433 protein-coding genes, 7 tRNA genes and 6 pseudogenes are annotated in these 438833 nt (G+C 62.9%); 233 read left to right on the top strand and 213 right to left on the bottom strand.

Features of this window, described 5'->3' with window-relative positions; translation table 11 throughout:
* Positions 1–99 precede the first annotated feature (99 nt).
* The 3 genes from FJ986_RS15355 to FJ986_RS15345 form a co-directional block, all read right to left on the bottom strand.
* Complete coding sequence (locus tag FJ986_RS15355) at positions 100–708, bottom strand: transglutaminase-like cysteine peptidase (protein ID WP_140517647.1); 609 nt, start codon at positions 706–708, stop codon at positions 100–102.
* A 193-nt stretch (positions 709–901) separates the two neighbouring features.
* Positions 902–1519 carry a PilZ domain-containing protein gene (locus tag FJ986_RS15350; protein WP_140674826.1) on the bottom strand — a complete coding sequence of 206 codons (618 nt, stop codon included), beginning with the start codon at positions 1517–1519 and terminating at the stop codon, positions 902–904.
* 119 nt (positions 1520–1638) lie between these two features.
* Positions 1639–2271 carry a PAS domain-containing protein gene (locus FJ986_RS15345; protein ID WP_140493687.1) on the bottom strand — a complete coding sequence of 211 codons (633 nt, stop codon included), beginning with the start codon at positions 2269–2271 and terminating at the stop codon, positions 1639–1641.
* A gap of 401 nt (positions 2272–2672) precedes the next feature.
* Here FJ986_RS15345 and FJ986_RS15340 point away from each other — a divergent pair, with 401 nt between their 5' ends.
* Positions 2673–3431 carry a rhomboid family intramembrane serine protease gene (locus FJ986_RS15340; RefSeq protein ID WP_140561017.1) on the top strand — a complete coding sequence of 253 codons (759 nt, stop codon included), beginning with the start codon at positions 2673–2675 and terminating at the stop codon, positions 3429–3431.
* 87 nt (positions 3432–3518) lie between these two features.
* A complete protein-coding gene (locus FJ986_RS15335) occupies positions 3519–3950 on the top strand; it encodes a CBS domain-containing protein (protein ID WP_140493682.1) in 432 nt (143 codons plus the stop codon).
* Between the two features lie 45 nt (positions 3951–3995).
* Here the strand turns inward: FJ986_RS15335 and FJ986_RS15330 are convergent, their stop codons facing one another.
* Positions 3996–4253: a YjhX family toxin gene (locus FJ986_RS15330; RefSeq protein WP_140517645.1), complete on the bottom strand. Its 258-nt coding sequence runs from the start codon at positions 4251–4253 to the stop codon at positions 3996–3998.
* A gap of 290 nt (positions 4254–4543) precedes the next feature.
* Between FJ986_RS15330 and gatB the strand changes: the two genes are divergently transcribed.
* Both gatB and FJ986_RS15315 read left to right on the top strand, forming a co-directional pair.
* Positions 4544–6043 (top strand): Asp-tRNA(Asn)/Glu-tRNA(Gln) amidotransferase subunit GatB, encoded by a 1500-nt coding sequence (gatB, locus tag FJ986_RS15320; protein ID WP_140674823.1) that lies wholly within the window; start codon positions 4544–4546, stop codon positions 6041–6043.
* A gap of 3 nt (positions 6044–6046) precedes the next feature.
* Entirely contained in the window at positions 6047–6541 is a 495-nt protein-coding gene (locus FJ986_RS15315) for a GNAT family N-acetyltransferase (RefSeq protein ID WP_140561020.1), read from the top strand.
* Positions 6542–6597: 56 nt separating this feature from the next.
* On the opposite strand, the gene panC is transcribed toward FJ986_RS15315, so the two are convergent.
* Together panC and panB are read right to left on the bottom strand one after the other, a co-directional pair.
* Positions 6598–7449 (bottom strand): pantoate--beta-alanine ligase, encoded by an 852-nt coding sequence (gene panC, locus FJ986_RS15310; RefSeq protein ID WP_140517642.1) that lies wholly within the window; start codon positions 7447–7449, stop codon positions 6598–6600.
* Complete coding sequence (panB, locus tag FJ986_RS15305) at positions 7446–8288, bottom strand: 3-methyl-2-oxobutanoate hydroxymethyltransferase (RefSeq protein WP_140517641.1); 843 nt, start codon at positions 8286–8288, stop codon at positions 7446–7448. The genes panC and panB overlap by 4 nt, the downstream gene beginning before the upstream one ends.
* A gap of 231 nt (positions 8289–8519) precedes the next feature.
* Between panB and FJ986_RS15300 the strand changes: the two genes are divergently transcribed.
* The 3 genes from FJ986_RS15300 to FJ986_RS15290 all read left to right on the top strand — a co-directional run bounded on the left by FJ986_RS15300 (position 8520) and on the right by FJ986_RS15290 (position 10049).
* The gene (locus FJ986_RS15300) at positions 8520–8918 is read left to right on the top strand and encodes an NADH:ubiquinone oxidoreductase subunit NDUFA12 (protein WP_140493670.1); all 399 of its coding nucleotides are present in this window, start codon (positions 8520–8522) and stop codon (positions 8916–8918) included.
* Between the two features lie 116 nt (positions 8919–9034).
* Positions 9035–9592, top strand: coding sequence for a DUF2155 domain-containing protein (locus tag FJ986_RS15295; protein WP_140558687.1), 558 nt, complete (start codon positions 9035–9037; stop codon positions 9590–9592).
* A gap of 73 nt (positions 9593–9665) precedes the next feature.
* Positions 9666–10049 carry a hypothetical protein gene (locus tag FJ986_RS15290; RefSeq protein WP_140558688.1) on the top strand — a complete coding sequence of 128 codons (384 nt, stop codon included), beginning with the start codon at positions 9666–9668 and terminating at the stop codon, positions 10047–10049.
* Positions 10050–10061: 12 nt separating this feature from the next.
* Here FJ986_RS15290 and aat read toward each other — a convergent pair whose 3' ends face one another.
* The 6 genes from aat to FJ986_RS15260 form a co-directional block, all read right to left on the bottom strand.
* Positions 10062–10679 carry a leucyl/phenylalanyl-tRNA--protein transferase gene (gene aat / locus FJ986_RS15285; protein ID WP_140517639.1) on the bottom strand — a complete coding sequence of 206 codons (618 nt, stop codon included), beginning with the start codon at positions 10677–10679 and terminating at the stop codon, positions 10062–10064.
* A 27-nt stretch (positions 10680–10706) separates the two neighbouring features.
* Positions 10707–12050 (bottom strand): acetyl-CoA carboxylase biotin carboxylase subunit, encoded by a 1344-nt coding sequence (gene accC / locus FJ986_RS15280; RefSeq protein WP_140493663.1) that lies wholly within the window; start codon positions 12048–12050, stop codon positions 10707–10709.
* A gap of 10 nt (positions 12051–12060) precedes the next feature.
* Positions 12061–12522: an acetyl-CoA carboxylase biotin carboxyl carrier protein gene (accB, locus tag FJ986_RS15275; RefSeq protein WP_140561025.1), complete on the bottom strand. Its 462-nt coding sequence runs from the start codon at positions 12520–12522 to the stop codon at positions 12061–12063.
* A 26-nt stretch (positions 12523–12548) separates the two neighbouring features.
* Positions 12549–12983: a type II 3-dehydroquinate dehydratase gene (gene aroQ, locus FJ986_RS15270; RefSeq protein WP_140493659.1), complete on the bottom strand. Its 435-nt coding sequence runs from the start codon at positions 12981–12983 to the stop codon at positions 12549–12551.
* Positions 12984–13128: 145 nt separating this feature from the next.
* The gene (locus FJ986_RS15265; protein WP_140522128.1) at positions 13129–13932 is read right to left on the bottom strand and encodes a DsbA family protein; all 804 of its coding nucleotides are present in this window, start codon (positions 13930–13932) and stop codon (positions 13129–13131) included.
* Positions 13933–13994: 62 nt separating this feature from the next.
* On the bottom strand, positions 13995–15386 hold the full coding sequence (locus FJ986_RS15260) for a M48 family metalloprotease (protein ID WP_140674820.1): 1392 nt from the start codon (positions 15384–15386) through the stop codon (positions 13995–13997).
* 146 nt (positions 15387–15532) lie between these two features.
* Between FJ986_RS15260 and FJ986_RS15255 the strand changes: the two genes are divergently transcribed.
* Both FJ986_RS15255 and FJ986_RS15250 read left to right on the top strand, forming a co-directional pair.
* Positions 15533–16681 (top strand): aminotransferase class I/II-fold pyridoxal phosphate-dependent enzyme, encoded by a 1149-nt coding sequence (locus tag FJ986_RS15255; RefSeq protein ID WP_140517636.1) that lies wholly within the window; start codon positions 15533–15535, stop codon positions 16679–16681.
* A gap of 4 nt (positions 16682–16685) precedes the next feature.
* Positions 16686–17615, top strand: a complete 930-nt coding sequence (locus FJ986_RS15250) for a glutaminase (RefSeq protein ID WP_140517635.1) — start codon at positions 16686–16688, stop codon at positions 17613–17615.
* Positions 17616–17708: 93 nt separating this feature from the next.
* Here the strand turns inward: FJ986_RS15250 and FJ986_RS15245 are convergent, their stop codons facing one another.
* Positions 17709–20657 carry a ribonuclease E/G gene (locus FJ986_RS15245; RefSeq protein ID WP_140584172.1) on the bottom strand — a complete coding sequence of 983 codons (2949 nt, stop codon included), beginning with the start codon at positions 20655–20657 and terminating at the stop codon, positions 17709–17711.
* A gap of 650 nt (positions 20658–21307) precedes the next feature.
* Here FJ986_RS15245 and FJ986_RS15240 point away from each other — a divergent pair.
* The 7 genes from FJ986_RS15240 to FJ986_RS15210 all read left to right on the top strand — a co-directional run bounded on the left by FJ986_RS15240 (position 21308) and on the right by FJ986_RS15210 (position 28919).
* A complete protein-coding gene (locus tag FJ986_RS15240; RefSeq protein ID WP_140493640.1) occupies positions 21308–22558 on the top strand; it encodes an N-acetylmuramoyl-L-alanine amidase in 1251 nt (416 codons plus the stop codon).
* A 213-nt stretch (positions 22559–22771) separates the two neighbouring features.
* Entirely contained in the window at positions 22772–25228 is a 2457-nt protein-coding gene (locus FJ986_RS15235) for a penicillin-binding protein 1A (RefSeq protein ID WP_140493638.1), read from the top strand.
* 124 nt (positions 25229–25352) lie between these two features.
* Positions 25353–26484, top strand: a protein-coding gene (gene prfB / locus FJ986_RS15230; RefSeq protein WP_140493636.1) for a peptide chain release factor 2 whose coding sequence is annotated in 2 segments (ribosomal slippage) — positions 25353–25418 and positions 25420–26484 — 1131 coding nt in all. Because the reading frame shifts where the segments join, the coding sequence is not laid out codon by codon here.
* Positions 26485–26521: 37 nt separating this feature from the next.
* Entirely contained in the window at positions 26522–26941 is a 420-nt protein-coding gene (locus tag FJ986_RS15225) for a GFA family protein (protein WP_140674818.1), read from the top strand.
* Between the two features lie 308 nt (positions 26942–27249).
* Positions 27250–27621 carry a hypothetical protein gene (locus FJ986_RS15220; RefSeq protein WP_140493631.1) on the top strand — a complete coding sequence of 124 codons (372 nt, stop codon included), beginning with the start codon at positions 27250–27252 and terminating at the stop codon, positions 27619–27621.
* 126 nt (positions 27622–27747) lie between these two features.
* On the top strand, positions 27748–28116 hold the full coding sequence (locus FJ986_RS15215; RefSeq protein WP_140584175.1) for a GFA family protein: 369 nt from the start codon (positions 27748–27750) through the stop codon (positions 28114–28116).
* A 152-nt stretch (positions 28117–28268) separates the two neighbouring features.
* Positions 28269–28919 (top strand): OmpA family protein, encoded by a 651-nt coding sequence (locus FJ986_RS15210; RefSeq protein ID WP_140493627.1) that lies wholly within the window; start codon positions 28269–28271, stop codon positions 28917–28919.
* Between the two features lie 103 nt (positions 28920–29022).
* Here the strand turns inward: FJ986_RS15210 and FJ986_RS15205 are convergent, their stop codons facing one another.
* The gene (locus tag FJ986_RS15205; protein ID WP_210241337.1) at positions 29023–29607 is read right to left on the bottom strand and encodes an HXXEE domain-containing protein; all 585 of its coding nucleotides are present in this window, start codon (positions 29605–29607) and stop codon (positions 29023–29025) included.
* A gap of 335 nt (positions 29608–29942) precedes the next feature.
* On the opposite strand from FJ986_RS15205, the gene FJ986_RS15200 reads away from it, so the two are divergent.
* Complete coding sequence (locus FJ986_RS15200; RefSeq protein ID WP_140674860.1) at positions 29943–30548, top strand: hypothetical protein; 606 nt, start codon at positions 29943–29945, stop codon at positions 30546–30548.
* 71 nt (positions 30549–30619) lie between these two features.
* Here FJ986_RS15200 and FJ986_RS15195 read toward each other — a convergent pair whose 3' ends face one another.
* Positions 30620–32203 carry a DEAD/DEAH box helicase gene (locus FJ986_RS15195; RefSeq protein WP_181181889.1) on the bottom strand — a complete coding sequence of 528 codons (1584 nt, stop codon included), beginning with the start codon at positions 32201–32203 and terminating at the stop codon, positions 30620–30622.
* 203 nt (positions 32204–32406) lie between these two features.
* Positions 32407–33180, bottom strand: coding sequence for an NAD kinase (locus FJ986_RS15190; RefSeq protein ID WP_140493621.1), 774 nt, complete (start codon positions 33178–33180; stop codon positions 32407–32409).
* A gap of 318 nt (positions 33181–33498) precedes the next feature.
* On the opposite strand from FJ986_RS15190, the gene FJ986_RS30480 reads away from it, so the two are divergent.
* A complete protein-coding gene (locus FJ986_RS30480) occupies positions 33499–33663 on the top strand; it encodes a hypothetical protein (RefSeq protein ID WP_181167386.1) in 165 nt (54 codons plus the stop codon).
* 18 nt (positions 33664–33681) lie between these two features.
* On the opposite strand, the gene FJ986_RS15185 is transcribed toward FJ986_RS30480, so the two are convergent.
* From FJ986_RS15185 to FJ986_RS15165, 5 genes are read right to left on the bottom strand one after another with little or no spacing between them, the layout of a single operon-like run.
* On the bottom strand, positions 33682–34443 hold the full coding sequence (locus FJ986_RS15185) for an MBL fold metallo-hydrolase (protein ID WP_140674812.1): 762 nt from the start codon (positions 34441–34443) through the stop codon (positions 33682–33684).
* Between the two features lie 2 nt (positions 34444–34445).
* Positions 34446–35510 (bottom strand): ABC transporter ATP-binding protein, encoded by a 1065-nt coding sequence (locus tag FJ986_RS15180; RefSeq protein ID WP_140674809.1) that lies wholly within the window; start codon positions 35508–35510, stop codon positions 34446–34448.
* The gene (locus FJ986_RS15175; protein WP_140674806.1) at positions 35507–36289 is read right to left on the bottom strand and encodes an ABC transporter permease; all 783 of its coding nucleotides are present in this window, start codon (positions 36287–36289) and stop codon (positions 35507–35509) included. The genes FJ986_RS15180 and FJ986_RS15175 overlap by 4 nt, the downstream gene beginning before the upstream one ends.
* A gap of 1 nt (position 36290) precedes the next feature.
* On the bottom strand, positions 36291–37130 hold the full coding sequence (locus tag FJ986_RS15170; RefSeq protein WP_140674804.1) for an ABC transporter permease: 840 nt from the start codon (positions 37128–37130) through the stop codon (positions 36291–36293).
* Between the two features lie 9 nt (positions 37131–37139).
* The gene (locus tag FJ986_RS15165) at positions 37140–38231 is read right to left on the bottom strand and encodes a spermidine/putrescine ABC transporter substrate-binding protein (RefSeq protein WP_140674801.1); all 1092 of its coding nucleotides are present in this window, start codon (positions 38229–38231) and stop codon (positions 37140–37142) included.
* A gap of 91 nt (positions 38232–38322) precedes the next feature.
* Here FJ986_RS15165 and FJ986_RS15160 point away from each other — a divergent pair, with 91 nt between their 5' ends.
* Positions 38323–38937 (top strand): TetR/AcrR family transcriptional regulator, encoded by a 615-nt coding sequence (locus tag FJ986_RS15160; RefSeq protein ID WP_140671697.1) that lies wholly within the window; start codon positions 38323–38325, stop codon positions 38935–38937.
* Between the two features lie 223 nt (positions 38938–39160).
* Here FJ986_RS15160 and FJ986_RS15155 read toward each other — a convergent pair whose 3' ends face one another.
* Positions 39161–39367, bottom strand: a complete 207-nt coding sequence (locus tag FJ986_RS15155; protein WP_140674799.1) for a hypothetical protein — start codon at positions 39365–39367, stop codon at positions 39161–39163.
* 200 nt (positions 39368–39567) lie between these two features.
* On the opposite strand from FJ986_RS15155, the gene FJ986_RS15150 reads away from it, so the two are divergent.
* Complete coding sequence (locus FJ986_RS15150; protein ID WP_140674796.1) at positions 39568–40137, top strand: DUF2569 family protein; 570 nt, start codon at positions 39568–39570, stop codon at positions 40135–40137.
* A 105-nt stretch (positions 40138–40242) separates the two neighbouring features.
* Here the strand turns inward: FJ986_RS15150 and FJ986_RS15145 are convergent.
* A tRNA-Thr gene (locus FJ986_RS15145) sits at positions 40243–40318 on the bottom strand.
* A 158-nt stretch (positions 40319–40476) separates the two neighbouring features.
* Between FJ986_RS15145 and FJ986_RS15140 the strand changes: the two genes are divergently transcribed.
* The 4 genes from FJ986_RS15140 (at position 40477) to FJ986_RS15125 (ending at position 42181) form a co-directional block, all read left to right on the top strand.
* Complete coding sequence (locus FJ986_RS15140) at positions 40477–40647, top strand: hypothetical protein (protein WP_140517626.1); 171 nt, start codon at positions 40477–40479, stop codon at positions 40645–40647.
* A gap of 225 nt (positions 40648–40872) precedes the next feature.
* A complete protein-coding gene (locus FJ986_RS15135; RefSeq protein ID WP_140525533.1) occupies positions 40873–41082 on the top strand; it encodes a hypothetical protein in 210 nt (69 codons plus the stop codon).
* A 218-nt stretch (positions 41083–41300) separates the two neighbouring features.
* Positions 41301–41606 carry a BA14K family protein gene (locus tag FJ986_RS15130; RefSeq protein ID WP_140525532.1) on the top strand — a complete coding sequence of 102 codons (306 nt, stop codon included), beginning with the start codon at positions 41301–41303 and terminating at the stop codon, positions 41604–41606.
* 215 nt (positions 41607–41821) lie between these two features.
* On the top strand, positions 41822–42181 hold the full coding sequence (locus tag FJ986_RS15125) for a hypothetical protein (protein WP_140674793.1): 360 nt from the start codon (positions 41822–41824) through the stop codon (positions 42179–42181).
* Here the strand turns inward: FJ986_RS15125 and bhcR are convergent, their stop codons facing one another.
* Positions 42182–43003, bottom strand: coding sequence for an HTH-type transcriptional regulator BhcR (bhcR, locus tag FJ986_RS15120; RefSeq protein ID WP_140517623.1), 822 nt, complete (start codon positions 43001–43003; stop codon positions 42182–42184).
* Positions 43004–43216: 213 nt separating this feature from the next.
* On the opposite strand from bhcR, the gene gcl reads away from it, so the two are divergent.
* The 3 genes from gcl to FJ986_RS15100 all read left to right on the top strand — a co-directional run bounded on the left by gcl (position 43217) and on the right by FJ986_RS15100 (position 46928).
* The gene (gene gcl, locus FJ986_RS15115; RefSeq protein WP_140655961.1) at positions 43217–44998 is read left to right on the top strand and encodes a glyoxylate carboligase; all 1782 of its coding nucleotides are present in this window, start codon (positions 43217–43219) and stop codon (positions 44996–44998) included.
* A 21-nt stretch (positions 44999–45019) separates the two neighbouring features.
* Complete coding sequence (gene hyi, locus FJ986_RS15110; RefSeq protein ID WP_140558703.1) at positions 45020–45817, top strand: hydroxypyruvate isomerase; 798 nt, start codon at positions 45020–45022, stop codon at positions 45815–45817.
* A gap of 223 nt (positions 45818–46040) precedes the next feature.
* Positions 46041–46928 carry a 2-hydroxy-3-oxopropionate reductase gene (locus FJ986_RS15100; RefSeq protein WP_140558704.1) on the top strand — a complete coding sequence of 296 codons (888 nt, stop codon included), beginning with the start codon at positions 46041–46043 and terminating at the stop codon, positions 46926–46928.
* Between the two features lie 46 nt (positions 46929–46974).
* Here the strand turns inward: FJ986_RS15100 and FJ986_RS15095 are convergent, their stop codons facing one another.
* Positions 46975–47820 carry an RNA methyltransferase gene (locus FJ986_RS15095; RefSeq protein ID WP_140558705.1) on the bottom strand — a complete coding sequence of 282 codons (846 nt, stop codon included), beginning with the start codon at positions 47818–47820 and terminating at the stop codon, positions 46975–46977.
* A gap of 197 nt (positions 47821–48017) precedes the next feature.
* Between FJ986_RS15095 and FJ986_RS15090 the strand changes: the two genes are divergently transcribed.
* Positions 48018–48102: transfer RNA gene (locus FJ986_RS15090), tRNA-Tyr, on the top strand.
* A gap of 90 nt (positions 48103–48192) precedes the next feature.
* A tRNA-Gly gene (locus FJ986_RS15085) sits at positions 48193–48266 on the top strand.
* Between the two features lie 83 nt (positions 48267–48349).
* Here the strand turns inward: FJ986_RS15085 and FJ986_RS15080 are convergent.
* Positions 48350–48808: a YidB family protein gene (locus FJ986_RS15080; protein ID WP_140525527.1), complete on the bottom strand. Its 459-nt coding sequence runs from the start codon at positions 48806–48808 to the stop codon at positions 48350–48352.
* 129 nt (positions 48809–48937) lie between these two features.
* Here FJ986_RS15080 and FJ986_RS15075 point away from each other — a divergent pair, with 129 nt between their 5' ends.
* Positions 48938–49195: a GlsB/YeaQ/YmgE family stress response membrane protein gene (locus tag FJ986_RS15075; protein WP_140525526.1), complete on the top strand. Its 258-nt coding sequence runs from the start codon at positions 48938–48940 to the stop codon at positions 49193–49195.
* 237 nt (positions 49196–49432) lie between these two features.
* Here the strand turns inward: FJ986_RS15075 and FJ986_RS15070 are convergent, their stop codons facing one another.
* On the bottom strand, positions 49433–50320 hold the full coding sequence (locus tag FJ986_RS15070; protein WP_140493546.1) for a DMT family transporter: 888 nt from the start codon (positions 50318–50320) through the stop codon (positions 49433–49435).
* Between the two features lie 290 nt (positions 50321–50610).
* On the opposite strand from FJ986_RS15070, the gene tuf (FJ986_RS15065) reads away from it, so the two are divergent.
* The 12 genes from tuf (FJ986_RS15065) (at position 50611) to FJ986_RS15010 (ending at position 66071) form a co-directional block, all read left to right on the top strand.
* Positions 50611–51786, top strand: a complete 1176-nt coding sequence (tuf, locus tag FJ986_RS15065; RefSeq protein WP_140515452.1) for an elongation factor Tu — start codon at positions 50611–50613, stop codon at positions 51784–51786.
* Between the two features lie 206 nt (positions 51787–51992).
* Positions 51993–52475 carry a group II truncated hemoglobin gene (locus FJ986_RS15060; RefSeq protein WP_140564602.1) on the top strand — a complete coding sequence of 161 codons (483 nt, stop codon included), beginning with the start codon at positions 51993–51995 and terminating at the stop codon, positions 52473–52475.
* A gap of 211 nt (positions 52476–52686) precedes the next feature.
* Positions 52687–52762: transfer RNA gene (locus FJ986_RS15055), tRNA-Trp, on the top strand.
* 399 nt (positions 52763–53161) lie between these two features.
* Complete coding sequence (secE, locus tag FJ986_RS15050; protein ID WP_013531408.1) at positions 53162–53365, top strand: preprotein translocase subunit SecE; 204 nt, start codon at positions 53162–53164, stop codon at positions 53363–53365.
* A gap of 27 nt (positions 53366–53392) precedes the next feature.
* Positions 53393–53920 carry a transcription termination/antitermination protein NusG gene (nusG, locus tag FJ986_RS15045; protein WP_140501620.1) on the top strand — a complete coding sequence of 176 codons (528 nt, stop codon included), beginning with the start codon at positions 53393–53395 and terminating at the stop codon, positions 53918–53920.
* Between the two features lie 175 nt (positions 53921–54095).
* A complete protein-coding gene (gene rplK / locus FJ986_RS15040; RefSeq protein ID WP_140501622.1) occupies positions 54096–54524 on the top strand; it encodes a 50S ribosomal protein L11 in 429 nt (142 codons plus the stop codon).
* Between the two features lie 4 nt (positions 54525–54528).
* On the top strand, positions 54529–55227 hold the full coding sequence (gene rplA, locus FJ986_RS15035) for a 50S ribosomal protein L1 (protein ID WP_140501624.1): 699 nt from the start codon (positions 54529–54531) through the stop codon (positions 55225–55227).
* A gap of 407 nt (positions 55228–55634) precedes the next feature.
* Complete coding sequence (rplJ, locus tag FJ986_RS15030; RefSeq protein ID WP_140515456.1) at positions 55635–56153, top strand: 50S ribosomal protein L10; 519 nt, start codon at positions 55635–55637, stop codon at positions 56151–56153.
* 54 nt (positions 56154–56207) lie between these two features.
* A complete protein-coding gene (gene rplL, locus FJ986_RS15025; protein ID WP_027146630.1) occupies positions 56208–56585 on the top strand; it encodes a 50S ribosomal protein L7/L12 in 378 nt (125 codons plus the stop codon).
* Between the two features lie 266 nt (positions 56586–56851).
* Complete coding sequence (rpoB, locus tag FJ986_RS15020) at positions 56852–60988, top strand: DNA-directed RNA polymerase subunit beta (RefSeq protein WP_140501628.1); 4137 nt, start codon at positions 56852–56854, stop codon at positions 60986–60988.
* A gap of 135 nt (positions 60989–61123) precedes the next feature.
* On the top strand, positions 61124–65320 hold the full coding sequence (gene rpoC, locus FJ986_RS15015) for a DNA-directed RNA polymerase subunit beta' (RefSeq protein WP_140501630.1): 4197 nt from the start codon (positions 61124–61126) through the stop codon (positions 65318–65320).
* Positions 65321–65405: 85 nt separating this feature from the next.
* Complete coding sequence (locus FJ986_RS15010; RefSeq protein ID WP_140561041.1) at positions 65406–66071, top strand: O-methyltransferase; 666 nt, start codon at positions 65406–65408, stop codon at positions 66069–66071.
* Positions 66072–66120: 49 nt separating this feature from the next.
* Here the strand turns inward: FJ986_RS15010 and FJ986_RS15005 are convergent, their stop codons facing one another.
* Both FJ986_RS15005 and FJ986_RS15000 read right to left on the bottom strand, forming a co-directional pair.
* Entirely contained in the window at positions 66121–67047 is a 927-nt protein-coding gene (locus FJ986_RS15005) for a Gfo/Idh/MocA family oxidoreductase (protein WP_140561042.1), read from the bottom strand.
* 164 nt (positions 67048–67211) lie between these two features.
* Positions 67212–67493: a transcriptional regulator gene (locus tag FJ986_RS15000; protein ID WP_140501636.1), complete on the bottom strand. Its 282-nt coding sequence runs from the start codon at positions 67491–67493 to the stop codon at positions 67212–67214.
* Between the two features lie 464 nt (positions 67494–67957).
* Between FJ986_RS15000 and rpsL the strand changes: the two genes are divergently transcribed.
* The 39 genes from rpsL (at position 67958) to FJ986_RS14805 (ending at position 96465) form a co-directional block, all read left to right on the top strand.
* Positions 67958–68329 carry a 30S ribosomal protein S12 gene (gene rpsL / locus FJ986_RS14995; RefSeq protein ID WP_006333356.1) on the top strand — a complete coding sequence of 124 codons (372 nt, stop codon included), beginning with the start codon at positions 67958–67960 and terminating at the stop codon, positions 68327–68329.
* 63 nt (positions 68330–68392) lie between these two features.
* On the top strand, positions 68393–68863 hold the full coding sequence (rpsG, locus tag FJ986_RS14990; RefSeq protein ID WP_008875664.1) for a 30S ribosomal protein S7: 471 nt from the start codon (positions 68393–68395) through the stop codon (positions 68861–68863).
* Positions 68864–68892: 29 nt separating this feature from the next.
* Complete coding sequence (gene fusA / locus FJ986_RS14985) at positions 68893–70983, top strand: elongation factor G (RefSeq protein WP_140525521.1); 2091 nt, start codon at positions 68893–68895, stop codon at positions 70981–70983.
* A gap of 65 nt (positions 70984–71048) precedes the next feature.
* Positions 71049–72224, top strand: a complete 1176-nt coding sequence (gene tuf, locus FJ986_RS14980) for an elongation factor Tu (protein ID WP_140515452.1) — start codon at positions 71049–71051, stop codon at positions 72222–72224.
* A gap of 66 nt (positions 72225–72290) precedes the next feature.
* Entirely contained in the window at positions 72291–72599 is a 309-nt protein-coding gene (gene rpsJ, locus FJ986_RS14975; protein ID WP_006205468.1) for a 30S ribosomal protein S10, read from the top strand.
* Between the two features lie 61 nt (positions 72600–72660).
* Positions 72661–73389: a 50S ribosomal protein L3 gene (rplC, locus tag FJ986_RS14970; RefSeq protein WP_140501257.1), complete on the top strand. Its 729-nt coding sequence runs from the start codon at positions 72661–72663 to the stop codon at positions 73387–73389.
* Positions 73389–74009, top strand: coding sequence for a 50S ribosomal protein L4 (gene rplD / locus FJ986_RS14965; protein WP_140501259.1), 621 nt, complete (start codon positions 73389–73391; stop codon positions 74007–74009). Before rplC ends, rplD begins: the two co-directional genes overlap by 1 nt.
* Positions 74006–74299: a 50S ribosomal protein L23 gene (locus FJ986_RS14960; RefSeq protein WP_006205465.1), complete on the top strand. Its 294-nt coding sequence runs from the start codon at positions 74006–74008 to the stop codon at positions 74297–74299. The genes rplD and FJ986_RS14960 overlap by 4 nt, the downstream gene beginning before the upstream one ends.
* Before the next feature lie 22 nt (positions 74300–74321).
* Complete coding sequence (rplB, locus tag FJ986_RS14955) at positions 74322–75155, top strand: 50S ribosomal protein L2 (RefSeq protein ID WP_140501261.1); 834 nt, start codon at positions 74322–74324, stop codon at positions 75153–75155.
* A 16-nt stretch (positions 75156–75171) separates the two neighbouring features.
* Entirely contained in the window at positions 75172–75450 is a 279-nt protein-coding gene (gene rpsS, locus FJ986_RS14950) for a 30S ribosomal protein S19 (protein ID WP_006205463.1), read from the top strand.
* A 2-nt stretch (positions 75451–75452) separates the two neighbouring features.
* On the top strand, positions 75453–75842 hold the full coding sequence (gene rplV / locus FJ986_RS14945; RefSeq protein ID WP_006205462.1) for a 50S ribosomal protein L22: 390 nt from the start codon (positions 75453–75455) through the stop codon (positions 75840–75842).
* On the top strand, positions 75842–76570 hold the full coding sequence (gene rpsC, locus FJ986_RS14940; protein WP_140501263.1) for a 30S ribosomal protein S3: 729 nt from the start codon (positions 75842–75844) through the stop codon (positions 76568–76570). The genes rplV and rpsC overlap by 1 nt, the downstream gene beginning before the upstream one ends.
* A 27-nt stretch (positions 76571–76597) precedes the next feature.
* Entirely contained in the window at positions 76598–77011 is a 414-nt protein-coding gene (rplP, locus tag FJ986_RS14935) for a 50S ribosomal protein L16 (protein ID WP_027026963.1), read from the top strand.
* A 13-nt stretch (positions 77012–77024) separates the two neighbouring features.
* Complete coding sequence (gene rpmC, locus FJ986_RS14930; protein ID WP_006205459.1) at positions 77025–77225, top strand: 50S ribosomal protein L29; 201 nt, start codon at positions 77025–77027, stop codon at positions 77223–77225.
* Between the two features lie 11 nt (positions 77226–77236).
* A complete protein-coding gene (gene rpsQ / locus FJ986_RS14925; RefSeq protein WP_010909280.1) occupies positions 77237–77476 on the top strand; it encodes a 30S ribosomal protein S17 in 240 nt (79 codons plus the stop codon).
* A gap of 85 nt (positions 77477–77561) precedes the next feature.
* On the top strand, positions 77562–77930 hold the full coding sequence (gene rplN, locus FJ986_RS14920; protein WP_006205457.1) for a 50S ribosomal protein L14: 369 nt from the start codon (positions 77562–77564) through the stop codon (positions 77928–77930).
* A 12-nt stretch (positions 77931–77942) separates the two neighbouring features.
* Positions 77943–78257 (top strand): 50S ribosomal protein L24, encoded by a 315-nt coding sequence (gene rplX / locus FJ986_RS14915; protein ID WP_006205456.1) that lies wholly within the window; start codon positions 77943–77945, stop codon positions 78255–78257.
* Complete coding sequence (rplE, locus tag FJ986_RS14910) at positions 78250–78828, top strand: 50S ribosomal protein L5 (protein WP_140501265.1); 579 nt, start codon at positions 78250–78252, stop codon at positions 78826–78828. Before rplX ends, rplE begins: the two co-directional genes overlap by 8 nt.
* A gap of 27 nt (positions 78829–78855) precedes the next feature.
* Positions 78856–79161, top strand: coding sequence for a 30S ribosomal protein S14 (rpsN, locus tag FJ986_RS14905; protein WP_013895695.1), 306 nt, complete (start codon positions 78856–78858; stop codon positions 79159–79161).
* A 12-nt stretch (positions 79162–79173) separates the two neighbouring features.
* Positions 79174–79572 (top strand): 30S ribosomal protein S8, encoded by a 399-nt coding sequence (rpsH, locus tag FJ986_RS14900; protein WP_006205453.1) that lies wholly within the window; start codon positions 79174–79176, stop codon positions 79570–79572.
* 92 nt (positions 79573–79664) lie between these two features.
* Positions 79665–80198 (top strand): 50S ribosomal protein L6, encoded by a 534-nt coding sequence (gene rplF / locus FJ986_RS14895; protein ID WP_140501269.1) that lies wholly within the window; start codon positions 79665–79667, stop codon positions 80196–80198.
* A gap of 139 nt (positions 80199–80337) precedes the next feature.
* Positions 80338–80697 carry a 50S ribosomal protein L18 gene (rplR, locus tag FJ986_RS14890; RefSeq protein WP_140501271.1) on the top strand — a complete coding sequence of 120 codons (360 nt, stop codon included), beginning with the start codon at positions 80338–80340 and terminating at the stop codon, positions 80695–80697.
* Between the two features lie 147 nt (positions 80698–80844).
* A complete protein-coding gene (rpsE, locus tag FJ986_RS14885; RefSeq protein ID WP_006333394.1) occupies positions 80845–81408 on the top strand; it encodes a 30S ribosomal protein S5 in 564 nt (187 codons plus the stop codon).
* 24 nt (positions 81409–81432) lie between these two features.
* Positions 81433–81630, top strand: coding sequence for a 50S ribosomal protein L30 (rpmD, locus tag FJ986_RS14880; protein WP_006205449.1), 198 nt, complete (start codon positions 81433–81435; stop codon positions 81628–81630).
* 22 nt (positions 81631–81652) lie between these two features.
* Positions 81653–82126: a 50S ribosomal protein L15 gene (rplO, locus tag FJ986_RS14875; RefSeq protein WP_140501273.1), complete on the top strand. Its 474-nt coding sequence runs from the start codon at positions 81653–81655 to the stop codon at positions 82124–82126.
* A 190-nt stretch (positions 82127–82316) separates the two neighbouring features.
* Entirely contained in the window at positions 82317–83657 is a 1341-nt protein-coding gene (secY, locus tag FJ986_RS14870) for a preprotein translocase subunit SecY (protein WP_140501275.1), read from the top strand.
* On the top strand, positions 83654–84262 hold the full coding sequence (locus tag FJ986_RS14865) for an adenylate kinase (protein ID WP_140501277.1): 609 nt from the start codon (positions 83654–83656) through the stop codon (positions 84260–84262). Before secY ends, FJ986_RS14865 begins: the two co-directional genes overlap by 4 nt.
* Positions 84263–84453: 191 nt before the next feature.
* Positions 84454–84822 carry a 30S ribosomal protein S13 gene (rpsM, locus tag FJ986_RS14860; RefSeq protein ID WP_006205445.1) on the top strand — a complete coding sequence of 123 codons (369 nt, stop codon included), beginning with the start codon at positions 84454–84456 and terminating at the stop codon, positions 84820–84822.
* A 156-nt stretch (positions 84823–84978) separates the two neighbouring features.
* Entirely contained in the window at positions 84979–85368 is a 390-nt protein-coding gene (gene rpsK, locus FJ986_RS14855; protein WP_006205444.1) for a 30S ribosomal protein S11, read from the top strand.
* Between the two features lie 101 nt (positions 85369–85469).
* A complete protein-coding gene (locus FJ986_RS14850; protein WP_023682599.1) occupies positions 85470–86480 on the top strand; it encodes a DNA-directed RNA polymerase subunit alpha in 1011 nt (336 codons plus the stop codon).
* A 104-nt stretch (positions 86481–86584) separates the two neighbouring features.
* Positions 86585–87016, top strand: coding sequence for a 50S ribosomal protein L17 (gene rplQ / locus FJ986_RS14845; protein WP_140548653.1), 432 nt, complete (start codon positions 86585–86587; stop codon positions 87014–87016).
* A gap of 177 nt (positions 87017–87193) precedes the next feature.
* A complete protein-coding gene (locus FJ986_RS14840; protein WP_140674790.1) occupies positions 87194–88684 on the top strand; it encodes a DegQ family serine endoprotease in 1491 nt (496 codons plus the stop codon).
* 45 nt (positions 88685–88729) lie between these two features.
* Positions 88730–90037 (top strand): replication-associated recombination protein A, encoded by a 1308-nt coding sequence (locus FJ986_RS14835; protein WP_140674788.1) that lies wholly within the window; start codon positions 88730–88732, stop codon positions 90035–90037.
* Between the two features lie 333 nt (positions 90038–90370).
* The gene (locus tag FJ986_RS14830; protein ID WP_140674786.1) at positions 90371–91201 is read left to right on the top strand and encodes an aspartyl/asparaginyl beta-hydroxylase domain-containing protein; all 831 of its coding nucleotides are present in this window, start codon (positions 90371–90373) and stop codon (positions 91199–91201) included.
* A 67-nt stretch (positions 91202–91268) separates the two neighbouring features.
* Entirely contained in the window at positions 91269–91643 is a 375-nt protein-coding gene (gene crcB, locus FJ986_RS14825; protein WP_140501288.1) for a fluoride efflux transporter CrcB, read from the top strand.
* A 60-nt stretch (positions 91644–91703) separates the two neighbouring features.
* On the top strand, positions 91704–92684 hold the full coding sequence (locus FJ986_RS14820) for an RluA family pseudouridine synthase (RefSeq protein WP_140501290.1): 981 nt from the start codon (positions 91704–91706) through the stop codon (positions 92682–92684).
* 2 nt (positions 92685–92686) lie between these two features.
* Entirely contained in the window at positions 92687–93610 is a 924-nt protein-coding gene (locus FJ986_RS14815; protein WP_140650858.1) for a DMT family transporter, read from the top strand.
* A gap of 1 nt (position 93611) precedes the next feature.
* A complete protein-coding gene (locus FJ986_RS14810; protein WP_140674783.1) occupies positions 93612–94403 on the top strand; it encodes an ATP12 family chaperone protein in 792 nt (263 codons plus the stop codon).
* Positions 94404–94575: 172 nt separating this feature from the next.
* Positions 94576–96465: an MFS transporter gene (locus FJ986_RS14805; protein WP_140525514.1), complete on the top strand. Its 1890-nt coding sequence runs from the start codon at positions 94576–94578 to the stop codon at positions 96463–96465.
* 77 nt (positions 96466–96542) lie between these two features.
* On the opposite strand, the gene FJ986_RS14800 is transcribed toward FJ986_RS14805, so the two are convergent.
* On the bottom strand, positions 96543–96737 hold the full coding sequence (locus FJ986_RS14800) for a DUF2735 domain-containing protein (RefSeq protein WP_140650866.1): 195 nt from the start codon (positions 96735–96737) through the stop codon (positions 96543–96545).
* A gap of 311 nt (positions 96738–97048) precedes the next feature.
* Between FJ986_RS14800 and FJ986_RS14795 the strand changes: the two genes are divergently transcribed.
* Complete coding sequence (locus FJ986_RS14795) at positions 97049–98089, top strand: glutamine synthetase beta-grasp domain-containing protein (protein ID WP_140674780.1); 1041 nt, start codon at positions 97049–97051, stop codon at positions 98087–98089.
* Between the two features lie 850 nt (positions 98090–98939).
* Here FJ986_RS14795 and glnA read toward each other — a convergent pair.
* Together glnA and FJ986_RS14785 are read right to left on the bottom strand one after the other, a co-directional pair.
* On the bottom strand, positions 98940–100349 hold the full coding sequence (gene glnA / locus FJ986_RS14790) for a type I glutamate--ammonia ligase (RefSeq protein WP_140674777.1): 1410 nt from the start codon (positions 100347–100349) through the stop codon (positions 98940–98942).
* 58 nt (positions 100350–100407) lie between these two features.
* Positions 100408–100746 carry a P-II family nitrogen regulator gene (locus tag FJ986_RS14785; protein ID WP_006205430.1) on the bottom strand — a complete coding sequence of 113 codons (339 nt, stop codon included), beginning with the start codon at positions 100744–100746 and terminating at the stop codon, positions 100408–100410.
* Positions 100747–101080: 334 nt separating this feature from the next.
* On the opposite strand from FJ986_RS14785, the gene FJ986_RS14780 reads away from it, so the two are divergent.
* On the top strand, positions 101081–102610 hold the full coding sequence (locus FJ986_RS14780) for an NAD(P)H-hydrate dehydratase (RefSeq protein ID WP_140674774.1): 1530 nt from the start codon (positions 101081–101083) through the stop codon (positions 102608–102610).
* A gap of 17 nt (positions 102611–102627) precedes the next feature.
* Here the strand turns inward: FJ986_RS14780 and FJ986_RS14775 are convergent, their stop codons facing one another.
* Positions 102628–104160, bottom strand: coding sequence for an acyl-CoA carboxylase subunit beta (locus tag FJ986_RS14775; protein ID WP_140674771.1), 1533 nt, complete (start codon positions 104158–104160; stop codon positions 102628–102630).
* A gap of 397 nt (positions 104161–104557) precedes the next feature.
* Between FJ986_RS14775 and FJ986_RS14770 the strand changes: the two genes are divergently transcribed.
* Positions 104558–105973 (top strand): DEAD/DEAH box helicase, encoded by a 1416-nt coding sequence (locus tag FJ986_RS14770; protein WP_140674768.1) that lies wholly within the window; start codon positions 104558–104560, stop codon positions 105971–105973.
* Between the two features lie 106 nt (positions 105974–106079).
* Here the strand turns inward: FJ986_RS14770 and FJ986_RS14765 are convergent, their stop codons facing one another.
* Positions 106080–107054 (bottom strand): alpha/beta fold hydrolase, encoded by a 975-nt coding sequence (locus tag FJ986_RS14765; RefSeq protein ID WP_140674765.1) that lies wholly within the window; start codon positions 107052–107054, stop codon positions 106080–106082.
* A 93-nt stretch (positions 107055–107147) separates the two neighbouring features.
* Positions 107148–107969 carry an SDR family oxidoreductase gene (locus FJ986_RS14760; RefSeq protein WP_140501312.1) on the bottom strand — a complete coding sequence of 274 codons (822 nt, stop codon included), beginning with the start codon at positions 107967–107969 and terminating at the stop codon, positions 107148–107150.
* Between the two features lie 230 nt (positions 107970–108199).
* Here FJ986_RS14760 and FJ986_RS14755 point away from each other — a divergent pair, with 230 nt between their 5' ends.
* The 6 genes from FJ986_RS14755 to FJ986_RS14730 all read left to right on the top strand — a co-directional run bounded on the left by FJ986_RS14755 (position 108200) and on the right by FJ986_RS14730 (position 112741).
* Positions 108200–109234 (top strand): cysteine synthase A, encoded by a 1035-nt coding sequence (locus FJ986_RS14755; RefSeq protein ID WP_140501314.1) that lies wholly within the window; start codon positions 108200–108202, stop codon positions 109232–109234.
* Positions 109234–109977 carry an alanyl-tRNA editing protein gene (locus tag FJ986_RS14750; protein WP_140501316.1) on the top strand — a complete coding sequence of 248 codons (744 nt, stop codon included), beginning with the start codon at positions 109234–109236 and terminating at the stop codon, positions 109975–109977. The genes FJ986_RS14755 and FJ986_RS14750 overlap by 1 nt, the downstream gene beginning before the upstream one ends.
* 81 nt (positions 109978–110058) lie before the next feature.
* A complete protein-coding gene (gene sseA, locus FJ986_RS14745; protein ID WP_140515435.1) occupies positions 110059–110910 on the top strand; it encodes a 3-mercaptopyruvate sulfurtransferase in 852 nt (283 codons plus the stop codon).
* A 2-nt stretch (positions 110911–110912) separates the two neighbouring features.
* A complete protein-coding gene (locus FJ986_RS14740; RefSeq protein ID WP_140501320.1) occupies positions 110913–111476 on the top strand; it encodes a GNAT family N-acetyltransferase in 564 nt (187 codons plus the stop codon).
* A gap of 96 nt (positions 111477–111572) precedes the next feature.
* The gene (locus tag FJ986_RS14735; protein WP_140674762.1) at positions 111573–112130 is read left to right on the top strand and encodes an OmpA family protein; all 558 of its coding nucleotides are present in this window, start codon (positions 111573–111575) and stop codon (positions 112128–112130) included.
* Between the two features lie 143 nt (positions 112131–112273).
* Positions 112274–112741 carry a DUF1203 domain-containing protein gene (locus FJ986_RS14730; RefSeq protein ID WP_140674759.1) on the top strand — a complete coding sequence of 156 codons (468 nt, stop codon included), beginning with the start codon at positions 112274–112276 and terminating at the stop codon, positions 112739–112741.
* Positions 112742–113117: 376 nt separating this feature from the next.
* On the opposite strand, the gene ald is transcribed toward FJ986_RS14730, so the two are convergent.
* Positions 113118–114233, bottom strand: a complete 1116-nt coding sequence (ald, locus tag FJ986_RS14725) for an alanine dehydrogenase (protein WP_140501325.1) — start codon at positions 114231–114233, stop codon at positions 113118–113120.
* Between the two features lie 158 nt (positions 114234–114391).
* On the opposite strand from ald, the gene FJ986_RS14720 reads away from it, so the two are divergent.
* Complete coding sequence (locus FJ986_RS14720; protein WP_140501327.1) at positions 114392–114865, top strand: Lrp/AsnC family transcriptional regulator; 474 nt, start codon at positions 114392–114394, stop codon at positions 114863–114865.
* A 30-nt stretch (positions 114866–114895) separates the two neighbouring features.
* Here the strand turns inward: FJ986_RS14720 and FJ986_RS14715 are convergent, their stop codons facing one another.
* The gene (locus FJ986_RS14715) at positions 114896–115555 is read right to left on the bottom strand and encodes a 5-formyltetrahydrofolate cyclo-ligase (RefSeq protein WP_140515432.1); all 660 of its coding nucleotides are present in this window, start codon (positions 115553–115555) and stop codon (positions 114896–114898) included.
* Positions 115556–115720: 165 nt separating this feature from the next.
* Here FJ986_RS14715 and FJ986_RS14710 point away from each other — a divergent pair, with 165 nt between their 5' ends.
* The 7 genes from FJ986_RS14710 (at position 115721) to FJ986_RS14685 (ending at position 122181) form a co-directional block, all read left to right on the top strand.
* Entirely contained in the window at positions 115721–116986 is a 1266-nt protein-coding gene (locus FJ986_RS14710; protein ID WP_140525508.1) for an NAD(P)/FAD-dependent oxidoreductase, read from the top strand.
* 151 nt (positions 116987–117137) lie between these two features.
* The gene (locus FJ986_RS14705; RefSeq protein ID WP_140564583.1) at positions 117138–119117 is read left to right on the top strand and encodes a bifunctional 2',3'-cyclic-nucleotide 2'-phosphodiesterase/3'-nucleotidase; all 1980 of its coding nucleotides are present in this window, start codon (positions 117138–117140) and stop codon (positions 119115–119117) included.
* A gap of 200 nt (positions 119118–119317) precedes the next feature.
* Positions 119318–119452, top strand: coding sequence for a hypothetical protein (locus tag FJ986_RS31080; RefSeq protein ID WP_263483007.1), 135 nt, complete (start codon positions 119318–119320; stop codon positions 119450–119452).
* Positions 119453–119569: 117 nt separating this feature from the next.
* Entirely contained in the window at positions 119570–119860 is a 291-nt protein-coding gene (locus FJ986_RS14700) for a Dabb family protein (RefSeq protein ID WP_140501335.1), read from the top strand.
* A 48-nt stretch (positions 119861–119908) separates the two neighbouring features.
* Positions 119909–120799, top strand: coding sequence for a VOC family protein (locus FJ986_RS14695; RefSeq protein WP_140557263.1), 891 nt, complete (start codon positions 119909–119911; stop codon positions 120797–120799).
* Positions 120796–121641 (top strand): 3-deoxy-8-phosphooctulonate synthase, encoded by an 846-nt coding sequence (gene kdsA / locus FJ986_RS14690; protein ID WP_140557261.1) that lies wholly within the window; start codon positions 120796–120798, stop codon positions 121639–121641. The genes FJ986_RS14695 and kdsA overlap by 4 nt, the downstream gene beginning before the upstream one ends.
* A gap of 174 nt (positions 121642–121815) precedes the next feature.
* Entirely contained in the window at positions 121816–122181 is a 366-nt protein-coding gene (locus FJ986_RS14685; protein WP_140501340.1) for a PRC-barrel domain-containing protein, read from the top strand.
* A gap of 68 nt (positions 122182–122249) precedes the next feature.
* On the opposite strand, the gene FJ986_RS31075 is transcribed toward FJ986_RS14685, so the two are convergent.
* The gene (locus FJ986_RS31075; protein WP_263483006.1) at positions 122250–122372 is read right to left on the bottom strand and encodes a hypothetical protein; all 123 of its coding nucleotides are present in this window, start codon (positions 122370–122372) and stop codon (positions 122250–122252) included.
* Positions 122373–122571: 199 nt separating this feature from the next.
* Here FJ986_RS31075 and eno point away from each other — a divergent pair, with 199 nt between their 5' ends.
* The 10 genes from eno to FJ986_RS14635 all read left to right on the top strand — a co-directional run bounded on the left by eno (position 122572) and on the right by FJ986_RS14635 (position 132647).
* Positions 122572–123846, top strand: coding sequence for a phosphopyruvate hydratase (gene eno / locus FJ986_RS14680; protein WP_140674756.1), 1275 nt, complete (start codon positions 122572–122574; stop codon positions 123844–123846).
* Positions 123847–124003: 157 nt separating this feature from the next.
* Positions 124004–124327 (top strand): septum formation initiator family protein, encoded by a 324-nt coding sequence (locus FJ986_RS14675; protein WP_140501344.1) that lies wholly within the window; start codon positions 124004–124006, stop codon positions 124325–124327.
* A gap of 214 nt (positions 124328–124541) precedes the next feature.
* Positions 124542–125579: a pyruvate dehydrogenase (acetyl-transferring) E1 component subunit alpha gene (gene pdhA, locus FJ986_RS14670; RefSeq protein WP_140674753.1), complete on the top strand. Its 1038-nt coding sequence runs from the start codon at positions 124542–124544 to the stop codon at positions 125577–125579.
* A gap of 15 nt (positions 125580–125594) precedes the next feature.
* Positions 125595–126986: a pyruvate dehydrogenase complex E1 component subunit beta gene (locus FJ986_RS14665; RefSeq protein WP_140674750.1), complete on the top strand. Its 1392-nt coding sequence runs from the start codon at positions 125595–125597 to the stop codon at positions 126984–126986.
* An 18-nt stretch (positions 126987–127004) separates the two neighbouring features.
* Entirely contained in the window at positions 127005–128399 is a 1395-nt protein-coding gene (locus tag FJ986_RS14660) for a pyruvate dehydrogenase complex dihydrolipoamide acetyltransferase (protein WP_140674747.1), read from the top strand.
* 123 nt (positions 128400–128522) lie between these two features.
* Positions 128523–129158, top strand: a complete 636-nt coding sequence (locus FJ986_RS14655; RefSeq protein ID WP_140515426.1) for an SGNH/GDSL hydrolase family protein — start codon at positions 128523–128525, stop codon at positions 129156–129158.
* Positions 129159–129173: 15 nt separating this feature from the next.
* Positions 129174–130619 carry a dihydrolipoyl dehydrogenase gene (gene lpdA / locus FJ986_RS14650; RefSeq protein ID WP_140674744.1) on the top strand — a complete coding sequence of 482 codons (1446 nt, stop codon included), beginning with the start codon at positions 129174–129176 and terminating at the stop codon, positions 130617–130619.
* A gap of 99 nt (positions 130620–130718) precedes the next feature.
* Positions 130719–130976 (top strand): GlsB/YeaQ/YmgE family stress response membrane protein, encoded by a 258-nt coding sequence (locus tag FJ986_RS14645; protein WP_140498561.1) that lies wholly within the window; start codon positions 130719–130721, stop codon positions 130974–130976.
* 135 nt (positions 130977–131111) lie between these two features.
* Positions 131112–132077, top strand: a complete 966-nt coding sequence (gene lipA, locus FJ986_RS14640) for a lipoyl synthase (protein ID WP_140674741.1) — start codon at positions 131112–131114, stop codon at positions 132075–132077.
* A 114-nt stretch (positions 132078–132191) separates the two neighbouring features.
* Positions 132192–132647 carry a type II toxin-antitoxin system RatA family toxin gene (locus FJ986_RS14635; protein WP_140498563.1) on the top strand — a complete coding sequence of 152 codons (456 nt, stop codon included), beginning with the start codon at positions 132192–132194 and terminating at the stop codon, positions 132645–132647.
* Here FJ986_RS14635 and FJ986_RS14630 read toward each other — a convergent pair.
* The gene (locus FJ986_RS14630; protein WP_140674738.1) at positions 132626–133132 is read right to left on the bottom strand and encodes a CinA family protein; all 507 of its coding nucleotides are present in this window, start codon (positions 133130–133132) and stop codon (positions 132626–132628) included. The genes FJ986_RS14635 and FJ986_RS14630 overlap by 22 nt on opposite strands.
* Positions 133129–134358, bottom strand: a complete 1230-nt coding sequence (locus FJ986_RS14625; RefSeq protein WP_140561169.1) for a bifunctional 2-C-methyl-D-erythritol 4-phosphate cytidylyltransferase/2-C-methyl-D-erythritol 2,4-cyclodiphosphate synthase — start codon at positions 134356–134358, stop codon at positions 133129–133131. Before FJ986_RS14625 ends, FJ986_RS14630 begins: the two co-directional genes overlap by 4 nt.
* Before the next feature lie 239 nt (positions 134359–134597).
* Here FJ986_RS14625 and dusB point away from each other — a divergent pair, with 239 nt between their 5' ends.
* The 8 genes from dusB to hflX all read left to right on the top strand — a co-directional run bounded on the left by dusB (position 134598) and on the right by hflX (position 144810).
* Positions 134598–135620, top strand: coding sequence for a tRNA dihydrouridine synthase DusB (gene dusB, locus FJ986_RS14620; RefSeq protein WP_140674735.1), 1023 nt, complete (start codon positions 134598–134600; stop codon positions 135618–135620).
* A complete protein-coding gene (locus FJ986_RS14615) occupies positions 135617–136759 on the top strand; it encodes a nitrogen regulation protein NR(II) (protein ID WP_140564575.1) in 1143 nt (380 codons plus the stop codon). The genes dusB and FJ986_RS14615 overlap by 4 nt, the downstream gene beginning before the upstream one ends.
* Positions 136756–138216, top strand: a complete 1461-nt coding sequence (gene ntrC, locus FJ986_RS14610; RefSeq protein WP_140498568.1) for a nitrogen regulation protein NR(I) — start codon at positions 136756–136758, stop codon at positions 138214–138216. Before FJ986_RS14615 ends, ntrC begins: the two co-directional genes overlap by 4 nt.
* Positions 138217–138345: 129 nt before the next feature.
* Entirely contained in the window at positions 138346–140631 is a 2286-nt protein-coding gene (locus FJ986_RS14605; RefSeq protein ID WP_181181888.1) for a PAS domain-containing sensor histidine kinase, read from the top strand.
* Positions 140621–141982: a sigma-54 dependent transcriptional regulator gene (locus FJ986_RS14600; RefSeq protein WP_140498569.1), complete on the top strand. Its 1362-nt coding sequence runs from the start codon at positions 140621–140623 to the stop codon at positions 141980–141982. Before FJ986_RS14605 ends, FJ986_RS14600 begins: the two co-directional genes overlap by 11 nt.
* Positions 141983–142166: 184 nt before the next feature.
* On the top strand, positions 142167–143030 hold the full coding sequence (locus tag FJ986_RS14595; RefSeq protein ID WP_140525174.1) for a D-amino-acid transaminase: 864 nt from the start codon (positions 142167–142169) through the stop codon (positions 143028–143030).
* A gap of 145 nt (positions 143031–143175) precedes the next feature.
* Positions 143176–143421, top strand: a complete 246-nt coding sequence (gene hfq, locus FJ986_RS14590; RefSeq protein WP_006202172.1) for an RNA chaperone Hfq — start codon at positions 143176–143178, stop codon at positions 143419–143421.
* Positions 143422–144810 carry a GTPase HflX gene (hflX, locus tag FJ986_RS14585; RefSeq protein ID WP_140674732.1) on the top strand — a complete coding sequence of 463 codons (1389 nt, stop codon included), beginning with the start codon at positions 143422–143424 and terminating at the stop codon, positions 144808–144810.
* Between the two features lie 61 nt (positions 144811–144871).
* Here the strand turns inward: hflX and mazG are convergent, their stop codons facing one another.
* Positions 144872–145696 (bottom strand): nucleoside triphosphate pyrophosphohydrolase, encoded by an 825-nt coding sequence (mazG, locus tag FJ986_RS14580; protein WP_140674729.1) that lies wholly within the window; start codon positions 145694–145696, stop codon positions 144872–144874.
* A gap of 89 nt (positions 145697–145785) precedes the next feature.
* Positions 145786–146970 carry an amino acid aminotransferase gene (locus tag FJ986_RS14575; RefSeq protein ID WP_140674726.1) on the bottom strand — a complete coding sequence of 395 codons (1185 nt, stop codon included), beginning with the start codon at positions 146968–146970 and terminating at the stop codon, positions 145786–145788.
* 205 nt (positions 146971–147175) lie between these two features.
* On the opposite strand from FJ986_RS14575, the gene FJ986_RS14570 reads away from it, so the two are divergent.
* The 5 genes and pseudogenes from FJ986_RS14570 (at position 147176) to FJ986_RS14550 (ending at position 150769) form a co-directional block, all read left to right on the top strand.
* Complete coding sequence (locus FJ986_RS14570; protein ID WP_246681801.1) at positions 147176–147697, top strand: sigma-70 family RNA polymerase sigma factor; 522 nt, start codon at positions 147176–147178, stop codon at positions 147695–147697.
* Positions 147694–148467 (top strand): anti-sigma factor, encoded by a 774-nt coding sequence (locus FJ986_RS14565; protein ID WP_140674720.1) that lies wholly within the window; start codon positions 147694–147696, stop codon positions 148465–148467. The genes FJ986_RS14570 and FJ986_RS14565 overlap by 4 nt, the downstream gene beginning before the upstream one ends.
* Before the next feature lie 23 nt (positions 148468–148490).
* Positions 148491–149207 carry a Bax inhibitor-1/YccA family protein gene (locus FJ986_RS14560; protein WP_140525179.1) on the top strand — a complete coding sequence of 239 codons (717 nt, stop codon included), beginning with the start codon at positions 148491–148493 and terminating at the stop codon, positions 149205–149207.
* Positions 149208–149412: 205 nt separating this feature from the next.
* Positions 149413–150298: pseudogene (locus FJ986_RS14555) on the top strand (aldose 1-epimerase family protein).
* A gap of 78 nt (positions 150299–150376) precedes the next feature.
* Complete coding sequence (locus FJ986_RS14550) at positions 150377–150769, top strand: GFA family protein (protein WP_140674717.1); 393 nt, start codon at positions 150377–150379, stop codon at positions 150767–150769.
* 48 nt (positions 150770–150817) lie between these two features.
* Here the strand turns inward: FJ986_RS14550 and FJ986_RS14545 are convergent, their stop codons facing one another.
* Positions 150818–152335: a winged helix-turn-helix domain-containing tetratricopeptide repeat protein gene (locus FJ986_RS14545; RefSeq protein ID WP_181181887.1), complete on the bottom strand. Its 1518-nt coding sequence runs from the start codon at positions 152333–152335 to the stop codon at positions 150818–150820.
* Between the two features lie 135 nt (positions 152336–152470).
* Here FJ986_RS14545 and FJ986_RS30825 point away from each other — a divergent pair, with 135 nt between their 5' ends.
* Together FJ986_RS30825 and FJ986_RS14535 are read left to right on the top strand one after the other, a co-directional pair.
* Positions 152471–152731 (top strand): DUF1127 domain-containing protein, encoded by a 261-nt coding sequence (locus FJ986_RS30825; protein WP_246675006.1) that lies wholly within the window; start codon positions 152471–152473, stop codon positions 152729–152731.
* Positions 152732–153089: 358 nt separating this feature from the next.
* On the top strand, positions 153090–153857 hold the full coding sequence (locus tag FJ986_RS14535) for a putative nucleotide-diphospho-sugar transferase (protein WP_210241336.1): 768 nt from the start codon (positions 153090–153092) through the stop codon (positions 153855–153857).
* 385 nt (positions 153858–154242) lie between these two features.
* Here the strand turns inward: FJ986_RS14535 and FJ986_RS14530 are convergent, their stop codons facing one another.
* From FJ986_RS14530 to FJ986_RS14495, 8 genes are all read right to left on the bottom strand, one after another.
* A complete protein-coding gene (locus tag FJ986_RS14530; protein WP_140674714.1) occupies positions 154243–154728 on the bottom strand; it encodes a heme-binding protein in 486 nt (161 codons plus the stop codon).
* 280 nt (positions 154729–155008) lie between these two features.
* Entirely contained in the window at positions 155009–155830 is an 822-nt protein-coding gene (locus FJ986_RS14525; RefSeq protein WP_140674711.1) for an MBL fold metallo-hydrolase, read from the bottom strand.
* A gap of 3 nt (positions 155831–155833) precedes the next feature.
* Entirely contained in the window at positions 155834–156628 is a 795-nt protein-coding gene (locus tag FJ986_RS14520) for a TatD family hydrolase (protein WP_140674708.1), read from the bottom strand.
* Complete coding sequence (gene metG / locus FJ986_RS14515) at positions 156628–158181, bottom strand: methionine--tRNA ligase (RefSeq protein WP_140674705.1); 1554 nt, start codon at positions 158179–158181, stop codon at positions 156628–156630. The genes FJ986_RS14520 and metG overlap by 1 nt, the downstream gene beginning before the upstream one ends.
* An 83-nt stretch (positions 158182–158264) precedes the next feature.
* Complete coding sequence (locus FJ986_RS14510; RefSeq protein ID WP_140674702.1) at positions 158265–159320, bottom strand: DNA polymerase III subunit delta'; 1056 nt, start codon at positions 159318–159320, stop codon at positions 158265–158267.
* Positions 159317–159991, bottom strand: a complete 675-nt coding sequence (tmk, locus tag FJ986_RS14505; RefSeq protein ID WP_140561191.1) for a dTMP kinase — start codon at positions 159989–159991, stop codon at positions 159317–159319. The genes FJ986_RS14510 and tmk overlap by 4 nt, the downstream gene beginning before the upstream one ends.
* A 183-nt stretch (positions 159992–160174) precedes the next feature.
* Positions 160175–161341: a D-alanyl-D-alanine carboxypeptidase family protein gene (locus FJ986_RS14500; protein ID WP_140674699.1), complete on the bottom strand. Its 1167-nt coding sequence runs from the start codon at positions 161339–161341 to the stop codon at positions 160175–160177.
* An 83-nt stretch (positions 161342–161424) separates the two neighbouring features.
* A complete protein-coding gene (locus FJ986_RS14495) occupies positions 161425–162642 on the bottom strand; it encodes a septal ring lytic transglycosylase RlpA family protein (protein WP_140625143.1) in 1218 nt (405 codons plus the stop codon).
* 331 nt (positions 162643–162973) lie between these two features.
* Here FJ986_RS14495 and FJ986_RS14490 point away from each other — a divergent pair.
* The 5 genes and pseudogenes from FJ986_RS14490 to FJ986_RS14465 all read left to right on the top strand — a co-directional run bounded on the left by FJ986_RS14490 (position 162974) and on the right by FJ986_RS14465 (position 165650).
* Positions 162974–163063 (top strand) — tRNA-Ser (locus FJ986_RS14490).
* A 246-nt stretch (positions 163064–163309) separates the two neighbouring features.
* Positions 163310–163603: pseudogene (locus FJ986_RS30820) on the top strand (hypothetical protein); the annotation flags it as partial.
* A gap of 11 nt (positions 163604–163614) precedes the next feature.
* Complete coding sequence (locus tag FJ986_RS14475; RefSeq protein ID WP_140674693.1) at positions 163615–164313, top strand: DUF2161 family putative PD-(D/E)XK-type phosphodiesterase; 699 nt, start codon at positions 163615–163617, stop codon at positions 164311–164313.
* A 45-nt stretch (positions 164314–164358) separates the two neighbouring features.
* Positions 164359–164766: a DUF930 domain-containing protein gene (locus FJ986_RS14470; protein ID WP_140498595.1), complete on the top strand. Its 408-nt coding sequence runs from the start codon at positions 164359–164361 to the stop codon at positions 164764–164766.
* Between the two features lie 197 nt (positions 164767–164963).
* The gene (locus tag FJ986_RS14465) at positions 164964–165650 is read left to right on the top strand and encodes a TerC family protein (RefSeq protein WP_140498596.1); all 687 of its coding nucleotides are present in this window, start codon (positions 164964–164966) and stop codon (positions 165648–165650) included.
* A 29-nt stretch (positions 165651–165679) separates the two neighbouring features.
* On the opposite strand, the gene FJ986_RS14460 is transcribed toward FJ986_RS14465, so the two are convergent.
* Positions 165680–166105 (bottom strand): hypothetical protein, encoded by a 426-nt coding sequence (locus FJ986_RS14460; RefSeq protein ID WP_140674690.1) that lies wholly within the window; start codon positions 166103–166105, stop codon positions 165680–165682.
* A gap of 314 nt (positions 166106–166419) precedes the next feature.
* On the opposite strand from FJ986_RS14460, the gene rimO reads away from it, so the two are divergent.
* Positions 166420–167733 carry a 30S ribosomal protein S12 methylthiotransferase RimO gene (gene rimO, locus FJ986_RS14455; protein ID WP_140498598.1) on the top strand — a complete coding sequence of 438 codons (1314 nt, stop codon included), beginning with the start codon at positions 166420–166422 and terminating at the stop codon, positions 167731–167733.
* Between the two features lie 99 nt (positions 167734–167832).
* Positions 167833–168939 carry an acyltransferase gene (locus FJ986_RS14450; RefSeq protein WP_140674687.1) on the top strand — a complete coding sequence of 369 codons (1107 nt, stop codon included), beginning with the start codon at positions 167833–167835 and terminating at the stop codon, positions 168937–168939.
* Between the two features lie 46 nt (positions 168940–168985).
* On the opposite strand, the gene FJ986_RS14445 is transcribed toward FJ986_RS14450, so the two are convergent.
* The 8 genes from FJ986_RS14445 to FJ986_RS14410 all read right to left on the bottom strand — a co-directional run bounded on the left by FJ986_RS14445 (position 168986) and on the right by FJ986_RS14410 (position 177290).
* The gene (locus tag FJ986_RS14445; RefSeq protein ID WP_140498600.1) at positions 168986–170053 is read right to left on the bottom strand and encodes a BMP family ABC transporter substrate-binding protein; all 1068 of its coding nucleotides are present in this window, start codon (positions 170051–170053) and stop codon (positions 168986–168988) included.
* 51 nt (positions 170054–170104) lie between these two features.
* Positions 170105–171025 carry an ABC transporter permease gene (locus FJ986_RS14440; protein ID WP_140498601.1) on the bottom strand — a complete coding sequence of 307 codons (921 nt, stop codon included), beginning with the start codon at positions 171023–171025 and terminating at the stop codon, positions 170105–170107.
* Complete coding sequence (locus tag FJ986_RS14435; protein WP_140674685.1) at positions 171025–172155, bottom strand: ABC transporter permease; 1131 nt, start codon at positions 172153–172155, stop codon at positions 171025–171027. The genes FJ986_RS14440 and FJ986_RS14435 overlap by 1 nt, the downstream gene beginning before the upstream one ends.
* Positions 172152–173729, bottom strand: a complete 1578-nt coding sequence (locus FJ986_RS14430) for an ABC transporter ATP-binding protein (protein ID WP_181165345.1) — start codon at positions 173727–173729, stop codon at positions 172152–172154. The genes FJ986_RS14435 and FJ986_RS14430 overlap by 4 nt, the downstream gene beginning before the upstream one ends.
* Positions 173730–173944: 215 nt before the next feature.
* Positions 173945–174922, bottom strand: a complete 978-nt coding sequence (locus tag FJ986_RS14425; RefSeq protein WP_140498604.1) for a quinone oxidoreductase — start codon at positions 174920–174922, stop codon at positions 173945–173947.
* A gap of 27 nt (positions 174923–174949) precedes the next feature.
* The gene (pcsA, locus tag FJ986_RS14420; protein WP_140498605.1) at positions 174950–175768 is read right to left on the bottom strand and encodes a phosphatidylcholine synthase; all 819 of its coding nucleotides are present in this window, start codon (positions 175766–175768) and stop codon (positions 174950–174952) included.
* Entirely contained in the window at positions 175765–176379 is a 615-nt protein-coding gene (locus FJ986_RS14415; RefSeq protein WP_140498606.1) for a DUF1326 domain-containing protein, read from the bottom strand. Before FJ986_RS14415 ends, pcsA begins: the two co-directional genes overlap by 4 nt.
* A gap of 14 nt (positions 176380–176393) precedes the next feature.
* Complete coding sequence (locus FJ986_RS14410) at positions 176394–177290, bottom strand: DUF2182 domain-containing protein (protein ID WP_181165344.1); 897 nt, start codon at positions 177288–177290, stop codon at positions 176394–176396.
* A 112-nt stretch (positions 177291–177402) separates the two neighbouring features.
* On the opposite strand from FJ986_RS14410, the gene FJ986_RS14405 reads away from it, so the two are divergent.
* Together FJ986_RS14405 and hspQ are read left to right on the top strand one after the other, a co-directional pair.
* The gene (locus FJ986_RS14405) at positions 177403–178617 is read left to right on the top strand and encodes a UbiH/UbiF family hydroxylase (protein ID WP_140498607.1); all 1215 of its coding nucleotides are present in this window, start codon (positions 177403–177405) and stop codon (positions 178615–178617) included.
* A 159-nt stretch (positions 178618–178776) separates the two neighbouring features.
* Entirely contained in the window at positions 178777–179100 is a 324-nt protein-coding gene (hspQ, locus tag FJ986_RS14400) for a heat shock protein HspQ (protein WP_181165343.1), read from the top strand.
* A gap of 92 nt (positions 179101–179192) precedes the next feature.
* Here the strand turns inward: hspQ and FJ986_RS14395 are convergent, their stop codons facing one another.
* The gene (locus tag FJ986_RS14395) at positions 179193–179822 is read right to left on the bottom strand and encodes an invasion associated locus B family protein (protein ID WP_140498608.1); all 630 of its coding nucleotides are present in this window, start codon (positions 179820–179822) and stop codon (positions 179193–179195) included.
* A 225-nt stretch (positions 179823–180047) separates the two neighbouring features.
* On the opposite strand from FJ986_RS14395, the gene FJ986_RS14390 reads away from it, so the two are divergent.
* The 5 genes from FJ986_RS14390 (at position 180048) to mgtE (ending at position 186786) form a co-directional block, all read left to right on the top strand.
* A complete protein-coding gene (locus FJ986_RS14390) occupies positions 180048–181868 on the top strand; it encodes an extracellular solute-binding protein (protein ID WP_140515397.1) in 1821 nt (606 codons plus the stop codon).
* A gap of 61 nt (positions 181869–181929) precedes the next feature.
* Positions 181930–182610, top strand: a complete 681-nt coding sequence (locus tag FJ986_RS14385) for a DsbA family protein (protein WP_140498610.1) — start codon at positions 181930–181932, stop codon at positions 182608–182610.
* Positions 182585–182854, top strand: a complete 270-nt coding sequence (locus FJ986_RS14380) for a hypothetical protein (RefSeq protein WP_140498611.1) — start codon at positions 182585–182587, stop codon at positions 182852–182854. Before FJ986_RS14385 ends, FJ986_RS14380 begins: the two co-directional genes overlap by 26 nt.
* Positions 182855–183226: 372 nt before the next feature.
* Entirely contained in the window at positions 183227–185131 is a 1905-nt protein-coding gene (locus FJ986_RS14375; RefSeq protein ID WP_181170926.1) for an ABC transporter ATP-binding protein/permease, read from the top strand.
* Positions 185132–185421: 290 nt separating this feature from the next.
* Complete coding sequence (gene mgtE / locus FJ986_RS14370; protein WP_140557203.1) at positions 185422–186786, top strand: magnesium transporter; 1365 nt, start codon at positions 185422–185424, stop codon at positions 186784–186786.
* Between the two features lie 52 nt (positions 186787–186838).
* Here the strand turns inward: mgtE and gor are convergent, their stop codons facing one another.
* The 3 genes from gor to rpiA all read right to left on the bottom strand — a co-directional run bounded on the left by gor (position 186839) and on the right by rpiA (position 189663).
* Positions 186839–188230, bottom strand: a complete 1392-nt coding sequence (gene gor, locus FJ986_RS14365) for a glutathione-disulfide reductase (protein WP_140674682.1) — start codon at positions 188228–188230, stop codon at positions 186839–186841.
* 118 nt (positions 188231–188348) lie between these two features.
* Positions 188349–188945: a DUF2059 domain-containing protein gene (locus FJ986_RS14360; RefSeq protein ID WP_140515392.1), complete on the bottom strand. Its 597-nt coding sequence runs from the start codon at positions 188943–188945 to the stop codon at positions 188349–188351.
* A 22-nt stretch (positions 188946–188967) separates the two neighbouring features.
* Entirely contained in the window at positions 188968–189663 is a 696-nt protein-coding gene (gene rpiA / locus FJ986_RS14355; RefSeq protein WP_140515391.1) for a ribose-5-phosphate isomerase RpiA, read from the bottom strand.
* Positions 189664–190049: 386 nt separating this feature from the next.
* Here rpiA and FJ986_RS14350 point away from each other — a divergent pair, with 386 nt between their 5' ends.
* Positions 190050–190733 (top strand): phosphoglycolate phosphatase, encoded by a 684-nt coding sequence (locus FJ986_RS14350; protein WP_140557200.1) that lies wholly within the window; start codon positions 190050–190052, stop codon positions 190731–190733.
* Positions 190734–190984: 251 nt separating this feature from the next.
* Positions 190985–191059 (top strand) — tRNA-Val (locus FJ986_RS14345).
* Positions 191060–191296: 237 nt separating this feature from the next.
* Here the strand turns inward: FJ986_RS14345 and FJ986_RS14340 are convergent.
* Together FJ986_RS14340 and FJ986_RS14335 are read right to left on the bottom strand one after the other, a co-directional pair.
* Entirely contained in the window at positions 191297–191773 is a 477-nt protein-coding gene (locus tag FJ986_RS14340) for a TIGR02391 family protein (protein ID WP_140674679.1), read from the bottom strand.
* Positions 191770–192450 (bottom strand): DUF5343 domain-containing protein, encoded by a 681-nt coding sequence (locus FJ986_RS14335; protein WP_140674676.1) that lies wholly within the window; start codon positions 192448–192450, stop codon positions 191770–191772. Before FJ986_RS14335 ends, FJ986_RS14340 begins: the two co-directional genes overlap by 4 nt.
* Positions 192451–193006: 556 nt before the next feature.
* Here FJ986_RS14335 and FJ986_RS14330 point away from each other — a divergent pair.
* Positions 193007–193264, top strand: a complete 258-nt coding sequence (locus FJ986_RS14330; protein ID WP_140557198.1) for a PepSY domain-containing protein — start codon at positions 193007–193009, stop codon at positions 193262–193264.
* 166 nt (positions 193265–193430) lie between these two features.
* Positions 193431–193907, top strand: coding sequence for a hypothetical protein (locus FJ986_RS14325; protein WP_140674673.1), 477 nt, complete (start codon positions 193431–193433; stop codon positions 193905–193907).
* Between the two features lie 4 nt (positions 193908–193911).
* On the opposite strand, the gene FJ986_RS14320 is transcribed toward FJ986_RS14325, so the two are convergent.
* Entirely contained in the window at positions 193912–195807 is a 1896-nt protein-coding gene (locus tag FJ986_RS14320; protein WP_140674670.1) for a murein L,D-transpeptidase, read from the bottom strand.
* 210 nt (positions 195808–196017) lie between these two features.
* On the bottom strand, positions 196018–196764 hold the full coding sequence (locus FJ986_RS14315) for an SDR family oxidoreductase (RefSeq protein WP_140674667.1): 747 nt from the start codon (positions 196762–196764) through the stop codon (positions 196018–196020).
* A gap of 97 nt (positions 196765–196861) precedes the next feature.
* On the opposite strand from FJ986_RS14315, the gene FJ986_RS14310 reads away from it, so the two are divergent.
* Positions 196862–197476: a TetR/AcrR family transcriptional regulator gene (locus FJ986_RS14310; RefSeq protein ID WP_140669921.1), complete on the top strand. Its 615-nt coding sequence runs from the start codon at positions 196862–196864 to the stop codon at positions 197474–197476.
* 72 nt (positions 197477–197548) lie between these two features.
* Complete coding sequence (locus FJ986_RS14305; protein ID WP_140548470.1) at positions 197549–197950, top strand: rhodanese-like domain-containing protein; 402 nt, start codon at positions 197549–197551, stop codon at positions 197948–197950.
* Positions 197951–197957: 7 nt separating this feature from the next.
* On the opposite strand, the gene FJ986_RS14300 is transcribed toward FJ986_RS14305, so the two are convergent.
* On the bottom strand, positions 197958–198869 hold the full coding sequence (locus tag FJ986_RS14300) for an alpha/beta fold hydrolase (protein ID WP_140669922.1): 912 nt from the start codon (positions 198867–198869) through the stop codon (positions 197958–197960).
* A gap of 47 nt (positions 198870–198916) precedes the next feature.
* On the opposite strand from FJ986_RS14300, the gene FJ986_RS14295 reads away from it, so the two are divergent.
* Positions 198917–199369: a MarR family transcriptional regulator gene (locus FJ986_RS14295; protein WP_140548466.1), complete on the top strand. Its 453-nt coding sequence runs from the start codon at positions 198917–198919 to the stop codon at positions 199367–199369.
* A gap of 21 nt (positions 199370–199390) precedes the next feature.
* Here FJ986_RS14295 and FJ986_RS14290 read toward each other — a convergent pair whose 3' ends face one another.
* A complete protein-coding gene (locus FJ986_RS14290) occupies positions 199391–200002 on the bottom strand; it encodes a pyridoxamine 5'-phosphate oxidase family protein (RefSeq protein ID WP_140498624.1) in 612 nt (203 codons plus the stop codon).
* A gap of 63 nt (positions 200003–200065) precedes the next feature.
* The gene (locus FJ986_RS14285) at positions 200066–200419 is read right to left on the bottom strand and encodes a DUF971 domain-containing protein (protein WP_140498625.1); all 354 of its coding nucleotides are present in this window, start codon (positions 200417–200419) and stop codon (positions 200066–200068) included.
* A 197-nt stretch (positions 200420–200616) separates the two neighbouring features.
* Between FJ986_RS14285 and moaA the strand changes: the two genes are divergently transcribed.
* From moaA to FJ986_RS14220, 13 genes and pseudogenes are all read left to right on the top strand, one after another.
* Positions 200617–201612, top strand: coding sequence for a GTP 3',8-cyclase MoaA (gene moaA, locus FJ986_RS14280; protein WP_140515385.1), 996 nt, complete (start codon positions 200617–200619; stop codon positions 201610–201612).
* 54 nt (positions 201613–201666) lie between these two features.
* Positions 201667–202140: a hypothetical protein gene (locus FJ986_RS14275; protein ID WP_140669926.1), complete on the top strand. Its 474-nt coding sequence runs from the start codon at positions 201667–201669 to the stop codon at positions 202138–202140.
* 119 nt (positions 202141–202259) lie between these two features.
* Positions 202260–202619, top strand: a complete 360-nt coding sequence (locus tag FJ986_RS14270) for a hypothetical protein (protein ID WP_140498628.1) — start codon at positions 202260–202262, stop codon at positions 202617–202619.
* A 119-nt stretch (positions 202620–202738) separates the two neighbouring features.
* The gene (locus FJ986_RS14265; RefSeq protein ID WP_140557186.1) at positions 202739–203659 is read left to right on the top strand and encodes a DMT family transporter; all 921 of its coding nucleotides are present in this window, start codon (positions 202739–202741) and stop codon (positions 203657–203659) included.
* Between the two features lie 42 nt (positions 203660–203701).
* A pseudogene (locus FJ986_RS31165) lies at positions 203702–203794 on the top strand (molybdenum cofactor guanylyltransferase MobA); the annotation flags it as partial.
* Positions 203795–203870: 76 nt separating this feature from the next.
* The gene (gene mobB / locus FJ986_RS14255; RefSeq protein ID WP_140557185.1) at positions 203871–204380 is read left to right on the top strand and encodes a molybdopterin-guanine dinucleotide biosynthesis protein B; all 510 of its coding nucleotides are present in this window, start codon (positions 203871–203873) and stop codon (positions 204378–204380) included.
* Between the two features lie 159 nt (positions 204381–204539).
* Entirely contained in the window at positions 204540–205325 is a 786-nt protein-coding gene (locus FJ986_RS14250) for an ABC transporter substrate-binding protein (protein ID WP_140498631.1), read from the top strand.
* A 74-nt stretch (positions 205326–205399) separates the two neighbouring features.
* The gene (locus tag FJ986_RS14245; protein ID WP_140498632.1) at positions 205400–206116 is read left to right on the top strand and encodes an ABC transporter permease; all 717 of its coding nucleotides are present in this window, start codon (positions 205400–205402) and stop codon (positions 206114–206116) included.
* On the top strand, positions 206113–206937 hold the full coding sequence (locus FJ986_RS14240) for an ABC transporter permease (protein ID WP_140498633.1): 825 nt from the start codon (positions 206113–206115) through the stop codon (positions 206935–206937). The genes FJ986_RS14245 and FJ986_RS14240 overlap by 4 nt, the downstream gene beginning before the upstream one ends.
* Before the next feature lie 110 nt (positions 206938–207047).
* On the top strand, positions 207048–207917 hold the full coding sequence (locus FJ986_RS14235; RefSeq protein WP_140648944.1) for an NAD(P)-dependent oxidoreductase: 870 nt from the start codon (positions 207048–207050) through the stop codon (positions 207915–207917).
* Between the two features lie 7 nt (positions 207918–207924).
* Positions 207925–208629, top strand: coding sequence for a DNA alkylation repair protein (locus tag FJ986_RS14230; RefSeq protein WP_140674664.1), 705 nt, complete (start codon positions 207925–207927; stop codon positions 208627–208629).
* Positions 208589–209167 (top strand): GNAT family N-acetyltransferase, encoded by a 579-nt coding sequence (locus FJ986_RS14225; protein WP_140669928.1) that lies wholly within the window; start codon positions 208589–208591, stop codon positions 209165–209167. Before FJ986_RS14230 ends, FJ986_RS14225 begins: the two co-directional genes overlap by 41 nt.
* A 68-nt stretch (positions 209168–209235) precedes the next feature.
* Complete coding sequence (locus FJ986_RS14220) at positions 209236–209784, top strand: DUF3299 domain-containing protein (RefSeq protein ID WP_318012477.1); 549 nt, start codon at positions 209236–209238, stop codon at positions 209782–209784.
* Positions 209785–209830: 46 nt separating this feature from the next.
* On the opposite strand, the gene FJ986_RS14215 is transcribed toward FJ986_RS14220, so the two are convergent.
* From FJ986_RS14215 to FJ986_RS14200, 4 genes are all read right to left on the bottom strand, one after another.
* Positions 209831–210322, bottom strand: a complete 492-nt coding sequence (locus tag FJ986_RS14215; RefSeq protein ID WP_006205209.1) for an Lrp/AsnC family transcriptional regulator — start codon at positions 210320–210322, stop codon at positions 209831–209833.
* Positions 210323–210430: 108 nt separating this feature from the next.
* The gene (locus tag FJ986_RS14210; RefSeq protein ID WP_140561231.1) at positions 210431–211111 is read right to left on the bottom strand and encodes a uracil-DNA glycosylase family protein; all 681 of its coding nucleotides are present in this window, start codon (positions 211109–211111) and stop codon (positions 210431–210433) included.
* Positions 211051–211662, bottom strand: a complete 612-nt coding sequence (locus FJ986_RS14205; protein WP_140669930.1) for a glutathione S-transferase — start codon at positions 211660–211662, stop codon at positions 211051–211053. Before FJ986_RS14205 ends, FJ986_RS14210 begins: the two co-directional genes overlap by 61 nt.
* A gap of 49 nt (positions 211663–211711) precedes the next feature.
* Positions 211712–212335 (bottom strand): thermonuclease family protein, encoded by a 624-nt coding sequence (locus FJ986_RS14200; RefSeq protein WP_140525217.1) that lies wholly within the window; start codon positions 212333–212335, stop codon positions 211712–211714.
* 74 nt (positions 212336–212409) lie between these two features.
* On the opposite strand from FJ986_RS14200, the gene FJ986_RS14195 reads away from it, so the two are divergent.
* Positions 212410–213930: a HAMP domain-containing sensor histidine kinase gene (locus FJ986_RS14195; RefSeq protein ID WP_140648938.1), complete on the top strand. Its 1521-nt coding sequence runs from the start codon at positions 212410–212412 to the stop codon at positions 213928–213930.
* Positions 213931–213967: 37 nt separating this feature from the next.
* On the opposite strand, the gene FJ986_RS14190 is transcribed toward FJ986_RS14195, so the two are convergent.
* Positions 213968–214966 carry a nicotinate-nucleotide--dimethylbenzimidazole phosphoribosyltransferase gene (locus tag FJ986_RS14190; RefSeq protein ID WP_140515466.1) on the bottom strand — a complete coding sequence of 333 codons (999 nt, stop codon included), beginning with the start codon at positions 214964–214966 and terminating at the stop codon, positions 213968–213970.
* A 161-nt stretch (positions 214967–215127) separates the two neighbouring features.
* Between FJ986_RS14190 and FJ986_RS14185 the strand changes: the two genes are divergently transcribed.
* Together FJ986_RS14185 and FJ986_RS14180 are read left to right on the top strand one after the other, a co-directional pair.
* Positions 215128–215361, top strand: a complete 234-nt coding sequence (locus FJ986_RS14185; RefSeq protein ID WP_140515375.1) for a DUF1289 domain-containing protein — start codon at positions 215128–215130, stop codon at positions 215359–215361.
* Positions 215362–215374: 13 nt separating this feature from the next.
* On the top strand, positions 215375–216079 hold the full coding sequence (locus tag FJ986_RS14180) for a TIGR02281 family clan AA aspartic protease (RefSeq protein ID WP_140674661.1): 705 nt from the start codon (positions 215375–215377) through the stop codon (positions 216077–216079).
* 17 nt (positions 216080–216096) lie between these two features.
* On the opposite strand, the gene dusA is transcribed toward FJ986_RS14180, so the two are convergent.
* Complete coding sequence (gene dusA, locus FJ986_RS14175) at positions 216097–217095, bottom strand: tRNA dihydrouridine(20/20a) synthase DusA (RefSeq protein ID WP_140674658.1); 999 nt, start codon at positions 217093–217095, stop codon at positions 216097–216099.
* A 455-nt stretch (positions 217096–217550) separates the two neighbouring features.
* Complete coding sequence (locus FJ986_RS14170) at positions 217551–217853, bottom strand: DUF982 domain-containing protein (protein WP_140498645.1); 303 nt, start codon at positions 217851–217853, stop codon at positions 217551–217553.
* 328 nt (positions 217854–218181) lie between these two features.
* On the opposite strand from FJ986_RS14170, the gene FJ986_RS14165 reads away from it, so the two are divergent.
* Entirely contained in the window at positions 218182–219639 is a 1458-nt protein-coding gene (locus FJ986_RS14165) for an NCS1 family nucleobase:cation symporter-1 (RefSeq protein WP_140674655.1), read from the top strand.
* 46 nt (positions 219640–219685) lie between these two features.
* Here FJ986_RS14165 and FJ986_RS14160 read toward each other — a convergent pair whose 3' ends face one another.
* From FJ986_RS14160 to tpiA, 5 genes are all read right to left on the bottom strand, one after another.
* Positions 219686–220237: a DUF1697 domain-containing protein gene (locus FJ986_RS14160; protein ID WP_140674652.1), complete on the bottom strand. Its 552-nt coding sequence runs from the start codon at positions 220235–220237 to the stop codon at positions 219686–219688.
* 35 nt (positions 220238–220272) lie between these two features.
* Positions 220273–221910, bottom strand: coding sequence for a CTP synthase (locus tag FJ986_RS14155; RefSeq protein ID WP_140498648.1), 1638 nt, complete (start codon positions 221908–221910; stop codon positions 220273–220275).
* A gap of 212 nt (positions 221911–222122) precedes the next feature.
* On the bottom strand, positions 222123–223247 hold the full coding sequence (locus tag FJ986_RS14150) for a L,D-transpeptidase (RefSeq protein WP_140674649.1): 1125 nt from the start codon (positions 223245–223247) through the stop codon (positions 222123–222125).
* 330 nt (positions 223248–223577) lie between these two features.
* Positions 223578–224054, bottom strand: a complete 477-nt coding sequence (gene secG / locus FJ986_RS14145) for a preprotein translocase subunit SecG (protein ID WP_140525224.1) — start codon at positions 224052–224054, stop codon at positions 223578–223580.
* 171 nt (positions 224055–224225) lie between these two features.
* The gene (gene tpiA, locus FJ986_RS14140) at positions 224226–224993 is read right to left on the bottom strand and encodes a triose-phosphate isomerase (protein WP_140560956.1); all 768 of its coding nucleotides are present in this window, start codon (positions 224991–224993) and stop codon (positions 224226–224228) included.
* A 143-nt stretch (positions 224994–225136) separates the two neighbouring features.
* On the opposite strand from tpiA, the gene FJ986_RS14135 reads away from it, so the two are divergent.
* Genes FJ986_RS14135 through glp form a run of 5 tightly spaced genes read left to right on the top strand, consistent with a single transcriptional unit; the run spans position 225137 to position 230561 of the window.
* A complete protein-coding gene (locus FJ986_RS14135; protein ID WP_140498654.1) occupies positions 225137–227029 on the top strand; it encodes a SurA N-terminal domain-containing protein in 1893 nt (630 codons plus the stop codon).
* Positions 227026–228036 (top strand): anthranilate phosphoribosyltransferase, encoded by a 1011-nt coding sequence (trpD, locus tag FJ986_RS14130; protein ID WP_140498656.1) that lies wholly within the window; start codon positions 227026–227028, stop codon positions 228034–228036. Before FJ986_RS14135 ends, trpD begins: the two co-directional genes overlap by 4 nt.
* A gap of 4 nt (positions 228037–228040) precedes the next feature.
* Positions 228041–228853 carry an indole-3-glycerol phosphate synthase TrpC gene (gene trpC, locus FJ986_RS14125; RefSeq protein WP_140498658.1) on the top strand — a complete coding sequence of 271 codons (813 nt, stop codon included), beginning with the start codon at positions 228041–228043 and terminating at the stop codon, positions 228851–228853.
* 2 nt (positions 228854–228855) lie between these two features.
* Positions 228856–229356: a cyclic pyranopterin monophosphate synthase MoaC gene (gene moaC / locus FJ986_RS14120; protein ID WP_140674646.1), complete on the top strand. Its 501-nt coding sequence runs from the start codon at positions 228856–228858 to the stop codon at positions 229354–229356.
* Positions 229356–230561, top strand: a complete 1206-nt coding sequence (glp, locus tag FJ986_RS14115) for a gephyrin-like molybdotransferase Glp (RefSeq protein WP_140674643.1) — start codon at positions 229356–229358, stop codon at positions 230559–230561. The genes moaC and glp overlap by 1 nt, the downstream gene beginning before the upstream one ends.
* A 36-nt stretch (positions 230562–230597) precedes the next feature.
* On the opposite strand, the gene FJ986_RS14110 is transcribed toward glp, so the two are convergent.
* Positions 230598–231437 carry an alpha/beta hydrolase gene (locus FJ986_RS14110; protein WP_140560953.1) on the bottom strand — a complete coding sequence of 280 codons (840 nt, stop codon included), beginning with the start codon at positions 231435–231437 and terminating at the stop codon, positions 230598–230600.
* A 167-nt stretch (positions 231438–231604) separates the two neighbouring features.
* Between FJ986_RS14110 and FJ986_RS14105 the strand changes: the two genes are divergently transcribed.
* Entirely contained in the window at positions 231605–233230 is a 1626-nt protein-coding gene (locus FJ986_RS14105; protein ID WP_140515363.1) for an AMP-binding protein, read from the top strand.
* Positions 233227–234063 (top strand): tryptophan 2,3-dioxygenase, encoded by an 837-nt coding sequence (gene kynA / locus FJ986_RS14100; RefSeq protein ID WP_140498668.1) that lies wholly within the window; start codon positions 233227–233229, stop codon positions 234061–234063. Before FJ986_RS14105 ends, kynA begins: the two co-directional genes overlap by 4 nt.
* Before the next feature lie 63 nt (positions 234064–234126).
* Here kynA and kynU read toward each other — a convergent pair whose 3' ends face one another.
* Complete coding sequence (gene kynU, locus FJ986_RS14095) at positions 234127–235374, bottom strand: kynureninase (protein WP_140525230.1); 1248 nt, start codon at positions 235372–235374, stop codon at positions 234127–234129.
* Complete coding sequence (locus FJ986_RS14090; protein WP_181181886.1) at positions 235371–236048, bottom strand: TetR/AcrR family transcriptional regulator C-terminal domain-containing protein; 678 nt, start codon at positions 236046–236048, stop codon at positions 235371–235373. The genes kynU and FJ986_RS14090 overlap by 4 nt, the downstream gene beginning before the upstream one ends.
* A 468-nt stretch (positions 236049–236516) precedes the next feature.
* On the opposite strand from FJ986_RS14090, the gene lexA reads away from it, so the two are divergent.
* Positions 236517–237260 carry a transcriptional repressor LexA gene (gene lexA, locus FJ986_RS14085; RefSeq protein ID WP_140515360.1) on the top strand — a complete coding sequence of 248 codons (744 nt, stop codon included), beginning with the start codon at positions 236517–236519 and terminating at the stop codon, positions 237258–237260.
* On the opposite strand, the gene FJ986_RS14080 is transcribed toward lexA, so the two are convergent.
* Complete coding sequence (locus tag FJ986_RS14080) at positions 237254–239704, bottom strand: ComEC/Rec2 family competence protein (protein WP_140674637.1); 2451 nt, start codon at positions 239702–239704, stop codon at positions 237254–237256. The genes lexA and FJ986_RS14080 overlap by 7 nt on opposite strands.
* A 103-nt stretch (positions 239705–239807) precedes the next feature.
* Here FJ986_RS14080 and gltX (FJ986_RS14075) point away from each other — a divergent pair, with 103 nt between their 5' ends.
* Positions 239808–241232, top strand: a complete 1425-nt coding sequence (gene gltX / locus FJ986_RS14075; protein WP_140557159.1) for a glutamate--tRNA ligase — start codon at positions 239808–239810, stop codon at positions 241230–241232.
* Between the two features lie 182 nt (positions 241233–241414).
* Positions 241415–242743 (top strand): citrate synthase, encoded by a 1329-nt coding sequence (gltA, locus tag FJ986_RS14070; protein ID WP_140498678.1) that lies wholly within the window; start codon positions 241415–241417, stop codon positions 242741–242743.
* A gap of 70 nt (positions 242744–242813) precedes the next feature.
* Here the strand turns inward: gltA and lpxB are convergent, their stop codons facing one another.
* From lpxB to FJ986_RS14005, 13 genes are all read right to left on the bottom strand, one after another.
* Positions 242814–243992: a lipid-A-disaccharide synthase gene (gene lpxB / locus FJ986_RS14065; protein WP_140557157.1), complete on the bottom strand. Its 1179-nt coding sequence runs from the start codon at positions 243990–243992 to the stop codon at positions 242814–242816.
* Positions 243985–244899, bottom strand: coding sequence for an LpxI family protein (locus FJ986_RS14060; RefSeq protein ID WP_140557156.1), 915 nt, complete (start codon positions 244897–244899; stop codon positions 243985–243987). Before FJ986_RS14060 ends, lpxB begins: the two co-directional genes overlap by 8 nt.
* Positions 244871–245704, bottom strand: a complete 834-nt coding sequence (gene lpxA / locus FJ986_RS14055) for an acyl-ACP--UDP-N-acetylglucosamine O-acyltransferase (RefSeq protein ID WP_140498684.1) — start codon at positions 245702–245704, stop codon at positions 244871–244873. Before lpxA ends, FJ986_RS14060 begins: the two co-directional genes overlap by 29 nt.
* Before the next feature lie 13 nt (positions 245705–245717).
* Positions 245718–246182, bottom strand: coding sequence for a 3-hydroxyacyl-ACP dehydratase FabZ (gene fabZ / locus FJ986_RS14050; RefSeq protein WP_140498686.1), 465 nt, complete (start codon positions 246180–246182; stop codon positions 245718–245720).
* Positions 246175–247233, bottom strand: coding sequence for a UDP-3-O-(3-hydroxymyristoyl)glucosamine N-acyltransferase (gene lpxD, locus FJ986_RS14045; RefSeq protein ID WP_140525234.1), 1059 nt, complete (start codon positions 247231–247233; stop codon positions 246175–246177). Before lpxD ends, fabZ begins: the two co-directional genes overlap by 8 nt.
* Before the next feature lie 76 nt (positions 247234–247309).
* Entirely contained in the window at positions 247310–249688 is a 2379-nt protein-coding gene (bamA, locus tag FJ986_RS14040) for an outer membrane protein assembly factor BamA (protein WP_140557154.1), read from the bottom strand.
* 217 nt (positions 249689–249905) lie between these two features.
* The gene (gene rseP, locus FJ986_RS14035; RefSeq protein ID WP_140525236.1) at positions 249906–251048 is read right to left on the bottom strand and encodes an RIP metalloprotease RseP; all 1143 of its coding nucleotides are present in this window, start codon (positions 251046–251048) and stop codon (positions 249906–249908) included.
* A 100-nt stretch (positions 251049–251148) separates the two neighbouring features.
* The gene (locus FJ986_RS14030; RefSeq protein ID WP_140674634.1) at positions 251149–251964 is read right to left on the bottom strand and encodes a phosphatidate cytidylyltransferase; all 816 of its coding nucleotides are present in this window, start codon (positions 251962–251964) and stop codon (positions 251149–251151) included.
* Positions 251961–252695 (bottom strand): isoprenyl transferase, encoded by a 735-nt coding sequence (locus FJ986_RS14025; RefSeq protein ID WP_140674631.1) that lies wholly within the window; start codon positions 252693–252695, stop codon positions 251961–251963. The genes FJ986_RS14030 and FJ986_RS14025 overlap by 4 nt, the downstream gene beginning before the upstream one ends.
* Positions 252696–252728: 33 nt before the next feature.
* Entirely contained in the window at positions 252729–253283 is a 555-nt protein-coding gene (frr, locus tag FJ986_RS14020) for a ribosome recycling factor (RefSeq protein ID WP_140498698.1), read from the bottom strand.
* Between the two features lie 111 nt (positions 253284–253394).
* Positions 253395–254117 carry a UMP kinase gene (pyrH, locus tag FJ986_RS14015; RefSeq protein ID WP_140498986.1) on the bottom strand — a complete coding sequence of 241 codons (723 nt, stop codon included), beginning with the start codon at positions 254115–254117 and terminating at the stop codon, positions 253395–253397.
* A 147-nt stretch (positions 254118–254264) separates the two neighbouring features.
* Positions 254265–255374, bottom strand: a complete 1110-nt coding sequence (locus tag FJ986_RS14010) for an aldo/keto reductase (protein ID WP_140664398.1) — start codon at positions 255372–255374, stop codon at positions 254265–254267.
* 29 nt (positions 255375–255403) lie between these two features.
* Entirely contained in the window at positions 255404–255931 is a 528-nt protein-coding gene (locus tag FJ986_RS14005) for a nuclear transport factor 2 family protein (RefSeq protein WP_140674628.1), read from the bottom strand.
* Between the two features lie 111 nt (positions 255932–256042).
* Here FJ986_RS14005 and FJ986_RS14000 point away from each other — a divergent pair, with 111 nt between their 5' ends.
* Positions 256043–256969: a LysR family transcriptional regulator gene (locus tag FJ986_RS14000; protein ID WP_140674625.1), complete on the top strand. Its 927-nt coding sequence runs from the start codon at positions 256043–256045 to the stop codon at positions 256967–256969.
* A gap of 27 nt (positions 256970–256996) precedes the next feature.
* Here the strand turns inward: FJ986_RS14000 and tsf are convergent, their stop codons facing one another.
* The 4 genes from tsf to FJ986_RS13980 all read right to left on the bottom strand — a co-directional run bounded on the left by tsf (position 256997) and on the right by FJ986_RS13980 (position 260282).
* Positions 256997–257917, bottom strand: a complete 921-nt coding sequence (gene tsf, locus FJ986_RS13995) for a translation elongation factor Ts (protein WP_140498706.1) — start codon at positions 257915–257917, stop codon at positions 256997–256999.
* Between the two features lie 107 nt (positions 257918–258024).
* Positions 258025–258807, bottom strand: a complete 783-nt coding sequence (gene rpsB, locus FJ986_RS13990; RefSeq protein WP_140498708.1) for a 30S ribosomal protein S2 — start codon at positions 258805–258807, stop codon at positions 258025–258027.
* A gap of 202 nt (positions 258808–259009) precedes the next feature.
* Positions 259010–259288 carry a DUF4031 domain-containing protein gene (locus tag FJ986_RS13985; protein ID WP_140525241.1) on the bottom strand — a complete coding sequence of 93 codons (279 nt, stop codon included), beginning with the start codon at positions 259286–259288 and terminating at the stop codon, positions 259010–259012.
* A 166-nt stretch (positions 259289–259454) separates the two neighbouring features.
* Positions 259455–260282 carry a cell envelope integrity EipB family protein gene (locus tag FJ986_RS13980; protein WP_140525242.1) on the bottom strand — a complete coding sequence of 276 codons (828 nt, stop codon included), beginning with the start codon at positions 260280–260282 and terminating at the stop codon, positions 259455–259457.
* A gap of 138 nt (positions 260283–260420) precedes the next feature.
* Between FJ986_RS13980 and FJ986_RS13975 the strand changes: the two genes are divergently transcribed.
* The 4 genes from FJ986_RS13975 (at position 260421) to FJ986_RS13960 (ending at position 263488) form a co-directional block, all read left to right on the top strand.
* Complete coding sequence (locus tag FJ986_RS13975) at positions 260421–260885, top strand: RidA family protein (RefSeq protein ID WP_140525243.1); 465 nt, start codon at positions 260421–260423, stop codon at positions 260883–260885.
* Between the two features lie 11 nt (positions 260886–260896).
* Positions 260897–261625, top strand: a complete 729-nt coding sequence (locus tag FJ986_RS13970; RefSeq protein WP_140674623.1) for a glycerophosphodiester phosphodiesterase — start codon at positions 260897–260899, stop codon at positions 261623–261625.
* Between the two features lie 55 nt (positions 261626–261680).
* On the top strand, positions 261681–262895 hold the full coding sequence (locus tag FJ986_RS13965) for a GNAT family N-acetyltransferase (RefSeq protein ID WP_140498717.1): 1215 nt from the start codon (positions 261681–261683) through the stop codon (positions 262893–262895).
* Between the two features lie 158 nt (positions 262896–263053).
* On the top strand, positions 263054–263488 hold the full coding sequence (locus tag FJ986_RS13960; RefSeq protein ID WP_140560942.1) for an HIT family protein: 435 nt from the start codon (positions 263054–263056) through the stop codon (positions 263486–263488).
* Between the two features lie 186 nt (positions 263489–263674).
* Here FJ986_RS13960 and FJ986_RS13955 read toward each other — a convergent pair whose 3' ends face one another.
* The gene (locus FJ986_RS13955) at positions 263675–264316 is read right to left on the bottom strand and encodes a chloramphenicol phosphotransferase (protein WP_140674845.1); all 642 of its coding nucleotides are present in this window, start codon (positions 264314–264316) and stop codon (positions 263675–263677) included.
* Positions 264317–264334: 18 nt separating this feature from the next.
* Here FJ986_RS13955 and FJ986_RS13950 point away from each other — a divergent pair.
* Positions 264335–264715, top strand: a pseudogene (locus FJ986_RS13950) (DUF3313 domain-containing protein); the annotation flags it as partial.
* 59 nt (positions 264716–264774) lie between these two features.
* Here the strand turns inward: FJ986_RS13950 and clpA are convergent.
* The 3 genes from clpA to FJ986_RS13935 all read right to left on the bottom strand — a co-directional run bounded on the left by clpA (position 264775) and on the right by FJ986_RS13935 (position 268179).
* Positions 264775–267243: an ATP-dependent Clp protease ATP-binding subunit ClpA gene (gene clpA / locus FJ986_RS13945; RefSeq protein WP_140515345.1), complete on the bottom strand. Its 2469-nt coding sequence runs from the start codon at positions 267241–267243 to the stop codon at positions 264775–264777.
* Positions 267244–267249: 6 nt separating this feature from the next.
* Positions 267250–267579: an ATP-dependent Clp protease adapter ClpS gene (gene clpS / locus FJ986_RS13940; RefSeq protein ID WP_027051901.1), complete on the bottom strand. Its 330-nt coding sequence runs from the start codon at positions 267577–267579 to the stop codon at positions 267250–267252.
* A gap of 270 nt (positions 267580–267849) precedes the next feature.
* On the bottom strand, positions 267850–268179 hold the full coding sequence (locus FJ986_RS13935; protein WP_140498728.1) for a phasin family protein: 330 nt from the start codon (positions 268177–268179) through the stop codon (positions 267850–267852).
* A gap of 283 nt (positions 268180–268462) precedes the next feature.
* On the opposite strand from FJ986_RS13935, the gene FJ986_RS13930 reads away from it, so the two are divergent.
* The gene (locus FJ986_RS13930; protein WP_140674617.1) at positions 268463–269896 is read left to right on the top strand and encodes a D-alanyl-D-alanine carboxypeptidase family protein; all 1434 of its coding nucleotides are present in this window, start codon (positions 268463–268465) and stop codon (positions 269894–269896) included.
* A 47-nt stretch (positions 269897–269943) separates the two neighbouring features.
* Here FJ986_RS13930 and FJ986_RS13925 read toward each other — a convergent pair whose 3' ends face one another.
* The 3 genes from FJ986_RS13925 to FJ986_RS13915 form a co-directional block, all read right to left on the bottom strand.
* A complete protein-coding gene (locus FJ986_RS13925; protein WP_181167300.1) occupies positions 269944–270642 on the bottom strand; it encodes a DnaJ domain-containing protein in 699 nt (232 codons plus the stop codon).
* Positions 270643–271017: 375 nt separating this feature from the next.
* Positions 271018–271455, bottom strand: a complete 438-nt coding sequence (locus tag FJ986_RS13920; protein ID WP_140498734.1) for a DUF1489 family protein — start codon at positions 271453–271455, stop codon at positions 271018–271020.
* A 69-nt stretch (positions 271456–271524) separates the two neighbouring features.
* Positions 271525–272928, bottom strand: coding sequence for an L-serine ammonia-lyase (locus tag FJ986_RS13915; RefSeq protein WP_140674614.1), 1404 nt, complete (start codon positions 272926–272928; stop codon positions 271525–271527).
* Between the two features lie 175 nt (positions 272929–273103).
* Here FJ986_RS13915 and FJ986_RS13910 point away from each other — a divergent pair, with 175 nt between their 5' ends.
* Positions 273104–273823 (top strand): DUF599 domain-containing protein, encoded by a 720-nt coding sequence (locus FJ986_RS13910; protein WP_140674610.1) that lies wholly within the window; start codon positions 273104–273106, stop codon positions 273821–273823.
* On the opposite strand, the gene FJ986_RS13905 is transcribed toward FJ986_RS13910, so the two are convergent.
* The 6 genes from FJ986_RS13905 to FJ986_RS13880 form a co-directional block, all read right to left on the bottom strand.
* Positions 273796–274593 (bottom strand): YdcF family protein, encoded by a 798-nt coding sequence (locus FJ986_RS13905; protein WP_140674607.1) that lies wholly within the window; start codon positions 274591–274593, stop codon positions 273796–273798. The two genes, FJ986_RS13910 and FJ986_RS13905, sit on opposite strands and share 28 nt — an antisense overlap.
* 27 nt (positions 274594–274620) lie before the next feature.
* On the bottom strand, positions 274621–276186 hold the full coding sequence (locus FJ986_RS13900) for an amidase family protein (protein ID WP_140674604.1): 1566 nt from the start codon (positions 276184–276186) through the stop codon (positions 274621–274623).
* Positions 276186–276644 carry a GNAT family N-acetyltransferase gene (locus FJ986_RS13895; RefSeq protein ID WP_140674601.1) on the bottom strand — a complete coding sequence of 153 codons (459 nt, stop codon included), beginning with the start codon at positions 276642–276644 and terminating at the stop codon, positions 276186–276188. Before FJ986_RS13895 ends, FJ986_RS13900 begins: the two co-directional genes overlap by 1 nt.
* Positions 276645–276651: 7 nt before the next feature.
* The gene (gene gatC, locus FJ986_RS13890) at positions 276652–276939 is read right to left on the bottom strand and encodes an Asp-tRNA(Asn)/Glu-tRNA(Gln) amidotransferase subunit GatC (RefSeq protein WP_140498745.1); all 288 of its coding nucleotides are present in this window, start codon (positions 276937–276939) and stop codon (positions 276652–276654) included.
* An 88-nt stretch (positions 276940–277027) separates the two neighbouring features.
* Entirely contained in the window at positions 277028–277444 is a 417-nt protein-coding gene (locus FJ986_RS13885; RefSeq protein WP_140515339.1) for a hypothetical protein, read from the bottom strand.
* 20 nt (positions 277445–277464) lie between these two features.
* Entirely contained in the window at positions 277465–278160 is a 696-nt protein-coding gene (locus FJ986_RS13880; RefSeq protein ID WP_140515338.1) for a metal-dependent hydrolase, read from the bottom strand.
* A gap of 120 nt (positions 278161–278280) precedes the next feature.
* Here FJ986_RS13880 and ruvX point away from each other — a divergent pair, with 120 nt between their 5' ends.
* Positions 278281–278787, top strand: a complete 507-nt coding sequence (ruvX, locus tag FJ986_RS13875) for a Holliday junction resolvase RuvX (RefSeq protein ID WP_140560937.1) — start codon at positions 278281–278283, stop codon at positions 278785–278787.
* Here the strand turns inward: ruvX and FJ986_RS13870 are convergent.
* The 3 genes from FJ986_RS13870 to FJ986_RS13860 all read right to left on the bottom strand — a co-directional run bounded on the left by FJ986_RS13870 (position 278705) and on the right by FJ986_RS13860 (position 281341).
* Positions 278705–279046, bottom strand: a complete 342-nt coding sequence (locus FJ986_RS13870; protein WP_140656324.1) for a DUF6105 family protein — start codon at positions 279044–279046, stop codon at positions 278705–278707. The genes ruvX and FJ986_RS13870 overlap by 83 nt on opposite strands.
* Positions 279046–279594 (bottom strand): hypothetical protein, encoded by a 549-nt coding sequence (locus tag FJ986_RS13865; RefSeq protein ID WP_140674598.1) that lies wholly within the window; start codon positions 279592–279594, stop codon positions 279046–279048. The genes FJ986_RS13870 and FJ986_RS13865 overlap by 1 nt, the downstream gene beginning before the upstream one ends.
* 118 nt (positions 279595–279712) lie before the next feature.
* Positions 279713–281341, bottom strand: a complete 1629-nt coding sequence (locus FJ986_RS13860) for a DNA alkylation response protein (protein WP_140674595.1) — start codon at positions 281339–281341, stop codon at positions 279713–279715.
* 149 nt (positions 281342–281490) lie between these two features.
* Here FJ986_RS13860 and FJ986_RS13855 point away from each other — a divergent pair, with 149 nt between their 5' ends.
* Genes FJ986_RS13855 through dprA form a run of 4 tightly spaced genes read left to right on the top strand, consistent with a single transcriptional unit; the run spans position 281491 to position 285518 of the window.
* The gene (locus FJ986_RS13855; RefSeq protein WP_140525335.1) at positions 281491–282456 is read left to right on the top strand and encodes an aspartate carbamoyltransferase catalytic subunit; all 966 of its coding nucleotides are present in this window, start codon (positions 281491–281493) and stop codon (positions 282454–282456) included.
* Positions 282453–283739 (top strand): dihydroorotase, encoded by a 1287-nt coding sequence (locus tag FJ986_RS13850; protein ID WP_140525336.1) that lies wholly within the window; start codon positions 282453–282455, stop codon positions 283737–283739. The genes FJ986_RS13855 and FJ986_RS13850 overlap by 4 nt, the downstream gene beginning before the upstream one ends.
* 58 nt (positions 283740–283797) lie before the next feature.
* Positions 283798–284385, top strand: coding sequence for a glycerol-3-phosphate 1-O-acyltransferase PlsY (gene plsY / locus FJ986_RS13845; protein WP_140515331.1), 588 nt, complete (start codon positions 283798–283800; stop codon positions 284383–284385).
* On the top strand, positions 284382–285518 hold the full coding sequence (gene dprA, locus FJ986_RS13840) for a DNA-processing protein DprA (protein ID WP_140525337.1): 1137 nt from the start codon (positions 284382–284384) through the stop codon (positions 285516–285518). The genes plsY and dprA overlap by 4 nt, the downstream gene beginning before the upstream one ends.
* Before the next feature lie 9 nt (positions 285519–285527).
* Here the strand turns inward: dprA and FJ986_RS13835 are convergent, their stop codons facing one another.
* From FJ986_RS13835 to FJ986_RS13815, 5 genes are all read right to left on the bottom strand, one after another.
* Complete coding sequence (locus tag FJ986_RS13835; protein WP_140638218.1) at positions 285528–285740, bottom strand: hypothetical protein; 213 nt, start codon at positions 285738–285740, stop codon at positions 285528–285530.
* 52 nt (positions 285741–285792) lie between these two features.
* Positions 285793–286596, bottom strand: coding sequence for a trehalose-phosphatase (gene otsB / locus FJ986_RS13830; RefSeq protein WP_140674592.1), 804 nt, complete (start codon positions 286594–286596; stop codon positions 285793–285795).
* Positions 286596–288365: a trehalose-6-phosphate synthase gene (locus FJ986_RS13825; protein ID WP_140674589.1), complete on the bottom strand. Its 1770-nt coding sequence runs from the start codon at positions 288363–288365 to the stop codon at positions 286596–286598. Before FJ986_RS13825 ends, otsB begins: the two co-directional genes overlap by 1 nt.
* An 81-nt stretch (positions 288366–288446) precedes the next feature.
* A complete protein-coding gene (locus FJ986_RS13820) occupies positions 288447–290609 on the bottom strand; it encodes an amylo-alpha-1,6-glucosidase (protein ID WP_140525405.1) in 2163 nt (720 codons plus the stop codon).
* Positions 290610–290654: 45 nt separating this feature from the next.
* A complete protein-coding gene (locus tag FJ986_RS13815; RefSeq protein WP_140564501.1) occupies positions 290655–291713 on the bottom strand; it encodes a glycosyltransferase family 4 protein in 1059 nt (352 codons plus the stop codon).
* Positions 291714–291879: 166 nt separating this feature from the next.
* On the opposite strand from FJ986_RS13815, the gene FJ986_RS13810 reads away from it, so the two are divergent.
* Positions 291880–292365, top strand: coding sequence for a hypothetical protein (locus FJ986_RS13810; RefSeq protein WP_140525342.1), 486 nt, complete (start codon positions 291880–291882; stop codon positions 292363–292365).
* 1 nt (position 292366) lies between these two features.
* On the opposite strand, the gene FJ986_RS13805 is transcribed toward FJ986_RS13810, so the two are convergent.
* Positions 292367–292442: transfer RNA gene (locus FJ986_RS13805), tRNA-Lys, on the bottom strand.
* Between the two features lie 300 nt (positions 292443–292742).
* On the opposite strand from FJ986_RS13805, the gene FJ986_RS13800 reads away from it, so the two are divergent.
* Positions 292743–293213: a BA14K family protein gene (locus FJ986_RS13800; protein WP_140669967.1), complete on the top strand. Its 471-nt coding sequence runs from the start codon at positions 292743–292745 to the stop codon at positions 293211–293213.
* A 99-nt stretch (positions 293214–293312) separates the two neighbouring features.
* Here the strand turns inward: FJ986_RS13800 and FJ986_RS13795 are convergent, their stop codons facing one another.
* The 16 genes from FJ986_RS13795 to FJ986_RS13720 form a co-directional block, all read right to left on the bottom strand.
* Positions 293313–293780: a DUF6882 domain-containing protein gene (locus FJ986_RS13795; protein WP_140674583.1), complete on the bottom strand. Its 468-nt coding sequence runs from the start codon at positions 293778–293780 to the stop codon at positions 293313–293315.
* A gap of 27 nt (positions 293781–293807) precedes the next feature.
* Positions 293808–295301 carry a glycerol kinase GlpK gene (gene glpK, locus FJ986_RS13790; protein ID WP_140560931.1) on the bottom strand — a complete coding sequence of 498 codons (1494 nt, stop codon included), beginning with the start codon at positions 295299–295301 and terminating at the stop codon, positions 293808–293810.
* A 93-nt stretch (positions 295302–295394) separates the two neighbouring features.
* Entirely contained in the window at positions 295395–297119 is a 1725-nt protein-coding gene (locus FJ986_RS13785; protein WP_140498786.1) for an ABC transporter substrate-binding protein, read from the bottom strand.
* Between the two features lie 82 nt (positions 297120–297201).
* On the bottom strand, positions 297202–297489 hold the full coding sequence (locus FJ986_RS13780) for a DUF2160 domain-containing protein (RefSeq protein ID WP_140498788.1): 288 nt from the start codon (positions 297487–297489) through the stop codon (positions 297202–297204).
* 2 nt (positions 297490–297491) lie between these two features.
* Entirely contained in the window at positions 297492–298412 is a 921-nt protein-coding gene (locus FJ986_RS13775; protein WP_140498790.1) for a carbohydrate ABC transporter permease, read from the bottom strand.
* A gap of 1 nt (position 298413) precedes the next feature.
* On the bottom strand, positions 298414–299280 hold the full coding sequence (locus tag FJ986_RS13770; RefSeq protein WP_140498792.1) for a sugar ABC transporter permease: 867 nt from the start codon (positions 299278–299280) through the stop codon (positions 298414–298416).
* Positions 299281–300348 (bottom strand): ABC transporter ATP-binding protein, encoded by a 1068-nt coding sequence (locus FJ986_RS13765; RefSeq protein ID WP_140584363.1) that lies wholly within the window; start codon positions 300346–300348, stop codon positions 299281–299283.
* Between the two features lie 10 nt (positions 300349–300358).
* Positions 300359–301438 (bottom strand): ABC transporter ATP-binding protein, encoded by a 1080-nt coding sequence (locus FJ986_RS13760; RefSeq protein ID WP_140674580.1) that lies wholly within the window; start codon positions 301436–301438, stop codon positions 300359–300361.
* A 36-nt stretch (positions 301439–301474) separates the two neighbouring features.
* A complete protein-coding gene (gene glpD / locus FJ986_RS13755; protein WP_140498798.1) occupies positions 301475–303001 on the bottom strand; it encodes a glycerol-3-phosphate dehydrogenase in 1527 nt (508 codons plus the stop codon).
* A gap of 124 nt (positions 303002–303125) precedes the next feature.
* Positions 303126–303893, bottom strand: a complete 768-nt coding sequence (locus FJ986_RS13750) for a DeoR/GlpR family DNA-binding transcription regulator (RefSeq protein WP_140515319.1) — start codon at positions 303891–303893, stop codon at positions 303126–303128.
* Between the two features lie 128 nt (positions 303894–304021).
* Complete coding sequence (locus tag FJ986_RS13745; protein ID WP_140674577.1) at positions 304022–305431, bottom strand: aspartate aminotransferase family protein; 1410 nt, start codon at positions 305429–305431, stop codon at positions 304022–304024.
* Positions 305432–305530: 99 nt separating this feature from the next.
* Entirely contained in the window at positions 305531–306262 is a 732-nt protein-coding gene (locus tag FJ986_RS13740; RefSeq protein ID WP_140498804.1) for a peptidase, read from the bottom strand.
* Positions 306263–306395: 133 nt separating this feature from the next.
* On the bottom strand, positions 306396–307190 hold the full coding sequence (locus tag FJ986_RS13735; protein WP_140674574.1) for a transglutaminase family protein: 795 nt from the start codon (positions 307188–307190) through the stop codon (positions 306396–306398).
* Positions 307191–307197: 7 nt separating this feature from the next.
* Positions 307198–308139: an alpha-E domain-containing protein gene (locus FJ986_RS13730; RefSeq protein WP_140525347.1), complete on the bottom strand. Its 942-nt coding sequence runs from the start codon at positions 308137–308139 to the stop codon at positions 307198–307200.
* A 132-nt stretch (positions 308140–308271) separates the two neighbouring features.
* Entirely contained in the window at positions 308272–309684 is a 1413-nt protein-coding gene (locus tag FJ986_RS13725; RefSeq protein ID WP_181165357.1) for a circularly permuted type 2 ATP-grasp protein, read from the bottom strand.
* 170 nt (positions 309685–309854) lie between these two features.
* Complete coding sequence (locus FJ986_RS13720) at positions 309855–310091, bottom strand: Lrp/AsnC family transcriptional regulator (RefSeq protein WP_010909609.1); 237 nt, start codon at positions 310089–310091, stop codon at positions 309855–309857.
* Between the two features lie 264 nt (positions 310092–310355).
* Between FJ986_RS13720 and FJ986_RS13715 the strand changes: the two genes are divergently transcribed.
* Positions 310356–310775: a DUF4864 domain-containing protein gene (locus FJ986_RS13715; RefSeq protein WP_140498811.1), complete on the top strand. Its 420-nt coding sequence runs from the start codon at positions 310356–310358 to the stop codon at positions 310773–310775.
* A gap of 4 nt (positions 310776–310779) precedes the next feature.
* Here FJ986_RS13715 and tgt read toward each other — a convergent pair whose 3' ends face one another.
* The 7 genes from tgt to coaD form a co-directional block, all read right to left on the bottom strand.
* Positions 310780–311910, bottom strand: a complete 1131-nt coding sequence (gene tgt, locus FJ986_RS13710; RefSeq protein WP_140525348.1) for a tRNA guanosine(34) transglycosylase Tgt — start codon at positions 311908–311910, stop codon at positions 310780–310782.
* Positions 311903–312172, bottom strand: coding sequence for a hypothetical protein (locus tag FJ986_RS13705; RefSeq protein WP_140525349.1), 270 nt, complete (start codon positions 312170–312172; stop codon positions 311903–311905). Before FJ986_RS13705 ends, tgt begins: the two co-directional genes overlap by 8 nt.
* On the bottom strand, positions 312162–313250 hold the full coding sequence (gene queA / locus FJ986_RS13700) for a tRNA preQ1(34) S-adenosylmethionine ribosyltransferase-isomerase QueA (RefSeq protein ID WP_140557756.1): 1089 nt from the start codon (positions 313248–313250) through the stop codon (positions 312162–312164). The genes FJ986_RS13705 and queA overlap by 11 nt, the downstream gene beginning before the upstream one ends.
* The gene (locus tag FJ986_RS13695) at positions 313250–313699 is read right to left on the bottom strand and encodes a DMT family transporter (RefSeq protein ID WP_140515312.1); all 450 of its coding nucleotides are present in this window, start codon (positions 313697–313699) and stop codon (positions 313250–313252) included. Before FJ986_RS13695 ends, queA begins: the two co-directional genes overlap by 1 nt.
* A gap of 12 nt (positions 313700–313711) precedes the next feature.
* Positions 313712–314224 (bottom strand): peptidylprolyl isomerase, encoded by a 513-nt coding sequence (locus tag FJ986_RS13690; protein ID WP_140525351.1) that lies wholly within the window; start codon positions 314222–314224, stop codon positions 313712–313714.
* A gap of 27 nt (positions 314225–314251) precedes the next feature.
* Complete coding sequence (locus tag FJ986_RS13685; protein ID WP_224518951.1) at positions 314252–314746, bottom strand: peptidylprolyl isomerase; 495 nt, start codon at positions 314744–314746, stop codon at positions 314252–314254.
* Between the two features lie 110 nt (positions 314747–314856).
* On the bottom strand, positions 314857–315357 hold the full coding sequence (gene coaD / locus FJ986_RS13680) for a pantetheine-phosphate adenylyltransferase (RefSeq protein WP_140498825.1): 501 nt from the start codon (positions 315355–315357) through the stop codon (positions 314857–314859).
* A gap of 194 nt (positions 315358–315551) precedes the next feature.
* Here coaD and FJ986_RS13675 point away from each other — a divergent pair, with 194 nt between their 5' ends.
* Positions 315552–315704, top strand: coding sequence for a hypothetical protein (locus FJ986_RS13675; protein ID WP_140498827.1), 153 nt, complete (start codon positions 315552–315554; stop codon positions 315702–315704).
* 67 nt (positions 315705–315771) lie between these two features.
* Here FJ986_RS13675 and gyrA read toward each other — a convergent pair whose 3' ends face one another.
* The gene (gyrA, locus tag FJ986_RS13670) at positions 315772–318570 is read right to left on the bottom strand and encodes a DNA gyrase subunit A (protein WP_140557758.1); all 2799 of its coding nucleotides are present in this window, start codon (positions 318568–318570) and stop codon (positions 315772–315774) included.
* A gap of 183 nt (positions 318571–318753) precedes the next feature.
* Positions 318754–319584, bottom strand: a complete 831-nt coding sequence (locus FJ986_RS13665; RefSeq protein WP_140674839.1) for an AraC family transcriptional regulator — start codon at positions 319582–319584, stop codon at positions 318754–318756.
* An 87-nt stretch (positions 319585–319671) separates the two neighbouring features.
* On the opposite strand from FJ986_RS13665, the gene FJ986_RS13660 reads away from it, so the two are divergent.
* Complete coding sequence (locus tag FJ986_RS13660; RefSeq protein ID WP_140498831.1) at positions 319672–320208, top strand: hypothetical protein; 537 nt, start codon at positions 319672–319674, stop codon at positions 320206–320208.
* 169 nt (positions 320209–320377) lie between these two features.
* Positions 320378–321007, top strand: a complete 630-nt coding sequence (locus FJ986_RS13655; RefSeq protein ID WP_140498833.1) for a MarC family protein — start codon at positions 320378–320380, stop codon at positions 321005–321007.
* 5 nt (positions 321008–321012) lie between these two features.
* On the opposite strand, the gene FJ986_RS13650 is transcribed toward FJ986_RS13655, so the two are convergent.
* Genes FJ986_RS13650 through FJ986_RS13640 form a run of 3 tightly spaced genes read right to left on the bottom strand, consistent with a single transcriptional unit; the run spans position 321013 to position 322427 of the window.
* The gene (locus FJ986_RS13650) at positions 321013–321438 is read right to left on the bottom strand and encodes an OsmC family protein (RefSeq protein ID WP_140498836.1); all 426 of its coding nucleotides are present in this window, start codon (positions 321436–321438) and stop codon (positions 321013–321015) included.
* A gap of 22 nt (positions 321439–321460) precedes the next feature.
* The gene (locus FJ986_RS13645; RefSeq protein WP_140525355.1) at positions 321461–321874 is read right to left on the bottom strand and encodes a DUF2306 domain-containing protein; all 414 of its coding nucleotides are present in this window, start codon (positions 321872–321874) and stop codon (positions 321461–321463) included.
* A 40-nt stretch (positions 321875–321914) separates the two neighbouring features.
* The gene (locus tag FJ986_RS13640) at positions 321915–322427 is read right to left on the bottom strand and encodes a single-stranded DNA-binding protein (RefSeq protein WP_140498840.1); all 513 of its coding nucleotides are present in this window, start codon (positions 322425–322427) and stop codon (positions 321915–321917) included.
* Between the two features lie 236 nt (positions 322428–322663).
* On the opposite strand from FJ986_RS13640, the gene FJ986_RS13635 reads away from it, so the two are divergent.
* The 9 genes from FJ986_RS13635 (at position 322664) to FJ986_RS13595 (ending at position 331139) form a co-directional block, all read left to right on the top strand.
* Positions 322664–322978 (top strand): metalloregulator ArsR/SmtB family transcription factor, encoded by a 315-nt coding sequence (locus FJ986_RS13635; RefSeq protein WP_140656346.1) that lies wholly within the window; start codon positions 322664–322666, stop codon positions 322976–322978.
* On the top strand, positions 322975–323478 hold the full coding sequence (locus FJ986_RS13630) for an SRPBCC domain-containing protein (protein ID WP_140515306.1): 504 nt from the start codon (positions 322975–322977) through the stop codon (positions 323476–323478). The genes FJ986_RS13635 and FJ986_RS13630 overlap by 4 nt, the downstream gene beginning before the upstream one ends.
* A gap of 31 nt (positions 323479–323509) precedes the next feature.
* Entirely contained in the window at positions 323510–324115 is a 606-nt protein-coding gene (locus FJ986_RS13625; protein WP_140498846.1) for an ATP-dependent Clp protease proteolytic subunit, read from the top strand.
* Positions 324116–324212: 97 nt separating this feature from the next.
* Positions 324213–324494: a hypothetical protein gene (locus FJ986_RS13620; protein ID WP_140564719.1), complete on the top strand. Its 282-nt coding sequence runs from the start codon at positions 324213–324215 to the stop codon at positions 324492–324494.
* 709 nt (positions 324495–325203) lie between these two features.
* Entirely contained in the window at positions 325204–328125 is a 2922-nt protein-coding gene (gene uvrA / locus FJ986_RS13615; protein ID WP_140498850.1) for an excinuclease ABC subunit UvrA, read from the top strand.
* Positions 328126–328153: 28 nt separating this feature from the next.
* Positions 328154–328624 (top strand): GNAT family N-acetyltransferase, encoded by a 471-nt coding sequence (locus tag FJ986_RS13610; protein WP_140674571.1) that lies wholly within the window; start codon positions 328154–328156, stop codon positions 328622–328624.
* Positions 328625–328666: 42 nt separating this feature from the next.
* Positions 328667–329479 (top strand): DUF72 domain-containing protein, encoded by an 813-nt coding sequence (locus tag FJ986_RS13605; protein ID WP_140525358.1) that lies wholly within the window; start codon positions 328667–328669, stop codon positions 329477–329479.
* Between the two features lie 138 nt (positions 329480–329617).
* Positions 329618–329875, top strand: coding sequence for a hypothetical protein (locus tag FJ986_RS30810; RefSeq protein ID WP_140674568.1), 258 nt, complete (start codon positions 329618–329620; stop codon positions 329873–329875).
* A 112-nt stretch (positions 329876–329987) separates the two neighbouring features.
* Positions 329988–331139 (top strand): GGDEF domain-containing protein, encoded by a 1152-nt coding sequence (locus tag FJ986_RS13595; RefSeq protein WP_140674565.1) that lies wholly within the window; start codon positions 329988–329990, stop codon positions 331137–331139.
* Between the two features lie 51 nt (positions 331140–331190).
* On the opposite strand, the gene FJ986_RS13590 is transcribed toward FJ986_RS13595, so the two are convergent.
* The 6 genes and pseudogenes from FJ986_RS13590 to urtA form a co-directional block, all read right to left on the bottom strand.
* On the bottom strand, positions 331191–331367 hold the full coding sequence (locus tag FJ986_RS13590) for a hypothetical protein (RefSeq protein ID WP_140498860.1): 177 nt from the start codon (positions 331365–331367) through the stop codon (positions 331191–331193).
* Between the two features lie 230 nt (positions 331368–331597).
* Positions 331598–332293 carry an urea ABC transporter ATP-binding subunit UrtE gene (gene urtE, locus FJ986_RS13585; RefSeq protein WP_140557767.1) on the bottom strand — a complete coding sequence of 232 codons (696 nt, stop codon included), beginning with the start codon at positions 332291–332293 and terminating at the stop codon, positions 331598–331600.
* Positions 332294–332362: 69 nt separating this feature from the next.
* The gene (urtD, locus tag FJ986_RS13580) at positions 332363–333109 is read right to left on the bottom strand and encodes an urea ABC transporter ATP-binding protein UrtD (protein ID WP_140674562.1); all 747 of its coding nucleotides are present in this window, start codon (positions 333107–333109) and stop codon (positions 332363–332365) included.
* A 171-nt stretch (positions 333110–333280) separates the two neighbouring features.
* Positions 333281–334345, bottom strand: a pseudogene (gene urtC, locus FJ986_RS13575) (urea ABC transporter permease subunit UrtC); the annotation flags it as partial.
* Positions 334342–335958, bottom strand: a complete 1617-nt coding sequence (gene urtB / locus FJ986_RS13570) for an urea ABC transporter permease subunit UrtB (protein WP_140674557.1) — start codon at positions 335956–335958, stop codon at positions 334342–334344. The gene urtB and the pseudogene urtC, both read right to left, overlap by 4 nt.
* A gap of 106 nt (positions 335959–336064) precedes the next feature.
* Complete coding sequence (gene urtA / locus FJ986_RS13565) at positions 336065–337375, bottom strand: urea ABC transporter substrate-binding protein (protein WP_140498870.1); 1311 nt, start codon at positions 337373–337375, stop codon at positions 336065–336067.
* Between the two features lie 313 nt (positions 337376–337688).
* Here urtA and FJ986_RS13560 point away from each other — a divergent pair, with 313 nt between their 5' ends.
* Positions 337689–338087, top strand: coding sequence for a hypothetical protein (locus FJ986_RS13560; protein ID WP_140498872.1), 399 nt, complete (start codon positions 337689–337691; stop codon positions 338085–338087).
* 66 nt (positions 338088–338153) lie between these two features.
* Here FJ986_RS13560 and FJ986_RS13555 read toward each other — a convergent pair whose 3' ends face one another.
* From FJ986_RS13555 to FJ986_RS13545, 3 genes are all read right to left on the bottom strand, one after another.
* A complete protein-coding gene (locus FJ986_RS13555) occupies positions 338154–339725 on the bottom strand; it encodes a GMC family oxidoreductase (RefSeq protein ID WP_140656363.1) in 1572 nt (523 codons plus the stop codon).
* Positions 339726–339772: 47 nt separating this feature from the next.
* On the bottom strand, positions 339773–340303 hold the full coding sequence (locus FJ986_RS13550) for a gluconate 2-dehydrogenase subunit 3 family protein (protein WP_140515296.1): 531 nt from the start codon (positions 340301–340303) through the stop codon (positions 339773–339775).
* Between the two features lie 72 nt (positions 340304–340375).
* A complete protein-coding gene (locus FJ986_RS13545) occupies positions 340376–340771 on the bottom strand; it encodes a VOC family protein (protein WP_140674555.1) in 396 nt (131 codons plus the stop codon).
* Positions 340772–341017: 246 nt separating this feature from the next.
* Here FJ986_RS13545 and FJ986_RS13540 point away from each other — a divergent pair, with 246 nt between their 5' ends.
* On the top strand, positions 341018–341323 hold the full coding sequence (locus FJ986_RS13540; protein WP_140498878.1) for a ribbon-helix-helix domain-containing protein: 306 nt from the start codon (positions 341018–341020) through the stop codon (positions 341321–341323).
* A gap of 70 nt (positions 341324–341393) precedes the next feature.
* On the opposite strand, the gene FJ986_RS13535 is transcribed toward FJ986_RS13540, so the two are convergent.
* The 3 genes and pseudogenes from FJ986_RS13535 to FJ986_RS13525 all read right to left on the bottom strand — a co-directional run bounded on the left by FJ986_RS13535 (position 341394) and on the right by FJ986_RS13525 (position 343317).
* Complete coding sequence (locus FJ986_RS13535) at positions 341394–342116, bottom strand: DeoD-type purine-nucleoside phosphorylase (RefSeq protein WP_140515295.1); 723 nt, start codon at positions 342114–342116, stop codon at positions 341394–341396.
* Between the two features lie 156 nt (positions 342117–342272).
* Positions 342273–342392 (bottom strand): annotated as a pseudogene (locus FJ986_RS13530) (IS5/IS1182 family transposase); the annotation flags it as partial.
* Positions 342393–342474: 82 nt separating this feature from the next.
* Positions 342475–343317, bottom strand: a complete 843-nt coding sequence (locus tag FJ986_RS13525; protein ID WP_140674553.1) for an oxidoreductase — start codon at positions 343315–343317, stop codon at positions 342475–342477.
* Between the two features lie 50 nt (positions 343318–343367).
* On the opposite strand from FJ986_RS13525, the gene FJ986_RS13520 reads away from it, so the two are divergent.
* Positions 343368–343994 carry a TetR/AcrR family transcriptional regulator gene (locus tag FJ986_RS13520; protein WP_140674552.1) on the top strand — a complete coding sequence of 209 codons (627 nt, stop codon included), beginning with the start codon at positions 343368–343370 and terminating at the stop codon, positions 343992–343994.
* Positions 343995–344049: 55 nt separating this feature from the next.
* Here FJ986_RS13520 and FJ986_RS13515 read toward each other — a convergent pair whose 3' ends face one another.
* Positions 344050–346626, bottom strand: a complete 2577-nt coding sequence (locus tag FJ986_RS13515; RefSeq protein WP_140515292.1) for a response regulator — start codon at positions 346624–346626, stop codon at positions 344050–344052.
* Positions 346627–346870: 244 nt separating this feature from the next.
* Between FJ986_RS13515 and FJ986_RS13510 the strand changes: the two genes are divergently transcribed.
* Positions 346871–347608, top strand: coding sequence for a flagellar biosynthetic protein FliO (locus FJ986_RS13510; protein WP_181181884.1), 738 nt, complete (start codon positions 346871–346873; stop codon positions 347606–347608).
* A 134-nt stretch (positions 347609–347742) separates the two neighbouring features.
* Here FJ986_RS13510 and dksA read toward each other — a convergent pair whose 3' ends face one another.
* Entirely contained in the window at positions 347743–348159 is a 417-nt protein-coding gene (gene dksA, locus FJ986_RS13505) for an RNA polymerase-binding protein DksA (protein WP_140498888.1), read from the bottom strand.
* Positions 348160–348430: 271 nt separating this feature from the next.
* On the opposite strand from dksA, the gene FJ986_RS13500 reads away from it, so the two are divergent.
* The 4 genes from FJ986_RS13500 to FJ986_RS13485 all read left to right on the top strand — a co-directional run bounded on the left by FJ986_RS13500 (position 348431) and on the right by FJ986_RS13485 (position 352235).
* Positions 348431–348934, top strand: a complete 504-nt coding sequence (locus FJ986_RS13500; RefSeq protein WP_140498890.1) for a histidine phosphatase family protein — start codon at positions 348431–348433, stop codon at positions 348932–348934.
* 62 nt (positions 348935–348996) lie between these two features.
* Positions 348997–350475: a YcjX family protein gene (locus FJ986_RS13495; protein ID WP_140525369.1), complete on the top strand. Its 1479-nt coding sequence runs from the start codon at positions 348997–348999 to the stop codon at positions 350473–350475.
* Positions 350472–351593 carry a YcjF family protein gene (locus FJ986_RS13490; RefSeq protein WP_140498894.1) on the top strand — a complete coding sequence of 374 codons (1122 nt, stop codon included), beginning with the start codon at positions 350472–350474 and terminating at the stop codon, positions 351591–351593. The genes FJ986_RS13495 and FJ986_RS13490 overlap by 4 nt, the downstream gene beginning before the upstream one ends.
* 90 nt (positions 351594–351683) lie before the next feature.
* The gene (locus FJ986_RS13485) at positions 351684–352235 is read left to right on the top strand and encodes a hypothetical protein (RefSeq protein WP_140498896.1); all 552 of its coding nucleotides are present in this window, start codon (positions 351684–351686) and stop codon (positions 352233–352235) included.
* A gap of 86 nt (positions 352236–352321) precedes the next feature.
* Here FJ986_RS13485 and FJ986_RS13480 read toward each other — a convergent pair whose 3' ends face one another.
* Positions 352322–352588: a hypothetical protein gene (locus FJ986_RS13480; protein WP_140547541.1), complete on the bottom strand. Its 267-nt coding sequence runs from the start codon at positions 352586–352588 to the stop codon at positions 352322–352324.
* Between the two features lie 263 nt (positions 352589–352851).
* Between FJ986_RS13480 and FJ986_RS13475 the strand changes: the two genes are divergently transcribed.
* Entirely contained in the window at positions 352852–354687 is a 1836-nt protein-coding gene (locus FJ986_RS13475) for a monovalent cation:proton antiporter-2 (CPA2) family protein (protein ID WP_140515288.1), read from the top strand.
* A gap of 12 nt (positions 354688–354699) precedes the next feature.
* Positions 354700–355245, top strand: coding sequence for a DUF924 family protein (locus FJ986_RS13470; RefSeq protein ID WP_140674550.1), 546 nt, complete (start codon positions 354700–354702; stop codon positions 355243–355245).
* Here FJ986_RS13470 and folK read toward each other — a convergent pair.
* From folK to folP, 3 genes are read right to left on the bottom strand one after another with little or no spacing between them, the layout of a single operon-like run.
* Positions 355237–355764 (bottom strand): 2-amino-4-hydroxy-6-hydroxymethyldihydropteridine diphosphokinase, encoded by a 528-nt coding sequence (folK, locus tag FJ986_RS13465; RefSeq protein ID WP_140656374.1) that lies wholly within the window; start codon positions 355762–355764, stop codon positions 355237–355239. The two genes, FJ986_RS13470 and folK, sit on opposite strands and share 9 nt — an antisense overlap.
* Positions 355748–356107 (bottom strand): dihydroneopterin aldolase, encoded by a 360-nt coding sequence (folB, locus tag FJ986_RS13460; RefSeq protein WP_140498905.1) that lies wholly within the window; start codon positions 356105–356107, stop codon positions 355748–355750. The genes folK and folB overlap by 17 nt, the downstream gene beginning before the upstream one ends.
* Before the next feature lie 3 nt (positions 356108–356110).
* The gene (gene folP, locus FJ986_RS13455) at positions 356111–356962 is read right to left on the bottom strand and encodes a dihydropteroate synthase (protein WP_140674548.1); all 852 of its coding nucleotides are present in this window, start codon (positions 356960–356962) and stop codon (positions 356111–356113) included.
* Positions 356963–357065: 103 nt separating this feature from the next.
* On the opposite strand from folP, the gene FJ986_RS13450 reads away from it, so the two are divergent.
* Together FJ986_RS13450 and FJ986_RS13445 are read left to right on the top strand one after the other, a co-directional pair.
* Positions 357066–357683, top strand: a complete 618-nt coding sequence (locus FJ986_RS13450) for a DUF922 domain-containing protein (protein WP_181181883.1) — start codon at positions 357066–357068, stop codon at positions 357681–357683.
* 240 nt (positions 357684–357923) lie between these two features.
* Complete coding sequence (locus tag FJ986_RS13445) at positions 357924–359399, top strand: MDR family MFS transporter (RefSeq protein WP_140674546.1); 1476 nt, start codon at positions 357924–357926, stop codon at positions 359397–359399.
* 11 nt (positions 359400–359410) lie between these two features.
* Here FJ986_RS13445 and FJ986_RS13440 read toward each other — a convergent pair whose 3' ends face one another.
* From FJ986_RS13440 to FJ986_RS13430, 3 genes are all read right to left on the bottom strand, one after another.
* Complete coding sequence (locus FJ986_RS13440) at positions 359411–360445, bottom strand: NAD(P)/FAD-dependent oxidoreductase (protein ID WP_140674544.1); 1035 nt, start codon at positions 360443–360445, stop codon at positions 359411–359413.
* A 331-nt stretch (positions 360446–360776) separates the two neighbouring features.
* A complete protein-coding gene (locus FJ986_RS13435; protein ID WP_137931040.1) occupies positions 360777–361097 on the bottom strand; it encodes a 2Fe-2S iron-sulfur cluster-binding protein in 321 nt (106 codons plus the stop codon).
* 98 nt (positions 361098–361195) lie between these two features.
* Positions 361196–361564, bottom strand: a complete 369-nt coding sequence (locus FJ986_RS13430) for an Hpt domain-containing protein (protein WP_140525377.1) — start codon at positions 361562–361564, stop codon at positions 361196–361198.
* 272 nt (positions 361565–361836) lie between these two features.
* Here FJ986_RS13430 and FJ986_RS13425 point away from each other — a divergent pair, with 272 nt between their 5' ends.
* Together FJ986_RS13425 and FJ986_RS13420 are read left to right on the top strand one after the other, a co-directional pair.
* The gene (locus tag FJ986_RS13425) at positions 361837–367989 is read left to right on the top strand and encodes a kinesin (RefSeq protein ID WP_140674542.1); all 6153 of its coding nucleotides are present in this window, start codon (positions 361837–361839) and stop codon (positions 367987–367989) included.
* A 97-nt stretch (positions 367990–368086) separates the two neighbouring features.
* Entirely contained in the window at positions 368087–368701 is a 615-nt protein-coding gene (locus FJ986_RS13420; protein WP_140674540.1) for a 3'-5' exonuclease, read from the top strand.
* 32 nt (positions 368702–368733) lie between these two features.
* Here FJ986_RS13420 and FJ986_RS13415 read toward each other — a convergent pair whose 3' ends face one another.
* The 4 genes from FJ986_RS13415 to FJ986_RS13400 form a co-directional block, all read right to left on the bottom strand.
* Positions 368734–369333: an ABC-type transport auxiliary lipoprotein family protein gene (locus tag FJ986_RS13415; protein ID WP_224618578.1), complete on the bottom strand. Its 600-nt coding sequence runs from the start codon at positions 369331–369333 to the stop codon at positions 368734–368736.
* 94 nt (positions 369334–369427) lie between these two features.
* Entirely contained in the window at positions 369428–370801 is a 1374-nt protein-coding gene (locus tag FJ986_RS13410; RefSeq protein ID WP_140564477.1) for an MlaD family protein, read from the bottom strand.
* 14 nt (positions 370802–370815) lie between these two features.
* Positions 370816–371634: an ABC transporter ATP-binding protein gene (locus FJ986_RS13405; RefSeq protein WP_140674538.1), complete on the bottom strand. Its 819-nt coding sequence runs from the start codon at positions 371632–371634 to the stop codon at positions 370816–370818.
* A gap of 1 nt (position 371635) precedes the next feature.
* Positions 371636–372823, bottom strand: a complete 1188-nt coding sequence (locus FJ986_RS13400) for an ABC transporter permease (RefSeq protein WP_140674536.1) — start codon at positions 372821–372823, stop codon at positions 371636–371638.
* Between the two features lie 77 nt (positions 372824–372900).
* On the opposite strand from FJ986_RS13400, the gene dgcA reads away from it, so the two are divergent.
* A complete protein-coding gene (gene dgcA / locus FJ986_RS13395; RefSeq protein ID WP_140674534.1) occupies positions 372901–373884 on the top strand; it encodes an N-acetyl-D-Glu racemase DgcA in 984 nt (327 codons plus the stop codon).
* Here dgcA and FJ986_RS13390 read toward each other — a convergent pair.
* Both FJ986_RS13390 and FJ986_RS13385 read right to left on the bottom strand, forming a co-directional pair.
* The gene (locus tag FJ986_RS13390) at positions 373855–375069 is read right to left on the bottom strand and encodes an MFS transporter (RefSeq protein WP_140674532.1); all 1215 of its coding nucleotides are present in this window, start codon (positions 375067–375069) and stop codon (positions 373855–373857) included. The genes dgcA and FJ986_RS13390 overlap by 30 nt on opposite strands.
* 129 nt (positions 375070–375198) lie before the next feature.
* Positions 375199–376014: a UDP-2,3-diacylglucosamine diphosphatase gene (locus tag FJ986_RS13385; RefSeq protein WP_140674530.1), complete on the bottom strand. Its 816-nt coding sequence runs from the start codon at positions 376012–376014 to the stop codon at positions 375199–375201.
* 117 nt (positions 376015–376131) lie between these two features.
* On the opposite strand from FJ986_RS13385, the gene FJ986_RS13380 reads away from it, so the two are divergent.
* From FJ986_RS13380 to FJ986_RS13370, 3 genes are all read left to right on the top strand, one after another.
* Positions 376132–376911, top strand: coding sequence for an SDR family oxidoreductase (locus tag FJ986_RS13380; RefSeq protein ID WP_140674528.1), 780 nt, complete (start codon positions 376132–376134; stop codon positions 376909–376911).
* Positions 376912–377073: 162 nt separating this feature from the next.
* Positions 377074–379398 carry an NADP-dependent malic enzyme gene (locus FJ986_RS13375; RefSeq protein ID WP_140674526.1) on the top strand — a complete coding sequence of 775 codons (2325 nt, stop codon included), beginning with the start codon at positions 377074–377076 and terminating at the stop codon, positions 379396–379398.
* 78 nt (positions 379399–379476) lie between these two features.
* Positions 379477–380673: a DUF2865 domain-containing protein gene (locus FJ986_RS13370; protein WP_140674831.1), complete on the top strand. Its 1197-nt coding sequence runs from the start codon at positions 379477–379479 to the stop codon at positions 380671–380673.
* On the opposite strand, the gene gltX (FJ986_RS13365) is transcribed toward FJ986_RS13370, so the two are convergent.
* Positions 380591–381964 carry a glutamate--tRNA ligase gene (gene gltX, locus FJ986_RS13365; protein WP_140557804.1) on the bottom strand — a complete coding sequence of 458 codons (1374 nt, stop codon included), beginning with the start codon at positions 381962–381964 and terminating at the stop codon, positions 380591–380593. The two genes, FJ986_RS13370 and gltX (FJ986_RS13365), sit on opposite strands and share 83 nt — an antisense overlap.
* Positions 381965–382163: 199 nt before the next feature.
* Positions 382164–383867 carry an ABC transporter ATP-binding protein gene (locus FJ986_RS13360; protein WP_246681800.1) on the bottom strand — a complete coding sequence of 568 codons (1704 nt, stop codon included), beginning with the start codon at positions 383865–383867 and terminating at the stop codon, positions 382164–382166.
* Between FJ986_RS13360 and FJ986_RS30805 the strand changes: the two genes are divergently transcribed.
* Positions 383866–384018 (top strand): hypothetical protein, encoded by a 153-nt coding sequence (locus FJ986_RS30805; RefSeq protein ID WP_224518946.1) that lies wholly within the window; start codon positions 383866–383868, stop codon positions 384016–384018. The two genes, FJ986_RS13360 and FJ986_RS30805, sit on opposite strands and share 2 nt — an antisense overlap.
* Before the next feature lie 328 nt (positions 384019–384346).
* On the opposite strand, the gene FJ986_RS13355 is transcribed toward FJ986_RS30805, so the two are convergent.
* The 3 genes from FJ986_RS13355 to FJ986_RS13345 all read right to left on the bottom strand — a co-directional run bounded on the left by FJ986_RS13355 (position 384347) and on the right by FJ986_RS13345 (position 387265).
* The gene (locus tag FJ986_RS13355; RefSeq protein WP_140525389.1) at positions 384347–384760 is read right to left on the bottom strand and encodes a GNAT family N-acetyltransferase; all 414 of its coding nucleotides are present in this window, start codon (positions 384758–384760) and stop codon (positions 384347–384349) included.
* A gap of 49 nt (positions 384761–384809) precedes the next feature.
* Positions 384810–386486, bottom strand: coding sequence for an NAD+ synthase (locus FJ986_RS13350; protein ID WP_140674522.1), 1677 nt, complete (start codon positions 386484–386486; stop codon positions 384810–384812).
* A gap of 62 nt (positions 386487–386548) precedes the next feature.
* The gene (locus FJ986_RS13345; protein WP_140560905.1) at positions 386549–387265 is read right to left on the bottom strand and encodes a DNA-3-methyladenine glycosylase I; all 717 of its coding nucleotides are present in this window, start codon (positions 387263–387265) and stop codon (positions 386549–386551) included.
* 89 nt (positions 387266–387354) lie between these two features.
* Between FJ986_RS13345 and FJ986_RS13340 the strand changes: the two genes are divergently transcribed.
* Positions 387355–387915: a DUF1003 domain-containing protein gene (locus FJ986_RS13340; protein ID WP_140674520.1), complete on the top strand. Its 561-nt coding sequence runs from the start codon at positions 387355–387357 to the stop codon at positions 387913–387915.
* Positions 387912–388499 carry a DedA family protein gene (locus FJ986_RS13335; protein WP_140498949.1) on the top strand — a complete coding sequence of 196 codons (588 nt, stop codon included), beginning with the start codon at positions 387912–387914 and terminating at the stop codon, positions 388497–388499. The genes FJ986_RS13340 and FJ986_RS13335 overlap by 4 nt, the downstream gene beginning before the upstream one ends.
* A gap of 22 nt (positions 388500–388521) precedes the next feature.
* On the opposite strand, the gene FJ986_RS13330 is transcribed toward FJ986_RS13335, so the two are convergent.
* Positions 388522–388881 (bottom strand): diacylglycerol kinase, encoded by a 360-nt coding sequence (locus tag FJ986_RS13330; RefSeq protein ID WP_140557810.1) that lies wholly within the window; start codon positions 388879–388881, stop codon positions 388522–388524.
* Positions 388882–388958: 77 nt separating this feature from the next.
* Positions 388959–389378 (bottom strand): GFA family protein, encoded by a 420-nt coding sequence (locus FJ986_RS13325; RefSeq protein ID WP_140548150.1) that lies wholly within the window; start codon positions 389376–389378, stop codon positions 388959–388961.
* A gap of 326 nt (positions 389379–389704) precedes the next feature.
* Here FJ986_RS13325 and FJ986_RS13320 point away from each other — a divergent pair, with 326 nt between their 5' ends.
* The gene (locus tag FJ986_RS13320; protein ID WP_140625064.1) at positions 389705–390775 is read left to right on the top strand and encodes a diguanylate cyclase; all 1071 of its coding nucleotides are present in this window, start codon (positions 389705–389707) and stop codon (positions 390773–390775) included.
* A 46-nt stretch (positions 390776–390821) separates the two neighbouring features.
* Here the strand turns inward: FJ986_RS13320 and FJ986_RS13315 are convergent, their stop codons facing one another.
* The 3 genes from FJ986_RS13315 to FJ986_RS13305 form a co-directional block, all read right to left on the bottom strand.
* Positions 390822–392195 carry a 3-deoxy-7-phosphoheptulonate synthase class II gene (locus FJ986_RS13315; protein WP_140515265.1) on the bottom strand — a complete coding sequence of 458 codons (1374 nt, stop codon included), beginning with the start codon at positions 392193–392195 and terminating at the stop codon, positions 390822–390824.
* Positions 392196–392330: 135 nt separating this feature from the next.
* Positions 392331–395828 (bottom strand): transcription-repair coupling factor, encoded by a 3498-nt coding sequence (mfd, locus tag FJ986_RS13310; RefSeq protein ID WP_140674518.1) that lies wholly within the window; start codon positions 395826–395828, stop codon positions 392331–392333.
* An 11-nt stretch (positions 395829–395839) separates the two neighbouring features.
* A complete protein-coding gene (locus FJ986_RS13305; RefSeq protein ID WP_140498959.1) occupies positions 395840–396127 on the bottom strand; it encodes a succinate dehydrogenase assembly factor 2 in 288 nt (95 codons plus the stop codon).
* A 92-nt stretch (positions 396128–396219) separates the two neighbouring features.
* On the opposite strand from FJ986_RS13305, the gene recG reads away from it, so the two are divergent.
* Entirely contained in the window at positions 396220–398328 is a 2109-nt protein-coding gene (recG, locus tag FJ986_RS13300; protein ID WP_140674516.1) for an ATP-dependent DNA helicase RecG, read from the top strand.
* Here the strand turns inward: recG and FJ986_RS13295 are convergent.
* The 4 genes from FJ986_RS13295 to FJ986_RS13280 all read right to left on the bottom strand — a co-directional run bounded on the left by FJ986_RS13295 (position 398280) and on the right by FJ986_RS13280 (position 403386).
* Positions 398280–399032 carry a DUF502 domain-containing protein gene (locus tag FJ986_RS13295; protein ID WP_140557815.1) on the bottom strand — a complete coding sequence of 251 codons (753 nt, stop codon included), beginning with the start codon at positions 399030–399032 and terminating at the stop codon, positions 398280–398282. The genes recG and FJ986_RS13295 overlap by 49 nt on opposite strands.
* A gap of 93 nt (positions 399033–399125) precedes the next feature.
* On the bottom strand, positions 399126–400949 hold the full coding sequence (gene glmS / locus FJ986_RS13290; RefSeq protein ID WP_140560900.1) for a glutamine--fructose-6-phosphate transaminase (isomerizing): 1824 nt from the start codon (positions 400947–400949) through the stop codon (positions 399126–399128).
* 174 nt (positions 400950–401123) lie between these two features.
* Complete coding sequence (gene glmU / locus FJ986_RS13285) at positions 401124–402482, bottom strand: bifunctional UDP-N-acetylglucosamine diphosphorylase/glucosamine-1-phosphate N-acetyltransferase GlmU (protein ID WP_140674514.1); 1359 nt, start codon at positions 402480–402482, stop codon at positions 401124–401126.
* Positions 402483–402639: 157 nt separating this feature from the next.
* Positions 402640–403386 carry a cytochrome c biogenesis CcdA family protein gene (locus tag FJ986_RS13280; RefSeq protein WP_140625060.1) on the bottom strand — a complete coding sequence of 249 codons (747 nt, stop codon included), beginning with the start codon at positions 403384–403386 and terminating at the stop codon, positions 402640–402642.
* 157 nt (positions 403387–403543) lie between these two features.
* Here FJ986_RS13280 and FJ986_RS13275 point away from each other — a divergent pair, with 157 nt between their 5' ends.
* The 7 genes from FJ986_RS13275 (at position 403544) to FJ986_RS13245 (ending at position 412277) form a co-directional block, all read left to right on the top strand.
* Entirely contained in the window at positions 403544–403921 is a 378-nt protein-coding gene (locus FJ986_RS13275; RefSeq protein WP_140674511.1) for a hypothetical protein, read from the top strand.
* 346 nt (positions 403922–404267) lie between these two features.
* Positions 404268–406889 (top strand): type I DNA topoisomerase, encoded by a 2622-nt coding sequence (topA, locus tag FJ986_RS13270; RefSeq protein WP_140557820.1) that lies wholly within the window; start codon positions 404268–404270, stop codon positions 406887–406889.
* 6 nt (positions 406890–406895) lie between these two features.
* Complete coding sequence (gene rnr / locus FJ986_RS13265) at positions 406896–409214, top strand: ribonuclease R (RefSeq protein WP_140674509.1); 2319 nt, start codon at positions 406896–406898, stop codon at positions 409212–409214.
* Positions 409214–409660 carry a DUF983 domain-containing protein gene (locus FJ986_RS13260; protein WP_140525403.1) on the top strand — a complete coding sequence of 149 codons (447 nt, stop codon included), beginning with the start codon at positions 409214–409216 and terminating at the stop codon, positions 409658–409660. The genes rnr and FJ986_RS13260 overlap by 1 nt, the downstream gene beginning before the upstream one ends.
* A 73-nt stretch (positions 409661–409733) precedes the next feature.
* Complete coding sequence (locus FJ986_RS13255; protein WP_140525404.1) at positions 409734–410474, top strand: NUDIX domain-containing protein; 741 nt, start codon at positions 409734–409736, stop codon at positions 410472–410474.
* A 23-nt stretch (positions 410475–410497) separates the two neighbouring features.
* A complete protein-coding gene (locus FJ986_RS13250) occupies positions 410498–411673 on the top strand; it encodes an MFS transporter (protein ID WP_140501562.1) in 1176 nt (391 codons plus the stop codon).
* Positions 411674–411818: 145 nt separating this feature from the next.
* Positions 411819–412277: a hypothetical protein gene (locus FJ986_RS13245; RefSeq protein ID WP_140501560.1), complete on the top strand. Its 459-nt coding sequence runs from the start codon at positions 411819–411821 to the stop codon at positions 412275–412277.
* A gap of 276 nt (positions 412278–412553) precedes the next feature.
* On the opposite strand, the gene FJ986_RS13240 is transcribed toward FJ986_RS13245, so the two are convergent.
* A complete protein-coding gene (locus FJ986_RS13240; protein WP_210241335.1) occupies positions 412554–413552 on the bottom strand; it encodes an ISNCY family transposase in 999 nt (332 codons plus the stop codon).
* A gap of 233 nt (positions 413553–413785) precedes the next feature.
* On the opposite strand from FJ986_RS13240, the gene rpmG reads away from it, so the two are divergent.
* The gene (rpmG, locus tag FJ986_RS13235; RefSeq protein WP_006201775.1) at positions 413786–413953 is read left to right on the top strand and encodes a 50S ribosomal protein L33; all 168 of its coding nucleotides are present in this window, start codon (positions 413786–413788) and stop codon (positions 413951–413953) included.
* A gap of 288 nt (positions 413954–414241) precedes the next feature.
* On the opposite strand, the gene FJ986_RS13230 is transcribed toward rpmG, so the two are convergent.
* The 10 genes from FJ986_RS13230 to FJ986_RS13175 form a co-directional block, all read right to left on the bottom strand.
* On the bottom strand, positions 414242–415381 hold the full coding sequence (locus FJ986_RS13230) for a hypothetical protein (RefSeq protein WP_140520975.1): 1140 nt from the start codon (positions 415379–415381) through the stop codon (positions 414242–414244).
* 577 nt (positions 415382–415958) lie between these two features.
* Complete coding sequence (gene ugpC / locus FJ986_RS13220; RefSeq protein WP_140674507.1) at positions 415959–417026, bottom strand: sn-glycerol-3-phosphate ABC transporter ATP-binding protein UgpC; 1068 nt, start codon at positions 417024–417026, stop codon at positions 415959–415961.
* 3 nt (positions 417027–417029) lie between these two features.
* Complete coding sequence (locus FJ986_RS13215; RefSeq protein WP_140501552.1) at positions 417030–417878, bottom strand: carbohydrate ABC transporter permease; 849 nt, start codon at positions 417876–417878, stop codon at positions 417030–417032.
* Positions 417878–418801, bottom strand: coding sequence for a sugar ABC transporter permease (locus FJ986_RS13210; RefSeq protein ID WP_140674505.1), 924 nt, complete (start codon positions 418799–418801; stop codon positions 417878–417880). The genes FJ986_RS13215 and FJ986_RS13210 overlap by 1 nt, the downstream gene beginning before the upstream one ends.
* A 179-nt stretch (positions 418802–418980) precedes the next feature.
* Entirely contained in the window at positions 418981–420258 is a 1278-nt protein-coding gene (locus tag FJ986_RS13205; RefSeq protein WP_140518290.1) for a sugar ABC transporter substrate-binding protein, read from the bottom strand.
* A 29-nt stretch (positions 420259–420287) separates the two neighbouring features.
* A complete protein-coding gene (locus FJ986_RS13200; protein ID WP_140633488.1) occupies positions 420288–421475 on the bottom strand; it encodes a PLP-dependent transferase in 1188 nt (395 codons plus the stop codon).
* Positions 421472–422206: a FadR/GntR family transcriptional regulator gene (locus FJ986_RS13195; RefSeq protein ID WP_140501544.1), complete on the bottom strand. Its 735-nt coding sequence runs from the start codon at positions 422204–422206 to the stop codon at positions 421472–421474. Before FJ986_RS13195 ends, FJ986_RS13200 begins: the two co-directional genes overlap by 4 nt.
* A 150-nt stretch (positions 422207–422356) precedes the next feature.
* A complete protein-coding gene (locus FJ986_RS13190) occupies positions 422357–423850 on the bottom strand; it encodes an FAD-dependent monooxygenase (protein WP_140623448.1) in 1494 nt (497 codons plus the stop codon).
* Between the two features lie 528 nt (positions 423851–424378).
* Positions 424379–425752, bottom strand: a complete 1374-nt coding sequence (locus FJ986_RS13180; RefSeq protein WP_140674503.1) for a PleD family two-component system response regulator — start codon at positions 425750–425752, stop codon at positions 424379–424381.
* Between the two features lie 33 nt (positions 425753–425785).
* On the bottom strand, positions 425786–426157 hold the full coding sequence (locus tag FJ986_RS13175) for a response regulator (protein ID WP_140501538.1): 372 nt from the start codon (positions 426155–426157) through the stop codon (positions 425786–425788).
* Positions 426158–426392: 235 nt separating this feature from the next.
* On the opposite strand from FJ986_RS13175, the gene FJ986_RS13170 reads away from it, so the two are divergent.
* A complete protein-coding gene (locus FJ986_RS13170) occupies positions 426393–426692 on the top strand; it encodes a DUF3572 domain-containing protein (protein ID WP_140501536.1) in 300 nt (99 codons plus the stop codon).
* Positions 426693–426842: 150 nt separating this feature from the next.
* On the opposite strand, the gene FJ986_RS13165 is transcribed toward FJ986_RS13170, so the two are convergent.
* Positions 426843–428345 (bottom strand): hypothetical protein, encoded by a 1503-nt coding sequence (locus FJ986_RS13165; protein ID WP_140674828.1) that lies wholly within the window; start codon positions 428343–428345, stop codon positions 426843–426845.
* Between the two features lie 94 nt (positions 428346–428439).
* A complete protein-coding gene (locus tag FJ986_RS13160; protein ID WP_140518294.1) occupies positions 428440–429027 on the bottom strand; it encodes a GNAT family N-acetyltransferase in 588 nt (195 codons plus the stop codon).
* A gap of 65 nt (positions 429028–429092) precedes the next feature.
* On the opposite strand from FJ986_RS13160, the gene FJ986_RS13155 reads away from it, so the two are divergent.
* Positions 429093–430421, top strand: a complete 1329-nt coding sequence (locus tag FJ986_RS13155; protein ID WP_140674501.1) for a DNA polymerase IV — start codon at positions 429093–429095, stop codon at positions 430419–430421.
* A gap of 23 nt (positions 430422–430444) precedes the next feature.
* Here the strand turns inward: FJ986_RS13155 and FJ986_RS13150 are convergent, their stop codons facing one another.
* Entirely contained in the window at positions 430445–430951 is a 507-nt protein-coding gene (locus FJ986_RS13150) for a hypothetical protein (RefSeq protein ID WP_140501529.1), read from the bottom strand.
* A gap of 179 nt (positions 430952–431130) precedes the next feature.
* Here FJ986_RS13150 and FJ986_RS13145 point away from each other — a divergent pair, with 179 nt between their 5' ends.
* Positions 431131–432012: a DMT family transporter gene (locus tag FJ986_RS13145; RefSeq protein WP_140501527.1), complete on the top strand. Its 882-nt coding sequence runs from the start codon at positions 431131–431133 to the stop codon at positions 432010–432012.
* Between the two features lie 17 nt (positions 432013–432029).
* On the opposite strand, the gene FJ986_RS13140 is transcribed toward FJ986_RS13145, so the two are convergent.
* From FJ986_RS13140 to FJ986_RS30475, 4 genes are all read right to left on the bottom strand, one after another.
* Positions 432030–432833 carry a potassium channel family protein gene (locus FJ986_RS13140; protein ID WP_140674499.1) on the bottom strand — a complete coding sequence of 268 codons (804 nt, stop codon included), beginning with the start codon at positions 432831–432833 and terminating at the stop codon, positions 432030–432032.
* 67 nt (positions 432834–432900) lie between these two features.
* On the bottom strand, positions 432901–436428 hold the full coding sequence (dnaE, locus tag FJ986_RS13135; protein ID WP_140674497.1) for a DNA polymerase III subunit alpha: 3528 nt from the start codon (positions 436426–436428) through the stop codon (positions 432901–432903).
* Between the two features lie 113 nt (positions 436429–436541).
* Entirely contained in the window at positions 436542–438554 is a 2013-nt protein-coding gene (locus FJ986_RS13130; RefSeq protein ID WP_140674495.1) for an acetyl/propionyl/methylcrotonyl-CoA carboxylase subunit alpha, read from the bottom strand.
* A gap of 34 nt (positions 438555–438588) precedes the next feature.
* A partial coding sequence (locus FJ986_RS30475; protein WP_181181891.1) for a hypothetical protein occupies positions 438589–438833 on the bottom strand: 245 nt, incomplete at its 5' end.

Genomic DNA, 438833 nt, shown 5'->3' with positions numbered 1-438833 from the left:
GGCCCGGGGCGGGTGGGGACTCGACCGGGTTTCTCCTTAGGCGCATCGCGTTGATGCGTAGCGCCTGGTCTCTGGTTCACGCGTGCCGGATCGACGCCTTCAGCGGACGCTGGCGACCGCGTCGGCGCGGCCGTCGTTGATCGTCACCCAGACGCCGGAATTGGTATCCGACTGTCGCTTGAGGTAGGTGTAGTCGGTGTCCGTCCAGGACAGGACCTTGGTTTCCAGATTGTCGAGGATGAATTCGCCGAGGCTGGTGCGCACGGTCAGCACCGCGTGGCCGTCACCGTTCGGCTGGCGCGCGACCGTCATCAACAGGTTGCCGGCCGGAACGCCGGCGTCCATCAGCTCGCGGCGCTTTTCCAGCGCGTAGTCCTCGCAATCGCCATAGCCATTGTCGGGATAGGCCCAATATTCCTCGACGCCGTTGTTTTCCATGTCGGTGCGCGGCTTGACGCGGGTATTGACCGAATTGTTGATGCTGAGGATCGTCGCCCACAGCTTGCGGGTCAGTTCGACCGGCGCCCCCTTGGGTGTCCGCTCGCTGCATTCGCCCGGTATGCGCTGGCAGAATTCATAGTGTCCGACAGGCTGTGTGGTGCGGCCGCCGGTGTGCATATAGGCCGGTCCCGCGGCATATGCTGATCCCCAAGCGGAAAGCTGCATCGCCATTGCCATCAGCAACAGCTTGCCTCTCGTTTTCTTCATTGTTTTTGTCTCCCCGTTCGAGGGAGACATTGCCACAGGTGGATTTATTCGACGCAAAAGCGCGCAGTAGATATTGAGTAAAACGTCCCTCGAATAGGTATCAAATTTGAAACTTTTGAGTGGTCAATCGTTGTCGTGAAATACAAAAAACCGGCCGCGAGGCCGGTTTTGATCTGGACGCTGTTGGGCCTTGTCAGGCGCGCGGCGTGTTGAATTCCGAATCGAGCGTCTCAGGCCGCTGGATGACGGCGAATTCGATGGCGACGCCATCCTCGAAATGACGCACGATCTGTCCGCGCATGGTGCCGAGCATGACCTGGACGCCGATCGCCGGCTTGACATCGATCTCGATCGCGGCGCCGGAGAGCGACAGGTCGATGATGCGGCACTGGTACTGACGCCCGTCGGTGAGCTGCAGGATGCTGGTCGGGTTGCGGGGGGCGACGCGCTCGTGGCGGCGGTCTTCCGGCAGATCGAGCTCGTGCTTGTTGGCGAGCCACGTCAATTGCGCGGCGAGCTTGTCCTTCTTGCGGTCCGACGCAATCACCGTCATTGCGAAACCGTCCTGCAAGGTGCGGGTGACGACGCCTTCTATGCGGCCGATATGGTCGATATAGGCGATGACCTTTTCACCGGGCATGCCGATGCGGTCAGTGCGAAACGCGACGTTACCCGGCGACATATCGACGACCTGGCAAGGATGTTCGGTGCGGTCTTCCAGCATGAAGCGCCCGTATATCTTGACCCGGACGCGCTGAAAGTTACGTCTCTCAGCTTGGGACGGCGCGTAGTCGACCGCCGCTAACCTCATGACTGCCTACACCCCATTTGGCATCCCCGCGCGCCGATGTCAGGGACTTCATCCCAGAACTACAGCAAAGCGGGTTAACAAAGGGGAAAAACGGGCAGGCGGGGCTGTAGGATCGTCAACTATTCCTCGCGCCCGCCATCGAAGACGACGAGGTGGCGGATGCGGCGCGCTCGGCCGAGCGCGGAGATGGTTTCGGGCGCCTCCAGTTCGGCGGGAACAAGCGAGGGAACGTCGATCGCCGGCCGGCTCGCCAGCAACTCTTTTTCGGGATCGATGACACGGATCGAATCGATCAACGCGTCCGTGAGCGGGTCGGCGCCCAGCCAGAACGGCTTCTCCACAGCGCTGATCACGCCAAGGCAACGCGGGTTTTCGACGCCGCCATCCAGCGGCAAGGCAAGCAGTTCGAACTTGTTGGAACGGCCGTTGCGGCTGAAGCCCTCGAACATGATCAGCACGACGGATTTCTGGTCGAACACGCCATGGATCAGCTTCGAGACCAGCCGCTGGTCCTTCTCGCGCCACAGCGAGGGAAAGGAGAACCCCTTGAGTTCGCGGCCATAGGAGGCGCAGAGCCTTGTGCCGGCCAGCCGGAACACCGCTTGCCCGCGCGTGTCCCTTTCCAGGATGAAGGTGTCGGCCAGCAGCGACTTGATATCGGCCGGCTCCACTTCCGAGCGCTTCGGGGCAGGGCGTCCATCACGCAAGCGGTTCCAATACTGGAACAGCGTGATCGATCCGTTCTGGTTCATGCTAAGCAGCTCCGCGCATTCTGTCGTCTGATGTCCCATCGGTGAACAGAAGGGCGCCCTCCGATGACCTACATGCGTTGCGGAGCAGGAAGCGTGCCAGCGTCGTTAACACTTGTTCACGGGTCGGGGCCGTTAAGGTTAACAAGTGGTTTACGTTGCGCCCGGTCGAGCCGCGTGGCACACAAAAACCACTCCAGAAGCGGTCGTTTCGCGACGATCGGCAGCACTTCAGTCAAGAGTTCGGGGGAACAGGGGACTCGACAGCCGTTCAAGGGAAACCTTGGACGGCTTTCTTTTGATTCGGCACTTTTGATTCGCGCTCGGCGATTCGCCCTTTGTGGTCCGGCGGGCAGTGGTCTAGATGCTCGCAACAACGAATCCTGGACCGAGTGCTAGTGCACATGAGTGAACCTGTAAGCCCACCGGAAATAGAACAGGCGGATCGCGAGCCCGAGCCGCGTCGCGAGCCGATCTTCAACCTGCCGCCGATCGTGCTGGCGGTGATCGCCATTTGCGTGGCCATCTACCTGTTGCAGCAATACGTGCTGAGTGATGCTCAGCAAATGACACTGCTTTACGACGGAGCCTTCATCCCTGTCCTCTACACTGGCCAATACGGCTTCGACTGGTTCCTGTTCACGCGGCCCTTCACCTATGCCTTCATGCATGGTGGATTTGCCCATATCGCCATCAACATGGTCTGGCTCGCTGCCTTTGGCTCGCCGCTGGCCAATCGGCTCGGAGCCTTCTGGTTCGCGTTGTTCTTCGCCGCGACGGGACTGGCTTCAGTGGCGCTTTTCTGGGCCATGCATCCATATGGCGAAGCGCCGCTGGTCGGCGCTTCCGGTGCGATATCGGGCATGATGGGAGCGGCGGCACGCTTTGGCTTCCGTACGGATCGTTCGGCGGGCAAAGCCGCTTTCGCCGGCCCCGTGCTGCCGATCGCAATGGTGCTGCGCTCGCGTGGCGTGATGATCTTCCTTGCCGTTTGGATGGTGATCAACCTTGTGACCGGCCTTGTCGGCTTCGCCCCCGGGGTCGACAGCCAGATCGCCTGGGAGGCTCACATTGGCGGCTTTGTCGCCGGCTTCTTCAGCTTGCGCTGGTTCGACAGGCGCTGGCAGCCGCTCGACTGGGAGACGACCGACCACCGCACTTGAAATGCAACCGATCGCGGCGCACGATGTTCACTCTTACGTGAAAGCCGGTCACGGCAGGAACCGGTTGGCAGAGTAGAGGAGGACGCCATGACGGTTAAGGCCATTCTCGAGCAAAAAGGCCACGACGTGTTGACGCTCGGGCCGAACGAAAAACTGAGCGAAGCCATCCGTATCCTTGCCGAACACAGGATCGGGGCGTTGGTCATCACCAATGGAGACCGCAAGATCGTCGGCATCCTGTCCGAGCGCGACATCGTGCGCGTCGTCGCCAGGGAAGGCGCTGCCGCGCTCGACATAGCCGTTCGTTCCGCGATGACGCCGAAAGTGAAGATCTGCAACGAGAACCACACCGTCAACGAGGTGATGGAGATCATGACCCGGGGCCGCTTCCGCCATCTTCCGGTGGAAAAGGACGGCATGCTCGACGGCATCGTGTCGATCGGTGACGTGGTCAAGCGTCGTATCGAGGATGTCGAGCGCGAGGCTGAGGAAATCCGCGCCTATATCGCTACCGCCTGAGCGGCAAGCAACCGCCGGCCGCGCAAACGGTCGGCGGGGCGATAGTTACCTGTTGTCGAGTTCGGAGCGGACGAGTTGGAGCCCGCGCCGCGTGATGCGGTAGGGGCCGCCGCCCGACGACGAAACCGCCTTCTTGCGCTTCAGCTCCCGAAACAGGTCGAGATCGACGTCGGGGTAGTGCCAGCCGTCGCGGGTCAGGCATTTGACGGAGGCGATCCGTTTCTTCTCACTTTTTTCGATCTCAATGCGTCCGCCCTGCGCGAGCAGGTGCAGAACGCGTTGTTCAATACGCGAAATATCCATGGGAGAGTTTCCGGGAAAACAACAAAAGCCGCCGCCGCGAAGCTTCGCGGCGCGGGGTTTCAGGTTTTCTGCCCTGCCTCGCTACAAGGTCAGGGCCTTACCGGGACTGAGCGTAAGTGGACATCCACTCTCCATTGGGATGGATGGCCTATAGGCGAAAGCGGCGGAAAAGGCCAGCGGGCGGCTTTACGCTTGTCTCGCGATGCGGTTTGCACTAGCGAATGACTTTAATTTTTAACGTGAAACTCACGTCCGAACGTGAGTTCGATCCCCGTAATTCGCAGGCTACCATGAGCATCATCGACACCCGCACGCCCGACGCGAAACGCCTTATCCCCGGCGCCACCGGCGACTGGGAAATCATCATCGGGCTCGAGGTCCATGCGCAGGTGACATCGGAAGCAAAACTCTTTTCCGGCGCTTCGACGTCGTTCGGCGCTGCCCCCAACGCCAATGTCAGCCTGGTCGATGCGGCAATGCCCGGCATGCTCCCCGTCATCAATGAGGAATGCGTCAAGCAGGCGATCCGTACCGGCCTCGGCTTGAAGGCGCAGATCAACCACAAGTCCGTCTTCGACCGGAAGAACTATTTCTACCCGGACCTGCCGCAGGGCTACCAGATCTCGCAGTTCAAGCAGCCGATCGTCGGCGAGGGCACGGTGATCGTCTCCGTCGGGCCGGACCGCCAGGGCGAGTTCGAGGACATCGAGGTCGGCATCGAGCGCCTGCATCTGGAGCAGGACGCCGGCAAGTCGATGCACGACCAGCATCCGACCATGTCCTATGTCGATCTCAACCGCTCCGGCGTGGCGCTGATGGAAATCGTGTCGAAACCGGACATGCGTTCGGCCGACGAAGCCAAGGCCTATGTCACCAAGCTGCGCACCATCGTGCGCTATCTCGGCACCTGCGACGGCAACATGGACGAAGGCTCCATGCGCGCGGACGTCAACGTTTCGGTGCGCCGGCCGGGCGGCGAATTCGGCACGCGCTGCGAGATCAAGAACGTCAATTCGATCCGCTTCATAGGCCAGGCGATCGATTTCGAGGCGCGCCGGCAGATCGCCATCATCGAGGATGGCGGCACGATCGACCAGGAAACGCGGCTGTTCGACGCCGTCAAGGGCGAAACCCGTTCGATGCGCACCAAGGAAGAGGCGCACGACTACCGCTATTTTCCCGATCCCGATCTGTTGCCGCTGGAGTTCGACCAGGCCTATGTCGAAGCGCTGGCCAAGGAACTGCCGGAACTGCCCGACGACAAGAAGGCGCGATTGATCTCCTCGCTCGGCCTCTCGACTTACGATGCCGCGATCCTGGTGTCGGAAAAGCCGATCGCCGACTATTTCGAGAAGGTGGCCGCCGGCCGCGACGGCAAGCTCGCCGCCAACTGGGTTATCAACGACCTGCTTGGGCAATTGAACAAAGCTGGAAAGGATATTGAAAATGCTCCGGTTTCGCCGGATCAGATCGGTGCCATCATCGATCTGATCAAGGACGGCACCATCTCCGGCAAGATCGCCAAGGACCTGTTCGAGATCGTCTGGAACGAGGGCGGCGACCCGCGCCAACTGGTCGAGAGCCGCGGCATGAAACAGGTTACCGACACCGGCGCTATCGAAAAAGCGGTGGACGAGGTGATCGCGGCCAACCCGGACAAGGTCGAGCAGGCGCGCGCCAAGCCGACCATGGCCGGCTGGTTCGTCGGCCAGGTGATGAAGGCGACCGGCGGCAAGGCCAACCCACAGGCCGTCAATGACCTGGTCAAGGCCAAGCTGGGCATCGAGTAGGCTATGTTCGTGCGCACCGCCGGGGATCGCGACCTCGCCGCCATCCGGGCGCTGCTGGTCGAGACCTGGCATGCGACTTACGACGCCATCTATGGCGCCGAACGCGTGACAGAGATCACCGATGCGTGGCATTCGATCGCCTCGCTCAAGGCGCGGCTGGCGAAGCCAAACAGCGAGTTCCTCGTCGCCGACGATGGCCAGCGCATTGGCGGCATGGCATTTGCCGAAGCGCTCGATGGCGGCGGCGTGGTCATGCTGAAGCAGCTTTACGTGCAGCCCGGCCTGCAGGGCCGGGGCATCGGCGGCATGCTTCTCGACGAGATCATCGAAAGCTTCCCTGAGGCCCGCGCCATCCGGCTGGAAGTGGAAGAGAAGAACACGCGCGCAATTGCCTTCTACCAGGCGAACGGCTTCGTCCAGACCGGCCGCACCGACAATTGCGGTTCGGCCCAATCCGCTATCCCGGCGCTCGTCTATGAAAGGCCGCTTGCCGCATAGCGGCGGACCTTTCGGGTGCGCAATCCGGCGGTCGAATTCAGCGATCGAGCCGCAGCCTAACTGGTGGAGACGTCCACATTGTCGATCAGCCTGGTCTTGCCCAGCCAGGCGGCGGCGAGCAGGCGGCCCTCGTGCCCGCGGCGCCACGGCGTCAGCGTCCGGCTCTCGCGAGCTTCGACATAATCGATCTTGTGGAAGCCGGCCGCGAGTAGGGCGCGGCTGGCTTCGCCTGTCGCGCCGTTCTGGTCGGCGCCGGCCGCCAGCGCCGCGGCTGCCTTGCGCAGGATCACGTTGAGCCGGCGGGCGATCTGGAGTTCGGCCTCACCGAGATAGGCGTTACGCGATGACATGGCGAGGCCATGCGCGTCGCGGATCGTCGGCGCGCCGATGATTTCGACGGGCAGGTCGAGGTCGCGGCAGAGCTGCCTGACGACGCACAATTGCTGATAATCCTTTTCGCCAAAGACCGCGACGTCGGGCGACGCCTGCAGGAGCAGCTTCGCCACGACGGTGGCGACGCCTTCGAAAAAAGTCGGTCGAAAATCCGATTCGAGCCCGGCGGAGGGACCGCCGACCGAGATTTTGGTGGCAAAGCCGGCAGGATACATCTCACCAACCCCAGGCGTGTAGGCAAGATCGGCTCCGGCCAAAGCCAGCTGGTCGAGATCGCGGGCGAGCTGACGTGGATATTTGTCGAGATCCTCGCTCGGCGCGAACTGCGTCGGGTTGACAAAGATCGAGACGATGCAGCGCTCGGCTCTTTCAAGCGCGATCCTGACCAGCGATAGGTGCCCTTCGTGCAAGGCGCCCATTGTCGGCACCATGGCGACGCGAAGGCCGTCGCGCCGCCAGTCGCGGATCCGCGCGCGAAGGCCGGCGACCGTGTCGACGACGAGGGGCCGGCTCATCGGTTGTCCTTGCCCAAGGTGGCCGAAAACACATTTTCGGAACCGGGGAATGTCCGGTCTCGTACCTCGCTGGCGTAACGTGCGGCCGCCTGCGAGACCACGCTGCGCAAATCGGCGTACTCCTTGACGAATTTCGGCACGCGGTCGACGGTGAGCCCGACCATGTCGTCTATGACCAGGATCTGGCCGTCGCAAACGCCACTCGCGCCGATGCCGATAGTCGGAATGGCGATGCGGCGGGTGATTTCGGCCGCGACCGCTTCGACCGTGCCCTCGATGACCATCGAAAAGGCGCCGGCTTCTTCGACGGCGCGCGCATCGGCAAACAGCGCTGCCGCATTCTCGTCGGTCCGGCCCTTGATCCTGTAGCCGCCATCCTTCTCGACGGATTGCGGCAGCAGGCCGATATGGCCCATGACCGCGATGCCGGCATCGACGACCGCGGCGATCTGCCGGGCCATACCGACGCCGCCCTCGAGTTTCACAGCCTGGCAGCCGGTTTCGCCAACGATACGCCGCGCCGAGGCAACCGCTTGGGCAGCCGAATCCTCATAGCTGCCGGCTGGCATGTCGACGACGACGCAAGCCCTGGCCGAGCCGCGCATCACCGCTTGCCCATGCGCGATCATCATCTCCAGCGAGGCGCCCAGCGTCGTTTTGTGGCCATGCAGGACCATTGCGACGCTGTCGCCGACGAGGAGCAGATCGACATGCTCGTCGAGCAGGCGGGCGATGGGGTAGGTATAAGCGGTGAGACAGACGATCGGCACGTCACGCTTTCGGCGGCGAATGGCGTCGGCACCGATGCGAATGTCGGCGGTCGGCGATTTCCTGGCCAATCGTCACCTCCCTCGGCCAACGGTCGGCCGGATACCCGCACGGGCGCGCGCGCAGAGCTTTAGAAAGGCTGAGGGTGGTTGGCAAGCACCATACGGCGCCGGCAATGCATCACCGGCTTGTGTCGCCTTACCGGCGCGCCATTTGCGCCCTCTTGGCGGCAAGCCCCTTGCCTTCACGAAGGGCTGACGCCATAAGCAGGAAACGGACGCCATCGGCGCGAGGGTTTGAAGATGAAGACTTTCCTTACGCAGTTTTTCACCTGGTGGAACGGCCAGACGCTTGGCACGCGCCTGCACACTTGGCGGCACGGCAGGAAGGTCGGGCAGGACGAGGTGGGCAACGTCTACTACGAAGGCGGTGTCGATTCCGAAGGACGCACGCGCCGCTGGGTCATCTATCGCGATTATTCCGAGGCTTCTTCTATCCCGCCCGGCTGGCACGGCTGGATTCATCACCGCGTCGACGTCGCGCCGCCGAGCGACGATTACAAGCCGCGCGACTGGCAGAAGCCACATCAACCGAACCTGACCGGCTCGCCCTCAGCCTATCGTCCGAAGGGCTCGGTGCTGACCAACCAGCACCGCCCGCAGGTCACCGGCGACTACGACGCCTGGACGCCCGGATCATAAGCGGGCGTCGGTCCTTTATCGCCACAATTGGTGTCTAGCAGCTTGCTCATCAGAAAACGGCGACTAGCCTTTGTGATAGAGAGAATCACCCGGGCGCTAACCACCGGTATCCCTGCATGAGCATTTTCAGCCTGACATCGATGGGCGCACTGATAGTAGCCGCCGGGCTCACCTTTGGCACCGCGGCACTTGCCGCTTCGCCAACGCCGGCCGCACCCGCGCCGGCGCCGGGATCGGACCGAATCACCAACCCGGTCGCCGAATTCGCCGGCATCGACAAGATCACCGGCCGCATCATCACCTTCGACGTCTATATCGACGAGACGGTGCAGTTCGGTGCTTTGCAGGTGACGCCGCGCGTCTGCTACTCCCGGCCGCAGAACGAGGAGCCGAAGACCGATTCTTTTGTCGAAGTCGACGAGATCACGCTCGACCGCAAGATCCGCCGCATCTTCACTGGCTGGATGTTTGCCGAAAGCCCTGGTCTCAATGCCGTCGAGCATGCCGTCTATGACGTCTGGCTGAAGGCCTGCAAGCAGAAGTCGGATGTGCCAGCGCCCGATTCGGCCAAGACCGATGCGGCCAAGCCCGATACGGCCCAGCCGAATGCCACGGCCGCTCCGGCTGCGGCCGAACCGGAAGCCACGGAACCGCCTACGACCAGCACCAACTGATCCTTCGGAACCGCCCTGAGGGCAACGCGTTGGGCCCTGACGGCCACACGATGCGCGCCGGGAGGATTTTCCGATGTCTGCCAGAAAGCGGATCACCGCCAGCATCAAGGAACTGCTTGAGCTCGAAAAGGGCTTCTGGACAGGCGATTCGGCATTTTTCGCGGCCAATGCCGACACCGAGTGCCTCGTGGCATTTCCGCGGATGGCCCAGACCATGAGCAATGCCGATCTCGCCGAAACCGCCGCCGATCCCAAGCGATGGCGTGATCTCGAGATCGATCTCAAGGGCGTGGTCGAACCAGGCAGCGACATCGTCATCCTGGCCTATGAGGCGCATGCCGTGAAGGGCAATGGCGAAGCCTACGCGGCGCTGGTCAGCACCGGCTATGTCCATCGCGTCAACGGCTGGAAGATGATGTTCCATTCGCAGGCTCCGCTGGAAACGAAGGTCCGCTGACGGGCTGGATCATCAGGGGAAAAACACCGCTTCACCCTTCAGCGCGTCGGCCAGCATCTTCTCGTATTTGCCGCGCGGCACGTCGATTGCGCCGAAGCGCTTGAGGTGTTCGGTGGTGAACTGCGTGTCGAGCAGCGCGAAACCGCGCGCCTGCAGGCGTTCGACGAGATGCACAAGGCAGATCTTCGAAGCATCCGTTTCCCGGGAAAACATGCTTTCGCCGAAGAACACCCTCCCCAGGGAGACACCGTAGAGGCCGCCGACCAGCCGCTCCTCGCGCCAGGCCTCGACAGAATGGCAATGGCCGATGCGATGCAACTGCACATAGGCCTCCCGGATCGGCGCGTTGATCCAGGTGGAACGGCGCTCCTCGCGCCTTTCGGCGCAGCCATCGATCGTCGCCTCGAAATCGAAGTCGAAACGGATGTCGAAGAGGTTTCGCCGAAGCGCCTTCTTCAGACTTTTCGGCGTGTGGAAGCGGTCGAGCGGAATGATGCCGCGCGTCTCCGGCCGCACCCAGAACACTTCCGGGTCGGCGGCGCTTTCGGCCATCGGGAAGACGCCCGAGGCGTAGGCCTTGAGCAGAAGGTCGGTCGGGATACGATAGCCTGGCGCGTAGGGGCGAGTCATCGCTTCATTATAGCGGCAAGTCCGGGGCTATTCGCCTTTGGCCAGATATTTTTCCAGCCAGTGGATGTCATAGTCGCCATTGGCGATGTCGGCGTTGCCGACGAGGTCGCGAAACAGCGGCAACGTCGTCTTGATTCCGTCGACGACGAATTCGTCCAGTGCCCGGCGCAGCCGCATCATGCATTCGACGCGGTTGCGCCCGTGCACGATCAGCTTGCCGATCAGGCTGTCGTAGTAAGGCGGGATCTTGTACCCTGAATACACGCCGGAATCGACACGGATGCCAAGGCCGCCTGGCGTGTGGAAATGGGTGATCGTGCCGGGCGAGGGCGTGAAGGTGCGCGGATCCTCTGCATTGATGCGGCACTCGATGGCATGGCCCTGGAAGCGGATGTCTTCCTGCTTGACCGAAAGACCGCCGCCCGAGGCGACACGGATCTGCTCATGCACCAGATCGATGCCAGTGATAGCCTCCGTCACCGGATGCTCTACCTGCAGGCGCGTGTTCATCTCGATGAAATAGAACTCGCCATTCTCGTAGAGGAACTCGATCGTGCCGGCGCCGGAATAGCCGAGGTCGGCGATGGCGTTGGCGCAGATATCGCCGATGCGCGAGCGTTCCTCGGCGTTTAGCGCGGGTGAGTTGGCCTCTTCCCAGACTTTCTGGTGGCGACGCTGCAAGGAGCAGTCGCGCTCGCCGAAATGCACGCCCCGGCCAAAGCCGTCGCCGAACACCTGAACCTCGATATGGCGCGGCTTTTGCAGGTACTTTTCAATATAGACGGCGTCATCGCCGAAGGCCGCGCCTGCTTCCGAGCGGGCCGTCTGCAAGGCGACTTCGAGGTCGGCCTCGGTATGCGCCACTTTCATGCCGCGTCCGCCGCCGCCGGCCGACGCCTTGATGATCACGGGATAGCCGATCTCTGCGGCGATGCGCTTGGCCTCCTTTTCCTCGGTCACCGCACCATCGGAGCCGGGAACCACCGGGATGCCGAGGCGCTTGGCGGTGCGCTTGGCTTCGATCTTGTCGCCCATGATGCGGATATGGTCGCCGGTCGGACCGATAAAGGTAATGTTATGCGCGGCCAATATGTCGGAAAACTTGGCGTTCTCCGACAGGAAACCGTAGCCGGGATGCACGGCGTCGGCGCCGGTGATCTCGCAGGCGGCGACGATCTGGTGGATATTGAGGTAGCTGTCGCGCGATGGCGGTGGCCCGATGCATACGCTCTCGTCGGCGAGCCGAACATGCATGGCGTCGGCGTCGGCGGTCGAGTGCACCACCACCGTCTGGATGCCAAGCTCCTTGCAGGCACGCAGCACCCGAAGCGCGATTTCGCCGCGATTGGCGATGAGAATCTTCTGGAACATTAGGGCCGCTCTACTCGATCACGACGAGCGGCATGCCGTATTCGACCGGCTGTGCGTCCTCGAACAGGATCGCCGTCACCGTGCCGGCGCGTGGCGAGGGGATCTGGTTCATCGTCTTCATCGCTTCGATGATCAGCAGCGTCTGCCCTTCCTTGACGTTCTGGCCGATCTCGATGAACGGCTTGGCATCCGGCGAGGGCGCTAGATAGGCAGTGCCGACCATGGGGGAGGCCACGGCGTTTTTCGACACGTCGGCCGCGGCCGGAACGGCTGCGGTGGCAGATTGGGCCGCCGGCGCCGGCGCAAAGGCCGGCTGCGGCGCGGCTATCGCGTGAACCGCCGGCGCCTGCCGCGATACGCGCACCTTCAGGTCACCCAGCTCGACTTCGATCTCGGTGAGATTGGTGTCGTTCAGTATGCCCGCCAGGTCGCGGATCAGCTGCTGGTCAACACCGGTCTTCTTTATCGACATTTTCGAGCCTTCTGTTTGTTGGCCGGTCATAGGCGTGCGGCCAGCGCCTGCAGCGCCAGCGTGTAGCCGAGCGGCCCAAAGCCACAGATCATGCCGACAGCGACCGGCGCGACCATGGAGACGTGGCGGAATGATTCCCGCGCATGGATATTGGAAAGATGGACCTCGGCGACCGGCAGCGGCGCCACGGAACGAATGGCGTCGTGAATCGCGATCGAGGTGTGGCTATAGGCGCCGGGATTGATGACGATGCCGGCGGCCTTGTCGCCGGCTTCCTGGATCCAGTCGACGAGGTCGCCCTCGTGGTTCGACTGGCGGAAATCGATTTCGAGCCCGAGCGCCGCGCCGGCCTCTCTGCAGTCGTCCGCGATGGTGGCAAGCGTCTTGCCGCCATAGATGCCAGGCTCGCGCTTGCCGAGCGCGTTGAGATTGGGACCGTTCAGGACGAAAACCGTTTTCAAAAAATGCCGACCTTTTCCGGCACCGGCGTCAAACCGGCGCTGGGCCCTCTATAATGGGCATAGACGCCCGCGGAAAGAGCGCAAGTGCGTTCTTTCACTGTCCACAACAGGCAGAAATGCGCCCGTGAAGAAAACCCGCGGCCGATCAAAGCGCGGCTTTCGCCGCCTCGATCTTCTCCGCCAGGACTTCCTGTCCGAGCGCCCCGAACACGACCTCGTTGCCGACGACATAGGACGGCGTTCCGGTGATCGCCAGCTTGTTGGCGAGATCGTAGGTCTTGGAGAAGGCTTCGGTGATGGACGGGTCCTTCATCTTTTCACGCAGCGTCGCTTCATCGGCGCCGAGCGAAAGCGCGACCTTGATCGCCGCCGCCTCGGTGGCGCGTCCCTGGCCGCCGAGCAGCGCATTGTGGAACTCACCGTACTTCTGCGGCATCATCAGGTGGAAGGCCATCGAGACGACGCTGGCCTTCTGCGAATCCGGGCCGAGGATCGGGAACTCCTTGAGCACGAAACGCAGGTCCGGATCGGCCTTGGTCAGCGCCTGCATGTCTTCGATGGCGCGTTTGCAGAAGCCGCAATTGTAGTCGTAGAACTCGACGATCGTGACCTTGCCGTTCGGGTTCCCGACCACGCCGTCGAAGGAGGAGTTGAAGATCTGCTCCTTGGCGCCCTTGATGACGCCGAGATGGGCAATGCGCTGCTCTTCCTTCTGCTTGGCCTCGAGCGCATCCTGGACTTCCAGCAGCACTTCCGGATTCTTCAGGAGATAATCGCGGATGATGCCTTCGACCTCGGTGCGGTCGATCTTGGTATCGTCCGCTGCCGTCTGAAGCGGTTGCGCCGCACCGGCTTCCGCGATTTGCGGGCTGCCGGCCACGAAACCGAACGCCAGCATGGCAAGGGCTATCGCAACTCCCGTGGTGCCCAGCAGCAGTGCCTTTTTCATCGTTCCGTTCCTTTGCCTGTTTTCCGGTCTGGCTGCGTCGCAGCGCACGGCCGGAAGGTTCACTATACCTTGCCCGACGGCTTGTAGTTTATGATGTCCTGGGCGCGTATCCATCGCGGCTCGCCGCGTTTGAGTTGCTGCTGCGCTCGCATGGCGAAGATCTTCGCATCCTTGTAGTTACCGGAATAGAAATGACCCTCGGCCGTGGCGAGCTCGGCGCCCGGTATGTCTCCCAATTCGCCATAGGCCTGCGCCAGATAGCGGTATCCCACGGAATTTTCCTTGTCGCGTCGCAAGCCGTTGTTGATCTGCACCACGGCCTTTTTCAGAGCGTCTGGGGTGCCCGTCGCCATCAACGCCTGGCCGAGCGAAACCGGCAGCAATCCAGATCGCGCCTTGTCGAGGCTGACTGCCTTGGCGTAGGCATCGGCAGCTTCCTTGGGCTTGTTCGCCTTCATCAATATATCGCCGCGCAATTCCTGGAAATAGGCGTTGCCGGGCTGGGCTTTGATCAAGGCGTTGGTCTTGGCGAGTGCGGTGGCGATGTTGCCGAAAAGATAGGCCGATTGGGCCTCGCCATACTGCGCGGCAAGGCTGCCCTGCATCTTTCGCATCAGCCGCGACGCGGCGGCCTGGCCTTCCATGTAGACAGCGATCTTCACCCGCATCATGTCGTGGCGCAATTGCAGTGCCGGCGCATCGACCTTGTCGAGATAGGGGCTCTGCTTGACCAGCACTTCGAGGTTGGAGATTCGATCGCGCGGCATTGGATGGCTGATCCGGTAGGGATCGACCTGCGCGCCCGACAGCGACAAGGCCGTCTGGAAACGCTGAAACGTCTTCAGCATGCCCATGCCGGACTGGCCGGTGGCGTTGAGATAGGTGATCGCCGAGCGGTCGGCCGTCATTTCCTCGGTGCGCTGATAGGCGAGAATGCTGCGCTGCGCCATCTCGCCGCCGCCAGCCGCCACGCCCACGCCGGCGCCGGCAAGTCCGCGGCTGTTGGTGGTCGCCCCGGCGACCATGGCGCCGGCGCCCAGCAAGGTTGCGATGATGGCCATCGTCTTGGCGCGCTCGAGCTGGTCACGCAGTTTCTGCTGGTGGCCGCCAGCGATATGGCCGGCCTCGTGGGCGATGACGCCGATGATCTCGTTGGGCGTTTCGGCTTCCATCAAGGCGCCCGTGTTGATGAACAGCCTGCGTCCGGTGACGAAGGCATTGAAGCTCTGGTCGTTGACCAGGACGATGTCGATGCCGTCATTCGCCAGACCGGCGGCCTTGAAGATCGGGCGGGCGTAGTCGCGCACCAGCGCCTCGATCTCGGCATCGCGCACCACCGGCACGTTCTGGGCCAAGGCGCTGATGGAACCAGACACCGCGACGGCGACGCCAAGCGAAAGCGTCGCAACGACGCGCGCTACCCAGGCAACCATCGATTTGGGTCGGCTCAACATGACGTGTCCACTGGTAGACGAGCGGGCGAAAGATGAAAAGTCGGCACCGGAAAAACTTCCTCAACTTGTGATCCTCACACCAATTGGGCATTTGTGCGGCGCATGCGCCAGGACGTGGTGCGCTCAATCGTCGGATCGAGGTCAAAATGGTCGTTTCGCTCTCACGCCGTGGCAATGTCGAACCCTTCCACGCCATGGATGTGCTGGCCGAGGCGAACCGGCTGAGAGCGACGGGCGCGCCGGTCATTTCCATGGCCGTCGGCCAGCCGTCCGATCCGGCTCCGGCCCGCGTTCGTGCCGCGGCGGCCAGGGCTTTGCAGGACGGGCGTATTGGCTATACCGATGCGCTGGGCCTGGCTGGATTGCGCAAGGCGATCGCGGAACACTATGGGGATCACTACGGGCTTGATGTCGCGCCCGACCGGATCGCGGTCACCACGGGATCCTCGGCCGCCTTCAATCTCGCCTTCCTGGCAATGTTCGATCCTGGTGACCGGGTCGCCATCGCAGCGCCGGGCTACCCCGCCTATCGCAACATCATGGCGGCGCTCGGCATCGAAGTGATCGAGATAGAGCTCGGCGACGCGGCCTATCTTCATGCCGCTCACCTGGAGACCGCGCATCGCGAAAAACCGCTGAAGGGCGTGCTGTTCGCAAGTCCCGCCAACCCGACCGGCGCGGTCATTCCGGCCGATGATCTCGCGGACCTGGTCCGGACGGCGGAGGCGCTCGGCATTGCCGTCATCTCCGACGAGATCTACCACCGGCTGGCCTATGCGGCGCCCGACACCACGGCACTCGCCTTTGGCACCGGTGTCACGGCGATCAACTCCTTCTCGAAATACTATTGCATGACCGGCTGGCGCATCGGCTGGATGGTGCTGCCGGAAGCGCTGGTGCGGCCCATCGAGCGCATTGCGCAGAGCCTCTACATCTCGCCGCCGGAACTGTCGCAGGTCGCCGCAATCGAGGCCTTTGCCGCTACCGAGGAGCTGGAAGCGGTCAAGGGTCGCTATGCCTGGAACCGCGAGCTCCTGATGACGCGTCTGCCGGAGCTCGGCTTTCCGCTGGCCGCACCGATGGATGGCGCCTTCTATGCCTTTTGCGACGTCACCCGGCACAGCAATGACAGCATGGCTTTCGCCCGCAAGATGCTGGCCGAGGCGCATGTCGCGGCCACGCCCGGCCGTGATTTCGACACCCAGGCCGGGCACCGCACTATGCGTTTCTCCTATGCCGGCAGCCATGACGACATGGTCGAGGCATTGGCGCGCATCGAACGCTGGCTGAGGTAGATCCATGCCGGAACTCGAGCAGGCCCTGGCCGAAGTCGCGGTCGAAATGGCCGAACGCACCGATCGCGGCGAGGTCGCCACCTATATCCCGCAACTCGGCAAGGTTGATCCCAAGAAATTCGGCATCGCAGCCGTCACCAATGACGGCCGTGTGCTGATGGCGGGCGACGCCGACCAGCCCTTTTCGATCCAGAGCATCTCGAAAGTGTTCACCTTGACGCTGGCGCTGGGCAATGTCGGCGACGCGCTGTGGAAGCGGGTAGGGCGCGAGCCTTCGGGCAATCCGTTCAACTCGATCGTGCAGCTCGAGCATGAGAACGGCATTCCGCGCAATCCCTTCATCAATGCCGGCGCCATTGTCATCTCCGACATCCTGCTTGCCGGCCACCAGCCGCGCGAGGCGATCGGCGAGATCCTGCGCTTCATCCAGTTCCTCGCCGACGACGAGACCATCATCATCGACCGCGAGGTGGCAGCGTCGGAGCGCGCCACCGGCTATCGCAACTTCGCGCTCGCCAACTACATGAAATCCTTCGGGAATCTTCATCATGCGCCGGAGCTGGCGCTCGGCGTCTATTTCCACCATTGCGCCATCGCCATGAGCTGCCGGCAGCTGGCGATGGCCGGCCGGTTCCTCGCCAATGGCGGCAAAAATCCGGCGACCGGACATTCCGTGGTGTCGGTCGAGCGGGCACGCCGCATCGGCGCCATGATGCTGACCTGCGGCCACTATGACGGCTCCGGTGATTTTGCCTTCCGCGTCGGCATTCCGGGCAAGAGCGGCGTCGGCGGCGGCATATTGGGCATCGTGCCCGGCGTCGCCTCGCTCGCCGTCTGGTCGCCCGGCCTCAACGCCAACGGCAATTCCAAGCTGGGCTCGATCGCCCTGGAGAAGCTCGCCAGGATGATGAACTGGTCGATCTTCGCGCCGTAACGTTCCGGCAAACCGGATATGAAAATCCCGCGCCGTCTTTCGACCGGCGCGGGATTTTTTTTATTCAGGAAGTCAGTTCAAAGGGCTGAAATCTCAGAAGAAACCTTTCCGCTGCCACCAGCCGGCGCGCTTCGGCTTCTCTTCGGTCTTGGTTTCCGGCTCTTCGGCGACGGTCGAGGAAACCACCGGCACGATCGGCGCATCGATGGCCGCCGGCTTGCGTCGTGACGGACGGGCCTTCGGTGTTTCCTCGGCGGTCGCTGCCGCCGCCTCGTCCGATGCCGTGGCTGGCGTCTCGGCGGGTGCCGGAACGGCCAGTTCAGCGATCGGCTCCTCGGCGACAGCCTCGGCGGCTGCCTTCTTCGGCTTGGCTGCGCGCCGCGGCTTCTTGGGCTTCTCGGCGGTCGTCGCCTCGTCGCTCACTGGAGCCACCGGCTCTTCCGCAGCCACGACGGTTACCGGCTCGATCGCAGGCTCGCTTTCGGAAGCATCGACCCCGGAAGGTTCGGTCGCTTCATCGGCGCTTGCCTCGGCCTCGCCTTCGCCGTCCTCGCGCCGGTTGCGTTTGCCGCCGCGCTTGCCGCGGCGACGCTTCTTGCCCTGGCCCTCGTCGGATGCTTCCGCCGTTTCGGCAGTTCCGGCCGCGGGGACCGGAGCCTCGTCGCCGGCTTCCGCCTCGTCACGGCTCACCGGGCTTTCCGATGTGGACAACTCGTCGGCCTGCGCCGACACGGAAGCACCGTCGGTGTGGCCATGTTCTCGATCGCGATCCTTGCCGCCGCGGCGTCTGCGACGCTTGCGGCGCTTGCGGTCGCGGCCTTCGCCCTCTTCGCCGGGCCTCTGCTGGTGCTGACCTTGCTGCGGCTGACGCGGCTGTTCGGCCTGGGCCGGTGCTTCGTCTTCCTCCTCGACGATGGTCTCATCCTCGGGCTCTTCCGGTTCGACATAGGCCGGCAGGGTGCGTGCCTCGACGAAGCCTTCAGGCTTTTCGGCCAGCGCGCCGCGGAAGATCGCATAATGCTGCGAACCGACCGTGTCGTCGGCCTCGAGCGTGATGGTCAGGCCGAAGCGGCTTTCCAGTTCCACCAGCGTGCCGCGCTTGTGGTTGAGCACATAGAGCGCGGTCGCCGCGGGCGTGCGAACCGTGATGTGGCTGCGCGAATCCTTGAGCAGGAACTCCTCGATCGCCCTGACCACCATCAGCGCGACAGACGAATCGGAGCGCACATGGCCGGTGCCGCCGCAATGCGGGCAAGGCTTCATGGTCGATTCCAGCACGCTGGCGCGGATGCGCTGGCGCGACATCTCCATCAGGCCGAAATGCGAGATGCGGCCGACCTGGATGCGCGCGCGGTCGTTCTTGAGATGATCCTTCAACCGCTTCTCGACGGCACGGTTGTTGCGGTTCTCCTCCATGTCGATGAAGTCGATGACGATCAGGCCGGCAAGGTCGCGCAGCCTGAGCTGGCGGGCGACTTCCTCCGCCGCTTCCAGATTGGTGTGGAGCGCGGTGTCCTCGATCGAGTGCTCCTTGGTCGAGCGGCCCGAATTGACGTCGATGGCGACCAGCGCCTCGGTCTGGTTGATGATGATGTAGCCGCCGCTCTTCAGCGTCACTTGCGGCTGCAGCATGCGGTCAAGCTGCGCCTCGATGCCATTGCGCACGAAGATCGGCGTCGTATCGCGGAACGGCTGAACCACCTTCGCGTGGCTCGGCATCAGCATGCGCATGAAGTCCTTGGCCTCGCGGTAGCCCTCTTCGCCGGAGACGAGGATCTCGTCGATGTCCTTGTTATAGAGGTCGCGCACCGAACGCTTGATCAGGCTGCCTTCCTCGTAGACGAGGGCAGGGGCCGTGGACTGGAGCGTGAGATTGCGCACGTTCTCCCAAAGCCGCATCAGATATTCGTAATCGCGCTTGATCTCGGCCTTGGTGCGGCTCTCGCCTGCGGTGCGCAGGATGACGCCCATGCCTTGCGGCACTTCGAGATCGGCGACCACTTCCTTGAGGCGCTTGCGGTCCACAGCACTGGTGATCTTGCGCGAAATTCCGCCGCCGCGCGCCGTGTTCGGCATCAGCACGGAATAGCGGCCGGCAAGCGACAGATAGGTGGTGAGCGCTGCGCCCTTGTTGCCGCGCTCTTCCTTGACAACCTGCACCAGCAGGATCTGGCGGCGCTTGATCACTTCCTGGATCTTGTACTGGCGGCGCATCGGCTTGCGGCGGTTGCGCGCTTCCTCCAGGGCATCCTCGGCGCCGACCGATTCGACCTCGTGATCGTCCGGATGCGAAGACTGAACCTCTTCCAGCATGCCGCGATCATCGTCGCTGGATTCACTGCCCTGTTCCGTCAGCGGGACGGGTTCGGAAATCACGTCGGCGTCGACGGAGGCGGCGATCGACGTCGGGCCGCCCTCGCGGGTCTCGCCTTCGTCCTGTCCGGACGATTCGTCGCTCTGCTCGGGGGAGGCTTCGCCATGATTGGATGCATCCGCGGCCTGTTCCGGGATATCGGCCGCATGTTCGATGGTTTCCGAACCGTGGGAAGTGTTCTCCGAGACGGCGTCATTGCCATTGTCGGCGTCGCCTGCCTCGCCGGCCGTTTCGGTTGCCTCGTCGGCATCGGCCCCGCTCGCATCGCGCTTGTGTTCTGCGCGGTCGCGGCCCTTGCCGCCGCGCCGGCGCCCGCGCCGGCCGCGATCGCGGCTCTGGCGGTCGTCGCCTTCGCCGTCCTCATCGTCCTCGTCCTCGGCTTCCTGCGCTTCGGCGCGCAGCAGCGCCTGACGGTCGGCGACGGGGATCTGGTAGTAGTCGGGGTGTATTTCACTGAAGGCGAGGAAACCGTGACGGTTGCCGCCATATTCGACAAAGGCTGCCTGAAGGGAGGGTTCGACGCGCGTTACGCGGGCGAGATAGATGTTTCCTTTGAGCTGCTTCTTGTCCTGTGATTCAAAGTCGAATTCTTCGATACGATTACCGCGTACGACGACAACGCGTGTTTCCTCCGGGTGGGAGGCGTCTATCAGCATTTTGTTGGGCATTATTTCGTTTCCCCCCGGCAGCCGTCAGCCGCAGCTTGCGGCGCAAGGGCCGCTGCTGTGTGTCTGGATGAATGTGGGTGCCGGATGTCTGAATGTCCGCCGGACGGTGCCTGCGCGCCATGGCGGTGCCGCCCGCAGCCATATTGGCGCGGTTTGATGCGGACCTTTCCATGATTGCGCTTGAAGCCATCGTCACCAGCAGAACCTTTTGAACCAAAGCCCGGAAACCGGACCAGCTTGTTTGCTCATACAGAGCCGGCGCGGGACAAACCCGGCCGTTTTCCTCACGCAGGCGATTCCCCCGCCACGGGCGCACACCTGCGAAATTCGTCGCGATCACCTGAACCCTTCTCGCATGGAGCGAAAGGAGCCGCCTTTCGTCTCACCTGTAGCGGGAAGCTGCGGAGGAGGGCGGTTCCAGGATTGCAGTGATCCACTATCGCTTTTATGATTTGGCGGGTTGGAAGGCAACCCCGTTTTCCGACGCCGGCAAAAGCGGTTCCGCCACGTAAGCACGGGTCCGGGCCTCGCGTGAAAAGGCTTGGTTAACCTTCTCTGGATACCAATCGTTAATCGAGTTCGCGGCCTAACCGGCACTTCGACTACATGACCGGGCGCCTTGGCGCCAAACCGGGAGCGACTGCAAAGAGATGGGACTGGCAGGCTTCACAGACAAGGGCAGTCGTGCCGGCGGCCGTTTGCTCGCGATCTTCTGCCTCCTGCTGTCGATGACCATCTCGTTGGTCGCCAACGCCGCCGATGCCCCGCTCACGGCAACCGGTTACAAGATGGCGGGCGATGCCACCAAGATGCGCATCGTCATGGATTTCGACCGTGAGCCCGACGTCAAATGGTTCCTTTTGCGCGGGCCCAATCGTCTGGTCATCGATCTGGCGAATACGAAGTTAGCCATCGATGCCAAGGATTTGAAGCCTCGCGGGCTGGTCAAGGGCGTGCGCCTGGGTGAGTTGGAGGCAGGCGTGTCGCGGCTGGTTCTCACCGGCAAGGGGCCGTTCGCGGTCGACAAGCTCGATGTTCTCAAGAACGAGGACGGCGCGGGCTACCGCATCGCCATCGACATGTCGGCGGCCTCCGAACGCGAGTTCGACACTGCCCTTGCCAATCAGGCGCTGACCACCGGTTCCACGGTTTCGACCGACAAGGGCGGGCGGGTCGGCACCGGGCCGGTCTCCAATCCGGGCCATCGCTTCACCGTCGTCATCGATCCGGGCCATGGCGGCGTCGATGGCGGTGCCGAGGGCCTGAACGGCACCGTCGAAAAGAACGTCACGCTGGCTTTCGCCACGGAACTGCGCGACAAGCTCGCCGCCGTCGGCAGATACGATGTCTTCATGACGCGCGACACCGACGAATATTTGCGGCTGGACGACCGCGTGCGCATCGCTCGCCAGCATGAGGCCGACCTGCTCATCTCCATTCATGCCGACACTATCAGCCTCAAGGGCATCCGTGGCGCGACCGTCTATACCGTTTCCGACAAGGCTTCGGATCCGGAAGCGCAGGCGCTTGCCGACCGTGAAAATCTCTCGGACCAGTTCGCCGGCATGGTGATCAAGGACGACAACAAGGAAGTCACCGATATCCTGATCGACCTGATCCGCCGCGAGACCCACACCTTTTCGATGAGTTTCGCCCACACGCTGGTCGGCCAGTTGTCGACCAGCGTCGGCCTCATCAACAATCCGCAGCGTTCCGCTGGGTTCAAGGTGCTGAAAGCGCCTGACGTCCCCTCCGTGCTGGTCGAACTAGGCTATCTCTCGAATGCCAAGGACGAGGCGCAACTGCTCGACGCCGACTGGCGCGGCAAGGCGGCGCAAAGCATCACCAACGCCGTCGCGCTGTTCGCTTCCGCGCGTGCCGGAACGGGAACCGGGGGCTGAAATGCCTGACGACGCCTGCAACCACAGGCAGCGTTGCGCGGCGACAACACCCGACGCTTTTATTTCCGACTCACGGCCGCGAAATCCGGCCTTGCCGTATTTTGCCCACATGGTAGCGACATGGGTTTTCCATTACGGGTTGGGACCGGCTCGAATGCTTGCGCGGAAGGCGGCTTCGTTTAGGAAATTCCCGAACCAAGGACTGGAGCGGGCATGATTCGTCTCATTGGCTATTTCTTCGGTATCGGCACGACGCTGGCCCTGCTGGTCGCGGCGGGGGTTGCCATCTATATCGGGCATTTGTCCAAGGATCTGCCCGACTATGAGGTGCTGGCCAAGTACGAGCCGCCGGTGACCACCCGAATCCATGCCTCGGACGGCGCGCTGATGGCCGAGTACGCGCGCGAACGGCGCCTGTATTTGCCGATCCAGGCCATCCCCGACCGCGTCAAGGCGGCCTTCCTGTCGGCCGAGGACAAGAATTTCTACAACCACCCCGGCATTGACGTGACCGGCCTGGGCCGCGCTATCATCGTCAACCTGCAGAATTTCGGCTCGGGCAGGCGTCAGGTTGGCGCCTCGACGATCACCCAGCAGGTGGCGAAGAATTTTCTGCTGACCTCGGACCAGACCTACGAGCGCAAGATCAAGGAAATGATCCTCGCCTTCCGCATCGAGCAGGCCTATTCCAAGGACCGCATTCTCGAACTCTACCTCAACGAAATCTTCTTCGGTTTCGGCGCCTATGGCGTGGCGGGTGCCGCGCTCACTTATTTCGACAAGTCGGTGAACGAACTGACCGTGGCCGAGGCCGCCTATCTGGCCTCGCTGCCCAAGGGGCCGAACAATTATCACCCCTTCAAGCATGCCGACCGCGCGCTTGAGCGCCGCAACTGGGTCATCGACCAGATGGTCGAGAACGGCTACGTTACGCGCGAGGAAGGCGACAAGGCCAAGGCGGAGCCCCTCGGCGTCACACCGCGCCGCAACGGCACCTATCTGTTCGCCGGCGAATACTTCACCGAGGAGGTGCGCCGCCAGATCATCGCCCGCTACGGCGAGAACGCGCTCTATGAAGGCGGCCTGTCCGTCCGCACCACGCTCGACCCGAAGATCCAGCTCATCGCCCGCAAGGCGATGCAGAACGGCTTGATCAAATACGACACGCTGCGCGGCTACCGCGGGCCGCTGAAGACGATCGACGTGTCCGGCGACTGGGGTGTGCCGCTGGGCAATGTGAAGGGACTGGAAGACGTTCCCGAATGGAAGCTCGCAGTCGTGCTCGACAGTTCGGCATCCGGCCTGTCGATTGGCTTGCAGCCGGCACGCCAGGCGTCGGGCGACATCGTCAAGGAGCGCGTCGAAGGCACCGTCAGCAAGGAAGACATGGGCTTTGCCATGCGCCATGTGGTCGGCGGCAAGACGGTCAGGGCCAAGTCGCCGGCCGATGTGCTGAAGCCGGGCGACGTCGTCTTCGTCCAGAAGAACGAAGGCTCCGACGACGCCTACAGCCTGCGCCAGGTCCCCGAAGTGGAAGGCGGCCTAATCGCCATGGATCCACACACCGGCCGCGTGCTGGCCATGGTCGGCGGCTTCTCCTACGCGCAGTCGGAGTTCAACCGCGCCACCCAGGCCATGCGCCAGCCCGGCTCTTCGTTCAAGCCGATCGTCTATTCCGCGGCGCTCGACAATGGCTATACGCCGGCGTCGGTGATCATGGACGGGCCGATTACCATCCAGAGCGGCAACACGACCTGGACGCCGAAGAACTACGACGGCACGGTCGCTGGTCCGGCAACCCTGCGCTCCGGCATCGAAAAGTCGCGCAACCTGATGACTGTGCGCCTCGCCAACGACATGGGCATGAAGCTGGTCGTCGAATATGCCGAGCGTTTCGGCGTCTATGACCATCTGGCGCCGTATTTGCCGATGGCGCTGGGCTCCGGCGAGACGACGGTGATGCGCATGGTTTCGGCCTATTCGATCATGGCCAATGGCGGCAAGTCGATCAAGCCGACATTGATCGACCGTATCCAGGACCGCTACGGCAAGACCGTCTTCAAGCAGGACGAACGCGGCTGCGAAGGCTGCAACGCGGCCGAATGGCAGAACCAGCCCGAACCTGAGCTTGTCGATAATTCCGAACAGGTTCTCGATCCGATGACCGCCTACCAGATCACCTCGATGATGGAAGGCGTCGTCCAGCGCGGCACCGGCGCCACCATCGCCGAGCTCGGACGCCACATCGCCGGCAAGACCGGCACCACCAACGACGAAAAGGACGCCTGGTTCATCGGTTACACGCCGAACCTCGTCGTCGGCCTCTATATGGGCTACGACACGCCGCGCGGCCTTGGCCATGGCGCCACCGGCGGCGGCCTCGCCGCTCCTATCTTCAAGGATTTCATGCGCGTGGCGCTGGATGGCACGCCCAATGTCGACTTCAAGGTTCCCGAAGGCATGAATCTGGTCGCCATCAACCGCAAGACCGGCATGCGGGCCAATTCGGGCGATCCCGGCACCATCATCGAGGCCTTCAAGCCGGGCACCGGGCCAGCCGACAGCTATTGGGTGATCGGCATGGGCGCTGACGGGTCCAATGCCTCCGGCGGCGCGCTGTCGCCTCAGGCCAACCAGGCCATCCAGTCGGGCGGCGGCGGCCTCTACTGACGGGTATGCATGCAGGATTGGGCCGGCCCTGGGCCGGTCCAATTTGCTTTACAGGCGGCGGCGCCGTCCCTATGTATCGCGCCGACCAGGCGTCACTTTCAGCAACAGGATAAAACATCAGGCCATGCGCGCGGAAACGCAGAATATTGTCGACGAGATCAGGCAGGCAATTACCCTGCTGAGGAGGCATCTTTGACTGGGATCAGGCCATAAAGCGGCTTGAATATCTCAACGTCCGCGCCGAGGACGCCAGCCTCTGGAACGAACCGCTGGAAGCGCAGAAGCTGATGCGCGAGCGCCAGGGCCTCGAGGAAGGCATCGCGGCGGTCAGGGGCCTGACCCAGGCGCTGGAAGACAATATCGGCCTGATCGAACTCGGCGAGGAAGAGGGCGACGAGAGCGTCGTTGCCGAGGCTGAGGCAGCGATCCGCTCGATGCAAGGCGAGGCGAAGGCCCGCCAGGTCGAGACGCTGCTGTCGGGCGAAGCCGACGCCAACGACACCTATCTCGAAATCCACGCAGGCGCCGGCGGCACCGAAAGCCAGGACTGGGCCTCGATGTTGCTGCGCATGTACACGCGCTGGGCCGAGCGCCGCCGCTTCAAGGTAGAGGTGCTGGAAGTGCATGACGGCGAAGAAGCCGGCATCAAGTCCGCGACGCTGCTGATCAAGGGCCACAATGCCTATGGCTGGCTGAAGACGGAGTCCGGCGTCCATCGCCTGGTGCGCATTTCACCCTATGACAGCAACGCGCGCCGGCACACGTCCTTCGCCAGCGTCTGGGTCTATCCCGTCATCGACGATACGATCGAGATCGACGTTTCCGAATCCGACGTGCGCATCGACACCTATCGTTCGTCCGGTTCAGGCGGCCAGCACGTCAACACCACCGATTCGGCGGTGCGCATTACCCATCTCGCCACCGGCATAGCGGTCGCCTGCCAGGCCGAACGTTCGCAGCACAAAAATCGGGCAAAGGCCTGGGAGATGCTGCGCTCGCGGCTTTACGAGGAAGAGCTGAAGAAGCGCGAAGCCGTCGCCAACGCCACCGAAGCATCGAAGAGCGACATTGGCTGGGGTCACCAAATCCGCTCCTACGTGCTGCAGCCCTATCAGTTGGTGAAGGATCTGCGCACAGGTGTCGAAAGCACCAGCCCGTCGAGCGTGCTCGATGGCGACCTCGATGACTTCATGGAAGCCTCGCTGTCGCAACGCATCGAGGGTGGTGCTGGGGAAGCGGTGGCGGACCTGGATTAGGGCCGGCGCCTACAGTGCCACACATTTGGATTGGATGATGGCTCGCAAGCTTGTTGGAAAGTGCTTCTGCGGCGCGGTGCGCTATGCGGTCGCTGACGAGTTCCTGTACGCGGCGAATTGCCATTGCTCGAACTGCCGGCGCACGACAGGTTCGGCTTTCAAGCCCTTCGCGGGCATCGAACGCGCCAAGTTTGTCTTGACCAAGGGCCACGACATGTTGCTGGTCTTCGGCGACGACAACGGCCATGACGCGCACTGCAAGCGGTGCGGTTCGCTGCTCTATTCGGTCGTGCGCCAGGGCGCCTTCGTCCATGTCGCGATGGGAACGCTCGTCGACAACCCGAGCATCCGCCCGACCGAGCATATCTTCGTCGGTTCCAAGGCGCCGTGGTACACGATCAGCGACGGCCTGCCGCAGTATGACGAACACGTGATCACAGGACCTGCTGGCGAATAGGCCGGAACTTCTCTCGCTGAATCTCGTTATCTGCGATCCCGTCTGCTGGGCATGGTTGTGCCTGCCTATCCAATCGAGAGACGGCGCCTGTTTTCTGTTGCCGATGCGCGGCATTCAGCCTGCGACATCGGCATGCAGTGGTTTCTTGCGCCGACTCACAAATCGGCCCACCATCCATGGTCGAGGGGAGACAAAAGCATCTATGGCCGGGCGCGGCAGAAATGCCTGCTGACGATCCGGCCGCTGGGAAGACACGTTTCAGGAACGGGCAAGCGAAACGCTTGATGCTCGTCGAAAGGAGCGCTTCCATGTCTGCTGCCCCATCAAAATCGGCTCGGGCCGCGGTGGGCCGACTCATGCTCTGCCTGCTTGCAATCGCAGCGATTGCGTTGCCGATGGCGCCTGCCTTCGCCCACGACGCCAAGCCTACAGCGGCGAAGCCGCTGGGTTGGAGCTATCCATTCGCATGCTGCGCTAACTACGATTGCCGCACGGCCCATACTGGCGAGGTTTTGGAAAAACCCGAGGGTTATGTGATCGCCGGCACGGGGGAAGTTGTCCCGATGACCGACAAGCGTGTGAAGGACAGCCCGGACGGCGAATTCCACTGGTGCGCGCATCAAGCGGGTCTAGACGCCGGTAAGACGATCTGCCTGTTCGTGCCGCCGCGCTCCTACTAGGCCCGGGAAGCGCAGCGGCGACCGGCCCGGACCGCGATGGGCGGGGGCCTGCTGACGGACGGTTGCCAGGACCGCTCCTTTGTGTTGCGTTGCCTGCGGGCGGCGGACAAGGGAGAGGTGACGTCCATGACCATCAAGGGAAGCTGCCACTGCAAGGCGACGATATTCGAGGTTTCGCAAGCGCCGCAGACGCTGACGCAGTGCACTTGTTCGTTCTGCTCGAAACGCGGCTCGCTTTGGGCCTACTACACTCCTGCGCAGTTCAAGCTCCTCACGCCGCAGAAGAATGTTTCCTTCTATCAGTGGGGATCGAAGACCGTTAAGCACGGTTTTTGCGACACCTGCGGCTGCGGGACCTTCACCGAAACACCGGACTGGTCGAGCGGAGAGCCGGATTTCGACAATCCCAAGATCAGCGTCAACTCGCGGTTGTTCGACGATTTCGACCTGGACAAGGTCGAAGTGGTGGCCATCGACGGCCGGAATCTCTGGTAGATTCCTGGACGCCCAATCGGGAAATCGTGCCCCGGGGAAAAGCCGTTGCCGGTGTTTTTCCCGTTCCGCTTTTCGCCGCATTTCATGGTACAAGTCGCGCGAAGGGCTGATTTGGCGCCACCGCAAGGCGTGACTTGGAGAGGGACAATCCTATGAAGAAGACCGTGCTCGTCGTCGTGGCGACGGCTGTGCTGGTGAGCGCCTGCACCACCACCGATCCGTATACCGGCGACCAGAAAATTTCCAACACGGCGGCCGGTGCCGGCCTCGGCGCCTTGGCCGGCGCCAGCCTTGGCCTGCTTGCGGGCGGCAATGATCGTCGCAACGCGCTGATCGGCGCCGGCATCGGGGCGCTGGCCGGCGGCGCCATCGGCGCCACCATGGACCAGAACGAAGCCGAACTGCGCCGGCAGTTGGAGGGCACAGGCGTCAGCGTCACCCGCTCCGGCGACCAGATCATCCTCAATATGCCGTCCGATATCACCTTCAACGTCGATCAGGATGCGGTGAAGCCCGGCTTCTACCAGGTGCTGAATTCGGTCGCGCTGGTGCTGAAGAAGTTCAAGCAGACCACGGTCGACGTGTTCGGCCATACCGATTCGACCGGCGGCGACCAGCATAATTTCGATCTGTCGCAGCGCCGCGCGCTGGCGGTCGCCAACTACCTGGCTGGCCAGGGCGTCGATTCGCGCCGCTTCGCCGTCACGGGATTCGGCAAGACCCGTCCGGTAGCGTCCAATGCCACCGCCGAGGGTCGCGCTCAAAACCGTCGCGTCGAGATCCAGCTTTCGCCGCTCACCTGAGCAGCATCGATCAGAATGCAAAAACGGCCTCGCAAGGGGCCGTTTTTGTTTGCAAAATGCGACCGACGGCCAGGCCTGCGGCCCCCAGGGTTCTTCCATGATGTTACGGTGAGGTCGGCTTATCGACCGTCGCTCGTTGGGTCAGGCGCTGCCGCCGGACGACATGGGCAACGATCAGCCCATGAATGAGCAGCCCGACCGTAAGTCCAAGGATATGGAAGCCCGTTCCCGAACCGGAAAGCGTCAGGATCGACCAGCTGGATGCGGGTACGAACAAGACAATTGCGGTGATGAGCCCGGGGTTATAGCTGCGCATCCTGATGGCCTGCGCGATGTGAACCAAAGCGTTGATCAGGGTGGTGTAGGCGGCGATCAGCCCTATCCCGGCATTGACCGTGACAGCGAGGGTGAAAACCAGGGAATAGATGCCCCATACACCCGGTACGTTGATCACAAAGACATCGAAGCGGGTAAGCAGCGGCGCCCCACCGCCGAGCATCTTGTTGCCGAAAAGCCGGAACCGGTCCTCGGCATGCTCCTCGTATTGGTGGAGCATGTAAATCGGAATCAGCAGGAAGACGGTGAGCTCGGCTGTCTCCAATTGAGCGGCCAGCCCGATCGCCACCACGCACAGAGTGAGGCCGGCGAGCACGCCACCATAGACCCAATCTTCCACCAGACGCTTCATCACGCCACCTTCGGCGAGGCCGTGCGTCCTTGCAACACACGACGATATCAGACGTTGGCAACGATGCGCATGAAGGCCGGTGTGTCGTCGCCGAAGCCAACGGTGGCGTCGCTCGGCGATGACGGCAACAGCTTCACCGGCCGCGACCCGCCGCTCTCAGATTGAGATTGGCGCGCCAGAGAATTAGCCAGCCCTAAATAACCGCTTTCCCGCAGCCATGGAAAGGAATAGCATCGTCGCTGTTCCGGAGGGGATGAGGCGGTACACTTGGCCGCGCAATAAGCATTTCAGCCTCGGTCTTGCACGGCCAGATCAAAAAAATCTGGGAGGAATGCATGACAAGAACAGCCAGCCTCGGGCGCTGCGGCGTCCTCGTTTTAACAGGTCTTGTAAGCGCATGGTTGGGCGTCGCGGCGGCTCGGGCCGAGGATGCCAACAAAGCTGACATCGAGGCCTTGAAAAAGTCGCTCGCCAAATATGAGGACTACACCGCGGCCGTCCGCGACCTTTATCTGTCGACGGTCGGCTGCGTCTACTATAGCGGAGAAAAGATATCCGGAGCGATGTACTACCCGAAAGGCGCCATGGGCATCCATTTCGTCAACGTCCCAAGTGTCGGCCAAAAACTCGACCCGATGCGCCCCAATGTGCTGATCTACGAGCCGACGAAAAACGGTCTGCGCCTGGTCGGGGCGGAATGGCTGGTGCCGCTGACGCCGGACCTCAAAGAGCCGCCGAAGCTGTTTGGCCAAACCTTCATGGGTCCGATGGAGGGACACTATCCGCTCATCCCGAGGGAGTTCGTCCACTACGATCTTCACGCCTGGCTGGGTGATAATCCGAACGGCATGTTCAGTCCGACGAACCCGAACGTGAAATGCAACAAGGCCGAGTTTCCGATGTTGGAGAAACCGACCAAGATGATGCCTGGGCCGATGTAACGGCCAGCCCAGCCAGGAGCTTGCCGGGAGGGCAAGCCGGATGGCCGTCTTGTCTTGGAACCACTCGTCGGTCAGCCCTTGGCGACGATGCGCATGAAGGCCGGCATGTCGTCGCCGAAGCCAACGGTGGCGTCGTTTTCGTCTTCTCGGTTGCGGGCAGGGCGACGGTCATCGCGCTGGGGCCTGGTGTCGCCGCGCTCCGGTGCACGTCGCTCGCTGCGCGCCGCGGAGCTCTTGCGCTCGGAATTTTCCGAGCGGATAGCGTCCTTGCGCGTGCGCCGCTCACCAGTGCCGGCGACCGTTTCCTCGGCCGCGACCGGCTGTTCCTCGCGCACGGTTTCCGGTGCCGCGTCTTCGCCGTGCTTGGCCTGGCGTCCGCCTCTCTTGCGCTCGCCCCTGTCCTTGCGGTCGTCGTCCTTGCGGCCGGCGCGCCGCGGCGCACCGCGGCCACGGCGCGGTGCTTCGTCCTCGCCTTCGCTGGCCACCACCGTCGACAGGTCACCGTCATGCCACTCGATCTTGGTGCCGATCAGCCGTTCGATGGCGTCGATGTACTTGGTGTCGGACTTGGTCGCGATGGTGAAGGATTTTCCGGAGCGCCCGGCGCGGCCGGTACGGCCGATTCGGTGGACGTAATCCTCGGCATGGATCGGGACGTCATAGTTGAAGACGTGGCTGACATCGGGAATGTCGAGGCCGCGCGCGGCCACGTCGGAGGCGACCAGATACCGCAGCTTGCCGTCGCGGAAATTGGCCAGCATCTGCATGCGCGCGCGCTGGTCCATGTCGCCATGCAGCGCGCCGGCGTCGAAGTCATGTTTCAGCAGCGAGCGGAACAGCTCCGACACCTCGATCTTGCGGTTGCAGAAGATGATGGCGTTCTTCAGCTCCGCATCCTCGGCCTTGATCAGGTTGCGCAGCGTCTCGCGCTTGTCCCAGGGTTTGGAACCGGACTTCACCAGCCGCTGGATGATGTTGGTCGCGGCGGAGGCGGCCTTTGAAACCTCGACGCGCACCGGCGCGTGCAGGAACTTTTCGGTCAGCTTGGTGATCTCGGGCGGCATCGTCGCCGAGAAGAACAGCGTCTGCCGGGTGAAGGGGATCATCTCGCAGATACGCTCGATATCGGGAATGAAGCCCATGTCGAGCATGCGATCGGCTTCGTCGATGACGAGGATCTCGACGCCGTTGAGCAAGAGCTTGCCGCGCTCGCGGTGGTCGAGCATGCGGCCGGGCGTCGCGATGAGCACGTCGGCGCCACGCTCCAGTTTCTTGTCCTGTTCGTCGAACGACACGCCGCCGATCAGCAGTGCGATGTTGAGCTTGTGGTTCTTGCCGTATTTTATGAAGTTTTCCTCGACCTGCGCCGCAAGCTCGCGGGTCGGCTCCAGGATCAGCGTGCGGGGCATGCGGGCGCGGGCGCGGCCCTTTTCCAGTCGTGTCAGCATCGGCAGCACGAAGGAGGCCGTCTTGCCGGTACCGGTCTGTGCTATGCCAAGCACATCCTTGCCCAGAAGCGCGTGCGGAATGGCGCCGGCCTGGATCGGCGTCGGCTTGAGGTAGCCGGCGTCGGTGACTGCGGAAAGGACCTTCGGCGATAGGCCGAGGTCCGCGAAAGTCAACGCTTCTTGAGCGGTCTGGGTGTCTGAGGACAAGTTCTGGCTGTCTTTGGCTGTTCGGGGAAGCGCAACGGCATCCGTCGCGGCAGGCGCCGCGCGCCCGCAAGATCATCACTGCAACTAGGCGCAAGCCCGCGATTTGTCAACACAAACGGCCGGCAATGGCTCGATTGTGAAGTCGTAACCTTAATTACTATGTCTGATCCGGCCGCTTATCCGCGCGCCGGCTCAATATCGGCTCAATAACGGAACTGTTCCGCCAGTATGCGTTCGTTCCAGGAGTGATTGGGATCGAACAGCAAAGTTGCGGTCGCCGTCGCTGATTCCCGCACCGTCACGGAAGCTACGGCCTTGACCTCCGTATGGTCGGCGGCGGCGTTCACCGGCCGCTTTTCCGCCTCTAGTATGTCGAAGCGCACGGTTGCTTTGTTGGAAAGCAAAGCGCCGCGCCAGCGGCGGGGGCGAAACGGGCTGACGGGGGTAAGCGCCAGCAGCGGCGCGTCGAGCGGCAGGATGGGCCCATGCGCCGAAAGATTGTAGGCGGTGGAGCCAGCCGGCGTGGCAATCATCACGCCGTCGCAATTCAGTTCCTCGAGCCGTACCTGGTCATCTATGGTGATGCGGATCTTGGCCGTCTGATAGGACTGGCGCCATAACGCCACTTCGTTGATGGCCAGCGCCGAGACGGTTTCGCCATCCGAGGTAACGGCCTGCATCTCCAGCGGACGGATCGTTTCGGCGACCGCGGCCGCGATGCGCTCGGCGAGACCTCCGGAACGATATTCGTTCATCAGGAAGCCGATGGTGCCACGGTTCATGCCGTAGACCTTTTTGCCGGTTCCCATTGTATCGCGCAAAGTTTGCAGCAGGAAACCGTCGCCGCCCAGGGCCACGACGACATCGGCTTCCGCGACCGAATGCTGGCCATAGCGCGCCGACAGGCTTTCCAGCGCCGCTTTGGCGTCAGGCGTGCCGGACGAGACGAAGGCGATGCTGTTGGCGGCTTTGCTCATGGCTCCCCGACGGTGACCGGTTGGCGGCTGGGCCGGGGTAGCATGGGCGGGCCTGTGTGCAAAGAGAGCCCGCAGACGTGCGGTTCGAACCGGCAGTCGCGAATCATATCAGGGAACGAGCCAATGTGATGGTTAAGGCCGGGCTTAAACTCTCGTAAAGCCGCATCGATCATGTTAGCCGGCATGGTGGCGTGGGGGCGCCCACAGCGATTTTATGCCTTTCAGGATACGAAAGACGCTGTGGCACTTTTGATCGTGCGTGAATCCTTCGAGAGTCGAGCCCGATTCCGGGGACACGCGCCAGCCGGGACCAACATATTGCTGGTAACACGCCTGATCATCATCTCCGTCGTGCTGGGAAGCTTCGCGCTTGTCTTCGCCGAACTGGTGCGCCGCTCGGAAGAAACAAGCCTCAGGCCCTTGCCCACGGCCTCGCGCTGCGGCGATGCTGCCGGAATGCCTTGTCCGCAAAGGGCGCTGTAGGTCAAAACAAGCTGACTGCTAGGAGCGTGGTTGCAGATGGCAGCCGGCCTGGCGTTTCTGTGCCAGATACTCGTCGATCAGCTGGCGATAGCGCACCTTGCCGAAACTCGGGAAATGGCCGCCATGCACGACCGAGACGTCGAGGCCGCGCATGGCAAACATCGTCCCCAAATAATCACCGATATCGGAATGGTAGACGTCGTCGATCAGCGGGCCGTCATAGATGATGTCGCCGGAAAGCAGGATGCCGGTCTTCTTCTCGTACAGCGCGATGCCGCCTGGCGAATGGCCGGGCGTGTGGATCACCTCGAAGGCGCGGTCGCCGAGGTCGACGATATCGCCATGTTCGAGCAGGCGGTCCGCCGGGGCGGGCATGATGCGATAGCGCGCCGTATCCCAACCTTGTGGCTGGCGATCGAACATCTCTTCATTGGCGTAGCGGTCAGCCACCGTCCATTCGTTGCGCGGATCGGTCAGAATCTCCGCCTCGGCGCGGTGCACGCAGCGGTCGGGAAATTCATGGTGGCAGCCTATATGATCGAAATGCGTGTGGCTGGCGACGCAGGTGAGCTTGCGCTCGCTGACCAGCGGCACATGGCGCCTGAGGCTGAAATGGCCAAGCCCGGTATCGAACAGCAGGTCGCGGTCGCGGCCGCGCACATGCCACATATTACAGCGGAAGAACGGTTTGATCCATGGCTCGTGGATCAGCGTGACACCGTCGCCCATGCCGATGGTTTCGTACCAGTCAGGTGCGTCGACGACCGCAAGCATGCCCATGTTCAATCCGTCAGCAGGATGATCTTGTCTGTATCGCAGGAAACCGAGACCGTGTCGCCCGGCTGCACGACGGACGTCGCGGGCAGTTTGGCGATGAATTGCAGCGTGGCGTCTTCAGTGGAGACCGCGAGCACGCGCTTGAAGCTGCCCTGGAAAACGACATCGCTGACCTGCGCCTTGCCCAGCTTTGTGGCGCCTGAGGTCGCGCCCAGGGCAAGGTGCTCCGGCCGGATGGCCAAGGCAACCGCCGATCCCACCGGCAACGCTCCGGACGCCGAGACCGGCCCGACCTGTGTTGCGACAGTGCTTGTCCTGTCCATCATCTCCGCCACCGTTCCGCGAAGAATGGTGCTCTCGCCCATGAAAGTCGCCGAAAAGCGTGTCTTTGGCCGCGCATAGACGCGTTCGGGCGGCCCTTCGTCCTCGATGCGGCCATCATTCATCACCACGCAGTGGTCGGCCAGCGCCATCGCTTCTTCCTGGTCGTGGGTGACGTGGATGAAGGCGGTGCCGACGCGCTTCTGAATTGCTTTCAGCTCATCCTGCATCTGCCGGCGCAGTTTGAGGTCGAGCGCGCCGAGCGGCTCGTCGAGCAGCAGCACCGCCGGCTCGATCACCAGTGCGCGCGCCAGCGCTACGCGCTGCCGCTGGCCGCCGGAGAGCTGGTGCGGCTTCTTGTCGAAGGCGGCATCCAGCCCGACCAGCGCCAGCGTCTCACGCGCCCGCGCGGCGCGTGTCGCGCCATCGACGCCTTGCATGCGCAGGCCAAAACCGACATTGCCGCCGACGCTCATATGCGGAAACAGCGCATAATCCTGGAACACCGTCGTTGTCGGGCGCTTTGCCGGCGGAACGGCGGTGCAGTCCTCGCCTCGGATGAACACCTTGCCTTCGCTCGGTGTGACGAAGCCGCCCAAAATCGACAAAAGCGTCGTCTTGCCGGAGCCCGACGGTCCGAGCAGGATGGTGTAGCTACCGGGCTCGATCCGCAGCGATACGTCTTTCAGCACCGCCAGCTGGCCGAAACGGTGCGAGACCCCGCGGATGTCGACCAGGGGCGCGCTCATGCCGGCTTCCTCCGCAGCAATGTCAGTTCGAACAGCACCACCAGCACGATGGAAACGGCGAACACCAGCGAGCCGACTGCGTTGGTCTTGGGGTTGAGGCCAGAGCGCAGCAGATTCCAGATTTCGACCGGCAGCGTGGTTTCGAAGCGTGTCAGCAGGAAGGAGATCACGAATTCGTCCCAGGAAAAGGTCATCGACAGGAAGAAGCCGGCGAAGATGGCCGGCGCCATGACAGGCACAGTAATCAAGAGCAGCACTTTCCATTCCGGCGCGCCGAGATCGCGCGCGGCGCGCTCGATGTTGATCTGGTGGTCGCCCATCTGGCTGTAGACGATGGCGAAGCAGAGCGGCAGGTTGATCACGACATGGCCGATGCCGGCGGCCATCAGCGATTTCGGCACGCCGGCCCAGTTGAACAGCACCAGCAGCCCCATGCCGATGATGAGATAGCTGACGGTAAGCGGTAGCGTGATCAACCCTCGCAGCAGGGCCGAACCCGGCAGCACGAAGCGCGCGAACGCCCAGGCGCTGAGGAAGCCGAGCGTGACGGCCGCGAGCGACGAAAGGACGGCCACCAGCAGCGAGTTCACCAGCGCCGAGGTCAGCCGCGCATCGGACAGGACGGCCTGGTACCAGCGCAGCGACGGGCCGGTGAAGGGCGGGATGGGGAAGGAGGTTGCCTGCAGCGAGAACAGCACGAGCACGACCACCGGCAGGAAAATGAAGGAATAGATGGCGATCGCGTAGAGACCGGAAGCGGTTCGGACGATCAGGCGCATCTCAGGCCCGCTCGATCTTCAGCCAGCGGGTGCAGGCGAGATAGGCGATGGTCACGACCGCCATCAGGATAATCGACAGGGCGGAGGCCAGCGGAAAATCGCCGCGCCGGCCGATCTGCATCATCACAAGCTGCGGCATGACCAGCTCGTTGTTGCCGCCGAGGATCTGCGGCGTGATGTAGTCGCCGATGCACAGCACGAAGGTCAGGAAGGCGCCGACCATGATGCCGGGCAAGGTCAGCGGCAGGATGACATGCAGGAAGGTGCGCACCGGCCCGGCGCCGAGATCAGCGGCGGCCTTGCGGTAGCTCGGACTGAGCTGCTTCAAATTGGCGAAGATCGTCAGCGTCAAAAGCATGACGAAGAAATGCACGAAGCCGGTCACGGTGGCGAAGCGCGTATTGGCGAGCTGCAGCGGTTCGCTGGTCAAGCCGATGCCGGTCAGCGTCCGGTTGATGACGCCGTTCTGCGCCAGCACCAGAAGCCAGGAATAGGAGCGCACGACATAGGACGTCCAGAACGGCAGCACGGCCAGCATCAGCGCCAGCCGCTGCCAGCGTTCCGGCACCTGTTCGGCCAGGATCCAGGCGAAAGGATAGGCGAGCAGCACCGAGACCACGGTGACGATCGCCGTCACCTCCAGCGAATTCACCATCGCTTGCCAATAGGCAGGATTGGTGAAGAACTGGCTGTAATTGGCTGATGTGAAGCCGCCGCCCTCATGCGACGTCAGGCTGGAAAGCCCCATGGCAATGAAAGGCAACACGAAGAACAGCAAGGTCCAGCCGAGCGCCGGCGTAACCAGCGCCCAGGGCAGGGCCTTGTTTGCGGTGCTGCTCACGACGCCCGTCTACTGCGCCTGCAGCATCTCGGTCCACATGTCCTGCATCTTCTTGTCGAGGTCGGCGTTCGGCGCCGGATAGGCCTGGGCGCGGGCAAGGAATTCGGGCTGCTCGTCGAAGCGCAGGATCTTCTTCTGGTCGTCGGTGAGTGCCGCCTTGCTGTTCGCCGGCATGCCCCAATAGCAGGACGAGGTGGCAAGCCGCGCCTGGCCTTCCGGGCTCATGATGTACTGGATGAATTTCAGCGCCACGTCCTTGTTCTTGGAGTCCTTGAACATGGCCAGCGACTGCGACCACAGCACCGCTCCCTCCTTGGGGATCGAGAAGTCCAGCGCCGGGTTCTCCTTGGCCAGGCCCGCCGTCACCCATTCGCCGCCGCCGACCAGAATATCGACTTCACCGGTGGCGAGCGCTGTCTGGCTGGCGGTCACCTCGCCGACCAGCTTGGCGTTGGCCTTCATCTTGAGCAGTTCGGCCTTGAGGGCGGGAAGATCGGCCTCGGTGAGTTCAGCCGTTTTCTTGCCGATGGCGAGTGCCGCCATGCCGATGACCGGCAGGTAATAATCGTAGATGGCGACCTTGCGCTTGTACTTGTCGCTTGTCAGCGACGCCAAGGATTGCATGTCGGCCGGGTCGACCTTGGTCTTGTTGAAGCCGATCGTGTTGTAGCCGAACTTTTCGGTGATGCCGTAGCGCTTGCCGCCGACCACGGTGGAGTTGTCCATCTTCACCTGCGGAAAGAGGTCGCCCAACGGCAGCTTGTCCTCCGGCAGCGGCTCGAACAGGCCTTTTTCCACGCCGCGCGGCACGTCGATGCTGTCGATCACCATCACGTCCCAGTCGCCGGGTTGCGACTGCTCGACGATGGCGAGCCCTGCGCCGGTGCCCTCGAATTCCTTGACGTTGACCTTGATGTTGTTGGCCTCTTCGAAGGGCTGCAGCAGCGCCGGATCGGCGTGATCGCACCAGATCAGGGCGTTGAGATCGGCGGCCTGGCTGGCGCCGGCTGCTGAGAGCACCAGCGCCGTGGCGCCGCAAGCGGCGCCCAGATGTCTCTTCAGGATTGAAAGCGGATTGTTGGCTGTGGATCGTGCGGACATCGAGTGTTCTCCCTTGCCTTTGTGGCTTCTTGCAAAAAATTGAACCAATTCTAAAATTGAGTCAATTCTGTTTCTGTGGCAGACAGCCGGCATGAGTGGATTGAGGGCAAGGCAAAAGGCCGACCGGCACCGCCGCATCATCGAGGCGGCCGCCGAGCTTTTCCGCGAGGCAGGCTATGAAGGCGCCAAGATCGAGGTGATCGCGGCCCAGGCCGAAGTGTCGATCGGGACGATTTACAATTACTACCAGAATAAGGGCGACATCCTCGGCGCCATCGTCTCCATGGAGGTCAACGAGGTGCTGAATGCCGGGCGAGGCGTGGTCGACAGCCCACCGGCCAATGTCGGCGATGCGCTGGACACGCTGATCGGCATCTATATCGAGCACTCCTTGCACTATCTCAGCAAGGAAATGTGGCGCCAGGCGATGGCGATCTCGACGCAACTGCCCGACAGCCCGTTCGGCCAAGCCTACACGGCGCTCGACCGCGCTCTGACGCAACAGATCCGCGCCCTGATCGCAAGGCTGCAGGAGATCGGCCTGGTGCGGCGCGACATCGACGGGCAGGCGGTGGGTGAGCTGGTCTTCAACAACATGAACATGATGTTCATCGAGTTCGTGAAGCGCGACGAGGCAAGGATAGCGGAACTGCGCGCGGCGATCCGACGGCAGAACCGGATCCTGGTGGCGGCGATCGGGGTGTGAGGATGGAAGCGACCGCGGCATGAAACCAGCTTCCGCTGCCAGTGTGACTGACGATGAGTGCCAACGGCGGCGCCCGTCTACACCGCAAGGCTCCCGTGCACGGTATGGCCTAGCGGCTTGATGTTGCGGGGATGACAGCGTAGCCGCCGGCCTAACCAGCGATCCCTTCGAAGCATCGACCGAAGGGAAAGCAGACGCGCGTCCGCAGTGGCGCAGGTAAAAATCAGTGATCGGTCGGATCGATCTTCGTCAGGCGCTCTCGCGCTTCGGTCACACGCCGCTGCGCGGACCTTATCCTGCTGCAAAGCGCGAGATTGATGCCGACGCCACAGTCTCCGTCCAGCATTTCTTCCGCTCGTTTGAGGGCGAGTTCCGCTCGGCCAATTCGCTGCCTGGCTCTGGCCAGTTCCATGTCCAAGAGTTCGATCATTGTTCCGCTACAGAGTTTGCGGTCCCTTCGATCGTTAACCGTCTCCGGCCGGGTTTGGTTCCGGGTTGGGGCTCGAGACTCAGGACAGCAGGAGAAAGTCGCCGCTTCGGCACCGACCTCATTGCACGCGAAGTCGCCTCTTGAGTTGAATTTGAAATCTGTTACAACTTATAGAGGCAGGCGAAGGGGAGAGATGGTAAATGGGGACGTTTTCAATCTGGCATTGGGCGATCGTACTGCTGATCATCGGCGTGCCTGTTTTCTTTGCGGTTCGCTCAGCCGTGAAGCCGTCACAGGGCCCGGCGGCTCTTGTAGGATTCGGTGGCTGGCTTATGCTACTGGCGATCGGCCAGGTGTTGTCGCCGCTGCGCACGCTCGCCGACTTGGCCGATTCGGCCGAGGGTTACCGCCAACTCATGCCCCTGCCAAATGGACTGGTTGCGGTGTATAGCGAGGTTGCCCTCAATCTGGCATTTCTGGCGCTTCAACTGGTTGTGCTCATTTCGATGCTGCGGCGAAGCCGACGCTTTCCACAATTGTTTCTGGTTCAGTGGATTGCGATACCGGTTGTGTTCGTCCTGGACACGATCTTGATCTCATCAACTCTAGGCGTCCCGGTGAGCCAGATCCTTGCTGGAGATGCGCTGGCGACACCCGTCCTGTCGTTCATCCTCACCGGGGCTTGGGTCGCCTACGTCTGCAAGTCCGTCAGGGTGAAGAACACGTTCGGCGGCGAAGTGGCAGCCGGCCAGGTTGCGACAGCCTCCTAGCGAAAGTCCGCTGGGTTTCGGAGGACACTTCTTCGTTTCGCGAGATCTGGTGTTCTTATAACGGGCTCTGGGTGGCCTGCCACCCGAAGCTCGAAGAGCGAAGGGTGGTGCCCCCGGCAGGAATCGAACCCGCGACCTTCGGTTTACAAAACCGCTGCTCTACCAGCTGAGCTACAAGGGCATGCGGCACCGGTTAGCCATATTTGCGGCGCCAGTAAAGACAAATGTCCGTTTTGAGGTGCTCCTGCCGCTGCGAAGCAACAGACACGGCATCCTGAAAACGGCCAATTCGCTTCCTATATCCTACGGCAGGTGCAATCGCTCGGGCGAGGCCGTCGCATGATCAGATTTGTCATCATCCTGCCGATCGTCGTCATAGCCTGGATGCTGCTGGTGAAGCTCATCAGGAACCTCAAGAACGCCAATATCGACTGGACCGGCGTTACCACCATCATCGGCTTCATCGCGCTCGCCTTCTGGCTGCGCCATGTCACGGGCATGGGGTGGTGAATAGTAGTCAGTAGTCAGTAGTCAGTAGTCAGTAGTCAGTAGTCAGTAGTCAGTAGTCAGCCTGCTGCTCATAGCCTACTACTCACTACTCACTACTCACGATTCATCCCGTCTCCGGCCTTGCCGAAAAAAATCTCCTCCACCTTTCGAACCTTTTCCCGCGCCGCCCCGACTGATGGTCAGAGGCGAATGGGTCGCCTCGATCAAAAGATCCAGGAGATCATCATGTTCAAGCGCACTCTCGTCTCAGGCCTCGTTGCCATCTTCGTCGCCACCGGCGCGCTCGTCGGCACCGTCGGCACGTCGTCAGCCCACGGCATGCACGGCCATCATCATCACCACCACAACCATCACAAGAAGCACTTCAAGAAGTTCTGGTGGAAGCACCACAACCATCATCACCACAAGCACGGCAAGGTGATCATCTTTCTTTGATGGAGGGACCCAATTCTCCCGAAAGGGCGGCTTCGGCCGCCCTTTTTCGTTGGGCGAAATGGGACGGTCATCAATGTCTAGCCAGGCCCTTGCAGGCCGCCGTCAGCATGACCTCCTTGGTTCACGTTCAAAAAAGATTTGAACCTTTTTCTTGTGCCGAACGACAGATGATCAAGAGGCGGATGGGTCGCCTCTCCAAACGAAGCAAGGAGATCGTCATGTTCAAGCGCGCACTCGTTTCCGGCCTCATCGCCACCGCTGTCGCCGCCACCGCACTGGTCGGCACCGTGCAGCCCTCGGCGGCTCATTCGCATCACCACCACCATGGCATCGGCATCGGCATCGCCGCTGGCGTCGGCGGTTTTGTCCTGGGCAGCCTGCTTGCCCAGCCCCGCACCGTCTACGTCGACGAGGGCGGCGGCTCGTGGCACGTCCGCCGCTGCTTCGATCGCTATTCGAGCTACGATCCGGACTCCGACACCTACATCGGTTACGACGGCTATCGCCATTACTGCCGTCTCTGAGAGGAGGAGCACCGTTCAGCACCAGAATAGGGGCTCAGGCGAGCCCCTTTTCTACGCTTGGATGGCGGCACACCTGTTGGATTAGCCGACTTTCACGGAGACGCCTGAACCCTCGGTCATCGGCTTTTGTCGATGCGATCGGCAATGTACAGGCATTTCCCGAAGGCCTAATCTGCTTGGCGATAATCTGCGGGCGATATGGGGGAGGGTGATCCTTGGACGAGCAGGACCCGAAAGAGGAACAGGTCGAAATTATTTTCCGCAACGGCACGGTCACGGCCGTCGGCATCCTGCTGGCGTTTTCGCTGGGATTTATTACGCATTGGGCCGCCAACCCGATCCCGTGGCAGACCTATCATCTCGTCGCCGTGCTGCCGATCCTGGCCGGCATCGCCTTGCAGATGCGGGCACTGTCGCTTCTGCTCGACACAAAGTGCCTGCAGCGGCGCCTCTATGAACGCGCCAACCGCATCTTCATCACCGGCCTTGTCTTCACCGCCTGCGGTGTCGGCATGGCGATCCTGCTCGATTTCTTCGATCTTGCGAGCAAAAGCGCGCTGCCCGGGGCAGGTTGATCATCCGGTTTGCACGCCGCCGATCATCTTGGTTACCTCGGCCGCGGCGCTGTGCACCAGCGGGCCGATCTCGGCCAGCCGCTCAGGCGTCACCCGGACCGTCGGGCCCGACACGGAGACACCGCCGATCGGCTCGCCGAATTCGTTGAAGATGGCTGATGCCACGCAGCGCATGCCTGGGTGCCGCTCCTCGTCGTCGACCGACCAGCCGCGCAGCTTGATCGTCGCGAGATCATGCGCGAGGGCAGGGATGTCGGACAACGTCCTGTCGGTAAAGCGCTGCAGGCCGGCCTTGCGCAGGATGGCTCCGACGCGCTCCGGCTCGAGATGGGCCAGCACCGCCTTGCCGATGCCGGATGCGTGAAAAGGGCTGCGCGTCCCCGGTCGGAAGAAGGCGCGGATTGCCTGGTGCGTCTCGACCTGGCTGACGAACACCACGCAGTCGTCCTCGGCGACGCCGAGATTGGCGGTCTCGCCGGTTTTCTCCATCAGCTCCTGCATGACGATGCGCGCGCGGTCGACCAGCTTGCGGCGGCGCAGGAACGCCGCGCCCATCCGGTAGGTCTCGACGCCGATCGACCAAAGCTGGTCCGAACTGTCGAACTCGACCATGCCGTGGTTTTCGAGCGTCGTCAGCATGCGGTAGGCGGTGGAGGCGGCCAGACCGCTTTGCGCGGATATCTCGCTCAGCGACAGGCCGCTGCCTTCGGCAACGATGGCCAGGATGCGCAAGGCCCGGTCCAACGACTGCACCGAAGCCGCTTCCGAGGGGCCGTTGAAGGCGCGCGGCCGGCCGCGCTGGCGTTTTTCGGCGGTTTCCATGACGCCATCATGCCCGATTTTCCCGAATGGACAATGAAAAAGTTTTTCACGCCTTCTGCATTGCCACTTTTTGGAAAACAAAAAGAGAAAGGAAATCAATTGGCAACGGCAGCTTCCTAGAAATGAAAAAATATTCTGAAAAAATTGAAAAATAGCGGGCTTGCTGACATTCTCGGTCATCCAACAATCACAACCCTGTGGAGGGTCGGAACAATGGCCAGGATGCGCGCTGTCGACGCTGCGGTTCTCGTTCTCGAAAAGGAAGGCATCGCCTGCGCCTTCGGCGTGCCGGGAGCGGCGATCAATCCGCTCTACTCGGCCCTGAAGGCGAGGGGCACGATCCGCCATGTGCTGGCCCGTCATGTCGAGGGCGCCTCGCACATGGCCGAAGGCTTCACCAGGGCCAAGGCAGGCAATATCGGGCTCTGCATCGGCACGTCCGGCCCGGCCGGCACCGACATGATCACCGGGCTCTACTCGGCCGCAGCCGATTCCATCCCGATCCTCTGCATCACCGGCCAGGCGCCGCGGGCGCGGCTGAACAAGGAGGATTTCCAGGCCGTCGACATCGCCGCTATCGCGTCGCCCGTCGCCAAATGGGCGGTCACCGTCATGGAGCCTTATCTCGTGCCGATGGCGCTGCAGAAGGCATTCCACCTGATGAGGTCTTCGCGCCCGGGACCGGTGCTGATCGACCTGCCGGTCGACGTCCAATTGGCCGAGATCGAGTTCGACATCGACGCCTACGAGCCGCTGGCGCCGTTCAAGCCGGCGATGACACGCGCCCAGGCCGAAAAGGCTCTGGCGATGCTCAACGCCGCCGAAAAGCCGCTGATCGTCGCCGGCGGCGGCATCATCAATGCCGATGCGTCGGACCTGCTGATAGAATTCGCCGAGATTACCGGCGTGCCCGTCATCCCGACGCTGATGGGCTGGGGCGCGATCCCCGACGACCATCGGCTGATGGCCGGCATGTGCGGCCTGCAGACCTCGCACCGCTATGGCAACGCGACGATGCTGGAAGCCGACTTCGTCTTCGGCATCGGCAACCGCTGGGCCAACCGCCACACCGGTTCGGTCGATGTCTACACCAAGGGAAAAAAGTTCATCCATGTCGACATCGAGCCGACGCAGATCGGCCGTGTGTTTGCCCCGGATCTCGGCGTCGTCTCGGATGCGGGCGCTGCGCTGAAGATGCTGCTCGACGTCGCCACCGAATGGAAAACGGCCGGAAGACTGCGCGACTGGTCGGGCTGGGCGAAGGAATGCCAGGGCCGCAAGAAGACCATGAAGCGCAAGACGCATTTCGACCAGGTGCCGCTGAAGCCGCAGCGCGTCTATGAGGAGATGAACAAGGCGTTCGGGCGCGACGTCACCTACGTCACCACGATCGGCCTGTCGCAGATCGCCGGCGCGCAGTTCCTGCATGTCTACAAGCCGCGCAACTGGATCAATTGCGGCCAGGCAGGCCCGCTCGGCTGGACACTGCCGGCAGCCCTTGGCGTGCGCGCCGCCGATCCCGACCGCACCATCGTGGCGCTGTCGGGCGACTATGACTTCCAGTTCATGATCGAGGAACTGGCGGTCGGCGCGCAGCACAGGCTGCCCTACATCCACGTCGTCGTGAACAATGCCTATCTCGGCCTGATCCGCCAGGCGCAGCGCGGCTTCTCGATGGATTACGAGGTTAGCCTTGCTTTTGAGAACATCAACCGATCGGACGATCCCGAGGCCGGCTACGGCGTCGACCACGTCGCTGTTGCCGAGGCGATGGGCTGCAAGGCGGTCAGGGTGCGCAAACCGGAAGAATTCGCCGGTGCCTTCAAGGAGGCGCAGCGGCTGATGAAGGAGCATCAGGTTCCCGTAGTGCTCGAATTCATCCTCGAACGCGTCACCAATATCTCGATGGGCACCGAGATCGACAAGATCACCGAATTCGAAGACCTTGCCGAACATCAAGAGGATGCCCCGACAGCGATCGTGATGCTCGACTAGGACGGAAGAAGGACAAAAAGAATGCCGCGTTTTTCAGCCAATCTTTCGATGCTCTTTGGCGAGCATGACTTCCTCGAACGTTTTGACGCAGCTGCCCGCGCGGGCTTCAAAGGCGTTGAATATATAGGCCCCTACGACCATGCGCCCGAGGTGGTGGCCGCGCGGCTGAACAAGAACGGTCTGACGCAGGTGCTGTTCAACCTGCCGGCCGGCGACTGGGGCAAGGGCGAGCGCGGTATCGCCGTTTTGCCGGACCGAGTGCCGGAATTCCGCCAGGGCATCGCCAAGGCGATCGCCTACGCGCAGGCGCTCGGCTGCTCACAGGTCAATTGCCTGGCAGGCATCGCGCCCGCCGGCGTCGACCGCAAGGTGCTCGAGGATGTGTTTGCCGAGAACCTCGCCTTCGCGGCGGAGAAACTGGAGCAGGCCGGCATCAGGCTGCTGATCGAGCCGATCAACACGCGCGACATTCCAGGCTTCTTCCTCAACTATTCCGACCAGGCGCTGGCGCTGATCGACCGCGTCGGCTCGAAGAACCTGTTCCTGCAATACGACATCTACCACATGCAGATCATGGAGGGGGATCTCACCCGTACCATCGAGGCAAACCTCGGCCGCATCGCGCATATCCAGCTTGCGGACAATCCCGGCCGTCACGAGCCGGGGACGGGCGAGATCAACTATCCCTTCCTCTACGAGCATATCGACCGCATTGGTTATTCCGGCTGGGTCGGCGCGGAATACAAGCCGAAGGCCGGAACTGAGCAAGGGTTGGGGTGGTTCCGGGAACTGGCCGGGCAGGGAAGCGCGGCGGCTTAGCTGTCGAAATCGAACTCGCGTTCCTTCACGCCCTCCTCTGGCCTGTCGGCCATCTCCCCCACCAAGGGCGGAGGTTGGATGTCACCGGCGGCTTCGCTAAATTTTGAACCGGGAAAGTTGGGGCCAGCGCCGAAACTGCCAATCTCCCCACCTGTGGGGGAGATGGCCGGCAGGCCAGAGGGGGGCGTGAAGGAACGCAACCTCAACAAGACGGAGAACCACAATGGAAACCATCGGCTTCATCGGCCTTGGCATCATGGGCGCGCCGATGGCGGGACATTTGCTGGACGCCGGCTACACGGTGATCGCCAGCGACCACCGCTCCAGGCCACAGGCCGAACTGGTGGCCAAGGGACTGAAAACTGTCACCGGCCATGCCGCCGTGGCGAAGGCCGCCGATATCATCATCACCATGGTGCCCGACACACCGCAGGTAGCCGAGGTGCTGTTCGGCGACAACGGCGTCGCATCAGGTCTTTCCAAAGGCAAATTGGCCATCGACATGAGCTCGATCTCACCGATCGAGACCAAGGTCTTCGCCAAAAAAATCAACGAACTGGGCTGCGACTATCTTGATGCGCCGGTCTCGGGCGGCGAGGTGGGAGCCAAGGCCGCATCGCTCACCATCATGGTCGGCGGCGAGGAGAGGGCGTTCGAGCGCGCCAGGCCCGTTTTCGAGAAGATGGGCAAGAACATCACCCTGGTCGGACCGAACGGCGTCGGCCAGACCACCAAGGTCGCCAACCAGATCGTCGTCGCGCTGACCATTGAAGCCGTCGCCGAAGCGCTTGTTTTTGCTTCAAAAGCCGGCGCCGACCCCGCCAAGGTCAGGCAGGCGCTGATGGGCGGGTTGGCCGCCTCGCGCATCCTCGAAGTGCATGGCGAACGCATGGTCAGGCGCACCTTCGCGCCGGGTTTCCGCATCGAACTGCACCAGAAGGATCTCAACCTCGCCCTGGAAGGCGCAAGGGCGCTCGGCGTCTCCCTGCCCAACACGTCGACCACCCAGCAACTGTTCAATTCCTGCACGGCCAATGGCGGCGCCAGGGAGGATCACTCGGCCCTGGTCAGGGCGCTGGAGCGGATGGCCGGGCATGAGGTAGGGCAGTAGGAGCCGCCCGTTCCGGCCGATTTGGAAACCCTACTGCCGTACTGCCCTACTGCCTCAAGAATTTCCGTGCCGCATAAAGGCTTACCGCCGCCGCGTTCGACACGTTGAGCGAGCGGATGGCGCCGGGCATGTCGAGGCGAGCCAGTGTCGTCACCGTCTCGCGCGTCTTCTGGCGCAGGCCCTTGCCTTCCGCGCCCAGCACCAGGGCAAGCTTGTCGCCGGCAAAGCTCGTTTCGAGTTCGGCCGGGCCGTCCGAATCGAGACCGATTGTCTGGAAGCCGGCCTCGTGCAGTTGCGCGAGCGCGTCGGCCAGGTTCTTCACCTCGATCTGGTCGATATGTTCGAGCGCGCCGGAGGCTGATTTCGCCAGCACGCCCGATTCCTGCGGGCTGTGGCGCGCCGTGGTGATCAGCGCGCCGGCATCGAAAGCGACCGCCGAGCGCAGGATGGCGCCGACATTGTGCGGATCGGTGATCTGGTCGAGCACCAGCACCAGCTTTGTGTCGCCAAGAGCGTCGAGTCGCTTGGGCTTCAGCGGCTCGGCCTCGATCAGCACGCCTTGATGCACGGCATCCGAACCCGTGATCTTGTCGATGTCCCTGGGTTCGACCAGCTCCGCCTTGAAGGGCAGGGCCGCGAAGTCGGCCAGTCCCAGCCGCTCGGCGGCATTGCGCGTCACCAGCATTTTCCGGATCTTGCGGCGCGGATTGTCGAGTGCCGCGCGCACCGTATGCAGGCCATAGAGCCGCACCAGCCCGTCGGCTGCGTTCTCGCCCGGCGGCATGGGCTGGCGCGGCCGGAATGCCGGCGCGCCGCCGCTCTTTTCGTCGCGGTGTGCACGACGCAGCTTGGCGTAGTGGGTGTCTTTCGGGGTGCCGGTCTTGTTGCTCATGGCCGGCTTCTATAGCGGTCTCCGGCGGCCAGGGATATGGCCCGTCGCCGCAGCCGGCGAACAACATCGAAAAACCCTTGCCACGCGGTTGACACCCACTGGCCTTGCCGCCATAAGGCGCTTCGCTGATTTCGGAGAAGTGATACTCGGGTCCGGATCGGCAAGAATGCCTCGTTGCATGGCTCCGGCGGCAGACTGGAGAGGTGCCCGAGTGGTTAAAGGGGACGGACTGTAAATCCGTTGGCTTAGCCTACGTTGGTTCGAATCCAACCCTCTCCACCACTGCCGGCCCGGAAGCCCTGAAACGTGAAAGCATCGGAGGCGAAAAGCGCATGGCGCTTTTCCGCGGAATCCGATACTTCAGGGCACGGCGCGGGTATAGCTCAGTGGCAGAGCAGCAGCCTTCCAAGCTGAATATGCGGGTTCGATTCCCGCTACCCGCTCCAGATTTCCAACCCATGCCATCGGCAAGCTGAAACGCTGCGCGGCCAGGTCGCGCAGCGCTCCAGAGGATGATTGTTCACTCGCTTCAGCTGTTGAAGGCCGATGCGACCTGATGTTGCTGCGGCACCTGGCCGTTCGGCGTCAGCTTGTCGACGATGCCAGGCAGGGCTGCGGACAATTGCTTGAGCAGTTCCTGCTCGTCGAGTCCCGTCCGTTGCGCGATCTCGCGGATGACCTGCGGTCCGATCGCGTTGCCCAGGTCGTTGGCGTTGATCGGTTGGTTCTGGCCGGTGCCGACCCAGGAATCGGCGACGTTGCCGTGGCCGGAGTTCTTCAATTTGTCGAGCAGGCCGCCCAGTCCGCCAAGCAGGCCGCCATCGCCGGCCGTGGTTTCACCGGGCTCGGCCGGTACGGGAGCTTGGGGTTGCTCCGGCTGTTCGGCACTCCTGCCGCTGAGCATCTTTCCGACCAGCAGCGCGCCAAGCGCGATCATCAGGGGTTTGGTGATGTTGCCGCCCGGAACGGCATTGTCAAACAGTCCCATCGTGGATCTCCTTGTCAACCAAGCCCGTCCCATCCTCACAATGACGCAAACGGGCGGAATTTCAAGCTGGCTTGAGCTTTTGACAATCATATGAAAATGATGGACGCGGCAGGGGATTGGAGAGGAAAAATGTCAATCATCAGCTGGATTATTCTGGGAGTCATCGCCGGCTTTCTTGGCAGCAAGATCGTCAACAAGAGCGGCCAGGGCATGATCATGGATATCGTGCTCGGCATTGTCGGCGCCATTGTCGGCGGCCTGATCTTCAGCGCTTTCGGCGCGTCGGGCGTGACCGGTCTCAACATATACAGCCTGATCGTCGCGGTGGTGGGCGCCGTGGTCGTGTTATGGGCTTACCACCAGTTCGCCGGCAAGCGGCCGATTTAGCACCAGTCCCATTCCGATAGTTCGGGATGGGATTTCTACCTGTCCGCTCGTGCATGAGCTTCCCCGAAACCGGATCCCGCACTCGGGTCATGCGCCCGTCCCGTCCTTCATCGGCGGTGTTTGCCACCGCGGAGCGCCGTCTGGCGCGTCTTATCTGACCCTCTTGAGGATATCGCGGACAGCGTGTTGAGCTTGCGGCGAGACCCCCGGCGATAATCGGCCGCAACTGGAGCCGACTTAGGCGACGACAGTCAGCCGGCGCCTGCGCTGGTCGAGCGAGACGATGGCCAGTCCGCTACCGACAACCAGAAGGATGCCGCAGATCGCCAGCGCGTTTGGGAATTGTCCGAACACCAGCAGGCCCGAAATCATCGCCCAGACGGTGAAGCAGTAGTAGAACGGCGCCACTGCGCTGGTCGGCCCGACGCGATAGGCCATGAAGATGAAGAAATGGCCGAAGATCAGGAAGAACCCGGCTCCGGCCATGAGCAGCAAATGATGTGCTCCGGGCATGATCCAGCGCTCTGAAACCAGGTGTGCCGCACCGGCGCCGATCAGCACCACGACGACGGCGGAAATCGCCACGATCATTCCCGGCACCTCGGCCGGAACCCGCCTGCCGGTGAGATCGCGCGCGGCCGACAATGCCGCGTTGCCGAGCGCCAGCAGGGCATAGACCGAGATGCCCTGCATTGTCGGTTGCGCCACCATCAGCGCGCCGATGAAGCCGAGGCCGATCAGCGCCATGCGCTGGCCGCCGATGCGCTCGCCGAACAGGATAGAGGAGCCGACCAGCATCAACAGCGGCGTGACCTGTCCGAGCGCGGTGGAATCGGCAATCTGCATGTTGGCGAGCGCCACGACGTAACAAAGGATGGCGGCCAGTTCGAGCAGGTTGCGGTGCAGCACGCGCTTGTCGAAGATCAGCGGGATCTGTTTGCCATAACCAAGCGCAAACAGCAGCGGAAAGCCCCAGAGCGCTGCCGCCGCGCCGCGCAGGAACAGCACTTCATAGGACGGCAGGCCCGCCGTAGCGAGCTTCATCATCGTATCGTTGACGAGATACGACCCGGTCGAGACGATCATGAACAGAGGGCCGCGAACGGCTGTCGGGATGAAATGCATCGGTGCAGGAAATCAGAGCGGGAACACCGCCGCAATGGGCCATGAAGCGCCGACAAATCCGACAGCGACCGACGAGCGGGGCGCGGGAGGCCGGCGCGATTGCGCAGGGTAGGCCATTCCATTTCATGCGGCACGTTCCTATATCAGCGCCATATCCCCGCAATCGGATCACGGGTTCGGACCGAGTGAGAAGGCGCCCGGGCAAAAGACGCTTGTGTTTTTTGGCCTTTGTCGCTAATCGCCCCGCATTCGACTGAACTGAAGGTCCAGGCCGTCCAAGGAAAGAGACTATGGCAAAAGGTAAATTCGAGCGCACCAAGCCGCATGTGAACATCGGCACGATTGGCCACGTTGATCATGGCAAGACGTCTTTGACGGCAGCGATCACCAAGTATTTTGGCGAATACAAGCGCTATGACCAGATTGACGCGGCGCCGGAAGAGAAGGCGCGCGGCATCACCATTTCGACGGCTCACGTCGAGTACGAGACGGAGAACCGCCACTACGCCCACGTCGACTGCCCCGGCCACGCCGACTATGTGAAGAACATGATCACCGGTGCCGCGCAGATGGACGGCGCGATCCTGGTTGTGTCGGCCGCCGACGGCCCGATGCCGCAGACCCGCGAGCACATCCTTTTGGCCCGCCAGGTCGGCGTGCCGTCGATCGTGGTGTTTTTGAACAAGGTCGACCAGGTCGACGATGCCGAGCTGCTTGAGCTGGTCGAGCTCGAGGTTCGCGAATTGCTGACCAAGAACGAGTTCCCCGGCGACGACATTCCGATCGTCAAGGGTTCGGCGCTGGCGGCTCTGGAAGATTCGGACAAGAAGATCGGCGAGGACGCGATCCGCGAGCTGATGGCTCAGGTCGACGCCTACATCCCGACGCCGGTTCGTCCGCTCGACAAGCCGTTCCTGATGCCGATCGAGGACGTGTTCTCGATCTCGGGCCGCGGCACGGTCGTGACCGGTCGCGTCGAGCGCGGCGTGGTCAAGGTCGGCGAGGAGCTGGAGATCATCGGCATTCGTCCGACCACCAAGACGACCTGCACGGGCGTCGAGATGTTCCGCAAGCTGCTCGACCAGGGCCAGGCGGGCGACAACATCGGCGCGCTGCTGCGCGGTGTCGACCGTGAAGGTGTCGAGCGCGGCCAGGTTCTGGCCAAGCCCGGTTCGGTGAAGCCGCACAAGAAGTTCGTGGCCGAAGCCTACATCCTGACCAAGGACGAGGGTGGCCGTCACACGCCGTTCTTCACCAACTACCGTCCGCAGTTCTACTTCCGCACCACCGACGTGACCGGCATCGTGTCGCTGCCGGCCGGCACCGAGATGGTGATGCCTGGCGACAACATCACGGTCGACGTCGAGCTGATCGTGCCGATCGCCATGGAAGAGAAGCTGCGCTTCGCCATCCGTGAAGGCGGCCGCACCGTCGGTGCCGGCATCGTCGTCACCATCAAAGAGTAATCGACACCGGCATCAGCCGGATCGAGAAGGAAGGGCGGTCCTCGGGCCGCCCTTTTTGTCGGCGACCGAAGGTCAGCCGTTGGCATGCCGGGGCCGACACGCGGTCGAACGGTAGCCGCGTCATCGAACTGGCCATCGAGGCAGGTTGAGGCTTGCTCGATTTTTCCGCTATCGTCGCTGCAGGCGGCGCTGGGCGGAGGTCAAGTATGAGCCAGGATGTTCCGACACTGTACGAATGGGCCGGCGGCAGCGAAGCGCTCAACCGGCTGACGCAGACCTTCTATGACAAGGTGGCGCAGGATCCGGTCGTCGGGCCGGTGTTCAAGCATATGTCGCCCGACCATCCCGCCCATGTCGCGGCCTTTATCGGCGAGGTTTTCGGCGGGCCGAAAACCTACAGCGAAAAATTCGGCGGCCACCGCGAGATGGTGATGCATCACCTGGGCAAGCATTTGACGGAGGAGCAGCGCCGCCGCTGGATCAACCTGCTGGCCGATGCCGCGGATGCCGTCGGGCTGCCTGACGATCCGGAGTTCCGTTCCGCCTTCATGGGCTATGTCGAGTGGGGATCGCGGCTCGCCAGGATGAATTCCAATCTCGGCGAAACGTGCGACCCGGAGACCGAGCCGATGCCGGCCTGGGGCTGGGGCGTGCCCGGCGGGCCTTACCGGGTCCCGGACACCAAATAGCGTCCAACGGATACACGGGCCGGCAGGCAAGATCTCCGCGAACAGCATGCCGGCGCACTCGAGCATGAAACCGGAGATCGATGGCGGCGGGCTGGTCGTCGACCATCCCGATTTCCGGGAAAGGGGATGAAGGCGCGTTTGCTTGCAAACCGCTCTTTACAGAGCGCGCGGAAGCTTTTAGGAAGCCCCTGCTGCGCCGAGGCGCACGTGTACGGGCATAGCTCAGTTGGTAGAGCGGCGGTCTCCAAAACCGCAGGTCGTAGGTTCGAGCCCTGCTGCCCGTGCCATTTCAAGAAATGGCACGTCAAACAAAAACTCAGCCATTTCCTAAATGGCCGTCAGAAACGATATTTCTGCGGGCCGCCCTTTGAAAATCGACGACCGGCTTGCCATATTAAGCTGATTGAGGCATAAGGGCGCCATAGCCGGGACGGAACGACTGGATGGTTCCGAGGCGGTGTTTGGTCATAAAGCGGACACTTGCCACTTGCGTGGATCAAGAATCGGTTTTATGTAGACGAAACAGACACGCGACGCGTGGAGCTGGGAAGCCGGCTTTACGCGTCTGATTTGCATGGGCGAAATGATTGCGCTGATTCGGCGCGAAAGTGGACCCAGGCGGCACGTCCCGGCCAGCGGGATCATCCAGGAGACCCGGCCAACGGGTCTTGAAGACAGAGCGGCATATGGCTTCGAAAACCACAAATCCTTTCGTCTTTCTCCAGCAGGTTCGCGCGGAGACCGCCAAGGTGACTTGGCCGTCGCGACGCGAAACGATGATCTCGACGGTGATGGTTCTGGCTTTCGCTGTGATCGCGATGATCTTTTTCTTCACCGCCGATCAGCTCATGGGCCTCGCGGTCGAACAGATTCTGGGCATTGGACGCTAAGTCCGGCGATTACGGAGAAGTCGTGAAATGACTACGCGCTGGTACATCGTCCACGCCTATTCGAACTTTGAGAAGAAGGTCGCCGAGGACATCGAGAACAAGGCCAAGCAGAAGGGCCTGTCCGCCGATATCGAGCAGATCGTCGTGCCGACCGAGAAGGTCGTCGAGGTTCGTCGCGGCCGCAAGGTCGACGCCGAGCGCAAGTTCTTTCCGGGCTATGTGCTCCTGAAGGCCAACTTGACCGACGCCGTGTTCTCGCTGGTCAAGAACACGCCGAAGGTCACCGGGTTTTTGGGCGACTCCAAGCCGGTGCCGATCACCGAGGCCGAGGCGCAGCGCATCCTGAACCAGGTGCAGGAAGGCGTCGAGCGCCCGAAGCCCTCGGTTACTTTCGAGATCGGCGAGGCGATCCGCGTCTCGGATGGCCCCTTCGCGTCCTTCAACGGCTTCGTCCAGGAAGTGGACGAGGAGCGGGCGCGGCTCAAGGTGGAAGTTTCGATCTTCGGGCGCGCCGTGCCTGTCGATCTGGAATTCGGACAAGTCGAAAAAGGCTGATCCGAAATCCCTGGCGCCGTTCCGGTGGTCAGGGGAGGCGGCGCGGCAACGCGCGGCCTGAGAACGGTGGGAGGCGAATGCGGCTTTAGCCGGCCGCAGGAACCGCACCACCAGACTGCAACAGCCGGTGTTTTCCCAGATCGAGGGGCCGGCATAGACAAAGGCAGGAATAGAGATGGCTAAGAAAATTGCAGGCCAGCTCAAGCTCCAGGTTGCCGCGGGCTCGGCTACGCCGTCGCCCCCGATCGGCCCGGCGCTTGGTCAGCGCGGCATCAACATCATGGAGTTCTGCAAGGCGTTCAACGCGCAGACCCAGGAAATGGAAAAGGGATCGCCGATTCCGGTCGTCATCACCTACTACCAGGACAAGTCGTTCACCTTCGTCATGAAGACGCCGCCGGTGAGCTACTTCCTGAAGAAGGCCGCGAACCTGAAGTCGGGCTCCAAGGAGCCGGGCAAGGTCAAGGCCGGCACGATCGGCCGCGACAAGGTCCGCGCCATCGCCGAGCAGAAGATGAAGGATCTGAACGCAAACGACGTCGAGGCGGCCATGCGCATGGTCGAGGGCTCCGCCCGCTCGATGGGTCTGGAAGTGGTGGGCTGAGATCATGGCAAAGATTGCAAAGCGTGTATCGAAGACCCGCGAAGGCATCGATCCCAACAAGGCTTATACCTTGGGTGACGCGCTGAAGCTGCTCAAGGATCGCTCGACGGTCAAGTTCGACGAGACGATCGAAGTCGCGATGAATCTCGGCGTTGATCCTCGCCATGCCGACCAGATGGTCCGCGGCGTGGTCAACCTGCCGAACGGCACCGGCCGCTCGGTCCGCGTCGCCGTGTTCGCCCGTGGCGACAAGGCCGAGGAAGCCAAGGCCGCCGGCGCCGACATCGTCGGCGCGGAGGACCTGGTCGACATCGTCCAGAAGGGCACGATCGATTTCGATCGCTGCATCGCCACGCCGGACATGATGCCGCTCGTCGGCCGTCTGGGCAAAGTGCTCGGCCCGCGCGGCATGATGCCGAACCCGAAGGTCGGTACCGTCACCACCGACGTCGCGGCCGCCGTCAAGGCATCGAAGGGCGGCGCTGTGGAGTTCCGCGTCGAGAAGGCCGGCATCGTTCACGCCGGCGTCGGCAAGGTCTCGTTCGACGTCAAGGCGCTGGAAGAAAACGTCCGCGCCTTCGCCGATGCGGTGACCAAGGCAAAGCCGGCTGGTGCCAAGGGCAACTACGTCAAGAAGGTGTCCGTCACCTCGACGATGGGCCCGGGCCTCAAGCTCGACGTCTCGACGCTCGCGGCGTCCTGATTAACCGTTTGGATCGGCCGCTGAACGGGCCGATCCGTAAGTGAATTCCGGGCCTGGATCGTTCTGGGCCCGGTACCGGGAGCCGAAAGGTTTCCGGACATCCTGTCCGAGATTGCAGGCGGCCCGGCCTTGATTGAAAAGGGGGGCCTTAATTCATGTGGGCCTGCATGAGACGGGTGAAGACCTGACAACGGAGCAAGCGCTCCAATGAAAGGTTCGAACCGTGTTTGCCTTTTGTCTGCGCATCGTCCGGCTTGCCGGCGATGTGGCGAAAGGGGGCAGGATCCTCGAGCGCTGTTCGGGAGATCCGTTACTGGATGGCCCGGCCGGCAAAAGGCAACCCGACGCCTGTCCTCGTGAATGGGAATGTTCCCGTTAGCAGGATGGGGGTCAACTGGAGATAGGCAGTGGACAGAGCGGAAAAACGCGAACTCGTCACGGGCCTGAACGATGCGTTCTCGAACGCGGGTTCAGTGGTCGTGGCCCACTATGCCGGTATCACCGTCGCGCAAATGAACGACCTCCGGTCGAAAATGCGCGCTGCCGGTGGCACCGTTAAAGTCGCGAAGAACCGTCTCGCCAAAATCGCTCTTCAGGGCACGGACTCCGCATCGATCATCGATCTGTTCAAGGGACAGACGCTGGTCGCCTATTCGGAGGATCCGATTGCGGCGCCGAAGGTCGCGTCCGATTTCGCCAAGGGGAATGACAAGCTCGTCATTCTCGGCGGCGCAATGGGCACCACCTCGCTCAACGCCGACGGTGTGAAGGCACTCGCCACACTTCCGTCGCTCGACGAGCTGCGCGCCAGGCTGGTTGGCATGATCGCCACGCCGGCAACCCGGATCGCCCAGATCGTCAATGCGCCCGCGGCTTCGGTCGCGCGTGTCATCGGCGCTTACGCCCGGAAGGACGAGGCGGCATGAGGCCGTTCCTCGCTATCACAAACACACGTTCGAACCTTATGAAGGAATACAACAATGGCTGATCTCGCAAAGATCGTAGACGACCTTTCGAAGCTGACCGTCCTTGAGGCGGCTGAGCTGTCGAAGCTTCTGGAAGAAAAGTGGGGCGTTTCGGCTGCTGCTCCGGTGGCTGTTGCCGCTGCCGGCGGCGCTGCCGCTGCCGCTGCTCCGGTCGAGGAAAAGACGGAATTCGACGTCGTCCTCACCGATGCCGGCGCTCAGAAGATCAACGTCATCAAGGAAGTCCGCGCCATCACCGGCCTTGGCCTCAAGGAAGCCAAGGACCTGGTCGAAGCGGCTCCGAAGCCGGTCAAGGAAGCCGTTTCCAAGGCCGACGCCGACAAGTTCAAGGCCCAGCTGGAAGCAGCCGGCGCCAAGGTCGAGCTGAAGTAAGCGTAACAATCGGCGGACGGCCTCGCGCCGTCCGCCACTCCCTCGGGCGACCTGGGGAGGCTGCGTAGCGCGAGATGCACGAAAACCTCTTTCCTGAGGGCCGAAAACCGGCTCTCAGGAAACGGGTTTTCTCCCGTTTTAGCCGGCCGCCGCCAAGTAGTTTGGTAATGGGGCCGGAGAACAGACAGAGAGCCGCTGCCCAGGCGGTTCGGATGCAAGGCGAGCCGCGGCGAGGCTCGCCCCGAGTTTAGAGCTAAGGAGCGACGATGGCCCAGACCCAGACTTTCAATGGCCGCAGACGCGTACGCAAGTTCTTCGGAAAGATCCCGGAAGTTGCGGAGATGCCGAACCTCATCGAGGTTCAGAAGGCGTCCTATGACCAGTTCCTGATGGTGGACGAGCCCAAGGGCGGACGTCCGGACGAGGGACTGCAGGCTGTTTTCAAGTCGGTCTTCCCGATCTCCGATTTTTCCGGCTCCTCGATGCTGGAGTTCGTGAAGTACGAGTTCGAAGGACCGAAATTCGACGTTGACGAATGCCGTCAGCGCGACCTCACCTATGCCGCACCGCTGAAGGTGACGCTGCGCCTGATCGTGTTCGATATCGACGAGGATACCGGCGCGAAGTCGATCAAGGACATCAAGGAGCAGGACGTCTACATGGGCGACATGCCGCTCATGACCTCGAACGGCACCTTCATCGTCAACGGCACCGAGCGCGTCATCGTCTCGCAGATGCACCGCTCGCCGGGCGTCTTCTTCGACCATGACAAGGGCAAGTCGCACTCGTCGGGCAAGCTCCTGTTTGCCGCGCGCGTCATCCCCTATCGCGGTTCGTGGCTCGACATCGAGTTCGATTCCAAGGACGTCGTGCACGCCCGCATCGACCGTCGCCGCAAGATTCCGGTGACGTCGCTGCTGATGGCGCTCGGAATGGACGGCGAAGAGATCCTGTCGACCTTCTACAACAAGATCACCTACAAGCGCGCCGGCGATCACTGGCGCATTCCGTTCAACGTCGATCGTTTCCGCGGCCTGAAGGCCGTCGGCGACCTGGTCGACGCCGACACGGGTGAGGTCGTTGTCGAGGCCGGCAAGAAGATCACCGCCCGCCAGGCCCGCCAGCTCGGCGAAAAGGGCCTGAAGGCGATCAAGGCGACCGACGAGGACCTGCTCGGCAACTATCTCGCCGAGGACATCGTCAATTACGCCACCGGCGAGATCTTCCTCGAGGCCGGCGACGAGATCGATGACAAGACGCTGAAGGTGCTGCTTGGCACCGGCGAGGACGAGATCCAGATACTCGACATCGATCACGTCAATGTCGGCGCCTACATCCGCAACACGCTCGCCGTCGACAAGAACGAGAGCCGCCAGGACGCGCTGTTCGACATCTATCGTGTCATGCGCCCCGGCGAGCCGCCGACGCTCGAAACCGCTGAAGCCATGTTCAACTCGCTGTTCTTCGACAGCGAGCGCTACGACCTGTCCGCCGTTGGCCGCGTCAAGATGAACATGCGCCTCGAACTCAAGGCCGAGGACACCGTGCGTGTATTGCGCAAGGACGACATCCTGGCCGTGGTCAAGACGCTGGTCGAACTGCGTGACGGCAAGGGCGAGATCGACGACATCGACAATCTCGGCAACCGCCGCGTGCGTTCGGTCGGCGAGCTGATGGAAAACCAGTACCGCGTCGGCCTGCTGCGCATGGAGCGCGCGATCAAGGAGCGTATGTCCTCGATCGAGATCGACACGGTCATGCCGCAGGACCTGATCAACGCCAAGCCGGCGGCTGCCGCCGTGCGCGAGTTCTTCGGTTCCTCGCAGCTGTCGCAGTTCATGGACCAGACCAATCCGCTGTCGGAGATCACCCACAAGCGCCGTCTCTCCGCGCTTGGACCGGGTGGTCTGACCCGCGAGCGCGCCGGCTTCGAGGTGCGCGACGTGCACCCGACGCATTACGGCCGCATCTGCCCGATCGAGACGCCGGAAGGCCCGAATATCGGCCTGATCAACTCGCTCGCCACCTTCGCGCGCGTCAACAAGTACGGCTTCATCGAGAGCCCGTACCGCAAGATCGTCGACGGCAAGCTGACCAATGACGTCGTCTATCTGTCGGCGATGGAAGAGGCCAAGCACCATGTCGCGCAGGCCAATGCCGAGCTCGACAAGGATGGTCGCTTTGTCGACGAATTCGTCATTTGCCGCAGTGCCGGCGAAGTGATGATGGCGCCGCGCGAAAACGTCGACCTGATGGACGTTTCGCCCAAGCAGATGGTGTCGGTGGCCGCGGCCCTGATCCCGTTCCTTGAGAACGACGACGCCAACCGCGCGCTGATGGGCTCGAACATGCAGCGCCAGGCCGTGCCGCTGGTGCGCGCCGAAGCGCCGTTCGTCGGCACCGGCATGGAGCCGATCGTCGCCCGTGATTCGGGCGCCGCCATCGGCGCCCGCCGCGGCGGCATCGTCGACCAGGTGGACGCGACGCGTATCGTCATCCGCGCCACGGAAGACCTCGATCCGGGCAAGTCCGGCGTCGACATCTACCGGCTGATGAAGTTCCAGCGTTCGAACCAGAACACCTGTATCAACCAGCGTCCGCTGGTGCGCATGGGCGACCGGGTCAACAAGGGCGACATCATCGCGGACGGTCCTTCGACCGAGCTCGGCGATCTGGCTCTCGGCCGCAACGTGCTGGTCGCGTTCATGCCGTGGAACGGCTACAACTACGAGGACTCGATCCTCCTGTCCGAGCGCATCGTCGCCGACGACGTCTTCACCTCGATCCACATCGAGGAGTTCGAGGTCATGGCGCGCGACACCAAGCTCGGACCGGAGGAAATCACGCGCGACATTCCGAACGTCTCGGAAGAAGCGCTGAAGAACCTCGATGAAGCCGGCATCGTCTATATCGGTGCCGAAGTTCAGCCGGGCGATATCCTGGTCGGCAAGATCACGCCGAAGGGCGAAAGCCCGATGACGCCGGAAGAAAAGCTTCTGCGCGCCATCTTCGGCGAAAAGGCATCCGATGTGCGCGACACCTCGATGCGCATGCCTCCGGGCACCTTCGGCACCGTCGTCGAGGTGCGCGTGTTCAATCGCCACGGTGTGGAGAAGGACGAGCGCGCCATGGCGATCGAGCGCGAGGAGATCGAACGCCTCGCCAAGGACCGTGACGACGAGCAGGCGATCCTGGATCGCAACGTCTACGCGCGCCTTTCCGACGTGCTCGTCGGCAAGGAAGCGATCGCCGGACCGAAGGGCTTCAAGAAGGGCTCGACGCTGTCGAAGGACACGCTCGACGAGTATCCGCGTTCGCAGTGGTGGCAGTTCGCCGTGGAGAACGAAAAGCTCCAGAGCGAACTGGAAGCCCTGCGCGGCCAGTACGACGATTCCAAGAAGGCACTCGAACAGCGCTTCATGGACAAGGTCGAGAAGGTGCAGCGCGGCGACGAAATGCCTCCGGGCGTCATGAAGATGGTCAAGGTCTTCGTGGCGGTGAAGCGCAAGATGCAGCCGGGTGACAAGATGGCCGGCCGTCACGGCAACAAGGGTGTCGTGTCGCGCATCGTTCCGGTCGAGGACATGCCTTTCCTCGAGGACGGCACGCATGCCGATATCGTGCTCAACCCGCTGGGTGTGCCGAGCCGCATGAATGTCGGCCAGATCCTGGAAACGCATCTGGGCTGGGCTTGCGCCGGAATGGGCAGGAAGATCGGCGAGATGATCGACGCCTACAAGTCTGCCGGCGACATCAAGCCGCTGCGCAAGACGCTGGAGAGCTTCATGCCCGCCAACGACCGCAACGAGCCGGTCCGCGAGTATGACGACGAGAGCATCGTTCGCCTGAGTGAGCAGATGCGCCGCGGCGTCTCGATCGCAACCCCGGTGTTCGACGGCGCGCACGAGGCCGACATCAACGTCATGCTGGAGCAGGCGGGCCTGCACACCAGCGGTCAGTCGCAGCTCTATGACGGACGCACCGGCGAGCCGTTCGATCGCAAGGTGACGATGGGCTACATCTACATGCTCAAGCTTCACCACCTCGTGGATGACAAGATCCACGCGCGTTCGATAGGTCCGTACTCGCTCGTCACCCAGCAGCCGCTGGGCGGCAAGGCGCAGTTCGGCGGCCAGCGCTTCGGCGAAATGGAGGTCTGGGCGCTGGAAGCCTACGGCGCCGCCTATACGCTGCAGGAAATGCTGACGGTGAAGTCGGACGACGTCGCTGGCCGCACCAAGGTCTACGAGGCGATCGTCCGCGGTGACGACACCTTCGAGGCCGGCATTCCCGAGAGCTTCAACGTTCTCGTCAAGGAGATGCGGTCGCTCGGCCTCAACGTCGAATTGGAGAACACCAAGCTCGACGAAGCCCCGGTTCGGCTGCCCGACGCAGCGGAATAAACAAGACACCCGGTCGCGGGAGAGGCTCCCGCGACCGGGTGCACCAAATTCTTCGGCCGGTGGGCCGACCACTCAGCGGGCATTTGCCCCGCATCAGATGCAAGGGGTTTTCCAGGACCCCGAAAGGAGAACGGCATGAACCAAGAGGTCATGAATCTCTTCAATCCCCAGGCGCCGGCGCAGGTGTTCGATTCCATCCGGATATCGCTCGCCAGCCCTGAGAAGATTCTGTCCTGGTCGTTCGGCGAGATCAAGAAGCCGGAGACCATCAACTACCGCACCTTCAAGCCGGAGCGTGACGGTCTGTTCTGCGCGCGCATTTTTGGCCCGATCAAGGACTACGAGTGCCTGTGCGGCAAGTACAAGCGCATGAAGTACAAGGGTGTCATCTGCGAAAAGTGCGGTGTCGAAGTCACGCTGTCGCGCGTTCGCCGCGAGCGCATGGGCCATATCGAGCTGGCGGCACCCGTCGCCCATATCTGGTTCCTGAAGTCGCTGCCCTCGCGCATCGGCACGCTGCTCGACATGACCCTGAAGGACATCGAGCGCGTCCTCTACTTCGAGAACTACATCGTCACCGAACCCGGCCTCACCGCGCTGAAGGAGCACCAGCTGCTCAGCGAGGAAGAGTACATGATCGCCGTCGACGAATATGGCGAGGATAGCTTCACCGCCATGATCGGCGCCGAGGCCATTCATGACCTTCTGGCCGGCATGGACCTGGAGAAGATCGCCGGCGACCTGCGTTCGGAGCTGGCTTCGACCACGTCCGAGCTGAAGCAGAAGAAGTATCTCAAGCGGCTCAAGGTCGTCGAGAACTTCATGGAGTCCGGCAACCGTCCGGAATGGATGATCATGAAGGTGGTTCCGGTGATTCCGCCGGACCTGCGCCCGCTCGTCCCGCTGGACGGCGGACGTTTCGCGACGTCGGACCTCAACGATCTCTATCGACGCGTCATCAACCGCAACAACCGTCTGAAGCGGCTGATCGAGCTGCGTGCCCCCGGCATCATCGTGCGCAATGAAAAGCGCATGCTGCAGGAAGCCGTCGACGCGCTGTTCGACAACGGCCGCCGTGGCCGCGTCATCACCGGCGCCAACAAGCGTCCGCTGAAGTCGCTGTCGGATATGCTCAAGGGCAAGCAGGGCCGGTTCCGCCAGAACCTGCTCGGCAAGCGCGTCGACTATTCCGGCCGTTCGGTCATCGTCACCGGTCCGGAGCTCAAGCTGCACCAGTGCGGCCTGCCCAAGAAGATGGCGCTCGAACTGTTCAAGCCCTTCATCTACGCCCGCCTCGACGCGAAGGGTTACTCCTCGACCGTCAAGCAGGCGAAGAAGCTGGTCGAGAAGGAGCGTCCGGAAGTCTGGGATATCCTCGACGAGGTCATCCGCGAGCATCCGGTGCTCTTGAACCGCGCGCCGACGCTGCACCGCCTCGGCATCCAGGCGTTCGAGCCGATCCTGATCGAAGGCAAGGCGATCCAGCTGCATCCGCTGGTCTGCACGGCCTTCAACGCCGACTTCGACGGCGACCAGATGGCGGTCCACGTGCCGCTGTCGCTGGAAGCGCAGTTGGAAGCCCGCGTGCTGATGATGTCGACCAACAACATCCTGCACCCGGCTTCCGGCGCGCCGATCATCGTGCCGTCGCAGGACATGGTTCTGGGTCTCTACTACCTCTCGATCGTCAACCAGAACGAGCCGGGCGAGGGCATGGTGTTTGCCGACATGGGCGAACTCCAGCACGCGCTCGAGACCAAGGCGGTGACCCTGCACGCCAAGATCAAGGGCCGCTTCCGTTCGGTCGACGCCGAGGGCAAGGTCGTGTCGAAGATCTACGACACCACGCCTGGCCGCATGATCATCGGCGAGCTTCTGCCGAAGAACGTCAACGTGCCTTACGAGACCGCCAACCAGGAGATGACCAAGAAGAACATCTCCAAGATGATCGACACCGTCTACCGCCATTGCGGTCAGAAGGAGACGGTCATTTTCTGCGATCGCATCATGGCGCTCGGTTTCGCCCATGCCTGCCGCGCCGGCATTTCGTTCGGCAAGGACGACATGCTGATCCCGGATACCAAGATCAAGCTGGTGTCGGACACCGAGGCCTTGGCCAAGGAATACGAGCAGCAGTACAATGACGGCCTGATCACGCAGGGCGAGAAGTACAACAAGGTCGTCGACGCCTGGGCCAAGTGCTCGGAAAAGGTCGCCGACGAAATGATGGCCCGCATCAAGGCGGTCGAGTTCGAGGACAATGGTCGTCAGAAGCCGATGAACTCGATCTACATGATGTCGCACTCCGGTGCGCGCGGCTCGCCCACCCAGATGCGCCAGCTCGCCGGCATGCGCGGCCTGATGGCCAAGCCGTCGGGTGAAATCATCGAGACGCCGATCATCTCGAACTTCAAGGAAGGCCTGACCGTGCTCGAGTACTTCAACTCGACCCACGGCGCCCGCAAGGGCCTGGCAGACACCGCATTGAAGACGGCGAACTCGGGCTACCTCACCCGTCGTCTGGTCGACGTGGCGCAGGACTGCATCGTCAACTCCGTGGATTGCGGCACCGACAAGGGCCTCACCATGCAGCCGATCGTCGATGCCGGTCAGGTCGTCGCTTCGGTCGGCCAGCGCGTGCTGGGTCGCACCGCGCTCGACGACATCAACCATCCGGTGACCGGCGAATTGCTAGTCAAGGCCGGAACGCTGATGGACGAGCGCGACGTGGAGCAGATCGAGAAGGCCGGCGTGCAGTCGGTCCGCATCCGCTCGGCGCTGACTTGCGAAGTCAGGGTCGGCGTCTGCGCGGTCTGCTACGGACGCGATCTGGCCCGGGGCACCCCGGTCAACCAGGGCGAGGCCGTCGGCGTCATCGCGGCGCAGTCGATCGGTGAGCCGGGCACCCAGCTCACCATGCGTACCTTCCACATGGGCGGTACGGCGCAGGTGGTGGATAGCTCGTTCCTTGAAGCCTCCTATGAGGGCAAGGTCGAGATCCGCAACCGCAACGTGGTGCGCAACTCGGACGGCCAGCAGATGGTCATGGGCCGCAACATGGCGGTGCTGATCCTCGACGAAGCCGGCAAGGAGCGCGCCACGCACCGCGTCACCTATGGTTCGCGCATCTTCGTGGATGATGGCGACAAGGTGAAGCGCGGCCAGCGCATCGCCGAGTGGGATCCTTACACCCGCCCGATCCTCACCGAAATCGAGGGCAAGGTGGCGTTCGAGGATCTGGTCGACGGCATTTCCGTCCAGGAAACGGCCGACGAGTCGACCGGCATCACCAAGCGCGAGGTCATCGACTGGCGTTCGACGCCGCGCGGCAACGACCTGAAGCCGGCGATCGTCGTTCAGGACGCCAAGGGCAAGGTCGGCAAGCTGTCGAAGGGCGGCGATGCCCGCTTCCTGCTCTCGGTCGAGGCCATTCTCTCGGTCGAGCCGGGTGCTCAGGTTCGCCCTGGCGACGTCCTGGCGCGTATCCCGATGGAAAGCGCCAAGACCAAGGACATCACCGGCGGTCTGCCGCGTGTTGCCGAGCTGTTCGAGGCCCGTCGTCCGAAGGATCACGCCATCATCGCAGAGATCGATGGTACGATCCGCTTCGGCCGCGACTACAAGAACAAGCGCCGCATCATCATCGAGCCGCATGACTCGACGCTTGAGCCTGTCGAATACCTGATCCCGAAGGGCAAGCCGTTCCATCTCCAGGACGGCGACGTCATCGAGAAGGGCGACTACATCCTCGACGGCAATCCGGCGCCGCACGACATCCTGGCGATCAAGGGCGTGGAGGCGCTTGCGTCCTACCTCGTCAACGAGATCCAGGAGGTCTACCGTCTGCAGGGCGTGTCGATCAACGACAAGCACATCGAGGTGATCGTTCGCCAGATGCTGCAGAAGGTCGAGATCACCACGCAGGGCGACTCGACCTATATTCCGGGCGACCACGTCGACGTGATCGAACTGGAAGAGGTCAACGAGCGCCTGATCGAGGACGGCAAGAAGCCGGCCGAAGGCCAGCCGGTGCTGCTCGGCATCACCAAGGCCTCGCTGCAGACGCCGTCCTTCATCTCGGCCGCCTCCTTCCAGGAGACGACCAGGGTGCTGACGGAAGCCGCGGTTGCCGGCAAGACCGACATGCTGCAGGGCTTGAAGGAAAACGTCATCGTCGGCCGGCTGATCCCGGCCGGTACCGGCGGCACGATGAGCCAGATCCGCCGCATCGCCACCTCGCGCGACGAACTGATCATCGACGAGCGCCGCAAGGCCTCCGGTGTCGAAGTCGCCGAGCCGATGCTGGCCGACATGACAACCGCCGCGCAGTAGGCGCGGCGGCAAGAAATCTCAGGCAACAAGGCCGCCGGGGCAACCCGGCGGCCTTTTCGTTTCAACGAACAATCGAGGAAGGCAGATGAGCACGAAAACCTGGACGGCTGTCGATAACTACATCGTTTCCTCGCTCTTCGAGGCGGATCCCGTTCTCGACGCGGTCCTGGCGGCCAACCGCGACGGTGGCTTGCCGGCGATCGACGTCTCGGCGACGCAAGGAAAGCTGCTCTCGCTGCTGGTGCGCATTCGCGGCGCGAAAAAGGTGCTCGAGATTGGTACGCTGGGCGGTTATTCCACCATCTGGATGGCGCGGGGATTGCCGGCCGGCGGAAAAATCGTGACGCTCGAACTCGATCCGCACCACGCCAAGGTCGCGCGTTGGAATTTCGAGCGGGCAGGGGTTTCCGAACAGGTCGATCTGCGGGTCGGGCCTGCGCTGCAGTCGCTCGCTGCGCTGGGGGCCGAAGACGCCGGGCCGTTCGACCTCGTTTTCATCGACGCCGACAAGCCTAACAACCCCAACTATCTCTCCTGGGCCATGCGGCTGTCGCGCTCGGGAACGGTCATCGTCTGCGACAACGTCATTCGCGACGGCACGGTGCTCGACGAGGATGGTCGCGACGCCAACGTCGAAGGTGCACGCGCGGCGTTCTCCTTCATCGGCGGCGACAAGCGCCTGGACGGCACCGCGATCCAGACTGTCGGCGCCAAGGGCTATGACGGGTTCGCCATAGCGATTGTCGATTGAGTTGTTGCGATAGGCGGACCGGATCCGCGATCCGGGCGACAGTCGCTATTCAGTCGAAGAACGCCTCGACCACATTGCGCTTGCCGAGCATGAAGGCGTCGGCGACATGCTGGAGGGGCGCGAGATCGACATCGGAAGTGCCGGCGCGCACGATTTCGGCGAAACGCCTGTAGAGTTCAGGATATTCCGATTCCGGTTCTTCATGGACGACGCGGCCGTCGATGGAGAGTTTCGAGCCACCGCCCGAGAGCACCATCTTGCCGGCATCGGTATCGGCGAGAATGTCCCAGCTCTGCGGCCCGGTCTGGAGCCAATCCAGATCCATCGTCACCGCCGACCCGTTCGCCGCGCGGAAGGCGACCTGGGCGGCGATCGGCGCGTCGCGGTTCTCCGGGAAGTCGAGCGCGGCCGAGGTGATGTACATGGCGGGCAGGATGTAGGTCGCGATCGACAGCGCGTTGATGCCTGGATCGAAGACGCCGAAGCCGCCTGGCTGCCAGATCCAGTCCTGGTTCGGGTGCCAGCGGCGCACGTCTTCCTTCCAGACGATTGCCGCTGATTTGATTTGCGTCGCGGCCAAAAAAGTCCGTGCCGCTTCAACCGCCGGCGCATAGCGCGAATGCCAACTGGCGAACAGCGACACGCCCTGTTTCGTCGCCAGCGCCTTCAGGTCCTCGACCTCGCTGACCGTGGCGCCGGGCGGCTTTTCCAGGAACACGTGCTTCTTCGCCTCGAGCGCGGTGCGCGCCGCAGCGTAGCGGAATTGCGGCGGCATGCAGAGTGAGACGGCGTCGAGTTCGGGAACGGCGCCAAGCATCGTCTCGATATCGGGAAAATTATGGATGTCCTCAACCTTGCCATGCCGGCTGGCAGCGGCGATCAGCCGGTAGTCCCGGTCCTTGGCGAGCGCCGGAAGGTGTTGGTCGCGGACGATCTTGCCGACACCGACAATACCTATCTTGATGGGCTGGGACACGGCCGCTCCGTCTGTGGATGATGGTGAGCGCTTCTTATCAGAACACTTGCCCCGGACAAGCCGAAGCCGAAAGGTCAACTCCGTCTTTGCCGGAGCTGCAGCGTGGGCCTTTCACTCGTTGGAAGGCTTCAGCGGCGATTCGAACGGCAAGGGCCGGCACGCTTTCAGATCGGCACATCGAAGGTCACGATCGACACTTCGCCTTCGAGCGCGCCCTGGAAGGCCGAAAGATGCGGCTCCTCGTCGGGCTCGCCCTCCATGTCGCCGATCTGGTCGAGCTCGGCTTCGGCGTAACCCTCCGCCGCCAGCGATTCGAGCGCACGGCGCACCGCCGAATCGTCATCAGGCGCAACCAGCATGACGTGCACGCCTTCCGGCTTGCCGCCTTTTCTCTTCCACACCCGGCCGGTGATGATGGTGACCGGGCGTTCCTCGTTGTCGTTCACGGGCCGATTCCTTCGCGGCGAGGGGCTTTGACTGTTCATGCGGCTTTTTCGCATGAAGCCGCGCCGCGCAACAGCCAAAACCCGGTCACTTTCTTCCTCGCCCTTGCAAAATGACGAAAGAAAATTACATGCGGTTTACGCATGGCTGCCAAGCCCCGGCTTCAATGCAATATTTGCCGCTCCGGGGTTGACGGTACGCGGGCTTGCGAGTAGAAGCCGCCCAGTCAGAACCGATGTGAGGCTCTCCCTTCCGAAGCGACACGCTTTGGAGTTTGCCTCAAACAGGGTTCGTTTTACGAGCGAAAAGACATTTCCGGCGTGCACGAAGCGGTATCCGCTTCCTCTGCGATTTGTTCGGGCAAGACCGCAAGGCGCGGTTTGTGGCCCGAATTTGCGTATGGAAATGACGCTTTGAGCGAGCCTTGACCGGCACGAGACATGGAATTGAGAGACAAGAGGGTTTAATGCCTACCGTCAACCAGCTGATCCGCAAGCCGCGCATTGCGCCGGTGAAGCGCAACAAGGTCCCGGCCATGCAGCAGAACCCGCAGAAGCGGGGCGTCTGCACGCGCGTCTACACAACGACGCCGAAGAAGCCGAACTCGGCGCTGCGCAAGGTGGCCAAGATCCGCCTGACCAATGGTTTCGAGGTGATCGGTTACATCCCCGGCGAAGGTCACAACCTTCAGGAGCACTCCGTGGTCATGATCCGCGGCGGCCGCGTCAAGGACCTTCCGGGTGTCCGTTACCACATCATCCGCGGAGTGCTCGACACGCAGGGTGTGAAGAACCGCAAGCAGCGCCGTTCGAAATACGGTGCCAAGCGTCCGAAGTAAGGTTTTCCGGCTTCGGCGCTTTTTTGACTGCGCCGGGCTATGAGAGATTGAGAGACAAAAGCCATGTCCCGTCGTCACAGTGCAGAAAAGCGTGAGATCAATCCGGACCCCAAGTTCGGCGATCTGATCGTCACCAAGTTCATGAACGCCGTCATGTATGACGGCAAGAAGTCGGTTGCCGAGACCATCGTCTACGGCGCGCTCGACCAGGTCCAGTCGAAGACCAAGCAGGAGCCGGTCACCGTCTTCCATCAGGCGCTCGACAATGTCGCGCCGCATGTGGAAGTGCGTTCGCGTCGCGTCGGCGGCGCCACCTACCAGGTTCCGGTCGACGTGCGCCCCGAGCGCCGTCAGGCGCTGGCCATTCGTTGGCTGATCGCCGCGGCCCGCAACCGCAACGAGACCACCATGGTCGACCGCCTTTCCGGCGAGCTGATGGACGCGGCCAACAACCGCGGCACCGCCGTGAAGAAGCGTGAAGACACCCACAAGATGGCTGAAGCCAACCGCGCCTTCGCGCACTACCGCTGGTAAAGCGCGAAAGAGACTGAGAGGCAGTTACGATGGCCCGCGAATATAAAATCGAAGACTACCGCAATTTCGGTATCATGGCGCATATCGACGCCGGCAAGACGACGACCACCGAGCGCGTCCTCTATTACACGGGCAAGTCGCACAAGATCGGCGAAGTGCACGACGGCGCCGCGACCATGGACTGGATGGAGCAGGAGCAGGAGCGCGGCATCACGATTACGTCGGCCGCGACCACGACCTTCTGGAAGGGTCGTGACGGCAAGATGCACCGCTTCAACATCATCGACACGCCCGGACACGTCGACTTCACCATCGAGGTCGAGCGTTCGCTGCGCGTGCTTGACGGCGCCATCGCGCTGCTCGACGCCAATGCCGGTGTGGAGCCGCAGACGGAAACCGTCTGGCGCCAGGCCGACAAGTACCGCGTGCCGCGCATGATCTTCTGCAACAAGATGGACAAGACCGGCGCCGACTTCTACCGCTCGGTCGAGATGATCGGCTCGCGCCTTGGTGCGCAGGCTGTCGTCATGCAGCTGCCGATCGGCGCCGAGACCGAATTCAAGGGCGTTGTCGACCTGGTCGAGATGAACGCGCTGGTCTGGCGCGACGAGACGCTGGGCGCTGCCTGGGATGTCGTCGAGATCCCGGCCGACCTCAAGGCCCGCGCCGAGGAATACCGCGAGAAGATGATCGAGGCCGCCGTCGAGATGGACGAGACGGCTCTTGAAAACTACCTCGAAGGCAAGATGCCGTCGAATGACGAGATCCGCGCGCTGATCCGCAAAGGCACCATCGCGGTCAAGTTCTTCCCGATGTTCTGCGGCTCGGCATTCAAGAACAAGGGCGTGCAGCCTCTGCTCGACGCGGTCGTGGAATACCTGCCGTCGCCGGCCGATGTGCCCGCGATCAAGGGTGTCGATGCCAAGACCGACGCCGAGATCGAGCGTCACGCCGTCGACGACGAGCCGCTGTCGATGCTGGCGTTCAAGATTATGAACGACCCGTTCGTCGGTTCGCTGACCTTTGCCCGCATCTATTCGGGCAAGCTCACCAAGGGCATCTCGGTCGACAACACCGTGAAGGGCAAGAAAGAGCGCATCGGCCGCATGCTGCAGATGCATGCGAATTCCCGTGCCGACGTTGAAGAGGCCTATGCCGGCGACATCGTCGCTCTCGCAGGTCTCAAGGACACGACCACCGGCGACACGCTGTGCGATCCGCTTCATCCGGTCATCCTCGAGCGTATGGAATTCCCCGATCCGGTCATCCAGATCGCCATCGAGCCGAAGACCAAGAACGACCAGGAAAAGATGGGCCTCGCTCTGCATCGCCTGGCTGCCGAGGATCCGTCCTTCCGCGTCAAGACCGACGAGGAAAGCGGCCAGACCATCATTTCCGGCATGGGCGAGCTGCACCTCGACATCATCGTCGACCGCATGCGCCGCGAGTTCAAGGTCGAGGCCAATGTTGGTGCGCCGCAGGTGGCTTATCGCGAGACGATCACCCGCAGGCACGAGCAGGACTACACGCACAAGAAGCAGACCGGTGGTACCGGGCAGTTCGCCCGCGTGAAGATCGTGTTCGAGCCGAACCCCGATGGCGAGGATTTCGTGTTCGAATCCAAGATCGTCGGCGGCGCTGTGCCGAAGGAATACATCCCGGGTGTCGAGAAGGGCCTGCTGAGCAAGATGGGTTCCGGCCCGTTTGCCGGGTTCCCGATGATCGGCGTCAAGGCTACCTTGATCGACGGCGCTTTCCACGACGTCGACTCTTCGGTGCTCGCATTCGAAATCGCTTCCCGCGCTTGCTTTATGGAAGCTTCGCCGAAGCTCGGCGTGCAGCTGCTCGAGCCGATCATGAAGGTCGAGGTCGTGACGCCGGAAGATTATGTCGGCGGTGTCATCGGCGACCTCAACGGCCGTCGTGGCCAGATCCAGGGCCAGGAAGCCCGCGGCGTGGCAGTCGTCATCAACGCGATGGTGCCGCTCGCCAACATGTTCAAGTACGTCGACAATCTGCGCTCGATGAGCCAGGGCCGTGCGGCATACACGATGCAGTTCGACCATTACGAGCCGGTCCCGACCGCGGTCGCCCAGGAAGTCCAGAAGAAATACGCGTAACCCGGCAGGGTGCTGCGGCAACTTAATTAAGAGCCCGTACGGGCGAGCAGGAATGGAGACATCACATGGCAAAAGGTAAATTCGAGCGCACCAAGCCGCATGTGAACATCGGCACGATTGGCCACGTTGATCATGGCAAGACGTCTTTGACGGCAGCGATCACCAAGTATTTTGGCGAATACAAGCGCTATGACCAGATTGACGCGGCGCCGGAAGAGAAGGCGCGCGGCATCACGATCTCGACGGCTCACGTCGAGTACGAGACGGAGAACCGCCACTACGCCCACGTCGACTGCCCCGGCCACGCCGACTATGTGAAGAACATGATCACCGGTGCCGCGCAGATGGACGGCGCGATCCTGGTTGTGTCGGCCGCCGACGGCCCGATGCCGCAGACCCGCGAGCACATCCTTTTGGCCCGCCAGGTCGGCGTGCCGTCGATCGTGGTGTTTTTGAACAAGGTCGACCAGGTCGACGATGCCGAGCTGCTTGAGCTGGTCGAGCTCGAGGTTCGCGAATTGCTGACCAAGAACGAGTTCCCCGGCGACGACATTCCGATCGTCAAGGGTTCGGCGCTGGCGGCTCTGGAAGATTCGGACAAGAAGATCGGCGAGGACGCGATCCGCGAGCTGATGGCTCAGGTCGACGCCTACATCCCGACGCCGGTTCGTCCGCTCGACAAGCCGTTCCTGATGCCGATCGAGGACGTGTTCTCGATCTCGGGCCGCGGCACGGTCGTGACCGGTCGCGTCGAGCGCGGCGTGGTCAAGGTCGGCGAGGAGCTGGAGATCATCGGCATTCGTCCGACCACCAAGACGACCTGCACGGGCGTCGAGATGTTCCGCAAGCTGCTCGACCAGGGCCAGGCGGGCGACAACATCGGCGCGCTGCTGCGCGGTGTCGACCGTGAAGGTGTCGAGCGCGGCCAGGTTCTGGCCAAGCCCGGTTCGGTGAAGCCGCACAAGAAGTTCGTGGCCGAAGCCTACATCCTGACCAAGGACGAGGGTGGCCGTCACACGCCGTTCTTCACCAACTACCGTCCGCAGTTCTACTTCCGCACCACCGACGTGACCGGCATCGTGTCGCTGCCGGCCGGCACCGAGATGGTGATGCCTGGCGACAACATCACGGTCGACGTCGAGCTGATCGTGCCGATCGCCATGGAAGAGAAGCTGCGCTTCGCCATCCGTGAAGGCGGCCGCACCGTCGGTGCCGGCATCGTCGTCACCATTAAAGAGTAATTTGGACTTAAACCGATCTGTCGCGGGCGCGGGTGCCCGCGCCGCGCCAGAACAAGGAAGTGACGCATGAACGGACAGAATATCCGCATCCGCCTGAAGGCGTTTGATCACCGGGTGCTCGACGCCTCGACGCGCGAAATCGTGTCGACGGCCAAGCGCACCGGTGCCAACGTCCGCGGCCCCATTCCGCTGCCGACGCGGATCGAAAAGTTCACGGTCAACCGGTCGCCTCACGTCGACAAGAAGAGCCGCGAGCAGTTCGAGATGCGCACGCACAAGCGTCTGCTCGATATCGTCGATCCGACCCCGCAGACCGTCGATGCTTTGATGAAGCTCGATCTGGCCGCCGGTGTCGACGTCGAGATCAAGCTCTAAGGGAATGAGAGCGCGGTAAGGGGCGGTGCCCCTGGCCCGGAACTCTAAAGGAATTGAACCGATGCGTTCAGGTGTGATTGCAAAGAAGGTGGGAATGACCCGCATCTACAACGATGCCGGGGAACATGTTCCCGTCACCGTTCTCCAGATGGAGAACTGCCAGGTCGTGGCGCAGCGCACGCAGGAGAAGAATGGCTACACCGCCGTTCAGCTCGGCGTTGGCCTTGCCAAGGTGAAGAACACGTCGAAGGCGATGCGCGGCCATTTCGCGACCGCTTCCGTCGAGCCGAAGGCCAAGCTTGCCGAGTTCCGCGTCTCCGCCGACAACATGATCGATGTCGGCGCCGAGATCACCGTCGAGCATTTCGTCGCCGGCCAGAAGGTCGACGTCACCGGCACGACGATCGGCAAGGGTTTCCAGGGCGTCATCAAGCGCCACCACATGGGTGGTGGCCGCGCGACCCACGGTAACTCGGTCTCGCACCGGACGCACGGCTCGACCGGCCAGCGCCAGGACCCCGGCAAGGTGTTCAAGGGCAAGAAGATGGCCGGCCACATGGGCGACACGCGCGTCACCACGCAGAACGTCGAGATCGTCTCGACCGATGCCGACCGCGGCCTGATCCTGATCCGCGGCGCGGTTCCCGGGTCGAAGGGTGCGTGGATCCTGGTTCGCGACGCCGCCAAGGTGGCGCTTCCGGCCAATGCGCCGAAGCCCGCCGCGATCCGCCCAGTTGCTGCCGGTATGGGCACGAAGAATGAGGCTCCGGCCACAGAGGGAGCGGAATAATGGATCTCAAGATCACAACGCTGGGCGGCAAGGACGCCGGCAAGGTGAAACTCTCCGAGGAGATTTTCGGCCTTGATCCGCGCGAGGACATTTTGCAGCGCGTCGTGCGCTGGCAGCTCGCCAAGAAGCAGCAGGGCACGCACAAGGCCAAGGGCCGCGCCGAGATCGCGCGCACCGGCGCCAAGATGTACAAACAGAAGGGTACGGGCCGCGCCCGTCACCATTCGGCACGCGCTCCGCAGTTCCGCGGCGGCGGCAAGGCTCACGGCCCGGTCGTTCGCAGCCACGAGCACGAGCTGCCGAAGAAGGTCCGCGCGCTCGGCCTCAAGCATGCTCTCTCGGCCAAGGCCAAGAGCGCGTCGATCATCGTCATCGACGAGCTGAAGCTGACCGAGGCAAAGACCAAGGCGCTGATCGCGAATTTCGCGACGCTGGGCCTGACGAACGCCCTGGTGATTGGTGGCGCCGAGCTCGACCGGAACTTCAAGCTGGCCGCGACCAACATCCCGAACATCGACGTGCTGCCCATCCAGGGCATCAACGTCTACGACATTCTGCGCCGCGGCACGCTGGTCCTTTCGAAGGCCGCCGTCGAGGCTCTCGAGGAGCGCTTTAAATGACCGACCTTCGTCACTACGACGTAATCGTCAGCCCGGCGATCACCGAAAAGTCGACCATGGCTTCCGAGCAGAACCAGGTCGTCTTCAACGTCGCCAAGAAGGCGTCGAAGCCGGAAATCAAGGCCGCCGTTGAAGCGCTGTTCGGCGTCAAGGTGATGGCCGTGAACACGCTTGTCCGCAAGGGCAAGATCAAGCGCTTCCGCGGCACGATCGGCCGCCAGAGCGATGTCAAGAAGGCGGTAGTGACGCTGGCCGACGGCCAGTCGATCGACGTCGCGACGGGTCTCTGAGCAAGGCCGCGAGGACAGGACAATGGCACTTAAAAAATTCAACCCGATAACGCCGAGCACCCGTCAGCTGGTCATCGTCGACCGCTCGGGCCTCTACAAGGGCAAGCCCGTCAAGGGTCTGACCGAGGGCCTGACCAAGTCGGGCGGCCGTAACAATTACGGCCGCATCACTGCACGCTTCATCGGCGGCGGTCACAAGCGTTCGTACCGCATCATCGATTTCAAGCGCCGCAAGTTCGACGTCGTCGGCACGGTCGAGCGCATTGAATACGATCCGAACCGCACCGCCTTCATCGCGCTGATCAAGTATGACGATGGCGAGCTGTCCTACATCATCGCTCCGCAGCGCCTTGCCGCCGGCGACAAGATCGTGGCTGGCGAAGCGGTCGACGTGAAGCCGGGCAATGCGATGCCGCTGGCCTCGATGCCGGTCGGCACGATCGTCCACAACATCGAGCTGAAGCCGGGCAAGGGCGCCCAGGTCGCCCGTTCGGCTGGCGGTTACGCCCAGCTCGTCGGTCGCGACCAGGGCATGGCGATCCTGCGCCTCAACTCGGGCGAGCAGCGTGTCGTTCACGGCTCCTGCATGGCCACCGTCGGTGCGGTGTCCAACCCGGACCACGGCAACATCAACGACGGCAAGGCCGGCCGCACGGTTTGGCGTGGCAAGCGCCCGCACAATCGCGGCGTGACCATGAACCCGGTCGACCACCCGCATGGCGGTGGTGAAGGCCGCACCTCCGGTGGCCGCCATCCGGTCTCGCCGTGGGGCAAGCCGACCAAGGGCAAGAAGACGCGGTCCAACAAGGCGACCGACAAGTTCATCCTGCGCTCGCGCCATCAGCGCAAGAGCTAAGAAGAGGTAACGCCAAGTGACTCGTTCTATTTGGAAAGGCCCCTTCATCGACGGCTACCTTCTCAAGAAGGTGGACAAGGTTCGTGAAGGTGGTCGCAATGAGGTGATCAAGATGTGGAGCCGTCGCTCCACCATCCTGCCGCAGTTCGTCGGCTTCACCTTCGGTGTCTACAACGGCCAGAAGCATGTTCCCGTCTCGGTGAACGAGGACATGGTCGGTCACAAGTTCGGTGAATTCGCTCCGACGCGGACCTATTACGGTCACGGCGCGGATAAGAAGGCGAAGAGGAAATAATCATGGGCAAGGCCAAAGCTCCGCGCAGGCTTGCTGACAACGAAGCGCGCGCCGTACTGCGCACGATCCGTATCAGCCCGCAGAAGCTGAACCTGGTTGCCGCGCTGATCCGCGGCAAGAAGGTCGCGACAGCGCTTTCCGACCTGGAATTCTCGGCCAAGCGGATTTCCGGCACGGTCAAGAAGACGCTGGAATCGGCGATCGCCAACGCGGAAAACAACCACGACCTCGACGTCGATGCGCTGATCGTGGCGGAAGCCTATGTCGGCAAGTCGATCGTCATGAAGCGGTTCCATGCCCGGGGCCGTGGTCGCGCCAGCCGTATCGAGAAGCCGTTCTCGCACCTCACGATCGTCGTTCGTGAAGTCGAAGAAAAAGGGGAGGCCGCATAATGGGCCAGAAAGTCAATCCGATCGGTCTTCGCCTCGGCATCAACCGCACCTGGGATTCGCGCTGGTTCGCGAACACCGGCGAGTACGGCAAGCTGCTGCATGAGGACATCAAGATCCGCAAGTACCTCGAGAAGGAGCTCAAGCAGGCTGCCATCTCGAAGGTCGTGATCGAGCGTCCGCACAAGAAGTGCCGCGTCACCATCCATGCCGCGCGCCCGGGTCTGATCATCGGCAAGAAGGGCGCCGACATCGAGAAGCTTCGCAAGAAGCTGATGGAGATGACCAAGTCCGAGACGCACCTCAACATCGTCGAAGTGCGCAAGCCGGAGATCGACGCGACCCTGGTCGCGCAGTCGATCGCCCAGCAGCTCGAGCGCCGCATCGCGTTCCGCCGTGCCATGAAGCGTGCCGTGCAGTCGGCGATGCGCCTCGGTGCCGAAGGCATCCGCATCAACTGCTCGGGCCGTCTCGGCGGCGCCGAAATCGCGCGCATGGAATGGTACCGTGAAGGCCGCGTGCCGCTGCACACGCTGCGCGCCGATGTCGACTACGGCACGGCCGAGGCGAATACGGCGTACGGCATCTGCGGCGTCAAGGTGTGGGTGTTCAAGGGCGAGATCCTCGAGCACGACCCGATGGCTTCGGAGCGCCGCGCGACCGAGGGCGATCATGCGCATGGCGGTGGTGGTGGTGATCGCGAACGCGGTCGTCGTCGCGAAAACGCCTGAGACATTTAGGAATTTGGAGTTAGAACGATGCTGCAGCCAAAGCGCACAAAGTTCCGCAAGCAGTTCAAGGGCCGCATCCACGGTACCGCCAAGGGCGGCACCAACCTGGATTTCGGTGGTTTCGGGCTGAAGGCGCTTGAGCCGAACCGCGTCACCGCGCGCGAGATCGAAGCGGCCCGCCGCGCGATCACCCGCGAGATGAAGCGCGCCGGCCGTGTCTGGATCCGTATTTTCCCGGATCTGCCGGTCACCTCGAAGCCGACCGAAGTCCGCATGGGCAAGGGCAAGGGCGCGGTCGACTACTGGGCGGCGCGCGTCAAGCCGGGCCGGATCATGTTCGAGATCGACGGCGTCAATGAAGAAACCGCCCGTGAGGCACTGCGTCTCGGCGCGGCCAAGCTCTCGGTCAGGACGCGCTTCGTACAGCGCATCGCAGAATAAGGACGGGCTGATCATGAAAGCCGAAGACATCCGGACCAAGACCCAGGACCAGCTGACCGACGACCTGGCCAGCCTGAAGAAGGAGCAGTTCAACCTGCGCTTCCAGAAGGCGACCGGCCAGCTCGAAAAGACCGCGCGCGTGAGGCAGGTCCGCAAGGACATTGCGCGTATCAAGACCATCGCTGCGGAAAAGTCCGCGGCTAAGAAGGCTTAAGGACGAAAACCATGCCAAAGCGCATTCTGCAGGGCACCGTCGTCAGCGACAAGAACGAGAAGACGGTTGTCGTCAAGGTCGAACGGCGCTTCACCCATCCCGTGATGAAGAAGACCGTGCGCATGACCAAGAAGTACAAGGCGCACGACGAGAACAACGCCCACAAGGTTGGCGATCAGGTGTTCATCCAGGAATCGAAGCCGATTTCCAAGGACAAGCGCTGGATTGTCGTGTCTTCGGACCAAGCCTGATCTCTGGGCGTAAACAAACGAATTTTGGACAGACCGGGGAGGGGTGAAGAACCCGTCCCGTTAGAAAAGAAGAAGGCGGCCAGTCATGATTCAGATGCAAACAAACCTCGACGTCGCGGATAATTCCGGCGCCCGTCGTGTCATGTGCATCAAGGTGCTGGGCGGCTCGAAGCGGAAATACGCTTCCGTGGGCGACATCATCGTGGTGTCGATCAAGGAAGCCATCCCGCGCGGCCGCGTGAAGAAGGGCGATGTGATGAAGGCGGTCGTGGTTCGCACGGCCAAGGACATCCGCCGCCCGGACGGCAGCGTGATCCGTTTCGACAAGAACGCGGCCGTTCTCGTCGACAACAAGAAAGAGCCGATCGGCACGCGTATCTTCGGACCGGTTCCGCGCGAACTCCGCGCCAAGAACCACATGAAGATCATCTCGCTCGCGCCTGAAGTGCTGTAAGGAGCCGGACCAATGCAGAAGATTAGAAAAGGCGACAAGGTCGTCGTGCTGGCTGGCAAGGACAAGGGCCGTTCGGGCGAAGTCCTGTCGGTTCAGCCGAAGGACGACACCGCGCTGGTGCGCGGCGTCAACATGATCCGTCGTCACCAGAAGCAGTCCCAGTCCCAAGAGGGCGGGATCATCACCAAGGAAGCGCCGATCCAGCTGTCGAACATCGCGCTGGCCGACCCCAAGGATGGCAAGCCGACCCGCGTCGGCTTCATCTTCCAGAAGGACGGCAAGAAGGTGCGCGTCGCCAAGCGCTCGGGAGAAGTCATCAATGGCTAAGGCTCAAACCAAGCAGGCGACTGCCCAGAACACGCCGCGCCTCAAGCAGGTCTACAACGATACCATCCGCAAGGCCTTGCAGGAGCAGTTCGGTTACGACAACGAGATGCAGGTTCCGCGCATCGACAAGATCGTGCTGAACATGGGCGTTGGCGAAGCGACCGGCGATTCGAAGAAGCCTTCGATCGCGGCCGAGGATCTGGCGATGATCGCCGGCCAGAAGGCCGTCGTCACCCGCGCCCGCAATTCGATCGCGGGCTTCAAGGTCCGCGAGAAGATGCCGATCGGCGCCAAGGTCACGCTGCGCAAGGAGCGCATGTACGAGTTCCTCGACCGCCTCGTGAACATCGCGCTGCCGCGTGTCCGCGACTTCCGCGGACTGAATCCGAAGAGCTTCGATGGTCGTGGCAACTACGCCATGGGCATCAAGGAACACATCGTGTTCCCGGAGATCAACTACGACAAGGTTGATCAGATCTGGGGCATGGACGTCATCGTTTGTACGACTGCGAAGACGGACGACGAAGCCAGGGCACTGCTCAAGGCCTTCAACTTCCCCTTCCGCCAGTAACGGCAGCGAGAAAAGGAAAAATCTGAAATGGCAAAGACCAGCTCAGTCGAGAAGAACAACAGGCGCCGCAAGCTTGCCGACCAGTACGGTCCCAAGCGCGCTGCCCTGAAGGCGATCATCATGGACCAGTCCAAGCCGATGGAAGAGCGCTTCCGCGCTCAGCTCAAGCTTGCCGCCATGCCGCGCAACTCGGCCAAGATCCGCATCCGCAACCGCTGCGAAGTCACCGGCCGTCCGCGTGCCTACTATCGCAAGCTCAAAGTATCGCGCATCGCGCTTCGTGATCTCGGCAATAACGGCCAGATCCCGGGCCTGGTCAAGTCGAGCTGGTAAGGAGGACATAATATGTCATTGAGCGATCCTCTCGGCGATATGCTGACCCGCATCCGCAACGCCTATGGCCGCAAGAAGTCGAGCGTGTCGACGCCGGCCTCGCGTCTGCGCACCCGCGTCCTCGACGTGCTGAAGGCTGAAGGCTATATCCGCGACTACAGCCAGACCGACTTCGACAACGGCAAGTCCGAAATCGAGATCGAGCTGAAGTATTTCGATGGAGCGCCGGTCGTGCGCGAAATCGCCCGCGTCTCGAAGCCGGGCCGCCGCGTTTACGTTTCGGCCAAGTCGATCCCGCATGTCGCCAACGGCCTCGGTATCGCCATCCTTTCGACGCCGAAGGGCGTGATGGCCGACCACGAAGCGCGCGAACAGAACGTCGGTGGCGAGATCCTCTGCCAGATCTTCTGATCCGGCAGCGTGATCCCGAAAAAATGGAATCCGGTCTTCGGATCGTTCCGAAGACAGAGACCTGAAACAAGAGAAGTGACGAGGACAACAAAATGTCTCGTATTGGAAAGAAACCCGTTTCGCTGCCGCAGGGCGTGACCGCGACCGTCAACGGCCAGACCGTGACGGCGAAGGGCCCCAAGGGCGAGCTGAAGTTCGTGGTCAACGACGAAGTGCTGGTCAAGATGGAAGGCAGCGAGATAGCTGTCGAGCCGCGCGACCAGTCCAAGACCGCCCGCTCCAAGTGGGGCATGTCGCGCACGCAGATCGTCAACATCCTGCAGGGCGTCAAGGACGGCTTCGAGAAGAAGCTCGAGATCACCGGCGTCGGCTATCGCGCCGCCTTGCAGGGCAAGAACCTGCAGCTGGCGCTCGGCTTCAGCCACGACGTCGTCTACGAGACGCCGCAAGGCATCACCATCACCGTGCCGAAGCCGACCGAAATCACCGTGGCCGGCATCGACAAGCAGCAGGTCGGCCAGGTGGCTGCGGAAATCCGCGAATACCGTGGTCCCGAGCCCTACAAGGGCAAGGGCGTCCGCTACGCAGGCGAGAAGATCGTCCGCAAGGAAGGCAAGAAGAAGTAGTGGGTTTGGCCCCGGGAAGGTGCAGACTTTTCGGAAGGGGCCAAGCCAGGAAGTGTAACGCCGCGGGGAGCGGTCGCGGGAGGCGCTTTCGCCTACCGCAAAGGGCGGCCCCCGTTTTCTGAAGGCAAGGAAGACCATCATGGGTACCAAGGAAGCCACTCAGCGCCGCGCGCAGCGCGTCCGCCGCCAGATCAAGAAGGTCGCCGGCGAGCGTCCGCGCCTGTCGGTTCACCGCACGTCGAAGAACATCTACGTCCAGGTCATCGACGACGCCAAGGGCCACACCATCGCTGCCGCCTCGACCCTCGAGAAGGACCTCAAGGGTTCGCTCAAGACCGGTGCAGATACCGCTGCCGCTGCCGCGATTGGCAAGCTGATCGCCGAGCGTGCCGCCAAGGCGGGAGTCAAGGAAGTCGTCTTCGACCGCGGCCCGTACATCTATCACGGCCGCGTCAAGGCGCTGGCCGAGGCGGCTCGTGAAGGCGGCTTGAGCTTCTAAGCCTGATCCGGACCGAAAGTCGGCAGAAAGTTGCAGACTTTTCGAAACGGATCATGCAAGGGAGTGATGATTTTCACCGTCGGCGACCCGCAATGAGGCGTCGGCATTCAGCAACCCGTGCTTCCGGAAAAGAACAAGGAACAGGATATGGCACAGGAACGTAGGGATGGCGGCCGCGGCCGCGATCGTGAAGAACGCGATGACGGCATGGTCGACAAGCTCGTCCACATCAACCGTGTCGCCAAGGTCGTCAAGGGCGGCCGCCGCTTCGGTTTTGCAGCACTCGTCGTCGTCGGCGACCAGAAGGGCCGCGTCGGCTTCGGTCACGGCAAGGCGCGCGAAGTGCCGGAAGCCATCCGCAAGGCAACCGAATCGGCCAAGCGCGACATGATCTTCGTGCCGCTGCGCTCGGGCCGCACGCTGCACCACGATGTCGAGGGACGCTGGGGCGCCGGCCGTGTTCTCCTGCGCGCCGCCAAGCAAGGTACCGGCATCATCGCCGGCGGCCCGATGCGTGCCGTCTTCGAGACGCTCGGCATGCATGACGTGGTCGCCAAGTCGATGGGTTCGTCGAACCCTTACAACATGGTTCGCGCCACTTTCGACGCGCTGAAGAGCCAGATGCATCCCAAGGATGTGGCTGCCGCGCGCGGCATCAAGTATTCGACCCTTCAGGCCCGCCGCGGCACCGCCGTCGCGGCTGAAGAATAGTCGATCTGACCAGGGATTTTGACCATGGCCAAGAAAGCAACCAAGACCATCACCGTTGAGCAGATCGGTTCGCCGATCCGCCGCCCGAAGGAACAGCGCGCGACGCTGGTCGGCCTCGGCCTCAACAAGATGCACAAGCAGCGCACGCTGGAAGATACGCCTTCCGTGCGCGGCATGATCGCTGCCGTCCAGCATCTCGTCCGCGTCGTGGACGAGGGCTGAGCACAGGCGCAGGAGAAGCAAGATGAAACTCAACGATCTGCGTGACAAGGACGGCGCGACGCATTCGAAGAAGCGTCTCGGCCGCGGCATCGGCTCCGGTTCCGGCAAGACTGCCGGTCGCGGCGTCAAGGGCCAGAAGGCGCGCTCCGGCGTCGCCGTCAACGGCTTCGAGGGTGGCCAGATGCCGCTCTATCGGCGCCTGCCGAAGCGTGGCTTCAACAACATCTTCGCCAAGAGCTTCACCGTCGTCTCGCTGGCCCGTATCCAGGCCGCTGTAGACGCCAAGAAGCTCGATGCGAAGGCGACCGTGACGGCCGAGGCGCTGGTAGCCGCCGGCGTCATCCGTCGCGTGAAGGACGGCGTGCGCGTGCTGTCGGACGGCGATCTCAAGGCGAAGCTCGCCTTTGACGTCGCCGGGGCCTCCAAGGCCGCGATCGAGAAGATCGAAAAGGCCGGCGGTTCGGTCAAGCTGCCGCAAGAGGCGGCCGCCGAGTAACAGCAATTTGAAGCGCGGTCGGCAAGGCCGATCCGGTTTTGCTTTCGATCACGCTTCGACCTGTTCAATATGGCGGCCGCGTCAACGCGGCCGCTTGCATGTTTACAGTCCGGAGCTTATCTCGTGAGCTTCGGTGACACGCGCCGCCTGACCTTAGGGCCATCAAGCGTGACCAAGCGGAGAATCGGGCATGGCTTCGGCTGCTGAACAACTAGCCTCGAATCTGAATTTCTCAGCCTTCGCCAAAGCGGAGGACCTGAAGAAACGAATCTGGTTCACCGTCGGCGCGCTGCTCGTCTACCGCCTCGGCACCTACATCCCGCTTCCCGGCATCAATCCCGATGCCTTCGCGCAGGCCTTCTCTTCGCAGAGCAAGGGCGTGCTGGGCATGTTCAACATGTTCGCCGGCGGCGCCGTGCAACGCATGGCGATCTTCGCGCTCGGCATCATGCCTTACATTTCCGCTTCCATCATCATGCAGCTGATGACCTCGGTCATCCCGTCGCTGGAAGCGCTGAAGAAGGAAGGCGAGCAGGGCCGCAAGGTCATCAACCAGTACACGCGCTACGGCACGGTGCTCCTGGCGCTGGTGCAGGCCTATGGTATTTCGGTCGGGCTTGAAGGCGGCAATGGCATCGTCAGCGATCCCGGCATGTTCTTCCGCATCTCGACCGTCGTCACGCTGGTCGGCGGCACCATGTTCCTGATGTGGCTCGGCGAGCAGATCACCGCGCGCGGCATCGGCAACGGCATTTCGCTGATCATCTTCTCCGGCATCGTCGCCGGCCTGCCGCATGCCATTTCCGGCACGCTGGAACTCGGCCGCACCGGAGCGCTGTCGACCGGCCTGATCCTGGCGATCATCGTGCTGGCCATCGTCGTCATCGCGCTCATCGTCTTCTTCGAGCGCGCCCAGCGGCGTCTGCTGATCCAGTATCCGAAGCGTCAGGTCGGCAATCGCATGTTCCAGGGCGACACTTCCCACCTGCCGCTCAAGCTCAACACGTCGGGCGTCATCCCGCCGATCTTCGCCTCGTCGCTGCTGTTGCTGCCGGCCACCGTCGCCGGCTTCTCGCAGACGACGAACATGCCGGCCTGGGCCAGCACCATCCTGGCCTCGCTCGGCCATGGCCAGCCGCTCTATATGTTGTTCTACGCGGCGATGATCGTGTTCTTCGCCTTCTTCTACACCGCGATCGTCTTTAACCCGAAGGACACCGCCGACCAGCTCAAGAAGCACTCCGGCTTCATCCCCGGCTACCGTCCGGGCGAGCGCACCGCCGACTATATCGACTACGTTCTTACCCGCATCACTGTCGTCGGTGCCATCTATCTGGTGCTGGTCTGTCTGCTGCCGGAGTTCCTGATCTCGGCGACTGGCGTACCATTCTACCTTGGTGGCACATCGCTTCTGATCGTGGTCAGTGTCACGCTCGACACGGTTGCGCAGATTCAGGGCCACCTGATCGCGCACCAATATGAAGGCCTGATCAAGAAGTCGAAGCTGCGCGGGGGGAAGAAAGCCAGATGAGGTTGATTTTGCTTGGGCCGCCAGGAGCGGGCAAGGGGACACAAGCACAAAGACTGGTAGAGAGACACGGCATCCCCCAGCTTTCCACGGGCGACATGCTGCGCGCCGCGGTCCAGGCCGGTACCGAAGTCGGCAAGCGCGCCAAGGCGGTCATGGATGCCGGCGAGTTGGTCTCGGATGCCATCGTCAACGCCATCGTGGCCGAGCGCATTGACCAGCCCGATTGCGCCAATGGTTTCATCCTCGACGGCTACCCGCGTACGCTGGTGCAGGCTGATGCGGTTGAATCGATGCTTGACGAACGTGGCATCGCGCTCGACACCGTCATCGAGCTTGTCGTCGATGACAAGGCGCTGGTCGGCCGCATCGTCAAGCGCGCCGATGAGGCCAAGGCAGCCGGTCAGCCGGTGCGCAAGGACGACAATCCGGCGGTGTTCGAGGAGCGCCTGCGGGAATATTACAAGAAGACCGCTCCGCTGATCGGCTATTATTATGCCAAGCGCCGGCTGAAGAGCGTGGACGGCATGGCTGGTATCGATGCCGTGACGTCGGAGATCGAAGCCGTGCTCGCGGCGACGGTGAAAGAGGCCGCCTCGGCCAAATAGCGATTGTGCTTGACTGAAGCGGTCCGCTGGGGTATGGCGGCCCGTCTTCCTGTCAGGCATGGAGTTTGCTTGCCCGCAAGGGCGGGGCAGCCGTTTTTGACCAGGAAACTCCCGCAAGGGCCGGCCTCCACCGGACGCGGGGCAACGCAGACAGCGCCGGCTCGTCCGGCCCATATGGAGATGAGAAGAACATGGCTCGTATAGCCGGCGTCAACATTCCGACCAACAAGCGCGTTGTCATCGCGCTTCAGTACATTCACGGCATCGGCAAGAAGTTCGCCCAGGAAATCGTCGACAAGGTCGGCATCCCGGCCGAGCGCCGCGTCAACCAGCTGACCGACGCGGAAGTGCTGCAGATCCGCGAGACGATCGACCGCGACTATCAGGTCGAGGGCGACCTGCGCCGCGAAGTGTCGATGAACATCAAGCGGCTCATGGACCTCGGCTGCTACCGCGGCCTGCGTCACCGTCGCTCGCTGCCGGTTCGCGGCCAGCGGACGCACACCAATGCACGCACCCGCAAGGGCCCGGCCAAGTCGATCGCCGGCAAGAAGAAGTAATTTAGGGCAGTAAGGGAGTAGGGGAGTAAGGCAGTAGGGAATGCCCGGCAATCGGGTCGCACTTTCCCTACTCCCTTACTGCCCTATTCCCCACTCCCTTACCAAGGTGGAGCCGCTGGCATTACGGCGGTGTAGAGATCAACTGAAAGGAATACCATGGCCAAGGAAGCCGCTCGTGTTCGCCGTCGCGAACGCAAGAACATCTCGTCGGGCGTTGCCCACGTCAATTCGACCTTCAACAACACCATGATCACCATCACTGACGCACAGGGCAATTCGATCGCCTGGTCGTCGGCCGGCGCCCAGGGCTTCAAGGGTTCGCGCAAGTCGACCCCCTTCGCCGCCCAGATGGCTGCCGAGGATGTTGCCAAGAAGGCCCAGGAACACGGCATGCGCATGCTCGAGGTCGAGGTCTGCGGACCCGGCTCCGGCCGTGAATCGGCGCTGCGCGCCCTGCAGGCGGCTGGCTTCACCATCACCTCGATCCGTGATGTGACCCCGATCCCGCACAATGGCTGCCGTCCGCGCAAGAAGCGTCGCGTCTAAGGAATTACCGAACGCCGCGTGAACGCCAGAAGCGTTCCTCCGCGGTTTTCCAGGTCGCCCGCCACGATTGGATGGTGGCGGGTCAACGGAAGGAAAGCATCATGATCCAGAAAAATTGGCAGGAACTGATCAAGCCGAACAAGATCGAGTTCTCGTCGAAGAAGAAGACGCTGACCACGCTGGTGGCCGAGCCGCTCGAACGCGGCTTCGGCCTCACGCTCGGCAACGCGTTGCGTCGCGTGCTTCTGTCCTCGCTGCGCGGCGCGGCAGTCACCGCCGTACAGATCGACGGCGTCCTGCATGAATTCTCGTCCATCGCCGGCGTGCGCGAGGACGTGACCGACATCGTCCTCAACATCAAGGAAATCGCCATCCGCATGGAAGGCGACGGCCCCAAGCGCATGGTTGTGCGCAAGCAGGGCCCGGGTGCGGTTCTCGCCGGCGACATCCAGACGGTGGGCGACGTCGAGATCCTCAATCCGGATCACGTCATCTGCACGCTGGACGAGGGCGCTGAAATCCGTATGGAATTCACTGTCGATACCGGCAAGGGTTACGTGCCGGCCGACCGCAACCGCGCCGAGGATGCGCCGATCGGCCTGATCCCGGTCGACAGCCTCTATTCGCCGGTCAAGAAGGTCTCCTACAAGGTCGAGAACACCCGTGAGGGCCAGGTCCTCGACTACGACAAGCTGACCATGACCATTGAGACCGACGGTTCGATCTCGGGCGAGGACGCGGTGGCTTTCGCCGCCCGTATCCTGCAGGACCAGCTTGGCCTGTTCGTCAATTTCGACGAGCCGCAGAAGGAAGTCGCCACCGAAGCCGTCACCGAGCTCGCCTTCAACCCGGCGCTGCTCAAGAAGGTCGACGAACTTGAGCTTTCGGTGCGTTCGGCCAACTGCCTTAAGAACGACAACATCGTCTACATCGGCGATCTCATCCAGAAGACCGAAGCCGAGATGCTGCGCACCCCGAACTTCGGCCGCAAGTCGCTGAACGAGATCAAGGAAGTCCTGGCGGCGATGGGCCTGCACCTCGGCATGGAAGTGCCGGACTGGCCGCCGGAAAACATCGAAGACCTCGCCAAGCGTTACGAAGACCAATATTGAGCATGAATTCCAAGGATCGGCGGCGTGAGCCGCTCGATCCGACGGTCATGCGGAAAACCATCAGAGGCCGTGGCCTCTTGAACAACTGAAGAAGGAGAAGAGCCATGCGCCACGGTTTTAAAGGCCGTCGCTTCGCCCGCAGCGTAAGCCACCGCAAGTCAATGTTCGCCAACCTCGCCGTGTCGCTGCTCGAACACGAGCAGATCGTCACCACCTTGCCGAAGGCGAAGGACCTGCGTCCGATCGTCGAGAAGCTGGTGACGCTCGGCAAGCGCGGCGACCTGCACGCCCGTCGCCAGGTGATCGCGCAGATCGGCAATGAAGGCGTCGTCAAGCGCCTGTTCGACACCATCGCGCCGCGCTACGCCACCCGCAACGGCGGCTATCTGCGCATCATGAAGGCGGGCTTCCGCCACGGCGACAATGCCGCGATGGCGGTCATCGAATTCGTCGACCGCGACACGGACGCCAAGGGTGCCGGCGACCGCGCTCGCCTCGAAGCCGAAGGCGCCAACGAGGAAGCCGCGGCCGCGTAAGGCTTCGTCTTTCCCAAGTGATTTAAAGGGGCCCGCGGGCCCCTTTTGCTTGTCTAAGTGTGTCAGGCGCGCTCGTACTGGGCTGCCGGCGTGAAAATATTCGGATTTCAGCGGCTTAGCCTTTTATTTTGCACATTCGTCGGGACAATGCGCCCGAACTCGCTCGGAGGATTCGCAATGCGCGCTAAAAGACTGTCCCTGGTTCTGCTCTGCGCCTTCATGGTGTTCGCAACCATGCCGACAGTCCGGCAGGCATTGGCCGAGGATGCCCCCAAAGCCGATCCGGGCCTCTCCGACGTGCTCACCGACCTGCTGCACGGCGTCGAGGGCGAAAACGCCACCTCGGGCCCCGACAAGCGCGTGCCGTTCGGCCGTGAGGAGGTGCAGTTGTCGTTCGCGCCATTGGTCAAGCAGACGGCGCCGGCCGTGGTCAATGTCTATGCCTCGCAAACGGCCAAGGTCGTTTCGCCCTTCGAAGGCGATCCGTTCTTCGAAGAATTCTTCGGTCGCGCGCAGCCGCGCGCGCAGTCCTCCCTGGGCTCGGGCGTGCTTGTCGATCCGAGCGGCGTCATCGTCACCAATTTCCACGTCATCAAGAATGCCGACGAGGTGAAGGTCGCGACCGCCGACGGGCGCGAATTCACCAGCAAGGTGATGCTCAAGGACGAGACGCTCGATCTTGCCGTGCTCAAGATCGAATCCGACAAGCCATTCCCGGTCATCGCCATCGGCGATTCCGATGCGCTCGAAGTCGGTGACCTGGTGCTGGCCATCGGCAATCCTTTCGGTGTCGGGCAGACCACCACGAGCGGCATCGTTTCCGCACTTGCCCGCAGCCATATAGGCGTTTCGGATTCGGGTTATTTCATCCAGACGGACGCTGCCATCAATCCCGGCAATTCCGGCGGCGCGCTGATCAACATGGGCGGCCAGCTGGTCGGCATCAACACCGCCATCTTCAGCCGCAGCGGCGGCTCGATCGGCATCGGCTTTGCCATTCCTGCCAATATGGTGCGCGCTTTCGCCGATGCCGCCAAGGCCGGTCTCGATTTCTTCGAGCGGCCTTACATCGGGGCCGAGTTCGAAGCGGTGACGCCGCAGATCGCTGAATCGCTCGGCATGGAAAAGCCTGCCGGCGCGCTGGTCTCGTCCGTTGACGCGTCCGGACCGGCCGGCAAGGCCGGATTGAAGCCTGGCGATGTCGTCCTGCAGATCAACGGCAGGCCGGTCGAGAGCATCGAGGCACTGGACTATCGCATGGCGACGCTGTCGATCGGTACAAAGGCCAATTTCGCGGTGCTGACCAAAGGCCAGCAGGCGGCGATGGACATCGCGCTGGAACGCGCGCCCGAGGGTGCAAAACCCTCGGAGGTGACGCTGCATGGCCGCAGCCCCTTCTCGGGCGCCAAGGTTGCGGAATTATCGCCGCGGCTGGCTCAGAAGCTCGGCCTGCGCACCGACATCAAGGGCGTCACCGTGGTCGACATCAATCGCGATTCGCCGGCCGCCGATTTCGGCTTCCAGCCGGGCGACATCGTGCGCGAGGTCAACGGCACGACAATCGATACGGCGGCGACGCTGGCGCAGGCTTCCCAGCAGGATACGCGCTGGTGGCGCTTTACCGTCGAGCGCGGCGGGCAGATACTGCGCCAGGTGTTGCGTTACTGAGCTCGATCGCTGAAGAGATCGCGCTCCAAACCCAAAAAGAAGTGCATGGCCGATCTGTTCAGTGTCGATGAACCGGAAAAGGCGCCGCCAGGCCGGCCGCTGGCAGACAGGCTGCGCCCGAAAAACCTTGGCGAGGTCGTCGGCCAGGAGCATCTGACCGGCCCCGATGGTGCGCTGACCCGGCTGATTAATTCCGGTTCGCTCGGCTCCATGATTTTCTGGGGGCCGCCCGGCACCGGCAAGACCACGGTGGCGCGCCTGCTTGCCGGTGAAACCAGCCTTGCCTTCGAGCAGATTTCGGCGGTTTTCTCCGGCGTAGCCGAGCTGAAGAAAGTGTTCGAGGCGGCCAAGCTGCGCCGCGCCAATGGCCGCCAGACCCTGCTGTTCGTCGACGAGATCCACCGCTTCAACCGCGCCCAGCAGGACGGCTTCCTTCCAGTCATGGAAGACGGCACCGTCGTGCTCGTCGGCGCTACCACCGAAAATCCGTCCTTCGAGCTCAATGCAGCTCTGCTGTCGCGTGCGCGCGTGCTGGTTTTCCATTCGCTTGGCGAGGAAAGCATCGCAAAGCTTCTGGCCAGGGCCGAAGAGACGGAGGGCAGGGCGCTGCCGCTCGATGATGAGGCGCGAGCGATGCTCATCCGCATGAGCGACGGCGATGGCCGGGCCTCGCTGACGCTGGCGGAAGAAGTTTGGCGCGCCGCCAAACCAGGCGAAGTGTTCGGTCCCGAAGGCTTGCAGCGCATCATCCAGCGTCGGGCGCCGATCTACGACAAGGGCCAGGACGGTCATTACAATTTGATCTCGGCGCTGCACAAATCCGTGCGCGGCTCCGATCCCGATGCCGCGCTCTACTACCTCGCGCGCATGTTCGACGCCGGCGAGGATCCGCTCTATCTCGGCCGCCGGCTGGTGCGCATGGCGATGGAGGACATCGGGCTGGCCGATCCGCAGGCATTGGTCATCGCCAACGCGGCCAAGGACGCCTACGATTATCTGGGTTCGCCCGAAGGCGAACTCGCCTTCGCCGAGGCCACCGTCTATCTCGCCACGGCGCCCAAATCCAACGCGGTCTACACCGCATTCAAAGCCGCCACGCGCGCCGCCAAGGAGCACGGTTCGCTGCTACCGCCCAAGCACATCCTCAACGCGCCGACAAAGTTGATGAAGGACGAAGATTACGGGGCCGGCTATCGCTACGATCATGACGAACCGGACGCGTTTTCCGGCCAGGACTATTTTCCGGAAAAGATGGGCCGCCAGACCTTCTACGACCCACCCGAACGCGGTTTCGAGCGCGATATCAGGAAACGGCTCGACTACTGGGCAAAGCTGCGCAAAGAGCGGGAATAGCAGGCTTGCGACGGCCGGTGGCGGTTGCGGTCCGAAACGAGGTTTCACCTGGGGTATTTCCACGTCGGTTCTTCTGCACGCGCTGCTCGCGGCCACGATTATATCGATGCCAATGCCGCAGCTTCCGAGCCGGCCGGAGGAAGAGCAGGTAACGGTCGACACCCTGACCCCGCGACAGTTCGAGGTCTCGGCAAGGCAGTCAGCCGGCCACGATGCCGTGGCCGTTGTGCGGCAACCCAAAAGACCTTATCAAGGCGCACGGCCGGGCGGTGGCCGTTGTCGTGATTTTGGCACTATTCATTCGCAACAGGATCGCGCTCGGCGCGTGGAAAAATGACAAAAACCCTTCGCAAGACCCTTCGCAAATTCGCCATTGCCATCCCGCTCCTTGCCCTTGGCTTCTATTTCATTCCGATCCTAACGACGATTTTCGTCGTTTGCGGCCTGATCGACGTGCTGCGCAACGACCGCAAGAATCTGTCCCTGTTCAGCGGCTATTTCCTGGGCAATGGCCTCTTCACCTGGCTGCTTTCGCCATTCAACCTGCTGGTCGACCTCCTGTGCTACAGAAATCCGGGCGTGTGGAAGCTGGAGCAGTTCCCTCAGGATTATCAGCGCGAAGTCAACGAGGTCTTGGATGTCTTCAAGGCGCGCAAGGCCGAAATCATCGCCGACATCGACGCCAATTTCGGCGCCGGCCGGCGCGGCATGTATGTCTACCAATGGTATGGCAAGCACAGGATAGACAACGTCGCCGAGTTCAACAAGGATTTCAAATACATCAAGACGATTGCCGTCTCGGTCTTCAGCAAGCGCGAATCGACCTCCTGGCACTTCGGACCGCTGCGGCTCAGCCTCCGCATCCTCTACAACCTCATTCCGGTGAAGTCAGAGATCTTCATCGAGTGCGGCAACGTCAAGAACTACTGGTACGACAATCCGCTGTTCATTTTCGACGACACGCTGCTGCATCGCTCGGTCAACGAGTATGACGGTCGTCGCTACTGCGTATTCATGGACATTATCAGGCCGTCCCCGGTCCCCAGGCTTATCGCCGGCCTTCTCGCCATCGTCTCGGTGAGCGTCGAGAGGATCAATTCGATGTTCTACAAGAACTGGAAGATGATCGGCTCGACCAAGCCGAAAAAAGCAGAAACCACCTGAGCTGGCAAGTTTTCGAACGTAGCCGGCGCGCCGGATAGGTATGAATAGTCGGGGACAGTATACGGCGATGTTCAATCTGCTTCTCGTGGCCGCCGGCGGCGGCATTGGCGCCGGCGTTCGCCATCTGACCAATATGGGCTCGCTGCGCCTTGTCGGCCCCAACTATCCCTGGGGCACGATGGCGATCAACATCGTCGGTTCGTTCGCGATGGGCCTGTTCATCGCCGCCTTGGCGCGCCGCGGCGGGTCTAACGAACTCAGGCTGTTTGTTGCCACCGGCATCTTAGGCGGCTTCACGACCTTTTCCGCCTTTTCGCTCGATTTCGCGACCTTGTGGGAGCGGGGAGCCACCTTGCCGGCGTTTGGATATGCGCTGGCCAGCGTGATTGGCGCCATCACTGCCCTGTTTTTGGGTCTTTGGCTCGCAAGAAGCCTGCCTTAATGCTATTGCCGCGCCGAGAGCAGGCCTGGGCCTGCCAGGAAACGGGTAAGCGAAAACAATATGGCAGGCGTTGAACAGATCACGGTGGAGGCCGGCGAGGCGGGCATGCGGCTCGACCGCTGGTTCAAGACCCATTTCCCGGGCCTTGGCTTTGGTCATCTGCAGAAGCTGCTTCGGTCCGGGCAGATCCGCGTCGACGGCGGCCGCGTCAAGGCCGACACCCGTGTCGAGCCTGGCCAGACGGTGCGCATTCCACCGCTGGAAGTGGACAAGAAGGGCGAAAGCCCGCTGACCGGCCATTCGATCCGCAACCAGGGCGACGCCGACGTCCTGGCAAAAATGCTGATCCATGAGGATCCGAAGGTCTTCGTCTTCAACAAGCCGGCTGGTCTTGCCGTGCAGGGCGGCTCGGGCGTCACCCGTAACGTCGACGACATGTTGGAAGCCTGGCGCAACCAGAAGGGCGAGAAACCGCGGCTGGTGCACCGGCTCGATCGCGACACGTCTGGCGTGCTGGTCGTCGCCCGCACCCGGCTGGCGGCGATGAAGCTCTCCGAGGCGTTTCGCGCCCGCGAAACCAAGAAGACCTATTGGGCCCTGGTCAAGGGCGTGCCGCCCAAGCGCGAGGATAAGATATCGACCTGGCTGATCAAGGAAGCCACGCCGGATGGCGATCGGGTGCGCATTGCCAAGCACGGCGAAAAGGGCGCCGACCATGCCGTATCCTACTATCGCATCATCGAGCAGGCGGCGCAGGCGCTGACCTGGCTGGAGATGGAGCCCTATACCGGCCGCACCCATCAGTTGCGCGTTCATGCCGCCCATATCGGTTGTCCCATCATCGGCGATCCCAAATATTTCGAGGCCGACACCAATTGGGATTTTCCGGGCGGGATGCAGAACCGCCTGCATCTGCACGCGCGCCGCATCGTCATCCCGCATCCGGACCAGGGTTTCATCGACGTCACCGCACCTATGCCGCCGCATATGCGCCAGAGCTGGAACCTGATCGGCTTCGACGACGCCAGTGCGGAGGATTGACCATGAGCGGCGCTGCCGATGCGCTCGACCGTCGCGATACGGTCGACATGGCGGCCGCCGCCATAATGGTCGGCCTGACGTTCTCCTGGGGCCTGAACTACGTCGCCGCCAAGATCTCCTATGCCGGCTATGATCCGGTTTTCCTGTCGATCGCGCGCTCGGTTATCGGCGGGCTCTGCGTCTTCCTCTGGTGCCGCTGGCGCGGCATTGCGCTTTTCAAGAGGGACGGGACATTGCTCGCGGGCATTGCAGTGGGCGTGCTCTTCGGCATCGAGTTCCTCTGCCTTTATGTCGGGCTGGAGCACACCACGGTCGCCCGCAACACGCTGCTGGTCAACACCATGCCGTTCTGGATGCTGCTGGGAGGGCATTTCCTGCTCGGCGAGCCGATCAGCCTGCGCAAATCCCTTGGCCTTCTGCTTGCCTTTGCCGGCCTCGCCGCGGTCTTTTCCGACAAGCTCGGCGGCGGCGGGGACATGCTGTTCGGCGATCTGCTGAGCCTTGGCTCCGGATTCGTCTGGGCCTTGACCAATATCCTGATCAAGCGCTCGAAGCTGGGTAACACGAGCGCCGAAAAGCTGCTGCTCTATCAACTCTCCGGCGCTGCGATCGTCGGCGTCCTGGTGTTGCCTCTGGCCGGCCCCTCCGTGCGCGATCCCGCGCTGTTGCCGACGTTGGCCCTGCTTTTCCAGGCGCTCTATATCGTCGCCTTCACCTATGTGTTGTGGTTCTGGCTGCTGCGGCGCTATCCCGCCTCCAGCCTGTCGAGTTTCACGTTCCTGTCGCCGGTCTTCGGCGTGCTGTGCGGCGCCCTGTTCTTGAACGAGCCGCTGACCATACGCATTTTTCTGGCACTTGGTCTCATTGCCGCCGGTCTGGTCATCGTCAACAGGCCGCCGCGCCAGCAGACGGCCGAAGGAGGCTGACATGCGCGATATCCTCAGCGATCTCGAGGCGGGGAAACTGCTCTCCGACCCCGATCCGGTGCGCCGCGCCCAAATCCAGATGAAGAAGCCGCTGCCGAAGCGTTTTTACAAGACCGTTTCGGTCGCGCGCGTCGATGCTGGCTTTGCCGTCCATCTCGACGGCAAACCGGTGCGCACGCCGGGCAAGGCGCTGCTGACGCTGCCGACCGAGAAGGCGGCATCGCTGGTCGCCGATGAATTCGCCGCCCAGGGCGAGACCATCGATCCGGTGTCGATGCCGGTGATGCGTCTCGTCAACACCGCGCTCGACGGCGTCGCCAGCGATCCGCAGGCGGTGCTGGAGGACATACTGCGCTTTGCCTCGTCGGATCTGCTCTGTTATCGCGCCGACGCACCACAAGGCTTGGTCGAGCGGCAGAACGAGCTGTGGGATCCTGTCCTCGACTGGGCGCAGGCAGCACTCGGCGCTCGCTTCAACCTTGCCGAGGGCATCATTCACGTCGATCAACCGCGCGAAACCATTGCTGTGCTGGGTGCGCATCTTGCCCAGCGCGCCGAGCCGCTGCGCCTGGCAGCGATCCACGTCATGACCTCGCTGACCGGTTCGGCGCTGCTGGCGTTGGCCGTGGATTTCGGCGAACTCGGCGGTGAGGCGGCCTGGACTGCCGGCCATGTCGACGAGGATTGGCAGATCGAGCATTGGGGACAGGATGCGGAGGCTGTCGCGCGCCGCTCCGCCCGTAAGCGCGACATGATGGCTGCCGTCGGTCTGATCGAGGCGCTCGAAGGCTGACCGGCCACCGCACCGCACCTAATACCAAAGTCATAATCCCAAAGTCATCTGCCGTTGGCAGGCGCTTTCTGTCATCTTTCCCGTGATTGCTGCCGCGAGTCTGCGTTCGGAGAGAAATGCGAACGCAGGGGCGCTGCATCGAGCACAAGGGTCTCACGGGAGGAGCATCTCAATGGCTATCGCATCGACCGCCAGCGGAAAGAGCCGCGGCATGACGCGAGAAGAGAAGAAAGTCATCTTCGCTTCTTCGCTCGGCACCGTTTTCGAATGGTACGATTTTTATCTCTACGGATCGCTCGCGGCCTTTATTGGTTCGACCTTTTTCAGCCCGACCATTCCGGAAGCGACGCGCAATATTTTCGCGCTGCTGGCTTTCGCCGCCGGCTTCCTCGTCCGTCCGTTCGGCGCTTTGCTGTTCGGCCGCATCGGCGACCTTGTCGGCCGTAAATATACCTTCCTCGTCACCATGACGATCATGGGCCTGTCGACCTTCCTGGTGGGCTTGCTGCCTGGTTATGCGAGCCTCGGCATCGCGGCTCCGGTGATCCTGATCATCCTGCGCATGCTCCAGGGCTTGGCACTGGGCGGCGAATATGGCGGCGCGGCCACCTATGTCGCCGAGCATGCGCCGGACGACCGGCGCGGCTACTATACGTCGTGGATCCAGACGACCGCCACACTCGGCCTGTTCCTGTCGCTGATCGTCATCCTGATCGTCCAGGGCTCCATGAGCAAGGAAACCTATGCCGCCTGGGGCTGGCGCGTTCCTTTCATCGTGTCGTTCCTGTTGCTCGGCATTTCCATCTGGATCCGGCTGTCGCTTTCCGAATCCCCCACCTTCCAGCGCATGAAGGAAGAGGGCAAGGGTTCCAAGGCACCGCTCTCGGAAGCCTTCGGCCAGTGGAAGAACGCCAAGATCGCGCTGCTGGCACTGCTCGGCCTTACGGCTGGCCAGGCCGTGGTCTGGTATAACGGCCAGTTCTACGCCCTGTTCTTCCTCCAGAACGTGTTGAAGCTGGACGCACAGTCGGTCAACATCATGATCGCCATCGCGCTTGCGCTGGGCTCCATCTTCTTCGTCGTGTTCGGCTGGCTCTCCGACAAGATCGGCCGCAAACCGATCATCATGGCCGGGCTCGCACTGGCGATCGTCTGCACCTTCCCGCTGTTCAAGGCATTGACCTGGGCCGCCAATCCGGCCCTTGCCGAGGCACAGCAGAGCACCCGCGCGACGGTGACCGCGGCACCCGGCGACTGCAGGTTCCAGTTCAATCCGGTGGGCACCGCCAAGTTCACGACGTCTTGCGACATCGCGACCTCGTTCCTGACCAAGAACTCGGTGCCCTATGACGTCGTTTCCACGGCGGCACCCGGTACGGCTGCTTCGGTCAAGATCGGCAATGAAACGGTGGCATCCTACGATGCTGTCGCCGCGGGCGACCAGGCCAAGGCCAAGGAGGCCGCCTTCGTCAAGGCCGTCAACATGTCGCTGCAGGACGGCGGATATCCGCTGAAGCGTGCTGCGATCAAGATACCGGACCAGAAGCTCGACGCGTTTGTCGCTGCCAATCCCGAACTGAAGCTCGACGCCGCCGCCATCCGCGCCGGCGAGAAGGCGACGGTTCCTACCGATCAGGCTATCAAGGACAAGCTTTTGACCGCCGACGAGGCTGCCGGTGCGCCTGAGGTCACCGTCTACAACATACCCGGCGGCGGTGCCTTCGCCATGTTCGCCGACCCTGCGGCCGTGAACTGGCCTATGACGATCGCCATCCTGTTCGTCCTCGTCCTGTTCGTGACCATGGTCTACGGTCCGATCGCGGCCATCCTGGTCGAGATGTTCCCGACCCGCATCCGCTACACCGGCATGTCGCTGCCCTACCATATCGGCAATGGCTGGTTCGGCGGGTTGCTGCCGGCGACGGTGTTCGCGCTCAGTGCCTACAGGGGCGACATCTATTATGGCCTCTGGTATCCCGTGATAATCGCGGCGATGTCGCTCGTCATCGGCATGATCTTCGTCAAGGATACGCTGGGCACGAACCTGGAGACCAAGCAGTAACGGGTCGGATCCACATGCATGAGAAAACCCGGCGCGAGCGATCGCGCCGGGTTTTCATATCGAGGCTGAAGATGCGTTCAGCTCTTCGGCTGCTGGTTTTCTTCCTCGACAGCGGCCTCGTGATACCAGCCATCGAAATCGGCATGCGTATTACGCAGCGAGGCAAGCTCTGCCGCGAACTTGGCCTTCGCGCCTAAATTTGAGGCAGATACGCGGCCTGCAACCGGGAACATCAGGATCTTTGCCGACGGACGGGCGAGGGTGATTTCCATTGGCGGTCTCCTTTCTTCTCCGAGGGTCAGTTGGTTCAGCTTTTCCTCAAAATAGGTTCTGCGATTCATTTAGGCAATATGCTTATGAAAAGATCAGTTATTGACTATTATTTGCGCAATCTCTGCATCTGATCGATCCCAGCGCATTGCTGTGGCGGTGCAGCGAATTCAGAGGAATCTCGCGACCATTTTGTCGCACCGGTCGATGCCGGAGTGGCATATGAATTGCTTTTTACCAGTCGGCAGGTCGGCTTGCTCCGGCCATGCGTCGACACCGCGTGCGGTGGTCAAGCACAACGAGAGGCTCTAGAATGACCAAATACAAGCTCGAGTATATCTGGCTCGACGGATACACCCCGGCCCCCAATCTTCGCGGCAAGACCCAGATCAAGGACTATGCCGAGTTCCCGACGCTCGATCAGCTGCCGCTGTGGGGCTTCGACGGCTCGTCCACGTTGCAAGCCGAGGGCCGAAGCTCCGATTGCGTCTTGAAGCCGGTCGCGCTTTATCCCGATCCGGCCCGCACCAACGGCGTTCTCGTCATGTGCGAAGTCATGATGCCCGATGGCGTCACGCCGCACGTGTCCAACAGCCGCGCGACCATTCTCGACGACGAGGATGCCTGGTTCGGTTTCGAGCAGGAGTACTTCTTCTACAAGGATGGCCGTCCGCTCGGTTTCCCCGAGAGCGGTTATCCCGCCCCGCAGGGCCCGTACTACACCGGCGTCGGCTATTCGAACGTCGGCAGCATCGCGCGCCAGATCGTCGAAGAGCATCTCGACCTCTGCCTTGCCGCGGGTATCAACCATGAAGGCATCAACGCCGAAGTGGCCAAAGGCCAGTGGGAATTCCAGATTTTCGGCAAGGGCTCCAAGAAGGCCGCCGATCAGATGTGGATGGCCCGCTACCTGCTCCAGCGCCTCACCGAAAAGTACGGCATAGATATCGAGTTCCACTGCAAGCCGCTCGGCGACACCGATTGGAACGGCTCGGGCATGCATTGCAACTTCTCGACCAAATATATGCGCGAAGTCGGCGGCAAGGGTTATTTCGAGGCCCTGATGGCGCAGTTCGAAAAGAACCTGATGGACCATATCGCCGTGTACGGCCCGGACAACGACAAGCGTCTGACCGGCAAGCACGAGACGGCGCCCTGGAACAAGTTCAGCTATGGTATCGCCGACCGCGGCGCCTCGATCCGCGTGCCGCATTCGTTCGTCAAGAATGACTACAAGGGTTATCTGGAAGACCGCCGCCCGAACTCGCAGGGCGACCCCTACCAGATCGCTTCCCAGGTCCTGAAGACGATCTCGCAGGTTTCGACCGGCGCATCGGTTTCGGCCGCTGCTTGATATTTCACGTCGGGCCTCAAGATCCCGACAACCATGACGCGAGCCCCGGCGGGAGTTGCCGGGGCTTTTTCGTGTGACGATGGCGGGCACTATCGCATGCCGCTGTTTCCGTTCTCCGCTCCTCGTCTTCCTGGCTCCTGGCCTGGCAAAGCAAATTCCCCCAAAAAAAGTCAGGTTAAAAAGGGCGGCTCAAACCCATCCCGACAAGGCGGCTTTGGGCTGACGAAAGCATACCTTGGCGCCGGGCCGCAGGCTTCGAAATCCTCGAAAAAGCCCGGAAATCCGGCCATTCCGGCAAGAATGCCTGTCGACCGATCCTTTCATAAGCCCCTGTTCATACACCAAAATCGACCGTCTCGACGCCCGGCAGGCGACATTGACAGGCTGCGGCGCAACATGCGTATTCGCAGGCATTGGGGGATACGCCAAGCGGTGCTGTTCGAACGGGGCGGGGTTTCTTGAACGACAGCATTGGCGGGGGCGCCGGACGAGCGGGCATTGCAGCCTGAGGCAGTGTGCCGCTCGCTCCTGGCTTATCCCTTTACTTGCAAAAAGCGCATGCCGGATCGCCTGGCCGCCCAGCTTGGCTGGCTCAAGCCGGTCTGTGCCTCAGCGCAATCGACACGTGTGACGTGACCAGCCGACGGAACCTCAGCAGCCGGTGCGCCTTTCCAGTCGCTGGATCGGGCAGCATCCGATCGAACGCGTCAGTGTCCGCGGATTTGGCTGAATGGAAGCCTCGATATGAGCAAACAAAGAGGCCGGAAGAGGTTCATCTTCCGGCCTCGCATTTGCAGGCTGAATTGAAGCCGCTGGATCCGGGTTATGCCGGGTCCAGGGAGATCAAAAATCAGACCGAATAGTACATGTCGTATTCGACGGGATGCGGTGTCATTTCGAAGCGCATCACCTCGGCCATCTTCAACTCGATGTAGCTGTCGATCTGGTCGTCGTCGAAGACGCCGCCGGCCTTCAGGAAGCCGCGGTCCTTGTCGAGGCTCTGGAGCGCTTCACGCAGCGAGCCGCAGACGGTCGGGATCTTCTTCAGCTCCTTCGGCGGCAAATCGTAGAGATCCTTGTCCATCGGCTGGCCGGGATGAATCTTGTTCTTGATCCCGTCGAGGCCGGCCATCAGCATGGCGGCAAAGGCGAGATAGGGGTTCGCACCCGGATCGGGGAAGCGGACCTCGACGCGCTTCGACTTTGGCGACGAGCCGAACGGGATACGGCAGGACGCCGAGCGGTTGCGCGCCGAATAGGCGAGCAGCACCGGCGCCTCGTAGCCCGGCACCAGACGCTTGTAGGAGTTGGTCAGGGGGTTGGTGAAGGCGTTGATAGCCTTGGCGTGCTTGATGATGCCGCCGATATAGAACAGGCAGCTTTCCGAGAGGCCGGCATACTCGTTGCCGGCGAAGGTCGGCTTGCCTCCTTTCCAGATCGACTGGTGGACATGCATGCCCGAGCCGTTGTCGCCGAAGATCGGCTTCGGCATGAAGGTGGCGGTCTTGCCATAGGCATTGGCGACCTGATGCACGACATATTTGTAGATCAGCATCTTGTCGGCGTTGCGGACCAGCGTGTCGAACTTGATGCCGAGTTCGTGCTGGGCCGCGGCCACCTCGTGGTGATGCTTCTCGACCCGCACGCCCATCTCGGCGAGCACGGTCAGCATCTCGGAACGCATGTCCTGCGCCGAATCGATCGGCGGCACCGGGAAATAACCGCCCTTGACGCGCGGCCGATGGCCGAGATTGCCGGTTTCGTAGTCGGTGTCGTCATTGGACGGCAGTTCGGTGGAATCGAGCCTGAAGCCGGTGTTGTAGGGATCGGCTTTGTACTTGACGTCATCGAAGACGAAGAACTCGGCTTCCGGGCCGACATAGATGGTGTCGCCGATCCCTTCCGACTTCATGTAGGCCTCCGCCTTCTTGGCAGTGCCGCGCGGGTCGCGGTTGTAGGATTCGCCCGAAACCGGATCGAGGATGTCGCACAGGATGACCATGGTCGACTGCGCGAAAAACGGATCCATATGGATCGTTTCAGGATCGGGCATCAGCACCATGTCGGACTCGTTGATCGCCTTCCAGCCGGCGATCGAAGAACCATCGAACATCACGCCATCGGCGAACATGTCTTCCTCGACCTCGATGACATCCATCGTCACGTGCTGCAGCTTGCCCTTCGGGTCGGTGAAGCGCAGGTCAACGAATTTCACGTCGTTGTCCTTGATCTGCTTCATGATGTCTTTGGCTGTCGTCATGTCATGTATCCCTGTGTGACGTTTTTTAATGATGACGTTTCGAAATATGGGCGAGGCGTCAGACGGCATCCATGCCGGTTTCGCCGGTGCGGATGCGCACGACTTCCTCGATGTTGGAGACGAAGATCTTGCCGTCGCCGATGCGTCCTGTCTGGGCCGCCTTGCGGATCGCTTCGATGGCGCCTTCGACCGCATCGTCGCCGAGCACGACTTCGATCTTCACCTTGGGCAGGAAGTCGACGACATATTCGGCGCCGCGATAGAGTTCGGTATGCCCTTTCTGGCGTCCAAAACCCTTGGCCTCGGTCACGGTGATGCCTTGCAGTCCGGCCTCCTGAAGCGCTTCCTTCACTTCGTCCAGCTTGAATGGCTTGATGATCGCTTCGATCTTTTTCATGTAAAAAATGGCCTCCACTGCCAAAAAAACGGGTTGTGAGCCCCCGCTTGCGCCTCCATCAAGCACGAATTGTGCCAATTGGCGGGATTTCAAGCGGTGTCATTCGATTCCAGAACCATGCCGCACGAAGATGCAAATTCGCATCGTTCGCTGCATCCAGCGCGCGACGGATGGCTGCAACCTACGCGGCGTCGGTGTTTATGTCTGCCCGATATTTAGGCGTATTGCTTATTTGGTGGGCATTGCTCAGCTTGGCTGGGACCGCGCCAACTCCTCTGCGTTTGCGTCGAGCCGAAAACTGGACAATGCTTTATCGAATGCGGATCGGCAATCCATGAGCAACGAACTTCTTTCTCCCGAGGAGATGAGTGAGGCGGATCGGTTGACGATTGCCGCCGGCGCAATCGACGGCATCGGCCTGATGCGCCGTGCAGGCGAAGCCGTCGCGGCCGAAATTTTCAGGCGCCATCCGGCGGCAAAGCGGGTCCATGTGCTTTGCGGTCCCGGCAACAATGGCGGCGATGGCTATGTCGTGGCCCGCTGCCTGGCAACCGCTGGTGTCGACACGGTGGTCTGGGCGTCGGGCACGCCGAAGCCGGGCAGCGATGCCGCGCTCGCCGCCGGTGAATGCCCGGTGAAGCCTCGATCGCTTGCGAATTTCGCGGCCGAGGCCGGCGCTGTCGTCGTCGACGCCCTTTACGGCGCAGGGCTGTCCAAACCGCTGTCCGGTGAAGCGGCGAGAACGGTTGGCATTGTGGCAAGCCTGGCCTTGCCGGTTGTCGCGGTCGATCTGCCATCAGGCGTTTCCGGGGACAACGGCCAAGTGCTCGGCCATGCTTTTCGGGCTGGGGTCACCGTCACCTTCGCACGCAAAAAACCTGGTCATCTTCTGCTGCCCGGGCGCGAGATGTGCGGGGAGATCGTGCTCGCCGATATCGGCATCACCGATGGTCTCATTGCGCGGATTCGGCCCCAGGCGTTCGAGAACTCGCCGGCGCTTTGGCTCGGCGCCTTTCCGATTCCGGGCGTCGATACGCACAAGTACAAGCGCGGCCATGTCGGCGTCTTTTCCGGCGGCCCGAGCGCCACCGGCGCGGCGCGGCTTGCGGCGCTTGCGGCAGCGCGTAGCGGGGCAGGGGCGGTCACCGTCCTGTCCCCGGCGAACGCCATGCAGGTCAATGCCGCGCATCTGACCTCGATCATGCTGCGCAAGGCCAATGACAGCGCCGACATCGACGCCTTCATCGGCGAACGCCGGCCCTCCGCTTTTGTGCTGGGCCCTGGCTTCGGTGTCGGTGAAAGAACGCGGAATTTCGCTCTCACGCTGCTTGCCGCTGGCCAGCAGCGGAACGTTTCCGCCTCGGTCGATGGTCTGGTGTTCGACGCCGACGCGATCACCTCGTTTCGCGAGAAGCCGGATGTCCTGTTCGAAGCCTCGCGCCAGCCGAGCGCGCCGTCGCTGGTGATGACGCCGCATGAAGGCGAGTTCGCCAGGCTGTTTGCTGACATCGCGGGTGGCGCCGTTTCGTCCAAGTTGGGCAGGGCTCGTATGGCCGCCACCCGTGCCAATGCCGTGATCGTCTATAAGGGCGCCGACACCGTAATCGCTGCTCCCGATGGCAGGGCTGCGATAAACTCCAATGGTGCGCCGTGGTTGGCAACGGCCGGCTCGGGCGATGTGTTATCGGGCCTCGTGGCCGGCTTCCTGGCGCAAGGCATGCCGGCCTTCGAGGCGGCGTGCGCGGCGGTGTGGATCCATGCCGAGGCCGGCAGCCGGTTCGGGCCGGGGCTGATCGCCGAGGACTTGCCGCTGGCGCTGATGCCGGCGTTGCACGAACTGGTGGCGGCTCGCGGCGCGCGCTGACCGGCTCGACATTCAGCTCACAGCGGAATGTTGTCGTGCTTTTTCCAGGCGTTCTGCATGTCCTTGTTGCGCAGCATTCGCAGCGCGCGGGCGATGCGGCGGCGGGTCGAATGCGGCATGATCACCTCGTCGACATAGCCGCGCTCGGCGGCGACGAAGGGCGACAGGAAGCGGTCTTCGTAAGCCTTTGTATGGGCTGCGATCTTTTCGGCGTCGCCGATGTCCTTGCGATAGATGATCTCGACCGCGCCCCTGGCGCCCATCACGGCGATCTGCGCCGTCGGCCAGGCATAGTTCATATCGCCACGCAGGTGTTTCGAAGCCATCACGTCATAGGCGCCGCCATAGGCCTTCCTGGTGATGACGGTGATCTTCGGCACGGTCGCCTCGGCATAGGCGAAGAGCAGTTTGGCGCCGTGCTTGATCAGCCCGCCATATTCCTGCGCCGTTCCCGGCAGGAAGCCCGGAACGTCGACGAAGGTGACGATCGGGATTGAAAAGCAATCGCAGAAGCGCACGAAGCGCGCCGCCTTGCGGCTGGCGTCGGAATCGAGCACGCCGGCCAGCACCATGGGCTGGTTGGCGACGAAGCCGACCGTGCGGCCTTCGATGCGTCCGAAGCCGGTGACGATGTTCTTGGCGAAACTTTGCTGGATCTCGAAGAAATCACCCTCGTCGGCGACTTTCAGGATCAGCTCCTTGATATCGTAAGGCTTGTTGGCGTTGTCGGGGATCAGCCGGTCGAGCGACAGATCGTGATCGGTGACCGACTGGTAGCATTCGATCTCGGGAATCTCCGATGTGTTCGAGGCCGGCAGCAAATCGACCAGCCGGCGCATCTGCAGCAGTGCTTCGACGTCGTTGTCATAGGCGCCGTCGGCGATCGAGGATTTCGTCGTGTGAACGGAAGCGCCGCCGAGGCTCTCGGCGGTCACCGTCTCGTTGGTGACGGTCTTCACCACGTCCGGTCCAGTAACGAACATGTAGGAGGTGTCGCGCACCATGAAGATGAAGTCGGTCATGGCCGGCGAATAGACGTCGCCGCCGGCGCAAGGCCCCATGATCACGGAAATCTGCGGAATGACGCCCGACGCCAGCACATTGCGCTGAAAGATCTCGGCATAGCCGCCGAGTGCGGCCACGCCTTCCTGGATGCGGGCACCGCCGGCATCGTAGAGGCCGATGATCGGCGCGCGGTTGCGCAGCGCCATCTCCTGCACCTTGATGACCTTTTCCGCATGGGCTTCCGATAGCGAGCCGCCGAACACGGTGAAATCCTTGGCAAAGAGATAGACCGGGCGGCCGTTGACGGTTCCCCAGCCGGTGACGACGCCGTCTCCGGCGATCTTGGTCTTTTCCATGCCGAAGTCGGTCGAACGGTGCTCGACATACATGTCGAACTCCTCGAACGAACCCTCGTCGAGAAACACCTCGATGCGCTCCCTCGCGGTGAGCTTGCCCTTCTTGTGCTGCGCGTCGATGCGAGCCTGACCACCGCCCATGCGGGCGATCTCGCGACGACGCTCGAGTTCCTTCAGCACGTCCTTCATTCTCGATCTCCTGCGCGGGCTGCTTTGTGGTAATGATGCCCGCAGGCGAGCGCAAGCGTCGCTTTTCGAGGCGTTTTGTTGCGCTGCAACACGATGCCCTTGCATTTCAGACCGAACTCAGCCATATGCACGGCATAGGCGCTTGGGCCGGACTGATCCGGCCTTCTCCTCGAATGAGACTGGTTGCGTCTGTTTTCCCTCTTTCCTGCTGATCGGCCCCGATTGGTTAGGAAGGTGGCGAAAAAGCCCCGTGGCATGATGCCTGCGGGCACGACAGCGCAGCCGCGCGGACGAACACGTCCGCCGCCTTGTCGTTCCATGACAATTGATTCGACGGCAGGTTGCGCCCTGCCGCCATTGATGTTTGCGGCCAGAGGCCGCGTGAAAGAAGAATATTTTGACCAACGAAAACACTTTGCCCGGCAACGACACTGGAGAACTCTCCGGTTTCGTAGCACTGGGAATCACGGGTGCGCTGCTCAAGGCCACCCATGCCGCCGGCTTCACCGATCCGAAGCCGATCCAGACTCAGGCGATCCCGCCGCAGATGGAAGGCCGTGACATTTTCGGCATCGCCCAGACCGGCTCCGGCAAAACTGCGGCCTTCGCGCTGCCGATCCTGTCGAAGATCATTGCGCTCGGCACCAAGCGCCGGCCGAAGACGGCACGCGCGCTGATCCTGGCGCCGACTCGCGAACTCGCCGTGCAGATCGAGGACACCATCAAGATCCTCGCCAAGGGCGCGCATGTCTCGACGGCGCTCGTGCTGGGCGGCGTCTCGCGCTTCAGCCAGGTGAAGAAGGTTGCGCCCGGTGTCGACATCCTGATCGCCACGCCTGGCCGGTTGACCGATCTGGTGCGCGAAGGCGACCTCATGCTTGCCGACACCAAATGGCTGGTGCTCGACGAGGGCGACCGCATGCTCGACATGGGCTTCATCAATGACGTCAAGCGCATCGCCAAGGCGACCGCGCCGGACCGTCAGACGGTGCTGTTCTCCGCGACTATGCCCAATGAAATCGCCGAACTGGCGAAAGGCCTGCTGAAGAACCCGATCCGTGTCGAAGTCGCGCCGCAAAGCACGGCGGCGGCCGAGATCGTGCAGAGCGTCGTCCTTGCCCGCACTAAGCAGAAGCGCCAAGTGCTGTCGACGATGCTCGCCGACGAGGCGATGAAGTCCGTCATCATCTTTTCGCGCACCAAGCACGGCGCCGACCGGGTAACCAAGGACCTCGAGCGAGACGGCTTCAAGGCCGCTGTCATCCACGGCAACAAGTCGCAGAATGCGCGGCAGAAGGCACTGAACGATTTCCGCGAGGGTTCGGTGCGCATTCTGGTGGCCACCGACATCGCCGCGCGCGGCATCGACGTGCCCGGCATCAGTCATGTCGTGAATTTCGACCTGCCTGATGAGGCGGAGAGCTATGTCCACCGCATCGGCCGCACCGGCCGCAACGGCCGGGACGGCATTGCGATTACGCTCTGCGATCCGTCCGAGAACAGCAAGCTGCGCCAGGTCGAACGCATCATCCGCGCCAAGCTGCCTGTTGTCGCCGACCATCTCGGCAGCCCCGATCCGCAGCGCAACCCGGCTGAGAAGAACGAGCGCTACGAGCCTGCCAATGACCGAAACGACCGCAATGGCCGTCGCGACGGCAGGCGGCCAGGCGGCCAGAACAACGGCTCCGGCAAGAAGCGCTTCGGTGACAAGCCGGCCTTCGCTGGCGACCGCAAACCGGAAGGCGCCAAGCCCTTCAAGGGCAACAATAAACGCCGCTTCGGCGGCAAGCGGCCCGCGGCGCGGGCCGCGTAGGCAGGCCGCTTCGCATTGGCCGGGCAGTGCCCGGCTGGACCAACCAGCGACAAGAAAGGGCGACCGCGACGATCCTGCGGTCGCCCTTTCTGTCTGGAAAATCTGGCTATTTCACCACCGCCTCGATCCAAACGGCAATTCTTTGTGCAAGGAAGGTCGTGGTCGATGGCGACAGGGCGTCGCCGGCGATGACGTGGTTGTCGGGATCGCCGGTATCGTCGACCGGAACCATCTCGTGCGGCGCGCCCCAACGCCCGGCGATTTCACGCGTGCGGTCAGGCCGCACCACGCTGTCCGAATCCGAAAAGATGAAGAGGGCAGGGACCTTCGCTTTCTCCACCGGCGCGCCATAGGCAAGTTCCGTCAGCGCCTGCATTGGCAGCGTCGCGGCAAGGGGATAGCTGGTGGTCCAGAATTTCTCGTGCAGTGCGTTGCGCGGCATGAAGCTGCGCTCCTTGCCGGCGACGAGTTCGGCGATTTGTTTGCCCCATCGCATGGTCAGGATCCCGGCGCCGGACGCCTTGACGCCGAAATTCGGCGAGATGAACGCGATCGCCGCCACGCCGTCCGAAGCACCCGGTTGTGTTGCCGCCCAGGCCGCCAGCGAGCCGCCGGTCGAGGTGGAGATGACGATCACCTTGTCGCCGATGGCCCGGCCGATCGCGAGCGCCTCCTCATAGTCGTTGATCCAGGCATTGAGGCTGCCTTGCGTCATGGCCGCGCCATCCTGCCCGTGGCCGGTGAGGCGGGTGAAGAACAGATTGGCGTCGAGTTGGTCGGCAACCTCGTCGGGCAGCGGGCGGAGCTCGCCCTTCGACGCCGAAAAGCCGTGGATATAGACGATGGACAGCCGTGTCCTGGCATGCACCATCGGATTGGCCCAGATGATCTCTTTCTCCAGCCCGTCACGGATGCCGGATATCGCCGCTTCCGTCCTGGCCACATAGGCCTGCGGATCGTCGCCGATTGCGGATGGATCGAAGCGGATCGTGGTGTCGACGGGAACCCGCGGGCCGAGCACGAAGGCCAGTGCGAGGATGGCGACTAACCCCAGCACAGCAAGCACGATTCGTCGCCCCATCGCAGACTCCAAACGCAACAACAACAAACCTACGGCGGTGGCGGGGAACAGGCAACGACCGCCCCGGCGATGAAGCCGCCGATCCGCTGGCTTCTATTCGCTCGGCGGCTTGCGGTCGTAATTCAGCGGCCGTGCCTTCCAGCTCGTCATGAGGCTGATCACGCCTCGGTACACCGGTCTCGGCAACAGGCTGAGCAGCTTCAGGGGCCAGCTCGTCCGGCGCGGGAATGTGACCTCGAAGCCGCCGGATTTGATACCCCGCACCATGCGCCGCGTCGCTCGGCTGACCGGCATCAGCCCCGGCATGGGCAGCATGTTCTTCTCGGTCAGCGGTGTGTCTATGAAGCCCGGATTCATGACCTGGACGCGCACGTTCATCTTGTCGAAATCGTATTTCAGCGATTCGGCCAGGATGTTGATCGCCGCTTTGGTGCCGCCATAAGCGGCCGTCGTCGGCCAGCCGAAATAAGCGGTGACCGAGCCGACCAGCACGATATGGCCGCGCGCCCGCACCCGCATGCGTTCGACGACCGGCACCAGCCCGTTGATGATGCCGAAATAGTTGACCTCGAAAGACCGGCGAAAATCGCTGACGACGAGAGCCTCGCCAGGCGTGGAAATGTAATTGCCCGCGTTTAAGACGGCGAGCACGATGGGGCCAAGCTCGTTTTCGATCGCAGCGACGGTTCTCGCCATGCGCGGCTCGTCGGTCACATCGCAGGGAAAAGCCTTGACCTTGCCTGGCATCTGCGCGGTCTCGACAATGAGCGTGTCGATCGGATCGCCATCGGGTGCGGTTACGGCCACCGCATAGCCCTGGGACGCAAGATCCCTGGCCAGCGAACGGCCGATGCCGCTGCTGCCTCCCGTGACCCAGGCGACGCCATGCTTCGGGTCGGCCCGATAAAGTGTCATGCTGCGCCCCCGTCGAATTGTTCTTGGCTTTTGCTCTAACCGCGAAGAAATCGAATGAAAAGAGCGGTTTTCGATGCCGGTCCCAAATGAACCGCGCGGATACGCCCGGCACCAGGGAGAGGCCGGCGCAAATGCAGTGCAGAAAATGCGACTGGACCAGGCAAATTCTTGCCTTGAAACCGAAGCTTCGGGTTTCTAGGGTTTCGCCGCAGCTACACAAGGACTCCCGAATGCCCCGCTCCGTGATCGACGCTATCGGCAACACGCCATTGATCCGCCTCAACAGGGCTTCGGAAGAAACCGGCTGCGAGATCCTGGGCAAGGCCGAATTCATGAATCCCGGACAGTCGGTCAAGGACCGCGCCGGCCTGTTCATCATCCGCGATGCCGAAGAGCGTGGGCTGCTCAGGCCGGGCGGCGTCATTGTCGAGGGCACGGCCGGCAATACGGGCATCGGGCTGACGCTGGTCGCCAAGGCGCTCGGCTACCGCACCGTCATCGTCATTCCCGAAACGCAGAGCCAGGAGAAGAAGGACACGATCAAGCTGCTCGGCGCCGAGCTGATCGAGGTTCCGGCCGTGCCGTACAAGAACCCCAACAATTACGTGAAATTGTCGGGGCGGCTGGCTGAGCAAATGGCGCGTTCGGAGCCGAACGGCGCTATCTGGGCCAACCAGTTCGACAATGTCGCCAACCGCGACGGGCACATCCGCACCACGGCGCAGGAGATCTGGAGCCAGACCGGCGGCAAGGTCGACGGCTTCGTCTCGGCGGTCGGCTCGGGCGGAACGCTGGCCGGCGTCGCTTTCGGACTGAAGGCGAAAAGCAAGGACGTAAAGATCGCTCTCGCCGATCCGCTGGGCGCTGCGCTCTACAGTTTCTATACCAGCGGTGAGCTGAAATCCGAGGGCAGTTCGATCACCGAAGGCATCGGGCAGGGACGCATCACCGCCAACCTCGATGGGTTCACGCCCGACTTCTCGTTCCAAATTCGTGATGAGGATGCGTTGCCGATCGTCTTCGACCTGGTCCAGGAGGAAGGCCTTTGCGTCGGCGGTTCGACCGGCATCAACATAGCGGGCGCGATCCGACTGGCGCGTGAACTCGGCCCCGGCCATACCATCGTGACCATTCTTTGCGACTACGGCACACGCTACCAATCGAAACTGTTCAATCCCGAATTCCTGCGCGAAAAGAAGCTGCCGGTGCCCGGCTGGATGGAAGAGAAATCAGATATTTCCGTGCCGTTTGAAAAGGTCGTTTGATGGCGCACAAGACCGAAGCGCTGTTTCGCGACGACGCCTATCTCAGGACGGCCGATGCCGTTGTGGTCGCCGTCAACGAGCGCGGCGGCATCGTTCTGGACCGCACCATCTTCTATGCCACCTCGGGCGGGCAGCCGGGCGATAGCGGCTATCTCCAGCGCGCCGATGGCAGCCGCATCGTCCTGGCCGCTACCATCACCGGGGAAACAAAGGACGAGATCATCCACGTGCCGGCGCCGGAACAAGCCGCGCCTGCGGTCGGCGAGCGCCTGAAGCTCGCAATCGACTGGGAGCGACGTCATCTCTTGATGCGCATGCATGCCGCTTGCCATTTGCTCACCGTCGTCTGCCCGTTTCCGATCACCGGCGCGGCGGTTTCGGAAGACGACAGCCGTGTCGATTTCGACATTCCCGACGCCAGCTTCAGCAAGGAAGACGTGACGGCTGGCCTGATGGGCCTGGTGCGGGCCGATCATCCGATCTTTACCAGGCTGATCAGCGACGAGGAACTGGCCGCCAATCCGGGTCTGGTGAAGTCCAAGAATGTCCGTCCGCCGCTAGGTACCGGCAAAATCCGGCTGGTCTGCATCGGCGAGAATGCTTCGGTGGACAGTCAGCCCTGTGGTGGCACCCATGTCAAAAGCACCGGCGAGATCGGCGAAATCCATATCGGCAAGATTGAGAAGAAGGGGCGTGAAAACCGGCGCTTCCGCATCCGGTTTGGACCGATGCCCCAAACATGATCTCGAAAGCTACGATGTTTTCGGACAAGATCATGCGGCAAGGCAAGACAACGTCTGGTCAATGGCGGCAGGAGAACCACAATGGCTGAAGACAGTCCTTTCACCGTCGACGCGGACTGGTTGCAGGAGCGTTTGGGCCAGCCTGGCCTGACGATTGTCGATGCATCCTGGTATCTTCCGGCGCAAAACCGCGACGCGCGCGCCGAGTATGACGCTGGGCACATTCCGGGCGCCCGCTTCCTGGATCAGGACGCGGTCTCCGATCCGGACGCCGCGCTGCCGCATACGCTGCCGTCGCCGCAGCATTTCGCGCAGTATGTCGGCGCGATGGGCGTTTCGGCAGATGACACGATCATCGTCTATGACGGCCCGGGCTTTTTCTCGGCACCTCGGGCTTGGTGGATGTTCCGGGTGATGGGCGTCTTCCAGACCTATATCCTTGACGGCGGTTTCGATGGCTGGAAAGCGGCAGGTCGGCCGGTGACGGCCGAACCGACCAAAATCGCGCCAAGCGTGTTCCACGCCGATTTCGACGCCGGCCGGGTCGCCAGCCTTGCCGAGATGCGCCGCATCGTCGAAACCCGGGAAAGCCAGATTGCCGATGCACGCGGGGCAGGACGCTTCACCGGCGCGGAGCCGGAGCCGCGTGCGGGCGTCCGTTCCGGCCATATGCCGGGCGCGCGCAACTTGCCTTATTCGGCGCTGTCGGAAAACGGCGTGCTTCTGCCGAAGGAGCGGTTGCGCAAGGTGGTCGAGGACGCCGGCCTCGATCTGTCGAAGCCTATCGTCACTTCCTGCGGCTCCGGCGTTACGGCGGCGGTGATCACGCTTGCGTTGGAAACGCTTGGCCACACCGACAACAGGCTTTACGACGGCTCATGGACCGAATGGGGCGGTCTCTCCGACACACCAGTCGTGACAGGCAAGGAATGACGATGGAAAACGGTGAGCTGAAGGACATCGAAGTCACGGTGACGTTCCTAGAGATGCATGCGCCACCGGCCGTGTCGCCGCCCATGCCCTACAACCGCCAGGTCGCACTCCTGAAAACTAAGGACATTCCGCTGCATTTCTACCGGTACCTGATGGATCGGGTGGGGCGTAAATGGCACTGGGTCAATGTGCTGAGGCTGGATGACGACGAGCTTTCGGCCGGCATCCACCGCGAGGATCGCGACATCAGGGTGCTCTATCTCGACGGTGCGCCCGCCGGTTTTTTCGACCTCAAGCCGCATCTGCCGGAAGAAGTCGAGCTTGCCTATTTCGGCATGATGGAACATGCCACCGGGCAAGGCATCGGCCGCTGGTTCCTGGGATCGGCGATCGCCGCGGCTTGGTCGTATGGGCCGAAGCGGGTGACGGTGCAGACGTGCACGCTCGACCATCCTGCTGCCTTGCCGCTCTACCAGAAGCTCGGCTTCGCGCCGGTGGCGCAGAAGAAGGAGACCGTGCACCCTCTGCCCTTCGCCGAGCGCTCGGCCAGCGTCATGCGGCCATAGCGACGCCCTCACAAAAGCTGAACCTCTCGTTCATCCGCGCTTCAGCCTGTCTCTGCCATCTTGCCCGCACATAATACGGGCCGAAGGAGAAAAGACATGCTGACCCGCCGTACCCTTGCCGCCGCGCTGATCGCGGCAATCGCAATGCCCGGTCTCGCCGCCGCGCAGGCGACAACGCCTTCGGCCGCAACCATCGAACGAAAGCTCGAGGCGGCACCCCGCGTGAAGCTGCGCCCGAACGAGCGCGTCACCATCCGTGAGTTCAAGCGCCGGCCGGACCTGCGCCGCATGGCCCGGTCGATCGATATCCAGTCAATCAATTTCGCTTTCGGCTCGACCGCGATCTCCAGCTCGCAATACGACAAGATCGACACTATCGCCGATGCGTTGCAGCGTATCCTGCGCCGCAACCCCGGGGCGCGCGTCCTCATCGAGGGCCATACCGACGCCGTCGGCTCCTTCCAATCGAACCGGATCCTGTCGGAACAGCGCGCCGCCTCGCTGAAGCGCACGCTGGTGCGCGAGTTCGGCGTGCCGGCCTATGCTTTGGAGACGGTCGGTTATGGCGAGGAATTCCTGCTGGTGCAGACGCAGAACGAAAACTGGCGGAACCGGCGGGTCACCCTCCGTCGCTTTGACGACTTCATTCGCTGAGGGAGTTCCGACAATCCGGTGAAGTTCGCCTTGCCTTGGTCGGCTGGAACAAGCCGACCAAGGGCCAATGATTGTCAGGAATCGGGTGGGGGGCGGGGGCTGATGCGCATAATTTCCGATCAACGACATCGGAGATTTTCGCCATGACCATCCAGTTCAAAGCCTTGCCGACACAAGATGTACGAGCGCTTCAGCGCGGCGGGCCCGATGCCTATGGAAACACGCCCGAGCGTAAGGTCTCCGACGGCGACGGCATGCCATGCCGGCATTGCCTGAAGAACATCGCCGACGGAGACGACTATCTCATCCTGGCCTACCGGCCATTCCCCAAACTTCAGCCCTATGCCGAGACCGGACCGATCTTCCTTCACGCGCAGGAATGCGAGCGCGCCGCGGAATCTCAGGCACTTCCCGAAATTCTCGACAGCCCGGACTATATCGTGCGAGGCTACGGCACGGATGACCGCATCGTCTATGGCAGCGGTGGCGTCATTGCGACCGATGCGATCGCCGCGCGCGCCGAGGCTCTCTTGGAACGCGACGAGATTGCCTACGTGCATGTCCGCTCGGCGCGCAACAATTGCTTCCAGTGCCGGATCGAACGTGTCTGACGGGCGCATGTGGCGGTGCGATAGCGGAGCGCTGTCGTACTCCTGTCATACCATTGCGGTACACGGGTAGCCGTCGATCGATTTGTCGACCGCGGATGAACCGGCGGCAAATCTCGACATCGAGGAAGCGGGGCCTTGGCTCCGCTTTTTTGTTTGCCTGAACCTTCCACAGAAATTTTCTGCGCAAAGAAGCATATGGGCTTCGACTATTTGCCTGGAGGGCTCAGTTAAACTTGCAATTGGCGCCGAGACGCAGGTTGCGGCACATGTTTTAAGTCCGAGCCGGGTGCAGGCCTGACAGCCGCCAATCCGGAAAGAAAAAACCCGCCGGGAATGACCGGCGGGCTGACGGGAGGCAGGTATCCTCTCAGGAGAATCAGGCCGCGAGAACCGCCTTCGGTTCGACCAGTTCGTAGCCGAGCGCTTCGGCGACCGCACGGTTGGTGATCTTGCCTCTGTGGACGTTGAGTCCATTGCGCAGATGATGGTCGTCGACCAGCGCCTTCAGGCCCTTGTCAGCGAGCTGAAGGCCATAGTGCAGAGTCGCGTTGTTGAGTGCATGTGCTGAGGTGACCGGCACGGCGCCCGGCATGTTGGCGACGCAGTAGTGGATGACGCCGTCGACCTCGTAGGTCGGCTCGGCATGTGTGGTCGCGTGCGAGGTCTCGAAGCAGCCGCCCTGGTCGATGGCAACGTCGACCAGCACCGACCCCTTCTTCATGCCCGAAAGCATTTCGCGCGAGACCAGCTTCGGCGCCGCAGCACCCGGGATCAGCACGGCGCCGACAACGATGTCGGCGGAAAAGCACTCTTCTTCCAGAGCCTCCACGGTCGAGTAGCGGGTATGGACGCGGCCGGCAAAGAGGTCATCGAGCTGGCGCAGGCGCGGGATCGAGCGGTCGATGATGGTGACGTCGGCGCCCAGGCCAGCCGCCATCCTGGCTGCGTGCAGGCCGACGACGCCGCCGCCGAGCACGGTGACCTTGCCGGGCAGCACGCCGGGCACGCCGCCGAGCAGCACGCCGCGGCCGCCATTGGCCTTCTGCAGCGCCGTAGCGCCGGCCTGGATCGACAGGCGGCCGGCGACTTCCGACATCGGCGCCAGCAACGGCAGGCCGCCCCGGTCATCGGTCACCGTTTCATAGGCGATGGCGGTAACGCCCGAAGCGAGCAGGCCCTTGGTCTGTTCCGGATCCGGAGCGAGGTGAAGATAGGTGTAGAGGATCTGGCCATCGCGCAGTTGGGCCCATTCGTTAGGCTGCGGCTCCTTGACCTTGACGATCATATCCGACTTGGCGAACACATCGGCCGCCGTCTTGGCGATGGTGGCGCCGGCGGCGCGATAGGCGTTGTCGTCGGCGCCAATGCCAGCCCCGGCGCCGGTCTCGACCAGCACCTCATGTCCGTGGGCGACATATTCGCGGACCGAGCCGGGCGTAAGTCCGACGCGATATTCATGGTTCTTGATTTCCCGGGGGCAGCCGACGCGCATTTTCTTTTCTCCTGACACGGCCCTTCGGGGCTCGTTCCCTGTATTGACGTAGTCAACCACGAATCGTTGCGTAAGTGTTTGCGAATGCACTTGCAGGAGGGCTCGCTGTTCGATAATTGTTGCGTAAAATGCATAAAAATTCGCAGGAATCACGAAGAATGCCGCTCGACAGGATTGATATCGCCATTCTGGAGACATTGCAGAAGGATGGCCGGATGCCGAACGCCGCCCTTGCCGAAAGGGTCGGCCTGTCCCAGTCGGCCTGTTCGCGCCGGCTCGACAATCTGGAGAAATCCGGAACCATCCGCGGCTATCATGCCCGGCTTTCCAATGCAGCACTTGGTCACCAGATGACGGCGATCGTGCACATATCGCTGTCGGGCCAGTTCGAGAAGACGCTGTCGGATTTCGAAGCTGCGATCAAGCGCTGCCCGAACGTGCTGTCCTGCCACCTGATGTCGGGCGAGTACGACTACATTCTCAGAATCGCTGCCAAGGACCTTGCCGACTACGAACGCATCCACAAGGAATGGCTGTCGGCGATGCCGCATGTGACGAAGATCAATTCGTCTTTTGCCCTGCGCGAAATCGTCGACCGGACGGCGATGGGCCTGAAGCCCGAAATGGCCTGAGCATTCTCAGCCTTCCATGCCTTCAGCCGTCTACGCCTTGGCAGCCTCCGTCACGATCCGGTCCATCGGGATATCGTGCGGCTGCGGGTAGATGGTGGCGATGCGCTGCAATTCGTAGCCGACGCCGATGACCAGCGGCTTGAACGGCATCGCCGCCAGCGTTCGGTCATAGAACCCGCCGCCATAGCCCAGGCGATAATTGCCGGAATCGATGCCGACGATCGGCGAGATGACGATGTCGGGCAAGACCGGTTCGCCCTCGGCCGGAATCGGAATGTTCCACACGCCCTTCTCCAGCCGGTCGCCCGGAACATAGGCCCGGAAGATCAGCGGCTGTGCCTTTTCGATGACGACGGGCAGCGCGGTGCGCCCGCCTCGTTCATTGATGGCGGCCATCCATGGCCGCAGGTCCGGCTCGCCGCGAAACGGCCAATAGAGGCTGACCATGCGGCCGTCGATATCGCCGATCGCCGCGTCGAGGGCTCCGGCGATGCTCTGCGACATCGCCGTTCGCGCATCGGCGGAAACCGCGAGACGCGCCGCGATCAGGCGTTCCCGTTCGGCCTTGCGCCATCGTCTGACGTCGGTCCAATCGGATATCGGCGCGTGAAACGCGGGATCGAGTTCGTGCATGAAGCATGGCGGCGAGGAATATTGCGCCGGACCCTGGTCGTCGTGATCGTTGGCCATGCTTCACCTCATCGCTGTTTTCCATAACGCTATACCCGGCGGGGGGATGCGACATGTGCATTCACGACATGGAACGACGAGTCTCGGGCACGGCCTTCGTGTTGTTGCATTGCACAAAAGCTCCTACATCAAAGGCATGCGATATTGCTGGTCAGGGTGAATGCGATGGATCAAGCCAATCACCATGTCGTCGTCGTAGGGGCGGGGTTCGGCGGCCTCGAATTCACCCGCGCTCTCGCCGGTGCGCCCGTGCGCATCACCATGATCGACAAACGCAATCACCATCTTTTCCAGCCGCTGCTCTACCAGGTCGCAACGACAGCGCTGGCGACCTCGGAGGTCGCCTGGCCGATCCGCCACCTGCTGCGCAAGCGCAAGGACGTGACGACGCTGCTCGCCAATGTCACCGGCATCGACCGAGCCGGAAAACGCGTGCTGCTCGATGACGGCAGCACCGTCGCCTACGACACGCTGGTGCTCGCCACCGGCGCCCGACACGCCTATTTCGGCCACGACGAATGGGAGCCGTTCGCGCCAGGGCTGAAGACGCTGGAGGACGCCACCACCATTCGACGGCGCATTCTGCTCGCCTTCGAGCAGGCCGAGCGGGAAACCGATCCTGCCAGGCGCCAGGCGCTCCTGACGATTGCGATCGTCGGCGGTGGTCCGACCGGTGTCGAACTTGCCGGCACCATTGCCGAACTGGCGCACGACACACTGCGCGGCGAATTCCGCAACATCGACACGCGCGAGACGCGTGTGGTGCTGATCGAGGCTGGCGACCGCATACTGGCCAATTTTGCGCCGAAACTGTCCGATTATGCCGGAAAGGCGCTGAAGCGGCTCGGCGTGACGATCGAACTCGGCCGGGCGGTCACGCGCTGCGACGCCGAGGGCGTCGTCTTCGGCGACACGCATCTGCCGGCGAGGACCATATTGTGGGCGGCGGGCGTTGCCGCTTCGCCGGCAGCCGAATGGCTGGGCGCCGCGGCCGATCGGGCGGGAAGGGTGCTGGTTGAACCCGATCTCACCGTCCCGGGCAGCCCCGAGATTTTCGTCATCGGCGACGCCGCTCTCGTGCTGCGGCCCGATGGACGGCCAGTTCCCGGCGTGGCGCCTTCCGCCAAGCAGGAGGGCCGCCATGTTGCCGCGACCATCAAGGCCAGGCTTGCCGGCGACACGAGCGTACGGCCGTTCCACTACAAGCATGCCGGTGACCTGGCCACGATCGGCAAGCGCGCCGCGGCGATCGATTTCGGCTGGATCAGGCTGACCGGCTGGCCGGCCTGGTGGCTGTGGGGACTGGCGCACATCTATTTCCTGATCGGCTTCCGCAACCGGCTCGCGGTGTCGCTGAGCTGGCTATGGATCTACGTCACGGGCCAACGCAGCGCCCGCCTGATCACGCAGGGCGACGACGACAAGGGCTGATCTTCCGCACTTGCGCCCGTTCATCCGCGCGTCATCTGTTGCTGATCGACTGACAGCTCCGACGCGCGCAACTTCTTGAATGGACTCGAATAGGTTTCAGCGCGAAGTTCGCTTCGGGCAGGGTCTTTCGTGTCGTCGAAAAGGAGAAAACATGTCGCAGCCGCTCCATTCCGTCTCCCGCCGCGGTCTCCTCGCGGGCGCCGCCGCCACGGGCGCGCTAATTGCGCTTCACCCTTTCTCCGCCCGCGCCCAGGCCAACCAGGCGCATCTCCGGATCATGGAGACCACCGACATCCATGTGAATGTGCTGCCCTATGACTATTACGCCGACAAAGCGAATGACACGATGGGACTGTCGCGCACGGCCTCCCTGATCGACGCGGTGCGCAAGCAAGCCGTTAATTCGATGCTGATCGACAATGGCGACCTGCTGCAGGGCAATCCGATGGGCGACTACATCGCCTATGAGAAGGGCATGAAGGACGGTGACCTGCATCCGATCATGAAAGGCATGAACCTGCTCGGCTACGAGTGCTCGACGTTGGGCAACCACGAATTCAACTACGGCCTGTCCTTCATGGACAAGGTTCTGGCCGGCGCCAATTTCCCCTTCGTCTGCGCCAACCTGATCCGCGGCACCGAGCTTGCCGCGAACCCGCGCGACGACAAGCTCTACCTCAAGCCCTACGTCATCCTCGACAAGAAGATCAGCGACGGTTCAGGCACCGAGCAACCGATCAGGATTGGCATCATCGGCTTCGTGCCGCCGCAGATCATGGTCTGGGATCTCAAGAACCTCGAAGGTAATGTCAGAACGCGCGACATTGTCGAGGCCGCCAAGGCCTGGGTGCCGCAGATGAAGGAAGAGGGCGCCGACATTATCATTGCGCTCTCGCATTCTGGCATCGACGTCAAGCAGGGCGATATGATGGAGAACGCATCGTTCTTTGTCGCCGGCGTCGAAGGCATCGACGCGGTGTTCACGGGTCACCAGCATCTGGTGTTCCCTGGCAAGAAGGATTTTCAGGCGCTCGAAGGCGTCGATGCGCAAAAGGGTACGCTGCAGGGCAAGCCGGCCGTCATGGGCGGCTTCTGGGGCTCGCATATGGGCCTGATCGACCTGATGCTGGAGCGCGACGGCTCGAAATGGAAGATCGTGTCCGCCACCTCGGAAGCGCGGCCGATCTTCGAACGTGTCGACAACAAGAACAAGCCGACTGTCGCGGACGACAACCGCATCATCGCCGCGCTCGAGCAGGACCACCAGGCAACGCTCGCCTATGTGCGTCGTCCCGTCGGCAAGACCGCAGCGCCGCTCTATTCCTATTTCGCGCTGGTCGCCGACGATCCGTCGGTTCAGGTCGTCAGCCAGGCGCAGACCTGGTACCTTCAGGACATCCTGAAAAACACACAATGGAAGGACGTGCCGCTGCTGTCGGCGGCAGCCCCCTTCAAGGCCGGCGGGCGCAACGGCGCCGACTACTACACCGATGTGCCGGCAGGCGACATCGCCATCAAGAACGTCGCCGACCTCTACCTTTATCCCAACACCGTGCGGGCCGTTGAGATCACCGGAGCGCAGGTCAAGGAATGGCTGGAAATGTCGGCCGGCATCTTCAACCGGATCGAACCTGGCAAGGCCGACCAGGCGCTCATCAACACCGACTTTCCGTCCTACAATTTCGATGTTATCGACGGCGTCACCTACAGAATAGATCTGTCGCAGCCGCCGAAATACGATGCCAAGGGCGGGCTGGCGAATGCTAGTGCCAATCGCATCGTCGGCCTGATGTTCGACGGCAAACCGATTGATCCCAATCAGAAATTTGTCGTTGCAACGAACAACTACCGGGCCGGCGGCGGCGGCAATTTTCCTGACATCGACGCTTCCAAAATTATCTACGAAGCGCCAGACACCAACCGCGACGTCATCGTCCGCTACATCGTCAAGCAGGGCACCATCAACCCGTCGGCGGACGGCAACTGGTCGTTCGCGCCGCTGCCCGGAACCAGCGTCGTGTTCGAGACAGGGCCCCAGGCGAAGGACCTCATCGCCGAAGTGAAGTCATTGAAGATCGAGCCGGCGGGCGCCGGCGAGGCAGGATTTGCGAAATACCGCATCCTTCTCTGACCGCCATTCGCAATTGGGACGCGGGCCATTTCTGGATCATGTCCGGCCAGTCGCCGGCGACGAGATCGAAGGCGCGCCGGCATAGATTTGGCAGTTCCAGGTGCCGAGAGTTCACATACCGGACGAGGGTCGACACGGATCCCGTCTTTGCCTGGCGGAAACGTCTATGAGCACAGCCGGGCTTATGCGATAGATTAGCCATGCGTTATGTCATCGTCATCGCCGCCGTTGCGTTTTTCCTGATCTGGGACGGTCTCTACAACCAGGGCCGGTACCTCGATATGACGGTGAGGAATGTCTCTCACGTGGTGCGTTACGTCACCGGCAAGGTCTAGTCCCGTTCAGGTCTCATGCATCCCGGGCGCGTCGCAAGGACGCGCGGCACCCTGAACGGTTGACCTGACGGTTTCGTCGTCACAAAAGACCCCGGATTTTTGATCGAGGAGGCGGGGTTGATCCGGCATATCGTTTTCTTCAGCGCGCGGCGTGGCGAGGATGTGGAGGCAGTGCGCTCTGGGCTGCTGGCGCTCGGCGGCATTCCCCATTCCAGCCTGTTCGAGGTGACGCTGAACACCAAGGTCGATCCGCTGTCGGATGAGATCGACGTGGTCGTCTACGCCGAGTTTACCGATGCCGCCGCATTGGCCGCCTACAAGGCGCATCCGCTCTATGCGCAGACCACCAGCAGGGTCAAGCCATTGCGCGAACTGCGTTATTCCGCCGATGTGGTGGCCGGAAGCTGATTCGGGCGCCCTTGAACCCTTTTGCGCAATGATGCACACCGCGCTGGCATGATCCAAACACCACCCACAGGCACTCATCCGCTCGATCACCTCGTGCTGCCGACCTCGAGCCTGGATGTGGCGCGGGCGCGGCTGACGGCCCTCGGCTTCATCGTCGCGCCGACAGGCATCCATCCATTCGGCACGGAAAATTGCTGCGTCTTCCTCGCGGACGGCACCTATCTGGAACCGCTGGCTGTCGGCGATGATCAGGCCGCGATGAAGGCCGCCGGCCAGGGCAATGTCTTCGTCGCGCGCGACCGGCTCTATCGTGACCGCAATGGCAATGAAGGTTTTTCCGCCGTGGTCCTGACCACGGACGACGCCGATGCGGACCATGCACGCTTTGTCGATGCGAGCCTGTCGGGCGGGGACATGCTGGGCTTTTCGCGGGCGTTCACCGACGCTGCCGGCAAAAGCGACATGGCGTCATTCAAACTGGCCTTCGCGTCGACCGGGGGTTCAACCGATGCGTTCCTGTTCGCCTGCCAGCGCGTCAACGCGCCGGAAGTGGACCGCACAGCGCTGCAGGCTCATGCCAACGGTGCCACGGGAATTGTCGAGATCGTGGCGATCAGCGACGAGCCCGCCGAGCAGCGCCGGCTGATTTCCGTGGCAGTAAACGATCCGACGGCTGACGCGCGCGCCTCCATTTTTCGTCTACCTAACGCTATCTTGACTGTACTCGACCCGGCCTCTTTCACGGCACGCTTTGGCGTGCCCGCCGGTAAGCCGACGCAACTCCGCTTCGCGGCAGTCGTCTTTTCGGTTCGGCGTGCCGCCGTCGCGGCAGGTCTGCTTGCAGCCAATTCCATCAGATACGATATGTCGGGCAGTGATATCGTCGTGCAGCCGACATCCGGGCAGGGCGCGGCCTTCATCTTTCGGGAGATACAATGAGCAACGCCTTGGCGCCCAATTCATCGGTAACCGTCGGCAATGTCGTCTTCGACAACGCAGCGCCGCTGTCGCTGATCGCCGGCCCTTGCCAGTTCGAATCACGCCAGCATGCCTTCGACATGGCCGGCGCGCTGAAGGAATTGACAGGCAGGTTGGGCATCGGCCTCGTCTACAAGACCAGCTACGACAAAGCCAACCGCACCTCCCTGTCGGCAACGCGCGGTGCCGGCATGGAGGCGGCGCTCCCGGTCTTCGACGAGTTGCGCAAGGAATTCTCCTTGCCGGTACTGACCGACGTCCACACCGAGGAACAGTGCGCCATCGTTGCGCCGCATGTCGACGTGCTGCAGATCCCGGCCTTCCTGTCGCGCCAGACCGACATGCTGGTTGCCGCCGCAAGGACGGGCAAGGTGATCAACGTCAAGAAGGGACAGTTCCTCGCGCCCTGGGACATGAAGAACGTGGTGGCCAAGATCACCGGCTCCGGCAACGCCAATGTCTTGACCACCGAGCGCGGCGCCTCGTTCGGCTACAACACGCTCGTCTCCGACATGCGGGCCCTGCCCATTATGGCCGACATCGGCGCGCCTGTGATTTTCGACGCCACCCATTCGGTCCAGCAGCCGGGCGGGCAGGGCGGTTCGTCCGGCGGCGAACGCCGCTTTGTCGAGACCTTGGCCCGCGCGGCTGTCGCCGTCGGCGTTGCCGGCGTCTTCATCGAGACCCACCAGGATCCGGATAATTCGACCTCGTCCGACGGACCGAACATGGTGCCGCTGAAGGACATGCCGGCACTTCTGGAGAGGTTGATGGCGTTCGACCGGGTGGCGAAGGCCCGCTGACCCCGGCGCAACTGAAGGTTGTCGCCAAGGAGGCCAATGCATCGGCCTGCCACGTCAGTAAGAAGTCACCTTTATACAGGTGGAAAAAGTCGAACAGACCGGCGGAAAAGTCGGGAACCTTCGATCTCGCCCCTCATTGTGAAAGTCCAGAGCAACGACAATGAGGAGCACATCATGACAACCCAGGCAGGACACACAGAGGCTATCGCTGCTTCGCGGGTCATCGGCACATCCGTCTATAACACCGAAGGCACGAAGATCGGCAGCATCGAGGACGTCATGCTCGACAAGCTGTCCAACGGCATCATGTTCGCTGTGATCGGTTTTGGCGGCTTTCTCGGCATGGGTGAAAAATATCACGCCATCCCGTGGGCGAGTTTGGATTACGATGAGGATAGGGGCGGCTATGTCGTGCCATTCTCGAAGGACCAGCTGAAAGCCGCCCCCGCCTATTCGATCAACGAGCTGACGGGCGCCGATGGCGAGGCCGCACGCGACGCCTCCTACAATTACTACAAGGTCGAGCCTTACTGGCACTGACCGGCCAGCCTGACGTGAAAAGGCCCCCGCAAACCAGCGGGGGCCTTTTACATGATCGCCTGCCGTGCTTACTCCGCGCTGCGGAGGGTCGACAGTTGCACCGCGCCCTGTGGAGGCTGCTGGTTGTCGCAGGACGTCAGGAACGCCGCCGCGATCAGGAACAAACTCACGATACCGCTTAACTCGGACATGGCGAAACTCCTCCTGTTTCGCCCCGCGCAGCCGCCATCATAGACCGGCGGCCATCCTATGGCGCATGACTTATGATGACAGGAATTTGCGCTTCGTGAATCGCGCCGGCGGCAATAATTGGCGGTGGCCCGATTGCCTTTTGCGCCGCTTTGGCTAAGACGGGCGCGACGTTTCGTCAGATCAATCGGGGACATCGCAATGACCGCCATCATCGACATTGTCGGGCGTGAAATCCTGGACAGCCGTGGAAATCCGACCGTCGAGGTCGATGTCGTGCTCGAAGACGGTTCGATGGGCCGCGCGGCCGTGCCGTCTGGAGCTTCGACCGGCGCGCATGAAGCCGTCGAACTGCGCGACGGCGGCGCCCGCTATCTCGGCAAGGGCGTGCTGCGGGCCGTCGAGGCGGTCAACGGCGAACTGTTCGAGGCAATCGGCGGCATGGAAGCCGAAAACCAGATCCACATCGACCAGACCATGATCGAGCTCGACGGCACGCCCAACAAGAGCCGGCTCGGCGCCAACGCCATTCTTGGCGTGTCGCTGGCGGTGGCCAAGGCCGCGGCCGATGCCGCCGGCCTGCCGCTCTATCGTTACGTCGGCGGCACCAAGGCGCATCTGCTGCCGGTACCCATGATGAACATCATCAATGGCGGCGCCCATGCCGACAACCCAATCGATTTCCAGGAATTCATGATCCTGCCGGTCGGTGCGCCGACGCTGCGCGAAGGCGTGCGCTGGGGTTCGGAGGTGTTCCACACGCTGAGGAAGAAGCTGAAGGACGCCGGCCACAACACCAATGTCGGCGATGAAGGCGGCTTTGCCCCGAACCTGAAGAGCGCGCCGGTGGCGCTCGATTTCATCATGGAGTCGATCGAGCAGGCCGGCTTCAAGCCGGGCGAGGAGATTGCGCTCGGCCTCGATTGCGCCGCGACGGAATTCTTCAAGGACGGCAACTACGTCTATGAAGGCGAGAAGAAGACACGCGATCCGAAGGCGCAGGCGAAATACCTGGCCAAACTCGCCGCGGATTATCCGATCATTTCGATCGAGGACGGCCTTGCCGAGGATGACTGGGAAGGCTGGAAATATCTGACCGACCTGATCGGCAAGAAGACGCAGCTCGTCGGCGATGATCTCTTCGTCACCAATACGGCGCGCCTGCGCGATGGCATCCGCATGGGGGTCGCCAATTCGATCCTGGTCAAGGTCAACCAGATCGGATCGCTGACCGAGACGCTCGATGCCGTCGAGACCGCGCACAAGGCCGGCTACACCGCCGTCATGTCGCATCGCTCGGGCGAGACCGAGGATTCGACCATCGCCGACCTCGCCGTCGCCACCAATTGCGGGCAGATCAAGACCGGATCGCTGTCGCGTTCCGACCGCATGGCCAAATACAACCAGCTCATCCGCATCGAGGAAGAACTCGGCAAGCAGGCGCGCTACGCCGGCAAGTCGATGTTGAAGGGCTGAGCCGGAGCATCGGACACAGGGATGGCGGTGAGGGGCGGGAATTCCCGCCCTTTTTCGTTGGAGCGCCTGTGGACGCGTCATCCGTAACCGTCCGTTAAGCACAATGGAGCGAAAAAGACCGTGGTCGCCCGAGTTCGCGACTGCGAGGGAACGGACGATGTGGACGCGTCAGCACAAACAGAGAAACACCGGCCGGCTGATTATCCCCTCGCTCTGCGCGGTGTTCCTGGCCTATTTCGGCTTTCATGCCTATCACGGCGAGTTCGGCATCAATTCGAAATACCAGCTGGAGGCCGAGACTGTTGCCCTGCAGGCCCAGCTCGATGCGATCAAGGCGCGCAGGATGGAGCTGGAACGGCGCGTCAAGCTGATGCACGACGGCACGCTGGAGAAGGACATGCTCGACGAGCAGGCGCGTAAGGCGCTGAATTTGTCCCAGGCCGACGAAATCACCATCATGTTGCCGGTCTCGGCAAAGTAACCAATATCAGGTTAATCACCAATATTTTCAATGATTCTAATTGCTTAGTCGCATGCCAGCTATGCAATTTCGACATGGCGGAACACGTTCTCACGTGTTAGCCTCCCCAAAATCAGTGGGGAGAGCTGATCTCCCCTGAGCAGATTTCATCTTGCTCGAGCAGATTTCATCTTGCTCGAAATGTCCGCGAAGAGACGCCAACAGGGAGTGATGCATGGCAACCGCAGCCAGGAAAGCGCCTGCCAAATCGAAATCCGACGGCAAATCGGGCCTTTCCGCGCCCAAACCAGTGGAATTCACCAGGGACGAGGAGCTTGCCGCCTACCGGCACATGCTGCTTATTCGCCGCTTCGAGGAAAAGGCCGGCCAGCTTTACGGGATGGGCTTCATCGGCGGCTTCTGCCATCTCTACATCGGCCAGGAAGCGGTCGTCACCGGTATGAAGATGGCGCTGATCGACGGTGACCAGATGATCACGGCCTACCGCGACCACGGTCATATGTTGGCGATGGAACTCTCGCCGCGTGGCGTCATGGCCGAACTGACCGGCCGCCGAGGCGGCCTGTCGAAGGGCAAGGGCGGCTCCATGCACATGTTCTCCAAGGAGAAGCATTTCTACGGCGGTCACGGCATCGTCGGCGCGCAGGTGTCGCTCGGCACGGGCCTGGCCTTTGCCAACCGCTATCGCGGCAACGACAATGTCACGCTGACCTATTTCGGCGACGGGGCCGCCAACCAGGGCCAGGTCTACGAAAGCTTCAACATGGCTTCGCTGTGGAAGCTGCCGGTGATCTACATCATCGAGAACAACCGCTATGCCATGGGCACCTCGGTATCGCGCTCCTCCGCGGAGACCGACTTCTCGAATCGCGGCGCCTCGTTCAAGATTCCCGGCATCCAGGTCGACGGCATGGACGTGCGTGCTGTCAAGGCCGCCGGCGATCTCGCCACCGAATGGTGCCGTGCCGGCAATGGGCCGCTGATCCTCGAAATGCAGACCTACCGCTATCGGGGCCATTCGATGTCTGACCCGGCGAAATACCGCTCCAAGGAAGAAGTGCAGAAGATGCGCTCCGAGCATGACCCGATCGAGCAGGTCAAAGCGCGGCTGATCCAGAAGAAGTGGGCAAGCGAGGACGAATTGAAGACCATCGACAAGGAGGTTCGCGACGTCGTCGCCGATGCCGCCGAGTTTGCCCAGCACGACGCCGAGCCGGATCCGTCCGAGCTCTGGACCGACATCGTATTGTAACGGGAGGGCAAGGACATGCCGATCGAAATTCTCATGCCCGCCCTTTCGCCGACCATGGAAGAGGGCAATCTTTCCAAGTGGTTGAAGAACGAGGGCGACAAGGTCGTCGCTGGCGACGTCATCGCCGAGATCGAAACCGACAAGGCGACGATGGAAGTCGAAGCTGTCGATGAGGGCACGCTTGCCAAGATCGTGGTTCCCGCAGGCACCGAAGGCGTCAAGGTCAACGCGGTGATCGCCGTGCTGGCTGTCGATGGCGAAGACGTCGACAAGGCCGGCGAAGGCATTGGTGAAGAGCCCGCCAAGACTGAGGCAAAGGCGCCGACACCGGCACCCGCCGCGGCCAAGAGCGAGGCAGCGGCGCCTGTGGCGGCCGCGCCGAAGACGGAAGTCGCCGCCGATGCTGACATACCCGCCGGGACCGAGATGGTCTCGACCACGGTGCGCGAAGCGCTGCGCGATGCGATGGCGGAGGAAATGCGCCGCGACGGCGACGTCTTCGTCATGGGCGAGGAAGTTGCCGAGTACCAGGGCGCCTACAAGATCACCCAAGGCCTGCTGCAGGAGTTCGGACCGCGTCGCGTCGTCGACACGCCGATCACCGAGCACGGCTTTGCCGGCGTCGGGGTCGGTGCGGCGATGGCTGGGCTGAAGCCGATCGTCGAATTCATGACCTTCAACTTCGCCATGCAGGCGATCGACCAGATCGTCAACTCGGCCGCCAAGACGCTCTACATGTCCGGCGGACAGATGGGCGCGCCGATCGTCTTCCGCGGGCCGAACGGCGCGGCGGCTCGCGTCGCCGCCCAGCATTCTCAGTGCTACGCCGCCTGGTACAGCCACATACCAGGCCTGAAGGTGGTGATGCCTTATACCGCCGCCGACGCCAAGGGACTGCTCAAGGCGGCGATCCGCGATCCGAACCCGGTCATCTTCCTCGAAAACGAAATCCTCTACGGCCAGTCCTTCGACGTGCCGAAGCTGGACGACTTCGTGTTGCCGATCGGCAAGGCGCGCATCCATAAGTCAGGCAAGGACGTCACCATCGTCTCCTTTGGCATTGGCATGACCTATGCGGTCAAGGCCGAAGCGGAACTGCGCGGCATGGGCATCGACGCAGAGGTCATCGATCTCAGGACCATCCGTCCGCTCGACTTCGACACCATCATCGCCTCGGTGAAGAAGACCAACCGGCTGGTCGTGGTGGAAGAAGGCTTCCCGCAGAACTCGGTCGGCGATCATATCGCCAACCAGGTGTCGCAGCGAGCCTTCGATTTCCTCGACGCGCCGGTCATCACCATTGCCGGCAAGGACGTGCCGATGCCCTATGCGGCCAATCTCGAAAAGCTGGCTTTGCCGAATGTCGGCGAGGTCATCGAGGCCGTCAAAGCCGTCTCATATCGCTGAACCGGGCGGGAGGACACAATGCCAATCAACATCACCATGCCGGCCCTCTCGCCCACCATGGAAGAGGGCAATCTGTCGAAGTGGCTCGTGAAGGAGGGCGACAAGGTTTCGCCCGGCGATGTCATTGCCGAGATCGAGACCGACAAGGCGACGATGGAAGTCGAAGCCGTCGATGAGGGCACGGTGGCGAAACTGGTCGTTCCCGCCGGCACCGAAGGCGTCAAGGTCAATGCGCTGATCGCCGTGCTTGCCGCCGAGGGCGAGGACGCAAGTGCCGCCGCTAAAAGCGGTGGCGATGCCGCACCGGCGAAAGCGGAGCCTCCCAAGGCTGAGACATCGAAGACCGAGACTCCCACCTCTCCGTCTGATGGGGGACGTCGCGCCGCGGGTGAACCCGCCGCCGCGACCCCCACTCCGGCCGGAAGGCCGGCCGACCCTCCCCACAAGGGGGAGGGTGAAGGGCGCACCTTTGCTTCGCCGCTCGCGCGCCGTATTGCCAAAGAGGCGGACGTCGATGTGTCTGCCGTGACCGGCACCGGCCCGCATGGCCGGGTGGTGAAGGCCGATGTCGAGGCCGCCATCGCCGGCGGCGGCGCCAAGGCAGCACCCGCTGCCAAGGCTCCGGCTGGCGCGCCGGCCGCTGCTCCCGCGCCGGTAAAGGCGATGTCGGACGATCAGGTGCTGCGCCTGTTCGAGGAAGGTTCCTACGAGCTGGTGCCGCACGACAATATGCGCAAAACCATCGCGCGCCGGCTGGTCGAGGCCAAGACCACCATCCCGCATTTCTACCTGACGCTCGACTGCGAGCTCGATGCGCTGCTTTCGCTGCGCACGCAGCTCAATGCGGCCGCACCGGTAAAGAAGACCGACAAGGGCGAGGCGCCCGCCTACAAGCTGTCGGTCAACGACATGGTGATCAAGGCGATGGCTATGGCCCTGAAGGCGGTGCCGGATGCCAATGCCTCGTGGACCGAAAGCGCCATGGTCAAGCACAGGCATGCCGATGTCGGCGTCGCGGTGTCGATCCCCGGCGGCCTGATCACGCCGATCATTCGCAAGGCGGACGAAAAGACGCTGTCGGTGATCTCCAACGAGATGAAGGACCTGGCCAGCCGCGCGCGCAGCCGCAAGCTGAAGCCGGAGGAATATCAAGGCGGCACCACGGCGGTGTCGAACCTTGGCATGTTCGGCATCAAGGATTTCGCCGCCGTCATCAACCCGCCGCATGCGACGATCCTGGCAGTGGGTGCCGGCGAGGAGCGGGCGGTGGTCAAGAACGGCGAGATCAAAATCGCCACCGTAATGTCGGTGACACTGTCGACCGACCATCGCGCCGTGGACGGAGCACTTGGCGCCGAACTGCTGGTCGCCTTCAAGAAGCTGATCGAGAACCCGATGGGCATGCTGGTGTAGGAAGAACAAGGCGGTGCGGAAATTCTTCACCGGCCTCTTCGCCGGCGGCTTGGAGGCGCAGGAATTCGCCGTCGCCACCAACGCCGAGGAAGAATACTCCCTCGCAAGGGCGGGTTGAGCAAGATGAAGACGGTTCTTTGCTACGGCGACTCGCTGACCTGGGGCTACAATGCCGAGGGTGGCCGTCATGCGCTCGAGGATCGCTGGCCAAGCGTGCTGCAGACCGGACTAGGTGACGGCGTGCATGTCATTGCCGAGGGGCTGAATGGCCGCACAACGGCGTTCGACGATCACCTGGCAGGTGCCGACCGCAATGGCGCAAGAACGCTGCCGACGGTGCTGACCACGCATGCGCCGATCGACGTCATCGTCATCATGCTCGGCGCCAACGACATGAAGCCCTGGATCCACGGCAATCCCGTTGCGGCCAAACAAGGCATCCAGCGCCTGATCGACATCGTGCGCGGCCACGACTATCCGTTCGACTGGCCGCCGCCGCAGATCCTCATTGTCTCGCCGCCTCTCGTCAGTCGCACCGAAGATGCCGAGTTCAAGGCGATGTTTGCCGGCGGTGACGATGCCTCCAAAGAGCTTGCGCCGCAATATTCCGCGCTTGCCGATGAGGCTGGCTGCGGCTTCTTCGATGCCGGCACTGTGGCCAAGACCACGCCGCTCGACGGCGTCCATCTCGATGCCGAAAATACGCGAAACATCGGCGAGGCGTTGACGCCGCTCGTGCGCGTCATGCTGGAATTGTGATTGAAGGAGAAAACCGTGGCTGAGAACTACGACGTCATCATCATCGGCTCCGGTCCCGGCGGCTATGTCACGGCAGTGCGTTCCGCGCAGCTCGGTTTCAAGACGGCGATCGTCGAGCGCGAGCATCTCGGCGGCATTTGCCTGAACTGGGGCTGCATTCCGACCAAGGCGTTGCTGCGTTCGGCCGAGATCATGCATTATTCGGATCATCTGAAGGACTATGGACTGAAGCTCGACGGCAAGGTCGGCGTCGATACGTCGGCCGTCGTCGACCGCTCGCGCAAGGTTTCGCTGCGGCTCAATGGCGGCGTCGCCTTCCTGATGAAGAAGAACAAGGTCGACGTCATCTGGGGCGAGGCCAAGCTGACAAAACCGGGCGAGATCGTCGTCGCCAAGACGGCCAAGAAGCCGATGGAGCCACAGCCGCCTGTGCCGAAAGGCGTCAAGGGCGAGGGCACCTACACCGCCAAGCACATCATACTAGCGACCGGCGCCCGGCCGCGGGCGCTGCCGGGCATCGAGCCGGACGGCAAGCTGATCTGGACCTATTTCGAGGCCATGGTGCCCAAGGAAATGCCGAAGTCGCTGCTGGTGATGGGTTCGGGCGCCATCGGCATCGAATTCGCCTCGTTCTACCGCACCATGGGCGCCGACGTGACGGTCGTCGAACTGCTGCCGGCGGTAATGCCTGTAGAGGACGCCGAGGTGTCGAAATTCGCCCAGAAGCAGTTCGAGAAACAGGGTATGAAGATTATCCTCGAAGCCAAGGTAACCAAGGTCGAAAAAGGCGCCAACTCGATCACCGCGCATGTCGAGATGAAGGACGGCAAGGTGGAGAAGATCACGGCCGATCGCATGATCTCGGCCGTCGGCGTGCAAGGCAACATCGAGGGCCTCGGCCTGGAGACCCTTGGCGTAAAGACGGAGCGCGGCTGCGTCGTCGTCGACGGCTACGGTAAGACCAATGTGTCCGGCATCTACGCCATCGGCGATGTCGCCGGCCCGCCGATGCTCGCCCACAAGGCCGAGCATGAAGGCGTCGTCTGCGTCGAGAAGATCGCCAATTTCCCCGGCGTGCACGCCACCGATAAGCTGAAGATCCCTGGCTGCACCTATTGCAATCCGCAGGTCGCCTCGGTCGGCCTGACAGAAGCGAAAGCCAAGGCCGAGGGCAAGGATGTCAGGGTCGGCCGCTTCCAGTTCGCCGCCAATGGCAAGGCCATCGCGCTCGGCGAGGACCAGGGCTTCATCAAGACCATCTTCGACAAGAACACCGGCCAACTGCTTGGCGCCCACATGGTGGGCGCCGAAGTGACCGAACTGATCCAGGGTTTTGTCGTTGCGATGAACCTCGAGACGACCGAGGAAGAACTGATGCACACGATCTTCCCGCACCCGACGCTGTCGGAGATGATGAAGGAAAGCGTGCTCGACGCCTATGGCCGTGCGTTGAACGCATGATAGATTGGCCGCACGAGACTCAGACGCGAAAGCCGCAGGAGCTCGACGGCAAGTTAGTTCGTTTCCGGATGCGTTTTTTCTCAAGCAAGGAGAGGGCATATGGACGTGAATGGCGTGGGCTGGATCGCAGCCATCATCATCGGCGGCTTGGCGGGCTGGTTTGCCGAAATGGTCATGAAGAGCAATACCGGCGTCTTGATGAACATCATCTTAGGTATTGCCGGCGCAGTGGTGCTGAACGCGATCCTGCGAGCCTTGAACATCGGCGTATTTGGCGTCGGCTGGACCGCCTACCTGATCACCGGTTTCATCGGCGCCTGCCTGCTGATCTGGGCCGGGCGTCTGGTGCGCCGGTAGTCGGTATCGTTTCCGCCATGCGAAAACGGTTGTGGCGGCATGTACCGCCGCAGCCTTTTTCTTTGTGCTGAAAAGTCCTAGATGACGTGTAAGTGACGATCGCCGGCGGCGATCGCAAAGAAAACCAGGGTTCCGATGGTCACCGTCCTCGACACGATCGCCAATGCGCCGCGGCTGCGGCATCCGGAGAAGGCGCACAAGCCCGACCAGGACGTGCTGCGCAAGCCTGACTGGATCCGCGTCAAGGCGCCTGTGTCGAAAGGCTATGCCGAAACCCGCGAGATCGTGAAATCGCACAAGCTGGTGACGGTCTGCGAGGAGGCCGGCTGCCCGAACATCGGCGAGTGCTGGGACAAGAAGCACGCCACCTTCATGATCATGGGCGAGATCTGCACACGTGCCTGCGCCTTCTGCAACGTCGCCACCGGCATCCCGACCGCGCTCGACCCGGAGGAGCCGGCACGGGTCGCCCACGCGGTCAAGCAGATGGGCCTCAGCCACGTCGTCATCACCTCTGTCGATCGCGACGATCTCGCCGATGGCGGCGCGCAGCATTTCGCCGACGTCATCCGTGCGATCCGCGCAGCGACGCCCTCGACCACGATCGAGATCCTGACGCCTGATTTCCTACGCAAGGACGGCGCCCTGGAGATCGTCGTGGCCGCCAAGCCGGACGTGTTCAATCACAATTTGGAAACCGTGCCGTCGAACTACCTGACGGTCCGGCCAGGCGCCCGCTATTTCCATTCGATCAGGCTTTTGCAGCGGGTCAAGGAGCTCGACCCTTCGATCTTTACCAAGTCCGGCATCATGGTTGGACTGGGCGAGGAGCGGAACGAAATCCTGCAGCTTATGGACGATCTGCGTTCGGCCAATGTCGACTTCATGACCATAGGCCAGTATCTGCAGCCATCGAAAAAGCACCACCCGGTGATCCGCTTCGTCACCCCGGAGGAGTTCAAGTCCTTCGAGACGATCGGGAAGACCAAGGGCTTCCTGCTGGTGGCGTCGAGCCCGCTGACCCGCTCCTCGCACCACGCCGGCGACGATTTCGCCAAGCTGCGCGCCGCGCGCCAAGCGCAGCTCGAGAAATCGCTCTGATGCATGTCGCCCAAAGTGACTTCGGGTTTTGGGAGAACGGCATGCACGAAAACAAAGACTCTAAGGTGCGTCGCATGAGTCTGTGTCGACGCGACGTGCTTTAGAGCCGGGTTCATGCCGAAATTCGAAGCCACCCGCCGCGTTTCCCACACGCCGGAACAGATGTTCGCCCTGGTCGCCGACATCGAAGCTTATCCGCAATTCCTGCCGCTTTGCGAGGCACTGACGGTGCGCTCGCGCAAGGAGCGTGACGGGCGCACTATCCTCGTCGCCGATATGAGCATCGGCTACAAGGCGATTCGCGAGACCTTCACCACGCAGGTGCTGCTGAAGCCCGACGAGCGTGCGATCGACGTCAAATACATCGACGGTCCGTTCAAATATCTGACCAATGTCTGGCGATTCGACCCTGCCGACGGCGGCTGCGCGGTCTGCTTCTTCATCGACTACGAGTTCAAGAGCCGCATTCTGGGCGCCCTGATGGGCACGATGTTCGACCGTGCCTTCCGCATGTTCTCCGAAGCCTTCGAAAAGCGTGCTGATGTCATCTACGGTGCAAAACCGGCGTGAGCATGCCCAAGCGCGTGCAATCCCAGCTTGAGTGCATGGCTGACGGTCTCCTGGCGAATGAAATCACGGCCTTCATCGGCGAACAGCACGCGCTCGGCCGTCACCGGCCGGCCGCTTAGGCCAATCCCGAACCAGACCAGGCCGACCGGTTTTTCCGGCGAGCCGCCGCCCGGTCCGGCAATGCCGGTAACGGCGAGGCTGAGCCCGGCACGGGAGCGCGCCAGCGCGCCGGTTGCCATTTCGATCGCTGTCACGCGTGAAACCGCGCCATGAGCCTCCAGCGTGGCGGCGGAAACCCCGAGCATGTCCATCTTGGCTTCATTGGAATAGGTGATGAAGCCGCGATCGACCACGGCGGAAGAGCCGGCGATATCGGTCAGCGCGGCGATGATCATGCCGCCGGTGCAGCTTTCCGCCGTCGCAAGCATGATGCCGCGCTTCTGGCAGGCTTGCAGCAATGCATTTGCCAGTTCGCTGTTGCTCATTCCGGCACCTCGCCGGGAAATACCACGCTCGCCGTGGCGATCGCCGCAATGCCTTCCTCGCGGCCGACGAAACCGAGCTTCTCGTTGGTTGTCGCCTTGATGGAGATGCGGTCGGCAGAGATGGCCAGCATCTGCGACAGGGCAGCCGTCATCGCCTCGCGATGTGGGCCGACGCGTGGTGCCTCGCAGATCAGCGTGATGTCGGCATTGGCGATGCGGCCGCCGCGCGCGCGCACCAGCTTTGCCGCATGTTCTACGAATATCCGGGAGGCAGTACCCTTCCACTGCGGGTCGGAGGGTGGGAAATGCGTGCCGATGTCGCCGGCGCCGCAGGTCGCCAGCAGCGCATCGGTAAGGGCATGGAGCCCGACATCGGCATCGGAATGGCCGGACAGTTTCTTGTCATGCGGAATGGCGATGCCGCATAGCGTGACGTGGTCGCCGGGCTCGAACGCGTGGACGTCGTAGCCATTGCCGGTTCTAATATCGGGAAAGCGCATGCGCTCGCTGGAAAGTCGTTGGTCCGCCATGGCGATGTCCCGTGCCCAGGTGAGTTTGACGTTGTCCGGTGAGCCGGGAACGAGTTTGACCGGCATCTGCATCCACTCGGCGATCGCGGCGTCGTCGGTAAAGTCGGTTTTGCCGCTGTTATAGGCTTCCTCATGCATGGCCATAATCGCCAGGAATGGGAAACCCTGCGGCGTTTGCGCCGCGTGAAGCCCGCTCCGGGAAACCGTTTCGGCGACCATCCCGGCGGCGGATTCGCGTTTCAGCGTATCGGCGACGGGCAGCGCCGGGAGCGCGCCCTCGCGCTCGCCGATGGCTGCGATCGTGCGGTCGATCAGGTCCGCGTCGACGAAGGGGCGCGCCGCGTCGTGGATGAGAACCTTGTCCGGTGCGTGGCTTCTCAACGCCTGCAGTCCGAGTCGAACCGAGTCTTGCCTGGTGGGGCCACCCGCAATTGCCGTGACGCGATTGGAGTGTGCGCCGACGGCATGTCGAAAAAGTTCGTGATCCTCGGCGTGTATTGCCACGACGAGCGGGCCGATACGCGGATGCGCCAGGAAAATATCGATGACGTGGGCGATGACGGCGCGACCGCCGATCTGCTGATATTGCTTCGGGCCATCGGCCTGTCCGGCACGCGCGCCGCGGCCGGCCGCAACAATAACCACCGCGACCTTGCCGTTCGCCTCCAAAGCCCGGTTTTCGTTTCCGTCAGTCATGCCGATTGGCTTAGCGCACGATCCCCAAAAGTGTAATCGGTTTTCGGAGAGATTGTAGGCCGAACAGGAAGCCCTAAAACGTCCATTGCGTGTTCGTGCAAGGCGCGGCGCTTTGCTCGGGACTGCAGCCGAGCTCGGCATTTCCCAATTGCGCCGTAATGTGGCGTCATTCCGCGTTGCACATTGCGGCCGATATGGCTAGAGAATGTGCAGCAAATGAACATGCTTGGTTTTTGTGCATGCTTGACCTGACCAAATTGGCCGCACCTCTCGATGTCGGCGGCGTGAGTATCCGCAATCGCGTGTTCCTCGCGCCGATGTCGGGAATTACCGACGAGCCGTTCCGGCGACGCGCCCATGCGCACGGCGCCGGCATGGTCGTGTCCGAAATGGTGGCAAGCGGCGAGCTCGCCAAAGGCAGGGCCGGCTGCGACCTGCGCATACGTCATTCGGGCCTGCCCGTCCATATGGTGCAGCTTGCCGGCCGCGAGGCGGCACACATGGCCGAAGGCGCGCGCATCGCCGCCGGCGAGGGCGCCGACATCATCGACATCAATATGGGTTGCCCCGCCAAGAAGGTGACCGGCGGCTATGCCGGCTCGGCACTGATGCAGGACCTCGATCATGCGCTGTCGCTGGTCGACGCCGTGGTTGGCGCGGTCGGTGTGCCGGTGACGCTGAAGATGCGGCTCGGCTGGGACGAAACTGCGCTCAACGCGCCTGACCTGGCGCGCCGTGCCGAGCAGGCGGGCGTCACGATGGTGACGGTGCACGGCCGCACGCGCTGCCAGTTCTATCAAGGCAAGGCTGATTGGCGCGCAATAGCCAGCGTCAAGGCTGCCGTGTCGATCCCGGTTGTGGCCAATGGCGATGTGTCTTCGCCTGCGCAAGCAGCCGCTGTTCTGGAGCAATCCGGCGCCGATGCCGTGATGGTGGGCCGCGCCCACTACGGCGCGCCCTGGGTCGCCGGAACCATCGCGGCCGCGGCGGCGGGCGAGCTTGCCCGGCTACCGGAAAGCGCTGCGGAACTGACCGACTACATCATTGCCCATTACGAGGACATGCTTGCGCTCTACGGCGTCGAGAGCGGCCTGCGCCAGGCGCGCAAGCACCTCGGTTGGTATCTGGACCGCCATGCCGGCGCCGTTGCCGACGAAAAGCGCAAGGCCATTCTCACGTCGTTCGACCCCGCGCGGACGATTACCTTGCTTCGCGAGGTGTTTTCGGCCGCCGAGCAAGCACCCTTGCGGAGCGCCGCATGAACGCCTCCGTCAGCCAGGGCCCGGAAATGGCGGATGCTGCCCAGATCGTGCTCAACACGATCCGCCGTCCGGTCATTATGATTAGTTCGGAAGGGTTCATCACCTTCGCCAACGCCGATGCGGAGGACTTCTTCCGCTCCAGCGCGACGATGCTCGCCCGCAACACGCTGTCAAAGCTCATTCCCTTCGGCAGCCCGTTGCTGACACTGGTTGACCAGGTGCGCGAGCGCCGGGCCCCCGTCAACGAGTACCGGGTCGACGTGTCGTCTCCGCGTCTCGGCATCGAGAAGGTGGTCGATCTCTATGTTGCCCCGGTGCCGGAGTTTCCAGGCTCCGTCGTGGTGATGTTCCAGGAACGGTCGATGGCCGACAAGATCGACCGGCAGATGACGCATCGCGGCGCAGCGCGCTCGGTGACCGGTCTGGCGGCGATGCTGGCTCACGAAATCAAGAACCCGCTCTCCGGCATCAGGGGCGCTGCCCAGCTGCTTGAACTGTCCGCTTCGGACGAAGATCGCGCGCTGACGCGGCTGATCACCGACGAGACCGATCGCATCGTGTCACTGGTCGACCGCATGGAGGTGTTTTCCGACGAGCGGCCGATCGACCGCTACCCCGTCAACATCCATGTCGTACTCGACCATGTGAAGGCGATCGCCAAGAACGGTTTTGCGAAAAAAATCAAGATATTGGAGGATTATGATCCTTCATTGCCTCCGGTTTTTGCCAACCGCGACCAGCTCATCCAGGTGTTCCTCAACCTGGTCAAGAACGCCGCCGAGGCGATCGGCGGCGATCCCCAAGGTGAAATCGTCCTGTCGACGGCCTTCCGGCCGGGCATTCGCGTTTCGGTTCCAGGCACTCAGGATCGCGTGTCGCTGCCGCTCGAGTTCTGCGTGCGCGACAACGGTTCCGGCGTCTCGGAGGATATCCTGCCGATCCTGTTCGATCCCTTCATCACCACCAAGCCGAACGGCTCGGGACTGGGCCTCGCGCTGGTGGCCAAGATCGTCGGTGAGCATGGCGGCATCATCGAATGCGAATCGACGCCGCGCGCGACAATGTTCCGCATCCTGATGCCGGCCTGGAAGGAAACGGCGCTCGGTGCCGATGAAGACGCTGAAGGAGACCGCAAATGACCGTTCGCGGCAATATTCTCGTCGCCGACGACGATGCGGCGATCCGTACGGTCCTCAACCAGGCCCTTTCGCGTGTCGGCCATGAGGTGCGCGTGACCTCCAATGCCTCGACGCTGTGGCGCTGGGTGGCGGCGGGCGAGGGAGATCTCGTCATCACCGACGTGGTGATGCCGGACGAGAACGCGTTCGACATGCTGCCGCGCATCAAGAAAGCACGGCCGGAGCTGCCCGTCATCGTCATGAGCGCCCAGAATACGTTCATGACGGCGATCCGTGCCTCCGAGACCGGCGCCTACGAATATCTGCCGAAGCCGTTCGACCTCACCGAGCTCCTCAACATCGTCAACCGGGCGCTGTCGGAGCCTCGGCGCCCCAAGATCGACGCGCGGCCGGAAGAGCAGCCCGAGACCATGCCGCTGGTCGGCCGCTCGGCCGCCATGCAGGACATCTATCGCATGCTGGCGCGCATGATGCAGACCGACCTGACGGTGATGATTTCGGGCGAATCGGGCACCGGCAAGGAGCTGGTGGCGCGTGCGCTGCACGAATATGGACGCCGCCGTGGCGGCCCTTTCGTTGCCATCAACATGGCGGCTATCCCGCGCGACCTGATCGAATCGGAACTGTTCGGCCATGAGAAGGGCGCCTTCACCGGTGCGCAGAACCGCTCAACCGGCCGCTTCGAACAGGCCGAAGGCGGTACGCTGTTCCTTGACGAGATCGGCGACATGCCGATGGAAGCGCAGACGCGCCTGCTGCGCGTCCTCCAGCAAGGCGAATACACGACGGTCGGCGGCCGCACGCCGATCAAGACCGACGTGCGCATCGTCGCCGCCACCAACAAGGATTTGCGCACGCTGATCAACCAGGGGCTCTTCCGCGAGGATCTTTTCTATCGCCTCAATGTCGTGCCCCTCAGGCTGCCGGCACTGCGCGAGCGCTCCGAGGACGTGCCGGACCTCGTCCGGCACTTCTTCAAGCTCGGCGAGATGGAGGGTCTCCAGACCAAGCGTATCTCGTCGGGCGGCATCGAATTGATGAAGCGCTATCCCTGGCCGGGCAATGTGCGCGAACTGGAAAACCTGGTCCGCAGGCTCGCTGCGCTCTATTCACAGGACGAGATTTCCTCCGAGATCATCGAGGCGGAACTCAAGACCGGCGAGCGTCCCGTGGTGCCGGGCGGCGGCAACCTCATTCCCGACGACCTGTCCATCGGCCAGGCGGTCGAGCATTTCCTGCAGCGCTATTTCACCTCGTTTGCCGGCGAATTGCCGCCTGCCGGCCTCTACCAGCGCATTCTCTCGGAGGTCGAATATCCGCTGGTGCTGGCCTCGATGACCGCGACGCGCGGCAACCAGATCAAAGCCGCGGAACTGCTGGGGCTCAACCGCAACACGCTGCGCAAGAAGATTCGCGAACTGGGCGTCAACGTCTACAAATCGTCACGCCAGGCCTGAGCCGGGATAGAGCCGAAGCGCTTTTCCGGGGGACTGTCCGCGAAAGATTTCCGTCCAAGCCACACTTGTTGCATAATCGCCACAATGCGTTGCATAGATCCGACGCAATCACTGGCTCTAGACGGCGACATGGCTTCGCAGGCTCCGACACCGAACGAACCGCTTTTCAACGACCCCGGCACGCGTGACGGGCGCCGGCTGCTGGCGCTGCCCGGCGTGGTGGCGGTCGTCGGTGCGCTGGTGATGGCGGCCATTTCGTTCGCTATTCTGGTCGGCGCGACGCCCATTGCGCCCGACGCCAGGACAACCTGGGCGCTGATCGCGCTCAACGCCGTCTTCGTCCTGTTGCTGAGCGCACTGATCGGCCGGGAGGTGCATCGCATCGTCATGGCGCGCCGGCATGGCAAGGCAGCCTCGCGGCTGCATGTGCGCATCGTGGCCATGTTCGCGCTCGTCGCCGCCATCCCCGCCATCATGGTGGCGATCATTGCGTCGATCACGCTCGATATCGGTCTCGACCGCTGGTTTGAGATTCGCACCAAGACGATCGTCAATTCGTCGCTTTCCATCGCCGATGCTTATGTGCAGGAAAACGCGCGCAACCTGCAGGGCACGACGCTGTCGATGGCCTATGACCTCGACGCGTCGCGCACGCTTTACGGCCTCGACCGAACTGGCTTCCTCGATCTGATGAGCAAGGAGGCGGTGGGCCGCTCGCTGGCGCATGCCGCGCTGATCAAGCCCGACGGCTCCTTCGTGATGAGCGCCAAGACCGATGCCGACTTCGCCATGCCGGAACCGCCGGAGGGAGCGGTCGCCAGCGCCACCGACGGCAAGCCGGTTCTGATCGAGCCGCGCACGCGCAACATCATGGGCGCCATCGTCAAGCTGCGTGAGATCGAGGGGCTCTACCTCTACACGATCCGGCTGGTCGATCCCGAGGTGATAAAGGCGCGCCAGATCGTCAGATCGAACACCGACGAATATCGCAATCTCGAAGACAACAGGCGCACTTCGCAGGTGGCTTTCGCGTTGCCTTATCTGTCGTTGACTTTGATTATCATCCTGTCGGCAATCTGGACCGGCATTGCCGTGGCCGACCGGCTGGTGCGGCCGATTCGTCAGCTCATCGGCGCTGCCGACGAGGTCGCGACCGGCAATCTTGACGTCGCCGTGCCGGTGCGGCCGTCCGACGGCGACGTTGCCTCGCTCGGCAATACCTTCAACAAGATGCTGCAGGAATTGAAATCGCAGCGCAACGAGATCCTGTCCGCCAAGGATCTGATCGACGAGCGACGGCGCTTTTCGGAAGCGGTGCTGGCCGGTGTCACCGCGGGCGTCATCGGCGTCGACCCCTATGGCATCGTCACCATCGTGAACCGCTCGGCCGAGTCCATGCTGGCCATTTCGGCCAGTGCGGCGCTGGGGCAGAACCTTTCCGCCATTCTCCCGCATGTCGGCCGCGTCTTCGAGATCGGCCGCCAATCGGGCAAGCCCGTCTATCGCGAGCAGGTGACGTTTTTCCGCGCCGGCACGGAGCGGACTTTCAACGTGCAGATCACCATCGAGGCCGGCGATAACGGCACGGAGGAGAAATCCTACGTCGTGACGGTCGACGACATCACCGATCTGGTCCAGGCGCAGCGCTCCTCTGCCTGGGCCGACGTGGCGCGCCGCATCGCCCATGAGATCAAGAACCCGCTGACGCCGATCCAGCTTTCAGCCGAGCGCATCAAGCGCCGCTACGGCAAGGTCATCACCGAGGACCGCGAGGTGTTCGACCAGTGCACTGACACGATCATCCGGCAGGTCGAGGATATCGGTCGCATGGTCGACGAATTCTCCGCTTTCGCGCGCATGCCGAAGCCCGAGATGAAGTCCATAGACCTGCGTGAATCCCTGCGCGAGGCCTCCTTCCTGGTCGAGGTGAGCCGTTCCGACATCACGTTCGAGCGCATATTCGGCAACGAACCGCTCAAGGGTACTTTCGACAGCCGCCTGTTGGCGCAGGCTTTCGGCAACGTGATCAAGAACGCTGCCGAAGCGATCGACGGGCTGGAACAGAAGGACGGTTCGCACGGCATAATCCGGATTCAAGCCGGACGTCAGAATGGCGCGATTCGCATCGATGTCATCGACAATGGCAAAGGCCTGCCGCGGGAGAATCGTCAGCGGCTGCTGGAGCCCTACATGACCACGCGTGAGAAGGGCACGGGCCTTGGTCTCGCCATCGTCAAGAAGATCGTGGAGGACCATGGCGGTAGGCTGGAGCTCCACGATGCGCCTGCGGATTTCCACGGCGGGCGCGGCGCGATGATCAGCATCATCCTGCCACCTGCGGCCGTGGCGCCAGCGCGCGGCGAAAGCAGGACGGAACACGAAAGAGAAACTGAAAAGGTCGGTAATGGCGTCTGATATTCTGATCGTCGATGACGAGGAAGACATCCGTGAGCTCGTCGCAGGCATACTGAGCGACGAAGGTCACGAAACCCGCACGGCATCCGATGCCGACACCGCGCTGGCGGCCATCGCCGACCGAGCCCCGCGGCTGATTTTCCTCGACATCTGGTTGCAGGGTTCGCGCCTGGACGGCCTGGCTTTGCTGGACGAGATCAAGACCATGCACCCCAACCTGCCGGTGGTGATGATTTCGGGCCATGGCAACATCGAAACCGCGGTCTCCGCCATCAGACGCGGCGCTTATGACTTCATCGAGAAGCCCTTCAAGGCGGACAGGCTGATTCTGATTGCCGAGCGTGCGCTGGAAACCTCCAAGCTGAGGCGCGAGGTTTCCGATCTCAAGCTGCGCAGCGGCGAGACCTTCGACCTGATCGGCATGTCGTCGGCGATGAGCCAGTTGCGCCAGACCATCGAGCGCGTCGCGCCGACCAACAGCCGCGTCATGATCATTGGCCCCTCGGGATCTGGCAAGGAGCTGGCCGCGCGCGCCATCCACACGCTGTCGGCGCGCAAGAGCGCGCCTTTCGTGACGCTGAGCGCCGCCAACATCACGCCCGAACGCATGGAGATCGAACTGTTCGGCACCGAATCGAACGGCGTCGAGCGCAAGGTCGGCGCCCTGGAGGAAGCCCATCGCGGCATCCTCTACATCGATGAGGTGGCCGACATGCCGCGCGAGACGCAGAACAAGATCCTGCGTGTGCTGGTCGAACAGCAGTTCGAGCGCGTCGGCGGCACCAAACGGGTCAAGGTCGATGTCCGCATCATCTCCTCGACGTCGCAGAACCTGGAGGCGATGATCGCCGATGGCCGTTTCCGCGAGGATCTTTACCATCGCCTTGCGGTGGTACCGGTGACGGTGCCGGGACTTGCCGAGCGGCGCGAGGACATTCCTTATCTCGTTGACAATTTCATGAAGCAGATCGCCCGTCAGGCCGGAATCAAGCCGCGCCGCATCGGCGATGACGCCATGGCGGTGCTGCAGGCGCACAATTGGCCAGGCAATGTTCGCCAATTGCGCAACAATGTCGAACGGCTGATGATTCTGGCGCGCGGCGACAATGTCGATGCGCCGATCACCGCCGACCTGTTGCCGTCCGAAATCGGCGATGTCATGCCCCGCACGCCGAACCAGTCGGACCAGCACATCATGGCGCTGCCGCTGCGCGAGGCGCGCGAACAATTCGAGAAGGACTATCTGATCGCCCAGATCAACCGGTTCGGCGGCAACATCTCGAAAACGGCCGAGTTCATCGGCATGGAGCGTTCCGCGCTGCACCGCAAGCTGAAGTCGCTCGGCGTCTGACCTGATATCTTGAGCGGTTCGACGTTTGATGCATTGCCGGCCCGGTTCGATACCTTGCTCAAGCAGTTCCGGCCGGAAAATCGTTACACGCTTTCTGGAGTTGCTTCAGTGGCCCACGCGATTATCCATCACTGTTGAGGCGGAATCGCCTAAACAAGCCGAAGCAGATCCCCCGAGGTGACAAATGCCGCGTATTGCCTATGTGAACGGGCGCTACACCGCTCATGCCGATGCCGCTGTGCATATCGAAGACCGTGGCTACCAGTTCGCCGACGGCGTTTACGAGGTCTGCGAAGTGGCGCGCGGCTTCATCGTGGACATGCCGCGTCACCTCGCCCGGCTGAACCGTTCGCTGAGCGAGCTGTCGATCGGCTGGCCGGTCACCCCAGGCGTCCTGCCGCTCATCATGCGCGAAGTGGTCAATCGCAACCATGTCGTCAACGGCCTTGTTTACGTCCAGGTCACACGCGGCGTCGCCAGCCGCGACTTCGCCTTCCCCTCGGCTGATACCAGGCCGTCGCTGGTGATCACCGCCAGGAAGATGGATCCCGCTGCTGGGACCAAGCGGGCCGAGACCGGTATCGCCGTCATCACCGTGCCCGAGAATCGCTGGGATCGCGTCGACATCAAGAGCACCGGCCTGCTGCCCAATGTATTGGCCAAGCAGAAGGCGAAGGAAGCTGGCGCGCAGGAAGCCTGGTTCGTGGATACGGACGGCAACGTCAAGGAAGGCGGGTCGTCGAATGCCTGGATCGTCACCAGGGACGGCGTTCTGGTCACCAGGCCCGCCGAGCACGGTATTCTGCGCGGCATAACCCGCACCACCATGTTTGAGGTGGCGGCCAAGCTCGGACTCAAGATAGAGGAACGCGGTTTTTCCGTCGCCGAGGCCAAGGCGGCGAGGGAGGCTTTCATCAGTTCCGCGACCACGATCGCCATGCCGGTCGTGGCCATAGACGGCGACCCGATCGCCAACGGCCACCCCGGCTCGATAACACTTTCGTTGCGGCAAGCCTTTTTTGACATTGCGGAAAAAAGTCCAGCCTGATAACCGCACAGGTGGAATGAACATCAATATATCTCGTTCTGCTTGTCGTTACTGACGACAAGACGGTGTTTGCGCGCTTGACATGTGCTGGTTAATTTGGCGCATTGGCCTGCAAACCGAAGGGGATCGGCGAAAGACAAGAACAATGGCGGAACGATCGCAAAACCTTCAGGACCTGTTCCTGAACTCTGTTCGCAAGAGCAAGAACCCGCTCACCATCTTTCTCATCAACGGCGTGAAGCTGACCGGCGTCGTCACTTCATTCGACAATTTCTGCGTCCTGCTGCGCCGCGACGGCCACTCCCAGCTCGTCTACAAGCACGCCATTTCCACGATCATGCCGAGCCAGCCGGTTCAGATGTTCGATGGCGAGGAAAGCCAGGGCGCCTGATTGGCACGTGAGAAGGACCCGGACCGCAGCGTTCGCGGAAAATCAGCACATCAGCCGGGGACGGAGGCCGAGGGTCCGACCCGGGCAGTTGTCATCGTGCCGGTGCTTACCCGCCAGCCGCGCGGCGAGGACGACACCAGCCGTCCGCGGTTGACGCGCTCGGCAGAGGCCCGTCATGATGAGGCGGTCGGCCTTGCCCGCGCCATCGATCTTGATCTGATCCACACGGCCGTGGTTACCATCAACGATCCACGTCCGGCGACCTTGCTCGGCAGCGGCAAGGTCGAGGAGTTGGCGGAGATCGTTAAGGAAGGGCACGCGGAGGTGGTCATCGTCGATCATCCGCTGACGCCGGTGCAGCAGCGCAACCTCGAGAAGGAATTCAACGCCAAGGTGCTGGACCGCACCGGGCTGATCCTCGAGATCTTCGGCGAGCGCGCCCGCACCAAGGAAGGCACGCTGCAGGTCGAGCTTGCCCATCTCAACTACCAGAAGGGCCGGCTGGTGCGCAGCTGGACCCACCTCGAGCGCCAGCGCGGCGGTGCCGGCTTCCTCGGCGGCCCCGGCGAAACCCAGATCGAATCGGACCGGCGCGTCCTGCAGGACAAGATCGTCAAGCTGAAGCACGAGTTGGAGACGGTGCGCCGCACCCGCGACCTGCATCGTGCCAAACGCAAGAAGGTGCCGTTTCCGGTGGTGGCCATCGTCGGCTACACCAATGCCGGAAAATCGACGCTGTTCAACAAGCTGACCGGGGCAGGGGTGCTGGCGCAGGACATGCTGTTCGCCACGCTCGATCCGACGCTGCGCCGCGTGCGGCTGCCGCACGGCACGCCGATCATCCTCTCCGATACGGTCGGCTTCATCTCGGACCTGCCGACGCATCTCATCGCGGCTTTCCGCGCCACGCTTGAAGAGGTGGTCGAGGCGGATCTCGTCATCCATTTGCGCGACATTTCCGACCCCGATACCGCAGCCCAGGCCGAGGACGTCGAGCGCATCCTGGCCGATCTCGGCGTCGACGCCGGCGATACCAAGCGGGTCATCGAGGTCTGGAACAAGGTCGACCTGCTCGACGAAGGCAATCGCGCACGGCTGCTTGCCGAGAGTACGGATGCCAAGGCGCCTCCCGTCGCCATATCGGCTGTCACGGGCGAAGGCATCGACGCGCTGAACGCGATCATCGAGACACGCATGTCCGGCGAACTTGAAGATCTGACGGTGACGATCGGGCCGGCGCAGTTCGGCCTTGTCGACTGGCTTTACCGCAATGGCGATGTCGTTTCGCGAACCGACAATGACGACGGCAGCGCCACCATCTCCCTCAAGGCCACGCAAGGTGCCCGCGAAGAGATCGAAAGCAGATTGCGTCGCAAGAACAACGGCTGAAGGGATTCCAGGAAAAACGCTGGGCGTTATTCCGCCCGAGGCTGCGTGATGACGAAGAGCTCTACTTCGTGCCTTTTGCTTCCTGCCAGAGCGCTTCCATTTCGTCCAGATCAGCCTTTTCCAGCGAGCTGCCGGATTTCTCCAGGGCCTGCTCGACATAGTGGAAGCGCGAACGGAATTTCTCGTTGGTGCCGCTGAGCGCTGCTTCCGAATCGAGCTTCAGGTGACGGCCGAGATTCACGACGGCAAACAGCATATCGCCGAATTCATCCTTGATCTCCGCGGTTTGGCCTTTGGCCAGCGCCTCGCGCAATTCGCCGATCTCTTCCTCGATCTTGTCGAGGATGGGCGCTGCCTCGCTCCAGTCGAAACCGACGCGGGCGGCCTTCTCCTGAAGCTTCAATGCCCGCGTCAGTGCGGGCAGGGCGACCGGCACGCTGTCCAGAAACCCCTTGCCGTTGTCTTCCGGGTCGAGTCCGCGCGCGAGACGGGCGCTACGCTTCTCGGCCTTCTCTTGTGCCTTGATCTTCTCCCACATGCCCTTGGCCATGCCGGCACTGCGGGCCTGTTCGTCACCGAAAACATGCGGATGGCGGCGGATCATCTTCGTGGTGATGGCCTGGACCACATCTCCGAAAGCGAACTCGCCGGCCTCCTCAGCCATCCGCGCGTGGTAAACGACCTGCAACAGGAGATCGCCGAGTTCGTCGCGCAGATCGTCGAGATCGCCGCGCGCGATGGCGTCGGCCACCTCATAGGCCTCCTCGATCGTGTAAGGCGCGATGGTCGAGAAATCCTGTTCGATATCCCACGGACAGCCGGTCTTTGGCGCGCGGAGCGCCGCCATGATCTCGATCAGGCGCGAAATGTCTTTCGATGGCTTCATGCGGCGGATGCTATCGCGCGGTCCGCCGCGCGGCCAATGCTGTCGGCAGGCGAAGCGGGCTTGTCCACAGCTGCGCCGAACAAGTCCGGTCAGTCGAGCACGGAAACGATCGCCTTGGCGAGCTTGTCCATGCCGTCTTCCGGCAGGCCGGCGACATTGATACGGCTGTCGCCGACCATGTAGACGCCATATTCCGCACGCAGCCGTTCGACCTGCGCTTCCGTGAGCCCAAGCCGGGAAAACATGCCGCGATGGCTGGCGACGAAATCGAAGCGGTCGGAATTGGACTGCTGGCGCAGCGCCTCGGCGAATTGCACCCGAAGCCTGAGCATGCGCAGGCGCATCTCCTCGAGTTCGGCTTCCCAGTCCGCGCGCAAGACCGCGTCCTCGAGCACGATGCGCACCGCCGCCGCGCCGTGGTCCGGCGGCATCGAATACATGGCACGAGCGGCCGACAGCATCTGGCCCAGCGCCACGTCGGCCTGCGCGCTGTCCCTGGCCAGGATCATCGCCGCGCCGACACGGTCGCGGTAGACAGCGAAGTTCTTCGAGCAGCTGGACGCGACGACCATTTCCGGAACTTTTTCGGCCAGCAGCCGCAGTCCGGCGGCATCGGCCTCGAGGCCATCGCCAAAGCCCTGATAGGCAATGTCGACAAACGGCAGCAGGCCGCGCTCGACGACGAGATCTGTGACAGCGGCCCACTGCGCGATGTCCAGATTGGCGCCGGTCGGGTTGTGGCAGCAGCCATGCAGCAGCACCACGTCGCCGCCCTTCGCGGTGCGCAGTGCTGCCAGCATGTCGTCGAAGCGAACGGCGCCCGATGTCGCGTCGAAATAGGGATATTCACGGATTTGCAGCCCGGCGGCGCGCATCACTGGCATGTGGTTCGGCCAGGTGGGGTCGGACAACCAGACCGTCGCATCGGCACGGGTTCGCTTCAAAAGCTCGGCTACCAGCCGCAGCGCGCCGGATCCGCCCGGCGCCTGCGCAGCACGGATCCGCGTCATGTCTGCATCCGCACCGAAGGCCAGCCTGGCCATCACGGTATTGAACCCGGTGTCGCCGGCGAGGCCGAGATAAGTCTTGGTGTCCTGACCCTGCAGCAGCCGCTTCTCCGCCTCGCGCACGGCCCGCATGACCGGCGTCTTGCCGTCGCGATCCTTGTAGACGCCGACACCGAGGTCGACCTTGTCGGGTCGAGGATCGGCACGATAGAGGCCGATCAGGGCAAGGATCTTGTCGGCGGCAGCCGGCTGAAGGTTTTCAAACATCTGCATGGTTCCGTTGGCGCGGCGGAGTGATACGCAAATCGAACCCCTTGCACCAGCGGTTTTAACTCGCGCCAGCCTGAATCGCATAGCCTGGCATCGCTGCGAGCTACCTCGGCGGCTGCATATCTGCGGCGTTTCGCGAAAAAATCTGCGGGGCCGGGATTAAAACCCCCACATGTTCCGTAAACAGGGCATGAAACGGTCGATGCCACGCTTCGATATCGTCGGACAACTCGGTTCGCTCAGGCGTTACGCGCGCTCGCTGACGCGCGACGGTGCCGATGCCGAGGATCTCGTGCACGACGCTCTTGTGCGCGCCTATGAGCGGCGCGGCACCTTCCGCTCGGGCGGAAATTTGCGCGCCTGGCTGCTGTCCATCGTCCACAACACGTTCGTCGACCGCATGCGCTCGCGACGCTCGGAGGCAGCGCGCCTCGAACAGGCTGGATACCTTGCGGACGGCAGCGCGCCGGCGCCGCAGGAGCATTCGGTGCGCCTGGGCCAGGTGCGCGATGCTTTTTTCAGCCTGCCCGAAGAACAGCGCTCGGCCCTGCATCTCGTCGCCATAGAGGGCCTTTCCTACAGCCAGGCGGCCGATGCCAGCGGCGTGCCACTTGGAACGCTGATGTCGCGCATTGGCAGGGCGCGCGCCGCGCTTCGCGAGATGGAGGAGGGGGCTCCGACGAAGGCGAAAAATCACCTCAGGATTGTCGGAGGCCCGTCATGACAGCAGCTATCGATCCCGTGACGGACGCCGATCTCGACGCCTATGTCGACGATCAGCTCGACGTCTCGCGCCGTATCGAAGTCGAGGCCTTCCTCTCCGCCCGGCCGGAAGCGGCCGCGCGTGTGATGTCGGATCTCAGGATGCGGGACGAACTGCGCGTGGCGCTGGCCGGATCAGGCGGCATGGCGAGGCCGGTGACGACCGATGCCGCGCGGCGCCTGGAGAGGGGGCTTGCCCGGGGCCGCATCTTCGGCGTCTTGCAACGTGCCGCGGCGGTGGCCGCTTTCGTCGCCGCCGGCTGGCTGGCCAACGGCATTGTCGGGCCGATGTCGGTGACCAGGGTCGTCGCCTCGCCGCAGCCGCCCGCCTATGTCGACGAGGCGGTGCGCGCACACAGGACGACCCTTGTGCGCGAAAGCATGTCTTCGCAGGCCGAGGCGCCAAACTACAATGCCGGCGAAATCCGCGCGGCGACGGCCATCGTCATGCCGTCCTTGCCCAAGGACTGGAAGGTCCGCGACGTGCAGGTCTATCCATCGCGCTTCGGCCCCAGCGTCGAGATGGCGGTCGAGACCAAGGAGATGGGCCTGGTGTCGCTGTTCGCGATACGGCCGGGAACCTTCGACGTGGTCAAGCCGACCGTCGCGCCCTCGGGCGACATTTCCTCGGCCTACTTCCAGATCGGCGAGGTCGCTTATGCGGTGGTTGCGCAAAGCGAGGTCCGTGACCTCGACCGCGCCGCCGAGACGCTTGCGAGAACGCTTTACTGATCCGTTCACAAAGGAGAATGCAAATGAACACGCCCAATCTGGGATACCGCGTCGGCACCGGCGCACAAAGCGGCGCCCTCTACGACGAGGGCCTGCGCCAGCACATGCTGCGCGTCTACAACTATATGGGCCTCGGCCTCGTGGTCACCGGCCTCATCGCGTTCATGGTGTCGTCGACGCCCGCGCTCTACGTGCCAATCTTTTCCAGCCCGCTGAAATGGGTGGTGATGCTGGCGCCGCTCGCCTTCGTCCTGCTGTTCTCGTTCAAGATGCAGACGATGTCGGCGGCAAGCGCGCAGGCGATGTTCTGGGCCTTCTGTGCGGTCATGGGTCTGTCGCTGGCCTCGGTCTTCCTGGTTTTCACCGGAACCAGCATCGCACGCACCTTCTTCATCGCCGCCACCATGTTCGGCGCCACCAGCCTCTACGGCTACACGACCCGGCGTGACCTGACCCAGTTCTCGTCCTTTCTGATCATGGGCCTGATCGGCGTGGTGATTGCCAGCATCGTCAACATCTTTCTCGGCTCGACCGCTTTGCAGTTCGCCATCTCGGTGATCGGCATCGCCGTGTTCATCGGCCTGACTGCCTGGGACACGCAGTCGATCAAGGAACAGTATGCGGAGAACTTCGACGCGGAGTCGCGGCAGAAGCTGGCCGTTTTCGGCGCCTTCTCGCTCTACCTCAACTTCGTCAACATCTTCCAGCTGTTGCTGAACTTCACCGGCGAGCGGGAATAGTCCGAACTGTAGCAGGCAACACCTTGCATCTTGCCGTGGCCGGAGGGAAATCTCCGGCCACTCTTCATTTGAGACGGCGCCTTGCCCGCTTGTGCCATCGCACGTTCATCGTGACTGTGTGAAACGCAATGCAAACCGCCGCCTTGAGTTCACGCCTGGCCATTTGCTAGCCTGCCGGCCAAGCAAAGACAAACCGCGAGAACATATGGCACAGGACAGCCAGACACTTCATGGCGACGACATCTCGGCCGTTATAGTCGGGCAGGGGGCCGAACTGGTCTCGCTGCGGGATGCGGATGGGCTGGAGCTTGTGTGGCAGGCCGGACCAGCCTGGCGCCGTCATTCCCCGGTGTTGTTTCCGATCGTCGGCCGGCTGAAGGGCGACCAACTGCGCCATCGCGGCCAGACCTATCCGATGACGCAGCACGGCTTCGCCCGCGATAAGCCGTTCGCCTGGGCGGAGAGGGGTTCTCGGTCCTGCATGCTGGTGCTCACCGACGACGCGGAGACCCGAACGCACTACCCCTTTCGCCTTCCGTCTGGCGGTAACCTACACTCTCGACGGCCGGCAGCTTGGCGTCACGTTCGAGATCACCAACACCGGCGACGAGCCGCTACCGGCGTCGATCGGGGCGCACCCGGCATTCAACTGGCCGCTGCTGCCGGACCTGCCCAAGGAGGCCTACCGCCTGACCTTTGCAAAGCCCGAGCATGCGCCGATCCGCCGTCTCAAGGACGGGTTACTGCTGGCGGCAAGGCAGCCGACGCCCATCGAGGGCAACATTCTCGCTTTGTCGGATCGGCTGTTTGACGAGGATGCCTTGATCCTGGACCAGCCTTCCAGCACCGCTGTGCGTTACGGTGCCGATCGCGGTCTGGCGATCGAGATGCAGTGGAACGGATTTCGGGAATTGGGCGTCTGGTCAAAGCCGGGCGGCGCGCCATTCCTCTGCATCGAACCCTGGCACGGCCTCGCCAGCCCGGTGGATTTCGATGGCGAATTCGCCGACAAGCCAGGAGTGATGGTGATCGAGCCGGCCGGAAGGCGCGTGCTCGGCTATCGGATCGAACTTCAACCGCAGACGCATTAGCTGAAAGGCTGGCGTCGCGTTCATGGATGGTGGAGTTGTTCGTAAACATCCAGCTCGCTTGATTTGGAGGAATGCAGCATGGACCGATTCACCGGCGGTTGCCTGTGCGGCAACGTCCAAATTGTGGCGACTGGACGCCCATACCGGGTGGGCCTTTGTCACTGTCTTGACTGCCGCAAGCATCACGGGGCGCTTTTTCATGCTTCCGCGATTTTCCCTCAGGATGCGGTGACGATCGATGGCGAAACCCGTGACTACGCCGGGCGTTTTTTCTGTCCCCGCTGCGGCTCGACCGTTTTCGGCCGCACCGCCGACGAAATCGAAGTGAACCTGGGATCCCTGGATGCCCCTGACCAAATGACGCCAACGTACGAAAGCTGGATCGTTCGTCGCGAGTCCTGGTTGCCGCCGTTTCCGCTCACGAGACGATATGAGCGCGATCGTGACGCCACGGGCCGCTTCGAGGAGTAGACGGCACAAACGGCGGGAAGGCGGCGTGGTCAGGGGACCGGCGGCGCTTCAATCCGGAAGGCCGGCCTTGCGGAAGCCATCGACGAAATGGTCGAGCATCGCCGGATCGCGGAAGGGCTCCGTCCAGACCCAATGGCTGGTGGTGAAATGCGGATTGCCGACGAGGAACAGTTCGACTTCCGCGTGCGCCTCGTCGAGCCGGCCGAGCTGCGCGAGGCTGGCCGCCAGGAAGCGGCGTGAGCTGGTGCGGTAAGTCTCGTCCCGGCGCAGTGTCTTGACGGCGGCTTCGTAGTCGCGCGCCGCATATTGCGCCGCGCCGAGCGTCAGATAGTACCAGCTTGCCGGAAACGGGTTGAGCCGGAACGCCTTGCGGATCTGTTCGAGTCCTTCCTCGACCCGCCCGGCCAGCACGGAGATGTCAGACAAAGTCGCCCAGGCATCGGCCTCGTTGGGGTCGAGCTCGAACGTTCTGGCGAACTCGGCATCCGCCTCGGCGAAGTTGCGTTCATAGGCAAGCAGGTTGCCGAGCACCCATCGGCAGCCGGCGTCGTTGGGATCGATCGCCACCGCCTTGCGCGCCAGCTCCAGGGCAATGTGGCGGTTGGGTTCCACCGGTTCGCCCCAATGCACCCATCCCATCCAGTGGTTCATGGCAAGCCAGCGATAGGCTTCGGCATAGTCGGGATCGAGCGCGACCGCGCGCGTCAGCATCAGATGCGCCTCCCGCGCCGTCTGCGGCGAATCGTCGATTAGCTTGCGCGCCCGCACGCACAGATCGTAGGCCTCGAGATTCTTGGGTCGATTGCGCGGCGGCGGCGCGCGCAGCCGGCCAAGCAGCGCCTCCACGATCTTGGCCGTCACCTCGTCCTGAACGGCAAAGATATCGTCCAGCCGGCGATCGAAGCGTTCCGCCCACAGGTGGTCGCCGCTCGCCGCGTCGACCAGCTGGGCGTTGATGCGCACGCGCCCCGCGGCACGTCTTGCGCTGCCCTCCAGGAGGTAGCGCACGCCAAGCTCCCGGGCGATCTCGCGCACGTCCGCCGCCTTTCCCTTGTAGGCGAAGGTCGAATTGCGCGCGATGACGAACAAGCCCGAGGCCCTGGACAGGTCGGTGATCAGGTCTTCGGTCAATCCGTCGGCGAAAGGCTCTTGTTCGGGGTCGTTGCTGAGATTGACGAAGGGGAGCACGGCTATCGACGGTTTGTCGGGCAGCGGCAAAGCTTTTCGGTTCGCGCCATCGAGGGGTTCGACGATCCCCCTGAAGCGGTAGCCGACGCGCGGAACAGTGGTGATCCATTCACCGCCGTCGGCGGACGGACCAAGCAGCTTGCGCAGCTGCGCGATCTGGACGGTGAGATTGCCTTCCTCGACGGCCGTACCCGGCCACGCCGCATCCATCAGCTTGGCCTTGTCGAGGATTTCGCCAGGCCGCCCGACGAGCGCCGCCAACAGCTTCAGCCCGCGGTAGCCGACGGCAACAGGATCATCGTTCCGAAGCAGCGTTCCCGCATCCGGATCAAGCACGAACGGACCGAAGGCAAAGCGCGATCCCTGCATAAGGCGCATCTATAGCCCGTTTGGAAATTTTGAGAACTATTTGGGAGAGCTTAATTACGGCACTGTTCGCATCCGGCACAATTCAACCTCTTTCAGGTCGAGGTCCCAAGTCGAGGACCCACCCTCAAACCATAGGAGGTTGCCATGAACGATACCCTTGCATCGACGCGGTGTCCGACGGTGCGGCCGAGAATGCCTGTAGTGCTGGCGGAAGCGTCGCGTCGGCACTTGGCGACCCTGCGAAGCATTGTCGCGGCCTGGCACGATCGGACCTGGCGCGAGCGGATACGCTTTCGCTGGGAGCTTGAGCGAATGTCGAAGGACAATCCCCATCTGATCGATGACATCGGATTGACGAGACAACAGGTCGAGGCGGAGCTGGCAAAGCCTTTTTGGGAACGGTAGGCCGAATGCTGCAACCAGAGCGAGCGGAGCTCATTGAAAGTTCTGGGGTAGGGAGGTTGCCTCGAGAAGCCGGGGGCAAACCAGCAGCGCGTCGCCAGATCCAAAGCACGAACTCGCCGAGGTCATCGACCAGGTGGATTCTTACGGCTGCATCATGGCCGGCGAAATGATCTGGTTGAGCGCAAGGACAGGAGTTCCAGACCGCGGCCTCGGCCCAGCTGGCGCCCCTCGTCAACAAAATGGTTGTGGCCCAATGTTTTCTGCGCCGCTACCGATGACTTTATCGCATTGCGAGGCTATTCGGACTTATTGCTATATGCTTGGCGTCTAAATATTCATATCCTAATAAGGCTTCGCCTTGCTCACCCACATTCTTGATTTGTTCCGGGCCACCAAACACAGGCACCGGGAAATGCTCGCTCCCTTCCCGATAAACCCACCTCCGTCCGGCAACCCGGACAAGGCCGGTGAAATCGTGGCGTTCTTTACGATCAACTCCTTCTATGAGACAGAAGCCGCTCGCATGACCGCGTCAGCGTGGCGTCTTGGCCTTTCTGTCCAAGCCCGGCCATTCGCCGACGCTGGATCCTGGGTGCGCAACGCGAGCCTGAAGCCGACATTCCTTGTCAATATGCGTAGGAGGCTTCAGGGACCGCTGCTGTATGTGGACGTCGACACGGTCTTCCATCATGATCCCTGGCCGGAGCTCGCCGGTTTTGATTGCGACATCGCGGTCTATCGCGAAAGTGGCCGGCTGATGGCTGGAACCATCCTCATCAACGATACGCCGGCTGCTCGCGAGATCCTCGCCTTGTGGAAGAAGCGCAGCGATGAAAACCCGGAAGTCTGGGATCAGGTCGTGCTGCAGGAAATCCTCGACGAAGATCAGGCCTCGGCAAGCCCGCGCTATCGCGAAGGCCAGCTCCCGGCGCCGTTCTGCTGGGTGTTCGACCGCCTTGAGAATGGGAAGCCCGATAAGGTGTATATCGAGCAGCTCCAGGCGAGCCGGGAAATCTATGAGCGGCACGCTCGCGGCAAAGCACGCAGAGGTCTCAACCGTCGGCAGGACCGAGTCCGGACCATTGAGCGCATTCTTGACGAACACAGAGAGCGGCTACGCAGGTAGCCGACGACAGCCATTGCTGCAGCTTCGATGCCCTCGCGGGCGGCGACGAAGCGGCTGCCATGTGGCCCGTGATCTGCAAAGCGTTCATTCCAATTCACCAGTTTAGCAGAACGGGCACCAAAAACCGTGTCAGGAGAGTTGAGGTGGGGAGATTGGCTGCGCACAAGCAGGAGCGACATTCCTACCTTGCCGAAAGTCGCATAAGATAGATTATGGAACTAAGCTTCCAGCTCGGGTCTCAGGATCGGCCGTCGGTTGCCGGTCGAATGCGATCTTACGTCCGCCGGTTCCGGTGTGGAGACAGGGTTCACAGACTGAACCCCGTTCAACAGAGCAGCCCGCCTTGGACGGGCTGCGTTGGCATCTTAGGCAGGTCTAGGCAGGTCTACTCGGCGGCGCCGATCGCCTTGAGCCCGGCGGCGGCGCATTTGGCGTCGATATCGCCCGAAGGAGCACCGCCGACGCCAATGCCGGCCACCAAGGCATCGCCGAACTTGACCGGCAAGCCGCCAGCCTGGATCACCATGCGACGATCCATGTCACGCATGCCGTCATTTGCCGGCTTGGAGGCTATGAATTCGGCGAGCCCCGCAGTGTCGCGACCCAAAGCTGCCGCGGTGAAGGCCTTGCCTTCGGCGCTGGATGCGGTGTGTGCGCCGGAATTGTCGGCCTTGAGCAGCACTTGCGTCGCGCCGCTCCGCGCCACGATGGCGACGCTGACATTGCTGCCTTCGGCAGCGCAGGCCTCCAGCGCGGCTTGTGCTGCCTTGGTTGCCCGTTCAAGCGGCAAGTAAGGGGCGGTTGGCAATTCCTGCGCTGTGGCAGCGATAGGAGCAAGAAGCGTCACTGTAAGTACGAGTTTGCGAATCATCGGGCCTCTCCTTTCCAACTAACGGGCAAAGGTTAGCGCCTCTTGCTCTCAATGTATATCTTAGGAAGCCATCACATAGACTGCCTGTCAGGCCTGCAATCCAGATCGACGAGCATCCGCCGGCCTGACAATGCAATCCTCTTTTGGCATTTTGCAATCTTGAAGCGACAGCGAACTGGCGGCGGCCGTGTGGCGATCCCAAGTGCAAGATCTCGACATCGGACCTGTAATCGCGGCTCATGGCCAGGCGATCAATGCCACCGGCTATGAAGAGAATATTCTATCTGACTGATCTATAAGGAATTTCAAGCGCCATGCCATCAAATGCCGGCTCGACATTTGCCGGAGTCTCAGCCATCACGGTAGCGTAGTCCAGCGGCCCATGCATATGGGTCAGCACAGCCTGTTTCGGGGCCAGCCGCTCGATCCACTCAAGCGCCTGGCCAAGCGACAGATGGCTCGGGTGCGTCCTGTACTGCAGCGCGTCGATGATCAGGACATCGAGATTACGCAGCCGTTCGGCGGTGGCAGCCGGAAAATCGCTGATGTCGGGGCAATAGGCTAGTCCGCCGATGCGGAAGCCGAGCGATATGATGTCGCCATGGACCTGCGGCAGCGGCTCGAGGGTGAGGGCACCGCCCTCGCCTTCGATCACGACGGGCTTTGCGTGATCGATGATATGGGCGTCGACGATCGGCGGATAGGAACTGCCTGGCGGCGTCTCGAAACAGTAGCCGAAGGCCTGGCGCAGCCGCAGCATCGTTGGCTGGTCGGCATGGATATCGATCCGCTGCCGCTGGTCGAGCACGAAGCCGCGCAGGTCGTCGATGCCGTGGATGTGGTCGGCATGTGGATGGGTGTAGACGACGGCATCGATGCGCTTGACCGAGGCCATCAGCATCTGCTGGCGGAAATCCGGTCCTGTGTCGATGACGACGGTGGTGCGGGCGCCGCTCTCGGCAATCCGCTCCACAAGGGCTGCCGTGCGCATGCGCCGATTTTTCGGATTTTGCGGATCGCAATTGCCCCAGTCGCCGGTGATGCGCGGCGTGCCCGGTGACGAGCCGCAGCCGAGAATGGTGAGGCGCAGCCGGTCTGTCATCGTTCAGGCGCTTTGCTCGGCGGGGCGCGGCATCTTGCCGAACAGCCGGAAGAAATTATCGGTCGTCAAAGCTGCGATTTCACCTTCGCTGACGCCGATCGTCTCGGCCAGAACCCTGGCCGTGTGCGCGACATAGGCGGGTTCATTGCGCTTGCCGCGAAATGGGATCGGCGCGAGATATGGCGCATCGGTCTCCACCAGCAGCCGGTCGTGCGGCAGGTCGGCGGCTATGGCGCGTATTTCGGCCGAATTCTTGAAGGTCAGGATGCCGGAAAACGAAACATAGCCGCCCAGCGAGACGCCGACCTCGGCCAGCCTGCGTCCCGACGAAAAACAGTGCAGGACGAATGGGAAGGCGCCCTTCCCCGTTTCTTCCTCAAGAATATGAGCCATGTCGTCGTCGGCGTCGCGCGAATGGATGACCAGCGGCAGGCCCGTCTCGCGAGCAGCGGCGATGTGGTTGCGCAAACCCTGCGCCTGCGCATCGCGGGGCGCCTTGTCATAGAAATAGTCGAGCCCGGCCTCGCCGATCGCCACCGCCTTTGGATGAGCGGACAGGCGCACGAGATCCGCCGTCGTCACGTCAAGCTCTTCGGCGGCATTGTGCGGATGGGTTCCGACGGAGCAGTACACTTCGTCGAAAGCATCTGCGATTTCAAGTATTTGCTGAAATCGCTTCACGCGCGTCGAAATGGTTACCATGCGGCCGATCCCGGCGGCCAGGGCACGGGCGACGACGGCCGCCCGTTCCTCGGCGAAGTCCGGAAAATCCAGATGGCAGTGGCTGTCGACGAGCATCAGCCGTTCGCTTCCGGCTGATCGACATAACGCGGAAACACGCCTTCTGGTACTGGCAACGCTCTGCCCGGCACAAGCGCATGATCGGCGTGGAGATGCACGAAATTGCGCTCGTCTGCCGGCACCGCCAGCAGGTCAAGCAGCTTCGCGGCCGATCCTGGAATAAAGGGTTGGCACAGAATCGCCACGCGCCGGACCACCTCGGCCGTTGTCCACAGCACCGTTTGCATGCGCTCGGGGTTGGTCTTCTTCAGTGCCCAGGGTTCTTGTCCGGCGAAATACCGGTCGGCTTCGGCCACCGCGCCGAAGATCGACGCCAGCGCCAGATGGATGCCCTGCTCGGCCATTGCCTTGCGCGCGGCGGCAAGAGCGGCCGCCGCCTGATCGAGGATTGCCTTGTCGGCATCCGTCAGCTCGCCGCGCGTCGGCACCACGCCGCCGCAGTTCTTGGCGATCATCGACAGCGAGCGCTGCGCCAGATTGCCGATGCCGTTGGCGAGGTCGGCATTGGTGCGGTTGACGATCGCTTCGTGGCTGTAGCTGCCGTCCTGGCCGAACGGCACCTCGCGCAGGAAGAAATAGCGCACCTGGTCGAGCCCGTAGTGCTCTACCATGGTGAAGGGGTCGATGACGTTGCCGACCGATTTCGACATCTTCTCGCCGCGGTTGAACAGGAAGCCGTGGCCAAAGACGCGCTTCGGCAGCGGAATGCCTGCCGACATCAGGAAGGCCGGCCAGTAGACGGCGTGAAAACGCACGATGTCCTTGCCGATGATGTGCGCATCGGCCGGCCAGAATTTCCAATCATCTGCTTTTTCATCGGGATAGCCGACGCCGGTAATGTAGTTTGTCAGCGCGTCGACCCAGACATACATCACGTGCTTTTCGTCGCCGGGCACCGGCACGCCCCAGTCGAACGTCGTGCGCGAGATCGACAGGTCTTTCAGTCCCGATCTGACGAAGCTCATCACTTCGTTGCGCCGCTCGGCCGGGCCGATGAAATCCGGCTGGCCCTCATAGAGCGCCAGCAGTTTGTCCTGATAGGCCGAAAGCCGGAAGAAATAGCTTTCCTCCTCGACCCATTCGACCGGCGTTCCTTGCGGGCCATAGCGGATATTGTCGGGACGAACCTCGGTTTCCTCCTCGCCGTAATAAGCTTCGTCACGCACCGAGTACCAGCCGGCATAGCCGCCCTTGTAGATGTCTCCATTGGCAGCCATCGCCTTCCAGATCGCCTGAGAGGCCGCGTAGTGCCGCTCTTCGGTGGTGCGGATGAAATCGTCGTTGGAGGCGTTGAGCGCGGTCGCCATGCGCTTGAACTCAGCCGAATTGCGGTCGGCCAGTTCGCGCGCCGAAATGTCTTCCTTCTTCGCCGTCTGCAGCATCTTGATGCCGTGTTCGTCGGTGCCGGTGAGAAAGAAGACCTGCTTGCCGTCGAGCCGTTGAAAGCGGGCCAGCGCATCGGTGGCGATCAATTCGTAGGCATGGCCGATATGCGGCTTGCCATTGGGGTAAGAGATCGCGGTCGTGACGTAGTATGTATCGCGTGACATGAATGAACCGTCATGAATGTCTGAATGGAAGGCGTGGCGGTGGATATCGCATCGGGGCGGCGATTGCCATCCCGAGGGAACCATCACATTCGCATTGCAGACTTCAGGCGGTCGATCATGGTCAAGGCGTGCTGCTTCTTGTCGAGATTGTAGGTATCGGTCTCAGATATAGCGTCCAGCGCCTCATGCCAAGTGTCCGAAAGCGTTTTGGCTCGTGCGAGATCGCCGGCCAGCGCCGCCCGGCTCGCCGCATCGGACAACAGGTCGAGCGCCCGGCGGTTGAAGATATCGAACTGGATCGCCTGGTCGCGCCCGGCCACCACCTCGGCAAGGCGATAGGCGCCGGCGATGTTGCTCTTGCCGGCGGTCACCAGGGCGTCCAGTGTTTCGGCGATCTCCAGCCCGCCATACTGCGTCAGGAGGATCGCATTGCGGGCGCTGCCGCCTGCCCGCGTGGCCAGCGCTGCCAGCGCGGCCGGATCGCCGGGCGGCGGCGGCTCGGCGGTTTCCAGCACCGCCATCAGCTCGTCGGTATCGAGCGGCGACAGCCGCACCAATTGGCAGCGCGAGCGGATCGTCGGCAGCAGGCTGCCCGGCGCATGGACGATGAGGATGAACAGCGTTCGCGCCGGCGGCTCCTCAAGATTCTTCAGCAAGGCATTGGCTGCATTGGTGTTCATGTCGTCGGCCGGGTCGACGATCACCACCCGGTAGCTGCCGTCATGCGAAGTCAGCGACAGGAAGCGATTGACCTTGCGGATCTCGTCGACGGTGACCACCGTCTTGAAGCTCTTGGTCTTGTCGTTCAGCGGCCGCGTCAGGTGCAGCACGCCGGGATGCGCGCCAGTGGCGATCTGGCGAAATAGCGAGGACGCCGGATCGGGAACGGCGAGCGTCTCCGGCGCCTGCTCGAAGGCCGGATGCTTCAGGAGATGATGCGCCAGATGGAACGCGAGCGTCGCCTTGCCGATGCCGAGCGGTCCGGTGAAGATCAGCGCGTGCGGCAGCTTTCCAGCGCGATAGGCGGCGGCGAGCATGGCGGCGGCCTGCCCGTGCCCGACCAGGCGTGGCGTTTCGGACGGTTCAGGGACGCCGTCCAGCGTGTCATGCTGTTCCGGCGCGATGCGTTCGAAGATCATGCGGGTGCGGTCTGTCTGTTGCGCATGGGCGCCCTCGCCTCCAGCGCCGCGAACACCGTGGCGGTGACGACATTTTCTACCGCATCGGGAGCGGCGGATGCGTCGATCACAACGCAGCGCTCCGGCTCGGCCGCGGCGATCGCCAGGAACGCCTCGCGGCGCGCCTGGTGGATGGCAAGCGTTTCCTTTTCGAAGCGATCGGGGCCGGCGCCGGCGCCGCGACGCACTGTTGCGCGTCTCAGGCCTTCCGTGGGATCGATGTCGAAGATCAGCGTCATGTCGGGCATCATGCCGTTGATGGCGACCTGCTCCAGCGTCTCCATGAACACCGGGTCGAGGCCGCCGGTGACGCCCTGGTAGACGCGCGAGGAATCCAGGAAGCGGTCGCATAGGACAATGGAGCCGCGCTCGACCGCCGGGCGGATGACCTGCTCGACATGGTCGGAGCGCGCCGCCGCGAAAAGCAGCGCTTCCATCTTCGGCCCGAACGGCTCGGCGGCGCCCGAGAGCAGCACATGCCGGACCGCTTCCGCGCCCGGCGAGCCGCCCGGTTCCCGGGTGACGAGGACGTCGTACTTCTTGGCGCGCATCTTTCCCGCCAGCCGCTCGATCTGCGTCGACTTGCCTGCTCCTTCGCCGCCTTCGAAGGTGATGAAAAATCCGCGTGCCAATCGAAAGGCCTTTGTCCCTTATTTGAATGGATTCTAGCGCTCTAGATAGTCCGCGTTCGGGGAAACGTCCATGCCGCCGGCGTTATCGCATGCCGCTCAAAAGCGATCTCGGCTGGAGAGAACGACATGCAAAAACAAAGACGCTAAAGCGCATTGCGTGAATCCGGTTCAGCGCGACGCGCTTTAGCGGAGCCAGCCGACGGCCAGTTCCTTGACAGCGTCGAGGGCGCGTTGCGGCAGCGTGCCGATGCCGATCGATTCGGCGGCGAAAAGCGGCGTCTCCTGGCTCAGTGTGTCGCCGATCCAGACCCGCAGCACGCCTACCGGCTGCCCCTCCTCCACAGGTGCGGCAACCGGTCCGTCATAGACGATGCTCGCCGTCAGTTTGTCGCGGTTGGCTACCGGCAGGAAGATGGCGATCGGCCCTTTCGCCTTCAGCGTCACGCCGGCCTTAATGCCGCCGAAAACCTGAGCTTGGCCCACCACCTCGTCCTTGGCGAAGATTTGCGTCTTCTCGAAGGAACGGGCACCCCATTCGAGCAGCTTGCGCGCCTCCTCGGCGCGTTCCTTGTCGCTGGCGAGCCCGCTCATCGCCGCGATCACCCGCGCGCCATTGTGGCTGACCGAGCCGACTATGCCGAAACCGGACACCTCACTGCTGCCGACCGCCAGGCCGTCGGCGCCGATGTCCATCGCCAGCAGCGGGTTGCGATTCCTCTGTGAAATCTTGTTCCAGGTAAAGTCCTTCAGGCCGTAGTAGCGATAAAGATCCGGATAGTCGCGCCACAGATGCAAAGCCAGCATTGCCAGTTCGCGCACGCTCGTCTGCTGGCCGTCCGCCGGCAGCCCGGTCGAATTGACGAAAGTCGATTTGGCCAGGCCGATCTGGCGGGCGCGTTCGGTCATCTGCGCGGCGAAATTGTCCTCGGACCCGGCCAAGCCTTCGGCCAGCACGATGCAGCCGTCATTGGCCGCCTGCACCGTCACGCCCTGGATCAGGTCCTCGACCCGGACCGCCGATTTGAGCTTGGCAAACATTGTCGACGTTCCCGAAGGGGCGCCGCCCTTGCGCCAGGCGTTTTCACTCACCACGAACGTGTCGTCGAGGGTCAGGCGTCCAGACTTGACGGCGTTGAACACCACTTCCATCGTCATCAGCTTGGCCATCGAGGCCGGCTGTATCGGCTTGTCGGCGTCCTTGGAAAACAACACCGTTCCAGTCTCGGCGTCGATCATGAAGGCCTGGGTTGCCTTGGTCTCGAAAAGCTGCGCACTGGCGGGCGCGACACAAAACAGCAGCAGGGCCAATCCCAGAAATCCGGCCAAAGGCGGAAAGACGCGCAACTGCATGAAATCTCGACCCGTTTGCCGGTTCTGGCGCGGTTAGGCTATCAGGGTTTTTTCCGCAGGATCAACCGTGCCGGAAAAATAGATCAGTTGCGCACGGCCAGGGCGTCCGGCGCACCATGCGACCAGGCCGCCTGCAGCAGATCGTCGACGCCGCCATGGCCGTCCGGATAGAGGTTCACCGCATACCAGTCCTTGCCGTCGAATTCGGACCGCTGGATCTCGATCCTGCCGAAGGGCTCGAGCGCGGCCGCCACGCGTTTTGCCTCGGTGGCGTCATCGAAGGTGCCGGCCGCGACATAGGCCGGCGATGGCGCCTGGGGATTGGCGCTCTTCCATGAGCGCAGGATGTCGGCGGGCGACATGCCGTCGTCGCCAAGTGCGGCAAAGACATCGGCGCTCCGCACGCGCTCGTCGGCATAGGAGAGCGAGGCCACCGAAAACGGCGATTGCGGCGGCAGGCCGATATCCGGACGCTCCGGCACGATCGGACCGAAGTCGGGCAGCGCCAGGTCACCCAAGGCCGGCGATTGTGCCGGCACCTGCCCTTGCGGAATCATATCGGAATTCGTCAGCTGACCCGGAAACGGCACGGCGGCAGCGCCCACCGGCAGGCTGGGCGACGGTCCGTTCATGGCCACCATGACGCCGGTCGGCAGGCCGTCCGACGGATCCGGTATCCTGTTGCCTGGATGGTAGGAGGCCATCAGATACTGGTCGTCATTGCCGTCGAGCGGCGCGCGGCCAACATATTCCACCTTCACCTCGGCCGTGCCGACATTGGCATAGTCGAGCATCTGGGCGGCGCGTTCCGAGACATCGATGATGCGGCCCTGGTGGTAGGGACCGCGATCATTGACGCGCACGATGACCGAACTGCCGGTCTTGAGATTGGTGACGCGGGCGTAGCTCGGCAGAGGCATGGTCGGGTGCGCCGCCGTCAGATGGCTCATGTCGTAGACTTCGCCGTTGGCGGTCAGCCGTCCATGAAAGGCATCGCCGTACCACGACGCCAGGCCGACCTTGGCATAGTGCTTGTCTTCCTTCGGATAGTACCACTTGCCGCGAACCTGGTAGGGTTTTCCGAGCTGGTCGCGGCCGCCGCCACGCCGCATGAAGGCGACGCGAGGGCTGGCCTTCACGCCATATTCGGTTTCGGCGAAATATTCCTTGGAACGGGTCTTCTTGTGGACCATCCCTTTTGGTTCAGGCTGCGACGCGCAGGCGGCAAGCAAGGCTGCCGACATGGTGAATAGCGCGAAAGCGCAAGCACGGCGTAGACGCGGGCGCGCCGTAGTTTGCATTTCCTGATGTCCCCTACAGTCTCGACCAAAAACGCCGCGGCTTGAACGTCGCAGGAGCCAAAGCTTACCTGACTAAGACCAACGACGCCTCGAACCCCTGTCCTTTGTGCGCAGGAATTGTTTATCACGCTATTAATAATCGATTGTGGCCGGAACCGGGCAAGATTGTGACGCCACCCTGCCCGGCGTCGGCTGCCGGGAAACATGCGGTCCGCGCATGCCGGTTGACAGATCTTTGCCGGGCACACTAGAGCATCAGCGAGATGGCTCTCTTCATTCGCCGCCAGGCTCGAATATCTGATCGAGTGACGTTGGGCGAAGAGATGTCGCTGGAGGGATGGCCGAGCGGTTTAAGGCACCGGTCTTGAAAACCGGCGTGGGCGCAAGTTCACCGTGGGTTCGAATCCCACTCCCTCCGCCAGATTATTGCCGTAAGGTGTTGATATGGCTTCGCTAATCGCAGGTTGCGTTACCGATCCCCACTTTCATCCCACTGGTTGACTATGGAGTGCGACATGGCTCCCCCGAAAAAACGTCTGCTGGAAGAGGAAGCGCTGGCGGTGTTCCTGCGAGAGTTGGCGACCGCTGATGCCATCGCGTCGAGCCTTATCCGAGATATTGAACCGCCATCCGAGGAAGACCGCGCATTCGGAGCCGAGCCGCTGTCAAAATCGGCGGGCTCCTCAGCCCGGGCAAGGGCCTGTTCCTTGACTTTGACGCTCGCCCATCGCTTGAAGCGCTTGCAGGCCGCTGGGGCGACCGGATCACCTACGTCGCCGGAAAGGCCAGGGATCAGCTTGGCTTGAGCGCCGTGCTCGTGCGCCCCGACGGCTTCGTGGCCTGGGCTGGCGAGGATCACCCCAGCCCGGAGGAAGCCGCTCAAGCCGCGTCACGATGGTTCGGCGAACCCCGGAAAGGTATGCAGGCCTGCTCCCGAGGCTTTTCGTGCCGAATCGGCTAAGCCTTGGGCCTATGAACGAAACCTCCCTCTACGCGCCGGTGAAGCGGTTTCTCGAAAGCCTGGACTTTGCCGTGAAGGGCGAGATCGGCGGCTGCGACATCGTCGCGCTGCGTGAGGGGGAGCCGCCTATCGTCGTCATTTGCGAGTTGAAGCTGGCGTTCAATCTCGAACTGGTGCTGCAAGGCGTCGACCGCGCGACCGCCTGCGACGAGGTGTGGCTGGCCGCGCGCATGTCGGCCAGGGGCAAGGGACGCGAGAGCGACGCCCGGTTCCGCAATCTTTGCCGCCGGCTTGGCTTCGGCCTGCTCGGCGTGACGGCGAGCGACCGGGTCGAGGTGCTCCTGAGCCCGGTCACCGTCGCGCCGCGCAAGAACCCACGGCGCCGCTCGCGGCTGGTCGACGAGCACCGCCGGCGCCGCGGCGATCCTGTCGCGGGCGGGGGATCGCGCAATCCCATCATGACAGCGTACCGCCAAAGCGCCCTCGCCTGCGCCGCGGCATTGGCCGACGGGCCCAAGCGCCCGCGCGATCTCAAGGCGCTGACGCCGCTTGCGCCGAAAATCCTGCTGCACAATGTCTATGGCTGGTTCGCGCGCGTCGACCGCGGCGTATACGATCTGACCGACGCCGGCCGTGCCTCGCTGATGCGTTGGCCGCAGCCATCGCACGATGAATCCCGACACGGGATTTTGAACGCGCCGAGTGCCTGAGCGCGGGACAACGCCCGGCCCTTTGGTTGATTTTTCAGACAAAATATGCTGCTTGTCCCGCCCATGAAGACACTCTGCACGACGGTCATGGCGTTCTTGACCCTGGCTTTTCCGGCCAACGCCATGGACAGCGCCTTGCGCGCAGGCCTCCTGAAACTCGACCCGCAAACCCGCCTCGAACAGCGCTGTGATGCTGAAGTCCTCGACCGGATCACCCATGACGACCGCAAGTACAAGGCGGATCGGGTGGTCGCTTACGCCTTTGCCACGCCGGTCATGAGCGACGACGCCATTAAGAGCCCAGGAGCCGCCTTCCGCAGCAAGGGGCAATGGTACCGGCTGAAATTCAAGTGCGAGACGGCGCCGGACCATATGGAGGTTTTACAGCTCCGCTACCGCATCGGCGACGAGATTCCAGAGACCGACTGGGCAAAATACAATCTCTACGATTAGGCGCTACGACTAGGTTTTCATTGCCGTTTCGGCTCGCCTGCCCGTGATTGTCGAATCCCCTCAATGGCGCCGCTGCAACGAAAGCGGTTTTGCGGCGTTGCCCGAAGCGATGTCTTGACGGCAAGGAACCATGCCTTTAGGGCGGGCTGGGCGATCGACAACGAACACTCGGCGAACAGGCAAGGGCTTCCAGGTCGATGGAAATATTTACTGCCGCAGGCTTATCGGCTCTTTTTCAGGTTATCGCGATCGATCTTGCGCTGGCTGGGGACAACGCCATCGTCATCGGCCTTGCGGCGGCCGGCTTGCCGGCCAGTCAGCGCAAACGGGCCATTCTGGTCGGCATCATCGCGGCCACCGTCCTTCGCATTTTCTTCGCCCTGATCACGCAATGGCTGCTGACAATTGGCCCCATGCTCCTCATCGCCGGCGGCCTGCTGCTGCTTTGGGTGTGCTGGAAGATGTGGCGGGAGCTGGGTGTCAGCCACGAGCAGGAGCGCGACGCGACCGAAGCGCTGTCGAATGGCGATTTCGACAAGGATGGGACCATCGCCGGCAAGTCGCCGCGCAAGACCTTCTCGCAGGCCGCGTGGCAGATCGTCATTGCCGACGTCTCGATGTCGCTCGACAATGTCCTGGCCGTCGCGGGTGCGGCCATGAACCATCCGACGGTGCTGATCATCGGCCTCGCTCTGTCGATTGCGCTGATGGGCTTCGCCGCGTCCTTCGTCGCGCGCCTGCTGCACAAATACCGCTGGATCGCCTATATCGGCCTACTGATCATCCTTTACGTCGCCGTGAAGATGCTTCTCGACGGCGCCGTGCAGCAGTTTCCCGACCAATTCGCTTTCCTGGCGCCATGGTTCGGGTCGAGCGGCCACTGATCTGGAACCCTCGCGCCCGCCGATGTTGGTCAGTTTGAAATTGCAGCGTAGTGGTTCATTCTAATTGAGATTGAACCGGTGCCCATCGGCGCGAAGAAGCATGTCCACCTATATCGCTGGTAGGGATCAAACTTCATATGGGGAATGATCGTTCGATAAAACGTCATTAGACGCTCGCAGATGTGGTATCGATCATCGGGCGCAGCCTGGACACGTTCTCTCGGGATAAACCACTCTGCTTCTTGTGGCTCATTCAAGTAGGTAGGGTGCAGCCTGACAAAATAGCCGTCTTTGGTCATCCTGACATCGTTGGAATCGATGGGGCGGCAATCCTTGTTTCCGCAGCAGTCATAGTGAAGAACGGGATCGGTCTTGCCCGTATACCAACCGTGTGCGTCCGCATCGCCGGGCAGCACAAGCCATGCCAATGCAATGTGTCCTAGCAACTGTCTCATGGGACTAGCCCCTCACCATTCTGCCTATAGCATATTAGTGAATCCTAATCATAGCACTGAAAGTCGCGTTGACTGGCTGCCATTACCCGACAATTCGCTTTTGTAAGAGCCACGAACCAACGGCTTTCGGCTTCTTCGCTTCGATCTGCACAACGAGATCGCCGATGTCGCAGAGCTTGCCTGTTTGCCTGATTGGGCAAGCCGTGCTATTGCGCCGCCCGAATTGAGCTCCTGCCAGAGCCGTGCAAACCGTTATATGTCGAGACTTCGAGCCGGATCAGCGTTTCCGGTTCATGTCCATTGGAACCTTGCCCATGTCCGCCCCGCGTGTCAGCTTCGTCAGTCTCGGATGCCCCAAAGCCCTAGTGGATTCCGAACGCATCATCACGCGCCTGCGCGCCGAGGGCTATGAGATCGCGCGCAAGCATGACGGTGCCGATCTCGTCGTGGTCAACACTTGCGGCTTCCTCGATTCCGCCCGCGATGAATCGCTCAATGCCATCGGCTCCGCGCTTTCGGAGAACGGTAGGGTCATCGTCACCGGCTGCCTGGGCGCCGAGCCCGACGTCATTCGCGAGAAGCATCCCAACGTTCTCGCCATCACCGGTCCGCAGGCCTATGAGAGCGTCATGGCGGCCGTGCACGAGGCTGCGCCGCCGAGCCATGATCCCTATATCGATCTGCTGCCGCCTCAAGGCGTCAAGCTCACGCCGCGCCACTATGCCTATCTCAAGATTTCGGAAGGCTGCAACAATCGCTGCACCTTCTGCATCATCCCGGCGCTGCGCGGCGACCTTGTCTCGCGGCCAGCGGCCGATGTGCTGCGTGAAGCCGAGAAACTGGCCAAGGCCGGCGTCAAGGAACTCCTCGTCATCTCGCAGGACACCAGCGCCTACGGCATCGACATCAAATACCAGGCCAGCATGTTCGGTGATCGTGAAGTGCGGGCGAAATTCCTCGATCTGTCCGAGGAACTGGGCAAGCTCGGCATCTGGGTGCGCATGCACTATGTCTACCCCTACCCGCACGTGGCCGACGTCATCCCGCTGATGGCCGAGGGAAAAATCCTTCCCTACCTCGACATCCCCTTCCAGCATGCGTCGCCGCAGGTGTTGAAGAACATGCGCCGACCGGCACATGGCGAAAAGACGCTCGAGCGCATTCGCGGCTGGCGCGATGTGTGTCCCGACCTCGCCATCCGCTCGACCTTCATCGTCGGATTTCCCGGCGAGACCGACGAGGATTTCGAGATGCTGCTCGACTGGCTGGATGAAGCGAAGATCGATCGCGCCGGATGCTTCAAATATGAACCTGTACGGGGCGCGCGCTCCAACGAACTCGGCCTTGAGCAGGTGCCGCAGGAAATCAAGGAGGCGCGCTGGCATCGCTTCATGCAGCGCCAGCAGAAGATCTCGGCGACGCAATTGGCCAAGAAGGTCGGCAAGCGCCTGCCGGTGCTGATCGACGAAGCGCATGGCACGTCGGCCAAGGGCCGCACCAAATACGATGCGCCTGAGATCGATGGCTCCGTCCACATCCAGTCGCGCCGCCCGCTGCGCGCCGGCGACATCGTCACCGTCAAGGTCGATCGCGCCGACGCCTATGATCTCTACGGTTCGGCCGTCTGAGGACCACGATTTACCACATTTCGCGATAGTTCCGGCCATTTACCCTGTTTGGCCGCCGCCTGCCTTATGGTTTCCGGACCGTAAACGCAGGGACTCAGGATGGACCCCAGACCTGTCCGCCAGGATTATATCGCGACGCTCGACCTGTTGAGGCTGGCGGCGGCGCTGGCCGTTGTGCTGTTTCACTATTTCTTCCGCGGCGCGGCTGCCGACGGCTTTCTCACGACGGGCTATCCTCATGCCGCTCCACTCGCTCTGTACGGCTATCTCGGCGTCAATCTTTTCTTTCTGATCAGCGGTTTCGTCATCGCATGGTCGGCGGAAGGCGGCGGCTGGGAAGAATTCGCCGTCGCGCGTTTCGCGCGTCTATATCCGGGCTTTCTGCTCTGCATGACGATAAGCTTCGCGGTTATCGCCTTTTCCGGCACGCCGCTGCTCCCAGCCTCCTTCAGCCAGTATCTCGCCAATCTCACAATGTTCGCGCCGGCCGTCGGCCAACCTTTCATGGACGGCGTCTACTGGTCGGTCGTGCTTGAAGTGGTTTTCTACGGCTGGGTGACGCTGGCCCTGATTGCCGGCGTTTTCCAGCGATGGAAATTGGGGCTGATCCTCGGCTGGCTGGCGATCTCGGCGGTCAATGAACTCTTGCTCGGCAGCGGCGCGGCGCGGCTTCTGTTTCTCACCGAGTTCGGGCCGTTCTTCGCCGCCGGCATGCTGGTCCATCATCTCCACGCGCATGGTCGCTCAGTGCCGGCCTTGCTGCTGCTGGCCGCCGCCTTCGTGCTCTCCAGCTATACGCTGTCTGTCACGCAACAGTGGATGATCGGGCACTACGGCATTGCGGTCTCGTCCGCCCATCTCGTGGCCGCCAACGTGGTGATGCACGCGGCGCTGATCGGCGCTGTCCTGCTGCGCGACCGGATCAGACCGTCGCCGCTCACGCTGGCTCTCGGCGGGCTGACTTACCCGCTTTACCTCCTTCACCAGAATGCCGGCTATCTCTTCATCAACGCCTTGACGCCGCTGGCCGGAAAATGGATTGCAGCGTGGACCTGCGCGGCGCTCATGGTTTTGGTGTCGTGGACGATCTGGCGCTATTTCGAGCGGCCGGTGCAGCGTTGGCTCAGGATCCGGCTCAGCCTCGTGGTGGACGCCGGCCTGGTGCGGTTTCGCCACGTCCCGGCGGTAGCGCAAGCCGCCGAATGAAAAGGGCGCCTCGCGGCGCCCTTCCCCCTCGGACCTTGCCTAACACCTATTGCGGCAGCTTGTCGTCGACGCCCTTGACGTAGAAATTCATGCCGAGCAGCGTGCCGTCATCGGCGACCTCGCCGTCCTTCAGCCATGGCGAGCCGTCCTGCTTGGCGATCGGTCCGGTGAAGGGATTCCAGCCGCCGGCAATTTTCTTTTCGGTCGCCTCGGCCATTGCCTTCACGTCGTCGGGCATATTGGTGTAAGGCGCGAGCTTCACCGCGCCGTCCTTGATGCCGAGCCAGACATTGTCGGGCTTCCAGGTGCCGTCGATCGCTGCCTGAACCCGGCTGATGTAATAAGGTCCCCATTCGTCGGTCAGCGAGGTCAACTGCGCGTTCGGCGCGAACTTGATCATGTCGGAGGACTGGCCGAAGCCGTGCAGCTTGCGCTCCTCGGCCACTTGCAGTGCCGCGGTCGAATCCGTGTGCTGGACGATGATGTCGGCTCCCTGGTCGAACAGGGCCTTGGCCGCATCGGCTTCCTTGCCCGGATCGAACCAGGAATTCACCCAGACGATCTTGGCCTTGAAATTCGGATTGATCGACTGCGCGCCGAGCATGAAGGAGTTGATGCCCATCACAACTTCCGGGATCGGGAAGGAGACGATGTAGCCGGCGACGCCGGACTTCGATTCCTTGGCCGCGATCTGACCGAGCACATAGCGGCCTTCATAGAAGCGCGCATTGTAGATGCCGAGATTGTCCGCCGTCTTGTAGCCGGTGGCGTGCTCGAACATCACCTTGGGGAACTTCTTGGCGACCTTCACTTCGGCGTCCATGAAGCCGAAGGACGTGCCGAAGATGATCTTGCAGCCTTCGCGCGCCAGCCGCTCGAAAGCACGGTCGGCATCGGGGCCTTCGGAGACGTTTTCAAGATAGGCGGTCTCGACCTTGTCGCCGAGCGCCTTTTCGACTTCGAGGCGGCCCTGGTCGTGCTGGTAGGAATAGCCGAAGTCGCCGATAGGGCCGGTATAGACCCAGCATGCCTTCAGCTTGTCGGCGGCCTCCGCGGACGCGACCAGCGAAAATGCCGCTGTCGTCGTCATCAGGGCAATAAGCAGTTTTTTCATCGTGTTACCTCTCTGAGTTAAGCCTTGGAGCTTCCCGTCTTGTTATTGTTGTCAACGATCCGGAACGAATGGCTGCCCCAAGGAAGCCGGTGTGTTCATCATCGTCAGACGCTTGTTGCGCGAGATTAGAACGAGAACCACGACCGTCGCCAGATAGGGCAACGAAGAAAGCAGTTGCGAAGGCACCGGAATGCCAAAAGCCTGTGCATGAAGCTGGCCGATCCACACCGCGCCGAAGATATAGGCGCCCGCCAGCACCCGCCACGGCCGCCAGGACGCGAACACCACCAACGCAAGCGCGATCCAGCCGCGGCCCGCGCTCATGTTCTCGACCCATTGCGGGGTGTAGACCAGCGAGAGATGGCCGCCGGCAAGACCGGCGCAGGCGCCGCCGAAGATCACCGAGAGATAGCGGTAGCGGATGACCCTGATGCCGAGCGCATGCGCCGAGGCGTGGCTGTCGCCGATCGAGCGCAGCGTCAGCCCGGTGCGCGTCCGGAACAGGAACCACATCACCGCCGCCGTCAGCGCGATCGAGATGTAGAACAGCGGATCCTGGCCGAACAGCAGTCTGCCCACCACCGGGATGGAGCTGAGCCCGGGAATATCGAGATTGGGCAACCTGACGCCGGGCTGGCCGACGAAACTGGTTCCCATCATGCCGGAGAGGCCGAGGCCGAGCAGTGTCAGCGACAGGCCGGTCGCCACCTGGTTGGTGGCCAGCGACAGCGTCATGACGGCAAACAGCAGCGAGAACAGCGCGCCCATGGCGATGGCCGCCAAGAGCCCGATCCAGGGCGAGCCGGTCAGATAGCCTGCGCCGAAACCGCCGACGGCGCCCATGATCATCATGCCTTCGACGCCAAGGTTGAGCACGCCGGAGCGTTCGACCACCAGTTCCCCGATCGCCGCAATGAGCAGCGGCGTCGCCGCCGTGGCGATGGTCAGGAGGATGTTGACGGTGATGTCCATCAGCGGGCTTCCTTCAACTTTGGCGCGGCCTCGAGCTTCGCGGCACTCTCCGATTTGGTCAGCGCCAGACCGATCAACCGGATGCGGTAATGGATGAGCGTGTCGCAGCCGAGCACGAAGAACAGCAGCATGCCCTGGAACACGCGCGCCACCTTGTCGGAGATGCCGAGCGCGCTTTGCACCGCCTCGCCGCCGAGATAGGTCAGGGCCAGCACCAGGCCCGCCGCGACGATGCCGAGCGGATTGAGCCGGCCAAGGAACGCCACGATGATGGCGGTGAAGCCGTAGCCGGGCGAAATGACGGGCTGAAGTTGCCCGATGGCGCCGGAAACTTCCGATATCCCGGCAAGCCCGGCCAGGGCGCCCGACAACAGGAAGGCGAAGAAGACCATGCGGTTGAGGCCGAAGCCGGCGAAGCGCCCTGCCCTCGGGCTGGAGCCGAGCACGCGAACCTCGAAACCCTTGAGCATGCGGCTCATCATCAGCCACACCAGCACCGCCGCGACCAGCGCGAACACGAAGCCCCAATTGGCGCGGCCGGCATCCGGCATCAGTTCCGGCAGGATGGCGGAATCGCCGAATTGGATGGTCTGCGGGAAGCCATGGCCCTGCGGGTCGCGCCAGGGTCCGCGCACCAGCCAGTCGAGGAAGAGCTGTGCGACGTAAACCAGCATCAGGCTGGTCAGGATCTCGTTGGTGCTGAAGCGGGTTTTCAGAAATGCGGGGATAGCCGCGTAGGCGGCACCGCCGACCATGCCCAGCAGAAGCATCAGCGGCAGCACCAATGGGCCCTCGAACCCAGGAAACAGCACCGGAACGGCCGAGCCGAAGATGGCGCCGAAGATGAACTGGCCTTCGGCGCCGATGTTCCAGATGTTGGCCTTGTAGCAGACCGACAGGCCGACCGCGATCAGGATCAGCGGCGCCGCCTTGATCGCCAGCTCGTGCAACTGCCAGACCTGGCTGACCGGCTCGATGAAATAGATGTTGAACGCGCTGAACGGATTGACCCTGAGCAGCGCGAACATGATGCCGCCCGCGATGATCGTCAGCGCGAAGGCGATGAATGGCGACAGCATGGAAAACAGCGCCGAGCGCTGCGGCCGTTTGACGAGTTCGAGGCGCATCATGCCGTCTCCAGCGTGTGTTCGGCGTGGCCTGGTTCGGCGCCGCCCATCAGCAGGCCGATTTTTTCGAAGGTCGCCTCGGCGATCGCCAGCGGCCTGGACAGTTCGCCATTGTGCATCACCGCGATCGCATCCGATATCTCGAACAGCTCGTCGAGATCCTGGCTGATGACCAACACCGCCGATCCGCTGCGGGACAGTTCGATGAGTGCCTGGCGGATATGGGCGGCTGCGCCTGCATCGACACCCCAGGTCGGCTGGTTGACCACCATGACGTCAGGCCTGCGGTCGAGTTCGCGGCCGACGATGAATTTCTGCAGATTGCCGCCGGACAGCGCTGCCGCCTCCGGATCGGGCGCGCTCTTGCGCACGTCCATCGCCTCGATGATGCGCTGGGCTGCGGCATAGACGGTGCCGCTCTTGACCATTCCGCCCGTCCCGACGAAGGTCTTGCCATCGGTGGCATGGCGCGACAGGAGCAGGTTTTCCGAAAGCCGCATGCGCGGGGCGGCACCATGGCCGAGGCGCTCCTCCGGCACGAAGGCTGCACCCAGCAGCCGGCGCCCGGTGATGCTGAGGCTGCCCGCATCCTTGCCGCGAATGCGCACCGAGGCGGCATCCGGCTGCAGGACTTCACCGGAAACGGATTCGAAGAACTCGCCCTGGCCGTTGCCCGCGACACCGGCGATGCCGATCACCTCGCCGGCGCGGACGGTGAGATTGATATTCTTGAGCGGGATCGAAAACGGCGTCGCCGGCTTGCGGCTGAGGCCGCGGATTTCAAGCAGGGACTGTGCCGTTTCGATGCCCGCGACCGGCGCGCGCACCACGGCCTGCACTTCGTTGCCGACCATCATGCGGGCCAAGGACGCGGCGGTCTCCTCGCGCGGATTGCAGTGGCCGACCACCTTGCCGTGCCGCAGCACGGTGGCGCGGTCGCAGATGCGTTTGACCTCCTCCAGCCGGTGCGAGATGTACAGGATCGATTTGCCTTCCGAGCGCAGACGTTCGAGCGTCTCGAACAGCTTGTCGGCCTCCTGCGGCGTCAGCACCGAAGTCGGCTCGTCGAGGATGATGAGCTGCGGCGTCTGCAGCAGGCAGCGGATGATCTCGATGCGCTGGCGCTCGCCCACCGACAGGTCGCCGACCAGCGATTCCGGATCGAGCGGCAGGCCATAGCTGTAGGAAAGCGCCCTCGCCTTGGCCGCGATGCTGCTGATCGGCGAACCGTCATCCAGGGAAAGCGCGATGTTCTCGGCCGCCGTCAGTGCCTCGAACAGCGAGAAGTGCTGGAATACCATGCCGATGCCGAGCTTTTTCGCGACGCCCGGGCTGGTAATTCGGACGGCCTGGCCATTCCAGAAGATCTCGCCGGAATTGGGTTCCAGCGAGCCGAACAGCATCTTGACCAGCGTCGACTTGCCGGCGCCGTTCTCGCCGAGCAGCGCGTGGATCTCACCCTTGGCGATGTCGAGGTCGACATGATCGCACGCCGTCAGCGTGCCGAAAATCTTGGTAAGGCCGCGAACCTCAAGCAGATTCGCTCCGTTATGATTTGCACTCACAGTGCCTCCCATCCGGGTTCCCGGATATGTTCTGTGTTCCCGCAAGCATCGTATGCGCGGCCAGCTCCCATGCGAAAGCAGCACTCGACTTGAAAGAGCTTCAAGAATTTCAGCGGAAACTCAAGGGCAAAGATCAGTCTTCTTCGCGCAACCACGCGGCGGGCCGGCTTTTCGTGCAAACCTTGCCCGCACCTGTGTGAGAGAGCTGAAAACCAGGGCAGTATCCGTCAGGGAACCAGTATGGTCGTGCCTGTCGTGCGGCGCCCTTCAAGATCCGCGTGCGCCTTGCCCGCATCCTTGAGTGCATAACGCTGGTTGATCTTGATCTCGACGGCGCCGCTGAGCACGACCTCGAACAAGGCCGCGGCCGAGGCGTCCAGATCCTCGCGTTTTGCATTGTAGACGAACAACGTCGGCCTTGTGGCGAACAAGGATCCTTTCTGCGCCAGCAGCGACATCGAGAATGGCGGGATCGGTCCCGACGACTGGCCGAAGCTGACGAACATGCCGAGCGGCTTCAGGCAGTCGAGCGAGGCCGGGAATGTGTCATTGCCGACGGAATCGTAGACGACATCGCATTTTTTGCCGCCGGTGATGGCCGCGACGCCGGCAACGAAATCCTGCTCCTTGTAGTTGATGACATGGTCGAAGCCGTGTGCCTTGGCGAGTTCGATCTTGTCGTTCGAACTTGCCGTGCCGATAACGGTCGCGCCCAGATGCTTCGCCCATTGGCCGAGAATGAGCCCCACGCCGCCGGCTGCCGCATGGAACAGGATGGTGTCGCCTGCCTTGACCTTGAAGGTCCGGCGCAAGAGATATTCGGCGGTCATGCCTTTCAGCATCATTGCTGCCGCCTGCTCGTCGCTGATGCCGTCCGGCACCTTGACGACCTTGCTGGCATCGATGACGCGCTCCTGCGCATAGGCGCCTGTGGTGACGGCATAGGCGATCCGGTCGCCGGGCTTCAGCCAGTCAACGCCCTCGCCCACAGTCAGGACCAAACCGGCGGCCTCGCTGCCGGGAATAAGCGGAAACCCGCCGGGCGGCGGATAGAGACCGGAGCGATGATAGACGTCGATGAAATTGAGGCCGATTGCCGTGTGCCTGACCAGGATCTGCCCTGATCCCGGTTGGCCGGGATCGGTGTCCTCATAGGTCAGGACTTCCGGACCGCCATGGGCGTGGATGCGGACTGCTTTGGGCATGGTGGGCTTCCTTGAGAAATTTGCCGATCAGGCTTTTTTGGCACCGAGATTTGGAAAGAACTGCATGATGCCGCCGATACAGGCGAGATAGAGCCCGGTAACGGTAATGCCAATCTTTATGAAGGTGCTGACCTGCGCGCCCAGCACGCCGATCTGGTCATAGAAGGCGGCGAGTGCCGCTTGCGCAAGCGCAAGCGCGCCGAAAGCGCACCACAAAAGAGTCATTGCGAGATTGATGCGCCGCAGCCGCACCACCCTAACCGGATGGATGAAGTTGATCGGAACGAATGTCAGGATGCCCGCCACCACGACCACCGCGAACGAGACCCATTGTCCCGGCTCGATGACGAAGAGCGTGAACACCACCATGTTCCAGACAACGGGGAATCCCTTGAAGAAATTCTCCTTCGTCTTCATGCCGGTGTCTGCATAGTAGATCGCGCTGGACACCACGATGATGGCCGCCGACAGGAACGACAGGCCCTCGCCCATGAAGCCGCGCTGATAGAGCGCGAAGGCCGGGATCAGAACATAGGTGACATAGTCGATGATGTTGTCGAGGAGCTCGCCCGACCATGTTGGCAGGATTTCCTTGACCTCGAGCTTGCGCGCGATCGGCCCGTCTATGCCGTCGACGAACAGCGCCAGCCCCAGCCACCAGAACATGGCCGTCCAGCGCTCCTCGCTCGCCGCCACCAGCGACAGGAAGGCCAGGAACGAACCCGAGGCGGTCAGGAGATGCACCGAAAAAGCGCGCGCCTGCGGCCAGGTGACTTTCTTCTTCGGCCGCGGAATCCGGTCGGCGATTTTCTTGGCGGCTTTCCTGGCCGTTGTGTTCTTGCTCACGGGCCCTGCCAGTCCAGCTTGCAGATTTCGGCTGAACGGCCGCCGAAATTCCAGTTGCGACCAAAGGCTCGCATCTTGCTCTTGTCGGACTTGGCCACGATGATCTCCGGCGCGATCCAATATTCCGAATTGCTGATCACCGTGTCCTTGTCGCGGTCCTTGCCGACAATTGGCGTGACCGCCCCATCGATGATCTTCGGTATCTGGAAGATACGCGTCTTGTCGCGTGTCTCATAGGTAATCGGCACTTGTTCGACACCGAGGAATTTGCCGACGAGGATCGAAAGCAGCGACGTCGTCCCGCCCGCCTTGCCGGTGAAGATCTTCGTCAACGCCTTGACCGCATAGATCGAGGCTCTGACGTCGATGAACAGGCCGGCGGTCCAGTTGCCGCGGCTCATATAGCCGGGGATTTCCATGATCAGCCCGAGATTAAGCCCTGACAGGTCGACCTCTCCGAAATGACCGGCATCGATACGGAAACCCGCCCAGGTCTGGCAATAGCCTTCGGTCGGAGGATGGCTGCCCAGCGACAGCACGCAAGGGCAAAAAACCGTGCAATTGCAGGAGAGTACGAGCTCCCCCTTCATTGCCCAGCTCGGATCCGTCATCGAGTTTCCCCCACTCATAGCGAGACTACTAGCAGCGCGGCTGCCCAGACAAGCAGTATCGCACCGGCCAGCCGGGTTGGAAGCCTGCCCGCGGCTTGTTTTTCGATCAGGGTGAACAGGCCGATCAGCGCCATCCAGAAGACGTTCATCACGCCCACGGCGAACATCACCAGCATCAGTGCCCAGCAACAGCCAAGGCACCAGATGCCTTGCGCGACGCCGAGCCGGAAAATGGCTGCAGGCCGCGCGCTCCAGTTGGCAAACAGGATCGCGAAGGGGTTCCTGCATTTCTTCAGGCAGCCCTCCTTCAGGCCACTGAACTGGTAGAGGCCGGCGACCAGCAAGGCGACAGCGCCGGCAATGCCCAGAACCGGATCGAACATCTGGCCTGACGAGGCGAACGCATCGATGGCGAGCGTCAGCGCCGCAAACCCAGCCGACGCGGCCAGCCATGTCGAGAGATAGCCGGCGACCAGCACCAGCGGATGGACGACCGGCTCATGCCTGATCCTGGCCGTATCGGCGATCTCGCAATAGGTTCGGATCATCGGCGCCGCCGAGGGCAGCATCGTCGCGGTCGCCATCAGGAACCACATTGCCGTCAGCGCACCGGCGCGCGGGCCGATATCTCCGTCCAGGGGCGCGGCCGAGAGGCAGAGGGCGAAGAACCGGGCCACGGAATCGGGCAACGGCAGCTGCGGCAGGGTTTTCAACAAGGCGTCGCCGGGCGCGCCGATACCCGCGGCGCGTCCCTCCGCGGCGCGGACCGCCATTGCGGCCAGGGACAGCCAGGCAAGCAGGATGCCGGCGCCGACAACGAGGTTCACCGTCAAACGCGGGTTGCGTGCGATATCGGCCGTCGCACGGCCTGCGCTGTCGAGATGGCTGAAGTCGTCCTGGCGGCCGGTCATGACCTTCGAATGGGCCGAATCGCCCCGTTGATCAAGCCGTATGACCTGACCTATATGCTCATCGAGTGGCGGGGCGCGTGCGCTGCCCCGCATCGCAAGCCGGAAGTCGATCTTGGAGCATCAGAAAACAGCACGGATACTCATCGCCGGCACGGGGCCGGCAGGGCTGATCGCCGCGCTCGGTTTCGCCGATGCCGGCTTTCCGGTGACGCTCGTCGGGCCGGAGGCATCCGCCCGCGATGGCCGCACGACGGCACTGATGAACCCTGCCTTGAAGGTGCTTGAGCGGCTGGGCGTCCTCGCCGACATCAAGCCGCAGGCCGCGCCCCTCAAGGTGATGCGCATCGTCGACGCGACCAACCGGTTGATCCGCAGTCCGGTCGTCACCTTCCGCGCCAGCGAGATCGACGAGGATCAGTTCGGGCTCAACCTGCCCAATAGCGTCCTCATTCCCGCGCTCGCCGGCAGGGTTGCCGCGCATTCCGGGATCGCGTGGCTGACATCCATGGTCGATGCCTGGCATCTCGGCGCCGATAAGGCTCGCGCGGCCCTTGCCGACGGCAGCGTGATCGAAGCATCCCTGGCGGTTGCCGCCGACGGACGCCTGTCGCCGGCGCGCCAGGCGGCGGGCATCTCGACCGCCGCCCGGACTTATCCCCAGGCAGCGCTGGTGCTCAACTTCTCCCACGGCCGCGATCATGCCTTCACCTCGACCGAGTTCCATACCGAAACCGGTCCGTTCACGCAGGTTCCGCTGCCCGGCAACCGCTCGAGCCTGGTCTGGGTGGTCAAGCCGGAAACCGCCACGGAACTTGCCGCGCTGGACGATGCGACGTTGTCGCTGCGGGTCGAACAGCGGATGCAGTCCATGCTGGGCCGGGTGACGGTCGAGCCAGGCCGGCAGGTCTATCCGCTTGCAACGGCGACGCCGCTGCGTTTTGCGCGCGACCGGGTGGCGCTTGTCGGCGAAGCCGCCCACGTATTTCCGCCGATCGGCGCGCAAGGGCTCAATCTTGGCATCAGGGATATCGACGATCTTATTGGAATCGCGAATGAAAATTATGAAGACCCAGGGGCCGCGAAAGCCCTCGCCATCTATGACTTCAAGCGCCGGCCCGATATTCTGGCGCGCAGCAGCGCGGTCAATCTACTGAACATGTCGCTGCTTTCCGACCTGCTGCCGGCGCAGATGGCGCGCGGTGCCGGGCTCGGCGTGCTTGGTGGTTTTGCACCGCTTCGCGCTTTCTTCATGCGCGAAGGGCTCCGTCCCGGCAGCGGGTTTGCGGCGCTTGGCGGTGGCTTGGGAAAGCAAGCGCGCCAGCAGTGAGCTTGCGAACACATTTGCTGCCGGCAGGCATCGATGGCCGGCAACTCGCCCACAATCTTTGCTCCGTATCACACGCAGCTTGAGGACGCTCAAAGCTTCGGGATTGAATTGATTCGGAGTCTGCGCCAAATAAAGCTAAGGAATTCAGTGGTGAGTACGATGAGAACAGCCAAATTCGCGATCGGACAGGTGGTTCGCCATCGGCTGTTTCCGTTCCGGGGCATCATTTTCGATGTCGATCCGCAATTCGCCAATACGGAGGAATGGTACGAGGCGATCCCCGTCGACGTGCGCCCGCGCAAGGACCAGCCGTTCTACCATCTGCTCGCCGAGAATTCGGAAACCGAGTACATCGCCTATGTGTCCGAGCAGAATCTGCTCGAGGACCAATCGGGAGAACCGGTCCGCCACCCGCAGATCAAGGAAATGTTCGACAAAAAGCCGGACGGACGCTACGAACCGAAACGGCAGTCCAGGCATTGATCACCTCAGGCACTGATCAGTGAGTCAGGTGCAGAAGCAAAAAAGCGGGGCATGACCCCGCTTTTTTGTGGCTTTGAGAATGCCCGAACCGATCAGTTCGCGGTCTTCGCCTTGTCCTGCTCTTCCTTGAGCTTCTTGGCGAAGTCCTGGTTGTTCTTGGCGACGAAATCCTGGAGCTTCTTCTGCCGGTCCTCGATGTCCGACTGCTGCAGCGGCGGGCCGTCATAGGCGCCGCTGAAGCCCTGCAGCGCGACCTTGATCGGATTGGGCTGGTTCTGGAAATTGATCGAGGTCAAGGTGAGCGCCTGGCCCTTCTTGAAGGAGGCGACGAGCTGGTCGGTCAGCGGCACTTCCGCCACGCAGCGGTCGGGGAAGCAGACCACATATTCAAGCTTCTGCGTTTTGCCGGTATCGATCTGGAGGCCAATGCCGGCACCAACCAGACGACCGGTCGGAACCGTCACCTGGAAGACCTTGCGGTTCACCTTGCCTTTCAGCTCGATCAGGCTCACGCCGGTGACCAACTGGCCGTTGCCGGCGGTGGTGATGTTCTGCACGTTGCAGATGTCGACGTCTTCCTGCTTTGTGCAAGCCTTGAACCAGCCCTGCGGGATCTGTTGTTGCTGCTGTGCGGAAGCAACGGGAATTGCCGCGCCCAGAAAGCCGATCACGCCAGCGGCCATGACCGACAGGCGGTACGCATTGCTGTTCAGGCTCGTCATGTCGTGCACTTCCTCTCAAATGATCCCGGGGACCCGCTTCTTCGCGCCGTGTGGTCCAGCTACCTGTTGCCGAAATGAGGCAACAGAATGACTTCGGACGGCGTGTTACACTGCAAGCGGTGCCGAATCCAGCCCGCAATCTGCGATTCTTGGCAACGAACATTGGCGGTGCCCCATGCTAGTGTGCGCACCGAATCATCAAGCCGACCCGGTAAGGAGACGGTCATGGGCCGCGTTCTCGTTTGGCTGATCACCGCGACATCATTTTTCGCCCTTTCGCCCCTGCCGGCGGCGTCGGAACCCAGATATGCAATTGCCATGCAGGGTGAGCCGGCCCTGCCGCCCGACTATGCGCATTTCGACTACGTCAATCCCGACGCGCCGAAGGGCGGCAGCATTACCTATTGCGTCGTCGGCAGTTTCGACAATCTCAACCCCTTCATCCTGAAGAGCCTGCGCACCACGGCGCGCGGCATGATGGACACGATCTTCGGCAATCTGGTCTTCGAGCCGCTGATGCAGCGCAATGCCGACGAGGCCTTCACGCTCTATGGCTTGCTTGCCGAGTCGGCCGACATGGATTCCGAGCGCAAGAGCATCGAATTCCATCTCAACCCGAATGCCAAATGGTCGGACGGCCAGCCGGTGACGCCGGAGGACGTGCTGTTCACCTACGATGCCTATACGCAGAAAGGCCGTCCGCCCTACAGCGACCGCATGGCCAGGATTGCCAAGCTTGAGAAGACCGGCGACCACAGCGTGCGGTTCACCTTCAACGACAAGGCCGATCGCGAATTTCCGCTGATCATCGCGCTGACGCCGATCATCCCCAAGCACGCCTTCGACATCGAGACTTTCGACAGGACGACGCTGAAGCCGTTGATCGGCAGCGGCCCCTACAGGATCGCACAGGTGACGCCCGGCCAGCGCATCGTTTTCAAGCGCAACCCGGACTATTGGGGCAAGGATATTCCGGCCAAGCGCGGCTTCGACAATTACGACCAGATCACCATCGAATATTTCCTCAACGCCAATGCCAAGCTCGAGGCGTTCAAGAAAGGCCTTTGCGCCATCGACGACGACAGCGATCCGGTGAAGCGCGAACGCGATCTGGATTTTCCGGCTTTCCATAGGGGAGAGGTGGTTGCCGAAACTTTCGACACCGGTATTCCACCCGTCGTGACCGGTTTCCTGTTCAACACGAGGCTGCCGAAATTCTCGAACCCCGTGGTGCGTCAGGCGCTCGGCATGCTCTACGACTTCGAATGGGCCAACAAGAACCTGTTTGGCGGCAAATACGCGCGAACGATGAGCTACTGGCAGAATTCCGAGCTTTCCGCGCTCGGCCATCCGGCCGACGACAGGGAAAAGGCGTTGCTGGCGCCCTACCCCGGCCGCGTGCCGGCCGACGTCATGGACGGAACCTGGCGGCCGCCGGTGACGGATGGCTCGGGCCAGGACCGCAAGGTGCTGAAGGCGGCTTTCGATCTCCTGAAAAGCATCGGCTACCACCTGCAGGGCGGCACGATGCTCGACCCCGAGGGCAAGCCCTTCGGCTTCGAGATCCTGACCGCCTCGCAGGACGAGGAGCGTCTCGCCGGCATCTACCAGCGCACGCTGGAAAAGATCGGCATCGATGTCTCCATCCGCAGCCTCGACGGCGACCAGATCCAGTCGCGCAAGCAGCGTTTCGATTTCGAGGTGCTGATCGGCTCGAGCGGCTTCAACAATTCGCTCTCGCCCGGCATCGAGCAGATCGGGCGTTGGTCATCCTCCGCCGCCAAGGCTGAAGGTTCGTTCAACCTCGCCGGCGTCGCCGATCCCGCGGTGGACGCTGCGATCGAGGCCATGTTGCGCGCCCGCACCAAGGAGGATTACGTCGCCGCCGTGCGCGTTCTCGACCGGTTGCTGATCTCCGGCAACTACATGGTGCCGATGCAGCACAACACGCAGCAATGGATCGCTTACTGGAATTATCTGGACCATCCGCAAAAGACGCCCATATTCGGTTACCAGTTGCCGACCTGGTGGCGAAAGCCGAACTGAGCATAGGCCCAGGAGTGGAAGCCCGGTAAGTGCACGGCGCCCGAACGTTCAGGAGATCGAGATGAGCCAAGCGAATACGATCACCATAGACGTGGTGTCCGACGTCGTGTGCCCATGGTGCTTCATCGGCCAGAAGCGGCTGGATAAGGCGGTCGCCGCCGCCGGCGAGGTGGATGTGCATATACGCTGGCGGCCGTTCCAGCTCGATCCGACCATTCCGCCGGAAGGCAAGGATCGCCGCGAGTATATGCTGGCCAAGTTCGGCAGCGACGAACACATTCGCCAGATCCACGCCCGTATCGAGCCGCTCGGTGAAGCCGAAGGCATTTCCTTCGCTTTCGGCGCCATCAAGGTCGCGCCCAACACGCTTGATGCCCATCGCGTCATTCGCTGGGCCGGTGCGGCCGGCGAAGACGTGCAGAACCGGCTGGTGCGCCGCCTGTTCCAGCTGAACTTCGAAGAAGGCGCCAACATCGGCGATCACGCCGTGCTGGTCGAGGCGGCGCGCGAGACCGGAATGGACGCATCCGTTGTCGAGACGCTCTTGCCGACCGATGCCGATGTCGAGGCGGTTCGCACCGAGATCGCCACCGCGTCGCGCATGGGCATATCAGGCGTGCCATGCTTCCTGCTGGAGGGCAAATACGCGGTGATGGGCGCGCAGGACGTCGACACGCTCGCCGACGCCATCCGCCAGGTAGCCGCCGCCAAGGCGCGTGGCGAACTGGAAAAAGTCGACTGAACCCGATCTTCAACGCAGGATTTTCAAGCAGCCCTCCCCGGGCGTGAGGCAACGCCTGGCCCCGGTGGGTTCCGCGATCATTGGCTTTGCCGGCGTCGCGGCCTGCCTTGATGCCGCCGGTCCGGTCGATCGCTGGCTTGCCCAGCGTCTCAGGTCATTTCCGGACTTCCGGCGGGGACATGCCGGCGAGGAATCAGGCGTCCAGGGCGACGTGTTTTCCGGAATTTTGATTAGCCTGCAATGAAAAGCCGGCTTGCCGGGCAGCCCAAGCGGGTCACAAATTCGTGCGAACGCCTTCCCTAGGGGAAGGTAGAAACGTCGCGCTCTGATGCCGCGTAATTACCTGACATCACTAGCTTAAACCGGCTTTTCGTCGGCTTTGGCGCGACGCTCGGGAAGCCCAACCTGTTGCCCTGCAGCCACGGCATCCACCTCAATGCCGCTGCCCCCCTATAAAAATTAATGGAAAATGATCAATTGGTGTTACCATCCGTAACAATACAAAAAAGGTTTGGGCGGGATTGTGATTCGGGTCGACAGACCACCGCAACTGTCAGGAACAGATGGACTACACAGCGATGCCGCAAGGCGGTCGCTTCTGACCCCGGTTTCCTCGATGCGCAGCTTCTGGGGCCTGATGCGGGCCTACTGGGTCTCGGACCGGTGGAAGGAGGCCTGGACGCTGACGCTGGTGATCGCGCTGCTCACCGCTCTGTCCAGCAAGGCCGGCGTCTGGTTCGCAGAAGCATCCGGAGAACTGGTCAACTCGATCGCCTTCTTCCACGACGCCGCCAACACCACCCCTCTCCAGACGCTTTTGGCCAATGCCGCTATTTTGGTGCTGCTGGTCGTGCTCAAGGACGCCGGCTTCACGGGCATCCGCAATCTTGTCTCGGCAACCTTGCACCGCAAATGGCGCGGTTGGCTCGACAGCCGTTTCAACGAGGCGCTGCTGGACGGCAACCACACCCATTTCCACGCCCAGCATGCCTCGACCGGCAATGGCGCGCCGGCCCCCGACAACATCGATCAGCGCGTCCAGGAATCGATCAAGGACATGACCGGCGGCGCCATCGGCCTAGCCATGGGCGTGCTGGGTGTCGCCACCTCGCTCTATTTCGTCGGCCAGAAGCTGCTCGAGACCTCCGTCGAGGTAAAGGGGCTCGAATTCCTCGGCAGCTATGGCAGCGCCATCCTCGCCCTCCTTGCCGTCGCCATCTATGTGCCGCTCAACACTTGGATCGCGGTAAAGCTCGGTGGCATGCTCGAGCGTCTCAATGTCAGGATGCAGCAGGCCGAAGGCAGTTACCGTGGCGAGCTGACGACATTCCTGCGCCGCAGCTTCCATGTCGCGGCCTCGCGGGGCGAAAGCGTTCAGAGGACCATGCATGGCCGCCTCTATGGCGATATTGACGGCACATGGACGCGGCTCAACATCGTCAACACCGTCTACATGTCGTTCGAGCTGATCTACAATTTCATCGGCGCCCGCATTGTCGCCTATGGACCGGGCCTTGTGCCGTTCATCCACAACGGCTTCGACCTGAAGGGCTACATAACCGGCTCCGAACTGGTCAATTCGCTGATCGGCCAATGTTCGTGGTTCATCCATGTCATGCCCGCCATCGCCACCCTGCGCGCCAACAGCCAGCGTGTCACCGAGTTGGCCAATGCGATCGAGAACGTTCAGCATCCCCAGGAATTCTACAGCCAGAGCGGCCGTTCCGACTTCCGCTACGCCAGCCAGAACCCGGTTTTTGGCTTGACCATCCAGAAGCTTGAACTGGCGCATCAGGGTGAGGACGCAACGCCTTTCCTCGTTGCGGCGAACCTGCGCTTCCGGCGCGGCGAATGGACCTTCCTGAAAGGCGAATCTGGCTGCGGCAAGACCTCGCTGATCAAGGCCATCAACGGCCTGTGGCCCTACGGCCGCGGCACCATCGTCTTCCCCGAAGGGGTAAAGAGTTTCTATGCAGCCCAGGAGGTCAAGCTGCAGCAGGTGACCCTGAAGCAGCTGGTCTGCCTGCCGGGCTCCGAGCACGACCATGGCGACGCGCAGGTCGCGTCCGCGCTGCACAAGGCGGGTCTGGGCGACTTCATCGAGAATATGGGCGACGAAAGCCGCGAAGGCAAAAGCTGGGATCAGGTCCTGTCCGGCGGTCAGAAACAGAAGCTGGTGGTGGCCCGCATCGTGCTCCATCAACCCGGGCTACTATTCCTGGACGAGGCGACCGGCGCACTCGATCCGGAGGGCAAGGTTGCCTTCCACCAGGCGATCAAGGACAACTGCCCGGATGTAACGGTGATCAGCGTCATGCATGAAGCGGTGGCGCCGCGATCGGTCACCGGCGCCGAGTTCTACCACTCGATCGTCGCGATCGCGGACGGCGTCGCCACCAAGAAGCCGCTGGTGCCGAGCCTGCCTCCCGAGCTCACCACCATTCTCGCACAGCCAGGGCCGGTGCCAAGGCCGGTCGACGACAAATGGCTGCGTTTTCCGCGCCGGCTGAAGCAGAAGTAGCCGGACTCGCCGCGGCATAGGCCGTCCAGCCATTTTACCGTTTCGGCGCGATACGCTTCAGCGATCACAGTCTTGCGACTGGGGCATGTTGCCCGCATTTTCCTCGATCACTTCGATTGACAGGGCAAGGCGAGCTCCTATGTTGCGCCCGCTCGCAGACATCAAACTCGAACCCGCGAGCGGAAAGGTCACCGCGCCATGCCTGGCGACAGTCACAGTCGAACGCAACCGCCGTCCGCCCTGACGTGACCTCGACGGTTCACGTCTTGCCGGACGGCAAGGAGTGAACCATGAACGATTTTTCCCCCGTAGCGGACGACGAGGCCGTCGCCATCGCCCGCATCCTTGCAAACGACCATGTCGCAGACGTGGTCGAAGCGCTCAACCGCGAGTCGCGCGAAACGGCGACCGAGCTGCTTTGCGAAGTGCCGTTCGAACGGCTGGTCGATATCTTCGACCAGCCGGAGCTCGAGGGCGCGCCAGAGCTGGCGGAGGCCTTGCCTCGCGCCAAGGCGGGCAAGCTGCTTACCGCCATGTCGGTCGATCGCGCTGCCGACATCCTGCGCGATCTTGACGAACCCGCCCGTTCCGAGCTGCTCGGCGTGCTGGCGCCGCCGCTGCGCGCAACCCTGCTCTCGATTCTCGGTTACCCCGAAGGCAGTGCCGCTTCGATCATGACGACGGAGTTCGTCAGCGTGCCCTCGGACTGGACCGTCGGCCGCACGCTCGACTACATCCGAAAGGTCGAGCGGACGCGCGAAACCGTCTACGCCATCTACATCGTCGATCCCGAGACGTATCTGCTCATGCGCTCGACCGGCCTGCGCCGGCTTATCACCGGCGAGCCTGACGATTCGATCCTGTCGGTGGCGCCGGACCGCGTGCCGGTGACCGTCACGCCTTTGACCGATCGCGAAACCCTGGCGCAGACGATTTCCAAATACGATCTGCTCGCCGTTCCCGTCGTCGATCACGGCAAGATCCTCGGCATCGTCACCATCGACGATATCATCGACACGATGATCGAGGAGACGACGGAGGACGTGCATCGCTTCGGCGGCATGGAGGCTCTCGACGAGCCCTACATGAAGATGAGCTTCCTCGCCATGATCCAGAAGCGTGCCGGCTGGCTGTGCGCGCTGTTCATCAGCGAGATGCTGACGGCCAACGCGATGCAAAGCTACGAGAGCGAGCTGGAAAAAGCGATCGTGCTGACGCTCTTCATTCCGCTGATCATGAGTTCCGGCGGCAATTCCGGCTCGCAGGCGACCTCGCTGGTCATACGCGCGCTGGCATTGCGCGAGATCGGCCTGCGCGACTGGTGGCGGGTGGCGTTGCGCGAATTGCCCACCGGCCTCCTGCTCGGGGCGATACTCGGCGTCGTCGGCATCTGCCGCATCGCGCTCTGGCAGTATTTCGACTTCTACGACTACGGCCCGCACTGGCCGTTGATCGCCGCGACGGTCGGAGCGGCATTGGTCGGCATCGTCACCTTCGGCTCGCTGTCGGGTTCGATGTTGCCGTTCGCCTTGAAACGCGTCGGCTTCGACCCGGCCAGCGCGTCGGCGCCGTTTGTCGCCACGCTGGTCGATGTCACCGGGCTTGTCATCTATTTCTCGGTGGCGCAGGTGATCCTGCGCGGCACGTTGCTGTAGCAGCTCTCCTAGCTGCGTCGCGGCAAGTACCTTGCCGCGGCGCGTTTGTCCGTCAGTCTACGCGCTCGCCATCCTTCACTCGGTAAGTCGGCTTGTACATGGTCACAAGCTCTTCCGCGGCCGTCGGATGCACGGCCATGGTGCGGTCGAAATCATCCTTGACCAGCCCGGCCTTCAGCGGAATGGCGAGAAGCTGCGCCATCTCGCCGGCATCCGGCCCCAATATGTGCGCGCCGAGCACCTTCTTCGACGCGCCATCGACCACCAGCTTCATCAGCATCTTTTCGTCGCGGCCGGACAAGGTGTGCCGCATCGGACGGAATGCCGCGCGATAGATCTCGATGTCGGGGAAGCGCTTGACCGCCTCGTCTTCCGACAGGCCGACCGTGCCGATCTCCGGCTGCGAGAACACGGCGGTGGCGATCGTGTCGTGGTCGGGCGCGGTCGGGTTGCCCTTGAAGGCGGTCTCGACGAAGCACATCGCCTCGTGGATCGCCACCGGCGTCAGTTGCACGCGATTGGTGACGTCGCCGATCGCCCAGATGTTTTCGACGTTGGTGCGGGAGTACGCGTCGACCTGGATCGCGCCGGTCGCGGTCATCTCGATGCCGATGCCTTCCAGTCCCATATTCTCGGTGTTGGGGATGCGGCCGATGGCGAGCATCACCTGGTCGACCGTCAGCGTCTGGCCGCCGGTGAGCAACGCGTCGAGCCGGCCGTCCGGCCGTTTGCGGATCCATTCCGAGACGGCATGGCAAAGGATCTTGATCCCCTTCTTCTCCATCGTTTCGTGCAGCATGCGCCGCAGGTCCATGTCGAAGCGGCTGAGGATCTCCTTGCCGCGATAGACCAGCGTGGTGTCGACGCCCAGGCCATGGAAGATGTTGGCGAATTCGACCGCGATATAGCCGCCGCCTTCGATCATGATCGACTTGGGCAACTGCTCGAGGTCGAAGGCCTCGTTGGAGAAGATGCAGTGTTCGTGGCCGGGCAATGCCGGGTGCGGCGCCGGACGGCCGCCGGTGGCGATCAGGATCTGGTCGGCGGTGACGGTACGGTCCTCGTCCAGAAGACGTACCACATGCGGGTCGACGATCATGGCGCGCGTGTGAAAGGCCTCGCCGCCGGCGCCCTCGACGTTCCTCTTGTAGATCGCCTCCAGACGGCTGATCTCGCGGTCCTTGTTGGCGACCAGCGTGGGCCAGTCGAAACTGGCTTCCGGCACCGTCCAGCCATAGCCGGCGGCGTCGGCGAAATGCTCGGGAAATTGCGAAGCATAGACATAGAGCTTCTTCGGAACGCAGCCTCTGATGACGCAGGTGCCGCCGAAGCGGTATTCCTCGGCGATGCCGACGCGCTTGCCGAGCGCTGCGGCGACGCGCGCCGCCCTCACCCCGCCCGAACCGCCGCCGATGACGAAAAGATCGTAGTCGTAACCGGCCATCGCGCGGCTCCTTGAGCTTCGGAAAATGTGAGTGACAGGTAGGCCGCAAACCATCAAAAGAAAAGCCCGGACAAGCCGGGCTTCACAGATGGCCGCAGGGCCGTTTGGAATGGCAGGATCAGTTCTGCGTGTCGTCGGCAGGGGCCGATCCATCGGCAGGCGCGGCGCCATCGGCGGGCGCGGCCGCATTAGCAGGCGCTGCCGGCGCTTTCGCCTTGGCCGCCGCGGCCAGCGTTTCACCGACCTGCTGGGCGAGGTCACGAGCAAGCCCGTTCTGCCAGATATCGGCGGCCTTCACCAGGTCGCGCGTCACGGCCGGGCCGCTCTCGAGGAGCTTCTTGCCGGAGTCCGAATTGTAGAAGGTCGCGATGTCGTTGAGTTCCTGTTCGGAAAACACCTTCGCATAGGCAAGGGCCGCTTCCTTCTCCAGGTCGGCCCGGCGCGAGGCCAGCGCCAGCGCCTTCTCGCTGATGGTCTTGGCGATCAGCTCCTGCATGTCGGGGTTCTTCTGGATGAGTTGCGATTCGAGGGCGGCGGCGGCCTGCGGCAGGATGTTGTCGAACGGGTCCGTCGCATGGATCGCGGTGACCGCGGCGCGCGCCGCCTTCAGGTGCGCTTCGGTGACGTCCTGCGAGAACGCCGGCGAAGAAAAGGCGAAGACGGCCGATGCCGCCAGAAGGACGGACAAGCGGCGAACCCGGTTATGCAACATCATGGTCGATAGAACTCCCTGTTTTTCAGGCGGCATGGACGGTTTGGATGCCATCGCCCCCGGCGATGATGGCCGCTGACGCCAGCCCGATGAAAAGACCGTGCTCGACCACGCCGGGAATGGCGTGGAGAGCATTCGATAGCGCTCTTGTATCCGGAATGCGGCCAAAAGATGCATCGAGGATAAAGTGGCCGCCGTCTGTAACAAAAGCCTGACCGCCCGTCATCCTCAATGTAACCGGACCGGAAAGGCCGAGCCTTGCAGCCGCCTTGCCAATCGCGATTTCGGTTGCGCGCAGGCCGAACGGGTTGACCTCGATGGGCAATGGGAAACGGCCGAGCGTCTCGACCATCTTGGAGCGGTCGGCGATGACGATCATGCGAGCGGAAGCCGCCGCGACGATCTTCTCGCGCAGCAATGCGCCGCCGCCGCCCTTGATCAGCGTTAGTGCGGGGTCGACTTCGTCGGCGCCGTCCACGGTGAGATCGAGTTCCGGCGTGTCCTCCAGTGTCGACAGCGGCACCCCAAGCTCGCGGCACAGCGAGGCGGTGCGCTCGGACGTCGGCACGCCGATGATGGTCAGGCCGGTGGCCACCTTGTCGGCAAGCAGCCGCACGAACTCGTCGGCGGTGGTGCCGGTGCCGATGCCGAGCCGCATGCCGTCGGTGACATGGGCAAGGGCCGCCCGCGCGGCTTCGACCTTCAACTGTCTTGCATCCATGCCGCTTTTACCGCCCCGGAACCTGGTGTTTGCGGCTCCTACCATTTTTGCCGGTCCGGTCAAAGCCCTTGCAGCGGCGTAGGTTGATGACGTTCGGCCCCCCGTCAATGGTGTGCCCGCGCGCCAGCGAGCGATGCGCGGGCAACGTTAATAGGAATTTTTTCTTATATGCCATTGACTGGGTGAAGGCAGTTATGCTACATATTTGCCTATGGTGCAGATTTGCGCCGGGACCCGCCGCACTGGCGGGTTTTTTCATGGCTGGCGGTTCGTCGCGAATGCCCGGTCCGGGGAGCTTGCTTGCCTGAACGAGCCTGCCCGGCGCTTGCCTTGACGCGCCGCAGCCTTTATCGCCTGCCCATTGCATAAACTGCCCAGGATGGATCATGACCCGCCCGATCATCGTGTTTGACCTCGACGGTACGCTGATCGACACAGCGCCGGACCTGCTCGACAGCCTTAACCACAGCCTTGCCGCCAGCGCGCTCGCGGCCGTCGACGAAGCCGGCTTCAGGCGCTTCGTCGGCCATGGCGGCCGCGTGATGATCGAGCGGGCGCACGCCGCGCAGCAGCGGTCGCTCGATGTCGCCGAACACGACCGGCTGCTGAAACTGTTCCTCGACCACTACACCCTCAACATTCCCGGCAAGTCCCGCCCCTACCCCGGCGTCCTCGAGGCGATCGCCCGCTTCGAGAAGGCAGGCTACCTCCTGGCCGTCTGCACCAACAAATACGAGGCCAACTCGCTGGCGCTGATCGAGGCGCTCGGCCTGACCAAACACTTCGCGGCGATTGCCGGACAGGATACCTTCGCCTTCCGCAAACCCGACCCGCGTCACCTCACCGAAACCATCAAGCGCGCCGGCGGCGACCCGCACCGAGCTTTGATGGTCGGCGATTCGCAGACCGACATCGACACCGCGAAAGCCGCAGGCATCCCAGTGGTGGCCGTCGACTTCGGCTACACCGACCGCCACGTGCGCGAATTCGAGCCCTCGGCGGTGATCTCGCATTTCGACGCGCTGACGCTGGATTTGGTCGAACGGCTGATCGCCGCGGCGCAACATTGAGCGGCCGCAAGGCGGGATAGAGGCGAAAGGGCAAAAACCGATCCTTCTGAGAACGTCGCAAGGCAATCGCCCGACGAAATGACGATTTCCGATTTGCGGCGGATGCCTCCAACATCGAAGATGGCGCCGGCGCTTGAAAGAGGGTGACGAAACCGGAAGCACCTGCCCTCTGTGAGAACGCCGGACACCGCCTTGACTTCCCGCACCGGCCTCCCTTATATCGCGGCTCGCTTGGCCTTCGGGCAACGAGCGGGCGATTAGCTCAGCGGGAGAGCACACCCTTCACACGGGTGGGGTCGCAGGTTCAATCCCTGCATCGCCCACCATTTAACCACGTCAAAACGTTGGATTAGTTGGTCCTCACGGAAATCCCTGAAAGTCGGCACCGGCGCGTAACTGGCGCGCAACCCGAAAAAGCCTAGGCCTAGTGCAGAATCTTGGCGGGATGACGCTCCCGGTCTCTACTGCGTTCCCATTGGGGTGCGAAATAAGCATATCTCGTAAGGTGACGAGAGCACGCTCCGCCTTACCCGAAGGCAATTGAACCGTCTTGCGAGCGGGCTTTAAGGGGCCTTGCGGGCGTCCAGCCTGCGCATAAGGACCGATGCCAGTGACAGGTGGTCAAGGCACAGGTCGATGGGGTCTACTACGTTGTCGTGCGCGCGCGGATTACGGATACCAGACATGGAGCCCGCAAACATGTGGCGGAATCCCAGCTGCTCGTCCTTATCGCTTGTCGAGACAAGGTCAGTGAGCTGGATTTTAGAATTCTTCTCCGTGAACGCGCCCATCATGAGATTAAAACCGCTATCCTGAATGCCAGACAAGGCTTTGATCTTGTTGTCTATGAACTTGAAAGCCTCGAAGGTGGCCTGTGAAAAATGGCCGTCATCGAAGAGCTTCTTCGACACCGTTGCAATTTCCGGGTGAATATTGCGCTCATCGAACGGATGGCCGCTCCGGCTTTCCGCAGCCGGGGTCTGGCCAACGTTCTTGGTGGCTCGCGCAACCCGTTCAAAAATCTCGAGCGCTATGCTCATGGAAACAGGTTGGCCCGAATGCTCTTGAAGATGGCGTCATAGGTCTCCTGCGTGCCTTCGGCGGGCAGGTTAATCTCAATGCGCACAGTCAGCGTCACGTCTCCTTTCTGCCCTTTCAGGACCGTGGCAACTGGCGGCTCCTGCAGAACCTCCTCAGCTTTGCCGGAAGCGGCTGCCTTCGGCACCCTTTTAGGCGGCGCGGTCTTTCTAGGCGCGCTCGGTGCCTTCATCCTCGGCGTGGTGCTCTCGTCTGTGGCGTGCCCAGCAAGGTCGCGCAAAGCAATGAAGACGTTCGCCTGTCGGCCCCCAATAACATCGCCGGTCTTGTCGGCGCTGCGGAAGTAGCCAATCAGCTGGTCGCGGCTCATTTCCCAAGCAGCGTCGCCGCGCAACTCGAAAAGCTCCGTATAGGCCGCCTTGATCAGATTGCCGAATGCCTCTTGGAACTCGGTGTCGTCATGTTTCGTAAGGACGGTATGGCCCACGTCAGTGCGTTTCCCCTCGCCATCAATAACATTCAAGAACTGAAGCACGTTGATGACGTAGCTTTCGTTCTGGGGCGCGAGGCCCAACTTCTTCACTGTGTCGGATGTCACAGTGGCTGGGAAACTTTTACGCAAGAACCCAATCATCTGGGTAATGTTGCGCGCACCGGAAATGTACGGGTGGGAAGCCATATTGAACCCCTCAAGTAAATATCGGATGCAAGCTCTACCAACTCTGGCGGGCGGTCAATGTTAGGAGGAGTTTATTCGGCTGAAAACCCTATGTATTCACAGCTCTCGTCGCGGAAGTCCAGCAGTGAGGCCTTCTCGCCGCGTAGCAGCGCCGGCGAATCCTAGTCCCATTGCAGATAGAAGAGCCAAAAGGGGTCCATGGACTGACACCGGCAATTTGATAACTCTCGACTTTGGGGAGTACGGTGACAGTCTGGACAGATATGCCTGATGACCTCTTTACACCCTGTTGTGCGCTTTACGTGCCAGTTGGTGCACGCTGTAGCTCATCGAAAACGGCATTCTTGATGTATCGGCTGCTTTCACGGTGGGGTCGCAGGTTCAATCCCTGCATCGCCCACCATCTCCTTTCTCGGCAATACCTCCATCCTCCGGTTCTGATGACGACAGCACGGCGCCTCGCAACGCGCCAGGCAGGAACGGTACGGCATTGCGCGGTCGCGGAACAAACCTGCACACAAGTGAGTTTCTGTGCGTGGAAACTTGAGGGAAAACCATGTCCAGACTTCTTCTGGCGACCAGCGTCGCCATTCTCCTCGGCGCCGGGCCGGCCTTCGCCGTGGACGACAAGCCTTTGCCGCCGCCCAATGCCAAGAAATTGTCGGACATCATCGCCAAGGTCGAGCAGCGCGATGGCTTCCGCTATGTCAAGGAGGTCGACTGGGATGATGGCGCCTATACCGTCACCTACTACACCGCCGACAAGGCGAAGGTCGAAATCACCTATGATCCGGTGACAGCCGAACCCAGATAGCTTCGTCAGGGGAAACCTGCGGGACGGGCAACCCGTTCTACGATCCCTCCCGGCAATGATCACCGGTCCCATCTGAAAATGCCGAGCCTGCGGCGTGAGATGTGCCCGCCCTTGCGCCAATGCACCTTTGATGGCTGATTACAGCGGAGCTTCACGGGGGGTATGCATGGCGACGGCCAGGCATGTGTTGAAACGTATCTTGATGGTGCTTGCCGGCTATCTCGTCGCCGTGCTGGTCGGACTGATTGCCATCGTCGCGATTTACGCTGCGCTGAGCTCCCTGCCCAATGCGCCCCGGTATTTCGACCTCATGGGCGTCTCGCCGATCGCGGCGCTGGTGGTGCCGCCGCTCGGCATGTTCATCTATTTCCTGACGATCGTGCTGACCGGGGCGCAGACCCTGATCTTCGCATTGATCGCCGAATTCTTCTCGTTGCGCGGCTTGCGGCTCCACATGCTCTTCGGCGGTGCGGCGGCGGTCGGCGGCTTTGCCCTGATCTGGCCGAGCGCGCTCGAGGACATGGCCTCGGAGCGCTGGGCCGACATCGGCATCATCGCCGCTGCAGGCCTGGTCGCCGGGCTTGTCTACTGGCTGATCGCAGGGCGCGACGCCGGTTTCCGGCGACCGCTCTCGGCCCGCTGAATTCTCAGCTCGACGGGGAGCGTGCCGCTTCGGTGGCCTCCAGGGCCTGCTTCAACCGCGTGTCCCGGTCGTAGACGTCGTTGAAGTATTCGACCTTGCCGGACATGTCTGGCCATGCGGTGAAATAGGCCACATAGACCGGGATTGTGCGCGTCACATTCTCGGTCGCGTGCCCGTGCTTCAGCTTCTCGGCGATGTAGTCGACCGACGTGCCCAGCACCGCAGCCGCCATGCCGCGCGGGTCCTGCAACCGCACGCAGCCGTGGCTGAGCGCACGCATATCGCGCTGGAAGAACGACTTCTGCGGCGTGTCGTGCATGTAGATGGCGTGCTTGTTGGGGAACAGGATCTTCAATTCGCCCAGCGCATTGGCCTCGCTCGGGAGTTGGCGCACGCTGTAGGGGATGTTCGCGCCATAGCCGCCCCAGTTGACCGCCGAGGACGGAATGCGCTTGCCGCGCGAATCGGTCACCTCATAGCCGGCGCGGTCGAGATAACCCGGATCGCCGCGCAATCTCGGCAGCATTTCGTTGACGATGATCGACTGCGGCACCCCCCAATAGGGATGGAAGTCGACCTGCTTGATCTGGTCGTAGAAGAAGGCGGTCTGGTTGGTGGTCCTGCCGATGACCGCACGGGTTTTCAGCTTTTCCTCGCCATTGTCGATGTAGCTCGCCGTGAAGGCTGGCTGGTTGATGAACACACGCGGGCTGCCGAGGTCGGATGGCAGCCAGCGCAGTTCTTCCAGCGCCACCTGTACCTTGAGCAACCGGTCGGCCTTGGACGTTCCGGCCAGCGACGCGACGGTGCGCGGTCCGATGACGCCGTCGCCCTTCATGCCTGCTTTTTGCTGCACCGCCTTGATGACCGGGACCAGCTCAGGGAGGTAGACGTCGCTGGTGGCGAGCCGCGACAGCACTTCGCCGTAGGCGCCGCCCATCTCGTCGTCGAGGTTGCGCGCGATCAGGCTCAGCAGCTTGGGAAGCTCGGGACTGGTTTCGCCCGGCTTCAGCAACAGCCTGGGATCGACGACGATCTCGTTTTCGGCGCTCGCTTGCAGCGACTCCAGCTCGACGCGCAGCGCCTGGTACTCCGGGTTCTGCGGATGCCGCGATTCGAGATAGGTGCGCACTTCCTGGGTATGCGCCAGCGTCTTCAAAACGCCTTCCATGTCGAGCGGCTTGGCGGGGAAATCATAGTAGCCGGTCATGCGGTTGGGTTCGACGCGGCCGCTTTGGGCATCATGGACATAGCGAAGCACGCGGGCCGACAGCGCCATTTCGAAGCGCACGAACTCCTTCAAACGTGCAGCGGCGTCACCAGTCGACGCAGCGGCGGTCGGCACGTCGACCGTGTAGTCGGACGGTGCCAGGCCGTAGCTCGCCGCCTCGCCAAGCACCCGCACCGCGTCCTGCGCGCGGCTGTTGGCGTTGGCTCCGGTCACCCAGATGAAATCCGGATTGGCCGAATAATAGGCGATCAGCGCCTTGGCGATATCGGGCTCCGCATAGAGCTCGTAGTCGCTCAGTCCGGCGATTGCCTCGCGAAAGGCGTTGCCGGTGGCTGAGGGCACGAAGGCGGCGTCCTGCGGCGTCGCCGGCTGCGGCGCTGCCGTAAGCGCCGAGAAGTCGACGCGCACGAGCTTGTCGGCTTTGTAGGTGTAGTAGGAAGGGCTGCTGATCTTCACGCTGCCGCCGCCACCACCGCCGGCGGATACGTTGGGGTTCGGCTTGCGCCTTGATGGCGGAGGAGGAAACTCACCTCGCGGCTCGTGCCTTACGCCGCCGCCGAAAAGCATGTCGAAAAGCCCCTGCGCGCCTGCTTGCGGCGTTCCCAGGGCCAGCGTCGCCACGAGCGCTGCAAGCGGCAACGCGGTAGCTTTGTTTCCCGGCAATTTCATGGTCACCCGCTCCAGCCGCAACCGGCTCCGTTCCGCACGCTCGTGCGTCTTGCCCACCGCATGGCGGATGTAAGACGCGACTATACCGATTCATACCGATTTCGTTAAGCTTTCATAAATTTTGGGGCGGCTGTGGCAGAACGGTTTCACAACATCGTGACGGCCGGAGCGGACACAACCCGCTCCGGCCGTCGAAGCGGGCGGGCGACGTCAGGCGTTGGCGCCGCCATCGATGGTCAGCGCGGCGCCGGTCACGAAGCGCCCCTCGGGACCGGCGAGCCAGGCGACCATGCCAGCGACCTCATCGGCGTCGCCGAAACGCGGTGTGGCCATTTTTTCCCGCTGATGCTCGGCATGCGGACCGCTTGCCGGATTCATGTCGGTGTCCGTCGAGCCCGGATGGACGATATTGGCGGTAATGCCGCGCGCACCGAGGTCGCGTGCCAGGGCTTTGGTTAGTCCGACCAGCGCCGCCTTGCTCGCGGAATAGGCACTGAGGCTTGTGTCGGTCACACGCTCCGCCAGATTGCTGCCGATGGAGATAATCCTGCCGCCCTCGCCCATATGCGCCACCGCGGCCTTGGAGGCGACGAACGGCGCTCTCAGGTTGACCTCCATGGTTTCATCGAAGTCGGCGAGCGACAGGGTGTCGATGGGCGCGGCGCGCCAGATGCCCGCGCTGTTGACCAATATGTCGAGCCGCCCGAAGGCAGAAGCAACATCGTCGACCGCCCTCGCGACCGCCGCGGCATCGCGGCTGTCGGCCCTGATGGCGATGGCGCGTCCGCCCTTGGCCTCGATCTCGCCGACCACCGCACGGGCCTGCTCCTCGCCATTGACATAGGTCAGTGCCACGCTGGCGCCGTCTGCCGCGAGCTTGCGAGCGATCGCTGCGCCGATGCCGCGGCTGCCGCCGGTGACGAGCGCGGCCTTGCCGCTCAAACGATTCGGTGACATCGATTTCTCCTTTCTGTAATGATCGATACAGAAATAACTGTCAGGCTTGTTCGGCCCCGTCAACTGATTTATGTATCGATCAGCACAGAAAGAGATCATGCCGGAACGAGGACGCCCCCGCACCTTCGACAGAACCGCCGCCTTACGGCGCGCGATGGAGGTGTTTTGGGCCAAGGGTTATGAAGGCACGTCGATAAGCGACCTGACCGGGGCGATGGGCATCAATTCGCCAAGTCTCTACGCCGCCTTCGGCAGCAAGGAAGCGCTCTTCCTCGAGGCGACCGAGTTTTACACGCAGGCCGAAGGCACGGACATCTGGACCGCGCTGGACGAGGCGCCAACGGCACGTGAGGCGATCGAGGGTTTCCTGCGTCAGACCGCCAGGGCCTATTCGCAGACCGACCGCCCGCAAGGATGCCTGGTCACGCTCGGCGCGTTGCATCAGGACAGCTCGCGCGGCGCCATCTGCAACGACCTGCGCCGTCGGCGCGCCGAAAACCACGCAGCCTTGCAGAGGCGGTTGGAGCGTGGCGTGGCCGAGGGCGAATTGCCGAGGAGTTTCGACTGCGAAGCCGCCGCGACCTTTTTCGCCACGGTTCAACACGGCATGTCGATCCAGGCGCGCGACGGTGCTTCGCATGCGGCCCTGCTGGCAACCGTGGAGGGGGCAATGGCCGCCTGGAAGATGATAGCCGGTACCGACGCGGGATGACAAACGCCGGGCGTTGTGCTCGAAATCCGAACGGACGGAGCGCCAGTCTAAACGGGCCGGGAGGATCGGACGGTGAAAAAGGGTTATCGCGAACTGCTGGACGAGGCGAATGCCGAGATCGAAGTGCTTTCGCCCGAGGAAGCGGCAGCCCTGATCGAGGACGAAGGCACCATCTTTGTCGACCTGCGAGATCCTCGCGAGATTGAACGCGACGGCAGGATTCCCGGCGCCAAACATGTCACCCGTGGCATGCTGGAATTCTGGATCGATCCCGAGAGCCCTTACCACAAGCCGTTCTTCGCGTCGGGAAAGAGCTTCGTCTTCTTCTGCGCCGGCGGCTGGCGTTCGGCGCTCGCCACCAAGACCGCGCAGGACATGGGGCTGTCGCCCGTCAAGCATATCCTTGGCGGCTACACCGCCTGGAAGGCGGCCGGACTGCCGGTGGAACCCGGCGAGAAGAAGAAACAGCCCTGATTGCGGTTCAATGGAGCAGCGACGGCTCCCGGTGCGCGGCCACGAAGCTGACGGCGCGTTCCACCACGCCCTTGTCCGCCAGGATGCGGCGATGGCCGAGCCCTTCGGCCCAGTGGAGCAACACATGGTCACCGGCGCCGGCATAACGCCAGGCATGATCGGCCGAGACTTCGCGATCGTCGGGTGCGTGGATGACCAACGTCGGCACCGGCGCCTGGGCAAGCTGGCGATCGCCGGTGAATTCGTGCAGCGGCCGGCCGGAAAGATGTTCGACACGGTCCGCCATGGCGGCCTGCGAGCGCGGACCGACATTGAGCATGCGACTGAAGTCGGCGAAGATGGCCGGCAATGAACTGGGCGCGGCGATCAGCACCAGGCGCCCGGCCGCCAGCGGCGCAATGTTCCTGATCGATCCGGCGATTGCATTGGCGGCGACGGCGCCGCCGAAGGAATGACCGATCACCGCCGCGAACGGGCCGAACCATTCGCCCGCGATTCGCACCGCATCGACGGCATTGACCATGTTCAACCGCCGGCCATGCGATTGGCCGTGGCCGGGAAGGTCGAGCGAGACGACCCTGTAGCCGGCGGCGCGGTAGCCCTCGATCAGCATGCGCATATATTCGGTGCGCGAGCGCCACCCATGAACGACGAGAACCGTTCCGGCGGACGCCCTGCCTGGCTCCGGACGGAATTCATGCACCATGACGCAGCCGGATCCGGCTTTCAGCCGGTGATGCCGCGCTTCGGCCATGAAATCTGCCGCGCGGTCGACGGCACGGCGTTCGCCCTCGCTCAGCACCCTGGCGTTCGGCGTACGGCAGAACAGCTCGAATGCGGCGCGCCCGGTGAGGCGGGGGGCGACATGTTCGGCGGCCCCGAATACACCCCGGATGACCTTCAGTCCGAATGATGCCATAGTGGGAATCCATCCATACGTTCAAGCATGAACATAATAGTTCAAAGATGAACAATAAACAAGAGCTGCCCTGGGACAACCCGCGGTTTCGCAACTGGGTCGCGGTTGCGCGCGCCTGCCATGTGCTGGAGCGCACGCTTGCCGTGAAGCTCGCTCCGCTCGATCTGAAACCCGCGCAGCTCGATGTGTTGATGAATCTCTACCGCCATCCCGGCATGTCGCAGCACGATCTCGCCCGCAAGCTACTCGTCGGTCGCTCCAACATCACCATGCTGTTGCCTCAGCTTGAGGCTCGCGGCCTGCTGCGCCGCGAAGGCGACGAGAAGGACAAGCGCATCCTGCGGCTGGCCCTCACCGAAGCCGGCGAGGCGCTGCTGATGCAGGCGCTGAAGGTGCACATGGCGCTGATCGAGAAAGCGATGAGCCAGTCGACGCCGGAGCAGTGCGACATGATCGGCGAGCAGATGCGCAAGATCTACGAGGTGTTGAAGGACGCCTGACCGCCATTGCGGTCCAGCGGATCACCACATCGTCTTTTTTGCCCGCTCCGGCCATTCCTTGTCATAGGTTTCGCCGTCGATGTTCCTGCGGCTGGTGATCTCCAGGATCTTTCCTGGCGTCGGCAGGGACTTCGGATCGACATGCCTTTCCGGGTTCCACAGTTCCGACCGCACGATGGCGCGGGCGCATTGGAAATAGACCGTATCGACATCGATGACGCTCACCGAGCGTGCCGGCCTGCTGTCGACCGTGAACGACGCGCAAAGCGCGGCATCCGTGGTGATGCGCGCGCGGCCGTTGATGCGCAGCGTCGTTCCGGAGCCCGGCACCAGGAACAGCAGCCCGACGCGGGGATCGCGAATGATGTTTTTCAGCGAATCGGCGCGGTTGTTGCCGCGCCGGTCCGGCATCATCAGGGTTTTCGGATCGACGATGCGCACGAAGCCGGCGAGATCGCCGCGCGGCGAGCAATCCAGCCCTTCCGGCCCGCTGGTCGCCAGCGCGACGAAGGGCGAGGCCTCGATGAAGGCGGCGTATTCGGGAATGACGTGGTCGAGTTCCTTGACCACCGAGGCTTCGCCGGGCAGGCCATAGAACGCTTCAAGCTGTTCGACGGTGGTTATGATGGACATTGTCTTGTCTCCCGATCCGCCGCCCCTACTCCCGCTCCATGACATCTTGACGACGCCCGCCGGCTAACGGTCGCGGCTGAGACCCTTTTGTGCCAGCTCGGCAAGATAGGCATTCCAGCGCGCATCCTTCTCGTGGCCCAGCGTGTGCAGGTAATTCCAGGTGAAGATACCGGTGTCATGGAAATCATCGAAGGTGATGCGCACCGCGTAGTTGCCGACCGGTTCAATTTTGAGGATGGCGACATCGCGCTTGCCCGGAACGGTCACCCGCTGGTCCGGCGAATGGCCCTGCACCTCGGCCGACGGCGAGGCGACGCGCAGCAGCTCGGCCGGCAGCTCGAATGGCTGGTGGCCGGGAAAGGTCACGGAGAGCAGTTTGCGGTCTTTGGAGACCCGCAGTTCCTTCGGCGCCGTCATGGTGTTTTTCCGTTTCGAACCGCCCTTCCCTACGCCGCTTCGCCGGATTGGAAAAGCCCGTACCAGGCAGCCGACATCCGGTGTCGGTCGGGGAATGTTACCAAAGATCGAGAGCGGCTATCTTGAACGACAGGCCGGATCGTATCACATAGCGATATATAACGCCGTCGTTCACAGCCACGGGAAACGCTTCACGCATGGACATGATCGATCCTTTCGGCCGCACGATCAGCTACCTGCGCGTGTCGGTCACCGACCGCTGCGATTTCCGCTGCACCTATTGCATGGCCGAGGACATGGCTTTCCTGCCCAAGAAGGACCTGCTGTCGCTCGAGGAACTCGACCGGCTGTGCAGCGTCTTCATCGCAAAAGGCGTGCGCAAATTGCGTCTCACCGGCGGCGAGCCGCTGGTGCGCAAGAACATCATGCACCTGGTCCGTCAGCTGTCGCGTCATCTCGAAAGCGGCGCGCTGGAAGAACTGACGCTGACCACCAACGGCTCGCAGCTTTCGCGTTTTGCTGCCGAGCTCGCCGATTGCGGCGTCAAGCGCATCAATGTTTCGCTCGACACGCTTGATGCCGACAAGTTCCACGCAATCACCCGCTGGGGCCATCTCGGCAAGGTCATGGCCGGCATCGATGCGGCGCAGGCGGCGGGGCTGAAGATAAAGCTCAACGCCGTGGCGCTGAAGGATTTCAACGACGCCGAATTGCCTGAGATGATGCGCTGGGCGCATGGCCGCGGCATGGACCTGACCGTCATCGAAACCATGCCGATGGGCGAGATCGACGCCGACCGCACCGACCAGTACCTGCCGCTGTCGCTGCTGCGCGCCTCGCTGGAGCGCCAGTTCACGCTGACAGACGTCCCGTTCAAGACCGGCGGTCCGGCCCGCTATGTCCATGTCGCGGAAACCGGTGGCCGGCTCGGCTTCATCACGCCGATGACCCATAATTTTTGCGAGAGCTGCAACCGCGTCCGGCTGACCTGCACCGGCACGCTCTATATGTGCCTGGGCCAGGAGGATGCCGCCGATCTCAGGGAGCCGTTGCGTGCGTCCGAAGGCAACGATCTGGTCGGCGCGGCGATCGACGAGGCGATCGGGCGCAAGCCGAAAGGGCATGATTTCATCATCGACCGTCGCACCAGCCGCCCCTCCGTGTCGCGGCATATGAGCGTCACCGGCGGCTGATTTTCCCACGGATCTGGTGCAGGATCGCTTCCGGCTGACTGCTGGAGGAATGGAATGAAGTGCGCGCGCTCGGTATTGGCATTCGTTGCGGCGATCGCGGCAATCCCCTCGGCCGCCGCTCCTTTCACCTACACCAACGAGCGATTCGGCACGGTCTGCACCTTTCCCGATGATGTTTTCACCGACCGCCAGCCCGAACCGGACAACGGTGACGGCCAGCAATGGCTCGCGCCCGACGGCGCCAGCCTGATCTGTTCCGGCATCCTGAATATCGACAACGACACGCCGAGACACTTCGTCGCGACCGAGAAAGCCAGCACGGAGGCGGGTTACAAGGTCACCTACAGCAGGACGGGAAAGGACTGGGCCGTGCTTTCGGGGCTGAAGGCCGGGAACATCTTTTATGAGCGCCGCCTGTTCGGCAAGGACGGCGTCATCCGCACCGTCTGGATCGAATATCCGCCGGCCGTGGAGCCGAAATACGACCCGCTGGTCGGCGCCATCGCCGCCAGCCTCGAGGGACCGTGACTATTGCGGCCATGCCGCAATAAATCTCCGCCGGCGGATGCCCGCCTGATTTACCCCAGCCGTTTTCGCGCCTAGCCTTCCATCCGGTAGCGGCTTTCGCTCCGTTGGGGGAAAACATTATGCGCAAATTCATCTTTTCTGTTGCCTTGCTCGGCCTCGCCGCCATGCCGGCGGCGGCGCAATCCATCGGCGGCACTTACGATGTCGCCGGCACCAATTTCGATGGTTCGGCCTATGGCGGCGAAGCAACCATCACGCTGACAAGCGGCACGACCTGCACGATCCATTGGGAAACCGGCGGCTCGTCCTCGGACGGCATCTGCATGCGCAACGACAACGCCTTCTCGGCCGGCTATGTCCTGGGCAAGGAGATCGGCCTTGTCGTCTACAAGATGGATGACGACGGCTCGCTGCACGGCCTGTGGACGATCGCCGGCAAAGACGGCAGCGGCACCGAGGTGCTAACGCCGAAGAAGTAAGGCCGGTCATCCGCGGTTGAAATTCTGGGCCGCGATCAAGGCCGTGGCCCAGCCCTTTGTCGTTGCTGTTTCGGTCCCGGCTGCTACAGGCTTTTTTCAAAGCAGAACCGGTAGAGATCTTGCCCCTTTCTCCCAATCTTCGCGGTGCGTTGTTCATGGTGGTGGCGATGGCCGGCTTCACCCTCAATGACGCGATCACCAAATATTCGTCGCAGTCGATGAACATGGCGCAGGTCATGCTGATCAGAGGCGCATTTGCCTCGCTCTTCGTCGGCCTGCTTGCCTGGCAGCGCGGCGCGCTGGTCCGGCCGCGCTCGATGCTGCAGCCACTGGTGGCGCTGCGCGTCCTTGCCGAGGCCGGCGCGACGGTGACCTTCCTGGTCGCGCTTGCCCATTTGCCGATCGCCAGCGTCTCGGCCGTCCTGCAGGCACTGCCGCTGGCCGTGACAATGGGCGCGGCCCTTGTCTTCGGCGAGGCGGTCGGCTGGCGCCGCTGGCTGGCGATCGCCGTTGGATTTGCCGGCGTGCTGGTCGTGGTGCGCCCGGGCTTCGAGGGGTTCAGCATGTTTTCGCTCGTGGCGCTGGCCAGCGTCGCCTGCTGCGCAGTGCGCGACCTCGCCACCAAGCGGATTCCGCAGGCTATCCCCACGCTGCTGGTCTCCACCGCAACGGCATTGGCCATGACGGTGGTCGGCGCGCTGCTGCTGTCGCCGATGGGCGGCTGGACACCGATGACGGGAAAAGCCACTGCGCTGCTGGCGCTCGCAGCAGTGCTGGTGCTCATCGGCTACCAATTCATCATCATGGCGATGCGCTCGGGCGAGATTTCCTTCATAGCACCGTTCCGCTATACGGCGCTGCTCTGGTCCATTGTGCTCGGCCTGCTGGTCTTCGGCGATGTCCCCGACATGACAATGATCATCGGCGCCAGCACAATCGTCGGCTCCGGCCTTTACGCGCTTTATCGTGAGCGCGTCGTCGGCCGGCGCAGGATCGTCGCGGAAAGCACTGGTCCTGCCATGGCCCCGGACGGCATATAAGAGGCTCGCGGGGAATTTTCGCGAAGGCGCACGGGCTCGATGATGGTGAGAGATATTGCGGGATTGATGCTGGCCGGCGTTCAATCCAGATGCAGGGGCGGCGGCGACAAGACCTTGCTGCGGCTCGAAAGCGGCTGGCCACGGCGGCCGATCAACATCAACATGCCCGACGATCTTGCCAAGGCGGCGCGGTTGCTGCAGAGCATCTGAGATGAACAAGCGCCTCTTCGGCATCACCGGCTGGAAGAACTCCGGCAAGACGACCCTGACTGAGAAACTGGTCGCGGAACTCGTTGGGCGCGGCTGGAGGGTTTCGACCGTAAAGCACGCCCATCATGATTTCGACATCGACAAGCCGGGCGCGGACAGCTTTCGCCACCGGCAGGCAGGAGCCATGGAAGTCGCCATCGTCTCCGCCAATCGCTGGGCGCTGATGCACGAATTGCGCGGCGAGGATGAGCCGGCGCTGGAAGCCATCCTGTCGCGGCTTGCGCCGTCCGACATCGTGCTGGTCGAAGGCTACAAGCGCGAAGCCCACCGCAAGATCGAAACCCGGCGCCTGGAGGCGAAGGACCGGACGCCGCTTTCGGCGGGTGACCCCGGGATCGTTGCCATTGCGGCCGACTTCGTCATCGAGGACAAAAGCCTGCCGGTGTTCGATCTCGACGACGTGAAATCGATAGCCGACTTCGTCGAGCGCGCGACCGGCCTCGTTGCTTGAGAAGTAACGTAACGGCAGAAGGACATTGCCGATTTTCGTGGTTTTGCAGTTGCTTTTTTCTTGGAAAGAGTGGGAGTATCGGGCCAGCGGGCGGTCAAAAGCACCGCCCCCACAGAGCCGTTTCGGAACGACGGCCGGGACCATAAAGAGAGGATCATTATGCGTATTGCACTGCGTATCGCGCTCGCCGCTTCGGCCGCGCTGCTGACGCTCGGCGTAGCCCAGGCCCAGGAAAAGACCCTGAGGATCGGCACCGAGGGCGCCTACCCGCCCTTCAACAACCTGACTTCCGATGGCAAGCTCGTCGGTTTCGACATCGACATCGCCCAGGCGCTCTGCGACGAGATGAAGGTCAAATGCACCTTTGTCGCCCAGGATTGGGACGGCATCATCCCGGCGCTGCAGGCGGGCAAGTTCGACGCCATCGTGGCCTCGATGTCGATCACACCGGAGCGTGCCGAGAAGGTCGACTTCACTCACAAATACTACAACACGCCCTCGGCGCTCGCCGTCCCGAAGGATTCGACGCTGAAGGGCGTGACCAAGGAGGACCTCGCCGGCAAGAGTATCGGCGTGGCCACCACGACGACGCATTTCAACTATGCCTCGAAGACCTACACCGACAGCACGATCAAGGGTTATCCGAGCAGCCCCGAGGAACAGGCGGATCTGGCCAACGGCCGCCTCGACGCCATCGAGGATGATATCGTGGTGCTGCAGCAGTGGCTGGATTCGCCTGACGGTGCCTGCTGCAAGATCCTCGGCCAGCCCTCGCCGCAGCCGGTCGAGATTTTCGGACCTGGCGCCGGCATTGCCGTGCGCAAGGGCGAGACCGATCTGGTCAACAAGCTGAATTCCGCCATCGACGCCATCAGGGCCAACGGAAAATACAAGGAAATCAACGACAAGTACTTCAAGTTCGACGTCTACGGCGCCGAGTCCTGATAATCACCTCCAAGGGCGGCAGGGTCTCCCTGCCGCCTTACCCGATCTGGGAGCTCTGGAGATAACACCACTCGATGCCAGCCCAAAGCATATGGACACTTCTCAGTTGGGGACCCAATGGCTGGCTTGACGATATCGCCTATGGCGCGGTGGTCACCATCGCGCTGGCGCTCGCCACGCTTCCGATCGGCCTGACGATCGGCTTTTTCATTGCCTGGGCAAAGCAATCCGAAGAGCCTTCGCTGCGGCTGGCCGCGAACATTTACACCACCATGTTTCGGGGCCTTCCGGAGCTGGTGACGCTCTTCCTGTTCTTCTTCGGCATGCCCATCCTGCTGCAATACATCATCCGCTTCTTCAGGCCCGAGGCGACGATCGATGTCGACAGCTTCATCGCCGGCATGATCGTGCTCTCGCTGATCTTCTCTTCCTATGCCAGCGAGGTATTCCTTTCGGCCTTTCGCGCCATTCCGAAGGGCCAGTATGAGGGCGGCTATGCGATCGGTCTGTCGAAGTGGCTGACCATGCGCAAGGTGATCCTGCCTCAATTGCTGCGCATCGCCTTCCCCGGTCTCGAGAATTGCTGGCTCAGCCTGCTCAAGGACACAGCCCTGGTCTCGGTCGTCAACCTCGCCGAGACCTTGCGCAATGCGGGCGTCGCGGCGCGCGTCACCAAACATTCGTTCCTGTTCTACAGCGTCGCGGCGCTGGTCTTTCTCATCCTGGCAATCCTGTCTTCGATCGCCACCGGCTTCATCTTGCGGTCGCTCGGGCAGAAGGAAGCGCGATGAGCGTCACCGACACCATTGCCGTCGATCGGCCGCCGCCGCCGGCGCGCGGCTGGCCGCGTGCCCGTATCGTGGGATACGCACTCGTCGGCCTCTGGATCCTCTTCGGCTTCGGCATACTGGCCTATCTGGTCTCCGCGTGGAACGGCGAGTTCTTCGCACGATATGCGCCGGCCTATCTGCAGGGACTTGGAACCACCCTGTCGCTGGTGGCTGTGTCGATGGTGGCCGGCGCCATCCTGTCGCTGCCCGTCACCTATGGCCGCATGTCGAACAACCGGTTGCTGTCGTGGCCCGCCTATTGCTACGTCTATTTCTTCCGCGGCACGCCGCTGCTGGTCCAGGTCTATCTGGTCTATTACGGGGTCGGTTCTTTCCGCGTGCAGCTCGAATCGGTTGGGCTATGGTGGTTCTTCCGCGACGCCTTCAACTGCGGCGTGTTCGCCTTTGCGCTCAACACGGCCGCCTATCAGGCCGAAATCTTGCGCGGCGCCATAGAGAGCGTTCCAAGGGGCCAGTGGGAAGGCGCCGCTTCGCTCGGCCTGCACAAGTTGCAGACGCTGCGCAAGGTCATACTGCCCCAGGCGATCATCGTGGCCTTGCGACCCTACGGCAATGAACTCGTTCTGATGATCAAGGCCTCCGCGATCGTCGCCATCATCACCGTCTACGACCTGATGGGCAATGCGAAACTCGCCTACGCCAAGTCCTTCGACTTCCAGGCCTATGTCTGGGTGGCAATCGTCTATCTGGTGATGGTCGAGATCCTGCGCCACGGGGTCGAATGGATCGAGCGCCGGATTACCATTCACCTGAAACGGTAAGCCTACCTGATCTGTGCCAGTCGATGGCGCGGCGCGCGCCTTGACGAATCCGCCGCATGGCCTAGACCTTCCGCAACTGCAATCTTTGCTCCCGTCGGAAGGAACAAGCCATGGCATCGGTGGCATTTCTCGGTCTTGGCGTCATGGGCTACCCCATGGCCGCGCATCTGAAGAACAAGGGCGGCCATGACGTCACCGTCTACAACCGCACCGGGGCAAAGGCGGAGCAATGGGTCGCCCAGCACGGCGGCGCTCTCGCCCTGACGCCGGCGCAGGCTGCCGAAGGCAAGGACTTTGTTTTCTCGTGCGTGGGCAATGACGACGATCTGCGTTCGGTGACGACGGCAAAGGACGGTGCCTTTCAGGCCATGAAAAAGGGCGCCGTCTACATCGACAACACCACGGCATCGGCCGAGGTCGCGCGCGAGTTGGCCGAGGCCGCACAGGAGCGCGGCTTCTCGTTCCTCGATGCGCCGGTCTCCGGCGGCCAGGCCGGCGCCGAAAACGGTATTCTGACCGTCATGGTCGGCGGCGATCAGGCAGCCTTCGACAAAGCCAGGCCCGTCATCGACGCCTATGCCCGGATGATCGGGCTTATGGGACCGGCAGGCGCCGGCCAGCTCACCAAGATGATCAACCAAATCTGCATCGCCGGGCTGGTGCAGGGACTGTCCGAAGGCATCCATTTCGGCAGGAAGGCCGGGCTCGACATCGAGAAGGTCATCGATGTGATCTCCAAGGGCGCAGCGGGCTCGTGGCAGATGGAGAACCGGCACAAGACGATGAATGCAGGCAAATACGACTTCGGCTTCGCGGTCGACTGGATGCGCAAGGATCTCGGCATCTGCCTTGATGAAGCCGACCGCAACGGGGCCAGACTGCCCGTGACGGCGCTCGTCGACCAGTTCTATAAGGACGTCCAGGCGATGGGCGGCAGGCGCTGGGACACATCCTCACTGCTGGCGAGGCTGGAAAAGTAGAACGCAAATGTCCCTGCCCTGCCCGAGCTGGAGCGCGGACGACATCGTCGCTCACCTGCGCTCGATAGGCACGCAGGAAAACCGCGCCGGCATGGCCCGGTTCGGCATCAACACCGCGACGGCGCTTGGTGTAGGCAATTCGGATTTGCGGCCGCTGGCGCGCAAGCTGAAGCGCAATCACGAGCGGGCGCTTGCCCTGTGGGACAGCGGTGTTCGCGAGGCGCGGCTGGTGGCGGCGTTCACCGGGGAGCCGAAAAGGATCACGGCCGAGCAGTGCCGCCGCTGGGCCGGCGATTTCGATTCCTGGGAGATCGTAGACAGCGTTTCGGATCTCTTTGCTGAAACGCCGTTCCGGCGTGAGTTGATCGAGGAGTTTGCTGCCAACGAACGCGAGTTCGTGCGCCGCGCCGGCTTTGCCATGGTGGCGTGGAGCGCAGTGCATCTGAAGCAGGAGCCGGACGCGACGTTTCTCGCCTATCTGCCGTTGATCGGGGCGCATGCCGGCGATCCGCGCAATTTCGTCAGGAAGGCGGTCAGCTGGGCGCTGCGGCAGATTGGCAAACGCTCGGCGGCGCTGCATGCCCCTGCCCTTGCGCTAGCGCAAAAGTTGGCCGGATCATCCGACAAGACGGCGCGCTGGATCGGCCGGGACGCCGTGAAGGAGTTAACGGATGCCAAAAGGCTGGAACGGCTCACCTCCAGAAAAAGCTGATCTTGCCGATATCCGGTTCACGGAGGTGACGCCGGCAACACGCGGCGACTTCGAGATATTGTTCGAGCAGCCAGGTGCGCCAAAATATTGCTGGTGCATGGCGTGGCGGCAGTCCGTCCGCGAGCACATCCCGAATGATGAGAAAAAGCGCCAGATGATGGCACTTATCGATGCCGGCAGGCCGGTCGGCATCCTCGCCCAGATCGACGGCAAGACCGTTGCCTGGTGTTCGGTCGCGCCGCGCGAAACCTACCGAAGGCTTTCAAAGCGGCAGGACGACAGCGAGACGGGGGTATGGTCGATCGTCTGCTTTTATGTGCCAAGGGCTTTGCGCGGCCGCGGTTTTGCTTCCGCATTGCTCGATGCGGCCATTGACCACGCGTTCGCCAAGGGGGCGCATATCATTGAGGCCTATCCGGTGGGCGAGGCATCGCCGAGCTACCGTTTCATGGGGTTTCGCGACATGTTTGCGGCGCGCGGCTTTCACGACGCCGGCATGACCGGTTCTCGCCGGCATGTAATGCGGATCGAGCGTTGACGTCGCCGGTGGCGGTGTCTTTACTCGAACGCAAAGGAAAACGTCCGATGACCAAACGTCTCATAGCCATGGCAGCGTTCGCAGGCGCAATGTCGGCATTTACAGCCGCCCTCGCTTCGGCCGAGACCACACACATATTCTGGAAGGATCTGCGCCCGGCGACCCAGGCGGTTGCCGAAGAAGCCGGCCTGCCGATGATCGCGGCAAAATTGCCCGATCACGGCGAGACGTTATCCCTCGGCCTGCAGGACAAGACCATACAAATAGCCGGCTATGCGTTGCCGGTCGATCGCGAAGGCGATCTTGTCTATCAATTCCTACTGGTGCCGTGGACCGGGGCGTGCAGTCACATGCCGACGCCGCCGCCCAACCAGATCGTCCTGGTCACCCCGGCTCATCCCTACAGGATGTCGCAGGCCTACCAGCCGGTTTCCGTAACCGGCGCGCTGAAACCGGGCATGGAGAAGAGCCAGCTTTTCATCCTGGACGGCGTCTCGGTCATCCAGTCGGGCTATACCGTGCGCAAGGCAGGCGTGACCGGCGTCGACACCGTGCCGGACACAATAACCCTACCGGTCAACTCGCCTTGGACTTTCCTCAACAAAAAGAAGAACTAAGCAAGGCGAGCTTGCGTGACCTTGCATGCATCAAGGCCACGCGCGCTCAGGCCGCGTTCGCGCCCGATTCCTTGTCCAGCACCATGTAATCGAGCGGGATTTCGGTCGTGTACTTGATCTGCTCCATGGCGAAGGAGGACGAGACGTCGCGAATCTCGATCTTGGCGATCAGCCGCTTATAGAAGGCATCATAGGCTGCAATGTCGGGCACCACGACACGCAGGAGGTAGTCGACATCGCCGCTCATGCGGTAGAACTCGACCACCTCGGGGAATTCCTGGATGACTTCGGAAAAACGCCGCAGCCATTCATGGCTGTGCGAATTGGTGCGGATCGAGACGAAGACGGTGACCCGCACATTGACCTTTTCATGATCGAGAATGGCGACACGCCGCTTGATGACGCCCTCTTCCTCGAGCTTCTGGATGCGCCGCCAGCAAGGGGTCGTCGACAGTCCCACTTTCTTGGCGACATCTGCGACCGCGAGCGTCGCGTCCTCCTGCAGGAGGCGGAGAATTTTTCGGTCAAGGCGGTCCATTGAAAGCTCCTGAAGGAATGGATTGGCCATAATCGGCGTTATTATAGCCTTTCACAAGAAAAAAATTCTGCTGATTGGCGGAAAAGCCGGTGGTTTCTTGCTGAATGTCTAACCGAGGCGATAGCGGATTTCCGACCTGAGGAAAGGCAGCAAATCCATTTCAAACCAGGGATTCCGTTTCAGCCAGCCGGTGTTGCGCCAGGACGGATGCGGCAGCGGCAGCACCTTCTGGCCAGCGGATTTCTCCCAGATGGAGCGCCAGTCCCTCACCGTTTCCGTCAGGGACGGGCGCCGCGCGGCACCCATGTGCCAGGACTGCGCGTAGATGCCGATCGTCAGCACCAGGTCGATCTGCGGCATGAGCCCCATCAACGGCGCGCGCCAGGCCGGCGCGCATTCCCGCCTTGGCGGCAAGTCGCTGCCCTTGGCGTCCTGGCCGGGGAAACAGAAGCCCATCGGCACGATAGCGAACTTCTCGGTGTCGTAGAACTCCTCGCTGGTGACGCCGAGCCAGTCTCGCAGCCGGTCGCCCGAAGCATCGGTGAACGGCATGCCCGACAGATGCACCTTGGTTCCCGGCGCCTGGCTGGCAATCAGGATGCGGGCATTCGACGAGGGTCGCAGCACCGGGCGCGGTTCGTGCGGCAGTGGCCGGCCGATCGGATTGTCGACGCAGATGCGGCAGGAGCGAACCGTCGCGGCGAAGCTTTCGAGTTCCGCAGTCATCCTCAGGCCGCGGCACTCGGCCGGCTCGAAACCATCCGATACCAGCGCAACACATTGCTGCACTCGTCCGGCGCCTTGATGCGCGCCGGTTTCATAAAATCGATGGCGATCATCCCGGTGATATCGGCGATCGAATAGGCGTCGCCGGCGGCGAATTCGCGAGTTCCCAGCTCGCCGTCGAGAAGTCGCAGGAATTCGATTGCCTTCGGCTTGTTGGCCTCGCCCCACTCGGGAATCTGCGGGATCTCCCATTCCTTCATGGCCGGATGGGTGTGGCGGAAAGCTTGCGCGACGCAGGTCAGCAGGTTGAATTCCATCCGCCTTTGCCACATCTCGACCTGCGCCTTGCCGAGCGCCCCGCGACCGAACAGTGCGGGCTCGGGATTGAGTTCCTCGAAATAGCGGCAGATGGCGACGGACTCGGTGATGACGGTGCCGTCGTCAAGCTCCAGCACCGGCAGTCGCCGCAGTGGATTGCGCGAGCTGACCGCCTGTTGCCTGTGTTCCAGCGCGCCCATGTCGACGGACACCAGCGGAACCGCGATTCCCTTCTCGGCCAGAAAAACGCGAACCCGTCTTGGGTTGGGCGCCCGGCCGCCGTCGAAAAGCTTCATTCGATCCTCCAGTTCTTGCCGGTGATGGCACGGTTCAGCTTCCGCCGGCTTACCAGAAGCGGAAGATCTCTCGCACGGCATCGTCGATGGAGGCGAGCGTGCCATGTTTTCTCTCGACGGACTCGCGATGGTGGCTGTCGCGCCAATCTTGCGGCTGGTCGAATGTACCTGCCCAGATGCCGGCCCTTGCCGCGCGCGCGATCGCTTCCTCGCTCTCGTAATCGCCGAAAGCGACCGCCCAGCCTGCCTCGACCTGTGCGCGGTTGAGATCGGTGTCCCCGGCCTTGCAATCGCCGAGCAGCCGGCCGTACCGGTCGCGCTGCCAGCCGCTGCAGATGACGGGCCTGCCGGCGATCAGGCGCACCAGAGATTGGCGCGCAAGCGTGCCACAGGAATAATCGGCGCCGTTCTTGCGGCAGGTCTGGGTGTATTCCGGCGCGTCGATGCCGCGCATGCGGATGCGTTCGGCCCCGAGCGTGATCGAGTCGCCATCATTGATGATGGCGACGCCCTGTGTCTTTCGCGTCTCCACGCGATCGAGGCGCGCCGCAAGCACGATCAGCAGCCCCAGAACGATGACCGTCAGCCCATAGTCCAGCAATTTGCGCCATGGGCTTCGCGGGCGCGGCGCAGCATACCGCCGGCGCGGTCCTTGCGACCAGGAACGGCTCATATGGCAAACGGTTGGTTAATCATTCGAACGTAGCTTAACACCTTGAAATGCCGCCCGCATAAATTGAAGTCTTCATGCCTTTGCAACGCTCGAACACAGCGGACAAATTCATTGTGGACCGCAGGAAACGCCATCGCAACAGCGATGTCGCGCGCGCGGTGCGCAAGACGCGCGACCGTCTTTCGCAACAGGCCGGCAATCCGGATTTCGATCGCGAACTGTTGAAACTCCATGCGCGCGCGATGACCAGCGGGGCCATTGCCATTCCGCTGCTTGTCTTGGCGATCGCCGCGCTTGGCCGGCTGGCCGGCATCGGCAATGAGATCATTCTCTGGGCGCTGTTCACCCTGACCTGCTACACGATGTTGGCTTTCATGGCGCGCCGCGTCGAACGCGTGGAAGCGTCCGATCTTAACCCGTTGCAAACCCAGAGAGAATTCCTGTTCGCACATTTCCTGTGCGGCCTCGGCTGGGGCTGGTTCGTCTGGCTCGGCTGCGGTGCCTGCGCGGTCGACCAGTTTCAGGTGGTCAAGGCCGTGGTGCTGCTGCTTGCCATGGCCGGAACCGCTATCATGGCCTCATCCCTGCGCGGGGCGTTGCTGGCGACTTTCGCTGTTCCGGTGACGCTTTACGCCTACGCCGAAATAAGGCTGTGGATGCCGGTCGGGGCGATCATGGCCGTACTGCTCGTTCTTTCGCTGCCTTTCTTTGCCTATATCGCGCGGAACCTCAACCGCTCCTCCCTGATGCTTTTGTCGTTCCGCTCCGAAAAGGACGCACTGATCGCCGAAGTCGAGACCGCGAAATCGATGTCGGACGAGGCGCGGCGGCGCGCGGAAGATGCCAATCTGGCGAAATCGCGCTTTCTTGCCTCGATGAGCCATGAATTGCGCACGCCGCTCAACGCAATTCTCGGTTTTTCCGAAGTGATGTCGAACGAAGTGCTGGGGCCGATGAGCAATCCCACGTATCGCGACTATGCCCATGACGTGCACGAATCCGGCCAGCATCTTCTCGACCTCATCAACGAGATCCTCGACCTGTCGCGCATCGAGGCCGGCCGGTACCAGCTCAATGAAGAGCCGGTGATGCTGCTCGGCATTGTCGAGGATTGCTGCCACATGATGGAGTTGAAGGCGCGCAACAAGGATATCCGCGTCATTCAGGATTTCGAACATGCCTTGCCGCGCCTGTTCGCCGACGAGCGCGCGGTGCGCCAGATCACCCTCAACCTCTTGTCCAACGCGATCAAGTTCACCGCCACCGGCGGCGAAATCCGCGTGCGCGTCGGCTGGACGGCCGGCGGCGGACAATACATCTCGGTCAGGGACAACGGCCCCGGCATACCGGAAGACGAGATCCCGGTAGTGCTTTCGGCCTTCGGCCAGGGTTCGATCGCCATCAAGAGCGCCGAACAGGGCACCGGACTTGGTCTGCCGATCGTGCAGGGCCTGCTCGCCATGCATGGCGGCGAATTCCAACTTCATTCCAAGCTGCGCGAAGGCACAGAGGCGATTGCCATCTTCCCGCTGAGCCGGGTGATGGAGGAACTGCCGGCCCTGCCGACCGCGGCGGTCGCGGCGCGTCGGCGTTGACGCGCCTCATGCGTGGAATGAGCGACGAATGCTCGGCCTAGCCGCGAACGGCCGCGGCCATGCCCGAACTGGTCAGTGCCGCTGCCTTGATTAGGCCGGCGGCAAGTGCCGCGCCTACTCCCTCGCCGTGGCCGACGCCGAGGTCAAGCAAGGGGCGAAGGCCAAGGCGCTCGGCGGCCTGCGCATGCGCGGGCTCCGGCGACAGGCCGGCGAGAAGGCAATGATCCAGCGCGGCAGGATTGGCGGCATGCAGGACCGCTGCGGCTGCCGTTGCCGCAACTCCGTCGAGCAGCACGGGGATTCTCTGCATCCGTGCCGCAAGGATGGCGCCGGCTATCGCCGCGAACTCACGGCCACCGAGCCGGCGCAGCACCTCCAACGGTTCATCGAGATGGCCGGCGTGGAAAGCCAGCGCCGCATCGACCACCTCCGCCTTGCGCGCCTGCATCGCCGCATCGGCGCCGGAGCCCGGGCCGACCCAATCGGTGCCCTTGCCGCCCAACACGGCCGCGAACAGGGCCGCGGCGACGGTGGAATTGCCGACGCCCAGATCGCCGAGGCAAAGCAGGTCGGCGCCGCCGGCGATCGCCTCCATGCCGAAGGCCATGGTCGCGGCGCAACCCCGCTCGTCGAGTGCGGCATCCTGCGTGATGTCGGCTGTCGGAATATGCAAGGCGAGATCGAAAACCTTCAGCCCGAGGTCGTTGGCGACGCAGACCTGGTTGATCGCTGCACCGCCGGCCGCACACAGTTCGACGGCGTTGGCGGTCGCCGCCACGACTCTCGGCGAGACGCCGTGCCTGACAACACCATGGTTGCCGGCAAAGACCGCGACCAGAGGCCGCGTCACTGCCGGCGGCGCACGGCCACTCCATGCTGCCAGCCAGGCAGCGATATCCTCGATGCGACCAAGCGAGTTCCTTGGCTTGTCCGCCTTGGCGAACAGCGTTCGCACACGGGCCTCCGCTGTCGTGTCGGCCGCCGGCAGATTGGCCAGCAGGTTACGGAAATCGTCGAAAGGCTGTGCTCTGGTCATGTCGTGGAATTCGTCCTTGCAGATGGGCAGCGGCATAGCCGCCCTCGTGCGCCGGCACAACCTCCCGCTCTTGATGTAAAAGCGGCCGCGGGCGACGCATTCCCGAGGGCTTGCAAAGGCCATGCCGTTGCACCATGTGGAAGTCAGCCAAGGAAACATTCATGACGGCCATCGAATCCCCATGCATTCTGGTCTGTTCGATCGATATGAAGACCGGTTTCTGTTTCGGGTGCGGCCGCACCCGGGACGAGATCGGCGCTTGGATCGACATGACGGCGCAGGCGCGCCGTGACGTCATGGCCCAACTGCCTGCAAGGCTGGAGACGGTCGAGCGCCGGCCGCGCCGCGAAACCCGCCGCACCCGTATGGCACGGGAACGCGACGCGCTCTCGTGAACGGATTGCCGACATGAACCGCCTGTTCTGGATCCTGATGCTCGTCATCGGCGTCGGCGCGGTGCTGCTGATGTTCAACGATTCCGCCGGCAATACGCTCGGCGTCGAGAACGATGATTTCGGCCGGTTGATCTGGCTGGGCGCCTTCGGTGCGCTCATCGGCGCCGGCCTGCTAAGGTCGGGCCGCCCGCTCGGGGCCATGGCGCGCAATCTCGGCGCATGGGCGGCGATCGCGCTCGCGCTGATCGCCGGCTACCAATATCGCTACGAATTGCAGGACTTCGCCAGCCGGGTAACAGCTGGGCTCGTTCCCGGCAGCCCGCTGGCGCTGGGCATTGAGGACGGCCATGCCACCGTGACGCTCGACAAGGCCGACAATGGCCATTTCGAGGCGCGCATCCTGATCAACGGCGCGCCAGTGCGCACGGTGGTCGACACAGGAGCGACCAGCACCGTGTTGACGTCGCAGGACGCCCAGGCAGCCGGGATCAATCCCGCCGCTCTCGATTTCACCATACCGGTCTCGACCGCCAACGGCACGGCGCGCGCCGCGGCTGTGAAAACCAACGAACTGGCCATCGGCGGCATCGTGCGAAAGAATATGCCGGTGATGGTCGCGGCACCCGGTATGCTTGGCCAGAGCCTGCTCGGCATGAACTTCATCAGTTCGCTGTCCGGCTTCGACGTGCGCGGCGACCGGATGACCCTCCGGGATTGACGTTCGGCAAAAGCGGTTCAGGCGGCCTTGTCGACCGCCCCGCTGAGGTCGACCGCAGCGAACGCCGTCTTCAGCACCTGCGGCCCAGCGCCGGGGCGCGTTGCATCCGTGGAGAGGATCTGGCGGTAGCGGCGGGCACCAGGCAATCCATGGAATAGCCCGACCATGTGGCGGGTGACATGACCGAGCCGCCCGCCCTGTTCGACATGGCGTGCGGCGTAGCCGGCCATGACGTCGATCAGCGCGACGAAATCGAAGGGAACGGTCCGCTCTCCATAAAACATGGAATCGACGCCGGTCAGAATGCCTGGAGTATGGTAGGCGGCGCGGCCGAGCATGGCGCCGTCGAGGTGCTGGAGATGCGTCCGCGCCTCTTCAAGCGATTGAATACCGCCATTGATGCCGATGAATTCGCTCGGTTTTCTCGCCTTCAACCGATAGACGCGGCCATAGTCGAGCGGCGGGATGTCGCGGTTTTCCTTGGGGCTCAGCCCCTCCAGCCATGCCTTGCGCGCATGCACCCAAAGGGCGTCGGCGCCGGCCGCGAAAACGCCGTCTGCAAGCGCATCCAGCGCCGGCTCGGGATCCTGCTCGTCGACGCCGATGCGGCATTTGACGGTTACGGGAATGGTCACGGCCGCCTTCATCGCCGCGACACAGTCGGCGACGAGGTCAGGCACCTTCATCAGGCAGGCGCCGAACGTACCGGACTGGACGCGGTCCGACGGGCAGCCGACATTGAGGTTGATTTCCTCATAGCCGAAAGCCTGGCCGATGCGCGCCGCCTCAGCCAGCTTCCCCGGATCGGAGCCGCCGAGCTGCAGCGCGACCGGATGTTCCGCATCGTCGAAACCGAGCAGGCGCTCGCGCGCGCCCTGGATGACCGCGTCGGCCACCACCATCTCGGTGTAGAGCAACGCACGGCGCGTCAGCTGGCGATGGAAGAACCGGCAATGGCGGTCCGTCCAGTCCATCATCGGGGCGATTGCCACCTTATGCTCGTGGTATCTCGACATTTTTTGCGTCAATTGGTTGGTTGATGCGGGCGGTATGGCCACCAATCCTCATATCGGCGACATATGCGAAGTAGGCAAGCCCCTCGCTCGAGCAGTAAGTCTGAAGGCGGTCCTTCTGCGCCTGCCAAATCCTATGGCCTGAAGTGCTGTCTTCTCGTTTTTTCGAGTGCTGGGCGAAATCGCTCCAAGAAATCGGAAGCTTGCACCCCCTTGCTACACCGCAGGAGAGCGGCACGCCGTTTTGCGACCTGGTCGATAGTCTTTCAACTGCGGCGAACAAGACGGGGGACCGCCTTTCCAGGATTGGCTGCTTTCCGAAGTTGCCGACCACAAGCAGATGGTGGCCATCCTGGGCCGCGCCGCATTAGGCGTTCGCCGACGCCATGGCAAACGGACAAACAGTCGATCGGCGCCGGGGGTCGGCGCCGATTTTCGACTACAGCCGGTTCAGAACGTTACCGCCGCAGCGCGTACACGCGCCCAGCTGGCTCGCTGCCCACCGACAAGGCCATGTCGTCATCCAGAAGCCGCGTGATCCGGGCGAAGCCGGTGAACGCCTTCCTGGCTTCTTCAGCCGACATCTGCCCCGACAGGGCGGCCGCGCAGCAGTTCAGCGCGCATTGATAGACAGGGCCACGTCGCCCGGTCGGCCATTTACGCAAAAACATCATGGCCTCGGCAACACTGTCGATTTCCTCGATAGGGTGTCCCTGCCCGCGTGAGATCCGCACGGGCGAAAAAAAATGCAAATAATCCATCGTATCCTCCCGCTCGGTCGCGACGTGTTCGACCGAACCCCATCAAACGCGCCATCATCCACTTGGTTCCATAAAAAACGGACGCTTGGCAAAAAAAGGGCAGGTTTGCCGGCCGCGGCTCCGATGTCGTCGCGCCGGCGCTTGAAAGCGCCACGAACCCGACTCGCCGATCAGAGGGCAAGCATCATGCCGCGCGACAATGGCGATCCCCATTGAATATCTTTAAGGCCAAAGCCGGCAAATCAGCCGATTGCCCCTTCCCTCGCGTCAGGCGTAACCTTGACGGTCAACGCGTGAGGGCGCGTGCTGCAAGAAGGGGACAATTGCAATGACGATACAAGGCGCATCGCCGGATCTATATAACGAAGATCTCGCACCGGCCAAGATACGAAACTGGGGACCATTCTCGATCTTCAACGTCTGGACGTCGGACGTCCACAGCCTCTGGGGCTATTATCTCGCCGCCAGCCTTTTCCTGTTCTGCGGCGGTTTCGTCAACTTCATCATCGCCATCGGCATCGGCTCGCTCGTCATCTACGCGCTGATGAACATGGTCGGCTATGCCGGCGTGAAGACCGGCGTGCCTTACCCAGTGCTCGCCCGCGCCTCGTTCGGCATATGGGGCGCCAACATACCGGCGCTGGTGCGCGCCATCGTCGCCTGCTTCTGGTACGGCGCACAGACGGCGGCCGCTTCCGGCGCCATTGTCGCGCTGCTGATCCGCTCGCAATGGTTCGCCGATTTCAACGCCAACACCCATTTCCTCGGCCACTCCGGGCTGGAAGTGATCTGCTTCGTGGTCATCTGGGCGCTGCAGCTGCTGATTATCCAGAACGGCATGGAGACGGTGCGCCGCTTCCAGGATTGGGCCGGGCCAGCCGTGTGGGTGATGATGCTGATCCTGGCCGTCTATCTCTGTGTCAAAGCCGGGACCTTCGCCTTCACCAGTGACATTCCGATGGAGGTGCTGCTCGAAAAGACCAAGGATGCGGGCGTGCCAGGTACGCCGGGATCGTGGACGTCGCTGTTCGCCGTCGCCGCGATCTGGGTGACCTATTTTTCGGCCCTCTATCTCAACTTCTGCGATTTCGCCCGCTATGCACCGGACAAGGCATCGCTGCGCAAGGGCAATATCTGGGGCCTGCCGGTCAATCTCATCCTGTTCTCGCTGGTCGCTGGCGTCACCACCATTGCCGCTTACGACGTCTATCACGAGGTGCTGCTGCACCCCGACCAGATATCGGCGAAATTCGGCAGCTGGTTCCTGGCCGCGCTCGCCGCCTTGACCTTCGCGGTGGCGACGCTCGGCATCAATGTCGTGGCCAACTTCGTCTCGCCGGCCTTCGACTTCTCCAACGTCTTCCCGCGCCAGATCGACTTCAAGAAGGGCGGCTACATCGCGGCACTGATCGCGCTCGTGCTCTATCCCTTCGCGCCTTGGGAAGGCAGCGCTGCGTCCTTCGTCAACATCATCGGTGCGACGATGGGGCCGATCTTCGGCGTCATGATGGTCGACTACTACCTGATCCGGAAGGGCGAGGTCGACGTCGAAGCGCTTTATCGCGAGGACGGCGAGTTCCGCTTCCAGGGCGGCTGGCATGTCAATGCCTTCATCGCTGCCGGCATTGGCGCCGTCTTCTCCTCGATCCTGCCGAACTTCACCAACTGGCTGCCATCCTGGTGGGGCGTCTATGGCTGGTTCTTCGGCGTCGGGATTGCCGGCATCATCTACTACGTGCTGCGCACCGCCGCCGTGGGTGCCGGCGCCAAGACGGCGAAGGCCTGAAATGGGGCAGTAGGCAGGAAAGGTAGGGAAAGCAGACGGCTTCCCCCTACTGCCTACTGCCTACTCCTACCATCTCGGCCAACCGGCGCACCGTGTTCCAGTTGCGCGACGTGCCGACGCCCGGGCGTTTGTGATTGGCGGCCGCGAGCAGCCGTGAACTCGGTCGTTCCCGCGAAAAGACGACCCAGATGTCGCCGCCGCGTGACATCACCTTCTCATCGGCGGCGGCATGGGTCTCGAGCGCCGCCGCCGCATCGTCGGGCACGGGCTTGCGCATTATCCGGACGGCCACCTGGTCACCGGTCTCGGCGGATTCAGCCGGAAACGGATTGCCGGCCGCGAGCCTCAGCCAATCTTCGGCACCGCGCACGATGATATCGACATGGCGGCCGAAAGCTTTTTTGAAGGCGGCTTCCAGACGCTGCTCGAGACCGGCGACGTCCGTCGCCGGCGCCTCGAAGACAAGATTGCCCGTCGCCACGAGCGTACGGACATTCTTCAGCCCGAGGCCTTCCGCCATCGCCTTCAGGTCGGACATCACGACCCGGCGCCCTTCTCCCAGGACGATGCTGTAGAGAAGGGCGACGTAGGTCTGCATCGGATGCCGAACCCCGCCTGGCGCGCCTGGCGCGCCTATACCAGGCGCGATTGTTCGACCGCCGCCTCGATGAAGCTGGCGAACAGCGGATGCGGGTCGAGCGGCCGGCTCTTCAGCTCGGGGTGGTATTGCACGCCGATGAACCAGGGATGGTCGGGGTATTCGACCGTTTCGGGCAGCACGCCGTCGGGCGACATGCCGGCAAACACCAGGCCGCAATCCTCCAGCCGCTGCTTATAGTCGATATTGACCTCGTAGCGGTGGCGGTGACGCTCGGAAATCTGCGTGTCGCCATAAATGTCGGCGATCTTGGAACCCTTGGCGAGCTCGGCCTGATAGGCGCCGAGCCGCATCGTGCCGCCGAGATCGCCGGTTGCCCGGCGCTTCTCCAGCATGTTGCCCTTCAGCCACTCCGTCATCAGGCCGACGACCGGCTCCTTGGTCGGGCCGAACTCGGTCGAGGAGGCCTCGTCGACCCCGGCCAGGGACCGCGCCGCCTCGATACAGGCCATCTGCATGCCGAAGCAGATGCCGAAATACGGCACCTTGCGCTCACGCGCGAACTTCGCCGCCAGGATCTTGCCTTCCGAGCCGCGCTCGCCGAAACCGCCGGGCACCAGGATGCCATGCACCTTTTCCAGCCAGGGCGTCGGATCCTCCTTCTCGAAGATTTCCGATTCGATCCAGTCGAGCTTGACCTTGACGTGGTTGGCCAGACCGCCATGCGACAGCGCCTCGATCAGCGATTTGTAGGCGTCCTTGAGGCCGGTATATTTGCCGACGATGGCGATGGTCACCTCGCCTTCCGGATTGTGGATGCGGTTGGACACGGCCTGCCACGGCTCCATGCGCGGCTTCGGCGCGGGGTCGATGCCGAACGCGGCCAGCACTTCCGAATCGAGCCCTTCCTTGTGGTAAGCCATCGGCACGTCGTAGATGTGCGGCACGTCGAGCGCCTGGATGACCGCGCTTTCCCTGACATTGCAGAACAGCGACAGTTTTCTGCGCTCCTCCTTGGGAATGGCCCGGTCGGCGCGGACGAGCAGGATGTCGGGCGCGATGCCGATGCCGCGCAGCTCCTTGACCGAATGCTGGGTCGGCTTGGTCTTCAATTCGCCCGCGGTCGGGATATAGGGCATCAGCGTCAGATGCACATAGACGGCGTTGTTGCGCGGCAGGTCGTTGCCGAGCTGGCGGATTGCCTCCAGGAACGGCATCGCCTCGATGTCGCCCACGGTGCCGCCGATTTCGCACAGCACGAAATCATAGTCGTCATTGCCGTCGAGGACGAAATTCTTGATCTCGTCGGTGACGTGCGGGATGACCTGCACGGTGGCGCCGAGGTAGTCGCCGCGCCGCTCGCGCTCGATGATGTTCTTGTAGATGCGGCCGGTGGTGATGTTGTCCTGCTGGTTGGCGGAACGGCCGGTGAACCGCTCGTAATGGCCAAGATCGAGATCGGTCTCCGCGCCGTCATCTGTGACGAACACCTCGCCATGCTGATACGGCGACATCGTGCCTGGATCGACATTGAGGTAGGGATCGAGTTTTTTTATGCGTGCGCGATAGCCCCGCGCCTGCAAGAGAGCCCCGAGGGCCGCTGCGGCAATGCCTTTTCCAAGTGAGGAAACCACGCCGCCTGTGATGAATACATATCGCGCCATGGGAGTCATCGCTTAACGCGGCCGGATTGATTCCGCCAGAGAAAAAACCGCCGCTAAGGCTTTTTCCCAACAAGGCGCTCGAACCGTGATCCGAAAATGGGATCCGGTTTTCGGATAGGCCCATGTCGAACGGGCTGGCCCGTTCCACTGGAACGCGACCGAGAGCAAGGCAAAACAAAAGGGCCGGCTGAACCGGCCCTTTTGGCAAGCTGCTGCAAACGTCAGATGATGACGACCTTGGTGCCGACCTTGACGCGGCTGTAGAGGTCCATGACGTGCTCGTTCATCATGCGGAAACAGCCATTGGAAGCGCTGGTTCCGATCGACTGCGGCGCGATGGTGCCGTGGATGCGCAGATGCGTGTCCTTCTTGCCGTCATAGAGGTAGATGGCGCGGGCGCCGAGCGGATTCTGGCCGCCGCCGGGCATGCCGTCCTTGTACTGGGCATAATGCTTGGGCTCGCGCTTCTGCATGTCCAGCGTCGGGATCCAGCGTGGCCACTCCTGCTTGTCGCCGACCGCCACGGTGCCCTTGAACTGCAATCCTTCGCGGCCGACCGCGATGGCGTAGCGGCGGGCGGTGGACGATGATTCCACCAGATAGAGCCGGCGGGCACTGGTATCGATGACGATCGTGCCGGCCTCGTAACCGGTGAATTCCACGTCCTGTGGCACGAACTCCGGCTTTACCTTGAACGGCTTCTTGGCGTTTTTCCTGGCGAGCGCCGAATCCAGCGCACGGGTCTCAGGCAGATAGTTGATCGAGGACGATGCCATCTGGCCGCCAAACAGTCCGGCGAACAGGCCGCCGCCGGTGCGCTGTTTCTGGCCAGGCAGCTCGCTGCGCAATTCGCCATTATTGCCGGTCAGCGCAACGTTCATCACCTCGGCCGATTCCGGTTCGGCCGAAGGAATCGGCTCGATCGGCGTCAACGGCTCGATGATCTTCGTGATCTTCTTGGCCGGCTTGGCCGCGGCCACTTCGGTCGCTGGGGCAGTCTTGCCTTTCTTGGCCAGGAACGCCTGCCGTTCCGCCTCGGCCTTCGCTTTCGCCGCCTCGCGCATCGCCATCTTCCTGGCTTCCAGCGCCTTGGCCTTGGCGGCTTCCTTGTCGGCAACGATCTTGGCCTCGATCTTTTTGATCTGGACGAGATCGTCCGGTGTCGGATTTTTCTTCTTCTTGAGAAGCCTCAACTGCGCCGCATCGCTCTTGGCTGCGACGTTGATGGCGTCGGTCTTGCCGACCGACTGATTGGCGGCCAAATTGGCTGGCACGCCGGCGAAAGCCGGGGAGCTCATGCCGAGTGCGGCGCAAAGTCCCAGGAAGATGAAGCTGCGAAGCTGCATGGCGAAGATCCGATCGTTCAATATTTGTTGCCCACGGCGTCGCCCGGCGTCCCCCAAGGACACCGAAAATGCCGCGCGCAATCTATAGTCGAATAAGCGCGGGCGCCTCAAGCGCGAGGCCGCTGCACTTCCCGTCGAATCTTCGTGATGCCGCCGCATTTGCCGCGACTGTGGTCAAACGACAACAGATCGGCTGAGTGTAAGAGATCAGAGCGGGCCGAGGGCCCGGCAGCGAGAGCCGGAACCGAGCGCAGTTCGGTTGTAACGACGCAGAATGCCGGCGTTCGCACGCCGGCGCTCCCTGTCAGATAGCCCTTGAACGAACCCGGATTACTGGTTCGGCACCTGCGGGGCCGCGGGCGCGGTGCTGGCGCCGTTGGTCGCCGGCGACGTCGAGCCGGCGGCGGGCGGCGCGGCCGGAGCATTGGCTGGCGGCGTTGTCGCGGCTCCGTTGCCGGAAGGCGGCGTCGGCGCCGCGTTGCCTGAAGGCGGCGTCGGGGTGGTCGTGCCAGGCAATTGGTTGAGTACGCCCTTGCCGGCGCCGTCCGATGTTGCGGGAACGCGGTCGAGAATGTCGATCGGCTTCTCGCCGTAGCGGGCAATGATCGACAAGGTCAGCGACGTCACGAAGAAAGCGGCCGCCAGAATCGCCGTCGCCCGGGTCAGCGCATTGGCGGCGCCGCGCGCCGTCATGAAGCCGGATCCGCCACCAATGCCAAGGCCGCCGCCTTCGGAGCGCTGCAGCAGCACAACGCCGACAAGGGCCAGAACGACCATGAGATGGATGACGATCAGTACGGTTTGCATAGTTTATCCTGGCAATGCCCTGCCCGGCCGCGGACACGACCGGGGAATTGGAGGCGGCTCAATACAATGCTTTCACGGCATTTCCAAGCCCGTGGCCGGAATATGGGAAGCAAGGCGTCCTTTACAACGATTTCCCGTGCGCCGCGCCCGCTTCGGCGCCGCGCGAAGTCATCAGGAGATACTGCGATAGGCTTCCGCGATGCCCAGGAAGTCGGCCGCTTTCAGGCTGGCCCCGCCAACCAGCGCGCCGTCGACATTCCTGACCCCAAGCAGTTCCACTGCATTGGACGGCTTGACCGAACCGCCATAGAGAATGCGCATCTTGCCCGCGGCGGTGCCGAGCTTCTCCGACAGTTTTTCGCGAATATGCGCATGCGCCTCGGCTACATCGGCGACGGTCGGGGTCAGGCCGGTGCCGATCGCCCACACCGGCTCATAGGCAACGATCGTGTTGGACGCGGTAGCGCTTGCCGGCACCGAACCGGCAACTTGGCGTGACAACACGTCCAGCGTCGCCCCCGCTTCGCGCTCCTGCCGCGTCTCGCCGATGCAGACAATGGCTACAAGCCCGGCGCGCCAGGCTGCGGAGGCCTTTGCCTGAACTGTGGCATCATCCTCGCCGCGCTGTTCGCGGCATTCGGAATGGCCGACGATGACGTGGGTCGCGCCCGCATCCTTCAGCATCTCCGCGGAGATGCACCCGGTGTAGGCGCCGCTCTCCTTGGCGTGGCAATCCTCACCGCCGGCATGAACCGGCGTACGCGACAGAATCTCGGCGGCATGGGCGAGCAAGGTCGCGGGAACGCAGACCAGCGCCTCGGTGTCTGCGTCGAGCCCGCTCATGAAACCGTTGCCGATCATCCTGAGTTCGTTGAGCGAGGCGCTGGTACCGTTCATTTTCCAGTTGCCTGCGACGAGCGGGCGAATTCCTGGCGTCATCGTTTACTTCTCCGGGTGACATTCGGCTGGCGTTCTCACTACCAAAATCAAGCCACAAAGCAATCGACAGTGGACCGGAAGGGCGCTATTGCGCTTGTTTCAGACTCGGCGCATCCGAAAATGCGCATAAATCGGAAGTAACGATGCTTGGTATATTGAGAAGCGCGGCGGGCACCTGGGTCGCGAAGTTACTGCTTTCGCTGCTGGTGGTCAGTTTTGCGGTCTGGGGCGTATCGGGACGGCTGATGGGTGGCCTTGCCGGCCACGACTCCGTCATCACGGCCGGCGGCACCAAGGTGTCGATCAACGAATACCGCCTCGCCTATGACCGCCAGCTCGCCGTCATGTCGCAGCAGTTCGGTCAGCGCCTCACCCACGAACAGGCAAAGGCGCTCGGCGTCGACAACCAGGTGTTGGCGCAGCTTGTTTCGGGCGCGGTCCTCGACGAACAGGCTCGCAAGCTCGGCCTTGGCCTGTCCAAGGACCGGCTGGCGGAACTCACCCGCGAGGATCCGGCGTTCAAGGGCCCCGGCGGACAGTTCGACCGGAGAGCCTTCGAATACAGGCTGCGTGAGGTCGGCATGCGCCCGGAGGATTATTTGAAGAATCGTGCCCAGGTCGCGGTGCGCCAGCAGATCGTCGAGGCGGTTTCGGACGGCCTCAAGGCGCCTGACACCTTCTTCAAGGCGGTGGCCCTGTACCGTGGCGAGGATCGTACGGTCGACTATCTGACCTTGCCGAAGGCGCTGGTCGAACCCATCGAGGCGCCGAGCGACAGCGCGCTGCAGGCCTATTTCGAGGCCAACAAGAAGACCTATGCCGCGCCCGAATACCGCAAGTTTTCCTATGTCAGGCTCGAGCCGCAGGACATCATGGACACGAGCTCGGTGACCGACGCCCAGGTCAGCGACGACTACAACAAGAACAAGGCGCGCTACACCACTCCCGAGATGCGCACCATAGAGCAGCTTGTGTTCAAGACGCCGGACGAGGCCAAGGCCGCGCTCGATTCGTTGAAGTCCGGCGCAACCTTCGACAAGCTCGTCACTGCGGAAGGCAAGACCCCGGCCGACACGCTGCTCGGAACGCTCGCCAAGGACAAGATCGCCGACAAGGCGGTCGCCGACGCTGCTTTTGCGCTCAACGTCAATGAGGTCAGCCCTGTCGTGCAGGGTGCCTTTGGTCCCGTGCTGCTGCGCGTCACCGAGATCAAGCCCGAAGTCGTGAAGCCGCTGGCCGAAGTGTCGGACCAGATCCGCAAGGACCTGGCGCTGGGCGAGGCAAACCGCATCCTTCTGGACGTGCATGATAATTACGAGGACAGTCGCGCCGCCGGCAGTTCGCTGGCCGACGCCGCCGCCAAGCTGAAGCTGAAGGTCGTCACTGTCGACGCGATCGATCGCAGTGGCCTGCGGCCCGATGGCTCCATCGTCAAGGATCTGCCGGAATCGCCGGCCCTGATCAAGGCTGCCTTCGATGCCGAACCGAATACTGAAAACGAGGCGCTGACCACGGCCGATAACGGCTTCATTTTCTATGAAGTGGCTTCGATCACGCCGGCCCGCGACCGCACGCTGGACGAAGTTCGCCAGAAGGTCGTTGCCGACTGGACCGCGGCCGAGACGGCCAAGCGGCTGACCGCCAAGGCGCAGGAGCTGGAAAAGCGGCTCAAGGCCGGCGCAACGCTCGACGTCATTGCCGGCGAGCTCAAGCTGGAAAAGCAGACCAAGCGTGGCCTGAAGCGCGAAGCCGACGACGCCGATTTCGGCAAGGAAGGTGCAGCGGTGATGTTCGGCGTCGGCGAAGGCGGCACCGGCCTGATCCCCTCTCCCACCAGCGACGCGCAAATCCTGTTCAAGGTCGCCGAGGTGTTCGAACCCGCCGGGGCCGATGCCAGTTCGGTGCCCGAGGACGCGCGCAAGTCCTTCACCTCCGGCATGTCGGACGATCTGCTCGACCAGTTGGTGGCGCAGTTGCAGACGCAGTACGGCGTCCGCGTCGACCAGGCTGCCGTTGCCCAAGCCTCGACAAGATGAGCGCGCTGAAAACCCATATCGCCAAGGTCGCGACCGGCACCGCCCTGTCCTTCGACGAGGCGCGCGAGGCCTTCGACATCATCATGTCGGGCGATGCTACGCCCGGCCAGATCGGCGGCTTCCTGATGGCGTTGCGTGTGCGCGGCGAGACGGTGGACGAGATTTCCGGCGCCGTCGCCACCATGCGCGCCAAGATGCTTCGCGTCGACGCACCTGTCGGCGCCATCGACATCGTTGGCACCGGCGGCGACAATTCGCACTCCGTCAACATCTCGACGGCATCCGCTTTCGTCATCGCCGCCAGCGGGGTTCCGGTCGCCAAGCATGGCAATCGCGGGTTGTCTTCGCTGACCGGTGCGGCCGACGTCCTGACCGCGCTCGGCGTCAAGATCGATCTCACGCCGCAGGCCATCGGCCGCTGCATCCACGAGGCTGGCGTCGGATTCATGTTCGCGCCGGCACATCACCCGGCGATGAAGCATGTCGGCCCGACCCGCGTGGAGCTCGGCACCAGAACCATCTTCAACTTGCTCGGTCCGCTCTCCAACCCGGCCGACGTGCGCCGGCAGATGGTCGGCGTGTTCATGCCGGAATGGATCATACCGGTGGCCGAGACGCTGAAGGCGCTGGGCACCGAGCATGCCTGGGTCGTTCATGGTGATGGCTACGACGAGATCACCACCACGGGCGAAACGCATGTCGCCGAACTGATCGGCGGCGAGATCCGCACCTTCACCTTGACGCCCGAAGCGGTTGGCCTGGCCCGTCACACCAAGGAAGAACTGCGCGGCGGCGACGCTGCCTACAACGCCGAGGCTTTGCGCGCTATGCTGGGTGGCGCCGGGGGCGCTTTTCGCGACACCGTGCTGATGAACGCCGGTGGCGGCTTGGTGGTGGCAGGCAAGGCGACGACGCTCGCCGACGGCATGGCGACGGCGGTGCAAGCCATCGACAGCGGCCGGGCGCTGCAGGTGCTCGACCGGCTGGTCGAGATTTCGAACGGTTAGACAGATGTCGGACATCCTGCGCAAGATCGAGGCCTACAAGCGCGACGAGATCGCGACGGCCAAGGCGCGCGTGCCGCTGGCCGAGATCAAGGCGCGGGCGAAAGACACTGACGCGCCGCGCGGCTTTCTCACAGCACTTGAGGCGAAGCGCAGATCCGGCGGCTTCGCTCTGATCGCCGAGATCAAGAAGGCAAGCCCGTCCAAGGGCTTGATCCGCGCCGACTTCGATCCGCCAGCGCTCGCGCGGGCCTATGCAAAAGGCGGCGCCGCCTGTCTTTCGGTGCTGACCGACGCACCGTCTTTCCAAGGCGCGCCGGAATTTCTCACCAAGGCAAGAGCCGCCGTCACCCTGCCCGCGCTGCGCAAGGATTTTCTGTTCGATCCTTATCAGGTCCATGAAGCTCGCGCCTGGGGGGCGGACGCCATCCTGATCATCATGGCCAGCGTCGATGACCATTTGGCGAGCGAGCTTGAAGCGACGGCATTCGAACTCGGCATGGATGCGCTGATCGAGGTCCACGACGAGGCCGAGACGGAGCGCGCACTGAAGCTGTCGTCGCAATTAATCGGCATCAACAACCGTAATCTGCGGACATTCGAGACCCGTCTCGAAACCTCGGAACGACTGCGGGCGATGATTCCGGGCGGTTACTTGCTGGTCAGCGAAAGCGGCATCTTCTCTCATGACGACTGCCTCAGATTGCAGAAGAGCGACATCGGCACCTTCCTGGTCGGCGAAAGTTTGATGCGCCAGCAGGATGTGACCGCGGCAACGCGCGCGCTGCTCACCGGCAAGGCAGCGGCCGAGGCCGTCTGACGATGACGGCCGCCCTCACCCATCTCGGTCCGCAGGGCCAGGCCAACATGGTCGATGTCGGCGGCAAGGACGAAACGACGCGCACCGCTATCGCCGAGGGTTTCGTCTCGATGCGGCCCGAGACGCTGAAGATGATCCTGGCCGGCAATGCCAAGAAAGGCGATGTGCTGGGCACCGCGCGCATAGCCGGCATCATGGCAGCGAAGAAGACGCATGAGCTGATCCCGCTCTGCCACCCGCTGCTCTTGACCAAGGTCTCCGTCGACATTGAGCCCGATCCTGCCCTGCCCGGACTGAAGATCGTTGCGCTGGCGCGCGTCACCGGCAAGACCGGCGTCGAGATGGAAGCGCTCACCGCGGCTTCGGTTGCCTGCCTGACCATTTACGACATGGCCAAGGCGGTCGACCGTGCCATGGTCATCACCGGCATCCGGTTGGTCGAAAAGACCGGCGGCAAGTCGGGCGACTACAAAGCCGCTGGCGAAGATGGGGCGGTCGCCTGATGGCGCTGCTTCCGGTCGCAGCAGCGCTCGAACGCCTGCTGGAGGGTGCTGCGCCGCTTGTGAGCGAAAGCGTTTCGCTCCTCGAGGCCGTGGATCGCGTTCTCGCGGAACCGGTGGTGGCGTTGCGCACCCAACCGCCCTTCAACGCCTCTGCCATGGACGGATACGCGGTCCGCGCTGTCGATGTCGCGTCCGTGCCGTCCCGGCTTTCGGTGATGGGCGTGGCGGCGGCCGGGCGCGGCTTTGACGGCGCCGTCGGCAAGGCGCAGGCCGTGCGCATCTTCACCGGTGCTCCGCTGCCGCAAGGCGCAGACACCATCGTCATCCAGGAAAACGTTCGTGACCTCGGCGGCGGCAGCATCGAGGTGGTCGAACCGACGGCCGAGGGGCGCAACATCCGCCGCTTCGGGCTCGATTTCTCCGAGGGCGACATCCTGCTGGAAAAAGGCCGCGTGCTCGATCCGGCAGCACTGTCGCTTGTCGCCTCGGCCAACCATCCCCGGGTGGGCGTCGTAAAGCGGCCGCTGGTTGCCATCATCGCCACCGGCGACGAGCTGCTGCCGCCCGGCAGCGAACTCGGCCCCGACCAGATCATTTCGTCAAACGCCTATGGCGTCGCCGCCGCCGCGCAATCGGTCGGCGCGCATGCGCTTGATCTCGGCATTGCCGCTGATCGCGAGGAAGCCATCGCGGCGCTGGTCAGGAAAGCGGTCGCGGCCGGCGCTGATGTCGTCGTCACGCTTGGCGGCGCCTCGGTCGGCGACCACGATCTGATCCATGACGTGCTGACCGGCGAAGGCATGACGCTCGGTTTCTGGAAGATCGCCATGCGTCCCGGCAAGCCGCTGATGTTCGGCCGCCTCGGCGACATCAGGTGCATCGGCCTGCCCGGCAATCCGGTGGCGAGCCTCGTCTGCTCGCAACTGTTCCTGAAGCCGCTCCTGGCACGCCTCGGCAACCGCAATTTCCGGCAAGATATCCGTCAGGCACGGCTGGGCGCCGCCATGCAAGCCAATGATCTGCGCCAGGACTATGTGCGGGCGGTGGTCAGGCAAGAGGCCGGCATGCTGGTTGCAACCCCTTTCAGCATCCAGGATTCCTCGATGCTGAGGATGCTGGCCGACGCCAACGGACTGATCGTACGCGAACCATTTGTATCCGCCGCGGCTGCAGGAGACGCTTGCAGCGTTCTCATGCTGAGGTGAATATTCCCCGTATAACCAGCTGATTCTAGCGCCAAATCAGATCGTTGACTCCGCTAGCAAAACTCGTGTCAGCGGATGCGCCGGATCGGCCAGGCCTTCGACAATGTCGTAATGATGTCGATCCGGCTCGACCACCGCGCTCGTGATGGCACCAAGCCCTGTCCAGATATTGGCCAGCAAGGCGTTCTGGCGCAAGAACTCGGACCGCTCGCCGCCTCCGGCCCAGCACGTGATGCGCGCACCATCCATAGGCCGCAGCAGCGCCGGGCTTTCCGTCAGCGCCTCGGCTTCATCGATTTTCAGCGCCGCGTTCATGCCGGTGCGCATGAGCGGACGCAGGTCATGCAGGCCTGAAATCGAAACGACGTGACGTACGCGCCTTGCCACGCCGGCTGCCAGGGGCGTTGATGTCGTCGCCATGCGGCTGGCGAGATGGCCGCCGGCCGAATGCCCGGTCAGCATAAGCGGTCCCCCGACCATCGCCGCCGCCTTGCCGATCGCCGCGCCAATCTCATGGGAGATGCCGGCGATGCGTATGTCGGGGCAGAGCGTATAGGACGGCATCGCCACGGCAAAGCCGCCGTCAACCGAGCCCTTGGCGAGATGCGACCAGGTATCCTTGTCGGACTCCAGCCAGTAGCCGCCATGGATGAACACGACGAGCCCTTTGGGCTTGGCGGCGGGAAGGAAGAGATCGAGCCGGTTGCGCGGCCTGTCGCCATAGGCGATGTCGAGCTGAGCCCTGCCCTTTGCCGCAAGCGCATCGCGAAATGCCTGCGCCGGTTCGACCCATGCGGCCGGCCAGCGATCGCTGCCGGCGATGTTGGCGCCGTTGGCGTAGGCATTGTCCCAATCGGCAATGCGATGTTCGAGCATCGGCACCCTCCCCCGGACGGCATCGTTTCAGCCGATAGCAATGGCGATCGACAGCGGCAACGTCAATGCTCCGGGGGCAAAACATTTTAGGCTTGAAACAAATTTCGACTGGTGCGATCCTGTGCCTTGTTCAGCGATGGGCGTGAGGCAGACAGGGGCAGCCGAAAATGCTTGGGCCATCAGCGCATATCGACACGTTCACGCGCGATAACCTGCCGCCGCCGGATCAATGGCCGGACTTCCTGCTCGACGGCTTCGACTATCCCGAACGGCTCAATGCCGGCGTCGAACTGACCGACAGGCTGGTCGAGAAAGGGTTGGGCGACCACACCGCGCTGATCGGCAACGGCCGCCGCCGCACCTACAAGGAATTATCCGACTGGACGAACAGGCTGGCGCATGCGCTGGTCGAGAATTACGGCGTCAAGCCAGGCAACCGGGTGCTGATCCGCTCGGCCAACAACCCCGCAATGGTGGCCTGCTGGCTGGCCGCCACCAAGGTCGGCGCCGTCGTGGTCAACACGATGCCGATGCTGCGCGCCGGCGAACTCGCCAAGATCGTCGACAAGGCCGAAATCACCACAGCGCTGTGCGACACCAGGCTGATGGACGAGATGACCGCCTGCGCCAAGGACAGCGCGTTCCTCAAGCAGGTCATCGGCTTCGACGGCACCGCCAACCACGACGCCGAACTCGATCGCGCCGCCCTCGACAAGCCCGTGACGTTTACCGCGGTGCAGACCGGGCGTGACGACGTCGCCCTGCTCGGCTTCACCTCAGGCACGACAGGCGTGCCGAAGGCGACGATGCATTTTCACCGCGACCTCCTGATCATCGCCGACGCCTACGCCCGCGAGATCCTGCAGGTGACGCCTGACGACATCTTCGTCGGCTCGCCGCCCCTGGCCTTCACCTTTGGCCTTGGCGGGCTCGCCATCTTCCCGCTGCGTTTCGGCGCCGCGGCGACGCTGCTGGAACAGGCAACGCCGCCCAACATGGTCCACATCATCGAAACCTACAAAGCGACGATCTCCTTCACCGCGCCCACCGCCTATCGCGCAATGCTCAAGGCCATGGACGAAGGGGCCGATTTATCGTCGCTGCGCGTCGCCGTTTCGGCCGGCGAAACCTTGCCGGCGCCGGTGTTCGAGGAATGGACTGAGAAAACCGGAAAGCCGATCCTTGACGGCATCGGCGCCACGGAAATGCTGCATATTTTCATCTCCAACCGCTTCGATGACATGAAGCCTGCCTCCACCGGCAAGGCCGTTGGCGGCTATCAGGCGCGCGTCGTCGACGACGAAATGCGCGAAGTGCCGCGCGGCACCGCGGGCAGGCTCGCGGTGCGGGGACCGACCGGCTGCCGCTACATGGCCGATGCCAGGCAGAGCGACTATGTCCGCGACGGGTGGAACCTCACCGGCGACACGTTCTGGCAGGACGAGGACGGTTTTTTCCACTTCGCAGCGCGCTCCGACGACATGATCGTCAGTGCCGGCTACAACATCGCCGGCCCAGAGGTCGAAGCGGCGCTGCTGGCGCATGCCGATGTCGCCGAATGCGCGGTGGTCGGCGCCGAGGATGCCGAGCGCGGCCAGATCGTCGAGGCTCATGTGGTGCTCGTGCAAGGCGTGGCGCCAGACGCAATGACCGTCAAGCGTCTGCAGGATCACGTCAAGGCCACGATCGCGCCCTACAAATATCCGCGCTCGGTAAAATTCATCGCCGCTTTGCCCAAGACGCAGACCGGCAAGATCCAGCGCTTCCGGCTGCGCGCGGAGAAGATCAATTGAGCAAGCCCTACGACCCGTCCGCCGAGGGCGCGGAAATGTCGTTCAAGGAGCGCATGTCCTACAGCGACTATCTGCATCTGGAAAAGGTGCTCGAGGCGCAGGAGCCGCTTTCGTCAGCCCATGACGAGATGCTGTTCATCATCCAGCACCAGACATCGGAACTCTGGATGAAGCTCGCGCTGCACGAAATCGGCGCCGCAATCCGCTCCATCCGCGCCGACCGTCTCGAACCGAGCTTCAAGATGCTTTCGCGCGTCGCCCGCATCTTCGAGCAGCTCAACAATGCCTGGGACGTGCTGCGCACGATGACGCCCAGCGAATACACCGAGTTCCGCGACGCGCTTGGCCAGTCCTCGGGCTTCCAGTCGTGGCAGTACCGTGCCATCGAGTTCATGGCCGGCAACCGCAATCTCGCAATGCTCGGACCGCACAAGCACCGGCCGGACCTCAGCGAGAAACTGGAGGCGATCCTGGCGCAACCGTCGCTCTACGACGAGGCGCTGCTGCTGCTCGCCCGTAACGGCTTCGACATCGGTGCCGACGCAAGGCGTACGGACTGGCGCGAAACGCGGACCGAGAACGAAGAGGTCCTTGTCGCCTGGCAGATCATCTACCGCGACCCGCAGCGCTACTGGATGTTCTACGAACTCGCCGAGAAGCTGGTCGATTTCGAGGATTATTTCCGCCGTTGGCGCTTCAACCACGTCACCACGGTCGAGCGCATCATCGGTATGAAGCGCGGCACCGGCGGCACATCGGGCGCGTCCTACCTGAAGAAGATGCTGGAGGTGGAGTTGTTCCCGGAGCTGTGGAAGGTCCGCACCCGGCTCTGACGTAGCTTTGCCGACTGCATATCGTTATCCCGAACCCGCTGCGCTTTTCTGAGCGACAGGCTCTTAAGTCACCGCCGCCTTGACGGCGAAACGCGCCTCCTGCCACGCGTCCGTGCGCAAAATGTCTTCCAGCACCTCGACAGCCTGCCAGACATCGACATAGCCGACATAAAGCGGCGTAAAGCCGAAGCGAATCGTGGATGGCGCGCGAAAATCGCCGATCACGCCGCGCTCGATCAAGGCCCGCATCACCTGATAGCCATGCGGGTGGAGGAACGACACCTGGCTGCCGCGCTCATTGCCGTCGCGCGGGCCTTCGAGTTCGAGGCCGTAGGCGCCGCATTTTGCCTCGACGAGCTGGATGAACAGATCGGTCAATGCGATGCTCTTCCTGCGCACCTCTGCCATGTCGACGTCGTTCCAGACATCGAGGGCCCCTTTGAGCGCGCGCATCGACAGCACAGGCTGCGTGCCGCAGAGAAACCGGCGGATGCCTGTGCCGGCAGCAAAACCCTGTTCGAAGGCGAAAGGCCGCGCATGGCCCCACCAGCCGCTGAGCGGCTGGCGGACATCGCCATGGTGGCGCTCGGCCGCGTAGATGAAGGCCGGGGCACCTGGGCCTCCATTGAGATATTTGTAGGTGCAGCCGACGGCGAAATCGGCGTTCGAACGGTCGAGCTCGACCGGCAAGGCGCCGGCGGTATGGCAGAGATCCCAGACGATCAGCGCGCCGGCATCATGTGCCGTCCGCGTCAGCGCGGCCATGTCGCGCAACTGCCCGGATTTGTAGTTGACGTGGTTGACCAGGATGACCGCGACCCGCTCGTCGATCAGTTCTTCTATGGTCGGCGCATCGACACCCTCGAGCCGCAGCACCGTGCCCGGCCGCGTCGAGGCAACGCCTTCGGCCATATAGAGATCGGTCGGAAAGCTGTCCCCCTCGGCGACGATGACTGACCTGTCCGGCCGCATCCCGAGTGCCGCATGCAGCACCTTGTAGATGTTGATCGAGGTGGTATCGCAGACCACCGTCTGGCCGGCGGCGGCCCCGATCAGGCGCCCGAGTTGGTCGCCGAGTTCGACCGGCATGTCGAACCAGCCGGCGGTGTTCCAGGCGCGGATGAGATCCTGCGCCCACTCCTGCGTGGCGGCCTTCTGCAGCTCGCCGAACACGGCGGGCGAAGCGGCGCCCAGCGAATTGCCGTCGAGATAGATCACCCCCTGGGGCAAGGTGAAGCGGTCACGCATGGCACGCAGCGGATCCGCGGTGTCCATTGCCTCGATCGCTGCGAGATCGGGAATTTTGCTCATGGTCGCGATGTTCCTCGGTGAGAAGAGCGCCCTGGAAACGGGCCGGCTGTTTTGCCGCCCGGGCAAGGGCTGGCCGCATAGAGGCGCAAGAACAGGGTGAACGCCCGGTTCGATCTTTGCTCGATTTCCGCCCGAGGCAGTTCCTCGAGCACCCCAACGATCCGGCGAACCTGGAGATCGCCGATCAAAAGACTGATGTAGATGTCGGCGGCTTCGGCAGGATCGTCACAGGCGATCAGGCCGGCCCGACTTGCGGTTCGAAGCAGGTCGCCAACAAGCGGCATTATGGTATTGCGGCCGAATTGCGCGATCGATTGGCCAAGCGTGCCTGTATCGTTGACGTCGCCGGCCGCGGCGCGATTGAGCGCCACCGCCTTGTCGCCCGTCACGAGGGTCAGCAGGACTGGCCCGAGCAAGTTCAGGGTTTTGAGCGGATCGCGCGCCTGGTGAAGGGCGTCCTCCAGCAGCTTCCTTGCCTCTCCCGCATTGGCTTCGATCAAGGATCGAAACAGGGTCTGCTTGTTGCCGTACCAGTTGTAGAGGGTTTCGTTCGAGGCCGATGCCCGCTTGGCGATAGCAAGCAGGGAGGCGCTCTTGTAGCCGGTTTCCCGGAGCACCGCATAGGCGGCCTCCTCTATCCGTTCGCGTCGCGCGGCCTGCTTCGGCGTGGTCATTGGTGTTCCTCTTCGAAAACCGTACATTATTATACGGTTTCGTCAAGCGAACGGGAAGCAAGGAGCGAGCGAACGCAGCCCATCGCGACCAGTGGTGGTGCCTCGTCGTTTTCCGGCAGGAAGTTGGCATTTTGGTTTCGTTTCGTTCACGAGCCGCAGGGGTTTCTAATCCGCCCAAACGCACCCCGCACCTTGCCGGTCACCCAGCTTGCAGGCTTGTGCCAAGAGTGGAGACCGGTCGGGCCACAGGCCATTAACCAAAATAGTTTCAAAGGGCCCGGGAGCGCATTGACGACGGACCGCGCTGGCAGGATGCTGGCTGCGGGAGGGCATTTCGTTTCCGTCGCCTTAACAAATTCATTAAACTTTAAATGGTTGCGGAACACAACTGGAACAGATAGTGTTTGTTCTGGGTTTGTTTTCTGATTCTGGTTCCAGACCCTTCGTGCAATGCCTTTGGGGGCCGCCATGCTCACGCGCAAGCAACATGAACTCTTGATGTTCATCCATGAACGGCTGAAGGAAAGCGGCATTCCGCCGTCCTTCGACGAGATGAAGGAAGCGCTGGACCTCGCCTCCAAGTCGGGAATTCATCGGCTGATCACGGCGTTGGAGGAGCGCGGCTTCATTCGCCGCCTGCCCAACCGGGCGCGCGCGCTGGAGGTGCTGCGCCTGCCGGACTCGATCGCGCCGGGTCTTAACGCGGCAAAGAAGTTCTCCCCGAGCGTCATCCAGGGCAGCCTCGGACAGGGCAGCAGCCCTAGCCGGCAGATCAAGCCGGCGACGTCTTCGCGTCTGCCCGCTGTCGGCAATGACGACGATGCGGTTTCAGCGGTGTCGATCCCGGTCATGGGTCGCATCGCAGCGGGTGTGCCGATCGACGCCATCCAGCATCAGACGCATTCCATTTCAGTGCCGCCTGACATGATCATGGGCGGCGAACACTATGCGCTGGAGGTCAAGGGCGATTCGATGATCGAGGCCGGCATTTTCGACGGCGACACGGTCATCATCCGCAATGCCGACACCGCAAGTCCCGGCGAGATCATCGTGGCCCTGGTGGACGAGGAGGAAGCAACGCTTAAGCGCTTCCGCCGAAAGGGTGCTTCGATTGCGCTCGAGGCTGCCAATCCGGCCTATGAAACACGTATTTTCGGACCGGACAGGGTCAAGGTGCAGGGCAAGCTGGTCGGCCTGATCAGGCGCTACTGAGCGGGGTCGGCGGTGGGCTTTTCGGGTTTACGGTAAGGCGGCAGTCCCCTTGCCTCGCGTGAGAATTTTCGCTGTTCGTGCCAAGGCCGATATGGCCTGTCGACGGCAAAGCTGACCCGTGCCGGTGCCGTCGCCGATTGCCGGTCGAAGAAGACGGCGGCACTTCCCTTACGAGCGAGCTGCCGCTTGGTGATGACGAGAACCAGCGGATTGTGGCAGGGGTCGTAGCCCGCGGGGTCGTTGATGACGATCAGATCCGCATAGGAGCAGGCCCTCCAGGCGTCCTTGCGATCCTCCACCTGCGCGATGATCGCCCCCGAGGTATGCCGGGCCATGCACAGGCCCGTGAAGCAATAGAAAGGCGCTCCCGCCGGAAGTTGCGCGGGATCGAAGATGTCGAACTGTCGGTCTCCGCTGTCGAACAGTTCCGGCGCAACGATGGTTTCGGACTTCAGCGCGCGTTTCCAATTATCGACGGTGAATTCGTTCGGGCGCGCCCGGTTGATCGCGAGCTCGCCGCCGCCGATCGGCAACGCCACCAGGCGGGCATCCTCCGAAATCAGCACGTCCGGCGTGCGCGTGTCCGAGACGGTCAACAGGCCGGCGAGCGCGAAGGGAAGTGCCGCCAGCCGCAGCCATGTCGTGGCCATCGTCGCGATGACCAGGGCGATCGCCACCAGAAGGACGGATTGCTGCGAAATCAACCCGACCGCGTCGACCGGCGAGCGTTGCGAGATCCATCCTGATATGGCGATCATCGCGGCCAGTCCCTTGCCCATCAGATAAAGGGATGGTCCATCGAACCCGAACGGCATCAGCAGCGCGCTGGCAACCGCAAGGAACATCACGACAGAAACGATCGGCATGACGGCAAGATTGGCGAACAGGCTGAGCGGCGACACGCGCTGGAAATGCCAGATGGCGAAAAGCGCCGTGGCGCTTCCCGCGATAATCGAGGTCATCGCCAGCCCACCTGTCGCCAGCAGCAATTTTCGCGTCAGCAGGCCAGGCAAGGTCCGTTGCGGCGGCGGGGTCCGCGCTTTGTCGGCTTTGCGATCCGACCAGCCGGCATAGGCGCCGACCAGGGCCGCGGTGGCGGCGAACGACATCTGGAAGCTCGGCCCTACCACCTCGTGCGGCGACACCACGATGACGGCGATCGCCGAAATAGCCAGATTGCGCATGGTGAGTGCCGCCCGATCGAACAGAACGGCGATCAGCATCACCGCCAGCATGATGAAGCTGCGTTCGGCGGCGACAACGACGCCCGAAATGACGAGGTAGGCGGCGATCGAGAAAAGTGCCGCCGCGGCCGCGTATTTCTTGACCGGCCGGCGGGAGGAAAAATTCGGGAACAGCGCGAAGCCGCCACGCAGCAGACCCATGACCGTGCCGGCGACCAGCGCCATGTGCAGCCCGGAAATTGAGATGATGTGGTAGATGCCGGTGCGTCGCATCGCTTCATTGATCTCGTCGGGAATCCCGGCGCGCACACCCACGATCAGCGCCGCGGCGATCTCGCCCTCGGCACCGCCGATGCTGCCCCTGATATGGTCGGCAATGCTTTCGCGAGCACTCTCGATGGCGGCTGAAAGGGCGGCCCACAGCGGCCTGTCATCGGCTGAGACGATTTTGGGGTTGCCGAGAAAGAAGCCGCTGGCGCCTATGCCGGCGAAGTAGCTGTCGAAGGAAAAGTCGTAGCTGTCCGGCCGCACCGGTCCGGTCGGCGGCAACAGCCTGGCATAGCCGCTCACGAGCGAACCGGCCGTCACTTCAGCCGGCACCTTGCGTGCCGAAAGGCGAACGCGCTCCGGCGCGTAGAGTAGTTTCGGCCGCGCGGTCGATGTCACATCGATGGTCAGCCGGATGCGCCCGGTCTCCATCTGGTCGACCGAAACGACGCGGCCGGTGATTTGCGTGGAGATTTCCGAGCCCAGCATCCGCGTTCCCGCCCGCCACGTCTCGACTTTGCCGGCGAGCATGCCGAGCGCGCACAACAGCGCCGCCATGAAGCACAGATGCGTTTTCGGCCATGAGCGTGAAACGAGCGCGCACAGCGACATCAGGATCGCGACCGCGACAGGCTTGGCAAAGCCCGGCTCCGCCGCCAACGAAAAATACGCAATCGATCCGCATGCCAGGAACACCGGGACGAGCAGGAAGCCTATGCCCCGATCGAGTTCGAGCTCGGACGCTCTGGCCACGCCGTTGCGCAGACGAGGCCATGAAGCACGGCCGAACTCACGGCGCAGACGCACGGCCGCGCCGGCTGCGGGAATGCCGGGCGGCGTGGAAACATCCGCCGGCGGCGACTTGCCCGGCTGCTGTAGGGGCGGCAACGCCAGCGGCAATGAGGCGGGCGCGGGCATGGCAAAAAGAGAGCGTTCGCTGACGCCGGCAACGACGTCCTCGCCTTCCTCCGCGCCCCGGCCCGCTCCAGCCATCGGGTCTGCCCCTTGCGCCCTCGACACCCTATGCTACATGAACGCGCGACGCGCGAAAGTGCGTGTGATCCGCACCCCGCTCCAGACGTTTCCCGAGAGTTGTATGTCCGACAAGGTTGTCACCCGTTTTGCCCCCTCGCCCACCGGCTACCTGCACATCGGCGGCGCGCGTACGGCGCTCTTCAACTGGCTCTACGCCAAGCACACCGGCGGTACGATGCTGCTGCGCATCGAGGACACCGACCGCGAGCGCTCCACCGATGCGGCGACAGCAGCCATTCTCGAAGGACTGACTTGGCTCGGCCTCACCTGGGACGGCGACGCCGTCTCGCAGTTCGAGCGCGCGCCGCGCCATCGCGAGGTGGCCGAGGAGCTGGTGCGCATGGGCAAGGCTTACTACAGCTACGAGACCCCTGCCGAGCTTGAGGCAATGCGCGACGCGGCGCGGGTCAAGGGCCTGCCGCCGCGCTATGACGGAAGCTGGCGTGACCGCGACCCTTCGCAGGCGCCTCCTGGCGTCAAGGGCGCGATCCGCATCAAGGCGCCGACCAAAGGCGAGACGGTGGTGCATGACCGTGTCCAGGGCGACGTGCGCTTTCCCAACAAGGATCTGGACGACTTCATCATCCTGCGCTCGGACGGCAATCCGACCTACATGCATGCCGTCGTCGTTGACGACCACGACATGGGCGTCACCCACATCATCCGTGGCGACGACCACCTGACCAATGCCGCCCGCCAGACCGTGATCTACAACGCCATGGGCTGGGATGTGCCTTCAATGTCGCACATACCGCTGATCCACGGCGCCGACGGCGCCAAGCTGTCGAAGCGGCACGGCGCGCTGGGCGTGGAGGCCTACCGCGCCATGGGCTACCTGCCCGAAGCGCTGTTGAACTATCTGGCTCGGCTCGGCTGGAGCCACGGCGACGACGAGATCATGTCGATCCAGGACATGATCGCCTGGTTCGATATCGGCGATGTGAACAAGGGCGCCGCCCGCTTCGATTTCGCCAAGCTGGAGGCGCTAAACGGCGTCCACATGCGCCGCATGGGCGATGCCGAGCTGTTCGACATCTTCATCGCCACCTTGCCCTATCTCGAGGGCGGCCCGGCAATGGCCGCACGCCTCGACGACCGGAACAGGGCACAGTTGCTGGCAGCGTTGCCGGGGCTGAAGGAGCGCGCCAAGACGCTGGTCGAGCTTGTCGATGGCGCCGCCTTCCTGTTTGCCGCGCGGCCACTGCCGATCGACGAGAAGGCAGCCCTGCTGCTCAATGACGATGCGCGCAAGGTCCTGCGTGGCGCTCACGACGCCCTCGAGGCGGTTTCAGGCGACTGGACGGCGGCCTCGACTGAAGCCGCGATCCGCGACTATGCGACGGCCGGCGGCTACAAGCTCGGCGCCGTCGCCCAGCCCTTGCGCGCCGCCTTGACCGGCAAGAGCACCTCGCCCGGCGTCTTCGACGTTCTAGCCGTGCTTGGTCGCGAGGAGAGCCTGGCGCGCATCGCGGATCAAATCGATTAGGAGCAATCTGGCCCAAGAAGATTGGCATTGAAAGGCGCGTTTCGCAGTGCAACATTGAGCCTTGGCCCAATCTGGCACGCACTTCCTAAAATGCGGTCGCGAATACGCGCATTCGGTGACTTCGACGTGTCGCTTTGCAGAATTTGCCTTTGCCGGCATGAGGAAACAAGAAGGAGTTTGCAATGACCGAAGCTGCGACAAGACGGGAACTGGGCGGCAAGACCCAGGAAGCCACGGCAAAGCTGGAATTCGCCGGCAAGACGCACGAATTCAAGGTGCGAAGTGGTTCGGTCGGGCCTGACGTCATCGACATCGCCACGCTGTACAGCACCACCGGCGCCTTCACCTACGATCCCGGCTTCACCTCGACGGCAAGCTGCGAGTCCGAGATCACGTTCATCGATGGCGACGCCGGCATTCTCCTGCATCGCGGATATCCGATCGATCAGTTGGCCGAACATGGCGACTTCCTCGAAGTCTGCTATCTCCTGCTCTACGGCGAACTGCCGACCAAGGCGCAGAAGGACGATTTCGACTACCGCGTGACGCGCCACACCATGGTGCATGAGCAGATGTCGCGCTTCTTCACCGGCTTCCGCCGCGACGCGCATCCGATGGCGGTGATGTGCGGCGTGGTCGGCGCGCTGTCGGCCTTCTATCACGACTCCACCGACATCTCGGATCCTTACCAGCGCATGGTGGCGTCGATGCGGCTGATCGCCAAGATGCCGACGATCGCGGCCATGGCCTACAAATACCATATCGGCCAGCCCTTCATTTACCCGAAGAACGAACTGAATTTCGCCGCCAACTTCCTGCACATGTGCTTTGCCGTGCCGTGCGAGGAATACAAGATCAACCCGGTCCTGGCGCGCGCCATGGAGCGCATCTTCATCCTGCACGCCGACCACGAGCAGAACGCTTCGACCTCTACCGTTCGGCTCGCCGGCTCGTCTGGCGCCAATCCGTTCGCCTGCATCGCCGCCGGCATCGCCTGCCTGTGGGGCCCGGCGCATGGCGGCGCCAACGAAGCGGCGCTGAACATGCTCGGCGAGATCGGCCATGTCGATCATATTCCGGAATTCATCGCCCGCGCCAAGGACAAGGACGATCCGTTCCGGCTGATGGGCTTTGGCCACCGCGTCTACAAGAACTACGATCCGCGCGCCAAGATCATGCAGAAGACCGCGCATGAGGTGCTGGGCGAACTCGGCATCAAGGACGATCCGCTGCTCGACATCGCCATGGAACTGGAGAAGATCGCACTCACCGATCCCTATTTCATCGAGAAGAAGCTCTACCCCAATGTCGACTTCTACTCCGGCATCACGCTGAAGGCGCTGGGCTTCCCCACCACCATGTTCACCGTGCTGTTCGCCGTCGCCCGCACCGTCGGCTGGATCGCGCAGTGGAAGGAGATGATCGAGGATCCGCGCCAGAAGATCGGCCGCCCCCGCCAGCTCTACACCGGCGCGCCGGAGCGAGACTACGTGCCGATCGCGAAGCGGTAAAAAGGAAGAAGTGAATAAGTGAGTAGTCAGTAGTCAGTAGGGAAAGAGCGGTAATCCTACTCACTACTCACTACTCACTACTCACTCTCTTGATATACCCCATCACCACCTGCGCGGCGATGTCGCCTGACGGCTTGGCGGTTGTCATGCGCCGCGCGATCTCGGCGAACCCGTCCTTCTGCCATCTGCGCATGCCTGTGTCGGCGAACAGCGCTTCGAGTTGGCGGGCCAGATTGTTCGGCTTGACATACTCGTTGTAGAATTCCGGGATCAGCGCCCGATCCGATATCAGATTGGGTAGCAGCGCCGACCAGACCGAAACGAGATATGGCGCCACGATGCGCGCAACAGGGTCAAGCCGGTAGCAGGAGATCATCGGCACATCGGACAGCGCCAGTTCAAGCGAAACCGTGCCGGACGCGATCAGCGCCGCGTCAGCCTTGCCGAAGGCCTGCCACTTTCGCTCAGGGTCGAGGATGATCTCGGGCTTCTCGTCCCAGCGAGCGACCGCCGAGCGCACGACATCGGCGACATGCGGCACGGTCGGCAACATCAGCCGCAGGCGATGCCCGCGTGCCCGCAGCATCGACACGGTCTCCCCAAACGGCTCGAGCAGCCGCCGCACTTCGCTGCGTCGCGAGCCGGGCAGGACGAGCAGCGTCTTCAGGCGATCCGGCGAAAGATCCCGCGGTTGGGCCTGCGTCCTGGCTGCCGAGAGCACGCCCGCGTCATGGGTGAGGCGATGTCCGACATAGGTCCCTGGCGGTCCGCCGAGCCTGCCGAGCTCCTTCACCTCGAACGGCAGGATGCAGAGGATGTGGTCGACATAGGGCTTCATCGCCACCGCCCTGCCCGGCCGCCATGCCCAGACGCTGGGACAGACATAGTGGATGATCGGGATGGTGGGGTTGGCCGCGCGCACTTTCCTGGCCACGCGCAGCGAAAAGTCGGGGCTGTCGATGGTGATGAGGCAGTCGGGTTTCTCATCCGCGACCATCCTGGCCAGTTGGCCGATCCGCCGCATCAGCCGCGGCAGGTCTCGCAGAATGGCGCTGAAGCCCATGAGCGCGATCTCGCCGGCGTCGAACGGCGAGACCAGCCCGAGCGCCTGCAGATGGCGGCCGCCGAGACCGACGAGCTGCACCTCGCGGCCCGTCGACTGCTTGATCGAACGCACGATGTCGGCGCCAAGCAGGTCGCCGGATTCCTCGCCGGCCACGATTGCGATCTTCAGCGCCTTGTCAGCCATGCGCCGGCTCCCCTGCTGGCAGGCCGACGATGAACAGGCCGAGCGCATTCGCCCGCGACAGCGTCGCCGGCCCCTCCAGGATGAGAGAGCGCCCCGCCTCGACGGCAATTCCGGCAAGCCCCGCCGCATGGGCTGCTTCCACCGTCTGCGGCCCTATCGACGGCAGGTCGGCCCGCAGCTCCTGGCCGGGTTTGGCGCATTTGACCAGCACTCCGCGGGTCTTTCCGGCAAGCCTGCCATGGCCGCGCAGCGCGCGCGCTCTTTCGAGCAGGCCGCTCGTGCCTTCGATGCCTTCCAGCGCGATGGCCCGGCCTCCGATCGCAATCGCCGCCTGCCCGATATCAAGCGCGCCGATGGCCTTGGCGGCCAGCCTGGCCGCCTCGATGTCGCGCCAGTCCGATTGCTTTGGTTTCGCCGCGGTCAGCGTGCCTTCGCCGGCGGCCAGTTCGGGAACGACCTCATGCGCGCCGACCACTTTGATGCCCCGCTTCTCCAGGCCGCGTGTCACCACCTTCAAAAGTCCATCATCGCCGCGCGCCAGCGCCATGATCACCGATGGCACGATCGCCAGCAAGCCAAGGCTCAGGCGGATGTCGGTCAGCCGGGGCCGGCGTCTGATTTCGCCGGCAAGGATCACATGAGTGATGCCGTGGCGCTTCAGCGTCGCCACCAGTGAACCGATCTGCTCGAGGGCAAGGCTGCCGTGCTCGTATCGCAGCAACTCCTGCCGGCGATCGGCCTCGCCTTCCATCAAGAGGATAAAGGGCGGGTAGCCATGCGCGGCCAGGCCTTGAGCGACTTCCACCGGCAGGCTGCCGCCACCGGCGATGATGCCGACCCTGGCCCCCGGCGAGAGAACGAAATCCGCTGCCGCCGCCTCAGTCTTCGTCATCGCCGTCATCGCCATCGCTCCCCTTGAGCGATGGCACAGCATAGTGCCGCTTGCCGCGACTGGAGATGAAATCGATGATCTTCATGGCGGTCGGTGACGTGGCGAATTCCGCCTTGGCGAATTCGATGTTCTCGCCAACGGTGCGCGAGCGGTCGAATATTGTCTTATAGACCCTGCGCAGCAGATAGATCTCGGATCTTGGCAGACCGGAGCGCTTGAGCCCGATGATGTTGAGGCCGCGCAGGCTGGCCCGATTTCCCGCCGCCATGGCATAGGGAATGACATCACCCACAAAAGCCGAGCACCCGCCAAGAAAAGCGTTGTCGCCTACCCGCACGAATTGATGAACGGCGCTGAGACCGCCGATATAGACGTTGTCGCCGATTTCGCAGTGTCCGCCCAGCGTCGCGCCGTTGGCGAAGGTGGCGTTCTTGCCGACGACGCAGTCATGGGCGATGTGGGCGTAGGCGAGAAAATTGCCATTGTCGCCGACCGTCGTTTCGCCGCGGCTGGTATCGGTGCCGACATGCATGGTGACGCCTTCGCGGATCGTGCAGTTCTCGCCGATGACGAGCGTGGTGCGGCCGCCCTTGTGCTTGGTGTTCTGCGGCGGCCCGCCCAGTATCGCCATCGGATAGACCTTGGTCGACGCGCCGATCGTCGTCGCGCCTATCACCGAGACATGGCTGACCAGTTCGACGCCGTCGCCAATCACGGCATCTGCGCCGACATAACAGAGCGGTCCTATGCGGACGCCTTGGCCGATTTGTGCGCCTTCCTCCACGACGGAGGAAGGATGGATGGATGTCTTGATTTTCATAAGCATTCGATTGTCAGTCACCGGTGACCATCATGGCTGAGATCTCGGCCTCGGCGGCCTTGTTGCCGTCGACCAGGGCTTCACAGGCGAATTTAAGCAGGTTGCCGCGTTTCTTGATTTTCTTGACATGGATCTTCAACTGATCGCCGGGAACGACCGGTTTGCGGAACTTGGCGTTGTCGATGGTCAGGAAATAGACCAGCGACGGCTTTTCAGTGCGAAGACTGCGGATGCAGATGGCCCCGGCAGTCTGTGCCATCGCCTCGACGATGAGCACGCCCGGCATGACCGGCTGCTCGGGGAAGTGCCCCTGAAAATGCGGCTCGTTTATGGTCACGTTCTTGATGCCGGTGGCGGATTCGTCGCCATCAATGTCGACGATGCGGTCGATCATCAGGAACGGATAGCGATGCGGCAGGAGCTTCATCAGCCCCAATATGTCGACTGCTTCCAGCGTCGTCCCGGTGATGTCAGCCATTGCTCCCCTCGCCCTGTTTGCGGGTCCTGGCGAGCTTGCGCAGCATGGCTATCTCGCGCATGGCTTCCGCCATCGGCTGTGCCGGATAGCCGCCCCAGATCTCGCCCGCGGGCACATTGCTCATGAATCCGCTTCTCGCGGCAAGCTTCGCTCCCGACCCGATCGTCAGGTGATCCGCAAGCCCGACGCCGCCGCCCATGGTGACATTGTCCCCCACCACGACGGAACCGGAGATACCCGAAAGTCCGGCCACGATGCAGTTGCGACCGATGCGGACGTTATGCGCGATCTGCACGAGATTGTCGATCTTGGTGCCCTGGCCGATGATCGTGTCGGACATGGCGCCGCGGTCGACCGTGGAATTGGAACCGATCTCGACGTCGTCCTGGATGATGACGCGGCCGATCTGCGGAACACGTTCCGGCCCCTTGGCGCCGGCAACGAAGCCAAAGCCGTCCTGGCCGATCCGGGCGCCGCCATGGATGATGACGCGGTTGCCGATCAAGGCATACTGGACGCTGGCGCCCGGGCCGATATAGCCGTCACGCCCGATCTGGCAGGAACGGCCGACGACGGCGTGAGGCGCGATGACGGTGCCGGCGCCTATGGACACCGCAGGACCGATCACCGCGCCGGCTTCGACGACGGCACCTTCCTCGACATGTGCGCTCGGATCGATATGGGCATGCGGCGAGATACCGGTTTCACCGGTCATCGGCCCCGGGGTCGCCGCTGTCGGAAACAGCAGTCGTCCGACCAGCGCGAATGCCTGTTGCGGACGGGGATGCACAAGGACGGCGATGGCGGCAGGCGCCTTGCCGGCGAACTCCGCAGGACACAGCACCGCAGCCGCCCGCAGCGACGGCATCAGCGAGGAATTGCGTTTGCCATCGACGAAAACGAGTGCATTCTCGCCGCCTTCGTTGGCCGGCGCCAGCGCGTCGATGAAAACGCCGGACTGGCCGGAATCGACAAGCACCGAGCCGGTCAGATTCGCGACTTCGCCCGCCGTATACCGGCGTGATGGCGCGAAGAACACCGGATCGGTCATTCCAGAAGCTATATCCAGCTAGATCGGAACATTTTCTCCCGGACCTCAACGATCCGGGAGCATCGTCATCCGCCGGTCAGAAGCGGGTCGATATGCCGAAGTTGAATTCCTGCACGTCGTCCCTTGCTTCTTTCTTGACCGGGATCGCATAGTCGATACGGATCGGGCCGAACGGCGAAGCCCACATCAGGCCGACACCGACCGAGGCGCGCCATTGCATGCCAGTGGACGATTGATCGACCAAGCTCTGGTCGTCGATCTTGCTGCCGTAGAGCGTGGCGGCATCCGCAAAGACCGCGCCGCGCAAGCCGAAGCTCTCCGGAACGACCGGCAGCGGAAACTGCGCTTCCGCCGAGGCGTTGAAATAGGTGGTGCCGCCGAGATGATCGCCGCTGGTGCCGGAAGCAATCGGGCCGATGCCGCCATAGGCGAAACCGCGGATCATGCGGTCGGTGCTCTGGAAATGATCGAAAATGCGCAGATCGCCGTCGTTTCCGTAGCCTTCGACATGGCCGGCACCGCCCGAAAGGAGGCCGACAAGATCGAACTGCTCGGACAGCGTCTGATAGACGCTGCCGCGTCCCGTCACCTTTACGAACTTTGCATCGCCACCGAGACCTGCCACTTCCACGGTTGTGGTGGCATAGATACCCTCATGCGGGTTCTTCATGTCGTCGATGGTGTTGTAGACCAGTCCCAAGCTGACCGACGACTTGATCCACGGGCTTTGATCGATGCCATCCAAGATAGCCTCGGAAACATCACAGCCTGAGTCGGGAACACCGTCCCCGTTGTCGTCGCAACTGTCATCCAGCTCATACTTCTCCCGGGAAATATTATACGCCAGCTGGGTCGAGATGCTGTCGGTGATCGGCAGGCCGAAGCGCACCGTCGCGCCCAACGTATCGCTGTCGTAGTCGTCGTATTCCCTGGTCCGCTTGTAGATATCGAAGCCGGCGGCGATACGGCGCCCGAGGAAATAGGGCTCGGTGAACGAAAGGCTGTAATCGCGCGAGTTCTTGCCGCCACCCGCCGACACCTTGATGAACTGGCCGCGGCCGAGGAAGTTGCGCTCGGTGATCGATCCTTCGACGGACGGACCGGCGGTATCGCCACCGGTCGAATAGCCGGCGCCGACCGAGAACTCACCGGTCGACTTTTCGACCACGTCGACCACCAGCACGACCTGGTCCGGCGCCGACCCGGGGACCGTCGAAACCTCGACTTTGTCAAAGTAATTGAGATCTTCCAGCCGCTTCTTCGCGCGCTGGATCAGCACCTGGTTGAACGCGTCGCCTTCGCTGACGTCGAACTCGCGGCGGATGACATAGTCGCGCGTGCGGTCATTGCCGCGGATCTCGATGCGCTCGACATAGGCCTTGGTGCCCTGGTCGATGGTGTAGACCACCGAAATCGTATGATTCTCGAAATTGCGGTCGCCACGCGGCGTGACCTGCGCGAAGGCGTAGCCGGAGCCGGCCACCTTCTCGGTCAGGGCAATGATGGTGTCCTCGACGTCCTTGGCGTTGTAGACGTCGCCCTTGTGGGTCTCGACCACCGATTCCAGCGCCTTCGAGTCGACTTCCGGAATCGTGCTTTCGACGCTGATGTCGCCGAACGTATAACGCTCGCCTTCCTGCACGGTGATGGTGACCGTGTACTTGTTGGTCGCGTTGTCGAGCTCACCGACGGCGGACACGACCTGGAAGTCGGCATAGCCGTGATTGTAGTAGAAGCGCCGCAGCAGCTCCTGGTCGGCGCGCAGCTTGTCGTCGTCATAGACGTCGTCGCGCAGGATGAACGAAACCCAGGACGAGCGCTTGGTCGTGATCACATCTGACAGGCGGCGGCTCGAATAAGCGCTGTTGCCGACGAAATTGATCGCCGCGATCTGCGTGCGATCACCTTCATTGACATGGAAGACCACGTTCACGCGGTTGTCGCCGAGCTGCATGACCTCGGTGGTCACGGCGGCATCGTCACGGCCGATACGTCTGTAGGCGGCCTTGACCGACTCTACATCGGCGTCGAGCGCCGCCTGCGAGAACGTGCCGCGCGGCTTCAACTGCACGGCAGCCGCAAGCGCGTTGTCCTTGAGCTTCTTGTTGCCCTGGAACAGCACCTGGTTGACGACCTGGTACTCGGAAACCTTGACCACCAACGTCGAACCGACCTGATTGATCTGCACATCCGAGAACAACCCGGTTCCGAACAGCGCCTTGACCGCGCTGTCGATGTCGGAGCTGGAGAAGGATTTGCCCGGCTTGATGGTGATGTAATTGCGGATGGTATCGGCGTCGACACGTTGGTTGCCGCTCACCTCCACCCTGCTGACGACAGCGGCTTCGGCCGCCGATGTGGCAACGAACTGCACTGCGAGCGCACCTGGCACGACCAAAGCCGCGGACAGGGCTGCCGCGGAAGCGGCGCTCAAAAACTTGGATGCTGCCTTCATCGGGCTTAATAACCTTTTCTCGTAGTCCCCACGGCGAGAAAACCGGACGTGCGGTAATTTCTCGTACCGTATTAACCGGATTTTCCCTACACGCAAGGCTTCTGGTTAATTTGTATTTACTTAACCCTGGTGCGTGGCTTTCGCGTCACTCATATCCCCGTGCATGGTAAACGGCGTCTCAACATCGACCATGCCGAAGCCAAATTTCTTCATGATTTCAGCATCCAAACAGATCGTTCCAGAATACGAAACCCATGAAGCCCAAAACCAGAAGCAGACCGGCCCGATAGGCCATTTCCATCATCCGTTCCGACACCGGCCGGCGGATGACGGCCTCCACGCCGTAGAACAGGAGATGGCCGCCGTCGAGGGGGGGAATCGGCAAAAGATTGAGGATGCCGATGCCCACGGACAGAAGCGCAACGAGCTGCACGAGCCATTCGAAGCCGAGCTTCGCCGCCTTGCCGGCCATGTCCGCGATCTTCACAGGGCCGCCGAGCTGGCACTTGTCCTCGCGCCCAACGACGAAGCGCTGCAGGAACTGGCCGGTGCGCTGGATGACGTGCCCGGTTTCCTCCACCGCCGCGGTCAACGCGCCGGCGGGGCTGTAGGTGATCAGCCTGGGCTGGCCGAGTTCCTGGTTGTTGACGACGCCGATCACGGCCACCTTGACCTTGTTGCCAAGCGCGTCCTGCTGCTCCATCAGCTGCGGCGTGGCCGTCACGGTCACTTCCTTGCCGTCGCGCAGCATGACGAAGGTGATGCTGTCGCCGGCCCGGCCCGAAACCAGGCGTTGGACGTCACCGAAGGTTTCGATCTTGCTGCCGTCGACGCTGACGAAGCGGTCGCCGGGCAGGATGCCGGCTTTCGCCGCCGGACTGCCGGCGGTCACCTCGGCCACCATGGGTTCCGCGACATAGCGGCCATAGGCTGAAAACAGCACCGAAAAGACGACGATCGTCAGCAGGAAATTGAACAGCGGCCCGGCCACCACCGTCGCCGCCCGCTTCCAGATCGGCTGGGTGTGAAAGGCGACCTTGCGTTCCTCGTCGGTCAGCGTTTCGATCTCTTCCGTCGACGGCTGGCTGGAGGTGGCGTTCATGTCGCCGACGAATTTGACATAGCCGCCAAGCGGTATGGCGCAGAGCTTCCAGCGCGTGCCGTGCCTGTCGTTGAAGCCGAAGAGTTCCGGGCCGAAACCGATCGAAAAGGCCCTGACGCCGATGCCGCACCAGCGGCCAACGAGATAGTGGCCCATCTCGTGGACGAACACGACCACGGTCAGCACGAACAGGAAGGGCACGAGCGTGCCGAGAAGGAAGCCTTCCATGCCGAAGATCGCGTGAAGAATCTCGTTCAACTCAAATCCTCAGTTCTTCCGCGACACCGTTGCGCCGCGACTGTGACATCAATCCAGGCGAATCCAAGGCGCGCCCGCATCGATCGTGGAACGATGCCGTTCAAATGGGAAACAGCCCCTGTGCCGGCTGATCGGCGCCCGCCGAAATCCAGCCGATGACGTATAGGGCGAAAGCCGCCGCGACAAGCCCGTCGACACGGTCCATGACGCCGCCATGGCCCGGAATGAGCGCGCCCGAATCCTTGCGGCCGTGGCGGCGCTTGATCCAGGATTCCAGGAGGTCGCCAGCCTGGGAGACGATTGAAAGCGCGAGCGCGACGAGACCGAGCATTGGCAGGTTGCCCGCACCGGCGGCGACGGCCAGGATGAGCCCCGCAACGACCCCGCCCACGGCGCCGCCGAGCGCGCCACTTCGCGTCTTGCCGGGAGAGATGGACGGCGCCAGCCTCGGGCCACCGACGGCCCGGCCGACGAAATAGGCAAAGATGTCGGTCGCCCAGACCACCGCGAACAGGAACAGGATGGCGACGAGGCCGGAATGGTCGCCGTCACGCAGAAGCGCAAGGGAAAGACCCGAGACGGCTGCATAGGCAAGGCCGGACGCATCCCACTGCCCGGCCCCGCGCAGTTGGGCGGCAATGGCCGTGACGGCGACCAGTGCAGCCATCAGCAGCAGCAGCCACAAGGCTGGTAGGCCGGCGATCATGGCACCGAGGAACACCAGCAGCAGCGCTTCCGGCAAAAAACCCAGCCTGGTCGTCCCGGAGGGGCGGGACATGCGCGTCCATTCGTAGAAGATCACCGCCGAAATCGCGGCTGAAAGCAGCCGGAACGGCAGGCCGCCGAGCCAGGTCAGGCCAAGCGTCGCGATGGCAAGCACGACCGCCGAAAGAACGCGAAGCTGGAGATTGCTCATCCCGCGGCCGGCCGCGAAGCGATATCTTGCGGATCCAGGCCGCCAAAACGGCGTTCGCGCCCGGCGAACTCGCGCAAGGCCTCGGCGAGATGCTCTCGGCTGAAATCGGGCCAATAGCAGGGCAGGAAAACAAGCTCGCTATAGGCAGCCTGCCACAGAAGAAAGTTGGAAAGGCGAAGCTCACCGCTGGTGCGTATGACCAGTTCGGGATCGGGAATGCCTTGTGTGTCGAGGCAGCCGGCAAAGGATTCGGCGGTGATCGCCTCGCTGTCGAGCTCGCCGCGCGCGACGGCCGAGGCAAGCTTGCGTGCCGTGCGCACGATCTCGTCGCGTCCGCCGTAGTTGAAGGCGATGATCAGCGTCAGCGCCTCGTTGGCCGACGTCAGCGCTTCGGCTTCTTCGAGCAGGAGCCTGATATCGGGCTGCAGCCCTGCCCTGTCGCCGATGATCCTGACGCGCACGCCGCTGCGGTGCAGTTCGGCGAGATCGCGGCGAATGAACAGCTTCAACAGACCCATCAGGTCGCTGACTTCGGATTTCGGCCGCGACCAATTTTCCGAAGAGAAGGCATAGACAGTCAGGTAGGAAATGCCGAGATCGGGCGCGGCGCGCACCGTCTTGCGCAGTGCTTCTACGCCCGCGCGATGGCCGGCGAGCCGCGGCATGCCGCGCGCCTTGGCCCAGCGTCCGTTTCCATCCATGATGATCGCGACATGCGCGGGCGTTGCCATGATCTCGCTTTCGGGCCAGCCGCCGGCCAGACCCTAAACCTGCATGATTTCAGCTTCCTTGTCGGAAAGCAGGTGGTCGATGGTGCTGATCGTTTCGTCGGTAAGCTTCTGGACCTGGTCGGAGCGCTTGCGCTGATCGTCCTCGCTGATGACGCCGTCCTTCTCCGCCTTCTTCAGGAAGTCCATGCCGTCGCGGCGCACATGGCGCGCTGCGACACGGGCGTTCTCGGCGTAGCCATGCGAGATCTTGACGAGTTCCTTACGGCGCTGCTCGTTGAGTTCCGGAAGCGGAATCCTGAGATTGGTGCCGTCCACGATAGGATTGAAGCCCAGATTGGATTCGCGGATGGCGCGATCGACCGCGCCCACCATCGACTTGTCCCAGACCGACACCGAAATCATGCGCGGCTCAGGCACCGTGACATTGGCCACCTGGTTGATCGGCATGCTGGTGCCATAGGCCTGCACCTGGATAGCGTCGAGCAGGTTGCTGGAAGCGCGACCGGTCCGCAGCGAAGCCAGGTCATGCTTGAACGCGGCGATTGCCCCATCCATGCGCCGCTTGAGATCGTCGTACTCACCACTCATCTTAGTCTCCTCGACCCGTCTGACGCGGGTTCACTGCTTTCGGGGCAAGGCCCCGTGTTCGAGCCTGATTTCGAAACCGGTTTTAACCTTTTTCCGCGATCAGGCCCCGGATCAATCGTCCGCGACGACCGTGCAGCGGCCGCCGCCCCTTAGAATATCGCCGAAACCACCTTTTTCGTGGATCGAATAGACGATTATCGGAATGTTGTTTTCGCGCGCAAGTGCAATCGCTGCCGTATCCATGATGGAAAGGCCGCGATTTATCACTTCGGCATGGCTGATGCGCTCGAAACGCGTCGCGTTCGGGTCCTTCTTCGGGTCGGCAGAATAGACGCCGTCGACCTGTGTGCCCTTGAACAGCGCGTCGGCGCCGATTTCAGCGGCGCGAAGTGCCGCGGCCGAATCAGTGGTGAAGAACGGATTGCCGGTGCCGCCGGCAAAGATCACCACCTTGCCCTGGTTCATGTAGGCGGTTGCCTGGCGCTGCGAAAAGCTCTCGCAAAGCTCAGGCATGGCGATCGCGGAAAGAACCACCGCATCGACGCCGATCTTGTTCAGCGAGGTGCGCAGCGCCAGCGAATTGATGACGGTGGCGAGCATACCCATATGGTCGCCGGTGACGCGGTCGCCACCCTTGGAGGCAACCGCCACACCGCGAAAGATATTGCCGCCGCCGATGACGACGCCGACCTCGATGCCGAGCGCGCGGGCTTCGGCGATGTCGCCGGCGATGCGGTCGACGACCGAGACGTCGATGCCGAAATGCTGTTCGCCCATCAACGCTTCACCAGACGCTTTCAGCAAGACACGTCGGTAGAGGGGCTTCACCGTCATCTGGTCCTCGAAAATCTCGGCGCGGCAAATCAGGAGGCGAAACTGCCCCGCTTCGCCTGGCGGCGCTGGCATGATGGTTCGACCCGATACACGAAGGGCGCGGCGATGTCACGCCGCGCCCTTGCGCAAAATCCCAGGCTTTTTCGATCAGTTGCTGCTGATGCTGACCGCCTCGCCTTCCACCAGAACCTGCGGCGAATAGCCGGAGGGCTTGTCGCCGGTCACGACACCGCCGGCCACCCTGACCTGGATCTCGGGCCCGAAATAGGAATGCGGGAACGGCGCCGGCATGCTGCTCACCGAATCCAGCCGCTTGCGGAGTTCGGGGGCAATCGAAAAATCCAGCGCCGCGAGGTTGTCCTGCAGTTGCGCGAGCTTGGTCGCGCCCAGGATGACGGTTGCGACGCCGGGCTGCGTCGCCACCCAGTTGAGCGCCACCTGGGCCATGCTGCGGCCGAGTTCGGCGGCCACCTTTTCGAGCTCGGCCACGATCGCCCAATTGCGGTCGCTGAATTTCCGGAAGCTCGGATGCGTGGTGTTGCGGAAACCGTCGAGCCGGCCGGCATTGCCGGCTTGCGTCGGGCGATATTTGCCGCTGAGCAAGCCGCTGGCCAGCGGGCTCCAAACCATGACGCCGGCGCCATGATGCGTGGCGAAAGGCACGAACTCATGCTCGATCGAGCGTTCGGCCAGCGAATATTCGAGCTGCAGGGCCGAGATCGGCTCATAGCAGCGCAATTCTGCGATCGCCTGCGCCCGCCCCACATACCAGGCCGGCACATCGGAAAGGCCGACGTGGCGCACCTTGCCCGCGCGCACCAGGTCGTCCAGCGTGCGCAGCACCTCCTCGGCCGGCGTCAGCCTGTCCCACACATGCATGAGATAGAGGTCGATATAGTCGGTTCCGAGCCGCTTCAGAGAGGCGTCCACGGCGCGCATGATGTTCTTGCGGCCATTGCCGCCGGCGTTCGGATTGCCGGGTTCTGAATTGAAGGTGAATTTAGTGGCGATCACCGCCTTGTCGCGCAATCCGCGCTCGGCGACGAATTCGCCGAGCCAGGTCTCGGCGGTGCCGCCGGTATAGAGATCGGCCGTGTCGAAGAAATTGCCGCCCGCCTCGACATATTCGTCGAAGATTGCGCGGGCTGTATCCCTGTCAGTGCCCCAGCCCAATTCGGTGCCGAAGGTCATGGTGCCCAGCGCCAACCGGCTGACGCGCAAGCCGCTGTTGCCAAGCGTGTAGTAGTTCATGGTCATGATATTCTCCGATCGAGTTTGATGTTGGGTTATTGGCCGGGTGTCGTCTTGACCCAGGGATTGCCGCGCTCATGGGTCACGCGGAAGGTGAAGCCGTCGACCTTCCAACCCGCGCCGGAGCGGGTCAGGTGGTGCTCATATGTGCCCCAGACTTCCCAAAGCGGGTCGCCATTGCCTTCCATCCGGTTCCAGGCATAGCCGTTCGACAGGACGGTCGCCGTGTCCGCTTCGAGAACGACTTGGTGATTGGTGCGCAGATGCAGGCTGGTCTTGCCGCCCTTGAGGTTGCCGGCCCAGGCGCCGATCAGGTCGTCGGAGGCAATATTGGCCGCCGGCTGTCCGGACAGGCTGCTGAAATCAGCGGTAACCCGATCCGCGAAATAGCTGCGGACAAGCTTCCAGTCCTGCGCGTCGACGGCGCGGTCGATGGCATCGGCGATGCGGATGACCGCGCGCTCGTCGGCAAGCGCCTGCCACTCCGCCGGTTCGGCTCCCCCGGCATCGATCGGCGCCAGCGCCAGTCCCGCAGCGAAGGTCACATGTTTCAAAGCGTTCATGTCTCGTCTCCTGGAAATCAGCCCGCCCGCTGTATCGGGGACAATGTGGATCAATGCGCCGCCGTCGATAAGATTGCATTGTTCGCAAAGACTATGCGATATCATTCATGAATGGACCGGGACCTGCTTACCCACCTGCCCGTCATCGTTGCCGTGGCGCGACGCGGCGGCTTCGCGCTTGCCGCGGCCGAGCTCGGCATGAGCCCGTCGGCGGTCAGCCATGCTGTGCGGCTGGTGGAAGAGCGCATCGGCCAGCCGCTGTTTGCGCGCACGACACGTAGCGTCTCGCTGACCGAAGCCGGCAAGGCACTGGTGGAGACAACGGGCCCTGCCCTCCAGGACATCGCGGAGCGGATGGACCGCATCCGCGGCGTCAAGGGGCGGCCCTCTGGCCTGCTCAGGATCAATGCCTCCAACATCGCGATCCCTTTGGCGGTGACGCCTGTGATCGCAGCCATGGCCGATCGCTATCCGGATGTGACGGTCGAGGTTTTCGCCGATCAAGCCCTGGTCGATATTATCGGGGAAGGTTTTGACGCCGGCATTAGGCTGGGCGAGATGATCGCGCAGGACATGACCGCCATACGGTTGACGCAGCCCTTCAAGGCCGTGCTCGTCGCCTCGCCGGACTATATCGGAAGGCACGGCCGTCCACGCGACGTGGCCGACCTCGCGAACCATAATTGCATAGGCTACAGGCTTCTCCGCTCCGGCGCGTTCTATCGCTGGGATCTGAACGACAACGGCAAGGAGGTCGTCGTCGAGACGCGTGGCACGGCCGTAGTGACCGATTCGCTGGCGGCGATCGATCTTGCGCTTGCAGGGGTCGGGCTCGCCTATGTGTTCGAGCCGCTTGTACGCGCCGATCTTGCCGCAGGACGCCTCGTCCAGGTCCTGCCAAAGACGGCAATCGAGGAGCCCGGCCTTTTCCTTTACTTTCCGCGCCGGGCTTCGATGGCGCCGAAGCTGAGGGCCTTCATCGACGCCGCACAAGAAATCGGCCGGGCATCCATGCGGACACCCGGCCGAGTTGCCTGAGCCGTTTAGCCTTACTTGTTCTTCGGGCTATTTCTTGACCGCCGCCGCGACTTCCGCCGCGAAATCGGTCGCTTCCTTCTCGATGCCTTCGCCGAGCGCGAAACGCAGATAGGCCGAGATCTTGGCCGGAGCGCCGATCTCCTTCTCGGCATCCTTCAGCGCCTTCTCGACGGTAATGTCGGGATTGAGCACGAAGGCCTGCTTCAGAAGCACGACTTCCTCGTAGAACTTGCGCAGCCGACCCTCGACCATCTTCTCGATGATCGCCTCCGGCTTGCCGGACTGGCGCGCCTGGTCGGCGAAGATCGCCTTCTCGCGCTCGACTGCCGCGGGATCGAGTTCCTCGGTGGTCAGCGCCATCGGGTTGGTGGCGGCGACATGCATGGCGACCTGGCGGGCGAATGCATTGGCCGCGTGCTCGTTGCCCGTGGTCTCGATAGCGACCAGGACGCCCAGCTTGCCAAGGCCGTCGGCAACCGCGTTGTGAACATAGGTCGCGACGGCGCCGTGCGGAACGGTGAGCTTGGCCGAACGGCGGAAGCCCATGTTCTCGCCGATGGTACCGACGGCGTCCTTGATGGTGTCGGTGACCGACTTGTCCGAACCCGGGTACTTCGCGGCAGCCACGGCCTCGCTCGTGCCATAGGCCAGCGCCACCTTGGCGACGTTGGCGACGATCTCCTGGAAGGCGGCGTTGCGGGCTACGAAGTCGGTCTCGGAATTGACCTCGACGACCGCGGCCTCGCGCACGCCGGAATCGACGCCGATCAGGCCCTCGGCCGCGGTGCGGCCTGCCTTCTTGTCGGCCTTGGAGATACCCTTCTTGCGCAGCCAGTCGACGGCTTCTTCCATGTTGCCGTTGGTCTCGTTCAACGCCGCCTTGCAGTCCATCATGCCCGCGCCGGTCAAGTCGCGGAGTTCTTTGACCTGTGCAGCCGAAATGCTCATTGTCGCCTCTTTGTTCAAATGCGCCGACGCACCATCGAATCTCGACGGTGCGTCCGTTTAACGCGTCAAAATATTAGAAAGATGAAGGCCGTGACCGGCCCTCGCTATCACGCTTCCGGAGTTTCCGCCGCCGGAGTTTCGCCGAGCACCGGCTCGACCGGAGCTTCCACCGAAGCGCCGATGTCGACACCCAGCGCGCCCTGCTGGCGGGCGATGCCGTCGATGGCAGCCTTCGCGATGAGGTCGCAATAGAGCTGGATGGCGCGCGCGGCGTCGTCATTGCCGGGGATCGGGAAGTCGATCTTGTCCGGATCGCAGTTCGAGTCGATGATGGCGACGACCGGAATGCCAAGGCGCTTGGCCTCGAGGATGGCGATCGCTTCCTTGTTGGTGTCGATCACGAACATCAGGTCGGGCGTCGAGCCCATGTCCTTGATGCCGCCGAGAGCCTTGTCGAGCTTCTCGCGCTCGCGGTCGAGATTGAGACGCTCCTTCTTGGTCAACCCTTGCGCCTCGCCGGCCAGCATCTCGTCGAGCTTGCGCAGGCGCTGGATCGAGTTCGAGATCGTCTTCCAGTTGGTCAGCATGCCGCCCAGCCAACGCGAGTTGACATAGTACTGGGCCGAACGCTGCGCGGCATCGGCGACGATGTCGGACGCCTGGCGCTTGGTGCCGACGAACAGCACGCGGCCGCCCTTGGCGACGGTGTCGGAAACCTGCTTCAGCGCCTGGTGCAGCAACGGCACCGTTTGGCTGAGGTCGATGATGTGGATGTTGTTGCGGGCGCCGTAGATATAGGGCGCCATCTTCGGGTTCCAGCGGTGGGTCTGGTGGCCGAAGTGAATGCCAGCTTCCAAAAGCTGGCGCATGCTGAAATCAGGCAGAGCCATTCTCATTTTCCTTTCCGGTTAGCCTCCACGGACACAGGCATTTTCGGACGAAGTCCTCGATGCCACCGGAGGTTTCAGCCGGATTTCTCCCGGGCAGACACCAAAGTCCGTGTGTGGAATGAGCGCGCATATAGAGGGGAAGTGCTCCAAACGCAAGCGCAACGACGCATTGCGGCGCGCCTGCGGCGATCCGCGCGTGCCCTCAACACTTTATCTTACCCTTTGGCACCCTCACCCGCCGGAAGATCGCGACGATCTCTTCACGATTGCACTCGATGGCACCGAGCCGCACCGCGCGGTCGCGCTCGAAACCGGTTATGTCATAATGCGGCGCCGATGTCTTCGGCGGCCCCTGGTAGGATGAGCGCTTGATGCCGAGTTGCGCGGCGAAACGATGCAGTTCATCGGTGTCGTCGGCCATCAGATGGCACCAGCGATGGCCAACCCATTTCCAGATCGCCGCGTCGACATAGACCGCCATGAGGCTCGCCGCATTCCTTCTTCCGCCGACCGGTACCGGCGACGAGCGATGATAGAAGGGATTCGCACAGAAGATGAAGCGGCCGGCGGCCTCGAGAAGATGAGAAGCCGCCGCGACGCTTTCAAGCCGTGGACCGCGACGGCGCTGCGTCGAGGCAAATCGAAGTTTATTTCGTCGGGCAGGCCTTCGTCTGGTCGAAAAGCGACAGATTGACCAGCTTGCCGGTCATGGAGAAATCGCCATAGTCCATGGTTAGATCGCGGGTGATGCCGTTCTCGTGCAGCTTGAAGCTGATCCGGTATTCCGGCGTCTCTTCTCCGTTCTTGGCACTGTCGTCGAAATAGGCGATGTCGACCGGCCAGTATTTGTCGGTGGCAAGCTTGGCCAGCGCCGGCGCTTCCGGATCGGCCTTGTCGGCATCGGTCCTCTTGCCGACGACGACGGTGGTGGACATCACCTTGTTGGCGTCCTCGGAACCGTCGAACAGATTGGTTTGATAGAAGTTTTCACCCTTCTCGGCCTTGTCGATCAATTCGACCAGGTGCTGGGTCGGAAACTGGGTGGCGGCAAGTTCCAGGCTGTTCTTCTCGGGCTTGTCGATATCGACCTTCAGCCCTTTCGTTTCCTTCGTGGCGACGCCCTTGACCTCCTTGTCGAGGTTCTGATCGACGAAGGATTTGGTCACGAACGAGAAGGTCTTGCCTTCGGCATCCTCGAACGTCGTCGTTTGCTGGTCGGTCAGCTTGGTATTGTCGCTGGTGGCGATCTGGGTGACGAAGCGAAATTTCACCGTATACCCCTCGCAGGCCGAGCCGTTGAATTCGTAGACCATGCGACCGGTAATGCCGGTGATCCCGGAGCGGTCGTCCGCCTTCTTGAGGGTAAGGTCGTAGACGGCGCGATGCGCCTGCAGCGCCGGCACGGCGAAAGCGGGACCTATCGAAAAGACCGCCGGCAACAGGACGGCATGGAATGCAAGGCGCGTTGCGCGCATGAGAGGCTCCGATCGTCGCGGCTGATGGCAGGCCGCAGGGAAAGATGGTCCAGCTTAAAAAAAGTCGTGGCGGAAGCGAGGCAAAAATAGCAATTTCGGCCCGGCTGACGCGGCGCCTTCCAGCAATAGGGAAAAGCAATGAGTGAAACAATCGAAAAGCGGCTAAACGACCTCGGGGTCACCATTCCCGCGGCCGCGGCGCCTGCCGCCAACTACGTGCCGCATTGCAGGACCGGAAACCTGCTTTTCACCGCCGGACAATTGCCGCTCAAGGACGGCAAGCTGCAGGCGAGCGGACTGCTTGGCCGCGACGTCGACACAGCAACCGGCAAGGAAGCGGCAAAATACTGCGCGATCAACATCCTGGCGCAAGCCAAGGCGGCACTTGGCGATCTCGAGAAGATACGCCGGCTCGTCAAAATCACCGTCTTCGTCGCCTCGGCGCCGGATTTCGTCGAGCAGCATCTGGTCGCCAACGGCGCCTCCGATTTCCTGGTGGCGGCGCTCGGCGACCGCGGCAAGCACGCCCGTTCCGCTGTCGGCACGGCTTCGCTGCCGCTTAATGCCGCGGTGGAAATCGAAGCGATCTTCGAAGTCGAATGAGCGAGCCTGACATGACCGACCTTTCCTGGCTGATTGCCCGGCCTGTCGCCCATCGCGGCTTTCACGACATGAACAAGACGCGCTGGGAAAACACCCTCTCCGCCTTTGCCGCCGCGGCCGAACGCGGCTATGCCATCGAATGCGACGTGCACCTGTCGTCGGACGGAGTTCCCGTCATTATCCATGATGGCGACTTGCAGCGGCTGACCGGGCACGACGGTTTCGTCTGGCAGCGCACGGCAGCCGAACTGGCGGCGCTCAGGGTCGGCGGCACGTCTGATCATGTGCCGACGCTTCGCGAGGTTCTCGATCTGATCGACGGCCAGGTGCCGCTGGTGGTCGAGCTGAAAGGCGTGGCTGGATACGACAACGGCCTGGTGGCTAGCGTCGGTAGGCTGCTCAAGCGCTACAAGGGCAAGGTGGCGATCATGTCGTTCGACCACTGGCTGATCCGCGATTTCGCCAGGGATGCGCCGGGCATCCCGGCTGGATTGACCGCCTATGGCAAGGACGACAGGCTGATCGAAGCGCATTTCGCCATGCTGGCGCATCAGATCGCCTTCACCTCCTACGCAGCGGGCGACCTGCCGAATCCATTCGTCAGCTTTGTCCGTGAACGGCTCAAAATGCCGGTCATCACCTGGACGGTGCATGACCAGCCGGCGGTCGATCTTACATTCAAATATGCGGACCAGATGACGTTCGAAGGGTTCGAGCCCGATCTGGTCAAGGTCGCTTGATATGGGTGCCTAGAACGTGACTTGTAGCGGTCCGGATGGAGCTTAAATAAGCCTCATGGATCAGGGCGACGACGGCGACGGGCAAACGGTTGATGCGGAGTATGCGATCCGCATTGCGGCGGGCATCGGCGCCTTCACCTGCGAAGAGTGGGACGGTTTCGCCGGGACCACGCGCAGTGATGCCGAAAACGGTTATAACCCCCTCGTTTCATATGCTTTCCTGAGCGCACTCGAGGATTCCGGCTGCGCCGTGCGGCGCACTGGCTGGCAAGGTCATCATCTCAGGCTGGAGAATGGTCAAGGCACGCTGCTCGGCGCGGTCCCTTGCTATCTCAAGTCACACAGCCAGGGCGAATATGTGTTCGATCACGGCTGGTCGGATGCCTTCGAGCGCGCCGGCGGCCGTTATTATCCCAAGCTGCAATGCTCGGTACCGTTCACGCCGGTCACCGGCCCTCGCCTGCTGGTGAGCAGGGGCCAGCATTCCGGCACCGTCAAGGCCGGGCTCGCCGCGGGATTGAAGGCAGTGGCGGAAAAGCTCGGCGTCTCTTCCGCGCATGTCACCTTCGCGCAGGAGAGCGACGTGGACGTGCTGGAGGCGGCGGGCTTCCTGCATCGCACCGACCAGCAGTTCCACTTCGTCAACGAGGGCTTCTCGACCTATGACGATTTCCTCGCCACGCTCGCCTCCCGCAAGCGCAAGGCCATGAAGAAGGAGCGCCGCGAGGCGCTTGCCGACGGCATCTCCATCGACTGGCTTACCGGCAAGGACCTTACAGAACGGGCCTGGGATGATTTCTTCGCCTTCTACATGGACACCGGCAGCCGCAAATGGGGCCGGCCCTATCTGAACCGGGAATTCTTCTCGCTGATCGGCGATCGGATGCCCGATGACATCCTGCTGGTGATGGCCAGGCGCAACGGCCGCTACATTGCCGGCGCTATCAACTTCATCGGCTCGGATGCGCTCTACGGCCGCAACTGGGGCTGCATCGAGGATCATCCGTTCCTGCATTTCGAGGTCTGCTATCACCAGGCCATCGACTTCGCCATCGAACGCAAGCTGAAGGTGGTCGAGGCGGGCGCACAGGGCGAACACAAGCTGGCGCGAGGCTACCGGCCGGTGACCATGCATTCCGCGCATTACATCGCCCATCCCGGCCTGCGCAACGCCGTCGCCGATTATCTCAGGCGCGAACGGCGCGAGGTTGAACGCATGGGCGAATACCTGGAAGAGCACACACCGTTCCGCAAAGATCTCGAGGAGTAGGCCCATCCTGCAGGGCAGGAGCATATGTCAGGTTCGGCATCCCTGGGTTGGCAGTGCACGCCTGTCGAGATCGGCTTCATCGATCTCGCCCGATCGTCTTGCCGCTCACGAGAGGCTTCGCTACACCAATTAGCGAGGCACAATCCGGAGCGTTCGCCATGGCCGAAACCGCCTATGACACCGACAACATCTTTGCCAAGATCCTGCGCGGTGAAATTCCCTCGCACCGCGTCTACGAGGACGAAGCGGTCGTTGCCTTCATGGATGTGATGCCACAGGGGCCAGGCCATACGCTGGTGGTGCCGAAGACGCCTTCGCGCAATCTGCTCGACGCCGATCCGGCAACGTTCGGCCCGCTTTTCACAGTCGTGCAGAAGGTGGCGCTCGCCGTCCGCGAGGCATTCAAGGCCGATGGCGTCACCGTGATGCAGTTCAACGAGCCGGCTTCCGGGCAGACCGTCTATCACCTTCACGTCCACGTCATTCCGCGCTTCGAAGGCATCGCGCTGAAGCCGCATACGGGCCAGATGGAGAAACCCGAGGTGCTGGCCGAGAATGCCGGCCGGATAAAGGCGGCCATGCCGCTATCCTGACGCCTGGCTTTCAGCTGCCCCCATTGCGGCCGTCTGGGGAAGTTGCGCATCGAAAACGATGAACCCGAGCCGCCAGCATATCAGCGTGATCGCCATTCCGCTGAACATCTACCAAATTGTGCCCGCCGTGGACGACGATCGCGCCGCGCGGCCGAGATTCCCCCATCGCCGGCTGAGAGCACGCGATCAGGATAGCTTGTCCCTGGAGAATGCCGACAGCCTCTCAAACGCCGTCGGAGGCTCTACATTTTGCCTGAGGCGCCCGCGGATCGCATCCGCACATTGTGCTGGCGTCAGCAGCGATGTGTCGACTTCCAGATCATACACGCCAGGCCGGTGTACCTCCTCCTGCCACAGGCGCAACGCCAACGGCACGGAGTCGTCGGGCGATCCCGTCACATATCCCCTCCCCGCCGGACTGTCGGCGCGCCTCTGCATGATGATTTCGATCGGGCAGCGGACACCGACAAACAGAACCGGCAGGCCTGCGAGGCGCTGGGCGCAATCGACAAGGCAATCAAGGGGTCGCGAATAGCTGTCGTGATGACCGAGATCGGCCACGACATTCAACCCCACTCGGCTGTGGGCGGCGATCGATTCGTAGAGCGCGGCGTAGAACCTCGGCACGAGACCCTCGATATCCGGGCGCTCGCCGCCGGGCCGCAAACCTATCCCCGGGCGACAGCGCAGCGGCGTGACCTGCTCATAGGTGTCGACCCCCAGGTTCATCCATGGGCCCTCGAAGCTCTCCTGAACTGCCTGGACGATGCTCGATTTCCCCGATCGCGGTGCGCCGTTGAGGATGATGATCTGGCCTGGTTCAGACATAAAATTCCCCATCTCATGGAGGCACTTGACCGGAACGGCATCCAACGCGCCGCCATGGTCTGGTCCCGCGGAGCGAACTCCTTCACCAACGAGGCCATGGTCTCCGAGATCGGCGATGCGTACAGTCTGGGCGCTACTTTCGGAAACGACTTTTCGCGCATGCTCGTCACCGGCAAGGCGCCGTCGGGATTGCATATCTCGATACCGTCAGGCCAACGCATAAAATCGTTCCTCGGCGGCAAGCCGAAATACGCGGCCTGCGAGGTCTTTGGCCGCGCGCCCGGCCTGTTCGGCATGGTCGGCGCCAACGTGGGAGCACCACCGTCCTGGACGGACAAATCAGCCAAAACCCGCCCAACGCCGCTTGCTGTCCAGGGGCCGACAGCAGCGCTTCAGTGATCGTCGCTTTGTGCCAATGAAAAAGCCCCGTCTCCGGGGCTTTTTCGAGGGAGTGACTATCAGCTCTTGCGCGGCAGTTGCGGCACCAGGCTGCGCTTGCCGCCGTCCTTGCCCTTGGGCTCGGGCTTCTGCGCGACGGCCTTCTTGACCGCCGGCTTCTTGGCCACTGCCTTGCGCTGCTTGGGGGTGTCTTCCGGTTCTTCCTTCTTGGGCTTCACCGGTGCCTCGTCGGCGAGCGATTCGAGCTTCAGGCCGGTCTCGCCGGTTTCCTTCTTCTCGACGCTGACGCGCACCGTGCCGCCCTTCTTGAGCTTGCCGAACAGCACTTCGTCTGCCAGCGGCTTCTTGATGTGCTCCTGGATGACGCGGCCGAGCGGACGCGCACCCATGCGCTCGTCATAGCCCTTGTCGGCGAGCCAGGCGATCGCATCCGGCGACAGGTCGAAGGTGACGCCACGCTCGGAGAGCTGGGCCTCCAGCTGCATGACGAACTTCTGCACCACCTGATGGATAACCGGCACCGGCAGCGAGCCGAACGGGATGATCGCATCGAGACGGTTGCGGAACTCCGGCGTGAACAGCCGGTTGATCGCCTCGACATCGTCGCCTTCGCGCTTGGTCGATCCGAAACCGATCGCCGCGCGCTGCGCATCCGACGCGCCCGCATTGGTGGTCATGATCAGGATCACATTGCGGAAGTCGATCTGCTTGCCGTTGTGGTCGGTCAGCTTGCCATGGTCCATCACCTGCAACAGGATGTTGAACAGGTCCGGATGCGCCTTCTCGACTTCGTCCAGCAGCAGCACGCAATGCGGATGCTGGTCGACGCCGTCGGTCAAAAGGCCGCCCTGATCGAAACCGACATAGCCGGGAGGCGCGCCGATCAACCGAGAGACCGTGTGGCGTTCCATATATTCCGACATGTCGAAACGGATCAGCTCGACGCCGAGCGAAGCGGCCAATTGCTTGGCGACTTCGGTCTTGCCGACGCCGGTCGGACCCGAGAACAGATAGGAGCCGATCGGCTTCTCCGGTTCGCGCAGGCCGGCACGCGCCAGCTTGATCGCCGAGGTCAGCGCGGTGATCGCAGTGTCCTGGCCGTAGACGACGCGCTTCAGCTCGATGTCGAGACCCTGCAGCACCTTCTCGTCATCGGCCGAAACAGTCTTCGGCGGGATGCGCGCCATGGTGGCGATCGTCGCTTCGATCTCCTTGATGCCGATGGTCTTCTTGCGCTTGGCCTCCGGCACCAGCATCTGCGAGGCGCCGGTCTCGTCGATCACGTCGATCGCCTTATCCGGCAGCTTGCGGTCGTTGATGTAGCGCGCCGACAGCTCAACCGAAGCCTTGATGGCTTCCGTCGTGTAGCGGACCTTGTGGAACTCCTCGAAATAGGGCTTCAGGCCCTTCATGATCTCGATGGCGTCCTCGATGGTCGGCTCGTTGACGTCGATCTTCTGGAAGCGACGTACGAGCGCGCGGTCCTTCTCAAAGAACTGGCGGAACTCCTTGTAGGTTGTCGAACCGATGCAGCGGATCGCACCCGAAGACAGTGCCGGCTTCAACAGGTTCGACGCATCCATGGCGCCGCCCGACGTCGCGCCGGCGCCAATGACGGTGTGGATCTCGTCGATGAACAGCACAGCGCCCGGATAATCCTCGAGCTCCTTGACGACCTGCTTCAGTCGCTCCTCGAAATCGCCGCGATAGCGCGTGCCGGCCAAAAGCGTGCCCATGTCGAGCGCGAAGATGGTGGCGTTGTGCAAGACTTCCGGAACATCACCCTCGACGATGCGCTTGGCGAGGCCCTCGGCGATCGCCGTCTTGCCGACGCCGGGATCGCCGACATAAAGCGGATTGTTCTTGGAACGGCGGCACAGCACCTGGATGGTGCGGTTGATCTCGGACTCGCGCCCGATCAGCGGATCGATCTTGCCGGCCTTGGCCTTGTTGTTGAGATTGACGCAATAAGCGGTCAGCGCGTCCTGCTGCTGCTTCTTCTTGCCGCCTTCCTCTTGCGGCTCGGCGCCGTTCGCGCCACCCTGCTCGTCATCGGCGCCGCGCGGCGAACGCGTCTCCGACGCGCCCGGACGTTTGGCGATGCCGTGCGAGATGTAGTTGACCGCGTCGTAACGGGTCATCTGCTGTTCCTGCAGGAAATAGGCGGCATGGCTCTCGCGCTCGGCGAAGATGGCGACGAGCACGTTGGCGCCGGAGACCTCTTCGCGGCCGGACGACTGCACATGGATCACCGCACGCTGAATGACGCGCTGGAAGCCGGCGGTCGGCTTGGAATCCTCGTCATAGCCGGTAACCAGATTGTCGAGCTCGGTGTCGATATAGGTGAGAACAGTGTGCTTCAACTCGTCGAGATCGACATTGCAGGCGCGCATGACGGCGGCCGCCTCGGTGTCGTCGATCAGGGCGAGCAGCAGATGTTCAAGGGTTGCATATTCATGGTGCCGCTCGTTGGCGAGCGTCAGCGCTTGGTGAAGCGCCTTTTCCAGGCCTTGGGAGAAAGCCGGCATGTTACCTCACTTCTTCTCCATCACGCATTGCAGCGGATGCTGATTTTGTCGGGCGAAATCCATGACCTGGGACACTTTGGTCTCGGCCACCTCGAATGTATAGACCCCGCACTCGCCCACTCCATGATTGTGAACATGAAGCATGATGCGTGTGGCGGCTTCGCGGTCCTTCTGGAAAAAACGTTCCAGCACGTGAACCACGAACTCCATCGGTGTGTAGTCGTCGTTCAGGATGAGGACCCGATAGAGGCTGGGTTTCTTGGTCTTGGTCTTTGTGCGCGTGATGACCGCCGTGCCGCGGCCGGCCTCATTGCCGTCGCCGCTGCCGTTCTGCATCCGTGCCCTGGTGGCAGTCAAACCGATCGTCACGTAATCCTGCCTCTTTCGAATCCTCATGCGAGTTCGACATGTAGGTGTTCGATGGACGATTTTAAGCCCTTCTGGTTAGCTGACAATATGGCTAGGTGCCCAACTTGGCCGATTTTCGCAATCGTGAAGGGGTGCCAGGCCCCTGAACGGAAATTGACATGAAAAAACCCGGCCACGCTGGCGCGGCCGGGCTCTGTCTTGGCCCAATGGGCCCAGATCTCGTACTGCCGAACGAAATTACTTCGCCTTGGCAACGATCGATTCGAACGGCTTGTAGGCTTCCTTGGCGAGTTCGGCATAGAGGTCGCCGATCTTGGTGGCCTCGGCGACGAACGCCTCATAGGACTGCTTGGCATAGTCGGACTGGACCTCGATCGCCTTGTCGAGCGACTTGGCCGAAACAATCTTCTCGAAAGCGGCGCTGCCGGCCTCGAAGCTCTTCTTGGTGTATTCGCCGGCCTCGGCCGCAATTGCCTGCGCGCCCTTGGACAAAGAGGCGAAGCTCTTCAAGCCGGTGTCGGCGAACTCTTTGCCGTATTTGCTGAAGTCCTCATAGGTCTGCGTCATTTCAATTCTCCCTGGACGGTTGATGCGCCCTGCCCCGAGCGCCTTGTGCAATGCACCCGAATATATTGTGCGGCGCACAAAAGTCAAGAAATCGCCAGCTTCCGTGCTGGCCCGTGTGGGCAATGGCTAAAATTCGAATAAACAGAGGCTCAAACCACCAGAAAATGGTGAACGCGGCGGTTACCATAAACGGATTGGTAACGCTGCCCGGATAGCTTGCCCGGAAGTGAGGCAGGATCCCTTTGCCGCCTCCAGCGCAACAAGAAATTCAAAGGAACTATCAGTGCGTCAGGCGTTGTCGGCCATCGTTTCCAAATCCGCGTCCCCTTTCAAAACGGTCATGATCATGGCCGTGGCGATGACCATCGTCGTTGCAAGTGCGGCCTCGTCGCTCGCCGCGAAGTCCGCGGCCATCGTGGTCGACGCCAAGACCGGCAAGGTGCTCTACTCCTCGGATGCCAACGCCCGGCGTTATCCCGCCTCGCTCACCAAGATGATGACGCTTTATTTGACTTTCGAGGCTCTGGCCAAGGGCAAGATCAGCCGGAACTCGCCGGTCGTCTTCTCGGCTCATGCCGCGGCAGAGCCGCCGACGAAGCTCGGCGTGAAGCCGGGCGGATCGGTGGCGGTCGAGACCGCCATCCTGTCGATGGTGACCAAATCGGCCAATGATTCGGCCACCGCGCTCGGCGAAATGCTCGGCGGCAACGAGACCAACTTCGCCCGCATGATGACTGCCAAGGCGCGGCAGCTCGGTATGAACGGCACCGTGTTCCGCAACGCCAACGGCTTGCCCGATCCCGGCCAGTTCACCACTGCGCGCGACATGGCAACGCTCGGCATCGCGCTGCGCGAACATTTCCCGCAATATTACGGCTATTTCTCGCAGCGCTCCTTCCTCTATGGCCGCCAGCGCATCAACGGCCACAACCGCCTGCTTGGACGCATCAAGGGCGTCGACGGCATCAAGACCGGCTACACCCGCGCTTCGGGCTTCAACCTGGTTTCGTCGGTTTCCGACGGCAACCGTCGCATTGTCGGCGTGGTCATGGGCGGCACCTCGGGCAGCAGCCGCGACAATCAGATGGCGGCCTTGATCAACACCTATCTGCCGCGGGCATCGACCCGGGGCGGCGGCGATCTGGTCGCAAAGGCCGATAGCGGCAACCCGGTGACGGCATTGGCCAGAGTGCTGTTGCCCAAGCACGACGCACCGACTCCGGACGAGAAGCCGGTGGCGGTGGCAAGCGCCGATGACGCGGACGAGGCCGTTGCCGACGACGCGACGGTTGCCCAGGGCGACAGCGATGTCGCCGACGATACCGCAGCCGAAGAACCCAAACTGGTTGTTCCGGCAAAGAAGGTGAAGACGGTTATCGTCTCCGCCCCCAAGGTCGCCACGGCACAGGTGGTGTCCGCTTATGCCGAGCCCGCGCCGGCCGTCGACCCGGTCAACACCGCGTCGGTGCCGTCGGGTTGGGCCATTCAGGTCGCCTCGTCGCCAAGACAGTCCGAAGCCCAGGCCTTCCTCGACAAGGCCACCAAGCAGGCGCCGAAGGTGCTGGCAGATGCCTCCGGCTTCACCGTCGCCTTCGACAAGGACGGCGTCACGTACTACCGCGCCCGCTTCGGCGGCTTCGGTTCCAAGACCGCGGCCTGGAAGGCCTGCACCGCCCTCAAGAAGAAGAAAATCGAGTGCTACGCCGTCCAGCAGTAGGGACGGCGTGGAAGATATCTCCCGGAAAATTTCTGCGTCGAAGGAGACTAGTTGTGATTGGAGAGCAAGACGTCCTTGGCTTCGTTGATCCGCGCCGCCAGGAAAGACGTGCCGCCGATATCGGGGTGCAGGCGTTGCATCAGGCGGCGGTGCGCCTTGCGGACATCCGCCGCGGCGGCCCCCGCTTCAAGACCAAGGACCTTGTAGGCCTCCTCCTTAGTCATGGCGCCCGGACCTGGCGCAATACCCAGCCCTTCGCCACTGTGCGCCTCAGCGTTTTTGCGCCAGACGGGAAATCTGCCGTCAAGATACGTCTCTAGCAGTTGCCGGCTCTCCGGGTCACCGGAGAGTTCGCGAAACAGCTGCAGCAATTCGGCTTTGCCCATCGCACCAAGCATCTTGCCTTCATGGCGGCCTGCCAGGATAAGGCCTTCAAGGCCGCCTGTATCGTGATCGAGGTCCATTTCCAGCGCCGCTGTGCGTACGGTCGAGCGTCTCCGCGCCGGCATCACGGCTCGCTGGTTCAGCCGCATCGAGCCGTACCAGGCAATCGCTGCGAGCAGGATGATGCCGCCGAGACCGCCGCGCCCGACCAGCAGCACGGCGCCGCCGATCAATGCCAGCAAAACCGGCCCAACCTTCCTCATGTCGCCTGCAAGCCTGCTCGGGTCGGCCCGCACGAAAGCCGTTGCCAGGCCCATCAGCACCAGCAGCAATGCGACGACAGCGATGATCGCGCCTATCATATTCCACTGCCCCGTGAATGCCCGGCGATCGGCCGGTTTTCCAGACTATTCCTGAACACGAGCATGCCGCCACCGGGTGTTATTTCTGCGCCGCAATCATGACCTTGCGCGACACATGGTCCGCATCCCACCACGCCGCGGCGCGATGTGGTCGGTGCGAGTGCGTCAGATATCGAAACCGGATGGTTCCTATCGCTCATGATTTTCAAGATGTGGCGTTGTCGCGACGCTTGCAAGTCCAACGGACAGCAACATTGAGGGCCAGCAACCGCAGTCCGCCTATACGGGCCGACCATGCCGCCAGATTGCCCCGGAGCAAGCCAACTGGCTGCTCGGAGCAAGCCAATGGGCTGCTCGGAACAAGCCGATAGTGATTTAGAGCAGGCCGAGATCGGCGAGCTCGCGCCGGAGTTTCGGCGGCATTTCGACCTGCCCCGGCTTGCCCTTGCCGAGATCGGCGGGTGCATCCGATGGCTTTAGATAGCGCCAGCCCTGAAAGGCGCGGCGCGGCTGCCAGTCGGTGCGCACCACTTGCGGATCCAGCATCAGATGGCAGCGGCCTATGCCCTCGTCATCGGTGAATGGCCGAATCTCGGTGATCAACTGGCGGCACTGGACGCTTCCCTTGATCACCCAATAGAGCGAGCCGCCGTCGGTAACCTCATCGGCGCGCGTCGGCACCATGCGGGTGGTGTGCCAATGCTCGGCCGGTTCGCCGGCACGGCGCCGCTCGTCGAGGCGGAACGCGATCCATTCTTCGAGATCCTCGACGCTGTCGCAGCCGACGCAGAGCTTTAGGAGGTTGAGAGCCATTGCCCAAGATTTAATCCGTCGCACGGATGCGTCAACGGCCTGAGCAAGTTCTCCACAGTGCCAGCGGGCTCAACACTCCACCACATTGACCGCCAGCCCGCCGAGGCTGGTCTCCTTGTACTTCTCGTTCATGTCAAGGCCGGTCTGGCGCATGGTTTCGATCGCGGCGTCCAGCGGCACGAAATGGGTGCCGTCGCCCTTGATGGCAAGCGAGGCGGCCGTCACCGCCTTGACCGCGCCCAGCGCATTGCGCTCGATGCAGGGCACCTGCACCAGCCCGCCGACCGGATCGCAGGTCATGCCCAGATGGTGCTCCAGCGCGATCTCGGCGGCGTTCTCGACCTGTTCGGGCGTGCCGCCCATGACGGCGCACAGGCCGGCCGCCGCCATGGCCGAAGCCGAGCCGACTTCGCCCTGGCAGCCGACCTCGGCGCCGGAGATGGACGCATTGGACTTGATGATGCCGCCGACGGCGGCTGCCGTGAGCAGGAAATCGCGAATGCTGGGCTGGTCGGCCTCGGGATGGAAATGCAGCCAGTAGCGCAGTACTGCCGGCAGCGTGCCGGCCGCGCCGTTGGTCGGCGCGGTGACGACGCGCCCGCCGGCCGCATTCTCCTCGTTGACGGCCATGGCATAGATCGACAGCCAGTCATTGGCGAGCAGCGGATTGGGCCGGTTCTGCTGCCACTGCTCCTGCAGCTTGTCGTGCAGTTGCCTGGCCCGGCGGCGCACCTTCAGCCCGCCCGGCATGATGCCGTCCTGCGACAGGCCGCGCTCGATGCAACTCTTCATGGCACCCCAGATGGCGTCGAGGCCGGCGTCGAGCTCATCGCGCGACATTTGTGTTTCCTCGTTGACCCGCTTCATCTCGGCAATGGAAAGGCCGCTCTTGCCAGCCATCTTCAGCATCTCGAGGGCGTTCTTGAAGGGATAAGGGACTTTTTTGCCTTCGGTCGTCACCGAACCCTTGGCTTTCATGCGCTGCAGCTCTTCTTCCGAAACCACGAAGCCGCCGCCGATCGAATAATAGATGCGCTTGAGCAGCAGGCGGTCGCCGGCATCATAGGCATAAAACGCCATGCCGTTGGCGTGGCCGGTGAGCGGCGTCTTGCGGTCGAGCACCAGGTCGCCGGCCGGATCGAAACGGTAGGAGGGGTGGCCGGGCGGTGAAATCAGCTTGTCGGCGGTGATGCCAGCGACAATGCCGTCCGCCTGGTCAGGGTCGACCGTCTGCGGCGTCTGCCCGGCAAGGCCGAGCATGACGGCACGGTCACTGCCATGGCCGATGCCGGTATAGGCGAGCGAGCCGTGCAGGCTGGCGCCGATGCGAGCAACCTTGGCGCCGGCCGGACGCGGCCAGTCGTCTCCGGCGATCTCGTCGAGGAAACGGCGGGCGGCCGTCATCGGTCCCATCGTGTGCGAACTCGATGGTCCGATGCCGATCTTGAACAGGTCGAAAACCGAAAGGAACACGCGCCACAATCTCCCGAAGCCGCTCTGGGACTACATATAGGAACTCCCGCGATGTTTCCGCTGTTTTGAACGGCGCGGCGCAGCGCCCGCCGACCTTGTTTGCTCCGGCAGCGACATGACCGTCGCTGCCGGCGGACGATCGAAGCAATCGCGCTGGATGTGATAGGTTCCGCCAATGGGCGATTCCCTCGATCTTTCGACAGCCGATCTCGCGGCGTTGGCGTTCTTCCTCATTGCGTGGGTTCTGCATACGCTCGCCTCGGACGGCGTGCTGGTCAGCCGCATGTCCCTGACAACGGCGATGAATGCGCAGCGTCAGGCCTGGATGCACCGGATGGCCGAGCGTGAGATCCGCATCGTCGACACAGCCATCATGGGTGGCCTGCAGCAAGGCACCGCCTTCTTCGCCTCCAGCTCCCTGATCGCGCTTGGCGGCTGCTTTGCCTTGCTCGGTGCTTCCGACCGCGTCCTCGAGGTGTTGAGCACCCTGCCTCTGGGCGGCGCCCCGTCGCGCCCGGCTTTTCAGATCAAGGTGCTGGGACTGGTGCTGATCCTGGCGTTTTCGTTCTTCAAGTTCGGCTGGGCCTACCGTCTGTTCAACTATTGCTCGATCCTGATCGGTGCTGTGCCGATCCCACATGGCGAAGCCTCGCGCAACCCGGTCACCGAAACGGCGGTGTGGAGGGCGGCGCAGATGAACATGCTGGCAGGCAAGCATTTCAACTCCGGCCTGCGCGGCGTGTTCTTTTCGATCGGCTATCTCGGCTGGTTCGTCGATCCGGTGGTGTTCGTGCTGTCGACGCTTCTGCTCCTGGCCGTTCTGGTGCGGCGCCAGTTCTTCTCGGCGGCGCGCCGCGCCGTGATCGGTCAGCCGCCAGGTGCGGGAAAAGGCTGATCGATACGGCCGGACAGCCAATAGGCGAACAGCCCTATCCATTCGCGGATCGCCATTGTGGCCGCCTGCAGCGCATCGGCCGGATTGTCGCGGAACAGGCCGATGCCTTCGCGTCCCGACGTTCGATAGTCGACCGGCCACGGGACGGTCGCGAAGCCGGCCTTGTCGAACAGCGCCTTGGCGCGCGGCATATGGTAGGCCGAGGTGACCAGCAGCCAGATTTCGCCCGGCTTCGGCGCTATCAAGGCGTTCGTGAAGACGGCATTCTCATAGGTGTTGCGAGATTTGCCCTCGAGGATCAGGCGCTCCGGCGCCACGCCGAGCGCGCCAAGCAGGCGCGGCGCGGTGGCGGCATCGCCCTCGCCTTCGAGGAACAATTCGCCATTGCCGCCAGAGACGACCACCTTGGCATCGGGAAAGCGCCGCGCCAGCACGGCCGTCTCGACCATCCGGTCGCCGCCGCTGTTCAGCTCATAACCGCCGCGCACCAGATTGATGCCGCCCTCGAAGCCGCCGCCGAGCACTACGATGCCATCGACTTTTTGCGGCAGCGGCGGGCGCGGAAAGCGTTCCTCAAGCGGGTTGAGCAGTAATGCGCCGAGCGAGGTCCAGGCCGAAAGCGCCAGAACCAAAAACGCCAGCACGCCGCCGATGGCTGCCAGCCGCCGGCGGCCGAAAAATGCCGCGACCAGCCCCGCCAGCAGCAGGAAGATCGTCAGGTTGAGCGGCTGGATAAAGAACCAGAAGATCTTCGAAAGATAAAAGAACATCCCTCACCCCTCAGATGAGAAACGATCCTACCACCACTTCTCCGGCTGGAACGTTCCGGCCGCCTGCTCGATGACAGCAGCGGTCTGGAACAGCGTCTCTTCCTCGAACGGCCTGCCGATCAGCTGCAGGCCGAGCGGAAGCCCTTTGGGATCGAGGCCGGCGGGCACCGCAATGCCCGGCAGGCCCGCCATGTTCACGGTGACGGTGAAGATGTCGTTCAGGTACATTTTCACCGGATCGGAAGCCATGTCCTCGTCCGCGATGCCGAAGGCGGCAGATGGCGTCGCCGGTGTCAGGATGACATCAACGCCGTCGGCAAAGACGTTCTCGAAGTCCCGCTTGATCAGATTGCGCACCTTCTGCGCCTGCAGATAGTAGGCGTCGTAATAGCCCGCCGACAGCACATAGGTGCCGATCATGATCCGGCGCTTGACCTCGCGGCCAAAGCCGGCGGCGCGGGTCTTCTCATACATCTCGACGATATCCTTGCCCGGGACGCGAAGGCCGTAGCGGACGCCGTCATAGCGCGCAAGGTTGGACGAGGCTTCGGCGGGCGCCACGATGTAGTAGGCCGGTAGCGCGTATTTGGTGTGCGGCAAGGAGATGTCGACGATCTCGGCGCCGGCATCCCTGAGCCAGGCAATGCCCTTCTGCCACAGCGCCTCGATCTCCTCCGGCATGCCGTCGACGCGGTATTCCCGGGGAATGCCGACCTTCATGCCCTTGATCGGCTTGCCGATCGCCGCCTCGTAGTCCGGCACAGGCCGGTCGACAGAGGTCGTGTCCTTCGGATCGACGGAGGCCATCGATTTGAGCAGGATCGCGGCATCGCGCACGTCGCGGGCGATCGGCCCGGCCTGGTCGAGCGACGAGGCGAAGGCGACGATGCCCCAGCGCGAACAGCGGCCATAGGTCGGCTTGATGCCGACCGTGCCGGTGAACGCGGCCGGCTGGCGGATCGAGCCGCCAGTGTCGGTGGCCGTGGCGCCCGCGCACAGGAAAGCCGAGACGGCGGAGGCCGAGCCGCCCGACGAGCCACCCGGCACCAGCTGCGCATTGTCCAGGGTGCGCGCGGTCCTGGTGCCGCCGGCCGAAACGAAGCCGCCATCGCCCTGGTGCGTCGTCGGCATCACCATCGTGTCAACGCGCGAACGCCGCCACGGGTTGACCACCGGCCCGTAATAGGACGTCTCGTTGGACGAGCCCATGGCGAACTCGTCCATGTTGAGCTTGCCCAGCATGACCGCCCCGTCGGCCCACAGATTGGAGGTGACGGTCGATTCGTAATGCGGCTTGAAGCCGTCGAGCACATGGCTGCACGCTTGGGTGTGCACGCCCTCGGTGCCGAACAGGTCCTTGATGCCGAGCGGAATGCCTTCCAGCGCACCGCCCTCGCCTTTGACCAGCCTGGCGTCGGAGGCCTTGGCCATGTCGCGCGCCTTGTCCCCGGTTACCACGACATAGGCGTTGAGCGCCGGATTGGCGCGGTCGATCGCAGCGAGATAGGCGTCGGCAATCTCGGTCGCGGTGATTTCCTTGGCGCGCAGCTTGGCGCGGGCCTGCGAAATCGTCAGTCGGGTCAGGTCGCTCATCAGGCAAGGCTCTTTTCGTAAAATACCGACCACTCGGAATCGGGATAATCCAGCACCGGACCGCAACGCGAGAAGCCGGAACGTTCATAGACAGCCCAGGCGGCAGGATGGCGATCGCCCGTCTCCAGCACCAGACGCTTCAATCCTTCCTCGCGCGCCAGCGCTTCGACACGCTCCACGATCCTGGCGCCGATTTTCTGGCCGCGATGAATGGGCCGCGTGTACATGCGCTTGACCTCGCCTATGGCACCGTCATGGCGCTTCAGCGCCCCGCAACCGATTGCAAGACCGTCGTCGCGGGCGACGAAGACCGTGGTGTCCCGGCCGGCCATCTGCTCGACGGTCAGATGATAGCAGTGTTCCGGCGGCGTCAGTTCGAGCAGCGTCTCGTTGAGCTCCGCGACCAAGCCGCGCACATCGTCCTGCAGCGGCGTCTCGATGGCGATTTCGATGGCCATCGGCCTGTTACTCCACGACCTTCGGCACGAGGAAGAAGTTCTCTTCCGTGGCAGGCGCGTTGGCGACGATGTCGGCAGCCTTGTTGCCGTCGGTGACGACGTCCTGGCGCTTCTTCATCCCCATCGGAGTTACCGAAGTCATCGGCTCGACCCCGGAAACATCGACCTCGTTCAGCTGTTCGACGAAGCCCAGTATGGCATTCAGCTCGCCGGTCATGCGTTCGGCATCTTCCTCGCTCACCGCAATGCGGGCGAGACGCGCGACGCGCTTCACTGTCTTGACGTCAACGGACATGTTTGTGCCTCGGGAAAACCAGCCCCGGCCTATAGCGGCGCCGCGCGCGGCGCGCAACATGTGCATGCCCACAATCGGGCAAATGGCCTCACGGCGGGGCCATGCCCTCGCACAGATAGTAGCTGCCGCTGTTGCCGCTCGCCTCGCTCTCGTCTTCGATGGGCCGGACGGAGACGAGATCGATCTGAGTCGGGCTCATCTGCGTCACCGAGAGCACGTCGGGAAAGACGTAGCCCGGCTCCTGGCAAATGGCCGTCACCGCCCAGCTCGGCGAGCGTGTCGCCTTGCTGATCTGCAAGAACTCGCAATTGTATTCGACCCCTTGCAGGCCATGGGCCGACAGCACGATGTTGCCGGCATCGATCAGCGTCTGCAGGGTGTCTTTCCTGGCCTGTGCGCAGAGCTCCTCGGACTTGAGGTATACCCCTTCAATGAAATCGTCCGCGGCAAGCGCCGGCGACGCCGCAAACAGCATCGAAACGCAAAGAGAGTTCCTCAAGCCCATGGTTTAATTCCGTTTTCAATTTATAGTGTGACCGCCTCGCCGATCCCAGGCACGACGACATTCACGCCCGAACTCTCCATTCCGGCGACGAATTTGTCGGGCGTCTGGTCGAGCAGGCCGAAAGTCGCATAGTGGCATGGCACGGCGACATCGAACTTGAAATAGCGGCGGCAGGCGAGAGCCGCGACAGCACCTCCCATGGTAAAGCGGTCGCCGACCGGCACCAGGCCGATCTTCGGCTCATGCAGCTCGTTGACCAGCGCCATGTCCGAGAAGATGTCGGTATCGCCCATGTGATAGAGCGTCTTGTCGTCCTGGAAATGCAGGACCAGCCCGCAGGGATTACCCATATAGATGCCGTCCCCATAGGACGAGGAATGCAATGCCTGGACAAAAGTCGTCGTGAACGGGCCGCAGTCCACCGTGCCACCGGTGTTGCCCTGGTTGATATTGTTCTGGTCGACGCCCTGGCCGCCGAGATAGCCGCAGACCTCGGGATTGGCGACCAGCATCGCTCCGGTCTTCTTGAGGATCTCGAGCGCATCGCCGACATGGTCTCCGTGACCATGCGTCAAAAGCACGTGGGTGACACCTTCGGCTGGGCCTTCCCAACTTTTCTTCCAAAGCGGATTGCCGCTCAGGAACGGGTCCATCAGGATGCTTGCGCCCGCCACCTCGATCTTGAAGGCGGATTGTCCGTACCAAGTGAGTTTCATCAGCGAGTTCCTCGATTTTTGTTCCGTCGGAGGATAGAACGGCGTCAGCTCAAGAGCAAAGTGTTACGGCCTCGCGTGTTCAAAACGCCGCGACGGCGCTGTCGGGTCAAAGGAAAACCGTTGGCTATCATTACCATCGAGGAATTGCCGGCACGGCTGGCCGGCGGCAGGACGCTTGCCGGGCTCGATCTCGGCGACAAGACCATCGGCGTCGCCGTTTCGGACCGTGGCTTTTCCTTCGCGCATCCGCGCCCGGTCATCATCCGACGGAAATTCTCGCTCGACGCGGCCGTGCTGCTGGATCTGCTGCAAAAGGAGAATGCCGGCGCGGTGGTGATTGGACTGCCGGTCAACATGGACGGCTCGGAAGGTCCGCGCGCGCAGAAATCGCGCGCCTTCGTACGCAACATGGCCGCCTTGAGCGACCTTCCCTTCCTGCCATGGGACGAGAGGCTGTCGACGGTAGCCGCCGAACGGACGCTGATCGAGATGGATTTTTCGCGCGCCAAGCGCGCCGGCAAGATCGATTCGGCCGCAGCCGCCTTTATTCTGCAGGGAGTTTTGGACCGGCTTCGCTCGCTCGGTGCAGCCGCTCGAACTGCACCGGAACCGCCGCCCGCCCCCTGATCCAGCCGATGATTTCACGCCGGCGGCGAAACGCCCAGATCGCCAGCAGCAGCAGGCCGTCGAATATGCAGGCTCTTCCCACCATGCCGGGAATGATTGTCGGGTCGATGCCGAGCATCTGGCCGTAGAGTTGGAAGACGAAATCATGCAACTGCCGGCTCAGCATCACGTAGCCGAAATTCATGTCGTTGAGCGACAGGTAGAACCAGCCCCAGAAAAGCGCCATCGGAGCCGCCCACAATGCGAAGATGTAACGCATCAGCGGCCTCCCTTCCGGGTCGGCTGGGGTCGGCCCGATATCAGCGAAAGCAGCGAATTGTGGGCTGCGGCCCTGGCCATGCTGTGCGCCGTGGCGTGGATTTCAACCTCATCCGATGTGGCCAGGGTGCGGCGCTCGGCAAGCATGGCGACATAGGAGGCCAGAAGTGCGGCCAATTGCACGGCGACGCCCAGGAACAGCCCGTTGATGCCTTGCGCCGCGCCTCCGACCAAGATCAGCGACAGCACGCCGGAAGCGCTGATGAAGGCGATGCGGGCAACGCTGTCGGCGCCCGGATTGCTGGCATTGTTGATCAGCGCCTCGACAAAAGCCCAGAAGAACAGCACCGCCACGACAAGCAGGGCCGTTGCCAGAGGCGCAACCACGACGATATTTTCGAGATCGACGAAGCGGGCGCTCTCGATCGTCACGCCCAGCACCCCAAGCGCCCCGGCCACGCCGCGGTTTCCATCGATGCAGATGATCGCCAGCAGGGCGAAAACGATCGTCCAGTGCAAGGCGAGAAAAGAGGTCAATACCTGTCGCATCGTGATTCCTGCTTCGACAGGAATGACAGTGGGCTTTGCCGCCAGCCCTCGCAACGGAAACCATTTGTTAAGGTTAACGGCGCGGGGGAATGACCAAGGCGTGGTCCATGGCTGCTGCTCAGGTGGTTGGCGGATAGAGCGTGTCGATGATCATGCGCGCATCATGGCGCGAATCGAGCATGCCGTAGGTGTTGCGCCACTGGCCCGCCAGCCGCGTCTCGACGAAGGCATCGGCGATCCGCCCTGCCCCCAACCGGCGCAATTCCGCCGCCGCCGCCGACAGCGCCAGTTGCTCCGTCAGCAGGCGGGCCGAGCCTTCGTCGGTCGCGGCGACCTGCATCGCCGCCTTCAGCACACCGATGGTGCCGCGTCCGCCCGCGCCCAGATCGCGATCTATGCCGGCAAGCACCTCCTCGAACAGGCCCGGCGCGCGGCCAAGCACACGCAGCACATCCAGCGCCATGACATTGCCCGACCCTTCCCAAATCGCATTGACCGGGGCTTCGCGATAGTAGCGGGCGAGCGGCGCCTCCTCGACATAGCCGTTGCCGCCGAGGCATTCCATCGCCTCGTAGAGCAGCGGCGGCGCGATCTTGCAGACCCAATATTTGACGACCGGCGTCATGGCGCGGGCAAAGGCCGCCTCGCCGCGATCGCTCGCCGCCTCGTCGAAGGAACGTGCCAGCCGGAACGACAGCGCCGTGGCAGCGGCGACGTCGAGCGCCATGTCGGCCAGCACGCGCTGCATCAGCGGCTGCTCGATCAGGCTGGTGCCGAATACCTGGCGATGGCGGGCGTGATGAACGGCTTCGGCCAGACCCGCCCGCATGATCGCCGAAGACGCCACGGCGCAGTCGAGCCGGGTCAAGGTCACCATGTCCATGATCGTCTTCACGCCGGCGCCCGGCTCGCCGACCATCTCGCCGATTGCGTTGACGAACTCCACCTCGGAAGACGCATTCGACCGGTTGCCGAGCTTGTCCTTCAGGCGCTGGAAACGGAAGCCGTTGCCCGAGCCGTCGCCAAGGACGCGCGGCACGAGGAAGCACGACAATCCCTCCGGCGCCTGCGCCAGCACCAGGAATGCATCCGACATCGGCGCCGACATGAACCATTTATGGCCGGTCAGGCGATAGAAGCCGCTGCCGACGCGCTCGGCCTTCGTCACGTTGGCGCGCACATCCGTGCCGCCCTGTTTCTCGGTCATGCCCATGCCAAGCGTAAGCCCGGTCTTCTCGACCGGCGGCTTTTGGCTCTGATCGTATTTGCGCGTCGTCACGCGCGGCGCCCACTCGCGGAACAGTTTCGGGCTCGCCATCAGCGCTGCCAGCGAAGCGCTGGTCATGGTGATGGGACACAGATGTCCGGTCTCGAGTCCGGCCGTCAGGTAGAACCGGGCCGCGCGCACCTGATGGCGGCGGCCGATCTCGGCATCGCCGTTCTCCCAGACCGAGGAGTGCAGCCCGTTGGCTACGGAACGGCGCATCAAAGCGTGATAGGCGGGGTGAAACTCGACCAGATCGATGCGCCGGCCCTGGCGATCATGCGTCCTGAGCCTCGGCGTTTCGACATTGGCGAGGCGGGCCAGTTCCTGGGCCTCCTGCGTCAGCACGAAGCGGCCGAGCCCGTCGAGATCCTTGCGCACCGGATCGGAAAAGCGCTCGGCAAGCTGGATCAGCAACGGATCGCCCCGCCAGGCGTTGCCGCCTGTCAGCGGCGGCGGCTGGTTCGTCACGTCGTCGGTCACGCTTCATCCTTACTGCCAGGCGGCTACGAATCCGGAGCCATCGGCTAGATATAGCCCAAGGCTCGCGACGAAAATACCGGGGAGAACAGCCGCAATCCAAAGCTGGCGCTTGCAGCCATGGAACGTCCACCCTATAGCAGCCCCTTGAGATGACCGACGCTTCGTCCCTGCCACTCTATCCCCACCGCCATCTTCTGGGCATCCGCGATCTTTCCCCCGCCGACATCGAGCTTCTGCTCGACAGGGCGGACCGGGCTGTCGCGATCTCGCGGCAATCCGAGAAGAAAACCTCGACACTGCGCGGCCGCACCCAGATCAACCTTTTCTACGAAGCCTCAACGCGGACGCAGTCGTCGTTCGAACTGGCCGGAAAGCGTCTCGGCGCCGACGTCATGAACATGTCGGTGGCGAGTTCCTCGGTGAAGAAGGGCGAGACGCTCATCGACACGGCCATGACGCTGAACGCCATGCGGCCCGACATATTGATCATCCGCCACCAGTCGGCCGGTGCGGCCGCCCTCCTGGCGCAGAAGGTCGGCTGCTCCGTGGTCAATGCGGGGGACGGCGCGCACGAGCACCCCACACAGGCGCTGCTTGACGCGCTGACCATCCGTCGCGCCAAGGGTCCGCTGTCGAAACTGATCGTGGCGATCTGCGGCGACATCCTGCATTCGCGCGTCGCCCGCTCCAACATCATGCTGCTCAATGCGCTCGGCGCGCAGGTGCGCGTCGTCGCACCCTCGACGCTGCTGCCTGCGGGCATCGACAGGATGGGTGTGATCGTCACCGGCTCAATGGCCGAGGGCCTGAAAGATGCCGACGTGGTGATGATGCTGCGCCTGCAGCGCGAGCGAATGGAAGGCGCCTTCGTGCCTTCGGTGCGCGAATATTTCCGCTATTTCGGCCTCGACGCCGAGAAGCTGAAGGCCGCGAAAGACGATGCGCTGGTGATGCATCCGGGCCCGATGAACCGTGGCGTCGAGATCGCTTCGGAAATCGCCGACGGCCCGCAGAGCGTCATCCAGGAACAGGTCGAGATGGGCGTCGCCGTGCGCATGGCGGTGATGGAAGCGCTGCTCGATCCGCGCCGCAACCATGAGGGCCGCGGCGCATGACCATTACGGTGTTCGAGCGCGCCCGCATCATCGACCCCTCGCGCGGCGTAGACGAGACCGGGACGGTCATCGTCGACGGGAAGAAGATAGCCGCCGCCGGCAAGGCTGCGCTGAACCAGGGGGCGCCCGAGGGCGCCACCATCATCGACTGCGCCGGCAAGGCGGTCATTCCAGGCCTGATCGACGGCCGCGTCTTCATCGGCGAACCGGGCGGAGAACATCGCGAAACGATCGCGTCGGCAAGTGTCGCCGCGGCTGCCGGCGGCGTCACCTCGATCGTCATGATGCCCGATACCGATCCGGTCATCGACAATGTGGCCCTGGTCGAATTCGTGCTGCGCACCGCCAAGGACACGGCAATCGTGAATATTTTCCCGGCCGCAGCCATCACCAAGGGCCTCGACGGCCGCGAGATGACCGAATTCGGGCTGCTGCGCGAGGCCGGCGCCGCCGCCTTCACCGACGGCCGCCACACCATATCAAGCGCGCTGGTGATGCGCCGGGCGCTGACTTATGCCCGCGATTTCGGCGCAACCATCGTGCACGAAACCCAGGATGCCGACCTCGCGTCGTCGGGCGTGATGAACGAGGGACTCTACGCCAGCTGGCTGGGGCTTTCCGGCATTCCGCGTGAAGCCGAAACCATCCCGCTGGAGCGCGACCTTGCCCTGGCGCGCCTGACGCGCGGCTCCTACCACGCGGCAAAGATATCGACGGCGATGGCGGCGGCATCGGTGGCGCGCGCGAAGACCGACGGCGCGACCGTCACATCGGGCGTGTCGATCCACAATCTGTCACTCAACGAAAACGATGTCGGCGAATATCGCACCTTCTTCCGGTTGACCCCGCCGCTGCGCGCCGAGGAAGACCGCCTGGCGATGATCGAAGCGATCAGGGACGGCACGGTCGACATCATCGTCTCCTCGCACGATCCGCAGGACGTCGACACCAAGCGCCTGCCCTTCGCCGACGCCGCAGCCGGCGCCATTGGGCTCGAAACGTTGCTGGGCGCCGCCTTGCGGCTCTACCACAATGGCGACGTGCCGCTGCCGCGGCTGATCGAGACCTTGTCCACGGCGCCGGCAAGGCTGTTCGGCCTGCCTGGCGGCACGCTCAAGCCCGGCGCTGTCGCGGACCTTGCGCTTGTCGATCTGGATGAACCCTGGATCGTCAGCGAAAGCGGCATTCGCTCGCGCTCGAAGAACACCTGTTTCGAAGGCGCGCGCCTGCAGGGCAAGGTCTTGCAAACGCTGGTGGCGGGCCGCACAGTGTTCTCGGTCTGAGCTGGCGGCGGCGCATCGCGCCGAATTCAGCCCGTCAGGGGGAAATGCGGGGGGAACAATGACTTACAACCTGATCCCGGCGCTGGTGCTCGGCTATTTCTTGGGCTCGATTCCGTTCGGGCTTCTGCTGACCCGTGCGGCAGGGCTTGGCGACGTGCGCCAGATCGGCTCCGGCAACATCGGCGCGACAAATGTGCTACGCACCGGCAACAAGGGCCTTGCCGCGGCCACGCTGCTGCTCGACGCGCTGAAGGGCACGGCCGCGGTGCTGATCGCGGGCCATTTCGCGCCCGAACTCGGCGCTTGGGCCGGCCTTGGCGCCTTCCTCGGCCATCTCTTCCCGATCTGGCTCGGATTCAAGGGAGGCAAGGGCGTCGCCACCTATCTCGGCGTGCTGATCGGCCTTGCCTGGCAGGTGGCGCTGATCTTCGCCATCGTCTGGCTGGCCATGGCATTCCTGTTCCGCTACTCCTCGCTTGCAGCGCTGACGGCCGCGGTCGCCGTGCCGATCGCCCTCTATTTCCTGAGCACACCGCAGATTGCCGCATTGTTCGTCGTGATGAGCCTGATCGTCTTCATCAAGCACCGGGCCAACATTTCACGCCTGCTTGCCGGCACCGAGGGCAAAATCGGGGCGAAGGAGTGAGCAAGCCGCTCGCCGGACCGCGCCTCAGCGACCGGCAGCGGTTGAGCTGGCTGCGGCTGATCCGCACCCAGAATGTAGGTCCTGCCTCCTTTCGCGACCTGATCAACCGCTTCGGTTCGGCCGAAGTCGCGCTGGAAATGCTGCCGGAACTGATGATTTCGGGCGGCGCCAGCAGGATCGCCCGCATTCCCTCGATCGCCGAGGCCGAAGCGGAACTGGAGGCCGCAAGGCTGGCAGGCGCCCGCTTTGTCGGTATCGGCGAGCCGGACTATCCCGCCCTGTTGAAAAACATGGACCATCCGCCGCCGCTGCTGGCGGTGAAAGGCGAAGGCGCGGTGTTTCGGCTGCCCGCGGTGGCTATCGTCGGCGCCCGCAACGCCTCGCTCGCCGGCATCAAGATGGCGCGCATGCTGGCGACCGACCTTGGCCGCGACGGTTACGCCATCATCTCCGGCCTCGCGCGCGGCATCGACACTTCAGCACATCAGGGCAGCCTCTCGACCGGCACGATCGGCGTGCTGGCCGGAGGCCTCGATCTGCCCTACCCGCCTGAGAATGCCGGCCTGTGCGACGAGATCGTCGAGCGCGGCGGCGCCATCATTTCGGAGATGCCGTTCGGCTGGCAGCCGCGTGCCCAGGATTTTCCGCGCCGCAACCGCCTCGTCGCGGGCGCGGCAGTCGGTCTGGTGGTGGTCGAGGCGGCGCAGCGTTCCGGGTCCCTGATCAGCGCCAGGCTCGCAGGCGAAATGGGCCGGCTGGTCTTCGCCGTACCCGGCTCGCCGCTTGATCCACGCGCCGCCGGCACCAATGGCCTGCTCAAGGACGGTGCCACCTTGGTCACCGAAGCCGCCGACATTCACAGGGCAATCGCGCCGCTGACCGGTTTGCGGGCCCCCGAACTGCCGCCCTTTGAAGATCCCCCCGATTTCTCGGCCACGCCGCCACCCGGCGAAAACGACCGCGCCAGGGTGACCGAAGCGCTCGGCCCGACACCGGTGGCGATCGACGAGATCATCCGCCACACCGGCCTGCATCCGGCCCAGGTGTTCATGGTGCTCCTGGAGCTCGACCTCGCCGGCCGGCTCGAACGGCATGCCGGCGGCAATGTCTCGCTGGTCTTCGCGGAAGGCTGACAGCCTCCGTCAGTGGTGATCGCGCTTCTTCTGTTCGGTCTCGGTATAGTCGGGCGTGTTTGCGCCGAACAGGTCCCTCTCGACGGCCTTTCGCCAGACGGCATCGGCGTCTTCAGGACGCGATGGATCGAAAGTTGTCTCCGTGTCCTGCATGCGCCGGCGCGAACGCCGCCGGAGCCACGCGGGCATGATCTCGTGGATGAGGCTGGTGAACTGGACCATTGATCAACTCCTGAAACCCGTTCTCCAAAGGCGCAAAATGCGTTTTGCGGCCTCAACTCTGCCGGACAGTGGGCTGGACCGCCTCCTCAAACCGGCCAGTGCCCGATTGGTCGTGACATAGGGATTCAAGCCAGGCCAGGGTCTCGCCGACATCGGCCAGCGCGTGGCGCGCCACGGTTTTCCCTTGCGGTTTGATGCGGACCGAAATGCCATCCATTTCATTGACGGCTTCGAAGCCGTTCTCATCCGACGTGTCGTCTCCGAGGAATACGGGAATCCGCCCCCGGAAAGCCGGCAACTCGCAGAAACGCCTGATTGCCGCTCCCTTGGCCGCCTCGAGCGGCATCAGTTCCACCCCGGCATTGCCGGCAAGAACCCGATATCCTCGCGGAAGCCGCTCCAGGGCCTGTTCGACCAGTTGCGTCGCCCGTTGCAGCAACTGCGGCGCCGCACGCGTATGAATGGCCAGGATCGGGCCCTTGCGCTCGATATAGACGTCCACATTGTCCAGTTCCGCCTCGATTTCCTCGGCAAGCGCGGCAATGTCGGCGGGCTCGTCGGCCGCCTTGACAGGGCCGTCACGCACAAGCCGGTGCTCCAGGCCGTATAGACCCGCAGCCGGCAGGCGCAGCGGCTGGAAGAGCCGGTCGACGGCGGAAACGGATCTTCCTGTAATGAAAGCCAGAGCGCCAGCCAGACGCCCGTCCAGCCTTGTCAGCATGCTTCGCAACGCATCGCCGACGACCACCGCGTCGGGATGCGCGGCATGTTCCAGAAGCGTACCGTCAATGTCCAGGAAGAGTGCCCATCGGCCTTGCGGGACGGTCGGCACGGACAGATTTGCCGATCCCGACATCACAGCGCCGCGACCCGTTTGCGATCAAGCAGCGATATCACATTGGCCGCGGCAACGGAGCCCGGCCCGGCGGGGTCGATCGCGATTCGCTTGCGCAAGCGGGCGGCGTCGAGAAGCATGCTGCCCGCCCAGCGATAGACATTGTTGTCGCGGACGATCTCGCGCATGCGCTGCATGCGCTGGCGCTGCTCGGCGGGCACCATGGTCAATGCCTGCAGCAACGCCTCGGCCATCATCGTCGCGTCGTAGGGATTGACGATCAGTGCCTCGAGAAGCTCCTTGGAAGCGCCGGCAAACATGCTGAGCATCAGCACACCCTGCTCGTCGTCGCGCGCGGCGACAAATTCCTTGGCGACCAGGTTCATTCCGTCGTGCAGGCTGGTCACCATGCAGACATCGGCGGCCCGGTAGATTTCGTAGACCTGCTCCTGGGAATGGTGTTCAGCCACCATCAAGACAGGCGTGTAGCCGTCCCGGCCATAACGCTCGTTGAGCTCCGCCGCGCAACGCAGGCATTCCTCGTGCAGTTGCTGGTAGGCCGGCAAGGTTCCACGGCTTGGCGCCGCGATCTGCAGGAAGGCCACCTTGCCGATCCACTCCGGGTGTTGCTTGAACAGTTCGTCCAATGCGTGAAACCGGTCGAGAATGCCTTTCGTATAATCGAGGCGCTCGACGCCGACACAGAGGCTGACATTGTCCGCCAGCCCGAATTTTTCGCGAATGCGCGCGCGGCACTGCGCGATGGCGGGCAATTTCCCGAGTTGAGCCGGCGGCCACTCTATCGAGATCGGATAGGCGTGGACCAGGCTGGTCTGGCCGCCGTAGGAAATGGCCGAATCCTCGCGCTCGATCCTGCTTTCCAGGAAGCGGTCGACGCTCTCGATGAAGTTGTTGCAGTGGAACTGCGTATGAAAGCCGATGATAGAGCTCCCCAGCAGGCCGTCCAGGATCTTTTCCCGCCAGGGGCAGATGCTGAAGACTTCCGAATTCGGCCACGGAATGTGCCAGAAGGTGATGATGATCGCATCGGGCAGGCGTTCCCGGATCATTCGCGGCAGCAGCGCGAAATGATAATCCTGGACGAGGACGATCGGGCGTTCGTTCCGGGCTTCGGCAACGACGGTATCGGCGAATTTGCGATTGACGGCTTCGTACGTTTCCCAGTCGGACGTGCGGAAGACGGGCCGCGTAAAGGCTATGTGGCACAGGGGCCAGAGACCCTCATTGGCAAAGCCCAGATAATAGCCTTGCTGTTCCTCGTCGGTCAGCCAGACACGGCGCAACGTGTAGGATGGGTTCTCAGGTGGGACCTCGATGCGGTCGTTCTGGTCGACGACGAGATGATCCGCCGAGCCGCCGCCATAGGCTATCCAGGTTCCCGCGCAGGCACGGGTGATCGGCTCCAGCGCCGAGACAAGTCCACTGGCCGGCACAACCAGGTCGACATTGTCATCCCTGAGATTGTGAATGTAGGGCTCGCGGTTGGAGACGACGATCACTTGCGCGTCCGGCAGTTCCTTCGCCAGGATTTCGCGCAGTGTCGAGGGCGACCAGTTGACGAGTGCCGCGTCGGCGGAATGGCCATTCTTTTCGAACTCCCGCAATACGACGCGAGCCGGTGGAGGCTCCGCATTCGCCGGCTCCGGCGGGGTCCGGCGGGATCGCAGCGCGGAAATCACCAAGGCAACAAGGGAAACGCAGAGGCTGGCAAGAATGACGAACCAAAGAGCGGAGGCAGAGTGGAGGAAGTCAAAATTGTTGTCTGGCATCGATGTGAATTGCTCCGGCCTAGGTCGCGCCTCTCCGCGGGGAGATGGTGCAACGCACGTCGCCGGTGATGGTTCCGGTTTTTAGCTGCGCACGATCAAAGGCGCCAACCCTTCATGGCGGTCGGCCAGGAACGCGCCCACACGATCTCCTACACGCTGGAACGTCAGGTCGACTGCCGTGCCCGCCACCGCGAGATGGCGGATCACCAGGCTGTCGATGCCGATTGGCAGGCGCGGCCTTGTGACATGGATTTCGCCGGCCCAGCCGTCGATATGGAGGCCCAGACAGGCCTGCATCAGCATGAAGGCGGAACCTGCCGACCAGGCCTGCGGCAGGCAAGCGACCGGATACGCGATCGGCGCCTCGCCCGGTGCGCGGGTGAAGCCGCAGAAAAGTTCGGGCAGGCGCATGTTGAAATGGACGGCGGATTCGAACGTCCCGCTCATCAGCCGCACCACATTGTCGCGAATGCCGTACCGCGCAAGGCCTGCCGCGCATATCGCCGTGTCGTGCGGCCAGATGGAGCCATTGTGATACGACATGGGATTGAAGAATATTGCGTCGTCGGCGAGCGTCCTCAATCCCCAGCCGGAGTGAAAAGAAGCCGACAGCAACTGATCGGCGACGATCCGCGCCCGATCCGGATCCGGAAGCCCCACATAGAGCAGATGTCCAGCATTGGACGTGCGCACCTCGCATGGTCGGCCGTCGCCATCGAGCGCCAGCGCGTAGTAACCCAGCTCTTCGATCCAGAAATGACTTTCAACCCGCCGGCGGATCTCTTCGGCCCGCCTTTCCCAGCCTTCCGCCTTTTCTGTCTCGCCTCGCCGGCGAGCCAGTCTCGCCAGCCCCTGGAACGCCGCGAAGACGTAGCCCTGCACCTCGACCAGCGCGATCGGCCCCTTCGGGATACGACCGTCTGCATGAAAGACCGAATCAAAGCTGTCCTTCCATCCCTGGTTGGCGAGGCCTGACTCCGCCGCACGCCGGTAGGTGACGAATCCGGTCGAAGCGCTTGCCGCCTCGATCCATTCGGCGGCTGCACATAGCGACTGCCACAGGCCGTCGATAAAGACCATGTCGCCGGTGCGGTCCGCGTAAGCGCAGGCGAGATGAACGTAGAGCGGGGTGGTGTCGACGCCGCCATAGTAGCGGCCGAACGGCAACTCGCTCAGCGCCGTCATTTCACCTTTGCGCGTTTCATGCATGATCTTGCCGGGCTGAGAGTCGCTGAAGGGCGAGGTTTCGGTCGCCTGATGTTGCGCGAGAAAGGCAAGCACGCCGCGCGCCAGGCCGGGATTGAGCCAGAGCATCTGCAACGCCGAGATCACGCCGTCTCTGCCGAAGGCCGTCGAGAACCACGGAATGCCGGCATAGGGATAAGGGCCGGTCGCAAGTTCGGTGGTGAGCAGCGCCACATCGGCACGGGCGCGCTCCATCCAGTCGTTGAACACCCTGCCCGAACTGTGCAGCGTCGCGCCATGGCGGCGCTTGGCGCGCATGCCGAAACGCGCGCGCGCCGCTGCGGCGCGAAACCGGTCGCGGTCGGGCACATCGGCCATCTCGCTGCCGACCTCGACATACAGTGTCTTGCGGCTGCGTTTGGTGACTGCAATGAAGAAATCCGCCCGGTCGGAGGTCAATTCGTCGGGTTTCTGCGAAAACGATATCGTCGACGTACGCACCACCTTGTCCAGGCCTTCATAGCGAAGCAGAACCGAGTTCTGGTCCATCTCGGCGGTATGGGCGGTGCCTCGTTTGGCGCGTGTCGAGCCACGAACTTCGAACATGTCGCGGAAATCGGCGGCGAAGCGCAGCGAAAGCAGGACGGTCGAATGTTCCTGGCTGTAGTTGGAAAGGGTCAGGCGCTCATACAGCCGGTCCTCCCACAGCAGCCTGACACGCTCGATGTGGATCGCTCCTTGCGGGATGGGACGGCCGCCGGCACTCTCTATAGGCAGATTGGTCAGGTTGGAGGTGAACAGGACATTGTCCTGGCTCAGCGATGCGCCCAGCAACGACGTCGAACGACCGCCCACCGCGAGGCGGAATTCGGAAAGCACGCGCGTGTCGTCGCGGAAGAAGCCGTCGCCCACACCGCGTATGTCGCCATAGGAATCGGCGACGGCGAAGCAGTCGCCATGCTTGAGTGCGAAGAGCCGGTGCGGTTCCCTCGGCGCGGTTTCGTCCAGGGAGGCCAGGGCTATTGCGGGATCAAGCTTGCGCTCGTCAAGTTGGGTGATGGTCAAGAAGACTGTCCCGTGCTTGTTTCTGAACGGGGCACTGTACTAGGAAGCCCTGATTTGTTGAGTGTCGATCGCCTGTGAATAGGTGGCGACATAGTCGCGCGCCATGCGGTCGGCCGAGAACCGTCCTTCGAAAACGGCCCTTATCCGGCGCCTGTCGAGCTGAAGCAGGGCCGGCATGGTGGCGACGGCATCCTCGAGGGTTTCGACGACGAAGCCGGTCACACCGTGATCGATGATCTCGGGCATGGCGCCGCAGCTCCAAGCCATGACAGGGGTTCCGCAGGCCATCGCCTCGATTACCGCCAGACCAAAAGGCTCGGGCCAGTCGATGGGGAACAGCAAGGCAGCGGCATTGCCGAGAAACCTGCTCTTCTGGTCCTCGCTGATCTCGCCGACATATTCGACGCGATCGCCATCGATCAGCGGCTGGACGACCTCCTCGAAATAGGCCCGGTCGCCGTCGCCCACCTTGGCCGCGAGCTTGAGCCTCAGGCCCGTGCGCCTGGCAATCTCGATCGCCCGGTCCGGCCGCTTGTCGCGCGACATCCTGCCGAGGAACGCCAGATATGTGCCGTCGGAGCCGGCTTCAAAATCCGGCCTATAGAGATCGAGCGGCAGCCCATGATGGATGGTCGCCAACCAGTTGGCGGACGCGAGCCTCGTCCTCTGGCTGCGTGAAATGGAAATCATCGGAAAACGCGGGAACCGCTCATAGGCCTGTGCCAGATCCACATAGTCCAGCCTGCCATGCGGCGTCGTCACCGTGCGCTCCGGCATATGGCGGAAAAACGGGAAATGCAGGAAGTGGCTGAGATGGAAGTGAAGAATGTCGAAATCGTCGGCCTGTCTCCTGACTTCCTCGAGCATCGAAAGATGCGCCGCGATCTCCGACTTCAACGGCCGGGGATCGAGGCGCAGCGCCCGTTCCCGGCACGCGACCAGCCGGGCGGAGGTCCTGGTATCGCCGCTGGCAAACAACGTTACATCGTGGCCGAGCCCGACCAGAGCTTCGGTGAGATAGGAGATGATGCGTTCGGTGCCTCCATAGAGCCTTGGCGGCACGGATTCATACAGCGGCGCGATATGGGCGATCTTCATTGGCCTGCGTTCCCTCAATAAGCTGGTCAAAGGCAAAAATGCATCAGCGGCGCGATCGTTCCTCCGCCATCGGCAGATGCGTCATTTCTCATGTTTGATGTTCTTCCGGGCGGCCCTATCTCTTAGGTGCTGCTCCTGCGCGCCATGACGACCCGAGGAGGTTCCGATGCAGCAATCAAAGGACATTGCAGCCCGCCGGCTTGACATGATCATCGAACAATATGTCGAAGCTAGAAAACAGCGCTTCGGCTATGTTTCGACGGACCAGGCCGCCAGGGTGATTCACAGAATCCTGAAACCCACGCCTTCCGACCGCAGCTTTTCGGACCACGAACTCGACGACATGGTCGCGGCCCTCGCCGTCAAGAACGGGTTGGCCGTCGTCTTTGACCGCGGCATCAGAGGATCGGTCGGCGGCACCGAGGCGGAGCTGGACAGAAAGGATCCGACCATGAGAGCACCAGCGGAAGGCCCCGACGTTGCCGGCGCGGTGGACGCGATCCTGATTCAGCAAAAAACCGCCCCGCTTTCGATGAGCGCGATGATCTCCCTGCTGCGCCAACGCACCGGCACCACCCGATCGGACGCGGATCTGGAAGGACTGATCGCCAAAAAAGCCGCTGTCCTGAACGTGCATTTGTCACGGGACTGAGTGGTGAGCGCGTCGGGGTTCGAACCCGAGACCTACTGATTAAAAGTCAGTTGCTCTACCGGCTGAGCTACGCGCTCCCGTGGGCTGGAAACGGCGCCCTCGAAATTGCGCGGAACATAGGGAGAGTGCCTCGACCGGTCAACCGGAAAAAACGGGGCCACCAAGCCATGCGTTCCCGCCGTGCCGGCTCTCCCGGCCGACCGTTTCGGCAAGGACATGCCGAACCTTTGCCAGCCAGGCGAAGACCCTGTGGCCTCCATCGATCCCAAACCGGAGAAACATTACAAATCAGCAACTTGCCTTTTTTTCCAGGAACAATTCGCGAGCGTGTCCGTTTCCTCCGCCACAAGGGACGTCAACCTCTCAAGGAGAAGATGATGAACAAAGTCCTGTCGGGTTTGCTGGCGACCACACTGTCAGCTTCGTTCGCAGTGGCGGCGGCCATGCCGGTCGAAGCCGCACCGGCCTATGTGCCGCAGCCTGCATCGGTCTCGTCCGATGTCCAGACCGTGCAGTACAGGCCCTGGGAGCGGCGCCGTAACTTCCGCGGCGAGTTTCGCGGCAACCGCAACTTCTACCGCGACAACCGCGGAGCCTACTGGAACGGCCATCGCGGCTACCGTGAATATCGCCCGGGCTATCGCCGTCACGGCGATTTCTGGTTCCCGCTGGCTGCTTTCGCCACTGGCGCGCTGATAACCGGCGCGATCGCCAACAACCGGAACCGCGTCTATGAAGGCAATTCGCATGTGCAGTGGTGCTATGACCGTTACCGTTCGTACCGCGCATCCGACAACACGTTCCAGCCGTATAACGGCCCGCGCCAGCAGTGCATTTCACCCTACTGATGGGCGACAGTGTTCGTCAGAGGGATAGAAAGTCAAAGCCCGTGCCGGAAATGGCGCGGGCTTTCTGTCGTGCGAGGACGGTCCCCGGGCAGGCTGTGATCAGCTGGCCCAATTAATGGTCTTGAAGATATAATAAAGTGCGCCACCTTCACCACGGGGTGATCGGTACGCTCCGACGGCATCGCAAATTCGAACCGTGACGGCCGCCAATTCCCAACCCAGCACTTCCAGCTGATCCCCATCTATCACGTAAGCCTGAGCCAGTTCGTCAATGCCGTTCTTCTCGCCGAAGAACCGAACCAGCTTTGCATCTCTAAGAAGACTATCGGGCAGATTTGAATTTGCCCACGCCCAGAGCCAGTTCTGTGCCTTGACATTCGTGGAACCGGCGATCTGGATTTCGGTGATCACGTTGATCGCTCCGTCCTTGGAGAACAAGAGCTTTCCGTTGCTCAAGTCATAGCGCGACCAGTGGCCGATGCGGAATTCTTCCTCCAAGCGCTTATTCTTGGCCTCAAGTTGTTTGATAGCCTCGGCGCGCCAAGCAGAGTACCAGTTTGGCTTCATTTCCCCCTCGCCCGATCTGACTGTTGGTTATGGCACGCTCAGCGTCCTGCGAACAGCATCGCGCCACCCCGCCAGCTTGGCCGAGCGTACCGCTGGTTCCATGTCCGGTCTGAAGCGCCGGTCGAGCGCCCATGTCTTGGCGAATTCCCGCGCCTTCGGCCACACGCCCGCCTTCGAGCCGGCGAGCCAGGCGGCACCGAGCGCGGTTGTCTCCAGAATGGTCGGACGGTCGACCGGGGCGTCGAGAATGTCGGCCAGTCGTTGCATGGTCCAGTCGGATGCCACCATGCCGCCGTCGACCCGAAGCACCGTCTTGGCCGCCGTACCCTTCCAATCCTTGCGCATGGCATCGAGCAGGTCGCGCGTCTGGTAGGCCACGGATTCGAGCGCGGCGCGGGCAAACTCCGGCGGCCCCGAATTGCGGGTCAGGCCGAAGATCGCGCCCCGCGCCTCGGCATCCCAGTGGGGCGCGCCGAGCCCGACAAAGGCCGGCACCAGATACACGTCCTGGGTCGGATCGGCCTCGGCCGCCAGCTTGCCGCTCTGTTCGGCCTTGCCGATCACCTTGATGCCGTCGCGCAACCACTGCACGGCGGCGCCGGCGATGAAGATCGATCCTTCCAGCGCATAGGTGGTCTTGCCGTTCAGCCGATAGGCAATCGTGGTCAACAGCCGGTTCTTCGAGCGCACCAGGTCGGTGCCGGTGTTGAGCAGCGCGAAACAGCCGGTGCCGTAGGTCGATTTCATCATGCCAGGCTCGAAACAGGCCTGGCCGATGGTCGCGGCATGCTGGTCGCCGGCAACGCCGAGGATCCTTATCTCGGCGCCAAAGAGATTTTTCTGCGTGATCCCAAAATCATCGGCGCAGTCCTTCACCTCGGGGAGCATCCTTGCCGGAATGTTCAGGATGGCCAGCAGCTCGTCGTCCCAGGCATTCTTCTCGATGTTGTAGACTAGCGTGCGGGAGGCGTTTGTGGCGTCGGTGGCATGCACCCTGCCGCCGGTCAGGCGCCAGATCAGGAAACTGTCGATGGTGCCGGCCAGCAATTCGCCTTTCTCGGCGCGTCTCCTGGCGCCTTTCACCTTGTCCAGCATCCAGGCTATCTTCGTGCCGGAGAAATACGGATCGAGCAGCAGGCCGGTCTTCCTGGTGAAGGTCTTTTCCAATCCCTGCTTCTTCAGCTTCCGGCACAGCGGCGCGGTGCGCCGGTCTTGCCAGACGATCGCGTTGTGGATCGGCTTGCCGGTCGCCCTGTCCCAGATGACGACGGTCTCGCGCTGGTTGGTGATGCCGAGCGCGGCGACGTCCGATGCCTCCCGCCCGGCATTCTTCAATGCGCCCTTGACGGTCGCCACGACGCTGGCCCAGATATCTTCCGGGTCATGCTCGACCCAGCCGGAAGCAGGATAGTGCTGGGTGAATTCTTGCTGGCTGCTGCCGACGACTTTCATGTCGCCGTCGAACAGAATCGACCGGCTCGATGTCGTGCCTTGGTCGATTGCCAGGACAAAGCCATTCATTCGCACTTCCTCCGTCACGACACAAAGAAGGGAGACGGCAACGTGCCGCCTCCCTGAATTTTACACGGGCGCGAACGCCCGCATAGGTCAGTCCTACTTCTGCCAGCTCTTGACCAGCTCGTCATAGTTGATGGTCTGGGGCTTCTCCTTCTCGTTCTCGATCTTGAGCTGAGGAGCGAGATTGCCGGCCTTGACCGCGTCGGCATTCCAGTAGGCGAGATCATGTTCCTCGGCGAGCTTCGGCCCGATATCGCCCTGGACGCCGGACCTCTCGATGCGGCCCATGACCTTCTCCTGCTCGGCGCAAAGCGAATCCATCGCTTCCTGCGCACTCTTTGCGCCCGACGAGGCATCGCCGATCGCCTGCCACCACAGCTGTGCCAGCTTCGGATAGTCCGGCACGTTGGTGCCGGTCGGCGACCATTGCACGCGGGCCGGCGAGCGATAGAACTCGATCAGGCCGCCGAGCTTCGGCGCGCGCTCCGTGAAGCTCTTGTCGTGAATGGTGGAGTCGCGGATGAAGGTGAGGCCGACATGGCTCTTCTTCACGTCCACCGTCTTCGAGGTGACGAACTGGGCGTAGAGCCAGGCGGCCTTGGCACGGTCGGTCGGGGTCGACTTCATCAGCGTCCACGAACCGACATCCTGGTAGCCGAGCTTCATGCCGTCCTTCCAGTAGACACCGTGCGGCGACGGAGCCATGCGCCATTTCGGCGTGCCGTCGTCGTTCATGACGGGCAGGCCGGGCTTGACCATGTCGGCGGTGAAGGCCGTGTACCAGAAGATCTGCTGGGCAACATTGCCCTGCGCGGGAACCGGACCGGATTCCGAGAAGGTCATGCCCTGCGCTTCCTGTGGTGCGTAGGCCTTCAGCCAATCGAGATATTTCTGGATCGAGTAGACGGCGGCCGGGCCGTTGGTGTCGCCGCCCCGCGCCGTGCAGGAGCCGACCGGCTGCGATTTCTCGTTGACCTTGATGCCCCATTCGTCGACCGGCAGGCCGTTCGGGATACCCTTGTCGCCATTGCCGGCCATCGATAGCCAGGCATCGGTAAAGCGCCAGCCGAGCGACGGGTCCTTCTTGCCATAGTCCATATGGCCGTAGACCTTCTTGCCGTCGACGTCGCGGCCGGTGAAGAACTCGGCAATGTCCTCATAGGCCGACCAATTGACGGGAACGCCGAGATCGTAGCCGTACTTGGCCTTGAAGTCGGCCTTGTTCTTCTCGTCGTTGAACCAGTCGTAGCGGAACCAGTAGAGGTTGGCGAACTGCTGGTCGGGAAGCTGATAGAGCTTCTTGTCCGGAGCGGTGGTGAAGGAGGTGCCGATGAAATCCTTCACATCGAGGTTCGGATTGGTGACATCCTTGCCTTCGCCCGCCATCCAGTCGGTCAGGTTGCGCACCTGCTGGTAACGCCAGTGGGTGCCGATCAGGTCGGAATCGTTGACCCAGCCGTCATAGAGGTTCTGGCCGGTCTGCATCTGGGTCTGGATCTTTTCAACGACGTCGCCTTCCTGGATGACGTCGTGCGTGACCTTGATGCCGGTGATGGCGGTGAAGGCCGGAGCCAGAACCTGCGACTCGTATTGATGCGTCGTCAGCGTTTCCGACACGACCTTGATATCCATGCCGGCGAACGGCTTGGCGGCGTCGACGAACCACTGCATTTCCTTTTCCTGATCGGCGCGCGAAAGCGTCGACAGATCGCCTATCTCCTTGTCAAGAAAGGCTTTTGCCTCGTCCATGCCGGCATAGGCGTTGCCCACGCCGAGCAAGAGGACAAGGGCGGTCGTAGATGTCAATAATTGCCGTCGCATTGTGTTTCCTCCACGTTTGAAAAGACTTCAAGTGCGATCTGGAGAGGCCGCCAACAAGCGGCCGCTCCAACAGTTTCCCCCTCTATACGTAGCGGAAGACGCCGATGGCGTAGACCACGGAGAGAGCGAGAGCCCACCACAGGCTGGGTCCGACAAGACCCAGCCAAGCGAGATGGATGAAGGCGCTGCCAAGCAGCGAAACGAAGAGACGATCGCCGCGCGTCGTCTTGAAACGCAGCACGCCGATGCGCGGATCGCCGCCGGGCGAGGCATATTCCCAGACACCCATGCCGACCAGCAGCAGCGCTATGACGGCGAAGAAGGCGGCCGTCGGCCAGGTCCACGCCATCCAGGAGAAGTCGAGGTTCATGGTCACACCCTCCCCAGGGCGAAGCCCTTGGCGATGTAGTTGCGAACGAACCAGATGACGAGCGCCCCGGGGATCAGCGTCAGCACCCCGGCGGCTGCCAGCAGCCCCCAGTCCATTCCCGACGCCGACACGGTGCGGGTCATGGTAGCGGCGATCGGCTTGGCATCGGTGGTGGTCAGCGTGCGGGCGATGAGCAGTTCCACCCATGAGAACATGAAGCAGAAGAAGCAGGCGACGCCGATGCCGCTGGCGATCAGCGGCATGAATATCTTCACGAAGAAACGCGGAAACGAATAGCCGTCTATGTAGGCCGTTTCGTCGATCTCCTTCGGCACTCCGGACATGAAGCCCTCAAGGATCCACACCGCCAGCGGCACGTTGAACAGGCAGTGCGCCAGCGCCACCGCGATATGCGTATCGATGAGGCCAAATGCCGAATAAAGCTGGAAGAACGGCAGCGCGAACACCGCCGGCGGTGCCATGCGGTTGGTCAACAACCAGAAGAACAGATGCTTGTCCCCGAGGAAGCGGTAGCGTGAGAAGGCGTAAGCCGCCGGCAGCGCCACGGCGACCGAGATCACCATGTTCATCACCACATATGTGATCGAATTGATGTAGCCCGAATACCACGACGCATCGGTGAAGATGATGGTGTAGTTGCGCAGCGTCGGCGCATGCGGATAGAGCGTCAGCGAATTGACGATCTCCGCATTGGTCTTGAAGCTCATATTGATGAGCCAGTAGATCGGCAGCAGCAGGACGATGATGTAGAGCGTCGGCACGATCCACCACCAGCGCGATTCCTCGCCACGGCGGCGCATGCGCCTGTCCAGCTCGCTCTGCGACAGCGAACTGGCGAGTCTTTCCGAAGCGGCGGTCCCGTTCACCAGGTTGCGCTCGGTACGTTCGTTGGCGCCGGCCATATCAGCGTTCCGCGTCGTAGTTGGTCATCACGGTGTAGAACACCCACGACAACAACAGGATGATCAGGAAGTAGACCAGCGACATCGCCGCCGCCGGACCGAGGTCGAACTGTCCGAGCGCGGTCTTGACGAGGTCGATCGACAGGAAGGTCGTCGAATTGCCCGGACCGCCGCCGGTGACGACGAAGGGCTCGGTGTAGATCATGAAACTGTCCATGAAACGCAGCAGCACCGCGATCAGAAGCACGCGCTTCATCTTCGGCAACTGGATGTAGCGGAACACCGCCCAGCGCGAGGCGCCATCGATCTTGGCCGCCTGGTAGAAGGCGTCGGGGATCGAGACCAGGCCGGCATAGCAGAGCAGCACGACGAGGCTGGTCCAGTGCCAGACGTCCATGATGATGACGGTGACCCAGGCGTCGAACGGATCCTGCACGTAATTGTAGTCGATGCCGAGCGCGTTGACGTAGTAGCCGAGCAGGCCGATATCGTTGCGGCCGAACACCTGCCAGATCGTGCCGACGACATTCCACGGGATCAAGAGCGGCAGCGCCATCAGCACCAGGCAGACCGGCACGCCCCAGCCCTTTTTGGGCATGTTGAGGGCAATGAAGATGCCGAGCGGCACTTCGATCGCCAGAATGATGAAGGAGAAGATCAGGTTGCGCACCATGGCTTCCCAGAAGCGATCGGAATGCAGCAACTCTTCGAACCATTCGGTCCCCGCCCAGAAGAAGACGTTATTGCCGAACGTGTCCTGTACCGAGTAGTTGACGACGGTCATCAGCGGGATAACGGCCGAGAACGCCACCAGCACGAGCATCGGCAGCACGAGGAACCAGGCCTTGTTGTTCCAGGGCTTTTCCATTTACGCCCCCATCTCGACACGCCAGGAATCGGCATAGATGTTGATGCCGGCTGGGTCGAACCGCACTTTTGGATCGGCGGGAACGGTTTCGTCCTCGCCGATGACGGCGGCGATCTCGCGGCCTTCCAGACTGGCGCGCACGACCTTGTGGCGGCCCACATCCTCGACCTTGCTGATGTGGACGGCCATGCCATCGCGGCCGAGCCTGACATATTCAGGACGGATGCCGAGTTCGACGACGCCGCTTCCGGCCTTCGGCGCGCCTGGCAATTGGATGCGCTGGGAACCAAGCGTCGCTGTCTTGCCATCGATCGCTACCGGCATGACGTTCATGCCGGGCGAGCCGATGAAGTAGCCGACGAAGGTGTGGCGCGGCCGCTCGAACAGCTCGGCCGGCGTGCCGATCTGCACGATGCCGCCATCATACATGACGACCACCTGGTCGGCGAAGGTCAGCGCCTCTGTCTGGTCATGCGTGACATAGACCATGGTGTAGCCGAAGCGGCGGTGAAGCTGCTTCAATTGCGAGCGCAGCACCCACTTCATGTGCGGGTCGATGACGGTCAGCGGCTCGTCGAACAGGATCGCATTGACATCCGAGCGCACCAGTCCGCGGCCGAGCGAGATCTTCTGCTTCTGGTCGGCGGTCAGGCCCCTCGCCTTCTTCCTGGCCCAGTCTGCCAGGTCGATCATGTCGAGCGTCTCGCGCACCTTGCGGTCGACGTCGGCCTCCGGAACGCCGCGGTTGCGCAGCGGGAAAGCCAGGTTGTCGTAGACGGTCATCGTGTCGTAGATGACCGGGAACTGGAACACCTGCGCGATGTTGCGCTCCTGCGTCGACAGTCTCGTGACATCCCTGCCGTTGAACAGCAATTGGCCGTGCGAGGGGTGGAGCAGGCCGGAAATGATGTTGAGCAGCGTGGTCTTGCCGCAGCCGGATGGGCCTAGCAGCGCATAGGCGCCACCGTCCTCGAAAGTGTGGTGCACCTCCCGCAGCGCGAAATCCGCATCGGTGCGCGGGTTCGGCAGATATGAGTGCCTGACATGGTTGACGTCGATGCGCGCCATCGTTTTCTCCTCAGGCCGCCAGCTTTGCCGCGGCCACGGCGACGCCGTGTTGGTCGAAAACCATGATGTGACGCGGGTCGATGAACACTTCGACCACTTCGTCGGTCTCGAAATCGCGGATGCCATGGGTCAGCATCACCCAGCGTGCGTCGGCGAAATCAAGATGGATGAAGCTTTCCGAGCCGGTGATCTCGGTGATGGTGACCTTTGCACGCACCGGCACGGCACTCGCATCCGGCCGCTCGAGTGACAGATGGTGCGGCTGGAAGCCGATCGTGTAATTGCCGTCGGGAATGCCGACAAGTTCCGGCGGCACCGGCAGCTTGACGCCGCCCTCCAGCAGGAAATCGGGCCCGTTCTTGGCCAGCACGATCGTGTTGAGCGGCGGATCGGCGAAGGTCCTGGCCGTCACCAGGTCGACCGGTTTGCGGAACACTTCGATGGTCGGGCCGAACTGGGTGATGCGGCCTTGTGACAGCGTCGCCGTATTGCCGCCGAGCAGCAGCGCCTCGTGTGGTTCGGTCGTGGCATAGACGAAGATGGTGCCGGCGGCGGCGAAGATCCTCGGCAGTTCTGCGCGCAATTCCTCGCGCAGCTTGTAGTCGAGATTAGCGAGCGGTTCGTCGAGCAGCACCAGGCTTGCATTCTTGACGATGGCGCGCGCCAGTGCGGTGCGCTGTTGCTGGCCACCGGACAGGCTGAGCGGCGTGCGGTCGAGATAGGGCGTCAGCTTGAGCAGGGCAGCGGCTTCCCGCACCTGACTGTCGATCCTGGCCTTCTCGACGCCCGCTACCCGCAGTGGCGAAGCGATGTTTTCGTAGACGCTCATCGCGGGGTAGTTGATGAACTGCTGGTAGACCATGGCGATCTTGCGCTTTTGAACAGGCTGGCCGGTGACGTCCTTGCCGTCGAACCAGACCGAGCCGGAAGTCGGCGCGTCGAGGCCGGCCATCAGCCGCATCAGGCTGGTCTTGCCGGACAGCGTCGGCCCGAGCAGCACGTTCAGCGAGCCATGCTGGAGCGTCAGCGACACGTCGCGGATATGCTCCACCGCGCCGACCGTCTTGGTGACGTTCCTCAGTTCCAGCATGATGCCTCCTCCCAGGCCGTGTGCATCAGCAGCCCTTCATTCCGCGGCCGCGACGTGGCGGCGGCTTATGCCGCGCATGAATTCATCCAACGCCGCCGTCTGCTCGCGGCTGAAATGCAGGCCGCGCTTGGTCCGGCGCCACAGCACATCTTGCGATGTGACGGCCCATTCGTTCTCGACGAGGTAGCGCACCTCGGCCTCGTAAAGGTCGGCGCCGAAATTGCGGCCGAGATCGGCATTCGATTTGGCAAGGCCAAGCAACATCTGCGCGCGCGTGCCGTAGAGCCGCGTGAGCCGACGTGCCAAACGCTGGTCGAGAAAGGGATAGGCGCTCTTCAGCCTCGCCACTTGCGCATCAAAACCGGTCGCCGCGAAATCGCCGCCCGGCAGCGGCGCATTTGCCGTCCACGGCTTGCCGCGCCTGCCGAGAAAGCCTTCGATCTTCTCCAGCATAGATTCCGACAGCCGGCGATAAGTGGTGATCTTGCCGCCGAACGTGTTGACGATCGGGGCTGTGCCCTCGCCGCCATCGGCCTTCAGCACATAGTCGCGTGTCGCCTCCTGCGCCTTGGAAGCGCCATCGTCATAGAGCGGACGCACGGCCGAATAGGTCCAGACGATATCCGAGCGCTTGACGGGTTGGGCGAAATACTCGCTTGCCGCCGCGCAGAGATAGTCGATCTCGGTGTCGCTGATCTTCACGTCGTGCGGATCGCCGGGGTAGTCCTGGTCGGTGGTGCCGATCAGCGTGAACTCGTCCTCGTAAGGAATGGCGAAGATGATGCGGCCATCCTTGTTCTGGAAGAAATAGGCGCGTGGATCGTCGAATTTCTTCGCGATGACGATGTGACTGCCCTGCACGAGACGGACATTGTGCACATCGTTGAGGCCGACGACGCCGGAAAGCACATGATCGACCCAGGGGCCGGCGGCATTGACCAGCAGCCGCGCCTTGACCTCTTCGGTCTCGCCGGTCCGCAGATTTTCGATCCTGATCGTCCACAGCCCGCCTTCGCGGCGCGCCCCGACCACCTTGGTGCGGGTGCGGATGGTCGCGCCCCGGTCGGCGGCGTCACGCGCGTTCAGCGTCACCAGCCGCGCATCGTTGACCCAGCCGTCGGAATATTCGAAGGCCTTCTTGAACAATGGTTTCAATGGCTTGCCGGCAGGGTCGGTGGCCATGTCCAGGGTCCTGGTCGCCGGCAGCAATTTGCGCCCGCCAATATGATCGTAAAGGAAAAGGCCGAGCCTGATCAGCCAGGCCGGACGCAGGCCCTTGGCATAGGGCAGCACGAAGCGCATCGGCCAGATGATGTGCGGCGCGTTCTTCCACAGTACCTCCCGTTCCATCAGCGCTTCGCGCACCAGGCGGAATTCGTAGAATTCGAGATAACGCAGGCCACCATGGATCAGCTTGGTCGAGCCTGAGGAGGTTCCGCTGGCGAGATCGTCCATCTCGGCCAGAAATACCGAAAACCCGCGGCCGGCGGCATCACGGGCAATGCCGCAGCCATTGATGCCACCGCCTATGACGAAAATGTCACGGATCGAAGATGCGTCCACCAATTCCTCCAGCGATTTCGCATTGCACCATTTGGCTCTTTTGCGAAACCGTGGCGGAATTATTTCGAACTCATAACGAATGTCAAACGAAATATCACAAGCTCGTGAAAGCGCTGCAACGTCCTCAATCGAGCGAGGTTTCGATCAGTTGAACCTCGGCCTCCTGGCAGATCTTGCGCACCGAGGGGATATCGCAGCGGTCGGTGATGAAGGTGTTGACCTGCGACAGATGGCCGATGCGAACCGGCGCCGTGCGCTCGAATTTGGTCCGGTCGGACACTAGGATGACGTGCCTGGCATTGGCGATAATGGCTTGCGCGACCTTGACCTCGCGGAAATCGAAATCGAGCAAGGCGCCGTCATGGTCGATCGCCGAGGCGCCGATGACGGCGTAGTCGACTTTGAACTGCCTGATGAAATCCACCGCCGCCTCGCCGACGACGCCGCCATCCGAGCCGCGAACCACCCCGCCCGCGATCACCACCTCGATCGAAGGATAGATGCGCATCCTGTTGGCAACATTGATGTTATTGGTGATGACCATGAGGCCGCTGTGATCCAGCAGCGCCTTGCTGACCGACTCCGTCGTGGTGCCGATATTGATGAACAACGAGGCGTTGTCCGGAATCAGCCTGGCGGCCGCGCTGCCGATCGCCTCCTTCTCCTCGGCGGCGATCTTGCGCCTGGCTTCGTATTCCATGTTCTCGATGCCGGAAGGAAACAAGGCGCCGCCATGGATGCGCGACAGCAACCGCTGGTCGCAAAGATCGTTGAGGTCCTTGCGGATGGTCTGCGGCGTGACGTTGAAGTGGGTGGCCAGATCGTCGACCAGAACGCGGCCGTGATCCTTGGCCATTTGGACGATTTCGGCATGGCGCGGCGACAGATACATCTGAAGACCTTTTGCTTTCGTTTTTCTTGATCATAGACGAAAACGAAAGCAATGAAAAGGCGTAAGCCGGCTAATGGAAACCGCATGATAGCAAAGGCAAACTTGGACGCAGTTCCGACTCAGCAGCCTCAGGTTAATCCGCGCGCGATTTCGGTGATGGCGGCAAAAGCCGAATCGACATCCGCCGCGGTCGCCTCGAACTGGCCGACCTGGAAGCGGATGGCGACGCGCCCGTTCACCCTGGTCTGTGTCAGGTAGATGCGTCCGTCATCATTGATCGCATTGACAAGCCGGAGATTGTGCTCGTCGGCATCGGCTCCCTCCGCCTTGTGCCGGAACGAAAACAGCGACAGCATCGGCTCGGTGACGATCTCGAAATCCGACTCGTCGGCCAGGCGCGCTGCCAGGCCTTCGCTCCAGGCGACATGGTTGCGGATCATCGTGCGCAGGCCTTCCAGTCCATAGGCACGCAGCAGGAACCACAGTTTCAGCGCGCGGAAGCGGCGGCCGAGCGGCACCGACCATTCGGAATAGTTGATGATGCCGTCATGACCGTGCGTCTTCAGATAATCCGGCTTGATGGCAAGCGTCCTGACATGGCTTTCGGGGTCGCGCAGGAACTGGATCGAGCAGTCGAACTGCGCGCCCAGCCATTTATGCGGGTTGAAGACGATAGAATCCGCCTGCTCCACACCGGCCCAGAAATGCCGGTATTCCGGGCAGATCATCGCCGATCCCGCCCAGGCGGCATCCACGTGAAGATAGACCCCGTGGCGTTTGGCGATCGCGGCGACGCCGGCGATATCGTCAGTGCCACCGGTGCTGGTGCCGCCGACGCAGGCGACGATACCCGCCGACAGCAAGCCTGCCTTCTTGTCGGCGACGATCGCCGCCTCGAGGGCCGCTATGTCCATGGCGCGAAAGCGGCCGGCGACCGGAATGCGCACGAGATTGTCCTCACCGATACCGGCCACCCAGATCGCCCGGTCGATCGAAGTATGCACCTGATCCGACGAGTAGATGCGCAACCGCGCCTGCCCCGCCAGGCCCTTTTTGTTGCCCTGCCAGTCGAGCGCGCGTTCGCGCATCGTCAGTACCGCCGCCAGCGTCGCGGAGGAGGCAGAATCCTGGATGACCCCGGAAAAGCCTTCCGGCAGGCCGAGCGCCTGGCGCATCCAATCGACAGTCCGCGTTTCGAGCTCCGTCGCCGCCGGCGAGGTCTGCCACAGCATGCACTGCGCGGCCATCGCAGAGACCAGATACTCAGCCACCACAGAAATTGGTGCCGCGTTGGCCGGAAAATAAGCGAAGAAGCGGGGATGCTGCCAATGCGTCATGCCCGGCAGGATCTTCTCCTCGAAATCGGCGAAGATCCTGTCCATCGGCTCCGCGTCTTCGGGCGGCGAGGCTTCTATGCTCCTGAATATGTCGCCGGGCTCGACCAGCGGCCGCACCGGGCGCTGGCGCAGCGTTTCGCGGTAGTCGGCGCCCCAGTCGGCGGCCCGCCGCGACCATTGCCGGAAATCGTCACTGTTCATCCTGTCCTCCCGACATGATCGCTTCACCGGCGCCCTTCGCCCCGGTTGTCAAAAACCACTGTTAAACATTTGCAACCACCGGAGAAATCCGGCGCGTCCTTATCCCGGAAAATCCGGCAGACTGGCAAACGCCGTCTTCAAGGCGCTCGACCATCCCTCGGAGATCGTGCGGTAGTACGGGTCGTCATGACCGATCCGTTTCTTCAACCCGACCTGGAAGGCATCCTTTTCCAGGAAAAGCAGATCCAGCGGCAGCCCGACCGACAGGTTCGACTTCAGCGTGGAATCGAACGATACCAGAAGCAGCTTCACGGTCTCCGCGAGACTCATCGACCGGTCATAAGCGCGAATGATGATCGGCTTGCCGTATTTGGTCTCGCCGATCTGGAAAAAGGGCGTGTCATCGGTCGATTCGATGAAATTGCCCTCGGGATAGATCATGAACAGGCGCGGTGCGCTGCCCTTTATCTGGCCGCCCAGGATGAAGGAGGCGTTGAAGTAGGAATCGGCCTTGTCGCCGGCGGGCGAGGAATGGGCGATGACGTCCTTGACGGTTTCGCCGACCAGCCGCACCGTCTGGTACATGGACGGCGTTTCGAGCACTGCCGCGTGCCGGTCGCCAACCGCCTTGGTGCGCTCGTCGAGCACGCTGATCACGGCTTGCGTCGTCGCCAGATTGCCGGCCGACATCAGCACGATGACGCGCTCACCGGGATCTTCCCAGACATGCATCTTCTTGAAGGTGGAGATCGAGTCCATGCCGGCATTGGTGCGCGTGTCCGACATGAACACGAGCCCGCGATCGATCTTGAGGCCGACGCAATAGGTCATGGTTTACTCTTCCGGCAGCGAACCGTAAAAACCGCGTCGCGTCGGAACGGATCCATGCGGCGCGCTCAGGTCCTTGTTTTCATGCATGTCGTCACCCAAACCAAGGTGGCGTTGGACGACCTGCATCGGGTGACTACTGCTCCACCGTGACGGTGACGGCAAGCCGCTCTTGCGCCTCTCCCAGCAGAATCCCCGAAACCGGCGACGCATCGCGATAGTCGCGCCCCGTCGCCACTCTCACATAGCGCTCATCAGGAGAGATACCGTTGGAGGGGTCGAAGGCAACCCAGCCGAGGCCCTGAACATGCGCTTCGGCCCAGGCATGGCTTGCCGCCTGCTCGATGGCCGCGTCCATCATCAGATAGCCGCTGACATAGCGTGCCGGGAAACCCATGTCGCGGGCGGTGGCGGCAAAGATATGGCTATGATCCTGGCAGACCCCGGTTTTCAGCGCGAGAGCCTCTTCAGCCGGGGTCGTCGCATTGGTGGTGCCCGGCGCATAGGCGACCCGCTCGGAGATGATAGCCATCAGACGGTGCAGTCTTTCGATATCGGTGCCCTTGCCGGCTGCCTCGGCGAGTGCGCGAATGCCATCGCCGATCATGGTCAAAGGCGTCTCCTGTGCGAACAGCCAGAGCGGCGCGAATCCCTGATGCGGCCCACAAACCCCCGATGTATCGCGCGTCACCACCTCGCCTGACGCCTCGACCGTAATGAAATCATGGTCACCCTCGACGCTCAACAATCGGGTGTCATTGCCGTAGTGGTCGGCAAATCGCACTTCCTCGCGCGCGCCTTCTACCTTCAGGGCCCAGGACAGCACGGTCTGCGTGCGCCCGCTCACCGGAAGCAGCCGCAGCCGCTGCAGCAGGTACTGCACCGGTGCGTCGTAACGGTATTCGGTCCGATGGGTGATCTTGAGCCGCATGGCCTCCTCAATAGAACCTGTAATCCTGCGCGATCTCGTCGCCGAGCCTGGTGTTGTCGCGAATGAAGCCGGCAAGGAATTCATGCAGGCCGGCGTCGAAAATATCCTTGATCGAGCCTGCCTGCAGCATGGCCTGGGTCTTTTCCGCCGTCGCATGGCAGGGATGGCGCCCGCCATAGTCGTCGCCGAGGAACTTCAGGTGCTCGGCCAGGAAGCGATAGCAGAAGGTCAGCGATCGCGGCATGCGCACATTGAGGATCAGATAGTCGGCGATGTTGGTCGGCTTGTAGTCGGCGTCGTAGACCCAGCGGTAGGAGCGGTGCGCCGATACCGAGCGCAGGATCGATTCCCACTGGTAATTGTCGAGCGTCGAGCCGACCCAGGAGATCGACGGCAAGAGCACGTAGTACTTCACGTCGAGGATGCGCGCCGTATTGTCGGCGCGCTCGACATAGGTGCCGAGCTGCGAGAAATCGAAGATCTCATTGCGCAGCATGGTGCCGTAGAACGAGCCGCGGATCAGCGCCGTTTCGCGCTTGATCGCATCGAGCACGTTTGGCAGGTCACGCTCGTCGATCGGCCTTGCCAGCATGCGCTTCAGCGCCATCCAGGCCTCGTTGATGCTTTCCCAGGTCTCCCGCGTCAGCGCGGTGCGCACCATGCGGGCATTGTGGCGTGCCGTCTCGATCGACGACATCGTGCTCGACGGGTTCGACGTGTCGCGCAACAGGAAGTCGGCTACATCGGCCGCCGTATAGTCCTGATACTTCTGCGTGTAGGCGACGTCGGAGCCGGCGCTGAGCAGCACCGAATTCCACTCTTCCGACGCGCTCTGCGTGCGCGTCAGCGCCATGCGCAGGCCCGCATCGACCAGGCGCGCCATGTTTTCCGCACGCTCGATATAGCGGTTCATCCAGTAGAGCCCGTTGGCGGTACGGCCGAGAAGCATGGAGTGGCCCTTCGGGCTAGTGAGTAGGGAATAGTGAGTAGCGAGTAGGGAATGTTCGAGTTTCGATTGGATACGGCATTGTTCTGTCCCCTCTGATACCAACTACTGCCTACTGCCTACTGACTACTCATCTCAATCATCCAGCACCCAGGTATCCTTCGTGCCGCCGCCTTGCGAGGAATTGACCACCAGAGAGCCCTCCTTGAGCGCGACGCGCGTGAGCCCGCCCGGCACGATCTGGATGCGGTCGGAGACCAGCACATAGGGTCTCAGATCGACATGGCGCGGCGACAGGCCCTTTTCGGTCAGGATCGGACAGGTCGAGAGCGCCAACGTCGGCTGGGCGATGTAATTGGACGGCTTGGCCTGCAGCTTCTTGGCGAAATCCTGGCATTCGTTCTTGGTCGCCGCCGGTCCGACCAGCATGCCATAGCCGCCTGAACCGTGCACTTCCTTGATCACCAGCTCATCGATGTGTTCGAGTACATATTTCAGGCTGTCCGGCTCCGAACAGCGCCAGGTCGGAATATTGCCGAGGATCGCCTTGCGGCCGGTGTAGAATTCGACGATCTCGGGCATGTAGGAATAGATCGCCTTGTCGTCGGCGATACCGGTTCCCGGCGCATTGGCGATCGTAATGTTGCCGGCCCGGTAGACATCCATGATGCCAGGCACGCCGAGCGCGGAGTCCGGCCGGAAAGTCAGCGGATCGAGGAAGGCATCGTCCACCCGGCGATAGAGCACGTCGATCTGCTTGTAGCCTTCGGTCGTGCGCATCGCGACATGACCGTCCACCACGCGCAAATCCTGCCCCTCGACCAGTTGCACCCCCATCTGATCGGCCAGGAAGGCATGTTCGAAATAGGCGGAGTTGTAGCTGCCGGGCGTCAGCACGGCGATGGTCGGCGTGCCCTTGGCGTTCTGCGGCCGCACCGCCGCCAGCGACTGGCGCAAAAGCTGCGGATAGTTCTCCACCGGCCGCACCTTGATTTGTTGGAACAACTCGGGGAAGAGCTGCATCATCGTCTCGCGGTTTTCCAGCATGTAGGAAACGCCCGATGGGGTGCGCGCATTGTCCTCCAGCACGTAGAACTCGTTTTCGCTGATGCGCACGATGTCGACGCCGATGATGTGGGTGTAGACGCCGGCTGGTGGCCTGACCCCGATCATCTCGGGCAGGAAGGCTTCGTTCCTGGCGATCAGGTCGCGGGGAACGCGTCCGGCCCGCAGGATTTCCTGGCGGTGATAGATGTCGTCGAGAAAGGCGTTCAGTGCCTGCACGCGCTGCTCGATGCCTTGCGTGAGGCGGCGCCACTCATTGCCGGAAATGATGCGCGGAACGATGTCGAAGGGGATAAGCCGCTCGGAGGCTTCCTGCTCGCCATAGACGGCGAAGGTGATGCCGGTTTTGCGGAAGACGCGTTCGGCGTCCTGCATTTTCTCGGTAAGCCTGGCCGGGTCCTGCTCTTTCAGCCAGCGATCGTAAGCCGAATACGGTCTTCTAAGTCCGGAGACCTCCGGAAGCATTTCATCGAACGCTGCCAATCGCATACTCCCCTGTGACGCCATTTCACTGGCGCCGCTGGAGAAAATCAAGCGTAATCGGTGATTTGAGGGATGCGGACGATCAGTATGTCGCCCCTGCCTAAAATTGAGGCAGCTGAAATATGAGCTTGGTCAGGCTTTGCCTCATGCCCGGGCAATGGGTTCCGACGCTAGAAGGCGCGAAAAGTGACGACGGTGAACGTGTCCTTGATGCCGGGAAGAATCTGCACCTTCTCGTTGACGAAGTGGCCGACATCCTCCTCGTCGTCGACATAGAACTTGGCGAGCAGATCGTAATTGCCGGCAGTGGAGTAGATTTCCGAGGCGATCTCGGCGTCGGCGAGCGCGCTGGCAACCTCATACGACTTGCCCAGTTCGCATTTGATCTGCACGAAAAACGCCTTCATGGCTCCGCCCTGCTAAACGTCCAATCCAAGCGGCCCTTCTGGCAGACTGGAGGCGGGCTTTCAAGCGCTGGAACGGTACTTAGCCGGTTCGAGCGTTGGCCACGCCTCCCGCAATTCCGCCAAGGCTGCCTGGACTTCGTCGCGCGACAACACTGAATATTCGCCGCCGGTGAAACCCTGAAGCGCCACCAAACGTATGTTAGGATGCCTGCACGGGCAGGATTTTTCGAAAGGCAAGTTCTCGAAAGACAAGGGAAACAGGCTATGCGCCGCACGCTTTTCGCATTCGCATTCCTTCCTCTCCTCCTGCCCTTGTCGGCGTTTGCCGGCGAGGCCGAGATCAAGGCGGCGCAAGCGGCCATTGACGGCCAGCTGAGAGCGTTCCTGGCCGATGACGGCGTCACGGCCTACAGCTTCGCCGCACCGAACGTGAAGCGGATCTTCCCGACCGTCGACACCTTCATGAACATGGTGACCAACGGCTACGCGCCGGTGCGCAACCCACGGAGCTACTCGTTCGGCAAGGTCGAGGAGACGGGTCCGACCTCGATCATCCAGCAGGTGCTGATCGTCGGCCCTGACGGCAAGGACTATGAAGCTGTCTACACGTTGGAGCGACAGCCCGACGGCACGTTCCAAATCACCGGCTGCAGCCTGCGCGCGTCGAATTCGCTGAGCACCTGAACCGTCACAGCGCCGGGATATCGCCCCTCGCCCAGCCCTCGGTAATTTCGGCAGCGCGTGCCTCGAAAGTGCCGGTCTCTATCGCGGCGCGTATGTCCTGCATCAGCTTCTGATAATAGGACAGATTGTTCCAGGTCAGAAGCATCGCACCGAGTGCCTCTTGCGAGCGCACGAGATGGTGCAGATAGGCGCGGGAATAATCGCGTGCCGCCGGGCAGTCGCTTTCCTCATCGAGGGGGCGCGGATCGTCGGCATGGCGGGCGTTGCGCAGATTGACCTTGCCGCGCCTTGTATAGGCAAGCCCATGCCGGCCGGCCCGCGTCGGCATCACGCAGTCGAACATGTCGATGCCGCGCGCCACCGATTTCAAGATGTCGTCCGGCGTTCCGACGCCCATGAGATAGCGTGGTTTGTCATCGGGCAGTTCCGGGCAGGTGATGTCGAGCATGTCGAGCATGACCGCCTGCGGTTCACCGACGGCAAGGCCGCCAACCGCATAGCCTTTCAGATCCATCGCGCTCAGCGCTTGCGCAGAACGCACGCGCAAATCCGCATTGTCGCCGCCTTGCACGATGCCGAACATCGCCTTCCCGGGCTGGTCGCCGAACGCCGTCTTGCAGCGCTCGGCCCAGCGCAGCGACAATTCCATGGCGCGCTCGATTTCCTTGAGCGCGGCCGGCAGCGCCGTGCATTCGTCGAGTTGCATCTGGATGTCTGAATCGAGCAGGCCCTGGATCTCGATCGAACGCTCCGGCGACATTTCATAGGATGCGCCATCGATATGGGAGCGGAAGGTGACGCCCTTCTCGGTCAATTTCCGAAGCTTTGACAGCGACATGACCTGGAAGCCACCGCTGTCGGTCAGGATCGGATGCGGCCAGCGGGCGAATTCGTGCAGGCCGCCAAGCTTCGCCACGCGTTCGGCGCCGGGCCGCAGCATCAGATGGTAGGTATTGCCCAGGATGATATCGGCGCCGACGCCGCGCACCTGATCCATGTACATCGTCTTGACCGTGCCGCCGGTGCCGACCGGCATGAAGGCAGGCGTGCGGATTTCGCCGCGCGGCATGCTGATCAAGCCGCGCCGCGCCCTGCCTTCGGTCGCCAGCACCTTGAAGGTGAACGTCTCAGCCATTGAATTCCTTGTCGTGTGCCGGTGCGCCCGGAGCCTGTTCGTCCAGCGACTGGCGATAGTGGATGCAGCCGCGCATGAATTTTGGCCAGGGCGGCACGGCGATTGCCGGATCGATCTTCTCGGGCAGCAGGTCCCACAAATCGGGATGATGCCAGCAAAGATCGTGCCCCGATGCATCGCGATGCTGGCGAATGCCGGCGCGCAATTTTTTGACTTCGGCGATCAAACTGTCGCGGTCCAGCCTGTCGAGGTCATCGTCCATCGCTCATCTCCGCTCGATACAGCAGGCTTGCATCTCCGTAGGAGTAGAATCTGTAATCGTGCTCAATGGCATGCGCATAGGCGGCGCGCATCGTATCGAGGCCGCTGAAAGCCGAAACCAGCATGAACAGCGTCGAACGCGGCAGATGGAAATTGGTCGTCAGCATGTCGGCGGTGCGAAAACGGTAGCCGGGCGTGATAAAGATGTCGGTCGGGCCGGACCATGCAGCCAGCACGCCATCCTCTCGCGCGGCGCTTTCCAGCAGGCGCAGCGAGGTCGTACCGACGGCAATGACGCGCCCGCCCCTCGCCTTTGCCGCATTCAACGCGTCGGCTGTTGCCTCGCTGACTGAGCCGATCTCCGCATGCATCTTGTGGTCGGCGGTGTCGTCCACCTTCACTGGCAGGAACGTGCCGGCGCCGACATGGAGCGTGACGAAGCGGCGTTCGATCCCCTTTGCGTCGAGTGCGGCAAACAGCTCCGGCGTGAAATGCAGACCGGCCGTCGGCGCCGCTACGGCACCTTCCTCCCGGGCATAGATGGTCTGATAATCGGCCCGATCGCGCTCGTCGTCATCCCGCTTCGAGGCGATGTAGGGCGGCAGTGGGATGTGGCCGACCGCATGCAGCGCCTCATCGAGGAAAGGGCCCGACAGGTCGAAGCCGAGCAGCGCCTCGCCCGCCTCGCCCTTTTCGATCACCGTGGCGTCAAGCTGGCCGAGGAAGCAGGAATTGCCGTCATGGCCGAAATGGATGCGGTCGCCGACGGCAACGCGCTTGCCCGGCCGCATGAAGGCCAGCCAACGGTCCGGCGCCATCCGCATGTGCAATGTGGCTTCGACCTGCGCCGCCGCCTCGCCGCGCCGCCTGATACCTTTGAGTTGCGCCGGGATAACCTTGGTGTCGTTGAAGACCAGCACGTCGCCGGCCTGGAGCAGGGAAGGCAGGTCGCTGACCGCCCGGTTCGAAACCCCCTCGCCGGGCCTGACCACCAGCATCTTTGCGCTGTCGCGCGGCTCTGCCGGGCGAAGCGCGATACGCTCTTCCGGCAGGTCGAAATCGAACAGATCGACACGCATCAGAAGAGCCTGATAAGCAGCGCCCCGGCCAGAAGCAGCACCGCGCCGGCCACGCGGCCGAGCGAGATTTCGCGAACCGCGACGCCGAGGAATCCGACGCGGTCGATCAGCATGCCCGCCAGCAACTGGCCCGCCACCAGGAACGCCATCAGCGCGGCGGCGCCGATGCGTGGCGTCAGGATGGTGGACAGTGTGACGTAGAAGCCGCCCAGCATGCCGCCGGCGATGAACAGCCACGGCGCGGGCGCCTTCCAGTCGAGCGAGATGCCTTGCAGCCTCACCACCGCGACGGCAATGATGCCGAGCACGATGGCGCCCGACAGGAACGAAAACGCGGCAGCCGCGACCGGGAGCCCCAGGCCGCGCGCCAACTGCGAATTGATCGGCGCCTGAATGGCAATGAAGGCGCCGGACAAGATGCCGAGAAGCGACCAGACGACGCCCATCATTGTCCTGCCGCCTTACTTGACGTCGGCCGCGACCTTCAGCGACACGATCTTGTCGGGATCCTGCACCGGCTCGCCGCGCTTGATCTTGTCGACATTGTCCATGCCTTCGATGACCTGGCCCCAGACCGTGTACTGGCGATTGAGGAAGGCTGCATCGTCGAAGCAGATGAAGAACTGCGAATTGGCCGAGTTCGGATTCTGCGAGCGCGCCATCGAGCAGGTGCCGCGGCCGTGGTTGGCATTGGAGAATTCGGCCTTGAGATCCGGCTTGTCGGAACCGCCCATGCCAGCGCGAGAAGGCGCGAAAGAGGGCTTGCTCGAATTGCCGAACTTGACGTCGCCGGTCTGCGCCATGAAGCCCTCGATGACGCGGTGGAAGACCACGCCGTCATAGGCGCCTTCGCGGGCCAGTTCCTTGATGCGGGCGACATGGCCGGGCGCCAGGTCGGGAAGCATTTCGATGACGACCTTGCCCTTGGTCGTTTCCATGATGAGCGCGTTTTCGCGATCCTTGATGTCGGCCATGTCTGATATCCTTTTCAAAAAACAGAACTATTTGTCGGCGGCGATGCGCACCTTGATCATCCGGTCGGGATCGGTGACCGTGCCGTTGTCGGCCTCGTCGCCCTTCTTGATGTGGTCCACCAGTTCCATGCCGCTGACGACATTGCCCACGATCGTGTACTGGCCGTCGAGCGGCGGCGCCGGCGCGAACATGATAAAGAACTGCGAGTTTGCCGAATTCGGATCCTGCGAGCGTGCCATGCCGACCACGCCGCGCTTGTAGTGCTCGGTCTGCGAGAATTCCGCCGGCAGGTCCGGCAGGTCGGAGCCGCCGGTACCGACAGCCTGGGCGTTGAAGCCCTTGTTCATGTTGCCGAATTTGACGTCGCCTGTCTGCGCCATGAAGCCGTCGATGACGCGGTGGAAGGCGACGTTGTCATAGGCATGCTCACGCACCAGCTTCTTGATCTGCGCGACATGCTTGGGCGCGAGATCGGGACGCAGCGCAATGGTCACGTCGCCGTCCTTCAACGTTATGATCATGGTGTTTTCCGGGTCGGCGGCATAGGCTGAGGCCGATGCTGTCACGAGACCGGCAAGCACGACGAGGAACGAGGCGAGCTTTTTCAGCTGCATGGTCTTCTCCGAGAAACCTATTTTGCGAATTTAGCGGTGAGCGCACCGGCAACGGCGGCCGGCACGAAAGGGCGGATGTCGCCGCCCATCGAGGCAATCTGGCGGACAAGTGTGGCGGTAATGGTTCTGACCGAGGGGCTGGCGGGCAGAAAAACCGTTTGCAGCTCAGGCGCCATCGTTTCGTTCATGCCGGCCATCTGCATCTCGTAGTCGAGATCGGTGCCGTCGCGCAGGCCGCGGATCATGATCGAGGCTCCCTGTTTCCTGGCCGCATCGATGACCAGCCCGTCGAAGGCGACCACCTTGATGCGTGTGCCGTCGCGGCCGAATTCGGCCTTGGTCGCGGCCTCGATGAGTTCGACCCGCTCCTCGAAGGAAAACAGCGGCTTCTTGCCGGGATGGATACCGATCGCCGCATAGACGATGTCCGCCACGGCCAGCGACGCCTTCAGCACGTCGAGATGGCCGTTGGTCAACGGGTCGAAGGAGCCGGCATAAAGGGCGATGCGCTCGGTCATGCCGGTGCTTCTAACGGGCGCGCGGACGGAAGGCAAATCTCATTGATGCGATCCCCTTGAACCTTTTTGCAGGGATGAACGACAGATGAATGCGCCGATCACGAACGCTTCACGCAGCGTTCACTACCTTGCCCCTTTAAGAAGATGAAACCAAAGTCCCATGTAAGCGTTGTAGAGCGCAGGAGAACACGCACATGCTGATCTACATGCTCGCCACTGCAATGACCGTCGCCATGCTGATCGCCACTGTATTCGGGCTGCATCAGGAGGCCCAGCGCGTCCGCATCAAGACCAACGCCAAACGCTTCGAAGGGTTCGGGCCCCGCAAGCCTCACCGTCACTATTGAGTTAGCCTGAATTTGTTGCGACGCGCCGGCCGATTGGCCGGCGTTGCCATGTCTGTCCAAGCCAGACTTATTGCGCATCATCCAGGCCGGCATCGGCCGCCGGATCGATCTCGGCACCAACCTCGACGATTTCTTCCTCGTCCGATTGCGGCTCGGAAATCCGCTCGACCGAAACCACCTTCTCGCCTTCCGCCGTGTTGAAAATGGTCACGCCCTTGGTGGCGCGGCTGGCGAAGCGGATGCCATTGACCGGCACCCGGATAACGGTACCGCCGTCGGACACCAGCATGATCTGGTCGTCATTGCCGACCGGGAAGGTTGCCACCAGCCTGCCGATCTCGGCCGTCTTCGACACGTCGGTGGCCCGAATGCCCTTGCCGCCGCGTCCGGTCAGACGGAAATCATAGGACGATGAGCGCTTGCCGTAGCCGTATTCCGTCACCGTCAGCACGAACTGCTCATGCGCCTTGAGGAACTCGTAGCGCTCGTCCGACAGCTCCGCCTCCTCGCCGACCTCTTCGTTGGTCAAGGCGATCTCTTCCTCCTCGCCTGCCGGGATGCCGGCGGCCAGGCGCCGTTCGGCCACGACGCGCTTCAGATAGGCGGCGCGTTCGGCCGGCGGCGCATCGACATGCTCGATGACGGCCATAGAAATGACGCGGTCCGTTTCGGCCATGGCGATGCCGCGCACGCCGACCGAGTTGCGGCTCTGGAAGACGCGCACGTCGCCGACGGAAAAGCGGATGCACTGGCCGGAGCTGGCGGTCAGAAGCACGTCGTCATTGTCGGTGCAGGTCTCGACGCCGAGGATCTCGTCGCCCTCCTCCTCCAGCTTCATGGCGATCTTGCCATTACGGTTGACTTGGACGAAGTCAGAGAGCTTGTTGCGGCGCACCGTGCCGCGCGTGGTGGCGAACATCACGTCGAGCTCGCCCCAGCTCGTCTCATCTTCCGGCAACGGCATGATTGTGGTGATGCGCTCGCCCTGCTCCAGCGGCAGCATGTTGATCAGCGCCTTGCCGCGCGACTGCGGATTGCCGATCGGCAGGCGCCAGACCTTCTCCTTGTAGACGATGCCGCGCGAAGAGAAGAACAGCACCGGCGTGTGCGTGTTGGCCACGAACAGGCGGGTGACGAAATCCTCTTCCTTGGTCGACATGCCCGAGCGGCCCTTGCCGCCGCGGCGTTGCGCCCGGTAGAGCGACAATGGCACGCGCTTGATGTAGCCGGAATGGCTCACCGTCACGACCATGTCCTCGCGCTGGATCAGGTCCTCGTCTTCCATGTCCGCGCCGCCTTCGCTCAGTTCGGTGCGGCGCGGCGTGCCGAATTCGTCACGCACGGCCGCGAGCTCGTCCTTGACGATCTGCTGGACGCGGGCGCGGGACGACAGGATATCGAGATAATCGACGATCTCGGCGCCGATCGTGTTCAACTCGTCGGCGATTTCGTCGCGGCCGAGTGCCGTCAGGCGCTGCAGCCGCAATTCCAGGATCGCGCGCGCCTGTTCCTCGGACAGATTGTAGGTGCCGTCCTCGTTGATGCGGTGGCGCGGATCGTCGATCAGGAGGATCAGCGATTCGACGTCGCCGGACGGCCAGCGCCGCTCCATCAACTGCTCGCGCGCGGTCTGCGGGTCCGGCGCGGTGCGGATCAGTTTTATCACTTCATCGATGTTGGCGACGGCAATTGCGAGGCCGACCAGCACGTGGGCCCGGTCGCGTGCCTTGCGCAGCAGGAACTTCGTGCGCCGGGTGACCACCTCCTCGCGGAAGGACACGAATGCCCTCAGCATATCGGTCAGCGTCAGCAGTTCGGGCTTGCCGCCATTCAGCGCCACCATGTTGGCGCCGAAAGAGGTTTGCAGCGGCGTGAAGCGATAGAGCTGGTTGAGGATGACGTCGGCCACGGCGTCGCGCTTCAGCTCGACGACGACCCGATAGCCCTGGCGGTCGCTCTCGTCGCGAATGTCGGAAATGCCCTCGATGCGCTTGTCGCGCACCAGTTCGGCCATCTTCTCGATCATCGACGATTTGTTCACCTGGTAGGGAACCTCGGTGATGATGATCGATTCGCGGTCATTGCCGCGGGCCTCGATGTTGACCTTCCCGCGCATGACGATGGAGCCGCGGCCGGTCGAATAGGCGCTGTAGATGCCGGAGCGGCCGAGCACGATGCCGCCGGTCGGGAAATCCGGCCCCGGAATGATTTCCATCAGCGCCGGCAGGTCGATGGCCGGATTGTCAATGATCGCGATCGCGGCGTTGCAGACTTCGCCCAGATTGTGCGGCGGGATGTTGGTGGCCATACCGACGGCGATGCCGCCCGAGCCATTGACCAGCAGATTGGGAAAGCGCGCCGGCAGGACCTTCGGCTCGCTGCCGGAAGCATCGTAAGTGTCCTGGAAATCGACCGTATCCTTGTCGATATCCTCCAGCAGTTCATGCGCGACCTTGGTCAGCCGCGACTCGGTGTAGCGCATGGCCGCCGGCGGATCGCCGTCGATCGAGCCGAAATTGCCTTGCCCGTCGATGAGCGGCACGCGCAGCGACCAGTCCTGCGCCATGCGCACCAGGGCGTCATAGATAGAGGCGTCGCCATGCGGATGGTATTTACCCATCACGTCGGCGACCGGGCGCGCCGACTTCACATATTTGCGGTTCCAGTGATAGCCGCTCTCATGCGCGGCGAAGAGAATGCGGCGATGCACCGGCTTCAGGCCGTCGCGCACGTCGGGCAGCGCGCGGCTGACGATCACGCTCATGGCGTAATCGAGATAAGAGCGCTGCATCTCCTCGATGATCGAAATCGGCTCGATGCCGGTGGGGCCGCCGTCGGCGCCGCGCGGTGTTTTTTGGTCGGTCAAATCGGATCACAATCTAAACAGGAATCACTTGCCGTATATATAGGAAGCGCGGCCGAAACTCCAATGTCGACGGCACTTTTCCAGTGTCGATTTTGGCGGTGATTTCAAAAGGATACCGGTGATTGCGACGATATGGCCGATGTGCTTTTCGGAGCCGTCGACGCAAAGGCCCGCCATCTCGTGTTAGCGGCGGCCCGCGCGGCGGGCGCGATAGCCGCCGGGCGTCTCGCCCATTTCGCGCCGGAAGCGGCGATTGAAGGTCGAAAGGTCCCCGAAGCCGGCCTCGAAGGCGACCGTCGAGATGGCCTCGTCGGAAATGCGGAGCCGCACCGCCGCCCGGTGCAGCCTGGTCCTCAGCAGAAACCGGTAAGGGGTCATTCCGGCAATCTGCCGGAATGTGCGCAGGAAATGATACGGACTGGTCGCCGTCTCCCGCGCCAGCACGGCCAGCGAAAGTGGCTGATCGGCATCGATCTCGATACGCCGAACCGCCTCCGCGACCCGTTTCTGGTCGCGGCGGCTGGGTGTCCGCGTCATCTTGGTGTGCCCTGAGCTTGCGGCGACAGCCGCGCCGGCAATGCGCAAGCCGAGTTCCTCGAAAGCAGCGGTTTCGGCCATATCGCGCGCGGCCTCCGCTTCGGCCAGCAGCGGCATCAGCATCGGCAGTGGCGGCAACCTTGGCGCCTCGAAGGCCAGCATTCTGGCGCCTGGTACGTTCTCCACGATCCGTTCCATATGAGCCGGAGCAAAATGGAAGGAGAGGCAGCGGTCGCCGGCGCCGTGCTCGTGGCCGCATTCGTAGCATGTGCCGGGATTGCCAAGCAGCACCGCGCCTGGCGCGAGCATCGCGGTGCCCTGGCTGGCGCGATAGCGGAAGGTGCCGCTGGTCACCGCGGCGACGCAGAACGTCCGGTGCTCCTCCTCGAACGGCCGGTCGCCGGCGCCCGCCGTGCACACCACGTCCGACACCTGCCAGCCTGGCCCCGAGGCAATGATCCTGTCGCTCGTCGTCATAGCCTGAAAGATAGCAATTTTTCCCAAGCGCAGAACCCTGCCCCGGCCTATCGCTTGCGGTCTCCTGACAGCATGAAGGCACCAGCCATGACCAACCAGCCCACTTTTACCGAAGCCCTGCACAGCGACGGGCCCGCCCCCGGCTTTGCCGAGAATTTGGATCTCTACGGCCGCTTCGTCGGCGCCTGGACTTTCGATGCCAGCCGTCATCTCGAGGACGGCACCGTGCTGACCGGACGCGGCGAGGTGCATTTCGGCTGGGTGCTGGAAGGCCGCGCGATCCAGGACGTCTGGATCCTGCCCGCGCGCGATGCCGGCCCCTCGCCTTCTCTCGGCAAATGGACCTTTTATGGCACGACCTTGCGCGTCTACGATCCCGGCGCAAATGCCTGGCATATTTTCTGGAGCGATCCGCGCAACCAGTATTACAGCCGCCAACTCGGTCGCGCCGAAGGCGACACGATTGTCCAAGTGGGCGCCGACGGCACCGGTTCCTCTGTACGTTGGAGCTTTTCACGAATAACCGAAAATTCCTTCCGCTGGCTCGGCGAGCGCTCGCACGACAATGGCGCGACATGGCGGCTCGAAGTGGAGTTCCTGGCGCGGCGCTCTGGCCGTACCTGATCAAGCAAGCCCGCGACGTAAGCTCAAAAATATCCGCGGCTTCCTTCGCCTCCCCTCTGCCAGGCCTTCGCAGAGTTCGCGAACCGTCTCTTCCCGGCCGGTTTCCTCCGTCCCTGCTTTGCTCTACCAATGTCGGAATGCGGGCTCGGCCCGGCGGGAGGGGTGAGAGATGCCGAGTTTCGACAGCCTGTTCAACGCCTTCGTCACCATTCTGGTGACCATCGACCCGCCGGGGCTGGCGCCGCTCTTTCTGGCGATAACGCGCGGCATGAACCGCGAGGAGCGCCAGCAGGTCTCGGTCCGCGCTTCGGTCATCGGCTTCCTTGTGATGGCGCTGTTCGCGGTTGCCGGCGCGTCGATCCTGTCGGTGTTCGGCATCACGCTGCCGGCCTTCCGGGTCGCCGGCGGCTTTTTGCTCTTCTTCATCGCTTTCGAAATGGTGTTCGAGCGCCGGCAGGACCGCAAGGAGAAGATCGGCGACGTCGCCATCACCAAGGACATGATCCACAACATCGCCGCCTTCCCGCTGGCGATCCCGCTGATCGCCGGCCCCGGCGCGATTTCGGCGACTGTCCTGCTCTCCGGCTCGTTTCAGGGCTTTGGCGCCCAGGCGGCACTGGTCGGCATCATCTTCGTCTGCCTCGCCATCACCTATCTGGTGTTCGTGCTGTCGGAGCGCATCGACCGCATCCTCGGCCAGACCGGCCGCTCGATCCTGACTCGCCTGCTCGGCGTCATCCTGGCGGCACTTGCCGTCCAGTTCGTGGCTGACGGCATCAAGGCGCTGATGGCCTCATAGGCCGCTTATTTTGCCGTCGTGTCGATAATTTCGAAATCGTGGGTAATGGCGGCGGTCTTGGACATCATGGCCGAAGCCGAACAGTATTTTTCGATCGAGAGATCGATCGCCCGCTTCACCTTGTCGGGCGACAGCGCCCTGCCCTTGACGATGAAATGCATATGAATGCGGGTGAACACCTTGGGATCGGTCTCGGCTCGGTCGGAATCGAGCTCGACCACACAGTCCTCGATCGCCTCGCGCCCCTTTTCGAGGATATGGACGACATCATAGGCCGAGCAGCCGCCGGTGCCGATCAGCACCAGTTCCATCGGGCTCGGCCCCGGCGTTCTCCCTTCAGGGCCGAACGCGGTCCCCAGTACGACCTTATGGCCTGTGCCGGACTCGCCGACGAAGGTGCGTTCCTCGACCCATTTGATGCGTGCTTTCAACTGATATTCCTTCCACTCGGGATCACGGTCTGGCTTGCGCGACGCCGAAGACCACGTCGTGCAAGATTCTGCCGGGCACCAGCGTAAAGACACCGGCACCCACCAGTGCAAAGATATACAACGCAATCATCGCCTTGCGGTGCTTGGCGACGCGGTGATTGCGTGCATGCCAGACCGCCAGCGGCACCGTGACCAGCACCAGGATCGACAAGAGATGGATCGGGCTGAAAGGGCCAATGAGCCGTATCTGCTGGATCCAGAAACTCGAGATGGCGACGGCCAGCATCAGCGCCGCCCAGAGATAGCCCATCGCGCGGTGGCGCAGCGTGCCTTTCGGCAGCGCCAGCTGCACGCCGCCTATCGCCAGCGCGGCAAAGGCCGCGAGCGCATGCCATGGGATCGGAGGACGTGCCGATAGGAGCGGTCCGAGCGACATCGCGCCCTCTCCTCAAATGCCCGTCACGCCGTGTCGATGCTCAGAACGGAATTTCGTCGTCCAGCTCGCGCGACGAACCGCCGCCGCCCTTGGGAGCGCCGCCGCCACGATTGAAGCCTTCGTTCGGGCCGGACTGGCCGAAATCGGAACCACGGCTGCCGCCGCCGGAATAACCCCCGACCTGGCCGCCCTCACCCTGGCCGCGCGCGTCCAGCATCTGCAGCTCGCCGCGGAATCTCTGCAGCACGACTTCCGTCGTGTATTTGTCGGCACCGGTCTGGTCTTGCCATTTGCGTGTCTGCAACTGGCCCTCGACATAAACCTTCATGCCCTTCTTCAGATACTGCTCGGCAACCTTGGCGATGCCCTCATTGAAGATGACGACATTGTGCCACTCGGTCTTTTCCTTGCGCTCGCCGGAATTCTTGTCGCGCCAGCTTTCCGATGTTGCGATGCGGATGTTGACGACCGGCTCGCCCGAATTCAGGCGGCGGATCTCCGGATCCGCTCCGAGATTGCCGACCAGAATGACCTTGTTGACGCTACCCGCCATGATACTTCTCCGCGCTCGTCCGAAACAAATTTTTGTCGCAGCACCTTACAGGTTGCGCACACCCGTTGCCTGCTGTGGCTGCCTTTTCCCACAAGGTTTTTGTTCTCTTTTCGTTCCTATATGCATCGCCGCTCATTGTCAAGGAATGGCAGTAATGCCGGAGCCGCCAGCTTCCCTTCATATGGGCCGTAAAACATCGCTTGCCAAACCGATAAGTATCGACTTATGCTTTCGCCATGATCGAAGCGGAGATTTTCCGGGCGCTGGCCGACCCCACCCGACGCGCCGTCTATGAACGCCTCGCCACCAGCGAGATGACGGTGTCGCAGCTGCGCACCGGCATGACGGTGTCGCAGCCGGCTGTGTCGCAGCACCTGGCGGTGCTGCGCAGCGCAGGCCTGGTGGTCGAGCGGCGGGCGGGCCGCAACGCCTATTACCGCGCCGATCCGCAAGGGCTCGACCCGCTGCTTGGCTGGATCGAACGCTACCGGACCTTCTGGCCCGAGCGCATCGAAAAACTAAGGACGGTTCTCAAGGACATGGACCAATGACGCACGCACCAGTGACCGACGAAAGCCCTGCGCGGACCGCCCCCGACGCGATCGAGTTCGAGTGCGATCTCCCCGAGCCGCCGGAAAAGGTATGGCGGGCGCTGACCGTGCCCGAATTGCTTGCGGCCTGGATGATGCCCAACGACATCAATCCTGAGATCGGCAGCAATTTCGCCTTTGCCGGGCCGGATGCGCCGATCGAATGCGAGATCCTCGATGCCGAGCCCGGAAAAAGGCTTCGCTATTCCTGGCGGGAACAGCCGCGGCCCGACGAGGAACGGAACCCGCTCGACAGCATCGTCACCTTCACGCTCGCCCGCACCGTTTCGGGCGGCACGCATCTGCATATTATCCATGAAGGCTTTGCCCGTGCGGCGACATCCGCCGCCAGGCCCATGGTGACCATGGCAGGCGCCGGCTGCCGGCTTTCATTCGCTGCGCGTGCCTCCGGCCGCCGCCCCGCAGCCAATTCATTTTGCCTTCTGCAGCGCGCCGCTTGAGTGGCCGACACATGAAAAACGGAGAGAGACGATGACCGGTTTTGCCAATCTGGTGCCGATGGTGATCGAGCAGTCGAGCCGCGGCGAGCGCGCCTTCGACATTTTCTCGCGGCTGCTGCGCGAGCGCATCGTCTTTATCAACGGCGAGATCAACGACGGCATGTCGGCGCTGGTCTGCGCCCAGCTTCTGTCGCTGGAATCGGATAATCCCGACAAGGAGATCTCGCTTTACATCAACTCGCCTGGCGGCGTGGTGACCAGCGGCTTCGCCATCTACGACACGATGCAATATGTCAGCTGTCCGGTGTCGACGGTGTGCATGGGCTTTGCCGCCTCGATGGCTTCGTTCCTGCTGATGGCTGGCACGCCGGGACGGCGCATCGCGCTGCCCAACGCCAGCCTCGTCCTGCACCAGCCGCTGGGCGGCTTCCAGGGTCAGGCATCGGACATCCAGCGTCACGCCGAAGGCATTCTGCGCACCAAGCGGCAGATGACTGAGCTCTATGCGCGCCATTGCGGCCGCACCTATGAAGAGGTCGAGCGCACGCTCGACCGGGACTATTTCATGACCGCCGAGGAAGCGAAGGCATGGGGTCTCGTCGATCATGTCTACGATACCCGCAAAAAGGCGGCGTGACCGGCACAAGCACGATGAATTGAGCGACGGTCCGCCGTCCGGCGATTTGATGACCGCCGGTCTGGCCACCTCGACGGGGCGACGCTATAACCGGCAGATGATCGACAGCCGCTCATTCCGACCTCGGCGCCTTGCCGTCACCGCCGTCGCCGGTGCGCTCATGCTGGCCGGCGGCGCCTTTGCCGACGACAGCCAGAAAGGCAGCCTGCCCGGTGTGGCCGGCGATTATCGCATCGCCAAGCCGGCCCCGCAGCCCGAACCCGATGACGCCTTCCCCGCCAACGGAAACGGCCAGTTCAAGATCGGCGATACCGATGTCAGGATTTCCGGCAGCATCACGGTCGATGTCGGCGCCGGCGGGATCAAACCGCCGCGGTAGCCGACATGTCGCGGGCCGTCAGTACCTGCGCGTTCCCTCAAAAGAGCAGCCCCGCCGTGCTTTTAGCAAACGGACGGGGCTTTTCTGGATCTATAATCCAATCTTTCGCCGGGAATGTTTTACCGACTTTAGATTTCGGATGCTTCGCGGCGTTCAGCCGACGATCCGACCAGTAGTCTCTGATTTTGGTGCATCCGGCAGGGTCACGTCGGAAGGCGCTCGCGTCTCCCTGGCATTCATGCCTGCCGCGGCTCCAGTCACTGCTGGAGCCTCAAGGGACTGTCCGGTGGCGTCATGCTCCACTCCTGTGTCCATTGCGACAATCGTCGTCAGAAGCACTGATCGCAATAGCCCGCGGCGTCTCGCAGACCGCCTTTGGGCGGCGAGGCCATCGAAAGACAGCCGGCTTCATTGACGTGTGGAGTCTGCTCCCCTCAGCCAGGGACGTCAACCGCTCGATGTCCGATCGGAAAAAATGTGATCGAGCGAGATATCCCCTGATGGGAACCACGCCGCCTGCTCCACCGCTTTTGTCAGGAGCGTGTTCGGTCTTTGTTCTTTCCGCTTGCCCGTTCGTGCGAAAGACGGTTAAACGACTTGGTCGAGAATTGTGGCGTCTCTCGACGCGGCGGCAAAAATACCTACATAGGGGACGGCCGGGGAAAACCCGCCGATCCCACAAATTCCAGATCTGAGGCGGCGACCGGCAATGGCCGACCATAAATATCTTTCCATTCGCGGGGCGCGCGAACACAATCTGAAGAATGTCGATCTCGACCTGCCGCGTGACAGCCTGATCGTCATGACGGGCCTGTCGGGCTCCGGCAAATCGTCGCTTGCCTTCGACACCATCTATGCCGAAGGCCAGCGCCGCTATGTCGAGAGCCTGTCGGCCTATGCGCGGCAATTCCTCGAAATGATGCAGAAGCCGGATGTCGACCAGATCGACGGCCTTTCGCCGGCCATCTCCATCGAGCAGAAGACCACTTCGAAGAACCCGCGCTCGACGGTCGGCACCGTCACCGAGATATACGACTACATGCGGCTTCTGTTCGCGCGTGTCGGCGTACCCTATTCGCCCGCCACCGGACTGCCGATCGAGAGCCAGACGGTGTCGCAGATGGTTGATCGCGTGCTGGCGGTCGAGGAAGGCACGCGCCTGTTCATCCTGGCGCCGATCGTGCGCGGCCGCAAAGGCGAGTACCGCAAGGAATTGCTCGAGCTGCAGAAAAAGGGATTTCAGCGCGTCAAGGTCGACGGCGTCTTCTATGAGATCGCTGATGTGCCGCCACTCGACAAGAAATACAAGCACGACATCGACGTGGTCGTGGACCGCATCGTCGTGCGTGGCGACCTCGCAACGCGCCTTGCCGATTCCATGGAGACCGCGCTGAAGCTCGCGGAGGGGCTGGCGGTGGCGGAGTTCGCCGATAAGCCGCTCGATGCCAGTCAGACGGGCGAGGATTCGGTCAACAAGTCGAAGAACGAGACGCATGAGCGCATCCTGTTCTCGGAAAAATTCGCCTGTCCGGTCTCCGGTTTCACCATTCCCGAGATCGAGCCCAGGCTGTTCTCGTTCAACAACCCGTTCGGCGCCTGCCCGACCTGCGACGGGCTGGGCAGCCAGCGCGCCATCGATCCCAATCTGGTCGTTCCCGACGAGAACGTCTCGCTGCGCGATGGCGCCGTCAGCCCATGGGCGAAATCGACTTCGCCCTACTACGTGCAGACGCTGGAGGCGCTCGGCAAGGCTTACGGCTTCAAGCTCGGCGACAAGTTCAAGGATTTGAGCAGGGAAGCCCAGGAAGCCATCCTGCGCGGCACCGGCGAGCGCGAGATCACCTTCCAGTATGATGACGGCCTGCGCTCCTACAAGACGACCAAGACCTTCGAGGGCGTCATCCCCAACCTCGAGCGGCGCTGGAAAGAGACCGAATCCGCCTGGATGCGCGAGGAAATCGAGCGCTTCATGTCGGCCACCCCCTGCCCGGCCTGTCGTGGCTACAGGCTGAAGCCGGAAGCGCTGGCGGTGAAGATCGCCGGCAAGCACATCGGCGAAGTGACCGAACAGTCGATCCGCAAGGCCGACCAGTGGTTCACCGACCTGCCGGCGCAGCTCAACGACAAGCAGAACGAGATCGCCGTGCGCGTGCTCAAGGAAATCCGCGAGCGGCTGCGCTTCCTCAACGACGTCGGCCTCGACTATCTCACCCTGTCGCGCAATTCCGGCACGCTGTCGGGCGGCGAGAGCCAGCGCATCCGGCTGGCATCGCAGATCGGCTCCGGCCTCACCGGCGTGCTCTACGTGCTGGACGAACCGTCGATCGGCCTGCACCAGCGCGATAATGCACGCCTGCTCGACACGCTGAAGCACCTGCGCGACATCGGCAACACGGTCATCGTGGTCGAGCATGACGAGGACGCCATCCTGCATGCCGACTACGTCGTCGACATCGGCCCGGCCGCCGGCATCCATGGCGGCGAAATCATTGCCCAGGGCACGCCTCAGCAGGTGATGGCCAACCCGAATTCGATCACCGGCAAATACCTTTCGGGCGAGCTCGAAGTGGCGACACCAGCGGTTCGCCGCGAGGCGAAGAAGAACCGCCGCCTGAAAGTCGTCGGCGCGCGAGGCAACAATCTGAAGAACGTCACCGCCGAAATTCCGCTCGGCACCTTCACCGCCGTCACCGGCGTATCGGGCGGCGGCAAATCGACCTTCCTGATCGAAACGCTTTTCAAGGCGGCCTCGCGCCGCATCATGGGCTCGCGCGAGCATCCGGCCGAGCACGACCGCATCGAGGGCCTGGAATTCCTCGACAAGGTCATCGACATCGACCAGTCGCCGATCGGACGGACCCCGCGCTCCAACCCCGCCACCTATACCGGCGCCTTCACGCCGATCCGCGACTGGTTCGCGGGCCTGCCGGAAGCCAAGGCGCGCGGCTACCAACCGGGCCGCTTCTCCTTCAACGTCAAGGGCGGCCGCTGCGAGGCCTGCCAGGGCGACGGCGTCATCAAGATCGAGATGCACTTCCTGCCCGACGTCTACGTCACCTGCGACGTCTGCCACGGCAAGCGCTATAACAGAGAGACGCTCGACGTGCTGTTCAAGGGTAAGTCGATCGCCGACGTGCTCGACATGACAGTCGAGGAAGGCGTTGATTTCTTCGCCGCGGTGCCCGGTGTGCGCGACAAGCTCGACACGCTGAAGCAGGTCGGCCTCGGCTACATCCATATCGGCCAGCAGGCAACCACGTTGTCGGGCGGCGAGGCGCAGCGGATAAAACTCGCCAAGGAGCTGTCGCGCAAGGCGACCGGCAAGACGCTCTACATTCTCGACGAGCCGACAACCGGCCTGCACTTCCACGATGTCGCCAAGCTGCTGGAAGTGCTGCACGAACTGGTCGACCAGGGAAACACGGTGGTGGTCATCGAGCACAATCTCGAAGTGATCAAGACCGCCGACTGGGTGCTCGACCTCGGCCCCGAGGGTGGCGATGGCGGCGGCGAACTGGTCGCCTCCGGCACGCCGGAAGCGATCGTGCGCGAAAAACGCAGCTACACCGGCCAATTCCTCAAGGAATTGCTGGAGCGACGCCCCGGAGGCAAGCGCGAAGCAGCGGAGTGATGGCGGGCTGGCGTTGGGAATCTCCGGAATGAAGATCAGGAAAGCCCTCGCCCCGGATGTCACCGCCGTCATGACTCTGACCACGGATGCCTACGCACCCTACACCGCGCTGTTGGGCGCGCCGCCGATCCCGGTCACCGAAGACTATGCGCCACGCATCGAACGCGGCGAGGCCTGGCTGCTGGAGAGCGGCGGCGACCTGGCCGGGCTGATCGTCCTGGAGCGGCACGAAGACCACGCGATGATCTTCTCCGTCGCGGTGGCGCCAGGATTTCAGGGCAAGGGCTTCGGCATCGCATTGTTGAAACATGCGGATCAGCAGGCGCGCCTGTGGGGCGGGCCGGAGGTGCGGCTCTACACCAATGCGAAAATGGAGCGCAACATCGCGCTCTATTTGGCCTACGGCTATCGCGAAACGGGTCGCCGGCCCAATCCCTACCGGCCAGGATGGGTGCTCGTCGACATGGCCAAGCCGGTCGACGAGGTCACGGCGGCCTGATTTTTCTGAACGCGGCCAGATTTCTGAAACGGGAGGACGACAATGAGCAAATCGGGAACAATCCGCGCCGGCATGGGCGGCTGGACCTTCGAGCCGTGGGACACGTCCTTCTACCCGGAAAAACTCCCCAAGGCCAAGCAGTTGCAATACGCCAGCCGGCAGGTACCGAGCATCGAGGTCAACGGCACCTACTATTCCAGCTTCAAGGAACCGACCTTCGTCAAATGGGCCAATGAGGCACCCGACGGTTTCGTCTATTCGCTGAAGGGCAACCGCTTCGTCACCAACCGCCGCGTGCTGGGCGAAGCCGGTGAATCGATGATGCGTTTCCTTGGCTCCGGCGTCGCCGCGCTGGGCGACAAGCTTGGACCGATCCTTTGGCAGTTCGCGCCGACCAAGAAATTCGATCCCGACGATTTCGAGGCGTTTCTGAAGTTGTTGCCGGAAAGCCAAGACGGTATCGCGTTGCGCCACGCGCTCGAAGTTCGCAACGACAGTTTCATCGTGCCGGAATTCCCGGCGCTCGCGCGCAAATACAAGGCGGCCATCGTCTATGCCGATCACGCAAAATATCCTGATATCGCCGATATCACCGGCGATTTCATCTATGCGCGGCTGCAGACCGGCTCGGATGACAATCCCGACTGCTACACGCCAAAAGGCCTCGATGAATGGGCGGCGCGGGCCAAGGTCTGGGCGGAAGGCAAGCAGCCGGCCGATTTGCGGCGCGCCGACCCCGCCACCGACGCGCCGGTGCAACCGCGCGACGTGTTCGTCTACTTCATCACCGAGGGCAAGGTGCGCGCGCCCTTCGGCGCCATGGCGCTGATGAAGCGAGTGACAGAAACCAGCTAAGCGGCAAGCCTCTGCGGCTATCTCCATTTGCATGAATTGCCGGCGTCAACAGCCTCTGTCGGAACCTCAAGGCGTCATCATCGTTTTGCCTTGGTGGCGGGTTCCCGCGCGGGAAAACCAGCAGAAAAGCGAGGAAGGATGGCTGTCATCCTTATCGGTGCGTTTCTCATCGTCGCCGGCGTTGTGTATATGGCGGGCGCAGTTCTCAGGCGTGGACGGCTCAGCGATCCGGCACCTGCAGCTTCGGATCGACGGATGCCAAATCTCGCAACGCAGGCCCCGACGCTTGAGCCACGCCGCCGCGGCCTCGGTTTCCTAGGCGTGTCACAGAATTGGCCGGGTCTGCTGATGATGGCGGTCGGTGCCGTTCTGCTCCTGTCGGCGGTAGTCCTCTAACGCCGTGCAAGCTTGGCTTTTTCGCCGCGATCGTAACCTTATCGACACTTCCTTGCGTCATGACTCCAGCAACGTCAGGCTGCAGGGTCGTCGCGGGCAAGGAACGAGGGGCATGTCGCTCGACTACAACTCACTTCTGCTGGCGGTCGGTTTCTCCGCTGCCTGCCTGAGCCTGACGTTGTTCGGCACATGGCTCACCGCCCGCACCGACAAGTTCCTGCTCACCTGGGCGCTCAGCGCCATGCTGGTGGTGGGCGAGGTCTTCACCTATGACGCCTATATCGACGCGCCCAGGCGCGGCCTCGGCATCGCCACCTTCACCTTGCTGCTGGTCGGCTTCTCCATGATGCTGGGCGCCGCATACCAATTCAGAAGCGGCGGCTCGCCGATCCCCAGAGTTTTGATCGGCAGCGGCATTTCGCTGGCAGTGGCGCTGCCGCCCATGGCTCTCGGCTATGACGGGCTCGGCTTCATGTTCGAGAATCTGTTCGCGGCCCTGCTCCTGTTCGCAACCGCCGCCGAATACTGGAAGGGCCGCGCCGAGGCCCCAGCGCTTACCATCGGCGCCGCCGCACTCTATTCAGCGACCGCCATGTCCTTCCTGCTCTGCGCGACGGTTTTGGCATGGGACGGCAAGCTGATCATGAGCCATGCGCCAAGGAACTGGGCCGAGGATCTCAGCCTCATCGTCGTCATCGCCAGCATGACCGGCATCGGCGCCTTGTCGCTGGCCCTCAACCAGGGGCGTCTGGCGGGGCATCACCGCCGCAACGCGCTGACGGATCAGCTGACCGGCCTGCTCAACCGCCGCGCGCTGTTCGACCTCTTTGGCGATTCTCCCGTCGGCGCCTTTACCGCCGTGGTCGTGTTCGACCTCGATAGCTTCAAGGCCATCAATGACGAGTTCGGCCACGCGACGGGCGATGAGGTGCTGAAAGTGTTCGCCAAGGAGCTTGCCGGCAACCTTCGCCCGACCGATGTCGCCGCGCGCATGGGCGGCGAGGAGTTCGCGGTGGTGCTGAAGCGGACTTTGCCCGAAACAGTGGAAAACACGGCCGAGACGATACGGACCTCGTTCGCCGCGCGCCGCATCGACACCGAGAACGGTCCCCTGACGTGCACCGTCAGCGCCGGCTTTGCTTTCGGCACCAAAGAGGGCCTGAGCTTCGACAAGGTGCTCAGCGCCGCCGACAAGGCGCTCTACGCCGCCAAGCGCGGCGGCCGCAACCGCGTCACCGCCTCTCCATTCCGGCGCGCTAGCTGACCAAGCGCATCAATGCCGTGCCCATCATTGTTGAATGGCCGAATGCGGCTTTTACGCCGCCATGACAATTTCATTGAAGGCATCGAGGTCGACATAGAAGACCTTGGTGATCTCCTCGATCAGCTCGTCGTGGTCATAGCCCTGGGACTTCAGAATGTTGATGGCTGTGATGATGTCGACGCGCTCTGTGAGCCGCCGCTTCTGGTAGTCCTCGACGTAACGTTCCATGGCTGCCCCTTGGCCTGTATGCCCAAACGCGTTGAACGACAGAGATCGCAGGGAGGATGCTAGGAACGCATGCTTGCGCGGAACTTGCCCGTCGCCCACCTCGATCTGCGACAAACCAGACTGATACGGAAGCGGCCGACTCACAAAGCCATCAGAAGACTAGCATGTAGTATTGAGCGTGCCAGCGGGTGTTGAAGAAAGATTGAGCAATCTTTCATCAGGAGATGGATTTACACCGTCAGGAACTTCCTGACATCCGCCCGGTCGAGATCTTCCGCAGGACCAGTATGGACGATCTGGCCGCGGTCCATGATGTTGACCTCGTCGGCGAGTTCGCGGCAGAAGTCGAGATATTGCTCCACGAGAAGAACCGCAATGCCGGCCTGGTCGCGCAAATAGCGGATGGCGCGGCCGATGTCCTTGATAACGGACGGCTGGATACCTTCCGTCGGCTCATCGAGCACCAGAAGCTTGGGCCGCATCACCAGCGCCCTGCCGATGGCGAGCTGCTGCTGCTGGCCGCCGGAGAGATCGCCGCCGCGGCGGCCAAGCATCTGCTTGAGCACCGGAAACAATTCGAAGACATGCGCCGGCACGTTGCGGTCGGCCCGTTTCAGGGGCGAGAATCCCGATTCAAGGTTTTCCCGCACGCTGAGCAGCGGAAAGATCTCCCTGCCCTGCGGCACGAATGCGATGCCCGACCGGGCGCGGTCATACGCCGCGCTCCGGTCGAGCGCCTTCCCCTCGAAGGCAACGCTTCCGCTCGTCAGCCTGTGGTGGCCGACGATCGATCTCATCAAACTGGTCTTGCCGACGCCATTGCGGCCGAGCACGCAAGTGATCTTGCCGGCGCCCGCCTTCAGCGACACGCCGCGCAGCGCCTGGGCGGCGCCGTAGTGGAGCGTGGCATCGGAAACTTCGAGCATGTCAGCGCCTTCTCCAGAACCGAAGGAAGGCAAGATCGAAGCGATGGAATTGCACCCGCCAAACCATGCTCATCTCCCCAGATAGACTTCGACGACGCGTTCATCGGCAGATACGAAATCGAGCGTGCCTTCTGAAAGCACCGAGCCCTCATGCAGGCAGGTGACCTTGACGCCGAGCTCGCGCACGAAATGCATGTCATGCTCGACGACGATCACTGAATGGTCGCGGGCGATCTCCTTGAGCAGACGCGCGGTTTCCTCGGTTTCGGCGTCGGTCATGCCGGCGACCGGCTCGTCGACCAGCAGCAGCTTCGGGTCCTGCGCCAGGAGCATGCCGATCTCCAGCCACTGCTTCTGCCCATGGCTGAGACTGGCGGCGAGCTCGTCGCGTTTGTCGCCGAGCCGGATGGTCCCGAGGATGTCATCGATCCGCCGCGTCTCGGCGGGCGAGCGTCGATGGAACAGCGCCGGGAAGATCGAGCGCGGCCCCTTCAGCGCCAGCATCAAATTTTCCTCGATCGTATGGCTTTCGAAAACCGTCGGCTTCTGGAATTTGCGGCCGATGCCCATCATGGCGATCTCGGCCTCGTCATGGCAGGTGAGATCGACCTGGCCGTCGAAGAACACCTCGCCCTCGTCGGGCCGTGTCTTGCCGGTGACGATGTCCATCATCGTGGTCTTGCCGGCGCCGTTGGGGCCGATGATGGCGCGCATCTCGCCCTTGTCGAGCACCAGCGACAGATTGTTGATGGCGCGAAAGCCGTCGAAGGAAACCGAGACGCCGTCGAGATAGAGAATGGTGTTCGACTTCGACATCGCTCGTTACTCCGCCGGCTGTGGTTCGAGGCTGGACGAGGACCATTCGCCGGGTGTTTTGGCCGCCGCCTGCACGACTTTGGACGGCGCGATTTCACCATCGGCGCCGGCCTCCTCGGCCAACGATGCCGCGCGCAGCGCCTTGGCGTTGCCGCGCCAGCTATCCCACATGCCGATGATGCCTTTCGGCAAGAGCAGCGTCACGGCGACGAACACGCCGCCGAGTGCGAACAGCCACAGTTCAGGCAGCACGCCGGTGAACCAGGATTTTCCGGCGTTGACCAGCAGCGCACCGATGATCGGCCCGATGATGGTGCCGCGCCCGCCGACCGCGGCCCAGATCACCACCTCGATCGAATTGGAGGGTTCGAATTCGCCCGGATTGATGATGCCGACCTGCGGCACGTAAAGCGCGCCCGCGACGCCGGCCATGACAGCTGAAACCGTGAAGGCGAACAACTTCACATTCTCAGCCCGCCAGCCGAGGAAGCGGGTGCGGCTTTCGGCATCGCGCACCGCCATCAGCAGCTTGCCGTATTTGGAGCCGACGATTGCCCAGGTGACGAAGACGCCGAGCGCAAGCATCACCGCGCTGGCCGCGAACAGCGCCGAGCGGGTCACGTCGGCCTGGACGTTGAAGCCCAGAATGTCCTTGAAATCGGTCAGGCCGTTGTTGCCGCCGAAGCCCATGTCGTTGCGGAAGAAGGCGAGCAGCAGCGCATAGGTCATCGCCTGTGTGATGATCGAGAGATAGACGCCTGTGACGCGGCTGCGGAAGGCGAACCAGCCGAAGACGAAGGCGAGCAGGCCAGGCACCGCGAGCACCATGATCGCGGCGAACCAGAAATGGTCGAAGCCGGTCCAGAACCAGGGCAGTTCCTTGTAGTTCAGGAACACCATGAAATCAGGCAGGACCGGATTGCCATAGACGCCGCGCGAGCCGATCTGGCGCATCAGATACATGCCCATCGCGTAGCCGCCGAGCGCGAAGAAGGCGCCGTGGCCGAGCGAGAGGATGCCGCAATAGCCCCAGACAAGATCGAGCGCCAAGGCAAGCAGCGCGTAGCAGAGATATTTGCCGGTCAGCGCCACGATATAGGGCGGAATGTAGAAGGCGCTCGTCGGTAATACCGCAAGATTGAGCAGCGGCACGATGATGGCCGCCGCCAGCAGGATGAGGATGGTGATGGCGATGCGGCGGTCCGCGCCCGCGGCGAAGAAGCGTCCCGACATCATGCTTCCACCGCCCTGCCCTTGAGCGCGAACAGGCCGCGCGGGCGCTTCTGGATGAACAGGATGATCAGCACCAGCACGACGATCTTGCCGAGCACGGCGCCGGCATAGGGTTCCAGGAACTTGTTGACGATGCCCAGCGAAAAGGCGCCGACCAGCGTGCCCCACAGATTGCCGACGCCGCCGAAGACGACGACCATGAAACTGTCGATGATGTAGCCACGGCCGAGATTGGGCGAGACATTGTCGATCTGGCTGAGCGCCACGCCGGCAATGCCGGCAATGCCGGAGCCGAGCGCGAAGGTCAGCGCGTCGACCCATGGCGTCCTGATGCCCATGGAGGCGGCCATGCGGCGGTTGGCGGTGACGGCGCGCATCTGTAGGCCCCAGGGGGTGCGCTTCATCACATAGAGCAGCACGGCAAAGACGCTAAGCGCGAAGACCAGGATCCAGAGCCGGTTCCAGGTGATGGCAAGCTGGCCGACATCGAACGAACCCGACATCCAGGAGGGATTGCCGACCTCCTGGTTGGTTGGCCCGAAGATCGAGCGCACTGCCTGCTGCAGGATCAGCGAAACGCCCCATGTCGCCAGCAGCGTCTCCAGCGGCCGGCCGTAGAGGAAGCGGATAATGCCGCGCTCGATGGCGAGGCCGACAAGCCCCGCGACCAGGAAGGCAAGTGGCAGCGCGATGACCAGCGACCAGTCGAACAGGCCGGGAAACGACGTGCGGATCACCTGCTGGACGACGAAGGTCGTGTAGGCGCCGAGCATCACCATCTCGCCATGCGCCATGTTGATGACGCCCATGACGCCGAAGGTGATGGCAAGCCCGATCGCTGCCAGCAGCAGCACCGAGCCCAGCGAAATGCCATACCAGATGTTCTGTCCGGCGTCCCACAGGGCCAGCGTCGAATTGATGTTGGCGATAGCCGCCGTCGCGGCTTCCTGCACTGCGCCCAAGGCATTGGCCCCTGCCGAGGTGAGCAGCGATACCGCATCGCGGTCGCCGCGCGCGCCGATCAGGGCGATTGCCGCGAGCTTGTCGGCATCAGGCCGATCCGAGCTCAGGATCGACGCGGCACGAGCCTGTTCCAGCAAGGTCTTGACACTGGCGACCGTCTCATTGGCGATCGCAGCGTCGAGCGGCTCGATGTTTGCGGAATCGGGCGTCTTGAACATGGTGTCGGCGGCGGCGAGCCGCACGGCCGGATCCCTGGCGCCAAGCGTCAGCGTGCCCAGCGCATCGCGGATGGTGCGGCGCAGCGTGTTGTTGACCTTGATCTTGGTGATGTCGTCCTTGGCTGCTTCACCGGATGGCTCACCGCTCAGCGGGTCGAAAAGCTGGACCCGTTCGCCGCCTTCCTTGCCGACGAAGACCAGGGAATCGATCTTGCGGATGTAAAGATTGCCATCGGCGAGTGCCGCAAGAGGCCGCTCCACTGCCGGATCGCCGGTCGCCGCCAGGTCGTGAACGACAGCTCCCGTCTCCGAAAAACCCTTGGCGGCGGCGAACTTGGCGATGATGCCACGCAGATCGGCTTCGCCGGCGCTCGATGACGACAGCGTCGCCAGCAAGAACAGCAGTGTCAGGCCAAGTGCGCGGAAAAGGTTCATCGGCGTCAGGCGACTCTTCAGGGTTGAGTTGGACGTCCGGACGGCGAAGGAACCGTCCGGACGCTCGCGGTCATGGGCATGGACCTGAAGGTCCAGCCCGGGAGAATCAGTTTGTGCCCTTGCCGCCGCATTTGCCGGTGGCGACATTGAAGTTGCCGCAGGACAGAGGCGCCCGCCAATCGGAGATCAGGTCCTTGGAATCGGGCAGGTAATCCGACCACTCATCGCCCATCACCAGACCCGGCGTGCGCGAGACCGTCTCGAACTGGCCGTCTGCCTGGATTTCACCGATCAACACCGGCTTGGTGATGTGATGGTTCGGCATCATCGTCGAATAGCCGCCGGTCAGGTTCGGCACCGAGACGCCGACCATGGCGTCAATCACCTTGTCCGGATCGGTGGTGCCGGCCTTCTCGACCGCCTTCACCCACATGTTGAAGCCGATATAGTGGGCCTCCATCGGGTCGTTGGTGGTGCGCTTGTCGTTCTTGATGAACTTGTGCCAGTCGGCGATGAACTTCTTGTTCTCGGGCGTGTCGACGCTCTCGAAGTAGTTCCAGGCGGCGAGATGGCCGACCAGCGGCGCCGTGTCGAGACCGGCAAGCTCCTCCTCGCCGACCGAGAAGGCCATGACCGGGATGTCCTCGGCCTTGATGCCCTGGTTGCCCAGTTCCTTGTAGAACGGCACGTTGGCGTCGCCGTTGACGGTGGAGACGACGGCGGTCTTCTTGCCGGCCGAACCGAACTTCTTGATTGCCGAGACTTCGGTCTGCCAGTCCGAGAAACCGAACGGCGTGTAGTTGACCATGATGTCTTCCGCCGCGACGCCCTTGGCCTTCAGATAGGCCTCGAGGATCTTGTTGGTGGTGCGGGGATAGACATAGTCGGTGCCTTCCAGCACCCATCGCTTCACCGAGCCGCCATCCTCGCTCATCAGATAGTCGACGGCCGGAATGGCCTGCTGGTTCGGCGCCGCGCCCGTATAGAACACGTTGCGCTCGCTCTCCTCGCCCTCATACTGGACGGGATAGAACAGGATGTTGTCGAGTTCCGAGAACACCGGCAGCACCGATTTGCGCGACACCGAGGTCCAGCAGCCGAACACCGCCGCGACCTTGTCTTTGGAGATCAGCTCGCGCGCTTTCTCGGCGAAGAGCGGCCAGTTGGACGCCGGATCGACGACGACCGCTTCGAGCTTCTTGCCGAGCAGGCCGCCCTTGGCATTCTGCTCGTCGATGAGCATCAGCATGGCATCCTTCAGCGTCGTCTCCGAAATCGCCATCGTGCCGGACAGCGAATGGAGGATGCCGACCTTGATCGTGTCGTCGGCCGCCTTCGCGGGCGCCGACATCGACAGGCCGGCAGCGACCACGCCCGCCGAAAACATTTTTGTTATTGTCGAGAAATTACCCCTCATGCCTGACACTCCCAAGCTGATTGATTGCAACGCAACACTACGAAGCAACCCCCATGCCAATCGCCGAGGCGGTTTCGTGGAAGGAGTTAATGCTCAATATTATCAGTGGATTGACATATCGTGCTTAGAGAAAGCGTGAGGGCCGGTTAAAAATTGGTTGAGAGAAATTTGCGCAGCGCACACGGTTTTTGCCTAATTTTCGTCCAATTTCTCCAAATGCCTGGATTTTGATCTCCGGACGCGGGCCGCACGCGACAAATATTGCGGTACGGCACACAAATGGGGCAAGCTCGCCCCTCAACCGAGCGACGTCATGGCATCCGGAATTTCACGCATCTCTACCGGCCTATTGTTTCTGGCGGCGGCGACCGGGGCGGCGCGAGCCGACTTCAGCGACGGCAAGATGCCCGACGGCATTTATCATTGCGAGGTCTACCTGCTCGGCATGTTCCTCAACCTCGGCGACATCACCATCAAGGGAAACGTCTATACCGGCCCAGTCACCTTCGGGACCGCCCAGCAGGGCTACAATTACCAGATGGACGCAAATGGGGTGATCTCCTGGCTGGGACCACTCGGCGGCTACACCGCCGGCGGCAACTCGTTGTCCCTCACTCAGGCGACTCTGGATGGCCAGGGCCCGCCCTCATTCGACATCATCATGAGACAGCCCGACGGCGCCTTCACCGCCTCGACCTGCACCAAGGGCTGAAAGTCGAGAAAAATGGCGCGGAACCCCGGTCGGGGCTCCGCGCCAGCAGGCAGTCGGGAGGTGGAACTAGATGCTTCTCGCTGACATTTGGCTGGCGATGTAATCGGCCTGCCGGATCGCCAGCGAGACGATCGTCAGCGTCGGGTTCTCGGCCGCGCCTGTCGTGAACTGGCTGCCGTCGGAAACGAACAGGTTCTTGATGTCGTGCGTCTGGCCGTGCTTGTTGACGACACCGTCGGCCGCCTTCTCGCTCATCCGGTTGGTGCCGAGATTATGGGTGGAAGGATAGGGCGGCGTCGGGAAAGTCCGCGTCGCTCCAACCGCGTCGTAGAGCGCCATGGCCTGTTTGTAGGCATGATCGCGCATCGCCGTATCGTTGGGATGATCGTCGAAATGCACATCGGCGATCGGCATGCCGTGCTCGTCCTTTTCGTCGGCATGCAGCGTGATGCGGTTTTCTTCGCGCGGCATGTCCTCGCCGACGATCCACAGCCCTGCCATGTGGTCGTAGTGGTCGAGCGCGGTGGTGAAGGAGCGGCCCCAAGCGCCGGGATCGAGGAAGGCCGCCATAAACGGCAGGCCGAGCGAAAGCGTCTCGAATTCGTAGCCGCCGACGAAACCGCGCGATGGATCATGCCGCGCCTCGTCGCGGATGATGCCGGCCATCGTGGTGCCGCGATACATGTGCACCGGTTTGTCGAAGATGGCATAAACCGAGCCGGTGGTGTGGCGCATGTAGTTCTTGCCCACCTGCCCCGATGAATTGGCGAGGCCGTCAGGGAACTTGCTCGAAGCCGAATTGAGCAGCAGGCGCGGGCTTTCAATCGAATTGCCGGCGACGGCGACGATGCGGGCCTTCTGCTCCTGCAGCTTGCCGTCCTTGTCGGCATAGACGACGCCGGTCACCTTTCCCGAGGCGTCATGGTTGATCTTGACGGCCATGGCGTTCGGCCTCACCTCGAGATGGCCTGTCGCTTCGCCTTTCGGGATCTCGGTGTAGAGCGTCGACCATTTGGCGCCCCATTTGCAGCCCTGGAAGCAGAAGCCGGTCTGCTGGCAGGACATCCGGTCGTCACGCTCGACCGAATTGATCGCCATGTTGCCGGTGTGGCATTCCTTGTAGCCGAGCTTGTCGGCGCCAGCCTTCAACAGCTTGAAATTATTGTTGCCCGGCAGCCTCGGCCAGTCATTGGTGCCGGTGACGCCCATCTTGGCTTCGGCCTTGGCGTAATAAGGCTCCATCTCGGCCAGTGTCACCGGCCAATCGAGCAGGTTCGCGCCCTCCACCTTGCCGTAGGTCGAGGCGGTCTTGAACTCATGCTCCTGGAAGCGCAGCGAAGCGCCGGCCCAGTGCGTGGTCGAGCCGCCGACCGATTTCACGATCCAGGCCGGCAGGTTCGGAAAATCCCTGGCTACGCGCCAGTCGCCCGAAGTCGTGCGCTTGTCTTTCCAGGCGAGTTGGGCAAAGGAGTCCCACTCGTCATTGATGAAGTCGTCGAATTCGTGGCGAGCGCCGGCCTCCAGGATCACGACGTCGATGCCCTTCTGGGCGAGTTCATTGCCGAGTGTGCCGCCGCCGGCTCCCGAGCCGATGATGACGACCAAATTGTCGTTTTTCAGATCAAATGCTGCTGCCATGGTTTCCTCCCATGATTTCGATTTTGCTGGGTGGCGAGAGGAGCGGCTCAGAGCCACTCGATGTCGTCGAAGCCGCGCGCGATATAGCCGCCCTTGGAATAGGATTCGCCCTCATAGCCAAAGACCGGCCAGACCTCCTTCTGGTTGTAGAGGCTGACGACGAGGCCGCCGCGCACCGCCTGGAAGAAAGGCGTGGCTTCGACCTGCTTCAGCACTGCGACACGCTGATCCTCCCAACCAAGGTTCCGGTAGCCGCCCTTGCCGGACCTCTTGTCGAGATCGGCGATGCCGTTCTCGATGAGATCCCTATGTGCGGCATCCTTGCCGGCCTGATCGTCATGGCTCTTGACCGCGATGGCGTAATATTTGTCGGGAAGCTGATCGTGCGGGTAGACGTCCCGCCCCATTTGGATCAGCGTCGCCATCGTCTCCGGCTTCAGCGCCGACGTTTCGAGGCCCCAGGCATGTTCCGGGCTGATGACCGCGCTGCCGGAAATGACGAGCAAGGCTCCGACGCCGCCGCGCTTCAGAAGCTCGCGCCGCGAAAGCCCGGGCCTGCTTTCATAGATCGTGACCATATTTTCCTCCCTGCTTGCTGGTTGCATCCATGGGATGCCTTGGCTGGCGCCGCGCACACGCGGCCGCGATCTCTACTGGAACCTGCCTCCTCCTTGCAGAACCTCGATCCTGTAGCCGTCCGGATCCTCGATGAAGAAGAAGCGTGCGATCAGCGAACCGTCACGGTTGAATTCGACGATCTTCTTCGGGTTGAGGCCGAGCGCGCCGAGCCGGTCGTGCTCGCCGTCGAGATCGACGACCGAAACCGCGAGATGGCCGTAGCCATCGCCAAGCGCATAAGGCTCCTGCCGACCCTTGTTCACGGTCAGTTCGACTTCGAATTGCGTCTCGGCATTGCTGAGGTAGATGAGCGTGAACGTGTCGAAATCCAGCCTTTCGGCGACATCGAGGCCGAAGGCATTTCTGTAGAAATCGACGGAGCGGGTCTCGTCGAGAACCCGGATCATGGTGTGGATTGCCTTCGCCAAATCAGTCCTCGCCACTCGATGCTTCGAAGATGATTATGCGCGGCGACGGCAAAAGATGGTGGCAGCCGGTTACCACGCTCCGAAGATCGACTCGCCTGACAATCGCAAGGACGAAAGTCCGATTGCTGTTCAGCCGATTTTGCCGGAGAATGCTGTCGGGGACAAAGGCCGCGTCGCCTCTGGCGGCAAAAGCATCTGTCCACCCAAAATCAACGCCAAAAATCAACGAACGTGGGAGGTTGTCGGATGTGCAGGGTATTTGCGGCCCAGGACCCCGAAGGTTATCGTCAGATCAACCGGTCGATCCGCATCGACGGATATTCGACCAGCATCCAGCTTGAGGCGACGTTTTGGGCACTGCTCGACGAAATCGCCGAAAGCCAGGACCTGACGACGCCGAAATTCATCTCGAAACTCTATGACGAGGCCATCGAGATCAATGGCGAGATTCCCAACTTCGCCTCCATGCTGCGCACCACCTGCGCGCTCTATCTGCGCAGCCACCGGCCGGGCATGGAAGACCAGATGCCGCCGAAATGGGAAGCCGCCTGAAGATCCAGAAAAGTGCCCCCCGGCTTTGTGTTCGGAATGCATCAGGAACTGGGGCGGCTCGGCGGGCCTATCACGCACCGGGCCGATCGGCGGCGGCGATTTCCAGCGCCAGCCGCGTCATGTCGGTAAAAAGATCCTGGCGTTCCGCATATTGGGTCTGTTCGCCGCTGTCGATATCGTCGACCACCGTGCAGATCGATAGCGCACGGGCCCCGAAATGCCTGGAAATGCGATAGAGCGCACTGGTCTCCATGTCCACGGCCAGCGCGCCGGCTGCCTGCGCATCGGCAAAACGGGCGCGTCCCTGCGGATGGTGGAAGACGTCGCTGCATGCCGTCAGCCCGGCACGGTGGTCGATGCCGAGTTCGGCCGCCTTCGCCAATGCGCGAGCAAACAGCGCCGGGTCCGGCCCGGCTGCAGCGTCATAGAGGCCGAAAACCTGACCGCTTCGGGCGCTTTCGGGCCGCACCGATTGCGAGATGACGAGGCTGCGTAGTTTTACCTCAGCGGTCAGCCCGCCGCAGGTGCCGGTACGGATCAAAGTCCGCACACCGTAGCCGTCCAGCAGCTCATGCGCATAGATCAGAAAGGAGGATACGCCGATGCCGGTCGCCTGGATGCTGACCGGCTGACCACGAAACAGGCCAGTGAAGCCAAGGGCACCGCGCCGGCGGTTGATGCAGCGTGGGGCCTCCAGGAATGTCATGGCCATCCATTCGGCGCGCTGGGGGTCGCCCGGCAACAGCACAATGTCGGCGTAGTCACCCTTGCTGGCTTCGATGTGTGGCGTCAACAGCTCGTCCCTGCCGTTTCATCCACAATCATGGCCTTGTCGCGGTATTGCGCAAGAGGCATTCGGGAACGCTAATACACGGAAACTTCGTTTCAGGACGACAATATCACGAAAACAAAGAGTTAAACCGGTCGGCGACTCTATCAAAGTCGTAGCGGTGGCGACACGCCGGAAGTGCTTCAGCTTGGAGGAGAACCGCTCGATCAGGTTGCGCTCGCGATAGAGCCGCCCGCTGAAGCAAGGCTTCACTTGGTTGCTCTTCGGCGGGATGTTCGGCCGGCGGTCAGGCCGAGCCGCCCCAATTGCAGGCTGATGAAAACGCGCGGCGCGTCTTCATCAGCCGACGCACTCCAAGCGCTCATGATGCGAAGCTGGTTGATCGCGAAAGCTCCTCCCACGCGCTGATTTCGCTCCGCATCGCGTCGAGCTTCTGGTCGACCAGCCCCAGCGCATCGTCGCCCAGGAACAGCCGTACCGGCGGGTTCGCGGCATCGACCAGCACGAGCAACGCCTGCGCGGCCTTGGCCGGATCGCCCGGTTGGTTGCCGCTCTTGGCCTGTCGCGCGGCGCGGATCGGGTCCATGACCGCGTTATAGTCGGCAATGCTGCGCGGCGTGCGATCCATCGAGCGTCCGGCCCAATCCGTGCGGAATTGGCCGGGAGCGAGCGCCGTCACCCGAATTCCAAAGCCTGCCACTTCCTTGCCGAGCGCTTCGGAAATGCCTTCGAGCGCGAATTTGCTTCCGCAATAGAAGGTGATCCCGGGCATGGTGATGAAGCCGCCCATGGACGTGACGTTGATGATATGGCCGCGACGCCGCTCGCGCATGCCCGGCAGCACCGCCTTGATCATCGCGACGGGCCCGAAGACGTTGGCGGCGAACTGGCGCTGGAGATCGTCCAGGGACGACTCCTCCAGCACGCCCTCATGGCCGTAACCGGCGTTGTTCACCAGCACGTCGATTGGACCCGCCTGCCGTTCCGCCGCGGTGACAGCCGCCGGGACCGTCTCGAAATCGGTCACGTCCAGCAAGAGCGGGTGGGCGCGATCGGGCGCGAGCGCGGCGAAGATCTCGGCGTCGGCTTCCCGCCGCACGGTGCCGATCACCCGATGGCCCGCTTCAAGCGCGCCTCTTGCAAATGCTCGCCCCAGCCCGGAGCTGACACCGGTGATGAGGAATGTCTTAGGGGTGGAAGTCATGGTTCACTCCGGGCTATGATTGAAAACTATATCATGATATAGATAACAGCATGACACCAAACAAGACCAAGGTTGCTCCGACCGCCACGCGGGGTGAGCCGCTTCGCCGGCGTGTGATCGATGCGGCGGAGCGACTGCTCCGACAGGGTAAGGCCGGTTTCTCGATGCGCGACCTCGCCACCGAAGCCGGAGTCAGTTTCGCGACGCCGTTCAATCAGTTCGGGAGCAAGGCCGCGATCATGCATGCCCTTTCGCGGCGGCGGATCGATACGATGGCCCAGCGCTTTGCCGGGATGTCACCGCCTGCCGATGCCGCAGGCCGCGTGCTGTTGGCCATCGATACCGCGGTCGAGGTAATGTTGGAGGAGCCGGAGATAAACCGGGCCGTGATGGGATGGATCGGCACGGCCGGCCCGTCCCCCGGAAAGGTCCTGGCGCACTCCACAACCTTGTGGTCGCTGGCCCTTGGAGCGGGCGAAGGCTTGATCGCGGCCGGCAGGCAGAAGGCGCTGCGCAGTCTGCCGGAACAGCTCGCATTTGCCTTTCGTGGGGTCCTGTCATTCTGGACCGCCGGCGAACTGCCGGATGAGGCGCTTGCCTCGAAGGCGCGAGAGATCGCAAAAACCTTGCTGCTCGGATTTGCTGAACGGCCGCTATTCGGCGATTCCGCCTCCTAAGCTGCCCTCCGGGAACCACCAATCTCGGCCATTTCCCGATTTATGGGTTCACGGCCTAAGACTCCAGCATGTCCTTGACGATCGTTGCCAACTGCTTGAGCGAAAACGGTTTCGGCAGGAATCCGAAATGCGCGTCCGCCGGCAGGTTCCTGGCGAATGCATCCTCGGCATAGCCGGACACGAAGACGAACTTGATGTCCGGCTGGCGCTTGCGCAACTCGCCGAGCAGCGTCGGCCCGTCCATCTCCGGCATCACCACATCCGAAACCACAATGTCGACCTTGCCGCCGAGCGCTTCGAACACTTCCAGCGCCTCGACCCCGGAGGACGCCTCGTGCACGGTATAGCCGCGCGAGGTCAGAGCCCGCATGCCGCCCATGCGCACCGCATCCTCGTCCTCGACCAGCAGCACCGTGGCCGACCCGGACAAATCCTTGCCTGTCTCTGCCGACTTGGCAGGCACCGCTGCCGGTGCTTCCCCGGGTTCGCCTGCCTTCTTTGCCTCGGCGATGTGGCGCGGCAGGAAGATGCGGAAGACCGAACCCTTGCCGACCTCGGAATCGCAGAAGATAAAGCCGCCGGTCTGTTTGATGATGCCGTAGACCATGGACAGGCCAAGGCCGGTGCCCTTGCCGACCTCCTTGGTGGTGAAGAACGGTTCGAATATCTTCTTCAGCACGTCGGGCGCGATGCCGCTGCCGGTGTCCTCGACCTCGGCCACCACATAGTCCGCCGGAGTGAGTTCCCGGTAGGGAAAGGTCTTGCACTCCTCGGCGGTCACATTGCGGGTGCGCACCGTGAGGTCGCCGCCCGCCGGCATTGCATCGCGCGCGTTGACCGCCAGGTTGACCACCACCTGCTCGAACTGGCCGATATCGACCTTGACCGGCCAGAGATCGCGACCGTGGTCGATCTTCAGCTTGATGTCGTTGCCGACCAGACGGGCGAGCAACATCCTGAGATCGGCGAGCACGTCGGTAAGGTTCAGCACTTCCGGCCGCAGCGTCTGCTTGCGCGAAAAGGCCAGCAACTGCCGCACCAGCGAGGCTGCCCGGTTGGCATTCTGCTTGATGTTCATGATGTCGGGGAAGGATGGGTCCGACGGCCGATGATTGGTCAGAAGCAGGTCCGACGCCATGATGATGGCGGTCAGCACATTGTTGAAGTCGTGTGCGATGCCGCCGGCAAGCTGGCCGACGGCCTGCATCTTCTGGCTTTGCGCCATCTGCCCTTCGAGCGCCTTCTGCTCCGTCGTCTCGACGGCGTAGACGATGGCCGACTCCTCGGCCCCCTCGCCGCCTGTGCCGTCGGCGACCGCATTGACGTAAAAACGGATGTGGCGCTCCTCATTGCCGGGCAGGAGCGTGTCGATCGGCTCGATATCGGCCTGCCGCTGCCGTGCCTTTTCGAAGGCCGCGGCAAAGGCCGGGCGGTCACGTTCGTGGATGACCGTGTCGAGCCGCATGCGGCGGTCGACGGCGTCCCGGTCGACGACCGATGAAAACAGCGAAAGGAATGGCGCATTGGTGCGCAGGATGCGCCCGCTGGCGTCGACGCCGGCGATCGCCATCGGCGTCGAGTTGAAGAAGCGGGTGAACCGCACTTCCGAAGCGCGCAGGTCCGCCGAGGCGTCCTCGCCTTGCGTGCGGTTGAGCACGATCGTGCGCGTCGGACCGTTGAGGCCTTCGCGGCTGGCTGAAACGCGATGCATGAAGCGCACCGGCAGCGCCTCGCCCGTCATTGTCGTGAGGTCGAGATCGATGACCGCGTTGCGCGTCGTACCGGGGTCGGCCTTGACCGAGCGCACCAGCGCCATGCCGTCGCCGGCGACGATCTCCGGCAGGGAGACGGCGCCGGGCGTGAAGCTGGCAAGGTCGATGCCCAGCCATTCGGCGAGCGTGGCGTTGATATAGGTGACGCGGCCTTCCTGGTCGGCGGAAAAGAAGCCGGCGGGCGCGTGGTCGAGATGATCGATCGCCTTCTGCAGGTCCAGGAAGAAACGCTCCTGCTCGGCGCGTTCCTGCGAAATGTCGGCAAGTTGCCAGGCGAGCATCGGCGGCCGCTGGCCCGGCACGCTGAAAGCGCGGGCGCGGGCGCGATACCAGCGCGCGCCTGGCTCAGCGCCAGGCTTGATCGACTGCGCGAGCCGGAACTCGCCGTCGCCCGGCTGGCCGTCACGCAGGCCGGAGGCCAGTCGGTAGATGGTGACCGAAGCTTCCGGAACATCCGAAAGCAGCCCTTCGACCGTCTTCAGGTCGGCCGCGGAAGAGGCTCCGGTCATGTCGGCATAGGCGCGGTTGGCATAGACCACGCGGCCCTTGGTGTCCGTGACCAGAAGACCCTGCGACATCGAATCGACGAATGCCTTCGACAGTTCGTCGCCCGTCGAGCGTGGAGTGATCTGCACGAAGCCGATCGCCGTGGCGAACAGGAAGCCGACGCCGATCATCGCCAGCACGCCGAGCATGCCCAGCAGGAAAGGGTCGCCGAGCCGCTCGCGAAACAGGCCGAAAACGATCGCGGCCCCCGTCAGGACGGCAATGAAGATGACGAGCCGGGTAACGGCGCCCGGCCGCGTGTTCTGATCGACGATCGGTACCGGATAGAAATCGCCGCGCGTTTCCTTGGCCATGTGCCCCCTGCTCTTGAAGTCCGGTGTTCCGATACTCGCCGCAATGTGTGCCGACGCCCGCCCCTGTCGGGTTGAATCATATTCTCCTGGTCCCGAAAAGGCCCGGGCGGCAAATGTCAGATAAAAATGATGTCGGCCGGCCCTCCAGTGTTTCAAGCTGTTCATGAAGCGTGAAAGGCAACTTGCGGTAGCCCGCCGCAACGGTCTAGTGTCGCGTCACTTCCAAACCGATCAGGGGGAACCAATGCTGCAATGGCTGGATAGCGTAGCGGGCCCCGGCTATGTAGCGGCACTGCTGTGGACCTTCGCGGCGCTGGTCCTGCTGGTTGTCGTCCTCATCATCGTCAAACTCGTTCGCAACCTGACCTTCGGCACCTTTGTCGCGGGCGGCCGGAACCGCAAGACGCGGCTTGCGGTCATGGACGCCACCGCCGTCGACAGCCATCGCCGCCTAGTGCTGGTGCGCCGCGACGACATCGAGCATCTGCTTTTGATCGGCGGCCCCACCGATGTCGTCGTCGAGCGTGACATCCGCCTTTCTGCGCCACGCCGTCCCGCGCTGACCGGAGATGGCGGTTCGCAGCAGCCTGTCGCGGTGGCAAAGCCGCGTCCGCATCAGCCCACCCCGGCGCCGGCGAGACAGGCACCTGCTCCGCAGCCGGTGAGTGCAGCGCCACCCGCCCGCCAGCGCGCTCCGGAGCCGGTGCCGAAGCCGGCGGCGCAGGGTTATCAGCCGACCAATGTCACGCCGCTGCCTTCCTACGGCTCCGCAAACGTCAATGCCGTCCGGCATGCCCCGCCGCCGGCTTCACCACCGCCGGGGCAGGAAAGCATCGATGAAACGCTGATGAAGGAACTCGAGGTTTCGCTCGACCAGCCCCGCTCGAGCAGTCCGGCGAATAAGCCGGTGGCAAAAACACCGCCGTCGCTCGACGACGAGATGACCAGGCTTCTGGGCGAACTCTCCAGCCAGAAAAGATGAGCAGCGCTTGCGCCCGGTCCGAAAAACCGATCGGGGTTTTGCGCGCATCGCCCGGTTCTGAAAAAAGAAATGGCCGGAAAACCGGCCATTTCGAGAGCGATATCGCTGAAATCTTCTTGAATGCAGACCGCAGGCTAATCGTCGCGATAGACCTTCTCGCGGCGCTCGTGCCGCTCCTGCGCTTCGATCGACAAGGTTGCAATCGGGCGGGCATCCAGCCGCTTCAGCGCGATCGGTTCGCCGGTCTCCTCGCAATAGCCGTAAGTGCCTTCCTCGATGCGCTGCAAGGCCGAATCGATCTTTGCGATGAGTTTCCGCTGGCGGTCGCGCGCCCTGAGTTCGATGGCGCGGTCGGTTTCCGAAGAGGCGCGGTCGGCTAGATCGGGATGATTGGCGTTTTCCTGCTGTAGGATTTCGAGGGTTTCGCGCGCTTCGCGCAATATGTCATTCTTCCAGGTGACGAGCTTTGAGCGGAAGTAGGATTTCTGCCGCTCGTTCATGAACGGCTCGTCTTCGGAGGGTACGTAATCGGCGGTAACGGCATCGTTCATTCGACTCACCCAAACAGCCCCAAATTTGGCGCCTATATATTCGCGGTCAAACGCCTGCACAAGCGCAATCGATTACCGATTCACGCAATTGTTAATCTGCCTCGATGAGCGCGATTGAGGTGATTCGGGCTGGTCTTAGGTACCGGATCCTTCGAACTGGCGGCCGCCGGCTGATGATTCGCCATGTCTGAAAAACGACTGCCATTGTGCGCCACGCCGTTCTTATGGCTAATCACAGCACGGTTCGGGCTGTTGGCACGGTGGAGGTTGGGTGAGCAGGCTTTATCTGTTGAGGCACGCCAAAGCCGGATGGGCGCTGCCCGGCATGCGTGATTTCGATCGCCCTCTCGATGCGTCCGGCCGCGCTGATGCGGAGGCGATGGGCATCGCCATGCGGTCGCGCTCCTATGTGCCCGATCTGACGCTTTGCTCCACAGCCCGGCGCGCGAAGGAGACGCTGGAAGGCGTGGCCGGTCGGGCCGACACCGGCCGGGTTCTGTTCGTCGACGCGCTCTACAGCGAGGACGCGGCCGCGTACCTCAGCCTCATCCGGGACAATGGTGGGGTGGGTTCGATGCTGCTCGTCGGCCACAATCCGATGACGGAGGATCTCGCCATGGCGGTGTCCGGCGATGGCGAGGAAAGCGCCCGCGCCATGCTCAATCATGGTTTCCCGACCTCGGGCCTGGCGGTCGTGCGCTTCAGCGGCGATCTTGCCGGGGCCGCCCAGGGTGCCGGCTATCTCGAGGCATTCCTGACGCCGGCTGACCTCTGACGCCATTTCAAACCAGCACGGCAACGCCTATATCGGACCTGTCGCAGCATCGAGAGACAATTTTGGCGTCATCGCTGACCACTTTCACCGACGAGGCGAGAATTGCGCTCGACACGCTTTCGGGCCGCGCCAGCGGGCTATTTTCGCCGTCGCTGCGGCTGGGCGTCACGGGTCTTTCCAGGGCGGGCAAGACGGTTTTCATCTCGGCGCTGGTCCACAACCTTATTCACGGCGGGCGCCTGCCGCTGTTCGAGGCGCAGAAATCCGGGCGCATCGCGCGCGCTTTCCTCGAAGAGCAGCCCGACGACGCGGTGCCGCGATTCCAGTACGAGGACCATATCGCCGCCTTGGTGAACGACCGCGTCTGGCCCGATTCGACACGCGCCATCTCCGAATTGCGGCTGACCATCGAATATGAATCGGCCTCCGGCTGGAACAGGATGTTTTCCTCCGGAAAACTGTCGGTCGACATCGTCGACTATCCCGGCGAATGGCTGCTCGACCTGCCGCTGCTCGGCAAGTCCTTCGCCGATTTTTCGCGCGAAGCCCTTGAAATGGCTGCGTTGCCGGTGCGCGAGGATCTGTCGCGCGCCTGGCGGGCGCTATCGGCCGAGATCGACCCGAACGCCGATGCCGAGGAGATGACGGCGCGCCGCCTGGCCGAGGATTTCGCCGCCTATCTCAAAGCCTGCAAGCTCGACGAGCGGGCGCTTTCGACTTTGCCGCCGGGCCGTTTCCTGATGCCTGGCGATCTCGAAGGCTCGCCCGCATTGACCTTCGCGCCTCTGGCCAGCCTGGGCGACAAGCGCCCGCGCAGCGGCTCGCTGCATGCGATGATGGAAAGGCGCTACGAGGCCTACAAGACCCATGTCGTCAAACCCTTCTTCCGCGAACACATCACCCGGCTCGACCGCCAGATCGTGCTGATCGACGCCATGCAGGCGCTGAACGCCGGCCCCGGAGCCATGGCCGACCTGGAGCGCGCGGTGACCGAGATCCTCGCCTGTTTCCGTCCTGGACGCGGCAGCTTCCTCACCGATCTTTTCTCGCGGCGCATCGATCGTATCCTGATCGCCGCCACCAAGGCCGACCACCTGCATCACGACAGCCATGACCGCTTGCAGGCGATCGTGCGGCGGCTGGCAGACCGCGCCGTGGCGCGGGCGAATTTCACCGGCGCCGGCGTCGACGTCGTCGCCATGGCGGCGGTGCGCGCAACACGGGAAGGCACCGTCAAACAGGGCCGCGAGACATTGCCGGTCATCATCGGCACACCGCTCGCGGGCGAGACAATCAATGGCGACACCTTTGACGGGAAAGCTGAAACGGCCATATTTCCCGGTGATTTACCGGAGAAAATTGATGCTGTCTTCGAAGCTCCCGGGGGAGCGCACAGGCAGGACAATACCGACCCGGCGATCCGCTTCGTGCGTTTTCGCCCGCCAAAACTCGAGCGCACGGCCGAGGGCGTCATGCTGTCACTGCCGCATATCCGGCTCGACCGTGCCTTGCAGTTCCTGATCGGAGACCATCTGGCATGACCGCGCCCCGCAAGCCGGCGGCATTCCGCATCGAACCGGAGGCCACATCGCAGCAGGACGCGGCGCAGGCGCGCCGTGCCCAGGCCGGGGCGCCGGAGGCGCGCCGTGTCCAGACCGACACACAGCGCAAGCCCCGCGCGGTGAAGAGCGATGTCGCGCTGGTCATCCCGTCGGAGATCGACGTGTTCGACGAGCCGGACATCGTCGCTGCCGAACCGCCGCCGGCGGTCGCTCGCAGGAAACGTTCATTGCTTGGCTCCATCTTCTTCGGCGCGTTCGGGGTGCTGGTTTCGCTGGCCATCGGCCTGTGGACCGATCAGCTCATTCGCGATCTGTTCGCGCGCGCCGAGTGGCTGGGTTGGCTGGCCGCCGGCATGGCTGCCGTCGCCGTGCTGGCGCTGGTGGTGATCCTGATTCGCGAGTTCCTGGCGATCGCCCGGCTTGCCGAGGTCGAAAAGCTGCAGAAACGTGCGCTCGATGCGATTGCACGCGACGATCCCAAGGCGGCGCGATTGGTGGTCGACGAGCTGTCGGCCTTCGTCGCGGCCAAACCCGAAACGGCCGCGGGCAGGCGCGCGCTGGCCGATCTGCGCGACGAGATCATCGATGGCGCCAATCTGGTGCGTCTCGCTGAGGCGGAGATCCTTGGCCCTCTCGACGCCAGGGCCAAGATCATGATCCTGGAAGCCGCCAAACGCGTGTCGCTGGTGACGGCCGTCAGTCCGCGTGCGCTCGTCGACGTAGCCTATGTCGTGTTCGAGGCCGGGCGCCTCATCCGGCGCCTTTCGGAACTCTATGGCGGGCGGCCGGGAACACTGGGTTTCTTTCGCCTGGCGCGCAGCGTGCTGGCGCATCTGGCGGTCACCGGTTCGATCGCCGTCGGCGACAGTTTCGTCCAGCAGATCGTCGGCCACGGCCTGGCTGCGCGCCTCTCCGCCAAGCTCGGCGAAGGCGTCGTCAACGGCATGATGACGGCGCGCATCGGCATCGCCGCGATGGAGACGGCGCGCCCCCTGCCCTTCAGTGCGGCAAAACGGCCGGGACTGGGTGATTTCCTCTCCGCGCTGACATCGTTCGCAAGCAGGAAGGAAAGCGAGAACACCCCGCCTGGCAAGTGAACGACGACCTTGGCAGTGACGAAGCATTAACCAATCTTGTTCATGGTCGCACTGGTTCCAAAATAGCCTCTTTGTTGCCGGGTGTCGTCGATGAAAAGCGTAATTCTGTCCAGCCTGTTGCCCCTGGCGGTTGCGATCACCACTGTCGCCGGCATTGCCGCACAGGCGTCCGCGGCGGAGCCGGACAAGCAGTTCTTCCGGTCCGCCGAAGGCAAGTGGGTGGGCCCGGGCGAGATCGTCGCCGGCAAATACAAGGGCACGAAGTTCAATTGCAGCTTCACCGGCTCGACGCCCGACGGCAAGATGGGCATGACGCTCGACGGCGGCTGCCGTGTGGGCATGTTCACCCAGCCGATGTCGGCCAAGATCGAGCGCAAGGGGCGCGATTACAAGGGCTCCTTCATGGGCGGCGCGGCCGGTGCCGGCCTCGATATCATCGGCGGCAATGTGGTCGATGCCCGCAAGGTGGTGTTCACCATCAACCGCAACCAGCTGCGCGGCGTCATGCAGGCACGCATCCCCGACGACAATTCGATGACGGTGACGGTTGCAGTGCGCGTCGCGGACCAGCTGGTGCCGGTGATCGGCATGAGCCTGAAGCGGGTCGACGCGATCGAAGTCGGCTCCATCGCGCCGAACTGAGCGCGTATCAACCGCCTGTAACCAAACACAAAAAGAGACGGCGGCCCATCGCCACCGCCTCCTTTTGAAGACGTCGATAGGAACGATCAGCCCTTGATCGCCGCCGTCACCTCATCATAGGCCTTGCAGGCGTCGGCCAGGGTCGTGGTGCCCTGATATTTGGTCGTCACCTCTTGCACCTTGGCCGTCAGATCGGCCGCCTTGGACGGATCCTTGGTAACCGCCTCCTGCAGCGCGGCGGCCATGTCCTGCGCCTTCTTGGTGGCGACCTCGGCCGTGCACTCAGGCGCCTTGGAGCAAGCCGAGCCGGCGAGCACCGCCAGGCCGACGGCAACGAGCAAAAACTTCTTCATGTCAGTCATCTCCTCAAAAAGGGCGCGGCTTGATCGCCACACCCTCCACTGGCCGAAGCCGAGCGTGCTTAACCTCCGATTGCAGCCAGACGCAACGCGGCCTCGCGCTCAACTTGTGTAACGTGCCTGCAACATTGCCCGCCGCAGGATTCGGGCTGTTACATGCCCGCCGAAGCCCCTATCCTTGGGGCGCTGGCGCCTGATCCGAGGCGTCTTGACCCGACCGCACAGGCTGCGGTCCTCAAACGAGCGGAATGGCGGGAATGGCGGCAGAGGCAGCGGGCAGCGAGCTTGTTCAGGTGGTGGCGCTGCTCGCCGCGGGTGTTGTCGCCGTTCCGATCTTCAAACGTATGGGCCTGGGTTCGATTCTCGGCTATCTGGCCGCGGGCGTGGTGATCGGCCCGTTCGGCATCGGTGTGTTTTCCGAATCGGGAGCCATCCTCCACGTCGCCGAGCTCGGCGTCGTGATGTTCCTGTTCATTATCGGGCTGGAGATGCAGCCGTCGCGGCTCTGGGGCTTGCGCCGCGAGATCTTCGGCCTGGGCGCGCTTCAGGTCGGGGTCTGCGCGGTCTTGCTGACCGGTGTGGGAATAGCCGGAGGCTTTTCCATCGCGCAATCCTTCGTCGCCGGAGCCGGCTTCGTGCTGACCTCGACGGCGATCGTCATGCAGCTTCTGGAAGAGCGCGGCGAAATCGCCTCGCCCAAGGGCCAGCGCATCGTCTCCATCCTGCTGCTGGAGGATCTGGCGATCGTGCCGCTGCTGGCCCTGATCGCGTTCCTGGCGCCAGGCGGCACCGACACCAGCCTGTCGGAGCGGCTGGCCGAGGTCGGTATCGGCCTTGCCGCGATCATCGGCCTGGTGCTGGCCGGACGTTTTCTGCTCAACCCTTTCTTCCGTATCCTGGCGGATGCCCGCGCTCGCGAGGTGATGACGGCGGCCGCCCTTCTGGTCGTTCTCGGATCCGCCCTTGCCATGCAGCTCAGCGGCCTGTCGATGGCGATGGGCGCGTTCCTGGCCGGCGTGCTGCTGTCCGAATCGACCTTCCGCCACCAGCTCGAAGCCGATATCGAACCGTTTCGCGGCATCCTGCTCGGCCTGTTCTTTCTCGCCGTGGGCATGTCGCTCGACCTGCATGTGGTAGTTCAGAACTGGCGGCTGATCGCCGTCTATGTCGTTGCCTACATGGTCATGAAGGCGCTCGGCATCTACATCGTCGCCCGCATCCTGAAGTCGGGCCATCGCGAGGCGCTGGAACGCGCCGTCTTCATGGCGCAAGGCGGCGAATTCGCCTTCGTCCTCTATTCGGCCGCCGCTTCCGTCGGCATCATCGACGGCCAGGCCAACGCGACGCTGACGGCCATCGTCATCATCTCCATGGTGCTGACGCCGCTGGCGATCGTCGCGTTGCGGTATCTGACGCCGCGCGACGAGCTGTCGCTGGATGGCGTCGACGTCGCCGAAGGGCTGACCGGCAGCGTGCTGATCATCGGATTCGGCCGCTTCGGCCAGATCGCCAGCCAGCCATTGCTGCTGCGCGGCATCGACGTGTCGATCATCGACAACGATGTCGAGATGATCCAGGCGGCGGCCGATTTCGGCTTCAAGGTCTACTACGGCGACGGCACGCGGCTGGACATCCTGCACGCTGCCGGTGCCGGGCGCGCACGCGCCGTGCTCATCTGCGTCGACAAACCCGATGCCGCCGTACGCATCGCCGAGCTCGTCAAAGCCGAGTTTCCCTTGCTCACCGTGCTGGCACGCGCCTTCGACCGAGGCACCGCGCTACAGCTCATCCGCACAGGCGTCGACTATCAGCTGCGTGAAACATTCGAATCGGCGCTGGTTTTTGGCGGTTCGACGCTGGAGGCCCTGGGCGTCGACCCGGAAGACGTCGCCGAGGTGGTCGAAGACGTCCGCCGCCGCGACACCGCCCGCTTCGAGACGCAACTCGCCGAAGGCATCCGCTCCGGACAGCGCTTCCTGAAGGGCAATATCGGCACGCCGATCCCGACGCCGCTCTCCACGCCGCGCCGCCCCGGCCAGGCGCTCAACGAGGAAACGGCCGGCGTTCTGCACAAGTCCGAGCCGGCGGATTGATAGGAAAAAAGCATGGATTTGGACAGCAGAGCCCTGTCGGTCACCACATTCTGGCGTGATGCCGGAGCGGACGCATGGTTCGAGAAAAGCGATGTTTTCGACGGCGATTTCCGCAACCGCTTTCTTGAGCTGCACTACGCGGCCGCACGGCGCGAATGCGACGGCTGGTCGGAGCATGCCGAAGGCTCGCTGGCGTTGATGATCCTGCTCGACCAGTTTCCGCGCAACTGCTTTCGCGGTACCGGCCACATGTACGCCACCGACCCGCTGGCGAAGCATTTTGCCCAAAAAGCTGTGACGGCCGGCCAGGACCTGGCGCTCGAACCGGAAGTGCGGGTGTTCCTGTATCTGCCGTTCGAACATTCGGAATTGCTCGCCGACCAGGAACGGTCGGTCGAGCTCACCGCGGCCAACGCGCCGGACTACCTCAAATACGCCGAAGAACACCTCGACATCATCCGGCGCTTCGGCCGTTTTCCGCACCGCAACAAGATGCTCGGCCGCGAAACCACGCCGGAGGAAAAAACCTTTCTGGACGATGGCGGGTTCTCAGGCTGACGCTGGTCTATCCAGCCACCAGTCGCGGCCCGACGGCAGGCGTTCGATACCGGCCGCATCGACGGCGGCCAGCCGCTCCGAGACGCTTCGCCCGCTTACCGCAAGATCGGGCGCGATCTCGGCCAGCGGCGCCAGCACGAAGGCACGTTCAAGCATGCGCGGATGCGGCACTTCCAGGCCGGTTTCGTGGATGACGCGGTCGCCGAAAACCAGGATGTCGATATCGATGAGGCGCGGCCCCCAGCGCTCCTCACGCACGCGCTTCAGCTTGCGCTCTGCATCGAGGCACAGGTCGAGCAATGCCCGCGGCGAGAGCCGTGTCGAGAGTTCGGCGGCGGCGTTCAGGAAGTCGGGCTGGTCGAGCTTGCCCCAGGGCGGCGTGCGGTAGAGCGAGGACACCGCGGCCACGCGAGCGGCGGGATCGGCGTCGAGCAGGCGCAGCGCCGCCGCCATCGAACTCGCCGGATCGCCAAGATTGCCGCCAAGGCTGAGATAGACGGTGTTACTGCGGCCAGACAACTGTCACCTCGACGTAATCGAGCACGCCGGGCACCGGCGCATTCGGCTTGCGGACCGTGATTTCGGCTTTCCTGATCTGCGGGAAGCGTTCCGTCAGGGCTTTTGCGACTTCCAGGGCCAGCGCCTCGATCAGGAAGCGCCTGTGTCCGGTGATGATCTCCTCGATCACCGTGAAGGCAACACCGTAATTGACGGTTTCCCCGATGGCATCGTCGACCAGCGCGCGCCCGGGCTCCACGGTGAGCGAGGCGTCGACATAGAAGCGCTGGCCGAGCGCCTCCTCCTCGTCCAGCACGCCGTGCCGGGCAAAGAAGGCGCAGTTCTTCAGGCGGATGACATACATGGTTCAGCGTTCCGAAGCGGCGGTTTCGCGCGCCAGCATAGCATCCGCCACGGCCAGCGCGTCCACGTTGATTGCGACATCGTGGACACGAAACAGGTCGGCGCCCTTCAATCTCAGTATGACGCTCGTCGCCGCAGTCCCAGCCCCTCTTGCGGCGGCATCGCGGCCCGTGACGGTGCCGATGAAGCGTTTTCGCGAGGTTCCGGCCATCAGCGGAAATCCGAGGGCGTTGAGCTCGGAAAACCGCGCCATCAGGTCGAGGTTATCCTCGGCCGTCTCCTTGGCGAAGCCGAAGCCGGCATCGAGAACGATATGATCGTCGGCGATGCCGTGTCGGCGGGCGATTTCCAGTGATTTTTCGAGGAACGCGAACTGGTCGGCGATGACGTCGGGCAGTTTTCGGCGATCCCGCCCGGTATGCATGATGATGAGCCCCGCGCCGGTTTCGGCTGCGATACGCGCAATGTCCGGCTCGCGCTGCAAGCCCCAGACGTCGTTGACGATATGCGCCCCGGCCGCGACGGCAAGCCGCGCGGTCTCGGCGCGATAGGTGTCGACCGAAATCAGCACCTCGCCGGAACCCGCCAGCGCCTCGATCACCGGCAGGATGCGCGCCTGCTCCTCGCCGGCCGTGATCGCTGACGCGCCCGGCCTGGTCGATTCACCGCCGACATCGACGACCAGGGCGCCTTCGCCCAGCATGCGGCGCGCCTGGACCAGCGCGGTTTCGGCGGCATCGAACAGACCGCCGTCGGAAAAACTGTCGGGCGTGACATTGAGAATGCCGACCACCACGGCCTTGTCGCCAAGGTCGAGATGACGTCCGTGCGCCAACTGCCATCGCCTCGCCGTCATTGCTCATCAACCATGGGGCTCATCAACCATGTGTGATCCGCACCAGATCAATTCCGTTGCGCCGGCAATGGCCGTAAAGCAAGGTAGGACGAGAGGCAACCTGATGAAACGAACCCTGCTTTGCGCATTGCTGCTTGCCGCCACCGCCGTTCCGGTGGGCGCGGCCAATCTCGTCAAGACATATAGCTACTTCGCCGTTGGCGGCAGGACGCTAGAAGACATCGAGGCACAGCTTTCCAAACGTGGTCCGCAGGTGAAGAGCACGGGCTCGCGGCATCCCGGCGCCACCCAGATGGCCTTCACCACGCGCATCAGCTATGCCGGGCAGTCCGGCTCTTGCCGGATCGCCGACGCCGCCGTGACCGTCAAGGTCAAGGTCATCCTTCCCGAATGGCGCCGCCCACGCAAGGCCGACGCGGATGTGCGGCTGTTCTGGGACACGCTGTCGGCCGACATCAAGCGCCATGAGGAACGCCATGTCGAGATCGCCAAGAATCACGCCCGCGAACTGGAAGACGCGCTGAAAGCCGCTTACCCGCAGAAGGACTGCGATGCGGCGAAGGCCAAGGCCGCCCAGATCACCGCCGCCATTCTCGCCAGACACGACCGTGCCCAGGTGCAGTTCGATCGTGTCGAAAGCGTCAATTTCGAAAGCCGCATCCTGCGGCTCCTGCGCTATCGCGTCGAGCGCATCGGCAACGGCCGGTTGCCGCCGACCTGAATGTCCTGATGCATGTCGCCTAAAGGGGCGGCGGTGCGAGCCAACCGGGCCGAAGCGTAGTGCCAGCTTCGAAAAATTTTCGGGCAACGGTCGAAATCGGCCTATACGGGACGACATATCAGGGGTTGGCAAGGGCACGACCTTCAAACACGAGCATCACGACCGATCGCGCCGCGGATGCAACCCGGCTAGCCCAGCCGACGCACCGGACGGCGCGCGCAAGCATATGGACGAAAGATTATGGACCAGGCTGTCGACAAGCAGGCCGTGGCGGCCGCGAGCGCGCCGCTGACGGAAAGCGAAAAGAACGCCATCATCGGCGGCGTTCTCCTGTCGATGCTGCTGGCAGCACTTGACCAGACCATTGTGGCGCCGGCCATGCCGACCATCGCGCGAGCGCTCGGCCACGCCGAGTACCTGCCCTGGATCGTGACCGGATATCTCCTGACCGCAACCGCCATGGCGCCGCTCTACGGCAAGATCTCCGACGTCTACGGCCGCCGGCCGACCGTCTATGGCGCGATCCTCATCTTCCTCGCCGGCTCGCTGGTCAGTGCGATGGCGCCCAACATGTTCGTGCTGGTGATCGGCCGCGCGATCCAGGGCGCCGGCGGCGGCGGGCTTTTTGCCCTGGCGCAGACCGTCATCGGCGACCTTGTGCCGCCACGCGAGCGGGCACGCTATGCGGCCTGGATCTCGGGCACATGGGCAGTCGCCAGCATCGCCGGGCCGTTGCTCGGCGGCACGTTCGCTGAACATCTCCATTGGTCGCTGATCTTCTGGATCAACATTCCGCTCGGCATCCTGGCCATGGCCATCATCAACAAGCCGCTGCGCAAGCTGCCGGTCGCGGCAAGACGGCATCGCATCGACGGGCTCGGCGCGCTGCTTCTCGTCGCCGCCACGGCCCTGCTGCTTCTGGCGCTGAACTGGGGTGGCAGCGAATACCCCTGGCTATCGACGGAGATCCTCGGGCTCGTCGCCAGTTCCTTGGTCCTGTGGGGCGCCTTTGCGCTGCGGCTGCTGCGCGCAACCGAGCCGCTGATTTCGCTCGAGGTACTGAGCAACCCGATCGTCCTTGCCGGCACGCTCTCCATGTTCCTTCTGCAGGCGGCCAATATCGGCCTGTCTGTCTACCTGCCGGTCTATCTCCAGTCGGTCATCGGCCTGTCGGCGAGCGAATCCGGCACCGCCCTCCTGGGGCTGATGCTTGGCACGGTGGCCGGCGCGACATTCAGCGGGCGCACCATTCCGCGTTTCGTCCATTACAAGCGGATCGCCATCTTCGGATTGGCCTTCGCCGTTCTATGCCTCGGCGTCCTCAGCCTGGTGGCGGGGCACGCCTCGCTGCTGGTTGTCGAGATCCTGACGACATGCGTCGGGCTCGGCAGCGGAACCACCTTTCCGGTGGCCACGGTGTCTGTCCAGAACGCAGTCGACCCCAGGCACCTTGGCGTCGCCACCGGCGTTCTGACGTTCCTGCGCTCGCTGGGCAGTGCGCTCGGCGTTGCTATCCTCGGTGCGGTCGCCCTGGGCAACGGGCTGCCGCTGGCGGGCGAAGGCGCGCAGGCGACCGGCGCCGGTGCCGAAGCTGCCGCCTTCGGGCTGATCTTCGTCGCCGCCGTGGTGATGTTGATCATGGCGCTGCTGACGCTCAGCCTGATGCCGGAGAAACCGTTGCGGGGCCGTCCCGAAGCCCCCGTGCTGGCGGACTGAAGCGGCACGCCTCAAGAGGCCTCCACCACGCCGAGCTTCTTCTGCAGGCTGGTCGACGAGGTCGTGTATTGGAAGACGATGCGTTCGCCCGGGCTGACGATGCGCTTCGCCGCCTGTGCCATCAGCGCGACCTCGTGAAAGCCCGACAGGATGAGCTTCAGCTTGCCGGGATACCAGTTGATATCGCCGACCGCGAAGATGCCCGGAACCGATGTCTGGAACTTCTCGGTGTCGACCGGAATCAGGTTCTCGTGAAGATTGATCCCCCATTGTGCGATCGGTCCGAGCTTCATGGTCAGGCCGAAGAAGGGCAGCATCCGCGTGCAAGGGACTTCGATGTCGCCGTCCTGCCCCTTGATCAGGGCGGATGTCAGTTGGCCCTCGGCGCCGGTCAAGCCGGTCACTTGCCCGACCTGGAAGTCCAGCTGCTTCATCTCCTGCATGGCGTACATCTTGTTGACGCTGTCGGGCGCGGCGCGGAACTCCGGGCGCCGGTGGACCAGCGTCACGCTTTTTGCCACCGGCTGCAAATTGAGCGTCCAGTCCAGCGCTGAATCGCCGCCGCCAACGATAACGAGGTCGTGGCCGCGAAAATCTTCCATTCGGCGCACCGAATAGAAGACGCTCTTGCCCTCATAGGGTTCGATGCCCGGGATGGGCGGGCGTTTTGGATGGAAGGAGCCGCCGCCGGCGGCGATCACCACCACCTTGGCCTCGAACACCTCGTTCTCGTCGGTGGTGACGCGAAAGCCGCCGTCCTCCAGTCTCTCGAGACTGGAGACCATGCGATTGTAGGTGAAATCAGGCTTGAACGGCGCGATCTGCTCGAGCAGCTTGTCGACCAGGCCTTGCGCCGAGATCGACGGCCAGCCGGGAATGTCATAGATCGGCTTTTCCGGATAGAGTTCCGCGCATTGGCCGCCGGGCCGATCGAGGATGTCGATCAGGTGGCACTTCATGTCGAACAGGCCGAGCTCGAACACGGCGAACAGGCCGACCGGCCCTGCCCCGACAATGAGTACGTCTGTCCTGGTGATGCCGGTCATGGTGCGCGCCTCGCTGCTGGATTGGCGTGAGACTGCATGACCACCGGCTTGCTGCCAAGCGGTGGCGGCAAAAATCAGAGCTGCGAACCGGATTAAGAAAGGCTGGACGACCGCCAGTCCGGCTGCGCCGGCAATTTTTTATGGCCGGCATCTCCCAAGATAGGAATTTTTTCTTGACGGGGTGCCCGCAACTATGGTAGATATTTGGTTATGGTGCTGAGTTGCGCCGGAGGCCCGCCGCACAGGCGGGTTTTCCATTCAAGGCGACGTCAACAGCCGGCCCCCAAGGAACCCCCTGCCCGGATTCATTGCCTCGGGCAAAAATCGGCTTTTAGCCTTGGCGCTCGGGCACCCGCACCACCAGTCCGTCGAGCGCGTCGCGCACCTTGATCTGGCACGATAGCCGCGAATTCGGCTGGACGTCGTAGGCAAAGTCCAGCATGTCCTCTTCCATTGCTTCCGGCTCGCCGACTTCCGCCGTCCAGGCCTCGTCGACATAGACGTGGCAGGTTGCACAGGCGCAGGCGCCGCCGCACTCCGCTTCGATACCCGGCACGGCATTGCGGATGGCGTTTTCCATGACCGTCGAGCCGTTCTCGGCATCCACGTCGAAATGTGTGCCGTCATGGGCAATGAAGGTCAGTTTGGTCATTTGTCACCTGAGGGAGTTTCCGCCGAGATAATCACTCGGGCACACAAGTCAACTGCGGCGAGAAAGCGCCGCTCGGTGACGTTTTTCCGCAAACGGGTCTAGCGGTTGATGGCGGCGATGAAATCGCGCACTTCGTCGATCAGTTTGCCGAGCCGCGTAAGCGTCTGGCTGTCTTCCGGCTGCCGTTCTATCTCGGTGGCGCAATCGGCAATGGCAAAGGCCCCGACACCACGCGCCGAACCCTTCAGGCCGTGCGCCAGGAGCAGCCGGTCCTTGATGTCCGCATCGACTATCCTGTCGCGCACCGACAGCGCCTGTTGTACAAAGAGCGCCAGCACCTCCTGTTCGAGGCCGCGGTCGCCCATCGTCTGCCGCGCAAGGTGTGCCAAATCGACCGGTCGGGACCGCCTCGTTCCCGATACATCGCCCCCGGGCATTGAGAAGGCAATGCCGCTTTCGCCACGCATGAACTCGAACTCCGCTTCTTCGGCCGCCTGAAAAACTAGGCGAATCCAATGGACAACGGGTTAATGGATGGCCGGAAAAAATGTTGCGAAAGCGGCGCCGGAATCACGCTTCCGTTAACCTTATATTTAAAGTTTTACGTATCCCGCGGAATGCATGTTTTCTTTACCCCCCTGTGTCATTACGATACGAGGGGTCCATTTTCAGCCTCCTGCGCGTGGGTGCGACAACCAAAATCATAAGCCCGCGGCAGCTAGTACAGGGTAGCGAAGGCATGGCGAAGAAAACAACGACGACCAGATCTCTGGACAACGATGTGGCCAGGGAACTCGAGAAGGCACTCGATCTCGACCTCAGCGGCGACACCGGCAGCGGCGACCTCGATATAGCGGCCTCGATGGAAGATCTGGAAGCGCAGATATCCCAGGCCGCCGACGAATTGGCGCGCGAGGGACGCAATCAGACGCAGGCACCCGTCGTCAACCAAGCCCAGGCCGCGAATCCCGCGCCAAAGACCAGACCCGCCGAACTGCGCCCCGTCGAAACACGCAATGGCGGTCAGCCCGCCGGCTTCTCGCCGGCCAATGACGATCGTCAGAAGGATTACAAGACGCTTCTGCACAGCCTCAACCGGCGCGCCTCGAACACGATCTACTGGGTTATCGCCTTCGTTTCGCTGGCCTGGATCGCCGGCGCGGGCGGATTGGCCAACCTCCTCTTCGGGCCGAGCATCTGGAGGATCCGCACGCTCGACCAGTTCTTCGCCCGTCCCGAACTGATCGGCCTTGCTGTCGCGGCCATCGTGCCGGTCATCCTGTTCTGGGCCTTCGCCGCCATGATTCGCCGCGCGCAGGACATGCGCATCGCCGCCCAGTCGATGACGGAAGTGGCCTTCCGCCTCACCGAGCCGGAAAACATGGCCCAGGATCGCGTCATGATGATCGGCCAAGCCGTCCGCCGCGAGGTGGCCGCCATGGGCGAAGGCATCGAACGCACGCTGGCCCGCGCCGTCGAACTGGAAACGCTGGTCCACAGCGAGGTCAACCAGATCGAGCGCTCCTATTCGGAAAACGAAACCCGCATCCGCTCGCTCGTCGACGGGCTCGGCAGCGAGCGCGAGGCGGTCGTCAGCCATGCGGAGCGGGTTCGCGCTTCGATCGCCGGCGCGCACGACACCCTCAAGGACGAAATCGGCGCTGCCAGCGACCTCATCCGCGACAGCATTCTCAATGCATCGACCAAACTGTCGATGACCATCACCAATTCCGGCGACACGCTTATCGACCGCATCAACGAAAGTTCGCTGTCGATCTTCGATTCGGTGGAAGGACGGCTCGACACCATAACCGACAAGCTTTCGACTTCCGGCGAGGCTTTCGCCAGCCTGCTCGACACGCGCATCGCCAAGCTGACGGACACGACAGACGGCCTGACCCGGTCGTTGACCGACCTGCTCGACGATCGCACCAACGGCATGGTGTCGCTGCTTGGTGGCGCCGCGCGCACACTCAATTCGGAATTCGAGGCCAGCCTCAACGGCATCGAGCGCACGCTCGCCGAGCGCGGCCAGGCGCTGATCAGCGAGTTCCAGACCCGCGCCGAGGCTCTCGACACCGGCACGCAGAAGCTCAACGCAGCACTCGAAGCCCGCGCCCGGCAGATCAACGAAACGCTGGTCGAACGCGCGCGCGAAATCGCCCACACCTTCGCCGAGAGCAAGGACACGCTGACGGCGATGATCGACCAGGGCAAGACCCAGATCGGCGCCGACATGGCCGATATCGTCACGTCGACCTCGTCCATGCTCGAAGCGCGCGCCAGCGATTTCGCCGGACGCATGGAAGCGGCGCGCCACGTCGTCTCGCGCTCGTTCGATGCCGATATCCAGCGGCTTGCCGATGCCCGCGTGGGCATAGAGGAAGCGGTCGAAAATCACAGCCGCAGCCTTTCCGAGAGCCGCGAGCGCATGGCGGCCGCGATGCAGGCCGATCTGGCCAAGTTCGCCGAGAGCCGTGCCGGCATCGATGCCGCGGTAACCGACCAGGTGCAGAAGCTGGCCGAAGGCCGCAGCCTGATCGCGCGCGCTCTCGAAGAAGATCTGCGCAAGGTCAACGAATCGCGCGCTGCCATCGACGCTTCGCTCGGCAGCCACCTCGAAAGGCTGGAAGAAGGTCGCAACCGGCTCTCCCAGGCTCTCAACGAAGACTCCGGAAAGCTGGTGCAAGCCCGTACAATCATTGACGAAATGGTTGCTGGGCATGTTGGCAAGCTGGCCGAGGGCCGCAACATTCTCTCGCGCGCGCTCGAAACCGACCTCGGCAAGCTCGTGGACACGCGCGCCGATATCGATGGCCTTGTCGCCGGTCAGGTCGAGAAGATCGCCGAGGGCCGCGCGGTACTCGCCAAGGCGCTGGAGAACGACATCGCCGGCATCAAGGATCTCATCGAGGCGCATTCGGCCAAACTGGCGGAAGACCGCTCGCAGCTCGGCCGTTCGCTGGAGGACGATCTGTCCAGCATACGCGGGCTGATCGAGGACCATTCGGGCCGCCTGGCCGAGGATCGCAGCCTGCTGTCGCAGACCCTCGAAGCCGACCTTGCCAAACTCGCCGAGAGCCGCTCGAGCATCGACGGCCTGGTCGCCGGTCAGGTCGAGAAACTGGCCGAAGGCCGCGATATTCTCAGGCGGGCGCTGGAATCCGACCTCAACGCGATCAAGGGCGTCATATCGAGCCAATCCGAGAGGCTGGCCGAGGACCGTGGGCAGCTGTCGCGGGTTCTCGAGGCCGACTTGCAGAACGTGAACAGCGTCATTGCCGACCACATGAACAAGCTGGTCCAGGACCGTTCGACCTTGTCGAAAGCGCTTGAGGAGGATCTCGCCAAGCTGGCCGAAAGCCGCTCGAGCATCGACGGGCTGGTGGCCGGCCAGGTCGAGAAGCTGGCCGAAGGCCGCGACATCCTGCGCCGTGCGCTGGAAGCCGATCTCAATACGATCAAGAGCACCGTCGCCGACCAGTCCCAGAAACTGGTCGAAGATCGGGGACAATTCGCCCGGGCGCTCGAAGCCGACCTCGAAAACGTCAACACTCTCGTCAACAGCCACTCCGAAAGGCTTGTCCAGGATCGTTCGGCGCTGTCGAAGGCACTCGAAGACGATCTGGAAAACGTCAACGGACTGGTCAACAGCCACTCCGAGCGGCTTGTCCAGGAGCGTTCGGTGCTGTCGAAGGCACTCGAGGACGATCTCGCCAAGCTGGCCGAAAGCCGCTCGAGCATCGACGGCCTTGTCGCCGGCCAGGTCGAGAAGCTGGCCGAAGGCCGCGACATCCTCAAGCGCGCGCTGGAGGCCGATTTGCAGAGGCTGTCGGAGAGCCGTGGCGATCTCGACGGCATCATCGCCGGACATGTCGGCAAGCTGGCCGAAGGCCGCGACGTGCTGAGCCGCGCGCTGGAAGACGATCTCGGCAGGCTCGCCGAGACCCGCAAGGATATCGATCGTTCGCTGTCGGGTCACATCGACCAGATCGCGGCCAGGAGCACCGACATCTCCGCTGCGATCGCCGCCGACGTGGACAAGATCGAGCAGGCGTTCAGTCGCCAGACCGGCATCATCGAGGAGCGTGCGGGCACCATGGAGCGTGCGCTGTCGACAGGCGTCGACAATGTGCGCAACGTGCTCGAGAAGAGCGCCGTCTTCGTGGCCGGCGCCTTGCGCGAGAAGGTCCTGGAAGTCACCAGCGTCCTGCATGAGCAGGCGGGCCAGGCCTTCTCCGATGCGGATCGCAAGATCGCCGAGCGCGCCGAGCAGACCTCGGCCGCCCTGCTGGCTCGGGCTGAAGACATCGCCCGCACCTTCGAGGAGGCGGATCGCCGTCTCCACGCCCGTGCGGAAGACACGTCGAGCGCCTTGCTTGCCCGCGCGGACGATGCGTCCAGTTCCTTGCTGGCGCGAGCCCATGAAACCGCCGATCAGCTTGCCGCCCGTGCAAGCGAAATCGCCGGCACGTTCGACGCGGCCGACCAGAAGCTGGCCGCCCGCGCCCAGGAGACCGCCGACCAGTTGGCGGCTCGGGTGAGCGAGATTGCCGGCACCTTCGACGCGGCCGACCAGAAGCTGGTTGCCCGGGCCGTCGAAACGGCACAGTCGCTAGCCGCGCGCGCCGGCGATATCCTGCGCAATTTCGAAGGCGCCGATCAGCGGCTCGGCATGCGCATCGGCGAATCGGCCGAAGCTCTTGCCGCGCGTGCAGCGGATCTCGGCCGCATCTTCGACGCCGCCGACCAGCACCTGGTCTCGCGCATCGCCGAAGGTTCGGAAGCGCTGTCAGGCCGCGCCTCCGAAATCGCCCGCATCTTCGATGATGCGGACAACCGACTGGTTTCCCGCATCGCCGCCAGCACCTCGACCATCGGCGAACATGCTGAGAGCATCGTTGGCGCCTTCACCAGCACGGAGCAGAGGGTCGCCGACCGTGCGCGCCAGACCGGCCAGGAACTGGCCGCGCATGCCCGTGAAATCGAGCAGGCGCTCGCCGGCGCCGACGAGCGGCTCGCATCGACCGCGGCAACGGCTGCTGCCCGCGTCGAAGAGCAGATCGCCAGCGTCGAGAACCGGCTAGCCCATACCGCCGAGACGATGGGCCAGAAGCTCAGCGAGCAGGTGTCGAGCGCCGAAGCGCAACTCGTGTCGCGCGCCAATGTCATCGCGGAGACCTTCACCGCAGTCGGCCAGCATATCGGCCAGAGCACCAACGACGCCGCCAAGACGATCGGCGCCAACACCCGCGAGCTCAACACCATGCTCGCGGCACGGTCGGCGGAGATGTCGAAGATCCTCGACGAGACCGCGCGGCCGCTGGTCGAGCGTTTCGCCCAGGGCGGCTCGGAACTGCAAAAGAGCATGGAAGAGGTCACCGAACGTGCCGCCGAGAAGCTGCGCAGCGAAAACGCAGCCCTCGTCAACGCGCTCGCCAGCCGCACCGCCGAGACCCTTTCGGCGGTCGAAGGTGCCCGCTCGTCGCTATCCGACAGTGTCGCCGACCTGATCGGCCGAATGACCACGTCGAGCGCGCAGCTCGGTCAGCTGATCGAACAGGCCGCGGCCAATCTCGGCCAGGTCGACGAACGCCTGACCGGCAGCACGCAAAGCTTCGCGGCAACTACCGAGAAAGCGGCGCAGACCTTCGCCAGCTCGGCAAGGCTGGTCGATTCGAACACGACAAGGCTGACGGAACTGTCGTCGTCGACCTTGCGCGAGGTCGCGTCGATCGCCACCAAGTTCGATGAACACAGCCGCCTGCTCGCCGGTGCTTCGGACCTCCTGAGCTCGGCCCAGAGCAACCTCGAACACACGCTCGAAAGGCAGTCTTCGCTTGAGGATCTCGCTGTCGGCCTGGTCAAGAAGTCGGAAGATCTCGAAAGGGTCATGCGCTCGTTCGAGAATCTGGTCGGCCAGACGCTGCAAAATGCGGAAGGCAGGACGCTGGAATCGGCCGACAAGATCCGCAACGCCATCACCGACGTCGTCGATTCGGCGACCAAGCGCTTCTCCGACGCGACCGAGGAGATGCGCCGCACCGCCGGCGCCATCAAGAGCGAGCTCGACCTCACCCGCGCCGAGCTCAAGAAGGGCGTCATCGAGATGCCGGAAGAGGCCAAGGAATCGACATCGGCCATCCGCCGCGCGGTTTCCGAGCAGATCAACGCCCTGAAGGAGCTTTCGGACATCGTTGCGAAGTCCGGCCGCAGTGGTGGAGAGCCCTTGGAATCGCGCAATCTGCGCCCGGCGCCGCAAGCCCCGGCAGCGCCCCGCGCGGCAGAGCCGCCGCGCCGCGCTCCCGCGCCACAGCCGGAACTTCGCGCGCCGCAGGCGCCGGCGGGCGGCACGGCGCTACGCGGCGCGCTTGACCTGGAGCGCCCCGCCGACACGGCGCCGCGCCAGCGTCCCGACGCCGGTGCCCGCACGCAACAGGGCGGCTGGGTGCGCGATCTCCTGAGCGGGGCGTCACGCGAGGACGAAGCCAAGCCGGCAACACCCGCCGAAGCACCGCGCGCCGCCCCTGCCCAGCGCTCGCCGCTTCACGTCGTGGAATCGCTGAACTCGCTGTCCGTCGACATCGCACGGGCCATCGATCACGATGCGTCGATCGAACTGTGGAACCGGTACCGACGCGGCGAGCGTGACGTGTTCACGCGGCGGCTCTATACGTTGAAGGGCCAGCAGACGTTCGACGAGATCCGTCGCAAGTACCAGACGGAGGCAGAGTTCCGCGCCGCCGTCGACCGCTATTGCGATGATTTCGAGAAGCTGCTGAAGGACGTGTCGCGCAACGACCGCGACAACATCATGGCGCAGACCTACCTGACCTCGGATACAGGCAAGGTCTACACCATGCTGGCCCACGCCAGCGGCCGCCTGCACTAGGCAGCGGCAGACAGCCAATGAAAAAAGGCGGGGGACTTGTCTCCCGCCTTTTGGCTTGGAAGGGTGGACGTCGCATCCGGAACTGGATCTCTGACTTGTGAAGACGGCGATCATATTCGACTGCGAGTTTCTTTGCCTTGAGGGCTCGCAACGCAGATTCTGGTGCGCGGCCCACGATCCCGACCCGGTCATCGCGCAGATCGGCGCGGTCAGGCTTGGGCTCGAAGACGACTTTCCCGTCCTGGGCACGCACAAGGCCTATGTCAGACCGATCGACCGGTTTGGCAGGAGATACGCGCTCGACCCTTTCTTCACCGAACTGACTGGCATCACAGAAGAAAAGCTGGAGATCGAGGGGGTCGCGCTAGGAGAAGCCCTTGTTGACATCGATCGTTTCTCGGGTGGGGCGCGATTCTGGTCCTGGGGCAAGGACGAACTGAACATGATAGCCATCAGCTGCTATATCGCAGGCATTCCTGCTCCCTTCCCGGCGGCCCGCTTTGACAATGCCGTAAAGCTGCTGATCTCGGCCGGGATGCCGATCGAGGACCTGGCAAGGACGCCGAGCAACAAGCTTGCCGACTATTATGGCGTTCAACACCCGCCATTGCAGGGACACGATGCGCTCGATGACGCGCTGTCCGTAACCTACACCCTGCAGCACCTGATGAAGGCCGGAAAGCTGCGGCCGGACGCCTTCGACCGCTTGTAGCCTGGTGGCTGGCGCCCGCCCGGGATCGCCGCTCAGACCGCCGAATCGGTCCAGCGCACGATCTGTTTGGCCGCGTCGCCGAAAGCAGCATCGAGCGCGCCGACATAGCCTTGGTTGCCGCTGCCCGAGACGGGCGCGGTCGCCGTAAAGCTCTTGGACGCACGCACCTCGCCGTTGCGGTCGTTGAGGATGCGCACGAACAGGTCGACCTCGGCATGATCGCCGCCGTCGACACGGACTTCGAACGAACGGATCTCGACGATGACCTGGTAATCGATCGCCAGTCCCTCGCCCGGCTTGCCCACGCCGGCGAAGCTGCCCGAGCGCTGGAACGTCTCGGCCAGCCGAGCCTGCACGATCAGCGGCAGCCGGTCCGCCCATTGCGCGCCCTTGAGGTACTGGATCGAGCGCGGGGACGGTTTTATGACGATGTTCTGGCTGTCCAGCGCCTTGAGCGCGGATGGCTGGGCGATCAGGATCTGGCGGCGGCTGTGGCCATGCGCCTCGACCGACGGCGCCGACAGTTCGAACGTGTCAAGCGGCGCAGGCCCGCCGCCCGGCAGCGCGGCACAACCGGCAAGGGTCAAGGCAAGCAAGGCCACGCCCGATCTGAACACAATCGTCGACTTCACGCGCGATCCCTGCTGTCCCCGGCCTCACTATCCCTGGATTGTAACAACAACCCGCGGATGCAGACACTGTTTCTGCGGCGAGCCGAGACCGAAGTCAACGCCGCGCCCTGCCATCGTACTGCCGAACCTCGCCCTCGCCGCCCGACAGGATGCGCTGCGGATTGCGGCTGAGGTCGGTAACCGCCTCCTCGATGCGGCTGATTGAACGGCGGCTGTCCTGAACCAGCGCCTCGACATTCGAAAGGCCCTGGCCGGAGAACCGGGCTATATTGTCGGTGATGACGCCAAGCCGCGAATTCAGCGTATCGGCAACCTGCTTGAACGACCTCAGCGTGTCCCTGGCGTCCGCCATCACGCCGTCCGCCTGCCCCGAACCGAGCAGCTTGTCGACTTTGGCCAGGATGCCGTCGACGCGCACCGAGGCGTCGTTGAGCCGTTGCGCGAGCTGCCTTGCATCCTTGATCGTCTCGTCTATGTCGTCCGCCCGGTTCGCGAATTTGCCGGTCACCTCGGCGATGTCCGAGGCGGCCTTGTCGGCGCTTTCGCTTGCCTTCTGGATGTTCGCCAGCGCCGTGCGCACTTGCGCCGGATCGATGCCGTCGAGCACGCCGTCGACCTTGGCGAGCGTACCTTGCGTCTGCTTGGCGAAATCATTGACCGATCCCACGGCCGTATCGACATTCCTGATCACCCCATCGAGCTGTTTGGACGTTTCCTTGAGGTTGCCGGTCACCGTATCGACATTGGCGACGATGCTCTTGATCTTGTCCTTGTCGACCGCATTGAGCAGCCCTTCGGCCGCCTTCAGCGTGCCGTCGAGCTTGCCGGAGACGCCCTTCAGCTCATCGGACAGCGCGCTGACCGCGGACAGGAACTTGTCGACGCCATCGGAATTCCTGGCCAGCGCGTCGGAGAACGTCTGCACATTCTGCACGGTCTGCGTCAGCGGCCCGCGCACATCCTTGGTGAACCCCTCCAGCTGCGTCAGTACCGTGTCGGCGCGCGTGAAGATGTTCTGCGCCGTCTGCAAAAGATTGGTCACCGCCGACGGGTTGGCCACGATCTCGGCGACCTTGCCTTCCTTCTCGGCCTGGTCGAGAAGTTTTACTTCCTTGGGGTCGGCGCCCTTGAGTTCGATATTGGCCTGTCCGGTCAGGCCCGCCAGGCCGATATCGGCCTGCGTCGATTTGGTGATCGGCGTCATGCGGTCGATCTCGGTGTCGGCGATTGCGACCGTCGGATTGTCGACATCGATATAGACGCGCCTGACGTCGCCGACCTTGACGCCGTTGAACAGCACGAAGCTGCCGCGGCCAAGTCCGGAAGCCGAGCCCGGTATACGCACGCGCAACAACGTGGTCTCGCCTTTGTCGCCGATCGCCGCCGTCCAATAGACGAAGCCGAACGCCGCCAGGATCGCCACCAGCGTGAAGATGCCGACAATAACGTAGTTGGCTCTGGTTTCCATTGCTTCACTTATGGCTATGCGCGCGCGGCAAGATCAAGTTGCCGGGCTCGTTTTCCGCGGAAATACGATTTTACCCACGGTTCTTCACTCTTCAGCATGTCGTCGATGGTGCCTTCGACCAGCACTTTCTTCTTGCCGAGCACGGCGACGCGGTCGCAGGCGGTGAAAAGCGTGTCGAGATCGTGGGTCACCATGTAGACGGTCAGGTCCATCGTATCCCGCAGCTTGACCACCAGCTCGTCGAATTCCGCCGCGCTGATCGGATCGAGGCCCGAGGTCGGCTCATCGAGGAAGACGATGTCGGGATCGAGCGCCAGCGCGCGAGCCAGTGCCGCGCGCTTGATCATGCCGCCCGACAGCTCGGACGGGAATTTCTGCGCCGCGTCCGGCGGCAGCCCGACCAGTTCGACCTTGAGCATCGCCAGTTCGTCCATCAGCTTGCGCGGCAGGTCGAGATATTCGCGCATCGGCACCTGGACGTTTTCCAGCACCGTCAGCGCCGAGAACAGCGCGCCGTGCTGGAACAGCACCCCAAGGCGCATGTCGATGCGCAGCCGTTCGGCATCGTCGGCCTTTTCGATATCCACGCCGAACAGCTTGATCGTGCCGGACTGCTTGCGCGTCAAACCAAGGATGGTGCGCAGCAGAACTGATTTGCCGGCGCCCGAAGCGCCGACGAAACCGAGGATCTCGCCGCGCCAGATATCGAGCGACAGTTTGTCGAGGATCAGGTTGTCGCCGAAGGAAACGGTGATGTCACGCGCCGAAAGCACGACCTCGCTGTCATCCGCGCCCTCCTTGGCCCTGGTCTCGATGCCGTTTCCCATCGCCATTTCAGAACTCGATCGCTGCATAGAACATGGCGAAAAGCCCGTCGAGGATGATGACGACGAAGATCGATTTCACCACCGAGGCGGTCACGTGCTGACCAAGCGATTCGGCGCTGCCGCCGACCTTCATGCCCTCGACCGAGGCGATGGTGCCGATGATCATGGCCATGAACGGCGCCTTGATCAGGCCGGCGAAAATGGTGCTGAGGTCGATGGCGACGCGCAGCCGGTCGATGAAGGCGGCGGGTGCGATGTCGGAATAGAGCCAAGCCGCGAGAATACCGCCACCGAGTGCGGCAAAATTGGCGATGATGGTCAGGCAAGGCAGGGCGATCACCAGCGCAACCAGGCGCGGAAAGACCAGCACGCCGATGGGGTTGAGCCCGATGACCTTCAGCGCATCCACTTCCTCGCGCATCTTCATCGAGCCAATTTCGGCGGTGATGGCGCTGCCCGAGCGGCCGGCGATCATGATTGCCGTCATCAGCACGCCGAGTTCGCGCAGGATCAGCACGCCGACGAGGTCGACGACGAAGATGTCGGCGCCGAAATAGCTGAGCTGGTAGGCGCCCTGCTGGGCAACGATGGCGCCGACGATCGCCGACATCAGCACCACCACTGGAATGGCTCCGACGCCCATGCGGTCGATCTGGTTGAAGATCGCCGCCGGATTGACGGCATGGCCGCGGCCGAGCTTCATCTGCGCGCCACGGATCGTGGCGCCCAGTATGTTCATCGAGGCGAGAAAATCGTCGCGCATTTCGTAGACGCGGCGGCCAACCGCCTCCAGCGTGCGAATGACGATGTTGGGCGGCCCGGCCGGCCCCGATTCGGGCTCGCGCCGCACCGCATCGCCGACCGCGCCGAGCAGGATCGAGGCGACGTCGCTCTGGCCCTGCAGCCTGACCTCGACGCCTTTCTTCTCGAAAGCGCTGACCAGGCGGTCGATCAGCCAGGCGCCGGCGGTGTCGATCTTCTCGATGTGCGAAAGATCGAGCGCCAAAGTCTTGAAACCGCTCCGTTTCTCGATTTTGCGCATCTCTGCGTCGATCGCGGCCACGGTGCGCGTCGTCCAGATTCCCGAGAAGGCGCAGCCGAGAACGCCTGCTTCCTCACCGACAGACACGCGCGGTTCGTGGTCAGCCTCCGAGGCGGTCTTGCCGCTTGCGTCGCGCTTGCCGATGGTCAACATGGCGTCCTGTTTAGCCTGACGGGTCCGGCCTTGTCGATTTGCCGACGACCCTTCTCGCACAGCCGGAGCAGAAAATTATGGCGCGTGTCATTTCGGTCGAGGCCGAGCGTTTTCCAATCGCCGGCACCTTCACCATTTCGCGTGGTTCGAAGACCGAAGCCGAAGTGATCACCTGCACGATCAGCGAAGGCGATTACACGGGCCGTGGCGAATGCGTGCCGTACAAACGCTATGGCGAGACCATGGATGGGGTTCGCGCCGCGATAGAGGCCATGCGCGGGCAAATCTCCGCTGGCATCGAGCGGACAGCCCTGCTCGGCGCCATGCCGGCAGGCGCGGCGCGCAACGCCATCGATTGCGCCTTGTGGGACCTGGAAGCCAAGATCAGCGGCAAGGCGGTGGCGGACGTAGTCTGGCCGGCTCCTTTGCATCAGCTCGAGACGGCCTACACGCTGTCGCTGGGCGAACCCGAGGCGATGGCGGCGCAGGCCCGTGCCAATGCGGCGCGGCCGCTGCTCAAGGTCAAGATCGGCGGCGACAACGACATTGCGCGCATCCGCGCGGTCCGGCAGGCCGCGCCCGGCAGCCGCATCATCCTCGACGCCAACGAGGGCTGGAACGACGACACCATCGCCGCGAACCTCGCCTTTGCCGCCGAGCAAGGCATCGCGCTTATCGAACAGCCGCTGCCGGCGGGCCGTGACGGCATCCTGCGCCACATCGCCCATCCGGTGCCGATCTGCGCGGACGAGAGCGTGCATGAGGCGGGGGATCTGGCCGCGCTCGCCGGTCTCTACGATGCCGTCAACATCAAGCTCGACAAGTCGGGCGGGCTGACGGCAGCGCTCGTGCTGCGCGACCGCGCCCGTGAACTGGGTTTCGGCGTCATGGTCGGCTGCATGGTCGGCACGTCGCTGGCGATGGCGCCGGCGGTGCTGCTCGCCCAGGATGCCGACTTCGTCGACCTCGACGGACCGCTGCTGCTTGCGCGGGATCGTGTGCCCGGCCTCGCCTATGAGGGATCGCTGGTTTCACCGCCCGATCCGGCGCTTTGGGGCTGAGCGCGCCGCGAGCCCGACCAGCACCAGGCCGATGATCGCGATCGGGATCATGGCCAGGAAGCCGTCGACCCCAAAACGGTCGTAGAGCGGGCCGGAGGCGAGCGTCACCGCCGCCATGAAGAAGCCGTTGAAAAAATAGGCGATGCCTTGTGCGGCACCCGTGCGCTCTTCCGAGACCGTTTCGCCGATCATTTTCTGCAGGCCGATCAGCACCATGGCCACCGACACCGAATGCAGGGTCTGGACGCCGAAAAACCCGGCGACGCCGAGGCCAAGCGGCCAGATCAGCGGAAAGGCGATCCAGCGCACGACCGCACCGATGCCGGCAATCACCATCACCCTGACGACCGATACCGAGGCGAAAATGCGGTTGAAAAACACGAACATGCAGACCTCGGACACCACACCCCAGGCCCACAGAAGCCCGACGACGGTGTCGCCGATGCCGATCGACTTCCAGTAGATCGACACGAAGCCGTAAAGGAAGGCGTGGCTGGCGGTGAGGATGCCGACCCCGAGGGTGAAATAGACGAAATAGGCATTGAAGAGGCTCGGCGCCGAATGCTGGATCTCCGCGGCCGAAAGCGGTGAGGCAAGGCGGGGCCGCCCAAGGCGCGGCGCAAGCAGCGCGGCAACGAGCGCGGCACCCAGTGCCGCGAAAATGATCGCCGGGACGGCTTGGGCCCCTGCCGCGGTCAGGATGAAACCACCGGCCACGTTGGCGCAGAGATACGAGATCGAACCCCACTTGCGCATGCTGGTGTAGTTGGAGCCGAAGCGGCGCACGCCCGAAAGCGCGAGCGAATCGGCCATCGGCGAATGCGGTGTCCATACGATCGTCAGCGCCAGCGACACCGCAAGCACGACGGCGTAGGAGGCCGGCAGAAAATAGCCGGCGGAAATGATCATCGATGCCGCGACGAGCGCGATATAGACGTCGGCGCGGTCCCTCGCCCGGTCCGCGAGCGCGGTGAGCAGCGGCGTCGTCACGACGCGCAGGAACATCGGAGCCGCCAGGATGACGGCGATCTGCTCGGCGTGAAAACCTTTCGCCTGCAGCCACAGCGGGAAGTAGGGCAGATGCGTGCCCTGCGACACGAACAATGTCGCGAAGATCAGGCTCATGCGCAGTTCGAAATGGCGTGGTTTGACGAGCTGTTCGGGTGAAAGCGGCGGCAGCGGCATGAATCGATCCAATAACGCTGCCGCCCACGAACGGCGAGCAGTGTGGATTGACCCTTAACATGAGGAAAAACCGGACGAAACCGATTGGCCTAATCGATTAACACCGGAATCTGTGCCTGGCACCCGCAGTCAGGCGGCCTGCACCACCCGGTCCTCGATCAGCATCGGGATGAAGGGTTCGTCCGGCGCGTCGGGCAAGACATGCGCCCAGGTCAGGATTTCCATCCGGCCGTCGAAATGTTCGACCACCGCCGTGCAGCTTTCCACCCAGTCGCCGGTGTTGATGTACTGGACGTCGCCATAGCTTTCGATCGCGGCATGATGGATATGGCCGCATATGACGCCGTCGACATGCGAGCGCCGCGCCTCGTCGCTGAGCACCGTCTGGAACGAGCCGATGAAGTTCACCGCCTTCTTGACCTTGACCTTGGCCCAGGACGAAAACGACCAGTAAGGCAGGCCGAGCAGCTGGCGCAGCCGCGTGATCACACGGTTGACCTGCATGGCGGCGTCGTAGGCATGGTCGCCGAGATAGGCGAGCCAGCGCTGATTGTGCACGACCGTGTCGAACTGGTCGCCATGGATGACGAGCAGCCGCCTGCCGTCGGCGGTTTCGTGAATGGCGCGGTCGGCGACGACGATGCCGCCGAAATGCACGCCCTGGAACTGGCGGGCGAATTCGTCGTGGTTGCCGGCGATGTAGGTGATGGTGGCGCCCTTGCGCGCCTTGCGCAGCAATTTCTGCACGACGTCATTGTGGCTCTGCGGCCAGTGCCAACTGCGCCTCAGGCGCCAGCCATCGACGATATCGCCGACGAGATAAATGATGTCGGCATCGTGATGTCTAAGGAAATCGATCAGGAAATCGGCCTTTGCCGCCTTCGACCCGAGATGGACGTCGGAGATGAACATGCTGCGGAACGTGCGGGGCTCTTGGCCGGACATCGCGAATTCACCGTTGCTTTCGCGAGCCTATGCCCCGATTCATGCAACAACCGTATGACGGTTGCGATTGGTCCAGCCCAAGAGCTAGCCTGCCGGCGAATCACAGGAGAAATCGTCATGGATCTCGGTATCCGCGGAAAGAAGGCCATCGTCTGCGCTTCGAGCAAAGGGCTCGGAAAAGGCTGCGCCATGGCTCTGGCCGAGGCCGGCTGTGACATTGTCGTCAACGGGCGCAACGCCGAGCTGGTGGCCAAAACCGCTGCGGAGCTGCGCGAGCGTTACGGCGTGACCGTCACGGAAGTCGTCGGCGATGTATCGAAGCCCGAGGTGCAGAAGGCGCTTCTCGCCGCCTGTCCCCAACCCGACATCCTCGTCAACAACAATGGCGGCCCGCCGCTGCGCGATTTCCGCGAGCTCGATCGTGCCAAGATGCTCGAAGGCGTGACCCAGAACATGGTGACGCCGATCGAGCTGGTGCAGGCGGTGATCGACGGCATGGCCGTGCGCGGTTTCGGCCGCATCGTCAACATCACTTCGCTATCGGTCTATGTCCCCATCCCCGGCCTTGATCTGTCGTCCGGCGCGCGCGCCGGCCTGACCTCCTTTCTTGCCGGCGTGGCGCGCACGGTGATCGACCGCAACGTGACCATCAACAGCCTGCTGCCCGGCAAGCTGGATACCGACCGGCTGCGCGGTCCGCACGAGGCCGGCAGCGTTGAAGACCCGACCGCGGCAGCCGCCCGCAAGGCGCGCATCAGTGCCGACGTGCCGGCCAAGCGGCTCGGCACGCCGGAGGAGTTCGGCCAGATCTGTGCCTTCCTGTGCTCGGTCCATGCCGGCTACCTGACCGGCCAGAACATACCGGTGGACGGCGGCCTCTATGTCAGCGCCTTCTGAGACCCGGTAGCGCCGGCGCCGAAGAAATTCCGCTCAAGCCATTGAAATAAATCGCTTATCCCGGCTTCGTCGATGTGAATGGCGATTGCGTCATTTGGCGTCGCGAAAAACCTCGGCTGCATGCTAAGAAGGCGGCACGCAGGATCGCAGGGAGGCCCCGGAATGGACGGCGAGAGCAAGAAAACGGCACGTTCGGACCTCGACGAAGCCGCGCTCTACTTCCACAAGCACCCGACGCCGGGCAAGCTCGAAATCCAGGCCACCAAGCCGCTCGGCAACCAGCGCGACCTGGCGCTCGCCTATTCGCCGGGCGTGGCGGCCCCTTGCCTCGAAATCCGCGACGATCCGGCGACCGCGGCCGACTACACGGCGCGCGCCAATCTGGTCGGCGTCGTTTCCAACGGCTCGGCCGTGCTCGGCCTGGGCAATATCGGCCCGCTCGCTTCGAAGCCGGTCATGGAAGGCAAGGCGGTCCTGTTCAAGAAATTCGCCGGCATCGACGTCTTCGACATCGAGATCGACGCGCCCGAGATCGAGCGCATGGTCGAAACGGTGGCGGCGCTGGAACCGACCTTCGGCGGCATCAACCTCGAGGACATCAAGGCGCCGGAATGCTTCGAGGTCGAAGAGCGACTGAAGGCCCGGATGGGCATACCGGTTTTCCATGACGACCAGCACGGCACCGCCATCATCGTCGCCGCCGCAGTGCTCAACGGCCTGGAATTCGCCGGCAAAACCATTGCCGACATCAAGATCGTCACTTCGGGCGCCGGCGCGGCGGCATTGGCCTGCCTCAACCTGCTGGTCTCGCTCGGCGCCAAGGTCGAGAACATCTGGGTCACCGACCGGTTCGGCGTTGCCTACAAGGGCCGCACCGACGAGATGGACCGCTGGAAAGATCCTTATGTGAAGGACACGGAGGCACGCACGCTGGCCGACGTCATATCGGGCGCCGACGTGTTCCTCGGGCTTTCGGCCGCCGGCGTGCTGAAGCCGGAATTGCTCCAGCACATGGCGCCGAAGCCTTTGATCCTGGCGCTGGCCAATCCCAATCCGGAAATCATGCCGGAAGTGGCGCGGGCGGCGCGCCCCGACGCGATGATCTGCACGGGCCGGTCCGATTTTCCAAATCAGGTCAACAACGTACTGTGTTTTCCTTACATCTTCCGCGGCGCGCTGGACTGTGGCGCCAGCGCCATCAATGAGGAGATGAAGATGGCCGCGGTGCGGGCCATCGCCGCCCTTGCCCGCGAAGAACCTTCGGATGTCGCCGCGCGCGCCTATTCCGGCGAGACGCCGGTGTTCGGACCCGAATTCCTGATCCCCTCGCCCTTCGATCCGCGCCTCATCCTGCGCATCGCCCCGGCCGTCGCCAGGGCGGCCTGCGACACCGGTGTCGCGACAAGGCCGATCAGCGACTTCTCCGCCTATATCGACAAGCTCAACCGCTTCGTCTTCCGCTCCGGCCTGGTGATGAAGCCGGTGTTCTCGTCGGCCAAGGCGTCGAGTGCCAAGCGCGTCATCTACGCCGACGGCGAGGACGAGCGCGTGCTGCGCGCCGCGCAGGTGGTTTTGGAGGAAGGCATCGCCGAGCCGATCCTGATCGGCCGTCCGCACGTCATCGAGGTGCGATTGAAGCGCTACGGACTGCGCATCAAGCCCGGCGTCGACTTCGGCCTGATCAACCCGGAGGACGATCCGCGCTACCGCCATTACGTCGACCTCCTGATCGAGCTGGCCGGCCGGCGCGGCGTGACGACGGAGGCCGCGCGCACCATGGTGCGCACCGACAACACGGTGATCGCGGCCCTCGCATTGAAGCGCGGCGACGCCGACGCCATGGTCTGCGGCCTCGAAGGGCGTTTCGAGCGGCACCTGCGCAACGTCACGCTGATCATCGGGCCACGAACCGGCATCAAGGACCGGGATCTGTCGACGCTGTCCATGCTGATCTCGCAACGCGGCATCATCTTCCTGACCGACACCCACGTTTCCGTCGACCCCACCGCCGACGAGATCGCCGAAATGACCGTGCTGGCGGCCGAGGAAATCCAGCGCTTCGGCATCGAGCCCAAGGCGGCGCTGCTGTCGCATTCGGATTTCGGCTCGCGCGATTCGCCGAGTGCGCTCAAGATGCGGCAGGCGGCGGCGATCCTGGCGCGCATCGCGCCCGAGCTGCAATGCGACGGCGAGATGCATGCCGATTCCGCGCTGTCGGAACATCTGCGCCAGCGCGTCTATCCGCATTCGCGTCTGAAGGGCGAAGCCAATCTCCTGGTGTTCCCCAACCTCGATTCCGCCAACATCACGCTGACAGCGCTCAGGACCATGATGGATGCCCTGCATGTCGGCCCGATCCTGCTCGGCACTGACAAGCCGGCGCATATCCTGACGCCCTCGGTGACCTCGCGCGGCGTCGTCAACATGACAGCGCTTGCGGTGGTCGAGGCCGCCCACAAGGCGCAGGCTGTCGTCGATCTGGGCTGAACGCCGATTCGGGGGTAAACTGCGGTTTAACCACGAGCACGTAGCGTGCGGCGGAACAATCAGGCGGGTTTCGGGCGGATGATGGGCGAAGGGTGGAAGCAGGCGCATCTTGCCGTGCTGCTTGGCCTGCTGCTTTCGGGCGCCGCCGTCTCCGAGCCGCAGGCTGCCTCGCGTATCTGCCGCCAGCTCGAGGCCGATCTTGCCGCGACTTCGCGCGGCAGTGGCGGTCCGGCCCTGATCCGGAAATATGATGCCGCGATCGACCGGCAACGCGAGCAGATTTCAAAGGCGCGCGGCCAGTCCAGCAGCGCCGGCTGCGGCTTCTCCCTGTTCAGCCGCAATGTCAGCCAATGCGCCGGGTTCAACGCCACCATCGAGCGCATGAACGCCAATCTCGATAGCTTGCAGGCCAAGCGCGCCCGCCTCGCCGGCGGCGGTTCACGGCGTGATCGCGCACGCATCCTGGCCGCGCTCGACACCAATGGCTGCCGCGGGGACGCGGTGGCGCCGCGCCGCGAACCTCCGCGCGAAGCGAAACGGGAACAAGGCAACGGCAATCTGTTCGACCAGCTGTTCGGCGGCGACACACGCCGGCTCGATACGCTCGACCAGTCTGACGATCCCGGTGAAGAGCGCAATGTCCGCCGCGTGCCAGGCCGGTCCGGCATACCGGACTTTCCGGGCGTCGGCGGCGAGTTCCGTACCACCTGCGTGCGCACCTGCGACGGCTACTTCTTCCCGATGTCCAATGCCGCCTCGGTCGGCGATTTCGAGCGCGACCAGAAGAACTGCGAATCGAGCTGTCCCGGCACCGAGATCCAGGTCTTCTATTCGCGCGGCATGGGCGACGATTCGGCCGACATGACATCGTCTGTCACCGGCCGGCCCTACAGCGAGCTGCCGACGGCCTATCTTTACAAGCAACCCAATGTGTCGCGGCCGCCGGCCTGCGGCTGCAACGCCGCGCAGAACTTCCAGATCATCGGCGGCAATCCGCCAAGCCAGCAACAGTCGCGGCCGCGAACGGAGGGCGCCCCGTTCATTCCGGTGCCTGCCTCCAAACCCGATCCAGGTGCCGATCCCGAGACGCTGGCAAACGCCGCCGGCGGGCTGGACCGCGACACCATCAAGCGGCTTGCGGTCAAACCGGTCACATCGCCGGTCTCGGTGTTGCCGCCGGAACAGCGGAAGGTCAGGGTCGTCGGGCCAACGTTCCTTCCCGACCCATCAGCGGCAATAGATCTGCAAGCTCCGGTCCCGAAGTCAGTCCGGTAAGGGCGAGCCTCAGCGGCATGAACAGCGCCTTGCCCTTGCGGCCGGTCGCTTCCCTGATCCTGGCCGTCCAGTCCTTCCAGACGGTCCCGTTCCAAGGCTCCTCGGGCAGCAGATCGATGGCCTGGTGAAGAAAATCTCGATCGGCGTCGGAAAATTCCGGCTTCTCCTGCGGCCCTTCGCGCAGGATGCGCCACCAGCCGACAGCATCGGCCAGCCTGTCGAGATTGCCGCGCACAGCCAGCCAGAACGGTTCCGCCTGCTCGCCCGATATGCCGAGCACCACCAGCCGATTCTGCGCTTCGGAGAACGGCATTTGGTGCAGCAGCGTCCGGTTGAGCACGAAAAGCTCGTCCGGGTCGAACTTTGCCGCCGACTTCGAGGTCGCAGCCGGGTCGAAACGGCTGGCGAGTTCGGCCAGGTCGTGCGCGGCGGCGACATTCTCCGACGTGCCGACGAGCACGGCCAGCGATGCGACCGCCATCGGCTCGATGCCGTCCTCGCGCAGGCTTTCGATGGAGAGTGCGCCGGTGCGCTTCGACAGCCCCTCGCCCGAAACGGTGGTCAGCAGATTGTGGTGGCCGAATTCCGGCGGCTCGGCGCCCAGCGCCCGGAACAGCGCGATCTGCACGCCGGTGTTGGTGACGTGGTCGTCGCCGCGGATTACATGGCTGACGCCCATCTCGATATCGTCGACAACGGATGGCAGCGTATAGAGATAGGTGCCGTCCTCGCGCACCAGCACCGGGTCCGACAGCGAGGCGAGATCGACGGTTTCCTGCCCGCGCACCAGGTCGTTCCAATGGATTTCGGTGCGCTCCGGCTGCTGCGGATCGCCGGTGAAATTGGGCAGCAGGAAGCGCCAGTGCGGCCGGCGGCCATCGGCCTGATATTCGGCGATCTGTTCCGACGTCAGCGTCAGCGCCTCGCGGCCATAGACCGGCGGCAGGCCGCGCGTACGGCGCACCTTGCGCCTGAGGTCGAGCTCCTCCGGTGTTTCATAGCAGGCATAGAGAACGCCCGCCGCCTTCAGCCGCTCGACCGCCGCGTCATAGATCTCGAAGCGACGCGACTGGTATTCGGTGGTGTCGGGAAAGATGCCAAGCCAATGCAGGTCGTAAAGGATGGCGTCGGAAAATTCCTGCTTCGAGCGCGCGACATCGGTGTCGTCGAAGCGCTGGATGAAGCGCCCCTTATGGTTCATGGCGAACAGCCAGTTGAACAGGGCGGTGCGCGCATTGCCGATATGGATGCGGCCTGTCGGCGAAGGGGCGAAACGAACGGTAACTGTCATGAGCGGGGCGTACCGGATGCTTTTGTGATTGACAAGACGCGCCCCCGTGCCGTGCCGCAGACATAGAACATGGCGCAAGCAATGAAAAGACTTGGCGGACGCGGCTCCGCCCGCGATCGCATGTCCCGCGCCGCCCGCCCGTCAGGCCGCCGGCGCCTGATGGGATGGCCTCCGGGCCAGAGCCGGAGGCCATCCCCGATCAGGTGACAAGTCCCTTGGTCAATTCGAGCGCCTGGCGCTCGAACAGGCGGCGGTAGATGCCGCCCGGCAGCCGGATCAGCGCGTCATGCGAGCCTTCCTCGGCGATCTTGCCGCGATCGAAGACCAACAGCCTGTCGAGCGCCCGCACCGTCGAAAGCCGGTGCGCGATGACCAGCGTGGTGCGGCCGACCATCAGCCGCTCCATCGCCTGCTGGATCAGCACCTCCGATTCTGAATCGAGGCTCGACGTCGCCTCGTCCAGGATCAGGATGCGCGCATCGGCGAGGAACGCGCGTGCGATCGCCACGCGCTGGCGCTCGCCGCCCGACAGCTTCACGCCGCGCTCGCCGACGAGCGTGCCGTAGCCCTTCGGCAGGTTGACGATGAAGTCGTGCGCGCTCGCCAGCTTTGCCGCGTGCTCGATCTCGGCCTGCGTGGCGCCGGGTCGGGCATAGGCGATGTTTTCGGCCAGAGAGCGGTGGAACAGGATCGGCTCCTGCTGCACGATGGCGATCTGCGCGCGCAGCGACGCCTGCGCCACCTCCGAAATGTCCTGGTCGTCGATCAGGATCCGGCCGGCGTTCACGTCATAGAGCCTCTGGATCAGCTTGACGAAAGTCGTCTTGCCCGACCCGGAATGGCCGACCAGCCCGACCCGCTCGCCCGGCGCGATATCGACCGAGAAATTGCGATAGAGCGGCGAACGGTGACTGCCATAATGGAAGGTGACGTCGTCGAAGGCGATGCCCCCTTGCGTGATGCGGATCGGTCCGGCGCCGGGCCGATCCTCGATGCCGAGCGGTTCGGACTGGAAATCGACCAGTTCCTCCATGTCGTTGATCGAGCGCTGCAGGTTGCGGATATGCGTTCCGATATCCCTGAGATAGCCTTGCAGGACGAAGAAAGAAGTCAGCACGAAGGCGACGTCGCCGGCCGTTGCCTGCCCCCACGACCACAGCATCAGCGCCAGGCCGATGACCGCCGCTCTCATCACCAGCAGCAGCACCCCTTGCGTGGTGCCGTTGATGGTGCCGCGCACCCAGGTCCGCCGCGTGCGGGCACGCCATTTGGCGACGACCTTCGCAAGCCGGTTCTCCTCGCGCTCCTCGGCGCCAAACCCCTTGACCACGGCGTTGCAGCTCACCGCGTCGGCCAGCGAGCCGCCAAGGCGCGTGTCCCAGGTGTTGGCGAGCCTGGCCGCCGGCGCGACATAACCAAGCGACAGCATCGCCGTGACGGCGATGAACAGCACCGAGCCGGCGGCGACAACCGCTCCCATCAGCGGCCAGAACCAGCCCAGCAGCAGCGTCGAGCCGACCAGCATGACGACCGACGGCAGCAGCGCGATCAGGATCGTGTCGTTGAGCAGGTCCAACGCCCACATGCCGCGCGTCACCTTGCGCACGGTCGATCCGGCGAAGCTGTTGGCGTGCCAGTCGGTGGAAAAGCGCTGGACACGGTGGAAGGCGGCGGCGGCGATGTCGGCCATCATCTTCAGCGTCAGTTCGACTATCCCCATGAAGGCCAAATTGCGCAGGACGACACCCGCCAGTGCCAACGCCATCAGCATGGAAAACGCGGTCATCGCGGCATTCCAGGCGATCTCGTCGGCGCCGGCGCTGCTGGCGACGGCATCGACCAGCCGGCCGGAATAGAGCGGCGTCAGCACATCGGCCAGCGTCGACAGCAGGAAACCAGCCATGATCAGCGAAAGCCGCCAGGGCTGGCGCCGCCAGTGGGTGAAAGTAAAGCCAAGAACGCTGCGAAAGGCGCTTGCGCGCAAATCGATTCGAAAACGAGCCATGATGTCATTCGGGCGCAAAAAGCCCGATCCCGGTAAGGTCGAAAATTGAAAAAACCGCGCAAGGGGCTCAATGCCCGGGAATGCGGAGGTTCGGTTATGAATGGCCACTTGCCCGAAGGCGGCGACCGGCATCGGCAAAGGCCTGTTCTCGATCCGGCTCCGTTCCGAGGGTGAAAACCCTGCGGCGCGCCGGTCGGGACCTAGGCTTCGCGGCCTCGCATAACGATGTCAAATCCTGGCATTCGGTCCTCCCTAAAGGGAATCGCGGAGAGGCCCTTATAGAGATGCCTCATCGCATCGCCAAGGCTGGCGGTCACCAAAAACGGCATCTGGTCCAAGCACTGGGATAAATTTGCAACAACGGCAAAGGCGCTTGGTCAGCGGATCGGCTTACGATCGAGGCGCATGTACCGGCCATCGGTCGATGCCTTGAATCCCAGTCTTTCATAAACCCCATGCGCGTCGCTGGTCGATAGGCTCCAGTGCGAAACGGTGCGGAGCTCGGGGTGATCGATCAGTGCCTGCACCAGCCGCGAGCCGATGCCCTGCCCGCGATGCTGCGGCCAGACGATGATATCGGCCAGATAGGCGAACACCGTGCGGTCGGTGATCGCCCGGCCGAAGCCGACCTGTTTGCCTTCGACATAAGCGCCGACGCAGAGCGAATTCGCGAAGGCGCGGCGGTGGGTCTCGTCACTGCGCCCGCCGCCCCAATAGCTTGCCATCAACAGGTCGGATGTCGCCCTGAAGTCGATCCGTGACAGGTCGAAGCTGATTTCACACTCGGGCATCGCTACCCCTCGCCTGCGGCATGACGCGAATTTTCGGTCGGTACGGTGTCTAGCCGCGATCCCTGAACCGGTTGGTGATGGGATAGCGACGGTCGCGGCCGAAATTCTTCCTGGTGATCTTCACGCCGGGCGCCGCCTGCCGGCGCTTGTATTCGGCGACGTAGAGCAGGTGCTCGATGCGCGTCACCGTCGCCCGGTCATGGCCGCGCGCGACGATGTCGTCGACGCCCATCTCGTTCTCGACCAGGCATTCGAGGATGTCGTCCAGCACCGGATAGGGCGGCAGCGAATCCTGATCGGTCTGGTTCTCGCGCAGTTCCGCCGACGGCGCCTTGTCGATGATGTTCTTCGGGATCACCTCGCCCGACGGTCCGAGCGCGCCCGGCGGCACGTGGCTGTTGCGCCAGCGCGACAGTGCATAGACCTGCATCTTGTACAGGTCCTTGATCGGATTGAAGCCCCCATTCATGTCGCCATAGAGCGTGGCATAGCCGACCGACATCTCGCTCTTGTTGCCTGTCGTAACCACCATCGAGCCGAATTTGTTGGAAATCGCCATCAGGATGGTGCCGCGCGCGCGGCTCTGCAAGTTCTCCTCGGTGATGCCTTCCTTGGTGCCTTCGAAAAGCTGTGTCAGCGCATGAAGGAAACCTTCGACCGGCTCGAAGATCGGCACGATGTCATAGCGGCAGCCGAGTGCGCGGGCACAGTCCTCGGCATCCTTGAGCGAATCCTTCGACGTATAGCGGTAAGGCATCATTACCGCGCGCAGCCGCTCCTCGCCCAGCGCATCGACGGCAAGGGCCGCGCAGATGGCCGAATCGATGCCGCCCGACAGGCCGAGCACGACGTTCTTGAAACCGTTCTTGTTGGCGTAGTCGCGCAAGCCCAGCATGCAGGCGCGGTAGTCGGCCTCCTCCCGTTCGGGGATCTTCGACATCGGTCCTTCCGAACAGACCCAGTTTTCGCCTTGTCTCCTCCAGGTGGTGATGTCGACCGCCTCCTCGAACTGGCTCATCTGGAAAGCAAGCCGCTTGTCGGCACCTATGGCAAACGACGCGCCGTCGAAGATCAGCTCGTCCTGGCCGCCGAGCTGGTTTGCATAGATCATCGGCAGCCCGCATTCGATAACCTGGCGGATGACGACCTGGTGGCGCACATCGATCTTGGCGCGGTAATAGGGCGAGCCGTTCGGCACCAGCAGGATTTCCGCGCCGCTCTCGGCCAGCGTCTCGCAGACGCCGATGTCGCCCCAAATGTCCTCGCAGATCGGGATTCCCAGACGCACGCCGCGGAAATTGACGGGCCCCTGGATCTCCGGTCCGGCCTGGAAGACGCGCTTCTCGTCGAACTCGCCATAATTCGGCAGATCGAGCTTATAGCGCTCGGCGATGATCTTGCCGCCGTCGGCGAAGACGATCGAGTTGTGGGTGCCGGTCTTGCGCTTCAGCGGCGTGCCGATGATGACGCCGGGACCGCCATCGGCGGTGTCGGCGGCAATCTCCTGCGCGGCTCGCTCGCAGGCCTTCAGGAAGGCGGGCTTCAGCACCAGATCCTCCGGCGGATAGCCGGCGAGGAAAAGCTCGGTGTAAAGCACGAGATCGGCGCCTTGACGCGCGGCATCCGCCCTCGCCTCGCGGGCCTTGGCGAGATTGCCGGCGACGTCGCCGACTGTCGGATTGAGCTGGGCAACGGCGATGCGCAGTATGTCGGGCTTCTTGGTCATGCTGCTGACTTAGCGCGGCAAAATTCGCCCCGCAATGGCGTTTGCTTGGGCCAATTTCGACATCAGTCGTTGCCCATATAGTCGCGCAGCGCCTGCGGCGAATGGTTCTCCCCGATCGACATCGCCAGGATGCGCGAAATGTGCCGGCGCGGCAGGCCGGTATCCGCAACCCAACGGTTGACCTGGGCCTGGATCTTGTCGAGATCCTTCTTCGACGTCGGGCTTTCGGCGATATCGAGCCCGGCATCGCGAAGGGCGGCCGCCATGTCGGCCGAAATGACGAAGGCGTCCCAACCCAGCCAGCGCAGGAAATACTGGCCGGTATTGCCGCCGAGCCGGCTGCCATGCTTGCCGAGATAGGCCATCAGCCCGACCTGGTCGTCGGCGGGCCACTCGGCGAGGAATGTGCCGAAGCCGCCATGCTCTTTTGACACGCGCTCGACGAAGGCGGCGTTGTCGCGAACGGATTTGATCTTCTGTGGATTGCGCACGATGCGCTGGTCGGACGCCAATTCGTGCCAGAAATCGTCTGGCTGGAACAGCAACCGCTTCGGCTCGAAGCGCAGGAACGCCTCTTCGAATCCGGGCCATTTCTGCTCGATGACGCGCCAGACGAAACCGGCGGCGAAGACGCGCTCGGCCATCGTCGACAGGATACGGTCGTCCCCTATATCGGCCACGGCGGCGTTGTCGGGAATCGGCCCGAGCAGCGAGACCAGTTCCTCCTCGCCGCCCTTGCGCTTTGCGGCGCGAGCGCGAATTTTCATGAAGTCGACCATAAGTCCCTCCGGTTCCCATCAAATCTAGCACTTCCCGCGCGGGCCGGCAGCCTCTACGTCTATCGCCACCCAAGCCCTTGGAGACGGCCATGAACAAGACAATCGACGATTTGGCGAACCGCTGGCTGAGACGAAAGCCGGACGGTCTCAGCGCCCTGGAGAACCGGGTGCTGCAGTCGACGCTCGAGCGCACAACGATCTCCAGGGACACCAACAAGGCCGTCGCCTTCCACCAGACCTTTGGCGACCGCCTTGCCGATAGCATCGCCCGCATTGGCGGTTCCTGGTCGTTCATCCTTGGCTTCATTGCCTTCCTGATCGTCTGGACATCAGCCAATGCCTGGCTTCTGGCGCGCGACGCCTTCGACCCCTACCCGTTCATCTTCCTCAATCTCGTCCTGTCCATGGTCGCGGCGCTGCAGGCGCCGGTGATCATGATGGCGCAGAACCGCCAGACCGAGCGCGACCGCATCGATGCCGCCCACGACTACGAGGTCAATCTGAAGGCCGAGATCGAGATCATGGCGCTGCATGAAAAGCTGGACGAAATGCGCCACGGCCAGATCATCGGCATGCGCGACGAGATCGTGCGGCTGGCCGCACTGGTCAAGCGGATCGACGACAGGCTGTCGCAGCAATCGCCGTCATGAGCGACGCGATCCATCATTTCATCGAACAATACGGGCTAATCGCCGTTTTTCTGGGCTGTGTCGCCGAGGGCGAGAGTGCCGCCATACTCGGCGGCTTCTTCGCCCATCAGCATATCTTCGTCCTCTGGCAGACTGTCGTCGTGGCAGCGCTTGGGGCCTTCGCCGGCGACACCTGCTTCTTCATCCTGGGGAGAAGTTTCGCGGACCATCGCTATGTCGTCGGGTTGCGCAAGCGGCCCGGCTTCCGCCGCGCCTATCGTCTGCTCAACACCCATCCCAACATCTTCGTGCTGTCGAACCGCTACGTCTATGGCATGCGCCTGGTCGGTGGCATCGCGGCCGGCCTGTCGAACATCGCAGCACCCCGCTTCATCGTCTTGAACGCCATTTCCTCGGCGGTCTGGGCGGTGCTGTTCAGCACCATCGGCTATGTCTTCGGGTTGGGCGCCGAGCATTTCATCGGCCAGGCGCTGCTTCGCCATGAGCGGATATTGGTGGGCCTGGCTATCGGCCTGGCCGTGGCCGTACTCGCCTGGCTCATCGCCCGCCATTTCGCCCGAAAGGAACGCGCCAGGGAAAACTGACCGCCGGCCGGCGGTCGAAAGCTCAGATCGGCAGCCCGACGATACGCTCGATGATCGCGATGCCCCAGACGCCGGCGACGATCGCCACGGAGATCAGTACCGCCAGCGAACCGCAGTCCTTGGCCAGCTGGATGTCGACATTGAATTCGCGGCTAAAGGCATCGCAGGCCGCTTCGATGCCGGTGTTCAGCACCTCGACCATGATCAGGAGCAGCACCGCGCCGATCAGCAGCGCGTAGCCGCGCCACGACACCGAAACGAACCAGCCGATCGGAAGGGCAAGGGCGAGCAGCGCCAGCTCCTGCTGGAAAGCTTTTTCAGTTGCGGCCAGCTTGCGGAACGCCCGCAGCGAGTTGAAATAAGCGTCGATCAGCCGCTGCATGCCAAACCCCTTTGCGAATCACCGGCACGGGATAAAGCAATGGCCCGATCAATGGAATAAGCTGGCTCGCCCAAAATTCATTCGTCGGCGACCTTCACCGATGGGGTCGACTTCTCGAATTGAGGCAGCGCGTCGTCGATCGAATAATAATCGCCCTTGTCACCCACGAATATGTGGCATTGGCCCTCGAGGCCTGTCGGTTCATCGAACGATCCCGCCAGAACCGAAACATAGGCGTCGTCCCGCGGTTTCCAGAAAAGCAGCGATCCGCATGTCTTGCAAAAACCGCGCCCGGCGAAGGCGGACGCCTCATACCAGGTGATGTTGTCGGCGCCGTCGATATCAATATTGGCGTCCGGGACATTGGTTGCGGCATAGAAATGTCCACTCTGCTTGCGACATTGCGAGCAATGGCAATAGATGACGCCGCGCAACGGCCCTCGCGTCCTGAAGCGAACCGCTCCGCAGAGACACGATCCCGTATGATTTTCACTCATCGCACCATCCCAAAAGAAATCGCTGCTGACAGGATCCCAGCTTTTCGATGGCTGCGCGCAAGAAAATGCGACATGCATTTGGCACGCTCGGGAATTGTTTGTTCACGGATGAAGGCCTGTCCAGCCGGAATCAGCGAAAAACAGGCCGGATTCAGCGGATTAAGGAAACTTTAGCGCTGCTGCATCTATGATCCTCGCAAGCGAAAGTCGTGAGTGGGGACGCGCCTTCTTCGCAAGATGGACTGGAATGGCCAGCGTTCCCCAGGTCGGCGACATTGGATGCCTGCGAATGCCGCAGCGTGTTCCCGGGGAAGAGTGAACAGAACATGCAGCCGGCAGCCGCCCAGAGCGAACGAAGCACCGATATTGCGAGCACCGTCCTCGCCACAATGCGCCAGCTCGGCGTGCTCGGCCTGCCACGCAATTACGAGATCTTCTACGAGGCCTTGAGCGGATCCAATCGCGAGCTCAGCCTTGCCGTCGTGTCGCTGAGCGGCCGACCGACACAGGACGACCTCGACCGGATCGGACGCGCCTTCTTTGCCCAGAACCATGGCTCCGGCATCGTCGAGCACGCCAGGGAAGTCATCGCCAATGAACTTGAGGACATCGCTTCGCTGCTGAGGAGCGAGCGCAGCCACATCGAGAAATACGGCAGGATCCTCAACGAAACGTCGAGCGGACTCGGCAGAAACAGCCTGCTGTCGCCGGATGTTCTGCAGAAGATCGTCAACGCCATGGCGGTCGCCACCAATTCGACGATCGATCATGGCCGGCAAGTTGCCTCGACGCTCAGCGACAAGACCGAGGAACTGGAAAGCGTCAAGTCGAAGCTCGAGGAATACAAGCGCCTGGCCGACACCGACCCCCTGACGCAAATCTGGAACCGTCGCGCCTTCGACAAGGAAATCACCAGGATCTACAACAGCAACAAAGGCATCCTGTTCAATGCATTGATCCTCGCCGACATCGATCGGTTCAAGGACATCAACGACAGGTACGGCCATCCCGTCGGCGACAAGATCCTCCAGATCATCGCCGATATATTCCAGACCAGCATTCGCGCCGACATGTTCGTCGCCCGCACCGGCGGCGAGGAATTCGCGCTGATCGTCGAGGGCGCAAGCGAGGACGCCACCTACGAAATCGCCGAACGCATTCGCGCGCTGATCGAGCAGTCGCCTTTCACCAGCAGCCAGACCGGCATGAATTACGGCACCGTCACCGTCTCGATGGGCATCTGCATGGCATCCGAAGCCGAGGGCCCTGAAGACCTCTACAGCAAGGCAGACCGGGCGCTTTACCGCTCAAAGGTCAGCGGACGTAACCGCGTGACCAGGCATTCGACGATGGCGGGCCGCGCCGGCAAGAGCTGGCTGCTCTACAAGCAAGACTGATTTTTCGGCAGGAAGCGCTTTTCCTGTGAACTGCTTTGGACGGGGGTCAGCCGTTGGCGACCTGCTTGTGTTGCACCGGGTGGCTTTTCTTGAGCAGGTCCGACACCAGGAACGCCAGTTCGATGGCCTGGTCGGCATTGAGGCGCGGGTCGCAATGGGTGTGATAGCGGTCCTGCAATTCCTCGGCGGTGATGGCGCGGGCACCGCCAGTGCATTCAGTCACGTTCTTGCCGGTCATCTCGACATGGATGCCGCCCGGATGCGTGCCTTCGGCGCGGTGCACCTCGAAGAACGTCTGCACCTCCTTCAGGATGCGGTCGAACGGCCGCGTCTTGTAGCCGGCCGCCTCGATCGTGTTGCCATGCATCGGGTCTGACGACCAGACGACGCTACGGCCTTCCTTCTGCACCGCCCGCACCAGCTTCGGCAGATGCTCGGCGACCTTGTCGGAACCGAAGCGCGCGATCAGCGTCAGCCTGCCTGGCTCGTTCTCGGGGTTGAGCAGGTCGATCAGTTCCAGCAAGCCGTCCGGCGTCAGCGACGGGCCGCATTTCAGGCCGAGCGGGTTCTTGATGCCGCGGCAATATTCGACATGCGCATGGTCGGGCTGGCGGGTGCGGTCACCGATCCAGATCATGTGGCCAGACGTCGCGTACCAGTCGCCGGAGGTCGAATCGACACGCGTCAGCGCTTCCTCATAGCCGAGCAGCAGCGCCTCGTGGCTGGTATAGAAATCAGTCTCGCGCAGCGCGAAATTGGTTTCGGAGGTGATGCCGACCGCGCGCATGAAATCCATCGTCTCGGTGATGCGGTTGGCAAGCGACTCGTATTTTTCGGCCTGCGGGCTGTCGGAGACGAAGCCGAGCATCCAGCGATGCACATTCTCCAGGCTGGCGTAGCCGCCCTGCGCGAAGGCGCGCAAAAGATTGAGCGTTGCCGCCGACTGACGGTACGCCATTTCCTGGCGGGCAGGATCGGGAATGCGCGACTTGAGGTCGAATTCGATGCCATTGATGATGTCGCCGCGATAGCTCGGCAGCGTCACCTCGCCCTTGGTCTCGTTGTCGGACGAGCGTGGCTTGGCGAACTGGCCCGCAACGCGGCCGATCTTCACCACCGGCTGCGCACCGGCGAAGGTCAGCACCACCGACATTTGCAGGAAGACGCGGAAGAAGTCGCGGATGTTGTCCGCGCCATGTTCGGCAAAGCTCTCGGCGCAGTCGCCGCCCTGGAGCAGGAACGCCTCGCCGGCAGCGACGCTGGCCAGTTGCTTCTTCAGCTTGCGCGCCTCGCCGGCAAAAACCAGCGGCGGAAAGGTGGCGAGCTGGGCCTCCGTGTTCTTCAGCGCGGCAAGGTCCGGATAAGCAGGGACCTGCTTGATCGGCTTTGCCCTCCACGAATTCGGCGACCATTTCGTCATCGCTGCACCCAACGCTCTTTCCGGCAAGCACCTCGCCCGCCATTTCCAGCCCCCATGTGGGGTGGCGGCTCCATACACGAAGCCGATTTCCTATTCTAGACCGGAATTTCAGCGCTGGCGAATGGGCCGGGCTGGCTACGCCGCCTTCTCTACCAGCCGCGCCAGTTGCGTCATGACGACAGCCGAGCCCGCCAAACGCTTTTCCGCCGTTGGCCAGTCGCGGGTGAAGACGACGCTTTGGTCCGGCCGGATCTTTGCCAGCGAGCCTTGCTCGCCGATAAATTTGACCAGTCCGACCGGGTTGGAAAACTCGCGCTTGCGGAAATGGATGACCACGCCCTTCGGCCCGGCATCGAGCTTCTCGACATTGGCCTTGCGGCAGAGGGCTTTGATGAAGACGATCTTGAGCAGATGCTTCACCTCCTCCGGCAGCGGGCCGAAACGGTCGATCAGCTCGGCGCCGAAAGCATCGATTTCCTCGGTGCTCTCGAGGTCGCCGAGGCGCCGATAGAGCGCCAGCCTGAGCTGCAGGTCCGGCACATAGCTCTCCGGGATCATCACCGCCGTGCCGACGGCGATCTGCGGCGACCAGCCGCCATCCAGCACCTCGCCGGAATCCTTCACCTCCGCGACCGCCTCCTCCAGCATCTGCTGGTAGAGCTCGAAGCCGACTTCCTTGATGTGGCCGGACTGCTCTTCGCCGAGCAGATTGCCTGCGCCTCTGATATCGAGATCGTGGCTGGCGAGCTGGAAGCCGGCGCCCAGCGTGTCGAGCGACTGCAGCACTTTCAGTCGACGTTCGGCGGTGTCGGTCAGCTTGCGGTTGGCCGGCAGTGTGAACAGCGCGTAGGCGCGCACCTTCGAGCGCCCGACACGGCCGCGCAACTGATAGAGCTGCGACAGGCCGAACATGTCGGCGCGATGGACGATCAGCGTGTTGGCGGTCGGGATGTCGAGGCCGGATTCGACGATGGTGGTCGACAAGAGAACGTCGTACTGGCCGTCGTAGAAGGCGTTCATGATGTCGTCGAGTTCGCCCGGCGGCATCTGGCCATGGGCCACCGCCACCTTCAGTTCCGGCACGGATTGGTTCAGGAAATCATGGATTTCCGCCAGATCGCTGATGCGCGGCACGACATAGAAGGAATGGCCGCCGCGATAGCGCTCGCGCAACAACGTCTCGCGAATGACCAGCGGATCGAAGGGCGAGATGAAGGTGCGCACCGCCATGCGGTCGACCGGCGGCGTGGCGATCAGCGACAGTTCGCGCACGCCGGTCAGCGCCAGTTGCAGCGTGCGCGGGATCGGCGTCGCCGACAGCGTCAGCACGTGGACGTCGGTCTTCAGGTCCTTCAGCCGTTCCTTGTGCTTGACGCCAAAATGCTGCTCTTCATCGATGATCAGCAGGCCGAGATTCTTGAACGAGATCGCGCTGCCGAGCAGCGCGTGGGTGCCGACCACGATATCCACCGTCCCTTCGGCAATGCCCTTCTTGGTCTCTGCCAGGTCCTTTGCGCCGACCAGCCGTGAGGCCTGGCCGACGCGGATCGGCAGGCCGGAAAAGCGCTGCGAGAAGGTCTTGAAGTGCTGGCGCGACAACAGGGTCGTCGGCACGACGACTGCCACCTGAAAACCTTCCATCGCCGCGATGAAGGCGGCGCGCAGTGCCACTTCCGTCTTGCCGAAGCCGACATCGCCGCAGATCAGCCGGTCCATCGGCTTGCCGGCCGCCAGATCGTCCCTGACGGAATCGATCGCCGTCTGCTGGTCATCGGTCTCCTCATAGGGGAAGCGCGCGGCGAACTCGCCGTAGAGGCCTTCCGCCGGCACCAGCGGAGGTGCAGCGCGCATCTGCCGTTCGGCGGCGATGCGGATCAACTGCCCGGCCATGTCCAGCAGGCGTTTCTTCAGCCGCGCCTTGCGCGATTGCCAGGCGCCGCCGCCGAGTTTGTCGAGCGTCGCCTCGGCCGTGTCAGAGCCGTAGCGCGACAGGAGCTCGATGTTTTCCACCGGCAGGAACAGTCGGTCGTCGCCGGCATAGTGGATTTCCAGGCAATCATGCGGCGCCCCGACGGCTTCGATTGTGCGCAGGCCGATGAAGCGGCCAATGCCGTGGTCGGCATGGACGACGATGTCGCCAGCCGACAGGGCCGAGGCTTCGGCAATGAAGTCGGACGCGCGCTTCTTGCGCTTGGAGCGCCGGATCAGCCGGTCGCCCAAAATGTCCTGTTCGGCGACGACGACCAGTCTTTCGGTCTCGAAACCGGATTCCAGCGGCAGCACGGCCAACGCCGCCTGCCCCGGCTCGAGTTTCTCCGCCTCCGCCAAGGTCGCCACCGGCGCAAGATTGCCCAGACGATGTTCGGCGAGAATTTGGCCGAGCCGGTCGAGCGAGCCCTCGGTCCAGCCGGCGACAATGACGCGGCGGCGTGCCGCGCGTTCGTCGGCGATGTGCTTTACCGCCACGTCGAAGACATTGACGTTGGGGTCGGCGCGCTCTTCCGCGAAGCTGCGGCCATGGCGCGAGCCGGCGTGGAAGACCTTTCTCGCTCCCGCATCCGGTGCGTCGAAGGCGGTGAAGTCGATCGCTTCGCGCGGTCCGAGAGAAGCGACGAGATTTTCCGGCGAGAGGTAAAGCAGGTCCGGCGCCACCGGCTTGTAGGGCACCGCGTCCTTCAGCGCACCTTCGGCCTGCTTTTTGCGCGCCTCGTAGTGATCGAGGATCAGCGTGTGGCGTTCGGCAAGCGCTTCATGCGCCAGATGGTCGAAAACGACAGGCGTGTCCGGCAGATAGTCGAACACGGTCTCCAACCGCTCGTAGAAGAACGGCAGCCAATGTTCCATGCCCGCGAAGCGCCGGCCTTCGCTGACCGCGGCGTAAAGCCCATCGTCCCGCGACGGCGCGCCGAACGCTTCGATATAGGCGCGGCGGAAGCGGCTGATCGTCTCCGGCGTCAGCGCCACCTCGCTCATCGCCTGGAGCGCCATGGACTTGCGCTGCCCGGTGGTGCGCTGCGTGGCCACGTCGAAGACGCGGATCGATTCCAGCGTATCGCCGAAGAAATCCAGCCTCAGCGCCTCGGCCCAGCCGGGTGCGAAAAGGTCGAGGATGCCGCCGCGCACGGCGAACTCGCCGATGCCGCGCACCGTCGGCACCCGGTCGAAGCCCGATGTCTCCAGCCGCGACACCAGCGCGTTCATATCGACCTGGTTGCCAGGTTTGGCGTGGAAGGTCTGCGCCTCGATGAGATCCGCGGGCGGAATGCGCTGGAGCAGCGCATTGGCGGTGGTGAGAATGACGGCGCGATGCGGCTTCCTCGCCAGCGCGATCATGGCGGCGAGCGCGTCGAGCCGCCGGGCGGCCGCATCCGAGCCGGGCGAGACGCGGTCATAGGGCAGGCAGTCCCAGGCGGGCAGTTCCAGCACGGGCAGGCCGGGAGCGGCAAAGGCCAGCGCCTCTGTGATTGCCGGCAGGCGCTGCCCGTCGCGCGCCACGAACAGCACCGGCTTGTCGGGCGCGATCTCGCGCGCCGCCTGCACCAGCGCGAAGGCTTCATAGCCGTCGGCGACGCCGTCGACGATGAACTGGCCGGCACGGCCTTTCGGCAAGCCGATGGTGGGAATGAGGCTCATGGAAGCGTTCTTCAAAAGGTCATTGTCCGGCGTGAAGCCATGATTTTTTGCAGGACCGCACAATCAATTTCGGCGGGAACAGGACGTTCGCCGGTGATCAAGGGCAGGAACTCGGTGTCGGGAATATCGAGGAGCTTTTCATATTGGTCGATTTCATCGCCGGTCAAGGCGCCGATCTCAGCATCGGCGAAGGTGCCAAGGATAAGGTCCATCTCGCGCATGCCGCGGTGCCAGGAGCGAAACAAGAGCTTGCGGCGGCGGGCGTCGAGCCCCTCGCTTGATCGTTTCGTTCCCGTCATTGTGCCGCATCCTCGCTTGCTGCGGCGCATATAGCGTGGATAGAAGAGGCTGTCAGCCTTGCGCTGCAGCCGTCGCGACATAAGCTGACATCATGCGTCCTTCCATCCTTGACCCGCTTTTCGTCCCGATCACGTCGCTCGCCGGTGTCGGGCCGAAGGTCGGTGCGCTGATCGAAAAAGTCGTCGCGGCCGATCTCGGCGACCGAGCGGCGCGCGCCGGCGATCTTCTGTTCGTGCTGCCGCATACCGTCATCGACCGCCGCAACCGGCCGGGCATTGCCGGCTCGGCCGAAGGCGCCATTGTCACGCTCGACCTGCGCATCGACCGCCACCAGCCGCCGCCGCGCGGCAACAGGTCGGTGCCTTACCGGGTCTACGCCCATGACGATACCGGCGAAGTGGCGCTGACCTTCTTCCACGCCCATGCTGCCTATCTGGAAAAATCGATGCCTGTGGGTGAGCATGTCGTGGTCTCCGGACGCATGGAATGGTTCAACGGTCGCCCGACCATGGTCCATCCAGATCATATCGCCTTAGCCGGCGACGCCGAAAACCTGCCGCTGGTCGAGCCGGTCTATCCGCTCACGGCAGGACTGTCCGGCAAGGTGCTGCGCCGCGCCATCGGCCAGGCGCTCGGCCGTTTGCCGGAGCTGCCCGAGTGGCAGGGTGGCGCTTTCATGCGCCGCCAGAGTTTCCCGTCTTTCGGTGACGCGCTGGCCCGCATCCACCATCCCGCGGACCCGATCGATGTCGCCATCGAAGGCGCCGCATGGCGGCGCCTCGCCTATGACGAGTTCCTGGCGGGCCAGGTGTCGCTCGCCCTGGTCCGGTCGAGGGTTCGCAGGCTGTCCGGCCGGCCGCTCACCGGCGACGGCCAGGTCGTCGAGAAGCTGCGCGCGGCCCTGCCCTACACATTGACCGCGTCCCAGGAATTCGCGCTCGCCGAAATCAATGCCGACCTCGCCGACCCCGAGCGCATGCTGCGCCTCCTGCAAGGCGACGTCGGCTCCGGCAAGACGGTCGTTGCGCTCCTGGCCATGGCGCGTGCCGTCGAGGCTGGCGGCCAGGCTGCCCTGATGGCGCCGACAGAGATCCTGGCGCGCCAGCACCTGGCGACGATCGCCCCTTTGGCGGAACGGGCAGGCATGCGCACGGCCATCCTCACCGGTCGCGAAAAGGGCCGCGAACGCGCCGAAACGCTGGCGGGGCTGGCCGGCGGCGAGATCGACATTGTCATCGGCACGCACGCGCTGTTCCAGGAAACGGTGGCGTTCCACGACCTCGTCCTTGCCGTCGTGGACGAGCAGCATCGCTTCGGCGTTCACCAGCGGCTTGCCATCACCGCCAAGGGCGACGCGCCAGACATGCTGGTGATGACGGCAACCCCCATTCCGCGCACGCTGGTGCTGACCGCCTTCGGCGACATGGACGTCTCCAAGCTGACGGAAAAGCCGGCCGGCCGGCAGCCGATCCGCACCGTCACGCTGCCGCTTGAGCGGCTGGACGAACTCGTCGATCGCATGGTGGAAGCGGTGGCCGGCGGCCAGAAAATCTACTGGATATGCCCGCTTGTGGAAGAATCCGAAGAGATAAAGCTGATGTCGGCCGAGGACCGCTTTGCTTCCCTGAAGCCGCTGTTCGGCGACCGGATCGGCCTCGTCCACGGCCGCATGAAGGGCGCCGAGAAGGACGAAGCGATGCGCGCCTTCAAGCAGGGCGAGACACGTATCCTGATTGCCACAACCGTCATCGAGGTCGGCGTCGACGTGCCGGACGCGACCATCATGGTCATCGAACACGCCGAACGTTTCGGCCTCGCCCAGCTGCACCAGTTGCGCGGCCGCGTCGGGCGCGGCGACAAGCCTTCGTCCTGTGTATTGCTCTACAAGGATCCGCTCGGCGAAACGGCCAAGCGGCGCCTGTCGGTGATGCGCGAGACCGAGGATGGTTTCGTGATCGCCGAGGAGGACCTGAAGCTGCGCGGCGAAGGCGAATTGCTTGGCACCCGTCAGTCCGGCACGCCGGGCTTCCAGGTCGCGCGCATCGAGGCGCATGCGGACCTGCTCGAAGCGGCCCGCGATGACGCAAGACTGATCCTGTCGCGTGATCCGGACCTGCAGACCGAGCGCGGCGAAGCGCTGCGCCTGCTGCTCTACTTGTTCGGCCGCGACGAGGCGGTGCGGCTCCTGCGGGCGGGATAAGGCCCGAGCGGCGGATTGGCCAGGGTGCCCGTGATCGGCTCGCCATTCAGCATCACCAGCTTCGTTTTCACCTCCGGCGCCACCAGCCCGGCCGAGACGATCAGCTTGGCGCCATCCTCGATCGTCATGTCGAGCAGCACGATGTCCGATTTCGGCACATACATCAGGAAGCCCGTCGTCGGATTGGGCGTACAAGGCATGAAGACAGCGGTCAGCGGATCGCCTTCCTGGTCAAGCTTCTGGTTGATCTCGGTTTCCTTCTCGCTGGCCACGAACACCAGCGACCACACCCCCTTGCGCGGATATTCGACCAAGCCGACCTGGCGGAACATGTCACCTTTGTTCGACAGCACGGTTTCGAAAATCTGCTTCAGCGAGCGATAGATGCCCCGCACCAGCGGCATGCGGCCAAGCAGGCGCTCGCCGAAATTGACGATGGCGCGGCCGACGATATTGGCGGTCATGAACCCGATCAGCGTGATCAGGACAAGCGCCACGATCAGCCCGAACCCCGGAACCGGGAACGGCAGATAGGTATCGGGACTGTAGCGTGCCGGAATATAGGGTTTGACCCAGGAATCCACCCAACCGATGAAGGACCACGCGATATAGGCGGTGATCGCCAGCGGCGCGCAGACGACGAAGCCTGTGAGGAAATAGTTCCTCAGCCGGGTCATGCCGGAGGTCTTGAGAGCATCTGACATGGTTCACCGGGGCGCGAGTTGCAGCGCAAACATTAGTGAACCGGAAGGCGCTTTGGAACTGCGAAGTTTTTAAAGCACCTGTTTAAAAAACGCCTACTCCACCGTCACCGATTTCGCCAGATTGCGCGGCTGGTCGACGTCGGTGCCCATGAAAACGGCGGCGAAATAGGCCAGCATCTGGATCGGCAGCGCGTAGATGATCGGCGAGATGATTTCCGGCACGTCCGGAAGGATGATCGTCTCCATCGTCTTCACGCTCGCCTGCGCGGCGCCCTTGGCGTCGGTGATCAGGATGATCTTGCCGCCGCGCGCCGCCACTTCCTGCATGTTGGACACCGTCTTCTCGAAGATGCGGTCATGCGGTGCGATGACGATGACCGGCATGTTCTCGTCGATAAGCGCGATCGGGCCATGCTTCAACTCGCCCGCGGCATAGCCCTCGGCGTGGATGTAGGAGATCTCCTTGAGCTTCAGCGCGCCTTCCATGGCGAGCGGGAAATTGGTGTCGCGTCCGAGATAGAGCACGTCCTTGTAGCGCGACAGGTCCCGCGCGATCCGTTCGATCTGCTCTTCGAGTTTGAGCACCTGGTTGGCATAGCGCGGCGCCTCGGAAAGCGCCCGCACCAGCGACTTTTCCTCGTCCCGCGAAATCGTGCCGCGCGCCACGCCCGCCCGGACGGCGAGCGAGGCCAGCACCGACAACTGGCAGGTGAAGGCCTTGGTCGAGGCGACACCGATCTCCGGCCCGGCCAGCGTCGGCAAGATGACGTCGGATTCGCGCGCCATGGTCGATTCCCGCACGTTGACGACGGCGCCGATCTTCATGCCGGCCTTGCGGCAATAGCGCAGCGAGGCCAGCGTGTCGGCGGTCTCGCCCGATTGCGAGATGAAGAAGGCGGCGTCGTTCTTCGACAGCGGCATTTCGCGGTAGCGAAATTCGGAGGCGACATCGATGTCGACCGGGAGCCGAGCGTAGCGCTCGAACCAGTATTTGCTGATCAGTCCGGCGAGATAGGCGGTACCGCAGGCCGAAATCGCCAGCCGGTTAATCGTAGCAAAGTCGAACGGCAGGTCGAGCGGCTTGGAGACGCCGGAAACAAAATCGACATAATGCGCCAGCGTGTGCGAGATCACCTCCGGCTGCTCATGGATTTCCTTCTCCATGAAGTGGCGGCGATTGCCCTTGTCGACCATGAAGCTGGTCGAGAGCGACTGCTGGCGCTTGCGGTCGACCTTTTCGCCGTCAATGTCGAAGATGGCGACACCGCTGCGGCGCACCACCGCCCAGTCGCCGTCTTCCAGATAGGTGATCGAATTGGTGAACGGGGCAAGCGCGATGGCGTCGGAGCCCAGGAACATCTCGCCGTCGCCATGGCCGACCGCCAGCGGCGGGCCGTTGCGGGCGCCGACGATGAGGTCCTCGTCGCCCGTGAACATGATCGCCAGCGCAAAGGCGCCTTCCAGCCGCTTGAGCGCCTTGTGCGCGGCATCGACCGGCTTCAAGCCTTTGGCGACTTCCCGCGCCACCAGATGCGCGACGACCTCGGTGTCGGTCTGCGACGAGAAGGAATAGCCGTCGCGGATCAGTTCGTCGCGCAGCTCGGCGAAATTTTCGATGATGCCGTTGTGGACGATGGCGACGCCATTGGAAAAATGCGGATGCGCGTTGGTCTCGTTCGGCACGCCATGCGTGGCCCAGCGGGTGTGACCGATGCCGATCGTGCCGTCGAGCGGCTCGTCCTTCAGCCTGCGCTCGAGATTGACCAGCTTGCCTTCGGCGCGGCGGCGGCCAAGCGCCCCCTTCTCTATGGTGGCGACGCCGGCCGAATCGTAGCCTCGATATTCAAGCCGCTTCAGCGCATCGACGATGAGCGGCGCAACCTGCGAATGGCCGACAATTCCAACGATACCGCACATGCAGACAGTCCCCAATCCCCGGCAGAACCCGGCGCTATCTACGGATTGCCGGGCTCTCGCGAAAGTTACTTTGCGTTTCGTTCCGTGTAATGGGAACAGTCTCGTACGCATGCATCATGACACAGCGCACTTGCAATCCAGTTACTGCAATCGTTCAGTTTTTGAAGACCGGTTTTACCTCTTTTTGGCAACCGCGGCCGACGCGAAGCGCTCGCGCAATTCCTTGCCTTTGCCGGGGATCGTCTTCTGGCGGGCACGCCCGAAGGCCAGCGCATCGTCGGGCACGCTTTCGGTGATGACGCTGCCCGAGGCGATATAGCCGCCCTTGCCAATGGTGACCGGCGCGACAAGCGAGGAATTCGATCCGACAAAGGCGCCCTCGCCGATATCGGTGAAGTGCTTCAGATAGCCGTCATAATTGCAGGTGATCGTGCCGGCGCCGATGTTGGCCCCGGCGCCCACCCGCGCGTCGCCGATATAGGTCAAATGGTTGACCTTGGCGCCCTCCTCGATGACGGCCTGCTTGACCTCGCAGAAATTGCCGACCTTGGCTTTCTGTTTGAGATCGGCGCCCGGCCGCAGCCGCGCGAAGGGGCCGACATCGCAATGAGCGGCGACGATGGCGCCTTCGATATGGCTGAAGGCGTGAATCCTGGCGCCGCTTGCAATCTTCACACCCGGCCCGAACCAGACGTTCGGCTCGACAATAGTATCGGCGCCGATCTCGGTGTCGTGCGAGAAATACACCGTTTCTGGTGCGATCAGCGTCACGCCCGAAAGCATCGCTTCCTGCCGGCGGCGTGCCTGCCAGATGCCTTCGGCCTGCGCCAGCTCGGCGCGGTTGTTGATGCCGAGCGCATTCTCGAAGCTGGCTTCGGTGGCGACGACATCGAGGCCCTGGTTGCTGGCAAGCTCGACGATATCGGTGAGATAGTATTCGCCCTTGGCGTTCCTGTTGCCGACGGCGTCGAGCAGTTTCATCGCCTGGCTGCCGGCAATCGCCATCAGCCCGCCATTGCAGAAGGTGATCTTCTTCTCCTCGTCGGAGCAGTCCTTTTCCTCGCGGATGGCGACGAGCTTGCCACCTTTTTCGATCAGGCGGCCATAGCCGGTGGGGTTCGCCGTGCGGAAGCCGATGACCACGACGGCAGCACCTTGCGCCAGCTTCAGGCGCGCGGCCGTGAGGGCGTCCGGATCGATCAGCGGCGTATCGCCGAACATGACGAGGATATCGTCGTAACCTTTTGATATAGCAGCGCGCGCGGCAAGCACCGCATGCGCAGTGCCGAGGCGCTTTTCCTGCACGAAAGCCTCTACCTCCGGCGCGAATTTCTGCGCCGCCTTGCGCATCTCCTCGGCGCCGTGGCCGATCACCAGCGCAAGGTCGCCGGCGCCCGCTGCCTCGGCCGCCTTGACCACATGCGCGACCATCGGCAGCCCGGCGATCTGGTGCAGCACCTTGGGCAGCGCGCTCTTCATGCGCGTGCCTTCGCCGGCGGCGAGGATGACGGATAGGCATGTTCTCTGGTTCATGGAAGGACAACCATAGGAAAAGCGTTGGGAATCAAATCATGCTAGCAGTGGGCGCCATGCTGCACCAATGCGGTTAAATTCCGGTGAGATGGTGAGCAGCCGACTCTTAATCAGCGGGTCACAGGTTCAATCTTGTGCGCACCCGATACCGACAGCCTTATCCCAGCCGGCCCAGCAGCGGAAAATTCTCCAGCAGCCAATACGACACGGCCTGCACCCCGCCGGTGAGGAAAAACACGCCGGCGACGACCAGCAATGCGCCGATCGCCTTCTCGACGCGGCCGAGATGGACGCGGAATTTGCCGAGGAAACGCATGAAGGCGCCGGAAAACAGTGCCGCGATCAGGAATGGGATACCGAGGCCGAGCGAATAGGCGGCGAGTAGCAATGCGCCTTCGCCCACTGTCTCGCGGCCGCCGGCCAGCGTCAGGATCGGCCCCAGCACCGGGCCGATGCACGGCGTCCAGCCGAAGGCGAAGGCCAGTCCCATGACATAGGCCGCAACCGCGCTTGCCGGTTTGCCCTGCGACTGGAAACGCGCCTCGCGCGACAAAAGCGGAATACGCAGGATACCGAGGAAATTCAGCCCCATCAGGATGATCAGCACGCCGGCGCCCATTGCCAGCGGCTCCTGCCAGACGCGCAGAAGGCGGCCGATGGTCGAGGCGCCGGCGCCCAGCGCGACGAACACGGTCGAGAAGCCGAGCACGAATGCAATCGAGGAATAAAGCAGCGCGGTGCGGGCGCCGGCTTTGGCTGCCGCTCCGGCATTACCGCGAAAATCGTCGACCGACACGCCGGCCATGTAGCAGAGATAGGGCGGCACGAGCGGCAGCACGCAAGGCGACAGGAACGAGATCGCCCCTGCCCCGACCGCGCTGACATAGCCTATATCGAGTGCCATTCCAGAACTCCGACTTTACGGCGCCGATATAGCGACGCCCGGGGCCCTCTGCCAATCACCATTGTGTTGGCATGCCCGGGAATAAACGTCGGTGCCTGCGCGTTGATCGAGCGAGGCCGCGATTGCCGCGCATCCTCGGATCAGCAGGGAGATTTCGATGAAAACCGTGACACTAGGGTTGGCCGCGCTTTTGCTCAGCACCGCCGCGTCTTTCGCAGCAGAGGCCTGGAAGGAGGCCGAGGTCGACGGCACCAAGATCTACACCGATGCCAACGGCATGACGCTCTACACCTATGACAAGGACGAGAAGGGCAAGACCAACTGCTACGACAAATGCGCCACAAACTGGCCGCCGCTGAAGGCCGAGGCCGGCGCCAAGGCGGACGATGAATGGACCGTTGTCGACCGCACCGACGGCACCAAGATGTGGGCCTATGACGGCAAGCCCGTCTACACATTCATCAAGGACAAGAAGGCCGGCGATGTGTCGGGTGATGGCGTCGGCGGCGTCTGGCATATCGTCAAGGCCGACTAAGGCTGCCACCTTAACTTCGACGTTGCTGCCGGGCGTGCCTTCAACGCCTGGCAGTCCGCATCAGACGCGCTGGCGCGGCATTTGACTCGGTCCACAGGGTCGCCGGCGACCTCATCGGCGCCAATTTGAGCCGCTCCTCACCGCTCCAGCCATTTGTTTTAGTTAGCCCTCAACAATGTGATCTTCTCCATACACTCTTAGAGTGTATTGCTGCCGGCACTCTTGCAATTTGGCCGCTTCCCCTTGACCGGATGCAAAAGCGCGGCCATGTGAGCGACGAACAGAACCGAGATTTCGTCGCGCGCAGCGGAATTCTTCTGCCGCATCACAGCTGATATGAGCCCTCATGGACGTCGTCGTCGTCGAATCGCCGGCCAAGGCGAAGACAATCAACAAATACCTCGGCAAGAACTACAAGGTTCTGGCCTCGTTCGGCCATGTCCGTGATTTGCCGGCCAAGGACGGCTCGGTGCGACCGGACGAGGATTTCGCCATGTCTTGGGCGGTCGACACGGCATCCGGCAAGCGCCTCGCCGACATCGCCAAGGCGGTCAAGGACGCCGACGGCCTGATCCTCGCCACCGACCCGGACCGCGAGGGCGAGGCCATTTCCTGGCACGTTCTGGAAGTCTTGCGGCAGAAGCGCGCGCTGAAGGACAAGCCGGTCAGCCGCGTCGTCTTCAACGCCATCACCAAGAGCTCGGTGCTCGAGGCGATGGCCAATCCGCGCCAGATCGATGCGCCGCTGGTCGACGCCTATCTCGCCCGCCGGGCGCTCGACTATCTCGTCGGCTTCACTCTTTCGCCGGTACTGTGGCGCAAGCTCCCCGGAGCCCGTTCCGCCGGCCGCGTGCAGTCGGTCGCCTTGCGGCTGGTCTGCGACCGCGAATCCGAGATCGAACGCTTCATCCGCGAGGAATACTGGCAGATCGCTGCCATCCTCGGCACGCCGCGCAACGAAAATTTCGAGGCGCGCCTGACCGCTTTCGAGCGCAAGAAATTGCAAAAGCTCGACATCGCCAACAAGGCGCAGGCCGACGACATCAAGGCCATGCTCGAGGGCGCGGCCTTCAAGGCGCTGTCCGTCGAGGCAAAACCCACCAAGCGCAATCCAGGCCCGCCCTTCACCACCTCGACATTGCAGCAGGCCGCCTCGTCGGGCCTCGGCTTTTCGGCCAACCGCACGATGCAGGTGGCGCAGCGCCTCTATGAGGGAATGGAGATCGGCGGCGAGACCACCGGCCTGATCACCTATATGCGAACCGACGGCGTGCAGATGGCGCCCGAGGCGATCGACGCGGCACGCGATGCCATCGCCAAGGAATTCGGCCCCAAATACCTGCCGGAAAAGCCGCGCCTGTACACGACCAAGGCCAAGAACGCCCAGGAAGCGCACGAAGCGATCCGCCCGACCGACTTCATGCGCACGCCGGCATCGGTTAGGCAATATCTCGATGCCGACCAGATGCGGCTCTATGAATTGATCTGGAAGCGCGCCATCGCCAGCCAGATGCAGCCGGCGGAGATCGAACGCACCACGGTCGAGATCGAGGCGGTCAACGGCGCGCGCACGGCCGAGTTGCGCGCCGTCGGTTCAGTCGTGCGCTTCGACGGTTTCATCGCCGCCTATACCGACCAGAAGGACGATGATTCCGAGGACGAGGAAAACCGCCGCCTGCCCGAAATCCGCGCCGGCGAGCAGCTTGCCCGCCAGGCGATCAACGCCACCCAGCACACGACCGAACCGCCGCCGCGTTATTCCGAAGCTTCGCTGATCAAGAAGCTGGAGGAGCTCGGCATCGGCCGGCCGTCGACCTACACGGCGATCCTGAAGACGCTCGAGGACCGCGACTACGTCACCATCGACAAGCGCCGGCTTGTGCCGCAGGCAAAGGGCCGGCTGCTGTCGGCCTTCCTGGAAAGCTTCTTCGAGCGTTATGTCGAATATGACTTTACCGCATCGCTTGAGGAAAAGCTCGACGAGATCTCCGACGGCAAGCTCGCCTGGAAGGACGTTCTGCGCGATTTCTGGAAGGATTTTTCCGGCGCCGTGGCCGACATCAAGGAACTACGCGTCACCGATGTGCTCGATGCGCTGAACGAGGAACTGGCGCCGCTGGTTTTCCCTGCCCGGGAGGACGGCTCCAATCCGCGCATCTGCCCCAAATGCGGCACCGGCAATTTGTCGCTCAAGCTCGGCAAGTTCGGCGCCTTCGTCGGCTGCTCGAACTATCCCGAATGCTCCTTCACCCGCCAGCTCGGCGACGCGGCCAATCCCAATGGCGAGAATGGCGGCGGCGAGGACGGCACCAAGGTGCTCGGCAAGGATCCCTACACGGCTGAGGAGATCACGCTGCGCAGCGGCCGCTTTGGCCCCTACATCCAGCGTGGCGACGGCAAGGAAGCCAAGCGTTCCAGCTTGCCCAAGGGCTGGACGCCCGATTCGATCGACCATGAGAAGGCGCTTGCCCTGCTTTCCCTGCCGCGCGATGTCGGCAAGCATCCGGAAACCGGCAAGATGATCTCGGCCGGGCTTGGCCGCTACGGGCCTTTCGTGCTGCATGACGGCACCTACGCCAATCTCGACAGCATCGAGGATGTGTTCTCGATCGGCCTCAACCGCGCCGTTTCGGTGATCGCCGAGAAGCAGTTGAAGGGCAAGGGCGGCCGTAATGGCGGCACTGCGGCAGCCCTCAAGGAGCTTGGCGATCATCCCGACGGCGGCGGCAAGATCGTCGTGCGCGACGGCAAATACGGGCCTTATGTCAATTTCGGCAAGGTCAATGCCACGCTGCCCAAGGGCAAGGATCCGCAATCGGTGACGATGGAGGATGCGCTGGCGCTGATCGCCGAGAAGGAAGCCAAGGGCGGCGGCGGCAAGAAGCCTTTCCGCAAAGCGGCGGCGGCCAAGGCGCCCGCTACCAAGAAGACGGCGGCCAAGAAGCCTGCCGCCAGGAAAAAGGGATAGAACGGCGTGGCGCGCAGGATCTCCGCAACAACCCACGGCGACCCGCGCACCGCCGACACAACGGCCAAGGTCAAGGGCGATTACAGGCCCTCGCGTGACGAAATCCTGCGCTACATCGCCGAAAATCCGGATCGCGCTGGAAAACGCGACATCGCCAAGGCGTTCGCGCTGCGCGGCCCGGACCGCATTTGGCTGAAGGATCTCCTGCGCGACCTGCAGGACGAAGGCGTCCTGACCAAGGAGCGTAAGCGCCTGGCCCGCGTTGGCGCCCTGCCCCATGTCACGGTGCTCGATATTTTCGACCGCGACGCCGACGGCGTGCTGCTGGCGCGTCCCACCGAACACACCGCCAATGGACCGCCCCCCATCGTTTCCATCCGCCTGTCGCGCAGTGGCGGCGGACCGGCGCCTGGCATTGGCGATCGCGTGCTGGCCAAGACCTTTCCCGCCGACGACACGAATGTCGCCTTGGGCGGCCCGGCCTACACAGGGCGGGTGATGAAGATATTCGAGAAGCGCACGGATGCCGTTCTCGGCGTCTTTCGGGTGCTTCAGGACGGCAGCTTCCGCATCGAGCCGGTGGAGCGCCGGCAATCCGAACTGATCGTCGACAAGGAATTCCAGAACGGAGCCAAGAACGGCGATCTCGTCGAGGTCGAGCCCGCCCGGGCCTCGCGCTATGGCTTGCCGAGAGCAAAAGTGCTCAACGTGCTGGGCTCGCTGACCAGCGAAAAGGCGGTCTCGATGATCGCCATCCACGCACATGACATTCCGCATGTCTTCCCGGCCGACGTCATCGCCGAAGCCGAAGCCGTCAAGCCTGCGACGATGGCCAACCGCGAGGACTGGCGCGAACTGCCGCTGGTCACCATCGACCCGGCCGACGCCAAGGACCACGACGACGCGGTGTTCGCTACGCCCGATCTCGATGAGAAGAACCCCGGCGGCGTGGTCATCACGGTCGCCATCGCCGACGTGGCTGCTTACGTCCGCTACGGCACGGCACTCGACCGCGAAGCGCTGAAGCGCGGCAACTCGGTCTATTTCCCCGACCGCGTCGTGCCGATGCTGCCCGAGCGCATCTCCAACGATCTCTGCTCGCTGCGCGAAGGCCAGGATCGCCCGGCACTGGCAGTGCGCATGACCTTCTCGGCGGACGGGCGCAAGGTCAGGCATTCCTTCCACCGCATCATGATGAAATCGGCGGCCAAGCTCGCCTACCCGCAGGCGCAGGCGGCGATCGACGGCGTGCCGGACGACAAGACCGGGCCGATCCTCGACGCAGTGCTGAAGCCGCTATGGGATGCCTATGCGGTCCTCAAGCGCGGACGCGATGGCCGCCAGCCGCTCGAACTCGATCTGCCCGAGCGCAAGATCCTGCTGAAGCCCGACGGCACTGTCGATCGCGTCGTCGTGCCGGAACGGCTCGATGCCCATAAACTCATCGAAGAATTCATGATCCAGGCCAATGTCGCCGCCGCCGAGACACTCGAGGCGAAGAAGCAGGCGCTGGTGTACCGCACCCACGACGCGCCCTCGCTGGCCAAGCAGGAATCGCTGCGCGAATTTCTGCAAACCCTGGGCCTGTCGCTGGCGCGCGGTGCGCAGATGCGGCCCGCCCAGTTCAACGGCATTCTCGAGCGCGTGCGCGGCGCCGACAATGAAGGCCTGGTCAACGAGGTGGTGCTGCGCTCGCAGAGCCAGGCCGAATATTCGCCCAAGAACATCGGCCATTTCGGCCTCAACCTGAACCGTTATGCGCATTTCACCTCGCCGATCCGCCGTTACGCCGACCTCATCGTGCACCGCGGGCTTATCGCCGCACTCGGCCTAGGCCCAGGGGGCCTGACGCAGGAGGAGGAAGCGCGGCTCGAGGATGTTTCGGTGCTGATTTCAGGTACAGAACGCCGTGCAATGGCGGCCGAACGCGACACGGTCGACCGGCTGATCGCCGCTTATCTCGCCGAGCGCATCGACGACCGTTTCGACGCCCGCATTTCCGGCGTCACCAAATCGGGACTATTTGTCCAATTGCCGCAGTATGGCGCGGATGGTTTCATCCCCGTGTCAACTCTGGGCGGCGATTACTATATATATGACGAAACGGCCCGCTCGCTCTACGGAGAACGCTCGGGCAAGGGTTATCAGCTGGCGGACCGTGTCGAGGTCCGTCTCGTCGAAGTGGCGCCGATGGCCGGCGCGATGCGCTTTGAGATGTTGACCGACCCGAAGCCCCTGCCTGGCTCCGTCAGGTCGTTTCACAAGGCAAAGGGCCGCGCCCGTGCGTCACAATCGCGCCCAGGCTCGCGTGGCAGGAGACGATGATGGCAAGAGGCACGGAAGAACAGGTTTTCGGCGGTGAACATCACTCGGGCCGGGTCGCGCGTCCGCTGTGGACGGCGATGAAGCGCGGCATGCTCGGCCGCTGCCCGCATTGCGGCGAAGGCAAGCTGTTTCGCGGCTTCACCAAGACCGTCGAGACATGCAGCGTCTGCGGCGAGGAGATACACCATCACCGCGCGGACGACCTGCCCGCCTATCTGGTCATCGTCATCGTCGGCCACATCGTGCTCGGCGCCTTCATGGGCGTGGAGGCGACGTCGACCCTTTCCACCTGGCAGCACATCGCCATCTGGGTACCCTTGACGATCCTGCTGTCGGTTGCACTGCTGCAGCCGGTAAAAGGTGCCGTCATCGGATTGCAATGGGCATTCTATATGCACGGTTTTGCTGGCGAACACGACGTGGCCGAACCCCATCCCGGTGCCTGAGGTGCTGGCTGGCGCAACATGCCAACCGTCAAGGCTACTTTCGCATGCAAGACGTTTCCGCTAGGTCCTGCGCATGGAAGGAATGACCAAGGCGGACGTCGACAGGATCGACAAGGGTCTGGCCACGCATGGCGGCCGGGCGATTCGTCCACGTGATGCCGCGACCCTGATCCTGCTCGACGGCAAGGCCAACGACTTGCGGGTCCTGATGGGTCGCCGTCATGCCGGTCACGCCTTCATGCCAGGCAAGTTCGTTTTTCCCGGCGGCCGTACCGACCCGGCGGACAGCCGCATCCCCACCGCCACCGCGCTGCATCCCGAGCAGGAAGCAAAGCTCATCGCCGGTCCCGGCCGCACGAGCGAGGCGCGTGCCCGCGCCATCGCCTTGTCGGCCATCCGCGAGACCTATGAGGAAGCCGGGCTGCTGATTGGTCGCAAAGGCGCCTTCGCCACGACAAGGTCTGATTGGCAAGGCTTTGCCGAACATGGGGTGCAACCTGCCCTGGACATGCTGCGCTTCATTGCGCGCGCCATCACGCCGCCCAACCGGGTGCGCCGCTTCGACACCCGCTTCTTCTGCGCGTGGCGAGGCGACGTCGCCGTCGAACTGCCGGGCGGCGGTCCGACCAACGAACTCGAGGAACTGGTCTGGCTGCCGCTTGCCAAGGCCAGGGAAGCCGACATTCCTGACATCACCCGGATGATCCTGGACGAGCTGGAAAGCCGCCTCGCCCATGATCCGCTGTTGCATCCGGGCGGTCCCGTGCCCTTCTACCGGCTTGTCCGCAACCGCTTCACCCGCGAAATTCTGTAGAACATCGAGTATTCAGACATAACATGACGGTCGATACCCAACCAAAGGGCGACGAGCGCGTACACTGGCTGCCGATGGTGGCGGCGATCTCGTCGATCAGCGTCGTCGGCATTGCCATCGGCCTGGGCATGCCCCTGCTCAGCGTCATCCTGGAAACGCGTGGGCATTCGGCCTCGATGATCGGCCTCAACACAGCCGTCGCCGGCCTGGCCTCGATCGCCGGCGCCCCTCTGGCCACGCCGCTCGCCATGCGCTTCGGCGTTGCCTGGACGATGATCGCCATGATTGCCGCCGGTGCGCTGGCCTTCGTCGGCTTCCACTTCGCACCCGATTTCTGGATGTGGTTTCCGCTGCGCGTCGTGCTGCACATCGCGCTGACGGTGCTGTTCATCCTGTCGGAATTCTGGATCAGCACCTCGGCGCCGCCGCATCGGCGAGGTCTTGTGCTCGGCATCTACGCCACCGTGCTGTCGCTCGGCTTTGCCGCGGGGCCGTGGCTGTTCGCCCATCTCGGCAGTTCCGGCTTCAGGCCTTTCGGAGTCATCATCGCATTGGTGGCGCTGGCCGCGATCCCGGTGCTGGCGGCGCGTAACGAGAGCCCGACGATCGTATCTGACGGCGAGACCAGCAATTTCCTGCGTTATATCTGGCTGGTGCCGACCGCCACCGCCGCCGTACTGGTGTTTGGAGCCGTCGAAACGGGCGGTTTCGCCCTGTTTCCGGTCTATGGCAACCGCATCGGCTATTCCGAAGCCGACGCCGCCTTGCTGCTCACCATGATCGGCCTCGGCAACGTGCTCTTGCAGATCCCGATCGGCATGATCAGCGATCGCGTCTCGGACCGCCGCTATCTGCTTCTGGCCTGCGCCACTGTCGGACTCGCCGGTACGATCTTCATGCCGCATCTGGCCGGCAACTGGCACCTGATGGCGGGCCTTCTGTTCGTCTGGGGCGGCGTGGTCGCGGCCATGTACACGATCGGCCTCGCCCATCTCGGCTCGCAGCTTTCCGGCCATGAACTGGCTTCCGCCAATGCCGCCTTCGTGCTGTGCTACGGCGTCGGCATGGTGCTCGGCCCGCAGGCGATAGGCATCGGCATGGATGCGTTCGGTCCCTCTGGCTTCGGCTGGTCGCTCGGCCTGTTCTTCGCCGCCTACATGGTCCTTGCCAGCGTCAGGTTGGTCCGCAAGATCTTGTAAGCCGCCACCGGCGCAAACCGGATTCACGATCACTACCGGCTGGCCCATAACTGGCTACCCCCGGATGACTGGCTGCTGACAGAACCGTGTCAGCAGCCACGGTTTATACGGAGACCTCAAAACACCTGAAGTTGAGGAGACTCCGATGATCGACAGCGGCTTTGAAACCACATCATTGCGGATGACGCTGCTCCTGCTTGTCACTTTCCAGGCGCCGGCCGCGGATGTCGACCGCATCATGGACGCCGTGGTGGCGCTGGCGCCGCTGGCCATGGGTAAATATGACCGCAACGCCTACCAGTCGGCGCATGGCATCGAGCGCTACCGGCCACTTGACGGCGCAGCCGCCGGCGCCGAGACCGAATTGCGGCGGCGCCCCGGCACGGTCGAGGTTTCGTTCGAATTGCCCGATGACCAGGAATTGGCGGCGCGCGTCGTAGAAGCGATCTTTCAGGCGCACAGCTACCAGGAACCGGTGATCCGCATTCAGCCGGTCCTTGCCAGCCGTTCCAAGGGACTGGACGACCGCGCCAATCCGAATCGCTGGTGGAACACCACGGGAGATTGGAAGAAAACCATCGTTCTGGAGGCGGAACACGTGTGAATGCCGACAGGCATTGGCTTCCATGACGGCCGCAAGGCGCGTCGGGCTGTCGGTAGCTAATCAAGTTGTCCGGTTTGGTAGCACATGATCTGTCCGCTTCTGTTTTGGCGTCGAAGCGGTTCACGCGGCTTGCCTGATGGGGCAAGTGTCTTCGATTGCGGCGCCGTCAGAGCTGTAGCGAGTGATGCGGCGCGGCCCGTGAAAGATCGCGAGGGTTCCATCCGGGTAGTGCCTGACCTTGACGGTGGCTTTGACGAAGTGATGCCGGATCGGGCTCTATGGCAGCTGCAATCGCAACCGCGCGAAGGCGACCGTGTTGTCGCGGGCAACGACGCGCTCCTCCTCGATGCACAGGATCTGGGCCAGTTGTTGCGGGTCTGCGGCGACAAAGGCGCTGTCCTCGACCGCGGCCGGCCTGGCGAAGCGGGCATTGTGAGCTGGTAGGTAGGTCTGTGCGATGAACCGGTTGGCGGCCTCGATGTCGGCAATTCCGGCCAGCGCCAGTTCCCTCGGCAGCCGATCCTGCAAGGTGGAGAACATCCGCTCCGAGCGGCCTCGCGCTTCAGGGGAATAGGCTGGAATATGTTCGATACCCAGCCGCTCGAGCGCCCGGCCGACCTGGGTCAGCCGGCTTTTGTCGACCGCCTCGCCGGCCTTCAGCGTCACGAAATAGTGGCTGCCGCGATCGCTGTAGAGGCTCGATGGCAATCCCTTGGCGACGAATGTCTCCAGAAGGCCCTGAAAGCTCGACGCCGTGCCTTCCTCCTCGATCAGGAAGGCCGAATAGATCGTGCTCGTCGCATCGTCCATCGTCACGATCAGGTCCAGCATCGGCTCACCCGCCAGCCATCGATGACGGCTGCCATCCTGATGCAGCATCATCCCCTCGCAAGGCTTCCTCTCCCGCTTGCGCCGGTGAGCACCGCGCCGCTTGGCCCGTTCCACAAGGCCCGCCGCGTGGAGCTGCGTCTTGATGAAGGTGTAGCCCCAGCTGAAATGGTGATCGCGCAGCAGGTGCTCGTGGAAATGCTTCACATTCCAGCCGAGGTAGCGATGACGGTAAAGCTCCAGCATCTCCTCAATCGCTTCCGCCGGCACCCGACGCGTCGAAAGCTTGCCCAAGCGCCGATCCAGCAACCCTGCTTCCCCAGCCTCTTCGTACCGGTCGCGGTAGCGTCGGAATTGCCGCTCCGACATGCCAAGCAACTCCCCTGCCTCCATCATCGAAAGATCGCCACCATTCCAGCGGCTCAATACGTCCCGAAACTTTTGCATTCTCCGGTCCTGTAGCCATGCCGTCCGCTTCATCCCCAGCCTCCATCCGCTGACGATAAAACCGGACAACTCACGTGCTACCTAATCCGGACAACTCATGTGCTTACGACACGCAAGGCGCGTCGGGCTTGACTTTCCGGGCGCGTTCTTTATGTGTCGCGGCAAGTTTCCCGCATCCGGGTGTTTTCCCGTGCTCCAGCGGCCAAAACCCCACGAACAAACGGACTGATACCATGGCCAAAGCCGCAAACATCAAGATCAAGCTTCTGTCGACCGCCGACACCGGTTTCTTCTACGTGACCAGCAAGAACAGCCGCACCAAGACGGACAAGCTGTCGTTCCGCAAATACGACCCGGTTGCCAAGAAGCACGTCGAGTTCAAGGAAACCAAGATCAAGTAATCTGGTTTTTCCGAGAAAATGCCGAAACGCCGCCCATCGGGCGGCGTTTTTTGTTCCTAAAACATTGATTTCATTGGTTGGTAGTCAAATCCAGCATAACGGCCAACATAGTGGATCGCGCTGCCGATAGGGCTGCTATAGCCACAAAGCCCGCGCGAGGCAGGGGCCTTGTCGAGCGGCTCCCATAAACCGCGAAAGGCGTGCGCGTCGTCACCGCATAAATCTCCACGACAAAAGCCACGGCGCCTCAGCAAGGATCCAGAGAATTTGTCTCTACGCAGCTTTGCCCTAGCCACAAGAAAGTGATTCCAAGTACCTTTTCATGACATGCAATGGCACATAGTCACCCTCGACTAGATTTCCACCTTCCTCGTTCACAAGCACCATTAGAGCCTGTGTAGACTTTCTCATAAACACAGATAACTCAGATCTTATTGGTATATTACAAGAGAACCCTTTAATCATGATCAGAGAGAGTCGATTTTCGTCCATATTGAATTCGAGTTTAGACAAATCATCGTTAAATGGTCGATTGTGGAAAATGATAAGCTCTCCACGATCATTTATCGCTATTTCAATTTTAATGGGGAATTCAAAATTAATTCCTCCAATTACATAAGACTCACGTCTCTGAACTATCGCTAGGATTTTAGATATATCATCTTTAATATCAGATGTGTCGTTCTTTATCGAATTCGCTATCTGCAAAAATTGGTCAAATTTGGCTTCGAGTTTCGGTAGCGAATTGCGCAAATACCCAAGGCGAGACGCGACGAAGGCGACCTCCGCTTTGTGATTTTGCTTCAATGCCTCCCGCATGAAGGCAAGGAAAATAAGAGCCCAGCCCGGCTCATCATCTGTCGCCTTTCCACGAAAAAATGACGCGAAATCGGCAGGAACGGCCAGTTGGTCCTTTCCCTGCTCCGTTCCAGCGATGAGATCGCGCAGAACGCGCTTGCACGCTGCATCCAGACTCGCCTGGACCGCTGCAAAGTCGCGAGCCGATAGCGCGCCGTCCAAGTTTGTCTCTATTTCATCGACAACGTCCTTGTTGGATTCTAGCTTGAATGGCCCGCCCAATCCGATCTGCTTATGCAGATAGCGGCGCGCGGCACTAGCGAACTGAATCCTCGCGCGACGCTCCGGCGGCCGTCCGCCAAGCCGCAACTGGTCGGCCTCTTGCGTATCGACATACATGCGCACCATCACGAGTGAAGAGGTGAGTTCACTGAGTCGAATGGCGTGCTCCAAATCGTGGTTTGCTGGAACCGCGCCTGTATGAGCGCGCAGCTTGGATGCGACGTCCTCGTAGATCGCTTTATAACGTCCGCCAAACAGCGTCTCGCCGATCTTATCTAGGATGTCGCCGGCATTTTCGAGCGCCTTCCAACCGATCACCGCCCCGATGTATCCGCAAACCGAGATCATTCGTCTAGGTCCCTGATGATGGCCCAAAGTAGGGCGGCAGTTGACCAGAAATCAAGAATACCAAACGGCTGAGCCTAGCTCATATCCCGCCGCGGACGGTGGAGTTCAAAGAGATTTAGGCTGCTTTGCCGGCCGCCCTGGGATAGAGCGTGGCTTGATACTGCTGCCCTCGCTGTCCGCTACGCGTCAATTCGCGACTGAATCTGTTCCGTGATTTCGCTGCGTATGAAAGCAATTCTCCGGTCTCCGAGCGTGATGGCAGACGGAAGCCGTCTTCTGACATACCGGTTCACCGGCCTAGGCTGGTCATTCTCCGGCATGGTTCAGTGATACGAGCGTCGGCGGAGTTGTTATTCGCAGGCATTATAAATCTCCCCCCCCCCCCGCTGCGTTGCGGCGATTCAAGAACCAAACTGATTGATGAAAGGACGCCACATGATGGCGGCAGGAGGAGGTTTCTATTAATGTGGCTCCGCAAAGCGGTTGGCCCGGGTGAAGCAAGTTTCGACTCGCCAAAAGGCCGTATGGCTAGAATATGCCCAGCGGGCAACAGAGTGGCCGCTCGGCGGCCGCGCCCCTACCCTACCCGGTCGGCGCTTTTCGGGTCGAAAACATGCAGCGCCGCCGGATCGGCCGATAGCCGCACCGTCTCGCCAGGCTTCACGCCGGCGCGGCCCATGGCGAACACGCAAAGCTGCTGGCCGGCCAGCTTGACGTAGAACTGCGTCGAGAGGCCGAGCGGCTCGACCACCACCACTTCGCCTTGCAGCGGGCCGTCATCCGCCAGCCTTATATGCTCCGGCCGCAAACCGACGGTAACCGCATCGCCTTCCCTGAGTGGCAGGCCATCAGGCAATCGCAGTTTCTGGCCATCGGACAGCACTGCATCCGCCTTGCCGCCCTTCTCAACACTCGCGGGCAGGAAATTCATGCCGGGCGAGCCAATGAATCCGGCGACGAACATGTTGGCCGGCCGGTCATAGAGGTCGAGCGGCGCGCCGACCTGCTGGACGACGCCGTCATGCATCACGACGATGCGGTCGGCCATGGTCATGGCTTCGATCTGGTCATGCGTGACATAGACGGACGTGGTCTTCAGTTGCTGGTGAAGCGCCTTGATCTCGGCGCGCATGTGCACGCGCAGCTTGGCGTCGAGGTTCGAAAGCGGCTCGTCGAAAAGAAAGACCTTGGGATCGCGCACGATGGCCCGGCCCATGGCGACGCGCTGGCGCTGGCCGCCGGAAAGCTGGCGCGGCAGGCGTTGCAGAAAATTGTCCAGCCCAAGCCGCTTGGCGGCGCCGTCGACCCGCGCGTCGATCGCCTGCTTTTCTGCCTTCCTCAGCATCAGGCTGAAGCCCATATTCTTCGACACGTCCATATGCGGATAGAGCGCGTAGGACTGGAATACCATGGCGATGTCGCGGTCCTTCGGCGCGACGTCGTTGACCAGCCGCTCGCCGATACGGATCTCGCCATCGGAAACCTCCTCCAGACCGGCGATCATGCGCAGAAGCGTCGATTTCCCGCAGCCGGACGGACCGACGAGGACGACGAACTCGCCGTCGGCGATGTCGAGGTCGACCGCGTGCAGCACACGCACGGCGCCATAGTCTTTGCGGACTTTTTCCAGCGTAACGGAAGCCATCGATTATCCCTTCACGGCGCCGGCGGTGAGGCCGGTGACGAGATAGCGTTGCAGGAAGCCGAAGAAGATGCAGACCGGGATCAGCGCCAGGATCGACGCCGCCATCATCTGCCCCCAGTCGACGGCGAACTTGCCGATGAAGGTGAGCAGGCCGACGGCGAAGGTCTTCTTGTCATCGCTGGAGATCAGCATCAACGCGAACAGGAGTTCGCTCCAGGCAGCGGTGAAGACAAAGCCGAGCGTGGCGCCCATGCCGGGTAGCGTCAGCGGCACGATCACCCGGCGCATCGCCTGCGCGCGTGTGCAGCCGTCGATCATCGCCGCCTCCTCCAGGTCCTTCGGTATGCCGTCGAAGAAGGACTGCATCAGGAAGGTTGCAAACGCGGTATTGAAGGCGGTGTAGATGATGATCAGCCCGGTCAGGCTGTTGATCAGGCCGATCTGGCCCATCACGCGATAGATCGGTGGAATGACCATGACTAGCGGGAAAGTCTGGGTCAAAAGCAGCATCAGCGCCAGTGCCGCCTTGCCGCGAAAGGTGAAGCGCGACATGGCATAGCCGGCAAGCGTCGCGATGACAGTCACCAGTGCAGCCGTCGAAACCGAGACGATGACGCTGTTGAGGAAATAGCGCGGAAAGTCGGTCGCCTCGAGCACGGTGACGAAGTTCTGCAACGTCATCTGCGACGGCCAGAAGGTGATGCCTTCGGAATAGAGAAGCCGTTCCGGCGTAACCGATATCTTCAGCGTCCAGAAGATCGGGAACAGGGCGAAGATCACATAGGCCGCGATGGCCGCATAGAGCCCGACGCCGCCGAAGAAGCGCTGCGAAGATGAGCGTCCCGCAATCATCAGACGTGCCTCACCAGGGAGCGGCGGATGGCGATCAGCGCGATCGCATAGGCAATGAGCAGGAAGAGCAGCAGCACGGCAACCGCCGATGCGTAGCCCTTGTCCAGCGACTTGAAGGCACTGACATAGATGTAGACCGGCACCGTGTTGGTCGACCCGGCCGGCCCGCCCTCGGTCATGACGAAGATCAGGTCGGCGAAAGTGGCGATCCAGATGGTACGCAGCATCACCGTGATGGCGATGGTCGGCGCCAGGAACGGCAGCGTCACCTTGGTGAAGCGTTGCCAGGGCGAGGCGCCGTCGATCGCTGCCGCCTCATGCAGTTCCGAGGGAATGGATTTCAGTGCCGCCAGCAACGTGATGGCAAAGAACGGGATGCCGAACCAGACATTGGCGACGATCGGCCCCCACATGGCGGTCGAGGGATCGGAGAGAACGTTGGTCGGCTCGGCCTTTAGCCCCAGCGCGAACAGCCAGTGCGGCAGCGGCCCGATGATCGGATTGAACAGCCATGCCCATGTCAGGCCCGACAGGAAGGACGGCACCGCCCAGGGCAGGAACACCAGCGCCTGCACCACCTTGCGGCCCCGAAACGGCTTGTCGAGCAGCAGCGCCAGGCCAAGGCCGAGGAAGAACTGGAAGAACAGGCTGGAGAGCGTCCACCACAACGTATTGACCAGCGCCTGGCCGAGCACGGCATCCGACAGCATCGCCTGGTACTGGCCGAGCCCGACATATTCCGACTTGAAGGCCGAAAACTTACGGAACGAATAGCTGATGCCGATGACCAGCGGCACCAAAAGCACCACGACCAGCAGGATGATCGCCGGGCTGAGATAAAGCCAGGGTTCGGTGGCAGCGTGCGTCAGCCGCTTGCGGCGCGGCCTCCCGGCGGGTCGTATTTCGGAAACGGCATAGGTCATTTGGGCTCAACAGTGGTGAGTGGGTGCCGGCGAAGGCGACAGCACCCTTCTCCCGTATACGGGGAGAAGATGCCGGCAGGCAGATGAGGGGCAGCGCCAGGCTGACAGAACGTAGCGCCGCCTCTCATCCGGCCCTATCGGGCCACCTTCTCCCCGTGAACGGGGAGAAGGAAGAAAAACTACTTCTTGTTCTTCGCCATCCAGTCCTGCTGTTCCTTGGTCAGGAAGGCGGCCCATTGGTCGGCAACCTCCTTGGCCGTCTTTTGGCCCAGCAGCACTTCCTGGAAATTCTTGATCGCCACCTGGTCGACGAAATTGCCGAGATTCTCCAGATGCGTCGGCGGCGTCACCATTTCATATTTGGCGCTGTCGCTGAGCTCCGTGAACCAGCCCTTGAACTGCTCGGTCTTGAAATGCGGATCCTGGTCGGCGCCGTTGTGGATCGGGACGACGCCGACTTCCTTGGCCCATTCCAGATTGTCCTTGGGCGAGAGCAGCGTCGCCATCAGCTTCCAGGCGTCGTCCTTGTGCTGCGAATTGGCGAACATTGCCCAGCCGGCATAGCCGAGCGTCGGATAGGACTTGCCGCTCGGCCCGACCGGCAGCGGCGCCACGGCGAAGTCGTCTGCGCTCATCTTGTCGGCTATACCCAGCAGCGCATCCGGATCCTGGTTGAGCATGGCGCAGGTGCCGGAATAGAAGCCGGTGACGGTTTCGTTGAAACCCCAGCTCACCGCATCCTTGGGCGCCAGGCCCTGCTTGTACATGTCTGCCAGCATCTGCAGGCCCTTGACCGAGCCCTCCTCGTTTATGGTCGACGTGCCGTCTTCGTTGAAGTAGCCGCCCTTGCCGGCGGCGATGTTCATGAACATGTGCATGCCGTTGAAGGCGCCGGGCCCGCCGCGCAGGCAGTAGCCGTATTTGCCGGGCAACGCCGAGATCTTCTTGGAATCGGCGACGAACTCGTCGAGCGTGGCCGGCGGGCCGTCGAGGCCGGCTTCCTTGAACAGCTTCTTGTTCCAGAACAACGCGTTCACATAGTAGCCGTAAGGGATCATGAACTGGGTGTTGTTGACGGTCGAGCCGAACTGCTTGGCACGGTCGCCGAGCGTCTTGGCGTCGTCCCACTTGGCCATGTACGGGCCGAGATCCTCGAGCTGGGCATTGTTGGCGTAGAGGCCCATCCAACGTTCCGGCATCTCGACCACGTCGGGCGTATCGCCGGCCTGCACCATGGTCAGGAATTTCTCGAAGGCCTGGCCCCAGGGCAGCGAGACCAGCTCGACTTTGATGCCGGGATTGGCCTTTTCGAATTCGGCGATCTGCTTCTTCAGGAACTCCGTGCGCGGCGGGCTGGTGATGACTTCGACCATTTTCAGGGTCGAATCGGCCAGCGCGTTTCCGGCGGAAATTGCCAATCCCGCGGCTGTGGCAAGCATGACGGTCAGTTTTTTCATCTTCAAGACTCCCATTTTGAAGCGGCTTGTTATTTTCTGGCTTTTTCGAAGGCCTGCGCCACGTCGGCCCACAGGTCCTCGACATTCTCCAATCCGACATTGAAGCGGATGGTTCGGGGGCTGACGCCGAAGCGCGCCATCGAATTCAGTCCCGGCGTCTGCTCCAGCGACGCCTTGGCGGGCACGACCAGGCTCTCATGGCCGCCCCAGCTCACGCCGATGCGGAAATATTTCAACGCATCCACGAAGACAGGGATGTCGATATCCTCGGTGACCTCGAAGGAGAACAACCCCGCGTAACCAGCAAGCGTCGCCTTGCCCGGATGGTTCGAATAGGCGGGGTGGTTGACGCGCTCGACATTGCCGTGCGCCTTCAGCCGTTCGGCGATGGCAAGCCCGCTCTTCATGTGGTGCGGCAGGCGCAGCGGCAGCGTGCGCAGCCCGCGCAGCAAGAGCCAGGCCTCGAAGGGCGAAAGCTTGCCGCCGAGATAGGAATAAGTCTGCTCGTTGATGTGCTTGATGTGGGCGGCCGAGCCTGCCACCACGCCGGCGACCGTATCGCTATGGCCGCCGAGATATTTCGAAGCCGAATGCAGCACCAGATCGACGCCATGCGTGATCGGCTTCTGGAACACCGGTGTCGCCCAGGAATTGTCGATCGTGGTGACGATGCCCTGCTCCTTCGCCAGCCGGGTCAGGTGAGCCAAGTCCTGCAACTCGAACATCATCGAGGTCGGGCTCTCCAGATAGAGCAGCCTGGCGCCCGGAAGGGCCGCCGCCACCGCATCCGGATCGGAGCCGTCGACATAGTCGACCCTGATGTTGAGCCGCGGCAAAAGCCGCTCGAACAGCCGATAGGCATCACCATAGCAATTGCGCACCGCAACGATGCGCTCGCCGGCGCCGACGAAGGCGAGCACCGTGGCGCTGATCGCCGCCATGCCGCTGGAAAAGCCGCGCGCGGCCTCGGCGCCCTCGAGCGCGGCGACGCGTGCCTCGAATTCCATCACCGTCGGATTGTCGCCACGCGAATAGATCGGCTGCTTCCGTTTGCCGGCAAAAGTATCCGCCATCTCGGCATAGTTGGCGAAGGTGAACAGCGATGTCTGGTAGATCGGCGGCACCACCGCCCCACCCGGGAAAGGTTGGTCATGCGCCAGAAGCGTCGCCGCCTCGGCGAGATAGTCGTGATCGAAACCTGAGGGATGCTCGTTCATGTCTGGCTCGAAAGTTTGAGTTTGGCGGCGCCGCGCTTGAGATCGTCCTCGACGGTGGCGATCAGCTTGAGCGCTTCGGCGCGGGCGCCGTGCGGGTCGCGCGCGGCGATGCGCTCGTAAATGGTCCGATGATAGGGAAAACTGGCGTGGCCGAAATCGCGCACGCCCAGCGGATGCTCCCAGAAGCGGTGGAACAATTCGTGCATGGCGGCGATGATCTGTTCGAACAGCGGGTTGCCGGAAACCCTGTAGATCGCCTGGTGGAACTCCCAGTCCTCTTCCGAAGACATGCCCTCGCGCGTGCGGAACGCCTGCTCCATGATGTCGAGCTTGCGCTCGATTTCGGCGATATCGGTCTGGCTCGCGCGTTCGGCGCAAAGGGCGGCGGCTTCCGCCTCCAGCGCGCGACGGATTTCAAGCGTCTGCATCAGGCTGGTGAAGTCGTTGCCGCCCGCAAGCGTCAGCGGCAGATGCAACATGTCCGGCGAAACGGCTGCCTTGAGATAGGTGCCGCTGCCTTGCCGGCGCTCGACCAGGCCGAGCCCTTCCCAGCGCGTCAGCGCCTCGCGCACCGTGTTGCGGCTGACCTTCAGCCGCTCGGCCAGGATGCGTTCCGTTGGCAGCCGCTCGCCCGGCTGGAGGGCCTCGGCACGAACAAAGCCTACCAACGCCTTCAGAACGGCGTCGTCACGCGCCGTCGTCTGAATAGGTGGCAGGCTGTTTTGATCCACGCGCGTTCCAAGTGGTCCAATGGTCCAACCAATTTCTGCACAGATGGTACCTCCTGTCAACGGGATGTCAGGAGACCTAGCACCGTAAAAGCTCGCAACGCATGACAAGCACGCGTTTGCGGGCGATGCGCCAGGCCGGCCTCGACCCTGCTACGCCACATCAACGCGCGGCCCGAACCAGGTGGTCAGCGCATCGGCCAGTCCCTGTTGGCTTCCGGAACCAACCCATGCCACGTACCCGTCCGGGCGGATCAGCACCGCGACGGGCCTGGCGACGGCCCCGAGAACTGGCAGCTCCCAGTCGCCGTCGTACACGGCGTCGACCTGCTGGACCCGATCCGCCCATGGCTTGATGTCCAGCATGCCGGGCGTGCCGAGGTTGATCAGCACCGGCCGGGCATGATGCAGCAAGGTAAACAGCCGCACCGGCCCGCTGGCGGTGAGCAGATCGAGATCGGGCATTCGCCGCCCAAGCAACGGATGGCGCTCGCCCAAGCCGTAACGAACGTCCAGGCCGGACATTTCGGCCGCGATGCGTTTGCGAGGCTCGTCCATGCCGAGCAGTTCGGCAATGGTGTCGCCCAGAGCCTTGGTGCGGTCATCCATGCGCCGAAGCGCGACCTGTGCCATCGTGTTGCGCAACACACGGGCGGCGACCGGATGGCGCTCGGCATGGTAGCTGTCGAGCAGGCTGTCCGGTGATGCCCGTTTGACGACCTGGGCCAGCTTCCATCCCAGGTTGACCGCGTCCTGCACGCCGATGTTGAGGCCCTGTCCGCCCATTGGGGGATGGATATGCGCAGCGTCGCCGGCCAGCAGGACACGTCTGTCGCGGTAAGCGGCAGCCTGGCGCGTCATATCGGTGAAACGAGAGAGCCAGGTCGGACTGTGGACGCCGAAATCGGTGCCATAGATAACGGTGAGCGCCTCGCGGAGATCGTCCAATGTCGGTTCACCACCGATGATCAGTCGTTTCTCGGTCAGCACGATGCCCAACCGGTCGCCGTCCTCGATCTTGCCTATCGCATGGGTTCCGTGGGCGTCGCTGCGAAAGCCCAATGGCGGTTCTTCCGACATCTCGACCTCGGCGATCATCCAGCTCATCGTCGGATCCCATCCAGCGAATTCGATGCCCGCCGCCTTGCGGATCGTGCTGCGTCCACCGTCGCATCCGACGAGGTACTGCGCCTTCATCCGTCGGCCATCGGAAAGCCCCACATCCACGCCACTGTCGTCCTGCATGAAATCCGTGACTTCCTGTCCGCGATGGATCGGCACCCCCAATTCGCTGATCCAGTCGGCCAATATCCGCTCGATGTGGTTTTGCCGCAGCGCCAGCAGATAGTTGTGCCGGCTGGGAAAGTCGCTGATGTCCAAACGGATCATGTGGAAGCCGACGGTCGGGAAGCATTGCCCCTGGGAGAGGAACCGGTCGGCGATCCCGCGCTGGTCGAGCACCTCGATTGTGCGTGCGTGCAGGCCACCCGCGCGCAAGCCAATCAGCTGCTGGGTCGGGCGCCGCTCGACAATGGCGACGTCGATGCCCGCCAATGCGAGTTCGCCTGCCAGCATCAATCCTGTCGGGCCGCCCCCGGCGACAATCACCGCATGATTTCGACGCGATCCATCTGTCGGTGCACGCATTCCCGTCACTCCGCTCCTATTGGCTAGGGCCGCGGTTTTACGGGAGGAACCCGGGCTTGAAGCAAGCCCCTTGGGCGCCATATGTATGAAGTGAGGAGCAACGCCCTCCGCCGGATGGCAAGAGAGCGTGCGCCGCAGCTCTCCACATCGTGGCTCGCCTTTTACAGTCCAAATGCTGTCGATATCCTGTGCGCAAAAAGCTCCTGATATCCGGAGGTTGGCGCAGAATCCTGATGCTATTTTGAAAGGGGGCCGGTCGGCGTTTGGCAGCGGTACGAGGAGGCCACTATGTGCCAGCGCCGGCCGGCCGACCCCACGGACCCAGGAGATGCGGCGGACCTGAGCATCATGGGGTATTTTTTGATCGACCCGGCTGTCTGTCCTCGTGCCGGCGTCGCTCTGTCTGTGGCCGCACATTTGCGCAAGAGCTTATGAAAATCAACAGTTTCTTAACCAAGCCTCGTGAATCGCTTGGATTAAGGTAAATGGGTAACCTTGCCGGATTGACGGATACTCTTACCCGGTCCGTCAGGCAGCCTTGGCGACGACGCGGTTGCGGCCACCGCTCTTGGCTTCATAGAGCGCCAGATCGGCGCGTTTCATCAGCGCCGCCACCGTATCCACCCCCTTCAGCACCGACGACACGCCGACGCTGACGGTGACCTCGATGGCCTTGCCGTCAGGCCCGATGACGAACGGCATCTGGGCGATTTCGGCGCGGATGCGTTCGGCCACCTTTTCGGCGATCGCTCCATCGGTGTCAGGCATGACCACTACGAACTCCTCACCGCCGAACCGGCAGGCCAGATCGATGCCGCGCACGTTCTTGCGCAGCCGCCGCGCGAATTCCCGCAGCACCTCGTCGCCACCGTCATGGCCGTGCGTGTCGTTAATCGACTTGAAGCGATCGAGGTCGGTGATCATCACCGACAGCGGCCGACGCCGCGCCACGGCGCGGTCGAACAGCGTCTGGAGATGGCTGTCGAGATAGCGGCGGTTGTGCAGCCCGGTCAGCCCGTCGGTCACCGCCATTTCGATCGTCTGCGTCACGCTGGCGCGCAATTGGTCGTTGTAGCGCTTGCGGCGCACCTGGGTGCGCAACCGCGCCATCAGTTCCTGCTGGTCGATAGGCCGCATCAGATAGTCGTTGATGCCGAGTTCGAGACCACGGATGATGCGCTCCTCCTCGCCCTCCTCCGCCAGCAGGATGATCGGCAGGAAGCGTGTGCGATCGAGCGAGCGCAGTTGCGAGCAGAGCCGAAGCGGATCGAAATCGGCGAAGCTCGTCGAGATCATCACGCATTCATAGGGCGTCTCCGCCGCCTGGAAGAAGCCGGCATGCGGATCGCTGGCGACATCCAGGTCAGCACAGTCGCGCAGCATCTTCTGGACGCGCTCGATCGACGATTTGCGCTCATCGATCAGAAGCACTTTCGGCGTCGTGTCCTCGGAGGCGAAATTGCGGCTGAGCAACTCTTCGATGCCGATGTTGCGCGTGGTCGAAGCGCGCAGCCGCAACTCGTCGGTCAGCGACTTCAGCCTGACGAGGCTCTTGACGCGCGTCATCAGTTGCAGGTCGTTGACGGGTTTGGTCAGGAAATCGTCGGCGCCGACCTCAAGCCCGCGCACCCTGTCGGAAACCTGGTCGAGTGCGGTGATCATTACCACTGGAATATGCGACGTCGCCGGATCGCTCTTCAGGCGGCGGCAGACCTCGAAGCCGTCCATGTCCGGCATCATGACGTCGAGCAGCACGACGTCGACCTTGCCGTTCTCGCAGGTCTCGATCGCATCCGGGCCGTTGGTGGCGGTCAACACCTCGAAATATTCGGCCAGCAGCCGAACCTCCAGCAGCCTGACATTGGCAGGGATGTCGTCGACGACGAGAATCCGAGCGGTCATTTCACAAGGCTCCGGCTTTGGCGGCAAGGTGCATCAGGAATCACCCAGGTAGGACTTGATGGTTTCGATGAAGCGCGGCACCGAGATCGGCTTGGAGATATAAGCCTCGCAGCCGCCCTGGCGGATGCGCTCCTCGTCGCCCTTCATCGCGAAGGCGGTGACGGCAATGACCGGGATGACGTGCAGGTCGTCGTCTTCCTTCAGCCATTTCGTCACCTCCAGCCCAGACACTTCAGGCAACTGGATGTCCATCAAAATGAGATCCGGCCGGTGCTGACGCGCCAGATCGAGCGCTTCCAGACCGTTGCGGGTGCGAACTGTCTCGTAACCGCTTGCTTCGATGAGGTCCCGAAAGAGCTTCATGTTGAGCTCATTGTCCTCGACGATCATGACCTTCTTAGGCATCGATATCCCGTCCCGGCCGCTGTTTCGCTCGAACGCGGCCGTTATGCGCCCTTCCGGGACGCACCAAACCCTGGTCGACTCTACGGCAATATGATTGACGAAACGGAAACCTGCGGCGAGAAAAGCTGCTCCGTTTCCACCTCGGGTCCCGCACTGAAGAGGTAACGACTTGCCGCAAGCGACGCTTGCCATTACTGCGGAAGAGACTCACATTCCGCATACCCTGAAGGTAATGATGGCAAACGCAGCGTCAATGCGCGAAGAGGCCGAAACCATTGCCGTGAAGGCTCTGGCCTTCGTCGCCTCTGATCCCGAACTGCTGCCTCGCTTCCTCGCGATCACCGGCATCGAGGCGCATTCGATCCGCAAAGCTGCCGGCGAGCCGGGATTTCTGGCCGGTGTGCTGCAGTTCGTTCTCGCCCACGAACCCACATTGCTGCGTTTTGCTGAGGAAACCGGCACGCCACCGGCCTCCGTCGGCAAGGCGTTGCGCGCGCTGCCGCTGGGCGACGATAACCACGAGCATTCCATATGAGTGACGATCCCAAGGCGGCGCCCCGATCGCCAGGTCGAGCGAAGTCTGACTCTTGTCGCCCGCCCGTTTTGAGCGACAAGTATAAAACGAAGGCTTGAGGCGCGTCGCGCCAATCCGTTCGAAGGCGACGCGCTTTGGTGAGCCGAGTGGCTACGGTGTCGGATCCGCCTGGTCCGTCTCGTCGCCGCCATCGTCAATGCTGTCGTCCTCGGCAGGATCGGCCGGCTTCAGCATGACGCCATTGACAATGACCGAACCGTCCGGCTTGGCGTTGACGACCCATTCCATGCGGCCGTCCGTCAAGGTCTTGCCGAACCCTTTCACCATCAGGGCCACAGGCACGTACTGCGCCACCTCCGGTTCCGATTTCGCCGCTTCCTGCAAGCCCTCGACGATCTTGTCGAAGCCGGCCACGGCCACCGTCACATTGGCTTCCGGCTTCTCGCCAGGAAAAGTCATTTCGCCTTCCAAGGCAATTTCGGTATCCTTGTTCTTGATGGTGCTATGGCCAATGACGACCTTCGGCGTCTTGGCCATGAAGTTGGTTTTGAGCTGCTCTCCGAATTCGGCCGACAGCGGCGGGTTCTTGTTAAGATCAAAGGCTTCGATTGCCTTCTTCGCCATGCTGTCGAGATCGATATTGGCGCCGCCGAAGTTCAGGTCGATATCGGTCGGCAGCAGCGCCATGCTCCAGTTCGGCAGAAGCTGCTGCGGCACGGTCAACCCAGATGCCTTGATCCCGTAGCCGATCGTACCGCTCTGGGCGACGCCATCCATTCCGAAGGCGGTGCTGAGCTGCGCCGCACCGAACGTGCCGACCGGGCTCTGGACCGCGAAATTCTTGAACCCGTATGTCCCGTCGATGCGTTCCCACACAGGAAGCGCGGCGAGCAGAAGCGATTTGAGCTGCGCTTGGTTGGCTTTCAGCGTGGCTTCATTCTCATTGGCGACGGCAAATGCCAGGAGATCGAGCAGCGGCTTGGTCTGCACGCCCTTGCCTTTGGCATCCACCGACAGTTCCGGTGATTTGACGGTGACCGGGAATTTCAGTCCGCTTTCGGGATCGTCGAATTTGATCGCCTCGACAAAGTTCGACACTTTTTGCGACAACGCGAAATCGACCCCGCCATTGGCAGCCTTGGTGGCGGCCATGGTCGCGGTGCCGCCGTCGGCGCTGACTTCCATGTGCTGCTTGGCATCTTGCGACACCATCGTCATGCCCGCCATCGAACTGGTGCCGCTGGTAAAGGCCGCCAGATTGGGGTCGTAGACACCGGAACCCTTGCCGTCCTTGATAGAAAATTGCGTGCTCTGCAGCCCCTGCGGCCCGTTGAACTCGAAGGAGGCGCTGTGCGAAAGATCCATCGAGACATCCCAGGTCCCGTCGCTGCGCGGCTTGACCAGCAGGGCATAGGGCGCAAAGTCGAATTTCAACAGCTTCTGGTCGGGCAAGGTGCCGGCGAGCGCCTTGAAATCGAACATGATCTTGTAGGCGCCGCCTTCGACCGAGACCTTCAGGATGCCCTTGTCGAGGGCCTGTTTGCCGACATAGCGGGACAGGTTCTCGGATAGCTGCTTCGCACCCTGGCTGTCGACGCTCTGGCCGAAAGCGGGCGCGCTGAGCAGAAGCGCGGTAAAGGCGATTGGCAACATCCGGTTCACGTAGAATTCTCCGTTTGGTCGAAAAGGCAAAATCGTCTCCTACTTCTGGTAGGGAAAGACCGTCACAACTGCAAGACGGCGAAGTTCAGGCGCTCGGCTCCAGCACCAGCCGCATCAACGGCCGGCCCGCCTTGCGTTCCAGGAGCCGCTCGAACCCGGCCTTCTCGAACACGCGCGACGAGCCCACGAACAGCCCGATGGAGCGTGAATCCTTCGACAGGTCTATCGGGCAGGCTTCCACCATTCGCGCGCCGTTCCTGCGGGCGAAATCGATGCCGCCTTCGACCAGGCGATGGCTGATGCCCCGGCCCCGTGCCTTGGCGCGGATGAAGAAACAGGAAATTGCCCAGACGCTCGGATCCGATGCGTCCGCGGGATCGACCGGAGCCGAGCCCCGGCCCCGGTTGTTCCACTCGGGCACGTCGGCGCGCGGCCCGATCTGCATCCAGCCGACTGCCTTGCCGTCCTCGAACGCCAGCATGCCCGGTGGCGGGCCTGCTTCGATGCGCGCCCTGATGTGGTCTTTGTTGCGTTCGCGGCTGCTTTCGCGACGAGCCGCCGGCGCCAGCCGGAAATGCGTGCACCAGCAGCCGTAGCAGGCGCCCTGCTTGCCGAAGAGATCTTCGAATTCAGGCCAGAGCTCAGGCGCCAGCGGCACTATGGTCGTGCTCATGCGTTCTCCCCAGGCCAAGCTTGTCGCTAGCCTTGCACTGTCGTACCATTGTGTTTGTTCTCTTTATGTTCGCAGCGATGGCGGCTCCTGTCAATAATCCTGATCACGGTTTCTGCCGCGACTGCCTGGCCTTTCAGCGCAGCGACGCCAGGCGCTGCGAGCGATGCGGCAGCCCCAGGCTTGCCCGTCATCCCGAGCTGTACCGGCTGCATCTGGCCCATATCGACTGCGACGCTTTCTATGCGGCAATCGAAAAACGCGACAACCCGGCGCTGAAGGACAAGCCGCTGATCATCGGCGGCGGCAAGCGCGGCGTCGTCTCCACCGCCTGCTACATCGCCCGGATAAGGGGCGTGCGTTCCGCCATGCCCATGTTCAAGGCGCTCGAGGCTTGCCCCGAAGCGGTGGTTATCCCGCCCAATATGGAAAAATACGTGGTCGTCGGGCGCGAGGTGCGCGCGATGATGCAGGCGCTGACGCCGCTGGTCGAGCCGCTCTCGATCGACGAGGCGTTTCTCGACCTTGCCGGAACCGAACGGCTGCACGGCCTGCCGCCGGCGGTGGTGCTGGCCCGTTTCGCGCTGGCCGTCGAGAAGGAGATCGGCATCACCGTTTCGTCAGGTCTGTCCTACTGCAAGTTCCTGGCTAAGGTGGCGTCGGATTTCCGCAAACCGCGCGGCTTCTCGGTCATCGGCGAAGCGGAAGCCGTGGGTTTCCTCGCCGCACAGCCGGTGAGCATGATCTGGGGGGTCGGCAAGGCATTCAACGCCACGCTCGAACAGGACGGCATCCGCACCATCGGCCAGCTCCAGAAGATGGACCGTGGCGACCTCATGCGCCGCTATGGCGTGATGGGCGACCGGCTTTACCGGCTCTCGCGCGGCGAGGACGTCCGCCGCGTCGATCCCGACCAGGACGCCAAGAGCGTATCGGCCGAAACCACTTTCGACACCGATATCGCTTCGCTGGACGAGCTGGTCTCGGTGCTGCGGGGCCTTTCGGAAAAGGTCTCGGCGCGGCTGAAGAAATCCGGCATCGCCGGGCGCACGGTGGTGCTCAAGCTGAAGACGCAGGATTTCAAGATCCGCACCCGCAACCGCCAACTCGGCGACCCGACCCGGCTCGCCGACCGTATCTTTTCGACCGGGGTCGAGCTGCTGCGCAAGGAAACCGACGGCACCAAATACCGGCTGCTCGGCATCGGCGTCAGCGATCTTTCCGCCGATGACAAGGCCGATCCGCCCGATCTGGTCGATATCCAGTCGCGCAAGCGGGCCATGGCCGAAGGCGCCATCGACGCGCTGCGCGACAAGTTCGGCCGCAAGGCGGTGGAAACCGGCTATACGTTCGGCAAAGGCCGCGACACCCACCCGCCAGAGCCGCTGGAAGACTGATAATGGATATCAGCTGTCGAGATTTAGGTGCGCTGCAGATCGATCCTGCTTGTCACCATGCTCTTGCCGGTTTTCGGATCAGTGTCGATCACCGTCAGCCGCATGCCGTTCTCGCCTCGTTTCTCGACCTTCATCTGCGCCTTTCGGTCACCATTGACCTCCTTGGCCCAACGGATGCCGAGATTGATCGCGTTGCCCGAACGGGTGCCGTTCAATTGCGCAGGCCCGGTACGAGACCCGACATAAGTGCCGCTATATTTCGCTCCGGCAGTCCTCAGGTCCGCGCTGATGGCGCGCGTCACCACGATAAGCCCTCGGCAATTGCCATCGAGCGACAATGAGGTCGACGTCGCGTTTGACCTGAACGTGCAGGACACATTCACCGTCGGCGCGTCGGTAGTCACCTTGACGATGCCCTTGCCGGTGAAATTGCCCTTGAACGACTGGAGAAATCTGGACTCGTCGGCATGTGCCGCGCCTGCCGTGACCAACAGGCAACCAGCAAGCGCAAATTGCGCAAATGATCTCATCGAAATTCTCCTATCGACATTGAAAGGCACCTGCGAAGCACTTCCGATATTCGGAACTCAACGCCCCCTGTCGTGCCAGGTTCCGCCTTCAACATGACTGTTTTGCAACATCCGGCTGGCCCAGAAGAATGCGGCTGCTAGCGGTTGCGGCAAAAGCCACGGCCTGCGACATAGCGGAAATGGCACCCACCCCTTCCATCCCCAAGGCCGCGTTCTGGATGGCGCTGTCGATCGCCTCGTTCCTGGCGATGTCGGTCGCGGGCCGCGCCACCACGGCCGAGCTCAACGTTTTCCAGGTGCTGGAGCTGCGCTCGGTGATCGGCTTTTTCATCCTGCTGCCGCTGGTCATGCAAAATGGCGGCTTTGCCGCCATGCGCACTGGGCGCCCCCTCGCCCATGTCACGCGCAACGTGGTTCACTATACCGGCCAGGCGGCGTGGCTCTACGCCCTGACGCTGATCCCTTTGGCGGTGCTGATCTCGATCGAATTCACGACGCCGATCTGGACGGCGATCCTTGCGGTCACCTTTCTCGGCGAAAGGCTCACCCGGCCGAAGCTCGGCGCCGTGGCGCTCGGGCTGATCGGTGTCGTGATCATCGTGCGCCCAGGCGTCGGCTCGGTCGATCCGGGACATCTGGTCGTGCTGGGCGCGGCAATGTGCTTCGGCATCTCGCTGGTCCTGGTCAAGTCGCTGACGCGGACCGACAGCGTTGTGCGAATCATCTTCTGGATGTTGATCATCCAGTCGGTGCTCGGCCTGGTCCCGGCGCTCTACGAATGGCGCAACCCGTCGCTCGAGCTGTGGCCGTGGATTCTGCTGATCGCCTTCACCGGCATGTCGTCGCATTTCTGCATGGCCTGGGCGCTGAGCTACGCCGATGCCACCGTCATTTCGCCGATGGATTTCCTGCGCGTGCCGCTGTCGGCATTGATCGGCTGGCTGCTCTACCAGGAGCAGATCGACGCCTTCACCGCAGGCGGGGCATTGCTGATCCTGATGGGCAATATGCTCAACCTGCAGCGCCGGCAGCCAAAGCCGGCGCAAGCGGCGGCATCGTAGCGCGCCTCAATCGCCCCTCAATCACCGCTGTCGGGTATGTTGAGGAGGTGGCCGCAGGCCTTGCAGTGAACGGCGTCCGGCTCGTGCCGTTGCAGGCCGCATTGCGGACAGGGAAAGAACACCTTGGCCGGTCGGAAGATCGCCTGCGCCAGCCTGACGAACAGCGATATGCCGATGATCATGGTCACGATCGCCGTCAGTTTCCCCGCCATTCCCGGCAGCACGATGTCGCCGAACCCGGTCGTGGTCACCGTCGCGACGGTGAAGTAAAGCGCGTCGATGTAGCTTTCCAGCCCCGCTCCGCTGCGGAAGAAGAAAGTGTAGACGAAACCAGTGATCACGAAGAGGAACGTCAAGAGGTTGATCACCGCGTGGCTCGCTTCGCGCCAGGGCCGCAGGCCCTGCATCTCGAAATGCCGCCAGAGCGAACCGCTGCGCGACAGCGACCATAGCCGCAGGATGCGCAGAAAGCCGAGATTGGCGAGCGCCGTCGGCATCAGCAGCGTCAAAAGGATGAAAATGTCCACCCAGGAGGTCGGCTGCTTCATCAGCCGCAGCATGTCGTTCGAGGCAAGCAGCCTGGCAACCAGGTCGGCGGCGACCAGAGCCGCCACCGCATAGTCGAGCCACAGGAATGAGGCCGACTGCTGGATGACGGGCGTAGCGATGAAGAAGGCAATGATGGCAAGGTCGATGATGACCGCAACCAGCTGAAAACGAAAAGCCGCCGGCGTGCGGCCGTGGTAGAGCTTGCGCAGCGTGTCGCGCAGCCGCGCCATTGTGGAACGGTCCTGCAATCCGTCGCTGTCTTTCGTCTTCATGGCAATTGCGGTGACTTGAGCGGCGGATGCCGCCCGGCGGATTGCCACCAGTCCCCGGAAGGGGCGATCACACCAGCTCCACTTCGACCACGCCTGGCACGGCGCGCATCGCCGAGGCGATTTGCGGCGAGACGCGGTAGCCCCCCTGCAGGGCAATCTCCACCTCGCCCTGCGCTTCTTCCTTGATAACGATGATGCTCACCTGACTTTCACCGCGCTGGGTAAGCTGCGACTGAATGATCGAGGCAGGCGCATCGTTTCTGACGAAGATGCGCAGCGCCTTCTGGATGCGGCTGGCCTCGTCCTCAAGCGACTGCACGGTCTGGATGCGCAGGTTGACGCCCTCCGGCCTGTCCTCCGCCGCCACGGTAATGACCACGGAGCGGCCCGGCTCCAGCATGTCGCGATACTGCGCCAATCCTTCGGAAAACAGCACCGCCTCATACTGGCCGGACGTGTCCGAGAACTGCACCACGCCCATCTTGTTGCCGGTCCGCGTCTTGCGCTCCTGCTTGGTGGTCACGGTGCCGGCGAGGCGCCCTGCGGTGGCACCGCGCTTGACCGCGGCCGAAAACTCCGCCCAGTTCTGCACCCGCATCTTCTGCAGCGCCGCCTTGTACTCGTCCAGCGGATGGGCGGAGAGATAGAAACCGACCACCTGGAATTCGCGGTGCAGGCGGTCGGCGGCGAGCCACGGTTCCGTCACCGGCAGGTTGAGCGCCTGCGACTGCGCCCCCAGGGATGCGCCGAAGATATCGGCTTGACCAGAGACGGCGTTCTGCTGCGCCAGCGATGCCAGCCCCATCATCCGCTCGACGCCAGCCATCATCGCAGCGCGGTCATGGCCGAAACAGTCCAGCGCTCCAGCCATGATCAGGCTTTCGAAGACGCGCTTGCCGACGATTTTCGGATCGACCCTTTCGCAGAAATCGGCCAGGCTCTTGAACGGCTTCTCGCCGCGCATGGCGACGATATGCTCCACCGCCGCGTCGCCGACTCCCTTGAGCGCGGCCATCGAATAGTAGATGCGGTTCTCCCCGACCTCGAAGGGACGAAAGCTTGTCATCACGGACGGTGCCACCACCTCGATGCCGAGGCGCAGCGCATCCTGGCGGAAATCCGCGAGCTTGTCGGTGTTTCCCATGTCGAGCGTCATCGACGCCGCCAGGAACTCGACCGGATAATGCGCCTTGAGATAGGCGGTCTGGTACGAGACGACGGCGTATGCGGCCGCGTGCGACTTGTTGAAGCCGTAGTCGGCGAACTTGGCAAGCAGGTCGAAGATGAAGTCGGCCTGCGGCTTGGCCACGCCGCGCTCGACCGCGCCCGAGACGAAGCGCTCCCGCTGCTTGTCCATCTCGGCGCGGATCTTCTTGCCCATGGCGCGGCGCAAAAGATCTGCTTCGCCCAGCGAATAGCCGGACAATTCCTGCGCGATCTGCATCACCTGTTCCTGGTAGACGATGACGCCTTGCGTCTCCTTCACCAGATGGTCGATCTTGGGATGGATCGACGCCATCTCCTCCTCGCCATGCTTCCTGGCGTTGTAGGTCGGTATGTTCTCCATCGGTCCCGGCCGGTAGAGCGCGACCAGTGCGATGATGTCCTCGATGCAGTCGGGCCGCATGCCGATCAGCGCCTTGCGCATGCCGGCACTTTCCACCTGGAACACCCCGACCACTTCGCCGCGCGACAGCATGGCGTAGGTCTCGGGGTCGTCGAGCGGTATCGTCGCAAGATCGATGTCGATGCCGCGGCGGCGTATCAGCTTCACCGCCGTCTCCAGCACCGTCAGCGTCTTCAGGCCGAGAAAGTCGAACTTCACCAGCCCGGCCTGCTCGACATATTTCATGTTGAACTGGGTGACCGGCATGTCCGAACGAGGATCGCGGTACATCGGCACCAGCTCCGACAGCGGCCGGTCGCCGATGACGATGCCGGCGGCGTGCGTCGACGCATGGCGATAAAGCCCTTCCAGCTTCTGTGCCATGTCGAGCAGCGTCTGGACGATCGGCTCCTTTTCGGCCTCCTCGGCAAAACGCGGCTCGTTGGCGATGGCGTCCGCCAGTTTTACCGGATTGGCCGGGTTCTGCGGCACCATCTTGGACAGCTTGTCGACCTGGCCGTAAGGCATTTGCAGCACGCGACCGACGTCGCGCAGCACGGCGCGGGCTTGCAGCGTTCCAAAGGTGATGATCTGGCCGACCTGGTCGCGTCCATATTTCTGCTGGACATAGCGGATCACCTCTTCGCGGCGGTCCTGGCAGAAGTCGATGTCGAAATCGGGCATCGACACGCGGTCCGGATTGAGGAAGCGCTCGAACAGCAGCGAGAAACGCAGCGGATCGATGTCGGTGATGGTGGTGGAATAGGCGACCAGCGAGCCCGCACCCGAGCCGCGCCCCGGCCCGACTGGAATGCCTTGCGACTTGGCCCATTTGATGAAGTCGGCAACGATCAGGAAGTAGCCTGGGAATTTCATCTTCTCGATGATGCCGAGCTCGAACTCGAGCCTCTCGCGGTATTGCTCGACCGTATAGCCCGGCGTCGGTCCGTGCGCGGCAAGCCGGGCCTCCAGCCCTTCACGCGCCTGGCGGGCAAGTTCGGCGGCCTCGGCCTTCTCGGCTGCGTCCTTGTCCGACGCGTCGCCGCCGGTAAAGCGCGGCAGGATCGGGCTGCGGGTTTTCGGATAGTAGGAGCAGCGCAACGCGATCTCGACCGTGTTGTCGATCGCTTCCGGCAGATCGGCGAACAACGCTGCCATCTCAGCCTGGCTACGCAGGAAGTTATCCGGTGAAAGCCGGCGGCGATTGTCCACGGCGACGACCGAGCCCTCCGCTATGGCGATCAGCGCATCATGCGCGTCATAATCGTCGCGCGAGGAGAAGAACGCCTCGTTGGTGGCGACGAGCGGTAATTCGTGGGCATAGGCGAGATCGATCGCGGAATGTTCTATCAGCCGGTCGTAACCGGAAACTCGTTCCAGTTCGACATAGAGCCGATCGCCGAACAGGGCTTTCAGGGTCGACAGCCGGGTCTCCGCGAGATCGCGTCGATCCTCCTTCAGAGCCGCGCCGATAGGGCCGCGGGGACCGCCGCTGAGGCAGATCAGCCCGTCGGCCTGGCCCTCCAGCATCTCGCTGGTCAGATGCACCGCCTCGCCGGGCGGCGTCTCCAGATAGACGCGGCTTACCAGCCTGACCAGATTGGAATAGCCGGCCTCGGTCGCCGCGATAAGCACGACTGGCCGCATCTCGGGCCCCTGCCGCCGGCGGTCGCGCTGGCCGTCGACGTTCTCGCCGGAAAAGGCGAGCGCGATCTGGCAGCCGATGATCGGCTGGATGCCGTCCTTCACCGCCTTCTGCGCGAATTCGAGCGCGCCGAACAGATTGTTGGTGTCGGTGACCGCGATTGCCGGACACTCGTCCTTGACCGCATGGCCGACGATCTTGCCGAGTTGGAGCGCGCCTTCCAGCAGCGAATAGGCCGAGTGGACGCGAAGATGCACGAAAGGACGCGCCGGCGCTTCTGGCGCCGCCGCCTTCACTGCCGCTTCGCGCAGCAAGGGGTCGCGTGGAAGTCTGTCATCCGCCATGGTTTTTCGCGTTTCCCGAAGGACTTGAGTCGATCAAGATGTATTGTCCGGCACCGGGCGATGCCAGTCCAGCACAAACGAACATCGGCCACAGGCTTCCGCCCGCCCTCGCTTCAGGCGAATTCCATGATCACCGCGTCGACGGCCAGGCTGTCGCCCGGCTTGACGTTGAGTTTCGCCACCACGAGATCGCGCTCGGCGCGCAGCACGTTCTCCATCTTCATCGCCTCGACGACGGCCAGAGTCTCGCCGGCCTTGACCTCCTGGCCTTCGGCGACGGCGATCGAGACGACGAGGCCGGGCATGGGGCAAAGCAGCAGGTTGGACGTGTCGGGCGCCAGCTTTTCCGGCATCAGCCTTTCCAGCGCGGCAATGCGCGGCAGCATGGCGCGCGCCGTCACGGAAAGCCCTTTCCACGCGATGCGAAGGCCGTTTGGCGCCGGGCGCAGTTGCGCCACCATTTCGTGCCCGCCGACGCTGCCGCGCCAGACCAGTTCGCCCGGCCGCCAGGCCGACGAAACCGTCAGCGGCTTGCCGCCCTCGATGGACAAGTTGACTTCCATCGGAATGGAGATCATGCCCTCCAGGATGGACGCGGACAGATAGTCCTTGCCAATCTTCACCACCCAGTCCCGCTTGAGTGCCCCCGAATGCGGCGCCAAGCGCCCGCCCAGCCGGTCGAGTCGGTCGCGGCGCAGCAGTTCGACCACGGTGGCGACCGCCGCCAACACGGCCTTGTCGTCATGGTCGGGCAGGATCGGCGCAAAGCCGTCGGGATATTCCTCTGCGATGAATCCGGTCGAAATCCGCCCTTCCCGCCAGCGCGGATGCTGCATGAGCGCCGCCAGAAAAGGGATGTTGTGCTCGATGCCGTCGACGACAAAACTGTCCAACGCTTCGGACATCGCGTCGATTGCCTCCAGCCGGGTCGGCGCCCAGGTGCACAGCTTGGCAATCATCGGGTCGTAGAACATCGAAATCTCCGATCCCTCGGTGACGCCGGTGTCGTTGCGGATGATGACGTCGCCGACTTGCCCTTCCTGCGGCGGTCGATAGCGCGTCAGGCGGCCGATCGACGGCAGGAAGTTGCGATACGGATCCTCGGCATAGAGCCGGCTCTCCACCGCCCAGCCATTCAGTTTCACGTCGCTTTGCTTCAAGGCGAGCTTCTCGCCGGCGGCCACACGGATCATCTGCTCGACCAGATCGATACCGGTGACAAGCTCGGTCACCGGATGCTCGACCTGCAATCGTGTATTCATTTCAAGGAAATAGAAGTTTTTCTCAGCGTCGACGATGAATTCCACCGTGCCGGCGCTCTGGTAGTCGACGGCCCTGGCCAGCGCCACCGACTGCTCGCCCATGGCCTTGCGCGTCCTGGCATCGAGGAAAGGCGATGGCGCCTCCTCGGCCACCTTCTGGTTGCGGCGCTGGATCGAGCATTCGCGCTCGCCGAGATAGAGCGCGTTGCCATGCGCGTCGGCCAGCACCTGGATCTCGATGTGGCGTGGATCGACGATGAACTTCTCGATGAAGACGCGTTCGTCGCCGAACGAGCTCTTGGCCTCCGAGCGCGCGCGGTCGAAGCCGTCGCGCACCTCGGCCTGGTTCCAAGCGATGCGCATGCCCTTGCCGCCGCCGCCGGCCGAGGCCTTGATCATCACGGGATAGCCGATCTCTCCGGCGATCTTCTCCGCGTGGTCGGCGTTCTCGATGACGCCGAGCCAGCCGGGAACCGTCGAAACATTGGCGGCGTTGGCGAATTTCTTCGATTCGATTTTGTCGCCCATCGCCTTGATGGCCTTCGGCTTCGGCCCGATGAAGACGATGCCCTCCTTCTCCAGCGCCTCGCAGAATGATGCGCGCTCGGACAGGAAGCCATAGCCGGGATGCACGGCCTGAGCGCCGGTCGCCTTGCACGCCGCGATGATTTTCTCGGGCACGAGATAGCTCTGCGCGGCTGGCGACGGTCCGATATGCACCGCCTCGTCGGCCATCTCGACATGCGCGGCATCGCGATCGGCGTCGGAATAGACAGCGACCGTGGCGATGCCCATCTTGCGCGCGGTCTTGATGACGCGGCAGGCTATCTCGCCACGGTTGGCGATCAGGATTTTGGTGAACATGCGGGCAAATTCCCCTCCGGCGGACGGTCCAGTTCTATGGATTATGTCGCCATGTCTCAAGTACCGTGTGCGTGGCGCGAACGCCTGCGGTCAAGGGTGTGCTACCTGCGTCAAGAAAGCCGATATTTCGTCTCATCTGGCGGTTGATGAGCAGGCCAAAACCTGAAAGCCTGAGCGCAAAATCGCGTTGGAGGATTGCCAGATGAAAACCCGCGCCGCCGTTGCCGTTGCCGCCGGAAAGCCGCTTGAGATCATGGAGGTCGACCTTGACGGTCCGCG

The organism is Mesorhizobium sp. B1-1-1 (assembly GCF_006442955.1).
Taxonomy (GTDB): Bacteria; Pseudomonadota; Alphaproteobacteria; order Rhizobiales; family Rhizobiaceae; genus Mesorhizobium.
The sequence above is the reverse complement of the archived record's forward strand: the minus strand, read 5'-3'. Positions and strand labels throughout refer to the sequence as shown.

Excerpts from the sequence above, each read along its gene's own strand:
- FJ986_RS13555 (WP_140656363.1), bottom strand. The coding sequence starts at position 339,725 with ATGGCAGCAGCATTTGATCTGAAAAACGACAATTTGGTCGTCATCATC.
- FJ986_RS14545 (WP_181181887.1), bottom strand. The coding sequence starts at position 152,335 with ATGCGCCTTATGCAGGGATCGCGCTTTGCCTTCGGTCCGTTCGTGCTT.
- tsf (WP_140498706.1), bottom strand. The coding sequence starts at position 257,917 with ATGAGCATTTCGGCTGCACAGGTCAAAGAACTCCGCGACTTGACCGGC.
- FJ986_RS14320 (WP_140674670.1), bottom strand. The coding sequence starts at position 195,807 with ATGAAATTGCCGGGAAACAAAGCTACCGCGTTGCCGCTTGCAGCGCTC.
- FJ986_RS14735 (WP_140674762.1), top strand. The coding sequence starts at position 111,573 with ATGCTGACCCGCCGTACCCTTGCCGCCGCGCTGATCGCGGCAATCGCA.
- rplC (WP_140501257.1), top strand. The coding sequence starts at position 72,661 with ATGCGTTCAGGTGTGATTGCAAAGAAGGTGGGAATGACCCGCATCTAC.
- FJ986_RS13380 (WP_140674528.1), top strand. The coding sequence starts at position 376,132 with ATGGATCTCGGTATCCGCGGAAAGAAGGCCATCGTCTGCGCTTCGAGC.
- rpsM (WP_006205445.1), top strand. The coding sequence starts at position 84,454 with ATGGCTCGTATAGCCGGCGTCAACATTCCGACCAACAAGCGCGTTGTC.
- topA (WP_140557820.1), top strand. The coding sequence starts at position 404,268 with ATGGACGTCGTCGTCGTCGAATCGCCGGCCAAGGCGAAGACAATCAAC.
- tuf (WP_140515452.1), top strand. The coding sequence starts at position 50,611 with ATGGCAAAAGGTAAATTCGAGCGCACCAAGCCGCATGTGAACATCGGC.
- FJ986_RS15240 (WP_140493640.1), top strand. The coding sequence starts at position 21,308 with ATGGGACTGGCAGGCTTCACAGACAAGGGCAGTCGTGCCGGCGGCCGT.
- FJ986_RS13740 (WP_140498804.1), bottom strand. The coding sequence starts at position 306,262 with ATGACCTATTGCGTCGGCCTCAAGATCGATCGCGGGCTCGTGTTCATG.
- glpK (WP_140560931.1), bottom strand. The coding sequence starts at position 295,301 with ATGAATGGCTTTGTCCTGGCAATCGACCAAGGCACGACATCGAGCCGG.
- FJ986_RS13275 (WP_140674511.1), top strand. The coding sequence starts at position 403,544 with ATGAAAACCGTGACACTAGGGTTGGCCGCGCTTTTGCTCAGCACCGCC.
- FJ986_RS14465 (WP_140498596.1), top strand. The coding sequence starts at position 164,964 with ATGGAAATATTTACTGCCGCAGGCTTATCGGCTCTTTTTCAGGTTATC.
- FJ986_RS31080 (WP_263483007.1), top strand. The coding sequence starts at position 119,318 with ATGCGTTATGTCATCGTCATCGCCGCCGTTGCGTTTTTCCTGATCTGG.
- urtE (WP_140557767.1), bottom strand. The coding sequence starts at position 332,293 with ATGCTCGAAGTTTCCGATGCCACGCTCCACTACGGCGCCGCCCAGGCG.
- FJ986_RS14615 (WP_140564575.1), top strand. The coding sequence starts at position 135,617 with ATGAACGCCTCCGTCAGCCAGGGCCCGGAAATGGCGGATGCTGCCCAG.
- FJ986_RS14715 (WP_140515432.1), bottom strand. The coding sequence starts at position 115,555 with ATGGCCAACGATCACGACGACCAGGGTCCGGCGCAATATTCCTCGCCG.
- aat (WP_140517639.1), bottom strand. The coding sequence starts at position 10,679 with ATGACTCGCCCCTACGCGCCAGGCTATCGTATCCCGACCGACCTTCTG.
- FJ986_RS14865 (WP_140501277.1), top strand. The coding sequence starts at position 83,654 with ATGAGGTTGATTTTGCTTGGGCCGCCAGGAGCGGGCAAGGGGACACAA.
- rpsG (WP_008875664.1), top strand. The coding sequence starts at position 68,393 with ATGTCCCGTCGTCACAGTGCAGAAAAGCGTGAGATCAATCCGGACCCC.
- gltX (WP_140557159.1), top strand. The coding sequence starts at position 239,808 with ATGTCCGACAAGGTTGTCACCCGTTTTGCCCCCTCGCCCACCGGCTAC.
- FJ986_RS14475 (WP_140674693.1), top strand. The coding sequence starts at position 163,615 with ATGAACGAAACCTCCCTCTACGCGCCGGTGAAGCGGTTTCTCGAAAGC.
- FJ986_RS14570 (WP_246681801.1), top strand. The coding sequence starts at position 147,176 with ATGCCACGCTTCGATATCGTCGGACAACTCGGTTCGCTCAGGCGTTAC.
- FJ986_RS13905 (WP_140674607.1), bottom strand. The coding sequence starts at position 274,593 with ATGTTCTTTTATCTTTCGAAGATCTTCTGGTTCTTTATCCAGCCGCTC.
- FJ986_RS13770 (WP_140498792.1), bottom strand. The coding sequence starts at position 299,280 with ATGGAAAAGCCCTGGAACAACAAGGCCTGGTTCCTCGTGCTGCCGATG.
- bamA (WP_140557154.1), bottom strand. The coding sequence starts at position 249,688 with ATGAAGGCAGCATCCAAGTTTTTGAGCGCCGCTTCCGCGGCAGCCCTG.
- FJ986_RS13825 (WP_140674589.1), bottom strand. The coding sequence starts at position 288,365 with ATGCCAGACAACAATTTTGACTTCCTCCACTCTGCCTCCGCTCTTTGG.
- FJ986_RS15235 (WP_140493638.1), top strand. The coding sequence starts at position 22,772 with ATGATTCGTCTCATTGGCTATTTCTTCGGTATCGGCACGACGCTGGCC.
- FJ986_RS14815 (WP_140650858.1), top strand. The coding sequence starts at position 92,687 with ATGAGCGGCGCTGCCGATGCGCTCGACCGTCGCGATACGGTCGACATG.
- FJ986_RS13520 (WP_140674552.1), top strand. The coding sequence starts at position 343,368 with ATGACACCAAACAAGACCAAGGTTGCTCCGACCGCCACGCGGGGTGAG.
- FJ986_RS13390 (WP_140674532.1), bottom strand. The coding sequence starts at position 375,069 with ATGCCGCTGCCGCCGCTTTCACCCGAACAGCTCGTCAAACCACGCCAT.
- FJ986_RS13850 (WP_140525336.1), top strand. The coding sequence starts at position 282,453 with ATGACCATTACGGTGTTCGAGCGCGCCCGCATCATCGACCCCTCGCGC.
- FJ986_RS14655 (WP_140515426.1), top strand. The coding sequence starts at position 128,523 with ATGAAGACGGTTCTTTGCTACGGCGACTCGCTGACCTGGGGCTACAAT.
- FJ986_RS14630 (WP_140674738.1), bottom strand. The coding sequence starts at position 133,132 with ATGAGCAACAGCGAACTGGCAAATGCATTGCTGCAAGCCTGCCAGAAG.
- FJ986_RS14765 (WP_140674765.1), bottom strand. The coding sequence starts at position 107,054 with ATGGGGCGACGAATCGTGCTTGCTGTGCTGGGGTTAGTCGCCATCCTC.
- FJ986_RS13895 (WP_140674601.1), bottom strand. The coding sequence starts at position 276,644 with ATGGCCATCGAAATCGCCATCGAGACGCCGCTGCAGGACGATGTGCGC.
- coaD (WP_140498825.1), bottom strand. The coding sequence starts at position 315,357 with ATGACCGAGCGCATCGCCCTTTATGCCGGCTCCTTCGACCCGTTGACC.
- urtA (WP_140498870.1), bottom strand. The coding sequence starts at position 337,375 with ATGAGGGGTAATTTCTCGACAATAACAAAAATGTTTTCGGCGGGCGTG.
- FJ986_RS13165 (WP_140674828.1), bottom strand. The coding sequence starts at position 428,345 with ATGTTGCCAATCGCCTTTACCGCGCTTCTGCTCAGCGCGCCCGCTTTC.
- FJ986_RS15165 (WP_140674801.1), bottom strand. The coding sequence starts at position 38,231 with ATGTCCGCACGATCCACAGCCAACAATCCGCTTTCAATCCTGAAGAGA.
- FJ986_RS14205 (WP_140669930.1), bottom strand. The coding sequence starts at position 211,662 with ATGAAGCTTTTCGACGGCGGCCGGGCGCCCAACCCAAGACGGGTTCGC.
- ugpC (WP_140674507.1), bottom strand. The coding sequence starts at position 417,026 with ATGGCTTCCGTTACGCTGGAAAAAGTCCGCAAAGACTATGGCGCCGTG.
- gatB (WP_140674823.1), top strand. The coding sequence starts at position 4,544 with ATGAGCATCATCGACACCCGCACGCCCGACGCGAAACGCCTTATCCCC.
- FJ986_RS14295 (WP_140548466.1), top strand. The coding sequence starts at position 198,917 with ATGAACAATAAACAAGAGCTGCCCTGGGACAACCCGCGGTTTCGCAAC.
- FJ986_RS14155 (WP_140498648.1), bottom strand. The coding sequence starts at position 221,910 with ATGACTCCCATGGCGCGATATGTATTCATCACAGGCGGCGTGGTTTCC.
- FJ986_RS14810 (WP_140674783.1), top strand. The coding sequence starts at position 93,612 with ATGCGCGATATCCTCAGCGATCTCGAGGCGGGGAAACTGCTCTCCGAC.
- FJ986_RS13190 (WP_140623448.1), bottom strand. The coding sequence starts at position 423,850 with ATGCGTGCACCGACAGATGGATCGCGTCGAAATCATGCGGTGATTGTC.
- rpsQ (WP_010909280.1), top strand. The coding sequence starts at position 77,237 with ATGCCAAAGCGCATTCTGCAGGGCACCGTCGTCAGCGACAAGAACGAG.
- FJ986_RS14005 (WP_140674628.1), bottom strand. The coding sequence starts at position 255,931 with ATGAACGCTTTGAAACATGTGACCTTCGCTGCGGGACTGGCGCTGGCG.
- FJ986_RS13640 (WP_140498840.1), bottom strand. The coding sequence starts at position 322,427 with ATGGCGGGTAGCGTCAACAAGGTCATTCTGGTCGGCAATCTCGGAGCG.
- FJ986_RS15335 (WP_140493682.1), top strand. The coding sequence starts at position 3,519 with ATGACGGTTAAGGCCATTCTCGAGCAAAAAGGCCACGACGTGTTGACG.
- lexA (WP_140515360.1), top strand. The coding sequence starts at position 236,517 with ATGCTCACGCGCAAGCAACATGAACTCTTGATGTTCATCCATGAACGG.
- FJ986_RS13550 (WP_140515296.1), bottom strand. The coding sequence starts at position 340,303 with ATGGTCACGATCTATGAAAGCAGGCCCGGGCTTTCGCGGCGCGAGCTT.
- FJ986_RS14135 (WP_140498654.1), top strand. The coding sequence starts at position 225,137 with ATGCTTGGTATATTGAGAAGCGCGGCGGGCACCTGGGTCGCGAAGTTA.
- rpsK (WP_006205444.1), top strand. The coding sequence starts at position 84,979 with ATGGCCAAGGAAGCCGCTCGTGTTCGCCGTCGCGAACGCAAGAACATC.
- FJ986_RS14600 (WP_140498569.1), top strand. The coding sequence starts at position 140,621 with ATGGCGTCTGATATTCTGATCGTCGATGACGAGGAAGACATCCGTGAG.
- FJ986_RS14105 (WP_140515363.1), top strand. The coding sequence starts at position 231,605 with ATGCTTGGGCCATCAGCGCATATCGACACGTTCACGCGCGATAACCTG.
- FJ986_RS13645 (WP_140525355.1), bottom strand. The coding sequence starts at position 321,874 with ATGTCGCTCGGACCGCTCCTATCGGCACGTCCTCCGATCCCATGGCAT.
- FJ986_RS14390 (WP_140515397.1), top strand. The coding sequence starts at position 180,048 with ATGGGCCGCGTTCTCGTTTGGCTGATCACCGCGACATCATTTTTCGCC.
- FJ986_RS14960 (WP_006205465.1), top strand. The coding sequence starts at position 74,006 with ATGACCGACCTTCGTCACTACGACGTAATCGTCAGCCCGGCGATCACC.
- rplF (WP_140501269.1), top strand. The coding sequence starts at position 79,665 with ATGTCTCGTATTGGAAAGAAACCCGTTTCGCTGCCGCAGGGCGTGACC.
- FJ986_RS14780 (WP_140674774.1), top strand. The coding sequence starts at position 101,081 with ATGAGCAACGAACTTCTTTCTCCCGAGGAGATGAGTGAGGCGGATCGG.
- FJ986_RS15290 (WP_140558688.1), top strand. The coding sequence starts at position 9,666 with ATGTCTGCCAGAAAGCGGATCACCGCCAGCATCAAGGAACTGCTTGAG.
- FJ986_RS15150 (WP_140674796.1), top strand. The coding sequence starts at position 39,568 with ATGGGGACGTTTTCAATCTGGCATTGGGCGATCGTACTGCTGATCATC.
- mazG (WP_140674729.1), bottom strand. The coding sequence starts at position 145,696 with ATGAAGCCATCGAAAGACATTTCGCGCCTGATCGAGATCATGGCGGCG.
- nusG (WP_140501620.1), top strand. The coding sequence starts at position 53,393 with ATGACTACGCGCTGGTACATCGTCCACGCCTATTCGAACTTTGAGAAG.
- FJ986_RS15180 (WP_140674809.1), bottom strand. The coding sequence starts at position 35,510 with ATGAGCGCGCCCCTGGTCGACATCCGCGGGGTCTCGCACCGTTTCGGC.
- FJ986_RS14325 (WP_140674673.1), top strand. The coding sequence starts at position 193,431 with ATGGCGACGGCCAGGCATGTGTTGAAACGTATCTTGATGGTGCTTGCC.
- FJ986_RS13375 (WP_140674526.1), top strand. The coding sequence starts at position 377,074 with ATGGACGGCGAGAGCAAGAAAACGGCACGTTCGGACCTCGACGAAGCC.
- FJ986_RS13320 (WP_140625064.1), top strand. The coding sequence starts at position 389,705 with ATGCAGCCGGCAGCCGCCCAGAGCGAACGAAGCACCGATATTGCGAGC.
- FJ986_RS14635 (WP_140498563.1), top strand. The coding sequence starts at position 132,192 with ATGCCGAAATTCGAAGCCACCCGCCGCGTTTCCCACACGCCGGAACAG.
- dusA (WP_140674658.1), bottom strand. The coding sequence starts at position 217,095 with ATGTCGAGATACCACGAGCATAAGGTGGCAATCGCCCCGATGATGGAC.
- glnA (WP_140674777.1), bottom strand. The coding sequence starts at position 100,349 with ATGACGACAGCCAAAGACATCATGAAGCAGATCAAGGACAACGACGTG.
- FJ986_RS13330 (WP_140557810.1), bottom strand. The coding sequence starts at position 388,881 with ATGCAGCGGCTGATCGACGCTTATTTCAACTCGCTGCGGGCGTTCCGC.
- FJ986_RS14170 (WP_140498645.1), bottom strand. The coding sequence starts at position 217,853 with ATGGATTATTTGCATTTTTTTTCGCCCGTGCGGATCTCACGCGGGCAG.
- rplK (WP_140501622.1), top strand. The coding sequence starts at position 54,096 with ATGGCTAAGAAAATTGCAGGCCAGCTCAAGCTCCAGGTTGCCGCGGGC.
- rpmG (WP_006201775.1), top strand. The coding sequence starts at position 413,786 with ATGGCCAAAGCCGCAAACATCAAGATCAAGCTTCTGTCGACCGCCGAC.
- FJ986_RS14410 (WP_181165344.1), bottom strand. The coding sequence starts at position 177,290 with ATGACCGGCCGCCAGGACGACTTCAGCCATCTCGACAGCGCAGGCCGT.
- FJ986_RS13470 (WP_140674550.1), top strand. The coding sequence starts at position 354,700 with ATGGATTTGGACAGCAGAGCCCTGTCGGTCACCACATTCTGGCGTGAT.
- FJ986_RS13590 (WP_140498860.1), bottom strand. The coding sequence starts at position 331,367 with ATGGAACGTTACGTCGAGGACTACCAGAAGCGGCGGCTCACAGAGCGC.
- FJ986_RS13400 (WP_140674536.1), bottom strand. The coding sequence starts at position 372,823 with ATGTTGACCATCGGCAAGCGCGACGCAAGCGGCAAGACCGCCTCGGAG.
- FJ986_RS13885 (WP_140515339.1), bottom strand. The coding sequence starts at position 277,444 with ATGGGCTTGAGGAACTCTCTTTGCGTTTCGATGCTGTTTGCGGCGTCG.
- FJ986_RS13425 (WP_140674542.1), top strand. The coding sequence starts at position 361,837 with ATGGCGAAGAAAACAACGACGACCAGATCTCTGGACAACGATGTGGCC.
- FJ986_RS14740 (WP_140501320.1), top strand. The coding sequence starts at position 110,913 with ATGGAAAACGGTGAGCTGAAGGACATCGAAGTCACGGTGACGTTCCTA.
- FJ986_RS14285 (WP_140498625.1), bottom strand. The coding sequence starts at position 200,419 with ATGACGGCGCCGAAGGAACTGCGGGTCTCCAAAGACCGCAAACTGCTC.
- rpsE (WP_006333394.1), top strand. The coding sequence starts at position 80,845 with ATGGCACAGGAACGTAGGGATGGCGGCCGCGGCCGCGATCGTGAAGAA.
- bhcR (WP_140517623.1), bottom strand. The coding sequence starts at position 43,003 with ATGGAAACCGCCGAAAAACGCCAGCGCGGCCGGCCGCGCGCCTTCAAC.
- rpsJ (WP_006205468.1), top strand. The coding sequence starts at position 72,291 with ATGAACGGACAGAATATCCGCATCCGCCTGAAGGCGTTTGATCACCGG.
- FJ986_RS14310 (WP_140669921.1), top strand. The coding sequence starts at position 196,862 with ATGCCGGAACGAGGACGCCCCCGCACCTTCGACAGAACCGCCGCCTTA.
- FJ986_RS13925 (WP_181167300.1), bottom strand. The coding sequence starts at position 270,642 with ATGATAGGCGCGATCATCGCTGTCGTCGCATTGCTGCTGGTGCTGATG.
- FJ986_RS13750 (WP_140515319.1), bottom strand. The coding sequence starts at position 303,893 with ATGTATCTGTCGCCGCGCCATGCCGAAATCGTCCAAATGGCCAAGGAT.
- FJ986_RS14840 (WP_140674790.1), top strand. The coding sequence starts at position 87,194 with ATGCGCGCTAAAAGACTGTCCCTGGTTCTGCTCTGCGCCTTCATGGTG.
- rpsH (WP_006205453.1), top strand. The coding sequence starts at position 79,174 with ATGTCATTGAGCGATCCTCTCGGCGATATGCTGACCCGCATCCGCAAC.
- rpoB (WP_140501628.1), top strand. The coding sequence starts at position 56,852 with ATGGCCCAGACCCAGACTTTCAATGGCCGCAGACGCGTACGCAAGTTC.
- FJ986_RS14300 (WP_140669922.1), bottom strand. The coding sequence starts at position 198,869 with ATGGCATCATTCGGACTGAAGGTCATCCGGGGTGTATTCGGGGCCGCC.
- FJ986_RS15080 (WP_140525527.1), bottom strand. The coding sequence starts at position 48,808 with ATGGGACTGTTTGACAATGCCGTTCCGGGCGGCAACATCACCAAACCC.
- glmU (WP_140674514.1), bottom strand. The coding sequence starts at position 402,482 with ATGAACCAGAGAACATGCCTATCCGTCATCCTCGCCGCCGGCGAAGGC.
- FJ986_RS13865 (WP_140674598.1), bottom strand. The coding sequence starts at position 279,594 with ATGCGACAGGTATTGACCTCTTTTCTCGCCTTGCACTGGACGATCGTT.
- FJ986_RS13355 (WP_140525389.1), bottom strand. The coding sequence starts at position 384,760 with ATGCCCGAGTGTGAAATCAGCTTCGACCTGTCACGGATCGACTTCAGG.
- FJ986_RS14785 (WP_006205430.1), bottom strand. The coding sequence starts at position 100,746 with ATGAAAAAGATCGAAGCGATCATCAAGCCATTCAAGCTGGACGAAGTG.
- FJ986_RS13155 (WP_140674501.1), top strand. The coding sequence starts at position 429,093 with ATGTTCGCAGCGATGGCGGCTCCTGTCAATAATCCTGATCACGGTTTC.
- FJ986_RS14500 (WP_140674699.1), bottom strand. The coding sequence starts at position 161,341 with ATGCAGTTGCGCGTCTTTCCGCCTTTGGCCGGATTTCTGGGATTGGCC.
- FJ986_RS13160 (WP_140518294.1), bottom strand. The coding sequence starts at position 429,027 with ATGAGCACGACCATAGTGCCGCTGGCGCCTGAGCTCTGGCCTGAATTC.
- FJ986_RS13720 (WP_010909609.1), bottom strand. The coding sequence starts at position 310,091 with ATGAAGGCGTTTTTCGTGCAGATCAAATGCGAACTGGGCAAGTCGTAT.
- tgt (WP_140525348.1), bottom strand. The coding sequence starts at position 311,910 with ATGGCTGAGACGTTCACCTTCAAGGTGCTGGCGACCGAAGGCAGGGCG.
- FJ986_RS14080 (WP_140674637.1), bottom strand. The coding sequence starts at position 239,704 with ATGGCTGGAGCGGGCCGGGGCGCGGAGGAAGGCGAGGACGTCGTTGCC.
- glp (WP_140674643.1), top strand. The coding sequence starts at position 229,356 with ATGGCGCTGCTTCCGGTCGCAGCAGCGCTCGAACGCCTGCTGGAGGGT.
- FJ986_RS14185 (WP_140515375.1), top strand. The coding sequence starts at position 215,128 with ATGACGGCCATCGAATCCCCATGCATTCTGGTCTGTTCGATCGATATG.
- FJ986_RS14330 (WP_140557198.1), top strand. The coding sequence starts at position 193,007 with ATGTCCAGACTTCTTCTGGCGACCAGCGTCGCCATTCTCCTCGGCGCC.
- rpsC (WP_140501263.1), top strand. The coding sequence starts at position 75,842 with ATGGGCCAGAAAGTCAATCCGATCGGTCTTCGCCTCGGCATCAACCGC.
- FJ986_RS13965 (WP_140498717.1), top strand. The coding sequence starts at position 261,681 with ATGGATCAGGGCGACGACGGCGACGGGCAAACGGTTGATGCGGAGTAT.
- FJ986_RS13665 (WP_140674839.1), bottom strand. The coding sequence starts at position 319,584 with ATGACGACGAGCGACAGGATCATTGCCTCGGGGCCAGGCTGGCAGGTG.
- urtD (WP_140674562.1), bottom strand. The coding sequence starts at position 333,109 with ATGTCGAAGTCGAACACCATTCTCTATCTCGACGGCGTCTCGGTTTCC.
- FJ986_RS13130 (WP_140674495.1), bottom strand. The coding sequence starts at position 438,554 with ATGTTCACCAAAATCCTGATCGCCAACCGTGGCGAGATAGCCTGCCGC.
- FJ986_RS13345 (WP_140560905.1), bottom strand. The coding sequence starts at position 387,265 with ATGGTCGACTTCATGAAAATTCGCGCTCGCGCCGCAAAGCGCAAGGGC.
- FJ986_RS13180 (WP_140674503.1), bottom strand. The coding sequence starts at position 425,752 with ATGACCGCTCGGATTCTCGTCGTCGACGACATCCCTGCCAATGTCAGG.
- FJ986_RS13765 (WP_140584363.1), bottom strand. The coding sequence starts at position 300,348 with ATGGCGCGCATCGACGTCAACCATGTCAGGCACTCATATCTGCCGAAC.
- FJ986_RS14335 (WP_140674676.1), bottom strand. The coding sequence starts at position 192,450 with ATGGCTTCCCACCCGTACATTTCCGGTGCGCGCAACATTACCCAGATG.
- FJ986_RS13705 (WP_140525349.1), bottom strand. The coding sequence starts at position 312,172 with ATGGACGATGACCTCGACAGGCTGGACCGCGACAGTTTGATCGCCGAA.
- FJ986_RS14450 (WP_140674687.1), top strand. The coding sequence starts at position 167,833 with ATGGACCCCAGACCTGTCCGCCAGGATTATATCGCGACGCTCGACCTG.
- FJ986_RS13240 (WP_210241335.1), bottom strand. The coding sequence starts at position 413,552 with ATGCAAAAGTTTCGGGACGTATTGAGCCGCTGGAATGGTGGCGATCTT.
- FJ986_RS14440 (WP_140498601.1), bottom strand. The coding sequence starts at position 171,025 with ATGGACATCACCGTCAACATCCTCCTGACCATCGCCACGGCGGCGACG.
- rplO (WP_140501273.1), top strand. The coding sequence starts at position 81,653 with ATGAAACTCAACGATCTGCGTGACAAGGACGGCGCGACGCATTCGAAG.
- FJ986_RS13985 (WP_140525241.1), bottom strand. The coding sequence starts at position 259,288 with ATGGCGGTCTATGTCGACGCGGCGATCTGGAAATGGGTTGGCCATCGC.
- FJ986_RS15160 (WP_140671697.1), top strand. The coding sequence starts at position 38,323 with ATGAGTGGATTGAGGGCAAGGCAAAAGGCCGACCGGCACCGCCGCATC.
- FJ986_RS15245 (WP_140584172.1), bottom strand. The coding sequence starts at position 20,657 with ATGCCCAACAAAATGCTGATAGACGCCTCCCACCCGGAGGAAACACGC.
- FJ986_RS13560 (WP_140498872.1), top strand. The coding sequence starts at position 337,689 with ATGGCATCCGGAATTTCACGCATCTCTACCGGCCTATTGTTTCTGGCG.
- hspQ (WP_181165343.1), top strand. The coding sequence starts at position 178,777 with ATGAGAACAGCCAAATTCGCGATCGGACAGGTGGTTCGCCATCGGCTG.
- FJ986_RS14750 (WP_140501316.1), top strand. The coding sequence starts at position 109,234 with ATGGCGCACAAGACCGAAGCGCTGTTTCGCGACGACGCCTATCTCAGG.
- FJ986_RS14560 (WP_140525179.1), top strand. The coding sequence starts at position 148,491 with ATGAACACGCCCAATCTGGGATACCGCGTCGGCACCGGCGCACAAAGC.
- FJ986_RS14710 (WP_140525508.1), top strand. The coding sequence starts at position 115,721 with ATGGATCAAGCCAATCACCATGTCGTCGTCGTAGGGGCGGGGTTCGGC.
- hyi (WP_140558703.1), top strand. The coding sequence starts at position 45,020 with ATGCCGCGTTTTTCAGCCAATCTTTCGATGCTCTTTGGCGAGCATGAC.
- FJ986_RS14250 (WP_140498631.1), top strand. The coding sequence starts at position 204,540 with ATGCGTATTGCACTGCGTATCGCGCTCGCCGCTTCGGCCGCGCTGCTG.
- lpxB (WP_140557157.1), bottom strand. The coding sequence starts at position 243,992 with ATGGCTGACAAGGCGCTGAAGATCGCAATCGTGGCCGGCGAGGAATCC.
- FJ986_RS14705 (WP_140564583.1), top strand. The coding sequence starts at position 117,138 with ATGTCGCAGCCGCTCCATTCCGTCTCCCGCCGCGGTCTCCTCGCGGGC.
- FJ986_RS13675 (WP_140498827.1), top strand. The coding sequence starts at position 315,552 with ATGCTGATCTACATGCTCGCCACTGCAATGACCGTCGCCATGCTGATC.
- rpiA (WP_140515391.1), bottom strand. The coding sequence starts at position 189,663 with ATGGATGCAAGACAGTTGAAGGTCGAAGCCGCGCGGGCGGCCCTTGCC.
- FJ986_RS13385 (WP_140674530.1), bottom strand. The coding sequence starts at position 376,014 with ATGTCCGGCCAAGAGCCCCGCACGTTCCGCAGCATGTTCATCTCCGAC.
- FJ986_RS15350 (WP_140674826.1), bottom strand. The coding sequence starts at position 1,519 with ATGAGGTTAGCGGCGGTCGACTACGCGCCGTCCCAAGCTGAGAGACGT.
- FJ986_RS13175 (WP_140501538.1), bottom strand. The coding sequence starts at position 426,157 with ATGCCTAAGAAGGTCATGATCGTCGAGGACAATGAGCTCAACATGAAG.
- FJ986_RS13870 (WP_140656324.1), bottom strand. The coding sequence starts at position 279,046 with ATGCGTTACATCTTCGCATTGTGGGCGGCTCCGATGGCGCTTTTCTGG.
- lipA (WP_140674741.1), top strand. The coding sequence starts at position 131,112 with ATGGTCACCGTCCTCGACACGATCGCCAATGCGCCGCGGCTGCGGCAT.
- FJ986_RS13150 (WP_140501529.1), bottom strand. The coding sequence starts at position 430,951 with ATGAGATCATTTGCGCAATTTGCGCTTGCTGGTTGCCTGTTGGTCACG.
- FJ986_RS30810 (WP_140674568.1), top strand. The coding sequence starts at position 329,618 with ATGGCTGTCATCCTTATCGGTGCGTTTCTCATCGTCGCCGGCGTTGTG.
- folB (WP_140498905.1), bottom strand. The coding sequence starts at position 356,107 with ATGTATGTCATCCGCCTGAAGAACTGCGCCTTCTTTGCCCGGCACGGC.
- FJ986_RS14200 (WP_140525217.1), bottom strand. The coding sequence starts at position 212,335 with ATGAGCCGTTCCTGGTCGCAAGGACCGCGCCGGCGGTATGCTGCGCCG.
- FJ986_RS13450 (WP_181181883.1), top strand. The coding sequence starts at position 357,066 with ATGAAACGAACCCTGCTTTGCGCATTGCTGCTTGCCGCCACCGCCGTT.
- FJ986_RS13695 (WP_140515312.1), bottom strand. The coding sequence starts at position 313,699 with ATGATGGGCGTCGTCTGGTCGCTTCTCGGCATCTTGTCCGGCGCCTTC.
- FJ986_RS13620 (WP_140564719.1), top strand. The coding sequence starts at position 324,213 with ATGATCGACAGCCGCTCATTCCGACCTCGGCGCCTTGCCGTCACCGCC.
- FJ986_RS13800 (WP_140669967.1), top strand. The coding sequence starts at position 292,743 with ATGAACAAAGTCCTGTCGGGTTTGCTGGCGACCACACTGTCAGCTTCG.
- FJ986_RS14595 (WP_140525174.1), top strand. The coding sequence starts at position 142,167 with ATGCCGCGTATTGCCTATGTGAACGGGCGCTACACCGCTCATGCCGAT.
- FJ986_RS13255 (WP_140525404.1), top strand. The coding sequence starts at position 409,734 with ATGGAAGGAATGACCAAGGCGGACGTCGACAGGATCGACAAGGGTCTG.
- FJ986_RS14645 (WP_140498561.1), top strand. The coding sequence starts at position 130,719 with ATGGACGTGAATGGCGTGGGCTGGATCGCAGCCATCATCATCGGCGGC.
- FJ986_RS14010 (WP_140664398.1), bottom strand. The coding sequence starts at position 255,374 with ATGACCATGAACTACTACACGCTTGGCAACAGCGGCTTGCGCGTCAGC.
- FJ986_RS15330 (WP_140517645.1), bottom strand. The coding sequence starts at position 4,253 with ATGGATATTTCGCGTATTGAACAACGCGTTCTGCACCTGCTCGCGCAG.
- FJ986_RS14030 (WP_140674634.1), bottom strand. The coding sequence starts at position 251,964 with ATGAGCAATCTCCAGCTTCGCGTTCTTTCGGCGGTCGTGCTTGCCATC.
- FJ986_RS13215 (WP_140501552.1), bottom strand. The coding sequence starts at position 417,878 with ATGATTGCGGGACGCTCATCTTCGCAGCGCTTCTTCGGCGGCGTCGGG.
- FJ986_RS14340 (WP_140674679.1), bottom strand. The coding sequence starts at position 191,773 with ATGAGCATAGCGCTCGAGATTTTTGAACGGGTTGCGCGAGCCACCAAG.
- queA (WP_140557756.1), bottom strand. The coding sequence starts at position 313,250 with ATGCGTGTCGATCTGTTCGATTTCGACCTGCCGGAAGAGCGTATCGCG.
- FJ986_RS14240 (WP_140498633.1), top strand. The coding sequence starts at position 206,113 with ATGAGCGTCACCGACACCATTGCCGTCGATCGGCCGCCGCCGCCGGCG.
- FJ986_RS13655 (WP_140498833.1), top strand. The coding sequence starts at position 320,378 with ATGCCGAGTTTCGACAGCCTGTTCAACGCCTTCGTCACCATTCTGGTG.
- FJ986_RS14695 (WP_140557263.1), top strand. The coding sequence starts at position 119,909 with ATGATCCAAACACCACCCACAGGCACTCATCCGCTCGATCACCTCGTG.
- FJ986_RS15220 (WP_140493631.1), top strand. The coding sequence starts at position 27,250 with ATGTCTGCTGCCCCATCAAAATCGGCTCGGGCCGCGGTGGGCCGACTC.
- FJ986_RS14445 (WP_140498600.1), bottom strand. The coding sequence starts at position 170,053 with ATGAAAAAACTGCTTATTGCCCTGATGACGACGACAGCGGCATTTTCG.
- FJ986_RS13810 (WP_140525342.1), top strand. The coding sequence starts at position 291,880 with ATGCAGCAATCAAAGGACATTGCAGCCCGCCGGCTTGACATGATCATC.
- tpiA (WP_140560956.1), bottom strand. The coding sequence starts at position 224,993 with ATGACGCCAGGAATTCGCCCGCTCGTCGCAGGCAACTGGAAAATGAAC.
- FJ986_RS31075 (WP_263483006.1), bottom strand. The coding sequence starts at position 122,372 with ATGTCCGAGTTAAGCGGTATCGTGAGTTTGTTCCTGATCGCGGCGGCG.
- clpS (WP_027051901.1), bottom strand. The coding sequence starts at position 267,579 with ATGCAGAACGGCAGCGGCGACGGCAATGAGGCCGGCCGCGGCACGGCG.
- rplN (WP_006205457.1), top strand. The coding sequence starts at position 77,562 with ATGATTCAGATGCAAACAAACCTCGACGTCGCGGATAATTCCGGCGCC.
- FJ986_RS13405 (WP_140674538.1), bottom strand. The coding sequence starts at position 371,634 with ATGGCGATGGGAAACGGCATCGAGACCAGGGCCAAGGAGGGCGCGGAT.
- rplP (WP_027026963.1), top strand. The coding sequence starts at position 76,598 with ATGCTGCAGCCAAAGCGCACAAAGTTCCGCAAGCAGTTCAAGGGCCGC.
- FJ986_RS13295 (WP_140557815.1), bottom strand. The coding sequence starts at position 399,032 with ATGTCAGATGCTCTCAAGACCTCCGGCATGACCCGGCTGAGGAACTAT.
- glmS (WP_140560900.1), bottom strand. The coding sequence starts at position 400,949 with ATGTGCGGTATCGTTGGAATTGTCGGCCATTCGCAGGTTGCGCCGCTC.
- trpD (WP_140498656.1), top strand. The coding sequence starts at position 227,026 with ATGAGCGCGCTGAAAACCCATATCGCCAAGGTCGCGACCGGCACCGCC.
- FJ986_RS15140 (WP_140517626.1), top strand. The coding sequence starts at position 40,477 with ATGATCAGATTTGTCATCATCCTGCCGATCGTCGTCATAGCCTGGATG.
- FJ986_RS14215 (WP_006205209.1), bottom strand. The coding sequence starts at position 210,322 with ATGGACCGCCTTGACCGAAAAATTCTCCGCCTCCTGCAGGAGGACGCG.
- FJ986_RS15075 (WP_140525526.1), top strand. The coding sequence starts at position 48,938 with ATGTCAATCATCAGCTGGATTATTCTGGGAGTCATCGCCGGCTTTCTT.
- FJ986_RS14625 (WP_140561169.1), bottom strand. The coding sequence starts at position 134,358 with ATGACTGACGGAAACGAAAACCGGGCTTTGGAGGCGAACGGCAAGGTC.
- FJ986_RS14795 (WP_140674780.1), top strand. The coding sequence starts at position 97,049 with ATGACCAAATACAAGCTCGAGTATATCTGGCTCGACGGATACACCCCG.
- FJ986_RS14755 (WP_140501314.1), top strand. The coding sequence starts at position 108,200 with ATGCCCCGCTCCGTGATCGACGCTATCGGCAACACGCCATTGATCCGC.
- FJ986_RS13815 (WP_140564501.1), bottom strand. The coding sequence starts at position 291,713 with ATGAAGATCGCCCATATCGCGCCGCTGTATGAATCCGTGCCGCCAAGG.
- FJ986_RS15060 (WP_140564602.1), top strand. The coding sequence starts at position 51,993 with ATGAGCCAGGATGTTCCGACACTGTACGAATGGGCCGGCGGCAGCGAA.
- rplR (WP_140501271.1), top strand. The coding sequence starts at position 80,338 with ATGGGTACCAAGGAAGCCACTCAGCGCCGCGCGCAGCGCGTCCGCCGC.
- FJ986_RS13360 (WP_246681800.1), bottom strand. The coding sequence starts at position 383,867 with ATGGCTGGTTTCCTGCTGTCGACGCTGGCCGATGTGCTGACGCCGCTC.
- otsB (WP_140674592.1), bottom strand. The coding sequence starts at position 286,596 with ATGTCGGGATCGGCAAATCTGTCCGTGCCGACCGTCCCGCAAGGCCGA.
- dgcA (WP_140674534.1), top strand. The coding sequence starts at position 372,901 with ATGGCGCGTGTCATTTCGGTCGAGGCCGAGCGTTTTCCAATCGCCGGC.
- rplQ (WP_140548653.1), top strand. The coding sequence starts at position 86,585 with ATGCGCCACGGTTTTAAAGGCCGTCGCTTCGCCCGCAGCGTAAGCCAC.
- FJ986_RS15205 (WP_210241337.1), bottom strand. The coding sequence starts at position 29,607 with ATGAAGCGTCTGGTGGAAGATTGGGTCTATGGTGGCGTGCTCGCCGGC.
- FJ986_RS14685 (WP_140501340.1), top strand. The coding sequence starts at position 121,816 with ATGACAACCCAGGCAGGACACACAGAGGCTATCGCTGCTTCGCGGGTC.
- rpmD (WP_006205449.1), top strand. The coding sequence starts at position 81,433 with ATGGCCAAGAAAGCAACCAAGACCATCACCGTTGAGCAGATCGGTTCG.
- FJ986_RS13370 (WP_140674831.1), top strand. The coding sequence starts at position 379,477 with ATGATGGGCGAAGGGTGGAAGCAGGCGCATCTTGCCGTGCTGCTTGGC.
- FJ986_RS14835 (WP_140674788.1), top strand. The coding sequence starts at position 88,730 with ATGGCCGATCTGTTCAGTGTCGATGAACCGGAAAAGGCGCCGCCAGGC.
- FJ986_RS13510 (WP_181181884.1), top strand. The coding sequence starts at position 346,871 with ATGCTGCAATGGCTGGATAGCGTAGCGGGCCCCGGCTATGTAGCGGCA.
- rpsL (WP_006333356.1), top strand. The coding sequence starts at position 67,958 with ATGCCTACCGTCAACCAGCTGATCCGCAAGCCGCGCATTGCGCCGGTG.
- FJ986_RS13170 (WP_140501536.1), top strand. The coding sequence starts at position 426,393 with ATGGCAAACGCAGCGTCAATGCGCGAAGAGGCCGAAACCATTGCCGTG.
- FJ986_RS13625 (WP_140498846.1), top strand. The coding sequence starts at position 323,510 with ATGACCGGTTTTGCCAATCTGGTGCCGATGGTGATCGAGCAGTCGAGC.
- FJ986_RS15340 (WP_140561017.1), top strand. The coding sequence starts at position 2,673 with ATGAGTGAACCTGTAAGCCCACCGGAAATAGAACAGGCGGATCGCGAG.
- FJ986_RS15210 (WP_140493627.1), top strand. The coding sequence starts at position 28,269 with ATGAAGAAGACCGTGCTCGTCGTCGTGGCGACGGCTGTGCTGGTGAGC.
- FJ986_RS14775 (WP_140674771.1), bottom strand. The coding sequence starts at position 104,160 with ATGAAGGACGTGCTGAAGGAACTCGAGCGTCGTCGCGAGATCGCCCGC.
- FJ986_RS13430 (WP_140525377.1), bottom strand. The coding sequence starts at position 361,564 with ATGCGTGGCGAAAGCGGCATTGCCTTCTCAATGCCCGGGGGCGATGTA.
- mgtE (WP_140557203.1), top strand. The coding sequence starts at position 185,422 with ATGAACGATTTTTCCCCCGTAGCGGACGACGAGGCCGTCGCCATCGCC.
- pdhA (WP_140674753.1), top strand. The coding sequence starts at position 124,542 with ATGGCAACCGCAGCCAGGAAAGCGCCTGCCAAATCGAAATCCGACGGC.
- FJ986_RS14550 (WP_140674717.1), top strand. The coding sequence starts at position 150,377 with ATGGACCGATTCACCGGCGGTTGCCTGTGCGGCAACGTCCAAATTGTG.
- FJ986_RS14470 (WP_140498595.1), top strand. The coding sequence starts at position 164,359 with ATGCTGCTTGTCCCGCCCATGAAGACACTCTGCACGACGGTCATGGCG.
- FJ986_RS13245 (WP_140501560.1), top strand. The coding sequence starts at position 411,819 with ATGATCGACAGCGGCTTTGAAACCACATCATTGCGGATGACGCTGCTC.
- FJ986_RS14730 (WP_140674759.1), top strand. The coding sequence starts at position 112,274 with ATGACCATCCAGTTCAAAGCCTTGCCGACACAAGATGTACGAGCGCTT.
- FJ986_RS14565 (WP_140674720.1), top strand. The coding sequence starts at position 147,694 with ATGACAGCAGCTATCGATCCCGTGACGGACGCCGATCTCGACGCCTAT.
- secE (WP_013531408.1), top strand. The coding sequence starts at position 53,162 with ATGGCTTCGAAAACCACAAATCCTTTCGTCTTTCTCCAGCAGGTTCGC.
- mobB (WP_140557185.1), top strand. The coding sequence starts at position 203,871 with ATGAACAAGCGCCTCTTCGGCATCACCGGCTGGAAGAACTCCGGCAAG.
- FJ986_RS14425 (WP_140498604.1), bottom strand. The coding sequence starts at position 174,922 with ATGCCCAAAGCAGTCCGCATCCACGCCCATGGCGGTCCGGAAGTCCTG.
- rplX (WP_006205456.1), top strand. The coding sequence starts at position 77,943 with ATGCAGAAGATTAGAAAAGGCGACAAGGTCGTCGTGCTGGCTGGCAAG.
- FJ986_RS13250 (WP_140501562.1), top strand. The coding sequence starts at position 410,498 with ATGACGGTCGATACCCAACCAAAGGGCGACGAGCGCGTACACTGGCTG.
- FJ986_RS15130 (WP_140525532.1), top strand. The coding sequence starts at position 41,301 with ATGTTCAAGCGCGCACTCGTTTCCGGCCTCATCGCCACCGCTGTCGCC.
- FJ986_RS30825 (WP_246675006.1), top strand. The coding sequence starts at position 152,471 with ATGAACGATACCCTTGCATCGACGCGGTGTCCGACGGTGCGGCCGAGA.
- FJ986_RS13145 (WP_140501527.1), top strand. The coding sequence starts at position 431,131 with ATGGCACCCACCCCTTCCATCCCCAAGGCCGCGTTCTGGATGGCGCTG.
- rplL (WP_027146630.1), top strand. The coding sequence starts at position 56,208 with ATGGCTGATCTCGCAAAGATCGTAGACGACCTTTCGAAGCTGACCGTC.
- rpmC (WP_006205459.1), top strand. The coding sequence starts at position 77,025 with ATGAAAGCCGAAGACATCCGGACCAAGACCCAGGACCAGCTGACCGAC.
- FJ986_RS13200 (WP_140633488.1), bottom strand. The coding sequence starts at position 421,475 with ATGAACGAGCATCCCTCAGGTTTCGATCACGACTATCTCGCCGAGGCG.
- FJ986_RS13715 (WP_140498811.1), top strand. The coding sequence starts at position 310,356 with ATGCGCCGCACGCTTTTCGCATTCGCATTCCTTCCTCTCCTCCTGCCC.
- FJ986_RS13595 (WP_140674565.1), top strand. The coding sequence starts at position 329,988 with ATGTCGCTCGACTACAACTCACTTCTGCTGGCGGTCGGTTTCTCCGCT.
- FJ986_RS13525 (WP_140674553.1), bottom strand. The coding sequence starts at position 343,317 with ATGACTTCCACCCCTAAGACATTCCTCATCACCGGTGTCAGCTCCGGG.
- FJ986_RS14525 (WP_140674711.1), bottom strand. The coding sequence starts at position 155,830 with ATGACAGACCGGCTGCGCCTCACCATTCTCGGCTGCGGCTCGTCACCG.
- FJ986_RS13910 (WP_140674610.1), top strand. The coding sequence starts at position 273,104 with ATGGGCGATTCCCTCGATCTTTCGACAGCCGATCTCGCGGCGTTGGCG.
- rplV (WP_006205462.1), top strand. The coding sequence starts at position 75,453 with ATGGGCAAGGCCAAAGCTCCGCGCAGGCTTGCTGACAACGAAGCGCGC.
- FJ986_RS13475 (WP_140515288.1), top strand. The coding sequence starts at position 352,852 with ATGGCGGCAGAGGCAGCGGGCAGCGAGCTTGTTCAGGTGGTGGCGCTG.
- FJ986_RS13435 (WP_137931040.1), bottom strand. The coding sequence starts at position 361,097 with ATGACCAAACTGACCTTCATTGCCCATGACGGCACACATTTCGACGTG.
- rpsB (WP_140498708.1), bottom strand. The coding sequence starts at position 258,807 with ATGGCTCTGCCTGATTTCAGCATGCGCCAGCTTTTGGAAGCTGGCATT.
- FJ986_RS13205 (WP_140518290.1), bottom strand. The coding sequence starts at position 420,258 with ATGAAAAAACTGACCGTCATGCTTGCCACAGCCGCGGGATTGGCAATT.
- rimO (WP_140498598.1), top strand. The coding sequence starts at position 166,420 with ATGTCCGCCCCGCGTGTCAGCTTCGTCAGTCTCGGATGCCCCAAAGCC.
- dusB (WP_140674735.1), top strand. The coding sequence starts at position 134,598 with ATGCTTGACCTGACCAAATTGGCCGCACCTCTCGATGTCGGCGGCGTG.
- FJ986_RS13635 (WP_140656346.1), top strand. The coding sequence starts at position 322,664 with ATGATCGAAGCGGAGATTTTCCGGGCGCTGGCCGACCCCACCCGACGC.
- FJ986_RS13480 (WP_140547541.1), bottom strand. The coding sequence starts at position 352,588 with ATGAAGAAGTTTTTGCTCGTTGCCGTCGGCCTGGCGGTGCTCGCCGGC.
- gcl (WP_140655961.1), top strand. The coding sequence starts at position 43,217 with ATGGCCAGGATGCGCGCTGTCGACGCTGCGGTTCTCGTTCTCGAAAAG.
- FJ986_RS14270 (WP_140498628.1), top strand. The coding sequence starts at position 202,260 with ATGCGCAAATTCATCTTTTCTGTTGCCTTGCTCGGCCTCGCCGCCATG.
- FJ986_RS15255 (WP_140517636.1), top strand. The coding sequence starts at position 15,533 with ATGGTCGTTTCGCTCTCACGCCGTGGCAATGTCGAACCCTTCCACGCC.
- mfd (WP_140674518.1), bottom strand. The coding sequence starts at position 395,828 with ATGAGCCTCATTCCCACCATCGGCTTGCCGAAAGGCCGTGCCGGCCAG.
- FJ986_RS15100 (WP_140558704.1), top strand. The coding sequence starts at position 46,041 with ATGGAAACCATCGGCTTCATCGGCCTTGGCATCATGGGCGCGCCGATG.
- FJ986_RS13935 (WP_140498728.1), bottom strand. The coding sequence starts at position 268,179 with ATGACGCAGACCTATGAGGACTTCAGCAAATACGGCAAAGAGTTCGCC.
- folP (WP_140674548.1), bottom strand. The coding sequence starts at position 356,962 with ATGACGGCGAGGCGATGGCAGTTGGCGCACGGACGTCATCTCGACCTT.
- FJ986_RS14665 (WP_140674750.1), top strand. The coding sequence starts at position 125,595 with ATGCCGATCGAAATTCTCATGCCCGCCCTTTCGCCGACCATGGAAGAG.
- FJ986_RS13690 (WP_140525351.1), bottom strand. The coding sequence starts at position 314,224 with ATGGCCGACATCAAGGATCGCGAAAACGCGCTCATCATGGAAACGACC.
- FJ986_RS13280 (WP_140625060.1), bottom strand. The coding sequence starts at position 403,386 with ATGGCACTCGATATAGGCTATGTCAGCGCGGTCGGGGCAGGGGCGATC.
- ntrC (WP_140498568.1), top strand. The coding sequence starts at position 136,756 with ATGACCGTTCGCGGCAATATTCTCGTCGCCGACGACGATGCGGCGATC.
- trpC (WP_140498658.1), top strand. The coding sequence starts at position 228,041 with ATGTCGGACATCCTGCGCAAGATCGAGGCCTACAAGCGCGACGAGATC.
- FJ986_RS13970 (WP_140674623.1), top strand. The coding sequence starts at position 260,897 with ATGACCGACCTTTCCTGGCTGATTGCCCGGCCTGTCGCCCATCGCGGC.
- gor (WP_140674682.1), bottom strand. The coding sequence starts at position 188,230 with ATGGCCGGTTACGACTACGATCTTTTCGTCATCGGCGGCGGTTCGGGC.
- FJ986_RS13335 (WP_140498949.1), top strand. The coding sequence starts at position 387,912 with ATGAGCGACGCGATCCATCATTTCATCGAACAATACGGGCTAATCGCC.
- FJ986_RS15215 (WP_140584175.1), top strand. The coding sequence starts at position 27,748 with ATGACCATCAAGGGAAGCTGCCACTGCAAGGCGACGATATTCGAGGTT.
- FJ986_RS14195 (WP_140648938.1), top strand. The coding sequence starts at position 212,410 with ATGCCTTTGCAACGCTCGAACACAGCGGACAAATTCATTGTGGACCGC.
- FJ986_RS13785 (WP_140498786.1), bottom strand. The coding sequence starts at position 297,119 with ATGCGACGGCAATTATTGACATCTACGACCGCCCTTGTCCTCTTGCTC.
- FJ986_RS14575 (WP_140674726.1), bottom strand. The coding sequence starts at position 146,970 with ATGTTTGAAAACCTTCAGCCGGCTGCCGCCGACAAGATCCTTGCCCTG.
- FJ986_RS13795 (WP_140674583.1), bottom strand. The coding sequence starts at position 293,780 with ATGAAGCCAAACTGGTACTCTGCTTGGCGCGCCGAGGCTATCAAACAA.
- lpxA (WP_140498684.1), bottom strand. The coding sequence starts at position 245,704 with ATGAAAATCAAGACATCCATCCATCCTTCCTCCGTCGTGGAGGAAGGC.
- FJ986_RS14510 (WP_140674702.1), bottom strand. The coding sequence starts at position 159,320 with ATGATCTTCGAACGCATCGCGCCGGAACAGCATGACACGCTGGACGGC.
- FJ986_RS15155 (WP_140674799.1), bottom strand. The coding sequence starts at position 39,367 with ATGATCGAACTCTTGGACATGGAACTGGCCAGAGCCAGGCAGCGAATT.
- FJ986_RS13760 (WP_140674580.1), bottom strand. The coding sequence starts at position 301,438 with ATGCTGGAACTGAGGAACGTCACCAAGACGGTCGGCGCGGTGGAGCAT.
- frr (WP_140498698.1), bottom strand. The coding sequence starts at position 253,283 with ATGAGTGGTGAGTACGACGATCTCAAGCGGCGCATGGATGGGGCAATC.
- gatC (WP_140498745.1), bottom strand. The coding sequence starts at position 276,939 with ATGTCCGTTGACGTCAAGACAGTGAAGCGCGTCGCGCGTCTCGCCCGC.
- FJ986_RS13630 (WP_140515306.1), top strand. The coding sequence starts at position 322,975 with ATGACGCACGCACCAGTGACCGACGAAAGCCCTGCGCGGACCGCCCCC.
- FJ986_RS14520 (WP_140674708.1), bottom strand. The coding sequence starts at position 156,628 with ATGCTCGTCGACAGCCACTGCCATCTGGATTTTCCGGACTTCGCCGAG.
- FJ986_RS13315 (WP_140515265.1), bottom strand. The coding sequence starts at position 392,195 with ATGACGAAATGGTCGCCGAATTCGTGGAGGGCAAAGCCGATCAAGCAG.
- eno (WP_140674756.1), top strand. The coding sequence starts at position 122,572 with ATGACCGCCATCATCGACATTGTCGGGCGTGAAATCCTGGACAGCCGT.
- FJ986_RS14225 (WP_140669928.1), top strand. The coding sequence starts at position 208,589 with ATGCCAAAAGGCTGGAACGGCTCACCTCCAGAAAAAGCTGATCTTGCC.
- FJ986_RS15260 (WP_140674820.1), bottom strand. The coding sequence starts at position 15,386 with ATGTTGAGCCGACCCAAATCGATGGTTGCCTGGGTAGCGCGCGTCGTT.
- FJ986_RS14430 (WP_181165345.1), bottom strand. The coding sequence starts at position 173,729 with ATGGGAGGCACTGTGAGTGCAAATCATAACGGAGCGAATCTGCTTGAG.
- FJ986_RS13780 (WP_140498788.1), bottom strand. The coding sequence starts at position 297,489 with ATGAACCTCGACTTCTCCTGGATGGCGTGGACCTGGCCGACGGCCGCC.
- moaA (WP_140515385.1), top strand. The coding sequence starts at position 200,617 with ATGGACATGATCGATCCTTTCGGCCGCACGATCAGCTACCTGCGCGTG.
- FJ986_RS13775 (WP_140498790.1), bottom strand. The coding sequence starts at position 298,412 with ATGGCCGGCGCCAACGAACGTACCGAGCGCAACCTGGTGAACGGGACC.
- moaC (WP_140674646.1), top strand. The coding sequence starts at position 228,856 with ATGACGGCCGCCCTCACCCATCTCGGTCCGCAGGGCCAGGCCAACATG.
- FJ986_RS15345 (WP_140493687.1), bottom strand. The coding sequence starts at position 2,271 with ATGAACCAGAACGGATCGATCACGCTGTTCCAGTATTGGAACCGCTTG.
- FJ986_RS13515 (WP_140515292.1), bottom strand. The coding sequence starts at position 346,626 with ATGGCCAAGGAAACGCGCGGCGATTTCTATCCGGTACCGATCGTCGAT.
- FJ986_RS15265 (WP_140522128.1), bottom strand. The coding sequence starts at position 13,932 with ATGAAAAAGGCACTGCTGCTGGGCACCACGGGAGTTGCGATAGCCCTT.
- FJ986_RS13955 (WP_140674845.1), bottom strand. The coding sequence starts at position 264,316 with ATGTCTGAACCAGGCCAGATCATCATCCTCAACGGCGCACCGCGATCG.
- FJ986_RS15010 (WP_140561041.1), top strand. The coding sequence starts at position 65,406 with ATGAGCACGAAAACCTGGACGGCTGTCGATAACTACATCGTTTCCTCG.
- FJ986_RS15175 (WP_140674806.1), bottom strand. The coding sequence starts at position 36,289 with ATGCGCCTGATCGTCCGAACCGCTTCCGGTCTCTACGCGATCGCCATC.
- FJ986_RS14230 (WP_140674664.1), top strand. The coding sequence starts at position 207,925 with ATGTCCCTGCCCTGCCCGAGCTGGAGCGCGGACGACATCGTCGCTCAC.
- FJ986_RS14675 (WP_140501344.1), top strand. The coding sequence starts at position 124,004 with ATGTGGACGCGTCAGCACAAACAGAGAAACACCGGCCGGCTGATTATC.
- FJ986_RS13410 (WP_140564477.1), bottom strand. The coding sequence starts at position 370,801 with ATGGAAACCAGAGCCAACTACGTTATTGTCGGCATCTTCACGCTGGTG.
- pyrH (WP_140498986.1), bottom strand. The coding sequence starts at position 254,117 with ATGACGGTGAAGCCCCTCTACCGACGTGTCTTGCTGAAAGCGTCTGGT.
- FJ986_RS13260 (WP_140525403.1), top strand. The coding sequence starts at position 409,214 with ATGGCAAGAGGCACGGAAGAACAGGTTTTCGGCGGTGAACATCACTCG.
- FJ986_RS13610 (WP_140674571.1), top strand. The coding sequence starts at position 328,154 with ATGAAGATCAGGAAAGCCCTCGCCCCGGATGTCACCGCCGTCATGACT.
- accB (WP_140561025.1), bottom strand. The coding sequence starts at position 12,522 with ATGTCGATAAAGAAGACCGGTGTTGACCAGCAGCTGATCCGCGACCTG.
- FJ986_RS15070 (WP_140493546.1), bottom strand. The coding sequence starts at position 50,320 with ATGCATTTCATCCCGACAGCCGTTCGCGGCCCTCTGTTCATGATCGTC.
- panC (WP_140517642.1), bottom strand. The coding sequence starts at position 7,449 with ATGAGCCGGCCCCTCGTCGTCGACACGGTCGCCGGCCTTCGCGCGCGG.
- FJ986_RS14165 (WP_140674655.1), top strand. The coding sequence starts at position 218,182 with ATGACGATACAAGGCGCATCGCCGGATCTATATAACGAAGATCTCGCA.
- FJ986_RS14275 (WP_140669926.1), top strand. The coding sequence starts at position 201,667 with ATGAAGTGCGCGCGCTCGGTATTGGCATTCGTTGCGGCGATCGCGGCA.
- recG (WP_140674516.1), top strand. The coding sequence starts at position 396,220 with ATGCGTCCTTCCATCCTTGACCCGCTTTTCGTCCCGATCACGTCGCTC.
- FJ986_RS14760 (WP_140501312.1), bottom strand. The coding sequence starts at position 107,969 with ATGACACTTTATCGGGCCGACCCGAAGCATGGCGTCGCCTGGGTCACG.
- FJ986_RS15185 (WP_140674812.1), bottom strand. The coding sequence starts at position 34,443 with ATGGGCATGCTTGCGGTCGTCGACGCACCTGACTGGTACGAAACCATC.
- FJ986_RS14000 (WP_140674625.1), top strand. The coding sequence starts at position 256,043 with ATGGACCGGGACCTGCTTACCCACCTGCCCGTCATCGTTGCCGTGGCG.
- uvrA (WP_140498850.1), top strand. The coding sequence starts at position 325,204 with ATGGCCGACCATAAATATCTTTCCATTCGCGGGGCGCGCGAACACAAT.
- FJ986_RS13685 (WP_224518951.1), bottom strand. The coding sequence starts at position 314,746 with ATGATCATAACGTTGAAGGACGGCGACGTGACCATTGCGCTGCGTCCC.
- FJ986_RS14360 (WP_140515392.1), bottom strand. The coding sequence starts at position 188,945 with ATGATGTTGCATAACCGGGTTCGCCGCTTGTCCGTCCTTCTGGCGGCA.
- rplD (WP_140501259.1), top strand. The coding sequence starts at position 73,389 with ATGGATCTCAAGATCACAACGCTGGGCGGCAAGGACGCCGGCAAGGTG.
- FJ986_RS15225 (WP_140674818.1), top strand. The coding sequence starts at position 26,522 with ATGGCTCGCAAGCTTGTTGGAAAGTGCTTCTGCGGCGCGGTGCGCTAT.
- clpA (WP_140515345.1), bottom strand. The coding sequence starts at position 267,243 with ATGCCGGCTTTCTCCCAAGGCCTGGAAAAGGCGCTTCACCAAGCGCTG.
- kdsA (WP_140557261.1), top strand. The coding sequence starts at position 120,796 with ATGAGCAACGCCTTGGCGCCCAATTCATCGGTAACCGTCGGCAATGTC.
- accC (WP_140493663.1), bottom strand. The coding sequence starts at position 12,050 with ATGTTCCAGAAGATTCTCATCGCCAATCGCGGCGAAATCGCGCTTCGG.
- gltA (WP_140498678.1), top strand. The coding sequence starts at position 241,415 with ATGACCGAAGCTGCGACAAGACGGGAACTGGGCGGCAAGACCCAGGAA.
- FJ986_RS13960 (WP_140560942.1), top strand. The coding sequence starts at position 263,054 with ATGGCCGAAACCGCCTATGACACCGACAACATCTTTGCCAAGATCCTG.
- FJ986_RS15300 (WP_140493670.1), top strand. The coding sequence starts at position 8,520 with ATGAAGACTTTCCTTACGCAGTTTTTCACCTGGTGGAACGGCCAGACG.
- urtB (WP_140674557.1), bottom strand. The coding sequence starts at position 335,958 with ATGAACCTTTTCCGCGCACTTGGCCTGACACTGCTGTTCTTGCTGGCG.
- FJ986_RS13485 (WP_140498896.1), top strand. The coding sequence starts at position 351,684 with ATGAAAAGCGTAATTCTGTCCAGCCTGTTGCCCCTGGCGGTTGCGATC.
- metG (WP_140674705.1), bottom strand. The coding sequence starts at position 158,181 with ATGTCACGCGATACATACTACGTCACGACCGCGATCTCTTACCCCAAT.
- rplA (WP_140501624.1), top strand. The coding sequence starts at position 54,529 with ATGGCAAAGATTGCAAAGCGTGTATCGAAGACCCGCGAAGGCATCGAT.
- FJ986_RS13900 (WP_140674604.1), bottom strand. The coding sequence starts at position 276,186 with ATGAGCGACCTGACCCGACTGACGATTTCGCAGGCCCGCGCCAAGCTG.
- FJ986_RS15295 (WP_140558687.1), top strand. The coding sequence starts at position 9,035 with ATGAGCATTTTCAGCCTGACATCGATGGGCGCACTGATAGTAGCCGCC.
- FJ986_RS14720 (WP_140501327.1), top strand. The coding sequence starts at position 114,392 with ATGCCGCTCGACAGGATTGATATCGCCATTCTGGAGACATTGCAGAAG.
- crcB (WP_140501288.1), top strand. The coding sequence starts at position 91,269 with ATGTTCAATCTGCTTCTCGTGGCCGCCGGCGGCGGCATTGGCGCCGGC.
- FJ986_RS14830 (WP_140674786.1), top strand. The coding sequence starts at position 90,371 with ATGACAAAAACCCTTCGCAAGACCCTTCGCAAATTCGCCATTGCCATC.
- FJ986_RS14090 (WP_181181886.1), bottom strand. The coding sequence starts at position 236,048 with ATGACCACGCCGAAGCAGGCCGCGCGACGCGAACGGATAGAGGAGGCC.
- FJ986_RS14530 (WP_140674714.1), bottom strand. The coding sequence starts at position 154,728 with ATGATTCGCAAACTCGTACTTACAGTGACGCTTCTTGCTCCTATCGCT.
- FJ986_RS13140 (WP_140674499.1), bottom strand. The coding sequence starts at position 432,833 with ATGAAGACGAAAGACAGCGACGGATTGCAGGACCGTTCCACAATGGCG.
- FJ986_RS13305 (WP_140498959.1), bottom strand. The coding sequence starts at position 396,127 with ATGACGGGAACGAAACGATCAAGCGAGGGGCTCGACGCCCGCCGCCGC.
- FJ986_RS14605 (WP_181181888.1), top strand. The coding sequence starts at position 138,346 with ATGGCTTCGCAGGCTCCGACACCGAACGAACCGCTTTTCAACGACCCC.
- FJ986_RS13660 (WP_140498831.1), top strand. The coding sequence starts at position 319,672 with ATGACCAACCAGCCCACTTTTACCGAAGCCCTGCACAGCGACGGGCCC.
- FJ986_RS15250 (WP_140517635.1), top strand. The coding sequence starts at position 16,686 with ATGCCGGAACTCGAGCAGGCCCTGGCCGAAGTCGCGGTCGAAATGGCC.
- FJ986_RS14150 (WP_140674649.1), bottom strand. The coding sequence starts at position 223,247 with ATGCAGCTTCGCAGCTTCATCTTCCTGGGACTTTGCGCCGCACTCGGC.
- FJ986_RS14160 (WP_140674652.1), bottom strand. The coding sequence starts at position 220,237 with ATGCAGACCTACGTCGCCCTTCTCTACAGCATCGTCCTGGGAGAAGGG.
- FJ986_RS30805 (WP_224518946.1), top strand. The coding sequence starts at position 383,866 with ATGATCAGCGAAAGCCGCCAGGGCTGGCGCCGCCAGTGGGTGAAAGTA.
- sseA (WP_140515435.1), top strand. The coding sequence starts at position 110,059 with ATGGCTGAAGACAGTCCTTTCACCGTCGACGCGGACTGGTTGCAGGAG.
- FJ986_RS13730 (WP_140525347.1), bottom strand. The coding sequence starts at position 308,139 with ATGCTTCTCGGCCGTACCGCCAACGGGCTCTACTGGATGAACCGCTAT.
- FJ986_RS13440 (WP_140674544.1), bottom strand. The coding sequence starts at position 360,445 with ATGACCGGCATCACCAGGACAGACGTACTCATTGTCGGGGCAGGGCCG.
- rpsN (WP_013895695.1), top strand. The coding sequence starts at position 78,856 with ATGGCAAAGACCAGCTCAGTCGAGAAGAACAACAGGCGCCGCAAGCTT.
- FJ986_RS14800 (WP_140650866.1), bottom strand. The coding sequence starts at position 96,737 with ATGGAAATCACCCTCGCCCGTCCGTCGGCAAAGATCCTGATGTTCCCG.
- FJ986_RS13745 (WP_140674577.1), bottom strand. The coding sequence starts at position 305,431 with ATGAACAGTGACGATTTCCGGCAATGGTCGCGGCGGGCCGCCGACTGG.
- FJ986_RS13880 (WP_140515338.1), bottom strand. The coding sequence starts at position 278,160 with ATGAAACTCACTTGGTACGGACAATCCGCCTTCAAGATCGAGGTGGCG.
- dnaE (WP_140674497.1), bottom strand. The coding sequence starts at position 436,428 with ATGGCGGATGACAGACTTCCACGCGACCCCTTGCTGCGCGAAGCGGCA.
- fabZ (WP_140498686.1), bottom strand. The coding sequence starts at position 246,182 with ATGGCTGACATCACCGGGACGACGCTGGAAGCAGTCGACATATTGGGG.
- FJ986_RS13980 (WP_140525242.1), bottom strand. The coding sequence starts at position 260,282 with ATGCGCGCAACGCGCCTTGCATTCCATGCCGTCCTGTTGCCGGCGGTC.
- fusA (WP_140525521.1), top strand. The coding sequence starts at position 68,893 with ATGGCCCGCGAATATAAAATCGAAGACTACCGCAATTTCGGTATCATG.
- plsY (WP_140515331.1), top strand. The coding sequence starts at position 283,798 with ATGACTTACAACCTGATCCCGGCGCTGGTGCTCGGCTATTTCTTGGGC.
- FJ986_RS13920 (WP_140498734.1), bottom strand. The coding sequence starts at position 271,455 with ATGGCTCTCAACCTCCTAAAGCTCTGCGTCGGCTGCGACAGCGTCGAG.
- FJ986_RS14385 (WP_140498610.1), top strand. The coding sequence starts at position 181,930 with ATGAGCCAAGCGAATACGATCACCATAGACGTGGTGTCCGACGTCGTG.
- hfq (WP_006202172.1), top strand. The coding sequence starts at position 143,176 with ATGGCGGAACGATCGCAAAACCTTCAGGACCTGTTCCTGAACTCTGTT.
- FJ986_RS13540 (WP_140498878.1), top strand. The coding sequence starts at position 341,018 with ATGTGCAGGGTATTTGCGGCCCAGGACCCCGAAGGTTATCGTCAGATC.
- FJ986_RS14180 (WP_140674661.1), top strand. The coding sequence starts at position 215,375 with ATGAACCGCCTGTTCTGGATCCTGATGCTCGTCATCGGCGTCGGCGCG.
- FJ986_RS13735 (WP_140674574.1), bottom strand. The coding sequence starts at position 307,190 with ATGCGGCTCAAGATCACCCATCGGACCGAATACCGTTACGACGCACCG.
- FJ986_RS13210 (WP_140674505.1), bottom strand. The coding sequence starts at position 418,801 with ATGACCTATGCCGTTTCCGAAATACGACCCGCCGGGAGGCCGCGCCGC.
- FJ986_RS14235 (WP_140648944.1), top strand. The coding sequence starts at position 207,048 with ATGGCATCGGTGGCATTTCTCGGTCTTGGCGTCATGGGCTACCCCATG.
- FJ986_RS15355 (WP_140517647.1), bottom strand. The coding sequence starts at position 708 with ATGAAGAAAACGAGAGGCAAGCTGTTGCTGATGGCAATGGCGATGCAG.
- FJ986_RS14220 (WP_318012477.1), top strand. The coding sequence starts at position 209,236 with ATGGCAGCGTTCGCAGGCGCAATGTCGGCATTTACAGCCGCCCTCGCT.
- FJ986_RS14245 (WP_140498632.1), top strand. The coding sequence starts at position 205,400 with ATGCCAGCCCAAAGCATATGGACACTTCTCAGTTGGGGACCCAATGGC.
- FJ986_RS14060 (WP_140557156.1), bottom strand. The coding sequence starts at position 244,899 with ATGGCGATGACGGCGATGACGAAGACTGAGGCGGCGGCAGCGGATTTC.
- FJ986_RS15135 (WP_140525533.1), top strand. The coding sequence starts at position 40,873 with ATGTTCAAGCGCACTCTCGTCTCAGGCCTCGTTGCCATCTTCGTCGCC.
- FJ986_RS14190 (WP_140515466.1), bottom strand. The coding sequence starts at position 214,966 with ATGACCAGAGCACAGCCTTTCGACGATTTCCGTAACCTGCTGGCCAAT.
- rpoC (WP_140501630.1), top strand. The coding sequence starts at position 61,124 with ATGAACCAAGAGGTCATGAATCTCTTCAATCCCCAGGCGCCGGCGCAG.
- dksA (WP_140498888.1), bottom strand. The coding sequence starts at position 348,159 with ATGAACGATGCCGTTACCGCCGATTACGTACCCTCCGAAGACGAGCCG.
- FJ986_RS14495 (WP_140625143.1), bottom strand. The coding sequence starts at position 162,642 with ATGCAAACTACGGCGCGCCCGCGTCTACGCCGTGCTTGCGCTTTCGCG.
- FJ986_RS13445 (WP_140674546.1), top strand. The coding sequence starts at position 357,924 with ATGGACCAGGCTGTCGACAAGCAGGCCGTGGCGGCCGCGAGCGCGCCG.
- FJ986_RS13855 (WP_140525335.1), top strand. The coding sequence starts at position 281,491 with ATGACCGACGCTTCGTCCCTGCCACTCTATCCCCACCGCCATCTTCTG.
- FJ986_RS14290 (WP_140498624.1), bottom strand. The coding sequence starts at position 200,002 with ATGTCCATCATAACCACCGTCGAACAGCTTGAAGCGTTCTATGGCCTG.
- FJ986_RS15095 (WP_140558705.1), bottom strand. The coding sequence starts at position 47,820 with ATGAGCAACAAGACCGGCACCCCGAAAGACACCCACTACGCCAAGCTG.
- tuf (WP_140515452.1), top strand. The coding sequence starts at position 71,049 with ATGGCAAAAGGTAAATTCGAGCGCACCAAGCCGCATGTGAACATCGGC.
- FJ986_RS14435 (WP_140674685.1), bottom strand. The coding sequence starts at position 172,155 with ATGATGCGCCTCGAACTCGTCAAACGGCCGCAGCGCTCGGCGCTGTTT.
- rplB (WP_140501261.1), top strand. The coding sequence starts at position 74,322 with ATGGCACTTAAAAAATTCAACCCGATAACGCCGAGCACCCGTCAGCTG.
- FJ986_RS14315 (WP_140674667.1), bottom strand. The coding sequence starts at position 196,764 with ATGTCACCGAATCGTTTGAGCGGCAAGGCCGCGCTCGTCACCGGCGGC.
- FJ986_RS14820 (WP_140501290.1), top strand. The coding sequence starts at position 91,704 with ATGGCAGGCGTTGAACAGATCACGGTGGAGGCCGGCGAGGCGGGCATG.
- FJ986_RS14375 (WP_181170926.1), top strand. The coding sequence starts at position 183,227 with ATGCGCAGCTTCTGGGGCCTGATGCGGGCCTACTGGGTCTCGGACCGG.
- gltX (WP_140557804.1), bottom strand. The coding sequence starts at position 381,964 with ATGACAGTTACCGTTCGTTTCGCCCCTTCGCCGACAGGCCGCATCCAT.
- FJ986_RS14460 (WP_140674690.1), bottom strand. The coding sequence starts at position 166,105 with ATGAGACAGTTGCTAGGACACATTGCATTGGCATGGCTTGTGCTGCCC.
- FJ986_RS13230 (WP_140520975.1), bottom strand. The coding sequence starts at position 415,381 with ATGATCTCGGTTTGCGGATACATCGGGGCGGTGATCGGTTGGAAGGCG.
- secG (WP_140525224.1), bottom strand. The coding sequence starts at position 224,054 with ATGCAAACCGTACTGATCGTCATCCATCTCATGGTCGTTCTGGCCCTT.
- secY (WP_140501275.1), top strand. The coding sequence starts at position 82,317 with ATGGCTTCGGCTGCTGAACAACTAGCCTCGAATCTGAATTTCTCAGCC.
- FJ986_RS13490 (WP_140498894.1), top strand. The coding sequence starts at position 350,472 with ATGACCGCGCCCCGCAAGCCGGCGGCATTCCGCATCGAACCGGAGGCC.
- FJ986_RS13325 (WP_140548150.1), bottom strand. The coding sequence starts at position 389,378 with ATGAGTGAAAATCATACGGGATCGTGTCTCTGCGGAGCGGTTCGCTTC.
- FJ986_RS14660 (WP_140674747.1), top strand. The coding sequence starts at position 127,005 with ATGCCAATCAACATCACCATGCCGGCCCTCTCGCCCACCATGGAAGAG.
- FJ986_RS14395 (WP_140498608.1), bottom strand. The coding sequence starts at position 179,822 with ATGACGAGCCTGAACAGCAATGCGTACCGCCTGTCGGTCATGGCCGCT.
- FJ986_RS14415 (WP_140498606.1), bottom strand. The coding sequence starts at position 176,379 with ATGACGGATCCGAGCTGGGCAATGAAGGGGGAGCTCGTACTCTCCTGC.
- FJ986_RS15315 (WP_140561020.1), top strand. The coding sequence starts at position 6,047 with ATGTTCGTGCGCACCGCCGGGGATCGCGACCTCGCCGCCATCCGGGCG.
- FJ986_RS13835 (WP_140638218.1), bottom strand. The coding sequence starts at position 285,740 with ATGGTCCAGTTCACCAGCCTCATCCACGAGATCATGCCCGCGTGGCTC.
- FJ986_RS13340 (WP_140674520.1), top strand. The coding sequence starts at position 387,355 with ATGAACAAGACAATCGACGATTTGGCGAACCGCTGGCTGAGACGAAAG.
- FJ986_RS14350 (WP_140557200.1), top strand. The coding sequence starts at position 190,050 with ATGACCCGCCCGATCATCGTGTTTGACCTCGACGGTACGCTGATCGAC.
- FJ986_RS14110 (WP_140560953.1), bottom strand. The coding sequence starts at position 231,437 with ATGCTCGAACATCGCATTGCCGATTGGGACAATGCCTACGCCAACGGC.
- kynU (WP_140525230.1), bottom strand. The coding sequence starts at position 235,374 with ATGAGCAAAATTCCCGATCTCGCAGCGATCGAGGCAATGGACACCGCG.
- ald (WP_140501325.1), bottom strand. The coding sequence starts at position 114,233 with ATGCGCGTCGGCTGCCCCCGGGAAATCAAGAACCATGAATATCGCGTC.
- FJ986_RS15190 (WP_140493621.1), bottom strand. The coding sequence starts at position 33,180 with ATGAGCAAAGCCGCCAACAGCATCGCCTTCGTCTCGTCCGGCACGCCT.
- FJ986_RS13350 (WP_140674522.1), bottom strand. The coding sequence starts at position 386,486 with ATGACCAAGAAGCCCGACATACTGCGCATCGCCGTTGCCCAGCTCAAT.
- lpxD (WP_140525234.1), bottom strand. The coding sequence starts at position 247,233 with ATGACCGATCCGGTGTTCTTCGCGCCATCACGCCGGTATACGGCGGGC.
- FJ986_RS14025 (WP_140674631.1), bottom strand. The coding sequence starts at position 252,695 with ATGGCAACGCCCGCGCATGTCGCGATCATCATGGATGGAAACGGACGC.
- FJ986_RS13605 (WP_140525358.1), top strand. The coding sequence starts at position 328,667 with ATGAGCAAATCGGGAACAATCCGCGCCGGCATGGGCGGCTGGACCTTC.
- FJ986_RS13975 (WP_140525243.1), top strand. The coding sequence starts at position 260,421 with ATGAGTGAAACAATCGAAAAGCGGCTAAACGACCTCGGGGTCACCATT.
- rplE (WP_140501265.1), top strand. The coding sequence starts at position 78,250 with ATGGCTAAGGCTCAAACCAAGCAGGCGACTGCCCAGAACACGCCGCGC.
- FJ986_RS14805 (WP_140525514.1), top strand. The coding sequence starts at position 94,576 with ATGGCTATCGCATCGACCGCCAGCGGAAAGAGCCGCGGCATGACGCGA.
- FJ986_RS15200 (WP_140674860.1), top strand. The coding sequence starts at position 29,943 with ATGACAAGAACAGCCAGCCTCGGGCGCTGCGGCGTCCTCGTTTTAACA.
- FJ986_RS14850 (WP_023682599.1), top strand. The coding sequence starts at position 85,470 with ATGATCCAGAAAAATTGGCAGGAACTGATCAAGCCGAACAAGATCGAG.